Origin of the sequence: Burkholderia sp. MSMB1498 (assembly GCF_001526245.1) — a bacterium.
Taxonomy (GTDB): domain Bacteria; phylum Pseudomonadota; class Gammaproteobacteria; order Burkholderiales; family Burkholderiaceae; genus Burkholderia; species Burkholderia savannae.
The window spans coordinates 1-396,940 of record NZ_LOYJ01000101.1 but is presented as its reverse complement, the minus strand read 5'-3'; the positions used below and the strand labels follow the sequence as shown (position 1 = coordinate 396,940).

347 protein-coding genes, 2 tRNA genes, 11 pseudogenes and 3 riboswitches are annotated in these 396,940 nt (G+C 65.6%); of the genes and pseudogenes, 159 read left to right on the top strand and 201 right to left on the bottom strand.

Annotated elements, in window-relative coordinates:
• Positions 1 to 98: 98 nt before the first annotated feature.
• Positions 99 to 374, bottom strand: a complete 276-nt coding sequence (locus WS91_RS23285; protein ID WP_197422264.1) for a hypothetical protein — start codon at positions 372 to 374, stop codon at positions 99 to 101.
• A gap of 202 nt (positions 375 to 576) precedes the next feature.
• On the opposite strand from WS91_RS23285, the gene paaA reads away from it, so the two are divergent.
• The 8 genes from paaA to WS91_RS23245 all read left to right on the top strand — a co-directional run bounded on the left by paaA (position 577) and on the right by WS91_RS23245 (position 6,964).
• Entirely contained in the window at positions 577 to 1,575 is a 999-nt protein-coding gene (gene paaA / locus WS91_RS23280; RefSeq protein WP_059582620.1) for a 1,2-phenylacetyl-CoA epoxidase subunit PaaA, read from the top strand.
• A 53-nt stretch (positions 1,576 to 1,628) separates the two neighbouring features.
• Positions 1,629 to 1,913 (top strand): 1,2-phenylacetyl-CoA epoxidase subunit PaaB, encoded by a 285-nt coding sequence (gene paaB, locus WS91_RS23275; RefSeq protein WP_038746770.1) that lies wholly within the window; start codon positions 1,629 to 1,631, stop codon positions 1,911 to 1,913.
• A gap of 10 nt (positions 1,914 to 1,923) precedes the next feature.
• Positions 1,924 to 2,727, top strand: coding sequence for a 1,2-phenylacetyl-CoA epoxidase subunit PaaC (paaC, locus tag WS91_RS23270; protein WP_059671100.1), 804 nt, complete (start codon positions 1,924 to 1,926; stop codon positions 2,725 to 2,727).
• A 38-nt stretch (positions 2,728 to 2,765) separates the two neighbouring features.
• Positions 2,766 to 3,401 carry a 1,2-phenylacetyl-CoA epoxidase subunit PaaD gene (gene paaD / locus WS91_RS23265; RefSeq protein ID WP_059671120.1) on the top strand — a complete coding sequence of 212 codons (636 nt, stop codon included), beginning with the start codon at positions 2,766 to 2,768 and terminating at the stop codon, positions 3,399 to 3,401.
• 2 nt (positions 3,402 to 3,403) lie between these two features.
• Positions 3,404 to 4,492 carry a 1,2-phenylacetyl-CoA epoxidase subunit PaaE gene (gene paaE, locus WS91_RS23260; RefSeq protein ID WP_038746740.1) on the top strand — a complete coding sequence of 363 codons (1,089 nt, stop codon included), beginning with the start codon at positions 3,404 to 3,406 and terminating at the stop codon, positions 4,490 to 4,492.
• Positions 4,493 to 4,613: 121 nt separating this feature from the next.
• On the top strand, positions 4,614 to 5,444 hold the full coding sequence (locus WS91_RS23255) for a DUF1835 domain-containing protein (protein WP_059671099.1): 831 nt from the start codon (positions 4,614 to 4,616) through the stop codon (positions 5,442 to 5,444).
• A 28-nt stretch (positions 5,445 to 5,472) separates the two neighbouring features.
• Positions 5,473 to 6,072, top strand: a complete 600-nt coding sequence (locus tag WS91_RS23250) for a TetR/AcrR family transcriptional regulator (RefSeq protein ID WP_038746736.1) — start codon at positions 5,473 to 5,475, stop codon at positions 6,070 to 6,072.
• A 244-nt stretch (positions 6,073 to 6,316) separates the two neighbouring features.
• A complete protein-coding gene (locus WS91_RS23245; protein WP_038746734.1) occupies positions 6,317 to 6,964 on the top strand; it encodes a GNAT family N-acetyltransferase in 648 nt (215 codons plus the stop codon).
• Between the two features lie 117 nt (positions 6,965 to 7,081).
• Here WS91_RS23245 and WS91_RS23240 read toward each other — a convergent pair whose 3' ends face one another.
• A complete protein-coding gene (locus WS91_RS23240; protein WP_038746733.1) occupies positions 7,082 to 7,597 on the bottom strand; it encodes an Lrp/AsnC family transcriptional regulator in 516 nt (171 codons plus the stop codon).
• 151 nt (positions 7,598 to 7,748) lie between these two features.
• Between WS91_RS23240 and hppD the strand changes: the two genes are divergently transcribed.
• Positions 7,749 to 8,846 carry a 4-hydroxyphenylpyruvate dioxygenase gene (gene hppD, locus WS91_RS23235; RefSeq protein ID WP_038746731.1) on the top strand — a complete coding sequence of 366 codons (1,098 nt, stop codon included), beginning with the start codon at positions 7,749 to 7,751 and terminating at the stop codon, positions 8,844 to 8,846.
• A gap of 184 nt (positions 8,847 to 9,030) precedes the next feature.
• On the opposite strand, the gene WS91_RS23230 is transcribed toward hppD, so the two are convergent.
• A complete protein-coding gene (locus WS91_RS23230; protein WP_038746729.1) occupies positions 9,031 to 9,225 on the bottom strand; it encodes a hypothetical protein in 195 nt (64 codons plus the stop codon).
• A 317-nt stretch (positions 9,226 to 9,542) separates the two neighbouring features.
• Here WS91_RS23230 and WS91_RS23225 point away from each other — a divergent pair, with 317 nt between their 5' ends.
• Positions 9,543 to 13,124, top strand: coding sequence for an indolepyruvate ferredoxin oxidoreductase family protein (locus WS91_RS23225; protein WP_059582621.1), 3,582 nt, complete (start codon positions 9,543 to 9,545; stop codon positions 13,122 to 13,124).
• Positions 13,125 to 13,330: 206 nt separating this feature from the next.
• On the opposite strand, the gene WS91_RS23220 is transcribed toward WS91_RS23225, so the two are convergent.
• A complete protein-coding gene (locus WS91_RS23220) occupies positions 13,331 to 15,601 on the bottom strand; it encodes an NADP-dependent malic enzyme (RefSeq protein ID WP_038746725.1) in 2,271 nt (756 codons plus the stop codon).
• A gap of 521 nt (positions 15,602 to 16,122) precedes the next feature.
• Between WS91_RS23220 and WS91_RS23215 the strand changes: the two genes are divergently transcribed.
• The 7 genes from WS91_RS23215 to WS91_RS23185 all read left to right on the top strand — a co-directional run bounded on the left by WS91_RS23215 (position 16,123) and on the right by WS91_RS23185 (position 23,669).
• Complete coding sequence (locus WS91_RS23215; RefSeq protein WP_038746723.1) at positions 16,123 to 16,809, top strand: orotate phosphoribosyltransferase; 687 nt, start codon at positions 16,123 to 16,125, stop codon at positions 16,807 to 16,809.
• A 324-nt stretch (positions 16,810 to 17,133) separates the two neighbouring features.
• A complete protein-coding gene (locus WS91_RS23210) occupies positions 17,134 to 17,730 on the top strand; it encodes a YbhB/YbcL family Raf kinase inhibitor-like protein (protein WP_038746721.1) in 597 nt (198 codons plus the stop codon).
• Positions 17,731 to 17,923: 193 nt separating this feature from the next.
• A complete protein-coding gene (locus WS91_RS23205; protein WP_038746719.1) occupies positions 17,924 to 18,493 on the top strand; it encodes a flavodoxin family protein in 570 nt (189 codons plus the stop codon).
• Positions 18,494 to 18,640: 147 nt separating this feature from the next.
• Positions 18,641 to 19,585 (top strand): N-acetyl-gamma-glutamyl-phosphate reductase, encoded by a 945-nt coding sequence (gene argC, locus WS91_RS23200; protein ID WP_038746717.1) that lies wholly within the window; start codon positions 18,641 to 18,643, stop codon positions 19,583 to 19,585.
• A gap of 475 nt (positions 19,586 to 20,060) precedes the next feature.
• Positions 20,061 to 21,434, top strand: coding sequence for a DUF2957 domain-containing protein (locus WS91_RS23195; RefSeq protein WP_038746716.1), 1,374 nt, complete (start codon positions 20,061 to 20,063; stop codon positions 21,432 to 21,434).
• A gap of 128 nt (positions 21,435 to 21,562) precedes the next feature.
• Positions 21,563 to 22,819: a DUF2957 domain-containing protein gene (locus WS91_RS23190; protein ID WP_038746713.1), complete on the top strand. Its 1,257-nt coding sequence runs from the start codon at positions 21,563 to 21,565 to the stop codon at positions 22,817 to 22,819.
• A gap of 19 nt (positions 22,820 to 22,838) precedes the next feature.
• Positions 22,839 to 23,669, top strand: coding sequence for an OmpW/AlkL family protein (locus tag WS91_RS23185; RefSeq protein ID WP_038746709.1), 831 nt, complete (start codon positions 22,839 to 22,841; stop codon positions 23,667 to 23,669).
• A gap of 218 nt (positions 23,670 to 23,887) precedes the next feature.
• Here WS91_RS23185 and WS91_RS23180 read toward each other — a convergent pair.
• Positions 23,888 to 24,364 (bottom strand): annotated as a pseudogene (locus WS91_RS23180) (LysR substrate-binding domain-containing protein); the annotation flags it as partial.
• On the opposite strand from WS91_RS23180, the pseudogene WS91_RS23175 reads away from it, so the two are divergent.
• Positions 24,355 to 24,873 (top strand): annotated as a pseudogene (locus tag WS91_RS23175) (MFS transporter); the annotation flags it as partial. The pseudogenes WS91_RS23180 and WS91_RS23175 sit on opposite strands and share 10 nt — an antisense overlap.
• Positions 24,874 to 24,969: 96 nt before the next feature.
• On the opposite strand, the gene WS91_RS23170 reads toward WS91_RS23175, so the two are convergent.
• On the bottom strand, positions 24,970 to 25,620 hold the full coding sequence (locus tag WS91_RS23170; protein WP_038746706.1) for a LysE family translocator: 651 nt from the start codon (positions 25,618 to 25,620) through the stop codon (positions 24,970 to 24,972).
• A 142-nt stretch (positions 25,621 to 25,762) separates the two neighbouring features.
• Positions 25,763 to 26,683, bottom strand: coding sequence for an NAD(P)-dependent oxidoreductase (locus tag WS91_RS23165; protein WP_269435337.1), 921 nt, complete (start codon positions 26,681 to 26,683; stop codon positions 25,763 to 25,765).
• A 157-nt stretch (positions 26,684 to 26,840) separates the two neighbouring features.
• Between WS91_RS23165 and WS91_RS23160 the strand changes: the two genes are divergently transcribed.
• The gene (locus WS91_RS23160; protein ID WP_059645558.1) at positions 26,841 to 27,596 is read left to right on the top strand and encodes a Mut7-C RNAse domain-containing protein; all 756 of its coding nucleotides are present in this window, start codon (positions 26,841 to 26,843) and stop codon (positions 27,594 to 27,596) included.
• A gap of 103 nt (positions 27,597 to 27,699) precedes the next feature.
• Here the strand turns inward: WS91_RS23160 and WS91_RS36940 are convergent, their stop codons facing one another.
• Positions 27,700 to 27,930: a hypothetical protein gene (locus WS91_RS36940; protein WP_038746698.1), complete on the bottom strand. Its 231-nt coding sequence runs from the start codon at positions 27,928 to 27,930 to the stop codon at positions 27,700 to 27,702.
• Positions 27,931 to 28,180: 250 nt separating this feature from the next.
• Between WS91_RS36940 and WS91_RS36195 the strand changes: the two genes are divergently transcribed.
• Together WS91_RS36195 and WS91_RS23145 are read left to right on the top strand one after the other, a co-directional pair.
• Positions 28,181 to 28,471, top strand: a complete 291-nt coding sequence (locus tag WS91_RS36195) for a hypothetical protein (RefSeq protein WP_145986711.1) — start codon at positions 28,181 to 28,183, stop codon at positions 28,469 to 28,471.
• A gap of 472 nt (positions 28,472 to 28,943) precedes the next feature.
• Entirely contained in the window at positions 28,944 to 29,315 is a 372-nt protein-coding gene (locus tag WS91_RS23145) for a hypothetical protein (RefSeq protein ID WP_038746692.1), read from the top strand.
• 133 nt (positions 29,316 to 29,448) lie between these two features.
• Here the strand turns inward: WS91_RS23145 and WS91_RS23140 are convergent, their stop codons facing one another.
• The 10 genes from WS91_RS23140 to WS91_RS23095 all read right to left on the bottom strand — a co-directional run bounded on the left by WS91_RS23140 (position 29,449) and on the right by WS91_RS23095 (position 44,030).
• Positions 29,449 to 30,684, bottom strand: a complete 1,236-nt coding sequence (locus WS91_RS23140) for an MFS transporter (protein WP_052145051.1) — start codon at positions 30,682 to 30,684, stop codon at positions 29,449 to 29,451.
• Positions 30,685 to 30,733: 49 nt separating this feature from the next.
• Positions 30,734 to 31,834, bottom strand: coding sequence for a 3-deoxy-7-phosphoheptulonate synthase (locus WS91_RS23135; RefSeq protein ID WP_059582637.1), 1,101 nt, complete (start codon positions 31,832 to 31,834; stop codon positions 30,734 to 30,736).
• 64 nt (positions 31,835 to 31,898) lie between these two features.
• The gene (locus tag WS91_RS23130; protein ID WP_059582638.1) at positions 31,899 to 32,690 is read right to left on the bottom strand and encodes a 2,3-dihydro-2,3-dihydroxybenzoate dehydrogenase; all 792 of its coding nucleotides are present in this window, start codon (positions 32,688 to 32,690) and stop codon (positions 31,899 to 31,901) included.
• 4 nt (positions 32,691 to 32,694) lie between these two features.
• Entirely contained in the window at positions 32,695 to 36,654 is a 3,960-nt protein-coding gene (locus WS91_RS23125; protein ID WP_231752068.1) for a non-ribosomal peptide synthetase, read from the bottom strand.
• A 60-nt stretch (positions 36,655 to 36,714) separates the two neighbouring features.
• The gene (locus WS91_RS23120) at positions 36,715 to 37,035 is read right to left on the bottom strand and encodes a DUF2218 domain-containing protein (protein ID WP_052145050.1); all 321 of its coding nucleotides are present in this window, start codon (positions 37,033 to 37,035) and stop codon (positions 36,715 to 36,717) included.
• 14 nt (positions 37,036 to 37,049) lie between these two features.
• On the bottom strand, positions 37,050 to 37,925 hold the full coding sequence (locus tag WS91_RS23115) for an isochorismatase family protein (protein ID WP_038746681.1): 876 nt from the start codon (positions 37,923 to 37,925) through the stop codon (positions 37,050 to 37,052).
• A 48-nt stretch (positions 37,926 to 37,973) separates the two neighbouring features.
• Complete coding sequence (locus tag WS91_RS23110) at positions 37,974 to 39,608, bottom strand: (2,3-dihydroxybenzoyl)adenylate synthase (protein WP_059671096.1); 1,635 nt, start codon at positions 39,606 to 39,608, stop codon at positions 37,974 to 37,976.
• Positions 39,605 to 40,810 (bottom strand): isochorismate synthase, encoded by a 1,206-nt coding sequence (locus WS91_RS23105; protein ID WP_059671095.1) that lies wholly within the window; start codon positions 40,808 to 40,810, stop codon positions 39,605 to 39,607. Before WS91_RS23105 ends, WS91_RS23110 begins: the two co-directional genes overlap by 4 nt.
• 61 nt (positions 40,811 to 40,871) lie before the next feature.
• Positions 40,872 to 42,989 (bottom strand): TonB-dependent receptor domain-containing protein, encoded by a 2,118-nt coding sequence (locus WS91_RS23100; RefSeq protein ID WP_059671094.1) that lies wholly within the window; start codon positions 42,987 to 42,989, stop codon positions 40,872 to 40,874.
• A 177-nt stretch (positions 42,990 to 43,166) separates the two neighbouring features.
• Positions 43,167 to 44,030 (bottom strand): helix-turn-helix transcriptional regulator, encoded by an 864-nt coding sequence (locus WS91_RS23095; protein WP_231752067.1) that lies wholly within the window; start codon positions 44,028 to 44,030, stop codon positions 43,167 to 43,169.
• A gap of 361 nt (positions 44,031 to 44,391) precedes the next feature.
• Here WS91_RS23095 and WS91_RS23090 point away from each other — a divergent pair, with 361 nt between their 5' ends.
• The 4 genes from WS91_RS23090 to WS91_RS23075 are packed head-to-tail and all read left to right on the top strand — an operon-like array spanning position 44,392 to position 48,430.
• A complete protein-coding gene (locus WS91_RS23090) occupies positions 44,392 to 45,471 on the top strand; it encodes an ABC transporter substrate-binding protein (RefSeq protein WP_231752066.1) in 1,080 nt (359 codons plus the stop codon).
• Position 45,472: 1 nt separating this feature from the next.
• On the top strand, positions 45,473 to 46,579 hold the full coding sequence (locus WS91_RS23085) for an alpha/beta hydrolase (RefSeq protein WP_059671093.1): 1,107 nt from the start codon (positions 45,473 to 45,475) through the stop codon (positions 46,577 to 46,579).
• Positions 46,576 to 47,634, top strand: coding sequence for a FecCD family ABC transporter permease (locus WS91_RS23080; RefSeq protein WP_059671092.1), 1,059 nt, complete (start codon positions 46,576 to 46,578; stop codon positions 47,632 to 47,634). The genes WS91_RS23085 and WS91_RS23080 overlap by 4 nt, the downstream gene beginning before the upstream one ends.
• Positions 47,627 to 48,430, top strand: a complete 804-nt coding sequence (locus WS91_RS23075) for an ABC transporter ATP-binding protein (protein WP_059671091.1) — start codon at positions 47,627 to 47,629, stop codon at positions 48,428 to 48,430. The genes WS91_RS23080 and WS91_RS23075 overlap by 8 nt, the downstream gene beginning before the upstream one ends.
• Before the next feature lie 888 nt (positions 48,431 to 49,318).
• On the opposite strand, the gene WS91_RS23070 is transcribed toward WS91_RS23075, so the two are convergent.
• On the bottom strand, positions 49,319 to 49,636 hold the full coding sequence (locus WS91_RS23070; protein ID WP_038746661.1) for a hypothetical protein: 318 nt from the start codon (positions 49,634 to 49,636) through the stop codon (positions 49,319 to 49,321).
• Between the two features lie 383 nt (positions 49,637 to 50,019).
• Positions 50,020 to 50,610 (bottom strand): annotated as a pseudogene (locus WS91_RS23065) (amino acid permease); the annotation flags it as partial.
• Between the two features lie 138 nt (positions 50,611 to 50,748).
• On the opposite strand from WS91_RS23065, the pseudogene WS91_RS23060 reads away from it, so the two are divergent.
• Positions 50,749 to 51,216, top strand: a pseudogene (locus WS91_RS23060) (amino acid permease); the annotation flags it as partial.
• Between the two features lie 221 nt (positions 51,217 to 51,437).
• On the opposite strand, the gene WS91_RS23055 reads toward WS91_RS23060, so the two are convergent.
• Together WS91_RS23055 and WS91_RS23050 are read right to left on the bottom strand one after the other, a co-directional pair.
• Positions 51,438 to 53,999 (bottom strand): S8 family peptidase, encoded by a 2,562-nt coding sequence (locus tag WS91_RS23055; RefSeq protein WP_059671090.1) that lies wholly within the window; start codon positions 53,997 to 53,999, stop codon positions 51,438 to 51,440.
• Positions 54,000 to 54,022: 23 nt separating this feature from the next.
• Entirely contained in the window at positions 54,023 to 54,997 is a 975-nt protein-coding gene (locus tag WS91_RS23050; protein WP_059671089.1) for an AAA family ATPase, read from the bottom strand.
• A gap of 227 nt (positions 54,998 to 55,224) precedes the next feature.
• Here WS91_RS23050 and hsdR point away from each other — a divergent pair, with 227 nt between their 5' ends.
• Genes hsdR through WS91_RS36190 form a run of 3 tightly spaced genes read left to right on the top strand, consistent with a single transcriptional unit; the run spans position 55,225 to position 61,555 of the window.
• On the top strand, positions 55,225 to 58,704 hold the full coding sequence (gene hsdR / locus WS91_RS23045) for a type I restriction-modification system endonuclease (RefSeq protein ID WP_059671088.1): 3,480 nt from the start codon (positions 55,225 to 55,227) through the stop codon (positions 58,702 to 58,704).
• Positions 58,705 to 58,745: 41 nt separating this feature from the next.
• Positions 58,746 to 60,188 (top strand): class I SAM-dependent DNA methyltransferase, encoded by a 1,443-nt coding sequence (locus WS91_RS23040; RefSeq protein WP_059671087.1) that lies wholly within the window; start codon positions 58,746 to 58,748, stop codon positions 60,186 to 60,188.
• Positions 60,185 to 61,555: a restriction endonuclease subunit S gene (locus WS91_RS36190; protein WP_156432444.1), complete on the top strand. Its 1,371-nt coding sequence runs from the start codon at positions 60,185 to 60,187 to the stop codon at positions 61,553 to 61,555. The genes WS91_RS23040 and WS91_RS36190 overlap by 4 nt, the downstream gene beginning before the upstream one ends.
• A 55-nt stretch (positions 61,556 to 61,610) precedes the next feature.
• Here WS91_RS36190 and WS91_RS23035 read toward each other — a convergent pair whose 3' ends face one another.
• Both WS91_RS23035 and WS91_RS23030 read right to left on the bottom strand, forming a co-directional pair.
• Positions 61,611 to 62,852: a hypothetical protein gene (locus WS91_RS23035; RefSeq protein WP_059671086.1), complete on the bottom strand. Its 1,242-nt coding sequence runs from the start codon at positions 62,850 to 62,852 to the stop codon at positions 61,611 to 61,613.
• Positions 62,853 to 63,444: 592 nt separating this feature from the next.
• The gene (locus tag WS91_RS23030) at positions 63,445 to 66,408 is read right to left on the bottom strand and encodes a UvrD-helicase domain-containing protein (protein ID WP_059671085.1); all 2,964 of its coding nucleotides are present in this window, start codon (positions 66,406 to 66,408) and stop codon (positions 63,445 to 63,447) included.
• 603 nt (positions 66,409 to 67,011) lie between these two features.
• Between WS91_RS23030 and WS91_RS37545 the strand changes: the two genes are divergently transcribed.
• From WS91_RS37545 to WS91_RS23000, 7 genes are all read left to right on the top strand, one after another.
• Positions 67,012 to 67,497, top strand: a complete 486-nt coding sequence (locus WS91_RS37545; RefSeq protein ID WP_082758295.1) for a glycine zipper family protein — start codon at positions 67,012 to 67,014, stop codon at positions 67,495 to 67,497.
• Between the two features lie 101 nt (positions 67,498 to 67,598).
• Entirely contained in the window at positions 67,599 to 68,570 is a 972-nt protein-coding gene (locus WS91_RS23025) for a DUF932 domain-containing protein (protein WP_059671117.1), read from the top strand.
• 76 nt (positions 68,571 to 68,646) lie between these two features.
• On the top strand, positions 68,647 to 69,642 hold the full coding sequence (locus WS91_RS23020) for a YqaJ viral recombinase family nuclease (protein ID WP_059671084.1): 996 nt from the start codon (positions 68,647 to 68,649) through the stop codon (positions 69,640 to 69,642).
• A 27-nt stretch (positions 69,643 to 69,669) separates the two neighbouring features.
• Positions 69,670 to 70,581, top strand: coding sequence for a recombination directionality factor (locus WS91_RS23015; protein WP_059671083.1), 912 nt, complete (start codon positions 69,670 to 69,672; stop codon positions 70,579 to 70,581).
• The gene (locus WS91_RS23010; protein ID WP_059671082.1) at positions 70,578 to 71,666 is read left to right on the top strand and encodes a hypothetical protein; all 1,089 of its coding nucleotides are present in this window, start codon (positions 70,578 to 70,580) and stop codon (positions 71,664 to 71,666) included. The genes WS91_RS23015 and WS91_RS23010 overlap by 4 nt, the downstream gene beginning before the upstream one ends.
• Before the next feature lie 67 nt (positions 71,667 to 71,733).
• The gene (locus tag WS91_RS23005; RefSeq protein WP_059671081.1) at positions 71,734 to 72,540 is read left to right on the top strand and encodes a DUF4942 domain-containing protein; all 807 of its coding nucleotides are present in this window, start codon (positions 71,734 to 71,736) and stop codon (positions 72,538 to 72,540) included.
• A 125-nt stretch (positions 72,541 to 72,665) separates the two neighbouring features.
• On the top strand, positions 72,666 to 72,965 hold the full coding sequence (locus WS91_RS23000) for a hypothetical protein (RefSeq protein WP_059671080.1): 300 nt from the start codon (positions 72,666 to 72,668) through the stop codon (positions 72,963 to 72,965).
• Positions 72,966 to 72,974: 9 nt separating this feature from the next.
• Here the strand turns inward: WS91_RS23000 and WS91_RS22995 are convergent, their stop codons facing one another.
• Positions 72,975 to 73,232 (bottom strand): helix-turn-helix domain-containing protein, encoded by a 258-nt coding sequence (locus WS91_RS22995; RefSeq protein ID WP_059671079.1) that lies wholly within the window; start codon positions 73,230 to 73,232, stop codon positions 72,975 to 72,977.
• Between the two features lie 65 nt (positions 73,233 to 73,297).
• Here WS91_RS22995 and WS91_RS22990 point away from each other — a divergent pair, with 65 nt between their 5' ends.
• From WS91_RS22990 to WS91_RS22980, 3 genes are all read left to right on the top strand, one after another.
• Entirely contained in the window at positions 73,298 to 73,651 is a 354-nt protein-coding gene (locus WS91_RS22990) for a hypothetical protein (protein WP_059671078.1), read from the top strand.
• Positions 73,652 to 73,747: 96 nt separating this feature from the next.
• Positions 73,748 to 75,517, top strand: coding sequence for a hypothetical protein (locus WS91_RS22985; protein ID WP_059671077.1), 1,770 nt, complete (start codon positions 73,748 to 73,750; stop codon positions 75,515 to 75,517).
• Between the two features lie 70 nt (positions 75,518 to 75,587).
• Complete coding sequence (locus WS91_RS22980) at positions 75,588 to 76,244, top strand: hypothetical protein (protein WP_059671076.1); 657 nt, start codon at positions 75,588 to 75,590, stop codon at positions 76,242 to 76,244.
• A 344-nt stretch (positions 76,245 to 76,588) separates the two neighbouring features.
• On the opposite strand, the gene WS91_RS36185 is transcribed toward WS91_RS22980, so the two are convergent.
• Positions 76,589 to 77,059 (bottom strand): hypothetical protein, encoded by a 471-nt coding sequence (locus WS91_RS36185; RefSeq protein WP_156432443.1) that lies wholly within the window; start codon positions 77,057 to 77,059, stop codon positions 76,589 to 76,591.
• A 758-nt stretch (positions 77,060 to 77,817) separates the two neighbouring features.
• Here WS91_RS36185 and WS91_RS22975 point away from each other — a divergent pair.
• Positions 77,818 to 78,732: a hypothetical protein gene (locus WS91_RS22975; protein WP_156432442.1), complete on the top strand. Its 915-nt coding sequence runs from the start codon at positions 77,818 to 77,820 to the stop codon at positions 78,730 to 78,732.
• Positions 78,733 to 79,013: 281 nt separating this feature from the next.
• Here WS91_RS22975 and WS91_RS22970 read toward each other — a convergent pair whose 3' ends face one another.
• Positions 79,014 to 80,321 carry an NYN domain-containing protein gene (locus WS91_RS22970; RefSeq protein ID WP_059671074.1) on the bottom strand — a complete coding sequence of 436 codons (1,308 nt, stop codon included), beginning with the start codon at positions 80,319 to 80,321 and terminating at the stop codon, positions 79,014 to 79,016.
• A gap of 411 nt (positions 80,322 to 80,732) precedes the next feature.
• Positions 80,733 to 82,031, bottom strand: a complete 1,299-nt coding sequence (locus WS91_RS22965; RefSeq protein WP_059671073.1) for a PDDEXK-like family protein — start codon at positions 82,029 to 82,031, stop codon at positions 80,733 to 80,735.
• A 485-nt stretch (positions 82,032 to 82,516) separates the two neighbouring features.
• Between WS91_RS22965 and WS91_RS22960 the strand changes: the two genes are divergently transcribed.
• The 5 genes from WS91_RS22960 (at position 82,517) to WS91_RS22940 (ending at position 88,569) form a co-directional block, all read left to right on the top strand.
• Positions 82,517 to 83,536, top strand: a complete 1,020-nt coding sequence (locus WS91_RS22960; RefSeq protein ID WP_156432441.1) for a hypothetical protein — start codon at positions 82,517 to 82,519, stop codon at positions 83,534 to 83,536.
• 182 nt (positions 83,537 to 83,718) lie between these two features.
• The gene (locus tag WS91_RS22955; RefSeq protein ID WP_231752065.1) at positions 83,719 to 83,997 is read left to right on the top strand and encodes a helix-turn-helix transcriptional regulator; all 279 of its coding nucleotides are present in this window, start codon (positions 83,719 to 83,721) and stop codon (positions 83,995 to 83,997) included.
• Positions 83,998 to 84,008: 11 nt separating this feature from the next.
• Complete coding sequence (locus WS91_RS22950) at positions 84,009 to 85,562, top strand: AAA family ATPase (protein WP_059671070.1); 1,554 nt, start codon at positions 84,009 to 84,011, stop codon at positions 85,560 to 85,562.
• 158 nt (positions 85,563 to 85,720) lie between these two features.
• On the top strand, positions 85,721 to 86,926 hold the full coding sequence (locus WS91_RS22945; protein ID WP_059671069.1) for a hypothetical protein: 1,206 nt from the start codon (positions 85,721 to 85,723) through the stop codon (positions 86,924 to 86,926).
• Between the two features lie 449 nt (positions 86,927 to 87,375).
• On the top strand, positions 87,376 to 88,569 hold the full coding sequence (locus WS91_RS22940; RefSeq protein WP_156432440.1) for a hypothetical protein: 1,194 nt from the start codon (positions 87,376 to 87,378) through the stop codon (positions 88,567 to 88,569).
• A gap of 164 nt (positions 88,570 to 88,733) precedes the next feature.
• On the opposite strand, the gene WS91_RS22935 is transcribed toward WS91_RS22940, so the two are convergent.
• The 6 genes from WS91_RS22935 to WS91_RS22910 all read right to left on the bottom strand — a co-directional run bounded on the left by WS91_RS22935 (position 88,734) and on the right by WS91_RS22910 (position 92,568).
• Complete coding sequence (locus WS91_RS22935) at positions 88,734 to 89,945, bottom strand: tyrosine-type recombinase/integrase (RefSeq protein WP_059671067.1); 1,212 nt, start codon at positions 89,943 to 89,945, stop codon at positions 88,734 to 88,736.
• A 173-nt stretch (positions 89,946 to 90,118) separates the two neighbouring features.
• Positions 90,119 to 90,194, bottom strand: a tRNA-Ala gene (locus WS91_RS22930).
• Positions 90,195 to 90,254: 60 nt separating this feature from the next.
• Positions 90,255 to 90,614: a c-type cytochrome gene (locus WS91_RS22925; RefSeq protein ID WP_038746654.1), complete on the bottom strand. Its 360-nt coding sequence runs from the start codon at positions 90,612 to 90,614 to the stop codon at positions 90,255 to 90,257.
• Complete coding sequence (locus tag WS91_RS22920) at positions 90,614 to 91,414, bottom strand: BON domain-containing protein (RefSeq protein ID WP_059671066.1); 801 nt, start codon at positions 91,412 to 91,414, stop codon at positions 90,614 to 90,616. The genes WS91_RS22925 and WS91_RS22920 overlap by 1 nt, the downstream gene beginning before the upstream one ends.
• Positions 91,415 to 91,432: 18 nt before the next feature.
• Positions 91,433 to 92,011, bottom strand: a complete 579-nt coding sequence (locus tag WS91_RS22915) for an SIS domain-containing protein (protein WP_038746648.1) — start codon at positions 92,009 to 92,011, stop codon at positions 91,433 to 91,435.
• 122 nt (positions 92,012 to 92,133) lie between these two features.
• Positions 92,134 to 92,568 (bottom strand): YraN family protein, encoded by a 435-nt coding sequence (locus WS91_RS22910; protein WP_038746644.1) that lies wholly within the window; start codon positions 92,566 to 92,568, stop codon positions 92,134 to 92,136.
• Between the two features lie 46 nt (positions 92,569 to 92,614).
• Between WS91_RS22910 and rsmI the strand changes: the two genes are divergently transcribed.
• Positions 92,615 to 93,499 carry a 16S rRNA (cytidine(1402)-2'-O)-methyltransferase gene (gene rsmI, locus WS91_RS22905; RefSeq protein ID WP_059645483.1) on the top strand — a complete coding sequence of 295 codons (885 nt, stop codon included), beginning with the start codon at positions 92,615 to 92,617 and terminating at the stop codon, positions 93,497 to 93,499.
• A 95-nt stretch (positions 93,500 to 93,594) separates the two neighbouring features.
• Here rsmI and WS91_RS22900 read toward each other — a convergent pair whose 3' ends face one another.
• Positions 93,595 to 94,224, bottom strand: a complete 630-nt coding sequence (locus WS91_RS22900) for a septal ring lytic transglycosylase RlpA family protein (RefSeq protein ID WP_038746638.1) — start codon at positions 94,222 to 94,224, stop codon at positions 93,595 to 93,597.
• Positions 94,225 to 94,825: 601 nt separating this feature from the next.
• On the opposite strand from WS91_RS22900, the gene WS91_RS22895 reads away from it, so the two are divergent.
• From WS91_RS22895 to WS91_RS22885, 3 genes are all read left to right on the top strand, one after another.
• Positions 94,826 to 95,470, top strand: a complete 645-nt coding sequence (locus WS91_RS22895; protein WP_038746634.1) for an MBL fold metallo-hydrolase — start codon at positions 94,826 to 94,828, stop codon at positions 95,468 to 95,470.
• On the top strand, positions 95,467 to 96,123 hold the full coding sequence (locus tag WS91_RS22890) for an exonuclease (protein WP_038746631.1): 657 nt from the start codon (positions 95,467 to 95,469) through the stop codon (positions 96,121 to 96,123). Before WS91_RS22895 ends, WS91_RS22890 begins: the two co-directional genes overlap by 4 nt.
• A gap of 90 nt (positions 96,124 to 96,213) precedes the next feature.
• The gene (locus WS91_RS22885; RefSeq protein ID WP_010107036.1) at positions 96,214 to 96,672 is read left to right on the top strand and encodes an Lrp/AsnC family transcriptional regulator; all 459 of its coding nucleotides are present in this window, start codon (positions 96,214 to 96,216) and stop codon (positions 96,670 to 96,672) included.
• Between the two features lie 159 nt (positions 96,673 to 96,831).
• On the opposite strand, the gene WS91_RS22880 is transcribed toward WS91_RS22885, so the two are convergent.
• The 3 genes from WS91_RS22880 to WS91_RS22870 form a co-directional block, all read right to left on the bottom strand.
• The gene (locus WS91_RS22880) at positions 96,832 to 98,022 is read right to left on the bottom strand and encodes a cation diffusion facilitator family transporter (RefSeq protein ID WP_059578096.1); all 1,191 of its coding nucleotides are present in this window, start codon (positions 98,020 to 98,022) and stop codon (positions 96,832 to 96,834) included.
• 240 nt (positions 98,023 to 98,262) lie between these two features.
• Positions 98,263 to 98,556, bottom strand: coding sequence for an H-NS histone family protein (locus WS91_RS22875; RefSeq protein ID WP_038746752.1), 294 nt, complete (start codon positions 98,554 to 98,556; stop codon positions 98,263 to 98,265).
• 383 nt (positions 98,557 to 98,939) lie between these two features.
• The gene (locus WS91_RS22870; RefSeq protein WP_059671116.1) at positions 98,940 to 99,620 is read right to left on the bottom strand and encodes a HugZ family pyridoxamine 5'-phosphate oxidase; all 681 of its coding nucleotides are present in this window, start codon (positions 99,618 to 99,620) and stop codon (positions 98,940 to 98,942) included.
• A gap of 299 nt (positions 99,621 to 99,919) precedes the next feature.
• Between WS91_RS22870 and WS91_RS22865 the strand changes: the two genes are divergently transcribed.
• The gene (locus WS91_RS22865) at positions 99,920 to 101,125 is read left to right on the top strand and encodes an MFS transporter (RefSeq protein WP_059645477.1); all 1,206 of its coding nucleotides are present in this window, start codon (positions 99,920 to 99,922) and stop codon (positions 101,123 to 101,125) included.
• Between the two features lie 133 nt (positions 101,126 to 101,258).
• Here WS91_RS22865 and WS91_RS22860 read toward each other — a convergent pair whose 3' ends face one another.
• A complete protein-coding gene (locus tag WS91_RS22860; protein ID WP_038746623.1) occupies positions 101,259 to 102,401 on the bottom strand; it encodes a branched-chain amino acid ABC transporter substrate-binding protein in 1,143 nt (380 codons plus the stop codon).
• 442 nt (positions 102,402 to 102,843) lie between these two features.
• A complete protein-coding gene (locus WS91_RS22855) occupies positions 102,844 to 103,944 on the bottom strand; it encodes an NAD(P)H-dependent flavin oxidoreductase (RefSeq protein WP_059671064.1) in 1,101 nt (366 codons plus the stop codon).
• 295 nt (positions 103,945 to 104,239) lie between these two features.
• Here WS91_RS22855 and WS91_RS22850 point away from each other — a divergent pair, with 295 nt between their 5' ends.
• Entirely contained in the window at positions 104,240 to 104,932 is a 693-nt protein-coding gene (locus tag WS91_RS22850; protein WP_038746617.1) for a dienelactone hydrolase family protein, read from the top strand.
• Positions 104,933 to 105,031: 99 nt separating this feature from the next.
• Positions 105,032 to 106,522 carry an amidase gene (locus tag WS91_RS22845; RefSeq protein ID WP_059578083.1) on the top strand — a complete coding sequence of 497 codons (1,491 nt, stop codon included), beginning with the start codon at positions 105,032 to 105,034 and terminating at the stop codon, positions 106,520 to 106,522.
• A 159-nt stretch (positions 106,523 to 106,681) separates the two neighbouring features.
• On the opposite strand, the gene metF is transcribed toward WS91_RS22845, so the two are convergent.
• From metF to flhD, 25 genes are all read right to left on the bottom strand, one after another.
• A complete protein-coding gene (metF, locus tag WS91_RS22840; RefSeq protein WP_059645469.1) occupies positions 106,682 to 107,512 on the bottom strand; it encodes a methylenetetrahydrofolate reductase [NAD(P)H] in 831 nt (276 codons plus the stop codon).
• Between the two features lie 18 nt (positions 107,513 to 107,530).
• Entirely contained in the window at positions 107,531 to 107,884 is a 354-nt protein-coding gene (locus WS91_RS22835) for a phage holin family protein (protein WP_038746608.1), read from the bottom strand.
• A gap of 163 nt (positions 107,885 to 108,047) precedes the next feature.
• A complete protein-coding gene (gene ahcY, locus WS91_RS22830; RefSeq protein WP_038746605.1) occupies positions 108,048 to 109,469 on the bottom strand; it encodes an adenosylhomocysteinase in 1,422 nt (473 codons plus the stop codon).
• Positions 109,470 to 109,503: 34 nt separating this feature from the next.
• Positions 109,504 to 109,643, bottom strand: a riboswitch (S-adenosyl-L-homocysteine riboswitch).
• A gap of 129 nt (positions 109,644 to 109,772) precedes the next feature.
• Positions 109,773 to 110,504, bottom strand: a complete 732-nt coding sequence (locus WS91_RS22825; protein ID WP_038746602.1) for an RNA polymerase sigma factor FliA — start codon at positions 110,502 to 110,504, stop codon at positions 109,773 to 109,775.
• 24 nt (positions 110,505 to 110,528) lie between these two features.
• A complete protein-coding gene (locus WS91_RS22820; protein ID WP_059645465.1) occupies positions 110,529 to 111,341 on the bottom strand; it encodes a MinD/ParA family ATP-binding protein in 813 nt (270 codons plus the stop codon).
• On the bottom strand, positions 111,334 to 113,034 hold the full coding sequence (flhF, locus tag WS91_RS22815) for a flagellar biosynthesis protein FlhF (RefSeq protein ID WP_038746596.1): 1,701 nt from the start codon (positions 113,032 to 113,034) through the stop codon (positions 111,334 to 111,336). Before flhF ends, WS91_RS22820 begins: the two co-directional genes overlap by 8 nt.
• Positions 113,031 to 115,133, bottom strand: coding sequence for a flagellar biosynthesis protein FlhA (flhA, locus tag WS91_RS22810; protein ID WP_059671063.1), 2,103 nt, complete (start codon positions 115,131 to 115,133; stop codon positions 113,031 to 113,033). The genes flhF and flhA overlap by 4 nt, the downstream gene beginning before the upstream one ends.
• A complete protein-coding gene (gene flhB / locus WS91_RS22805) occupies positions 115,130 to 116,335 on the bottom strand; it encodes a flagellar biosynthesis protein FlhB (protein ID WP_059671115.1) in 1,206 nt (401 codons plus the stop codon). The genes flhA and flhB overlap by 4 nt, the downstream gene beginning before the upstream one ends.
• Positions 116,336 to 116,653: 318 nt before the next feature.
• Positions 116,654 to 116,899, bottom strand: coding sequence for a hypothetical protein (locus WS91_RS22800; RefSeq protein ID WP_059578072.1), 246 nt, complete (start codon positions 116,897 to 116,899; stop codon positions 116,654 to 116,656).
• Between the two features lie 140 nt (positions 116,900 to 117,039).
• Positions 117,040 to 117,540 (bottom strand): VOC family protein, encoded by a 501-nt coding sequence (locus WS91_RS22795; RefSeq protein WP_038746588.1) that lies wholly within the window; start codon positions 117,538 to 117,540, stop codon positions 117,040 to 117,042.
• A 177-nt stretch (positions 117,541 to 117,717) separates the two neighbouring features.
• Entirely contained in the window at positions 117,718 to 119,025 is a 1,308-nt protein-coding gene (locus tag WS91_RS22790) for a DUF3443 domain-containing protein (RefSeq protein ID WP_059671062.1), read from the bottom strand.
• Positions 119,026 to 119,047: 22 nt separating this feature from the next.
• On the bottom strand, positions 119,048 to 119,554 hold the full coding sequence (locus WS91_RS22785; protein WP_059671061.1) for a DUF2844 domain-containing protein: 507 nt from the start codon (positions 119,552 to 119,554) through the stop codon (positions 119,048 to 119,050).
• A 201-nt stretch (positions 119,555 to 119,755) separates the two neighbouring features.
• Entirely contained in the window at positions 119,756 to 120,484 is a 729-nt protein-coding gene (gene cheZ, locus WS91_RS22780; RefSeq protein WP_038746580.1) for a protein phosphatase CheZ, read from the bottom strand.
• Position 120,485: 1 nt separating this feature from the next.
• Positions 120,486 to 120,881 carry a chemotaxis response regulator CheY gene (gene cheY / locus WS91_RS22775; RefSeq protein ID WP_038746577.1) on the bottom strand — a complete coding sequence of 132 codons (396 nt, stop codon included), beginning with the start codon at positions 120,879 to 120,881 and terminating at the stop codon, positions 120,486 to 120,488.
• Positions 120,882 to 120,927: 46 nt separating this feature from the next.
• Positions 120,928 to 122,022, bottom strand: coding sequence for a protein-glutamate methylesterase/protein-glutamine glutaminase (locus tag WS91_RS22770; protein WP_186448554.1), 1,095 nt, complete (start codon positions 122,020 to 122,022; stop codon positions 120,928 to 120,930).
• A gap of 5 nt (positions 122,023 to 122,027) precedes the next feature.
• Complete coding sequence (cheD, locus tag WS91_RS22765; protein WP_038746572.1) at positions 122,028 to 122,732, bottom strand: chemoreceptor glutamine deamidase CheD; 705 nt, start codon at positions 122,730 to 122,732, stop codon at positions 122,028 to 122,030.
• Positions 122,729 to 123,676, bottom strand: a complete 948-nt coding sequence (locus WS91_RS22760) for a CheR family methyltransferase (protein WP_059671060.1) — start codon at positions 123,674 to 123,676, stop codon at positions 122,729 to 122,731. The genes cheD and WS91_RS22760 overlap by 4 nt, the downstream gene beginning before the upstream one ends.
• 3 nt (positions 123,677 to 123,679) lie before the next feature.
• A complete protein-coding gene (locus tag WS91_RS22755) occupies positions 123,680 to 125,719 on the bottom strand; it encodes a methyl-accepting chemotaxis protein (RefSeq protein WP_059671059.1) in 2,040 nt (679 codons plus the stop codon).
• 40 nt (positions 125,720 to 125,759) lie between these two features.
• Positions 125,760 to 126,287 (bottom strand): chemotaxis protein CheW, encoded by a 528-nt coding sequence (gene cheW, locus WS91_RS22750; RefSeq protein ID WP_038752319.1) that lies wholly within the window; start codon positions 126,285 to 126,287, stop codon positions 125,760 to 125,762.
• 30 nt (positions 126,288 to 126,317) lie between these two features.
• Positions 126,318 to 128,651 (bottom strand): chemotaxis protein CheA, encoded by a 2,334-nt coding sequence (gene cheA, locus WS91_RS22745; RefSeq protein WP_059671058.1) that lies wholly within the window; start codon positions 128,649 to 128,651, stop codon positions 126,318 to 126,320.
• 31 nt (positions 128,652 to 128,682) lie between these two features.
• Positions 128,683 to 129,063, bottom strand: coding sequence for a response regulator (locus tag WS91_RS22740; RefSeq protein ID WP_059578062.1), 381 nt, complete (start codon positions 129,061 to 129,063; stop codon positions 128,683 to 128,685).
• A gap of 31 nt (positions 129,064 to 129,094) precedes the next feature.
• Positions 129,095 to 130,102: a flagellar motor protein MotB gene (motB, locus tag WS91_RS22735; RefSeq protein ID WP_038752311.1), complete on the bottom strand. Its 1,008-nt coding sequence runs from the start codon at positions 130,100 to 130,102 to the stop codon at positions 129,095 to 129,097.
• A 16-nt stretch (positions 130,103 to 130,118) separates the two neighbouring features.
• Positions 130,119 to 130,979, bottom strand: a complete 861-nt coding sequence (motA, locus tag WS91_RS22730) for a flagellar motor stator protein MotA (protein WP_038752308.1) — start codon at positions 130,977 to 130,979, stop codon at positions 130,119 to 130,121.
• A gap of 204 nt (positions 130,980 to 131,183) precedes the next feature.
• Positions 131,184 to 131,735 carry a flagellar transcriptional regulator FlhC gene (gene flhC, locus WS91_RS22725; RefSeq protein WP_038752305.1) on the bottom strand — a complete coding sequence of 184 codons (552 nt, stop codon included), beginning with the start codon at positions 131,733 to 131,735 and terminating at the stop codon, positions 131,184 to 131,186.
• Between the two features lie 92 nt (positions 131,736 to 131,827).
• Positions 131,828 to 132,148 carry a flagellar transcriptional regulator FlhD gene (gene flhD / locus WS91_RS37800; RefSeq protein WP_038752303.1) on the bottom strand — a complete coding sequence of 107 codons (321 nt, stop codon included), beginning with the start codon at positions 132,146 to 132,148 and terminating at the stop codon, positions 131,828 to 131,830.
• 591 nt (positions 132,149 to 132,739) lie between these two features.
• Between flhD and WS91_RS22715 the strand changes: the two genes are divergently transcribed.
• Positions 132,740 to 133,804, top strand: a complete 1,065-nt coding sequence (locus WS91_RS22715) for a glycosyltransferase family 4 protein (protein ID WP_038752300.1) — start codon at positions 132,740 to 132,742, stop codon at positions 133,802 to 133,804.
• 103 nt (positions 133,805 to 133,907) lie between these two features.
• Here the strand turns inward: WS91_RS22715 and WS91_RS22710 are convergent, their stop codons facing one another.
• Positions 133,908 to 134,204, bottom strand: coding sequence for an H-NS histone family protein (locus WS91_RS22710; RefSeq protein WP_038752297.1), 297 nt, complete (start codon positions 134,202 to 134,204; stop codon positions 133,908 to 133,910).
• 305 nt (positions 134,205 to 134,509) lie between these two features.
• On the opposite strand from WS91_RS22710, the gene aqpZ reads away from it, so the two are divergent.
• Positions 134,510 to 135,214 (top strand): aquaporin Z, encoded by a 705-nt coding sequence (aqpZ, locus tag WS91_RS22705; RefSeq protein ID WP_038752294.1) that lies wholly within the window; start codon positions 134,510 to 134,512, stop codon positions 135,212 to 135,214.
• Positions 135,215 to 135,425: 211 nt separating this feature from the next.
• On the opposite strand, the gene WS91_RS22700 is transcribed toward aqpZ, so the two are convergent.
• Together WS91_RS22700 and WS91_RS22695 are read right to left on the bottom strand one after the other, a co-directional pair.
• The gene (locus WS91_RS22700; protein WP_038752291.1) at positions 135,426 to 136,247 is read right to left on the bottom strand and encodes a Cof-type HAD-IIB family hydrolase; all 822 of its coding nucleotides are present in this window, start codon (positions 136,245 to 136,247) and stop codon (positions 135,426 to 135,428) included.
• Between the two features lie 100 nt (positions 136,248 to 136,347).
• Positions 136,348 to 137,238, bottom strand: a complete 891-nt coding sequence (locus WS91_RS22695; protein WP_059671057.1) for a BadF/BadG/BcrA/BcrD ATPase family protein — start codon at positions 137,236 to 137,238, stop codon at positions 136,348 to 136,350.
• A gap of 152 nt (positions 137,239 to 137,390) precedes the next feature.
• On the opposite strand from WS91_RS22695, the gene WS91_RS22690 reads away from it, so the two are divergent.
• A complete protein-coding gene (locus WS91_RS22690) occupies positions 137,391 to 137,996 on the top strand; it encodes a DNA-3-methyladenine glycosylase I (protein ID WP_038752286.1) in 606 nt (201 codons plus the stop codon).
• Positions 137,997 to 138,351: 355 nt separating this feature from the next.
• Here WS91_RS22690 and rpsU read toward each other — a convergent pair whose 3' ends face one another.
• Positions 138,352 to 138,564, bottom strand: coding sequence for a 30S ribosomal protein S21 (rpsU, locus tag WS91_RS22685; protein WP_004198205.1), 213 nt, complete (start codon positions 138,562 to 138,564; stop codon positions 138,352 to 138,354).
• Between the two features lie 530 nt (positions 138,565 to 139,094).
• On the opposite strand from rpsU, the gene WS91_RS22680 reads away from it, so the two are divergent.
• The 11 genes from WS91_RS22680 to WS91_RS22630 all read left to right on the top strand — a co-directional run bounded on the left by WS91_RS22680 (position 139,095) and on the right by WS91_RS22630 (position 151,599).
• Entirely contained in the window at positions 139,095 to 140,252 is a 1,158-nt protein-coding gene (locus WS91_RS22680) for a flagellin (protein ID WP_038752284.1), read from the top strand.
• A gap of 143 nt (positions 140,253 to 140,395) precedes the next feature.
• Complete coding sequence (gene fliD, locus WS91_RS22675) at positions 140,396 to 141,919, top strand: flagellar filament capping protein FliD (RefSeq protein ID WP_059671056.1); 1,524 nt, start codon at positions 140,396 to 140,398, stop codon at positions 141,917 to 141,919.
• A 28-nt stretch (positions 141,920 to 141,947) separates the two neighbouring features.
• Positions 141,948 to 142,250 (top strand): flagellar protein FliT, encoded by a 303-nt coding sequence (gene fliT, locus WS91_RS22670; protein WP_038752278.1) that lies wholly within the window; start codon positions 141,948 to 141,950, stop codon positions 142,248 to 142,250.
• Between the two features lie 224 nt (positions 142,251 to 142,474).
• Positions 142,475 to 144,826 carry a tetratricopeptide repeat protein gene (locus WS91_RS22665; RefSeq protein ID WP_038752274.1) on the top strand — a complete coding sequence of 784 codons (2,352 nt, stop codon included), beginning with the start codon at positions 142,475 to 142,477 and terminating at the stop codon, positions 144,824 to 144,826.
• A complete protein-coding gene (gene vioA / locus WS91_RS22660) occupies positions 144,823 to 145,971 on the top strand; it encodes a dTDP-4-amino-4,6-dideoxy-D-glucose aminotransferase VioA (RefSeq protein WP_059578045.1) in 1,149 nt (382 codons plus the stop codon). Before WS91_RS22665 ends, vioA begins: the two co-directional genes overlap by 4 nt.
• Positions 145,968 to 146,666 carry a WbqC family protein gene (locus WS91_RS22655; protein ID WP_038752268.1) on the top strand — a complete coding sequence of 233 codons (699 nt, stop codon included), beginning with the start codon at positions 145,968 to 145,970 and terminating at the stop codon, positions 146,664 to 146,666. Before vioA ends, WS91_RS22655 begins: the two co-directional genes overlap by 4 nt.
• Positions 146,663 to 147,679 (top strand): hypothetical protein, encoded by a 1,017-nt coding sequence (locus tag WS91_RS22650; protein WP_063889447.1) that lies wholly within the window; start codon positions 146,663 to 146,665, stop codon positions 147,677 to 147,679. The genes WS91_RS22655 and WS91_RS22650 overlap by 4 nt, the downstream gene beginning before the upstream one ends.
• Positions 147,676 to 148,953, top strand: coding sequence for an ATP-grasp domain-containing protein (locus tag WS91_RS22645; protein ID WP_038752265.1), 1,278 nt, complete (start codon positions 147,676 to 147,678; stop codon positions 148,951 to 148,953). The genes WS91_RS22650 and WS91_RS22645 overlap by 4 nt, the downstream gene beginning before the upstream one ends.
• 15 nt (positions 148,954 to 148,968) lie before the next feature.
• Positions 148,969 to 149,721, top strand: coding sequence for a TylF/MycF/NovP-related O-methyltransferase (locus WS91_RS22640; RefSeq protein WP_231752064.1), 753 nt, complete (start codon positions 148,969 to 148,971; stop codon positions 149,719 to 149,721).
• Between the two features lie 175 nt (positions 149,722 to 149,896).
• Entirely contained in the window at positions 149,897 to 150,589 is a 693-nt protein-coding gene (locus WS91_RS22635; protein WP_059645613.1) for a class I SAM-dependent methyltransferase, read from the top strand.
• 386 nt (positions 150,590 to 150,975) lie between these two features.
• Complete coding sequence (locus tag WS91_RS22630; RefSeq protein WP_038752262.1) at positions 150,976 to 151,599, top strand: LysE family translocator; 624 nt, start codon at positions 150,976 to 150,978, stop codon at positions 151,597 to 151,599.
• A gap of 241 nt (positions 151,600 to 151,840) precedes the next feature.
• On the opposite strand, the gene WS91_RS22625 is transcribed toward WS91_RS22630, so the two are convergent.
• The gene (locus WS91_RS22625) at positions 151,841 to 153,502 is read right to left on the bottom strand and encodes an acid phosphatase (RefSeq protein ID WP_038752259.1); all 1,662 of its coding nucleotides are present in this window, start codon (positions 153,500 to 153,502) and stop codon (positions 151,841 to 151,843) included.
• A 970-nt stretch (positions 153,503 to 154,472) separates the two neighbouring features.
• Here WS91_RS22625 and WS91_RS22615 point away from each other — a divergent pair.
• The gene (locus tag WS91_RS22615) at positions 154,473 to 155,294 is read left to right on the top strand and encodes an alpha/beta fold hydrolase (protein WP_059671054.1); all 822 of its coding nucleotides are present in this window, start codon (positions 154,473 to 154,475) and stop codon (positions 155,292 to 155,294) included.
• A gap of 72 nt (positions 155,295 to 155,366) precedes the next feature.
• On the opposite strand, the gene WS91_RS22610 is transcribed toward WS91_RS22615, so the two are convergent.
• On the bottom strand, positions 155,367 to 157,172 hold the full coding sequence (locus WS91_RS22610) for a methyl-accepting chemotaxis protein (protein ID WP_038752253.1): 1,806 nt from the start codon (positions 157,170 to 157,172) through the stop codon (positions 155,367 to 155,369).
• Between WS91_RS22610 and WS91_RS36180 the strand changes: the two genes are divergently transcribed.
• Entirely contained in the window at positions 157,171 to 157,908 is a 738-nt protein-coding gene (locus WS91_RS36180) for a hypothetical protein (protein WP_156432439.1), read from the top strand. The genes WS91_RS22610 and WS91_RS36180 overlap by 2 nt on opposite strands.
• 220 nt (positions 157,909 to 158,128) lie before the next feature.
• Here the strand turns inward: WS91_RS36180 and WS91_RS22600 are convergent, their stop codons facing one another.
• Together WS91_RS22600 and WS91_RS22595 are read right to left on the bottom strand one after the other, a co-directional pair.
• The gene (locus WS91_RS22600; protein WP_059578149.1) at positions 158,129 to 159,793 is read right to left on the bottom strand and encodes a BBE domain-containing protein; all 1,665 of its coding nucleotides are present in this window, start codon (positions 159,791 to 159,793) and stop codon (positions 158,129 to 158,131) included.
• A 184-nt stretch (positions 159,794 to 159,977) separates the two neighbouring features.
• Positions 159,978 to 160,622, bottom strand: a complete 645-nt coding sequence (locus WS91_RS22595; RefSeq protein ID WP_059578021.1) for a lytic polysaccharide monooxygenase auxiliary activity family 9 protein — start codon at positions 160,620 to 160,622, stop codon at positions 159,978 to 159,980.
• 487 nt (positions 160,623 to 161,109) lie between these two features.
• Here WS91_RS22595 and WS91_RS34205 point away from each other — a divergent pair.
• Positions 161,110 to 161,454: pseudogene (locus WS91_RS34205) on the top strand (tyrosine-type recombinase/integrase); the annotation flags it as partial.
• Between the two features lie 209 nt (positions 161,455 to 161,663).
• Here WS91_RS34205 and WS91_RS34200 read toward each other — a convergent pair.
• The 9 genes from WS91_RS34200 to WS91_RS34185 form a co-directional block, all read right to left on the bottom strand.
• Positions 161,664 to 162,134, bottom strand: coding sequence for a DUF4411 family protein (locus WS91_RS34200; RefSeq protein WP_080471747.1), 471 nt, complete (start codon positions 162,132 to 162,134; stop codon positions 161,664 to 161,666).
• The gene (locus WS91_RS34195) at positions 162,131 to 163,312 is read right to left on the bottom strand and encodes an XRE family transcriptional regulator (RefSeq protein WP_082758290.1); all 1,182 of its coding nucleotides are present in this window, start codon (positions 163,310 to 163,312) and stop codon (positions 162,131 to 162,133) included. Before WS91_RS34195 ends, WS91_RS34200 begins: the two co-directional genes overlap by 4 nt.
• A gap of 135 nt (positions 163,313 to 163,447) precedes the next feature.
• A complete protein-coding gene (locus tag WS91_RS22585) occupies positions 163,448 to 163,735 on the bottom strand; it encodes a type II toxin-antitoxin system RelE/ParE family toxin (RefSeq protein WP_059671052.1) in 288 nt (95 codons plus the stop codon).
• Positions 163,732 to 164,196, bottom strand: coding sequence for a type II toxin-antitoxin system RelB family antitoxin (gene relB, locus WS91_RS22580; protein WP_059671051.1), 465 nt, complete (start codon positions 164,194 to 164,196; stop codon positions 163,732 to 163,734). Before relB ends, WS91_RS22585 begins: the two co-directional genes overlap by 4 nt.
• A gap of 150 nt (positions 164,197 to 164,346) precedes the next feature.
• A complete protein-coding gene (locus WS91_RS22575) occupies positions 164,347 to 165,108 on the bottom strand; it encodes an NYN domain-containing protein (protein ID WP_059671050.1) in 762 nt (253 codons plus the stop codon).
• Positions 165,109 to 165,355: 247 nt separating this feature from the next.
• Entirely contained in the window at positions 165,356 to 165,589 is a 234-nt protein-coding gene (locus tag WS91_RS22570) for a hypothetical protein (RefSeq protein WP_038757264.1), read from the bottom strand.
• Between the two features lie 466 nt (positions 165,590 to 166,055).
• Positions 166,056 to 167,132 (bottom strand): type VI immunity family protein, encoded by a 1,077-nt coding sequence (locus tag WS91_RS22565; protein WP_059671049.1) that lies wholly within the window; start codon positions 167,130 to 167,132, stop codon positions 166,056 to 166,058.
• Positions 167,133 to 167,134: 2 nt separating this feature from the next.
• Positions 167,135 to 167,848 (bottom strand): VRR-NUC domain-containing protein, encoded by a 714-nt coding sequence (locus WS91_RS36925; protein WP_197422263.1) that lies wholly within the window; start codon positions 167,846 to 167,848, stop codon positions 167,135 to 167,137.
• Positions 167,845 to 168,384 (bottom strand): PAAR domain-containing protein, encoded by a 540-nt coding sequence (locus WS91_RS34185; RefSeq protein ID WP_082758289.1) that lies wholly within the window; start codon positions 168,382 to 168,384, stop codon positions 167,845 to 167,847. The genes WS91_RS36925 and WS91_RS34185 overlap by 4 nt, the downstream gene beginning before the upstream one ends.
• 507 nt (positions 168,385 to 168,891) lie before the next feature.
• On the opposite strand from WS91_RS34185, the gene WS91_RS22555 reads away from it, so the two are divergent.
• Complete coding sequence (locus tag WS91_RS22555; protein WP_059581319.1) at positions 168,892 to 170,097, top strand: IS110 family transposase; 1,206 nt, start codon at positions 168,892 to 168,894, stop codon at positions 170,095 to 170,097.
• A gap of 79 nt (positions 170,098 to 170,176) precedes the next feature.
• Here WS91_RS22555 and WS91_RS22550 read toward each other — a convergent pair whose 3' ends face one another.
• From WS91_RS22550 to WS91_RS22500, 13 genes are all read right to left on the bottom strand, one after another.
• Positions 170,177 to 170,746, bottom strand: coding sequence for a hypothetical protein (locus WS91_RS22550; protein ID WP_059671048.1), 570 nt, complete (start codon positions 170,744 to 170,746; stop codon positions 170,177 to 170,179).
• Entirely contained in the window at positions 170,746 to 171,567 is an 822-nt protein-coding gene (locus WS91_RS36175) for a DUF7946 domain-containing protein (RefSeq protein WP_156432438.1), read from the bottom strand. The genes WS91_RS22550 and WS91_RS36175 overlap by 1 nt, the downstream gene beginning before the upstream one ends.
• A gap of 138 nt (positions 171,568 to 171,705) precedes the next feature.
• Positions 171,706 to 172,038: a helix-turn-helix domain-containing protein gene (locus WS91_RS34180; protein WP_082758288.1), complete on the bottom strand. Its 333-nt coding sequence runs from the start codon at positions 172,036 to 172,038 to the stop codon at positions 171,706 to 171,708.
• Complete coding sequence (locus WS91_RS22545; RefSeq protein ID WP_059671047.1) at positions 172,031 to 172,363, bottom strand: type II toxin-antitoxin system RelE/ParE family toxin; 333 nt, start codon at positions 172,361 to 172,363, stop codon at positions 172,031 to 172,033. Before WS91_RS22545 ends, WS91_RS34180 begins: the two co-directional genes overlap by 8 nt.
• A 40-nt stretch (positions 172,364 to 172,403) precedes the next feature.
• A complete protein-coding gene (locus WS91_RS22540) occupies positions 172,404 to 173,228 on the bottom strand; it encodes a tyrosine-type recombinase/integrase (protein ID WP_269435336.1) in 825 nt (274 codons plus the stop codon).
• A 129-nt stretch (positions 173,229 to 173,357) separates the two neighbouring features.
• The gene (locus tag WS91_RS22535; protein ID WP_059671046.1) at positions 173,358 to 174,137 is read right to left on the bottom strand and encodes a rolling circle replication-associated protein; all 780 of its coding nucleotides are present in this window, start codon (positions 174,135 to 174,137) and stop codon (positions 173,358 to 173,360) included.
• Positions 174,138 to 174,899: 762 nt separating this feature from the next.
• Entirely contained in the window at positions 174,900 to 176,264 is a 1,365-nt protein-coding gene (locus WS91_RS22530) for a type II secretion system protein GspD (protein ID WP_059671045.1), read from the bottom strand.
• Positions 176,261 to 177,187: a zonular occludens toxin domain-containing protein gene (locus WS91_RS22525; RefSeq protein WP_059671044.1), complete on the bottom strand. Its 927-nt coding sequence runs from the start codon at positions 177,185 to 177,187 to the stop codon at positions 176,261 to 176,263. Before WS91_RS22525 ends, WS91_RS22530 begins: the two co-directional genes overlap by 4 nt.
• Positions 177,184 to 177,465: a DUF2523 domain-containing protein gene (locus WS91_RS22520; protein WP_059577103.1), complete on the bottom strand. Its 282-nt coding sequence runs from the start codon at positions 177,463 to 177,465 to the stop codon at positions 177,184 to 177,186. Before WS91_RS22520 ends, WS91_RS22525 begins: the two co-directional genes overlap by 4 nt.
• On the bottom strand, positions 177,462 to 179,369 hold the full coding sequence (locus WS91_RS22515) for a virulence factor TspB C-terminal domain-related protein (RefSeq protein ID WP_331458335.1): 1,908 nt from the start codon (positions 179,367 to 179,369) through the stop codon (positions 177,462 to 177,464). Before WS91_RS22515 ends, WS91_RS22520 begins: the two co-directional genes overlap by 4 nt.
• A 106-nt stretch (positions 179,370 to 179,475) precedes the next feature.
• Positions 179,476 to 179,799, bottom strand: a complete 324-nt coding sequence (locus WS91_RS22510) for a hypothetical protein (protein ID WP_059645378.1) — start codon at positions 179,797 to 179,799, stop codon at positions 179,476 to 179,478.
• A 66-nt stretch (positions 179,800 to 179,865) separates the two neighbouring features.
• The gene (locus WS91_RS22505) at positions 179,866 to 180,075 is read right to left on the bottom strand and encodes a major capsid protein (RefSeq protein ID WP_011852350.1); all 210 of its coding nucleotides are present in this window, start codon (positions 180,073 to 180,075) and stop codon (positions 179,866 to 179,868) included.
• A gap of 87 nt (positions 180,076 to 180,162) precedes the next feature.
• Complete coding sequence (locus WS91_RS22500; protein WP_010107135.1) at positions 180,163 to 180,462, bottom strand: hypothetical protein; 300 nt, start codon at positions 180,460 to 180,462, stop codon at positions 180,163 to 180,165.
• A 610-nt stretch (positions 180,463 to 181,072) separates the two neighbouring features.
• On the opposite strand from WS91_RS22500, the gene WS91_RS22490 reads away from it, so the two are divergent.
• Positions 181,073 to 181,288 (top strand): hypothetical protein, encoded by a 216-nt coding sequence (locus tag WS91_RS22490; protein ID WP_011852351.1) that lies wholly within the window; start codon positions 181,073 to 181,075, stop codon positions 181,286 to 181,288.
• Positions 181,289 to 181,770: 482 nt separating this feature from the next.
• On the opposite strand, the gene WS91_RS22485 is transcribed toward WS91_RS22490, so the two are convergent.
• A tRNA-Arg gene (locus WS91_RS22485) sits at positions 181,771 to 181,846 on the bottom strand.
• A gap of 276 nt (positions 181,847 to 182,122) precedes the next feature.
• Here WS91_RS22485 and WS91_RS22480 point away from each other — a divergent pair.
• Entirely contained in the window at positions 182,123 to 183,013 is an 891-nt protein-coding gene (locus WS91_RS22480) for a c-type cytochrome (protein ID WP_038754061.1), read from the top strand.
• Between the two features lie 214 nt (positions 183,014 to 183,227).
• On the opposite strand, the gene WS91_RS22475 is transcribed toward WS91_RS22480, so the two are convergent.
• Complete coding sequence (locus tag WS91_RS22475; RefSeq protein ID WP_038754060.1) at positions 183,228 to 185,315, bottom strand: UvrD-helicase domain-containing protein; 2,088 nt, start codon at positions 185,313 to 185,315, stop codon at positions 183,228 to 183,230.
• A gap of 306 nt (positions 185,316 to 185,621) precedes the next feature.
• Here WS91_RS22475 and WS91_RS22470 point away from each other — a divergent pair, with 306 nt between their 5' ends.
• The 6 genes from WS91_RS22470 to gcvP all read left to right on the top strand — a co-directional run bounded on the left by WS91_RS22470 (position 185,622) and on the right by gcvP (position 194,249).
• Entirely contained in the window at positions 185,622 to 186,329 is a 708-nt protein-coding gene (locus WS91_RS22470) for an SGNH/GDSL hydrolase family protein (protein WP_038754057.1), read from the top strand.
• A 581-nt stretch (positions 186,330 to 186,910) separates the two neighbouring features.
• Positions 186,911 to 187,963, top strand: coding sequence for an oxidoreductase (locus tag WS91_RS22465; RefSeq protein ID WP_038754054.1), 1,053 nt, complete (start codon positions 186,911 to 186,913; stop codon positions 187,961 to 187,963).
• Positions 187,964 to 188,125: 162 nt separating this feature from the next.
• A complete protein-coding gene (locus WS91_RS22460) occupies positions 188,126 to 188,503 on the top strand; it encodes a hypothetical protein (RefSeq protein ID WP_038754051.1) in 378 nt (125 codons plus the stop codon).
• A 407-nt stretch (positions 188,504 to 188,910) separates the two neighbouring features.
• A riboswitch (glycine riboswitch) is annotated at positions 188,911 to 189,020 on the top strand.
• Positions 189,021 to 189,055: 35 nt separating this feature from the next.
• A riboswitch (glycine riboswitch) is annotated at positions 189,056 to 189,192 on the top strand.
• A gap of 96 nt (positions 189,193 to 189,288) precedes the next feature.
• Positions 189,289 to 190,407 carry a glycine cleavage system aminomethyltransferase GcvT gene (gene gcvT / locus WS91_RS22455; RefSeq protein WP_038752962.1) on the top strand — a complete coding sequence of 373 codons (1,119 nt, stop codon included), beginning with the start codon at positions 189,289 to 189,291 and terminating at the stop codon, positions 190,405 to 190,407.
• A gap of 82 nt (positions 190,408 to 190,489) precedes the next feature.
• Positions 190,490 to 190,870 (top strand): glycine cleavage system protein GcvH, encoded by a 381-nt coding sequence (gcvH, locus tag WS91_RS22450; RefSeq protein ID WP_038752965.1) that lies wholly within the window; start codon positions 190,490 to 190,492, stop codon positions 190,868 to 190,870.
• 451 nt (positions 190,871 to 191,321) lie between these two features.
• Complete coding sequence (gene gcvP, locus WS91_RS22445; protein ID WP_059671042.1) at positions 191,322 to 194,249, top strand: aminomethyl-transferring glycine dehydrogenase; 2,928 nt, start codon at positions 191,322 to 191,324, stop codon at positions 194,247 to 194,249.
• Here gcvP and WS91_RS38020 read toward each other — a convergent pair.
• Positions 194,240 to 194,365 carry a ubiquinol-cytochrome C reductase gene (locus WS91_RS38020; RefSeq protein WP_081989990.1) on the bottom strand — a complete coding sequence of 42 codons (126 nt, stop codon included), beginning with the start codon at positions 194,363 to 194,365 and terminating at the stop codon, positions 194,240 to 194,242. The genes gcvP and WS91_RS38020 overlap by 10 nt on opposite strands.
• A gap of 35 nt (positions 194,366 to 194,400) precedes the next feature.
• Between WS91_RS38020 and WS91_RS22435 the strand changes: the two genes are divergently transcribed.
• The 5 genes from WS91_RS22435 (at position 194,401) to WS91_RS22415 (ending at position 200,987) form a co-directional block, all read left to right on the top strand.
• Positions 194,401 to 195,519: an alginate lyase family protein gene (locus tag WS91_RS22435; RefSeq protein ID WP_038752971.1), complete on the top strand. Its 1,119-nt coding sequence runs from the start codon at positions 194,401 to 194,403 to the stop codon at positions 195,517 to 195,519.
• A gap of 33 nt (positions 195,520 to 195,552) precedes the next feature.
• Positions 195,553 to 196,941: an L-serine ammonia-lyase gene (locus tag WS91_RS22430; RefSeq protein ID WP_038752973.1), complete on the top strand. Its 1,389-nt coding sequence runs from the start codon at positions 195,553 to 195,555 to the stop codon at positions 196,939 to 196,941.
• Between the two features lie 452 nt (positions 196,942 to 197,393).
• On the top strand, positions 197,394 to 198,092 hold the full coding sequence (locus tag WS91_RS22425; protein WP_197422262.1) for an endonuclease/exonuclease/phosphatase family protein: 699 nt from the start codon (positions 197,394 to 197,396) through the stop codon (positions 198,090 to 198,092).
• A 95-nt stretch (positions 198,093 to 198,187) separates the two neighbouring features.
• On the top strand, positions 198,188 to 199,891 hold the full coding sequence (locus WS91_RS22420) for a thiamine pyrophosphate-binding protein (protein WP_059671041.1): 1,704 nt from the start codon (positions 198,188 to 198,190) through the stop codon (positions 199,889 to 199,891).
• A gap of 31 nt (positions 199,892 to 199,922) precedes the next feature.
• Positions 199,923 to 200,987 carry an ADP-heptose--LPS heptosyltransferase gene (locus WS91_RS22415; protein WP_038752998.1) on the top strand — a complete coding sequence of 355 codons (1,065 nt, stop codon included), beginning with the start codon at positions 199,923 to 199,925 and terminating at the stop codon, positions 200,985 to 200,987.
• 96 nt (positions 200,988 to 201,083) lie between these two features.
• Here WS91_RS22415 and WS91_RS22410 read toward each other — a convergent pair whose 3' ends face one another.
• Positions 201,084 to 202,109 (bottom strand): helix-turn-helix domain-containing protein, encoded by a 1,026-nt coding sequence (locus WS91_RS22410; protein WP_038752979.1) that lies wholly within the window; start codon positions 202,107 to 202,109, stop codon positions 201,084 to 201,086.
• Positions 202,110 to 202,415: 306 nt separating this feature from the next.
• On the opposite strand from WS91_RS22410, the gene adh reads away from it, so the two are divergent.
• On the top strand, positions 202,416 to 203,936 hold the full coding sequence (gene adh / locus WS91_RS22405; protein WP_038752981.1) for an aldehyde dehydrogenase: 1,521 nt from the start codon (positions 202,416 to 202,418) through the stop codon (positions 203,934 to 203,936).
• Positions 203,937 to 203,976: 40 nt separating this feature from the next.
• Positions 203,977 to 204,420: pseudogene (locus tag WS91_RS34155) on the top strand (LysR substrate-binding domain-containing protein); the annotation flags it as partial.
• A gap of 16 nt (positions 204,421 to 204,436) precedes the next feature.
• On the opposite strand, the gene eutC reads toward WS91_RS34155, so the two are convergent.
• From eutC to eat, 3 genes are read right to left on the bottom strand one after another with little or no spacing between them, the layout of a single operon-like run.
• Positions 204,437 to 205,228 carry an ethanolamine ammonia-lyase subunit EutC gene (eutC, locus tag WS91_RS22400; RefSeq protein ID WP_038752982.1) on the bottom strand — a complete coding sequence of 264 codons (792 nt, stop codon included), beginning with the start codon at positions 205,226 to 205,228 and terminating at the stop codon, positions 204,437 to 204,439.
• The gene (locus WS91_RS22395; protein ID WP_038752984.1) at positions 205,225 to 206,622 is read right to left on the bottom strand and encodes an ethanolamine ammonia-lyase subunit EutB; all 1,398 of its coding nucleotides are present in this window, start codon (positions 206,620 to 206,622) and stop codon (positions 205,225 to 205,227) included. The genes eutC and WS91_RS22395 overlap by 4 nt, the downstream gene beginning before the upstream one ends.
• Positions 206,623 to 206,679: 57 nt before the next feature.
• A complete protein-coding gene (eat, locus tag WS91_RS22390; protein WP_038752986.1) occupies positions 206,680 to 208,089 on the bottom strand; it encodes an ethanolamine permease in 1,410 nt (469 codons plus the stop codon).
• A gap of 529 nt (positions 208,090 to 208,618) precedes the next feature.
• On the opposite strand from eat, the gene WS91_RS22380 reads away from it, so the two are divergent.
• Positions 208,619 to 209,740 (top strand): acyltransferase family protein, encoded by a 1,122-nt coding sequence (locus WS91_RS22380; protein ID WP_059671040.1) that lies wholly within the window; start codon positions 208,619 to 208,621, stop codon positions 209,738 to 209,740.
• A 36-nt stretch (positions 209,741 to 209,776) separates the two neighbouring features.
• On the opposite strand, the pseudogene WS91_RS37540 reads toward WS91_RS22380, so the two are convergent.
• Positions 209,777 to 209,986: pseudogene (locus WS91_RS37540) on the bottom strand (antibiotic biosynthesis monooxygenase); the annotation flags it as partial.
• A gap of 43 nt (positions 209,987 to 210,029) precedes the next feature.
• On the opposite strand from WS91_RS37540, the pseudogene WS91_RS38225 reads away from it, so the two are divergent.
• Positions 210,030 to 210,368 (top strand): annotated as a pseudogene (locus WS91_RS38225) (aminotransferase class I/II-fold pyridoxal phosphate-dependent enzyme); the annotation flags it as partial.
• An 85-nt stretch (positions 210,369 to 210,453) separates the two neighbouring features.
• Complete coding sequence (locus tag WS91_RS38220) at positions 210,454 to 210,705, top strand: hypothetical protein (RefSeq protein ID WP_442854596.1); 252 nt, start codon at positions 210,454 to 210,456, stop codon at positions 210,703 to 210,705.
• A 133-nt stretch (positions 210,706 to 210,838) separates the two neighbouring features.
• On the opposite strand, the gene WS91_RS22370 is transcribed toward WS91_RS38220, so the two are convergent.
• The 3 genes from WS91_RS22370 to WS91_RS22360 all read right to left on the bottom strand — a co-directional run bounded on the left by WS91_RS22370 (position 210,839) and on the right by WS91_RS22360 (position 216,188).
• The gene (locus tag WS91_RS22370) at positions 210,839 to 212,302 is read right to left on the bottom strand and encodes a mechanosensitive ion channel (protein WP_038752990.1); all 1,464 of its coding nucleotides are present in this window, start codon (positions 212,300 to 212,302) and stop codon (positions 210,839 to 210,841) included.
• Positions 212,303 to 213,209: 907 nt separating this feature from the next.
• Positions 213,210 to 213,596 (bottom strand): zinc ribbon domain-containing protein, encoded by a 387-nt coding sequence (locus tag WS91_RS22365; protein WP_038752992.1) that lies wholly within the window; start codon positions 213,594 to 213,596, stop codon positions 213,210 to 213,212.
• A 12-nt stretch (positions 213,597 to 213,608) separates the two neighbouring features.
• The gene (locus WS91_RS22360) at positions 213,609 to 216,188 is read right to left on the bottom strand and encodes a heavy metal translocating P-type ATPase (RefSeq protein WP_442854979.1); all 2,580 of its coding nucleotides are present in this window, start codon (positions 216,186 to 216,188) and stop codon (positions 213,609 to 213,611) included.
• A gap of 277 nt (positions 216,189 to 216,465) precedes the next feature.
• Between WS91_RS22360 and cadR the strand changes: the two genes are divergently transcribed.
• Complete coding sequence (cadR, locus tag WS91_RS22355) at positions 216,466 to 216,897, top strand: Cd(II)/Pb(II)-responsive transcriptional regulator (protein ID WP_038752994.1); 432 nt, start codon at positions 216,466 to 216,468, stop codon at positions 216,895 to 216,897.
• A gap of 103 nt (positions 216,898 to 217,000) precedes the next feature.
• Positions 217,001 to 217,621, top strand: coding sequence for a PadR family transcriptional regulator (locus WS91_RS22350; RefSeq protein ID WP_059645350.1), 621 nt, complete (start codon positions 217,001 to 217,003; stop codon positions 217,619 to 217,621).
• A 451-nt stretch (positions 217,622 to 218,072) separates the two neighbouring features.
• Here the strand turns inward: WS91_RS22350 and WS91_RS22345 are convergent, their stop codons facing one another.
• The 4 genes from WS91_RS22345 to WS91_RS22330 all read right to left on the bottom strand — a co-directional run bounded on the left by WS91_RS22345 (position 218,073) and on the right by WS91_RS22330 (position 223,160).
• Complete coding sequence (locus WS91_RS22345; RefSeq protein ID WP_059671111.1) at positions 218,073 to 219,533, bottom strand: FAD-binding oxidoreductase; 1,461 nt, start codon at positions 219,531 to 219,533, stop codon at positions 218,073 to 218,075.
• 259 nt (positions 219,534 to 219,792) lie between these two features.
• Entirely contained in the window at positions 219,793 to 220,587 is a 795-nt protein-coding gene (locus tag WS91_RS22340; protein WP_038750205.1) for an ABC transporter substrate-binding protein, read from the bottom strand.
• Between the two features lie 68 nt (positions 220,588 to 220,655).
• On the bottom strand, positions 220,656 to 221,810 hold the full coding sequence (locus WS91_RS22335; RefSeq protein WP_059671039.1) for a pyridoxal phosphate-dependent aminotransferase: 1,155 nt from the start codon (positions 221,808 to 221,810) through the stop codon (positions 220,656 to 220,658).
• Positions 221,811 to 222,476: 666 nt separating this feature from the next.
• Positions 222,477 to 223,160: a TetR/AcrR family transcriptional regulator gene (locus tag WS91_RS22330; RefSeq protein ID WP_059671110.1), complete on the bottom strand. Its 684-nt coding sequence runs from the start codon at positions 223,158 to 223,160 to the stop codon at positions 222,477 to 222,479.
• A gap of 46 nt (positions 223,161 to 223,206) precedes the next feature.
• On the opposite strand from WS91_RS22330, the gene WS91_RS22325 reads away from it, so the two are divergent.
• Positions 223,207 to 224,847, top strand: a complete 1,641-nt coding sequence (locus WS91_RS22325) for an acyl-CoA dehydrogenase family protein (RefSeq protein WP_059671038.1) — start codon at positions 223,207 to 223,209, stop codon at positions 224,845 to 224,847.
• A 233-nt stretch (positions 224,848 to 225,080) separates the two neighbouring features.
• Complete coding sequence (locus WS91_RS22320) at positions 225,081 to 226,610, top strand: class I adenylate-forming enzyme family protein (RefSeq protein ID WP_059671037.1); 1,530 nt, start codon at positions 225,081 to 225,083, stop codon at positions 226,608 to 226,610.
• 161 nt (positions 226,611 to 226,771) lie between these two features.
• On the opposite strand, the gene WS91_RS22315 is transcribed toward WS91_RS22320, so the two are convergent.
• On the bottom strand, positions 226,772 to 227,911 hold the full coding sequence (locus WS91_RS22315) for a branched-chain amino acid ABC transporter substrate-binding protein (protein ID WP_038750192.1): 1,140 nt from the start codon (positions 227,909 to 227,911) through the stop codon (positions 226,772 to 226,774).
• Between the two features lie 84 nt (positions 227,912 to 227,995).
• Positions 227,996 to 231,925, bottom strand: a complete 3,930-nt coding sequence (putA, locus tag WS91_RS22310) for a trifunctional transcriptional regulator/proline dehydrogenase/L-glutamate gamma-semialdehyde dehydrogenase (RefSeq protein ID WP_059577969.1) — start codon at positions 231,923 to 231,925, stop codon at positions 227,996 to 227,998.
• Between the two features lie 283 nt (positions 231,926 to 232,208).
• Between putA and WS91_RS34125 the strand changes: the two genes are divergently transcribed.
• Positions 232,209 to 232,379: a hypothetical protein gene (locus WS91_RS34125; RefSeq protein ID WP_060821430.1), complete on the top strand. Its 171-nt coding sequence runs from the start codon at positions 232,209 to 232,211 to the stop codon at positions 232,377 to 232,379.
• A gap of 7 nt (positions 232,380 to 232,386) precedes the next feature.
• Here the strand turns inward: WS91_RS34125 and WS91_RS22305 are convergent, their stop codons facing one another.
• On the bottom strand, positions 232,387 to 234,654 hold the full coding sequence (locus tag WS91_RS22305; RefSeq protein WP_059671109.1) for a primosomal protein N': 2,268 nt from the start codon (positions 234,652 to 234,654) through the stop codon (positions 232,387 to 232,389).
• Between the two features lie 440 nt (positions 234,655 to 235,094).
• Positions 235,095 to 236,189, bottom strand: coding sequence for a uroporphyrinogen decarboxylase (gene hemE, locus WS91_RS22300; protein WP_038750181.1), 1,095 nt, complete (start codon positions 236,187 to 236,189; stop codon positions 235,095 to 235,097).
• Positions 236,190 to 236,329: 140 nt separating this feature from the next.
• Between hemE and WS91_RS22295 the strand changes: the two genes are divergently transcribed.
• Positions 236,330 to 237,109 carry a transporter substrate-binding domain-containing protein gene (locus WS91_RS22295; protein ID WP_059671036.1) on the top strand — a complete coding sequence of 260 codons (780 nt, stop codon included), beginning with the start codon at positions 236,330 to 236,332 and terminating at the stop codon, positions 237,107 to 237,109.
• 185 nt (positions 237,110 to 237,294) lie between these two features.
• On the opposite strand, the gene WS91_RS22290 is transcribed toward WS91_RS22295, so the two are convergent.
• From WS91_RS22290 to WS91_RS22155, 29 genes and pseudogenes are all read right to left on the bottom strand, one after another.
• Positions 237,295 to 237,609, bottom strand: a complete 315-nt coding sequence (locus WS91_RS22290; protein WP_231752063.1) for a CoA-binding protein — start codon at positions 237,607 to 237,609, stop codon at positions 237,295 to 237,297.
• Positions 237,610 to 237,948: 339 nt separating this feature from the next.
• A pseudogene (locus WS91_RS38015) lies at positions 237,949 to 238,146 on the bottom strand (hypothetical protein).
• Between the two features lie 31 nt (positions 238,147 to 238,177).
• On the bottom strand, positions 238,178 to 239,905 hold the full coding sequence (locus tag WS91_RS22285; RefSeq protein ID WP_059671034.1) for an AMP-binding protein: 1,728 nt from the start codon (positions 239,903 to 239,905) through the stop codon (positions 238,178 to 238,180).
• A gap of 197 nt (positions 239,906 to 240,102) precedes the next feature.
• Positions 240,103 to 240,528 carry a F0F1 ATP synthase subunit epsilon gene (locus tag WS91_RS22280; RefSeq protein ID WP_038750170.1) on the bottom strand — a complete coding sequence of 142 codons (426 nt, stop codon included), beginning with the start codon at positions 240,526 to 240,528 and terminating at the stop codon, positions 240,103 to 240,105.
• Positions 240,529 to 240,775: 247 nt separating this feature from the next.
• Entirely contained in the window at positions 240,776 to 242,170 is a 1,395-nt protein-coding gene (atpD, locus tag WS91_RS22275) for a F0F1 ATP synthase subunit beta (RefSeq protein WP_038750167.1), read from the bottom strand.
• A 79-nt stretch (positions 242,171 to 242,249) separates the two neighbouring features.
• Complete coding sequence (gene atpG, locus WS91_RS22270) at positions 242,250 to 243,125, bottom strand: F0F1 ATP synthase subunit gamma (protein ID WP_038750164.1); 876 nt, start codon at positions 243,123 to 243,125, stop codon at positions 242,250 to 242,252.
• 71 nt (positions 243,126 to 243,196) lie between these two features.
• A complete protein-coding gene (atpA, locus tag WS91_RS22265) occupies positions 243,197 to 244,738 on the bottom strand; it encodes a F0F1 ATP synthase subunit alpha (RefSeq protein WP_038750161.1) in 1,542 nt (513 codons plus the stop codon).
• A gap of 48 nt (positions 244,739 to 244,786) precedes the next feature.
• Positions 244,787 to 245,326 (bottom strand): F0F1 ATP synthase subunit delta, encoded by a 540-nt coding sequence (locus WS91_RS22260; RefSeq protein ID WP_038750159.1) that lies wholly within the window; start codon positions 245,324 to 245,326, stop codon positions 244,787 to 244,789.
• Positions 245,327 to 245,328: 2 nt separating this feature from the next.
• Entirely contained in the window at positions 245,329 to 245,799 is a 471-nt protein-coding gene (locus WS91_RS22255) for a F0F1 ATP synthase subunit B (protein WP_038750156.1), read from the bottom strand.
• 133 nt (positions 245,800 to 245,932) lie between these two features.
• On the bottom strand, positions 245,933 to 246,202 hold the full coding sequence (gene atpE / locus WS91_RS22250; protein WP_025990054.1) for a F0F1 ATP synthase subunit C: 270 nt from the start codon (positions 246,200 to 246,202) through the stop codon (positions 245,933 to 245,935).
• A gap of 75 nt (positions 246,203 to 246,277) precedes the next feature.
• Entirely contained in the window at positions 246,278 to 247,129 is an 852-nt protein-coding gene (gene atpB, locus WS91_RS22245) for a F0F1 ATP synthase subunit A (protein ID WP_038750153.1), read from the bottom strand.
• A 114-nt stretch (positions 247,130 to 247,243) separates the two neighbouring features.
• Positions 247,244 to 247,771, bottom strand: coding sequence for an ATP synthase subunit I (locus WS91_RS22240; RefSeq protein ID WP_038750150.1), 528 nt, complete (start codon positions 247,769 to 247,771; stop codon positions 247,244 to 247,246).
• 269 nt (positions 247,772 to 248,040) lie between these two features.
• Positions 248,041 to 249,174 carry an SLC13 family permease gene (locus WS91_RS22235; protein ID WP_038750255.1) on the bottom strand — a complete coding sequence of 378 codons (1,134 nt, stop codon included), beginning with the start codon at positions 249,172 to 249,174 and terminating at the stop codon, positions 248,041 to 248,043.
• A 7-nt stretch (positions 249,175 to 249,181) separates the two neighbouring features.
• The gene (locus WS91_RS22230) at positions 249,182 to 250,069 is read right to left on the bottom strand and encodes a ParB/RepB/Spo0J family partition protein (RefSeq protein ID WP_059671033.1); all 888 of its coding nucleotides are present in this window, start codon (positions 250,067 to 250,069) and stop codon (positions 249,182 to 249,184) included.
• A 35-nt stretch (positions 250,070 to 250,104) separates the two neighbouring features.
• Positions 250,105 to 250,857 carry a ParA family protein gene (locus WS91_RS22225; RefSeq protein WP_231752069.1) on the bottom strand — a complete coding sequence of 251 codons (753 nt, stop codon included), beginning with the start codon at positions 250,855 to 250,857 and terminating at the stop codon, positions 250,105 to 250,107.
• 69 nt (positions 250,858 to 250,926) lie between these two features.
• On the bottom strand, positions 250,927 to 251,622 hold the full coding sequence (rsmG, locus tag WS91_RS22220) for a 16S rRNA (guanine(527)-N(7))-methyltransferase RsmG (protein WP_052145114.1): 696 nt from the start codon (positions 251,620 to 251,622) through the stop codon (positions 250,927 to 250,929).
• On the bottom strand, positions 251,619 to 253,592 hold the full coding sequence (mnmG, locus tag WS91_RS22215; RefSeq protein WP_059671031.1) for a tRNA uridine-5-carboxymethylaminomethyl(34) synthesis enzyme MnmG: 1,974 nt from the start codon (positions 253,590 to 253,592) through the stop codon (positions 251,619 to 251,621). Before mnmG ends, rsmG begins: the two co-directional genes overlap by 4 nt.
• Positions 253,593 to 253,754: 162 nt before the next feature.
• On the bottom strand, positions 253,755 to 254,510 hold the full coding sequence (locus tag WS91_RS22210) for an ABC transporter ATP-binding protein (RefSeq protein ID WP_059577946.1): 756 nt from the start codon (positions 254,508 to 254,510) through the stop codon (positions 253,755 to 253,757).
• Entirely contained in the window at positions 254,507 to 256,291 is a 1,785-nt protein-coding gene (locus tag WS91_RS22205; protein WP_059577941.1) for a branched-chain amino acid ABC transporter ATP-binding protein/permease, read from the bottom strand. Before WS91_RS22205 ends, WS91_RS22210 begins: the two co-directional genes overlap by 4 nt.
• Positions 256,292 to 256,295: 4 nt before the next feature.
• Complete coding sequence (locus WS91_RS22200) at positions 256,296 to 257,351, bottom strand: branched-chain amino acid ABC transporter permease (protein WP_038750138.1); 1,056 nt, start codon at positions 257,349 to 257,351, stop codon at positions 256,296 to 256,298.
• A 294-nt stretch (positions 257,352 to 257,645) separates the two neighbouring features.
• Entirely contained in the window at positions 257,646 to 258,803 is a 1,158-nt protein-coding gene (locus tag WS91_RS22195) for an ABC transporter substrate-binding protein (RefSeq protein WP_038750135.1), read from the bottom strand.
• Between the two features lie 353 nt (positions 258,804 to 259,156).
• Entirely contained in the window at positions 259,157 to 260,446 is a 1,290-nt protein-coding gene (locus WS91_RS22190) for a branched-chain amino acid ABC transporter substrate-binding protein (protein ID WP_156432437.1), read from the bottom strand.
• 476 nt (positions 260,447 to 260,922) lie between these two features.
• Complete coding sequence (locus WS91_RS22185; protein WP_059671108.1) at positions 260,923 to 261,897, bottom strand: branched-chain amino acid ABC transporter permease; 975 nt, start codon at positions 261,895 to 261,897, stop codon at positions 260,923 to 260,925.
• Positions 261,897 to 262,781 carry a branched-chain amino acid ABC transporter permease gene (locus WS91_RS22180; protein ID WP_038750132.1) on the bottom strand — a complete coding sequence of 295 codons (885 nt, stop codon included), beginning with the start codon at positions 262,779 to 262,781 and terminating at the stop codon, positions 261,897 to 261,899. The genes WS91_RS22185 and WS91_RS22180 overlap by 1 nt, the downstream gene beginning before the upstream one ends.
• 138 nt (positions 262,782 to 262,919) lie before the next feature.
• Positions 262,920 to 264,116: a beta-hydroxybutyrate-binding protein gene (locus WS91_RS22175; RefSeq protein ID WP_038750129.1), complete on the bottom strand. Its 1,197-nt coding sequence runs from the start codon at positions 264,114 to 264,116 to the stop codon at positions 262,920 to 262,922.
• 69 nt (positions 264,117 to 264,185) lie between these two features.
• Positions 264,186 to 264,941: an ABC transporter ATP-binding protein gene (locus tag WS91_RS22170; RefSeq protein WP_038750127.1), complete on the bottom strand. Its 756-nt coding sequence runs from the start codon at positions 264,939 to 264,941 to the stop codon at positions 264,186 to 264,188.
• The gene (locus WS91_RS22165) at positions 264,938 to 265,717 is read right to left on the bottom strand and encodes an ABC transporter ATP-binding protein (RefSeq protein WP_038750124.1); all 780 of its coding nucleotides are present in this window, start codon (positions 265,715 to 265,717) and stop codon (positions 264,938 to 264,940) included. The genes WS91_RS22170 and WS91_RS22165 overlap by 4 nt, the downstream gene beginning before the upstream one ends.
• 502 nt (positions 265,718 to 266,219) lie before the next feature.
• A complete protein-coding gene (locus tag WS91_RS22160) occupies positions 266,220 to 267,905 on the bottom strand; it encodes a GMC family oxidoreductase (RefSeq protein WP_059671029.1) in 1,686 nt (561 codons plus the stop codon).
• A 239-nt stretch (positions 267,906 to 268,144) separates the two neighbouring features.
• Complete coding sequence (locus tag WS91_RS22155) at positions 268,145 to 269,671, bottom strand: CoA-acylating methylmalonate-semialdehyde dehydrogenase (protein WP_038750244.1); 1,527 nt, start codon at positions 269,669 to 269,671, stop codon at positions 268,145 to 268,147.
• Positions 269,672 to 269,811: 140 nt separating this feature from the next.
• Here WS91_RS22155 and WS91_RS22150 point away from each other — a divergent pair, with 140 nt between their 5' ends.
• Both WS91_RS22150 and WS91_RS22140 read left to right on the top strand, forming a co-directional pair.
• Positions 269,812 to 270,711, top strand: coding sequence for a LysR family transcriptional regulator (locus WS91_RS22150; RefSeq protein WP_038750119.1), 900 nt, complete (start codon positions 269,812 to 269,814; stop codon positions 270,709 to 270,711).
• A 441-nt stretch (positions 270,712 to 271,152) separates the two neighbouring features.
• Positions 271,153 to 271,683 (top strand): class IV adenylate cyclase, encoded by a 531-nt coding sequence (locus WS91_RS22140; protein ID WP_038750114.1) that lies wholly within the window; start codon positions 271,153 to 271,155, stop codon positions 271,681 to 271,683.
• A gap of 78 nt (positions 271,684 to 271,761) precedes the next feature.
• Here the strand turns inward: WS91_RS22140 and WS91_RS22135 are convergent, their stop codons facing one another.
• Positions 271,762 to 272,253, bottom strand: coding sequence for an Lrp/AsnC family transcriptional regulator (locus WS91_RS22135; protein ID WP_004195800.1), 492 nt, complete (start codon positions 272,251 to 272,253; stop codon positions 271,762 to 271,764).
• Positions 272,254 to 272,393: 140 nt separating this feature from the next.
• Here WS91_RS22135 and phhA point away from each other — a divergent pair, with 140 nt between their 5' ends.
• Entirely contained in the window at positions 272,394 to 273,287 is an 894-nt protein-coding gene (gene phhA, locus WS91_RS22130; protein ID WP_059671028.1) for a phenylalanine 4-monooxygenase, read from the top strand.
• Between the two features lie 17 nt (positions 273,288 to 273,304).
• A complete protein-coding gene (locus WS91_RS22125) occupies positions 273,305 to 273,676 on the top strand; it encodes a 4a-hydroxytetrahydrobiopterin dehydratase (RefSeq protein WP_226377176.1) in 372 nt (123 codons plus the stop codon).
• Positions 273,677 to 273,758: 82 nt separating this feature from the next.
• Here the strand turns inward: WS91_RS22125 and WS91_RS34100 are convergent, their stop codons facing one another.
• Complete coding sequence (locus WS91_RS34100) at positions 273,759 to 273,989, bottom strand: DUF3717 domain-containing protein (RefSeq protein WP_038750108.1); 231 nt, start codon at positions 273,987 to 273,989, stop codon at positions 273,759 to 273,761.
• 120 nt (positions 273,990 to 274,109) lie between these two features.
• Between WS91_RS34100 and WS91_RS22120 the strand changes: the two genes are divergently transcribed.
• Positions 274,110 to 274,802: a response regulator transcription factor gene (locus tag WS91_RS22120; protein WP_004195796.1), complete on the top strand. Its 693-nt coding sequence runs from the start codon at positions 274,110 to 274,112 to the stop codon at positions 274,800 to 274,802.
• 116 nt (positions 274,803 to 274,918) lie between these two features.
• Positions 274,919 to 276,385, top strand: coding sequence for a sensor histidine kinase (locus tag WS91_RS22115; protein WP_059671027.1), 1,467 nt, complete (start codon positions 274,919 to 274,921; stop codon positions 276,383 to 276,385).
• 386 nt (positions 276,386 to 276,771) lie between these two features.
• On the opposite strand, the gene WS91_RS22110 is transcribed toward WS91_RS22115, so the two are convergent.
• The 4 genes from WS91_RS22110 to WS91_RS22095 form a co-directional block, all read right to left on the bottom strand.
• Positions 276,772 to 277,290, bottom strand: coding sequence for an SET domain-containing protein (locus tag WS91_RS22110; RefSeq protein WP_038750102.1), 519 nt, complete (start codon positions 277,288 to 277,290; stop codon positions 276,772 to 276,774).
• Positions 277,291 to 277,617: 327 nt separating this feature from the next.
• On the bottom strand, positions 277,618 to 278,730 hold the full coding sequence (locus WS91_RS22105; RefSeq protein ID WP_059577912.1) for an NADH:flavin oxidoreductase/NADH oxidase: 1,113 nt from the start codon (positions 278,728 to 278,730) through the stop codon (positions 277,618 to 277,620).
• 182 nt (positions 278,731 to 278,912) lie between these two features.
• Positions 278,913 to 279,623, bottom strand: coding sequence for a glutamine amidotransferase (locus WS91_RS22100; protein WP_038750096.1), 711 nt, complete (start codon positions 279,621 to 279,623; stop codon positions 278,913 to 278,915).
• Positions 279,624 to 279,662: 39 nt separating this feature from the next.
• Complete coding sequence (locus WS91_RS22095; protein WP_038750094.1) at positions 279,663 to 280,304, bottom strand: MarR family winged helix-turn-helix transcriptional regulator; 642 nt, start codon at positions 280,302 to 280,304, stop codon at positions 279,663 to 279,665.
• On the opposite strand from WS91_RS22095, the gene WS91_RS34090 reads away from it, so the two are divergent.
• Positions 280,257 to 280,520, top strand: a complete 264-nt coding sequence (locus WS91_RS34090) for a diguanylate cyclase (protein ID WP_081989731.1) — start codon at positions 280,257 to 280,259, stop codon at positions 280,518 to 280,520. The genes WS91_RS22095 and WS91_RS34090 overlap by 48 nt on opposite strands.
• A 297-nt stretch (positions 280,521 to 280,817) precedes the next feature.
• Here the strand turns inward: WS91_RS34090 and WS91_RS22090 are convergent, their stop codons facing one another.
• From WS91_RS22090 to mnmC, 3 genes are all read right to left on the bottom strand, one after another.
• Positions 280,818 to 281,933, bottom strand: a complete 1,116-nt coding sequence (locus tag WS91_RS22090) for a YbdK family carboxylate-amine ligase (protein ID WP_038750091.1) — start codon at positions 281,931 to 281,933, stop codon at positions 280,818 to 280,820.
• Positions 281,934 to 281,977: 44 nt separating this feature from the next.
• Complete coding sequence (locus tag WS91_RS22085) at positions 281,978 to 283,192, bottom strand: cation:proton antiporter (protein WP_038750088.1); 1,215 nt, start codon at positions 283,190 to 283,192, stop codon at positions 281,978 to 281,980.
• A gap of 731 nt (positions 283,193 to 283,923) precedes the next feature.
• Positions 283,924 to 285,888 (bottom strand): bifunctional tRNA (5-methylaminomethyl-2-thiouridine)(34)-methyltransferase MnmD/FAD-dependent 5-carboxymethylaminomethyl-2-thiouridine(34) oxidoreductase MnmC, encoded by a 1,965-nt coding sequence (gene mnmC, locus WS91_RS22080; protein WP_038750085.1) that lies wholly within the window; start codon positions 285,886 to 285,888, stop codon positions 283,924 to 283,926.
• 390 nt (positions 285,889 to 286,278) lie between these two features.
• On the opposite strand from mnmC, the gene WS91_RS22075 reads away from it, so the two are divergent.
• Complete coding sequence (locus WS91_RS22075; RefSeq protein WP_010100512.1) at positions 286,279 to 286,557, top strand: HU family DNA-binding protein; 279 nt, start codon at positions 286,279 to 286,281, stop codon at positions 286,555 to 286,557.
• Positions 286,558 to 286,658: 101 nt separating this feature from the next.
• Here WS91_RS22075 and WS91_RS22070 read toward each other — a convergent pair whose 3' ends face one another.
• Positions 286,659 to 287,996: a GTP-binding protein gene (locus WS91_RS22070; RefSeq protein WP_059577903.1), complete on the bottom strand. Its 1,338-nt coding sequence runs from the start codon at positions 287,994 to 287,996 to the stop codon at positions 286,659 to 286,661.
• Between the two features lie 292 nt (positions 287,997 to 288,288).
• Entirely contained in the window at positions 288,289 to 288,765 is a 477-nt protein-coding gene (locus WS91_RS22065; RefSeq protein ID WP_038750079.1) for a lytic transglycosylase domain-containing protein, read from the bottom strand.
• A gap of 598 nt (positions 288,766 to 289,363) precedes the next feature.
• Between WS91_RS22065 and WS91_RS36165 the strand changes: the two genes are divergently transcribed.
• From WS91_RS36165 to gspF, 4 genes are all read left to right on the top strand, one after another.
• Entirely contained in the window at positions 289,364 to 289,552 is a 189-nt protein-coding gene (locus WS91_RS36165; protein ID WP_156432435.1) for a hypothetical protein, read from the top strand.
• Positions 289,553 to 290,550: 998 nt separating this feature from the next.
• On the top strand, positions 290,551 to 292,818 hold the full coding sequence (gspD, locus tag WS91_RS22060) for a type II secretion system secretin GspD (RefSeq protein ID WP_038750077.1): 2,268 nt from the start codon (positions 290,551 to 290,553) through the stop codon (positions 292,816 to 292,818).
• Positions 292,815 to 294,308 carry a type II secretion system ATPase GspE gene (gene gspE / locus WS91_RS22055; protein WP_052145111.1) on the top strand — a complete coding sequence of 498 codons (1,494 nt, stop codon included), beginning with the start codon at positions 292,815 to 292,817 and terminating at the stop codon, positions 294,306 to 294,308. The genes gspD and gspE overlap by 4 nt, the downstream gene beginning before the upstream one ends.
• Before the next feature lie 4 nt (positions 294,309 to 294,312).
• Complete coding sequence (gene gspF, locus WS91_RS22050; protein WP_038750074.1) at positions 294,313 to 295,530, top strand: type II secretion system inner membrane protein GspF; 1,218 nt, start codon at positions 294,313 to 294,315, stop codon at positions 295,528 to 295,530.
• Positions 295,531 to 295,603: 73 nt separating this feature from the next.
• Here gspF and WS91_RS22045 read toward each other — a convergent pair whose 3' ends face one another.
• A complete protein-coding gene (locus tag WS91_RS22045; protein ID WP_038750072.1) occupies positions 295,604 to 296,014 on the bottom strand; it encodes a general secretion pathway protein GspC in 411 nt (136 codons plus the stop codon).
• Positions 296,015 to 296,172: 158 nt separating this feature from the next.
• On the opposite strand from WS91_RS22045, the gene gspG reads away from it, so the two are divergent.
• The 8 genes from gspG to WS91_RS22005 all read left to right on the top strand — a co-directional run bounded on the left by gspG (position 296,173) and on the right by WS91_RS22005 (position 302,456).
• Entirely contained in the window at positions 296,173 to 296,625 is a 453-nt protein-coding gene (gene gspG, locus WS91_RS22040) for a type II secretion system major pseudopilin GspG (protein ID WP_038750069.1), read from the top strand.
• 42 nt (positions 296,626 to 296,667) lie between these two features.
• A complete protein-coding gene (locus WS91_RS34065) occupies positions 296,668 to 297,330 on the top strand; it encodes a GspH/FimT family pseudopilin (RefSeq protein ID WP_081989727.1) in 663 nt (220 codons plus the stop codon).
• On the top strand, positions 297,327 to 297,743 hold the full coding sequence (gene gspI / locus WS91_RS22030) for a type II secretion system minor pseudopilin GspI (protein ID WP_442854978.1): 417 nt from the start codon (positions 297,327 to 297,329) through the stop codon (positions 297,741 to 297,743). Before WS91_RS34065 ends, gspI begins: the two co-directional genes overlap by 4 nt.
• Entirely contained in the window at positions 297,721 to 298,437 is a 717-nt protein-coding gene (locus tag WS91_RS22025) for a PulJ/GspJ family protein (protein WP_059671026.1), read from the top strand. The genes gspI and WS91_RS22025 overlap by 23 nt, the downstream gene beginning before the upstream one ends.
• Before the next feature lie 148 nt (positions 298,438 to 298,585).
• Positions 298,586 to 299,689: a type II secretion system minor pseudopilin GspK gene (gene gspK, locus WS91_RS22020; RefSeq protein WP_081989754.1), complete on the top strand. Its 1,104-nt coding sequence runs from the start codon at positions 298,586 to 298,588 to the stop codon at positions 299,687 to 299,689.
• A gap of 24 nt (positions 299,690 to 299,713) precedes the next feature.
• The gene (gspL, locus tag WS91_RS22015; RefSeq protein WP_038750059.1) at positions 299,714 to 301,123 is read left to right on the top strand and encodes a type II secretion system protein GspL; all 1,410 of its coding nucleotides are present in this window, start codon (positions 299,714 to 299,716) and stop codon (positions 301,121 to 301,123) included.
• Positions 301,120 to 301,623, top strand: a complete 504-nt coding sequence (gene gspM / locus WS91_RS22010; protein WP_038750234.1) for a type II secretion system protein GspM — start codon at positions 301,120 to 301,122, stop codon at positions 301,621 to 301,623. The genes gspL and gspM overlap by 4 nt, the downstream gene beginning before the upstream one ends.
• A 41-nt stretch (positions 301,624 to 301,664) precedes the next feature.
• Entirely contained in the window at positions 301,665 to 302,456 is a 792-nt protein-coding gene (locus WS91_RS22005; RefSeq protein ID WP_059671024.1) for a type II secretion system protein N, read from the top strand.
• A 225-nt stretch (positions 302,457 to 302,681) separates the two neighbouring features.
• On the opposite strand, the gene WS91_RS21995 is transcribed toward WS91_RS22005, so the two are convergent.
• The 3 genes from WS91_RS21995 to WS91_RS21985 form a co-directional block, all read right to left on the bottom strand.
• Positions 302,682 to 302,885: a hypothetical protein gene (locus tag WS91_RS21995; protein WP_156432434.1), complete on the bottom strand. Its 204-nt coding sequence runs from the start codon at positions 302,883 to 302,885 to the stop codon at positions 302,682 to 302,684.
• A gap of 72 nt (positions 302,886 to 302,957) precedes the next feature.
• Entirely contained in the window at positions 302,958 to 304,619 is a 1,662-nt protein-coding gene (locus WS91_RS21990) for an efflux transporter outer membrane subunit (RefSeq protein ID WP_059671022.1), read from the bottom strand.
• A gap of 206 nt (positions 304,620 to 304,825) precedes the next feature.
• On the bottom strand, positions 304,826 to 305,107 hold the full coding sequence (locus WS91_RS21985) for a hypothetical protein (RefSeq protein ID WP_038750046.1): 282 nt from the start codon (positions 305,105 to 305,107) through the stop codon (positions 304,826 to 304,828).
• 198 nt (positions 305,108 to 305,305) lie between these two features.
• On the opposite strand from WS91_RS21985, the gene WS91_RS21980 reads away from it, so the two are divergent.
• Both WS91_RS21980 and WS91_RS21975 read left to right on the top strand, forming a co-directional pair.
• A complete protein-coding gene (locus WS91_RS21980; RefSeq protein ID WP_059671106.1) occupies positions 305,306 to 305,806 on the top strand; it encodes a MarR family winged helix-turn-helix transcriptional regulator in 501 nt (166 codons plus the stop codon).
• Between the two features lie 147 nt (positions 305,807 to 305,953).
• Positions 305,954 to 307,516, top strand: a complete 1,563-nt coding sequence (locus WS91_RS21975; protein WP_059577876.1) for a DHA2 family efflux MFS transporter permease subunit — start codon at positions 305,954 to 305,956, stop codon at positions 307,514 to 307,516.
• A gap of 205 nt (positions 307,517 to 307,721) precedes the next feature.
• Here WS91_RS21975 and WS91_RS21970 read toward each other — a convergent pair whose 3' ends face one another.
• Positions 307,722 to 308,645, bottom strand: coding sequence for a LysR family transcriptional regulator (locus WS91_RS21970; RefSeq protein WP_038750044.1), 924 nt, complete (start codon positions 308,643 to 308,645; stop codon positions 307,722 to 307,724).
• A gap of 140 nt (positions 308,646 to 308,785) precedes the next feature.
• Here WS91_RS21970 and WS91_RS21965 point away from each other — a divergent pair, with 140 nt between their 5' ends.
• From WS91_RS21965 to WS91_RS21870, 19 genes are all read left to right on the top strand, one after another.
• Complete coding sequence (locus WS91_RS21965; protein WP_059577873.1) at positions 308,786 to 309,253, top strand: CidA/LrgA family protein; 468 nt, start codon at positions 308,786 to 308,788, stop codon at positions 309,251 to 309,253.
• 59 nt (positions 309,254 to 309,312) lie between these two features.
• Positions 309,313 to 310,035, top strand: coding sequence for an LrgB family protein (locus WS91_RS21960; RefSeq protein WP_038750039.1), 723 nt, complete (start codon positions 309,313 to 309,315; stop codon positions 310,033 to 310,035).
• A 689-nt stretch (positions 310,036 to 310,724) separates the two neighbouring features.
• The gene (gene fliL, locus WS91_RS21955; protein WP_038750036.1) at positions 310,725 to 311,225 is read left to right on the top strand and encodes a flagellar basal body-associated protein FliL; all 501 of its coding nucleotides are present in this window, start codon (positions 310,725 to 310,727) and stop codon (positions 311,223 to 311,225) included.
• Positions 311,226 to 311,247: 22 nt separating this feature from the next.
• A complete protein-coding gene (gene fliM / locus WS91_RS21950; RefSeq protein ID WP_038750033.1) occupies positions 311,248 to 312,246 on the top strand; it encodes a flagellar motor switch protein FliM in 999 nt (332 codons plus the stop codon).
• On the top strand, positions 312,239 to 312,736 hold the full coding sequence (gene fliN / locus WS91_RS21945; protein ID WP_059671021.1) for a flagellar motor switch protein FliN: 498 nt from the start codon (positions 312,239 to 312,241) through the stop codon (positions 312,734 to 312,736). Before fliM ends, fliN begins: the two co-directional genes overlap by 8 nt.
• A complete protein-coding gene (gene fliO / locus WS91_RS21940; protein WP_038750028.1) occupies positions 312,733 to 313,404 on the top strand; it encodes a flagellar biosynthetic protein FliO in 672 nt (223 codons plus the stop codon). The genes fliN and fliO overlap by 4 nt, the downstream gene beginning before the upstream one ends.
• A 70-nt stretch (positions 313,405 to 313,474) precedes the next feature.
• Positions 313,475 to 314,236, top strand: a complete 762-nt coding sequence (gene fliP, locus WS91_RS21935; protein ID WP_038750225.1) for a flagellar type III secretion system pore protein FliP — start codon at positions 313,475 to 313,477, stop codon at positions 314,234 to 314,236.
• Positions 314,237 to 314,261: 25 nt separating this feature from the next.
• Entirely contained in the window at positions 314,262 to 314,534 is a 273-nt protein-coding gene (fliQ, locus tag WS91_RS21930) for a flagellar biosynthesis protein FliQ (protein ID WP_009901928.1), read from the top strand.
• A 119-nt stretch (positions 314,535 to 314,653) separates the two neighbouring features.
• Complete coding sequence (gene fliR, locus WS91_RS21925; RefSeq protein WP_038750025.1) at positions 314,654 to 315,436, top strand: flagellar biosynthetic protein FliR; 783 nt, start codon at positions 314,654 to 314,656, stop codon at positions 315,434 to 315,436.
• A 420-nt stretch (positions 315,437 to 315,856) separates the two neighbouring features.
• A complete protein-coding gene (locus WS91_RS21920) occupies positions 315,857 to 316,870 on the top strand; it encodes an ABC transporter substrate-binding protein (protein WP_059577869.1) in 1,014 nt (337 codons plus the stop codon).
• Positions 316,871 to 316,965: 95 nt separating this feature from the next.
• Entirely contained in the window at positions 316,966 to 317,763 is a 798-nt protein-coding gene (locus tag WS91_RS21915; protein WP_038750019.1) for an ABC transporter ATP-binding protein, read from the top strand.
• Positions 317,764 to 317,790: 27 nt separating this feature from the next.
• Complete coding sequence (locus WS91_RS21910; RefSeq protein ID WP_038750017.1) at positions 317,791 to 318,639, top strand: ABC transporter permease; 849 nt, start codon at positions 317,791 to 317,793, stop codon at positions 318,637 to 318,639.
• Between the two features lie 76 nt (positions 318,640 to 318,715).
• On the top strand, positions 318,716 to 320,095 hold the full coding sequence (locus tag WS91_RS21905) for a sensor histidine kinase (RefSeq protein ID WP_038750014.1): 1,380 nt from the start codon (positions 318,716 to 318,718) through the stop codon (positions 320,093 to 320,095).
• 10 nt (positions 320,096 to 320,105) lie between these two features.
• A complete protein-coding gene (locus WS91_RS21900; RefSeq protein WP_038750011.1) occupies positions 320,106 to 320,783 on the top strand; it encodes a response regulator in 678 nt (225 codons plus the stop codon).
• A 292-nt stretch (positions 320,784 to 321,075) separates the two neighbouring features.
• Positions 321,076 to 322,236, top strand: a complete 1,161-nt coding sequence (locus WS91_RS21895; RefSeq protein ID WP_197422265.1) for a porin — start codon at positions 321,076 to 321,078, stop codon at positions 322,234 to 322,236.
• Between the two features lie 406 nt (positions 322,237 to 322,642).
• Positions 322,643 to 324,670, top strand: a complete 2,028-nt coding sequence (locus WS91_RS21890; protein WP_059671020.1) for a site-specific DNA-methyltransferase — start codon at positions 322,643 to 322,645, stop codon at positions 324,668 to 324,670.
• A 40-nt stretch (positions 324,671 to 324,710) separates the two neighbouring features.
• Positions 324,711 to 327,740, top strand: coding sequence for a type III restriction-modification system endonuclease (locus WS91_RS21885; protein ID WP_059577863.1), 3,030 nt, complete (start codon positions 324,711 to 324,713; stop codon positions 327,738 to 327,740).
• Between the two features lie 351 nt (positions 327,741 to 328,091).
• On the top strand, positions 328,092 to 329,192 hold the full coding sequence (locus WS91_RS21875; protein ID WP_059671019.1) for a porin: 1,101 nt from the start codon (positions 328,092 to 328,094) through the stop codon (positions 329,190 to 329,192).
• 356 nt (positions 329,193 to 329,548) lie between these two features.
• On the top strand, positions 329,549 to 330,505 hold the full coding sequence (locus tag WS91_RS21870; protein WP_038749997.1) for a helix-turn-helix domain-containing protein: 957 nt from the start codon (positions 329,549 to 329,551) through the stop codon (positions 330,503 to 330,505).
• A 76-nt stretch (positions 330,506 to 330,581) separates the two neighbouring features.
• Here WS91_RS21870 and WS91_RS21865 read toward each other — a convergent pair whose 3' ends face one another.
• The 11 genes and pseudogenes from WS91_RS21865 to WS91_RS21810 form a co-directional block, all read right to left on the bottom strand.
• On the bottom strand, positions 330,582 to 331,313 hold the full coding sequence (locus tag WS91_RS21865; protein ID WP_038749994.1) for an ABC transporter ATP-binding protein: 732 nt from the start codon (positions 331,311 to 331,313) through the stop codon (positions 330,582 to 330,584).
• A 309-nt stretch (positions 331,314 to 331,622) separates the two neighbouring features.
• Positions 331,623 to 332,345 carry an ABC transporter ATP-binding protein gene (locus WS91_RS21855; protein ID WP_059671018.1) on the bottom strand — a complete coding sequence of 241 codons (723 nt, stop codon included), beginning with the start codon at positions 332,343 to 332,345 and terminating at the stop codon, positions 331,623 to 331,625.
• Complete coding sequence (locus WS91_RS21850; RefSeq protein ID WP_038749985.1) at positions 332,342 to 333,391, bottom strand: branched-chain amino acid ABC transporter permease; 1,050 nt, start codon at positions 333,389 to 333,391, stop codon at positions 332,342 to 332,344. Before WS91_RS21850 ends, WS91_RS21855 begins: the two co-directional genes overlap by 4 nt.
• Entirely contained in the window at positions 333,388 to 334,266 is an 879-nt protein-coding gene (locus tag WS91_RS21845; protein ID WP_038749983.1) for a branched-chain amino acid ABC transporter permease, read from the bottom strand. Before WS91_RS21845 ends, WS91_RS21850 begins: the two co-directional genes overlap by 4 nt.
• A gap of 4 nt (positions 334,267 to 334,270) precedes the next feature.
• Positions 334,271 to 335,530 (bottom strand): ABC transporter substrate-binding protein, encoded by a 1,260-nt coding sequence (locus WS91_RS21840; protein ID WP_038749980.1) that lies wholly within the window; start codon positions 335,528 to 335,530, stop codon positions 334,271 to 334,273.
• Between the two features lie 186 nt (positions 335,531 to 335,716).
• Positions 335,717 to 337,222 (bottom strand): aldehyde dehydrogenase family protein, encoded by a 1,506-nt coding sequence (locus WS91_RS21835; protein WP_059578124.1) that lies wholly within the window; start codon positions 337,220 to 337,222, stop codon positions 335,717 to 335,719.
• A 49-nt stretch (positions 337,223 to 337,271) separates the two neighbouring features.
• Positions 337,272 to 337,664, bottom strand: coding sequence for a nuclear transport factor 2 family protein (locus WS91_RS21830; RefSeq protein WP_038750219.1), 393 nt, complete (start codon positions 337,662 to 337,664; stop codon positions 337,272 to 337,274).
• A gap of 10 nt (positions 337,665 to 337,674) precedes the next feature.
• Entirely contained in the window at positions 337,675 to 338,475 is an 801-nt protein-coding gene (locus WS91_RS21825; protein ID WP_059645255.1) for a molybdenum cofactor biosynthesis F family protein, read from the bottom strand.
• Between the two features lie 42 nt (positions 338,476 to 338,517).
• Positions 338,518 to 339,315, bottom strand: a complete 798-nt coding sequence (locus WS91_RS21820; RefSeq protein ID WP_038749974.1) for an SDR family NAD(P)-dependent oxidoreductase — start codon at positions 339,313 to 339,315, stop codon at positions 338,518 to 338,520.
• An 80-nt stretch (positions 339,316 to 339,395) separates the two neighbouring features.
• Complete coding sequence (locus WS91_RS21815; protein ID WP_059577845.1) at positions 339,396 to 341,066, bottom strand: GMC family oxidoreductase; 1,671 nt, start codon at positions 341,064 to 341,066, stop codon at positions 339,396 to 339,398.
• Positions 341,067 to 341,248: 182 nt separating this feature from the next.
• Positions 341,249 to 341,476, bottom strand: a pseudogene (locus WS91_RS21810) (hypothetical protein); the annotation flags it as partial.
• A gap of 3 nt (positions 341,477 to 341,479) precedes the next feature.
• Between WS91_RS21810 and WS91_RS37535 the strand changes: the two are divergent.
• Positions 341,480 to 341,610 (top strand): annotated as a pseudogene (locus WS91_RS37535) (site-specific integrase); the annotation flags it as partial.
• A 660-nt stretch (positions 341,611 to 342,270) separates the two neighbouring features.
• The gene (locus WS91_RS38215) at positions 342,271 to 342,348 is read left to right on the top strand and encodes a hypothetical protein (protein WP_394335882.1); all 78 of its coding nucleotides are present in this window, start codon (positions 342,271 to 342,273) and stop codon (positions 342,346 to 342,348) included.
• 242 nt (positions 342,349 to 342,590) lie between these two features.
• On the opposite strand, the gene WS91_RS21805 is transcribed toward WS91_RS38215, so the two are convergent.
• The 6 genes from WS91_RS21805 to WS91_RS21785 form a co-directional block, all read right to left on the bottom strand.
• Positions 342,591 to 343,814 carry a DUF2087 domain-containing protein gene (locus WS91_RS21805; RefSeq protein ID WP_082758276.1) on the bottom strand — a complete coding sequence of 408 codons (1,224 nt, stop codon included), beginning with the start codon at positions 343,812 to 343,814 and terminating at the stop codon, positions 342,591 to 342,593.
• A 7-nt stretch (positions 343,815 to 343,821) separates the two neighbouring features.
• Positions 343,822 to 344,517, bottom strand: coding sequence for a hypothetical protein (locus WS91_RS37530; RefSeq protein ID WP_226377175.1), 696 nt, complete (start codon positions 344,515 to 344,517; stop codon positions 343,822 to 343,824).
• A 6-nt stretch (positions 344,518 to 344,523) separates the two neighbouring features.
• A complete protein-coding gene (locus WS91_RS21800) occupies positions 344,524 to 345,402 on the bottom strand; it encodes a class I SAM-dependent methyltransferase (protein ID WP_226377174.1) in 879 nt (292 codons plus the stop codon).
• A gap of 2 nt (positions 345,403 to 345,404) precedes the next feature.
• Complete coding sequence (locus WS91_RS21795) at positions 345,405 to 346,604, bottom strand: MFS transporter (RefSeq protein WP_038749963.1); 1,200 nt, start codon at positions 346,602 to 346,604, stop codon at positions 345,405 to 345,407.
• Complete coding sequence (locus tag WS91_RS21790; protein WP_038749960.1) at positions 346,604 to 347,794, bottom strand: hypothetical protein; 1,191 nt, start codon at positions 347,792 to 347,794, stop codon at positions 346,604 to 346,606. The genes WS91_RS21795 and WS91_RS21790 overlap by 1 nt, the downstream gene beginning before the upstream one ends.
• Positions 347,795 to 347,894: 100 nt before the next feature.
• Positions 347,895 to 348,128, bottom strand: coding sequence for a hypothetical protein (locus WS91_RS21785; protein ID WP_038749958.1), 234 nt, complete (start codon positions 348,126 to 348,128; stop codon positions 347,895 to 347,897).
• A gap of 1,010 nt (positions 348,129 to 349,138) precedes the next feature.
• Between WS91_RS21785 and WS91_RS21780 the strand changes: the two genes are divergently transcribed.
• On the top strand, positions 349,139 to 349,480 hold the full coding sequence (locus WS91_RS21780; protein ID WP_038749955.1) for a PadR family transcriptional regulator: 342 nt from the start codon (positions 349,139 to 349,141) through the stop codon (positions 349,478 to 349,480).
• Complete coding sequence (locus WS91_RS21775; protein WP_059577825.1) at positions 349,477 to 350,655, top strand: DUF1700 domain-containing protein; 1,179 nt, start codon at positions 349,477 to 349,479, stop codon at positions 350,653 to 350,655. The genes WS91_RS21780 and WS91_RS21775 overlap by 4 nt, the downstream gene beginning before the upstream one ends.
• Before the next feature lie 886 nt (positions 350,656 to 351,541).
• Here WS91_RS21775 and WS91_RS21770 read toward each other — a convergent pair.
• The 3 genes from WS91_RS21770 to WS91_RS21760 form a co-directional block, all read right to left on the bottom strand.
• Positions 351,542 to 352,531 carry a fatty acid desaturase family protein gene (locus WS91_RS21770; protein WP_059577821.1) on the bottom strand — a complete coding sequence of 330 codons (990 nt, stop codon included), beginning with the start codon at positions 352,529 to 352,531 and terminating at the stop codon, positions 351,542 to 351,544.
• A 26-nt stretch (positions 352,532 to 352,557) separates the two neighbouring features.
• On the bottom strand, positions 352,558 to 353,394 hold the full coding sequence (locus WS91_RS21765; protein WP_059671016.1) for a PaaX family transcriptional regulator C-terminal domain-containing protein: 837 nt from the start codon (positions 353,392 to 353,394) through the stop codon (positions 352,558 to 352,560).
• A gap of 824 nt (positions 353,395 to 354,218) precedes the next feature.
• On the bottom strand, positions 354,219 to 355,286 hold the full coding sequence (locus tag WS91_RS21760) for a GlxA family transcriptional regulator (RefSeq protein WP_059671015.1): 1,068 nt from the start codon (positions 355,284 to 355,286) through the stop codon (positions 354,219 to 354,221).
• Positions 355,287 to 355,396: 110 nt separating this feature from the next.
• Here WS91_RS21760 and WS91_RS21755 point away from each other — a divergent pair, with 110 nt between their 5' ends.
• From WS91_RS21755 to WS91_RS21740, 5 genes are all read left to right on the top strand, one after another.
• On the top strand, positions 355,397 to 356,533 hold the full coding sequence (locus tag WS91_RS21755; protein ID WP_038749943.1) for an acyl-CoA dehydrogenase family protein: 1,137 nt from the start codon (positions 355,397 to 355,399) through the stop codon (positions 356,531 to 356,533).
• Between the two features lie 195 nt (positions 356,534 to 356,728).
• Positions 356,729 to 357,109 (top strand): hypothetical protein, encoded by a 381-nt coding sequence (locus tag WS91_RS36150; RefSeq protein ID WP_156432432.1) that lies wholly within the window; start codon positions 356,729 to 356,731, stop codon positions 357,107 to 357,109.
• A 58-nt stretch (positions 357,110 to 357,167) separates the two neighbouring features.
• Positions 357,168 to 358,373: an acetyl-CoA C-acetyltransferase gene (locus tag WS91_RS21750; RefSeq protein ID WP_059577818.1), complete on the top strand. Its 1,206-nt coding sequence runs from the start codon at positions 357,168 to 357,170 to the stop codon at positions 358,371 to 358,373.
• Positions 358,374 to 358,385: 12 nt separating this feature from the next.
• The gene (locus WS91_RS21745; protein ID WP_059671014.1) at positions 358,386 to 360,509 is read left to right on the top strand and encodes a 3-hydroxyacyl-CoA dehydrogenase NAD-binding domain-containing protein; all 2,124 of its coding nucleotides are present in this window, start codon (positions 358,386 to 358,388) and stop codon (positions 360,507 to 360,509) included.
• Between the two features lie 367 nt (positions 360,510 to 360,876).
• Positions 360,877 to 362,010, top strand: a complete 1,134-nt coding sequence (locus WS91_RS21740; RefSeq protein WP_059671104.1) for a CaiB/BaiF CoA transferase family protein — start codon at positions 360,877 to 360,879, stop codon at positions 362,008 to 362,010.
• A gap of 88 nt (positions 362,011 to 362,098) precedes the next feature.
• Here WS91_RS21740 and WS91_RS21735 read toward each other — a convergent pair whose 3' ends face one another.
• From WS91_RS21735 to WS91_RS21715, 5 genes are all read right to left on the bottom strand, one after another.
• Positions 362,099 to 362,656: a hypothetical protein gene (locus WS91_RS21735; protein WP_038749936.1), complete on the bottom strand. Its 558-nt coding sequence runs from the start codon at positions 362,654 to 362,656 to the stop codon at positions 362,099 to 362,101.
• Between the two features lie 152 nt (positions 362,657 to 362,808).
• Positions 362,809 to 363,504: an RNA polymerase sigma factor gene (locus WS91_RS21730; protein WP_059671013.1), complete on the bottom strand. Its 696-nt coding sequence runs from the start codon at positions 363,502 to 363,504 to the stop codon at positions 362,809 to 362,811.
• A gap of 28 nt (positions 363,505 to 363,532) precedes the next feature.
• Positions 363,533 to 363,919, bottom strand: coding sequence for a cupredoxin domain-containing protein (locus WS91_RS21725; protein WP_082758275.1), 387 nt, complete (start codon positions 363,917 to 363,919; stop codon positions 363,533 to 363,535).
• Complete coding sequence (locus WS91_RS21720; RefSeq protein ID WP_059577808.1) at positions 363,912 to 364,451, bottom strand: DUF4142 domain-containing protein; 540 nt, start codon at positions 364,449 to 364,451, stop codon at positions 363,912 to 363,914. The genes WS91_RS21725 and WS91_RS21720 overlap by 8 nt, the downstream gene beginning before the upstream one ends.
• A gap of 191 nt (positions 364,452 to 364,642) precedes the next feature.
• A complete protein-coding gene (locus tag WS91_RS21715; protein ID WP_059578112.1) occupies positions 364,643 to 365,098 on the bottom strand; it encodes a hypothetical protein in 456 nt (151 codons plus the stop codon).
• Between the two features lie 465 nt (positions 365,099 to 365,563).
• Between WS91_RS21715 and WS91_RS21710 the strand changes: the two genes are divergently transcribed.
• Together WS91_RS21710 and WS91_RS21705 are read left to right on the top strand one after the other, a co-directional pair.
• Positions 365,564 to 366,004: a BPSL0067 family protein gene (locus WS91_RS21710; protein WP_038749926.1), complete on the top strand. Its 441-nt coding sequence runs from the start codon at positions 365,564 to 365,566 to the stop codon at positions 366,002 to 366,004.
• Positions 365,991 to 366,356, top strand: a complete 366-nt coding sequence (locus WS91_RS21705) for an STY0301 family protein (RefSeq protein ID WP_038749923.1) — start codon at positions 365,991 to 365,993, stop codon at positions 366,354 to 366,356. The genes WS91_RS21710 and WS91_RS21705 overlap by 14 nt, the downstream gene beginning before the upstream one ends.
• Positions 366,357 to 367,037: 681 nt before the next feature.
• Here the strand turns inward: WS91_RS21705 and WS91_RS21700 are convergent.
• The gene (locus tag WS91_RS21700; RefSeq protein ID WP_059645231.1) at positions 367,038 to 367,790 is read right to left on the bottom strand and encodes an anti-sigma factor family protein; all 753 of its coding nucleotides are present in this window, start codon (positions 367,788 to 367,790) and stop codon (positions 367,038 to 367,040) included.
• On the bottom strand, positions 367,787 to 368,302 hold the full coding sequence (locus tag WS91_RS21695; RefSeq protein ID WP_059577794.1) for an RNA polymerase sigma factor: 516 nt from the start codon (positions 368,300 to 368,302) through the stop codon (positions 367,787 to 367,789). The genes WS91_RS21700 and WS91_RS21695 overlap by 4 nt, the downstream gene beginning before the upstream one ends.
• A gap of 162 nt (positions 368,303 to 368,464) precedes the next feature.
• On the opposite strand from WS91_RS21695, the gene WS91_RS21690 reads away from it, so the two are divergent.
• The 3 genes from WS91_RS21690 to WS91_RS37525 are packed head-to-tail and all read left to right on the top strand — an operon-like array spanning position 368,465 to position 370,501.
• Complete coding sequence (locus WS91_RS21690) at positions 368,465 to 369,547, top strand: catalase family peroxidase (protein ID WP_059671012.1); 1,083 nt, start codon at positions 368,465 to 368,467, stop codon at positions 369,545 to 369,547.
• A complete protein-coding gene (locus WS91_RS21685) occupies positions 369,544 to 370,071 on the top strand; it encodes a cytochrome b (RefSeq protein ID WP_059577787.1) in 528 nt (175 codons plus the stop codon). The genes WS91_RS21690 and WS91_RS21685 overlap by 4 nt, the downstream gene beginning before the upstream one ends.
• Before the next feature lie 46 nt (positions 370,072 to 370,117).
• Positions 370,118 to 370,501, top strand: coding sequence for a hypothetical protein (locus WS91_RS37525; RefSeq protein WP_226377173.1), 384 nt, complete (start codon positions 370,118 to 370,120; stop codon positions 370,499 to 370,501).
• 430 nt (positions 370,502 to 370,931) lie between these two features.
• Here the strand turns inward: WS91_RS37525 and gyrB are convergent, their stop codons facing one another.
• From gyrB to dnaA, 3 genes are all read right to left on the bottom strand, one after another.
• Positions 370,932 to 373,400: a DNA topoisomerase (ATP-hydrolyzing) subunit B gene (gyrB, locus tag WS91_RS21680; protein ID WP_059577784.1), complete on the bottom strand. Its 2,469-nt coding sequence runs from the start codon at positions 373,398 to 373,400 to the stop codon at positions 370,932 to 370,934.
• A gap of 189 nt (positions 373,401 to 373,589) precedes the next feature.
• Positions 373,590 to 374,693 carry a DNA polymerase III subunit beta gene (gene dnaN / locus WS91_RS21675; protein ID WP_038749872.1) on the bottom strand — a complete coding sequence of 368 codons (1,104 nt, stop codon included), beginning with the start codon at positions 374,691 to 374,693 and terminating at the stop codon, positions 373,590 to 373,592.
• Positions 374,694 to 374,854: 161 nt separating this feature from the next.
• A complete protein-coding gene (gene dnaA / locus WS91_RS21670; protein WP_038749869.1) occupies positions 374,855 to 376,450 on the bottom strand; it encodes a chromosomal replication initiator protein DnaA in 1,596 nt (531 codons plus the stop codon).
• 445 nt (positions 376,451 to 376,895) lie between these two features.
• On the opposite strand from dnaA, the gene rpmH reads away from it, so the two are divergent.
• The 4 genes from rpmH (at position 376,896) to yidC (ending at position 379,539) form a co-directional block, all read left to right on the top strand.
• The gene (gene rpmH, locus WS91_RS21665; protein WP_004198824.1) at positions 376,896 to 377,030 is read left to right on the top strand and encodes a 50S ribosomal protein L34; all 135 of its coding nucleotides are present in this window, start codon (positions 376,896 to 376,898) and stop codon (positions 377,028 to 377,030) included.
• Between the two features lie 16 nt (positions 377,031 to 377,046).
• Positions 377,047 to 377,514, top strand: a complete 468-nt coding sequence (rnpA, locus tag WS91_RS21660) for a ribonuclease P protein component (RefSeq protein WP_038749866.1) — start codon at positions 377,047 to 377,049, stop codon at positions 377,512 to 377,514.
• Positions 377,515 to 377,593: 79 nt separating this feature from the next.
• On the top strand, positions 377,594 to 377,863 hold the full coding sequence (gene yidD / locus WS91_RS34035; RefSeq protein ID WP_006024057.1) for a membrane protein insertion efficiency factor YidD: 270 nt from the start codon (positions 377,594 to 377,596) through the stop codon (positions 377,861 to 377,863).
• 8 nt (positions 377,864 to 377,871) lie between these two features.
• Positions 377,872 to 379,539, top strand: coding sequence for a membrane protein insertase YidC (yidC, locus tag WS91_RS21655; protein ID WP_059577780.1), 1,668 nt, complete (start codon positions 377,872 to 377,874; stop codon positions 379,537 to 379,539).
• A gap of 143 nt (positions 379,540 to 379,682) precedes the next feature.
• Here the strand turns inward: yidC and WS91_RS21650 are convergent, their stop codons facing one another.
• Entirely contained in the window at positions 379,683 to 380,048 is a 366-nt protein-coding gene (locus WS91_RS21650) for a helix-turn-helix domain-containing protein (RefSeq protein ID WP_226377172.1), read from the bottom strand.
• Here WS91_RS21650 and WS91_RS37520 point away from each other — a divergent pair.
• The 4 genes from WS91_RS37520 to WS91_RS36145 all read left to right on the top strand — a co-directional run bounded on the left by WS91_RS37520 (position 379,986) and on the right by WS91_RS36145 (position 383,439).
• A complete protein-coding gene (locus WS91_RS37520) occupies positions 379,986 to 380,159 on the top strand; it encodes a hypothetical protein (RefSeq protein ID WP_226377171.1) in 174 nt (57 codons plus the stop codon). The two genes, WS91_RS21650 and WS91_RS37520, sit on opposite strands and share 63 nt — an antisense overlap.
• A 280-nt stretch (positions 380,160 to 380,439) precedes the next feature.
• A complete protein-coding gene (gene mnmE / locus WS91_RS21645) occupies positions 380,440 to 381,843 on the top strand; it encodes a tRNA uridine-5-carboxymethylaminomethyl(34) synthesis GTPase MnmE (RefSeq protein ID WP_038749857.1) in 1,404 nt (467 codons plus the stop codon).
• A gap of 168 nt (positions 381,844 to 382,011) precedes the next feature.
• Entirely contained in the window at positions 382,012 to 383,241 is a 1,230-nt protein-coding gene (locus WS91_RS21640; protein ID WP_059671011.1) for a tyrosine-type recombinase/integrase, read from the top strand.
• A gap of 21 nt (positions 383,242 to 383,262) precedes the next feature.
• Positions 383,263 to 383,439, top strand: coding sequence for a hypothetical protein (locus WS91_RS36145; RefSeq protein ID WP_156432431.1), 177 nt, complete (start codon positions 383,263 to 383,265; stop codon positions 383,437 to 383,439).
• 685 nt (positions 383,440 to 384,124) lie between these two features.
• Here the strand turns inward: WS91_RS36145 and WS91_RS21635 are convergent.
• The 9 genes from WS91_RS21635 to WS91_RS21600 all read right to left on the bottom strand — a co-directional run bounded on the left by WS91_RS21635 (position 384,125) and on the right by WS91_RS21600 (position 392,062).
• Positions 384,125 to 386,977 (bottom strand): DUF927 domain-containing protein, encoded by a 2,853-nt coding sequence (locus WS91_RS21635; RefSeq protein ID WP_059671010.1) that lies wholly within the window; start codon positions 386,975 to 386,977, stop codon positions 384,125 to 384,127.
• 141 nt (positions 386,978 to 387,118) lie between these two features.
• Positions 387,119 to 387,460, bottom strand: coding sequence for a hypothetical protein (locus WS91_RS21630; protein ID WP_059671009.1), 342 nt, complete (start codon positions 387,458 to 387,460; stop codon positions 387,119 to 387,121).
• Positions 387,457 to 387,714: a hypothetical protein gene (locus WS91_RS21625; RefSeq protein WP_004547464.1), complete on the bottom strand. Its 258-nt coding sequence runs from the start codon at positions 387,712 to 387,714 to the stop codon at positions 387,457 to 387,459. Before WS91_RS21625 ends, WS91_RS21630 begins: the two co-directional genes overlap by 4 nt.
• Complete coding sequence (locus WS91_RS34030; protein WP_004524590.1) at positions 387,707 to 387,883, bottom strand: hypothetical protein; 177 nt, start codon at positions 387,881 to 387,883, stop codon at positions 387,707 to 387,709. The genes WS91_RS21625 and WS91_RS34030 overlap by 8 nt, the downstream gene beginning before the upstream one ends.
• 367 nt (positions 387,884 to 388,250) lie before the next feature.
• On the bottom strand, positions 388,251 to 388,730 hold the full coding sequence (locus WS91_RS21620; protein WP_059671008.1) for a hypothetical protein: 480 nt from the start codon (positions 388,728 to 388,730) through the stop codon (positions 388,251 to 388,253).
• Positions 388,730 to 388,993 (bottom strand): helix-turn-helix transcriptional regulator, encoded by a 264-nt coding sequence (locus WS91_RS37515; RefSeq protein ID WP_162835085.1) that lies wholly within the window; start codon positions 388,991 to 388,993, stop codon positions 388,730 to 388,732. The genes WS91_RS21620 and WS91_RS37515 overlap by 1 nt, the downstream gene beginning before the upstream one ends.
• A 137-nt stretch (positions 388,994 to 389,130) precedes the next feature.
• Positions 389,131 to 389,643 (bottom strand): hypothetical protein, encoded by a 513-nt coding sequence (locus WS91_RS34025; protein ID WP_038719164.1) that lies wholly within the window; start codon positions 389,641 to 389,643, stop codon positions 389,131 to 389,133.
• Positions 389,644 to 390,051: 408 nt separating this feature from the next.
• Entirely contained in the window at positions 390,052 to 390,993 is a 942-nt protein-coding gene (locus tag WS91_RS21605) for a nucleotidyl transferase AbiEii/AbiGii toxin family protein (RefSeq protein ID WP_059671006.1), read from the bottom strand.
• Complete coding sequence (locus WS91_RS21600; protein ID WP_231752062.1) at positions 390,962 to 392,062, bottom strand: type IV toxin-antitoxin system AbiEi family antitoxin; 1,101 nt, start codon at positions 392,060 to 392,062, stop codon at positions 390,962 to 390,964. Before WS91_RS21600 ends, WS91_RS21605 begins: the two co-directional genes overlap by 32 nt.
• A 676-nt stretch (positions 392,063 to 392,738) precedes the next feature.
• Between WS91_RS21600 and WS91_RS21595 the strand changes: the two genes are divergently transcribed.
• Positions 392,739 to 393,314: a recombinase family protein gene (locus tag WS91_RS21595; RefSeq protein ID WP_059583702.1), complete on the top strand. Its 576-nt coding sequence runs from the start codon at positions 392,739 to 392,741 to the stop codon at positions 393,312 to 393,314.
• An 84-nt stretch (positions 393,315 to 393,398) separates the two neighbouring features.
• Here the strand turns inward: WS91_RS21595 and WS91_RS34020 are convergent, their stop codons facing one another.
• Entirely contained in the window at positions 393,399 to 395,102 is a 1,704-nt protein-coding gene (locus tag WS91_RS34020; RefSeq protein WP_197419425.1) for an ATP-binding protein, read from the bottom strand.
• Positions 395,103 to 395,113: 11 nt separating this feature from the next.
• On the bottom strand, positions 395,114 to 396,148 hold the full coding sequence (locus tag WS91_RS34015; RefSeq protein WP_082717311.1) for an SIR2 family protein: 1,035 nt from the start codon (positions 396,146 to 396,148) through the stop codon (positions 395,114 to 395,116).
• Positions 396,149 to 396,418: 270 nt separating this feature from the next.
• Between WS91_RS34015 and tnpA the strand changes: the two genes are divergently transcribed.
• Positions 396,419 to 396,847: an IS66-like element accessory protein TnpA gene (gene tnpA, locus WS91_RS21590; protein WP_231752061.1), complete on the top strand. Its 429-nt coding sequence runs from the start codon at positions 396,419 to 396,421 to the stop codon at positions 396,845 to 396,847.
• Positions 396,848 to 396,940: the final 93 nt, after the last annotated feature.

The window sequence follows — 396,940 nt, the reverse complement described above, 5'->3', positions numbered from 1 at the left end:
GCCGGTCGCCGGTCGCCGGTCGCCGGTCGCCGGTCGCCGGTCGCCGGTCGCCGGTCGCCGGTCGCCGGTCGCCGGTCTGCAGTCTATCGATCCACCACTCAGTTTAGTAGAGCCCGACCCCGGATTTCGGCGACTTCGGCGACTTCGGCGACTTCGGCGACTTCGGCGACTTCGGCGACTTCGGCGACTTCGGCGACTTCGGCGACTTCGGCGACTTCGGCGACTTCGGCGACTTCGGCGACTTCGGCGACTTCGGCGACTTCGGCGACTTCGGCGACTTCGGCGACTTCGGCCACTTCGGCCACTTCGGCCACTTCGGCCACTTCGGCCACTTCGGCCACTTCGGCCACTTCGGCAGACCAATGAGCCCGCACGATGGTTGACCGGCCTCGCTGGAATGAAAATCCACCACCCGCGCCGCGGCCCGTTGCAGTTCACACGCGAAGCAGCGGCCCGCCCACGGCAAATCGCCGTCGCCCGGTCCGCGAATCTCGGCGATCCGCTAAAATGATCTATTAACCGACCGGTCGGTTGATTTATACTGCGTGAACATTCCACCTGGACGAGAACATCGCCATGTACACGCAATCCCTCGACATCCCCGGCAACGTCGCGCCGCTCGATGCCGCCGCCGATTCGCCCGAACAGGCCAGATTCGATGCCGTCGTCGCCGCCGACGGCAAGATCGAACCGCAGGACTGGATGCCCGACGCGTACCGCAAGACCCTCGTGCGGCAGATTTCGCAGCACGCGCACTCGGAGGTCGTCGGCATGCTGCCGGAAGGCAACTGGATCACGCGCGCGCCGAGCCTCAAGCGCAAGGCGATCCTGCTCGCGAAGGTCCAGGACGAAGCCGGTCACGGCCTCTATCTATATAGCGCCGCGGAAACGCTCGGCGTGTCGCGCGACGCGCTGATCGACGCGCTGCACGCAGGCAAGGCCAAGTATTCGAGCATCTTCAATTACCCGACCCTCACGTGGGCGGACGTCGGCGTGATCGGCTGGCTCGTCGACGGCGCCGCGATCATGAACCAGATTCCGCTCTGCCGCTGCACGTACGGCCCGTACGCGCGCGCGATGATCCGCGTCTGCAAGGAGGAATCGTTCCATCAGCGGCAAGGCTTCGACGCGCTGCTCGCGATGATGAAGGGCACCGATGCGCAGCGCGCGATGGTGCAGGACGCGGTGAACCGCTGGTGGGCGCCCGTGCTGATGATGTTCGGTCCGCCCGATGCCGATTCCGTCCACAGCAACCAGTCGGCCAAATGGGGAATCAAGCGCATCTCGAATGACGATCTGCGGCAGAAGTTCGTCGACGCGACGGTCGAGCAGGCGAAAGTGCTCGGCGTCACGCTGCCCGACCCCGACCTCAAGTGGAACGACGCGCGCGGCCATTTCGACTACGGCGCGCTCGACTGGGACGAATTCCGGCGCGTCGTCAACGGCGACGGCCCGTGCAACAAGGAGCGCCTCGCGACCCGCGTGAAGGCGCACGAGAACGGCGCGTGGGTCCGCGAGGCCGCGCTCGCGCACGAGGAAAAGCGCCGCCGCCGCGCGCAACAGCAAGCGGCATGACGCGCGCGAAGCGCGGCGCCGCCTTCCGTATTCAGGAGATTCAGGAGAAAGCGATGAACCAAGAATGGCCAATCTGGGAAGTCTTCGTGCGCAGCAAGCAAGGGCTCGACCACAAGCACTGCGGAAGCCTGCACGCGGCCGACGCGTCGATGGCGCTGCACATGGCGCGCGACGTCTACACGCGCCGCCAGGAAGGCGTGAGCATCTGGGTCGTGCCGTCGGCGGCGATCACCGCGTCCGATCCGAACGAGAAGGCCGAGATGTTCGAGCCGGCGGGCGACAAGATCTATCGCCATCCGACCTTCTACACGCTGCCCGACGAAGTCAACCACATGTGAGCGGCAGGCCATGACGACGACCCCACAACATCTCGCCTACGTGCTGCGCCTCGCCGACAACGCGCTGATCCTCGGTCAGCGCAACGCCGAATGGTGCGGGCACGGCCCAGTCCTCGAGGAAGACATCGCGCTCACGAACATGAGCCTCGACCTGATCGGCCAGGCGCGCCTGCTGTATACGCACGCGGCCGAGCTCGAACGGCAGCTCAGCGGCGCCGCGCGGACCGAGGACAACTATGCGTACTCGCGCACCGAGCGCGAATTCGCGAACTACACGTTCGTCGAGCTGCCGCACTACGGCCCGCTCAGCGGCACCGCGCACGCGGAGCTCGACTATGCGGTGACCGTCGTGCGCAACTTCCTCTACGCGGCGCTGATGCTGCACGTGTGGACTGCGCTCGAGACGTCGAGCGACGCTCAGCTCGCGGCGATCGCGGCGAAATCGGTGAAGGAGACGCGCTACCACGAGCACCACGCGCGCGAATGGCTGATCCGCTTCGGCGACGGCACCGACGAATCGCATCGCCGCGCGCAGGCCGCGCTCGACTATCTGATGCCGTATACGCGCGAATTCTTCGCGGCGGACGCGATCGACGACGCGGCGGCCGCGGCCGGCATCGGGCCCGCCATCGCGTCGATCGAGCCGGCGTGGCGCGCGGACGTCGACGCGACCCTCGCCGAGGCGACGCTCGCGCCGCCCGCGGCCGGCCAGTACGTGTCGACCGGCAAGCGCGGCGAGCACTCGGAGCACATGGGTTATCTGCTCGCCGAGTTGCAGAGCGTCGCGCGCCAGCATCCGGGCGCGACCTGGTGAAGCCGCGCGCGACGAATGACGAACGACGGAGCCAGACGATGTCCGCCCTCCCCGCATCCGCCCTCGCCTCGACGGCCGCCGCCGTCGACCGCCCGCGCGACGGCCGCGCCGCCGCCCGCGGCGACGATCCGCTCGTCGCCCGCGCATGGGACGCGCTCGAAGCCGTGCCCGATCCGGAAATCCCGGTCGTGTCGATCCGCGAGCTCGGCATCCTGCGCGACGTGCGCCGCGCCGCCGACGGCGTCGTCGAAGTCGTGATCACGCCGACCTACTCCGGCTGCCCGGCGATGCAGCAGATCGCCGAGGACATCGACGCCGCGCTGCGGCAAGCCGGCGTCGCGCCGCACCGGATCGCGACCGTGCTCGCGCCCGCGTGGACGACCGACTGGATCACCGCCGACGCCCGCGAAAAACTCCGCGCGTACGGCATCGCGCCGCCCGCCGGCCAGTGCGGCGGCGATGGCGGCGGCGACGGCGGCGACGGCGATGCGCGCGGCGGCCCTGCCCACCGCCGCGCCGTCCGCTTCATGCCGAAGCCGCTCGCCGCGCCCGTCTGCCCGCGCTGCGGCTCAGCGCACACCGAGCGGCTCGCGCAGTTCGCGTCGACCGCGTGCAAGGCGCTCTACCGCTGCGTCGACTGCCGCGAACCCTTCGACTACTTCAAACCTTATTGAATATGGCGACTCCGCAATTCCATCCGCTGCGCATCCGCGACGTGCGGCCCGAGACCGCCGACGCCGTCACGGTGTCGTTCGAGGTGCCGCCCGAGCTGCGCGACGCGTACCGCTTCACGCAAGGCCAGTTCGTCACGCTGAAGGCGCATATCGACGGCGAGGAGACCCGCCGCTCGTACTCGATCTGCGTCGGCACGACCGACTACGACCGCGACGGCGAGTTGCGCATCGGCATCAAGCGCGTGCGCGGCGGCCGCTTCTCGAACTTCGCGTTCGATACGCTCGAGCCCGGCCACACGATCGACGTGATGACGCCGGACGGCCGCTTCTTCACGCACCTGAACGCCGAGCACGGCAAGCAGTACGTCGCGTTCGCGGGCGGCTCGGGGATCACGCCCGTGCTCGCGATCATCAAGACGACGCTCGAGCTCGAGCCGCGGAGCGCGTTCACGCTGATCTACGGCAACCGCAGCGTCGATTCGATCATGTTCGCCGAGGAGCTCGAGGATCTGAAGAACCGCTTCATGCAGCGGTTCGCGCTGTATCACGTGCTGTCGGACGACGTGCAAGACGTCGAGCTCTTCAACGGCGTGCTCGATCAGGCGAAGTGCGCGGCGTTCATCGATTCGCTCGTGCCGGCCGAGACGATCGACGAAGCGTTCATCTGCGGCCCCGCGCCGATGATGGACGCCGCCGAGGCCGCGCTCGCCGCGGCCGGCGTGCCGCACGAGCGGGTGCACGTCGAGCGCTTCGGCACGCCGCTGCCGCAGGCGGGCGTGCCCGCCGTCGAGATTACCGACGACACGCCCGCCGCCGATCTCGAAATCGTGCTCGACGGCAAGAAACGCAAGCTGCGCCTGCCGTACGAAGGCGTGAGCCTCCTCGACGTCGGGCTGCGCGCGGGCCTCGCGCTGCCGTACGCGTGCAAGGGCGGCGTGTGCTGCACGTGCCGCGCGAAGGTGCTCGAAGGCGAGGTGCGGATGGAAAAGAACTACACGCTCGAGCCGCGGGAAATCGCCGACGGCTTCGTGCTCACCTGCCAGTGCCATCCCGTCAGCGGCAAGGTGGTCGTCAGTTACGACGAACGGTAAGCGGCGTCTTGCCGCGCGGTTACGCGCCGCCCCCCATCTCGCTTACACTAGGGGCCGCCTGCGGGCCGGACGCGCGAAGCGCCGGCACCCGGGCGGCTTTTCTCATGTTGACGACAGGCCAATGAGCACCATCCACGTGACCATGGGCGGCTCCGCCGCCGCTTCCCTGCGCATCGCGCTCGCCGACGCGGGCCGCGACGAAAGCGTCGTCGAGCTGTTCGACGATCTGTCCGTCGGCCCGCTGCGCGGCGCCGACGATACGCCGGATGTGCGCGCCGCGTTCTGGGAACGCGCGATCGGCGACGTGCAGCAGGACTGGGCGGCGGGGCTCGGCGACGATTTCGCGAAGCTCGAGGCGCTCGCGGCCGGCACGGGCCAGATCGTCGTGTGGCACGCGCACAGCGTGGCCGATCAGCTGATGCTGCGGCGCGTCGCCTACCATCTGCGCAACGCGCCGCAGCGCCTGAACGAGGTGCGGCTGTCGAGCACGGACATCGACGATCCGCAGTCGTGGGTGCGGCTGCGCGCCGACCAGGCGACGGCCGCCGGCATCTTCTCGCCCGCGCAGCTCGCCGCGAAGCTGCCGGAGGCGGCGCCGATCTCGGTGCTGCGGATCAGCCGGCTCGCGCTCGAATGGCAGGAAGCGAAGCAGACGAACGCCGAGCTGCGCTACTGGATCTGCAACACGTTCAAGAGCGGCCATTACGCCGACATCGACGCGCTCGTGCTCGAACACGCGCCCGACGAATGGGGGCCCGCCGCGCGCACGGTCGGCGCGGTAATGGCGTTCGCCGACCGCGGCCACCTGTTCGTCGGCGACGTGATCGCGTTCTGGCGCTGCCGCGAGCTCGCGGCAGCCGGCCGCGTCGAGCTGCAGGGCGACGCGCGCTCGATCGAAGACCTGAAAACGGCGACGCTGCGCGTCACGCCCGCCATCGCCGTTCCCCGCTAACCCGAACCCGCATCACGCGTCGAATCACATGGCCCGCACCCGAGCCCCCGATCACGAATCCCAGCGCGAGCAGATCCTCGATCTCGCCGCCGCCAAGTTCGCGCAGACGAGCTACCCGAGCACGTCGATGACCGATCTCGCGAACGCGAGCGGCACGTCGAAGGCGCGCCTCTATCACTATTACGAAGGCAAGGAAGCGATCCTGTTCGATCTGCTCGACCGCTACACGAAGCGGCTGATGCTGATCATCGCCGAGGTCGAAGGCGCGAGCCAGCGGCGCGGGCTCACCGAGCGCGAGGCGTTCGCCGAACTCGTGCGCGCGTTCCTCGCCGAATACGAGACGTCGCACAGCCGCCATGTCGCGCTGCTGAACGACGTGAAGTATCTCGAGGAAGCGCAACGCCGGATCATTCTCGACCGCCAGCGCGACATCGTCGCCGCGTTCGCGCGCCAGCTCGCGCGCGCGTATCCGGAGCGGATCTCGACGGACAACCAGACGCCCGTGACGATGATGGTGTTCGGGATGATCAACTGGACGTTCACGTGGCTGAAGCCGGGCGGGCGCCTCGGCTATCGCGATTTCGCCGAGCAGGTGATCGGCATGATCGAGCACGGCCTCGGCGGCTGAATCGTCTGATTTATTGCGGAGCAGCAAGCGTTGCGTGAGCGTAACAGTGCGACGCTTTGCCCACACCTCCGTCAAAAATCCTTAAAATATCAATAAAAACAAAAGCTTATATTTACCAATCGGTGAATTTAGAGGCCAAGCTCGACACGAACATCCGGGTTTTCCCCAATCTCCGCACGGCCATTCAGCTAAAATTGCGCTGCGTTGCACAAATAGCTGTACGGTCTTTTTTGAGGAACCCACGATGAACAAGCCAGACCTTCGCCCTGCCGATGCGGTCGGCATCGCCGGTCCCGCGCCAGTTCTCGTTCGGGAACTGGCTTCCGGCGACCGTCAGCAACTGCTCACCCATTTTCTCGCGCTCGACGACGACGATCGCCTGTTGCGCTTCGGCCAAGCGGTGCCCGATCACGTGATCGAGAACTACGTCCGCACGATCGACTTCGGCCGCGACACCGTGTTCGGCGTGTTCGATCACGAACTCGCGATGATCGGCGTCGGCCACCTCGCGTACCTGCCCGCCGAAGGCGACAAGCGCACCGCCGAGTTCGGCGTGTCGGTGCTCGAAAGCGCACGCGGCCAAGGCGTCGGCACGAAGCTCTTCGAGCGCGCCGCGATCCGCAGCCGCAACACGCACGTCACGACGCTGTACATGCACTGCCTGTCGCGCAACGCGACGATGATGCACATCGCGAAGAAATCGGGGATGCGCATCGAGTACGCATACGGCGAAGCCGATGCGTACCTGTCGCTGCCGCCCGCCGACCACTCGACGATCATCGCCGAGATGATGCAGGAGCAGGCGGCCGTGTTCGACTACGCGCTCAAGCGCCAGGCGCGCCGCGCGACGCAGATCTTCGAATCGCTGCTGCCCGCGGGCCTCACCGCGTAACGCGCGGCGCATCGCATCCGCCGATGCGCGAACAAAAACGGGCGGCCCGTCATGGGCCGCCCGTTTTTTTGCGCCGCTCAGCCGATATCGGCCGTTCGGCCGACCGCGCTCCGGCATTCAGCGGATCGGCAACGCGGTGGTCTCCTTGAAGCGCTCGAGCGAGAAACTCGTCTTCACGTCGATCACCGACGGATGGTGCAGCAGTTGCTCCTGCATGAAACGCGAGAAATGCGCCATGTCCTCGACCTGCACGCGCAACAGATAGTCCATATCGCCCGTCATCGCGTGACACGCGACGACCTCCGGCCACGCCTGCACGGCCGCGCGAAACAGCTCGGCGTGCGTCGCGCCCGCGCGCGCGGGCGTTTCGTCGCCGCGCGCCGGCACGGCGCCGCCGCGCTTTTCCAGCCGCACGCTCACGTACGCGAGCAGGTCGAGCCCGAGCTTCTGCGGGTCGAGCAGCGCGACGTAGCCGGTGATCACGCCCAGCTCCTCGAGCCGGCGAATCCGCCGCAGGCAAGGGCTCGGCGACAGATTCACCCGCTCGGCGATGTCCTGATTCGACAAACGCCCGTTCTCCTGAAGAATCGCAAGAATGCGCCGATCGATCGCATCCAATTCTACGTGCGCCATTTCCTGCCTCCCTGCCTGTTCGTGCGGACGAGAAATTGCGCAAGCGTAGCGTTACGCGACTAAGTTCGCAAGTTTCCACCCGGCCCGGCCCGCTACACTTTGCCGCAGACATTCACCAAGACGCGTGCCCCGTCGAGGGCTAGGAGACGCCATGCAAATCCCCACCTGGGACAACCCCGTCGGCACCGACGGCTTCGAATTCATCGAATACACCGCGCCCGATCCGAAAGCGCTCGGCCAGCTGTTCGAGCGCATGGGCTTCACCGCCGTCGCCCGGCACCGCCACAAGAACGTGACGCTGTACCGCCAGGGCGACATCAACTTCATCATCAACGCCGAAGCCGATTCGTTCGCGCAGCGCTTCGCCCGGCTGCACGGGCCGTCGATCTGCGCGATCGCGTTCCGCGTGCAGGACGCCGCGAAGGCGTACAAGCACGCGCTCGAGCTGGGCGCGTGGGGCTTCGACAACAAGACGGGCCCGATGGAGCTGAACATCCCGGCGATCAAGGGCATCGGCGATTCGCTGATCTATTTCGTCGACCGCTGGAAGGGCAAGAACGGCGCGCAGCCGGGCGCGATCGGCGACATCAGCATCTACGACGTCGACTTCGAGCCGATTCCGGGCGCCGATCCGAACCCGGCCGGCCACGGCCTCACCTACATCGACCACCTGACGCACAACGTCCACCGCGGCCGCATGCAGGAATGGGCGGAGTTCTACGAGCGCCTGTTCAACTTCCGCGAGGTGCGCTATTTCGACATCGAAGGCAAGGTGACGGGCGTGAAATCGAAGGCGATGACGTCGCCGTGCGGCAAGATCCGGATTCCGATCAACGAGGAAGGCTCGGACACGGCCGGCCAGATCCAGGAATACCTCGACGCATATCACGGCGAAGGCATCCAGCACATCGCGCTCGGCGCGGCCGACATCTACAAGGCGGTCGACGGCCTGCGCGCGAAGGGCGTGACGCTGCTCGACACGATCGACACGTACTACGAGCTCGTCGATCGCCGCGTGCCGAACCACGGCGAGCCGCTCGACGAGCTCAGGAAGCGCAAGATCCTGATCGACGGCGCGCACGACGATCTGCTGCTGCAGATCTTCACCGAGAACCAGATCGGGCCGATCTTCTTCGAGATCATCCAGCGCAAGGGCAATCAGGGCTTCGGCGAGGGCAACTTCAAGGCGCTGTTCGAATCGATCGAGCTCGACCAGATCCGCCGCGGCGTCGTGCAGGACAAGGCGTAAGCGAGGCGGCGCCGCGCGCGGCCTGTTCGCGACGGGGCGTCAAGACATAGAGGCCTCGAAACATCGAGGCGTCAAATCGGAACGTCTAAATGGAAAGGGCGGGAATCCCGGGATTCCCGCCCTTTTGCATGGCCGATCATCGCGCGACGAGGCCGGCAATCGCCCGCCGCTGCGCCGCCGCGGCCTACTTCTGCGCCGCGCCGCGTTCGTTCGTCACGGCGCTCGCGAGCGCCGGCGCCGGCGCACCGGCTGCCGCGAGCTGCAGCATCTGGGTGCTCGCCGTCGCCAGCACGCTTGCGCCTTCCGAGCGCGCGGTGCCGCTCATCGCGAAAAACGCCGCCGACACCATCAGGAAATTCTGGATATTTCGAGTCTTCATTGCACCTCCATTGCAACCGTCCGTGTGCGTTCGCGGCGCCGACGCGAGCCCGCGCCGCCGTCACAACCGGACAGGGCCCTAGAGACTAACGGCAATCGCCGCGCGAGGCCCGCCGTTTTACATGCTTTTACAGCCTGTAACGCATTGATTCCTCTCGATTTCGGGTCACTCGGCACTCATTATTGAAACAATGCGGCGGGTTTTTCCCAGTGCTACCATCGAACGAAACCCGCCAATATTCGGGCCGACCAACGCGTCCACAAGACGCCGACGCGCCGATAGTTTTGGCGATCCCGAACCGGGTGAGGAGACACTGCATGAATGCCCCGCTAGACGCAGGCCAGCGCGCATCGCTCGAAGCCGCGCTGCAATCCGTCACGCTAGACGACAAATACACGCTCGAACGCGGCCGCGCGTACATGAGCGGCATCCAGGCGCTCGTGCGCCTGCCGATGCTCCAGCAGGAGCGCGATCGCGCCGCGGGCCTGAACACCGCCGGCTTCATTTCCGGCTACCGCGGCTCGCCGCTCGGCGGGCTCGATTTGTCGTTGTGGAAGGCGAAGCAGCACCTCGCCGCGCACCGGATCGTGTTCCAGCCCGGCCTCAACGAAGACCTCGCGGCGACGGCCGTCTGGGGATCGCAGCAAGTCAACCTGTATCCGGGCGCGAAGCACGACGGCGTGTTCGCGATGTGGTACGGCAAGGGCCCGGGCGTCGACCGCACGGGCGACGTGTTCAAGCACGCGAACTCGGCCGGCTCCGCACCGCACGGCGGCGTGCTCGTGCTCGCGGGCGACGATCACGCGGCGAAGTCGTCGACGCTCGCCCATCAATCCGAGCACATCTTCAAGGCGTGCGGGCTGCCCGTGCTGTTCCCGTCGAACGTGCAGGAATATCTGGACTTCGGGTTGCACGGCTGGGCGATGAGCCGCTATTCGGGCCTTTGGGTCGCGCTCAAGTGCGTGACGGACGTCGTCGAATCGTCGGCCTCCGTCGACATCGACCCGCATCGCACCGAGATCGTGCTGCCCACCGACTTCGCGATGCCCGACGGCGGCCTGAACATCCGCTGGCCCGATCCGCCTCTCGTGCAGGAAGCGCGCCTCCTCGACTACAAGTGGTACGCGGCGCTCGCGTACGTGCGCGCGAACAAGCTCGACCGCATCGAGATCGATTCGCCGAACGCGCGCTTCGGCATCATCACGGGCGGCAAGGCGTATCTCGACGTGCGTCAGGCGCTCGTCGACCTCGGCCTCGACGACGAAACCTGCGCGCGGATCGGCATTCGCCTCTACAAGGTCGGCTGCGTATGGCCGCTCGAAGCGCAAGGCGCGCAGGCATTCGCGCGCGGGCTCGACGAAATTCTCGTCGTCGAGGAAAAGCGCCAGATTCTCGAATACGCGATCAAGGAAGAACTGTACAACTGGCCGGACGGCCAGCGTCCGCGCGTGTTCGGCAAGTTCGACGAAAAGGACGGCGCGGGCGGCGAATGGTCGGTGCCGATGGGCAACTGGCTGCTGCCCGCGCATTACGAGCTGTCGCCCGCGATCATCGCGAAGGCGATCGCGACGCGCCTCGAAAAGTTCGAGCTGCCGCCCGACGTGCGCGCACGCGTCGCCGCGCGGATCGCGGTGATTCACGCGAAGGAAACCGCGCTCGCGAAGCCGCACGTGAGCGCCGAGCGCAAGCCGTGGTTCTGCTCCGGGTGCCCGCACAACACGTCGACGAACGTGCCGGAAGGCTCGCGCGCGATCGCGGGCATCGGCTGCCATTACATGACCGTGTGGATGGACCGCAACACGAGCACGTTCAGCCAGATGGGCGGCGAAGGCGTGCCGTGGATCGGCCAGGCGCCGTTTACCGACGAAAAGCACGTGTTCGCGAATCTGGGCGACGGCACCTACTTCCACTCCGGCCTCCTCGCGATTCGCGCGGCGATCGCGTCGAAGGCGAACATCACGTACAAGATTCTCTATAACGACGCGGTCGCGATGACGGGCGGCCAGCCCGTCGACGGCGTGCTGACGGTGCCGCAGATCACGCACCAGCTCGCGTCCGAAGGCGCGAGGAAGATCGTGATCGTCACCGACGAGCCGCAGAAATACGACGGCCACGCGTCGCTGCTCGCGCCGGGCGTGACGATCCACCATCGCGACCAGCTCGACGACGTCCAGCGCACGCTGCGCGAGATCGAAGGCACGACGATCCTGATCTACGACCAGACCTGCGCGACCGAGAAGCGCCGGCGCCGCAAGCGCGGCGCGTACCCGGACCCGGCCAAGCGCGTCGTGATCAACGAGGCGGTCTGCGAAGGCTGCGGCGACTGCTCGGTGCAGTCGAACTGCCTGTCGGTCGAGCCGCTCGACACCGAATTCGGCACGAAGCGGCAGATCAACCAGTCGACCTGCAACAAGGACTTCTCGTGCGTGAAGGGCTTCTGCCCGAGCTTCGTGACCGTCGAGGGCGGCAAGCTGCGCAAGCCGAAGGCCGTGTCGGTGGACGCGAGCGCGCTGCCGCCGATCCCCGAGCCCGCGCTGCCCGCGATCGATCGCGCGTACGGCGTGCTCGTCACGGGCGTCGGCGGCACGGGCGTCGTGACGATCGGCGCGCTGCTCGGAATGGCCGCGCACCTCGAAAGCAAGGGCGTGACGGTGCTCGACGTGACGGGCCTCGCGCAAAAGGGCGGCGCTGTGATGAGCCACGTCCAGATCTCGCACGCGCCCGCCGACATCCACGCCACCCGCATCGCGATGGGCGAGGCCGATCTCGTGATCGGCTGCGACGCGATCGTCACGGCCGGCGACGAATGCACGTCGCGAATGCGCCATGGCGCGACGCGCGTCGTCGTCAACAGCGCGAAGACGCCGACCGCCGAGTTCATCAAGAATCCGTTGTGGTCGTTCCCGGGCGCGAGCGCCGAGCTCGACATTCGCGCGGCGGCGGGCGACGCGGTCGACCTCGTCGACGCGAACCACTTCGCGGTCGCGCTGCTCGGCGACGCGATCTACACGAACCCGTTCGTGCTCGGCTACGCGTGGCAGCGCGGCTGGCTGCCGCTCACGCATGCGTCGCTCGTGCGCGCGATCGAGCTGAACGGCGTGCAGATCGAGCAGAACCGCGCGGCGTTCGAATGGGGCCGCCGCGCCGCGTTCGATCCGGCGAGCGTGCGCGCGGCGGCGGCGGGCGGTGCGCAGGCCGGCGCGACGGTGATCGCGCTGCACACGAAAAAGGCGATCGACGCGCTGATCGCGACGCGCGCCGAGCATCTGCGCGCGTATCAGAACGCCGCGTACGCGACGCGCTTCTCGGCCGTCGTCGACAAGGTGCGCGAAGCCGAGCGGGCGCTCGGCGGCGAGGCCGCGCAGGAGCCGCTCACCGAGGCCGTCGCGCGCAATCTGTACAAGCTGATGGCGTACAAGGACGAGTACGAAGTCGCGCGGCTGCACGCCGATCCGGCGTTCGTCGCGAAGCTCGCCGAGCAGTTCGAAGGCGACTGGAAGCTCAGGTTCCACCTCGCGCCGCCGCTGTTCGCGAAGAAGGATGCGCACGGCCGTCTCGTGAAGCAGCAATACGGCCCGTGGTTGATGCAGGCGTTCCGCGTGCTCGCGAAGCTGAAGTTTCTGCGCGGAACGGCGCTCGACGTGTTCGGCCGCACCGACGAACGGCGCACCGAGCGCGCGCTGATCGGCGAATACGAGGCGCTCGTGAGCGAGCTGATCGACGGCCGGCTCACGCGCGACACGCTGCCGCTCGCGATCGAGCTCGCGAGCCTGCCCGACGGCATTCGTGGATATGGGCACGTGAAGGAGAACAACGTGCACGCGGTGCGCGCGAAGTGGACGCGGCTGCTCGCGCGGTGGCGCTCGCCGGAGGGCGGGCAGACGCGCAACGTCGCGTGACGACGGATCGCGCGCGCGACGCGGTTGCGCCGGCATCGCAATGACGTCCCGCGCGCCGACGCAAAGAAAAAGGCGGCCGCCCGACTGAACCGACCTCAAAGCTGGATGCACACCTTCCGAGGTGCGGTGCGGCCGGGCGGCCGCCTTCCTGTTCGTCTCGGCGCGCCGCAGGCCGTCACGGCTCGCGGCGCTCGCCTCCGCGCGCGTTACTTCACCTGCACGTTCGCCGCCGCGACGGCCGTCATGTTGATGATCCGGCGCACCGTCGCAGCCGGCGTCAGGATGTGCACGGGCTTCGCCGCGCCGAGCAGGAACGGGCCGACCGTCACGCCTTCGCCGCCCACCATCTTCAGCAGGTTGTACGCGATGTTCGCCGCCTCGACGTTCGGCATGATCAGGAGGTTCGCCTCGCCCGTGAGCGTCGTGCCGGGGAACGCGGCCTTGCGAACCACTTCGGACAGCGCCGCGTCGCCGTGCATTTCGCCGTCGACCTCAAGGTTCGGCGCGCGCTCGACAATCAGCTTGCGCGCGTCCGCCATTCGGCGCGACGACGCCGACGGCGCGCTGCCGAAGTTCGAGTTCGACAGCAGCGCCGCCTTCGGCGTGATGCCGAAACGCTCGATCTCGGCCGCCGCCTGGATCGTCATGTCGGCGAGCTGCTCCGCGCTCGGCTGCTCGTTCACGTAGGTATCGCACATGAACAGGTTGCGGCCCGGCAGCATCAGCAGGTTCATCGCCGCGAAGTGCTCGGCGCCCTTCGCGCGGCCGAGCACCTGCTCGATGAACTTCAGGTGGCTGTGGTACGTGTCGATCATCCCGCAGATCATGCCGTCCGCGTCGCCGAGGTGCACGAGGATCGCGCCGATCAGCGTGTTGAACTTGCGCAGCGCGGCCTTCGCGACTTCCGGCGTCACGCCGTCGCGCGCGCCCATCTCGTGGTACGCCTGCCAGCATTGCTGGTAGCGCGGATCGTCTTCCGGATTGACGATCTCGAAATCGGCTCCGCCCACGAGCTTCGAGCCGATCTTCTTCAGACGCATCTCGACGACGGACGGACGGCCGACGATGATCGGCTTCGCGATCTTCTCCTGCAGCACGAACTGCGCGGCGCGCAGCACGCGCTCGTCCTCGCCCTCGGCGAACACGATGCGCGCGGTCTTCGTCTTCGCGGTGGCGAACACGGGGCGCATCACCATGCCGGTGCGGTAGACGGTCGCGCCGAGTTGCTCGCGGTACGCGTCCATGTCGGCGATCGGGCGGGTGGCCACGCCCGAATCCATCGCGGCCTGCGCGACGGCGGGCGCGATCTTGATGATGAGGCGCGGATCGAACGGCTTCGGAATCAGGTATTCCGGGCCGAATTCGAGCGAATGGCCTTCATACGCCTTCGCGACTTCCTCGCTCTGATCGGTTTCCTGCGCGAGCTCGGCGATCGCGCGCACGCACGCGAGCTTCATCTCCTCGGTGATCGTCGTCGCGCCGACGTCGAGCGCGCCGCGGAAGATGAACGGGAAGCACAGGACGTTGTTGACCTGGTTCGGATAATCGGAGCGACCCGTCGCGACGATCGCGTCCGGGCGCACCGCCTTCGCGTCTTCCGGGCGGATTTCCGGCTCCGGGTTCGCGAGCGCGAGGATGAGCGGCTTGTCCGCCATCGTCTTCACCATGTCCTGCTTCAGCACGCCCGCGCTCGAGCAGCCGAGGAACACGTCCGCATCGCGAATCGCGTCGGCGAGCGTGCGCGCGTCGGTCGTCACCGCGTAGCGCTGCTTCGACGGATCGAGATTGCCGCGGCCTTCGTAGATCACGCCTTTCGAGTCGCAAACGAGCACGTTCGACTTGGACAGGCCGAGCTTCACGAGCAGGTCGAGACACGCGATCGCCGCCGCGCCCGCGCCCGAGCACACGAGCTTCACGCTCGACAGATCCTTGCCGACCACCTTCAGGCCGTTCAGGATCGCCGCCGACGCGATGATCGCGGTGCCGTGCTGATCGTCGTGGAAGACGGGAATCTTCATCCGCTCGCGCAGCTTCTGCTCGATGTAGAAGCACTCGGGCGCCTTGATGTCTTCGAGATTGATGCCGCCGAGCGTCGGCTCGAGCATCGCGATCGCATCGACGAGCTTGTCCGGATCGGACTCGGAGAGTTCGATGTCGAACACGTCGATGCCCGCGAATTTCTTGAACAGGCACCCCTTGCCCTCCATCACCGGCTTCGCGGCGAGCGGGCCGATGTTGCCGAGGCCGAGCACCGCGGTGCCGTTCGTCACGACGCCGACGAGGTTGCCGCGCGACGTGTACTTCTGCGCGTCGAGCGGGTCCGCGTGGATCGCCTCGCACGCGGCCGCGACGCCGGGCGAATATGCGAGCGACAGATCGAGCTGGTTCGACAGCGGCTTCGTGGGCGTGACCGAAATCTTGCCGGGTTTCGGATTCTGGTGATAAGCGAGAGCGCTTTGCTTCAGTTGTTCGTCCATGGTTGACCTGCGAGAGACATGCGAAATTTTGAAGACTCAGTACCGAGCACCGGGAGCCGCGGATGCGGAAATCGAGGGGATGGTCGACTGCGGCGTCCGTCGCGCGCCGGATCGGCGCGGCTTCGAACCTTGGCGGGTGGCAAGCGGGGAGTACAAAGCACCGAGCAAATACTTAGAGGGTCGCTTAGTGTACACCTCGCGCACGCGCGCCAGTTGCTGCGCCGCGCAAGGCCATCGTTTCGGCGTACTTCCTTTCAATGCCGCAAGGCGGCGGAGCATCCGCGCGCCGCAACGCCCGCCCCGCGCCCGGGACCGCCGTCCGGGCGCGGATAATCCGCCGCCGCCGGGCGTCTCGAAAAGGGCGCAAATCGGGTAAAATAGCGGGCTACGCGCGCAGCGAAGCGGCTCGACGCCGGCGGCCATCGCCCACGTCGGCCCGCAGCCCGGCCCTCACGGCAGGAATCACGCGAGCTGCGCCACCGGGCCCGCGCCCGCCCCTCGCTCATCACCAAGGAACGCCCATGACAGGCTTCGATCGTCAGACGATCTCCGACACGACCGCCAAAATGCTGCTCGAAGTGCAAGCGGTGCACTTCAACGCCGACAAGCCCTTCATCTTCACGTCCGGATGGGCGAGCCCGGTCTACATCGACTGCCGCAAGCTGATCTCGTTTCCGCGCGTGCGCCGCGGCCTGATGGAGATGGCCGAGGCGACGATCCTGCGCGACGTCGGCTTCGAGCAGATCGACGCGGTGGCGGGCGGCGAAACCGCCGGCATCCCGTTCGCCGCGTGGATCGCCGACCGGATGATGCTGCCGATGCAGTACGTGCGTAAAAAGCCGAAGGGTTTCGGCCGCAACGCGCAGATCGAGGGCTATCTGGAGGAAGGCTCGCGCGTGCTGCTCGTCGAGGACCTGACGACCGACAGCCGCAGCAAGATCAACTTCATCAACGCGCTGCGCACGGCGGGCGCGACGGTGAACCACTGCTTCGTGCTGTTCCACTACAACATCTTCAAGGAAAGCGTGTCGGTGCTGAAGGACATCGACGTCGACCTGCACGCGCTCGCGACCTGGTGGGACGTGCTGCGCGTCGCGAAGGCGTCGGGCTACTTCGAGACGAAGACGCTCGACGAAGTCGAGAAATTCCTGCACTCGCCGGCCGAATGGTCGGCCGCGCACGGCGGCGCGACGGGCGCGCAGGAGTAACGCGAGCCCGCATCGCCGGCGGCGGCCCGTCCGCCCGCGCCCGCGAAGATGCCGAAAAACGCCGGCCGTCGACGACGGCCGGCGTTTTTTATGCGCGCGCTCGCCGGTGGCGACGGCCGCCCTTCCTGCGCCGTCTCTTCGCGTTTCCCGCCGCCTGCGCCCGCCTGCACCCGCCGCGCCGGCCCGCTCACGCGAAGTTGACGCGACGACGTCCGCCATGCGTCCCCTAATGCTAGACTTGCCCTCATATTCGGGTTCGAGCATCACATCTCGACAACGATCAGCGCCGGGCCGCCCCGGCACCAGTGACGGGAGAAGGGCCATATGCGTGTGGGTCGCCGAGTCGTTCCGCCAGGTTCGCCCCGTCGTCTGCTCGCGCTCGCCTTCGCCTGCGCTTCCTTCTTCGGCATCCTCGGCGGCCCGCGTGCGCGCGCCGAAGACGCGTTCGTGCTCACGAGCGACGACCTGCGCCCCGGCGGCCGCGTCGGCGCGTCGCACGTCTTCAATCAGGGCGACTGCAAGGGCGGCAACCGCTCGCCGCAGCTCGCGTGGCGCAATCCGCCGCCCGGCACGAAGGGCTTCGCCGTCACGATGTTCGATCCCGACGCGCCCGGCCGCGGCTGGTGGCACTGGGCGGTCGCCGGCATCCCGGCGAGCGTCTCGAGCCTGCCCGCCGACGCGAGCGCGTCCGGCTTCCTGCGCAAGCTCGGCGCGACCGAGGCGCGCAACGATTTCGGCATCGACGGCTACGGCGGCCCATGTCCGCCGCCCGGCAAACCGCACCGCTACGTGATCACCGTCCACGCGCTGAAGGCCACCGACCTGCGCGTCGCGACGGGCCGCCCCGCTCAGATGTTCGACCACGAGATCGGCACCGAGTCGATCGGCTCCGCGCAGCTCGTCGTCACATACGGCCGCTAGTCTGCGGCGAAGCGCGGCGCGATTCGCGCCGTTCGCGAAATTCAGTCGTGCGCGACAGCGATCGTGCGAGATGCTTCGCACCGCTAGACTTTTTGCGCCGGCCGTCCGCGCGCGTCGCCGAGGTCGGCCATCGTCCGCCGCGCGGCCCGTCACGGGGCGCGCGGCTTCGTCGTCTCATCATGGAGAAACGGGAATGTCGAACATCGTCATCGTCTATCACAGCGGCTACGGCCACACGAAGAAGCTCGCCGAATCGGTGCTCGCGGGCGCGCAGGACGCGGGCGCGAACGCGCGGCTCGTCGCCGTCGGCGATCTCGACGACGCCGGCTGGGCCGCGCTCGACGCGGCCGACGCGATCGTCTTCGGCGCGCCGACCTACATGGGCGGCCCGTCGGCCGACTTCAAGAAATTCGCCGACGCGACGTCGAAAGCGTGGTTCGGCCAGAAATGGAAGGACAAGATCGCGGCGGGCTTCACGAACTCCGCGTCGATGAACGGCGACAAGTTCTCGACGATTCAATACTTCGTCACGCTCGCGATGCAGCATGGGATGGTGTGGGTCGGCACGGGCCTGCTGCCCGCGAACACGAAGGCGTCGACGCGCAACGACATCAACTACGCGGGCGGCTTCACCGGCCTGCTCGCGCAATCGCCGTCCGACGCGTCGCCGGACGAGGCGCCCGCGAGCGGCGATCTCGACACCGCGAAGGCGTTCGGCGCGCGCGTCGCGGCGGCAACCGCCCGCTGGCTCGCCGGCAAGTGACGCGCGGCGATCCGCCAAGGGGCCGGATCGCAAGCGCGGCCCGGCCGGCTTTTTTCGGCCGGCCGGTTACGATGCCGCGCATCACGCCTTAAAATGGCGGTTTTCACGGCGGCAGCGCGCCGCCCGCCCCGATCCAGCGAGAGCGAGATGAGCACGAAAGTTTTTGTCGACGGCCAGGAAGGCACGACCGGCCTGAAGATCTTCGAATATCTGTCCGCGCGCGACGACATCGAAATCCTGCGCATCGACGAAGCGTTGCGCAAGGACGTCGACGAGCGCCGCCGCCTCATCAACGCATCGGACGTCACGTTCCTGTGCCTGCCCGACGTCGCGTCGCGCGAGTCGGCGGCGCTCGTCGAAAATCCGAACACGACGCTGATCGACGCGAGCACCGCGTTCCGCACGAGCGCCGACTGGGCGTACGGCCTGCCCGAGCTGAACCGCGCGCAGCGCGAGCGCATCCGCACCGCGAAGCGCATCGCGGTGCCGGGCTGCCACGCGTCGGCGTTCGTGCTCGCGATGCGCCCGCTCGTCGATGCGGGCGTCGTCGCGCCGGGCTTCGCCGCGCACAGCTACTCGATCACGGGCTACAGCGGCGGCGGCAAGAAGATGATCGCCGATTACGAAGCGGGCGGCGCGAAGCTCGCGGCCCCGCGTGCATACGCGCTCGGCCTCGCGCACAAGCACCTGCCGGAGATGGCCGCGCACACGGGCCTCGCGAGCGCGCCGATCTTCACGCCGATCGTCGGGCCGTTCTACAAGGGGCTCGCCGTCACCACGTACTTCACGCCGAGCCAGCTCGCCAAGCGCGTGACGCCGCAGGACGTGCAGCGCGTGCTCGCCGAGCATTACGCGGGCGAGGCGTTCGTGCGCGTCGCGCCGTACGACGCGGCCGAAAATCTCGACGACGGCTTCTTCGACGTGCAGGCGAACAACGGCACGAACCGCGTCGACCTCTTCGTGTTCGGCACGGCGGAGCGCTTCGTCACGCTCGCACGGCTCGACAACCTCGGCAAGGGCGCGTCGGGCGCCGCGATCCAGTGCATGAACCTCAACGTCGGCGCAGCCGAGGACACGGGACTCGAGCGCTGAACGGCGCAAAGCTTGCAACACGAGAAAAGCCGGCCCGAGTGGCCGGCTTTTTCATTGCATCGAATGGAAACCGAAAGTTCTTTAAATAATGTCGCGGCGCTCACAGATATTTACAAACTTTCATTCCCACTCGAAAATAAATCTCGAAAATTTCAAAACGTCATGATTATCCCGGATAGGGATTCACCCGATGCGCGTGCTTTAAACGGTTGATCCAACGCCGTATCCCGCGAACAAAACCCTGTAAAAACAAGGGACACCGCATCCGCCGCAACCAATTTCAAACGCTAATCTCGTTTTAATTCCCCCTCCCCAGCCCGTTGTTTCGGCATCCCGAATACGGTGAATTGTTTAAATCGTGTTGGTTAGACGGTTCCGTCGATTGACAGCTGAAAACGACACGGCCAAATTAGCCCACACAATTAAACACATTGGAGACAGAGGCATGTCGGACGCCTTTTCGAAAGGGGTGGCAATGGCCATAGCCGTCGCCCCTTTGTTTGCCGCTTGTAGTGGAGGGGGCGGCGGCACCCCTGCCCCCATCGCCGTTCCGCAATGCTCGGGCGCAAGCTGCGGCGCCCAAGGCGCGCCCGGTTCGGCGGCCGGCAACACGTCGCTCTGCCCCGCCACCGCGGACATCGCCGGCAGCACGTATCTCGGCGGCGCTGGCAGCGGCGAGATCGTGAGCCTGAACATCAACGCGACCACGATGACGTACACGCTCAAGTGGCTCGAATCCCCGATTCCGCTCGCGACCGGCACCGTCACGCCCACTCGCGCCGGCACGACGATCACGGGCAGCGTCGCGCATCCGCCCGCGGGCACGCTGCCCACCGCCGAGCAGACGCGCTGCGCGTTCGTGCTGCTGCCGGGCAGCGGCACCTCCCCCGCGACGAACTCGACCTACTCCACCGCAGCCGACTTCAACCAGGCGAACCCGCCGATGATCCTCGTCGGCTTCGGCGTCGCGGGCGGCGGCATCCCGGGCGCGACGGTCCAGTACAGCGGCCTCACGATCATCCCGGGCGTGCTGCAGAACATCGGCCAGGTGCCGCAGCGTCACTTCGATTTCTATCCGTTCCTCGCCTTCTCGAACACGACGACCGACGTGACGAAGCTCGCGGGCACGTACAACGCGCTGCTGTACCACTCGGTGCCGTCGAGCAACTACGCGACGAAGGGCGTCAACGCGAACGAGACGTTCGATTCGAACGGTGCGTGCACGTCGACGAGCGCGTCGGGCTGCATGACGACGGGCAACCCGTGGGCGTCGAGCGGCAGCGGCTACTTCAACAGCACGCAGGCGCCGCAGATCCTGCCGCAGACGCAGCTGCCGCTCATCGGCGCGACGGGCAAGTCGGCGGTCGCGCACATGGTGCTCGGCCAGCTGAACGGCGCGACCGTGCCCGTCGTCGTGCGCACGGGCAACGTGAACCTCGGCACGCCGCCGCTGCACACCGACGCGCAAGTCGACGACGAATCGGGCATCGCGGTGCTCGGGCCGGCGACGGCGCTCGCACTCGGCAGCGTCGACGGCGGCTACGCGGGCGCGGACTCGAACTTCAAGTACACGGCGACGGTGGTCAAGGGGACGACGGGCACGTTCGTCAATCCGAGCACGCAGCAGGCGGAAACCGGCTTCAACCTCGACTACGGCCAGTCGACGCCGGGCCTGCTCGGCGCGACGACGACCGACACGTCGGCGTCGGGCTTCGTGATCGCGAACGGCGGGCTGTTCGCGACGCTGATCCAGGGCACCGTCAACGGCGGGATCACGCAGAGCTCGGCGATCGCCGGCCAGACGCCGTCCGCGCCTTACTTCGGCGTCGGCGCGCAAGTCAGCAAGTAACGAGACCCGCACACGTGCGGCCCGGCGACACGCATCGCGCCGGGCCGCGCCGCAGCGGGCGATATCGAGAGCGGCCGCAAGGGAGCCGGCCGCCGGATAAAGACAATTCTGGAGTTTGGAGGAGCAACATGAAGCAGCGGAATCTGATCCTGGCGATGGCATGCGCCGCGCCCTTCATCTCGGCGTGCAGCGGCGGTGGCGGCGGCAGCGATTCGCAGCCGCTCGTCGAAACCGCGCTGTGCCCGTCGACGGTCGACTACGGCACGGTCTACACGGGCGGCGGCGGCGACGGCGAACTCGTCAAACTGCAGATCGACACGACGAAGATGACCTGGCAGATCACCTTCGTCGCGTCGCCGATTCCGCAAACGACGGGCACCGCGGCGCCGTCGCGCGCGGGCACGACCCAAAGCGGCACGCTCACGCAGGAAACCTTGCTGCCGACGCAAAAGCTCAACAACTGCTCGTTCCGTCTGAACGGCGCGAGCCTCGATCCGAACCGGCCGGCGCGCATCTTCCTCGGCATGGGCATCGTCGGCGGCACGATTCCCGGCGCGGAGCTTCAGTACGGCGGCCTGCTCGGCCAGGGCGCGATTCCGGACACCAAGTTCCCGTACTATCCGTTCATCGCGTTCTCGTCGCTCGAAACGAACATCGCCAACATCGCCGGCACGTACAGCGAGCTCGGCTACGGCCAGGTGGCCTCGCAAAGCTTCGCGCCCGCGACGATCGACGCGAAGGTGACGATCAACCCCGACGGCACCTGGACCCGCTGCGATTCGACGGGCATCTATGCGGGCACCTGCCGCCAGCCCGGCACGAACCTCGCGCAATCGTCGAACGGCACCGGCGCGTTCGAGACGGACCACTTCCAGAGCCAGTTGAAGCCGACGCTCGCGACGGTGCCGCAAGCGAAGGGCTTCCTCATCGTCGGCAAGGTGAACAAGCAGCTCGTGCCGGTGTTGATCCGCACGGGCGTCGCGAACCCGAACCCGACGCCCGATGCGAACGGCGTGCCGGGCCTCACCGCCGACGACGAATCGAGCATCTCGCTCCTCGCGCCGCAGACGGCGATCAACGTCGGGTTCGTCAACGGCGAATACATCGGCGTCGACAGCCAGTTCGACTACCGCTCGACGGTGCTCGTCGACAAGCAGGCGACGATTCTCGATCCGTTCAATGCGTCGCAGGCGTCGCTCGCCACCGCGCTCAATCTCGACTACACGCAGACGGTGCCGGGCACGATCACGTCGTCGCACGTAGGCGCGAGCAGCTCGGCGCCGACCGGCAAGTTCATCTTCACGGGCGCGGGCGGGGCATTCGGCTTCCTCGACATGTCCAACTCGTCGTCGCCGTACTTCACGGTCGGCGCGTTCGTGCAATAAGCGGCGCTCGGGAGGCCTTATGAAAAAAGCACTGTGCGCGGCGCTCGGCGCCGCCGCGCTGACGCCGCTCGCCGCTCACGCGCAAAGCGCGGGCAGCAATGTCGTCACGCTCGGCTGGTTCCATGTGATGCCGCAGCAAAGCACGACCCCGCTCACGACGAGCGTCGCGCCGACGCCGATCAACACGCCGCTCGGGCTGACGGGGTCGTTCACGTCGCCGGGCACCGGCACGCGCACGAGCGGCGCGGACACGGTCGGCCTGACGACGAGCCACTTCCTCACGGACAACATCGCGGTCACGACGGTGGCGGGCGTGCCGCCCGTCTTCAAGATCACGGGGCAAGGCACGATCCGCCCGCCCGGCCCGGCGGGCGCGCTCGCGTCGCAGAACCTCGGCGATCCGCAGATCAACCCGATCGTCAAGAGCGTGCGCCAGTGGAGCCCGGCCGTACTGTTCCAGTACTACTTCCTGCAGGCGACGTCGAAGGTGCGGCCCTTCGTCGGCATCGGCGTGTCGTACAACTGGTTCAGCGACCTTCAGTTGAACCGCAACTTCGTGAAGTCGACGCAGGACAATCTCGGCGCGGTGCTCGCCGCGGGCGCAGGCAAGCCGGGGCCGACGCAGGTGTCGGCGAAGGCGTCGTCGTCATGGCAGCCGGTGTTCAACGCGGGCATCACGTACAACTTCACCGACCACTGGGGCCTGCTCGCGTCGGTCACGTACATTCCGCTGAAGACGACGTCGACCGTGACGATCAAGGCCGCCGACGGCACGGTGCTGGCGGAATCGAAAAACGAGCTGAAGGCGGACCCGATCGTCAGCTTCGTCGCCGTGACCTACAAGTTCTGAGTCGGGGGGGCCGCCCGCGCGGACGCGGCCTCGGGTTCGCGCGGGCAACACGCAAACAACACGCGGGTAAAAAGCGGGCAAAAAAAAGCCCGCCTGAAGAGGCGGGCTGAATCCATATCAGAGGAGACATGGAGGAGACGGTTCGAACTATACCCGTTTGTTTGACGCAATGCAACATTTCCATCCAGAAAATACGGATTTTCCCTTGAATGCCGGTTCTAATTTGCCGGCATTGTCGCTTCGCCGCCCCATCGCCTGCTTCTTTCCTCCTCCAGCACCGCGCCGAGCTGCTCGCGCAGCAGCTCGACCGGCCGCATCAGCCGCCCCGGCAGCACGCCGCGCACGAGCCACACGTTGATTCCCGGCTCGACGTCCTCCGTTTCGACGACCCGCAGCGCGCCGCGATGCGGGCTGCGCGCGAGCGCCGCCGCCGACGCGACGCCGAGCGCCGCGCCGCGCGCGACGAGCGACAGTTGCAGGTCCGAGCCGAACGCCTCGACCGCGACGTCGAACGGCAGCCCCGCCGCGCTGAACGCGCGGCTCAGCGCCGAGCGCATTCCGCAGCCGTCCTGGCTCGGCACCCATGGGTAGCGCGCGAGCGCGTCGAGCGGCAGCGGCCCCGGCGGTAGCGCGAAATCGCGCGCGACGACAAGCGCCGTCGGCTGCACGCCGAGCAGCGTCGACACGAGCCGATCTCGGGCTGCACGGCATCGCGATGTTCGCGTTCGCGTTCGCGGGCGCGACGGGCGCGATCGTCACGCCGTTCGCGGGCCTGGCCGGCGACCGCGGCTGGGAGCGCGGCGCATTGCGCGGCGCGCATGCGGCAATGCTCGCCGCGGGGATGGTGCTCGGCATGGCGGGCGCGGGCTGGGGCGGCTTCGACGCGGCCGCGCATCCGACGCTTGCGCTCGCGCTGCTCGTCGCCGGCGCGGCGGCGCTCGATGCAGGCGTCGTCGCCGACCAAACGCTCGGCCGCCGCGCGGTCAACCTGCTGAATCCCGCCACGCACGGGCGGCTCAACGGCCTGTTCGTGGGCTTGTTCTTCGTCGGCGGATCGCTCGGCGCGATGCTTGCGGGCGCGGCATGAGCGTGGGCCGGCTGGGGCGCGGTGTGCGCGGTGTGCGCGGTGGGCCTCGCGTTCGCGGGCGCCGCGTTCGCGCTCGCGCTCGACCGGATCGGCGCGCGCGGGCAGGCGGTGCGCTGAAACGACAACGCCCCGCGTCGTCGCCGATGCGGAGCGTTTCGTTCTTTCATGCGGCGCGTGAGCGGCGCGCCGTGTTTCGCCGGTGTATGCGCCCGCTCAGTGCCGCACGAGCGCCATCATCGCGCCGAAGCCGACGAACAGGCCGCCCGTCAGCCGGTTGAACGCCTTTGCGACGTTCGCGCTGCGCAGCGTCACGCCGATCCGCGTGCCGAACGACGCATAGACGAGATACCAGCTCACCTCGATCACCGCGAACGTCGCGACGAGGATGCCGAACTGCGGCAGCGTCGGTGCGGACGCGTCGATGAACTGAGGCAGCAGCGCGGCGGCGAACAGGATCGCCTTCGGATTGCTGCCCGCGACGAGAAAGCCGTTGCGAAACAGCGCCCAGCGCGACGCGGGGGCGGCCGTGCGGCCCGAGGGCGGCGCGGCGTCGGCGACATCCGCCGCCGATTCCGCGTCGACGCGCGCGCGCCACGCCTTCACGCCCAGATAGATCAGATACGCGGCGCCCGCGAAGCGCAGCGCATCGAACATCGCGGGCCAAGCCTCGAGGAACACACCGAGCCCCGCGGCGGACACCGACAGCATCGCGACGAGCGCCGTCATGCAGCCCGCCATCGTCGCCGTCGAACGCCGCAGCCCGTGACGCGCGCCGTGCGTCATCACGAGCAGCATGTTCGGACCGGGAATCGCCGACACGACGAACACCGTCGCGACGAACAGCCACCACGTATGCAGATTCATTGCCGCCCCACTTTCGAAACTGAAATGGAAACGTTGATTATGCCGGGGATCGTGCGAAGTTGCCTGCCGCCGGGCGATCGTCCGATGGCAGGCGGCAGGCGGCAGGCGGCAGCGCGCGGTGCGCCCGGCGCTCGCGGGCGCGTCACTGCCCCGCCCGGCGCGCCGCGACCTGCCCGAGCACCGCGAAATCCTTGTCGCCGTCGCCGTGCGCGATCGCTTCGATCAGGCTGTCGCGCACCACGCTCGCGATGGGCAGCGGCACCGACTGCGCATCGCCCGCCTCGAGCGCGAGCCGCACATCCTTCAGGCCGAGCCGCGCCTTGAAGAGCGCCGGCTCGTAGCGCGCCTCGGCGATCATCGCGCCGTAGCCCTGATAGACCGGGCCGGGGAACACGCTGTTGGTGATCACGTCGAGATAGTCGTTCATCGCGACGCCGTGCGCGGCGAGCAGCGCCGCCGCCTCGCCCATCGTCTCGATCGCCGACGCAAGCGCGAAGTTCGCCGCGATCTTCACCACGTTCGCGTGTTGCGGTAGCGAGCCGAGCCGCCAGGTCTTCTGCCCGATCGCGTCGAACGCGGGCTGCATCCGGTCGATCGCCTCCGCGGGCCCGGCCGCGATGATCGTGAGCCGCGCGGCGGCGGCAACGTGCGGGCGCCCCATCACGGGCGCCGCGACGTAGTGAATCCCGCGCTCCGCGTGCGCGTGCGCGAGCTGCTCGGCGAGCGCGACCGAGATCGTCGCCATGTTCACGTGAATGAGGCCGCGCGGCGCATGCTCGAGGAGCGCCGCGTCGAACACGCCGCGCGCGGCCGCGTCGTCGGCGAGCATCGAGAACACCGCGTCGCCCGCGAACGCCTCGGCGAGCGTCGCGACGTGCTGCGCGCCCAGCGCGACGAGCGACGCGACGCGTTCGGCCGAGCGGTTCCACACCCGCACGCGATGCCCCGCCTTCAGCAGATTGCCCGCAATGGCGCTGCCCATCTCGCCCACGCCGATAAAGCCGATGTCCATGTCGCGCTCCTTGTATTCGTCATATCCGTCGAAACCACGAGTAAAGCACAGGCGCGCGACATTTGCCGTCTCGCGTCTCGCGTCTCGCGTCTCGCGTCTCGCGTCTCGCGTCTCGCGTCTCGCGTCTCGCGTCTCGCGGCACGCGGCACGCGGCACGCGGCACGCGGCGCGATGTGCGGGAAGCGCGCGGCGGTGCGATACTGGCCCGATGGTCACCGTGACTTTCCGCTTCTACGAGGAGCTGAACGATTTCCTCGCGCGGCCGCTGCGCCGCCGCGAATTCGAGCACGCCTGCATGCGCGGCGCGAGCGTCAAGCATGTGATCGAGGCGCTCGGCGTCCCGCACACCGAAGTCGAGCTGATTCTCGTGAACGGCGAATCGTCGCCGTTCAGCCGCATGCTCGAGCACGGCGACCGCGTCGCCGTCTACCCGACCTTCGAGACGATCGACATCCGCCCGCTCCTGCGCGTGCGCGCCGCGCCGCTGCGCATCACGCGCTTCATCGCGGACGCGCATCTCGGCGGGCTCGCGCAATTGCTGCGGCTCGCGGGCTTCGACACGCTGTACGACAACCACTACCCGGACGAACTGATCGAGGCGATCGCCGCGCGCGACGCGCGGATCGTGCTCACGCGCGATCGCGAGCTGCTCAAGCGCCGCACGATCACGCACGGCTGCTACGTGCGCGCGCTCAAGCCGCAGGCGCAATTGCGCGAACTGTTCGACCGGCTCGATCTCGCGGGCAGCGCGCAGCCGTTCCGGCTGTGCCTGTCGTGCAACGCGCCGCTGCGGCGCATCGCGCCCGCCGAAGCCGAAGGCCGCGCGCCGCAAGGCGTGCTTCAGCGCCACACGCGCTTCGTCACCTGCGACGTCTGCCGCCGCGTGTTCTGGGAAGGCTCGCACTGGCAACGCATGCGCACGCTGATCGATCACGTGTCGCAGCCGAAGCCGCCGCACGCCTGATGCGCGCATGAAGCGCGCACGAAAAACAAACCCCGCGTTCGCGAGAACGCGGGGTTCGTCGTGACACGCCGACGGCGGCGCATGCGCCGCCCCGGGCAAGCGCTTACTGCTGCGCGCCCTTGTCGTTCGTGCCGGCTGCCGACGCGGCGTCCGCCTTCGCCTTGGCCTTCGCCGAGCCGTGCTTCTTCAGCTCGTGCTTCGGCTTGCTCTTGTCGTGCTTGACGGCGGAAGCCGCCGCCGGCGCCGAAGCTGCCGGTGCCGACGCTTGTGCGAACACGGAAGCCGAAGCGAATGCGATAGCGGCGGTTGCCACCGAAGCGATGATCTTCTTCATTGTTTTTCCTTGAATATCCAAACGGAAATATCCGGTTAATCACGATGCGTTGGAGCGCATCCGGCGCCGGTATCAGTCGAGATTCACGACGCACACCTTACGAAACGCAAGGTTTCCGTCGGCGTGAACGCTCGTGCGCCGGTTGTATAACGCAGCGAATGCACGCCGCGTTGACACGCCGCGCATGTTTTCGCGCCGATTCGAATCCGGCCCGAAGGATCGAATAGATAGCACGATCGTCGAGAAATGCGTGGATCTCGATCAAATGCGGCGCGCCGGGATTTCTCGCGACATGCGAATCTCGCGATTCAATCGGTTCGATCAAGTTCCGGACGAATTCGACTCGATTCGACGAGTGGAGGCATTGCGTTGCATCGCGGCGCATTCGGCAGGCGAGCGAGCCGCATCGCGGACGGCGCGCGCATGGCATTGCGTCGAATGGCGGGCGGCGGGCGAGCGCAGTGCGGTACGTGCGATGCAATGCGGCAGAGCGCCGCGCAATCGACGAACATCGCGACGCGGCGCGATCGCTCGAAAATGATTCGCGTCGACAGGCAAATGCGCGGCGATCGCGTGACGTGAATCGCTGCGCGCTTTGCGATTCGTTCGGCGCGCGCATCGGACACGCACGCGCGCTCGGACAAACGAATCGGTCGTCACCGAATATCGCGCAGCGCCATCCCGCGCTCGCGCATCGGCGCGCTCGAAATCGGCCCGAACGCGCGCGCCGGCGGGCCGCCGCGCAACGCGGCTGCGTTCGCTCGACGTTCGATTCGCATTCGATGCATGCGGCCACGAGCACGCCGCCGCGAACGCTCGAACCGGCACGAGACGTTCGACCGAAAACAATTTTTAACACAATCGATGCGCCTGCCTTGTTAGGCTCGCCACACGATCGGATTTTCCTCAATCTCTTCGGCGCGCCGCCGCTCGCGCGATGTCGCGCATCGGACCGACGCGAAACGCATAGAATCCGGACGCGTTCTTGCCGAATGACTCACCTTGGATCGCCCATGAAATCGACTCAGATTCTCGCCAGTTGCGCGCTCGTCGGCGCCGTGGCGGCGCTCGCCGGTTGCGCCGGCTCGCCCGCGAACGGCCCGCAAGCCGAATCGCCGAGCGGCCGGATCATCTACGTCGCGTCGCCGCGCAGCCCGCGCGACGTCGAGCGCTGCCTGACGAGCCGCGTGCCGCAGGCGCGCGTCGCGCAGCAGAACCCGACCACCGTTCTGATCGGTCCGTACTCGGCCGATGCCGATTGGACCGTCACGCTCTCGCCGACCGCGTCGGCCGGCACGAACATCGGCGTCTATCGCCCGCGCAGCGGCGACGGCGATCCGGAAGAGTCCGAATTGCGCTTCCATATCGCGCGCTGCGCGGTCTGACGCGCGGCGCGCAACGCGTCTTTCGCGTCTTGCGCGTCTTGCGCGTCTTGCGCGTCTTGCGCGTAAGCGCATCATGAATCATCGATCGCGCGCCGCCGCAGCCTCGCACCGCGCGATCCACGTCCTCACCGCTTCATCGCTTCGCAGCCGCGCGCCGCCACGTCGCGCAGAACACGAGCAGCAGCAGCACGCCGATCAGCGCGAACGGCGCCTGCGGGCGCCAGTCGTACAGCGCCGTGCCGACGAGCGGCGCGACGATCATGCTGAGCCCCTGCGCGGCCGACATCGTGCCCGCGCACGCGCCCTGTTCGCGCGCGTCGACGGCCGCGCTCGCGAGCGCGGAGACCGCCGGAAACGACGCCCCCATCCCGAACGCCGCAACGAGATACCCCGCGCAGACGACCATCGGCTGCGCAGGCTCGACGAGCAGCACCGACGCGAATCCCGCCGCGCTCGCGAGCGCGCCCCAGCGCAGCCATTGCAGCGGCGCGACGCGCGGCAGCCGTGCGACCGCCGATTGCATCGCGATCAGGCCGAGCCCCGCGCAGCCGAGCGCATAGCCGACGACGACGGCCGCGCGCTGCGCATCGACGCGCAACTGATCGATCACGTAAAACCCGAGCGCGCTGTTCGCGATCGCGATGACGCTGTACAGCGCCATCGCGCTGAGCCACGGCATCCGGATTCGCGCGTCGGTCATCCTGAGCCGCGGCGGCGCACCGCGCACCTCGCGCGGACGTGCGTCGTCGAGGCGGCCCAGCCCCGGCAAGCCCATGAGCGGCAACAGCGCGAACACGGCGAGCATCGCGGCAAGATCGAAACGTCCGATCCAGCCGGCGAGCGGCGGCGCGATCACCATGCCGATCGCGCCCGCCGCGCCGAAGCGCGCCATCGTCGCGGCGCGCCGCTGCGGCGCGGTGCGGTCCGCGATCCACGCGGTCGCCGCGACGGGCAGCCCCGCGAAGCACCCGCCCATCGCCGCGCGCGCGACGAAGAGCGCGGCCAGGTTCAGCGCGAGCGCCGGCACCGCGTGCGCGCCGTCGCGCAACGCCCACCACACGTAGCACGCGAGCAGCAGATAAAACGCGACGAAGCCCGTGATCGCCGCGCGCATCACCGGCACGCGGCCGCGAACGTCGGCGGCGCGCCCCCAGCGGCGCGCGGTCGCGATCCAGACGACACCGACGACGGCGATCGCCGCGCCGATGTGCGACGCCTGCAGATGCAGCATCCGCGCGAGCGGCGCCGCGATCGCGACGAACGCGTAGTTGCCCGCCATCATCGTGAAGTTCGCGACAAGAAGCGGCATCAGCGGCAAGCCGGCGCGATCGGCGGCGGCGGCCGGAGTTTCAGCGGAAGTCGTGGACATGTGGCTCCTGTTGGTTCGATGAATGAATGCGCAACGCGCGCCGAATGCGTCAGCGGCGTGCGACGTGAGCGGCAAGACGCGCGCGCGCGGCGAGGAGCGCCGCTTCCGTCGCGTTCCAGCCGAGGCAGGGATCGGTGATCGAGCAGCCGTAGCGCAGCGCGTCGACGCCGTTGTCGAGCGACTGCCGGCCTTCCTCGAGAAAGCTCTCGAGCATCACGCCGCGAATCGAGCGGTTGCCCGCGCAGATCTGCTCGACGACGTCGTCGAGCACCGCAACCTGCCGCGCATGCCGCTTGTCGCAGTTCGCATGCGAGCAATCGACGACGACGTTCGTCGGCAGCCGGCTCACGCGCAACGCACGCTCGGCCGCCGCGACGCTCGCGGCGTCGTAGTTCGGCCCGTCGCGGCCGCCGCGCAGCACGAGGTGCGCATACGGATTGCCGTCGGTGTGCAGCACGACGGGATAACCTTCGTCGTGCATGCCGATGAACGCATGCGGCCGCATGCTGCTTTGCATCGCGTGAATCGCGATCTCGACGCCGCCGTCCGTGCCGTTCTTGAATCCGACCGGCATCAGCAGCCCCGACGCCATCTCGCGGTGCACCTGCGATTCGGTCGTGCGCGCGCCGATCGCGGCCCAGCTCACGAGGTCGCCGAGGTAGTGCGGCGTGACGAGATCGAGCGCCTCGATCGCGGCCGGCAGCCCGAGCGCGTTCACCTCGCACAGCAGCCGGCGCGCGGTCGCGAGCCCTTCGTCGATGCGGTGGCTGCCGTCGAGGCGCGGATCGTTGATGAGCCCTTTCCAGCCGACCGTCGTGCGCGGCTTCTCGAAGTACACGCGCATGACGACGCAAAACACGTCGCGCACCGCGTCCGCGAGACGCGCGAGACGCAGCGCGTAATCGAGCGCCGCCTGCGGATCGTGGATCGAGCACGGCCCGACGATCGCGAGCCAGCGCGGATCGCGCTGCTCGAGAATCGCCTGCACTTGCCGCCGGCCCGCGTCGACGGTCGTCTGGATCGTCGGCGAAAGCGGATAGCGGCGGCGCAGCGCGGCGGGCGTCGGCAGCCGCATGCCGACCCGCTGCCGCGCGACGCCCGCGAGCGATCCGGCCACGCCGCCGTTCGGGTACAGGGTGATGTTTTTCATAAGCGGATAGCCAGAGAAGTGAAGGAGCCGTCGCGCGCGTGTTCGCCGCGCGGCGCCTCGCGCATCACGCGCCGAGCGTCGCGCCGCCGTCGACGCACAGGCTGTGCAGCGTCACGTGGCGCGACGCGTTCGACAGCAGGAACAGCACGGCCGACGCGACATCGTCCGGATCGGCGATCCGGCGCAGCGGAATGCCCGTGCGATACGCGGGCAGCGAGCCGTCGATCACCGCGTCGACGCTGCGCTCGTCGGTCCAGAGCTGACGCTGCATCTGCGTATCGGTCGAGCCGGGCGCGACGACGTTGCAGCGAATCCCGTATTCGGCGAGCTCGAGCCCGAGGCATTTCGTGAACTGATGCGCGGCCGCCTTCGACGCCGCATAGGCCGCCATCCGCATGCGCGGCACGAGCGCCGCGTTCGAGCCGACCGTGACGATGCTGCCCGCGCGGCGCGGGATCATCCGCTGCGCGACCGAGCGCGACAGATGGAACACGCCGTGCGTGTTGACGGCGAAGCTGTGCGCCCAGTCGTCGTCGCCGAGCGTGCGGAAATCGGCAAGACGCAGGATGCCCGCGACGTTCGCGAGCATGCCGATGGGGCCGAGCGTCGCGTCGATGCGATCGACGGCCGCGCGCACCGCGTCGGCATTCGCAACGTCGACGTCGAACGGATGAATGCGTGCGCCGGCCGATTCCGCGTCGGACGCGAGTTGCGCGAGCGCGTCCGCGCGCACGTCGAGCGCCGCGACGACGATGCCGCGCGCGGCGAGCGCGCGGGCGACCGCCGCGCCGATTCCTTGCGCGGCGCCGCTCACGACGGCGACGCCCCCGGGAAATTCGGTGAAGGTGCTGCTCATCGGATCAAGCTCCTGAAAAATCGTCGAATTTGTGCGCGTTCGCGTGAAGGCGCTCGGCAAGCGCCGCGCCGATCTCGGCCATCGGCGCGGGATCGGACATCCCCTCGTGCGAGCACGCGAGCACGCGGCATGCGAGCGCGCCCGGCCGCAGATGCGCGCTCCACGCGGCGGGAGTCGGCACGTGCGCCGGATTGCGCGCGGCGCGAAACAGCAGCACGTCGCCGTCGTAGCGCGGCGTCTCGCTTGCGCGGAAGAGCCGCATCTGCCGCAACACCTGATCTGCATGCGCGTCGAGCCCAGGCGCGCCGAGCGCGGCGAACGCGCTGTTCGCGCGCAGCAGCCGCTGGCGCAGCACGTCGTGCGCGACGCCTTCGGTGTCGAAATCGCCGTTCACCGTGAGCAGGATCTGCAGTGCGTCGCGCAGCGTCGGCATCGGATGCGCGGCCCACGCGGACGCGGGATAGCTGTCCATCAGCGCGAGCAGGCCGACCGCGTGCCCGGTGCCGCGCAGCTTCGCGGCCACGCCGTGCGCGAGCGCGCCGCCCAGCGACCAGCCGAGCAGGTGATACGGCCCGTCGGGTTGCAGCGCGCGCACGCGGGCCGCGTAGCGCTCGATCAGCGCATCGAAGTCCTGCGCGCCGCGCGTCTCGTCGACCGACAATTGCAAGCCGTGCACGGTCACGTCCGGCAGATGGCGCGCGACGCGCAGATAACCCCATGCGAGGCCGTCGGCCGGATGCAAGCAGATCAACGCCGGCGCGTCGGCCCGCCCTGCCTGGATCGCAAGCGAAGGCGCGAACGCATCATGAGCGGTTTGCGGGCGGTGGTAGGCGAGCGGCGCCGTCAGCGCCTGCGCGAGCGAACGCACGGTCGCGTGGCGGAACAGCATCGACACCGGCACGTCGCGGCGCAGCTCGATCGCGAGCTGCGCGGCCGCCTGGATCGCCTGCAGCGACTTGCCGCCCAGATCGAAGAAGTTCGACGCGCCCGTGAGCGACACGTCGCCGAGCACTTGCCGCCAGACCTGCATCACCTGCCGCTCCAGCTCGCTCGCGCCGGCATCGCCGCCGGCGGCATCCGCGCGGCGCTGCGCCGCACGCGCCAGCAGCGCCTTGCGATCGGTCTTGCCGTTCGGATTGCGCGGCAGCGCGTCGAGCACATGCCACCCATCGGGAATCGCCGGCGCGGGCAGCGATTGCGCGAGCAGCGCGCGCAATGCGTCCACGTCGCGTTCGCCGACGACGAACGCCGTCAGCGTGCAGACGCCCGCGCCGCGCGCGACAGGCACGACAGCCGCCTCGCGCACGTTCGGCATCCGAAGCAACAGGTTTTCGATTTCGAGCGGCTCGATGCGCAAGCCGCTGATCTTCACTTGATGATCGACGCGGCCTGCGAAGCGCAACTGAGCGTCGCGCCATTGCGCGAGATCGCCCGTTCGATATGCTCGCTCGCCCGTATCCGGCAGCGCGACGAAACGCGCGGCGGTCAGCTCGGAATCGTTCAGATAGCCGAGCGCGAGCGCATCGCCGACGAGCACCAGCTCGCCGACGCGCCCCACCGCGACCGGATACAGCCGCGCGTCGACGATGCGCGCGTCGACGCCCGGACGCGGCAGGCCGATCGGCACGGCCTCGCCCGCGCGCCAGACCGCTCCCGGGCCGCCGACGCGCGCGGCCGTCGCGATGATCGTCGCCTCGGTCGGCCCGTACGTATTCAGCAGGATTTGCCGCGGCAGCAGCTCGCGCCAGCGCGCGATCCGCTCGGGCAGCGCGGCCTCGCCGCCGACGATCGTCAGCCGCACGCCGCCCAGCCGGCGCGCGGATTCGGCGTCGAGCGCGTGCGCGAGCACGTGCCAGTACGCGGTCGGCAAATCGAGCACGGTCACGCCGAGACGCTCGACCGCGGCGGCGAACGTCGCGACCGAATCAAGCATCGCGTCGTCGCGCAACACGAGCGTCGCGCCGCGACAGAGCGTGACGAAGATTTCTTCGAGGCTCGCGTCGAAATGCAGCGGCGCGAACTGCAGCACGCGATCGGCCGGGCCGACGCCGTACAGCGCGCGCGTGCTCGCGACGAACTGCGCGAGCGCGCGGCGGCCGACCAGCACGCCGTTCGGCTTGCCGGTCGAGCCGGACGTATAGAGCAGATAGGCCGGATGCCGCGGATCGGGTTCGACGCCCGATGCCGCGGCCGAATGCGCGATGCGCGCGGCGTCGGCGTCGGCGTCCGACGCCGCGGATGCTTCGCATGCGCCGGCTGCATCGGCTGCATCGATCTCGTCGAGATCGACCGCCGTCGCCGCACCGGCGTCTTGCCGCCATCGCGCATGCGTCAGCACGAGATCGGGCGCGGCGTCCGCGAGCACGCTCGCCGTGCGTCGCGCGGGGCCGTCGGGATCGATCGGAACGAACGCACCGCCGGTCTGCAACACCGCGAGCATCGACGCGATCGCATCCGGCGAGCGCGGCGCGAGTATCGCGATCCGGCTGCGCGCGTTCGCGCCGTGCCGCACGAGCGCGGCGGCGATCGCATCGACGCGCGCGAGCAGCATCCGGTAATCGATTCGCGCGTCGCCCGCTTCGATCGCAAGCTGGCTCGGCGCGCGCTCGGCCGCTCGCCGCACGAGCGCGAGCACGTCGGCGACGGGCTCGGCGAGCGGCTCGCCGCGACAGATCGACGGCGGCGGCAAATCGTGCAGCAGCGGCATGAGCGGCGCATCGGGCTCGTGCGCGGCGAACGCGAAGAGCCAGGCGGAGAGGCTGTCGGCGAGCGCCGACATGCGCGCGTCGTCATACGCGTTCGGATTCGCTTCGAGCGTGACGCGCCATGCGCCGTCGCGCACGACGAGCGTCACGTTCAGATCCTTGACGGGACCGCCGCTGACCGCCTGCGTATCGCTCTTCAATCCGGCGAACGCGATCCGCCGCTCGAACGGCATCAGATTCACCGCCTGATTGAACAGGAACGTGTTGTGCTCGAGCAGCCCGAGATCGCCGCGAATCCAGCCATAGCGGTAGTACAGGTGCGGCCGGATCGCGCGCAGACGGCGAACGGCGTCGGCCGCGAGCGTGCGCGGCGTCGCATCCGCGCGCACGTGCACGCCGAACGGCACGATGTTCATCGCCATGCACGGCACGTTGAGCGCGGGCGTGCCGAGCCGGTTCATCACCGGCAGGCCGAAGGTCAAATCGCGCTGCCCGCTCTGCTTGCCGAGCCACACGCCGATCGCGGCCAGCATCCACGCGGTCCATTCGGCGCCCGCACGCTCGGCGGCCGCGCAAAGCGCGCGGACCTGCTCCGGCGCAAGCGTCAGCACGCGGCGCAGCGCCGTAGCGCCGACATCCCGCTTCGGCGCGATCTCGGCGGGCGCGGGCACATTGCGCAGATGTTCGATCCAGAATGTCTGGTCGCGCTCGAAGCCGCCTGTCTCTCGATACGCCGCTTCGGCCGCGACGACGCGCTCGACGTTCCAATCGGGCAGCGCGGGCGGCGGCGCTCCCGCAACGCGCGCGTTGTAGCGCGCCGCGACCGCCTGCTCGATCAGGCTGAAGCCGAACCCGTCGATCGCGATGTGATGGATCTGCAGATACCACCAATGGCGCTGCGGCGACAGCCGAAGCAGCGCGGTGCGATACAGCGCGTCCGACGTCACGTCGCAGCACACGGACAGCGACGCCTGCATCCACACGCGCGCGGCCGCCTCGGGGTCGTCGTGCGCGGCGAAATCGACGACGCGCAGTTGCGCGCGCTCGGGGCGACGGTGCTGCCACAGCGCGTCGTCGGCCCACTCGAAGCGCATGTGCAGCGTATCCGCGCGATCGAGCACGGCTTCGACGCTGGCGGCGAGCGCGTCGACGTCGAGCGCGCCGACGAGCTCGATCGTCTCGGCCGTCAGATAGCCGGGGTCTTCCGGGTCGACCTGCTGCGCGACCCAAATGCCGTATTGCGCGGACGTCGCGCGCATCCGTTGACTCGTTTGCTGCATGGAGCGTTGTGCGGAAAGAGAAAAGGAACGCGGCGCGCGTCAGGCGCGCCGCCAGTCGACGGCCAGTTGCTTGTTGCGCGCCATCAACGCGAGATGCTCGTCCATCACGTACTGGATCTGTTCGAGCTTCTCGATCGAATCGGCCTCGCAGCGGATGCTGAGCACGTCGTCCGTGCGCAGCACGTGGCACTTGCCGTACGGAAAATCGATCGCCGCGCGATGTTCGTCGAACGCGACCGGAATCTTGATCGCGTAGTGCTTGCACATCTTGAACAGCACGCGATCGGCCTGCGGCACCGAGACTTCGGCGGTGCTGACGAGCAGCGCGTCCGACGGCGCGTTCGTATCGGGTTGTCGCATCGTCGTTCTCCTCGTCATGCGGCCACTCGGTCCGCGCGTTGCAGCAGTTGCGACCATGCGGCGAGCGTCGGCGCTTCGGCGAGCTGCACGAACGATACGTCGCGCCCCGCCTGACGCCACGTCTCGACAAGCGTCATGATCCGCACCGAGTCGAGCCCGTGGTCGAGCAGATTGTCGTGCGGCTGAAGGTCCGCCGCGGCGATCCGCAGCATCCGCGCAACCTGCGTCGAGACGGCCTCGATCGAATCCGGCTCGGCCTCGGCTCGCCGGTCGTCGGCGATCTCACGCGCGAGCGCGACCTTGCCGCAGCGCCGCGCGACGTAATCGAGCGCCATTCGATGCTCGCGCGCGGAGAAATCGGCGAGCGCATCGGCGACGAAGAACGGTTCGATATCCTTCATGAATGCTTCGCACGCCGTCATCAGGCAGCCGATGTGCGCATAGACGCCGCAGATCACGAGCTGGTCGCGCCGCGCGCCGCGCAGCATCGATTCGAAATCCGAACGTTGAAAGGCGCTATAGCGCCACTTGTCGAGCACGATGTCGCCCGGCGCGGGCGCGAGCGCCGCGCAGATCGACGCGCGCTCGGGCTGCGCGGTGAGCCCCGGCCCCCACATGTCGGTCAGCAGCCCGCGTTCGGCGGCCGCCTGTCGCGGCAGCTGCGCGGTGTAGTACACCGGCATGCCGTTCGCGCGCGCGAAACCGATCAGGCGGCGCACGTTTGCGATCGCATCGGGAATCGGCGCCGCGTCGCGATCGTAGAAGTCGAGAAAGTAGTCCTGCATGTCGTGCACGAGGAGCGCCGCGCGCGCGGCGTCGAAACGCCATGCGGCGCGACTCTCGGGAATGTCCGCCGGCATCGGATAGGAAGGGATTTTCGGAATGGCCATGTCGCTGGTGAAGTTGTTTGGGAACGTCGAGGAATTCGGCGCGCGCAGTCAGCCGACGGCCGCTTCGGCCGCGGCCAGCCGGTTCGCGATGTCGCTGCGCAGCGCTTTCTTGTCGGTCTTGCCGACAGGCGTCTTCGGAAACGCGTCGACGAATTCGATCCGGTCGGGAACCTTGTAGGCGGCGATGCCTTGCTCGCGAAGGAAGCGCAGCAGATCCGCCGCGCGCGGCGCGGGCTCGCCGCCGATCACGTACGCGCAGCTCCTTTCGCCGAGGTACGGATCGGGCATCGCGACGAGCGCCGCGTCGACGACGCCCGGATGCGCGAGCAGCAGATGCTCGACCTCCTCGGCCGCGATCTTCTCGCCGCCTCGGTTGATCTGATCCTTCGCGCGCCCTTCGACGACGAGATGCCCCGCAGCCGTCATCCGCACGCGGTCGCCCGTCCGGTAGAAGCCGTCCGGCGTGAACGCGCGCGCGTTGTGCGCATCGGCGTTGTAGTAGCCGCGAATCGTGTACGGCCCGCGCGTCAGCAGATGGCCCACTTCGCCCGGCGCGACGGGACGATCGTCGTCGTCGACGATGCGGATCTCGTCGTCCGGCGAAATCGGCCGGCCCTGCGTCTGCACGACGACGTCGAGCGGATCGTCGAGACGCGTGTAGTTGACGAGACCTTCAGCCATCCCGAACACCTGTTGCAGCTTCGCGCCGAGTTCCGGCTCGATGCGCCGCGCGAGCGTCACGTCGAATCGCGCGCCGCCGACCTGCACGACGCGCAGGCTCGCGAGCGCCGCGCGTCGCGCCGCCGCCGCGGCGAGCCACACGGGAACGAGCGACGGCACGAGCGCGGCGATTGTCGCGCGCTCGCGCTCGATCAGCGCAAACGCGATGTCGGGGCTGCCGCCGTCGCACAACACGACGGTGCCGCCCGCGTACAGCACGCCGAACGTGCCGGGCGAGCTCAGCGCGTAGTTGTGCGCGACGGGAAGCGCGCAGAGATAGACGCCGGTTTCGTCGAGCCCGCAAATGCGCGCGCTCTCGCGGATGCTGTACAGGTAATCGTCGTGCGTGCGCGGAATCAGCTTCGGCGTGCCGGTGCTGCCGCCCGATAGCTGTAAAAACGCGACATCGTGCGCGGCGGGGCCTTCGGGCAGCGCGATCGTTTCGTCGTCGCGCAGATCCGCGAGCGCGACGTGCTCGCCCGCGTCGCCGACGATCAATACGTGCTCGAGCGTCGGCGCTTCCGCCCGCACGGTTTTCGCGAGCGCGCAGTAGTCGAACCCGCCGCGCCGATCCGCCGCGACATACGCAACCGCTTCCGCGTGCCGGCAGAAGTGCCCGATCTCCTGCTTGCGATGCGCGGGCAACGCGAAGACGGGCAGCGCGCCGATCCTGAACAGCGCGAAGACGACCGCGAAGAATTCGACGCAATTCGGCAGTTGCACGACGACGCGGTCGCGCGGACGAATGCCGAGCGCGACGAGCCCACGCGCGACGCGCGTCGCTTCGCTGGCGAGCCGGCCGTACGACCAGCGCGTCTCGCCTTCGACGAGCGCGATGCGCTCGCCGTGTCGTTGCGCAAGCGCGTCGAGCAGTTGTCCGAACGATTGCCCCTGCCAATAGCCCTTGCGCCGGTACTCGGCCGCGACGTCGTCGGGCCACGGCGTCCAATGCGCGAGCGTCATGCGGCGGCCCTCGCGATCGCGTCGGTCGCCGCCGAGCGATCGACGCCCATCGCATCGAGCATCGTGCGGAACTTCGCGGCCGTTTCGGCGAGTTCCGCTTCGGGCACCGAATCGCCGACGATGCCCGCGCCCGCGAAAAGCCGCAGCGTCGCGCCGCGCGCTTGCGCACAGCGGATCGTGACGATCCACTCGCCGTCGCCGCGCGCATCGACCCAGCCGAGCGTGCCCGCATAGAAGCCGCGATCGAACGGCTCGGCGCGCAGGATCGCCTCGCGCGCTTCGCTGCGCGGATAACCGCAGACGGCGGGCGTCGGATGCAGCGCGAGGGCGAGCGTCAGCGCGTCGGCGCTCGTCTCGCCGGCGACTTCGGTCGACAGATGCCACATCGTCTGCGTATGGACGAGCGACGGCCGCGCGGGCACGGCGAGTTTCTTGCAGAACGGCGCGAGGCTTTCCTTCACCGCATCGACGACGACGCGATGTTCGTCGAGATCCTTCGCCGATTCGAGCAGTGCGTCCGCTCGCCTGCGGTCTTCGACGGGATCGCTGCTGCGCGGCGCGGACCCGGCGAGCGGATTCGCACGCAGCACGCCCTGAAAGCGGCTGACGAGCAGCTCGGGGCTCGCGCCGAGCAGCGTGCGCCCATCGCCGACGTCGACCGAGAACGTATAGCCATGCGGATTGCGCGCGGCGAGCCGTTCGATCAGCGCGCGCACGTCGACCGGTCGCGCGCCCGTCAGCTCGAGCGTACGCGCGAGCACGACCTTGTCGAGATGCCCGGCGCGGATGCTCGCGACTGCTTGCGCGACGGCCGCCGCATATTCGGCGCCCGGCGGCACCGCGCGCGCGTCGTAGTCGTAGGCGTCGTGGCCGCCACGATGCGCGGCGAGCGGCGGCGCTACGTCGGCGAGCGGGCCGCCGCGCCGCATCGCGCGCACGACGCTGAGCGCGGCGGGCCGCTCGACATCGAACGGCACCGCACCGACAACCGCCGCATCGCCATGCCCTTGCTCGTGGGCGCGCGCGAGCGCACGCTGCACGCGCGCGCCGAGCGGCTCGTCGCCATGCGGCACGCGTTCGACGACGTCTCGCGCGAGCAGCGTATGGCTTGGCGTCGCGAAGAGAAACGGCGCGTCGGGCTCGTACGCGTCGAGCACATTTTGGATAACTGATAAAAATTCCGGCTTGGGAATCGCGTTCACGTTGTGACCTCCGAATTCGAATCGTCTGGATCGACGCGCCGCGTCGCGCGGCGCGTGCGCGTTACATCTCCGCGGTCAGGCTCACCGCGACGCGGCGGCCCTGGTCGACGAGCCAGTTGCCGCTCAGGCCGGTCGCCCGCGTGCGGTCGTCGATCGGCACCATCCGGTTCGTCAGGTTCAGCACCGCGAAATTGACCGAGAAATGCTTGTCGATCCGGTAGCGGCCGCCGATGTCGAAGGTCGTCGTCGACGGCCGTTCGCGCACGCCTTGCGCGCCGTTGCGGAACGCGGCCCAGTATTCGGTGCCGGTGTAGTTGACGTTCGCGTAGAGATCGAGACGCGGCGTCGGCGTCCAGTCGACCTGCACGTTGAATTTGTGCTTCGGCGTCTTGTCGAGCGGGAAGCCGTCGAGCGAACTGCCGTCGAACGCTTTCTCGCCGCTGCCCTCGCGGCGAGATTGCGTGAACGTGTACGCGCCCGAAATCTTCACTTGCTTGGCCACGCGCGCGCCCGCGCCGATTTCGAGCCCGTACAGCTTCACGCGGTCGACGTTGTCGTACACGTAGATGTTGCGGCCGGGCGAACGCGGGTCGGCCACGCCGGAGTCGTAGCTCGCGACCTTGTTCTTGAACAGGTTGTTGAACAACGTGAGGCTCACATGGCTCTCGCCGCGGTCATAGCGGATGCCGAGCTCTTCGCTGAGGCTCGTCTCGGGCTTCAGGCTCGGGTTGCCGCAGAGCGTGCCGGGCACCGCGCCCGCCGCCCCGCCCGACGTCATGCAGTAGCCCGCCGTGCTCTGACGCAGCGACGGCGGCTTGAAGCCGGCGGACACGCCGCCTCGCAGCGTGAGCGTCGGGCTCAGCTTGTAGACGCCGTACGCGCGCGGGCTCACGTGGCTGCCGTAGCGCTCGTCGTGATCGAGCCGCACGCCCGTCGTCAGCGTGAAACGGCTGTTGAAGAAGTAATCGTTCTCGGCGAAGAGCGCCCACGAATTGCGCTGGATGCTGTCCGAGTTGACGGCGTAGCCCTTCGGCACCGCATCCTGCCGCCCCGCGCCGGACAGCCGCGACCAGATGTGCTGCGCGCCCGCCGTCAGGATGTTGCGCTCACCCCACCACGGCACCTCGACCTTGCCTTCGAGCACGGTGTCGGTGATCGCGGGTTTCACGGGCGACGGCGCGACGGCCGTCCACTGTTCCTGCGTGCCGCGCTCGCCATACAGCGACAGCGTCGAGTTGCCGAAGCCCCAGCGGCCGTTGTGCGTAATGCCCCAGTAGTCGCGCACGTGCCGCGTCTCGACGATCGTCGTCCCGGCCGTGCCCGGCTTCGCAGGCGCGAGGCTCTTGCCCGGCGTGCTCAGGTAGCTGAACTGATCGTGGCCCGCGTTCAGCGTGAGGTCCTGGTTGCTCGCGGGCTTCGCGGTCAGCTTCACGTCGAAGCTCGCGGCGCGCTGCCCGTTCGCGCCGCTCGTTGCGCTTTTCGGATAGTAGATGTCGTCCTCGCTCCGATGCAGCCCTCGCCCCGACACCTGCAAGCCGAGCACGTCGCTCTTCAGCGGGCCGCCGATCCAGAAATCGACGCTTTGCGTGTCGCCCTGATTCGATTCGAGCTGGAACACGCCGCTCGCGGTGACGGTGCCGCCCCAGCGCTTCGGCACCTTGCGCGTGATCACGTTGATCACGCCGCCCATCGCGTCGGCGCCGTACAGCGACGACATCGGCCCGCGCACGACCTCGATCCGCTCGATCGCGGAAAGCGGCGGCAGCAGATTGCTCTGCACGCCGCCCGTACCCCGGTTCATCGTCTCGCGCGTGTTCTGGCGGCGGCCGTCGACGAGGATCAGCGTGTATTCGCCGGGCATGCCGCGAATCGAGATGTCCTGATCGTTCGGCGACGCGCCGACGACGCTCACGCCCTCCACTTTGCCGACGATGTCGGCGAACGACGTGTACGGCTTCGCCTCGATGTCTTCGCGGGTGATGACGGAGATGCTGGCGGGCGCCTCTTTGATCGCCTGCTCGCGCTGGCTGGCGGTGACGACGATCGCCTTCAGCGCGGCCGCATCCTCGGCGGGCGCGGGCTCGGCGGCCGGCTGCGCCCATCCGGCGGACGTCCCCATCAAATACAAGGCGGCGGCGACCGCCGGCTTCAACGCAAGGCCTGGAACATGACTCGACATAACGGCTTTCTTGATCGACAAATGGAATTGATTCTCATTTCCATTATCAATGACGAAAGGCGTTGATAGATTTGTGAAAGGTACGAAGTTGTTTGCGTGACGCGAGTGCATGCGTCACCGCACTTCGTACCTCGCACGCCGCACTCCGCGTGCCGGCCGCGGGGCGCGGCGCGACGCTCAGTGCTGACCGCTGCGGCGCGCGAGCTTCGGCGTCAAGCCGAAGCGGCGCTTGTATGCGGTCGCGAAGTTCGCCGCGCTCGTGTAACCGGCGAGCGCGGCCGCCTGCTTGACGCTGATCGCGTCGCGCTCGAGCGCGAGCCGCGCACGCTGCAAGCAGCTTTCGCGCAGGAAATCGAAGATCGTGGTGCCGTAGACGCTGCGGAACTGGCGCTGCATCGCGTTCGCGTTCATGCCCATCTGGCGGGCGATGTCGTCGAGCGAAAGCTGTTGCGCCGCCTCGCTGCCGAGGAACGCGTGCAATTCGGCCATCCGGCGATAGCCGCGCGAACCGAGATTCGCGGCCTCCTGCGCCGCGCCCGCCGCCATCGCAGGCTGCTCGGTCTGCAGCGGCGCGAGCGCCTCGGCGAGCAGGTCGAGCACGCGGCTTTCGAGATAGATCGCCTGCAGCATCGGCTGATACGCGGGCGGCCGCACGATCTGCTCGGCGAGCGCGATCGCGCGCGGCGTCGGCTGCCAGAAGCGCACCGACAGATGCGCGGACAGCAGCGAATCGAGCCGCTCGGGCATCGCCGCGCGACTCGCCGCCTGCAGATGACGCAGCCATTCGCCCGAGATACCGAGGCTCAAGCGGCGTGCGTAGCCGCCCTTGCTGACGCGCCGGCTGAACGTGTCCGGCTCGACCGCATTGACGAGGAACGCCTGCATCTCGCCGGCCGGCTTGCGGCCGCCGCTCGGCGGCGCCGGGCGCACGTGCGGCCGGGCAGCGGTCGTCAGCACGATGCGGCGATCGCCGTACGACACGTCGAGCTCACCTTCGAGCAACAGCACGAGATGCAGCCCCGCCGTGCATTGTCCGGACATGACCGCGTCGAATTCGTCGATTGCGTCGTCCGCATGAACGCGCAGGCCCGGCCGCACTTCGCGGACCTTGGCGATGTGCGCCGCATGGTCCCGGCGACCGGAAGGAAACAGGTTTTCTACGCGCGCATCCAATTTCTTCAGCCCCGCCCGCACTTCGCGCGCCCTCGACGCCGCGGCCCGGCGACGCACGTCGCCGCTCACGCAAACCAATCCGTTGCTCGGCCAAACATCGGGCGCGGCTACGGGGGCGCAATCTCGGTTAGAATCAAATGAGAATAATTATCATTTATATCGTATCGGGAATAGCGTGAGAAACACAAGCAGATTTTGGTCACTGCTTTGCGCATGGTTGACCGTTTCGTTGATTCATTCCGCGCACGCGCAGCAGACCGTCACCGATCTTGCGGGCCGCACCGTCCGCCTGCCGGCGAACGTCGAGCGCGTGCTGCTCGGCGAAGGACGCCTGCTGCCCGCGGTCGCGATCGCCGAGCAAGGCGATCCGAGCCGCCGGCTCGTCGGCATGATGGGCGACTTCGAGCAGCTCGATCCGGCGAGCTACGCGCAGTGGCGCGGCAAATTTCCGCATCTGGACGACGTGCCGCGCATCGGCCGGTCGCAGGCAGGCAGCTTCAGCAACGAGCGCGCGCTCGCGCTGCGCCCGCAAGTCGCGATCTTCGGACTGGGCGGCGGCCACGGCCCCGGCGAGCGCGATCGCGAAACGCTCGCGCGGCTCGAAGCGGCCGGCGTCGCGATCGTGTTCGTCGATTTCCGTCACGATCCGCTCGGCAACACGCCGCGCAGCATCGCGGTGCTCGGCCAGGTGTTCGGCTCGCCCGAGCGCGCGGCCGCGTTCAACGCCGAGTGGCAGCGGCAGCTCGACGTCGTCCGGCAGCGGCTGAAGGCCGCGCGGCCCGCCGCGCCGACCGTGTTTCTCGAAAGCCGCGTCGGGCTCGCGACCGACTGCTGCGACACGATGACAGGCATGATGGGCCGCCTGCTCGACGCGGCGGGCGGCGCCAACGTCGCGAAGGGCATCGTCCCCGGCGAGCATGGGATGCTCAATCCCGAATACCTGCTGAGCCGCCAGCCGTCCGTCTACATCGGCACGGCGATCGGCTCGGCGCAAACGCTGCAAAGCACGCCGCAACGGATCGCGCTCGGCGCGGGCGTGCCGGCCGACGTTGCGCGGCGCTCGCTCGAGCGAGCGCTGCGGCGCCCCCAGTTCGCGCCGCTGCGTGCGGTCCGGCAAGGCCGCGCGCACGCGATCTGGCATCACTTCTACAACTCGCCGTTCAACGTCGTCGCGGTGCAGGCGATGGCCAAATGGCTGCATCCCGAACTGTTCGCCGATCTCGATCCGCGGCGCACGCTCGAGCAACTGTATGCGCGCTTTCAGCCGGTCGCGTTGAACGGCGAGTACTGGATCAGCGAGGCGCGCTGACATGCCCGGACCCGCTTTCGCGGCGCGCCGCTCGCTGCTGGCCGCCGGGCTCGGCACAGCGCTGTCTTCGCTGTCCCCGCTGCCTTGTTGCGCGGCGCCGGCGAACGCGGCTCGCGGCGGCACCCGCGGCACCGTTGCGTTGCCCGGCCTCGCCGACGCGCCCGCGGTCGAGACGCCGCGAAGCCGCCGGATCGACGTATCGATCGCGGGTCAACGGCGGCGCATTTTCGTCGCGCTGCCGCCGCCGCCCGCGCCGCCCGCTGGCCATCCCGTGCTGTACGCGCTCGACGGCAACGCGGCATTCCATCTGTTCGCGCAGCTCGCGCGCAATCACGCAGCGCGGCCCGGCGTCGATCCGGCGGACGTGCCGGCGATCGTCGCGCTCGGCTATGCAACCGACGCGTCGTACGACATGCAGGCGCGCGCCGCCGATTACACGCTCGCGCCGCTCGCGGGCGAAGCGTCGGCGCCGATCCCGCGCAGCGCGCACGACGCGCACGCGTCGGAAGGCAACGCGGACGATCGAGCGAACGACGCGGATGCGCTTCCATCGGCGGGCGCGATCCGCACCGGCGCCGACCGCTTCCTCGATTTCGTCGAGCACGACCTGCAGCCGTGGCTCGCAGGGCAATTCGCCGTCGACGCGCGCCGCCAAACGCTGTTCGGCCATTCGTACGGCGGGCTGCTCACGCTGTACGCGATGCTCACGCGCACGCACGTGTTCCGGCGCTACGTCGCGGCAAGCCCGTCGATCTGGTGGGGCGATCGCGCGCTCGTGCCGTTTCGCGACCGCTTCGTCGAACGCACGGCGGCGCTCGATACGCCCGTCGACCTGCTCGTCACCGTGGGCAGCCTCGAGGAAGGCGCGCCGAATCCCGATCCCGAACGCGCGCGCCGTCAGCAGGCGCGCAAGCAGGTCAGCTCCGCGCGCGAGTTCGTGCACGGCGTGCAGCCGGTGCGCGGCTTGCACGCCGAATGCCGCGTGATCGCCGGCGAGGATCACGGCAGCGTCGTGCTGCCGAGCGCGGCGCTCGCGGTGCGCATCGCGTCGGCGCCCGAAACGTCGACCGCGCCCGCCACGGCAGCCTCGGACGGCTCGCGCGGATGAGCACGCTGCCCGCCTCCCGGCTCTCGCTCAGGACGCGCTACCGCGCGATCGCCGCGCGCCGCCTCGTCGCGCTCATGCTGCTCGCAGGCCTGCTCGCGACGCTCGTCGTGATCGACGTCGCCACCGGCCCGTCGACGTTCGCGCCCGCCGACATCGTCGCCGGCCTCCTGTCGCCCGACAGCCTGCCGCTCGAGCAGCGCGTGATCCTCTGGAACGTACGCCTGCCGTACGCGTTGATGGCGATCCTCGTCGGCGCCGCGCTCGGCCTCGCCGGCGCCGAAATGCAGACCGTGCTCAACAATCCGCTCGCCAGCCCGTTCACGCTCGGCCTGTCGGCCGCCGCGAGCGTGGGCGCGTCGGTCGTCGTGCTCGCCGGCTGGCAGCTCGTCGTGTGGAACGAGAACCTCGCGCTGTCGCTCGGGGCGTTCGCGAGCGCGACGGCCGCGACGCTGCTCATCGTCTGGCTCGCGTGGCGACACGGCGCGACGACCGAAACGGTCGTGCTGTTCGGCATCGGCCTGATGTTCAGCTTCGAGGCGCTGCTGTGGCTGCTGCAATTCATCGCCGACAGCAACGCGCTCGAGCAGATCGTGTTCTGGAGCATGGGCAGCCTCGCGCGCGCGAGCTGGAGCAAGATCGCGCTCCTCGCGTGCGTGCTCGCCGCGTGCGCGCTGTGGGCGAGCACGCACGTGTGGTCGATGACCGCGCTGCGTGCGGGCGAAGAGCAGGCGCGCAGCATGGGCATCGCCGTCGAGCGGCTGCGGCTCGTCACGCTCGTGCGCATCAGCCTGCTGTCGGCCACCGCGCTGTCGTTCGTCGGCACGATCGGCTTCGTCGGGCTCGTCGGGCCGCACATCGCGCGGCTGCTCGTCGGCGACGATCACCGCTATTACCTGCCGGGCGGCATGCTCGCAGGCGCGATCATGCTCTCGGGCGCGTCGATCCTCAGCAAGACGCTCGTCAGCGGCCTCGTGCTGCCGATCGGCATCATCACCGCGCTCGTCGGGGTGCCGCTTTTCATGACGCTGATCAGTCGGCGCAGACGCGATGGCTGAGCTGCGCATCGACAACCTGAGCGTCGCGTACGGCCGCCGCGAGATCCTCGATTCGCTCGCGCTGCGGCCGATCGAGCCGGGCTGCATGGTGGCCGTGCTCGGGCCGAACGGCGTCGGGAAATCGACGCTGCTGCGCGCGATCGCGCGGCTCGTGCGGGCGCGCGGCGCGGTGTCGCTCGGCCGCGTCGATCTGCTGCGCGGCTCGCGCCGAGAGCACATGCGGCGCGTCGGCTATCTGCCGCAGACGCTGCCGCAAGCGTCGACGCTCCTCGTCTACGAGGCGGTGAGCGGCGCGCTGCGCGCGACGTGCGGCGGGCTGTCGAGCGCCGAGCACGATGCGCGGCTGCACGCGGTGTTCGAGCAACTGCGGCTGCATCCGCTTGCGATGAAGCCGCTCGACAGCCTGTCGGGCGGTCAGCGCCAGATGGTCGGCCTCGCGCAGGTGCTGGTGCGGCACACGCCGCTTCTGCTGCTCGACGAGCCAACGAGCGCGCTCGATCTGCGCTGGCAATTGCTCGCGCTCGAAGCGATGCGCGACGCGGCTGGCCGCCGGGCGGCGATCGTCGTCGTCGCGATGCACGACCTGAATCTCGCGTCGCGCTTCTGCGATCGTATGGTGCTGCTCGGGCCCGACGGCGTGCTGGCGGACGGCTTGCCGTCCGACGTGCTGGAGCCGGCGAGCCTGCGGCGCGCGTATGGAGTCGATGCGCGAGTCGAACGCACGGCCGACGGCGAACACATCGTGCTCGTCGAGCGGGCCGTTCCGGATGCCGGCGCCCGGATGGCGCACCGATAAGCGCAATTTCCGTTCACGACGCGATGTCGATCGCCATGCGCCCGGCGTACGTGCTCGCGCATGCCGGGTCCGTTCGCGTCGAATTCTCCCTCTTCCGAATTTGCGCCGGTCCGCGCGTAAGTCGCGGCGGCGGACCGGGGCAGCGCAAGCCATCGCACAAAACCACCGCTCCGGCTCGCGGTTTTCCCAAACCCAGCCGCAAAGCGGGGCGAACTCGCCTGAATTCCGCGCGCCGCGCCACGACGCGTCGATTCACTTTCCTTGATTCGCGGATTCGCTTGGGCACAGTCTTTTGCATGCCTTCCTTCATGCGCTTGTTCAACGTGGCTTGTGGACTGCTTTCGAGATCGACACGGGCTTCGCTGTGCATTGCGTCTTCAATTCTTTTAATTTATGTATGTATACGTAGTAAGAGTTAACAAAGGCGACTCATTCCTGTGGAAAACCGGGGTTTTCCCTGATACATCAGAGCGACATCGATTCCATAACCGTATCGACTGAGCGTGAATATCCGCCACGAGCGAAGGATAACTTCGACGCGCTTTTAAGCACGGCTCGCCTTATCAAGATATGGTCCACAGGCAGGGTGACGAGTTATCCCGAGGATTTCCAGAGCTTGGGGTGGATAACTCTTTCGGCGCAGGCCCGCCGCTTCCCGTGTTGCAAGTTCGATTCAATCGAATCGTCTTCTGTTGAACATGCGGCATGCCTTTGCGGACGAATGACGTTTGCAGGTAGCGACAACGGGGAAATCGCGACACTGGGCGGGTCTTAAATGCCCTGCTCGTTAGTTGCGAATGTTGGCCGACATTCGTTTCTCGACTGGCCAGAACAAACGACATCCAGCCCCGCCCGCTCCGTCGAACGCGCGTGAAACGCGCGGCCGGCTCAGCGCTCCCAACGCTTGCCGAACGACACGGTCGCTTCGCACATGCCGCCGATCAACACGCCGACGATCCCGATGAACGTAATCGTGGCTCCGAGCGACGCAAGCGCGGATGCGTCGCTCGCACGAATCGTGACGCCGATCGTCACGAGCATTCCGAAAAGCATCGCGCACGCACAAACAATCGAATAGAAGCGCATCAGTTTCGGATAACGCGAGCGGCGCGGCCCGAACGCGCGAAAAAGCGCATAGCCCAGACAGAACAGGTAGATGGCCGCGGGCACTCCTGTAGACGCAACCCAACCGCTGTCGATCGGCATGATCGGACTCCGTGAATGTCGTCGTTCGAACGGGACACGCGACCGGGGCGCATCGTGCACGGCGATGCGCGGTCACGCGGCCATAGTTTCTTTTTCTAAAATTAAGACAAATACAGGAACATCCACTCGCGAACAGCCACTAGCATAGCGCCAAATACCAGACTCCGACCGAGGAGCATCTGTTCATGCATGCTGGAGACACCGCTCGATGCATCCGACGATTTGCCGCGCGAACCGAGACGCGCGCATCACGCCCACCCTCGCGCCCGAGCGCCGATCGCGCCCGCCGGCATCGCGCTGCGATGCGCCCCGCGTCGTCCGTTCCCTCTTCCATTTGAGTCACGCCGGCTCACGCAAGCGAGACGCGGGCACCGCGCGCGCCTGAAGAAGCCGCCGTGCGCCCAGAGGTTCGAGACGCCCATCGGCACGCCGTGATTGCCGATGCCGAATGCGATCATCGCGATGCCCGCCGCGATCATCAGGACGATCGTCACCACCTTGATCAGCGCGAACCAGAATTCGAACTCGCCGTACGCCTTCACGGTGAGCAGATTCACGGAGCCCATCGCGGCCAGCGCCGCGAGCGCCCAGATCCAGCGCGGCACGTCCGGAAACCAGATGCCCATGTAGATGCCGACCGCCGTGATTTCGGCGATGCAGGTGACGAGCCAGAGGAACCAGTAGTTCCAGCCCGTCAGGTAGCCGGCGAGCGGCCCGAGGTAGTTGCGCGCGTAGCGGCTGAACGAGCCGGCGACCGGTTCGTGCACGGCCATCTCGCCGAGCGCGCGCATGATCACGAAGATCACGGCGCCGCCGATGATGTATGACAGGATGATGCCGGGGCCCGCCATCTTGATCGCGTTGGCCGAACCGAGGAAAAGGCCGACGCCGATCGCCGCGCCGAGCGCGATCAGGCGCATCTGCCGTTGCCCGAGCCCTCGGTGTAGGTCGGCTTCGTGACTTCGTTTCTGCATCGTGATGTCTCCTTTGGGGGTTTGTGATGAAATCGATCACGCACGCGTCGGCATCGTGCGGCGCGCGCACGCGTCTCGCATCGTCGCGACGACGGCGAACAGATGTGGATCGGCTGAGCGAAGGCGTGCGTGCGCCGCTTCCCGAACGGCGCGCAAGGCGTGCTGATGTCGATGCAGATGGTGATGTTCGCGTACCTCGGCGTCGAGATGATCGGGCTGACGGCGGGCGAAGCGGAGAATCCGCAGAAGACGATTCCGGGCGCGATCAATTCGGTGTTCTGGCGCATCCTGCTGTTCTACGGCGGCGCGCTCTTCGTGATTCTGTCGATCTACCCGTGGAACGAGATCGGCACGCAAGGCAGCCCGTTCGTGATGACGTTCGAGCGGCTCGGCATCAGGACGGCCGCGGGCATCATCAACTTCGTCGTGCTGACGGCGGCGCTTTCGTCGTGCAACGGCGGCATCTTCAGCACCGGGCGCATGCTGTACAACCTCGCGCAGCAAGGCCACGCGCCGCGCGAGTTCGGCGAGACGACGGCAAGCGGCGTACCGCGCAGGGCGATTCTCGTTTCGATGGCGGCGCTGCTCGTGGGCGTGCTGCTCAACTAGCCTTACGGCTAAGCCCTTGAATCCGTTTGGTGGGCGGAGGACTATCAAACTAACGGCTGAACCCCAATAGCATCAAGGATCAATCGCAGCTCGCTTGAAAACATGCCCCGAAAGATGCCCCCAGCCATCGCGTGCTGCGACGTACCTGTCGGGAACGCGGTCTTTGCCCTTGCTGCCCTGAGTCGACGTCGAAAAAAAACGACACATCACACTCGCGCTCAGCCTCGGACGCCTACCCGCGGCTGAACCCTTTGCCGGACCTCTTGGTAAATCGGCAGGTCGACGCCCTCGCCAACCTCCAGCGTCGCACATAGGGCAAACGGAACTGGCCCCAGTAGCTTGCCGCCGTCCTCCGCGCAATTAACCTTGAATACGAGCTCGTCGCCATCCGCGAATGCAATGGCGCTCTCTCCCTCGAGAATCTCGTGCTGCACAGTGCCGCGCCTCACATGTTGCCAGTTACAGTTCATCCGCGACACGCTGAAAAGGTCACTTGGCGGATCAACCCAGAGACGCGCAGCCCGATACTTTGCGTGACGCGGATTGACGGGCGACATCCACGCAAGTGTAATAGTCAGACGACGCTTAACAACCCGCGCTCGCAGGCTCGGCGGCAACGGGGCTCTGAATTCGAGGGCTTTGCCGTCCGTCAGCTCGCCGGTTCCAATGAGTGTCGCCCGTCGCTCCGTGCAAGTAATCGCCTTGTCGACATCCGCCAACCCATAGCCGACAAAGCGCGCAACCAGCCCCTGTCTGCGCCTCCAATCGTCGATGTCCGGCCGAGCATCGATGATCTGAGCCTCGAGACCGCCCCACTCGGCCCCGTGGACGAGCAGAGCCTTCAGCAGAACCGCTTCCAGACGGTCAGGTAGTCGCCCTGGATCGCCGGCGCGCAGCACCTCAACAACTGAATGGGCCTGAGCCGCTCCGCGCGTAGCGAGCGCCGTCGAATTGCTCGTGCCACGCGCATATTTCGTGTTGCCGCCACTCGAATCGGGCGGAGCCGCAACGCGATGTCCTGGAGCTGCGCCGGTGTTGACCAGTTCGAGCTCCGTGATAGTTGGATCACCCAAAAGCCGCTCACGGTGAAGAGCACGACCTCCGGGCATTACGAAGTCCGGTTTCACGGAACGCCGAAAACCGTGTCCGATACAGGAGTATGGCGATATTCCGCGTTCGGGGAATACGTCGAACCTGCCAGGGACACTAGGAGTCGGGGAGCTGTCGACATGTGCAGCACCGACCGTAAGCGCATTTATTGATTCTCCTGGCGTCAGCAATCGTCGATCAACAGAATCCGCAACGAGTGCGGACGCAGCTAGTCGCCGCTGTTCGTCCGAGGACAAGCCAGAGAATGTCCCTCGAGGCGTCGGCAAAGAAAGTCTCGCCGATACGTTGCCCGCACTGACAACGAAGAGCACTCGATACTTCCAAGAGAGCCAATCCAGAAGTCGCGCCCAAGGAGATAGCTCCGTGTCGAACGGCTTGAGCACATCACCGACGGATAAATTAATCACCTTAACGGTAGGCGCTGCGGGAGGGGTATTTCCCTCGCCGTCGAACATCCGTTTCACAGCCCTGTGCACCAAATCCACTAGGAGTGCGTCATCGGGCGTTGTCTCGCGCCGCGGCACTTGCCAGTCAGCCGGATCTGGGCGAAGGATAGGCCTGACGTAGAGAGCTGTGCTTAAAGCTGCCCTCGGGCCGTCGAGTTCTCCGTACAGAATCAACGACGCCATCGCCGTCCCGTGAACCCGATCACGAGCAGAATATTCGGCTTCCCACCCGTCTGGATCGTCAACAGTAAGACGCCCGGCAAGCAGCGGATGGTTTTGAAGGGGAAGACCATCCAGCAGTGCAACGATAGGCTCGCCGACAGGTACTAGAGACGACTCGTCGACGGGAGGGGACCGAACGTCATCGTCCTCGGGCAACGCCAGCGCCTGCCCGCGTGGCCGAAAGAACATCACCCGCTCGCAACGAACCAGAGCAGGCGGCGCTTCACTCAACATGCTGCGCACGCTTTCCGGCGGCGCTTCGACCAAAAAACCGTGATAAGCAATATCCTCGTTCAACGCCGAACTAAGAACGCGCCCACCGATTTCATTTACAAGACGTGCGAGTTCGATTGCTGTGCGAACGTTCTTCTCGTGCAACGAATAGCACCACGCTTCGACTTCGAACCGAATAACCTCCTCGCCGGAGCCGAGTAGGCTTTCCCAGTACTCCCGAATGTCCGCCCCAATTCGATCTTGATTACCCCAGAATCGGACGTCGTGCAGATGTTTGAAAACATCCTTCCACTTACCAAGACCGTAATCGAATTTGACTTGCGGATCTGTCTTGTAGCGATCCCAGAGACTCACAACCTCTGCTAGCGCTTGTCGATTACTGCCTAAGAGGTAGAGCCGGCCTGCGAGGGCCTTGTTATGGTCATCCAAATCGTAGAAGTCGCTATCTGGCTCAATGTCTAACTCATCAGCCTCAAGCAGCCATTCAAGCCCCGGTATCCGCCGCACGGCACCGATAAAATCCTCAACCGCCCCAACTGTCTCGAAAACGACCACTAGCTCCGGATCATCTGTCGGCGCGGACGGTTGTAATTGCATCCTTCGCCCGTCAAACGCTGACTGCAGCGTTCCGAATTTCGGCCCAAGCCTCTCGACTTGGCGCGGCGCTGCCGGGAAATGGACTCGCGGCCATCCCTTAGGAAGCCCTTCTCGTTCGGAGGCAGCAGGCTGAGGAAAAAGAAGAAGAGGCCGTTGTTGTTGTTCGTCCATCCATCACCCGCCGTATTGCCGGATCACGTCTCTGAGGACACCCTGCTTTTCCATTGCTCCAGGCGGTCGCTTATAACCGCATGAAGGTCCGAATTCGGTAGCGACAGTACATACCGTCGATGCACGTCTTCGCAAAACTGCTCGAGGTCTGAAAAGCTATTCACCTTGAGCTTCGTGGCAAGCGTCCGAGGCGAGACACCGAGCGATGTTTCTAAGCGTTGTTGGAACCTCTCGAACCAGGCCGTCCGCTGCTCAAGCGTTGGTCCCGGCAGACTCAGGCGCAGTTGGAAACGACGCCAAACCGCTCTGTCGAGAAGCTCCGAATGATTGGTGGCCGTCACGACCACAACGTGACTTGGAAGCGCGTCGATCTGCAGAAGCAAAGAACTCACAACACGCTTAATTTCGCCCGTTTCATGGGTGTCGCCGCGCTCTTTCCCAAGCGTATCGAACTCGTCAAAAAACAACACACACTGATGCGTCCGGACAAAGTCGAACAACCGCTTCAGGCGCCCGCTAGTTTCCCCGAGAAAGCTGCCAACGACTGCCTCATACCGCACGACGAACAGCGGGACCATCAATTCTTGCGCGATGGCCTCGGCAAGAGTCGTCTTGCCATTACCCGGAGGCCCCGACAGCAGGACACGATGCCGCGGCTCCAAGCCGTACGAGCGGAGGAGGTCGCGCCGTTGCTGTTCCTCGATCAGTTCCAATGATGCTTTTGTGACATCCGCAGGCAGCAGCATCGAACTCAGTGTTCGACGGGGCTCGATTTCGTAAAGCAGCCCGCCGTGTCCACCGTCGTAACTACGAACCACCTCGGCGGCCTTTGGGCGGGCCGTCGCCGAACGCAAGTTCGCCTCCAGCCTGTCGGCCAGATGGTTGTGGTGCTTTGCGCGCTCTTCTGCGGCCAGGGCTTCTACGGTCGATCGGAAGAGGCTCTGATCGCCCTGGGTACCCGCCCGCACGAGGCTGACGATCAGGTCGGCTCTGGGCATAAATCCTCCGGGCAGCATCCTAGCAGCTATCGAATCGCTCGTCAGCGGACAGTTTTCAGCATCGCTCTGATTTCGTCAGTATGCGGCAAGTGCGCCCTTGACGGTTACTGGCCCCAGACAAAAAGTGACAGAACAGGGTCTGTTTTTTAATCGATACGAGAATTCCACTCGCGGCGCGTCCACTTGCGCTAGACTCCAAAAAATCAGAAAAATCCGACCCACAGACCATGGACCGCACGGAAAAAAGCAAAAATTTCTGGTTCTTGGAAGCGCATGATCCGCTCTTCCTTCAACTCTGTGTCACCGCTGAGCGTTACTGTGTTGACGATCCCAATACAGCCGTCATTAAGCTGCGCCAATTTGGCGAAGCGGTGGTAAAGCATTTGGCCGCCGATTTCGGCGTCGCTTCAACCGGAGCCGATAGCCAAGCCGAGCTTCTTAAGGCGCTTCAAGTTCAGCGCCTCCTCGATCGCAACGTCGCCGAACTACTACACTTCCTGCGGCGAGAAGGCAACATCGCCGCTCACGAATTCCATACCACCGTCGGGCGCGCAAAAAGGGCATTGGGAGTCGCCCGCGAACTGGCGATCTGGTTACATCGTAGCTCCGGTAAGGCCGACCCCCACTCCTTCAAGCCGGGGCCATTCGTGGCCCCCGAGAGCACGCTGGAAGCCCTCCACGACCAACTCAGCGTGACTGCGGAAAGAGCCCGCGCGGCACAGCAGCTGATCGAAACGGAACGCGGCAAGCGTGCGAGTGCGGAAGCCCAGGCGGCCACGGCTCTGACCGAGAAGGCAATCTGGGAGCAGCTCGCGCAGGACGAAGAACGCGAGCGCCTTCGGCTTAGCGAAGAGTTCGAAAAGGCGCTGGCCCAGCTCCGGGCCGAAGCAGCTCAGCGAGCTCCCGAAGAAGCGCGCGCGATGGAATTGCGACTTGCTCGCGCGAGCGTTGCGATCGCGTTGGACGAAGCGGAAACCCGCGCCATCATCGACAGCCAACTCAACGATGCTGGCTGGGAGGCCGACACCGAAAACCTTACCTATGGCAAGGGAGCTCGCCCGGAGGCTGGAAAATACAAAGCCATTGCCGAGTGGCCGACCGCGAAGGGTCCGGCCGACTATGTACTGTTCCACGGCTTGACACCGCTCGCGATCGTTGAAGCAAAGCGCTACGGCTCCGACGTGCCTGTGGTAATCGAACAAGCCGAGCGCTACAACGAGGCCTATCAAGTCAAAGCAGACGAAGTGCTGCCGGCGGCAGCAAATCATGTAGATCATTTTCCCGGATGGCCAGCTGAGGTCTCGAGCGATGGAACAGTCCGGTATTACCGACTCCCGTTTGTCTACGCGACCAACGGCCGGCCCTTCTTGCGGCAGCTCCAAACAAAGAGCGGCATTTGGTTTCGCGACGTCCGCGAGTCGACCGCACACGCCCGCGCCCTGACCGGCTGGCACTCTCCGGAAGGTCTGCAAAAGCTGTTCGAAAACGACATCGGCGCGGCGACAGGCAAACTTACGCAAGAACCTTACGATTACCTCAATCTGCGCGACTACCAAGTCCGCGCGGTTCGCAAGATCGAGGAAGCACTGGCTGCTGGCCGACGAGAATGCTTGGTTGCAATGGCAACCGGCACGGGGAAGACCCGCACTATCATCGGCCTCATCTACCGCATCATCAAGTCGCGGCGTTTTAACCGCGTACTTTTTCTCGTCGACCGAAACGCGCTCGGCGAGCAGGCCCAAAACACCTTCAAGGACATGCGCCTCGAGCAGAACCAGGTGTTTACGGATATCTATGATGTCAAAGAACTGGCCGACATCAAACCAGATAGCGCCACGAAGGTTCACGTCGCAACGGTGCAAGGCATGGTACGTCGGCTCTTTGGTGCCACAGACGATCCGATCCCCATCGACCGCTACGATTGCATCGTCGTAGACGAGGCCCACCGCGGCTACATCCTCGATCGGGAAATGGGAGAAGGTGAGCTGGAGTTCCGCTCCGAGGCCGACTACATCTCCTCGTATCGGCGCGTCCTTGACCACTTCGATGCGGTGAAGATCGGGCTCACCGCTACGCCGGCCCAGCACACGTGCGAGATCTTCGGCGCCCCGATTTACACCTACAGCTACAGTGAAGCAGTAATCGATGGATGGCTCGTTGACCACGAACCGCCAGTTCGCTTCGTCACCAAGCTTGCAGAGAGCGGCATTCATTTTGATAAAGGCGACGCGGTAAAAATCGTCCGTAACACCACAGGCACGCTAGACACTACCGTGCTCCCGGACGAACTCGACTTTGAGATCGACGCCTTCAATCGACTGGTCATTACTGAGAATTTCAATCGCGTCGTCTGCGCAGAGCTCGCAAAGCAAATCGACCCCTCGGGTGATCAAAAAACACTGATCTTTTGTGCGAATGACGCGCACGCGAATCTGGTCGTTACGCTGCTCAAGGATGCCCTCGAGATTTGCTGGGGAGCGCTTGACGACAAGACGGTTCGCAAAATAACAGCCCGCGCCGATCGTCCCGATGACTTGATTCGCCGCTACAGGAACGAACGACTTCCTAACATCGCCGTTACCGTCGATCTTCTAACGACAGGTATCGACGTGCCGCAGATTAGCAATCTAGTTTTCCTGCGCCGCGTGCGTAGCCGGATTCTCTACGAGCAAATGTTGGGTCGAGCCACGCGGCTTTGCCCTGAAATCGGTAAAGACGTGTTTCGCATCTTCGACGCCGTCGAGATTTATTCCGCGCTTGAGCCGGTCAACACCATGAAGCCAGTCGTTCAACGTGTGACGGTTTCCCTTGCTCAGCTTCTGGCTGAGCTCGCGTCGGACAAGTCGCACACGCTCCCTGGCCCAGACCTAGGACGCAGCTACGCCGACGAGGTGAAGGATCAGCTCGTGGTGCGCCTACGCCGTCTGATGATGCGCGCCGAAGTGGAGGCAAAAAGCCGGCCCGAGATCGGGCAGGCGATCGAAGCCGTTGAAGCCGCAACGGGCGTTTCCGCCATTGAACTGCCCGAACATCTGCGCAAACTCTCCGCCACGGAAGCTCAGGGCTTCATTCGAAGCCTCCCTCAGCTCGCTTCGCTGCTTCAGTCGCTGCAACTGGGCAGCGGCGCCGGTTCTGCACAGATCATCTCCGAACACGACGACGAGCTGGTGGCAGTTGAAACCGGCTACGGAAAAGCCAAGCGTCCCGAAGACTATTTGGATGCCTTCCGCCTCTTCATCGAAGAAAACCGGAACAGGATCGTGGCCCTGAACGTGGTACTTACGCGCCCACGCGATCTCACCCGTGAAGACCTGCGCCAGCTCCGGCTGGCATTGGCCGAAGCCGAGTTCTCCGAGGCGGCACTCCGCACGGCGTGGCGAGAAACGAAAAACGAGGATATTGCCGCCAGCGTAATCGGCTATATCCGGCAGATGGCTCTTGGTTCACCGCTGTTGCCGTTTGAGGCGCGAGTTGATCGGGCACTCAAAAAAACCCTCGCGAGCCGCACCTGGCCGCTGCCCCAGCGCAAATGGCTCGAGCGCATCGCGAAAGAAGTTAAGCATAGCATCATCGTCGACGACACGACGTTCGAATCCGGCGCGTTCAAATCTGCCGGTGGCCTGAAGACACTTCAGCACGTTTTTCAGGGTCAGGTTCACGAAGTTGTCGCGGAACTTGAAGACGCAGTGTGGGACGACGCGGCATAATTGCTTCCCGCTTCATTCATCGCAAAAGAGAAGTTCCTTCCATGAGCGACACGCAACAGCTTGTCCAGAAACTATGGTCGCTATGCGACATCCTTCGTGACGACGGCATCACTTTCCATCAATACGTCACGGAACTCACGCTCCTGTTGTTCTTGAAAATGGCACACGAAACAGGGACCGAATCGCGCCTGCCGAAGGGCAAGCGCTGGGCCGATCTCGAAAGCAAGAACGGAGTCGAGCAGCACATCTTCTATCGAGAACTGTTGATCGAGCTTGGCAACGCACGCGATCCGCTTGTCTCTGCTATCTATGCCAACGCCAGCACGAGTATCAAGGAACCGCGCCACCTCGCGCAACTCATCGAGGACATCGATGGACTGGACTGGTACAGCGCCCGCCGGGATGGCCTCGGCGACCTCTACGAGGGGCTACTTGAAAAGAATGCAGCGGAGTTGAAGAGCGGTGCCGGTCAATACTTCACCCCGCGTCCGTTAATTCACGCGATGGTCGAGTGTGTGAAGCCTCAGCCTGGGGAAATCATCCAGGACCCCGCTGCCGGCACCGGCGGCTTCTTGTTTGTGGCCGATCGCTACATCAAGGTCCACACGGACGACCTGTTTGATCTGTCGGCCGAGGAACAGGAATTCCAGAAAAGAAAGGCATTTGTTGGCATGGAACTCGTGCCGGACACGCAGCGCCTCGCTCTCATGAATTGCATGCTACATGACATCGAAGGCCCCGGTTCCGGCGCGATATGGCTCGGAAATACGCTATCAAGCGAAGGACAGCGCCTGCCTAAGGCAGACGTGATCCTGACCAATCCGCCTTTCGGTACCAAGAAAGGGGGCGGCTTACCGACGCGCGACGACTTCACGTTTCCGACGAGCAATAAGCAGCTCGCCTTCCTCCAACACATTTATCGGGGCCTTAAGCCGGGTGGACGTGCGGCCGTGGTGCTACCCGACAATGTGCTGTTTGAAGCAGGTGTCGGCCAGCAGGTGCGCACCGATCTAATGGACAAGTGCAACCTTCATACGATCCTGCGACTGCCGACCGGCATCTTCTACGCTCAGACAGTCAACACAAACGTACTTTTCTTCCAGCGCGGGCGGACCGACTCGGGAAACACGAAGGAAGTGTGGTTCTATGACTTGCGCACCAACATGCCGAGCTTCGGAAAACGTACCCCCTTTACGCTGGAGCATCTACGCTCGTTCGTCAAGGCTTTTGGCGACGATCCCAATGGTAAAAGCCAACGCATCGACGAAGGCGAGAAAGGACGGTTTCGCCGGTTCACACGCGAGGAGATTTCGAAGCGAAGCGACAAGCTCGACATCTCCTGGCTCCGAAACGAGAACGGTACTCGTACCGAGGAGTTGCTGGAGCCGGATGAGCTATTGGCCGAGATTCGGGAGTTGCTTCAGGAAGCGTTGGGTGAGCTGGAAGAGCTTGAGGAAATATTGGGTGATGGAGAAAAGGCATGACGGTGTCTGCTACGCAAAACCACCCTACCTCTTGGACTGTCGCCCTAATAGGAGAAATCTCATGCGAGACGGTGCAACGTATCCCGGGAAGCCAAGAAACGTTTTTGTACATTGACATTTCGAGCATTGATCGGGAATGGAAGGTCATCTCCAGGCCTCAACGCCTGTTAGGAAATGACGCGCCAAGTCGAGCGCGAAAAGTCGTGCGCAGCGGCGATGTGCTCGTTTCGATGACACGCCCAAATTTGAATGCTGTGGCCATTGTCCCGCCCGAGCTAAACGATCAGATAGCCTCGACCGGCTTTGATGTTTTGCGGGCTAATGCAGTTGAGCCATATTGGCTCTTCTATTACGTCCGCAGCAGGGAATTCATCGAATCCATGACTGCCAAGGTGCAAGGTGCGTTATATCCAGCCGTGCGCTCCGCAGACATTCGCCAATCGAGCATCCCTCTTGCGCCACTGAACGAGCAACGCCGCATTATTGCAAAGCTCGACGCGCTATTGGAACGCACGCGCGGTATCCGCGAAAAGCTCGACCATATTCCCGTACTGCTCGATACACTGCGCAATTCGGTACTCGTCAGAGCCGTCCGGGGCGATTTGACACGACATATCAACGGCGGAAGCACCGACACTTGGCACCGGACGACAATTGGAAAAGTCCTGCTGGACACGCGTTACGGCACCGCGAAGCGATGCTCCGAACTGGCGCACGGCACGGCAGTTCTTCGCATCCCTAATGTTACTTCGCGAGGATTGGATATTAGCGATCTGAAGTATGCTGAGTTTGATGCGAAGGAACGCGAAAGGCTCTGTCTGCGAGCAGGTGACCTGCTAATGATTCGATCAAACGGAAGCGTCGAACTTGTAGGTAGAACAGGCGTAGTCACCGAACGCGAAGCAGGTATGCTCTTCGCCGGCTATCTAATGCGGCTGCGCGTCAATCCCGAGTTGATCCTTCCGGAGTTCCTCCATGTCTGGCTGGCATCTCCCCTTCTCCGGGCACAAATTGAGCTGACCGCTCGCTCGACCAGCGGGGTCAACAACATCAACAGCGATGAAGTCCGAGCGCTGCCAATCACACTGCCACCGATAAATGAACAGGCCGAAATCTGCCGGCGCGTCTCAGCGCTCCTCATTGCCTTGGACCGCATCTCCGCGCGAACAGGCACATTGAAGTACAGACACGGCGCGCTGAATGCCCTACTACTCTTTAAAGCATTTAGTGGCGAGCTGGTCCCTCAAGACCCAAAGGACGAACCGGCATCGATGCTCCTTGAGCGCGTGCGCGCTCAACGTGCTCAAGCGCGAGCTCAAGGAAAGCGACATGTTGATCTTCAGATCCTTGCTATAGACCACGAGTAACGAGTCGTTCAACGCATTGCGAACTCCCGGCGGACGCGCCGAACGTCTACGCAGCTCACGCCGGGATGTCGAATAGCATCGTACACACGTGGATCTCACGCCCTGGATCGGACTCTTTGACGAACACGTAGCGCGAGTCGCCGTCCAGCGCATGGTTGGTTGTCCTGCGGTGCTCGGGGCGTGCGATCATTACGTCGTGCATCTTTTGCCGGACGGCGGTCGAGTCCTTATTTCGATTAAAAATGAGCAGCGCGCATTTCGAATCACGCCACGACAGGTAGCCGAGCAGCTGATCTACGGCCTCGCCAAAGCTCTTTTCGCCGCGCCAGAATTTGCACTCGGCGATGAATATGTTTCGGTTATCGACACGGATCAGGATGTCGGTTTTACCTACGGCGTTGAAGGTCTCCCCAGTCGCTGTCCCTTCATAGTGTCCGTTAAGCTGGAGTAAGAAATGCGTTCGGATCGCTTCCTCGTCCAGCGACGCGAAGGTGCTTGGGCTACGTTCAATGACCAGCGACATGCTCCGGATAACGCCAAGAATGTGCTCGTACTCCCTTTGATCGAGAGCCGGCTCCGGCACGAACTTTGTGGTGGCAACTGCGGGCCGGCTCATCGGAGGCTTGCGGCGCACATCGGGCGCGACATACGTCATGGGCTTATCGCGTGGCTTCATCGGTATGCCCAACGCTGAGATTGCCCCGCTGGCGGCCTTAGCTTTGGCAATCTTCTGTTGCAAAACTGTACGAACGACGTTCTCGACGCTGCGGTTATGGCCGATAACATCGCTGCGGATTTGGGTCACTGCTTCGCTCAACTTCCTGATGTTATCGTCGATCTGCTGCTTGATTTGCTGCGGGTTGGCTTGATCGTCCCGGAAGGTGCAATAAAACGTCACTTCGGCGTCCCCGACATTCAGCTCTGGATATGCATGCATCGTGAATGTCGATGGTTGGAGTTGCCAAAGGTCGCGAGACCCTGTGTACGGGACTGAAATTGAAAGCTGCGTACCCTTCGCGATCCGCTGCTGCGAGCCCGGAAAGCCGAAATCGAAGTCACTACGGACGGTCATATCTACGCTACGCGGCTCATCCATGAAATGGCCATCTGGATTAAGCGTAAGCGGTTCCAAACGATACTTAGTCAAGAAGTAGTCCTCCAGCTCAGTCGAGGACGCTTTGAGAACGTAGTCATTCGTCAGCGATTCCACTTCCGCTATAAGTTCGGCCTCTCGGTGCCGGAAGTAGTCGAATGTCGATGCCGTGTTGAACGGCCGGCCCGCCGTGTGGCTTCTCATTGCTCCTCCTGTTTCCTCTCGCAATAGCCCTTAGCCCTACCGGTTCACGCACCGAATGCGGCTACAGCTTTTCTGGAGATGACTGCCGACCACTCCCACTCTCTTCATTTGCCCTATAGATCAGCATACCCTGAATTCTTGCCGTTATTCAATGCCACAAAGGTAGCCCAATCACGACACAAGCAGCGCTGCCAGCGCAGTGCTCTCAGACATAGATGGGACCGCCGAATTTCGCGCTCGTCCGTACGCTCGTGGACACAGCGGTTCTTCCGCGACCGGTTTGGACCGTACCGCGCCGGGTCGATGCCGGAGTGATTCCAGCACCCAACAAACAAGCTGGCGCTTTGTTTTGCGCGTAGCACCTGCTGCGAATGCACCCTCCGAATTCCTTCGCGACACGCGCGAAGACAGCATTGACGCGGGCACGGATATCGATGGGCTCATTAGTAAGCCATATGCGCTGGACGCGGATCATGGTACATCCTTGCGACCAAGCGGCGCAAACCGGCCCGACCCTGCACGCAGCGATTCCCGTTTTCTTTCATCGCCATCCTTCAGAACCAATCGCCGCGTTTCGCCCGACGTCGAACGGCTAGACGATTGCCGCTGCCTCCACTGGTAGCGGTAATCCCGGAAAGCGGTTTTCTTTCCCGACGAAACCGCAGAAAGGAGCGCGAGAGCAGGCGACCTCGGTCAACCTGTTTCTGCGCCGACGAAGCCACCCGGAATTACAATGCGGACAGAGATGACGCACCACGCCGGTCAGCCGCTCGAAATGCACGACGCCCGGTACCGGGTACTGCTCCAGTTCATGTACAAACATGCTCGGACGCGTGCCGACACACAACAAGGTCACTTCCCGCTTCGCACGCGTAAGTCCCACATAGAAGAGTCGACGCTCTTCTTCGTGCGGGCTCTTCTGCGTCGGCAATAGGAGTTCTATCAAAGGTTCGGGAACGCCATCACGGGGATAGCCACCGCGCCCCACGTCAAGCCCTACCATGAGTACGAAGTCGGCACCAAGCCCCTTCGAGCCGTGTAGAGAATAGTGCGAAAGCAGCAAACCACGTGGCTCGAATCGCGCCGCCAGGTCGTCAAGCACAGCTTGGGTCAGCCCTTCAGGAAGATACTTTTCCTGCCGGTTGCGCGTCAAAATAAACACCGTGGCCGTCTTGCCACGGGCTGCGTTGACCTTTGCGATGCGTTCCAATTCTTGCTCTAACGCATCGACGCGAGCGATAGCCGAATCCGCGTGCTCAACGACTCGCACCACCGACTGCTTCGAGGGATCATGCGCTCGCACCGGCTTGTCAATAAGCGCCCCGGAACTGCCCCGCATTACAAACCAGCGCGCTACGTCCGCGATGCCTTGTGCGCAGCGGAACGTCTTATTCAGCATCGAAGGCGCGGTCCACCTGGGCCGTATCGGCGAAGCGCTGGAGTTCGCAAGCGCCTTCGCGAGGCCATCGTAAGTGCATCGGAAAATTCCCACGTCCGAACCAGCAAAGCGGTTAATCGACTGCCAGTCATCACCGACACAGAACAGCACTGAGTCCTTGGCGTGTTGATCGAGCAAGCCCTGTACGAACTGTGCTCGCAGCCGCGAGATATCTTGAAATTCGTCCACAAGAATCAGCTTGTACGACGTCAAAGGCATAGTGGCCGTGCGCAGAGCGGCGACCGCTTCGCTAATCATTCCGGCGTAGTCGATGATCGGTCTCCCGCCCTCGCGCTCAGCCGCCTCCATGCGAAGATCTAACGCGCGAAGCAACTGGCGCATCCAGCGCAGGAACGAGATCGCCCGCGCTTGGTTAGCGACGTCGAGCCGAGTCGCGCGAGCCTGAATGTCTTCATAGGTCAGTCCGGAATCCCGGTACTTCGACACGAACTCGGAAATGAGCTCGGTAATCGAGTCGTCCTGCGCCAATTCGCGCAGGGCGCGCACGCGGCGATTCTCGTCCACGGCGGGTACCTGAATGCCTCTTGCGGCTAATTCCCGCTCAAGATTGGCAAAAAGACTACCGTTGGCAAATTGCGCGCTTCGCGTCTCGAAAAAGCGAGAAACAGTCCCCCTCTCACGCCGAACAACACCTTGGAGTACCTCCCGCTTATGCCGGGCTCGCGCCTCGTAAGGGGCCCCCAGGAACGCGGGAGCGCGCCCTTCCGCGTCCAGCCCAAAGTGTTCGTGAAGTATTCGCTTGCGCGGGTCAACTGGGTTGGCATACGAAAAATCGGGCCGATAAAAGCGAACCTGTTCACGCTCCGGGAGGCCACGGTTAATTTCCTCTGTGATCCAAGGCGGTGCAGCCTGCTCGTACTGGAAATCGATACCGCGCAAATGCAACCAATTGACGATTCGCGCCTCTTCGCTAGAGCGGACGAATATGTTGGGGGCAAACGTCGGCACAGTGGCCTCAAACGGCCTAGCATTGCGTCGTGCGTTGCGCGCGATGCGCTTGCACATCGCCTCGTAGCGGAATTCGCGTTCGGCGAGCGAAGCTTCATCGAACGGTTCAAGCTCGGGAACGGGGAAGCGATAGGCACTTGCCCAATTCAAAAGGGCATCGGCAAACCCGGAGCTAGCGTTGTCCTGTACAAGATCAAGCAGTGTCGATCGCAACAACCGCTTTCCCGCAGGGTTTGCAAAATCAATCACTCTCGGCCGACCCGACTTACCGCGCTCGCGCTGCTGTCGCATCCATAGCTTCAAGCCGAGCGAGTGGAACGTACGCGCCTCGACACTAATCGGGCGATTCAACTCGCGACCAACATTTTCCTCGATCCGTTCACGAATCTCCTTGGCTGCTGCTTTGTTATAAGCGAGCACCAAAATCTCGTCATCCGCAAAGTGGCCCGCCTTGAGCGCATACCCCACTTTGCTGACCATGACGGATGTCTTGCCCGATCCGGCTGCCGCGACGGTAACGTTGGCATCGTCGAAGCGCAACGAAGCGTCCACCTGCTCCTCGGTCAAAGCGGTAGCTTCGATGCCTGAAAAATACGCCGCCTGCGCTTTGGCCTCTCGCAAAACGAATTGCTCGTTATGGTCCACGCGCAGTAGGTGAGGCTTTGCGAAGAACTGTTTTACCACTTCGAAGCGTCGCTTCAATGCCTCATTGATTGGCCCTGAAGCAAGGAAAGGATGCGTGATCCACGCGTTGAATCGGTCACGGAATGCCTGCGAACCCAAGTCGGCATGAAGGGCAACGAGTTGCTCGACCCCGCTGTAGCGCACATAGCGCGATGCCGCAAAGAGCGCGTTCCGCTCATGCTCAAACTCGGCCATCACATCATCGATCCGAATCCGCTCGTCAGTCAGGGCTGCTTCGATTGCTTCGACAATGCTCTTACGCAATGCAAGAACTGCCGATCTCGAGGCAATGTAAACGCTCGGAAACAATTGGCGACCCGGGCACTGCACGATCAGGTCTAGCCTCGCAAGGCCCAGCCAACGAAGCCAGAACGGCCCACTATCTATCTCGGCCGAAACAACCGTCTCCGAGGGGATTAATTCAGATCGCACGCCGGCGATCTGGTACGGGTGCGAGAGCTGCACGTCTAGCTCGGTTGGACGGCGACCACACAATAGCGCGTGCCACCAATTTTCCCTGAAGCACTGAGAACGGATAGTTTTTCCTTTTTTCAACTTGGCTTCCTGTCGTAAAGCTTACTAACTCGATCGATTTTTTATTTGTGAAAGCCGGCGATTCACCGGCCGCCTTCCCCCGTTGAGCGAATCGCCGCCGTTCGCGCAATCAAGCTGCTCGTTCCAGATGCCATTCGCGCTCTGTTGCACACATCTTAGCCGCCAATGCCGATCTCGCCAGCGCAAAACAGTGCCTGAATACAACAAGGGCGCAACTGTCAAATCTGACAGGCGCCAGCCTCGACACCGACTCCGTCGCACCTCCGCACCTGCCCTGGCATCGCACTGATCCCAGATCTTTTCGAACCTATATCACTTCTTCGAGCACGGCCAGCCACGGCCGCTCCGTCTGGGCAATCCCGCTCGGACGAACCCGCTCCAGGAGGACAGTGATGCTTCCCATCTCCCCACTTGAATACCTGATCGCATTTGCACTCGCTTACCTCTGCGGCGTGCTGTGGTCGATCTGCCTCTGCAAGTACGTCGGTAAAGTCCGGCGCGAGGCTGCGTGTCATGCATGACCGTCCCTCGCTCTTTCCATACGGTGACGGTGACGAGGATGAGGACCCGGCATGGCAATCGGCGCTGAATCGACTTCGTCACGTGCATCAACCGCCAGAGCCGGACGAAGGCGAATCGCCGCGCTTCCGTCCCGGTAAAGGCGATCTGATTTGGCCGTGTCCGTCCTGTGAGTCGTTTCGCACCGAACAACGTCACATCGCACGGCGCATTTGGAGCGCCATCGGCGCCGCTGCCGGTGCTACGAGCGGCGCTGCTGCAGTACTGTCCGGCGCGGAAACCGGCGCCGTCGCCGGCGCGCTCGGCGGTCCCTTCGGTGCGGTATGCGGCGGCGTAGCCGGCGCAGTTCTCGCTGGGCTAGTAGCCGGTGCCGCGGGCTGCGCGACCGGCGCGGCGTTCGGCGAAGCACTCGATCACAAGGTCCTTAACAACTGGCGATGCCTCGCCTGCGGACGCACCTTCACTGTCCGCCCGAGTTAATCGACGAGGCTTCTTTGTTCCATCGCTGTTCCATTTCGACTTCTTTGTCGAGCTCGGCTTTTGCCGGGCTTTATGCCTTCTTTCTCGCAAGGAGTTTAAAAGTGCATCTCGTTCAAACCATGGCGTACGTAGGAGAACAGCCCTGGCATAGCCTCGGCACTCAACTCGCCCCGAAACAGCCACTCGAAGTCTGGGCTCGCGCCGCGGGCATGGACTGGAGCATCGAAGAAGCCGAAGTGCGCTTCGTCGCTGCGGGCAACCGGAACCTCGGCTCGATCCACGCCTTCCCCGAACAGAAGGTGCTCTACCGAAGCGATACGAAAGCGCCGCTATCCGTCGTTTCGTCCCGCTATCAGGTCGTGCAGCCCGCCGAGATATTGGAGTTTTATCGCGATCTCACCGAGATTGGTGGATTTCAGCTCGAAACCGCAGGCGTGCTCAAGGAAGGTAGGAAGCTTTGGGCGCTCGCGCGCACCGGTCAGAGCGCCACGCTCAAGGGCAAGGATCAGGTCAAAGGGTATCTGCTGCTGGCGACCGCCTGCGATGGAACCCTCGCCACCACAGCACAGTTCACCGCGATCCGTGTCGTGTGCAACAACACCTTGCAGATCGCGTTGGCGGGCGACAACGTAGGTGCGATCAAGGTGCAGCACCGTTCGCAATTCGACGCCCAGGCCGTCAAGCGCCAGCTCGGCATCGCCATTTCGTCGTGGGACGCGTTCATCGCAAGAACGAAGGCACTCGCCGATCGCAAAGTGTCGGATACGGCGGCTGAAGCGTTCCTGCGCCGCGTGCTCACGTACCCGACCTCAAATGTCGCGGAGCGCGACGCTCTGGCCGTGAACGAGCGAGCGATCAAGGCGGTCGGCCAGCTCTATGGCGGTCGCGGCAAGGGAGCCGACCTCGCGTCTGCAAGCAACACCGCGTGGGGACTGCTCAACGCCGTGACCGAATACGTGGACCATCACCGCCGCGCACGCAGCGACGACCACCGGCGCGATGCCGCATGGTTCGGGCAAGGCGCAGCAATTAAACAGAAAGCGTGGGACGAAGCGCTCAAGCTTGTCGTTTGAGCGAGGCTTCTCCGCTTTCCCCTCATCCTCGGCCCGGTCAGGTTCGCCTGCCGGGCCGCTTCGTTTTGGAGGCGTTATGAGTGCAGTCCAACCCAACGGGCGGCGCACCCGACGACCGGCGCTGAAACTCGTCAAGACACAGCATCTTAGCCGCGATGATTGGCTCGCCGTGCGTCGCACTGGCATCGGTGGATCGGACGCCGCTGCGGCCGTAGGGCTCAGTCCGTACATTAGTCCGCTCGAGCTCTGGCTCGAAAAGACCGGTCGGGCAGACGGCCTACCCCGGCCCGATCCCGACGACACAGCGTCACCGACGTATTGGGGCACGCTGCTGGAGCCGATTGTCGCGGCGGTCTACACGAAGCAGACAGGTAACCGCGTCCGGCGCGTCAACGCGGTTCTCAGGCATCCGAGCATACCGTTCATGCTTGCCAACATTGACCGCGAGGTCGTCGGTGCACGTGACGTGTCAATTCTCGAATGCAAGACGGCCGGTGAGTTCGGCGCCCGACTGTGGCACGCAGGCGTGCCCGAGTATGTGCAGATCCAGGTTCAACATCAGCTCGCCGTGACGGGCAAGACAGCGGCTCACGTTGCGGTATTGCTGTGCGGTCAGGCACTAGAAGTACACCGCATCGAACGCGACGACGCTCTGATCGGCCGGCTCGTCGAGCTCGAAGCTCGCTTCTGGCGGTTCGTGGAATCGGACACACCGCCGCCACCGGATGGGTCGGAATCGGCGGACCGAGCCTTGCGCCACCTCTATCCGGGCAACGGCGGTACCGTCGATTTCACGGACGACCGGAGCCTGTCGTCGGCATTCGCAGATCTGGTCGCGGTACGGGCCGAGATTGAATCGCGTCAGACCATCGAAGCACAGCTCAAGCAGACAATTGCACAGGCAATGGGCGACGCGACGCGAGCCGTATTCGAAACCGGCGAAGTGTCGTTCAAGCGCAGCAAGGACTCCTCGGCCGTCGATCTCAAACGGCTGCTCGCCGATCACCCCGAGTACGAAACCCAGTACGCCACATCGAGGCCCGGCTCCCGGCGCTTCCTCATCTCCGTCTGATCTTCGTTAAATCTAAAGGACAACGCCATGTTGAAAGGCCTTTCGATCACGCCGCCCGTCGTTGGGCGCATCTCCATCGGTCGTGTCGTCGAGAAAAACGGCAAGCGTCTGCCCGAAAAGGACGATCAATTCACACTGACGACACAAGTGGTCAACCGCGACGGCTGGATACTCCATCCGCTCAACGAGACGCTGCGCAAAGCGACGCCCGGCAAGCTCAGGACGATCCCGGTCCGAGTGCTGTTCAACGACCCGGACCTTAGCCTCCGCGCCGATTACTCGCTGTTCGACCGCGACACCGGACGCCCAGTCTGTGTCGGCAACGGAGAAACGTGCCGACGCGTATCGGACGCCGGGATCGAGTCGCTTCCCTGCCCGTCACCGGACGGCTGCGCGTTCGGGCAACGCGGCGGCTGCAAACCCTACGCGCGACTTAACGTCATCGTTTCCGACGATGACGAGATGGGCTCATTCATTTTCCGGACGACGTCCTACAACAGTATTCGAACGCTCGCAGCGCGGCTGCACTACTTCCGGGCTGTGTCCGGCAATCTGCTCGCCTGCCTGCCGTTGGAACTGAAGCTGCGCGGGAAGTCGACGACGCAAAGTTACCGGTCGGCGATCTACTACGTCGATCTCAGCGTGCGATCTGGAAGCACGCTGGAGGACGCGCTGGTGCAGGCACGCGAACTCGATACGCGCCGACGTGCCGCCGGGTTCGATCAGGCCGCGCTCGATGCTGCGGCTCAAATCGGTTTCGCGAACGGCGCGTTCGAGGATAGTCCGGACGAGCGCGCCGCTGTGGCCGAGGAGTTCTATCCCGAAGCAACGGCCGCGGATCATCCCGAGACGGGAGATGACAGCCCTACCGGCCCGCCTGCAACGCTGCGCGACAAGCTCGAACGCAAGGCTGTGCTGCTCGGCGGGAAGGCGGCATGACGGCCGCTTCCCGCTGGGCAACCGTTCTGGCGGTCTCGGCCACGGCCACCGCGCTTTGCTTGTCGGTGCTGGCCGGCTGGCAGCGCGGAGGGACGTGGCCGGAACGGGTCGTCTGGATCGCGATCGGGGTGGTGCTCGTTATGAGCGCGCACCTGTTGCCGGCGCTGATCCGGGATGCAGCGATCATCGTCCGTTGCGTGGGTAGCCTGTTATGGGGCGCATGTCTGGTCACAGCGTGTTACGGCCACGCGGTGTTCTTTGCTTTCGCCCAACAGCATGCCGGGGAACAACGGGCGTCGACGGTACAGGCAATCCGGGTGCCGTCGCCCGCTCGCAGTCTCACGACCGTCATGGCGGAACGCGCAGTCGTCACGGCGCAATTGGCCTCCGCAAACGCCCGTTACTGCGTCGGGAACTGCGTCACGCTCGAATCCCGTCGCGCGACGCTCACGGCGAGGCTCGATGCGCTAGACGCCGAAGCCGATGACGTGCGGCGGCAACAGGCCGCGACGGATCAAGTCACGGTGCAGCGTGACGCGCTACTCGTCGATCCAGTCACGGCGCAACTGGCAGCGTTACTCGGCACGACGACGTCGCGGGTCGATCTGCTGACGGGTCTCCTGTTCGCCGCCGTCCTGGAGGGCGTCGCTTGTCTGTTGTGGAGCATAGCCCTTCGGTCGCCGTTACCTAAGCCGTTACCGCTCGTGACGGGCGATGTGTCGCCAGCAGTCACGGTGACTCGTGCAGTGACTGAGCCCGTAGGCGCGGCAGTCGCGGATGCGGCCGATATGACTCAGCGGGTCGTCATGCCGGTCACGGCGAGTCACGACGACGAGACCGTTAGTCGCAATCCCGTGACGCCGAGTCACGACCGTGTGACTGGCAGTCACGCGCCGCGCGACGACCCGATCGCATCACTACCGGCCACCACTCCCATTGACGACCACCTGTCGCAACTGGTTCGGGATGTGGCGGCCGGCCTCGTCCGTCCCACCGTCGCCGACATACGCCGTCATTTGGGCTGCTCTCAAGCTCGCGCGGCCGAGCTACGTCGTCGGCTCATCGATCACGACGTGACGGCATAAACAGCCGGGCCTCGTATCCGGCTGTTTTTCTGTTCGTCTCCAACCCCCTTCTTTTCCACCATGACTCATGGACTCGACCGATCTCGTCAAAAGCATCAGCGTCACCAACCTCGCCAATCAGCGCGTCGCCGTCGTCGAGCGGCTGCGCGCCGCCCTCGATCTGCTCGGCGAAGCCCAGGCGCTCGCCAAGGCGGCCCATCTCGGCTTCCCCCGGCTCGTACTTGATGAAAGCTACGGCTGTCGGGGGCGACCGACCATTACCGGCGAGTATGCCAAGCGGGACGAAGCCGAAGCCGCCATGGTTCGCATCGTCGACATTCGCGGCTGGGATTACCTGCTGTCGGAATCGGGCCTGCGTACCTTCATGGACGCCAAGGCCCGTGAACAATGGAGTAGCCAGGTTGCCGAAGGCGACGTGCCCGAACTGACAGCCGCCAACATCGAAGCCACGTTCGCGCAACTCTACGGCGCACGGGGCGATATGTTCGAACGCGGCGTGCTCCAGTGCTTCAAACGGTTGTCCTGGGACTACAAAACGAACCTGCCCTTCAAATTTGGCAAGCGCATCATCGTGCGCTACTTGCTCAGTTCCGGTTCGCCGAACTTCCGCGTTACCAACGAACTGGACGATTTGATCCGCGCGTTCTGCGTCCTCGACCGGAAGCCTGAGCCGGATCACCGTAACAGTGCGTACTGTCTCGTCTCCGACACCCGGCAAGCCCGACTGAGCGAAGCCGAGCATGTCTACTTTCACCTGCGCTGGTTCAAGAACGGCAACGGTCATTTGACCTTCAAGCGGCCCGATCTAGTCGACAGGATGAACCTGATCCTCGCGAAGCACTATCCGAACGCACTCGCCTCGGAAGCACGGTAGCCCGCGACTTCCCACGCATTCCTCGGACGCGCATCCCGTCTCAGCTTTTTCCCTTCTCTTTCAACCTGCAAGCATCCGGGACGACCGGAGGCACGTGTTCGACTATTTTCAGGAGAAAACTTATCTTGGACTCTTCTTCCGTTCATCGCGTCGGCCCGCGCTTCAAGCTCGGCCGCATTCTCGCCACGCCCGGCGCGCTGCAGGTCATCGCTGACGCCCGCGTTTCGATCGTCGATCTGCTGATCCGGCACATGAGCGGAGACTGGGGCGACCTGCCCGATTCCGATCGGCAACAAAACGACGCGGCAATTACGGCCGGCGAGCGGATTCTATCGAGCTACACCCTTTCTGGCGGATATACGGTCTGGCTGATCACCGAAGCCGATCGCTACGCGACGACTTTTTTGCTGCCCGGCGAGTACTGACAGGGCACATCAACGAGGCAGCGAGGACATCGGCTGCTCAAGGAGCCGGTCGATGAAGTCGTGCGGGTCTGCTTCTAGCGCAGCCAGGAAAGCAAGCAGTTCGATCACGTCCAAGCGACGACTGCCGCTTTCCACCTTCGATACGAAACCTTGCGGCCGACCGATTCGGTCGGCCACTTCCTGCTGAAGCAGTCCGCGTGCTTTGCGCAGCTCCGTCAGGAGCACTGCGATGCGCTGGTAACGGGGATCGTGAAGGGGATGGGCCATCCGAAAATACTAAATCCGCATCTAGGATATTCCAGATCCGTATACGTTATATTTCAGGAGAAACCATGTTTGTAAGTCTGTGGTTAGCGGCGTCTGCCGCGACGGCACTGGGCATCGCGTTGGATATGCAATACCTGAGGGTCAATCGCATCGGAACATCGCGCACCGGTTGGCTGCTGGTCTGCGCGTGTGCCGGACCGCTTGCCGCCGGCGTCTACATGTATCGGCGGCGGGCCGCTTGGCGGTCACTCATCAATGCGGTGTGGCAAGCCGTCGGCGACAAGTCGCATCCGATGCATGAGCGGCGACAGCGACTGCTGGCGTTACGCCACACGGGCGTCATTAGCAGACGAGTCTTTCTCGCCTGCTGGGAGCAGCTCGAGGACGAAGAACGGTTTCCGGGTTTGCGCAATCGATAGCCGTCTTGCGCGTTCACGGGTGAGGCGCACATGTCGTTTGGGCATTCAAAGCATTGCTCCCGCTTCAGCGGAGCGTCGTTTGAAGGAAATGAAAAAGTGAAAAAGAGCCATACAAAGGGGTTTGCCAGATTGGCATCGGTCGTCGCAGTCGGAGCGGTGCTCACCGCATGCGGGGGCGGTGGAGGATCAGGTACCAGCACCACGACATCCACTACATACACCCAACTCACCGGTAAGGCGATCGACGGATATCTCTCAGGAGCTAAAGTTTGTTTCGACAACGGCCAGGGCGCATGCGACACGAGCCTCCCGTCGACTACAACCGATGCCAACGGCAATTACACGCTCAACGTTTCCGGCAGCGCAGCCGGCAAGCAGCTTGACGTGCTCGTCACCTCGGACACGACCGATGGCGGCAGCAAGTTCACCAGCACGTTCGCGATGTCGGCGATCGTTTCCGGCAACTCGCAAAACGTCACGCCGCTGACGACGATGGTGGTCGCACAGCTCAAGGCGGGAAAGTCGCAAGCGGATGCGATCACAGCGGTGCAGACCCTCGTCGGCAGCAACATTGATCCGAATGCGGACTACGTCGGCAACGGCGACACCAGCACGGCAACTACTGCCGCTAGCATGGTCAGTCACATGACGGCGCTCGCCGGCCAGGGGCCGATATCGTGGTCGCAAGTGCAGGCAACCATGAATGCGTACGCAGCAAAAGGGTCGGTCATCGGCGTGCAGCAATCCGATGTCGATGCACAGCTCGCCAATCCAGCCTATAGCTCAACGGTCGATGCGACGACGGCGCTCGCCAGTCCGCTTTATACGGTTGATGGAGACCTTTCGCAGTTCATCGTCGGAAGCAGCATTTCGGCAGCGCTCTCGCCGGTACGCGAAAACTTCACGCTCTCAGGTTCGACGCTTTCGGTTACGCAAGAAGTTCAGAGCAACGGCGCCTGGTCGCCGGCTTCGCCGGCCGGCAGTTACGACGCGGGTTTCAGCGGTTCTTGGGTGTCCAATGACGCTGGCGTTGGCGCGTACCTCATGAAAGCGGACGGCACATGGACCAGCTGGCTGACGGCCGCGCAGTTGCATCCGTCGTACAGCCTATCCACGGTCGGCTCCACGCTCGTCGGCACCGATCCGAATACGGGCGACGCGCTCACGGTCGCCTACCGGATGATCGATGTCAGCGGCCAGCCGCTCTCGAGCGCGCTGCAGATCGACTACCGGAACCCCGTGCGCGGAGCCATGACGGGCACCTTTCCGTCTGGAACGACCGCCTACCTTGCTACAACCGCCTACTCGAACGATCGCCTGATGCTCGTCAACCAAGGGCTCGGTATGCCTTGGATCAACGGCGCGGACGTGAACTCGTCGACGATCGTCAATGGCTCGGTTCTGTACAGCCTCGGCGACCCGAGCACGACCTACACGACGGTGCAACAGGCCGTTGGAACGAAGACGGACATCGCCGGTGGGTGCCTGCTGCTGAGCATTCAGGCAGGCGGTGTCGCGCAAGTGATCGAAAGCGGCAAGTCGGGATGCAACTACAGCAATGCACCGCTCTCGTTCCCGGTTACTGGCAGTTGGTCGGTCTATTCGCGCAATGCCAACGTCATCACGATCAGCCTGCCGAAATCCGTTGGTGCGCCGACCGTGCCAATCGATGATGACATCAAGAATGTGATCAACGCTGGCGGTTCGCTCGTCGTCGGTCTGATGAACGGCAAGCTCATGGGTGGTTACATGCTACCGGCCAGCCAGCCGCAAACGGTCGCTCAATTCCCGGCAGCGACGACCGACACCATCGCAACATCGATGCATGCCGCGGCCGCCAGCCTGGGCATCCAGCAAAACCCATAAAGGGCGCACGCCCTTCCTCTTTCGCTCCCGGCGGACTTCCCCGGGAGCGATTTCTTTCCTACCAGACATCATGAAACAGTTCACCCGACTTTCCGCGACTACCCTCGCAATCGTGACCGCCACGGCGTTTTCCGCCTGCTCGAGCGGCCCGTCGGCGAGCGACGCCAAGGCGGCCATCCAGGCGTCCCTGGGAGGCTGCGAATACCTTTCGATCGACCACTTCGAGAAAGTCAACGGTACGCCCCAGGGCGACGGCCACTATCTCGTCGACGTGAAGTACACAGTGTCGATGAAGCCAACGCCCGACATCAAGGTATATGCCAGTGAGAAGTACGCAGAGGAGGTCGACAACTTGAAAAAGCAACTCGCGCATGCGCATGAAGTCGAGAACGCCTGGAAAGCTGATCAACATGCCTGGATGCAGGCCAATCCCGGGCAGGATGCAACCGCGTATGAAGTCGCCCATCAGGACGGTTGGGCCGTCTACCAGAAGGTCATGCCGCTGCTTCTCGGCGGCGACCAGCTCGTAAGCAATGCACCTCGAACAGCCAAGGCGGCGATGGAGCGCGCCATGCGGCAAAGCTGCCCTGGCGTCAACGCATCACTGCTCAATAACTTCTTCAACGGGAATGAGCCGGTCGAGCAGTATGCGGACGGAATCGAAGAAACCTTCAACGGCAAAATGGCGATGACGAAAACGGACAACGGCTGGCAGGCGGATCGCTGATTCGTCCGCCGGTATAGGTCACGGCACACCCGCGGAGCACGACCAAACCGACATAGCGAGGCGCGCCGCGAGATGCGCCTCGTTGCATCGCCACATACAACCTTAGCGCCTATCAGGCACGCAGCGCACAGCGCAAACGCCTTCGGGCGGCTGGCTGTTGGTGGGTCAGCACTCGGCGGCTCCCGGCGTTCCCGACGTATTTGAAACCTGGCGCCAGCACGTCAGAATGCTCGTGTTAGCGTAGCCGAGACGATGGCAGGCAGGTTTCTTAGGGACTTGACGCAGTCCCCCAAGCGGCGGCGGCCCCATTCACGAGCACATGAAAGCGAGTCGCATAGCCCAGCCTATGTATGAACATTCGGGTTTGAGCCCTTGATGAGAAATTCACGAGTAGACGATGACTTGGCAGAGATTTCGAACGGCCAATCACTAGCGCATTCCCCTGGAGGAGCTGTCCCATCGCTTTCGGCGATGACCGGCCCGGGCTGCCCCGGCAACTGGACCGAACAAGCCATATGCACGCCAACTACACAATTGGCGGCGTCATTGCTTCGAAAAGTAGCGGTCTGCCCGGTAGTCACGTGAAGATTGGTGTCCGAGTCGTTGTAAGGTGCACCCTCCGCGTAGCGAAATTGAATCGTAGCTGCCACGATCACCGAGTTCCAATCGGAAGGCAGGTTATTTGTTAAACCTACCGTGCAAACGCCATTCAGAGGGCGAACGCTATGCTCGGACGACGACCCGCTGGGTTTATTCGCCATTATCTTCTCCCCTTCGAAATTGCCGATGGTTGTGTTCTCCTGATCGAACTGCATCGAAGCATCCACTTTTATAGGAGACGAGTTTGGAAATGGCAAGAAGGTTCCATCTGGTCTCCAGCTCGGCAAATGAGTTCGAACGACCAGCTCGTGGCCCATAAGCGATGCGGGGAAAAACGACCCGCAATCGCGTCGTTCACGCGATGCTGGCGGGCCGAGGTGAATTCACACGTTTTGCGCCCTACGAACAGCAGGTCGTCTACCGAGCGAACTTTCAGGATGGTCAGATTGCCGGCATCGAAGAATCGTTCGATCCGCACACTGGCATAATGACGGGCTATGCCCACCATACGAATGCCAAACAGTGTCGCTCGCGGGGGGGAATACCAAAGCAATGGAAAACCGATCGACAAAACTGGCTACGGTAACGATGTCAACATCGCAGCAGCGCGAGCCTCGGCGAAAGCGGCTCATAACCTATAGACGCGATGCCTGCATCGGGCAACTAGTAGCTGATCCTTGGCATTCGGCAAAGCAACCGCTCTGGCATCTCGCCAATGGCGGGGTGCTTCCGGAACACTCGGAACTTTTTTTTGCACAACCGCCAACAGTGGACACCCAGTGTGCAATCAACACCTCGTTACGCGAACGACCGTGTTCCAAACGCAATGACCGTATGCACACCACCGCTGCGTCGCCATCCTTTAACGACTATCACCATCCTCTATGTGACTTATCGTCTGTTAAGATGCGTAACCCTCTCCATCCCCTCAGCATACTGGCCAAGTTCACCCGAAATGAGCAGCGAGCAAGAATTGGATGACTACGATAAGTTTCTCACAACGTTCGACGAGGAAGCGGTGCCGGCGCTAAATTACGCCACTATCGAGCCGAACTTATTCGAACCTTTAGTTCAGCAAAGATTGCTCGAGAGCGCCGCAGATGGAGGAGCGGAGGTTGAGCGCGCACCTTATGCTCAGGGGCAAAAGCAGATTGCTATTGACGAGCTTGCATTGGGCGCACTGGATTTTTTTCAAAAAAAGCAGTCGGATTGGAGTGAATGGTTCCAAGAAAAGCTGTGCGAGGGAGGAGTAGACGAGACAAAGGTTGACGCCTACATCTATGCATTCTCCAGTCTCTGGATCGATGGAGCAAAACGGCGACAAACATCCAAAGAAATGCAGTCCATCAAGGCCTCGATAAAGCAGCATGATGATTTTTTCCACAAGTCACAAGCTGGGCGATATGTGTTTCACTCAGATGTAGACGGCGCCGATCCACTACTAACCCCATGGGAAATGCAGTGCGTATTCGACGCGAATTCGACAATGCTAGAAATTTGCATCGCCGAATATCTCCAGGTTTATCATGGCCCTCGAGCTGGCTCGATCAACAGCACGTATGTGCGACGTGGCGTATACATGCCAACGCAGCCTATAAGTCCGATGACGGAACTGAACTACCTGAACTCGTACTCTCTGGCCGTGACGTTACCTGAGGTGTTCGCGCAAACATATTCGCAGAAACACAAGGATAAAGGCATTCCCACCATCTTTTCTGCGCCAGTACCTGCTGTACAGTGTAGAACCGCAGCATTCGCACCGTTCATTAAAGGAATGGACTTGTCGCAGCTTGAAATGGTTGTCGCGCCCCCCATCGAGCCGATGGAGCTCGTGTTTCATGGGGTGCATGGTTCGCAGGTCCAGATTGCCGAATACAGTTATGGCTAGCCCTGTATCCACGCCATCGTGTCTCGCGAGTCGTGCTGGGCGGGGAGGCTCGTCGGTACGCGACAAGCCATTATCCGAGGCGGATCTCCGCGTTGAGTTGATGGTGCATGCCCGAAGACGTCCGGTACGGCCGGCGCCCCAGCGTGCGGGAGACTGTATCTATCTTTAGGGGCCCGTCTGAGCGAAACGCTGACCAAAGCATCAGCACCTAAAGCTTTTTCCGCGAGCGGAAAATTGCTTTCAATGCGATTACCCTTTCTCTGCTCGACGTAATCCATCGTTCAGATTCCTATGCTGTCGCGTCCGAGACCAATATCACGATGGCGCGAAAACCGTCGTACATGAGGCCGCCTGTGACCCTCCTTCGATTGCCCTGCGAGTGCAAAGTCGGCTTCCACGTTCAGATCGTTGACCATAACTCGATTGTTTACGATTGCGTGCCTAATAATACGATGCTCGCGAACGGCCAGTTTATCGGGAAACTCAACAAATTGGTCGTTACTGATGACGTAGACATTCGACGCAGAAGCGCTCCCAAGGATTGTTTCATCGGCCTGTTGCCGAGGTGCGACAACATGCACTTTGGCCGTATCGCTAAAGCTTGCCGAGATTTCCTGATCGCCCGCCCCCAATAGCCTCCTGATGCTCGCGTCAAACACGACGATCACCGAATAGTTGCGGGACAGCTCCCGGACCAACGCTTTCAGCGCTTCGATTCCAATGAACGCCTGATACTGATAGCAGAGGTTATTGCCATCAATCACGATCGACGTAATACTACGATTAGCGCGGTGGGCAATAAGCTTCAATCGGGCTTCCAACTTCCCTATGTTGCGATCGGTCGCCGCAAGTTTTGCTTGTTTCCGCGAAGCTGCTAGATCCGGTCGAGCATCAAGAAAAGACATACGGCACGCCTCACGTACGGTCTCTCGCTCGTGGTCGTCGACTGCAGCATTCAATCGCCGATCTAGAGCCCAAGCGTCGGCGATTTCTCCTAGCAGCTCGCTCTTGCGCAACTTAAGGTTGGCCAATACCCCCAACAGCGCCAAGAGCTGCCGATCGACCTCGATCTTCATGGGTTGCAGTCGTGCACGATCGAACGTCAACTGCAAAACGTGAGTATTCAGCGCCTTAATCGCCGCTTCGGCCTCAAGCACATCGAAGCAGCGATGCCGCTCCAAGTCGGACCTTAGGCTTGAGATCCGAGCGTCAGCAGCATCGATCCTCTCCCGAAGCTCATCACGTTCGCCGCGGAGTTGGTTGAATATACGGTCCTGTTCAGTGAACTCGCGCTTCCTGGCCAGTCGCTCTCCAGAGAACCACGATCTCGGATCGAGTCCCGGCCGCTTTTCGCGATAGAGCCTAGTTACCCATTCCCCCTGTTCCGCGATACTGTTAGATATCTTTTCAAGATCCAGCTTGAGCGCCTCCGATTCTCGCACGGCATCGATATGCGCGGCAAACGCCTTGTCCACATCGAATTTGCTGTGTCTCTCAAGCTGATCCATGTACTTGCTCAGTTCGTCTTTAGCTGCCGACAACGAAGCTTCAAGCGCAGCGTATCGCACCGTGTAAGGGTTGTACTCCAAACTGTCTCTCCGCAAATTCCATCGTCGATGTCGTTGATGCTCTAGTCCTACAGAGCCACGGCAGAGGTCGTCGTGGCCTCCCAACGGTCATCTATTCACGGCCTACATGCCGCCAAATGAAAAAGAACCTGCATGCCGCCCGTATGCGGCAAACCTTCCAGACGCCGACCGAACCATCGGGTTGCTCTTCCCTCTGGTTATCGGCAAAACACCGAGTACCTGTACCCCGGTGCGACCGCTGCGTCAAATAGCGCCTCTTCGCCAAGGTATGTTCGCCGTGCCCATTAAAGCGATTTTCCGCCTAGACCGCGACGATGCGACTTCCACGCGAAGCGCTTGGGCTGCACGCCAGACGCAACACACGGAAACGCTTTCATCAGAAACGTCCCGTGTGGCTCATGGATTTGGAGGTTAGGCCGTTGCGGCGATTTCTTCGAGATGTTTCATGATTATCGCTTCGACTTCGGTGCTCACTTCCACGGCCCTACGAGCGGCGTCGGATGCGTTCAGACCGGAGGCGATGGGAACCCGTCGACGATCCCTGCTCGCGTGTGTGCTCAGCTCGCGAAACTTCATCGCCATTTTGTTTCGCAGGATATCGGACTCGGCGTGAACAGAGAACGCCGAGGAAATCCACAGTAGTAGAATCGAGAACGTCCGCTCGCTGCCGCTTGACTGCGACTTCTCTCTTACGATGATGTAGATGGGGAGCAACCTGTCTTCGGACTTATCGTCCTGGCACGAAAGCGCTGCCTCGTTACTCAAGGCCAAGCGCTTACGGAATACGGTGAGCAGTTCGACGGGCAATCCGGACTGCAACTTGCGAATGCCAGTTGCGACTGCAGCGATACCGCGTGCTTCAACCAGAGCGTTACACGCGTGTTTGTGCTGGTGGTAGAAGTATCGCAAGTCTGCTTCTGGGGCTTCTTTGAGCGCTGGAGTCCACGACTTGATCTTCTCTTTGCTCAGCACCGAAAAATGATCTACTACAGTGGCGTGCCGCTCCGAGAGTACGCCCGCGATCTCGATGAGGCGCCTCTCGTCTTCGGACTGCCAGTCGTCGGAATGGCGTTGACAATACGCCATCAGGAGGCGAGCGCTTTGGTTTGAACGGGCGAGGTGGTGACTCGCCCGCTCGGCGGCCGGCGCGAGCCATCCATAGTTCATGACGATCCAGCGCTTGTCCCCTGAAAGAGGGTATTCGACCTCAGAGAGTCCGCGATCGATGACGACGTAGGCAAAGGCATAGTTGCTGAAGAACGGGCGCTTCGCGATTTGCTCATTTACGGCGGTTCTGTACCGCGCCAACTGTTCCGGGTTGAAGTGGCCGTTAAGTTTGTTCTCAATGGTCACAACGATCTCGTTGAAAGGGTCTACCAAGAATAAGTCCAAGCGCCCTTTTTGACCGGCTTCATGTTCGACCCCCATCTCTCGCGTCACGAAGGCAGTGCCAAAGCTCGCTGTGCGGATCTTACCGGGCCTCCACTTCTCAAAGAAAGCCTTGTTATCCCAGATGCTGCCGTCCGAGCTCTCCCACGCTGCCAAGAGGAAGTCCTTGATAACTGCATCCCCTTGCCCATGTCCTTCGTTCGGATTGAGACACCACGCCAGCATGTTCGAATGCTGCGTCTCGCTCAGGTTCACCACGTCGAAAATATCGTCGGAAATTTTCGACTGCTCGATCATAGCCAAGAGGTCAGCATCAGCCATGAAGGAGTCGATTTCGTGCTGCTCTGGAGATTTCATATTTAGCTTTAGTCGGTCTCAACTGTCCGGTGGCTATACTGCCTCCACCCCGCCGAAGTCGAATGATACCGCCGTCGGTTGATCAACCACACTCTGGGCAGGTCGCATTCTCGCGTGCCGTCCATGTCGAGGAACGTCATCGCAGGGCCAGGCAAGACCTTCGGCGCTCGATATAGTCCGGGATTCGCCCGCCCCGGCGTGGTTTGGCAGATGCAGAGATTGGGGCATTACAATACAAGCCTGTCGGGTCAGTTGCGATCTAGGGTTGAAGCTTGCGATCGAGTCGGCTTCATGGCGGGGTCCGGTGATGCGCAGCCGACAAGCTGCGCACGTTGTTCACATTCCGGCAACACCAGATCCGAATGCCAGCAGTTTTTCCCCATGCGCAAATGCCGCGTATGCTCGAAAGCCCAATTCGTCCCGTCCTTCTCATCTGACAGAGAGCATCTATGCAAGCTTGTGTTGTTCTGCCTGACGATACGTTGTTCGAGTGCTCAAGCTTCTGCAGATGGATCGCGCAAGCTCTTGTTCCGTCCGTCGAAGAAGGCGTATTCGGGATCGCTTGCATAGTAGGAAAACGCGTAACCTGCTTACCGGCGCAACGCAACGGCGTTGCGCCGGTAAAGCAGCCCTCACGTGGCATTCAACCTGATCTGCTAGACGGCCAGCTCGGACACCTGATGGTGCCGTCGAGGCCCAACGGGCTGTTCTTGGCCCCGTGGGACGATTCCTTGCAGATGACGCTGGCGGATGATATGTACGAACAGGATCAGCCTCAGGTCACCGAACTCTCTTTGCAATATCGTCTAACCGACGATGACAGGTCGTTGCTGGAATCGGTGTTGCCGCGTTTGCCTTCGCTGCGTCACCCGATCTCGGGAGCCGAGGCTGGGGCTTTCATGGAGGCTTGGTCCAACCTGCCGGATAGACCTCAGTGGCAACCCGTTCTGATTACTGCATCAACGATCGAATCGCGGGAAAAGCAGCAAGACGCGGTCGCGGTAACGCATCAGCAGCAGCTTCAGAGCGAGCTTGATCGTGGCCGGATCGCTGCTGTTGACGCCGATCACGCCCCGGTCGCACGTCTTACCTCGGGATGCTTCATTTCCAGAACACAGGCCATCGAGTATCTCGACCGGATTGGCGTTTCGCATTGTGATGAATGCGCCAGCGGTGGTTCGCCGGACGGAGCGCCGAAACAGGCTGAAACGCAGGCTCCCGAGGTTGACAGCAAGCAAAGCCTGGTGGGCAAGCCCAAACTAACCAAGAAAGAACGCCAAGAGATGATCAAGCGTTCCACGGATTTGGACAGGCAAGGAGTGAAGGCTTTTCGCAAGATAGTGGCGGAGGAGTATGGCGTTAGCGAGAAAACCGTGTATAACTTGGTGAAAAAGGCAAAAACGCAAGAACAAAACCGACAAGACGTCGCTATTCAAATCGACAAGGTGCTGGCAGGGAAGCGTCAGTAGTTCCGACTGGTTCCGAGCGGAAGTCCGCAGACCCTGCTGGGTCAAGGCAGACACGATTTCTGAAAAAGACACTTGCTCGGAACTGCAGTTCTGACTGGATTCTTCGTCACTCACGGCGCTAGCCGGGACATGACGGACGAGGATAAATGGCCCCGTCCGCCACTATTAGTGATGGAGAATCCATGATGAAGCAAACAGCGGATGCCGTTTTGCGGCAGCCCATTCCAACCCAGGGTGGTGTGGCGGCCGATGCGGGCACGGCTACACGCCAGCTCAATAAGGCGCTGTGCATCCTGCGGATGAAGCAACTGATCGAGCGCACGAACCTGTCGCGTGCGACGCTCTACGTGCTCATGTCCACCGACCCGAACTTCCCGCGCAAGATCAAGCTTACGGCGCGGTCGGTTGGCTTCCTCGAATCCGACGTCGACCGTTGGATCGCCTCTCGGGCGGTATGCTAGGAGCGAGCCAAATGTTCTCTAACATTCTGCGCAGCCGCGGCCCCGGCGATAACGGTCCCGTTTTGGAGGTCGCGAGCGATATTCCGGTCGTCACCGTCCCCTGGCTGTGGATCGACTGGTTGGCACGCGGCAAACTGCATCTGCTCGCGGGCCCCCCTGCGACGGGCAAGACGACGCTGGCCTTGGCGGTCGCGGCGACGTTGACGAAAGGCGGCACTTGGCCGGACGGCACTTGGGCCGCGCAAGGCCGCGTCTTGATCTGGACGTGTGAAGACGGCATCGAAGATACCGTCATGCCGCGGCTCGTCGCAAGCGGTGCCGACCTCGAGAACGCTTATATCTTGCGGGAAACGAGCGAAAACGGCCGTCGACGCGCCTTCGATTTCGGTCGCGATTTGCAGCGACTTGAAGCCAAGGTGCGTGAACTGGGCGATGTAGTCTTGATAATCATCGATTCCGTCGCGCAGCTTGTGTCGGGCAACTCGAACAGCAACACCCAAGTGCGCAAGGACCTTGACCCGTTGGTGGCATTCGCGGAGCAGACCGGCATTGCCATTCTGGGACTCACGCACGTCGTCAAGGGATCGAAGAAGAGAGATCCGCTCGACCGCGTGAACGGGAGCACTGCTTTCGGAGCCGTAGCTCGGATCGTGTGGATAGTTGCGCGCCATGAAAGCGACCGCACTAGCGACGGCGTATCGCGCAGTGTGCTCGTGCGCGCCAAATCGAATATCGGTCCGATCGACGGCGGTTTCGCTTATCACATCGATGCGGTGACGGTTCCGGCGGGTATGGCCGGCTTTGCGCGCAGTTCGAAGATCGCGTGGGACGAGCAGTTGGAAGGGTCCCCGAGAGACATCCTGAACGACGCGGAAGGCGGTCACGCATCGGCCTCCGATGACCGCAAACAGGACGCCATGAATTTCCTCCAAGTGTTGCTGGCCAACGGCCCTCAGCCAGTGGAGACAGTTCAGCAGCAGGTGGCGCAGGCGGGCATAGCGTGGGCGACCGTGCGCCGCGCGGCCGACGCACTGGGGGTAAAGAAGTACCGCCCCATGGGCGACGTGAAATGGTATTGGGCGTTGGAGAACGGTTCGGATGGCGGGGGCTGGCAATCGCCCGCGCCGATGGGTGCTTCCGGTTCTCCGTGGAGCTTGAACAACCTGTCCAATGCGACGCCCAACAGCATGCTTCCGGCGCGCAACGCTCCTCCGCCCTCTTTCGCTGTTCCAGCCGGTTCGTTGTGGGGGTGGGCAAACGGTTCTTCTCAACATCCTGCCATGCCCCAGGCGCCGTCGACGCACGAAAATAGTGAGCAACATGAGCAACATGAGCAAGTTGCTCCGGCTGACGATGGTATCGACAGCGACATGTGGGACTTCATGGTGAGTTGCTGTCGCGAGAAATACCAAGCTGCTGCGGTCGGCCCCGATGACGATGAGTTGCAGATTCGCGAATCGATCGTCGATTTTGTCTTGCAACAGCGCGTCGTCGACGTCGACGAAACTTGGCTCGCTCGTGCGAAAGCATCGCTGCTGCGCGCTGAGTTCTGGTACTCGCAATAGCAGAAGCCCCGGCCCGCAGGCACTGCCCTGCGGGCGTATGACCGTCGACATCCCCGCACTTATGTCGCCCGCGCAGCCAAACCTCGGCGATGCGCGCCGTGCGACGTCTCCTGAAAACATGGTTTGCGCGCCTTCACGGCGCAAAAGGATGCTCCCAAATGAACGAAATCGATGCCTACACGCCGACAGGTGATCCGAACGCCGACATCAATAAGCCCGTCTTTTCGGCCGGCAAGCTCCGTTGGCGGCAGATATTGACGACTACCGTCGCGCTTGTGGCCACTTCCGTGTCGCTGGGCATGGCAATGTCCGCCGGCTGGCATCTCGGTGGCCTGTTCTACGAACGAGCGATGTATGTCGCGCTATTCGGCGTGGTCGTGCTGTACGTGCACCTAATGCCGACGTTCCGGCTAATGCTATCGGGTCCGGCGCGAACGGTAGCCACGGCACTATGGTGCGGTGCCCTGATGGTCGTCTTCTACGGGCAGGTCATGTTCTTTTTGATCTCGCAACAGCACGCCGGCAACATTCGCGCGGCTTCCGTTCCCGCGATCAATGTACAGGACCGTGCCTCACGGCGTGGCCGTGGCCTGGCGGAGATCACGCAGGATTCTGCGAGGCTTACTGCTGACCTCGTCCGTACGAAAATGCGTCGTTGCATTGCCGATTGCCCGACGGTCAAGGCACGCGCGGCGATCATCGAAGCACAACTGGCAGCGCTGAAGACCGAGGCGGAAGAGGCGAAGCGCCGCGAGGCCGATGAAGATCGCTGGAACAAGGCACTTGATCGCGACGAATCCCTAAGAGCGGCTCTACGAGACAACTCGGTCGCGTCGCAGATCGCGTCCTGGTTCGGCACTACCGAAAAAAACGTCGAATTTCTGCACGCGCTTCTATCGGCGGTCGTACTCGAAGGAGCCGCAATCGTGACGTGGATGCTTGCAGCAGGTGAACGAGAACATAGAGCAAGTTCGGTGTCGTCGGGCGCGAATCATCATTCGCTTGCCCCACTCACGCGTGGTGGCAGCTCGACGATCGCGCAGTCTCATGACATTGTGGTAGCGGCGTCTAAGTCGATCGCACCGGCGGTTAAGCCAGTCGGCGAGCTGGAAACGCCTCTCGGTTCGTCGAAGGCAAATTTCGCCGCGTCGACTTCCAACGCGGAGAAATGCACCGACAGCGCAACGAAACGCGAATCAGAGCTCGAAAATCTGGTCGCTCAACTGGAACGCGATATTGCAGCCGGGCTGCTGCGTCCAACGCAAGAAAAAATACGCCGGCATCTCCGCTGCAGCCAGAAGAAAGCGGCAGAACTTCGGCGGCTCTTGGCGCTCAGATTAACGGACCAGCAATTAGCTATGTAGCCGCAGGCAGGCGTGGCTACGGCGGCTTGTTCGTCCACTAGCGGGAACCCGATGTCGCCCATTCCCGGCCAGGAACACGGTCAGCCGCCCGTAAGCCCTCAACATGAACGCGTATGCAAAAAGACCATTCCCGACATCCAATGTCGGGATAAATGTTCACGATCCTAATAAAGCAATTTGCGGCGACTTTCACGATGTCGGCTCGACAGATTCCACGTAGCGACGGCTTTATTCAGCGCAAATTCGGGTTTTTATCTTGAATATTTTTCTTGATTTACCGTGAAACCACGACAAGACTTCTATATTAAGATTAGAGGTCACTTAAGCGAAATAATTTATGTAATTTGAGTCAATGCAAGGAAGTTCGACTGTGGAGCTGGAGTTGGATTCCTGGATAAAAATAACCTGTTTGGATCATGAGCTGACAACAACAACTTGAAGAGGTCTTCATGAACCTATACACCGACAAAGCTCGAACTCATTCGAGCGTTGGCCTGTTCAATACTTCCGATGAGCCATGGCGCAGTACCACTTGCATACTGCGCCCTAGACGAAATTGGGAAGGCGAGGAGCACGCTGCGCTGTACGATGAGTTTTCCTTGTTCTCGCAGAAAGTGCATACCAACGATGAAGTCGCTTTTGGAATTGAGCAGATTAATGGGATAAAACGAGCCGTTAGCCTTCCCAGCGCAGTGCCGGGGGAGGCAAGCCTGGCTGACATGATGGGCCGCTGTCGGGAGTTTATGGACCTTTGCGATCCCAAGTTGTTTTACACCGCCGACTGGCAGTTGTTCTTCGACTGCTACCGTGAACATGACTTTGGCTGGATTCACCCCCGCTTCGATCCTAATATGGCATTTAGTGAAGGGATGTTGGCTGCCGAGGTGTACAACAATTTCTTGGATCGCCTCCGAGAAGAAGCGGTCAAGCGAAGGTTGAAGAAGAGCCTGTCCGATTGGAAAATGGGATTGGCATATCAACGGGCAATCATCCACGATTACCTTGCCTGGCTCGTTTCAATGTACGATCTTCTACCGGTTCGATTAGATTTTCAATTCTTGGAAAGCGCATTTGACGAGGCCGATCTACTTGAGCGCATGAGTTGGATGCCTGGGCTGAACCAAGGTTGGAGGCGTGTTGCATCCCAATCTATATCCACTGGCAAGGCAGGTGAGACGCGTGCACGGATCGATCCAGTGCAGGCAATGGAGTATCGCGATCGCTTTTTCAAGAAGCGGCTTGGGCCCGAGCGTCACGTATTCGAGCGAATAGTCGGCCATATCGCTAAGATGGAGCGGGGCGGAAAGCGACGCGCGAATCATTTTCACTGCATCTTTTTTCTCGATGCCCGAAAGGGGAAAGACATCGAGGGGCCGATCAACGCTTTGACGCGCCGATGGGAAGTCGTGACGAGGCACCAAGGGTGGGTCTACAACTGCCACAAGAGTCCGAAGAAGCACGACATGATCGCGAACGGAACGTGGGCCTTGGAGCTTATCGAGAAAGGAAATGCGCACAAGCTGGCTACTCTGGACGAATACGTGGGGCGTTACTTCGCGAAGGACAAGGACCAGATGTTGCGGATCAAGCCGACGGCGTATTCGAACACGTTGACGAGAGGGAAGTTTCCGTCCGAGCCTTAAGCGTCACGAATGGGAGTTGGCGCGGCGCTCTCGTGCACCGCGTCTTCCGTCAAGGCTTCGTGGTTACTTTCGTTATCTGTTGCGAGTATGGTCGGACGTGGGCCCTGTCAAATCCGACAAACGCGGACGCCCCAGGACGAACGGAGGCTGCGAGTGCCTTGCAGCTATCGTGCGGCCGCAATGGGAACGACCTCTGCGCCAGCTTTGAGCTGCTCCAAATAGTCGGCCCACTTTTGCATCATTAAGACACGGTCGTCGATAAACTTCGTCCGGTTGTACGCAGTGCCTAGCGCGTCGGGTACTTTGTGGGCAAGTTGATGTTCGATGACTTCGCTCGGGAAGCGAAGACGCTCATGCAGAATCGTCCGAGCCATCGCGCGGAATCCATGCCCCGTGATCTCCGTTTTTGTATCGAAACCCATCCGCCTCAGCGCAGCGTTGATCGCCGCCCCGCTCATGGGCTTGCTCACGTCCCGACCTGGAAAGACGTATTTGCGTTGGCCGGTAAGCGCATGCAGGTCACGCAGTATCTCGACGGCCTGTCTCGCCAAAGGCACGAGATGCTCGGTCTTGGTCTTTGACACCGTGTAGCGCCATTGAGCCTTGTCGAGGTCAAACTGCGACCATTCCGCTGTCCGCAACTCGCCGGGGCGCACAAACAGGAGCGGCGCGAGACGCAGAGCGCACTGAACGACAAATGTTCCCTGGAAACCGTCGAGCGCCCGCAGGAGGCCCGCGACGTCGTCCGGTTCCGTCACAGATGCGAAGTGAGTGTGGCGAGCGGGGGGAAGCGCACCGCGCAGGTCTGCGCTAACGTCACGCTCTGCCCGCCCGGTGGCAACTGCGTAACGAAAAACCTGACCGCAGTTTTGATGGACGCGATGCGAGGTGTCGAGCGCGCCGCGCGCTTCCACCCTGCGCAGGACCGCGAGAACTTCCGGAGCTTTGATCTCTGCGATCGCTCGACCGCCCAGCCAAGGAAAAACGTCTTTCTCGAGACGAGCGATGATCTTATCTGCGTGACTCTTCGCCCAGCCCGGCGACTGCCTTGCAAACCACTCGCGCGCGACCGCTTCGAAGCTGTTCGCCGCGCGCTCAACGGTTGCCGCCTTCTGCACCTTGCGCTCAATTCCCGGATCGATCCCGTTAGCGAGAAGCCTGCGCGCCTCGTCCCGGCGAAGCCGTGCTTCCTTGCCGCTGACCTCAGGGTAGACGCCCAGCGCCAGGCGCTTTTCCTTGCCGGCGAATCGATACTTGAACCGCCAATACTTTCCGCCCGCCGGCGAGACTTCCAAATACATGCCGGAGCCATCTGTAAGGCGGTAAGGCTTCTCTCGGGCGGGCGCATTGCGAATTTCGGCGTCAGTCAGGGGCATTCGATCTCCGTGGGGGCATCAGCACGTGGGGGCATGGTTCGTGCCCCCTAAAATGCCCCCTGGCGCCCCAAGATGTCAATGACGACATCAGACGAACGCAGAAACAAAAAACCCCGCAAGCCTTACCGGCTGCGGGGTTTTCTGACTTGCTCGTACAACCCTAGACATGTTCTTGGTGGAGCGGAGGAGGATCGAACTCCCGACCTTCGCATTGCGAACGCGACGCTCTCCCAGCTGAGCTACCGCCCCTCACCAACAGCCGACGATCATACATCACGCCATCTGATCTTGGCAACAGGTTTGCACCGATTATTTCGACGGCGCACCGGCCAGCACCCATTGGACAACCGAGCGTACGTCGGCGTCGCTCATCCGCGGGTGCGCTGGCATCGGGATCGCGCCCCAGACGCCGGAGCCGCCGTCCTTCACCTTCTTCGCGAGCTTCGGCTCCGCCTGCTTGTCGTTCTTGTACCGCTCGGCGATCTGCTGGAACGACGGCCCGACGAGCTTGCGATCCACCGCGTGGCACCCCATGCACGCATTGCTGCGCGCAACCTTCAGGCCGTCGCCGACATCCGCATGCGCCGGCAAGCTCGCCATCGCGCAACCGAACGCCGCGACGACTGCTGCCGCGCCGCCCATCACCCGTTTCGCATACTTCGCAACCATTAAGGCGTCCCCGCCTTCGGATTGCCCGGATGCACGTTCGTCGAATTGGAGACCGGCGCGGGCGCTTGCAGCGGCGTCGCGGTGACGCTCGAATCCGGCACCGCGCCGACCGTCGCGCCTTCGGCCGCCGTCGCGGGCGCGGCGGCGGCCGACGCGCCGCTCGCGGGCGTCGCCGCCGTCAGCGCCTCCGCTTCCTGCGGCTTGATGTACTGGAACACCTTGACGACCTTCTCGACGCCCGGCACGCGGCTCGCGACGTCCGCGCCGCGATTGCCTTCGTCGCTCGTCACGAGGCCCATCAAATACACGTTGCCGCGCTCGCACACGACCTTGTAGTTGTTCGCGGAGATGCCCTTCTCGGCGATCATCGCGGTCTTCACGCGGCCTTCGAGGTACGAGTCGTTCGCCCGGTCCGACAGCGAGCTCGCCGGCCCGACCGCGAGCTCGTTGACGATCGCGTTCACGTTGTTGATCCCGCGGACGATCTCTTCGGCGCGCTGCTTCGCGGCGTCGCTCGGCACTTCGCCCGTCAGCAGCACGCGGCGGTCGAACACCGTCACGTTCGTGTGCGAGCCGTCCGGCAGCCCGTTGTTCATCTGCGTCAGCGCCTTCACCTGGATCTCGCGATCCTCGGTCTGCGCGCCGAGCGTGCGGCGATCGGTCGCGACGAGCGCGCCGCCGCCCGCCGCCGCGCCCGCGACCGCGAGCACGCAGCCCTGCAGCGTCGCGGCGAGGCCGGCCGACAGGCCGATCACGAGCGTGGTTCTGACTAGCGTCTGTCTGACGCGGCTGTTACTCATCGACGGCTCTCCTTCGAATCAATCCTCGCCCAGCAGCATCGCGTCGATGCCGTCGCACAGGCAGTGGATGGTCAGCAGATGGACTTCCTGAATGCGCACCGCCCGCTCGGACGGCACGCAGATCTGAATATCGGTGTCGGCGAGCGACGCGCCGAGGCGCCCGCCGCCGTGGCCCGTCAGCGCGACGACGATCATCTCGCGCTCGCGCGCCTCCTCGACCGCCGCCCGCACGCGCGGCGATTCGCCAAGCGGATCGAGCACGAGCAGCACGTCGCCCGTCTGGCCGAGCGCGCGCACTTGTTGCGCGAAGATCTGATCGGCGTCGGCCGTGGAGCCCGGGCGGCCCGCCTCGTTGTGGAGCGCGAGTCCCGGCAGGCCGGGCCGTTCGCGCTCGAATCCGCCGATCAGCGCGGCGGCGAGCCGCTCGGCCGCGGCGGCCGACGGGCCGTCGCCGCACGCGACGATCTTGTTGCCGTTCGCGAGCGCCATGAACATCGCGTCGACGGCCGCCGCGATCGGCAGCGACAGCGCATCGAGCGCTTCGTGAGCGAGCGCCGCGCTGTCGCGGATATGTTGCTGAATACGTTCGACTGACATCGATTCCTAATCGGGTACTGCGCGCGTGGTCTGCGTCGCGCGGCATCGTGAGTGCGGCGAGTTTACCGCACTCCGCACTCGCCGCCCGAGCGTCGCCGCATCTCTTTACATCTCGACACAAGCTAGCCCGCGTCGTCGACGCGAAATGCGTCGCGCAGCCACACGAGCCGGCCGCGTTCGAATGCGACGACATCGAAGCGGCACGCGCTCGCGCCGCCCGTGCGCGCCCAGAACACGTGCGCCGCGTGCAGGAGCCGCATTCGCTTGCGCGCGCCGACGCTCTCCGCGGCGCCGCCGTAGCGTGCGCTCGTGCGCGCGCGCACTTCGACGAACACGAGCGTGCCGTCGCGCTCGCGCATCACGAGGTCGATCTCGCCGCCGCGCACGGTCACGTTGCGCGCGACGAGCGCGAGCCCCGCGCGCTCGAGGAAGCGCAGCGCGCGCGTCTCGAACGCGGCGCCGACGACGCGCTTGGACCCGGCCGCCGCGGAAAAGTTGTCGCGCTGCACGGCTTCGGCGCCGCGCGTTTGCTGCCCCGCCGCGCGCGCATGGCACAATGCGGGGCTTCCTTCGTTTGCGCCGCGTGCGGGCGCCTTTCGTGTCATGACTTCCCTCCTCGATCTCGCGCGGGCGCAGCAATATCCGACGGGCGCCCTCTACGTCGTCGCGACGCCGATCGGCAACGCCGCCGACATCACGCTGCGCGCGCTGCACGTGCTGGCGCTCGCCGATCGCATCGCCGCCGAGGACACCCGCAACACGGGCCAGTTGCTCGCCCGCTACGGGATCTCGAAGCCGCTCGTCGCGGTGCACGAGCACAACGAGCGCGCGGCCGCGGCGAAGCTGGTCGACCATCTGCGCGCGGGCGAGCGGATCGCTTACGTGTCGGACGCCGGCACGCCTGGCATCTCCGATCCGGGCGCGAAGCTCGTCGACGCGGTGCGCGCCGCGGGCCTCGGCGTGATCCCGCTGCCGGGCGCGAGCGCGGCCACCTCGGCCGTGAGCGTCGCGGGCGACTGGGCGGGCGCGTTCACGTTCGCGGGTTTCCTGCCGCCGAAGCCGAAGCAGCGCGAAGCGGCGCTCCAGGCGCTGAAGGCTCATCCGTATGCGCTCGTGTTCTACGAGGCGCCGCACCGGATCGTCGAGACTGTCGAAGCGCTCGCGGCGGCGCTGGGCGGCGAGCGGCGCCTGTTGATCGCGCGCGAGCTCACCAAGCTACACGAGGAGTTGTTCGAGGGCACGCTGGCCGAAGGGCCGACGTGGCTGCGCGCCGACGCAAACCGACAGCGCGGCGAATTCGTGCTGGTCGTCGAAGGCGCGCCGCGGGACGATCGCGCCGCCGACGAAACCGCGCACGATGCGCTGCTCAGATTGCTGCTCGACGAAGTGCCGGTGAAGAGCGCGGCGAAGCTCGCCGCGGCATTGACGGGCGCGTCGCGCAACGCGTTGTACGCGCGTGCGCTCACGCTGAAGAACGAAGAAGAGTAAGGATTCGCTGCAAAAGCAAAAGGGCCGCGCGAAGCGGCCCTTTTCACGTGCGTTCGATAGTCGGCCGTCCGGCCGATGCGGTGCGTTCGTCGCGGTTACTTCGCCGCGTTCGACGCGAGCATCTCGTCGCGAGCGACGCGCGCTTGTTCCGGCGACAGGCCCTGGATCTTCACGCGCGCGGTGCCCGCATGGACGAGGCCGATCACCTTCGCCGCCGCGTACGACAGATCGAGAATCCGGCCGCGCGAGAACGGGCCGCGATCGTTGATCTTCACGACGACCGACTTGCCGTTCGTCTGGTTCGTCACGCGCACGTACGACGCGAGCGGCAGCGTCCGATGCGCGGCCGTGAGTTCGTTCATGTTGAAGCGTTCGCCGTTCGCGGTGCGGCGGCCATGAAAGCCCTTGCCGTACCACGATGCCCGGCCGGTCTGGCGGAAATCCGAGACGTCGGCGGCGTCGATCGGCTTCGCGTCGGCGAGCGATTGGCGCGACGCATCTTGCGAGCCGGCGGCGGGCATCGAGGCGAGCGCCGTGTCGAAGTTCAGCGGTGCGCCCGCCGTATCCTTATTGTTGGCCGCGCCCGCTGCGGCCGTGCGCAGTGCGTCCTTCGACGCGGCGCTTTTCGCCTGTTCGGCGGACGGTGCGTTCGGCGGCACCGCGCAGCCTGTCAGCGCGAAAAATACAACTAGAGTCCCGAGCTGCCTCGGTAATCGAAATCTCATCGACGTGTCGCCTGCTTGTACGGGCCGCGCTGCTACGAATGCGACCCGGACGGACATGCATGCCCCGATCGCGCTCGCGCGCGGGCGGCTCAGCATTTGGCGCGGCTCACGTTCTGCCGCAACCGGTCCTGATTAGCTTTCACGTCTGGCGCAACCTGTCCCCGGCAGCCTGACCAGACCCCACATGCCGCCAATCGAACATGGCTTCCACGTTCGTGCGCGTCGTAGACTCAAACGCGCAGGAACGGCGGCATAGGCCTCATCCGGCGTCGCGGCAGCTGGGCCGCAGCGGACGCGTTGCGCCCGGCCGGACAAGACGTGAGCACCGACGAATCGGTACTAGATGCACCACCGGACCCCCGGCGGGCATTTGCATTGACGGCGTCACGGAAACCAAAAACGGGTTCCGAACACCCACTGACGGCGTGGTCTTCCACGCACACTGGACCGCATTATACATAAACGAAAACAGCCGCCTCAAAAACAGGGGGGGTGAGCGATTGATTCTCTCTATGATCGAAACAATCGGCATAAAGGTGCCGCGCGCGGCGAGCAATCCGCCCGGCCAGTACAATCTGGGCTTTTAGCCGCCGCTCGCCCCATGAAAGTCACGCTCATTCCGGTCACGCCGTTCCAGCAGAACTGCTCGCTGCTCGTCTGCGAGAAAACGGGACGCGCCGCCGTCGTCGATCCCGGCGGCGATCTCGAACTGATCGAGCAGGAAGCCGCTCGGCAGAACGCGCAGATCGAGAAGGTGCTGCTCACGCACGGCCACGTCGACCATTGCGCGGGCGCGAAGCGGCTCGCCGCGCATTACGGCGTGCCGATCGAGGGGCCGCAGGAGGAGGAGCGCTTCTGGATCGAGAAGCTGCCGATGCAAAGCGAGCGCTTCGGCTTTCCGGCCGCCGAGGCGTTCGAGCCCGACCGCTGGCTCGACGACGGCGACACCGTCACGTTCGGCGACGAAACGCTCGAGGTCTATCACTGCCCGGGCCACACGCCCGGCCATGTCGTGTTCTTCAGCCGCGCGCATCGGCTTGCGATCGTCGGCGACGTGCTGTTCGCCGGCTCGATCGGCCGCACCGATTTCCCGCGCGGCAATCACGCCGACCTGATCCGCTCGATCCGCGAAAAGCTCTGGCCGCTCGGCGACGACGTGACGTTCGTGCCCGGCCACGGCCCGGCGTCGACGTTCGGCGACGAGCGCCGCACGAATCCGTTCGTTGCAGACGGGGTGGCGGGATGAGCGCCGCGCCGACGGTTCCGAGCCGCGAGATCTACGTCAGCACCGACGTCGAGGCGGACGGCCCGATCCCGGGCCCGCATTCGATGCTGAGCTTCGCGTCCGCCGCGTTCACCGAGGACAAGCAGCTGATCGCGACGTTCTCCGCGAATCTCGAGTTGCTGCCGGGCGCGGCGCCGCATCCGGTGCAGGATGCGTGGTGGAAGACGCAGCCCGAAGCATGGGCCGCGTGCCGGCGCGACCTGCAGGCGCCCGAGACGGCGCTCGTCGCGTACGTCGAATGGGTCGAGGCTCTGCCCGGCAAGCCGGTGTTCGTCGCGATGCCCGCGGGCTTCGATTTCACGTTCATGTTCTGGTACATGATGCGCTTCGCCGGCCGCTGCCCGTTCTCGTGGTCGGCGCTCGACATCAAGACGCTCGCGTTCGCGATGACGGGCCTGCCGTACCGCAAGGCGATCAAGCCGCGCTTCCCGAAGCATTGGTTCGACGATCATCCGCACACGCACGTCGCGCTCGACGACGCGATCGAGCAAGGCGCGCTCTTTTGCAACATGCTCGCCGACCTGCGCGCGATGCAGGCGGCGAAGGCGTCGGCGCCGCCCACCGAAGAAGCTGACGAATCAGCACAAAATGCCGCCGACGGCCCGAGAAATTAGCGAATCTCGCTCGTTTCAAGCCCTTCGGATTGCCTTTCCTTTCACCCGCCTCTACCATTGCCAAATGTTGTAGCCGCTTTGGAGGCGCAGGTGACCCTCGATACCTTTTCGCAAAAAATCCTTCGCCTGTTGCAGCTCGACGCGCGCCGCTCCGTGCAGGAGATCTCCGATCAGGTCGGCCTCTCCAGCACGCCGTGCTGGCGCCGCATCAAGGACATGGAGCAGTCCGGCGTGATCCAGCGGTACACGGCCCTCCTCGATCGCGAGAAGCTCGGGCTCCATATCTGCGCGCTCGCGCACGTCCACCTGACCCGCCACAACGAAGGCGGCGTCGAACAGTTCGAGCGGGAAATCGCGACCTGCCCCGAAGTGACCGAGTGCTACAGCACGACGGGCGAAGCCGATTACATCCTCAAGATCGTCGCCCCCGACATCAAGGCTTACGACGTCTTCCTGCACGAGCGGATCTTCAAGATTCCCGCCGTGTCGCAAGTGCGCACGAGCGTCGTGCTGCGCGAGATCAAGTTCGACACGCAACTGCCGCTCTGACGCGTTGGGGCGCGCCGTCGCGCGTGCGTTCTCGCGCGACGCTCATGCGCTTGCCGTTTGATGTTTGTGTTTGCCGTTTGCGTTTGCGCCGAGCAGCGCGCGCCGACGTGTCGGCGCGCCCCGGCGAGCCCTTTTTGCCCGCTTGCCGCCCCGGCCGGCTCAGTGCGGCCGGCCGGCGGCCGCCGCGTCGCTCGACGCGAGCGCGCGCGAAATGCCGAGGCGCCGCGCGCCGAACCGGCGCTTCAATGCTTCGACGTCCAAACGAGCAACCGGATCGCCGCCGCCCGCGCGTTCCAAGCTTGCATCCGGCGCGAGCGTGATGTCGATTTCGAGGCCCGTGCTGAGGTAGTGCAGGTTGATCGCGCCTGCCCGCAGCCCCGCCTTGTCGAGCGCCGTCTCGATCTGCCCCTCGATCTGTTCGCGCGGCGGCAAATCGAGCACCGCGCGGCGCGCGACGTCGTGCTCCGGATCGACGTGGATCAGCGCGTCGAGCACGCGCCGGTCGGTCAGCACGCACGCGCGCGCCGCCTCCGCGATGTAGTGCCCCTCCGAGACCGACATCATCGGATCGACGAGGATGTGAGCGTCGACGAGCGCCGAATCGCCCATCTTGCGGGTGCGCAGATCGTGCACGTCGCGCACGCCGGGCGTCGACACGATGAGCGCGCGGATCTCGGCCGACGCGTTCTCGTCGAGCGCGCGGTCCGACAGATCCTGCAGCGCATCCCAGCCGAACGTCCAACCCATCCGCGCGACCATGAAGCCGACGATCGCCGCCGCGATCGGGTCGAGAAGGCGCACGCCAGCGAGGCTGCCGACGATGCCGATCGCGACGACGAGCGACGACGCGGCGTCCGAGCGCGCGTGCCACGCGTTCGCGACGAGCATCGCGGAGCGCACGCGCTGCGCCTCGCGCAGCATGTAGCGGAACAGCCCCTCCTTCGACAGCAGCACGACGACCGCGACCGCGAGCGCACTCGCATGGACGGGCGGGATATCCTCGAGATGCACGAGCCGGTCGCCCGCGCGCCACAGCATCCCGACGCCGACCGCAATCAGGATCGCGCCGAGAAAGAATGAAGCAACCGTTTCATAACGGCTATGGCCGTAATTGTGATCGGCATCCGGTTTTGCGCCGCTATGCCGGTTCGCGAGCAGTACCACAAAATCGGAAACCAAATCCGACAAAGAGTGGACGCCGTCCGCAATCAAAGCCTGGGAATGCGCAATTACGCCGACGGCCACTTGCAGTGTCGCCAGAATCACATTGAGCACGATGCTGACGAACGTGCTCTTGCGAGCGACGGCCTGCTTTTCCGAGGCCAGGTCGTCGTTTGAAAAAGTAGACATGTAATATCGAATGCGGCGAAAGACACCGCAATTCTATCAAGCGGAACTTGAAAGCGCTCGGCACGAAGGCAAAAAATCAAGCAAAATCAACCGCTTATGAAAACGCAACGCATTTTCATTTACCGCTAAACATGACATTTCTATGACAAATGCCGGCCACGGCGGCCGATACCAAAAACACAAAAGGCCGCGCTCCCCTCGAGGGGGCGTGGCCTTTTGTGTTTGGCAGGCAGGTTGCGCTCAGATGGCGAATTGCTCGCGATTCTTGCCGGCAATCCAGCGAGGAGGCTTCCCACGGCCCGACCAGGTCGCGCCGGATTCCGGATCGCGGTATTTCGCCGCGACACCGGCGCGGGGCCGCCCCGCCTTTCCAGCTTTGCCGCGACCGAGACCGAGTTCTACGAGCGAGAAACCGTAATCGGCGATCTTTTGCTTGACGTCGCTCAATACCTCCGCGTATTCGCGCGACTTGGCCTCTTCGATCTGCTTCTCCAGCTTCTCTCGCTGAGCGAGAAGGTCCTTGTAAGAAGACATAAATTCCCTTTTATCTGACCAAATGGCACCGATCTTCGGTCGGCTTGCCATCTAAACTAACGATGCCTCGGATAATTGGATCGAAGGTTAGCACAAAAAAGAATTCGGTGAATACCGCATCGCCGAAAATTAATGTTGTATTTTGTGATTTGATTGTTCAAATTGACCAGCATCCGCTTCATTTGCAATTATCGCCAGTCTTACAACTGGATTGGCTGAATTCAGTACATATTTTAAGCTCGCAAATTGCGCAATTGCCCTGGGCGATCGAATTAGAAGTTTTCATGAAACGAAAGGTTCCGCAGATTGAAAGCGCGGCCGCCGCCTTATCTCGTTTAATACGCTCACAATGTGCGGAATCGCTCATAATCGGAGCCGCCGCTTTACTCGAGCGAAACGGCGGCAGCCTCTCGCAGCGCCGCCGACAGCGCTTCGGCGTCCATTTTCGGCGCGCCGAACGGCGTGCGCCGCCTCGAGCCGTTCAAACGCCAGTCCGCGCCGTAGCGGTCGATGCCGAGCAATTCGAGGCCCGCGCGCCGCTCTCGCGACGCATCGTATTCGTCCCATAGCGCGCGCTCTTCGTCATAACCGACGGGCGCGAGCCCGTCCAGCTCGGTCGCGTCGAGCCAGCCCATCCGCCCGAATCCGCCTATATAGCGCAGCCGATCGCATGCGAGCGCCCAGAACGTGAAGTCGCCGAGCGCGAGATAGCGCTCGCCGTCCGGGTGATAGCGCAGATAGCGCGCGGCGACATGCGGATCGGCGTCGACCAGCTCGAAACGGCCGACGAGCGTCGCGCGCTCCGCCTCGAGCACGCCGTCCGATGCGCCCGCCGCGTCGCCCAGGCCGTCGACGACGAGAAATCCGGCGCGCGGATCGGCCACGAGATTGCGCGTGTGCTCGGCGAGCCCGCTCACGAGCACGACCGGCCGGTGCCGCGCGTCGACCGCGTACGGCACCACGGTCGGATACGGATAGCCTTCGGGCGCGCGCGAATGCGTCGCGAGCGTGCCGAGCGCGTTGCGGTGAAGCAGATGAAGCGGTAAGTCGGCGGAAATGTTCACGTGCGTGGTCCCTGCTTGCAAGAATGGCGCGTTCGGACCGGCGTCGCCGCCGTGCGGGCCGGAAACGCCGCGGGCGGCGGCGATCGCCGCGGGCCCGAACGGCGCGCGCCGCCAAGCCGGCGAGCGCACGCCAAGCATGCGCTCGCCGGCGCGTCGCGCGCAACCCGGCAGGCGCAAGCAGGATGCTCCGCACTCCGCTAGAATCGCCGCTGCTTTTGGATTCGCCGCCGTTTTCGTTAAGCGCCGCGTAAGCTTCGCGCGCCGCGCTCGCCCGATTTTCCCCGTCCGCCAAGCTTTTCGTGTCCGACCAGTCGCCCCATCTCGCTTCGCCCGCCTCCTTTCATCGCCTGCTTCCGTCATCCGCCCGCCAGCGCGCGCGGGCGGCGACGATGGCGCTCTTCTTCGTCGCCGGCATGATGTATGCGTCGTGGGGCGTGCACGTGCCGACGGTGCGCGACGCGTTCGCGCTGTCGCCCGCGAGGCTGTCGTTCGCACTCCTCGCGGTCGCGATCGGATCGATCGTCGCGATGACGACCAATGCGCGCTGGATCGCGCGCGTCGGATCGCGCACCGCGTGCCTGACGGGCGGCCTCGCGATGTCCGCGTGCAGCGCCTTGATCCTCGTCGTGCCGACTTATCCGCTGCTGCTCGCGGTGCTCGCGCTGTTCGGCTTCTCGATGGCGACGCTCGACATCGCGATGAACGCCGAGGCGAGCGCCGTCGAATCCGCGTTCGAGCAGCCGATCATGTCGATGCTGCACGGCATGTTCAGCGTCGGCGGGATGGTGGGCGCCGCAGCGGGCGGCGCGCTGCTGTCGGGCGGCATGGCGAGCGCCACGCACCTCGCGCTCGCCGCGCTCGCGAGCGCGCTCGTGCTCGTCGTCGCCTGCCCGGCCGTGCTGCCGCACGTGCCGCACGCCGCCGCGCACGGCGGCCCGCGCGCGAACCGCTGGCGCTCGTCCGCGCTGTGGGCGCTCGGCGCGATCGCGCTCGTCGCGCTGATCGCCGAAGGCGCGATGTACGACTGGGCGACTGTTTACATGCGCGACGTCGTCCGCGCGACGCCGGCATTCTCGAGCGCCGCCTATGCGGCGTTTTCAGGCGGCATGGCCGCCGCGCGCTTCGCGGGCGACGCGGTCCGCGCGCGCTTCGGCGCGCCGCAGCTCGTCTGCGCGAGCGCAACGCTCGCGTGCGTCGGCATGATCGGCGCGCTCGCGCTGCCGTATCCCGTCGTCGCGCTGGCGGGTTTCACGCTGATGGGCCTCGGCCTTGCCAACATGATGCCCGTGCTGTTCGCCGCCGCCATGCGAGTCGAAGGCATGCACGCGGCCGAAGGGCTCGCGCACGTCGCCGGGCTCGCCTACTTCGGACTGCTGTTCGGCCCGGTCGTGATCGGCGCGGTCGCACAGGCGGCCAACCTTTCGGCCGGGCTGTCGATCGTCGCGCTGTGCGCGGCGCTCGTCGCGATCGTCGCGCCGAAGGTGCTGGCCCGGTTGAAGGTCTGATCCGGCGCAGGCCCGCCCGCGCCCGGCGTTCGGCGGCCCGAGCCGCTCGCCCGCCTTCTTCGCGTCGAAAAAAACAAGGCGCGCACGCCTTCCGGCATGCGCGCCTCGCCCCCTCCGTCGGCCGCGCCAACGATTACATCTTGACTTCGTCCAGGAACGTCTTCTTGCCGTTCTTGTAGTCGTACAGCGAAATCACGCCGTGCTGCAGGTCGCCCTTCGAATCGAAGGTCGTCGTGCCGATCACGCCCGTGTAGTTCGTCTTCGGCATCACGGCGAGAATCTTCGCCGGATCGGTCGAGTTCGCGCGCTTCATCGCGTCGACGATGATGTACACCGCGTCATACGTGAACGGCGCATAGATCTGGATCGGCTGGCCGAAGCGCTTCTCGTACTTCGCCTTGAACGCCCCACCGCCCGGCATCTTCTCGAGCGACGCACCCGCTTCCGAGCACACGACGTTGTCGGTCGCATCGCCCGCCAGGTCGGACAGCTTTTCCGTGCAGACGCCGTCGCCCGCGAGGATCTTCGAGCGCAGGCCGAGCTGCTTCGCCTGCTTCGCGAACGGGCCGCCCGTCGCGTCCATGCCGCCGTACATCACGGCGTCCGGATTCTCACCCTTGATCTTCGTCAGGATCGCGCGGAAATCGACCGCCTTGTCGTTCGTCGCGTCGTGCGACAGCACCTTCAGGCCGAGCGCCTTCGCCTTCTTCTCGAATTCGTTCGCGAGACCCTGGCCGTACGCCGTCGAATCGTCGACCACCGCGACGCTCTTGATGCCCTTCGAGTGCGCATAGTTCGCGAGCGCCGGGCCTTGCTGCGCGTCGGTCGCGACGACGCGATACGTCGTCTTGAAGCCTTGCTGCGTGTAAGCCGGATTCGTCGCCGACGGCGAGATCTGCACGATGCCCGCGTCGCTGTAGATCTTCGACGCCGGGATCGACGTGCCCGAATTCAGGTGGCCGACGACTGCGGCGACCTTGTCGTCGACGAGCTTCTGCGCGACTTGCGTCGCCTGGCGCGGGTCGGCCGCGTCGTCCTGTGCGTCGAGCTGGAGCGTGATCTTCTGGCCGCCGATCGTGAGACCCTTCGCATTGATCTCTTCAACCGCGAGGCGCGCGCCATTTTCGTTGTCCTTACCGAGGTGGGCGATCCCGCCCGTCAGCGGTGCAACATGGCCGATCTTGATGACCTGGTCGGCGGCAGCGTTCGTGGCGGCTGCAGCCATCAGCATAGCCGCCGCGCTGATCGGCAGCAGCTTTTGCATCTTGATATTCATGGAAGTCTCCAGTTTCAATCCGAAAAAACACCTTCACCGACGCCCCGCACCGATCCTCGTGTTCGACAAAAAATCACTGGACGATTCGCCGGCTGCATTGGTTTATTCACCTGCACCAATCAAGCGCGCGATGCACCGCATGCGGGGCGGCCTTCACGTGCTTGCGCGCAAGTGTAGGTGATCAAATTAATTAGTGGGATGTTTTTAGAGAACTGGGATGACTACCGATGTCGCAGTTGCGGCAAACCTGGCCTGACCAGCCGCAAACCCCCGAAACATAAGGGTTTCCGCCAATTCAGATGAAGAAATGAAAGACTCGATTAATGATTGGGAAAGCGATTTCAATCATGTTTTCAATCAATGTCTTCCAATTGAAATAATTCGGTGAACAGAGCGTATCGACAATGCGGCCGGCGTGCGTTTTGTCGCGCCGGCCAATTCGTCAGGCAACCGAAATACTGTGGCGAGAAAGCGTCGCTCGCCATTCGGAATCGAGCGCGTCGATCAACTGCGCGACCGTTTGCGCCGCATCGCGATGCTTGCCGAGCGGCGCGCCCTGGCCGGACCACAGCGACAGATAATCGGCATCGCCCGCGCACGCGGCGGCTTGCCGCAGTTCCTGCGTCAGCGCGTTTTGCACCGGATACGGCGCGACCGAATCGAGTCGCTCGGTCAGCCGCGCCATCAGTGCGTTGCGGATGCCGCGCGCATGGCGGCCCGTGATCGCGCGCGTGACGGACGTCGACGTGTCGTCGCTCGCGATGAGGCGCGCCTTCCAGCACGCCGGGATCGCGCTTTCCGCGCAGGTGAGAAACGCGGTGCCGAGCTGCGCGGCCTGCGCGCCGAGCGCGAGCGCCGCGGCGATCCCGCGCCCGTCCATGATGCCGCCCGCCGCGAGCACCGGCAGGCCTGTCGCGTCGACGAGCTGCGGCACGAGCGCCATCGTGCCGACGAGCGCGTCTTCGGCCGGGCCGATGAACGTGCCGCGATGCCCGCCCGCCTCCGCCCCCTGCGCGCTGATCGCGTCGGCGCCCGCCGCCTGCCACGCGAGGCCTTCGGCGACATGCGTCGCGGTGCCGATCACGTACGTGCCCGCGGCCTGCAACCGCGCGACGTCTTCCTTGTCGAGCACGCCGAACGTGAAGCTCGCGACCGGCACGCGCGCGTCGACGAGCGCATCGAGCTGCGCCCGGAAATCAGGCGCGTAGCGCGCGGGCGGTGCGCCGGGCGGCAGCCCGAAGCGCGCGCGCAGCGGATCGATCGCATCGAGCGCACGACGCACGGCCGCGTCGTCGGGATGCGCGTCGGGCAACGCGAACAGGTTCACGGCGAACGGGCGGCTCGTCGCCGCGCGCACCGCGGCGATCTCGGCGGCGAGCCTGTCGGGCGCGAACGACGCGCCGCCCAGGCTGCCGAGCGCGCCGGCGTTGCACGCGGCCGCGACGAGCGCGGGCGTCGTCGCGCCGACCATCGGCGCCTGCACGAGCGGCAGGCGCAAGTCGAAACGGGCGGCGAACGGAGTCGGGGCGATGCGGGAAATCATGGCGAATCCTCGAATGGATGCAGGGATGCGGTCATGCGAAAGACCGGCGGAATCGAACGATCGACGCACCGACTGTACCCGCGCGCACGGCCCCTGAAAAATGAATAATCCAGATCGATCCGATCGCGCGGCGAGAAGGCTCCGCGGGCCCGATCGACGCGACGGACGCGCCGGCCGCGCGCATCGCCCGGACGTTTCGCGGCACTGCAGCGACGCGGGTTTGGTGGCACACTGGGCGCCGCTTCCACATTCACCGTCAGGACCTTCACGGGTCTTGCTTTGCCAGGAGATCAGCATGGCTTCGCAATGGATCGACATCCCCGCAGGCAACGACACGTTCGGCGGCTACCTCGCGCTGCCCAAGCGCGGCAAGGGCCCGGCCGTCGTCATCATTCAGGAGATCTTCGGCGTCAACGGCCATATCCGCTCGGTCGCCGATCAGTACGCGGCCGACGGCTACGTCGCGCTCGCGCCCGACGTGTTCTGGCGCACGCAACCGCGCGTCGAGCTCGGCTACGAGGGCGCGGACCGCGACAAGGGCATCGAGCTGCTGCAGAAGACCGATGTCGCGCAGGCGGTCGCCGATATCGGCGCGGCCGCGGCCGCGCTGCGCGCGCGGCCCGAGGTCGCGGGCAAACTCGCCGCGATCGGCTACTGTTTCGGCGGCCGCCTCGCGTATCTCGCCGCGGCGCAGCAGCAGGTCGACGCCGCGGTCGCGTATTACGGCGGCGGCATCCAGAATCACGTCGACGTCGCGGCGAAGGTCGCGCAGCCGATCCTCTTTCATTACGCGGGCCACGACCAGTCGATTCCGCCCGACGCGGTCGACAAGGTGAAGGCAGCGTTCGCCGGCCGCCCGAACGCGGAATTCCACCTGTATCCGGACGCGCAGCACGGCTTCAACTGTTCGGACCGCGCGTCGTACGATCAGCGCGCGGCGGCGCTCGCGCACGGGCGCACGCTGACTTTCCTCGCCGAACACCTGTAAGCTGCATGCAATCGCCGCGCCCGCGCCTTCCGCGCGGGCGCGCGCCGCCGTGCCACCGCTTTCGAATTCCGAATCGTTCGCCGCTCGTCACCACGGGGGATGACTGTGCAGTCCGACTACCTGTCTCACGACGCAATCGGGCTCGCGCGGCTCGTCGCGCAGCGCGAGGTCAGCGCCCGCGAGCTGCTCGATGCCGCGATCGGCCGCGCGCAAGCGCTCAATCCGGCGCTCAACGCGATCGTGCTGAACGACTACGCGGCCGCGCGCGAGCGTGCCGCGAGCGGCGCGCTCGACGGGCCGCTCGCCGGCGTGCCGTATCTCGTCAAGGATCTCGGCTCCGCGGTGGGCGGGCTGCCGCTGTCGCTCGGCAGCCGCCACTATCGCCATTACGTGCCGGCCGACGATTCGCCGCTCATCGCGCGGACGAAAGCGGCCGGGCTCAACATCTTCGGCAAGACCAACACGTCCGAGCTCGGGCAGATGCCGTACACCGAGTCCGCGCTGTTCGGCGTATGCCGCAACCCGTGGAACCTCGATCACACGCCGGGCGGCTCGAGCGGCGGCGCGGCGGCGGCCGTCGCAGCAGGCATCGTGCCGCTCGCGCACGCGTCCGACGGCGGCGGCTCGATCCGGATTCCCGCGTCGTGCTGCGGCCTGTTCGGCTTCAAGCCGTCGCGCGATCCGGCGCTCTCGCCGTGGCCGGTGCCGGGCGAGATCGTCGTCGAGCACGCGGTCTCGCGCAGCGTGCGCGACAGCGCGCTCCTCCTCGACATCACCACCGGGCGCGCCGCGCCCGGCCGCTTCGACGGCGCCGGCGCGCCCGGCACGTATCTCGGCGCGCTCGACGCGCCGCCGCCTTCGCTGAAGATCGGCTATGTGACGGACCCGATGCTCGCGCCGGCGCTGTCCGCCGACGTGCGCGACGCGCTCGACGGCGCCGCATCGCTCGCCGCGTCGCTCGGGCACAACGTCGAGCCGACCTCGCTGAATCTCGACTTCGCGCAGATCAGCGAAGTATTCCTGACGATCTGGGCCGCGATTGCCGCCGAGCTCGTGCTCGGCGCGCAGAACATCACGGGACGCAAGCCCGAGCGCGCCGAATTCGAGCCGGCGACATGGGCGATGGCGCAGGTCGGCCGTCGGCTCGCGCGCGAGCGGCTGCCGCACGCGCTCGAGCTGCAGCGGCAGATCACCGCGCGCGTCGCGGGCCTCGTGTCGCGCTACGACGTGATCCTGTGCGCGACGCTCGCCGCGCCGCCGATCAAGATCGGCGAAATGCAGCCGACGCCGTTCGAGACGCGGCAGATGGAGCTGCTCGGCGTACTGCCGATGAAACCGCTGCTCAAGCGCATGCTCGCGGAGGTGTCGGAGAAGGCGTTCTCGTGGGCGGGCTGCACGGAGCTTTTCAACCTGACCGGCCAGCCGGCGATGTCGGTGCCGCTGCACTGGACGCCGCGCGGGTTGCCGGTCGGCGTTCAGTTCGTCGCGCGGCACGGCGACGACGCGCGCCTCTTCACGCTCGCGCGCCAGCTCGAGCTCGCGCGCCCGTGGTTCGACAAGCGGCCGCCGCTCGTGCGCGCGCACGGGTGAGCCGCGCGGCCGGCGCAACGGCGGCTGCGCGCCACATGCCGTGCGCCGCGCCAGCCGCTTCCGCCTGGCCGCTCACGCGGTTTCGCGCAAAAAAAGAGGCGAAACCCGAAGGTTTCGCCTCGTCGTACTGGCCGATGCGCGGCTCGCGCGCCGGCCGGCTCAGAGCCCCAGCCGCTCGCAGACGATCTTCGTCGCCGCCGCGCCGTTCAGCGTGTAGAAGTGCAGGCCGGGCACGCCCGCGTCGATGAGCCGCCGGCAAAGCCCCGTGACGACGTCCGCGCCGAACGCGCGAATCGAATCCTTGTCGTCGCCGAAGCTCTCGAGCCGGCGCGCGATCCAGCGCGGCACTTCCGCGCCGCACATCTCGGAAAAGCGCATCAGCTGCGAGAAGTTCGTGATCGGCATGATGCCGGGCACGATCGGCACGTCGACGCCGAGCTTCGCCGCGTCTTCGACGAAACGGAAATACGCGTCGGCATTGTAGAAGTACTGCGTGATCGCGGCGTTCGCGCCCGCCTTCACCTTGCGCGCGAAATTCTCGAGATCGGCCTTCGGCGAACGGGCTTGCGGGTGGTATTCCGGATACGCGGCGACTTCGATGTGGAACCAGTCGCCGTGCTCGGCGCGGATGAAGCTGACGAGTTCCGACGCATAGCGCAGCTCGCCCACCTCGCCCATGCCGGACGGCAGATCGCCGCGCAGCGCGACGATGTGGCGGATGCCGTGCGAGCGGTACTGATCGAGAATCGCGCGCAGGCTGTCCTTCGACGAGCCGATGCACGACAGGTGCGGCGCGGCTTCGAGCCCCGCCTTCTGCATGTCGAGCACGGTGTCGAGCGTGCCTTGCTGCGTCGAGCCGCCCGCGCCGAACGTGACGGACACGAATTTCGGCTGCAGCGGCGCGAGTTGCGCGCGCGTCGCGCGCAGCTTGTCGACGCCTTCCGCCGTCTTCGGCGGAAAGAATTCAAAGGAAAGTTCGATCGGGTTCATGATTCAGGTGTCACCCCGTCAGCCGATGTTGCGCTGACCGAAGATCAGGGCGGACAGCAGCCACGACACGATGCTGTACAGGATCGAACCGAAGAACGCAGACCAGAATCCCGACACTTCGAAGCCCTTCAGCAGCGACGCCGCGAACCAGAAGCACAGTGCGTTCACGACGAGGATGAACAGGCCGAGCGTGACGATCGTCACGGGCAGCGTGAGCAGGATCAGGATCGGCCGGAGCACCGCGTTGATGAGGCCCAGCACGACCGCGACGATGAGCGCCGTGCCGAAGCTCTTGATGTGGATCGACGGTACGAGGTACGTGATGATCAAGAGCGCGAGCGCGTTGATGATCCAGGTCAGGATGACGGTCATGTGTTGCTCCTTCTGCGTTGACGATCCGGCCGTGCGCGGCCGCCCCGGAAGATGAGAACATGCGGCGCGCCGGGCGGCGGATTGTTCCCGCCGGCGCGCCGCGCGCGGCGGACGTCAGGCGGGCGGCCGCCCGGCGCCCGCGCGCCGGGTACGGATCAAGATATCAGTAACGATAGTGATCCGGCTTGAACGGGCCCGCCTTCGGCACGCCGATGTAGGCCGCCTGATCGTCGGACAGCTCGGAGAGCTGCGCGCCGATGCGCGCGAGGTGCAGGCGCGCGACCTTCTCGTCGAGGTGCTTGGGCAGCACGTACACCTTGTTGCCGTACTCGCCGCCGCGCGTGAACAGTTCGATCTGCGCGAGCGTCTGGTTCGTGAACGAGTTCGACATCACGAACGACGGGTGGCCGGTCGCGCAGCCGAGGTTCACGAGGCGGCCTTCGGCCAGCAGGATCACGCGCTTGCCGTCCGGGAAGATGATGTGGTCGACCTGCGGCTTGATGTTTTCCCACTGGTACTGGCGGGTCGACGCGACGTCGATTTCCGAGTCGAAGTGGCCGATGTTGCAGACGATCGCGTTGTGGCGCATCGCCTTCATGTGATCGTGGCCGATCACGTGGTAGTTGCCGGTCGCCGTCACGAAGATGTCGGCCTTGTCGGCCGCGTATTCCATCGTCACGACGCGGTAGCCTTCCATCGCCGCCTGCAGCGCGCAGATCGGATCGATTTCGGTGACCCACACGGTTGCGCCGAGGCCGCGCAGCGATTGCGCGCAGCCCTTGCCCACGTCGCCGTAGCCCGCGACGAGCGCGATCTTGCCCGCGATCATCACGTCGGTCGCGCGCTTGATGCCGTCGACGAGCGACTCGCGGCAGCCGTACAGGTTGTCGAACTTCGACTTCGTCACCGAATCGTTCACGTTGAACGCCGGGAACGGCAGGCGGCCGTCCTTTTCCATCTGGTACAGGCGGTGCACGCCCGTCGTGGTTTCTTCGGTCACGCCCTTGATGTGCGCGAGGCGCTTCGAGTACCAGCTGCCGTCGATTTCGAGGTGGCGCGCGATCGACTTGAAGAGCGCGACTTCTTCCTCGTTGGTCGGCTTGGCGATCACCGAGCGATCCTTCTCGGCCTTCGAGCCGAGGATGAGGAGCAGCGTGGCGTCGCCGCCGTCGTCGAGGATCATGTTCGCGAACTCGCCGTTCGGCCATTCGAAGATGCGGTGCGAGAACTCCCAGTATTCGTCGAGCGATTCGCCCTTGAACGCGAAGACGGGCGTGCCGGCCTCGACGATCGCGGCGGCCGCGTGATCCTGCGTCGAGAAGATGTTGCACGACGCCCAGCGCACGTCCGCGCCGAGCGCCTTCAGCGTCTCGATCAGCACGCCCGTCTGGATCGTCATGTGCAGCGAACCGGCGATGCGCGCGCCCGCGAGCGGCTGCTGCGCCTTGTATTCGTCGCGGATCTGCACGAGGCCGGGCATTTCGGTCTCGGCGATGTTCAGCTCCTTGCGGCCCCAGCCGGCAAGCGCGATATCGGCGACGACGTAATCTTGTGCGGAATTGGAATCGATGACAGCGGCGTTCATCACGCCCTCCTTTCTAAAAAAGTTCTAGAAAATTGTGACGTGAGCGCCGTTCAAGTAAGCGGGCGTCATCGGCGGGAACGATCGCCGCTACGCGACGATGCTGCGCCGACACACCGCTCGGTTGACCCTTTCCGAGCCTGGCGGGCGGGGCCCGTCGCAACGCTCCTCGGAAACGAGGTGGGATTGTAGCAAATCGAGACGAAATTTTCCTATCGTGCAAGCGGAGCGCTCGCGCGGCATTTTGCCGGCCTCGCCGACGCGCGCGCGCTTCCCGTGCATTGCGCCCGTCGCCGCCCGGCCGGCTCAGCTCTCCGTGCCGACCCACGCCAGCTCGCGCAGCTTCGCGCGCAGCCGCGCGACCGCCTGGCTGTGCAGCTGGCACACGCGCGATTCGCTCACCTCGAGCACCGCGCCGATCTCGCGCAGGTTCAGCCCGCGCTCGTAGTACAGCGACATCAGCAGCTTTTCGCGCTCCGGCAGGTGCTCGATCGCGTCGACGAGCGCGCTGCGCAGATGCTCGTCGAGCAGCGCGGACAGCGGATCGGCGTGGTCGGCGCGGTAACGGTCGAGGAACGGCTCGTCGTCGGCCGAGCGGTCGAAATCCTCGTAGTAGACGAGCTGGCTGCCGTGCAGATCCTGCAGCATCGACTGAAATTCGCCGAGCGGCATCTGCAGGTGCTCGGCGATCTCCGTCTCGTTCGCCGCGCGGCCGAGCCGCTGCTCGACCTGGTGCACCGCGTGCTCGACCTCGCGCGACGTCTTGCGCAGGCTGCGCGGCAGCCAGTCGTTGCTGCGCAGCTCGTCGAGCATCGCGCCGCGAATCCGCTGCGTCGCGTAAGTCTCGAACTGCGCGCCCTGGTCTTCCTTGTAGCGGCTCGCCGCGTCGAGCAGGCCGATCATGCCGGCCTGGATCAGGTCGTCGAGATCCACGCTCGCCGGCATCTTCGCGACGAGCTGCAGGCCGAGACGACGCACGAGCGGCGCATATTGCGTCAGCACTTCGTCCTGGGAAATCTTGCCTTGAGCGTTGTACATCGTGCCCTCTCTTCGTCGTGGCGTTCAGGCGGCATGAGCCGCGCCTCGTTCAAACGCCGAACTTCCCGTCCGGACCCGGCCGACGCCAGAACCGGGGCGCATCGGCCAATACAGCAGATCGGCGGCGATCTGCCGGTAATCGCGCGCCGCCGCCGCCGACGCAAACGCGTCCACCACCGTGTGCGCGAGCCCGCGCGCGCGCTCGATCAGCGGATCGGCCGCGACGCACCCCGCGTTCGACAGCGACACCCGCAGATAGCGGCTCGCGACGCCCGCGAGGTTCTCGTACGCGGCCTTCGCGTCGGCCGCGCTCTGCACGTGATTCGTCAGCACGCGGAACTGCGCGAGCGCGTGTGCGTAGTGCAGCCGCTTCATGCACGCGTACGCCTCGGTGATCGCCGACGCCGACACGCGCGTGACGACGAGCACGTCGTGCGCGTCGCGCGCGAGCCCGGAGAGCGCGCCGTTCGCGTCGAGCTGCGCGTCGATCAGCACGATGTCCGCCGCGCCGTCGCCGAGCGCCTCGATCTGCGCGTCGCTGTAGCCGCCGCGCGCGAGCCGCGACGCCCCGCATATCGAGAATCCGAGCTCGTGACGCACCGGCTCGCCGTCGCGCAGCCATGAGCCGCACAGCGTCGCCGAGATCGAGCGGACGTTCGCGCGCTCGTCGACGACGAGCACGTCCTTGCCGAGCGCGGCGAGCGCCGCGGCGAGGTTCGCGACCGTCGACGTGCAGCCGACGCCCGAGGGTCCGCCCGTCACCGCGACGACGCGCGACGCGCGTCCGGCGAGCAGGCGCCGCAATCCTTCGGCCTGGTCGGTGATGCGCTTATCCAAAGCGGACCTCGTGCAGTTCGTTGCCGGCGCGCGTGCTCAACGCGGACAGCATCGCCGGCAGATCGTCGTCGTGCGGCACGAACGGGGAATCCTCGCGTGGCGCGCAGAACGCGCTCTTCAGCAGGAATTTCTTCGTCGCGACGTACAGGTTCTCGGGCACCTTCTGGCCGGTCGACACGTAGTGCACCGGCAGCTTGTAGCGGATCACCGTGTCGAGCGCGCCGCCGAGGTTGCTCGCCTCGTCGAGCTTCGTCAGGATGCAGCCCGCGAGATCGGGGTGGCCCGCCGCGCTGCGGTACGCCTGCACGACTTCGTTCAGCGTGTCGCCGTGGCTCGTCGCGTTCAGCAGCAGCAGGCGCTGCACCGGCGTGTCCGCGCCGTGCAGCATCGCGATCTGGTCGGACACCGTGCGGTCGCGCTGGCTCATGCCGATCGTGTCGATCAGCACCATGTGCTTGTTGCGCAGCTCGGCAAGCGCGAGCTGCAGATCGCCGCCGTCCTTCACCGCGTGCACCGGCACGCCGAGGATCTTGCCGAAGATGCGCAGCTGCTCGTGGCCGCCGATCCGGTAACTGTCCGTCGTGAGCAGCGCGACCTTGCTCGCGCCGAAGCGCATCACGCAGCGCGCGGCGAGCTTCGCGGTCGTCGTCGTCTTGCCGACGCCCGTCGGGCCCATCAGCGCGAACACGCCGCCGCGCTCCATCAGCGCGTCTTCGCTGTCGAGCACGGGCAGGTTCGCCGCGAGCACCGAATGCGCCCACTCGGCCGCCGCGTCGAGCGTGTCGTAGCCGGCGCCCTCCGGCAGGTTGTCGACGACCATCCGCACGAGCTGCGCGGAAAAGCCCGCCGCGAACAGGTATTTCGTCAGCGCGCCGTGCACCGGATTGCGGCGCTGGCGCTCGTTCCACATCAGGCCCGCGAACTGCTCTTCCATCAGCTCGCGCAGCGAGCCGAGCTCCTGCATCACCGTGTCGTTGACGATGCGCTCGATGCGCGCCTTCACCGCGTCCGCGACGACGGCCGCGGTGTCTTCCGGCAAGCGCGGCGCCGGCTTCGCCGCCGCCGCATCATCGGCCGGCAGCCGGCGCGATACGTTGCGCACGATGTCGCGCGCCCATTCGGGCGGCTCGTCCGCGGCGGCGCGCTCGCGCGGTGCCTGCGCAGCCGCCGCGGCGGCGCGCGGCCGCGCAACGAGCTCTTCGTGCTGCTTCGTCAGCCGCTTCGCGTGCTCGACGAGCCACGGCGCGGGCTCGGACGGCGCGGCGGGCGGCTGGGCGGCCGGCGGTGGCGCGACGGCGGGCCGAGCGTCGTCGCCGGAAGCGTCGACGCTCGCGCCGAACACCGACGAAAACACGTCGGGAAGACCGCCCGATGCGTAGGGGTTCGCGGCCGAGCGCGCGGCCGACGCGGTGGTCGGCACGACCACCGATGCGGCGGGCGACGCGAACGTCGACAACGAAGACGCGGGCTGACGCGGCGCTTGCGCCTGCGGCTGGGCCGCGCCGTGCGCGGCGTCCGCCGCCGCGCGGCGCGTCGAGATTTCGGCGAGCTCGGCGGCGGGCAGCGCGACGATCTCGACGCGGCCGTCGTCGAGCGTCCGGTTGGACAGTACCGCCGCGTCGGCGCCCATCGCCTCGCGCACGAGGCGCAGGGCGTCGCGGCTCGTCGGGCCAATGAATTTGCGAATGTTCAAGCGGTACCCCCGATGACGTTAACGACCTTGATCGTGCGCGTGTCCGGCACTTCGGCGTAGGACAGCACTTTCAATTGCGGCAGGCTGCGCCGCAGGAAGCGCGCGAGCATCGCGCGCAGCGCGTGCTGGACGAGCAGCACGGGCGGCAGCCCCATGTTCTGTTGGCGCAGCATCGCGTCTTGCGTGCCGATCAGCAGCGCGTGCGCGAGGCCCGGCTCGAGGCCCGGATTCGCATTCGTGGCGAGCGCCTGCGACAGCACGCGCTCGAGATTCGCGTCGAGCCCCATCACCTGCATCTCGCCCGCGCCCGGATACCACTGCTGGGTGATCGCGCGGCCGAGCGCGAGGCGCACGGCGGCCGTGAGCTCGTACGGATCGGTGATGCGGCCCGCCTGCTCGGACACGGCCTCGACGATCGTGCGCATGTCGCGAATCGGCACGCCTTCGTCGAGCAGGTTCTGCAGCACCTTTTGCAGCGTCGTGAGCGAGATCGTCTTCGGCACGAGGTCCTCGACGAGCGACGGCGCGTCCTTGCCGGTCCGCTCGATGAGCGCCTGCACTTCCTGCCTGCCGAGCAGTTCGGCCGCATGCTGGACGACGAGATGATTGAGGTGCGTCGCCACGACGGTGCTCGCGTCGACGACCGTGTAGCCGTACACCTGCGCCTGCTCGCGCAGCGCCGTGTCGATCCACACGGCGGGCAGTCCGAACGCGGGGTCCTGCGTCGGCGCGCCCGGCAGCGCGGCCGTCACCTGGCCCGGATTGATCGCGAGCCACTGGCCCGGATACGCCTCGCCCGTGCCGACCTCGACGCCCTTCAGCGCGATCCGGTAGGCGTTCGGGCGCAGCTCGAGGTTGTCGCGGATATGAATGACGGGCGGCAGGAAGCCGATTTCCTGCGCGAACTTCTTGCGGATGCTCTTGATCCGCTTGAGCAGCTCGCCGTCGGCGTTCTTGTCGACGAGCGGGATCAGCCGATAGCCGACTTCGAGGCCGAGCGGATCGATGAGCGTGACGTCTTCCCATGTCGCTTCGTGGCTGTCGGCGGGCAGCGCAGCAGGCGGCGCGATCTCCGCGGCCATGCCCGCCGCCTTCTTCGCGGCCTCGCGCTTGGCCATCGTCCGCGACAGCCAGATCGCGCCTGCGCCGAGCAGCAGGAACGCGAAGTGCGGCATGTTCGGGATGAGACCCATCAGCACGATGATCGAGCCCGTGATCATCAGCACGCGCGGGTTCGTGAAGAGCTGCGTCGTGATTTGCGTGCCGATGTCCTCGTCGGTCGCGACGCGCGACACGATCACGCCCGCCGCGGTCGAGATCACGAGCGACGGGATCTGCGCGACGAGGCCGTCGCCGATCGTGAGCAGCGTGTAGTTGGTGCCGGCCGCCGCGAACGTCATGTCGTGCTGCACCATCCCGACGATGAGGCCGCCGATCACGTTGATCGCCATGATGATGAGGCCCGCGATCGCGTCGCCGCGCACGAACTTCGACGCGCCGTCCATCGACCCGTAGAACTCCGCCTCCTGCGCGACCGCCTGGCGGCGCTTCTTCGCCTGCTCTTCGTTGATGAGGCCGGCGTTCAGGTCGGCGTCGATCGCCATCTGCTTGCCGGGCATCGCGTCGAGCGTGAAGCGCGCGGACACTTCGGCGATCCGCCCCGCGCCCTTCGTGATCACCATGAAATTGATGATCATCAGGATCACGAACACGACGATGCCGACCGCGAAATTGCCGCCGACGAGGAAGTGGCCGAACGCCTCGATCACCTGGCCGGCCGCGTCCGGGCCCGTGTGGCCCTCGAGCAGCACGACGCGCGTCGACGCGACGTTCAGCGACAGCCGCAGCAGCGTCGAGAACAGGAGCACGCTCGGGAACGCCGCGAAGTCGAGCGGCTTCATCGTGTACATGCTGACGAGCAGCACCATCACCGACAGCGCGATGTTGAACGTGAAGAACAGATCGAGCAGCAGCGGCGGCAGCGGCAGGATCATCATCCCGAGAATCATGCAGATGAGGATCGGGCCCGCGAGCGCGCGCAGGTTCGAGCCCGCGAAGAGCTGCGAGCGCTTGCCGAGAAGGGCGGCCGGCATGTTCATGCGGCGCCTCCGGCGGCGTGACGGCCAAGCACGTCGTGCGCCTCTTCCTGCTCGTCTTCCGGCGCGACTTGCGCGCCCTTGTCGAGCTCGGCGGGCACGTCGAGATCGACGGGCGTTTCGGGCGCGGGCCCGCCTTCGGCGTGAAAGCGCTTCAGCTGATAAACCCACGCGAGCACTTCGGCGACGGCCGAGTACAGCGTGCCGGGAATCTCGCGCTCGAGATCGACGTTGTGATAGAGCGCGCGCGCGAGCGGCGGCGCTTCGAGCAGCGGCACATGGTGTTCGGCGGCGAGCTCGCGAATCCGCGCGGCGACGAGGTTCACGCCCTTCGCGACGACCTTCGGCGCGCGCATCTCGCCGTCCGTGTACTTGAGCGCGACCGCGAAGTGCGTCGGGTTCGTGACGACGACGTCGGCCGTCGGCACGTTCGCCATCATCCGGCGGCGCGCCATCGCGCGCTGCTGCTGGCGAATCCTGCCCTTCACGTGCGGATCGCCTTCGTTTTCGCGGTGTTCGCGCTTCACTTCTTCCTTCGTCATGCGCAGCTTCTTGTTGTACTGCCAGAGTTGGTACGGCACGTCGAGGCTCGCGACGACCAGCATCCCCGCGACCGTCATTGCGCAGCACACGGCGACGAGATGCAGCGCATCGGCGAGCGCCGCGTCGAGCGGCTGCGTCGCGAGGCCGAGCAGCTCGTCCTTGCTGCGCCAGATCGCGATGCCGCCGATCCCGCCGACGACGAGCGTCTTCGCGATCGACATCCCGAGCTGGATCGGGCCTTGAATCGAGAAAATGCGGCCGAGACCCGTGATCGGATTCAGGCGCTCGAACTTCAGCTCGAACGTCTTCGTCGACACGAGCCAGCCGCCGAGCGCCATCGGCGCGGCGAGCGCCGCGACGCCCGTCAGCGCGAGCACGGGCAACAGCGCGTAGAGCCCCTCGAGGCTCAGGCCGCCCGCATGCGACAGCATCCGGTTCGTGTCGAACGCGGTCGCGCGATCGAACGAGAACGCCGTGCGCAGCATCGTGCGCAGGTGCTCGCCGATCGGGCCCGACAGCAGCCACGCGCCGTAGAAACCCGCCGACAGCAGCGCGAACGAAGCCAGCTCGCGCGAGCGCGCGACCTGCCCCTCCTCGCGCGCCTTCTCGCGGCGCTTGGGAGTGGCGGCTTCTGTCCGGTCGAGATCGCTGTCCTCTGCCACGCGGGCCTCCATGTGGGCGCGGCGGGATGCCGCTTTCCAGTGACACCGATTATTCCCGCGGCGGTCAACGGGCGATCGGTCGAGGAAAGCGGGGAAACCGGGGTATTTCTCGGAATCGGTTGCACGGGGCGGACGAAGCGGCGATCGCCGGTTTTTGGGGTGGGATCGCGGGCGAATCGCGAATGCGGCGCTTGATCGGCGTGCGCGGCGAACGTGTGCTCACGCCGAACGTGCAATCGCGGCCGACGCGCGGGCGCGCGCCGCCCGGCTGCCGCGGCCTTCGTCGCTGGAGGCGGCGTTGCGCCGCCCGCGCCGTGGTCAGTGCAACGCGCGCGACGCGAGCACGCCGGCGGCGAACACGCCCGGCGGCATCGACATCACCACGCCGAAGCCCGGGTATGTCGTCTGGCCGGCGAGGTGCGGCCCGTCGATCGGCGTCGCGTGCGCAAACACGTGCGGAAACCGCCGATCGGGCCGCGCGGCGGGCGACAGCCCGCAAGGCGCGCCTTCGTACAGGCCGACGCGCTCCGCGTGATCCTTCGGGTTCGTCGCGCGCGGCGTCACGGCGTCACGGCGTCGAGTCGGCGCCGGCCCGCGAGCGCGTCCGCCCATGGCGGCGCGGCGGCCGACTTCGCGGCGTCGGCCTCTGCGACGAGCTGCGTACGCGCGTCGGCAGCGCGAACGGCATCCGGCCGATCGGCCGCTCAGCCGGCCGCCGCACGCTGCAGCGCCGCAAGGTCGATCTTCTTCATCTGCATCAGCGCCTGCATCGTGCGCGACGCCTTCGCCGGATCGTCGCCCGTCAGCAGCGCCTGCAACTGCACGGGCACGATCTGCCACGACAGCCCGAAGCGGTCCTTGAGCCAGCCGCACTGCTGCGCGCTCGCGTCGCCGCCTTCGGACAGCCGGTGCCAGTAATGGTCGATCTCGTCCTGCGTCGTGCAGTTCACGACGAACGACACGGCCGGGTTGAACCGGAACACGGGCCCGCCGTTCAGCGCGACGAAGCGCTGGCCGTCGAGCTCGAACGCGACCGTCATCACCGCGCCCTCGCCTTGCCCGGACGCGTTCGCGCCCTCCTTGTCGTAGCGGGCGACATGCGTGATCTTCGCGTCGTCGAACACCGATACGTAGAACGTGGCCGCTTCCTCCGCGTTGCCGTCGAACCACAGGAAGGGGGTGATGCGCTGCATGCGTGCCGTCATGACGTGTCTCCTCGTCTGTCTTCCTCGGCGGAACAACGTAACGATGATAGGCGCTCGCGGCTCGGGCGGCGGCGCGGCTTCCGTAGCCGGAAAGCAAAAAGGGCGCGATTTCTCGCGCCCTTTTGGGGTGGGTTCGCGGCGCGGGCGTCCGGAAAAACCGCCCGCGCGCCAGTCGCGTCAGAACGCGACGTAAGGGGCCGGACCGCCGCTGCCGCGCAGGTCCATCCCGAAGTACAGTGTCTTGCCGAAGAAATGCGGCAGGCCGAAGTCGAGCACCCGCGTGTCGCCGAACGGGCCGCCCAGGTTCGGCACGGCCGAGCGGTACGTGGAGAACAGCGAGTTCGCATTGTCGATCGAAATCGACGGCGACGCCTGCGCGCCGTTCAGACCGACGACAGTGGGCGTCGTGGTTTGCGTGCCCGTCGTCGGGCAGTAGAACGACGAATTGTTGCTGCACACGGGCAGTCGGACCGCCGTGCTGCCGCCCGTATCGAAGAAGTACGCGTTCGATCCGGTATCGAAGAACACGGTGCTGACCGCGCGGCCGAGCAGCGTGCCCGTCAGGTCGCCCGCGGTGGTCGACGTGAGCACCGTCGCGCTCGACGGCAGCGCGTTGTTCGCCTGCGTGTTGATGCCGAACGTCAGCGTGCCGGTCGCGTTGCCGCCCGACGGCGGATTCATCGCGACGATCACGCCGTTGTTGTCGGTCGCAAAGCGCGGCACCGGGTTCGCTACCTGCTGCGCGAGCGGCACCGTCGTCACCTGGCAGCTCGTGTTGCCGTTCGGGCACGCGTAGTAGTTGCTGTAGAGCGTCGACGTCGCGCAGTTCGTGCCGCAGTCGTACGGCGCGGGCCCGATTCCGAGGATGCCGTTCGCGCCCAGGTCGGCCGCGGTGTTCGACGACGAATTGCCGTTCGAGCACGACGTCGGCACGCCGGACGAGCCGAGATCGCCGATGACCTGGACCGGCAGCGAGCTCGCCTGCTCGCCGGCGATCTTCACGTCGGCGGTGCGCACCGTGCCCCATGTGTAGCTCGTCACGAACTTGCCGCACTCGACGAGCGCGCCGCTGCTCACGGTCGAAATGGGCAGGCTGCCGAGCACGTTCGACGCGGCGGTGTTGACGATCCGCAGCCCGTACGACGCGGTGTCGACGAGCACGTTGTTGATCGTCTGGCACGTCGAGGTGCCGGGCGCGCAGATCGTCACGTCGACGGTCGGCATGTTGACGACGGTCGCGACGCCCGTGCTGACGGTGATCGCGGCCTGGTTCGACGCGAGCGGCGTGCTGCCCGAGCTGCCCGAGCCGCCTGAACCGCCGTTCGAGCCGCCGCCCGCGGACGTGTTGCCGCCGCCCGAGCCCGTGTTCACGGACGCATTCGAGCCGCCGTCGCCCCCGCCGCCGCACGCGGCGACGAGCGCGACCGTGGCCGCGGCGAGGCTCAGCGCGCCGAGCCAGCGAGTCAGAGTGTGTTGGAAGCGCAAGATCTGTCCCCTCCCGGCGCGATCACTGGATGTCGTTGATGGAGAAGCCGGCCGGCAGCGCCTGCGGCAGCCACGCCTGACCGGAATACGAGCCCATGTGGCCGCCCGTGTGGACGACGAGCCCGCTCGTGTCGATCGCGGCCGGCGCGCGCGGCCCGCGCGCGGCATGGGACGCCTTCACGCCCGCTTCGTATTGCGGGAAATAGCCGCCGAGCAGATCGGAGAGGTTCGGCGCGACGGGGCCTTGCCACGACAGCGCGAACACGGCGCCCGACGTCGAAATGTATTCGCGTACGACGGTGCCCGAGCCGAGCGTCGTTTCGCGCACGGTGTAGCCGACGGCGGCCGCCGGCGCGCCGCCCGCCGCGCGGATGCTGCGCTGCATCGACCGCACCGTCGCTGCGGTATCCGCCGCGGGCGGCGTCATCGGCGCGCCGCCGAGGCCCGCGTGGACGGGCGCGGCGGCAAGCCACGCGCACATGAAGCCGGCCGCCGTCGCGGCGATCCGGCGAAATCGACTCGATCTCACTCCATTCCTCCTCGAATTCAGGCTCTGCATGCCGGGCGGCGTGGCGTGCTGCGCGCCGCACGCCGCTCATTATCGACAATCGAAAGCGAAAAGAAAGCCCTCGAGAGCCTGCAGACCAGGAGCGTAGTATGCCTGCCGCCTATGTCAAAAACCTATCGGCATTAGTCTCGATAATATTCAATCATTGCAAAACATTTCGGTTCAAAATCCGAGACTTGCCAACAAATCGTCGACTTGCGCCTGATCCTGAACAACGTCGGCCTTTCCTTCCGGATTGATTTGCGGCCCATTCAGCAGCGATTCCGGCGTCATCGCGCCGCTCGCCTGCTCGGCGGCGAGCGCGGCGGCCGTCGCGGCGAACTGCTCGCGCCGCTCGGGCGCGATGTTCTCGACCAGCACGTTCAGCAACTGCTGCTCGATCAGATAGACCATGTCCATGATCTTCTTGATCACCTGGCCCGTCAGATCCTGGAAGTCCTGCGCGAGCATGATCTCGAGCAACTGCGCGTTGGTCGCGCCCGTGGCGTCCGGCAGCGCGCGCAGGAACGCGCGCGTGTCGTCCATCAGGCCGCGCACTTCCACGCGCTCGATCGGCGACTCGTACCACTTCGCCCAGCGCGCGTCGAGCGCCGCGGCGTCTTGCTGCAAGCGCTCCTGCACGGGCTTGGCGATTTCGATCGCGGTCAGCACGCGCTCGGCCGCCTGCTCGGTCATCGCGACGACGTAACGGAGCCGGTCGCGTGCATCCGGCACGACTTCCGCCGCCTTCTCGACGTGCTTGTCGAGACCCAGCTCGCGCATCGAATCGCGCAGCGTGCGCGTCAGCTGGCCGATGCGCGCAAGAATACGGTCGCTCGCCAGGTCGGCGGCGTCGGCAAGGCGTTCGTCGGCACTCGCGCCGGCAAGCGCCGCATGGATCGGCTCGTTCACGTCAGCTCCCCGCTTTCGCCATCTTTTCCAGAATCTTGTTGAGCTTCTCGTCGAGGGTCGCCGCGGTGAACGGCTTCACGACGTAGCCGCTCGCGCCCGCCTGCGCGGCCGCGATGATGTTCTCCTTCTTCGACTCGGCCGTGACCATCAGCACGGGCAGATGCGTGAGCGCCGCGTCCGCGCGGATCTCCTTCAACATCGCGAGCCCGTCGAGGTTCGGCATGTTCCAGTCGGAGATCACGAAGTCGTAGCCGCCGCCGCGCAGCCGCGCCAGGCCGGCCAGGCCGTCCTCCGCTTCGTCGACGTTCGAATAGCCCAGCTCCTTCAACAAGTTGCGGACGATCCGACGCATCGTCGGAAAATCGTCCACCACCAGAATCTTCATGCTCTTGTCCATCGTCTGTTCCTTTCCTGATTCGTGTGCTGTAACGGTGGCGCCTAGGTTACACGCGCTGCACGCGGTCGCCCATCGACGCGAGGCGCGCCATGATACGGCGACTCATGTCGGAAAGGGGCGCGACGTCGTCGACGCCACCCATCGCAATCGCCTCGCGGGGCATCCCGAACACGACGCAGCTCGCCTCGTCCTGCGCGAACGTATATGCGCCCGCCTTTTTCATTTCAAGCAGCCCGGCCGCGCCGTCGCGGCCCATTCCGGTCAGGATCACGCCGAGCGCGTTCTTGCCCGCGTGCTGCGCGGCCGAGCGGAACAGCACGTCGACCGACGGGCGGTGGCGGTTCACGGGCGGCTCGTCCGACAGGTGCGCGATGTAGTTCGCGCCGCTTCGCGCGAGCAGCAGGTGCGCGTGGCCGGGCGCGATGTACGCGTGGCCCGGCAGCACGCGCTCGCCGTGTTCCGCCTCCTTCACCGAGATCCGGCACAGGCCGTTCAGGCGCTGCGCGAACGAGCGCGTGAAGCCGGGCGGCATGTGCTGCGCGATCAGCACGGCGGGCGCATCGGGCGGCAGCGGCGTCAGCACTTCGCGGATCGCCTCGGTGCCGCCCGTGGACGCGCCGACGATGATCAGCTTCTCGGTGCTGACGAGCGGATTGTTGATGAGCGGCGCGGCGGCGCCGACGGGGCCGTGCGCGGCCGCCGCCGCGGCCGCGTGCGGCTGCGGATTCTGCCGCACGCGCGCGCGCGACGCCGCGCGCACCTTGTCGGCGAGTTTTTCCGCGTATTCGAGCATCCCGTCGCGAATCCCGACGCGCGGCTTCGTGACGAAGTCGACCGCGCCGAGCTCGAGCGCGCGCAGCGTGATTTCCGAGCCGCGCTCGGTCAGCGACGACACCATCACGACCGGCATCGGCCGCAGGCGCATCAGCTTCTCGAGGAAGTCGAGGCCGTCCATTCGCGGCATTTCGACGTCGAGCGTCAGCACGTCCGGGTTGTGCTGCTTGATCAGCTCGCGCGCGACGAGCGGATCGGGCGCCGTCGCGCACACCTCCATGTCGGGCTGGCTATTGATGATTTCGGTCATCAGGCTGCGGATCAGCGCCGAATCGTCGACGCACAGCACTTTGATTTTCTTCTGCACAGCGTTCAAGCCTCCTGCTTTCTTGTGGCGGGCGACGCGGCCCGCGTACCGAACAATTCGATGCGAGGCTTCGCATCCGCCTTGGGCGCGGGCGTGCCGAACAGCTCGACGTGCGCACGCGCGCGGGCGGCGCGCTCGCCGCGCGAACCGGTCGCCTCGCGCGCGAGCGCGGCTTCCCGCTCGGCGACGTCGGGTGCCTGCACGCGCAGCTTCTTGACCATCGCCTGCCCCGTGTGCGGCATGAACGCGACCTTGCGCGGATGCACGCCCTGCAAGTCCTCGGCCGTGATGCGGATGCGCTCGAGCGCGAGATAGCGGCGCACGAAATCGGCGTTGCGATCGCCGATGTTGATCGTCGTCATTCCCGCGAGCACGGCCGCGCCGCCGAACACCTTCGCCTCGAAGCGCTCGCGGCGGCCGCCCGCCTTGATGAGCTCGTTGATCAGCACTTCCATCGCGTAGGCGCCGTAGCGCATCGATTCGGACGCGGCGGCGGACGGGTCCGCGCCGTCGTCCGGCAGCATGAAGTGGTTCATCCCGCCGATCCGCCCGATCGGATCGTGCAGGCACGCGGCGACGCACGAGCCGAGCACGGTGACGAGCACCATGTCCTCGCGCGTCGTGTAGAACTCGTTCGGCAGCAGCTTCACGCCGCGGCGGTGAAAGTGCGCGTCGAAATAATGATTGGTCGCGATCGGCAGCCCGCTCATCGGAGTTCCTCCTCGGCCGCCGTCGCGGCGATGCGCGAACGCACGCGCGGCGCGGCGCCATGCCCGTCGCGCGTCAGTTCGTAGACGGTCTGCCCGCGCAGATGGAATGCCTGCGTCACGTACGTGAAGTTCTCCGAATGGCCGGCGAACAGCAGGCCGCCCGGCTTCATCAGCGGCTCGAAGCGCGAGAGCACCTGCGCCTGAGTCGGCTTGTCGAAGTAGATCATCACGTTGCGGCAGAAGATCGCGTCGAACGGCTTCGTGAAACCGTAGTCGGCGTCGGTCAGGTTGAGCTGCGCGAAGCGGATCATCGCGCGCAGCTCGGGGCGCACCTTCACGCGGCCCGCCTGCGCGCCCGTGCCCTTCAGGAAAAAGCGCTTGAGCCGCTCGGGCGACAGGTGCTTGACCTGCTCGAACGCGTAGACGCCCGCTTCGGCCTTCGCGAGCACCTGCGTGTCGAGATCGGTGGCGAGCACGCTCGCCGAGCGCGCGGCCGATTCGCCGAGCGCCTCGACGAGCGTCATCGCGATCGAATACGGCTCTTCGCCCGTCGACGCCGCCGAGCACCATACCGACACCGGCTGCTCGCGGCGCTTGACGAACTCGGCGAGGATCGGAAAGTGGTGCGATTCGCGAAAGAACGCGGTCAGGTTCGTCGTCAGCGAATTCGTGAACGCTTCCCATTCGGCCGGATCGTTTTCGCGCTCGAGCAGCTCGAGGTAGTCGCAGAAGCGGTTGAGCCCGCGCGCGCGCAGGCGCCGCGCGAGGCGGCTGTACGCCATGTCGCGCTTGTGCTCGGACAGCGAGATGCCCGCCCGCCGGTGGATCAGCGCGCGAATCTTCGCGAAATCGGCGGACGTGAATTCGAAGTCCCGCGCAGCGTCGCCCAACCGGTCTTGCGGTTCGAGTGCGTCGGAACGAGAGGCGGCGCGTGCGGGCATCATGGCTTAAAAGGTTTCCCAGTCGTCGTCGGAGGACGCCGAGGCAACCGCGGGCTTCGGCTCGCCCGACAGCGCCGGGCGCTTGAGCGCGAGGGAGGACGCGGAAGCGGCGGCGGCTTGCGTGGCACCGGCCGCGCCCGTCGTCGGGCGCGGGGCGGCGCCCGGCTTCGCGAGCTTCGGTGCATAGGCGGAAGACGCCGGCGATGCGGCCGACTTCGGCGCGGCGGCAGACGTCTTCGCGGCTTGCGGCGCGGCTTGCGACCCGGCGGCGGGCGCGCCGTGCGCCGTGCGCCCGCCGTGTGCGGCGGCCTGCGCGGCGGCGGCCGAAGCCGACGACGATCCGGCCGCGCCGGTTGTCCTGACCGCGCTCGCGGCGGGCGCGCGCGACGCGGATGCGGCGGCCCGCGGCGCGCCCGGCGCGGTCGCGCCGGAAATCACGCCCGCATGTGCGCTCGAAGCCGACGCAGCCGGCGTCGCGGCGGACGCGATCCCGCCCTCGACGCGCCACGCTGACACGATCTGCGTCATCTGCCGCGTCTGATCCTCGAGCGACGCGGCGGCGGCGGCGGCTTCTTCGACGAGCGCCGCGTTCTGCTGCGTGACGGCGTCCATCTGGCTCACCGCGCGATTCACCTGGACGATGCCCGTCGACTGCTCTTCGGACGCCGCGCTGATCTCGCCCATGATGTCGGTCACGCGGCGCACCGCCTGGACGATCTCGGCCATCGTCGCGCCCGCGCGCTCGACGAGCGCCGAGCCGCTTTGCACCTTGTGCGCGGAGTCGCCGATCAGTTGCTTGATTTCCTTGGCGGCCGTCGCGCTCCGCTGCGCGAGCGAGCGCACCTCGCCCGCGACCACCGCGAAGCCGCGCCCCTGCTCGCCCGCGCGCGCCGCCTCGACGGCCGCGTTCAGCGCGAGGATGTTGGTCTGGAACGCGATCCCCTCGATCGTGCCGATGATGTCGGCCACCTTCGTCGAGCTCGTCGCGATGTCCTGCATCGTCGTGACGACCTGGCCGACGACCTCGCCGCCCTGCGTCGCGATGTCGGACGCGTTGACCGCGAGCTGGCTCGCCTGCCGCGCGTTCTCCGCGTTCTGGCGCACGGTGCCCGTCAGCTGCTCCATGCTCGACGCGGTTTCCTGCAGCGACGCCGCCTGCGATTCGGTGCGCGCCGACAGATCGGCGTTGCCGCTCGAGATTTCGCGCGCGCCGGCGTCGACCGCCGCCGTGCCGCGGTGCACGGCCTTCACCATCTCGGCGACGGCCGCCTGCATCCGGCCGATGCCCTGGAACAGCCGGCCGATTTCGTTCTTGCCGGCAACCTGCGGCACCTGCGCGAGGTCGCCCTCGGCGATGCGCTCGAACTGCGCGATCGCGACGTTGAGCGGCTGCACGATGAGCCCGCGCAGCGCGAAGCGGATGCCGATCACCATCAGGAACGCGGCGACGATGCCCGCCGCGATCAGCGCGATCATCAGCGAAATGCGCGCCTGTGTCGTGTCGAAGCGCGATTCCGCGCGCTTCGAATACGCGGCGACCACGGCGGACGCCGCGCTGTCGTACGCAACGAACATCGGGCTGATCTTCGTGTCGGCGATCGCGTGGTATGCGGCGAGATCGCCCGCGCGCGCGGCGGCGAACTCCGGCTCGACGCCTTCCTTCGCGAGCGTCGCGTAGCGCGCGGCGAGCTCGTCCGTCAGCGCCTGGTCGATGCCTTCCTTCGACGCCGCGAGATACGCCTGCCAGTTCTGCGTCGACTTCGCGTACAGCTCCTGCGCGCGTGACAGCACCTTCTGCGCCTCGTCGGCGTTGCCGGCCTCGGACAGCGTCTTGAAACGGTCGAGCGCGACGCGCGAGCGCAGCAGGTACGACGACGCGTCGTCGAGCGTGTGGATCGTCGGCAGGTCGCCGTGCGCGATCGCGTCGAGCGAGCGGCTCGCGTGATTGAGCGCGTACAGCCCGAGCCCGCCGACCAGCGCGGCGACGAGCACCAGCATTAATCCGACGGCCGTCAGCGTCGTGCGGATCGACCAGTTGTGCAGCATCGTCAGCTCCCCGTAGTTCCGTTGCGTCCTTCGCGCCCGCTTACGCGCCGAGTGTCTCGATCAGCGCCATCTCCTTGCTCGTCATCAGCTTCTCGATGTCCATCAGGATCAGCATCCGCCCGTCGACCGTGCCGAGGCCCGTCAGATACTCGGTCGTCAGCACGCCGCCGAACTCCGGCGCCGGCATGATCTGCTCGTTCGACAGCGTGAGCACGTCGGACACGCCGTCGACGACCATCCCGACGACGCGATGCGCGACGTTCAGGATGATCACCACCGTCTGATGGTCGTAGTCGACGCGGCCGAGATGGAACTTGATGCGCATGTCGACGATGGGCACGATGATCCCGCGCAAGTTGATCACGCCCTTGATGAACTCGGGCGCGTTCGCGATCCGCGTGACGCTGTCGTAGCCGCGGATTTCCTGCACTTTGAGGATATCGATGCCGTATTCCTCGTCGCCGAGCGTGAAGACGAGGAATTCCTGGCCCGCCGCGTCGCCCTGCTCGGCGTCGCGGCGGTTGGCCGCGTTCGCCGCGGCCGGATGGTTCGTTTGGACTTCGGACACGTTAGCCCCCAGGTCGATGGATGACGTAAGTTAGGACACCGCGAGCGCGGCGCTCGCGTGCGCGCCGTGCGTCGTGCGGGTATCGCGATTGAGCGCCGCGACGTCGACGATCAGCGCGACGCTGCCGTCGCCGAGAATCGTCGCCGCCGAAATGCCGTACACCTTGCGGTAGTTCGTCTCGAGGTTCTTGACGACCACCTGCTGCTGGCCGACGAGCTCGTCGATCAGCATCGCGAAGCGGCGGCCCTCCGTCTGCATGATCGTGACGATGCCCTGCGTCGGATCGGTGCGCGCGCCGTCGACCAGGAACACCTCGTGCAGCGCAACGAGCGGCAGGTATTCGCCGCGCACGCGCACGACGCGCTCGCCGTTGCCGATCGTGTAGATGTCTTCGGCCGAAGGCTGCAGCGACTCCATCACGAAGTTCAGCGGCAGGATGAAAATCTCGCTGCCGACCTTCACCGACATCCCGTCGAGGATCGCGAGCGTGAGCGGCAGCACGATCCGCGTCGTCGTGCCGCGGCCGGCCTGCGACGTGATCTCGACGTGCCCGCCCATCGACTGGATGTTGCGCTTGACGACGTCCATCCCGACGCCGCGGCCGGACACGTCGGTCACGACTTCGGCCGTCGAGAAGCCCGGCGCGAAGATGAGATTCCACACTTCGTCGTCGCTGATGTTCTCGGAGATCTGCATCCCCTGCTTCGCGGCCTTCGCGAGGATTCTGTCGCGGTTCAGGCCCGCGCCGTCGTCGCTGACCTCGATCACGATGTTGCCGCCGTGATGCGCGGCCGACAGCACGAGCTGGCCGACCGCGTCCTTGCCCGCCGCGCGGCGCGCCTCGACGGTCTCGATGCCGTGATCGAGACTGTTGCGCACGAGGTGGGTGAGCGGATCGATGATCCGCTCGATGAGGCTCTTGTCGAGCTCGGTCGCCTGGCCGAACGTGACGAGCTCGACCTGCTTGCCGAGCTTGCCCGCGAGGTCGCGCACGAGCCGCGGGAAGCGGCTGAACACGTAGTCCATCGGCATCATCCGGATCGACATCACCGCTTCCTGCAGGTCGCGCGCGTTGCGCTCGAGCTGCGCCATGCCGTTGTACAGGCGGTCGTGCAGCGCCGGATCGAATGCGCTCGTCGTCTCGGCGAGCATCGCCTGCGTGATCACGAGTTCGCCGACGAGATTGATCAGCTGGTCGACCTTCTCGACGCCGACGCGAATCGAGCTGCCCTCCGCGCTCGCGGCGGCGGCCGGACGCGGCTTGCGGTCGTCGTGATGCGGCGCGGCCGCTTGCGCGGCGGCTTGTGCGACCGATGCCGATGCCGGAGCCTGAGCCTGAGCCTGAGCCGATGCCGCGGCCGGCGCGGCGGCGGGCGCCGCGGGCGCGCTCGGCGCAGCGGGTTGCGCGGCCGGCTTCGCTTCGGCGGCGGTCGCCACCGGTTCCGCCGCCGATGCGGCCGCCGCAGGCTCCCGCTCGGCGTCGTCCGGCTGCTCGGCGGCCTGCGGCGCGGCGGCCACGTCCGGTTGCGCGACGCCCGCGCTCGGCGCGGTGCCGCGGCCGATCGCGATCTGGCTTTCGTCGATCACGAAGCAGCACACGGCGATGATGTCGTCCGACGACACGTCGGTCTCGAGCCACAGCGTGAGCGCGTCGCCCGTCTTCGCGCGGCCGACGATCTGGCCGAGATTGCCGAGTTCCTCGGTCAGCAGTTCCTGGTCCTTGTCGCCGACGCCCGACAGCGTGATCTTCAGATGCGGGCCGTCGCCGCCGCTTGCGGCGCCGGGCGCGCCGGGCGCCGGATGCGCGGCCTCGACCGCCTGCTCGACGACATGCTCGGGCGCACCGAAGAGGCCCGCCGTCGGCGCGGCCGCAGCGGCAGGCGCCGCCGCGACGGACGCGGCCGGCTGAGCGGCCGCCGGTGCCGGTGCTGCCGATGCTGCCGGCGCTGCCGCGGGCGCGGCGGCGGCGGCGCTCGCCGACGCCTTCAGCCGCTCGAGCTTCGCGCAGATCGCGGCGGCCGCGGCCGCGTCCGGCTCGGCGCTCGCGCGGTAGTCGGCGAGCTGGTCGGACAGCACGTCCTTCGTCTCGAGGAACGCGTCGACCATTTCCTTCGTCAGCGTGAGCTCATGGTTGCGCGCGCGATCGAGCAGCGATTCGAGGATGTGCGTCGTTTCCGTGAGCGCGGTGAAGCCGAACGTCGCCGCGCCGCCCTTGATCGAATGCGCGGCGCGAAAGATCGCGGCCAGATCCTCGGGATCGGGCGAGGCGACGTCCAGGTTCAGCAGCAGTTGCTCCATCTGCGCGAGCAACTCGTCGGCTTCGTCGAAGAACGTCTGATAGAACTGTGTGATGTCGAGAGTCATGCCGGTTCACCGCATAAAAACGTCATGTTCGTCACGAAAGGCTCGACGACGCCGACAGCGCCGCGACCAGCTCGAGCAGCGCTTCCGGGTCGAGCGGCTTTTCGATCCAGCCGGTCGCGCCCGCCGTGCGCGCCGCGTCCTTGAACGCGTCGCCGTTCTCGGTCGTGAGGACGAGAATCGGCGTCGCCTCGTATGCCGATTGCGCGCGCAGCGCCGCGATCACGTCGAGGCCGTTCTTCTTCGGCATGTAGTGGTCGGTCAGTACCAAGTCGAACGGCGTGGCCAGCGCGACGTCGAGCCCGACTTCGCCGTCCGAGGCGACGGTCACGTCGTAGCCCGCTTCGCCGAGCGTCGCGCTGAGCAGCGTGCGCATCGTGGCGGAATCGTCGATGGCGAGAATGGTTCGGATCATGTCTTGTCTCGAATGCGTGTTCTCGAAAGCGTCAGGGTTTCGGCGCGGCCGGCACGCCCGGCGCGGCGGCCGCGCCGGGCGGCGTGATCTGCTGCGCGAGGCGTGTCGAGCCGGCCGCGTCGGACGACAGCGTCGTCGTCGTCGCGTCGTCGCGCATCAGCGCGAGCTCGGATCTGCGGTTCAGCACGATGATGCTGATCCGGCGGTTCTCCGGATCGAGCGGGTCCGCCTTGTTCAGGTTCTGCGTCGACGCGAGGCCGAGCACGCGCAGCACCTTCGCCTCGTCCATGCCGCCCGCGATCAGCTCGCGGCGCGACGCGTTCGCGCGGTCGGCGGACAACTCCCAGTTGCTGTAGCCGCCCTCGCCGCCCGCATACGGCACGGCGTCGGTGTGGCCCTGGACGATGATGCGGTTCGGCACGTCGTTGAGCGTCTTGCCGATCTCGCGCAGGATGTCGCGCATGTACGGCTCGACGGCGTCGCTCGACATCGCGAACATCGGCCGCTTCTGCGTATCGACGATCTCGATGCGCAGCCCCATCAGCGTCGAATCGATGCGGATCTGCTGCTTGAACTGGCGCAGCGTCGGGTTCGCCTCGATCGCCGCCATCAGCTTCACCTGCAGGTCGTGCAGCCGCATCTGCTCGCGGCGCTCGAGCGAGCCCTGCGCCTGCGCGAGCGCTTCGTCGTCGTTCTTCTTCACGATGCGCTCGGCGAGACTGGTCGAGCCGTCGGTGCGGCGCGTCGTGCCGGCGTCGATGCTCGAGAGGTCGCGGCCGCCGCCCTTGATGATGCTCGAATCGTCCGCGTTGCGATCGCCGCTGCCGAAGAGCGCGGCCTTGAGCGGCGTGTTGAAATATTCGGCGATGCCCTTCAACTGCACGGGCGTCACCGCCGACAGCAGCCACATCAACAGGAAGAACGCCATCATCGCGGTCATGAAATCCGCGTACGCGAGCTTCCATGCACCGCCGTGGTGCCCCTTCTTCTGATGGTTCACCCGCTTGACGATGATTGCCTGATCCTTGCCTTTGCTCATGTCGGGCCTCTCGCGCTCACTTCGCCTTCACGCGGCGCACGTGCTCTTCGAGCTCGGCGAACGACGGACGCTCGGTCGAGAACAGCACCTTGCGGCCGAACTCGACGGCGATCGCGGGCGCGTAGCCGTTCAGGCTCGCGAGGATCGTCACCTTGATGCACTGGAACATCTTGGTCGACTCGGCGACGCGCTGCTCGGCGAGGCTCGCGAGCGGCCCGATCAGCCCGTACGACAGCAGGATGCCGAGGAACGTGCCGACGAGCGCCTGCGCGATCATCGCGCCCAGCACCGCGGGCGGCTTGTCGGCGGACGCCATCGTGTGAACGACGCCCATCACCGCGGCGACGATCCCGAACGCGGGCATCGCGTCGCCGACGCGCATCAGCGCGTGCGCGGGGCCTTCGCCTTCCGCGTGGTGCGTCTCGATCTCCTCGTCCATCAGGCTTTCGATCTCGAACGCGTTCATGTTGCCGCCCACCATCAGGCGCAGGTAATCGGTCAGGAATTCGACGATGTGATGGTCGGCAAGAATCTTCGGGTACTGGGTGAAGATCGGGCTCTTCTCGGGTTCGTCGATGTCGGCCTCGAGCGTGAGCGTGCCTTCCTTGCGGGCCTTCGCGAGCAACACGTACAGGAGCGCCATCAGCTCCATATAGATGTCCTTGTTGTACTTCGAGCCCTTGAACAGCGCGGGCAACACGCGCAGCGTCGCCTTGATCGTCTTGATGCCGTTGCCGAGAATGAACGCGCCGACGCCCGCGCCGGTGATCATCAAGATCTCGACCGGCTGAACGAGCGCGCCCAAGTGTCCGCCCGCCAGCGCGTAGCCGCCGAACACGGACAACAACGTCACGAGAGTTCCCACGAAAATCAGCACTGCCTGTCCCTCACGAATGAACGGCCGGGAGGCCGCCGTTAAGTGGTTTACGGCAGTCGGTACGAAAACTTTGAGAACCGCCCGGCGGAGGCCCGCCGGTGTATACCAGCAGAGGGGAGGAAGCCGTGCGCCGCGCGGCGCGCGAACGGCGTGGCCCGGCGGGCGGAGCGAACGCTCGTTCGCCCGCGGCCGCGCGCGGGAAGCTTACGCGGCGATGGCGGCCTGGTCGGCCTGCGCGGCGGCCTTGCGGGTCTTGCCCGCGCGCGACGGCGGCTGGCAGAGACCGCACACGTAGCCGTGGTGCGGATCGTGCGCGTGTGCGACAAAGTGCCCGCCGCAGCGGGTGCACGGCGTCGTCTGCAGCATCCCGGAATCGAAGAAGCGCACGAGCGTCCATGCGCGCGTGAGGCTCATCACCGCCTCGTCGTCCGACAGCCCGACGTGCTCGAGGTACAGCCGGTATGCCTTCACGATCGCCTGGATCGAATCGCAGCCGCCGTGCTCGCGCATGAAACGGTAGATGTTGTAGAACAGCGAGGAATGAATGTTCGGCTGCCACGTCATGAACCAGTCGGTCGAGAACGGCAGCATCCCCTTCGGCGGCGACATGCCCTTCAGCTCCTTGTAGAGCTTGATCAGCCGATCGCGCGACAGGTTCGTCTCGGCTTCGAGCAACTGCAGCCGCGCGCCTAGCTCGATCAGTTCGATCGCCAGGGTGATCTCCTTGACCTCGACCACTACGCTCTTGGACGCCATCGCCGCTCTCCGCTATTTATCCAAACAAAACAATCAGACTTCCGATTTCGATTCGCGCATCAATACGCGCCGGCGAGACGCGCGGCTTCCGTTCAACGGAAGCTTTCGACCGGCTGCCCGGCCATCAGGATCGCCGAATGCGCATGCGCGACGGCGGAGCTGCGGCCCTTGTCGGCGAGCGATGAGAGCATGGAATGATCGTCGAAACGGAAACGGCAGAGCATCTGGTTCGAGGCGGCGAGCTTGACCGTCTGGGCAAGCGTCAGGTTCACGAGCACATCGGCGAGTTCTTCCGAAATCCCCATGCGGAACATGCCCATGGCCTTGTCCTCGCGCAGCAGTCGTTGCGCGAGCAGCAGGTAAGACAGGTTGACTTCGTTGATCTCGGCGAGCATTTCGCTGGTTGCGCTCATGATTCGATTCCCCCGTAAGAAATCTTTGGCCAATCGGTAATGCCAGTGAAAACGTTTGCTCGATCTACCCACTGAGTTGCGGGCAATCGGCTTGTTTATATTCTTACGGGCATTTTGGCCAATCGGCGGGGGGGCCGCTATCAGTGAAGGGGAATGCGCTTTGCCGGAATTATCTGTAAACCGTGTAGGAATTTTTCTGACAAAGACCGGAAACGGCCCGCAGACGCCCGTCTGGCCGAAAGCCCCGCCAATCAAGGCAGGGAAAACACCATCTTCAGGTACGGCGGGGCACGCCGGCGGAATCCGCGCCATTGCGGCGGGCAACTATTGCATTCCGCTTCTGCCACATCCTAGTCATTCAAACAGGCGTTTTCTAGGGTTTTTGCGTATTTCATCCTGTAACAAGGGTTAAGCGTTTGAAAAATCGCTCGATACCGCTCGCGCGATCCCGATAATGAATCCGAAAGCCCGGTCCGGCGACGTTCGCCGCGCACCGCCCGCTTGCCCCCCGGCAGGCGCTCACCGCTTACCGGAGCGAAGCTCGCAACGCTCCTCGGCGAGTTCCGCCCTCTTCGCAACGGAGAAACGCTCATGCGCATTGCCCAGATCGCCCCGCTCTACGAAGCCGTTCCGCCCAAACTCTACGGGGGCACCGAGCGGGTCGTGTCCTATCTGACCGAGGCGCTCGTCGAAATGGGGCACGACGTCACGCTGTTCGCGAGCGGCGATTCGGTCACGTCGGCGCGCCTCGAGGCCGCCTGGCCGCGCGCGCTGCGGCTCGATCCGTCGATTCGCGACGCGATGGCGCCCCATATGCGCCTCCTCGAGCAGGTCGCGCGGGTCGCCCACACGTTCGACGTCCTGCACTTGCATCTCGACTACCTGCCGTTCCCGCTGCTGTCGCGCCTCGATGCGCCGTTCGTCACGACGCTGCACGGCCGGCTCGACCTGCCTGAGCTGCAGCCCGTCTTCGACGCGTTCCCGAATGTACCCGTCGTGTCGATCTCGAATTCGCAGCGCACGCCGCTGCCGCAGGCCGGCTGGGCGGGCACCGTCTACCACGGGCTGCCCGACACGCTGCTCACGCCGCAAGCCGGCCGCAAGCCCGAATATCTCGCGTTCCTCGGGCGCATCTGCCCGGAAAAGCGCGTCGACACCGCCATCCGGATCGCGGCGCAAAGCGGCCTGCCGCTCAAGATTGCGGCGAAAGTCGACAAGGTCGACGAAGATTATTTCAAAGCCGAGATCGAGCCGCTTCTCGGTTCCGCGCACGTGGAGTTCATCGGCGAGATCAACGAGGCGCAAAAGCCCGCGTTCCTGTCGGGCGCGAAGGCGCTGCTGTTCCCGATCGACTGGCCGGAGCCGTTCGGCCTCGTGATGATCGAGGCGATGGCGTGCGGCACGCCGGTCGTCGCGTTCAACCGCGGCTCCGTGCCCGAGGTGATCGACGACGGCGTCACGGGCTTCATCGTCGAGGACGTGCAGGGCGCCGTCGGCGCGCTGCACCGGATCGATGAATTGTCGCGCGATGCAATCCGCGCGCAATTCGAGCAACGTTTCAGCTCGCACGCAATGGCGCGCCGCTATATCGACATCTATGAAACGCTGCGCGAAGCAGCCAAGCAGCCGCAATGGCGACGCGTGGCGACGGGTTAACCCTTTGACCGGCGCGATTGCAGAAATCACGCGCCCATTACGCCGCGCATAGAAGAAAGCCGCATCGGGAAATGCGGCTTTCTTTTTGCCAAGCGTCCGATAATCAGCCGATCAAAAAGCGCTCGCGGTTTTTGCCGACGATCCAATGCGGGGGCTTCCCGCGGCCGCTCCAGGTACTGCCGGATTTCGGATCGCGGTATTTGGCCGGCAGCGGCCCCCTCTTCGGCGGACGACCGCGCCGCGCGCGCTCCGCGAATCCCAGATCCTGCGCCGTGAGGCCATACTCGACGATCTTGCCTTGCAGCTCGGCGATCACGGCCGCGACCTCCTGACGACGTACCTCTTCCGCCTGAGCCTGCAGCTCGACGATCTGCGCCTTGATTTTCGCGTATTGAGACATTTCGACTCCCTATATCATGATCCGCCTGGCATTTCCCAGCCTAGACACAAAGGATCTATTGCGCAATCGGAATTGCTACGAAATCCAACAAAAACATTTCGTCTGATAAATTTTAAAATTCAATTGCCATACTCGTGCAATACGGCGTTATTCTAATAAAAACGCCGATCGGCCAATCCCAATTTGACAATCGTTGACTCTTCGGAAACCGTAAGATTTCCTATAATCCAGGCGGCATTCGTGGATGCGTCCCCGCTTTTTGTGGCGCAATCCGTTTTCGATTTTCACCACCAGGAACCACTCCAATGAAATTACCTCAGCGTCTCGCAGCAGAAGTGTTCGGCACGTTCTGGCTCGTTCTGGGCGGCTGTGGCAGCGCCGTTCTGGCGGCCGCGTATCCGGGCCTCGGCATTGGCTTTACCGGCGTCGCATTCGCGTTTGGCCTGACCGTTCTGACGATGGCGTTCGCGATCGGCCACGTCTCGGGGTGTCACCTGAATCCGGCCGTGAGCGTCGGCTTGACCGTGGCGGGCCGCTTCCCGGCCCGCGATCTCGTGCCGTACATCGTCGCGCAGGTCGTCGGCGCCACGCTCGGCGCGTTCGTGCTGTATCTGATCGCGACCGGCAAGCCGGGCTTCGACGTCGTCAGCAGCGGCTTCGCGACGAACGGCTATGACGCCCGCTCGCCCGGCCATTACTCGCTTGCGGCCGCGTTCATTTGCGAAGTCGTACTGACGGCCTTCTTCCTGTTCGTGATCCTCGGCTCGACCGACAAGCGCGCGCCGGCCGGCTTCGCGCCGATCGCGATCGGCCTGTGCCTCACGCTGATCCACCTGATCTCGATCCCGGTGACGAACACGTCGGTAAACCCGGCGCGCTCGACGGGCCCGGCGCTGTTCGTCGGCGGCGAGGCGATCGGCCAGCTGTGGCTGTTCTGGGTCGCGCCCATCATCGGCGCGGCGATCGCGGGCGTGGTATACCCGCTCGTCGCGGGCCGCGACGAAAGCTGACGCCGGTGCGGGCGGCATCGGGCCGCCCGCCCGTCGCCTCACAAGGCGACACGACAGAGGAAGATCGACATCGCCCTTCGCCGGCCAATGGCGGCGGGGCAGAACGGGAACGGGCGCTGCGGCGCCCGTTTTTCATTGCCGAAGCTCGTCGCGCGCTGGCTCGAGCGGCTCTGTCGGCGCGATCGAGGCGGACGAAGCGGTCGATGCGCAGTCAGTGAGTGGTCGGGTTCTCGAGCGCGAACAGCGTGCGCAGATGGCGCGCGACGCCCGCGTCGAAGTTGTTGCCGATCCGCGGCACCCTCGGCAGACGCGTGACGAGATCGGGATTCGCGTTGTTCATCATGAACGGATGCCCGGCCGTCTCGAGCAGATCGATGTCGTTCATGTTGTCGCCGAACGCGACGCAATGCGCGGGATCGACGCCGAGCCGCTCGAGCACGACCCGCAACGCTCGTCCCTTCGAGACGTTCGCAGTCATCACCTCGAGGCAGTCGGGCAGCGAATAGGTGACGTAGAGCGCGCCGCCGAACCGGCGCGCGAGGTTGTCCGACACGACGGCCAGATCCTCCGGCTCGCCGATGTACAGCACCTTTGCGATGTCCGTGCCGTCGTGCGACAGCATGTCGACGACGTCGTAGCGAAATCCGGAATCCTGATGGAATGCGAGCAGATGCGGCGCATCGCGGTCGATCAGCCAGCCGTCATTGGTGAACAGATTGACGATCACGCGGCCGTGCGTGCCGACGAGCTCGGGCCTCACCAGTTGCCGCACCGTGTCGGCGGGCACGTCCTGCGCGTGAATCCGCGAATCGTCCGGCGCATGCACGCGCGCGCCGTTCGACGTGATCAGGTAAGGCCGGATGCCGAGCACGTCGCGAATGCCGGCGACGTCCGCGTAGTGGCGCCCCGTTGCGATCACGAAGGGCACGCCGTCGCCCGCGAGCCGCCGCACGGTGTCGATCGTGTAGGAATCGAGCTGGTGGTCGCTGTTGAGCAGGGTTCCGTCGAGATCGGTGGCGATGACTTTATACATGGCGGACGTCGGAGGATGCGGGGGCGCGGAAGTAAGCGGACATTCTATCGTCGGTCGGGAGACGCCGCTTGCGGATGTCCGTTTGCGCCGCCCACCGGGTTCATTGCGATGCGACGAGCCCGAGCCTCGCCGCTTCCCGCGCGGCGAGCCGCAACGCGCCGTGCGCGGAATCGGCCTGCGGTACCACCAGCCGCGCGCGGTGAGGCTCGGGCACCGCGCTCGCAAGCGCGCCCGCAAGCCCGCCGCACAACGCGACGGGCAGCGCCGCCGCGGGATCGAGCGCGTCGATCATCTTGGCGATCTCGACGCCCGCCTGCTCGATCCAGCGCGCGGCGGCCGGATGATCACGATGCGCGAACACGATCGGCGCGAGGCGCGCATACGCGGTTTGATTCGCCGCGCATGACCAGACGACGAGAGCGTCGCGATCGGACGCGCCCGTATGCGCGACAAGCGCCTGGGCGAACGCGTCGAGCGGAACACGGCCGTCGAGCGCCTGCTGCGCGTGCGACAGCGCTCGCAAGCCGAGCCAGGCGCCGCTCGCCTCGTCGCCGGACGGAAAACCGTATCCGCCCGCGATCCGGCAGACGCCCGATTCGTCGAGTGCGGCGGCGATACTGCCCGTGCCGAGCGCGACCACGACGCCCGGCGCGCCGCCGTGGGCGCCGACGACGGTCGTATAGGCATCGCTTTCTACCGCGAGCGCGGCAAGCGGCGCGCTCGCCCGGAACGCATCCAGCCACTCGCGATGGTTCACGCCGGCGAGCCCGCAGCCGAGCACGCAGCACCGCCAGTCGAACGCGACGCCAGCGCGCGCGCAGGCGTCCGCGCAGGCGGCCTCGATCGCGCGCCACGCGGCTTCGATGCCGAGCGCAAGCCCGGACGGCCCGCCGCCGCCTTGCGCGAGCTCGCGCCCCTGCGCATCGGCCAGCACCGCGCGGGTGCCCGTGCCGCCGCCGTCGATACCGATCAGAAAAATGTCATTGCCCATCGCTTGCTTCAATCCGAAAGATTCGTCGAAGTAACATCGTTGCCAGAGCTTAACCGCAACGGCCCGCCGCGCCCATCGGCCGAACGGCCAGGCTTGCGCCCGCTCGCCGATCCGCTATGCTGGCGCGACCACATCGACGGAACACGCAACAGATGCCGAAGCAGGAACGCTGCAGCTGGGTAAAAACCGAAGCGGACGCTCACTATCACGATACCGAATGGGGCGTGCCGTCGCACGACGACCGCCATTTATTCGAAATGCTCGTGCTCGAGGGCGCGCAAGCGGGCCTGTCCTGGTCGACGATCTTGAACAAGCGCGCCGGTTATCGCACGGCGTTTGCCGATTTCGACGTCGACAAAGTCGCCCGATTCACGCCGAAGCGGATCGACGAACTGGTGCTCGACGCGCGCATCGTGCGCAATCGCGCAAAGATCGAGGCGGCCGTCACGAACGCGCGCGCGGTCCAGCAGATTCGCGCGGAACACGGCTCGCTCGCCGCATTCCTGTGGTCGTTCGTCGATCATGCGCCGCTGCAGAACGCATGGCCGTCGTACCGCGACGCTCCGGCGTCGACCGAGCGCTCGGACGCGCTCAGCAAAGCGCTCAAGCGCTACGGCTGCAAGTTCGTCGGCTCGACGATCTGCTATGCGCTGATGCAGGCGACGGGCATGGTCAACGACCACGAAAAGAATTGCCCGTGCCACGCGCGCTGCGCGGCGCTCGGCAAGAAGATCGCGAAGAAGAAAACGGCGGCATGACGCTCATGCGGCCGGCGGCGCATGCCGGCGTCGATTGCGCCTGAATCCGCTGCGACTGCCGCTCGCAGCGGCATGAGCGGCGCGGCCCCAACCCCGGATCGTCGAGCCACGCGTGCTGGCGGAGCCCCGCCTGGCGCGGAAGACGGGAGCATGGCCGACGCCATTGCGCAGGAACGCCGGCGCGATGCGGCGGCAAGATGTGCGGCGCACCCTCGGCAGCGGACCGCGAACGCGATCCGCCGCGCACCCGTGCGCCATGCCCGCGCGAGCCGCGCTGCATACCGGACAGCCCAAACAAAACGGCGGTGCGGCTTCTCGCGAAGCCGCACCGCCGTCGAGGCGAAGCGAGCGAAGCTTAGTGGAGCTTCTTCGGCAGCATTTGGCTGCGCAGGCGCTTGTGCAGGCGCTTCACCGCGGCCGCCTTCTTGCGCTTGCGCACGGCGGTCGGCTTTTCGTATGCCTGGCGCTCGCGCAGCTCGGCGATCAGGCCGTTCTTCTCGATGGCGCGGCGGAAGCGGCGAATCGCCACTTCGAACGGCTCGTTTTCTTTCAAAAGAATCGTCGTCATGTCGTTCCTAATTTGCTTGATACGGTCAAAAACGTAGCGGCCAAGCGCCACGCACCGGCCTTCCGGGCGTTTCCACGAACGGGCGAAACGAGCGGGTAGCGGCCTCGGAGGCCGGAAAAGAGAGGCGGAATGCACCGCGAAACGCTCGGCAACCAACACCAGGCGCCGCGTTTGACTGTCAGCAGACATGCCCTACGTGTACACGTAAACGGCGAAGGCGTGACAGAAATCTCAATTCAGCCCGCCATCATAACAGGTAAACATCGGCGCGGCCAGCGGTTTACCACTTTTCCGCGCGGCGCCGCCGCGCGGCCCGCCAATCGGCGCCGTGCCACGCACGCGATTGCTGCAACTGCAACGTTTGCTCACCGAACGATCCCGGCAAAAAAATCGGGCCGAATCTTGTCGCGTCCCTCAAGTTTTTTTCGCGTGCGCCGAAATCCAGCACAAGGCGGCCGGCAAAGAACGAGTGCTTCCGCCCACGCCAATAGTGGCATTGATGGGCTTTTAGGCTCAATTAGGAGATTTTCATGCTCGGAATCAACAGCAACATCAACTCGTTGGTCGCTCAGCAGAACCTCAACGGCTCGCAAAGCGCCCTGTCCCAAGCGATCACCCGCCTGTCGTCGGGCAAGCGCATCAACAGCGCGGCTGACGACGCGGCCGGCCTCGCGATCTCCGCGCGGATGCAAACGCAGATCAACGGCCTGAATCAAGGCGTGTCGAACGCGAACGACGGCGTGTCGATGGTCCAAACCGCATCGAGCGCCCTGTCGTCGCTGACGTCGGGCCTGCAGCGCATCCGCCAACTCGCCGTGCAGGCGTCGACGGGCACGCTGTCGTCGACCGACCAGGCCGCGCTGCAAAAGGAAGTTTCGCAGCAGATCGCTGAAGTCAACCGGATTGCTTCGCAAACGAACTACAACGGCAAGAACATTCTCGACGGCTCGGCGGGCATCCTGTCGTTCCAAGTCGGCGCGAACGTCGGCCAGACGATCAGCCTCGACCTGAGCCAAAGCATGTCGGCTGCGCAGATCGGCGGCGGCCTCGTGCAGAAGGGCCAGACGATCGGCACGTTCACGAACATGAACCTCGACTCGACGGGCACGTACACGTCGACGGCCGCGAACGTCGCGATCACGTCGGTCAACGTGCTGTCCGACGGCAACGGCGGCTTCACGTTCACCGACCAAAACGGCACGGCGCTCAGCGCGACCGCCGTCGGCAACATCTTCACGGCGGGCACGGCCGCGGGCACGGGCACGGCGATCACGAACTTGACGCTCGCCGCCGGCGCGACGAGCGGCATGACGACCGCGCAGTCGACGGCCGCAACCAGCATGCTCGCGCAGATCAACGCCGTCAACAAGCCGCCGACGGTGTCGAACCTCGACATCAGCTCGGTGACGGGTGCGAACCAAGCGATGGTGTCGATCGACAACGCGCTGCAAACGGTGAACAACCTGCAGGCAACGCTCGGCGCGGCGCAAAACCGCTTCTCGTCGATCGCGTCCACGCAGCAGGCCGGCGCAACCAACCTGTCGCAAGCGCAATCGCAGATCCAAAGCGCGGACTTCGCGCAGGAAACGGCGAACCTGTCGCGCGCGCAAGTGCTCCAGCAAGCCGGCATCTCGGTGCTCGCGCAAGCGAACTCGATGCCGCAGCAAGTGCTGAAGCTCCTGCAGTAAAGTGTACCGAACGACGGGCCGCGCAGTCAGGCGGCCCGTTTTGTGCGGCGGAGCAATCCCTCGTGGCCGCCGCACGTTTTTTTCCCGCTTCCCGAATTTCCCGATGACGGTTCGCCGATCACGGCGACGCCCGGAGTGTCACGATGTCCACGCCCATCTCGTCGAGCACGACCCAGCAGCAAACCAATGCGGCGCTGCAGCAGGCAGCGCAGTCGATCATCAGCGGCTCGACCGGCAACTCGTCGATGGACGTGAGCTCGCTCGTAACGGCACTCGTCAACAGCAAGACGGCGGGCCAGACCGCGCTCCTGTCGACCTCGGTCGCGAACGACCAGGCACAGCTCACCGCGCTCGGCACGCTGAAATCGGCGCTCACCGCGCTGCAAACGGGCCTCGGCTCACTCGCGAACGGCACCGTCACGCAAGCCTTCACGGCAACCGCGAGCGGCAGCGGCCTCACCGCGACGACGGGCTCGGGCGCCGTCGCCGGCAGCTATTCGATCGCCGTCAACCAGATCGCGACGACGCAAACGCTTTCATCGGGCGCGTTCGGCGCGACCCAGCAGCTCGGCGCCGGCACGTTGACGCTGTCGGTCGGCGGCAATTCGTCGGCAATCACGATCGATTCGTCGAACAACACGCTCGCCGGCATCGCCGCCGCGATCAACGGCGCAACCAATAATCCCGGCGTGACGGCGACGATCGTCACCGGCACGGACGGCGCGCACCTCGTATTGCGCTCGTCGACGACGGGCGCCGCGAACACGATCAACGTCGCCGTCAGCAACCTGTCGGGCGACAACGGCTTGTCGAGCCTCGCCGTCACGTCGACCGCGAGCACGACGGGCGGCCAATCGACGATCACGTCGGGCGGCAGCATCGCGTGGTCGCAGACGACGGCTGCGCAAAATGCGCAATTCACCGTCGGCGGCATCGCCGCGACGAGCGCGACCAATGCGGTGACGAGCGCGATCGCGGGCGTCACGCTGAACCTGTCGCAAAGCGCGGTGGGCACGACGCAAACGCTGACGGTCGCGGCCGACACGTCCTCGCAATCGACCGCGATCACGAACTTCGTCAATCTGTACAACACGCTCGTCACGACGATGTCGTCGTTGTCGTCGCTGTCGGGCGCGGGCACGTCGTCGCAGACGGCCGGCCCGCTCCTCGGCGACTCGACGCTCAACTCGATCCGCAACACGCTCGCCGGCATCGTCGCAGGCGGCGTGACGAGCAACGGCTCGACCGTCTCGCTCGCATCGCTCGGCATCTCGCTCTCGGGCACCGGCTCTTCAAGCCAGACGGAGGGCACGCTCGTCGTCGACCAGGCGAAACTCACGGCGGCGTTGACGAACAACCCGTCGAGCGTCGCGACGCTGTTCAACGCGACGAACGGAGTCGGCGCGCAGCTGAACAACACGATCAACAGCTACGTGCAGGCAAACGGCATCTTCGATATCCGCACGAACGCGCTGAACAAGGACCTGAGCAGCATCGCACAGCAGCAGGCGCAGCTCGCGACGTATTCGTCGCAGCTCACCACGCAGTACAACGCGCAGTTCACCGCGCTCGACACGCTGATGGCGACGATGAACACGAATTCGAATTACCTGACCCAGTTGTTCGGCGGCACCAACAGCGCGGGCTCGCTCGCGTCCAACAAGTAACGCCGCCCCGCCCACGGAGCAACCCGAGATGGATCAAAAATCGCTGATGGAGAAAGTGCTGGCGATGTCGCGTGCGATCGAGCACGCGGCGCAGATGGCCGACTGGATCGAAGTCCAGCGGCTCGTCGATGCGCGCTCGCCGCACCTGATGTCGATCGCGCCCGAACAGACGCCCGAAACGCTCGCGCTCATACGCAACGTGCAGGCGATCGACGCCGCCGTCTGCGCCGCCGCTCGCGATGCGCAGGCCGGGCTTCAGGTCGAGTATCGAGCGGCAATGAATCGACTGAACGCCGCGAACGCTTATCAGGCGGCCGCCGCTCAGTTCTGAGCCGGCGGCGCGGCTTCCATCCCCCCACACAACAACAAATCACGCGCTTCGGCGCGTGCTCGTTCACCTCGACGCCCGCTTCGTGCGGGCCTTTTTTTGCCCGCCTCGGGCGCAGGTCGCCGACCCGATTCGTCAAATTGGCGGGGATTTGGGGTTTAGCTCGGCGCTTCGGCCGGCAGGGAGCGATCGGATAATCCGTTCAACTCGCTCACTTCGTCGAGATCATGTCCGCCATTTTCGAATCGTCCGCCCCGCTCCCCCCCGAGCAGCAAATGAATGCCGACATCGCGCTCGTGCTGCAAAGCGCGCTCGAGCACCATCACAAGGGCGAGCTCGAAGACGCGCGGGCGCTCTACGAGGCGATCCTCGGCGCGCAGCCCGAGCACGCGGACACCCGCTACAACCTCGCGGTGCTGCTCGTGCAGACGGGCTCGCCCGTCGACGCGCTGCAGCATTTCGAGATGGTGCTCGGCACGCATCCGCGTCACGGCAATTATTGGGTCGGCTATGTGAACGCGCTGATCGAGGCCGGTCAGATCGCGGCCGCGTGGACGGCGCTCAACCTCGCGCAGCAACTCGGCGTCAAGGGGCCAGCCGTCGACACGATCGTGTTGCGGCTCGCGCATTCGGAGGAAGGTCGGCCTGCCGCCGTCGGGATCGTGCCTGCCGCGACCGCGGCACAGGCCGTGCCCGTCGCCGCGGAAACGTCGGAAACGCCCGAGCCGCACGCCGGCTCCGCGCGCCGCCCCGGCCGCCAGGAGATGAGCCGCGCCGAAACGCTCTATGACCACGGCCGCGACGCCGAAGCGGCAAAGGCCGCACGCACGCTTACGCGGCGCTATCCGTCGCACGGCCCCGCCTGGCGCGTGCTGGGCCTCGCGCTGCATCGCAGCGGCCGATACGTGGAGGCGTTGGAACCCCTTTTCCGCACCACCGAGCTCCTGCCCGACGATTCGAACTGCCGAGTGCTGTACGCCGACACGTTGCGTCTTGCGAACCGTCTGCCGGAAGCGGAGTCCCAATGCCGCGAGGCGATCGCGCGCAACGCCGGTTACGCGGAGGCGCATCGGGTGCTCGGCGTCGTGCTCGCCGCGATCGGCCGTCAGAACGAAGCGATCGAGGCGGGCAAGCGCGCCATCGAGATCGCGCCTGATTCCGCGACGGCATACGGCTCGCTCGCGGTCACGTTGTTCGAAGGCGGGCTGCTCAACGAAGCGGAGCAATACTTCCGGCGCGCGTTCGAGCTCGATCCAAGGGATACGCTTGCGCACAGCAATCTGCTCTTCAACCTTACGCACCGCATCGACATCGACATCGATGCGCACATCGCCGCGCACCGCGACTACGCGGCGCACCACGAAGCCCCGCTGAAGGCTGCGTGGCCGCGCCATGCCAACCGTCGCGATCCGCAGCGACGGCTGCGAATCGGCTTCGTGTCGGGCGACCTGTTCGATCACGCGGTCGCGTCGTATCTGTTGCCGCTCGTCGAGCATCTGGTGAAGGACCCGGCGCTGTCGCTGACGTTCTATCACAACTACGTCCGCGACGATCGCGTCACCGCGCGCCTGCGCGCATGCTCGCACGCGTGGCATACGGTCGCGGGCCTCACCGACGCGCAATTCGTCAACCGCATTCGCGCCGACGGCATCGATATCCTCGTCGACCTGTCGGGCCATTCCGGACGCAACCGCCTGTCCGTGTTCGCGCGCAAACCGGCACCCGTGCAGGTCAGCTGGATCGGCTACCCCGCGACGACGGGTCTCGACGCGATCGACTACTACTTCACCGACTCGTACGCAGTGCCGTTCGGCCCGATGGAGGCGCAGTACACGGAGAAGATCGTCCATCTGTCGTCGGGCGCCACGTTCTCGCCCGCGACGAACGCGCCGCCCGTCAACATGCTGCCCGCGCTGCACAACGGCCGCGTGACGTTCGGCAGCTTCAACCGCCTGAACAAGCTGCGCGCCGACGTGATCGCCGTGTGGGCCCGCGTCATGCGCGCGGTGCCGGATTCGCGCATCGTCGTCGGCTCGATGCCGGGCGACGAAGATCGGCTCGAGATCGGCAAGACGCTGACCAGTTGGTTCGCGCGCGAAGGTATCGCACGCGACCGGCTGGTGTTTCAACCGCGCACGACGACGACCGTCTATCTGCAGCAACATCATCACGTCGACTTCTGCCTCGACACGTTCCCGTACACCGGCTCGACGACCGTGCTCAACGCGCTGTGGATGGGCGTGCCGACGCTGACGATGCGCGGCAAGACGCCGTCGAGCCGCGCCGGCCTCACGTGGATGTCGCATGTCGGGCTCGAATCATTCGTCGCCGACGATGTCGACGACTTCGTCGCGAAAGGCATCGCGCTCGCATCGGATGTCCCGACGCTCGCACGCATCCGCGGCGAGCTGCGCGAGCGCTGCGCGCGCTCGGCCGCATTCCAGCCGCAGCGCGTCGCGCAGGACGTGTCCGACGCATTGCGCATCATGTGGCGCCGCTGGTGCGACGGCCAGCCGCCCGCCCCGTTCGCGGTACCGCCGCGCGACGCAACGACAACCGTCGCAGGAGACCGCCCATGAGCGCACTGCCGCTGCGCGCCGTCGAGCCGTGGACCGACGAGCGCATTTACGTCACCCAACCGCATCTCGCGCCACTCGCCGAGTTTCTGCCTTATCTCGAGGCGATCTGGGAAAGCAAGGTGCTGACGAACGGCGGGCCGTTCCATCAGCAGCTCGAGAAGGCGCTGTGCGATTACCTCGGCGTGCACCATCTCGCGCTCTTCACGAACGGCACGCTCGCGCTCGTCACCGCGCTGCAAGCGCTGCGGATCACGGGCGAAGTGATCACGACGCCGTATTCGTTCGTCGCGACCGCGCACTCGCTGCTGTGGAACGGGATCAAGCCGGTATTCGTCGACATCGATCCTCACACGCTGAACCTCGATCCCGCGAAGATCGAGGCGGCGATCACGCCGCAGACGACAGCGATCATGCCGGTGCACTGCTACGGCCGGCCGTGCGATGTCGCCGCGATTCAAAAGATCGCCGACAACTACAACCTGAAGGTGATCTACGACGCGGCGCATGCGTTCGGCGTGAAGACGCCCGGCGGTAGCGTGCTCGAACACGGCGACATGTCGATCCTGAGCTTTCACGCGACGAAGGTGTTCAACACGTTCGAAGGCGGTGCGATCGTCTGCCCGGACGCGAAGACGAAGCAGCACATCGATCATCTGAAGAACTTCGGCTTCGTCGACGAAGTGACGGTCGTGGCGGCGGGCATCAACGGCAAGATGAGCGAGATCAACGCGGCATTCGGTCTCCTGCAGCTCAAGTACATCGACGACGCGCTCGCACGCCGTGCGCACATCGAGGCCGCGTATCGCGAAGCGCTCGCCGACGTACGTGGAATCCGCTGCCTGCCGCCCGTCGACGCGCCGGTGGCGAACCACTCGTACTTCCCGATCCTCGTCGACGACGATTATCCGATCAGCCGCGACGCGCTGTATCAGCGACTGCGCGATCACGAGATCTACGCACGCCGCTACTTCTATCCGCTGATCTCCGACTTCCCGATGTACCGAGGGCTGCCGTCCGCACAACGCCCCAATCTACCCGTCGCCGCAGACGCCGCGGCGCGTGTGCTGTGCCTGCCCATCTTTCCGGCGCTGTCCGACGGCAATCTTGCCCGCATCGTGAATCTCGTCGCGCACCCGCAGCCATGAAGCTTGCGATCATGCAGCCGTATCTGTTTCCGTACGTCGGTTACTTTCAGCTAGCCGCGTCGGTCGATGCGTTCGTGTTCTACGACGACGTCAATTACATCAAGAACGGCTGGATCAATCGGAACCGGATGCTGCTCGACGGCAGGCCGCACTACTTCACCGTGCCGCTCGCGGGTGCGAGCCCATCGCAAAAGATCGCCGACGTCCGAATCCAGCCGCCCGAGCGGTGGCGGCGGAAAGTGCTCGAGGCGCTGCGGCACGGTTACGGGAAGGCGCCTCACTACGCGCGCGTGAGCGAGCTCGTCGGGGACGTGCTCTGTTGCGCAACGGCACACATGTCGACACTCGCCACGCGAAGCGTGATCGAGGTCTGCAATTACCTGGGAATCGACGCACGCTTCGTCATGTCGTCGGCCGGCTACGGCAACGATGCGCTGAAAGGCGCGCAGCGCGTGCTCGACATCTGCGTGCGCGAACGCGCGGCGCGCTACGTCAATCTGCCGGGCGGCCGCACGCTATACGACGACGCGGCATTCGCCGCACGCGGCATCGCGCTCGAATTCATCGAACCGAACCTCGAACCGTACCGGCAGTTCGGCGCCGAGTTCGTGCCTGGCCTGTCGATCATCGACGTCCTCATGTTCAATGACGCCACCGAAGCGCGCGCGATGCTCATGCAAGAGGCGCGCTCATGACGACGGATGCGATCGGCGGCTATCTGCAACTCGAGTTGCCGCGCGCACCGGGCGAGCATCATGGTGACGCGCTGCGGTTTCAGTCCGCGCGCGCCGCATTCCTCGCCCTCATTTCCGCGTGCCGCCCCGACGCCGTATGGCTGCCGCACTACATCTGCGACGGCATGCTCGAGCCGCTGGAGACAGCAGGCATTCCCGTGAAGCGCTACGCACTGGACGAACGCCTGCGCGCCGCCGATACCGCGCTCGGGCCACGCGAGTGGCTCGTGTACGTCAATTATTTCGGCGTCTGCCAGCATCAGGTCGACGACGTATTGCGACGCTTTCCGCGTGAGCGCGTCGTCATCGACAACGCGCAAGCGTTCTTCGAGCCGCCGTCGGATTGCGCCGCCACGCTGTATTCTCCGCGCAAGTTCGTCGGCGTGCCGGACGGCGGCTATCTCGTGTCGCGACATGCGATCCCCGCGCCCGCCGAAATCGACCGTGACTCCCCGCGGCGCTTCATGCATTTACTCAAGCGAACCGATACGGGCGCGGAGTCCGGTTATTCGGATTATGCGCGTGCGGAGGCGAGTCTATCGCGGCAACCGCCGCGCCGCATGTCGACACTAACGCAGCGCCTGTTGGCGAGCGTCGACTATGCGCAGATCCGCGTAAGGCGGCTTGAAAATTTCGCGCGCCTGCACGAGCGGATCGGCGCGCTCAATCACTTTCCATTCGCGCAGGAAGGCATCGGCGTGCCGCTCTGCTATCCGTTCCTCGGTGCGCCGGACGGCGCGCGTGCGCGGCTCGCGGCCGAGCGCGTCTACACACCCGGCTATTGGCCCGAAGTCGCCGCACGCAAAATCGTCCCGGCGTGGGAAGCCGGGCTCGCGCGCGAAGCGCTTTTCCTGCCTTGCGATCAGCGGATGTCGGAAGGCGATGTCGCGCGCGTCGCCGACCTCGTCGCAGCGGTGTGCGGGCGCGAGCGAGCGTCTCCGGTCGATACATCGCGAAGGAGTTTGCCGAAATGAGCGACAAGATCCGAGTGCTGGTCTTTCCGTGCGGGTCGGAAAACGCCGCCGAGATCCATCAGGCGCTGCGCTACTCGGTGCACGTCGAATTGCATGGTGCGTCGAGCGTCGACGACCATGGCCGTTTTCGCTTTGCCAGATACGCCGGTGACTTGCCGAAGATCAGCGATCCTTGCTTCGACGAGGCGTTCGCCCGCTTGCTCGCCGAACGACGCATCGATCTCGTGTTTGCAACGCACGACACCGTGCACGAATACCTGTCCGCGCGCGCGGCGCAGATGAGCATGACGCTCGTCAACGGCGACCCCGAAAGCGCGGCAATTGCACGCCGCAAGAGCTCGACCTACTATTTGTTCGCCAACGAACCGTGGGTGCCGCGCACGTACGCATCGGCCGGCGACGTACACGCGTGGCCCGTCATCGTGAAGCCGGACCTCGGACAAGGCGGCCAAGGCGTGACGCTCGCGCACGACATGCTTCAGTTGAACCATGCGCTTGCTGCCGTCGAAGCGCCGCTCATCGTCGAATATCTCCCCGGCGAAGAGCTGACGATCGATTGCTTTACCGATCGCAAGCGGCGCCTGCTGCATGCGCAGCCCCGAAGCCGCGAACGTGTGAAGGCGGGCATCGCCATGCGTTCGCACCTCATTGACTCGACACCGGAAATCGATGCGATAGCGCATTCGATCAATAATCGGATGCGGCTTCGCGGCCCGTGGTTCTTCCAACTGAAGGCCGATCGCGACGGCCGCTGGAAACTGCTCGAGGTTGCGTGCCGTGTCGGCGGCACCATGGTCGCGCAGCGCGCGCGCGGCGTGAATCTGCCGTTGATGGCGGTGCAGGATTTCCTCGGCCGCGATCTCGTCACGTTGCCGAATGCCCAGATCCGCCTGATTGATCGAAACATCGCAACGCGCGCTTCGTTCGCTTGCGAATACGACGCGGTCTGCATCGATCTAGACGACACGCTGATCATCGACGGTTACGCGGTGCCGCAGACGATCGCGTTCCTGTATCAGTCGATCGCGGCCGGCAAACGAATCGTGCTCCTCACGCGACACCGGTTCGACGTCGCGAAGACGCTCGAGGCCGCGCGGATCGATGCACGCCTGTTCGACGACATTGTCGTGCTCGGCGCGCACGAGTCGAAAGCCGACCACGTGCCGCCGCGCTCCATCTTCATCGACAACCATTTCCCCGAGCGCCTCGACGTTGCGCGCAAGTGCAACGTGCCGGTGCTCGATGTCGATACGGTCGAATTCTTTCTGCGCTAAGGCGCTGCCATTGCCATGATCAACAAGACCTCGCCGAACTTCCTGAACGTACTTCGCGCGGAGCGAAGAGATCTGCTCGAGCGAATGCGTCAGACGCGCTTCGAAACGTTGAAAGACGGCTACAGTCACGCACAGATCATCCCGTTCGCGACGTATGCGCCGTGGCTCGACGACGCCGGTTTCACCGACGTTTACGCACTCGCGAAATCGTCGACTCTCGTCGACGTATACCGCTGCTACGAGCTGTATCGACTCGCGCAGCAGTGCGCGCGGCTCGCAGGCGAGGCGATCGAAATCGGCGTATGGCGAGGTGGAACGGCGGCCGTGATTGCGCGTGCGCTACCCGAAAAGACGCTGCATCTTTTCGACACGTTCAGTGGCGTGGCGAAATGCGACGCCGAATACGACACGCTTTATTCCGGAGGCGAGCATTCGGACGCCGACGAGCATACGGTAGTTCGCCTGCTCGAGACGATCGGCGCCAACTGCCGCATTCATCGTGGAATCTTTCCCGACGACACGCTTGCCGCAATGCCGGATCGCGTGTGTTTCGCGCACATCGATGTCGATTCATACCGGTCGGTTCTCGACTCGTTCAATGCACTCTGGCCTCGCGTCGAATCACGCGGCATCGTCGTGTTCGACGACTACGGTACGTTCGGTTGCGAAGGCGCCACGCTCGCCGTCAACGAGATCGTCGCAAGTCATCGAGACGGGCTTTTCGTCCACAACCTGAACGGACACGCATTGTTCATCAAGCAGCCGTAAGTTGATGCGCCGCCTGGACGCGACGCGACATCGGAATGTCGAACGGTGACGACGAGATTGCCGCGATTCGCACGATGCGGCGGCTCGCCGTGCGCTCATGGCAACTCGTTGGACGCTCACTGCCGGACACCGTGCCGTGCATCGCTGCGAGACAAGAGGATTGGGAAAGGTCGACATGAAAAAACCTGCGCATTATCAAACGCTCGAGTACGAGCGCATCATGGTGCTGATGCGCGCTTTCCAACATGCAAGCAGCCGGCCGCTGCGCGTGCTCGACTATGGTTGCGGACTCGGTAAATTTCTCGACGGCTTCGCGGCGCTGGGGCTCGACGTGACGGGTGTCGACACGAATCCCGATTACGTCGCGCGAGCGCGCGCGAAGGGCTACGCCGCATACGAACCCGATGCTTTCCTTGCCTCGCAGCAACAACCGTTCGACGTCATTTTCCTGAGCCATGTGATCGAGCACGTGTCGCCGGACGGCCTCGTCACGCTTGTGCCGCGGCTCTGCGCATTCATGCACGACGCGAGCCGCATGATCCTCGTCAGCCCGACGCCCGGCGAGCGCTTCTATCACGACTTCTCGCACGTTCGCCCCTATCTGCCGCAGAGCATCCGGCACGCGTTCGGCACGACCGGCATGCCGATATCGTTCGGCGAAGCGGGGCTGCTCGAGATGGTCGACGTCTATTTTTTCAAAGATCCGTATCGGACGCGCCTGTGGCGGTCGTTTTATACCGGGCACCCGCTCAAGCGGGCCCTGACGCGGGGATACAACCGGCTGCTCGACATCGCGTGGCGCGCATCCGGAGGCCGTGTCGGCGTGATTGCATCGTGGCTCGGCGTGTATGTGCTGCGCAGCCGCTGACGCGCGCTCCCACGGTAACGACACGCCTTTGGCTTCAACGACGCAGCGATCGGGCCCGCGATGAACCGCTTGGTGGCGAGCGGTGTCGGCATCGACCACCGGATCACACGGGGGCACGAGCCGGGCGCGGCGAGCCGCTCAGCAGCGCCAGCGCCCATCCCGCGGGTGCGAAGCTCCGGCCCCAAGCGGGCTTGCGCGCACGACCATGAATTGCACGCGTCGGCGCGGTTCGCTCGGCGTGCGCCGTCTCATGCCCGACACTTGCGGGCCGAGTCGCGCCGGACACACTTCGCGGGCGCGCACCTTGACAATCCGCCCGCCCCCATGGATCACTGAGGCCTTTCGACTCGAATCGCGCAATCGCGCAATCGCGAACGGAGATCACCATGTCCTTCGAAACCTGGCTCGCATTCGCCGGTGCCAGCATCGTGCTTCTGATGATCCCCGGCCCCACGATCCTGCTCGTGATCGGCGATTCGCTCGCGAATCGCAATCGTTCGTCGTGGAGCACCGTCGCAGGCGTCGCGGCCGGCGACACCACCGCGATGACGATCTCCCTCGCGGGCGCGGGCGCGCTGCTCGCGATGTCGGCGGCCGCGTTCACCGCGCTCAAGCTCGTCGGCGGCGGCTATCTGATCTATCTCGGCATTCGCTCGATCCTGCATGCACGCCGCGTCGGCGCGATGGAAGTGAGCGTCGAGCGACGCTCGGCGAAGCGGCGCTTCCTGTCCGCGTGGGCCGTCACCGCGCTGAATCCGAAGAGCATCGTGTTTTTCGTCGCGTTCGTTCCGCAGTTCATTTCGCCGCACGAAACGTTCGCTCGGCAGTGCGCGATCCTGCTGCCGACCTTCGTCTGTCTCGCTGCGCTCAATGCCGCCTGCTATGCGCGCATCGCGCGCTTCGCCGCCGCGCGGCTGACGGGGGCCGCCGCGCAGCGGCGCTTCGGCTACGGCGGCGGCGCCGCGCTGATCGGTGCGGGCGCGCTGACGCTCGGGATGTCGCAGAGCTAACCGCGCGTGTGCGCCCGCGCCTCGCCCAGGAAGGGCGTGCGCCGCGCATTCGAAGCGAGCAGGCAGCCTTGCCTCGAAGGCACGCGCGCCGCCGAAGCCTGCCGCGCGAACGCCGCGACGGTCTCGCTCGCCCGCGCCGCCGGCCACACGTTCAATGCCGGCCCAAGGGCTCGCCCGATCCCGGCTCAAGGGCGCGCCCGATCGCCGAGCCTGCCGCTCGCGACGGCATGGCGGCCGATCGTCAGCCGAGATCGAGCGTCGCGGTGAGGTCGCCCGGCGGCTGCGCGCCGCGCGCCGCGAACGCGCGCTCGCGCGCGAGCACGCCGTCGAGCGGCGCAAGCCCGTGCACGCGCGAGATGAAGCGCAGGATCGAGTTCGTGTCGTACAGCGTGTGATCGACGTAGCCCTTCTTCGCGAACGGCGAGATCACCATCGCCGGAATCCGCGAGCCCGGCCCCCAGCGGTCGCCCTTCGGCGGCGACACCGGGTCCCACCATCCGCCGTTCTCGTCGACCGTCAGGATCACGACCGTGTGCGCCCATTGCGGGCCGCGCATGATGCGCTCGATCACCGCCGCGATGTGCCGATCGCCCGACTCGACGTCCGCATAGCCCGCGTGCATGTTCAGGTTGCCTTGCGGCTTGTAGAACGTGACGGACGGCAAGCGGCCGGCGTCGATGTCGGCGATCAGATGGTTCGTCGACGGATCGTCGCCGAGGCCCGCGTCGCGCAGATGGCGGCGCCGCGCGTCGGTACCCGGCGCGTAGTTCGCGAAGTAGTTGAATGGCTGGTGGTGGTACTGGAAGTCCGGCACCGAGCCCGTGTCGCGATGCTCGAGCGCGAATTGCCACGCGCCGCCGTACCATGCCCAGTCGATGCCCTTCTCCGACAGGCGATCGCCGATCGTCGCGTAATGCTGCGGCGGCAGCACGCGCGGGTTCGACGGGTCCGCATACGCCTGGTTGCCGTCGACGGGCGGCCGCACGCTGCTCGGTTGATACGGCGGCGCCATCGTGTTGACCGCGTAGCCGTCGGGCGTGAAGAGGCCGTCGTTCTCGAATTTCGGCGGGCCGTCGAGCGCCGACGCGGGTGAATCCGCCGCGAGCTTCAGGCGCGCGCCCGTCGGATCGTCGCCTTCGACGACGGACACCAAGTGCTTCGCCGGGCTCTTGTTCACGTCCGGATAGAGCGGCGCTTGCGCTGAGATCAGGAAAACGTGATTGAGCCACGAGCCGCCGAACGCGGCCATGAAGAAGTTGTCGCAGAGCGTGTATTGGCGCGCGAGATTCCAAAGCCGCAAGGTTTCGGCCGAATTGCGGTAATGCCCCATCACGAGGCCGCCCGAATCGGCCCATGCAGCGAACTGATCGTTGCGGCCGCCGTTGATCTGCATCTGGTTCTGATAGAAGCGATGCCACAAGTCGCGCGTGATGACGCCGTTCGGCAGCGGCTTGCCCTGCGCGTCGGGAATCACGAACGGCGCGTTCGGCAGGCCCGTGATGTCGCGCTCGCCGATCATGTAGCGCTTGCCGTCGACGACCTGCGCCTGCGGCACGAGGCCGCCCCAGATCTTGGGCAGCGCCGGCAGCGGCGTCTTGCCGTCGCGATCGAGCTGCGCGTAGCGCTCGGGCGACACCGCGCCGAGCGGCTGCCGAACGCCGGGAAAATCGCCGAACAGGTTCGCGAAGCTGCGATTCTCGGCGTAGATCACGACGACGTTGCGCACCTCGTTGCGCAACGCGGCGTCGAGCCGCAAATCGGCGGCCGAGCGCGGCGCGCTCGACACGGTCGATTCGCAGCCGCCAAGCGCGACGCTCGCGCCGAGCGCGGCGATGCCGCCGAGCACGCGGCGGCGATCGGGGTCCTCGGGAAGGTCGGTCGACGGGGAATGCTTGTCAGTCACTTCTGCTCCTCGGTCTTCTGGTTGGTCGTACGGTCCGTCGCGCGCGTCGGCGCGTCGGCGCGTCGGGCGGGCAGCGTCGAATTGCCGCTGCCGCGGCTGGACGCGTTTCGCGCGTGCGCGGCTGCGCGCCGCCGCGGCCTGAGCGACACGCGGCCGCCGGCACGGCCGGCAACCTGCATTCAGGCCGGCAAAGCACGTGCAATCAGGGCGAAACGCCCCGTCGCGCGCACTGTCACGAAAACGTCACGATCGCGACTATAGCGCGACGGCCTCGCCGAACCCTGCTTGATCGATGCATGTACGAGACGAAACATGAAACATTCGCACGCAAGGCCGCCATGCGGAGCCGCTGACTAGCGAGCGGCGGCGGCCTTGCCACGATGCATGCCGCCGCCGTAACACGCGAACGCCGCAGCACGCCGCCCTCATGCGACGCGAAGCCATGGGCGGGAAACGGATGCGGCGGCGGCGATAATGAAAACGCGCCATGCGCGGCGCCCGCCGTCGAGAGACGGCGGGCCCGCAGCCGGCGAGGAAGCCGAGGGCGCAACGCCGCGACACGCACACGCAGCCCATCCGCGCGATGCCGCCGGCCACGCATGACGCGCGACGCACCGACGCTTTCGCCAACGACGCCCATGCCGCAACGCGCGCCGCATCCCGCGTATTCGGCTGCCCTTGCTCGAGCATTCGCGGAAATTCGTCAGTCGGCGTCGATTTCGACGCAGCGCCGGATTCGAAACGCGTGCCGGACGCGCCCATTCGAAATCGAGCGCTTCATTCAGCCCGAAAGCGTTTGGTCAGATTGCGTTCGCCACGCAGCCGAGATAAGGTGACGCGGCAATTCAAGCGCCCCGCATTCGAAAACGGCGGACGGAGATCGTCGCCACCGTCGCTTCGACACATGCCACGCCCCCGCGCTTTCGCTCGACTTCCTTCAACCGATTCACTGACAACCGAACCTATCGACATGCCTTTCGTCACCATCGATGGCCAGCCTCTGCACTATCAGATCAGGGGTTCCGGCGCGCCCGTCCTGTTCGGACACAGCTACCTGTGGGATTCGTCGATGTGGGAGCCGCAGCTCGAAGCGCTCTCGAAGTCCCACCAGGTCATCGCGCCGGACCTGTGGGGGCACGGCCGGTCCGGCCCGCTGCCCGCCGGCACGAACGACCTCGGCGATCTTGCAACGCACATGTGCGCGCTCCTCGATCACCTCGGCATCAAGACCTGCTCGATCGTGGGGCTGTCGGTGGGCGGCATGTGGGCGGTGCCGCTCGCGCATCGCGCGCCGCAGCGCGTCGATCGGCTCGTGCTGATGGACACCTACGTCGGCGTGGAGCCGGACGCGACGCGCAACAAGTATTTCCAGATGCTCGCGGCCATCGATGCGCAAGGCACGATTCCCGAGCCGCTGCTCGACGCGATCGTGCCGATCTTCTTCCGTCCCGGCATCGATCTCGCGAGCGAACTGCCCGCGGGCTTCCGGCGCGCGCTTCAGGCGTTCACGACGGAGCGGCTGCGCGACTCGGTGATTCCGCTCGGCAAGATCACGTTCGGCCGCGAGGACGCGCGCGAGAAGCTCGCCGCGCTGCCGGCGGACCGCACGCTCGTGATGTGCGGCGCGAACGACGTCGCGCGGCCGCCCGCGGAAGCCGATGAAATCGCGACGCTCATCGGCTGCGAAAAAGTGTTCGTGCCGAATGCCGGGCACATCTCGAATCTCGAGAATCCGGCATTCGTGACGCGAACGCTGCTCGACTGGTTCGGCCGCGACGGCGGCCGAACGTGACGGGCGGCATTCTCCGACGGCCGCGCGCGCCCGTGCGCAAAGGAGGCGGCAACGCGTCCCGCGCAACGACGATCATGCGACCTTGAACCGCCCGACCGCCTCGGCGAGCTCGACCGCCTGCGTCTGCAGCGCCGACGCCGCCGCGGCCGACTGCTCGACGAGCGCCGCGTTCTGCTGAACCATCTCGTCGAGCTGCGCGACCGCGCGGTTCACCTCCTGGATGCCGCGCGTCTGCTCGTCGGCGGCGTTCGAAATCTCGCGCATGATCGTCGTCACGTTCGAGACCGTGCCGACGATGTCGTTCATCGTCTGCCCCGCCTGCTGAACGAGCGTCGCGCCCGTCGACACGCTCGACACGCTCGAATCGATCAGCGCCTTGATCTCCTTCGCCGCCTGCGCGCTACGCTGCGCGAGCGAACGCACCTCGCCCGCGACCACCGCGAAGCCGCGCCCTTCCTCGCCCGCCCGCGCCGCCTCGACGGCCGCGTTCAGCGCAAGGATGTTGGTCTGGAACGCGATGCCGTCGATCACGCCGATGATGTCGCTGATCTTGCCGGACGCGCCCTCGATCTCCTGCATCGTCGACACGACGTCGGACACGACCGAGCCGCCGCGCGACGCGACGCTCGCCGCGTTCGTCGCGATGTCGTTGGCCTGGCGCGCGGCGCCCGCCGATTGCGTGACCGTCGACGTGATCTCCTCGATCGACGCGGCCGTCTGTTCGAGGCTCGCCGCGGCCGATTCCGTGCGGCGCGACAGATCATGGTTGCCCGATGCGATTTCGCCCGCCGCGTGCCGCACCGATTCGCTCGCGTCGCGGATCACGCGCATCACGTCCTGCAGCTTGCCGACGAACGCGTTGAACGAGCGGGCGATCTGCGCGACTTCGTCACGCCCGGCGTCGGGCAGGCGCTGCGTCAGGTCGCCCGTGCCGGAGCCGATCGACTCCATCGCGTCGCGAATGCGCGCGAGCCCCTTGAACGCGACGCCCGTGATGGCGCCCACGATCAGCGCCGCGACGACGACGAGCGCGACGAGCGTGCCGATCGACACGAGCAGCAGCGAATGCATGCCGGCCATCGCATCGGACTTGTCGAGCGCGACGACGGTCAGCCAGTCGGTGCCCGGCACGGCGCGCGCGCGCATCAGCTTCGCGGCGCCGGCGACGTGCGCCTCGATCGGCGCGGCGTTGTCGTCGGCCGACGACGCGGCGAGCGCGTCGACGCTCAAGTCGTCCGTCAGATCGGTGACGGGCTTGAGCGTGAGCTTCGGATCGGAATGCGCGACGATGTGGCCGCCGCGGTCCACGAGCATGCCGAAGCTCTCGGGCGTCGGATGGATCGCCTTGACGTTCGCGATCACGCTGTCCATCGCGACGTCGCCGGACACGACGCCCTTCAGCGCGCCGTCGCGCACGATCGGCGCGGCGAACGCAACGACGAGCTTGCCCGTCCCGACGTCGACATAAGGCGGCGTGACGACAGGCTTGCCCGCCTGCACGGCCTGCTTGTACCACGGGCGGCCGGTCGGATCGTAGTCGGCCGGAATGCCGGATGCGTCCGAGAATTTCGCGGTTTTGTCCGCGTAGCCGACGTAGACGTTGGTGAATCCGCCCGCCGCGGCGATCTGCTTGAGCGCCGGGATCGGATCGGGCGCGAGCGCGGCGTCTTCGACCGATACGATCATCTGCGTCTTCGACGCGACCCAATCGGCGATGCCGGCCTCGTGGCCGGTCAGCACCGCGCTGAGGTTCTGGCTGATGGACTCGCGGTTGTAGCGATTGGCGACGAAATAATTGAGCGCCGTATTGATGACGAGCGCGCCGATGACGATGGCAAGGCACGCGACGAGAATGCGGGACCGGATCGAGGAGAGCATGAGGAGCGACGTGGGATGTGCGAACTCATGGGTTAACGGCCAAGAAAACGCTCGACTTAACCCGAATGGTGTGAAGAGTCAGGGTTTTCTCCCTAGGGTTTATACGGAATGCGCGGGCATTTTTTATCTGCGTCAACGCCATGTTTCGATCAACAAAAAAGTGATCGAATCAGCCGACGAACATGGCGATGCCGCGCGAATCGACGACCTGCGGGAAATGGATCTTCGTCCGCGCGACGCGCCGTTCCGGTTCGATCGCTTTCGAAGCGAAGGAAACGCTGAATCGCGGCCGCGCGTACTCGCGCGGCCGCGCACGATCGCAGCGCACGCGCGCCGCCCGCACCATTGCCCGACCATTCATGTCGCGGCCGCCCTCCCGCGAATGTCAGCGTTTTTGCTGTTCGTCTTCCGCGTGCAAGAGCTGTTTCTTGAATTTGCCGACCGTCGCATGATCGTGGCCGTAGCTCACGACGCGATAGACGGCGCGCGCGACGTTGCCGCCGCCCACGTTGCAGATGATCGTTCCGTTTGCGCTCTTCAACCCCGGCGCATGTTGACCGATCCAATCGTGATTTTCGATGGTCGTCTCGATTCGGCAGTCGTCCGGAATGTTTATTCCGATCTTCGACAAAAAGTCGCGCGGATGGGACAGATATTCGAGATATTCGTCAGGCGTGCATTCCCAAAAATGAACATGGAACGGTTCGTCGCGAATGATTTCGGAGCGTGCGGATAAATCCACGATTTTTGTCGGCATCTTGATCTCCCGATGCGGCGTCGATGCGCCGGCTTTACAGTGACAAACGAATTCGCACGCGAAACGCAAAGGCGGCCCCGGGCGAATTCGTCCCCTATGCTTTCGTGTTCGAGAATCTCATTCGACTGCACATCTCGCGATCGGTCGGCAGCGCGCTGCCGGACACGATCGCAATCCGCCTGCCTCGGCCATCGCGCGCTCAGCCCGGCGGCGGCGCCAGCGGAATCGACATCTCATGCCTGAACATATTCGACGGATCGACCGCGCGCTTCGTCGCGATCAGCGATGCGGCCTTGTCGCCGTAGTACAGCTCGAGCCACCTCGGATCGATCTGCGCCGGATCGCTGTCGAGATATTTCATGTCGATGTCCGGATAATTGATGTAGCAGCCTTCGTAGCGCCCGCTCGCGTCGCGGTACGGCTTGCCGCCCTGATCCGCATGCACCGCGGCGAACAGATCGTGCAGCCATTCGACGTGGAACGCGTCGTCGGCGGGATTCGTCCAGTAAGTTTGGTACTGCGACTTCAACAGCGATCGCCGCTGGCACACCGACGTCGGATTCGCGCTTTCGTCGTTCACGTTGACGCAGCCGCCGTACGAATCGATCTGCACGAGCGTCTGGTTCAGGCGCGGCTCGTCCGCGGTATTCAGATATCGCCAAAACGCATCGATCTCGGTGTCGCCGAAATTGCCGATCTGATACGCCGACTTGTACTTCCCGCGCCGGTTCGCCCCCGATCCGTTGATCGTCTGCGTCAGGTACAGCCAATCCATCTTCAACGCGTTTTGAACCGCGTGCGTCAGACGCAGCCCGGCGAGCGGATGCCCGAGCGACGGCAGATTCGGCGCGACGAACCGATCCCAGATGACCGGCATCCGGCCGGCGGCCGCATTCATCGTGTCGACGAAATCGACGAAGGGCGCATCGGCCGGGCCGCCGACCGTTCCGTTCTTTCCCGTGTACTGGATCGCGAGCACGATCGGCCCGGTCGAGCGATGCTGCAGCTTCAGGAGCGTGAACAGCCCGCCGTTCGCGAGCGCCGGATCGCCGGCGTTCCAGTTGGCGTCGTTGCGGCTGAACCAGTCCCAGTAGGTCTGAATGAAACGGCCGAAGCTCGCTTGCGTGAAATGCGACCAGTCATACGCGAGCGACAGCCAATAGGCGGTGCGCGGCGCGTCGGGCAGCGCCCGGAAGTAGTAATTCAGGATGATGCCGAAATTGCCGCCGCCGCCGCCGCGGCACGCGATGAAGAGCGCACGGTCCGCCGGATCGGCGCTGCCGAGATGCACGTGCTTCGCGTCGAGCGCGCCGCCGCCGGATGCGGGCGTCAGGATGTCGACGCCCGCCAGCCAGTCGACTGTCAGCCCGTGCATCCGCGAAAGCAGGCCGTATCCGCCGCCGACGATGTGACCGCCCGCGCCGACCGAATAGCACGAGCCGCCGGGCAGCGTCTTGCCGGCGGACTTGTACAGGCCGACATAGCCGTTCCAATTCTGACTGCCCGCGGCCACACGAACCGAGTAGCGCGCCGAGCCGGCGACATCGAACGGCGACGCAATCTGCCCCTGCGGATCGAAATCGAAGCCCGACATCAAGCCGATATCGACGATGGCGAGCTGCCGGCCGTTGTCGCTCGGCAGCCGGTTCGCGACGAAGCCTTCGTAACAGTGCCCGCCGCTGCGCACCGTGATCCGGCAACCTCTCGCGAGCGCGTCGCGCGACGCCGCGATCACGTCATCCGGCGTGCGACAGACGTAGATCGCCGCCGCGCCGGCTTCCGCCGTCGGCGGCCAGCGCAGGTTGAATCCCTTTTGGAGAGTCGCATGACGAGGATCTGCGCCGTCGACGAGCACATAGGACATCTGAACCTCCGGCGAGCGTGTCGGATGCTTCGAAACCGAATGGACGGCCATCGAGCGATCCACGCGCGATCGCCGATGCAAGCGCGTGCAAGATGGCCATCGGATGGTCTCGAATCCGATGGCCGCGATGCTTGATGCGAGCAGTCGATCGCAGCTGCGCATCAGCTCGGACGGGCGAGCGGATTCACGCGAAATTCAAGTCGATCACCTGATAGAAAGCGTTCGCGGTATCGGCAACGTCCCAGGCCGCGAGCAGCACGTGATAGCCCGTGCGAGTCGGCAGATTGAGTTCGTGAACCGTGTCGCCGCTGGGAATCAGTTCCCGGTCCGCGTCCGGCCCCCAGTACGGCTGATACGTGTTCAGATAGATCTTGAGCGGCTCGGACTCGAATTGCGCGCGCGTGAGCCGCGCACTGGCGTCCCATCCCGGCTTGGTGATCCAGTACGTCCAGCGCCGCGTCTTGTGCGGCATCGAATACGACCACGTGATTTGCAACGACTGGCCCGACCGCACTGCGTGCTTGCGCCAGTGCGCGACGGAATCGGGCTCGTCGAGTTGCGCGCGGGCATCCACCGTGCGCCCGCCGCTTGCGATTTCGCCGTCGCGCGGCGGCACGCCGTTGGCGACGTCGTCCGGCGCGTCCGGATCTCTCAGACCGCCCTGGGTCGCAGGAAAGAACTTGCCGCCTTCCAGTTCGTTGACTTGCCCGAAATCGAGTTTTCCTGCTTCGTAAAGAAACACGGCGCGCGATTCGGGCGTGATGACGCGACCGTGCCTCGGTGCAATTGACGAAGACTTCGTTGCGCTTCTCGAACCGATAGTGCTCATTTCGCCTCCTTTGCTGCAAACATGCCGGACATCGGCAAGACCAACGTTGGAAGCTATTCGCGATGCCAATGGAATTTATGCTAGGACCTTAATTCGGCGAACGCCAATATATTTTCCTTAAAGCGATTCGATTTGTATTTTTCATTAAATCGATTAAACGACGATCGGTTTTTTATTTGATCGATAATTGATTTTTCGATTGTTGATCGGGCGGATGGAGAGACATGGTGATTACATGAATTTCATGGAAATTGAGAAATCAGAAATGTTCCGCTGGGTTCCGCGCTCCGCGGCCGCGCGAGGATTGTCGCGAACCGGGGAAAGGGGTCGTGAGAATGGGTCATTGTCTGCATGGACAACGACGGGCCGTTCGCGGAACGGCCCCACGCGCCGGCCGTCGATCAGGGCCGGGTCACGTAGACGCTCTACGATCGGCTCACGGGCACTAGCATCAGCGCGCTCCTCGTCGGTCAGACTGGCTGACTCGTCGAAGCGGCGGAGCCCCGTGCACATCGAACTCGCGTTCGTTTACCGCGGTTCAGTGATCGGTTAGCCGGGTACAACGTCATCGCGGAAGGCACTGAAGCGGGCGGGGGTTGGCGATTTCCACTGGCACGACCTGCGGCACACCTGGGCGAGCTAGCACGTGCAGCGCGGCACGCCGTTGCAGGTGCTCAGGGAACTCGGCGGCTGGGGAACGTCGGAGATGGTGCAGCGCTACGCGCACCTGTCGGCCGATCGTCTCGCGCGTTGGGTGGCACCGCATACCTCGGTCGCGGAAGTGATCCAGTTGCCGCCGGCGGTGCAGGAAAACATGCGAAGGGCCGGATAACAGGTGTACTTTAGCTACACTCGGTAAAAACGACGGTGGGGGAAAATCGCTGAGAGCCTTATCTGGCTTGGCGCGCCCGGCTGGGATCGAACCAGCAACCCCTGCCTTCGGAGAGCAGCGGTTGTGTCAACTTTTGGTGACACTACTCGAAGCAGTCAAGCAACCGTTCAGAGCATTCAGCTTCCTCTAGTCGCCGTTAAGGAATCCATCTATCCACCAAGCCTAAAGTCAATTGCCCTCAATACATCGATAAGCTGAACGCATTCAAGCCCTCGCGCCTCACAGACGTTTGGAATTTTCGGAGCAGCATCTTTCTTTGCCATCGTCTCGTATGTCACAACAACGAGACCATGCGCTTCCGCAAAAGCAACGACAGCCGGATCAGCGCCCGATTTTGTGGAATTCACTTTCATAAACCCCGGATGGTCATTGACTACTTTTTTTAACACCTCGATTACATTTCTATCAGGGTCTCGAAACATCTCGTTGGCTTCGCCACCAGCCCAATCATGGAGGTCGTCCTTTTGCTTCTCCAACTCATGGAGGACATCGATAGGAGCGACAATGTCCCCCGCCTCACAAAGCTCGGTTAGTTTCTGCCAAATAGGCGCAAACAAGTCTGGGGGGTACAAACGTACCCAAGGCTCGATCAGGGCACTAGTATCAAAGCACCATCTCACGCAATAACCTCACCCCGAAGTGCATTCTTGATTTTTGGGAGGTGGTCAAGCTTGGTGTTCAGGATGCGAGAAAGCTCAGACCCCGTAATTGCGCTTGAAGCATAAGCGTTAACTGCCAGTCGCGTTAGATATCTGCCGTTACTAAGAAGCACTAGCCGATACTGCGGCACCTGTCCACTACCCTCCTCACGTCGTGCCTCATACTCTGCGACGAAGCGCGAACGCATTTGTTGGTAGTGCTCCTTTGACGTCTTTCCAATGTCAAGTAAGCGCCTCAGCGTGGCCTCACGACTGGCCCAAAATCTACGACTTATTACTCGTAGCTGATCATTTCCCCATGTAGTTGTGCGGCTAGCTTGCTGAATTTCATTAAGCGCCAACAACTCGGCCCGAGGAACGAGAGCGTTACCAGCAACACGATTGCAGTAGATTTCGACTTCTTCGCGCAGCGGCTCGCGCTGAACGTCTTCAACAATATCGCAAAGACTACTTTCAGCACGAGCCAAGTGAGTAAGCTCGTGGAGCAATGTAAATATGCGGCCTAACGGACTATCAGCACTGTTCAAAATGATGACCGGCAGAGGGAAGATTGCAAGGGAACACCCACGCATCTCCTTTATCGGCACCCTGCTCAATTGAACAACCATTACGCCCAGAGACTCGATCGCCGAACGCCAACCGTTCAAAGCTTCGTAGTGGTCCGTCCATCTCGCTCGTGTCGCCATTGTGATGCCAAGCCGCTCTACCAACACCGCGGCGGCCGCCTCCGGCTGCATATTCCGCGCGATTGATAAATTCCAAGCAGGTGGCTCGTCTTCGAGCTGCGCCAAGATATCCAACGCAGCCTCGCGTTTCGCTTCAGCCTCGCGAATGCCGTTCGCCAGTGCCGGAGTCATAAACTCGATCGCGCTAACCTCAAGCTGACGGTAGTCAACTGGACGATGCGGAACCCTCGGGCGTTCGTTAAGAAAGAAGACTCCTATCGAGCGCTTATAGACGTTAGCCAACGTCCTCAATTGAGAGAGTGTTGGAACACGTTCCCCACTTTCCCATTCCGTCAAACGCTCTGTTGACTGACCAATTTTTTGCGCAGCAGTATCCACGCCCATGCGCGACTGTTCGCGCGCCCAGACGAGCAGGTCAGGATTTAGAAGTCCACTGAGATCGGGGCCAGCCATAGTGAAGAAAAGGATAGCAGATTCGGGACGACACCAGCGTCTGAACCCCAGAGAACAACTTTCTGGCTCAGGAAGAAATCGCGCTCATGCTGCAGTTGGCGGCAAACCTGGGGGGGCCTTCCCGCGCTTGCAGAACTACCGGCCTTTCGGGTAACGCTGCCGAGCACCGAGTATGCGCACGATATCGACCACCCCCGCCTTCTTCCTGACGCGGTAGACGAGCAGATAGTTAGGCGTCAGCACCATCTCGCGCGTTCCGCCCACCCGTCCCGCCCGGTAGAGCTCCGGATGCTCGAGTAACGCGTCGGTCAAGCGCTCGATTCGATCGTCCAGTTCGAGCGCGGCGGCCGGGTTATCGGCCGCGATGAAATCGAACAGATTGCTGCGGTCCTCCCGCGCGAGCGCACGCCATTCGACGATCAAGCCTTATCCCCGGCCCGCGCCAGCCGTTTGCGCAGCGCGACCTTCCTCGCGGCCATTTCCCGCTGCACCTGCTCGTGCGGAACACTGGGGCGCGGATCATCGAGCGACGCCTGTACTTGCTCATGCAACCAGCGATCATAAGCCGCGGCTTCGTGGGCGTGCCGCATCCGTTCGGCTGCATCGACGCGGGCGCGCACCGGTTTGGCGGCCGCATCGTAACTGGTCGCGTCAACCTGAAAGCGCGCGATCCCGAGGCGACGCAAAAACGCAACCAACGTGTCGAGTTTTGGCCAGATGCGGACGTGACCGCGCCGCACCGCCAACACGCGCTCCGTCATCCCGTACTGAATCACGACGCCCCAGCCGCCAGCTTGGGCGATCACGTTGGCGCCGCGCACGCTGTTCGCCTGCACGAGCTGTTCGAGGGTGTGCTGATCAATCATATCGAGCGCGTGTGCCATGGCGGGGCCTCCCGGTTGCCAGTCATCTAGTATTAATTCTACCAAATATCTAGTATTTGGTCGCCGCACACTAACTACGCGGCGCGATGACTGGACATAACGCCTCTTGTGCTGCCGCGCCGACTGGTCAGTCAAGCACAAACGTGCTGGCTACGCGTCAGTCACTTCTTTGCTTGCGTTCGCGAGCTGCACGCTCTCGCCTCTCGCTAGCCGCTGCACCTGCGGGCAGGTGGAACGCAAACCGTCGATGTGCTCTTGTAGGTTCGGGGGGATGCGCTGCCACATCGGATCGAGGATGAAGTCGATACCCTCGCGCCTCGCTTGTTTTGCGGCTGGCACAAAGTCCGCGTCTCCGGCTACAAGCACAATCTGATCAACCTGCTTTTTGAACGCCAACGAAGAAACGTCGACGCCGATTCGCATATCAACGCCCTTCTGGCGCACGTCGACCACAACGTCATCAGGCGTAATTTCCGCCGACTGCATCTTGCCTTTCAGCAAATCGGCGATCTTGTCCGGTTTGATCGTCCAGCGAGCATCCATCGACAGATGCCCCAAGCGGAGCGCAACTTTCCGCATCTCGCGCAACCGAGCATGCAGCTCCAACCGAAAGGACGCCTCCGCCGTTTTACCAAAATCAATCGCCCGATGGTCAATCGGGTTGTGCATCTTCTTGGTAAGCGGCGGACAGTCGTAGAAGAAAATTCGGTACAGCTCTCGCCGCTCTGGCTGGCGGCCGCCCTGCTGATCCTGAATACCACCGTTGCGGCGGGACATTTTAGGAGACAGATGAGCGCATGCCCATCGGTGCGCACACTCCGCCGCCCTCAGCGCATCGTGTGCGTTTTGGGGCTCGATGGCACGAAATCGCTTAATGAAAAAGGCCCCGTCGATCAAGATTGCTGTAGGCATTTATGCCCCTTATGATTTTTCTCGCTCAAAAAGCAAAAAGCCCTAGGGTTCGGCGCGTCGCTGGATGAGGTGCGACGGCTTACTGCCAAGGGCTCGATAGCAAAATGTTAACACTTACAACTTTCAGTTGCAAGGCGTAGCCCTGGTCGACTACGCGGCGTACTTTCGCCAACCCATCTTCGAATCGCAAATCGCTTGCGAGCACGCCCCCGCGGCGCTATCGCGCTCAAGCGCGTGCATCCGAAAATCAAAACGGAGCCGAAATACTCCTGCCATCCCCATTTTTCGCCATTTGCAGCAAGGCCGTACGGACTTCAACCAACCCAGACTCGAATGTGCCAAATAACGCCACCTGCGCGAGTGGCGATAAGTTGGCAAACGCGGAAACAACATCTTCAATCGCCAGCAGGCCCGCCAGCGCGCTAAGGCGCTCCACGTTTATCATGGCGGCGTCGAGCGGACTGGAGAAGGACTTATGCATCAGTCCTCCCGCCCCTTGTGGCAATGGCTGCCAAAAGGCGCAGCGCGTCACCACACGCATCGAGGGCTGCTCGATCCGATGGCGCAACTGCGGCGGCACGTATCGCCGCGCGAATAATCTCAAGAGGGGATTGCGAAAGCTCAGGACGAGCGACAACTTCTTGCATGTTGCGGGCTCCTTGTGCGGGTAGGGTGACCCGGGCCCCAACGCCAAATGGGGTGGCCGGGCACAAGACAAGGTTGGCGTACCGGAGCACAAGGAACCGGCGAGCCCGAGGGCTCCCCCGTCAAGGCCCGACCATAAGCGGCACATGACGTGCAGGCGAAAAAATACCGCCTTTCGGCGGTCGCCCGCCTTGTGCATTTCCGGACGCCAATCCGGGTGTCTGCTGTTTCAGACACGGTGGAATGATAATCACGAACCCGCAGTGGATCAAGTAAATGCGGACCATGTGGGCTCGCGCGGGTTACAGCGAAGAATGCGGGAGCCTCGGCGTATCGAGGACCGCCGCTTTCGCGGCCAACAGTTCGTCGCTGGAAACATCGAACCGCCGAAGCCACGCATTGCTGCTAGCCTTCGAGTTAAAAACCGGAGCGTCGCCGTTCACGGTTCCACGTTGAAGAATGGAAACGGTATCGGGAATAAGGCGGCGAAGCGCCGCATTCAACACAACGTACGCGGGAGGCGGACCAATTGGCTTGTCGCCACCACCCGAATTCACGCCCGCGGCAGGCAAAACGCCGGCTCGGATGAGCAAGCCCCCCGAGCACTGCGTCAGCCGATACCAATCCATCGGCAACTCGGATTTCAGCGTGCTCATGTCGCCAACACGGTCTGCCATTGAAGCGCTGATCAGCGTCAGCCAGTCAACGGTCTTTATGTGGTCCGCCTGGCTTCGTACCTCAGTTGCAAAAGGGTCGCCCACGTCGAGACCCGGACCGAGTCGGTTCGACATGAAATACTCACTGCTCTCGTTCTCTTCACGCGCCGTAGGCGGCAAATTCACTGCGTAACCAGCGTGTCCATGAATCGCGTTGAGGCGTTTGGCGAATTCTGCAAACAGCCTTGGCAGAAGATCAGGATCAGCCTTAACGACAGGTACAGGCAACGAGAAAGACAGCACGTCGAGCCCTCGCGTCCCCAGCGCCGCTTGCCACTTCTCGAGACAGAACGTGTCGAATCCGTGCATGCCCGCTTCGCGCGTGCTGTCTCCACTGGTAAATGCAAACGTGAACGGCTGATCTTCGCTTAGGCTCGCTCCCATCGCCGCCAACGTAGGGGCCTTGGCGATCGATACCGCGCGCTTTCCCTCCGGAAAAAACCAGCGCAAAGCGCCGCTTGCCACCTCGTTGTATTGGTCGAAACACGCCACAATTTTCTGACGAACTTCTCTCGAGTATCCTCCCTTGAAATACAGCACTCCGCGCACCGCCAGCGCGGCGCCAACGCCTTTGTGTGGATAGCGCGGCTCGAATGCCGCAAAGGGCAACGTACCGGCGCGCTTGGGGTCAGCAACCCACGCTTGAATCTCGTCGTCGTTCATCGTCAAGGCACAAATACAGGAGGAGGCACCGGAGGCGGCGGAGGGCTGCGCAGATACGCGTCGAGGCCCGCCCCAAAGGAAGACTCGCCAGATGTCGAGACTGCGGACCTTTCTGACGGCTGTTCCGTCTTGCCTCGGTCGCAATCGCACTCGTCAGGGCCAATCACCGACACCTTCGCGGAATCGCCGGCAATTTGCACGTATGCGTCGCGCTGGGATCGCGTCAGCGTATCGCCGGGGAATTTTATCTCCACAACGGACTTCAGATTGTCTTGCGTGGGCGGCAGCGACGGATCGTTGACGATGACGACGTCCGGACGGCGGATGTTACCTACCCCTGGCGTGTAGCCGCCTAGGCCGCCCGGCCAGTACTTTTGAATCCATCCCGGCAGATAGTCATGCGTCTTCGTGACTACCCCGGAATCCATGATCGGGGCAGGTGGATCGCGTGACATGTCGTAGTTCACCTCGGCCTTGTATGGGCTCCTGTGATCGCTGATCGCGTCCGCTGCCTTGAGCCTGCCGCTAACGCACTGCTGCTTCAACTGTTGACCACTGGCGCCAACGCTTGGCATCGAATTGCATCGGCAAATGACCGCGCAGAGCGCTTGCCGATCTTCGGAATCGAGTCCGTTGCGACGCAATCGCACGATGTTCGTTCGACCTTCGCCCGCACCGGTCGATCCGGAACCCGCTCCCTTCGCGTAGTCCGTCATGCCGGCTTCGACCTATTGGAGTCGAAGGTCAACGTCGCCGATCCGCCACTTTCCACCCAATCAGTGTAGCCGTTCTCATCAGTTCGCCCGGAAACGATCTGGCCCCCGCTACCAGTTACGGTATATTGATAATTCGAGATCGGCTGACCGGTGTCGTCATCAATCGCTTGAAACCGCCCACGATGCAAGCCGCCTCGGATCGAGTCGACAAGCGGTATAACGCCGCCGCCAACGGAGGGCGTACTAACGCCTGAGGACGCACCCGCTGTCGGCATAACAGTGGCGGTACCTTGGGACGCGATAAGAGTTGCGCCGCATGCCGTTTTGTCGCCATCCGTCGCCACCGGACGTTCCCCAAGCGCCATGTTCCGCTGTTTCACACGCACAATCGGGAAAATCCCGCCGCAACGCGGACATGACACCATGTCGCCGAGCAAGGCGATTGCTTTTCCATGCGCGATAAATGTCGAAGTACACGAGAGCACCCGTCCTCCGTGCGTCGTCGTATCGCCCTCTCGGATTAACGCGTACCCCATCTGGGAACCCCAATGAGAAAACCTCGTGGGACTGTAGCATGGAGAAGAAAAATGGAACCACCCTGTCATTTTTTACAGGTTTTTAAGCATCTTTTCGCGCCGGCATGGTGCACGATAGAGCGCAACATGATGCGCCACCTTCGGAAGGCAGATCGCCGCGCTCGTGACTCGCTATCTGCATAACAAGGTCTTTGGTCTAGCAGCTCGACTGAAATTCACTCTACAACACGCAATGCAGCGTCAACATCGCCATAACTGACTAGCTACCTGCCGCTGCCCCGTTACTATCTTCACGCCCCGATAATCGGGGTTTTGGCCAGCCAGGCCCGGTATGATTCCCGCCCCCAGTCGCAGTCATGATCCGGGGGGTGTTGTCACCGGGCCTGGTGGGTGGCTGGTGATCGCTGATAGGGGTTTGGCCGGGATATCCCGACGCCGTCCGTAACGTGGATGCCGAGACTTGCCACCGTTGTTGCAGGCCAATCCGTTCACTCTGCATAAACTGCGATGCAAGAAACCCAACAACATGACGCCATCGATATCTTCATCGGCGTCGACGTCGGTAAAGGCCAGCATCACGCCGTTGCACTCGATCGAAATGGCAAGCGTCTGTACAACCAGGCGCTACCCAACGACGAGGTCAAGCTGCGAGCCCTCATCGCCGAGCTCAAGACTCACGGCCGACTTCTGTTCGTCGTCGACCAGCCTTCCACCATAGGTGCGCTTCCTGTAGCCGTCGCCCGTGCTGAAGGCATACTCGTCGCCTATCTTCCCGGACTGGCCATGCGCCGTATTGCCGATCTGCACGCCGGCGAAGCCAAGACCGATGCCCGCGATGCCGCGATCATCGCCGAAGCCGCTCGCTCGATGCCGCATACGCTGCGCTCGCTTCGACTCGCCGACGAGCAGCTCGCCGAGCTCACCATGCTGTGCGGCTTCGATGACGACCTCGCCGCTCAGGTCACGCAGACCAGCAACCGCATTCGCGGCTTGCTTACTCAAATCCATCCGGCGCTCGAGCGCGTTCTCGGACCGCGCCTCGACCATCCGGCGGTGCTCGATCTGCTTGAGCGCTACCCGTCCCCAAGCGCACTTGCCGCTGCCAGCGAGAAGACCCTCGCCAACCGCCTCATCAAGCTCGCACCGCGCATGGGCAAGAACTTGGCGGCCGAAATCGTTCACGCGCTGAACGAGCAAGCCGTGATCGTGCCCGGCACGCAGGCTGCCACCATCGTCATGCCTCGTTTGGCCCAGCAACTCGCCGCCTTGCGCAAGCAGCGTGACGAAATCGCCGCCGAAGTTGAGCGGCTGGTGCTTGCTCACCCTCTTTGGCCGGTCCTGACCAGCATGCCGGGAGTCGGCGTCAGGACCGCCGCCAGACTCCTGACCGAAGTCGCCCATAAAGCCTTCGCCTCCGCCGCGCATCTGGCGGCCTACGCTGGCCTCGCGCCGGTCACCCGGCGCTCAGGCTCGTCGATCCGTGGCGAGCATCCATCCAGACGGGGCAACAAGGTGCTCAAGCGAGCCTTGTTCCTCTCTGCCTTCGCGGCCTTACGAGACCCAGTCTCGCGGGCCTATTACTCGCGCAAGATCCAGCAAGGCAAGCGCCACAACCAGGCCCTCATCGCACTGGCACGACGACGCTGCGACGTCCTGTTCGCCATGCTGCGTGATGGCACCATTTACCAACCCAAGTCAGCCCCTAACGCTTGACGAAAGACATAGGGGCACCCCCCTACTAGGGACATTCGATCTTCCGTCGTTTTTCGACAACTTTCCGCCGTCAGGTTGATTAAAGAGTCATCCCAACTGGAGGTCCGTTTTTGTAAGTTTCTGAAAATTTCTCAGCGTCATCGGAAAATTCAAAAAATAGAGACCAATATTCGCGCTGAGGATCTATGCCATACATAAAATTCTTCCCGTATCTGGCACACATTGAATAATACCCGAACATATACAGCGCAACATCTTTATCGATCTGATTTGACCTAATTAGCAAAGCAATTTCCTCAAAAAAGACCAACAGTTTCCTTTTTGGATCCCACATTTCCTCCTCTCTCAACTTCGGAAAATCACCATCGATCAACTTAAGAACAGCATACAAATCCTTATCATCGAACAAGCGCCGATGCAGCGCCAAGAAAAACTCCGTCCTCTTCAACTTAGCGGACGTCTCTTTGTCTTGAATCTCCTTCTCTCGCTGCTCGTTCAAACGCCGCAATTCGTGATAGATTTTATATAACCCAACCACACCCAAAACCACTGTCGTGACAACACCCAATGCCTGCCAACACACCCCCCACTCTTGCATGCCAAGACAAACTTTCGTGTATACAAGACAGTATTTTGTGGGGTCTGCCATCAAACTATCTCCAGAATGTCATGAACGATGTATCGCTTCACAACACCTTGCGCGCTTACAATTTTCGAAACTTTAAGATGAACCTTTCCAGGTTTTCCGTCGTTGTGAGCCTGCATTGATTTAAGCGACAACCCCCGGACGCGACGATCATCTGGATTTTTAAGCTCGAAAGATATTACTTTACCTTCCGCATCTGAAAATAGTCGACCGAAATGACTCAGTACGTTAACTCTGGTTACGTTACCTGTTATGTATTCGGTCTCAGTTTGCTCTTCTCGGACGCTTACATAATCGAGAGTTTCACTGGTGAGCGTTAGCTCATCCCCAACCCGTGGACGATTGAGGTAAATTTTCACGGCCTTATCGCGTGCTATTGCCTTGTGCATGAGATGCATAGGAGCCTCAAGAGCATCTGCAATCTCATGAATGAACAGATCATTTCGTTCGGAAATTTTCTTTACCCGAGGCATTCGTGGATCATAACCAATTCCAACTGAGCTTGACCACGCCCACACCAGATAATCCCAGAAATTATTAACAATAACCGAACCGCCAATCTTTTCGGCAATTTTGCCTTCAAACCGAATGTCGACCTGCTCCTCAAAGCAGCCCTTTTTAGAAGAATGGATGAAGGCACTTGCGCCAGCCGCACTATTATTCTTCTTTCTAACTTCCTCATCATTCGCAAATGCATGCGAAACAAGATTCACCGCTCTAGCAACCCCGTAAATAGTATTGGCAGCATCATAAACATCGAGCACGCCCTCATCCGCCGTGCCCCCCTCGATGCGCATTACAAGACTTACCTCTTTTTCGCTCATGCAGCCCCACCGGTCTTAGTTAGAAATAGTTTTCGACGGCACTAAAACGTGCATGCCGCTTATTTTTATGTGAAATATAGCACAGGCTGCGGCGCCACCATTTCATTTAAAACATATATTATCAACCGATTCGACACATCACGAGAACGAAATCATCAACCTCTTACCGCAAGCAGCCGCGTATCTGCGCAAAGTCGCAAACGACGGCGAATGTTTTTCACTCGACAGTGACGCTTCAAGTCGCGACACCGCGGATGCAGTTGTTCCCATCCGCTCAGCGACCTGAGCCTGCGTCAAACCAGCCTCTTGCCGAGCAGCCAAAATGGCGCGGAGCGCGCTGTACTCATCTTCCAATTCGTCATACACCCCCATAACACCACGCTTTTTCAGCAAGTGCTCCGTATCGTCCGGCGTATGCGGAACCGGGTTGAATCCTTCCGCTCGATCGCGCTTCGTTACCGCTTTAACCATTATGTACCTCGCTCAAACGTGCTCTGGCAGTCCGCACCTCATTTTGCGGCGTCTCTTGCGTCTTTTTCACAAACGAATGCAGAACGACGACCTGCCGTCCAACGTGCGTGCAATAAAACACACGTCCGATGCCTTCCTTGCCCTTCGGGCGCAACTCAAACAATCCGCGCCCCATCGCCCGCGAATGCGGCATGCGCAAATCAGCGCCAAACTCCTGCATCAAATCCAGGAGCCGCAGATAGTCTGCCAAAATTCCGGCGGGCAGGGCGAAGACGTCGCGCTTGACGCGCTCGTTGTAATAGACGACTGTCCAATTTTGTTTCATGTTAGCAAATTTGCTATGTTGCTGCAATTCAACCAGTCGGTTAGAGCGGCAGGAGTTTCTGCACGGCCTCGCGACCGTGATCAGGGGACAGATGCGCATAGCGCTCAGTGACCGTGATGGAGGAATGTCCCAACAGGTCCTTGACGACGTACAGGGAAACGCCCTCCATGACGAGCCATGATGCGAAGGTGTGGCGCAGATCGTGGATGCGGAAATTTTCGATTCCGGCGCGAGCACATGCCGCGACGAACCCTTTTTGCAGGTTGCCGACTCGCCTCCCCGAGCTGGAGGCAAACACCCACTCAGACCCGGCGCAATGTCGCGCTACCCAATCACGCTGATCCCTCAGCGCCGACAACGCGCCACTGTTGAGCGGCACTAACCGACGCTTACCGTTCTTCGTGTGCTCGCACTCGAGTCGAAAATGTGAGCGCTCAAAATCGACCCGGTGCCACTCGAGCGCGAGAAGTTCGTTTTTCCGACACCCGGTGCTCAGCGCGAGCCGCACGAAGTTTCGAAGATGTGGCTGCCGTGCCGCCGTCCCGGCCGCGAGAATCAGCGCCGATGCCTCGCTACGAGATATCCAACGAACGCGCGACTCACCACCATCAAGGCCAAGGCTCTGCACCGGGTTCGGCAGTTCCGGATAGTCGTGCTCGGTCCGCACAAAATTAATGGCCGCTGACAATAGTCGGAGCTCACGCTTCACCGTCGATTCACAGACACCATCCACGAGCCGAGCAGACACGTATCGCCGAACATCGCCCCGCTTCAATTCCCGCAAATCGCGGCCGCTGAAATGCGGTTGTAGTCGCTGCAAGGAGTACTGATCCCGCTCCTTGCTACGGTGCTTCTTCTCCAACATGTAGATTCCGATTACTTCCTCAAAGACCATTCCAAACGCCTCTGCGTCATTGATCCAGCGAATATCGGTTGAACTGTTCAGCTCTTTAGTACGATGTCCGAATCAGCCTAGGTTTGATGTCTTTCGCGCCTAGCTTTCGCGCGTCGATAACCAGAACACCCCGAGTTCCTGCCGCCAGAACGCTTGACAACGATCCAACGTCGCGCCGGCGCGCAATGCTGCCTCGAATGCCGTTTTCAGCGCTTCCGCGGGGTCGTTCGAGAGAATGTGACCAATCGGCATGACTTCCGGCACGACAATGCCGCGGCTAGTCCAATACCGTTTCTCGTTCAACGCGTGCTCGGCGAAATCCTTCGTGATGTACTTCGCGAGATACGACGCGAGCTTGTGCCGCAAGCCCTTTTCCTTGAACGGGTTGCGCACGTTGATCTGCCCGTTTCCGATGCCGACGATGCTTTGCCAGATCGAGCGCAGAACGCGATAGTTCTGCCGGCCCTTCACCGCGACATGCAGATGCCATGCGCCGCGCTTCTGCCGCTCCGCGACGGCGACATACTGGAAGCTTCCCAACGCGCCGAGACGCCGCCGCAGCTTGTCGAAATCGCGCTTGAGCCGCGCTTTGTCGAGCATGTTCTCCCGATACGTCAACGTGATCATTCGATCCGCTCCAATCGCCTTGCAGCGCAACCGCACCTGTTGCTTCGCACGCTTCGCCGCGTCCATCAGGTTCGCTTCGCTGTTCTCCGACTCGCCACGCTTCGCCTTTGGGATAGCCCACAACGACTGTGCCCCCACGTACCGATCGAAACGTGTCGCCGTCACCTCGACCTGTCCGTCGCCAAAGTTCCGACCACGGACAACCCACTCCCTACGAAACGGCGAGTAGTCGCCTATACTTGTGTCGTGCATTGCAACTCGTCCTTGTAGTGCACTGCTTCACAAAGCCCCGGTCGTTCCCGCGATCGGGGCTTTCCTTTTTCTGGACCGTCTTTCTGTCCTGGCTCGGTGCGCTCGTCAGCGTGTCGTATCCGTTAAGTGTCCCTGATACAAGTTTAGGGGCCGCGCTGCGCGCGGCCCGCCCGGCGCGCTCTGCTGCGCTGGGCGAGCCGCTCGCAGCGAACCCCCACCCCCTCGCTTCCGAGCCGCCCTCGCCTCCGCTCCACGCGCCGGCAACACATGCGCCACGGCGAGCCTGCAAAGAGATGGGCGAGCCCGCCGCGCTGCCTCCGCTCACCGTCCGCGCGAACACCCGCTACTCGGTCCGGCGCGCCGCGCTGAGCCGCGCGACAACGGCACGAACTCCGCATTACCGCCGTCGCACTACGCCGCTCCGATCGCGGCCGGACACTCCTAACGCTGGACGCCGGCCGTCGTACCGCACTGACTTACAATCTCGCTCACCAAAACAACCGAGGGACCAAACAATGACCCTCTGCGATCGCGACTGGTATCGCGAGGAATACAAGAAGAAAGAGCACCTGTTGGAGCAGGGTTATGCACCACGCGCCACATTCGTCGCAGCCGCTGCGCCAGTCCCACCCCGCCCAAATGCGCCCGCTCCCATACACATACCTTCGTGGGTCAAAATCGCGGGGATAGCGCTGGGGTCCGGGGTAATCTCGTACCTCGTCGTATCAGTCATCCTCGACTACCTCTGAGCACCGCACCCGATCAAATCCGCTGCACCTGAAGCACCAACAGAACCTCCGTGCGCTGCTTCGAGCTGGATCGACCATCGAGAAAGCTCGGCAGCCACGCATAACCGCTGCGCGCCGTCGCGTTGCGATCCTGAATCAAGCCGCCCAACACGACGACCTCACCGTCCTTCAATCGCGTCACCGTCTGTAGCTGCCGCGTGTTCTTCGTCGGCGACGTATCGACGCCGGTTTTCGTCGCGACGAAATCGGAAATCTCCTCACGCACCTTGAGCTCGATCACCTCGCGCATCACGGTCGGCTCGACGTCGAAAATCAAACCCGCATCCTGATAGGTGATCGACTGAACCGGCGTGCCGGTCGAGCCTTGGTAGCTCACGCTCGATTGCGTCGGCACCTGCTGCCCGACGTTCAGGCGCACGCGTTCGCCCGATACGATCCGCACGTGCGGCGCGCTGACGACCTTGAATCGCGAATCGGCATTCAGTGCCGATATCGCCGCGTCGACGCCCGGCCCCGTGAAGCGAACCGCGCTCGTATCCGACGACGTGTCGCCGCTCGAAACGCGAAGCTGACCGCTCAGCATGCGAACCGCGATGCTCCACGCCGTGTTGGTCGAATCGGTGTTCGCCACTTCGTACACCCAACCGCGAACGACCACCTCGCTCGGCACCGTGTCGAGTTCCGGCACGACCTTGCGCAACAGCGCGACTTCATCATGCGAGCCCACGATCACGAGATCGTCGCCGCGCGCCTGCACGCTCGTTTCAACGGGCATCGCGGGCACGTCGCCGGCCGGCGTTGCGGATTCGCCGGGCACCTGTACCGCGCCGACAGGTTGCGGCGGCATGCTGACGGGCGACATCAAAGGCATCGCGCGCGCGCCAATCATCGGCTCGATGAGCGAGCGCAGATAGTCGACGCGGCGATAGAGCGGCTTGTAGACGAACACGTCTTGATCGGTTTTTTCGCGCGCGGCGCCGGGCTTCTTCATCACGTAGTCGACGCCGTTCTTCGTCACGACCTGAAAGCCGAGCGATTCGAGGAAGTCGCCCATGACCGTGCGCACGTCGCGATTCCGATCGTCCAGGCGGAACGACACGAGCCGCCCGTCGCTCAGCACATCCGGGCCGAGCACGTAGGGCGTATGCATCGCCTCCTGATAGATCAGGTCGACAATCTGCGCCACCGTCACGAACCGCAGATCGAACGACGTGCCGGCGACGTGCTTCAACGGCGTCAACGTCGGTGCGGCGACTGGCGCCGGCGCGGCGGCCGACAAGCTCGCGTCAACCGGGAGCGTCGGCAACGGCGGCACCGCGCCAACGGCCGCCACCGAATACGCGATCAACGCCCCAATCAGCACTCCGTATCGCTTCATTGCATCCCCCCGCCTTGTTCTGTTTTTCCGGCTTGTGCGCCGGACCATGCACCAACGGTCTTTCCGTCAACCTCACCCGTCAGCAGCATCCCTTCGCCGCTGAATCCCGCCAGCGACACCGGGCGCAATCGGCCGTCCGCCGCGACGAGCACCACGTAACCGGCGCCTTCCGTCACGTAGCGCCCGGCAATGCGCCAGTCAGACGACAGGGGCACGGCCGGCGCGCGCTCGACCTTCGCGGATTGCGACGACGGTGCAGGCGCACCGGCTGTTTCGTGTGCCGACTCCGACATACCCGGCGTCACCCCGAAGCCGTCGCGCGCGCTGTAGAAGAACTTCACCGAGCAGTAGAGCAACACGCCCAACGCGATCGGCACGACGAACAACGCCTTGGGAACGACCGCCTGCTTCTTCGTGTGGACTTCGGCGCTCGTGTAGAGCCTGAACACCTCGCGCGGATACGCCCATTGCCGTTTCACCGCGTCTTTCAGGCTGCTCGGGTTGTGGCAGTGGTCCCACTCGTAGAGCATCGCGCGCTTGAGCCCGAACAGGTTCCGCACGTGGATATGCCGCCCGACCAGATCGCGCACCGTCTTGCTGATCCGCTGCGGATGCTGCGTGATGAGGATGAAGTCGACGCCCTTGTGGCGATGCACGTGCAGTTGCTCCACGTCCGGCGTCGGCTTTTGGCTGACCGCCGTCGGCGGGTAGATGCGTTGCGCCTCATCGATCACGATCAAGTCGTGCGCTTCGGCCTTTTCGTGCCATTGGCGCAACCAAGGCTCGTCAATCTCGACGTGCTCGATTGCCAGATCGCGAATGCCGTCGACCAGCACGCGACGCCCCTTCGCAATCTTCGTCAGCAACCAGACCGCGTGCAGCGTCTTGCCGCTCCCCGGAACCCCTGTGATTAACGTGATCATTTGCCGAACACCATTTTCGTTGTAGACGTGAGCATGTAGAACGACACGCGCGCCGAAAGCCCGCCGAGCACGTACGCGATGCCGTCGCCCACGCCACCAAGCGCGAGCACGTTCGCGATATCGGAGCTCAAGCCGCCGACGCTCGCCGACATCCATTGCACAACCTGAGCGAACACCAGATCGATTCCCGTGACCGTCACGAAGCCGATGCCGAGCGCGACGAGTACGCGCGTGACGATCGGCCCGACCAGCGACACCAGTAGGCTTGCCCAGCTCATGCCGCCAACCCCGTCACGAAGATGACGCCGGCGAGCAGCGCGCCCAGCAGCAGCACCAACGGGCGCAGCTTCAAGGCGAACTCGCACAGCGGCTCATAGCTGAACGAAAGCTCGCTGCCGAACACGACGACCCGCTTCGGTTCCGGGCACACGCCCTTGGTCAATCCGATCGAGAGGGGCGACAGCGAAATGCGCTTCGTATTGCTGTTCACGGCTACATCCGACGCGCTGCCGAGCGGCGCGCATGCCGACGCATCGGGATGCATCGCGCAAATGTCGTCGCGCGACGGCCGACCGTTTCCCGGATTGGTGCCCGGCGCCGGCGTCGGCACGGGAACGGGTTGCGGCAGCGGCTGCGGGATCGGTTGCGGTACGGGTTCGGGAACCGGACTCGGCACCGGCTCCGGGATCGGTATGGGCACCGGGCCGGGCACGGGTTCGGGCACTGGAATCGGCGCCGGCTGCGGAACCGGACTCGGCACGGGCTCGGGCACCGGACGCGGCACAGGCACCGGCTCCGGCAGAGGAACCGGCACGGGCTGCGGCACCGGTTGAGGAATCGGGCGCGGCACCGGTACGGGCTGCGGTTGAGGCAGCGGTTCAGGCACCGGGCGCGGCTGTGGATTCGTCCCCGGCACCGGCGCGGGAGCGGGGCGCGGCTGGGGTTCCGCTTCGGATGCCGGGCGCGGTTCCGGAATCGGCACGGGCACCGGCACCGGCTTCGGCACGGGAATCGGGATCGGCCGCGGCGGCACGAACGGCGTTATCAGAACGTCTTTGCCCTTCGGCGCGGCGGACGAGAACAGATCGGCGACGGTCGGCACCTGCCCCGGATTCTCTTTCGCCCACTCGGCAATATCGCGCTCGCTGATCGGCTGATACGGCAGGCCCTCGTAGCCGGGCTGCGATGCCGCGTTCTTCCACGTCTCGTTGACGAGGTTCGTAATCGTCGAAGTAGGCAATCGCGTCGCCGCGACCTTCGACGGCATGCGCGGCCACAGCTTTGACAGATCGTCGGCCACGAGCGGCACGACTTCCGGCTTGTATTGAAACAGCGAATCCTTCCCGCTTTGCACGACGCTGCGATAGGTGACGCGCCCGTTTCTGCCTTTGATCGCGACCGTTCGCGACTCCGTGTAATGCAACGCGATCGGGTTCCCGGGCACGTTCTGCATCGGCGCGAAATACAGCACGTGCGAGTGGACGTTTGTGTCGTTTTCCTCAACACAACCTGAATTCAGGCCGCAGTGCCCAAGGTATTGATACAGATACCACGCGAATTGCTGAGCCTGTTCGAGCGTGCTCGGCAGGATATCGAACGGTCCGCGCGTCGCGTAGAAATTCGACGTGCCGAATCCCGGCGAAAACGGATAACCGTTACAGAACGTGTTGTTTGCCGCACACGTCCCGTTCCGATAGATCGGAATGCCGGCCCGCGCAGCCCACACTTCCGGCAGCAGCATCTTTTGGCGCGTCGGATCGATAGCGATCGCGGGCGGCTGAATCGGTGCATAGTTGTCCCCGACACTGGCGGGCAACGCGTTCACGCCAAGCGCGACTTGATCTTCGTTCCATAAGAAGCTCGCATCGCCCAACTGAAGAGCCGAGCCCAGCGCAAGAATGCCCATGCCCGCCAGAATCGTCAGCCAAACCGGCGCCCCCGCGAAGGCGAGCGCAGCAGCGGCCCCGGTCCCGACGACATTGAGCATGGTCGACGCCTGCCCCATGCCCGCCAGCGTCGCCGCAATGCGCGGATCGGATGCGGCGATGCCGCGTGCGATCGCGAGACGCGTCAAGATCGCCGCCTGAGCGCGATTGATCACGAAGGTTTCAATCGGCGCGAGCGCTGCCTGTGCATGCGCCTGCTGATTGCACAACATCGCGAACGCCGCGAACAGCGCCAACCAGACGCCGCGAATTCTCTTGCACATGCTCACCCCATCAAGATCAGCGCGGCACCGCCGATCGTGCCGACCGTCACGCAAAACTCGACGCAGAACCAAAGCATGACTAGCTCTCCGAAGCAGATTCCAGAAAGCGACGCATCGCACGCAGCCCGTACGCGATCGCAAACACAAGCAGCATCGCCGCCCCCACTTTCAGGCCCGCAGCCGCCCCGCCATGCATCGGTGCATCACCCGCCGCACCGCCGTTCACGAGCGTCAGATGCACGACCTGTTGCACGCCCATCGAGCCATCGGACAACGCGCAGGGCGTTTGCCCCGTGCCCGCCGGCGCACTGGCCGCATTGCCGCACACCATCACGTCGATGCCTTGCGCCGCGCGCGCGCCGAATGCAATGCCGAACAACGAAGCAACCACCCACCTTTTCATTGGCTTTCACCCAAGAAAAAGCCCCCGGTACGCGCGCACATACCAGGGGCTCAGGAGTTCACGCGATCAGCGACCGAGGAAGCTCTTCACCGCGCGATAGCCGAACATCGCCGCCGACACCGCGAGCACCGCACCGCCGACGAGTGCGATGTTCGGGCCGATACCGGTAATCGAGCTCACGACCGGGCCAACGTCCATCGCCACGACCGGCACGTCCGCCGCGAATGCACCCATGCTTGCCGTAGCGAGCGCCGCAACTGCAACCAGCTTCTTCATTTGATTTTTTTCCTCTCAGGTTCAGGCCCGGTAGTGAGAGAACCGCTCGTGCGGGCCAGCTTCGAGCGATCCGGTTTCCTTGACGGATTACGACGATGCAGCCGCAGCCTTAGCGGTCGGTCGACCAAACGGCACCAGCGACACGATGCGGGGTTCGAGCTTGCCCTCCATCGACTGTTGAAGCGCGAACTCCGCGAGATAGTCGCCGGTCGGGGAATCCTTCAGCGCGGCCGGCAGATTGATCGTGCCGACGAGGATTTGCTTACCCTCGCTGCTTTCTTGCTCCAGCACGCATTGCGCCGTGTGAATCTCCCACGGCTGGCCGGTGCGCTTCGAAATGCCGCCGCGCTGGATCACTTGCAGAATGGTCAACTTTTGCTTGCTCATGAAAACTCCTTGTTAGGACTGCTATACGTAATGACTAGAGCCGCTCCGGCTCCGGCTACATGCGCGACGTACGCGCGAATCGAAAAAGGTGGACGCTAGGTCAGCCGTCCACAAAGCGCCGCGCTATCCGAGGGTGAGAAATGCGCGACGCAGGGGGTAATGAAACCTCCGAACCTACCGACATAAACCCGATACAACCGCACCTATAATTTGCGCCGCCATTGCGTCGACCGACGACGCAACCTTCGCATCAACTCGTTCAACAGGCCATTCAACTGACATCCCAGGACGGTGGATACGGAGACAAGAAGCACGAACAAGAAAACAAACCGACTAGCCTCAGCTTCGCTCACTTAGCACACTCCCAAACATGAACCCCATCGACTTCTCCCCGATTGTGAAACCAGTAGTCACTGGGGCAATCATCACCATCGCGTGGATCATTGGCATTTCTGCGTGGCGCCTGAGTTTTCGCGTAGTCTCCTCGGTCATTTGCACCGCGGCCGCCGTAGCAACAGCAATCTTCATGCACGTCATCTAGTTGCGGACTCAGTGCGACCTTCGATGCGCCAAAACACATGCGCGAAACATCAATGAAAACTGCGGCCAAATGACCGAGCAACTCGCTTACGACCTGCTCAACAACCTCACACGGATTTGGGGCGCGCTGACGATCGAGGCCCGACTCCTGATCGCCATTGCACTGGTCGCCGTCTTCGTCGCCTTTCGATCGGATCGCCGGCGCGTGCAGCTACGGCGGCAAAAAGAACTCGATCCGATCAAGCGAGCGATCTACAACCCCAAGCAGTTCCGCCGCCCCCGCTGACTCATAAATGGGGGCCAGATTCTTCCTTTCCCCATAGCCTGCTAGACTTCCGATAACGCCACGGAAATGGCGTTTTCTCCACATTCGAATGATATGGAGAAATCGCCACATGCGTCAAGGGAAAAGTATGGATATCGCTGAACTACTGGATGCCGCCAAGCGCAAGCAAGGCTCGAATACGGCCGTAGCGGAAAAGCTGGGGTACCACTACACCAAGCTGTCGCACTGGCGCTCGGGCCGCTACAAGCCCGATGCAACCGAAATCATGATGCTGGCCGAGATGGCCGGCCTGCCCGCGTTCGAAACGCTTGCGCAGATCGAGAGCCAGCTCGACACCGAGCGTGCGTCAGTATGGCAACGTGCTTTGGGAAATCTGCGTGCGGCGGGCGTAGCGGCGACTGTGGTGCTTGGCGCTACCGCTGTGGCGAGCTTGACCTCGAAACCGGCTGATGCGGCTGAGAAAGCCCAAGAAAACAAAGACTTGGCGCGCCCGGCTGGGATCGAACCAGCAACCCCTGCCTTCGGAGGGCAGTACTCTATCCATTGAGCTACGGGCGCTTACGGATGCGATGCGACCCTAGATAGTCGCAGCGCGTAGCAAGACGGCAAGAATACCTTGTTTCCGCCGGACCGTCCACCGCCGCTCCGCATCCGTCCGCCCCTCCTCCTGCATCGCCTCATCACGCACGCCGCCCCCTCCGATGTGCGGGTAAACACGCGCCGGGCGATCGCTCGCCGCCATGTAAACGTTCCGTCTATAATCGTCCGAGCTTCACCCCACAGCCATTCATTGCCGTACCGCTCACAATTCCTATTCACGGAGACGAGGCAAGCATGAGCGAAGCACCCCACGGAGCCCCCATCAAAACCCCCGGGCAACTCATCGCAGTTGTCATCGCCTCATTCGTGATCCCGATCGCGATCATCGTGCTGTTCGCCACCTACGCCAATCACGCGTTCCGCACGGGCGCCGGCACCGACGGCCTCTCCGACGAAGCCGTCGCAAAGCGCATCGCCCCCCTCGCGCAAGTCGAAATCAAGGACGCCAACGCGCCGCGCGTCTACAAGACGGGCGAGGAAGTCTACAAGGCCGTCTGCGTGACCTGCCACAGCACCGGCGCGGCCGGCGCGCCGAAGTTCGGCGACGCCGCCGCCTGGGCGCCGCGCATCGCGGCCGGCTACGACGAAGTCCTGCACATCGCGCTGACCGGCAAAGGCGCCATGCCGCCGCGCGGCGGCACGAACCCCGACGACTATAGCGACTATGAAATCGCGCGCGCAGTCGTCTACATGGCCAATCAGGGCGGTGCGAAGTTCGCCGAGCCCGCGCAACCCGCCGCGAATGCGGCCCCCGCTTCAGGCGCGGCCGCGGGCGCGTCGGACGCGACGGCCGCCAACGCGCAAGCCGCCGCGGCAATGGCTGCGATCGCCGCGCTGCCGAAACCGGGCGAGGCGCCCGCCGCAGGCGCGAACGCTGAAAGCTCGGCGTCGGCAGGCAAGGCGCTGTACGAATCGACATGCCAAGCGTGCCACGCAACGGGCGTGCTGAACGCGCCGAAGTTCGGCAACAAGGCCGACTGGGCGCCGCGCCTGAAGGATTCGATGGATACGGTCTACAACTACGCGCTGCACGGCAAGGGCGCGATGCCGCCGAAGGGCGGCGCGAACGCGTCGGACGCCGACGTGAAAGCGGCCGTCGACTACATGGTCAACGCCGCCAAGTAACGGTCGCCGATGCAACGAAAAACCCCCGCGCTGCGCAAGCATCGCGGGGGTTTCTGTTTTGTCGCGGGCGGCCGAGCGCCGGCCGGATCGCCCGGCGATCCGGCCATCGGTCAGGACTCGTCCGGCCGATATCCGCGCTGCCTCGATCGCCGCGCGGTGATCGGCCGCTCGGCCAAACGGCAAACGCACGCCGTGCGCCGCGTGCCCGCCTGCGTCACTTCTGCAGCAAAGCCTTCAAGCTCGCGAGCCGATCCTTCGGCGTCATCGGCGCCTCCTCCGGCGCGGGCGGCGGCGCTTCGTCGAGCCCCATCTCGGCGATGAAGCGCGACTGCTCGCAGACGATCGTCTCCCGCGCGCGCTTGCGCTTCTTGCACCAGTTCAGATGCAGGCTGCGCTGCGCGCGCGTGATGGCGACGTACATCAGCCGGCGCTCCTCTTCGATCCGCTCGTCGTCGATCGGGCCGTCGTCGCTGCCGCCGCTGTGCGGCATGATCCCTTCCTCGACGCCGACGAGGAACACGTGCGGATACTCGAGCCCCTTCGACGCGTGCACGGTCGACAGCCGCACCGCATCCGGGTCCTCTTCCTTACCCTCGAGCATCGACATCAGCGCGACTGTCTGAATCAGGCCGAGCAGGTTCTTGCCTGTGTCGGCAAGGCCGTCCGCGTTGTGAAAGCCTTCCGTCTCGCCGTCAACCGCTTCTTCCGGCTCCGGCTTCGTCCCCTTGCGCTTCAGCCATTCGAGGAATTCGAGCACGTTCTGCCACTTCGTCTGCGCCTGCCGTTCGTCATAGGCGTCGTACAGGTACGCTTCGTAGTGGATCGCTTCCATCATGTCGTCGAGGACGACGGTCGCCGGCTCCTTGTCCGCGCGGTCGGTCAGGCGCTGGATGAAATCGCAGAAGATCCTCAGCGGCTCGACCTGCCGCGCGGACAGCCGCGCCTCGATCCCGCCCATGTAGACCGCCTCGAACAGCGACACCTTCGCCTGCCCCGCGAACGCGCCGAGCGCCTCGAGCGTCGTGTTGCCGATTCCGCGGCGCGGCGTCGTGACCGCGCGGATGAACGCGGGATCGTCGTCGGCGTTCGCGATGAGGCGCAGGTACGCGCACAAGTCCTTGATCTCGGCCTTGTCGAAGAACGACTGGCCGCCCGACAGCACGTACGGAATCCGCTCGCGCCGCAGCACCTGCTCGAAGATGCGCGCCTGGAAGTTGCCGCGATACAGGATCGCGTAATCGCGAAACTGCGTGCGCCGCTCGAACTTGTGCGCGGACAGCCGAAACACGACCGATTCGGCCTCGTGCTCTTCGTCGTTGCACGGCGTGACGGTGATCGAATCGCCCATCCCGTGCTCGGACCACAGCTTCTTCTCGAACAGCTTCGGGTTGTTCGCGATCACGTTGTTCGCGGCGGTGAGGATGCGCACCGTCGACCGGTAGTTCTGCTCGAGCTTGACCAGGTGCAGCTTCGGGAAGTCCTTGCCGAGCTGCGCGAGGTTCTCGAGCGTCGCGCCGCGCCAGCCATAGATCGCCTGGTCGTCGTCGCCGACCGCCGTGAACGCGGCGCGCGGGCCCGCGAGCAGCTTCAGCAACTCGTACTGGCACGCGTTCGTGTCCTGATACTCGTCGATCAGCAGATAGCGCAGCCTGTTCTGCCAGCGCTCGCGCACCGGCTCGTTGTTCGCGAACAGTTCGGTCGGCAGGCGGATCAGGTCATCGAAGTCCACCGCCTGGTACGCGTGCAGCGTCGCGACATAGTTCCGGTAGACGAGCGCCGCCTGATGCTCGTCCTCGTTCGCCGCGATCGTCATCGCCTCCTCGGGCGTGACGAGGCCGTTCTTCCACAGCGAGATGATCGTCTGGATCTTGCGGATCAGGCCCTTGTCCGTCGTGCCGATCTGCTCCTGGATCATCCCGAAGCAATCGTCCGAATCCATGATCGAGAACTGCGGCTTCAGGCCGACGTGCTCGGCCTCCTTCCGCAGGATCTGCACGCCGAGCGAGTGGAACGTGCAGACGGTGAGCTGATTGACGGGCACCTTGCGGCCTTCCTTGCCGGGCGTCGTGAGCGTCTTGCCCTCGAGGAGCTTGCCGACGCGCTCGCGCATTTCGGCGGCCGCCTTGTTCGTGAACGTGACGGCGGCGATATGGCGCGGCTCGAAGCCTTTTGCTTCGATCAGGTGCGCGATCTTCTGCGTGATGACGCGGGTCTTGCCGCTGCCCGCGCCGGCGAGCACGAGGCAGGGACCGTCGAGATAGCGCACCGCTTCGCTTTGAGCGGGGTTCAGGCCTGCGGACATGATTGCGGATGGTGTTGCGGTTGACGGCGGCGAAGCCGGAAGGCGCCGCGAGCGAAGCGCGGCCGGCGCGCGGACTGCAACGCCGGCCCCCGGCAAATGGCTCGCGGGACGCGCATGTTAACACGGCGGCGGCCGGCGATTCTTTCGCGAATGTGAAACGGGCGCTGCGTCGGACATTCGGACGATGCCCATGCGGCGCTCGTGCGGCCGCGGCGGCGCCGGCGGATGGCGGATGGCGGCCGATGCGCGCCGCTCGCTATCATGGCGGCACGCCACGACCTCGACGCCATACATCACGGAAACCGCATGGGATACCACTTCGCCACCGCCGCGCTCGGCCCGCTGCTGCTCGCTCAGGGCCGCCATGTCAGGCGCGTGACGCCGCGCCTCGCCGAGGCCGACGGGCCGCGCAGCGGCGTCGACGGCGCCGGGCCGCCGCTGCGCCTCCTCGTGCTCGGCGACTCGGCCGCCGCGGGCGTCGGCGTCCCGACGCAGTCCGACGCGCTCACCGGCCAACTCGTGCGCGCGCTCGCGCCGTTGCATCGCGTCGAATGGAGGTTGCTCGCGCGCACCGGCGCGACGACGCGGGATCTGCTCGACTGGCTCGATGCCGAGCCCGACGCGCGCTTCGACGCGGCCGTCACGTCGCTCGGCGTCAACGATGTAACGGACGGCGTGTCGCCCGCGCGCTGGCGCGACGCGCAGGCGGCGCTCGTCGAACGGCTGACGACGCGCTTCGGCGCGGCGCACGTGATTCTGTCCGCGGTGCCGCCGATGCATCATTTTCCGGCGCTGCCGCAACCGCTCAGATGGTATCTCGGGCTGCGCGCGCGGCGGCTCAATACGGCGCTGTCGCGCTGGGCCGCCGGCCAGCCCGCGTGCGAGTTCCTGCGGGTCGACATGCCGCTCACGCGCGACGCGATGGCGTCGGACGGCTTTCATCCGGGCGCGCGGGCCTGCGCGGTGTGGGCCGAGCAGGCCGCTGCGGCAATCAGGCGGCGGATCGGAGGTTAAAACGAACGCCCGACGACGGTCGATGCGTCATCGCCGCGAACGCGGGCTCTCACTTGGCTCGCGCACCGGCATTCTCCGGCCGGCGACCTTTTCGATTAGCCCATCGGCCGCTCGCAAAGGCTTCGGGCGCGGAATGCCGACGGGGACGCGAGCAGGTGTGCGGGCAGCTCGGCGCCGTTCGGCGGAGCGGCGGCGCTCCCGGCTGCCGGACGGAACAAGCCGGCCGGACGGCGAAGCTCCCGAGCGCCGCTCCTCCGGGAATCGATTCGCCGACCGAGCGGACCGGCGTTGCCCGGTCGGACCGCCGCTCTCGCCAGACGCCGGACGGACACCGGACGGGCGCCGAGAGATACATCGAAAGCAATCGAATCCGCGCCGTTTCGGCCGCGTGCCTTGCGCCCCTCGGCCGTGCCGGCCGCGTCGCGCGCCGTTCCTGTCATTCGGCGTTCGCACGCCTCGTCCATTCGGCCAACGTCGCCGCCGAACCGTTCCGCCCCCTTTCGTCATGCCACAATAGCCGTCCGTCGCCGTGCGGCGTCCGAGCCGCCGCGCCTCAGTTTCGCAAGCAGACAGGATCGTTCATGTCGTCAACGCTCAAGATTGGTTTGATGGGTTTCGGTTTTGCAGGCGCGACGTTCCACGCGCCCGTCATCGCGCACAGCAGCCGCACGCAAATGGCCGCGATCGCCACCGGGCAGCCGGAGCGCGCGCACGCCGCGCATCCGGACGCGGCCGTCGTGCCGGATCTCGATGCGCTCGTCGCGCTCGACGAAGTCGAGTGCATCGTGATCGCAACGCCCAACGACACGCATTTCGAACTGGCGAAGCGTGCACTCGAAGCGGGCAAGCACGTGGTCGTCGACAAGCCCGTCACGCTGACGGCCGCCGAAGCGCTCGCGCTCGCGCGTCTCGCGGCCGCGCGCGGCCGCGTGTTCGCGCCGTTCCACAACCGCCGCTGGGACGGCGATTTCCTGACCGTGCGTCAGCTCGTCGAAAGCGGCGAGCTCGGCCGCATCACCTATTTCGAATCGCACTTCGACCGCTTCCGTCCGCACGTGCGCACGCGCTGGCGCGAGGAAGCGGCGCGCGGCGGCGGGCTGCTGTTCGATCTCGGGCCGCATCTGATCGATCAGGCGCTCGCGCTCTTCGGCGCGCCGGACACCGTGAGCGCTGCGGTCAAGACGCGCCGCGACGGCGGCGGCGCGCCCGACTTCGTCCATCTGCAGCTCGGCTATCCGGACAAGGACGTCGTGCTTCACGCGAGCGCGCTCGCGGCGATCGAGCCCGCGCGCTTCACCGTGCTCGGCACGCAGGCCGGCTACCAGAAGCACGGGCTCGATACACAGGAAGATCAGTTGAAGGCGGGCCTCACGCCCGGCGACGTCGAATTCGGCGGAGGCAACCCGCCCGGCGTGCTGCGCGGACTCGACGGCGAGCTCGAGGTCGAACGCCCGGTGCCGACGCTCGACGGCCAGTACGCGGAGTTCTATCGCGCGCTCGCCGCGTCGATCCACGGCGGCGTGCCGTTCCCCGTCACGCCGCAGGACGCCGTCGACGTGATGACGATCATCGAGCTCGCCGCGCGCAGCGAGCGCGAAGGCCGCCGGCTGCCGTTCGTGCGCGAACCGATCTGAGCGGCGCGCGCGATGCCGCCCGCGCATCGGACGCCCGCGGCTTGCGTCATCCTTGAGCGCCAACAAAGCGTTACAAACAATTCGGGAGCGAACGTCATCTCGACGAAGGTCTGAGCCGTTCGTCTAATTGCCTGTCCCGGCATCGTCAATCAGGAGAATGGAATGCATCGGTTGATCCGCGCGGCGGCATGCTGCGCCCTCGTCTCGACACTTGCGGCATGTGTGGTCGCGCCGCAGCGCCCCGCACCGGCGCCCGCGCCTGCTCCAGCTCCGGCGCCCCGCCCCAATCCGCAGGTGGTCGGCTACGAGCGGATGCAGCAGATCCAGGGCCGCATCGACAACCTGAGCCACCGAATCGACGCGCGCGTGAACGCCGGCTACTATCCGCCGCCGCAAGGCGCCGCGCTGCATCGCCGGCTCGACGTGATCCGTCAGGAGTCGAACGACATGGCGGCCCAGCATGGCGGCGGCCTGTCCGGCGACGAGCAGCGCGTGCTCAATCAGGAGCTCGACACGGCCGCTCGCGCGATCGGCGAGTAAGCGCACCTTCGGCGGCGGCCGTGCGCGCCGCCGCCGTTCGATCGCGCGACGGGCGGCGCTTCGACGCACGGTTTCGGCGCCCCTCGCCCAAGCCGCGCTTTCGAGGCGCGGCTTCACGCTTCCGACCCCGGTCCGCTCACCGCTCACCGCTCACCGCTCACCGCTCACCGCTCACCGCTCACCGCTCACCGCTCACCGCTCACCGCTCACCGCTCACCGCTCACCGCTCACCGCTCACCGCTCACCGCTCACCGCTCACCGCTCACCGCTCACCGCTCACCCAACACGCCGCCGCTTCAGGGCCGGCAAACCACGCCGCCACCGCCGCCGGCATGCCGCCGTCGCTTGTCTTCAAACGACAGTTATTTGCCCAAATTGACAACCCATTCGCGCTCGCGTACATTCGCCCGCACGCGTCGGGAGAGCGCGCGGCCGCCGTTCGTTGATTGAAAGGCAAGCCGCGCCGCCGAAGGGGCACACCCGCAAACTCTCAGGCAAAAGGACCGGCCGCGTCGAAAAATCCGTCTGGCGACGACATGCGCCGGACATCGTTTTTCGCACTCTGGAGAGCGGCAGTAGCCGCGTGCGCGCAACGCGCCGCACGAGCAGGCTGCCCACCGAAGGGGCGCGCGCGAAGCGGATCGAGTCCGTCGCGCAATCTCTCAGGTATCGAGGACAGAGGGGCATGCACGCATCGCAGGCGGCTTCACGCGCCAGCGGTTCGCCAAGTTGCCGTTTTGTTTTCGCGCCCGGGCCGCCGCCCGGCCGCCTTGCCTGGGACCCCGATGACCGTTCTCAAAATCACCCCGCTGCACGCCGCGCATCGCGCCCTCAACGCCCGCATGGTCGACTTCGGCGGCTGGGACATGCCCGTCAACTACGGCTCGCAGATCGAGGAGCATCAGGCCGTGCGCACCGACGCCGGGATGTTCGACGTGTCGCACATGTGCGTGGTCGATTTCACGGGCCCGCGCGTGCGCGCGTTCTTCGAGCACGCGCTCGCGAACAACGTCGCGAAGCTGCAAACGCCCGGCAAGGCGCTCTACTCGTGCCTGCTGAACCCCCAAGGCGGCGTCATCGACGATCTGATCGTCTACTACTTCACCGAGGATTTCTTCCGCGTCGTCGTCAACGCCGGCACCGCCGACAAGGACGTCGCGTGGTTCAACCAGCTCAACGAGCAAGGCGGCTTCGGCCTCGCGATCGCGCCGCGCCGCGACTTCGCGATCGTCGCCGCGCAGGGCCCGAACGCGCGTGCGAAGGTGTGGGACACGATCCCCGCCGCGCGCGCGGCGACGAGCGAGCTCAAGCCCTTCAACGCCGCGCAGGTCGCGGGCACGCCGTTCGGCGACCTCACCGTCGCGCGCACCGGCTACACGGGCGAGGACGGCTTCGAGATCATCGTCCCGGCGCCCCATGTCGAAGCGCTGTGGAACGCGCTCGCCGAGCGCGGCGTGCGCCCGTGCGGGCTCGGCGCGCGCGACACGCTGCGCCTCGAGGCCGGCATGAACCTGTACGGCCAGGACATGGACGAGACAGTGTCGCCGCTCGACGCCGGCCTCGCGTGGACGGTCGATCTCGCCGCGCCGCGCGCGTTCGTCGGCCGCGACGCGCTCGAAGCGAACGGCTCGCGCGCCGCGTTCGTCGGCCTCATCCTGCAAAAGGAGAACGGCCGCGCGGGCGGCGTGCTGCGCGCGCATCAGAAAGTCGTGACCCCGCACGGCGAAGGCGAGATCACGAGCGGCACGTTCTCGCCGACGATGCAGGAATCGATCGCGCTCGCACGCGTGCCGAAGGGCGTCGCGGCCGGCGACACGGTCCACGTGCAGATCCGCGACAAGAATCTCCCCGCGCGCGTGGTAAAACTGCCGTTCGTGCGCAACGGCAAGGTGCTCGCGGTCTGACGCGAAGCAACCGGCGCGCCCGCGCGCGCGAACCGCGCCTCACATTCAAACGCTTGCAAGCAATCAATCTCAGGAGCATCCGATGAGCAACATTCCGGCCGATCTGAAGTACACGGAAGAACACGAGTGGGTCCGCACCGAAGCGGACGGCACGCTGACGGTCGGCATCACCGACCACGCGCAGGAAACGCTCGGCGACATCGTCTTCCTCGAGCTGCCCGAAGTCGGCAAGACCGTGAAGGCGGGCGACGCCATCGGCGTCGTCGAATCGGTGAAGGCGGCGTCCGACATCTACACGCCGGTGTCGGGCGAGGTGGTCGAAGTGAACACGGCAATCGTCGACACGCCCGACGAGGTCAACGGCGACGCGTACGCGAGCTGGCTCTTCAAGATCAAGCTCGAAGCGGGCGCGTCGACCGACAAGCTGATCGACGCCGCCGCCTACGAGAAGCTGGTCGGCTAACGCGCCCACTCACGAACCGCGCGGCGCGGCGGGCGGCAGCACGGGCCGCGCCACGCGTGGGACCAGGGTGAGCGTTGAGGCGCTGACTCTGGTCGATGGCAAAGCATGGGGCCGGGGTGGGCGCTGAAGCGCTGACTCCGGTCGATCGCACAGCGTGGGACCTGAGTAAGCGTTAAAGCGCCAACTTCGGTCAACCGCGAAGCATGGGACCCGAGCAAGCGCTGAAACGCCAACTCGAGTCGACCGCAAAGCATGGGACCCGAGCAAGCGCTAAAGCGCTAACTCTGGTCGACCGCAAAGCATGGGACCCGAGCAAGCGCTAAAGCGCTAACTCCGGTCGACCGCAAAGCATGGGACCAGAGTAAGCGCTGAAGCGCTAACTCTGGTCGACCGCAAAGCATGGGACCAGAGTAAGCGCTGAAGCGCTAACTCTGGTCGACACAGGAACGCCATGAAGCTCGAACACCCGGATCACCTGATGAACCGCACGCCCCTCTCGCTCGCCACGCTCGAAACGCACGACGCGTTCGCCGAACGCCACATCGGCCCCGACGACGCCAGCCAGCGCGCGATGCTCGACACGCTCGGCTTCGCAACGCGCGCAGCGCTGATCGACGCCGTGATTCCCGCGCCGATCCGCCGCCGCGACGCGCTGCCGCTCGGCCCGTTCGCGCAGCCGCTGAGCGAGGCGGAAGCGCTCGCCGCACTGCGCGAACTCGCGGACAAGAACCAGGTGTTCCGCTCGTACATCGGCCAAGGCTATTACGACTCGCACACACCCGCCGTCATCCTGCGCAACGTGCTCGAAAACCCGGCGTGGTACACCGCGTACACGCCGTACCAGCCCGAAATCTCACAGGGCCGCCTCGAGGCGCTCCTGAACTTCCAGCAGATGGTCGCCGACCTGACGGGCCTCGCGATCTCGAACGCGTCGCTGCTCGACGAGGCGACGGCCGCCGCCGAGGCGATGACGCTGCTGCAGCGCGTCGGCAAGCCGAAGTCGAACGTGTTCTATGTCGCCGACGACGTGCTGCCGCAAACGCTCGAAGTGATCAGGACGCGCGCGAAGCCGGTCGGCATCGACGTGAAGACGGGCCCGGCCGCCGACGCCGCCGGCGCGAACGCGTTCGGCGTGCTGCTCCAGTATCCGGGCGCGAACGGCGACGTGCGCGACTACCGCGCGCTCGCCGCCGCGATCCATGCGGCGGGCGGCCACGTCGTCGTCGCGGCCGACATCCTCTCGCTCACCGTGCTCACGCCGCCCGGCGAATGGGGCGCGGACGTCGCGGTGGGCAACACGCAGCGCTTCGGCGTGCCGATGGGCTTCGGCGGCCCGCACGCCGCGTACATGGCGGTGCGCGACGAATTCAAGCGGCAAATGCCGGGGCGCCTCGTCGGCGTGACCGTCGACGCGCAGGGCAAGCCCGCGCTGCGCCTCGCGCTGCAAACCCGCGAACAGCACATCCGCCGCGAGAAGGCGACGTCGAACGTCTGCACCGCGCAGGCGCTCCTCGCGATCATGGCGAGCATGTACGCGGTCTATCACGGCCCGCGCGGCCTGAAGACGATCGCGCTGCGCGTGAACCGCATCGCCGCGCTCCTCGCCGCGGGCGTCAAGCAGATCGGCTACGCGAGCGTCAACGACACGTTCTTCGACACGCTGACGATCGACGCGGGCGCGCGCGCCGCGCAGATCCACGAGCTCGCGAAAGCGAAGCGCATCAACCTGCGCCGCGCGAGCGACACGCAAGTCGGCGTATCGGTCGACGAAACGACGACGCGCGCCGATCTCGCCGATCTGCTCGCGATCTTCGCGCAGGCGGCGGGCGCGACGGCGCCCGACGTCGACTCGCTCGACGCCGCGCTGCCCGCCGTGCCCGCGCTGCCGGCCGGCCTCGAGCGCACGAGCGCGTATCTGACGCACCACGTGTTCAACCGCCATCATTCGGAAACGGAAATGCTGCGCTACCTGCGCAGCCTGTCGGACAAGGATCTCGCGCTCGACCGCTCGATGATCCCGCTCGGCTCGTGCACGATGAAGCTGAACGCGACGTCGGAAATGCTGCCCGTCACGTGGCCCGAATTCGGCCGGATTCACCCGTTCGCGCCGGCCGAGCAGACCGTCGGCTACCGCGAGATGATCGACCAGCTCGAACAGATGCTCGTCGCGGCGACGGGCTACGCGGCCGTGTCGCTGCAGCCGAACGCGGGCTCGCAGGGCGAGTACGCGGGCCTCTTGATCATCCACGCGTATCACGAATCGCGCGGCGAGAGCCATCGCGACATCTGCCTGATTCCGGCGTCCGCGCACGGCACGAACCCGGCGTCCGCGCACATGGCCGGCATGAAGGTGGTGGTGGTCGCGTGCGACGCGCAGGGCAACGTCGACATCGAGGATCTCAAGGCGAAGGCCGAGCAGCACTCGAAGGACCTCGCGGCGATCATGATCACGTATCCGTCGACGCACGGCGTGTTCGAGCAGAACGTGCGCGAGATCTGCGAGATCGTGCACGCGCACGGCGGCCAGGTGTACGTCGACGGCGCGAACATGAACGCGATGGTCGGCCTGACCGCGCCGGGCCAGTTCGGCGGCGACGTGTCGCACCTGAACCTGCACAAGACCTTCTGCATCCCGCACGGCGGCGGCGGCCCCGGCGTCGGCCCGGTCGCGGTCGGCGCGCACCTTGCGAAGTTCCTGCCGAACCAGCGCTCGACCGGCTACGCGCGCGGCGAGGAAGGCATCGGCGCGGTGTCGGCCGCGCCGTACGGCTCAGCGTCGATCCTGCCGATCTCGTGGATGTACATCGCGATGATGGGCGCGAAGAACCTGACCGCCGCCACCGAAACCGCGATCCTCAACGCGAACTACATCGCGAAGCGCCTCGCGCCGCACTACCCGGTGCTGTATTCGGGCCCGGGCGGGCTGGTTGCGCACGAATGCATTCTCGACCTGCGTCCGATCAAGGATTCGAGCGGCATCAGCGTCGACGACGTCGCGAAGCGCCTGATGGACTACGGCTTCCACGCGCCGACGATGAGCTTCCCGGTGCCGGGCACGCTGATGGTCGAGCCGACCGAATCGGAATCGCAGGAGGAGCTCGACCGCTTCATCGCCGCGATGGTCGCGATCCGCGACGAGATCCGCGCGGTCGAGGAAGGCCGCGCCGACCGCGAGGACAACCCGCTGCGTCACGCGCCGCACACGGCTGCCGTCGTCACCGCGAACGAATGGCCGCATGCGTACTCGCGCGAGCAGGCCGCGTACCCGGTCGCGTCGCTCGGCACGAACAAGTACTGGCCGCCCGTCGGCCGCGCGGACAACGCATATGGCGACCGCAATCTGTTCTGCTCCTGCGTTCCGGTATCGGATTACGCATGATGCGCCGGCGCGGCCCGCTCGCCGCGCCGCGCTCCTTTCAACGGCGACGCGCCGTCCGCAATCCGTCGTTGCGGACGGCGCGCGCGTTCGCATTCGCCCGCAAGTCCGGCTAACATCTCACACCGCGATCCAGCCAACAAAGGAGTTCTGCATGGTGCGTCAGACGTTTCCGGGCCGCGCGCAGGCGATGCGGCGGCGCTTGAGCGCGCTCGCGCCGGCGCTTCTCGCCACCGCCGCGCTGACGGCGGCCGGCCCCGCGCGAGCGGCGATGAATTTCTGCGCCGCACCGGCGCTGCAGAGCAGCGAAGCGACGCACGCCGAACCGGGCGTGCAGGCGCTCATCAAGAGCGTCGACGCGCATCTGAACGACGAGCCGAAGGCGCTGCCGCGCGTGCACACCGAAGGCACGCTGCCGCACGAAGGCATCTACGACCAGAGCGCCGAGGCGCTCAACGACATGGAGCTGATGCGCAACGCGGCGCTCGCGTGGCGCGTGACGAACCAGAGCCGCTATCTGGCGCTCGTCGACCGCTTTCTGTCGGCGTGGGTGAACACTTACCGCCCAAGCTTCAATCCGATCGACGAGACGCGCTTCGAGAGCCTGATCCTCGCGTACGACATGACCGCGAGCGTGCTGCCCGTGAAAACGCGCAACGCGACGGCCGCGTTCATCGCGTCGCTCGGCAACGGCTACGTGCAGCAGATCGACGCGCAGAAGCGCCCGCTCAAGGGCACGTGGCGCAACAACTGGCAAAGCCACCGGATCAAGCTGATCGCGCTCGCCGCGTTCACGCTCGGCGACCGCAGGATGATGAACGCCGCGCAGCGCCTGTTCGTCGAGCATCTCGCCGACAACATCGAGCCGGACGGCACGACGTACGATTTTCTCGAGCGCGACGCGCTGCATTACGCGGTCTACGATCTGCAGCCGCTCGTGACGGCGGCGCTCGCGGCGCGGCGCTTCAACCGCAACTGGCTGCGCGAGCGCGCGCCGAACGGCGCGACGCTCGCCGCCGCGCTCGACTGGCTCGCGCCGTACGCGCGCGGCGAGAAGACGCACGAAGAATTCGTCCACTCGCCGGTGCCGTTCGACGCGAAGCGCCGCGAGGCAGGCCTGCCCGGCTATTCGGGCATGTGGGAGCCGAAGAACGCAACCGAGCTGTTCCACCTCGCCGCGCGCCTCGACGGCCGCTACGCGGGCATCGCCCAGCAACTCTCGCCGATGCCGCCGGCGTGGCTGGCCGCGTGCCTGCCGCTGCCGGCGCGGTGATCCCCCAATACATCCAGCAATTCAGGAAACGAAATGGCAGTCAGCGTGTTCGATCTTTTCAAAATCGGTATCGGCCCGTCGAGCTCGCATACGGTCGGTCCGATGCGGGCCGCGCTGATGTTCGCGCAAGGGCTCGAGCGCGACGCGCTGCTCGCCGCGACCGCGAGCGTGAAAGTCGAGCTGTACGGCTCGCTCGGCGCGACGGGCAAGGGCCACGGCACCGATCGCGGCGTGATGCTCGGCCTGATGGGCGATGCGCCCGACACCGTCGATCCGTCGACGATCGCCGCACGGCTCGACGCCGTGCGCGATTCGAAGTCGCTCGCGCTGCTCGGCGCGCATCCGGTGCCGTTCGTGCCGAAGGAGCACATCGCGTTCTACCGGCAGGCGCTGCCCGAGCATCCGAACGCGATGAAGCTGCGCGCGATCGACGCGACGGGCGCGGTGCTGCGCGAGACGACGTATCTGTCCGTGGGCGGCGGCTTCGTCGTCACCGCGGGCGCGCCGAACACGAAGGTGCTCGCCGCCGTCGAGCAGATGGCGCATCCGTTTCGCACGAGCGCCGAGCTGCTCGCGCTCACCGATTCGACCGGCAAGTCGATCGCGCAGTTGATGTGGGAGAACGAGCGCGCGTGGCACACCGAGGAGGAGACGCGCGCGGGCCTGCTGAAGATCTGGGACGTGATGCAATCTTGCGTCGCGCGCGGCTGCGGCATCGACAACCCGGACGCCGACGGCAACCTGCCCGGCCCGTTCCAGGTCAAGCGCCGCGCGCCGCAGCTCCATCGCGCGCTGACGGACAATCCGGAACGCGCGTTGCAGGACCCGCTGTCGATGATCGACTGGATCAACCTGTACGCGATCGCGGTCAACGAAGAGAACGCGGCGGGCGGGCGCGTCGTCACCGCGCCCACCAACGGCGCGGCGGGCATCATCCCGGCCGTCCTCCATTACTACACGCGCTTCACGCCGGGCGCGAACGAGCAAGGCGTGATCGACTTCCTGATGACGGCGGCGGCGATCGGCATCCTGTACAAGCTCAACGCGTCGATCTCGGGCGCCGAAGTCGGCTGCCAGGGCGAAGTCGGCGTCGCGTGCTCGATGGCGGCGGGCGCGCTCGCGGCCGTGCTGGGCGGCACGCCGCAACAGGTCGAGAACGCGGCCGAAATCGGCATGGAGCACAACCTCGGCCTCACCTGCGATCCGGTCGGCGGGATGGTGCAGATTCCGTGCATCGAGCGCAACGCGATGGCGTCGGTGAAGGCCGTCAACGCCGCGCGCATGGCGCTGCGCGGCGACGGCACGCACTACGTGTCGCTCGACTCCGTGATCAAGACGATGCGCGAGACGGGCGCGGACATGAAGACGAAGTACAAGGAAACGTCGCGCGGCGGGCTGGCGGTGAATATCGTCGAGTGCTGATGCGGGGGCGGCCGAACGCCGCCTCCCGGTTTTCTTCGCGCCGCGCTCGCGGCCATGCGGCCACGCAACTCGCGCGGCGCATTGCCGGCTCACGTGCGGCGAAGCGGCGCGCGCTTACGGCATTTTTACGCGTCCACAACCGGTACTCGGCGTATCTCGCTCTTGCCGCAAGCAGCGCTCGGATCTCTCCCCTCCCTCAAGCAACACCCTAACGACAAAAAAACCGCCTGCCGCCCGTGGCACCAGCTCGCGAGCGCGCAATGCCGACCAGGGCGCGACCAGCGCGCAGCGCGTCGACGCCGCCGCGCGCCTACCATTCCTGTCAGTATCGCGCCCGCCCGCCAATCGATATCTTGATCGGCGGGACTACCGTCCGAGCGGCCGCGTCGCCCGCCGTTCGCCGCCGCGGCCGTGCTCGTCTCCGGCTCCCCATGTCGCTCAAAGGAGAAAAAATGATCATCGCTACGTGGAACATGCTGGGCGCAACCAATGCCGTCTATTTGAACCAGGTACTGCAACAAACCCGCGCAAACGTACTGTGCCTGCAGGAATGCGGGACGAACTTCGCGACGTTGCTGGAGGAAAGGGCGCCGATCATCGGCAACGACGGCGCGATCATCGGCTACACGGGTAACTTCAGAGCCGGCGCGGGCTTCATGGAATGCGTGTACTGGGAAGCGCCCCAAGACCGGCTCGGCCTCGCCGTGCTCAGCAACATCGCCCCGAGCGCGCGCCATATCCTGATGCCCGCCGCCGCGGGCTTCAATCCGAACAGCCCGCGCGCGATGCCGTGGTGCACGGTCACCGATCCCCAAACGCGTAACGCCATCACGATTTATTCGATTCACAGCCCGCCGGTATCCCGCAACGTCACGCTGGCCAATGTCTGCACGTGGAACAATGCGCAGATCGGACAGATCAGTCAGCGCGGCGGAACCTGGGCATGCGTCGGTGACTTCAATGCGCCGCCCAATGCGGCGGGATTCGTTCCACCGCCGCAAGGCGCCGTCGTGAGCAGCAACCGCGCGACGCAACAAGGCGGCGGCATTCTCGACTATGCGATCACCAACGCGCCTGGATTCACCTTTCTTCAGGCCGGAACTCAATTGGTCGGCGCATCGGATCACTACCCGCAGTCGTTCCGCTGGTAATCGCCACCGGGCGCGCCATCGGTAATGGCGCGCCTTCCGCCACCTTCCCTTCCGGCGTAAGCTGTACGTCCCGCCACGAAGGGAGCCCGTCTTATATGCCGATTTCCCCGGACCTCGGGCAGCGCGCCGCCACCGGCGCACGCCTGCTCGTCGACGCCCTGCTCGCGAATCACGTCGAGCGCGTGTTCTGCGTTCCCGGCGAGAGCTTTCTCGCCGTCCTCGATTCCTTCGCCGACGAAACCGAACGCATCCAGACCGTCGTCTGCCGCCACGAGGCCGCCGCCGCGAACATGGCGGAGGCGCTCGGCAAGCTGACCGGCCGGCCCGGCGTCGCGTTCGTCACGCGCGGCCCCGGCGCGACGCACGCGTCGATCGGCGTGCACACCGCATTCCAGGATTCGACGCCGATGATCCTCTTCATCGGCCAGTGCGCGCGTGAGCATCTCGATCGCGAGGCGTTCCAGGAAATCGACTATCGGCGGATGTTCGGCCAGCTCGCGAAATGGGTCGCGCAGATCGACGATCCGCGCCGCATCCCCGAATACCTGAGCCACGCGTTTCACGTCGCGATGTCGGGCCGGCCAGGCCCGGTCGTGCTCGCGCTGCCTGAGGACGTGCTGTCCGAGCCCTGCGCCGCGCAGCCCGTCGCGCCCGCGGCGAAGCGCATCGCCGCCGCGCCGTCCGTCGCGCAGATGGCCGAGCTGCGCGAGCGGCTCGCACGCGCCGAGCGGCCGCTCGTGATCGCGGGCGGCAGCGGCTGGACGCCCGACGCATGCGCGGATCTGCGCACGTTCGTCGAGCGCTGGCGGTTGCCGATCGCGTGCGCGTTCCGCTACCAGGACACGTTCGACAACGAGCATCCGCAGTACGCGGGCGACGTCGGCCTCGGCGTGAATCCCGCACTCGCGCGCCGCATCCAGGAAGCGGACCTGCTGTTCGCGCTCGGCCCGCGCCTCGGCGAGGCGACGACGGGCGGCTACACGCTGATCGACATTCCGAAACCGAAGCAAGTGCTCATTCACGTGCATCAGGGCGCGGACGAGCTCGGGCGCGTCTACGCGGCCGATCTGCCGATCGCGTCGGGGATGCCCGAGATCGCCTCGCAGCTCGCCTCGCTCGAGCCGCCGGCCTCGCCCGCGTGGGCGCAGAGCGCGGCCGACGCGCATCGCGCGTATCTCGACTGGCGCGCGCCGAAGCCGATGCCGGGCGACGTGCAGCTCGGCGACGTGATGCTGCAATTGCGCGAGCGGCTGCCGCACGACGCGATCGTCACGAACGGCGCGGGCAATTACGCGGCCTGGCTGCATCGCCATTTCGCGTACCGGCACTTCCGTTCGCAACTCGCGCCGACAAGCGGCGCGATGGGCTACGGCGTGCCGGCCGCGCTCGCGGCGAAGTCGCTGTATCCGCAGCGCACGGTCGTCGCGCTCGCGGGCGACGGCTGCTTCATGATGGCCGGCAACGAGCTCGCGACCGCGATGCAGTATGGTCTCGCGATCATCGTGCTTGTCGTGAACAACGGCCATTTCGGCACGATCCGCATGCATCAGGAGCGCAACTATCCGGCGCGCGTGCACGGCACGGGGCTGACGAATCCGGATTTCGCCGCGTACGCGCGCGCGTTCGGCGCGCATGGCGAGACGGTCGAGCGCACCGCCGATTTCCTGCCTGCGCTCGATCGCGCGCTCGCGAGCGGCCTGCCCGCGCTGATCGAGATCCGCGTGCCAAAGGATGCATGCACGCCCGCCGCGACGCTCGAGCAGGTGCGCGAGCAAGGCCTGCGCGCGCGCCGCGCGTGACGGCGCATCCGGCAAGCCCGCGCTCGCGACGATGACGACGCACGCAGCCCCCGCGCTGCCGCCCGCCGACGCGCTCACCTACCCCGGCACGCTGCTGTCGCCGGACGGCCGGCTCGTCGCGCCCTACGATCTCGAATGCACGGGCGCCGACGCGCGCGGCTACGCCGGCGCGGCGAGCCGCATCGGGCTGTTGCATGCGGCAAGCCGTCCGTTCGCGCTCGATTACGCGACGTTGTCGACCGTTCACGTGATCAATGGGATGGGCGTCGCGCTCGGCGACTCGGTGATCGGCCTGACCGCGCTCGCGGCGATCCGGGCGCGCCATCCGCACGTGCGCTTCGTGCTGTACCGGCCCGCGCATGCGCCCGCGTACGTCGACGCGCTGTATCGGCTCGCGGCCGACGCGATCGCGCCGATCCGCACGCTGCCCTGGCCCGCGGCCGCGCTGCCGGAAAGCGACACGCGGATCGATCTCGGCAATCACCTGTACTGGCCCGCGTTCGCGACGCGGCCGATGATCGACTTCTTCCTCGCGTCGCTCGGCGTGCCGCCCGAATCGATCGCCGCCGATGCGAAGCGCAATCATTGGCTCGCCCGGCTGACGCTTCCGGAGCCGCCGCCCGAATGGCGCGGCCGGCGCTACGCGCTCTTCTGCCCGCAGGCCAGCACGCCGCTGCGCAGCATTCCGCCCGCGCGGCGCGCGGCGCTCGTCGACCGGCTTGCGCGGATCTACCGGCTGCCCGTGCTCGGCTTCGAGCCGATCGATCATCCGGACTACGTCGATGTGAGCGTCCACTCCGGCGATACCGCGCACTTCATCGGCTGGGTCGCGCAGGCGAGCGTCGTAATGTGCGCAGACACGTCGGCCGTGCATATCGCGGCCGGCTTCGACGTGCCGACGCTCGCGTGCTTTTCGAGCATCGCGCCCGAGCTGCGGGTGCGCGATTATCCTTTTTGCACGGCGATCGGGCTTGATGTGCCCGAGATGTTGCGCAATCGCCACAAAAGCGATGCCGTCGACGATATCGCGCTTGTCGACGCCGCGTATCGGCGCATCGATTGGGATACGCTCGCGTGGCCGCCGGCGCGGGAGTGAGCGCGGCGGAAAGCCGATCGCCATCGCACGCCGCATCGCACATCGCATCGCACGCCGCATCGCGCCGAAGCCGCGGCGGCCGCGTCTTGCGCCGCGTCAGCAGGCCAGCGCGCCGCGCAGCGTTTCCGACGGCCGCGCGCCGAACATCCGCCGATAGTCGGTCGCGAACTGGCTCAGATGCCAGAACCCCCACGCGGCCGCGACGTCCTGCACCGAATCCGCCGCGCGCCCGCGCAGGTCGCGCCGCACGCCGTTCAGCCGCAGCGCGCGCAAATAGGTGGCGGGGGCCATGCCGAGCACGTCCTGGAAGCAGTACTGCAACGTGCGCCGGCTCACGTGCAGCTGCTCGCACAGCTCCGGCACGCCGACGGGCCGCGAGCGGTGCGCGAGCACGTAATCGCGCGCGGCCGCGACGATCTTGCGCCGCCGCGACGAATGCTCGACGGTCGCGTCGGCGGCGGGCGACGCGCACAGGTCGAACAGCGCCGCGAGCACTTCCGCCTGCAGATCGTTGCGCGCGCAGTCGGACAACGGCGCACCCGCCGCGCTCATCGCGTCCGCGTCGTCGAGCCGCTGCGCGAGCAGCGCGCAAAGCCGCGTGAGGCGCGCCTCGCCGACCTTCACGACGGGCATGAGCGGCAGCCGCTCGTCGAGCCCGCAGCGCTCGACTTCCTCCGCATAGCGGCGCAGCACCGCGCCGCGCACGACGACGCCGAAGATCGAGAATTGCGCGGGCGTCAGCAGCTCGAACTCGACGTTGCCGGGGCGAAACGCAAGCGCATCGGCGGCGATCGGCCGCGCGTCGATGCGCGCCGCGCCGTCGCGCGCGACCGGGATGCCGAACCAGTACGCGTCGCCGCGCACCTCGCACGCCTGCCGCAGCGTGTGGCTCGTCGTCTCGCGGAACACCTTCATCGTGTCGAGCGGCAGCTCGGTCAGCGTGCCGACGAAGCGGCCCGCCGCGAGCTGATCGTAGGCCTGGCGCCAGCCGATCAGGTTGCGCGCCTGCTCGTCGGCGTCGTGCGCGACGCTGACGAGCGCGCGCCCGGCCGTGCCGTCGCCGTCCGCGCTGCGTCCCGTGTCCTCCGCCGTCGTCTCGGCGCCGGTGTGCTCGTGATCCATCGCGCCCCCTTTTTGCGTCGCTGAAGCTGAAACGATCCGTCCGATTACGCAATTCCCATGCCGAAGCGTAGCGTCGCCAAAATCGCCGGTCTCGCCTTCACGCTGTGCCGCAACTGAACAATCGGCGCGCGGCGGCTGTTCAACGGCGGCGCAGCCGTGCGCGCTGTGTCGCGCCGCCCACGCGCCGGGCCCCGCGCCGGCGCGCCGATGCACCGTCTCATGGCCCGCTGGCACGGTTTTGGCGTAAGGAGGCGCGTCGCGCACGTCGCGCGGCGCATCACCGATACCGACATGCGAGGAGCAACGATGAATCACGCGGACATGCAACACCTGAACATCGAATTTCCGTACCGCAAGCAATACGGGAATTTCATCGGCGGCGAATGGGTCGCCCCGGTCGGCGGCGAGTATTTCGACAACGTCTCGCCCGTCACCGGCCAGCCGTTCACCGCGATCCCTCGCTCGCGCGAAGCCGACATCGAGCGCGCACTCGACGCCGCGCACGCGGCGAAGGCGGGCTGGGCCGCGACGGGCGCGGCCGAGCGCGCGAACGTGCTGCTCAAGATCGCCGACCGGATGGAGGCGAACCTCACGCGTCTCGCGGTGGCCGAGACGATCGACAACGGCAAGCCGCTGCGCGAGACCACCGCGGCCGACGTGCCGCTCGCAATCGACCACTTCCGCTACTTCGCGGGCTGCATCCGTGCGCAGGAAGGCTCGATCGCCGACATCGGCGGCGACATGGTCGCCTATCACTTCCACGAGCCGCTCGGCGTCGTCGGCCAGATCATCCCGTGGAACTTTCCGCTGCTGATGGCCGCGTGGAAGCTCGCGCCCGCGCTCGCGGCCGGCAACTGCGTCGTGCTGAAGCCGGCCGAGCAGACGCCCGCGTCGATCCTCGTGTTCGCCGAGCTGGTTCAGGATCTGCTGCCGCCCGGCGTGCTCAACATCGTCAACGGCTTCGGGCTCGAGGCGGGCAAGCCGCTCGCGTCGAGCAAGCGAATCTCGAAGATCGCGTTCACGGGCGAGACGTCGACAGGCCGCCTCATCATGCAGTACGCGAGCGAGAACCTGATCCCCGTCACGCTCGAGCTCGGCGGCAAGAGCCCGAACATCTTCTTCGCCGACGTGATGGACCGCGACGACGGCTACTTCGACAAGGCGCTCGAAGGCTTCGCGATGTTCGCGCTGAATCAGGGCGAGGTGTGCACGTGCCCGTCGCGCGCGCTCGTCGAGGAGAGCATTTACGAGCGCTTCATGGAGCGCGCGTTGAAGCGCGTCGAATCGATCAAGCAGGGCCATCCGCTCGACTCGCAGACGATGATCGGCGCGCAGGCGTCGGCCGAGCAGCTCGAGAAGATCCTGTCGTACATCGACATCGGCCGCAACGAAGGCGCGCAGTGCCTGACGGGCGGCGAGCGCAACGTGCTCGGCGGCGAGCTCGCCGAAGGCTATTACGTGAAGCCGACCGTGTTCCGCGGCCACAACAAGATGCGCATCTTCCAGGAAGAGATCTTCGGGCCGGTGCTCGCGGTGACGACGTTCAAGACCGAGGACGAAGCGCTCGAGATCGCGAACGACACGCTCTACGGCCTGGGCGCCGGCGTCTGGACGCGCGACGGCAACCGCGCGTACCGCGTCGGCCGCGGCATCCAGGCGGGCCGCGTGTGGACGAACTGCTATCACGCGTATCCGGCGCACGCGGCGTTCGGCGGCTACAAGCAATCGGGCATCGGCCGCGAGACGCACAAGATGATGCTCGATCACTATCAGCAGACGAAGAACCTGCTCGTCAGCTACAGCGAAAAGCCGCTCGGGTTCTTCTGATCCCGCCCGCGGGCAGCGGCGCGCGCCGGTTGCGCGTGATCGCTATCGGTTTCTGCTGCCCGCGTTGCCGGAATTCAAGCGCCGCTATCCGGAAATCGAGCTGGATCTCGACTTCCGGGCTTCAACGATTGGCTCGTCGACATCGCCGAAGGCGGCTTCGACGCGGTGATCCGAAGCGGCGCGCTCCGCGATTCGGGCCCGATGTCGCGCCGCCTCGGGCCGTTGCGCCTTCTGCGGTGCGCATCGCCCGCGTACGTCGCGCAAGCCGGCGCGCCGCGCACGCTGCGCGACCCGACGCGCACGGATGCGTGCGCTACGCTTTCCGACGACGGGCAAGCTGCAACCGTGGGCGCTGCTGCCGGACGGCGGCGAACCACCGAACCTGCGCGCCGCGATGACGTGCAACGACATGGAAGCGCTGCGCGCCGCGGTGACGGCGGGTTTCGGGATCGGCTACAGGCCGGGCTTCCTCGCGCGCGACGCGCGCGCCGCCGTCGCGCCTACTCCGCCGCCAGACGCTCCGCTTCCGCCCGCGCCGCCGGCAACAACGCATCGCTGTCGTCCTTGAGCCCGACGCCCGTCAGCCCGAGCCGCCGCGCGTGCGTCAGCAGATAGTGCAGCTTGTGCGCGGCCGCGTCGTGCGGCAGCCCCTCGGCGCGCACGTTCGAGATGCAGTTGCGCTGCGCGTCGTGGCAACCGACCTTCGGCGCGTACGTCAGATACACGCCGAGGCTGTCCGGCGAGCTCAGGCCCGGCCGCTCGCCGATCAGCATCGCGACGAGGCGCGCGCCGAGCAGCTCGCCGATCTCGTCGCCGAGCGCGACGCGCGCCTGCCGCGCGACGACGACCGGCCCGATCCGCCAGCCGTCGAGCTTCGGCCGCACCGCGCTCAGGAGCGGCAGCGCCTGCTTCGCGGCCGCGAACGCCGACAGCCCGTCGCCGATCACGAACACGACGTCGGGCGCGTCGCCGAGCGACGCGCGGTGCGCGGCGAGCAGCGCGCGGCTGTCGTCCGACAGCTTGCGGCCGAGATCCGGCCGGCGCAGGTAATGCTGCCGATCCGGCGCGGCGCTCTGCACGCCGAGCGTCGGCAGGCCGGCCGCTTCGATATCGCGCCGCAGCGCGTCGGCGTCGAGCGGCTGGTGAACGGCGTCGCGCGCCTGCGCATGCGACAGGTTGAACGCGAGCAGCGGCGCGGTCGGCAGGCTGTTACCCGCGCGGCCGAGCGCGATCCGCGCGTTCGTGAACGACTTCAGTTGCCCCCACGGGTTCTTTTCGACCGCGTCGCTCATGCGGAAAGCCCCATCCAGTCGTTCGCGCCGGCGAGCAGCGGCACGCGCGTCGACGCCGCGCGCAGCGCGCCGTGCGCGTCCGCGATCTCCATCGTCTCCAGCCATTCCTCGAACTCGGGCGCGCGGCGCAGGCCGAGCACCTCGCGCACGTACAGCTGATCGTGAAACGACGTGCTCTGATAGTTGAGCATCACGTCGTCCGCGCCGGGAATGCCCATGATGAAGTTGATGCCCGCCGCGCCGAGCAACGTCAGCAGGTTGTCCATGTCGTCCTGATCGGCTTCCGCGTGGTTCGTATAGCAGATGTCGCAGCCCATCGGCACGCCGAGCAGCTTGCCGCAGAAGTGATCCTCGAGCCCTGCGCGAATGATCTGCTTGCCGTCGTACAGGTATTCGGGCCCGATGAAGCCGACCACCGTGTTGACGAGAAACGGCTCGAACGCGCGCGCGACCGCATACGCGCGCACCTCGCAGGTCTGCTGATCCACGCCGTGATGCGCGTTCGCCGACAGCGCGCTGCCCTGGCCCGTCTCGAAGTACATCAGGTTGTCGCCGACCGTGCCGCGCTTCAACGCAAGCGCCGCTTCGCGCGCCTCGCCGAGCAGCGCAAGCGAAATGCCGAAGCTCGCGTTCGCCTTCTCGGTGCCCGCGATCGACTGGAACACGAGATCGACGGGCGCGCCCTTTTCGATCGCCGCGATCGTGTTCGTCACGTGCGTGAGCACGCACGACTGCGTCGGCACGCGGTAGCGCTCGCGAAACGCGTCGATCATCGCGAGCAGCTTCGTGATCGCGGCGAGGCTGTCGGTCGCCGGATTGATGCCGATCATCGCGTCGCCGCAGCCGTACATCAGGCCGTCGAGCATCGACGCGGCGATCCCCTTCACGTCGTCGGTCGGATGGTTCGGCTGCAGCCGCACCGACATCCGCCCCGGCAGCCCGACGGTGTTCCGAAAGCGCGTGACGACGCGGCGCTTCCTCGCCGCCGCGATCAGATCCTGGTTGCGCATCAGCTTCGACACCGCCGCGACCATCTCCGGCGTGAGGCCGGGCGCGATGCGTTCGAGCGCGGCCGCGTCCGCCGCGCTCGACAGCAGCCAGTTGCGGAAATCGCCGACCGTCAGGTGCGAAATCTCGGCGAACGCGTCGCGCGAATGCGTGTCGACGACGAGGCGCGTCACCTCGTCGTCCTCGTAAGGGATCACGGCCTCGTTCAGGAACGCGGCGAGAGGCACGCTCGCGAGCGCCATCTTCGCGGCGACGCGCTCCTCCTCGGTCGCGGCCGCGACGCCCGCGAGCTGGTCGCCGGAACGCAAAGGGCTCGCCTTCGCGAGCAGCGTTTTCAGGTCCGCGAAGCGGTAGGTGCGCGAACCGATCGTCTCCGTATATCGCATCTGGACTCCTTGTCGTAACGGCCGCGCGCCGCCCCCCGGCGCGCGGCGCGCGCGTGGCTACTCCTCGAGCAGCGCGTCGGCGGGCGCGGCCGCGCGCTGCGCGCGCGTCGCGAGGAAGTAGCCGTACCCGAGCGCGACGAACGCGACGAAGATCGACGCGACGAGCGCGTTGAAGTACACCATCGTGCCGAGGCACACGAGCGCCGCGACGAGCGCGAACGCCGGAAAAAACGGATACAGCGGCGCGCGGAACGGGCGCTCCATCTTCGGCTGCACGCGGCGCAGCTTGAACAGCGCGGCCATGCTGACGATGTACATCACGATAGCGCCGAACACGGACATCGTCACGATATTCGCGGTGAGCGTCTGGCCGCCGAACTGAATCAGCTCGTCGCTGTAGATCGCGACGATGCCGACCACGCCGCCCGCGAGGATCGCGCGGTAAGGCGTCTTGAAGCGCGGATGCACCTTCGCGAGCCATTCGGGCAGGTAGCCTTCGCGGGCAAGCGCGAAGATCTGGCGCGAATAGCCGAGGATGATTCCGTGAAACGACGCGACGAGGCCGAACAGGCCGAGCCACACGAGCATGTGCATCCAGCCGCTGTTCGCGCCGACGATGTACTTCATCGCCTGCGGCAGCGGATCGTTGATGTTCGCGAGCTTGGTCCAGTCGCCCGCGCCGCCCGCGAACACCATCACGCCGATCGCCAGCAGCACGAGCGTCAGGATGCCGGCCACGTACGCGATCGGAATCGAGCGCTTCGGGTTCTTCGCCTCCTCGGCCGCCATCGCAACGCCCTCGATCGCGAGGAAGAACCAGATCGCGAACGGAATCGCCGCGAACATTCCGTGGAACGCCCCCACGCTGAAGTGATCCGCGCCCGCCCAGCCGCCCTTCACGAAATTGCTCCACGCGAAGCCCGGCGACACGACGCCCATGAACACGAGCAGCTCGAAGATCGCGAGCAGCGTGACGACGAGCTCGAACGTCGCCGCGATCTGCACGCCGACGATGTTGAGCGCCATGAACACGAGGTACGCGCCCATCGCCGCGTGCTTCGGCTCGAGGCCGGGAAACTGCACGTGCAGGTACGCGCCGATCGCGAGCGCGATCGCGGGCGGCGCGAACACGAACTCGACGAGCGTCGCGACGCCCGCGAGATAGCCACCAGCCGGACCGAACGCTCGCCGCGCGTACGCGAACGGGCCGCCCGCGTGCGGAATCGACGTGGTGAGCTCGGTGAAGCTGAAGATGAACGTGGTGTACATCGCGGCGACGAACAGCGCGGTGACGACGAATCCGAGCGTACCCGCGCTCGCCCAGCCGTAGCTCCAGCCGAAGTACTCGCCGGAAATCACGAGGCCGACCGCGATTCCCCACAGCTGCCACGTGCCGAGCGTCGGTTGAAGCGCCGGGCGCGCTGCGCCGCCGCCCGCGACGGGGCGGCCATTCGATTCTGTCTGCATGAATCTCTCCTCGAAGGCGGCGGAGCCCGGCGCCGAGATAGGCCCGCCCCGCAACTGAGAATCGATGCTAGTGAGTCATTATTCGACGTGTTATCGAAAATCGGCAAACGTCCGCGCTTTCATTTCGCATACGGAAATGTTTCCGGCGGCCGGCCCGAGCTCGCGCGCGGCGCGGCGGCGTGCGGATCGCATCGCCGAGCGGCGCGCGCATCGGTCGGCGCGTTGCGGCGCCGCGGCGAGCCGCGCATGCGATGCGTGCGAATCGTGCGAATCGCGCGGCGCATTCGGCGGGCGCGCGACGCACGAAACGGCGTCGCGTCGCGCGGCGCGCATGGGCGTGCGCCATCCGCAAGTCGCGTGCGCCGCTCGCCCGTGCGCGCCGCACGACGCGACAGCGAACTTGTGTCGCCCGGCACACAGTTCTCCGCCGCGCCAGCCCCTACATTGGGCGCACGCAGTGAGCGTCCCGCGTGTCCCCTTCGGGCGGCGCGCGGCCCTCCCACGTTCGACCATTCCAATCATTCAGACCATGCGGGATTCCTATCTCGATACCGCTCGGGGCGCGGGCATCATCCTCGTCGTGTACGGCCACGTGCTGCGCGGCCTGTTCGCCGCAGGCCTCGTGCCGGCCGGCTGGCCGAGCACCCTGCTCGCCGCGACCGACTACGTGATCTACACGTTCCACATGCCGCTCTTCTTTCTGCTGTCGGGGCTGCACGTGCCGAACTCGCTGCAGCGCGCGAGCGATGGCTTCGTGCTCGCGAAGCTGCGCACGATCGTCTATCCGTACTTCGTCTGGTCGCTGCTGCAAGGCGCTGTGCAGATCGCGCTGTCGTCGCGCGGCATGAATCACGCGTTCACGCCGAACGACCTGCTCGCGATCGGCTGGCGGCCGTTCGGCCAGTTCTGGTTCCTCTACGCGCTCTTCGTCTGCATGCTGGTTGCGTGGGGATGGTCGAAGGTCGCGCCGGTCGTGCGCGTACGCGGCGGCGAGCGCGCCGAGCGGTCGCGCGCGCCGCTCGCCGCGCTCGCCGCGCTCGCGATCGGCGGGCTCGCCGTCGTCGCGTTCGCCGCCGGCTCGCCGACGCGATGGGGCATCGTGTCGATGACGCTCACGTACTTCCCGTTCTTCGCGCTCGGCATGCTGATCGGCGACAAGCTGCCCGCGCTCGTCGAACGCGCATCGAACGGGCTCGCGCTCGCGGCCATCGCCGTCACGTTCGCGGCGGCGGCCGCGTTCGCGCACCGCTTCGGCGAGCCGGACAGCATCTGGGCCGTGCCCGCCGCGCTCGCGGGCAGCGCGCTCGTGCTGCTGCTCGCCTATCGCGCGACGCCGCGCGGCGCGGCGATGTCGCATCGGCTCGCGCATCGCCCGTCGTGGCTCGAAAATGTCGGCTTCGCATCGATGCCGATCTATCTCGCGCATATCCTCGCGACGGCCGCGACGCGCATCGCGCTTGTCAGGCTCGGCGTCGTCGACGTCGATGCGCAGCTCGCGCTCGGCACGCTCGCGGGCATCGCCGGCCCGATGCTGTTCTACGCGCTCGTGCTGCGCGCGGGAATGGCCCGGCTCGTCGGCTTCCCGCCGCTGCCGGCCGGCTATGCGGCGCGGCCGGAGAAGAGCCGCATCGGCAGCGCGGACGCGGCTTGATCGCCGGCACGATCGCGAGCGACGCCAACCGATTCGGCTTCGCCGCGAATCCGGCGCGAGATGCGCAAACGAGCCGCCGCCGTACGCGCGCTCGACCTTCGGCACGACGACGTGATAGCCGTCATGCCACTTGCGAAACCGGCGTTTCGCGTCGAGATGCTCGTGATGCGTCGCGAACGCGCGCAGCGTCGCTTCGTCCCGCCGGTGGCAGCTCGCGTTGAACAACGAGCCGTCGGCCGAGCGGAACCTCGATCTCGACCGTGTCGACGCGCTCTGCAGAAAGCACCCGGTGCGCGCGGTCTACGCGGTGCCGACACGGCGCAACCCGCTCGGCTCCGTGATGTCCGCGTCGAGCCGCGCGCGTCTTGCCGAGCTCGCCGAACGTCACGATCTGCCGGCGATCGAGGACGGCGCCTATGCGTTTCTCGCCGAGCCCGCGCGTAAACCGGTGTTCGCCCATGCGCCCGATCGCACGGTCTACGTGTCGGGGCTGCCGAAGAGCGTCGCGTCGGGCCTGAGATTCGGCTTCGTCGCCGCGCCGGAGCGCCTCGTGCCGGCGCTCGGGCGCACGATTCGCGTGTCGACGTGGAATACGCCGTCGCTGACGGTTGCGCTGGCATGTGCCAGTGGATCGAAGGCGGAATCGTCGACTCGCTCGAGGATCGCAAGCGCAAGGATGCGATGCGCGGCGCCGGCAGACGCTCGCGCGCCGAATGCGAGACGGCGACGCCGTCTCGCATTCGGCTTCGTACTATCTGCGGCCCGCGATGCCCGAAGCGTTGCGCGCGGACCAGGTCGCGGCGGCGCTCGAGCGCGACGGCGTGCCCGTGACGACGGCCGAGCCGTTCTCGAGTGCGCCGGGCACGCCGAGCGCGCCGCACGCGCGGCGGATCGCGCTCGGCTCGGTTATGCCGGAATCGCTCGAAGGCGCGTTACGCAAGGTCCGGCGCGCCGTGCTGGGTTGACGCGCGCCGCAACGCCTCATGCGCGAGCGGCGAGCGCGGGACGCTCGCGGCCCGATCCCGTCGACGCCGCGAAAGCGACAAAGACAGCGCGCGGGCGATCGTCGCGCGATTCGCCCGCGCGCCGCCCGCGGCATCACTCCTGCTTGCCGCGCTGATTGAACCAGCGATCGAGCAGCTTGCCCGCCGCTTCGCGGCCGCCGAGGCCGAACGACAGCGCAACCGCAACCGCGATCGCGCCGAGCACGAGGCCGAACGCGAGCTGCACGATCTCGTTTGCGATGCCCATCGCGCGCAGCCCCATTGCGAACACGAGGCCGAGGATCGCGAACTGCGCGATGCGCGACAGAAGCCGGCTGTGCTCGTTGTCGGCCTGCTCGATCACGCGGCGCGCGAGGCCCGCGAGCCAGAAGCCGATCACGAGGATCACGCCGCCCGTCAGCACGTGCCCGCCGAATTCGATGAAGAGCGTGACGACGTCGCGCACCTGCGTGAAGCCGAGCCGGTTCGCGGCTTCCACCGCCGCGAACAGCATCGCGAAGAAGACGATCAGCCGGCCGGCGAGCACCGACGGCTGCAGCATCCCGGAGAACACGCGCCCGACGCCGAGAATCGCGGGCAGGCCGTCGACGCCCGCGGCGACGAGCAGCTTCTGCACCAGCGCGCCGACGAAGCGCGCGACGTAAAACGTGACGAGCAGGATCACGATGGCCGCGACGATGTCGGGCACCGCGTTGAGGAACTGGCCGAGCAGGTCGGTCGCGGGCCGCGAGATCGCCTCGATCTTCAGCGCGTCGAGCGCGGAGATCAGCGTCGGCACGAACACGAAGATGAACACGACCGTGCCGATGAGGCTCGAGATCTTCACGGGCGTCGGGCTGTCGACGCTTTGCGTGAGCCTGTCGGCGCCCGCCGCGACGAGCAGGTTCGTGACGAGCCCGCGCAGGATGCGCGCGACGAGCCAGCCGACGAAGCCGATCACGGCCGCGGCGAACACGTTCGGCACGATCGCGAGGATCTTGTCGATCATCCCTTGCACGGGCGACAGGAGGCCGTTGAGATCGAACGCGGCGAGGATCGCCGGAATAAACATCAGGATCACGAGCCAGAACAGCACGTCGCCGAGATACGAGCTCATCGGCCGCATCCCGGCCGTCTCCGACAGCTTGCTGTCGATCTTGCTCGCCTTCAGCGTCTTGTCGGCCAAGCTGCGCAAGAGCGACGCGATCAGCCACGCGACGAGCGTGAGCGCCCCGCCGCCGAGCAGGTTCGGCAGATAGTTGATGATCTTCGTGACGAGAAGCGAGAACGGATTCGAGATCGCGTAGAGATTCAGCACGTTGAAGATGCCGACCGCGGTCACGAGCAGGATGAGCCAGAACAGGCCGCCCGCGATGATGCTCTCCACCTGCGCGCCCTGGCCCGTGCTTTCGGCGATGCGCGCATCGACTTTCAGCGCGCTCAGCAGGCGGCGCACGCCCGCGCGGACGATCACGGCGATCAGCCAGCCGATGATCAGGATGCCGAGCGCGCCCGCGATCTTGGGCAGATAAACGCCGAGCGTGCTCTGCATCGACGTCAGGAAACTGGATGAATCCATATGTGCTCTCCCGAAAAGCGTGATGTTGCGTTGGACCTCGACGAACAACCTGCGGACTCCGAAGAAAAAACGGGCTCCGCAGCCGGCGACCTTACACGGGGAACGATGACGGCTTCAATCGTGCTTCACTGTACTCGAACTTTAATCTAAGGGAACGATCCTGCTGATAAAAATCGCATGTCGAGATGGCGTGGCGATGCATGGCGTGCGCTCGCGCAATGAAGCGGGCGCGATAGCCGCGTGGTCGGCACGATCCGTTGGCGGAATGAAGGCCGCGCGCGGCGCGCATTCTCGCCGGCATGTTGCAAGCATGAAACGGACCGGGCGATTGCTGGAAGAATGTGAACCGATGCGCGTGCGCCGCGATTTGCCGCCGCGCCGCGTCGACGCGAAAGGCCTCTGTTCGTTAGGCGCGCCAGGCGCGGGAATTGCAGGGCGATTCGACGCGTCGGGTAGCGGTTGCGGTCCTGCGCGCATCGCGCGGACACGCCAACGACATTTGCGCGGCATCGGCGCGCCGTCGTGTGAATGAAGGGTTCGCGTCGTTCGTCTGCGCGCCGGGGCGCGAGCGTATCGGCAGGTATGCGCGCCGTGACTGCGATTGCGATTGCATCTGCATCTGCATCTGCATCTGCGTCTGCATCTACGTCTACGTCTGCGTCTGCGTCTGCGTCTGCGGTTGCGGTTGCGGTTGCGGTTGCGGTTGCGGTTGCGGTTGCCATCGCGAATATGACAACGCCGCGCCGAATGCCGCGATGCCTCTGCTCCCGGCGCGCGCCTCGACTCGATTGCGTCGATTCGCACGCGAAGCGCGAAAGCCGCCGCGCACGCGGCTTCCGGTTTGCTTGGCCGCGCTTCGGAGCGTGCCGGCCAGTCAGCGGGCGGCCGGCCCGACGCCGGCCGCCGATCACGCTCGCGCCTGCGAGACGGCGGCCCCGCATTGCGGGCAGAAGCGCGCGGACGCATCGAGCAACGCGCGGCAAGCGCCGCACGCGGCCGGCGCTTGCGATGCGCCGCACTGCGCGCAGAACTTCGCATCCGCGCCGTTGATCGCGCCGCACTTCGCGCACGCGGCGCTCTGCACGGGCAAGCCGGCTTCGCGGCGAGACGAAACGCCGTCGCGCCCCCAGCCGTCTTGGCGCCGCGCATCCTGCCGGCCCCAACCGTGGCCGCCGTGACTTCCGTGGCCGCTGCCATGGCCACGCCCGTCACCGCCCATCCCGCCGCCGTGATGGTCGCGACTGCCGCCATTTCCGTGATGCCCTGCGCCGACGATCCGCTTGAGCCAATCCATTGCCGCCTCCGTTCATTGACCGCGGCGCAGCAGCCGCAAGCCGTTGCCGACGACGATGAGGCTCGCGCCCGCGTCGGCGAACACCGCCATCCACATCGTGCCCATTCCCGCGATCGTCAGCCCGACGAACACCGCCTTCACGACGAGCGCGAACGCGATGTTCTGCACGAGCACGCGATGCGTCGCGCGCGACAGCCGCACGAACGCCGGGATCTTGCGCAGGTCGTCGTCCATCAGCGCGACGTCGGCCGTCTCGATCGCGGTGTCGGTGCCCATCGCGCCCATCGCGAAGCCGATGTCGGCGCGCGCGAGCGCCGGCGCGTCGTTGATCCCGTCGCCGACCATCCCGACCGCATGGCCGCCCGCCGCGAGCTCGTCGACGACGGCGAGCTTGTCCTGCGGCAGCTGGTTGCCGCGCGCGTCGTCGATGCCGACCTGCTGCGCGATCGCTTCCGCCGTGTGCGGGTTGTCGCCCGTCAGCATCGCGGTCTTGATGCCGAGCGCGTGCAAGTCGGCGATTGCGGCGCGGCTCGTGTCCTTCACCGTGTCGGCCACCGCGAAGAGGCCGAGCACGCGCGTGCCGTCGATCAGCATCACGACCGTCTTGCCCTGCCGCTCGAGCTCGTCGAGGCGCGCCTCGAGCGCGGGCGTGCAGCACTCGAGCTCTTCGACGAGGCGGTGATTGCCGAGCCAGTACGGCGCGCCGTCGATGTTGCCGCGCACGCCGCGGCCGGGAATCGCCTCGAAGCCGGCGACGTCGAGGAACGACGCGCCGTTTGCGCGACCGGCATCGCTCGCGCCGGCATCGGCCGCGACCGCCGCCGCGACCGCCTGCGAAACCGGGTGGTCCGAACGCGCGGCGAGGCTCGCGGCGAGCCGCCGCACGTGCGCGACGTCGACGTCGGCCGCGCGCATCTCGAAATCGGTCTGCACCGGCTTGCCGCGCGTGATCGTGCCCGTCTTGTCGAGCGCGAGCCACGCGAGCCGGCGCCCCTGCTCGAGATATACGCCGCCCTTCACGAGGATGCCGCGCCGCGCGGCCGCGGCGAGCCCCGAGACGATCGTCACGGGCGTCGAGATCACGAGCGCGCACGGGCACGCGATCACGAGCAGCACGAGCGCGCGATAAATCCAGTCGCGCCACGCGCCGTCGAACACGAGCGGCGGCGCGATCGCGACGACGAGCGCGATCGCGAACACGATCGGCGTGTAGATGCGCGCAAAGGTGTCGACGAAGCGCTGCGTCGGCGCCTTCGCGCCCTGCGCCTCCTCGACCGCATGGATGATCCGCGCGAGCGTCGTGTTGCTCGCGACCGCCGTCACGCGATACTCGAACGAGCCGGCCTCGTTGATCGTGCCCGCGTACACCGGATCGCCCGCGCCTTTCTCGACGGGCAGGCTTTCGCCCGTGATCGGCGCCTGGTTGACGGTCGAGCGGCCGGCGACGATTTCGCCGTCGAGGCCGATCCGCTCGCCGGGCTTCACGCGCACGACCGCGCCGAGCGCGACCTGCGCGGCCTCGACGGCCGCCCACGTGCCGTCGGGCTGCTTCACGGTCGCGGTGTCGGGCGCGAGCCGCATCAGGCTCTGGATCGCGTTGCGCGCGCGATCGAGCGAGCGCGCCTCGATCAGCTCGGCGACGGTGAAGAGCACCATCACCATCGCGGCCTCGGGCCATTGGCCGATCGCCATCGCGCCCGTCACCGCGATGCTCATCAGCGCGTTGATGTTCAGGTTGCCGTTCGTGAGCGCGATCCAGCCCTTGCGATACGTGCCGAGGCCGCAGGCCGCGACCGCCGCGAGCGCGAGCGCGGCGGCAAGCCACACGGGCAACTGCAGCCACGTGGCCGCCTCCGACGCGGCCGCCGCGACGCCCGCGACCGCGAGCGGCCACCACGGCCGCGGCGCTTCGGCCGGCGCGGCCGACGACGAACGGCCGGCTGCGCCGTTATCCGCCTGCTCGGGCGTCATGCCGAGCGAGCGGATCGCGCGGGCGATGCCGGCTTCCGCGCCCGGCGCGTGCTCGACCGTCAGCATCCGCTGCATCAGATTGAATTCGAGCGCCGCGACTTCCGCCATTCCGCCGAGCTTCTTGCGGATCAGCGTCTCCTCGGTCGGGCAGTCCATCTGCATGATCCGGAACGCCGAACGCACGCGGCCGTCGGCGGCCGTTTGCGCGCCGGGCAGCGGCGCGAATGCGACCGGGGCGGGCGCGCAGCAGGCGGCGCCGGCGTGGTCGTGGTCGTGGTCGTGGTCGTGGTCGTGCGAATGATCGCCGCCGGCGTGCGGGCCGTGATCATGGCCGCGACCGCACGAATCATGAGCGCGCGATCCGGATTCCCGGCTTGCATCCAAGTCGATGCCGCCGCGCCGATGATCGTGAGAACAACAACCGTCCGCATGCGGCCGAGCCTGGCCGTCGCCACGAAGCAGCGCTTCGCTGGTCGCTGGGGCCTGCGCCTCGCGCCGATCGGCGCGGTGATCGTGCTCGCGGGAATCGGCGTCGGCATGCGCATGGCCGTCGGCGTGATCGTGCGCGCAACCCGCATGCCGCGCATCGGCTTGGCGGCCTGAATCGGTTGCGCTCGTCAGCTCGCGTTCGTGCGCATGCCCGCTCCGGCCTTCTACGCGCGCCGCGTCGTTCCGGGCTTCGCTCCGCGCGCCGCATTCATGCGCATCCGAGTGCGCTTCGGCGCGCGACGGCTCGCGCACGTCGTGCGAATGCGCGCGAACGTGTTCGGATTCGAGCGTACGCGGCCGGTCTTCGGCCCGAGTGGCCTCGGTCATGGCAACCTCCTCAGTAACTGACGGTGTACAGTTAACACCCTGAAGTCACTACAAGGTCAACCCTTTTTGTAAGGAGATTCGAATGAAGATCGGCGAACTGGCGAAAGCGGCGCGATGCACGCCCGAGACGATTCGTTTCTATGAAAAAGAGGGGCTGATGCCCGACGCGGAACGGACCGACTCCAACTACCGCAGCTACACCGACGCGCACGTCGAGCGGCTGCGCTTCATTCGCAACTGCCGCGCGCTCGACATGACGCACGACGAGATCCGCGCGCTGCTGCGCTTCACCGACGATCCGGCGGACCGCTGCGATTCGGTCAACGCGCTGCTCGACGAACACATCGGCCACGTCAACACGCGCCTCGCCGAGCTCCAGCACCTGCGCGCGCAGCTGATCGAATTGCGCGAGCGGTGCCAGGGCGAGCACGCGGTCGAGGACTGCGGGATCGTGCATGGGCTCGCGACGATGGAAACGCCGGACATGCCGGGCAAGCGCTCGCACGTCGGCTGACGCGCTGCGCCCGCCGCCGCTCCTTTGGCCGTGGGCATTACGCAGCTTGCGTTAATTTATATCTAGTCATAATATTACTAGAAATTAATTAACTATTCATGGTATGGCTCGATACTCACCGCTGGCGCTCGTCGTACTCGCGATGCTCACCGAAGCGCCGATGCACGCGTACCGAATCCAGCAGCTCGTGAAGCTGCGCGGCAAGGACGAGGTGGTCAACGTCAAGCAGCGCAATAGCCTTTATCAGACGATCGAGCGCCTGCAACGCGACGCGCTGATCGCCGTGCGCGAAACCGAGCGCGACGGCGCGTTCCCGGAGCGCACCGTCTACGAAATCACCAGCGCCGGCCGCGACACCGCGCGCATGTGGCTGCGCGAGCAGCTCGCTCAGCCGGCGCGCGAATATCCGTCGTTTCCGGCTGCGCTGTCGGTGCTGCCGCTGCTGTCCGCCGACGATGCGCGCCGCCACTTCGAAGCGCGCGCCGCCGCGCTCGAGGCCGAACTGGCTCGTCTCGACGAAGCGCACGACGCCGCGCTCGCGATGCAGATCCCACGGCTGTTCCTGCTCGACGGCGAACTCATGCGGGTGACGCTGGAAGCCGAGCTCGAATGGGTGCGCCGCGTCGTCGAGCATCTGAAGGTCGGCGCGCTCACATGGAGCGAAGCGTGGCTGCGCGAGGTCGCCGCCCGGTTTGCGCAGGCGGATGCGTCGGATTCGGAATGAGCGGACCGGGCGCCGACGGGGAACCGGGTGAGAGGCGCGCCATTCGCTGCAGGCGATGCCGCCATGGCGGCTGTTGGGCGTTGGGCCCGCCATGTTCGGCTGGTGACGTTCCGGTTGTGACGCTCGGCCTGTCACGCGCTGCTCGCTGCGTTCGATCTGCGTGACTTGGCGTTTTGGCGGTTGGCGTTTTGGCGGTTGGCGTTTTGGCGGTTGGCGTTTTGGCGTTTTGGCGTTTTGGCGTTTTGGCGGTTGGCGTGCGGCGTGCGGCGTGCGGCGTGCGGCGTGCGGCGTGCGGCGTGCGGCGTGCGGCAGCGATGATACGAAAGATCGCTGCGCCCGCAACGACGATCACGATCGCGAAGGCGCCCACCATCGGCTGCAACGCGGGCCAGCGCCGCGCCCTCAGGCGGAAGACGCTCGCACACACGGGGCAACGCCTGCCCCGATCGCGCTACAACACCTTCCCGGGATTCAGAATCCCGAGCGGATCGAGCGCGGCCTTCATCGCCCGCATCACGCCGATCTCGGCCGCACTGCGCGAATACGCGAGAAACGGCCGCTTGTGCACACCGATCCCGTGCTCGGCCGATATCGATCCGCCCATTTCACGCACGACCCCGTAGACGGCGCGCTCGACGCTATCCGCGCCATGCGCGGGCAGATCGGCGAGCGACACGCCGACGTGCACGTTGCCGTCGCCGACATGCCCGAAGCACAGACACACCGCATGCGGCCAACGCGCGCGCAGCGCGGCGTTGCAACGTTCGGCGAACGCGTCGAGTTCCGCGACCGGCAGGCTCACGTCGAAATTGAGCAGATGCGGCAGCGCATCGATCGCGAGCCCTTCGCGCAGCGTCCACATATCGCGCGCCTGCCGCTCCGACGCGGCGAGCGCCGCATCGGTCACGAGGCCGGCGTCGAAGCATGCGCCGAGGCATTGCTCGAGCGCGTCGCGCGCGTCGGCATGCGCGCCGCTCGCCGCGCATTCGATCAGGATGACGAAATCGCCGTCCGCGCCGAACGGCGCGGTCAAGCCCAGCGTGTTCTCGGCAACGTAGCGATAGAACGCCGGCCACATCGCCTCGAAGCTGACGACGCCCGGCAGCGCCGCGCGCACGTCGCGCCAGAGCCGCACGAGCGTGCCGTAATCGGGCACTCGACACAGCGCCGTCGCGTGCCGCGCGAGCGGCGGATGCAGCCTCAGCACCGCGCGCGTGACGATGCCGAGCGTGCCTTCGCTTCCGATGAAGAGCTGCTTCACGTCGTAGCCGGCATTGTTCTTCAGCACCTTGTTCAGCGACGTGACGATCGTCCCATCCGCCAGCACGGCTTCGATGCCGAGCGTCTGCTCGCGCATCATTCCGAAGCGGATCGCGCGCGTGCCACCCGCGTTGGTCGCGAGCATGCCGCCGATCTGGCACGAGCCGCGTGCGCCGAGATCGACGCCGAACGCGAAACCCGCCGCGTCCGCCGCTTCCTGAACCGCTTGCAGCGTCGTGCCCGCGCGCACGGTCATCGTGCCGGCCGCCGCGTCGATCTCCTCGATTCCGGCGAAGCGCTCCATCGAGAGCACGACTTCGCCGCCGAGCGCGACGCCGCCGCCCGCGAGCCCCGTCAAGCCGCCCTGCGGCACGACCGGCTGCCGCAGCCGCGTGCAAAGCGCGAGCGCGCGCGACACGTCGTCGACGCAGGCCGGCCGCACGAGCGCGAGCGGGCGGACGCCGGGCGCTTCGTCATACGCGGTGAAATAGCGCGGCTCGATCGCGGCCGAGCGCGTGACGAGCGCGGCGCCGAGTTCGTCGACGAGCGCTGATTCGATCGCGTGCGCGCGAGCGGCAGCTTCGGTGGTTTCGGTGGTTTCGGTGGTTTCGGTGGCTTCGGTGGCTTCGGTGGCTTCAGCGGCTTCGGCCATCTCCGCGGCAGCGGCAATCGCAACGCTTGCCGCTGCGCGCAGCGCCCCGCCGCTCACGCCGGCGCCCGCGCTTGCGCTGGATGCCGCGCCGATTCGACATGCATCGGATAACGAAACGGCTGTAGCTGTAATCGATACATCCGGCGCGACGCCGGCAGCAACGCCATCGCCATTGCCATCGCCCGCCGCATCGGCACCGATCGCATCCGCGCCGGCCGACGAATCGCGCGTCGCCCGCTCGCTCATCGCGCCGCCTCCGTCACTTCGTCGAGATGTCGATGTCGCCGAAATACTTCCGGCCGAGCGCCTTCACGGTGCCGTCCGCTTTCAGCTTGTCGATCGCGGCGTTCAGGCGCGTCTTCAGCGCATCGTCGCCCTTGCGCAGCCCGAATGCGATGCCGCCGCCGAGAATCTTGTCGTCGCGCACCGGCTGCCCGACGAACGCGAAACCCTTCGCATCCGGCCGCGACAGGAACCCGCGCTGCCCCGCCGGCGCAAGCACGAGCGTGCCGTCGAGGCGGCCCGCGGTGAGATCCGCGTACGCCTGGTTCTGGTCCTGATACGCGACGATCCGCACGCCCGAGCCCGCCCAGTGCGCATTCGCGTACGCCTCCTGGATCGAGCCCTGCAACACGCCGATCCGCTTGCCCTTCAACGATTCCGGCGCCGGCGCGAGGCCGCTGTCCGCACGCGCGATCAGCTGCGTCGGCACGCGGTAGATCACCGTCGTGAAGTCGATCGCCTGACGGCGCTGGTCGGTCGCGTTCATCGCCGAGTTGATCGCGTCGAACTTGCGCCCCTGCAGCGCGGGAATCAGCCCGTCGAACGACGTCTCGACCCACTTGCACGCGAGCTTCGCCTCCTTGCAGACGGCGTTGCCGACGTCGATGTCGAAGCCCTGCAGCTCGCCGTTCGCCGCCTTCGATTCGAACGGCGGGTATTGCGCTTCGAGACCGAAGCGCAGCGTTTGCGAAGCCTCGGCGCGCGCCGCGCCGCAGCCCGCGACGACGCCCAACGCGCATGCGAGCGCCAGCCAGATTTGCAGTCGTTTCATCGATGATTCTCCTTGAGGTCGGGATCTTGTCCGGTCGGGGTCTCGCCCGGTCGCGCGCGCCGCGCGCGTCAGAGGCTGCGCAGACGGCGCGCGCCTTCGATCAGCGTCGCGTCGTCCTTCGAAAAACTGAGGCGGATGCAGCCGGTGTTCGCGCCGTCCGCGTAGAACGCGGACAGCGGGATCGTCGCGACGCGCGCGTCGCGAATCGCGCGCAGCACGAAATCGGCGTCGGACTCGCCGGAAAAATGCCGAAAGCGCGCGAGCATGAAGAACGAGCCCTCGCTCGGCAGCAGCTCGAAACGCGAGCCGGCAAGCTCGCGCACGAGCAGGTCGCGCTTGCGCTCGTAGAACGCGCCGAGTTCGAGATAGCTCGACGGCTCGGCGAGCGCGTCGGCGAACGCGTGCTGCATCGGCGTGTCGGCCGCGAACGTCATGAACTGGTGCACCTTGCGCAGCTCGCGCGTGAGCTCGACGGGCGCGAGGCAATAGCCGACGCGCCAGCCCGTCACGTGATACGACTTGCCGAACGACGACACGATCACGCTGCGCTCGGCGAGCGCGCGATGACGCGCCATGCTGTGATGGCGCGCGCCGTCGAACACGACGTGTTCGTACACCTCGTCGGACAGGATCACGATGTCGGTGCCCTCGGTGAGCTGCGCGAGGCACGCGATGTCGGCGTCGCCGAAGATCGTCGCGGTCGGGTTGTGCGGCGTGTTGACGATCAGCATCCGTGTGCGCGGCGTGATTTTGGCGGCCACTTCGTCCCAGTTCACGCGAAAGCGCTCGGGCGAGAGACTGATCGCGACGGGCGTTGCGCCCTGCAGGCGCACGATCGGCGCGTAGCTGTCGAACGACGGCTCGAAGTAGATCACCTCGTCGCCCGGATGCACGAGCGCGCTGATCGTCGCGTAGAGCCCCTCGCTCGCGCTCGCGACGACGGTAATTTCGGATTCCGGATCGTAGCGCGCGCCGTACAGGCGCTCCGTCTTGACCGCGAGCGCCTCGCGCAGCGCGGCGACGCCCGCCATCGGCGCGTACTGGTTGTGTCCGTCGCGCATCGCGCGCGCGACGCGCTCGACGAGCGCCGGATCGGGCGCGAAATTCGGCGCGCCCTGCGACAGATTCAGCGCCTGGTGCTCGGCGGCGAGCTGGCCGATGACCGTGAAGATCGTCGTGCCGACGTCGTGCAGCTTCGAACGGGGCGCGGCGGCGCTCTGCATGGCTCCTCCTCGTTTCGTGGACAGGCGCGCCGGCCGTTGCCGATGCGCGGGGTAACGGTGCCGATTTGGCCCGAGCCAATATCCGGCGACAATCGAAAGTTCGTCATGGAAGGCATGACGAAAACTCATGCATTGGATTGATGGCGGAGGCTGGACGCGAGGAACGGCTCGATTGCTCCGTGCGGCCGGAGCGCCGCCGAGGGCCTTCGGGCGGAAGATGCGGGCGGTTGGCGAGCAGCAGTCTCGGTAATAGGGTCGAAACTTTCGATGGATCGATGGATCGATGGATCGATGGATCGATGGATCGATGGATCGATGGATCGATGGATCGGCGGATCGGCGGATCGGCGGATCGGCGGATCGGCGGGTCAGCAGGTCAGCAGGTCAGCAGGTCAGCAGGTCAGCAGGTCAGCAGGTCGGCAGGTCGGCGGATTGTCCATTCAGCCGCTCGGCCATCCAGCAGCCCGACGGTTCAATGGCCCGGAAGTTGAACGACAGACAGCGCAACAAAACAACCGGGAAATTCGCAGATCGAGGCAAACATTCACCCAGCGAGAGACTTCGCAAAACCCGCCGAAATCGCCCAATCGCCCGCCGCCGCGCACCACGCCCGATGCCGCTCGTCGGAGCGGCATCGGCAACACATCCCGCTCATCCGGCAGCCGCCTACCCCGCCGCCTCGTCATCGGCCTCGGCCGCGAGATACGCGTCCACCGCCCGATGCAGCTCGCCGCGCAACTGCGCGACGTCGACATCCGCCCCTTGCGTGAGCAGCGACTGCGACACCCACCCGTAGCACAGCGCATGCACGACGCGCGCCGCCACGCCGAGCCGCGCTTCAGCCGGCGCATCGCTCGCGCCGGCGAGCGCATCGCGCCACAGCGCGACGTAGTCGTCGTAATGCCGGCGATACGCGTCGATCGGCGAGACCTTGCGCTCGAGCGTGAACATCGCGGCCCACACCCGCGCGTCCTGCTCGAGCGCATCGATCTGCGCGTCGACGAGCGCGGCCGCGATCGCCCGGCGGCGCGCGCCGCGCCGCGTATCGACGACGCCCCGCATCCGCGTCGCGATCGTCTTCACGTAATGATGGATCGTGAGCGCGGCGAGACTCTCCTTGTCGCCGAAATACTCGTAGAACGTGCCGACGCTCACGCCTGCAACCGCGGCGATCTCGCGGATCGTCGCCTTCGCGTAGCCGCGCTCGAGCAAAACCTGAACAAACGCCTGCTGCAGCGCCTCCGAGCTCGCGTGCGCGCGACGCTGCCGCGGACGGCGGCGCAAGGCCGGCTGCGGCTGAGCGATCGACCGCTCGTCGGGCGCGGAAACCTGAACATGTCGCGAAGTCATCTTTGCTAACCTGATCGAGCCGAACAACAACACGGAGACGCCCATCATGGCCTGGTCGACCCACGAGGTGAGCAACCAGTTCGACGAATTGACCGACTATAACCTCTTCGCGACCGACGCCGCGCTGGGTGAAATGCTCGAACGCGCGGGCGCGTCGTGGGCCGCGCCGCGGCTCGGCGCATACGGCGCGCGGCTCGGCGCGCGCGACACCGCGCAACAGGCCGAGGACGCGAACCGCCACGCTCCGGAGCTGAACGCGTTCGATCGCCGCGGCCGCCGGATCGACCGCGTCGATTTCCACCCGAGCTGGCACGCGCTCCTCGGCCTCTATCGCGAGCAGGGCCTGATCTCGCTTGCGTTGCGCGAATCGCGCGCGGGCCGCTGGGCGGCGAACGCGGCGGGCTTCTATCTGCACGGCCAGATCGAGGCGGGCACGCTGTGTCCGGCGACGATGACGCAGGCGAGCATCCCGGTCCTCCGGAAAGAGCCCGCGCTGTGGGCGCAATTGAAAGACAAGCTCTACAGCGACGTCCACGACCCCCGCGACGTGCCGATCGACGCGAAGCAGTCGATCTTGATCGGCATGGGGATGACCGAAAAGCAGGGCGGCTCGGATGTGCGCGCGAACACGACGATCGCGGTGCCCGTCGGCGCGGGCGGCCGCGGCGGCGACTATCTGCTGCGCGGCCACAAATGGTTCTTCTCCGCGCCGATGTGCGATGCGCACCTTGTCGTCGCGCGCACCGAATCGGGCGGCCCGTCGTGCTTCTACGTGCCGCGCTGGCGGCCGGACGGCACGAAGAACGCGGTGCTGATCCAGCGCCTGAAGAACAAGGTCGGCAACCGCAGCAACTCGAGCAGCGAGATCGAGCTCGGCGACGCGTGGGGCGTGATGCTCGGCGAGGAAGGCCGCGGCATTCCGACGATCATCGAAATGGCGACCTACACGCGCCTGAACTGCGTGCTCGGCAGCGCGGCGATCCTGCGCCAGGGGCTCGTGCAGGCGATCGCGTACACGCGGCAGCGTCACGCGTTCGGCCGCGCGCTCGCCGAGCAGCCGCTGATGCGCGCGGTGCTCGCCGATCTCGCGCTCGAAAGCGAAGCGGCGCTCGCGCTCGCGATGCGGCTCGCGCAGGCGTTCGAGCGCGACGAGCACGCGTGGACGCGCATCGTCACGCCGGCCGCGAAATTCTGGGTCTGCAAGCGTGCGGTCGAGGCCGCGGGCGAAGTGATGGAAGTATTCGGCGGCAACGGCTATGTCGACGACGGCCCGATCGCGCGGCTGTTCCGCGAGGCGCCCGTCAATTCGATCTGGGAAGGCTCGGGCAACGTGATGTGCCTCGACGTGATGCGCGCGATCGCGCGCGAGCCCGACGCGGCGCACGTGCTCGTCGACGAGCTGCACGCGCTCGGCGGCCGCGATGCGCGGATTCGCGCGGAGCTCGACGCGCTGCGCGCGCTGCTCGGCACGCCGCCCGACGCGCTCGAAGCGCTCGGCCGCGTGCTCGCGCAACGCATCGCGCTCGTCGCGCAGGCGTGTCTCCTGCTCGACGTGGCGCCCGCCTTCGTCAGCGACGGCTTCATCGCGACTCGCTTCGGCGAGCCGGCCTGGGGCCGCGTGACCGGCGCGCTCGATTCGCGCCGCGTGGACGTCGCCGCGCTGCTGCAACGCGCATACGCCGCGTGAGTGTGTGAGTGTGTGAGTGTGTGAGTGTGTGAGCCTGTGAGCCTGTGAGCCTGTGAGCCTGTGACCGTGCAACCGTGCGACCGTGCGCGGCGCGCACTACGCCGCGCCGGCATTAGGCCCAGCCGGCTCCGCCGGCACGGCGCGACATGCGGCGCCTCGCCCGAAGCCGACCGCCGCATGTCGCGCCGCATCCGCCCGAACGATCGCCCGCAGAACGAACGGAGCCCGAAGCGATGAACCTGATTGCCGCACTCGATCGCGCCGCGCGCGCGACGCCCGACAAACCGTTCCTGCGCTACGACGGCGCGACGATCACGTACCGGCACATGCAGCGGCGCTCGCGGCGCGCGGCCGAGGTGCTCGCCGCGCTCGGCATCGCGCCGGGCGAGCGCGTCGCCGCGATGTGCTTCAACACGCCCGCGTTCTTCGATCTGCTCTTCGGCGCGTGGCGCATCGGTGCGGCCGTCGTGCCGATCAACCACAAGCTGCAGGCGCCGGAAGTCGACTACATCCTCGGTCACAGCGCGAGCCGCGCGGTGCTGTTCGACGCCGCGCTCGCGCCCGTGCTCGCGAAGGTCGAGCACGGCGCGCAACGTCTCGCGACCGAGGGCGAGGCGAACGGCGCCGCGCCGTTCGACCGCCTCGTCGCGGATGCGGCCGGCATCGCGTCCGGCACGCCCGACGACACCGCGCTCGCCGAGATCCTCTACACGTCCGGCACGACGGGACGCCCGAAGGGCTGCATGCACAGCCACCGGACGGTCGCGCTCGCCGCCGCGACGAGCGCGCTCGCGCTGTCGATGACCGAGCGCGAGCGCACGCTGACGGCGATGCCGATCTGGCACGCGTCGCCGCTCAACAACTGGTTCGGCGGCACGCTCTACGTGGGCGGCACCGTCGTGCTGATGCGCGACTATCATCCGCTGCGCTTTCTTCAGACGGTCGAAGCCGAGCAGGCGACGCTGTACTTCGGCGCGCCCGTGTCGTACACGCTGCCGCTCGATACGATCGCCGATTTCGCGTCGTTCGACCTGACGAGCATGCGCGCCTGGCTGTACGGCGGCGGGCCGATCGGCGCGGAGCTCGCGCGCCGATTGATGCATGCGTACCGCAACGAGGCGTTCTATCAGGTGTACGGAATGACCGAGACGGGGCCCGCCGGCACCGTGCTGTACCCGTTCGAGCAGACCATGAAGGCCGGTTCGATCGGCCGTCGGGGCACGCCGGGCGTCGACGTGCGGGTCGTGACCGCGTCGGGCGGCGACGCGCGGCCAGGCGAGATCGGCGAAATCCTGCTGCGCGCGGACAGCATGATGCTCGGCTATCTCGACGCCCCCGACGCGACGCGCGCCGCGTTCGCGGACGACGGCTGGTATCGCAGCGGCGACGTCGCGCGCATCGACGACGACGGCTATCTGTTCGTCGTCGACCGGATCAAGGACATGATCGTGACGGGCGGCGAGAACGTCTATTCGAAGGAAGTCGAGGACGTGCTGACCGCGCATCCGGCCGTCGCGGAGGCGGCCGTGATCGGTCGCGCGCATCCGGAATGGGGCGAAACCGTGGTCGCGCACGTCGTGCTGCGCGCGGCCGGCGGCACGAGCGGCGCCGAAGGCGCGGTCGATGCCGACGCGCTGCGCGCGTTCTGCGAAACACGCCTCGCCGCCTACAAGATCCCGCGCGAATACGTGTTCGCCGAGCGCCTGCCGCGCACGCCGACGGGCAAGCTGCAGAAGTACCTGCTGCGCGCACGCGGCGCGTGACGCGACTGCGGCGCACCGTCTGCGCCGTCTTCTTCGCCGCCCGTGCGTCCGGAAAAAACGAAGCCCCGAGTCCGCTTGCGCAGCCTCGGGGCCCGTCGTGATCCACATCGATGCGCGCCGCGAACGCCGCTAGGCGACGCCCGCGTCACGCCGCACGGCGCTTACTTGCCGCCGATGCTCTTGAGCGGCTTCCACTCGCCCTTCTCGACCTTGTACATCGTGATGCCGCCGTTGCGCAGGTCGCCCTTCGTGTCGTACGCGATGTGCGTCGACGTGACGCCCGCCATGTCGGTCTTCGCGAGCAGCGGCAGGTACTTCGCCGGATCGGTCGAATTTGCCTTCTTCATCGCGTTGAACATCGCCATCGCGCCGTCGTAAGCGTACGGCGAGTACGTCTGCACGTCTTCGCCGAAGCGCTTCTTGTACTTGTCCGCGTACGACTTGCCGCCGGGCATTTCGTCGAGCGGCAGGCCGGCGAGCGAAGCGATCGAGCCTTCGGCCGCGTCGCCCGCGATTTTCAGGAACGTCGGCGTGTGCACCATTTCGCCGCCCATCAGCGGCGCCGCGACGCCGAGCGACTTCATCTGCTTGGCCATCGGCGCGGCCTGCGAATCCGCGCCGCCGTAGTAGACGAGATCCGGCTTCGACGCCTTCAGCTTCGTCAGGATCGCCTTGAAGTCGACAGCCTTGTCGTTCGTGAATTCGCGATCGACGATCGTCGCGCCCGCCGCCTTCGCCGCCTTCTCGAACTGGTCGGCGAGACCCTGGCCGTACGCGGTGCGATCGTCGACGATCGCGATCTTCTTCATGCCGAGATCCTTCACCGCGAACGCGCCCGCGACCGAGCCCTGCTGCGTGTCGGACGTCATCATCCGGAAGGTCGTCTTGTAGCCCTGCGTCGTGTACTCGGGCGCGGTTGCCATCGCGATCTGCGGGATGCCCGCGTTCGCGTAGATGCGCGAGGCCGGGATCGTCGTGCCCGAGTTGAAGTGGCCAAGCATGCCCTTGATGCCGTCGTCGACGAGCTTCTGCGCAACCGTCGTGCCGGTGCGCGGGTCGGCCTGGTCGTCCTGCATGTCGAGCACGAACTTCACCGGCTTGCCGCCGATCGTGGGCTTCGTCGCATTGAAGTCCTCGATCGCGAGCACGATGCCGTTCTGCATATCCTTGCCGTAGTGCGCCTGCGCGCCCGTCATCGGCGCCGCGAAGCCGATCTTGACGTCATCCGCGTGCGCCGTCCCCGCGAGCGACATGACCGCGACGAACGTCGCGCCTGCCAGCTTTTTCATCGTGTGTTGCATATCTTCTCCTAGTACCAGGGTAAATGGAGCGACTTCGGGTTCGCCTTGCCGCTTCCGTTTCATGAGGCGAAGGGCAAGGATTGCTCAGCCAATCGTCATCAAATTCGCATTGCCGCCTGCCGCCGCGGTGTTCACGCTCACCGAGCGTTCGGTGAGAAGCCGCTCGAGCGCGTAATCTTCGTCGTCGCCGTTCTCGAACGCGCCCGCCGCCACGCCTTGCACCGATACGATCGGCCCGGGGCGCTGCGCAACCTCCTTCACGAGCGCGAGCAGCTCGTCGCTGTCGCCTTCGAACAGCGCCGCGTCGAACGCCGCGTCCGCCTGCTTCCTCACGCCCGCATGCGCCTTCAGCGACGCCGGCAGCGCCGCGGCGAGCGCCTCGCCCGCCGCGCCCGCGAACAACGCGCGGTTGCCGGTCGCGAGCACCGCCGCGAACTGCGCGCGCGCGCCGCTCGGCGTCGCCGCGATGCACAGCACGGTGCCGCGCGCGCCGAGTGTATACGTATTGCGTTCGCCTGTCGGCCCCGCGAGCACCGCGGTCGCACCGGCCAGCACGTGCGCCAGATAGCCGTCGCAGCGCGCGGCGAGCGCCGGCTCGCGCTGCTCGAGCAGCCAGTCGCGCAGCGCGGTCAGCGCGGCGGACGGATTATCGCGCGTCTCGCCGTCCTGCGGCGCATCGGCGACGAGCGACGCCTCGAGCGACCTCGGCAGCCCCGCCGGGCGCGTCGCGAGGAGGCGCTGCAGATACAGCGCGCCGCCCGCCTTCGGCCCCGTGCCCGACAGCCCTTCGCCGCCGAACGGCTGCACGCCGACCACCGCGCCGATCACGTTGCGGTTCACGTAGATGTTGCCGACGTGCGCGCGCGAGATCACGTGCGCGATCGTCTCGTCGATCCGCGTGTGGATGCCGAGCGTGAGGCCGTAGCCCGTCGCGCGGATCTGCTCGAGCAGCTTGTCGAGGCCGCTGCGGCGATAGCGGACGACGTGCAGCACCGGGCCGAACACTTCGCGCTTCAGCTCGTCGACGTTGCTGATCTCGATGATCGTCGGCGGCACGAACGTGCCTTGCGCGCAGGCTTCCGGCATCGCGAGCTGCGTGACCGCGTGGCCCTTGTCCTTCATCGCCGCGACGTGCGCGTCGATCGTGCGCTTCGCGTCGGCGTCGATCACCGGGCCGACGTCCGCCGACAGGCGATCCGGGTTGCCGAGCGCGAGCTCCTGCATCGCGCCCTTGAGCATCGTCAGCGTGCGATCCGCGACGTCGTCCTGCAGACACAGAACGCGCAGCGCCGAACAGCGTTGGCCGGCCGAGTCGAACGACGACTGCATCACGTCGGCGACGACCTGCTCCGCGAGCGCCGACGAATCGACGATCATCGCGTTCTGGCCGCCCGTCTCGGCGATCAGCGGAATCGGCTTGCCGTCCGGATCGAGGCGCGACGACAGCGTCTTGTTGATGAGGCGCGCGACTTCGGTCGAGCCGGTGAACATCACCGCGCGCGTGCGCGGATCGGCGACGAGCGCCGCGCCCACCGTCTCGCCGTTGCCGGGCAGGAGCTGCACCGCGCCCGCCGGCACGCCGGCGTCGCGCAGCAGGCGCACCGCCTGCGCGGCGATCAGCGGCGTCTGCTCGGCGGGCTTCGCGAGCACCGTGTTGCCGGCCGCCAGGGCGGCGGCCACCTGGCCCATGAAGATCGCGAGCGGGAAGTTCCACGGGCTGATGCAGACGACGGGGCCGAGCGGACGGTGCGTATCGTTCGAGAACTCGTCGCGGATCTGCGCCGAGTAGTAGCGCAGGAAATCGACCGCCTCGCGGATTTCGGCGATCGCGTTCGGCAGCGACTTGCCCGCCTCGCGCACGATCAGGCCCATCAGCGTGTGCATCTGCGCTTCGAGCAGGTCGGCCGCGCGCGCGAGGCAGTCGGCGCGCGCGTCCACGGGCGTCGCCTGCCAGATCGGCGCGGCCGCGACCGCGTGCGCGAGCGCCGCGCTCACCTGCTCGGGCGTCGCCTCGCTGACCGTGCCCACGACGTCGCGCAGATCGGCCGGATTGCGCACGTCGCGCGGCGCGGCGTGCGCGAGCGCTTCGTCGGTGAGCATCGGCGCGGCGCGCCACGGATGATGCGCGCTCGCGAGCAGCGCCGACGACAGCGACGCGAGCCGATGCTCGTTCGACAGATCGAGGCCCATCGAATTGAGGCGCGCGGCGCCGTACAGCTCGCGCGGCAGCGGGATCTTCGCGTGCGGCGCGCCGAGCGGCACGACTTTCCCGGCTTCCTCGACCGGATCGGCGACGAGCTCCTTCACCGACACCGTCTTGTCGGCGATGCGGTTCACGAACGACGTGTTCGCGCCGTTCTCGAGCAGGCGGCGCACGAGGTAGGCGAGCAGCGTCTCGTGCGTGCCGACGGGCGCGTACACGCGGCACGGGCGGTTCAGCTTGTCGCGGCCGGTGACTTCCTCGTAAAGCGGCTCGCCCATCCCGTGCAGACACTGGAATTCGTACTGGCCGGGGTAGTAGTTCTGGCCCGCGAGGTGATAGATCGCGGCGAGCGTGTACGCGTTGTGCGTCGCGAACTGCGGATAGACGGCGTCGGGCGCCGCGAGCAGCTTCTTCGCGCACGCGAGGTACGACACGTCGGTGTAGATCTTGCGCGTGTAGACCGGATAGCCTTCGAGGCCGTCCACTTGCGCGCGCTTGATCTCGGAATCCCAGTACGCGCCCTTCACGAGGCGGATCATCAGGCGATGGCGGCTGCGGCGCGCGAGGTCGACGAGATAATCGATCACGAACGGGCAGCGCTTCTGGTACGCCTGAACGACGAAGCCGATGCCGTTCCAGCCGGCGAGCTCCGAATCGAAGCACAGCGCCTCGAGCAGATCGAGCGACAGCTCGAGCCGGTCCGCCTCCTCGGCGTCGATGTTCAGGCCGATGTCGTAGCGGCGCGCGAGCAGCGCGAGCGAGCGCACGCGCGGCAGCAGCTCGCTCATCGTGCGCTCCTGCTGCGAGCGCGAGTAGCGCGCATGCAGCGCCGACAGCTTGATCGAGATGCCCGGGCCCTCGTAGATGCCGCGGCCGCCGGCCGCCTTGCCGATCGCGTGGATCGCCTGTTCGTACGACGCGTAGTAGCGCAGCGCGTCCTCTTCGGTGGTCGCCGCCTCGCCGAGCATGTCGTACGAGTAGCGGAAGCCGCGCGCCTCGAACTTGCGGCTGTTCGCGAGCGCTTCGGAAATCGTCTCGCCCGTGACGAACTGCTCGCCCATCAGGCGCATCGCCATGTCGACGCCCTTCCTGATCAGCGGCTCGCCGCCCTTGCCGATCAGGCGCGTGAGCGCCGATGAGAGGCCGGCTTCGCTGTTCGTCGTGACGAGCTTGCCCGTGATCATCAGGCCCCAGGTGGCCGCGTTGACGAACAGGGACGGCGCGTGGCCGACATGCGAGCGCCAGTCGCCCTTGCTGATCTTGTCGCGGATCAGGGCGTCGCGCGTCGCGCGGTCGGGGATGCGCAGCAGCGCCTCGGCGAGGCACATCAGCGCGACGCCTTCCTGGCTCGACAGCGAGAATTCGTGGATCAGCCCTTCGACGCCGCCGCCCGAGCTCTTCTCGCGCAGCGCCTCGACGAGGCCCGCGGCCATCGACTGGACATCCGACGCGAGGCTCGCCGGCAGCCGCGCCTCGCCGATCAGGAACGGCACGCATTCGGGCTCCGGACGCCGGTACGCGGCCGTGATCGCCGCGCGCAGCACCGACTGCGGCTGCACGTTCTGCGCGAATTCGAGGAACGGATGCGGCGCGCCGTCATCGTCGCCGTCGGCGTGGCCGTCGGACAGATCGGCCGCGCCCGTGTGACCGGAGAGCTCCGGCGGCAGCTGCCCGTGCTCGATCCGCTCGAGATAAGCGAAGATCGCCTGCTTGATCAGCCAGTGAGGAGTGCGCTCGAGGCGCGACGCCGCGTCCTTCAGACGCGAGCGGAGCAGATCGTCGACTTTGACGCCCAGTGTGGTGCTTGCCATGATTTTCTTCTAGCGCCGACCCGATGCCGGCCAAGGACTTTAAAAGATCGCAAAATCCTAAGACACCCAATAAAAAGGTGCAACCATATCGCACACCTGGTTGCACCCGCACAAATTCCTTTGTTATCAATGAATTAGCTGAAAATCCGCGGCGCGCGCACCACTTTGATCGATCGGTATTTTCCCTGATCCTGTCAGTTTTACTGGCTCGCTTTCCGTGGCAATCTGGCGTGATATCGGATTCACGCGCACCCGCTGCCCGCGGACGCGAAGGAGAAAGTGGATGGACGGATGGGTAGTGATCGGCATCGTGCTCGCCGCGTGGATCGCGGGCGCGATCGTCTTCGTGCACCGCGCGTCGGCGGTGTTCTTTCAGGCGCTAGGCTGCACGCACGGCACGAGGAAAAGCAAGCGCGACGCGCCGCTCGCCGGGCTGCGCCAAGCGCACGAATGACGCGCCGTCAGATGTCGAGCGGATCGACTTCGACGCTCCAGCGCAGCACGCCTTTCAGCTCGCGCAGCAACGGCTGCCAAGCGCGCAGCGTGTGCTGAAGCACCGCGCGCGACGCGCTCTCGATCAGCAGTTGCGCGCGATGGACGTTCGCCACCTTGACGATCGTCATCGGCACGGCGTCGTAGACGGTCACGCGGTCCGCGCCCGGCAGCGTCGAAAACGCGTCGGCCGCCTGCTGTAAAAACGCCAGCGCCGCATCGAGCGTGCGCCCCTCGGCGCGCAGCAGCGCCTGATAGACGAACGGCGGCAGATGCGCGTCGCGCCGCTCGCCGAGCGTCGAGCTCGCAAACCCGACGTAATCTTGCCGCGCGAGCGCGTGATAAAGCGCGTGACGCGGGTAGCGCGTCTGGATCAGCACCTCGCCCGCCAGCCCCGCGCGCCCCGCGCGGCCGCTCACCTGCATGAGTTGCGCGAACAGCCGCTCGCTCGCGCGGAAATCGTGCGAGAAAAGCGCGGTGTCGGCGTTCAGCACGCCGACGAGCGACACCCGCTGGAAATCGTGCCCCTTCGCGATCATTTGCGTGCCGACGAGGATGTCGACTTCGCCCGCATGCACGTCGGAGAAGAGCGCCTGCGCGCTGCCCTTGCGGCGCGTGCTGTCGGCGTCGATGCGCAAAATTCGCGCGCCCGGCACCGCGAGCGCGAGCGTCTCCTCGACGCGCTGCGTGCCGCGGCCGAGCGGCGCGATGTCGACGTTGCCGCATTCCGGGCACGACCGCGGAATCCGCGCCTCCCAGCCGCAGTGGTGGCAGCGCACCGCGTGCTCGGGCTTGTGCATCACGACGTACGCGCTGCAACGCGGGCAGCCGGCCACCCAGCCGCACGCGTCGCACGCGAGCGCGGGCGCATAGCCGCGCCGGTTCAGGAACACGAGGCTCTGCTCGCCGCGCTCGAGACGCGCCTTCAGCGCGGCGACGAGCGGCCCGGACAGCCCGCCCATCGACGCGCGGCCGCGCCGCCGCTCCTCTTCGAGATCGACGAGCCGCACCGTGGGCAGCGCCGCGTCGGCGACCGCGCGCTTCGTCAGCGTGAGCCGCTTGTAGCGGCCCTGCTCGGCCTGCCACCAGGTTTCGAGCGACGGCGTCGCCGAGCCGAGCACGACCGGAATCGCGAGCTGCTTCGCGCGCCAGACGGCCAGATCGCGCGCCGAATAGCGCAACCCTTCCTGCTGCTTGTAAGCGGGCTCGTGCTCTTCGTCGACGACGATCATCGCGAGCGCCGGCAGCGACGCGAGCACCGCGAGCCGCGTGCCGAGCACGATCCGCGCGCGGCCGGTATGCGCGGCGAGCCAATGGCGCGCGCGCTCGCCCTCGGCGAGGCCGCTGTGCAGCGTGACGATCGCGTCGGCGGGCAGCGTCGCCGCGAAGCGCGCGCGAAACGCCGCCTCGAACTGCGGCGTCAGGTTGATCTCGGGCACGAGGACGAGCGCCTGCGCATCGGGCCGCCGGTCGAGCAGCGCGGCGAGCGCGCGCAGATACACCTCGGTCTTGCCGCTGCCCGTCACGCCGTGCAGCAGGAACGGCGCGAAGCCGTCCGCCGACGCGATCGCGTCGAGCGCTTCGGCCTGCTGGTCGGTCAGTTGCGGCGGCGTCGCGACCGCGCGCCGCTCGGCTGGGATCGCCGGGTTATCCACACGCTGCGCGCCAGCGTCCGTGATCGCAATTTCGTCGCACGCGGCCCATCCTTGCGCCTGCCAGTCGTCCAGCACCGCAGCAGCCTTCGGATGCAGCGCGCGAACCTCGGCGAGCGACAGCGCGGGCGCATCGGCGAGCGCCTGCGCGAGCCGGCGCAGCGCGGCGCCGCGCGCGGGCAGCGCGTCCGGCAGCGCCGTGCGCCCGGCGTCGAGCAACCGGTAGCGCAATTCGGGCGCGAGCAGGCGCCCCCAGCGCGGCACGTCGCGCAGCGCCTGCGGCAGCGCGGGCAGCGCGACCTCGCCCAGTCCGCGCTGGTAATAGTCGGCCGCGAACGCGGCGAGATCGAGCCATTGCCGCGACAGCGGCGGCAACTCAGCGCACACGGCGTCGACGGCCTTCAGCTTGCCGGCCGGCACATCCGTGTGAGCGGTCACTTCGCAGACGAGCCCGACCGCGCTGCGGCGGCCGAACGGCACTTGCACGAGCATCCCCGGCACGGCCGGGGCGTCGGCGCGATAGCGGTAGTCGAACAGCGTCGGCAGCGGATGGTCGAGCGCGACGCGCACGAACGCGTCAGCCATCGGTGCGGCACCGCCGAATGCCGCCATGCGCGGCAGGCCAGGCATCCGCGACGCCCGCGAAGTTAAAGTGAAACATCACTTTCGGCGCTAAGTTTTGGATTCTCATTAAGAATCGCGGCGCGTCCGCCGATCCTGTGGATAACTTTGTTGAGAACTCGCCCTCGAGGGCCGCGAAAAGCCGCTGCGCACGGCGATCCACTGCTTTTTCGCGATACGGCGGGCCGGCCGGGAAGCCTTATCCCGCAAGGCTGCTATCCAATTTCCGGCGTCATAGCGCGGCCCGTTCGTCGATATAGCCCTCTACCGCGCTGCAACGAGGGAAATGTGCATAAGTCAAGTCTTGACAAGCATGAGAACGCCATCGGACGGGCGCTTGCGCCCTGTTTAGCCGCGTTTGCGCAAACTCGCCCCACCGCGCCGCAGCATCGGGCCGCTTGCGATCACGATTCTGATCCGCTACGGATCGCGCGGCTATGGCGATGCACTTCGTCGACGAGTTCCGCGACATGCTCGGGCGGCGTGAACTGCGAGATGCCGTGACCGAGGTTGAACACATGGCCCGGGTGATTGCCGTAGCTGTCGAGCACCGCGCGCGCTTCGGCGCGGATCGTCTCGGGCGGAGCGAAGAGGATCGTCGGATCGAGGTTGCCTTGCAGGGCGACGCGCCCCGCGACGCGCTCGCGCGCGCGGCCGAGGTTGACCGTCCAGTCGAGCCCGACCGCGTCGACGCCCGTCGCCGCGATGTCCTCGAGCCAGAGCCCGCCGCCCTTCGTGAACGCGATCGCCGGCACGCGCGCGCCGTCGTGCTCGCGTTTGAGCTGCGAGACGACGCGCCGGACGTAGTCGAGCGAGAAGCGCTGGTACGCGCCGTCGGCGAGCGCGCCGCCCCATGTGTCGAAGATCATCACGGCCTGCGCGCCCGCTTCGATCTGCGCGTTCAGATACGCGGCCACCGCCTGCGCGTTGACGTCGAGAATCCGGTGCATCAGGTCGGGGCGCGCGTACGCCATCGACTTCACCGTGCGGAAATCGTCCGAGCCGCCGCCTTCGACCATGTAGCACGCGAGCGTCCACGGGCTGCCGGAGAAGCCGATCAGCGGCACGCGCTGGCGGCCCTCGCCGTCCGTGAGCGCGCGGCGGATCTCGCGCACCGCGTCGGTCACGTAGCCGAGCGTCGCGCCGATGTCCGGCACCGCGAGCCTCGCCACGTCGGCCTCGGTGCGCACCGGACGCGCGAACTTCGGCCCTTCGCCCGCGGCGAAATCGAGGCCGAGCCCCATCGCATCGGGGATCGTCAGGATGTCGGAGAACAGGATCGCGGCGTCGAGCGGGAAGCGCTCGAGCGGCTGCAGCGTGACTTCGGTCGCGTAATCGGGCTGCTTCGCGAGCCCGAGGAAGCTGCCCGCGCGGGCGCGCGTCGCGTTGTATTCGGGCAGATAGCGGCCCGCCTGGCGCATCAGCCAGATCGGCGTGTAGTCGGTCGGCTCGCGCAGGAGCGCGCGCAGGAAGGTGTCGTTGATGAGAGTCTGGGCCACGATGAATGCGACGAAGCGGGAACGCAAAGCGGCATTTTACCGGACGCGGCGCTTCGCTCGGCGTTCGCGGCCATATGACGCTCGCCGCCGCTCCGTTATGATCCGGCGTTCCAACCAGCCGTCCGTATCGAGGAGACACGATGAACAAGACGTTGCTCGCGCTCGCCTGCTGGGCGGGCTTCGCCCATGCGCAAACGGCGCCGCAGCCCGCCGCCCCCGCGTCGCGGCTCGACGACGTGCTCGCGCGCGGCACACTGCGCATCTGCACGACGGGCGACTACAAGCCCTATACGTACCGGCGCGAGGACGGCGCATTCGAAGGGATCGACATCGACATGGCGGCATCGCTCGCGAAATCGCTCGGCGTGAAGACGGAATTCGTGAAGACCGCCTGGCCGACGCTCACGAACGATTTCGTCGCGAAGTGCGACATCGCGGTGGGCGGCATCTCGACGACGCTCGAGCGTCAGAAGCGCGCTTTCTTCACGCAGCCGTACGTGACCGACGGCAAGACGCCGATCGTGCGCTGCGCGGACGCCGCGCGCTACCAGACGATCGCGCAGATCGACGAGCCGCAGACGCGCGTGATCGTGAACCCGGGCGGCACGAACGAGCGTTTTGCGAAGCAGCATTTCACGCGCGCGAAGATCACCGTCTTCCCGGACAACGTGACGATCTTCAAGCAGATCCTCGCGGGCAACGCCGACGTGATGGTCACGGACGCGTCCGAGACGCTGCTGCAGCAAAAACTGAATCCGGGCCTTTGCTCGGTGCATCCGGACAAGCCGTTCCAGTTCGGCGAGAAGGCGTACATGGTGCCGCGCGGCGACGTCGTGTTCCAGCAGTACGTCGATCAGTGGCTGCACCTCGCGCGCGAGACGGGCGAGCTTCAGGCGATTTCGGACAAGTGGCTCAAGTAGCCGTAGCCGCGAGGTCGCGACGGATGCGCGACGAGAGAAGCGCGTGCGGCGGCGGCATTGCGCCGCAGCACGCGAGGTTGCGTGCGAACGCGCCTAGCATGCACGGATGAGCCGAAGCCGCGATGACGCGCCGCGGCCGCGCGCATGCGGCTCGCGGCTCGCGCCCCGAATCGCGCGGCGCGCGGCTATGCGAAGAGCCGCCGATGCTCGATCTTCACGCAGCGATCAGCAACGAAGTCGAGCCCCGCCGCCCGCGCTTTCCCTGCATCCGCGCCGTGCACGACGCCGAGTTGCAGCCAGACCGAACGCGCGGCGATCTCGATCGCCGCATCGGCGACGGGCGGCACGTCCGCGGACTTGCGGAACACGCCGACCATGCCGATCTCGACGCCTTGCGCCGCGCGCGCGTCGGCGAGCGACGCATGGACGGGCTCGCCGCGCACCGTCGTTGCAGCGAGGAGCGAATTGACGGGCACGATCCGATTGCCGTTTTGCTGCATGTACGCAGCGGCTTCATAACTGGGCCGATATCGCTTATCCGAAAGGCCGACTACCGCGATCACGCAATCGCGTTTCAAAATCTTTCTCAGTACTTCGTCAGTCGATATCGCCGTCATTTCAATGCATGTTTGATCGTGCCCGAAAATCGGAGCAATCAAGCCTAGCCCATCGTAAAAGGGGCCTGGCCGGCCCGGAAAATGCCATATTTTGAGACGGTAAAAATGACTTTCTACCCCCTTTCAAAACAGTAAAAAATCCCGCAAAGCCTTATCTGACGGGGGTTACAACCTGAAACACTTTGTTACCGCGATGCTTGGTCAATTCGCCCAAAATGCCTCTCACGGTTTCAACACGGATGCGGTCTCTCGTGTGCGGCGTGTGAGCGGACACAAGCACGAATAAACGAGCCCGTCGGTCTCGTACCGAATCCCTTCTCAGGGGCATCCTTGTTGGAGTCGTTGTCGGCCCACGCCGATGCACTCCATCTTTGGTCTCCTCGCGCTAACCCCGTAGCGTGTGGTTTTTAGCGGGCTCATCAGCCCGCTTTTTTTCGTCCATCGAAAAGCATCACGCCGTCTTCTGCACGGTCAATCCCAGTTCGTCGATCATCCGTTCGCGCATCACGAATTTCTGAACCTTGCCGGTCACGGTCATCGGCAGTTCGTCGACGAAGCGCACGAAGCGCGGCACCTTGTAATGCGCGATCTGATCGCGGCAGAACTCGCGCAGCTCGTCCTCCGTCATCGTCTCGCCCGCGCGCAGCACGATCCACGCGCACACTTCCTCGCCATATTTCGCATCGGGAACGCCGAACACCTGCACGCTCTGAATCTTCGGATGCCGAAACAGAAACTCCTCGATCTCGCGCGGATAGATGTTCTCGCCGCCGCGAATCAACATGTCCTTCAGGCGCCCGACGATGTTGCAGAAGCCCTCTTCGTCGAGCGTCGCGAGGTCGCCCGTGCGCATCCAGCCGTCGACGACGGCCTCGCGCGTTCGCGCTTCGTCGTCCCAGTAGCCGAGCATCACCGAATAGCCGCGCGTGCACAGCTCGCCCGTCTCGCCGACGGGCACGATCGCGCCCGTCGCGTCGACGATCTTCGCCTCCAGATGCGGCTGAATGCGCCCGACCGTCGTCGTGCGCTTTTCGAGCGAGTCGGTGGTCGAGCTCTGGAACGACACGGGGCTCGTCTCCGTCATCCCGTAAGCGATCGTCACCTCGGACATGTGCATCTTCGCAACGACGCGCTTCATCGTCTCGATCGGGCACGGCGAGCCCGCCATGATGCCCGTGCGCAGCGCGCTCAGATCGAAGCGATCGAAGTCGGGATGATCGAGCTCGGCGATGAACATCGTCGGCACGCCCTGCAGCGCGGTGCAGCGCTCGCCGGACACCGCGGCGAGCGTCGCGCCCGGCTCGAACGCCTCGCCGGGAAACACCATCTTCGCGCCCACCGACACGCATGCGAGCACCGAGAGCACCATCCCGAAGCAGTGATAGAGCGGCACCGGAATGCACATCGCGTCGGCCTCGGTAAGCCGCATCACGCTCGCGATCGAGCGCGCGTTGTTGACGACGTTGCGATGCGTGAGCGTCGCGCCCTTCGGGCTGCCCGTCGTGCCGCTCGTGAACTGGATGTTGATCGGATCGCGGCAATCGAGCGTCGCGCCGATCGCATCGAGCCTCGCGTGATCGAGCGCGGCCCGGCCGCGCGCGAGCACGTCGGCGAAGCTCAGCATGCCCGCCGGCGCGGCGTCGCTCAGCGTGACGACCGTGCGCAGGCTCGGCACGCGCGCCGCGTGCAGCGCGCCGCTCGCGTGCGTCGCGAGCTCCGGCGCGATCTCGGCGATCATCTTGGTGTAGGCGGACGTCTTGAAGCGCTCCGCCGCGATCAACAGCTTGCAGCCGACCTTGTTCAGCGCGTATTCGAGCTCGGCGAGCCGATAGGCGGGATTGACGTTGACGAGCACCGCGCCGACGCGCGCGGTCGCGAATTGCGTGAGCAGCCATTCGGCGCGGTTCGGCGACCAGATGCCGACGCGCTCGCCCCGTTCGATGCCGAGCTCGATCAGCGCGGCCGCGAGCACGTCGACTTCGTGCGCGAACTCGCGCCACGTCCAGCGCACGCCCTGCTCGCGGAACACGACCGCGGGCCGTTCGGGAAAGCGCGCGACCGTGTCGCGCAGAAACCGCCCGATCGTTGCGTCGCTCAACGGAACCTCCGTCGAGCCGCGCACGTACGAAAGCCCGCCCTGCGGCGCAATCAGCGCGCCGACGCCTGAATCTGCTGCCATGAGAGTGTCTCCGCCATTGAAACGTTCCAGGAACGTTTCGTCGTTTTGGATGTGCTTCTGTAAATTATTCTGCCATCCGCTTACGACACTCTGACATCAAGTGTTACCCGCAACGCGCGGTGCGCCGGAAAACGAAAAAGCAGCCCGAAGGCTGCCTTTTCGATGCAAAACGCGAACCGAACGCGCGATCGCTTCTTTCAGTGCTTGCCGCGGATCTTCGCGAGACGCTGGATCGCTTCGAGCTGCGCCATCGCGGTCGCAAGTTCCGACTGCGCCTTCGCGAGATCGATGTCCGACTTCGCGTTCTGCAGCGTTTCCTCCGCGCGCTTTCTCGCGTCCTCGGCCTTCGCCGCGTCGAGATCCTTGCCGCGAATCGCGGTGTCGGCGAGCACCGTCACGGCGCCCGGCTGCACTTCGAGAATGCCGCCCGCGACAAACACGAACTCCTCGTCGCCGCTCTCGGCCTCGATGCGCACCGCACCCGGACGAATCCGCGTGATGAGCGGCGTGTGGCCCGGCAGAATGCCCAGCTCGCCCGCTTCGCCCGGCAGCGCGACGAACTTCGCCTGGCCCGAGAAGATCTGCTCTTCCGCGCTGACGACGTCTACTTTGATGGTTGCCATATCGACTCCTGTCGACGGGAGTTAGCGCTTTAGCGCTTACTCCCGTCCCATGCCGCGGTTGGCAAGAGTGAGCGCTTCAGCGCTTACTCTTGCCCCGCGACGGTCGATCGGAGTGAGCGCTTCAGCGCTTGCTCCGATCCCATGCAAGGGGCACGGTTGAGCGTATTACATGGGCGCCCGCCCGCGATACGCCACCGAACGGATAGCGTTCGCGCACGCGAGGCGCCCGCTGCGTTACACCCGACCTTTACTGGATCTTCTTGGCCTTCTCGAAGGCTTCGTCGATCGTGCCGACCATGTAGAACGCCTGTTCCGGCAGGTGGTCGCACTCGCCGTCGACGATCATCTTGAAACCGCGGATCGTTTCCTTCAGCGGCACGTACTTGCCAGGCGAGCCCGTGAACACTTCAGCGACGTGGAACGGCTGCGACAGGAAACGCTGGATCTTACGCGCGCGCGCGACCGACAGCTTGTCTTCCGGCGACAGTTCGTCCATGCCCAGAATCGCGATGATGTCGCGCAGTTCCTTGTAGCGCTGCAGCGTCTGCTGAACGCGGCGCGTGATCGTGTAGTGCTCTTCGCCGATCACGTTCGGGTCGATCTGGCGCGACGTCGAATCGAGCGGGTCGACCGCCGGGTAGATACCCAGCGAGGCGATGTCACGCGACAGAACGACGGTTGCGTCCAAGTGGCCGAAGGTGGTGGCCGGCGACGGGTCGGTCAAGTCATCCGCAGGGACGTACACGGCCTGAACCGACGTGATCGAGCCCTTCTTGGTCGACGTGATGCGCTCTTGCAGCTTGCCCATTTCTTCAGCCAGCGTCGGCTGATAGCCCACCGCCGACGGCATACGGCCGAGCAGTGCCGACACTTCGGTGCCGGCCAGCGTGAAACGGTAGATGTTGTCGACGAAGAACAGCACGTCGAGGCCTTCGTCACGGAAGTGCTCGGCCATCGTCAGGCCGGTCAGCGCGACGCGCAGACGGTTGCCCGGCGGCTCGTTCATCTGGCCGTACACCAGCGCGACCTTGTCGAGAACGTTCGAGTCCTTCATTTCGTGGTAGAAGTCGTTCCCTTCACGGGTACGCTCGCCCACGCCCGCGAACACGGAGTAGCCGCCGTGCTCCTTCGCGATGTTGTTGATGAGCTCCATCATGTTGACGGTCTTGCCCACGCCCGCACCGCCGAACAGACCGACCTTGCCGCCCTTGGCGAACGGGCAGATCAGGTCGATGACCTTGATGCCCGTTTCGAGCAACTCGGTCGACGGCGACAGTTCGTCGAACGCCGGCGCCTTCTGGTGGATCGAGCGCTTGTGTTCGCTCACGATCGGGCCGGCCTCGTCGATCGGACGGCCGAGCACGTCCATGATCCGGCCGAGGGTCGGCTTGCCGACCGGCACCGAGATCGGCTGGTTCGTGTTCTTCACGACCAGGCCGCGGCGCAGGCCGTCGGATGCGCCCAGACAGATGGTGCGGACCACGCCGTCGCCCAGTTGCTGCTGGACTTCGAGCGTCAGTTCCGAGCCGTCGAGAATGAGCGCGTCGTAGATCTTCGGCATGCTCTCGCGCGGGAATTCCACGTCGATAACGGCGCCGATGCACTGTACGATCTTGCCTTCTACCAAAGCAGCAGTACTCATCGCTTTTCCTTTAAATACCTGATTCTTTACTCGCGCAAAGGCGCAGTTTCGAGCCGCAGCAGGCGTCGCGCGTTCCGCGTTACACCGCGGCGGCGCCGCCGACGATCTCCGACAGTTCCTTCGTGATCGCTGCCTGACGGCTCTTGTTGTACGACAGTTGGAGCTCGCTGATCACCGTCTTCGCATTATCCGAAGCGGCCTTCATCGCGACCATCCGCGCCGATTGCTCCGACGCCATGTTTTCCGCGACGGCCTGGTACACCAGCGCTTCGACGTAACGCACGAGCAGCTCGTCGACCACCGCCTGCGCATCCGGTTCGTAGATGTAATCCCACGACGAGGCGGGCATGCCGTCGCTGCTGTCGAAATGTTCGGTCGACAGCGGCAGCAATTGCTCGATCACCGCTTCCTGCTTCATCGTGTTGATGAAGCGCGTGTACGCGAGATAAACGGCCGACAGCTTGCCTTCCGAATAGAGATCGAGCTGCACCTTCACCGCGCCGATCAGCTTGTCGAGGTGCGGCGTATCGCCGAGATGCACGACTTGCGAGATCACCTTGGCGCCGAAACGGTTCAGAAAGCCGAGGCCCTTGCTACCGATCGCGGTGGCTTCGAGCTTCTGGCCCTTGTCGTCGAGCTCCTTGAACTTCTGAATCGACGCACGCAGCACGTTCGTGTTCAGACCGCCGCACAGACCCTTGTCGGTCGTGACGAGGATGATGCCCGCGGTCTTCGCGCCGTCGTTCGCCACCATGAACGGGTGGCGGTACTCCGGGGTCGAACGGCTCATGTGCGCGGCGATGGCGCGGACCTTGTCGGCATACGGGCGAGCAGCACGCATGCGTTCCTGAGCGCGGCGCATCTTCGATGCCGCCACCATCTCCATCGCCTTCGTGATCTTGCGCGTGTTCTGCACGCTCTTGATCTTGCCGCGAATTTCCTTCATTCCAGCCATTGCTTGCTCCTTGACCGAAGCGGGGCGAGCGCTTTACGCAACCCGCACCACTTCAAGGCGTCCCTCGCGGATCAATAGGCACCCGACTTCTTGAAGTCCTTCAGAGCGGCGTGCAGCGCGCTCTCGTCGTCCTTCGACAAGTCTTTCGTGTCTTCGATACGCTTGATGAGGTCAGCGTGGCTCGTCTTCAGATATTCGCGCAGGCCTTTTTCGAACGGCAGGACGTCCTTGACGTCCAGATCGTCGAGGTAGCCGTTGTTCGCCGCGAACAGCGACACGGCCAGCTCCCACACCTGCAGCGGCTGGTACTGCGGCTGCTTCAGCAGTTCCGTCACGCGGCGGCCGCGCTCGAGCTGCTTGCGGGTCGCTTCGTCGAGATCCGACGCGAACTGCGCGAACGCGGCCAGTTCACGGTACTGCGCGAGGTCGGTACGGATACCGCCGGAGAGCTTCTTCACGACCTTCGTCTGAGCGGCGCCACCGACGCGCGACACCGACACGCCCGCATTGATCGCCGGACGGATGCCCGCGTTGAACAGGTCGGTTTCGAGGAAGATCTGGCCGTCGGTGATCGAAATCACGTTCGTCGGAACGAATGCGGTCACGTCGCCCGCTTGCGTCTCGATGACGGGGAGTGCCGTCAGCGAACCGCTCTTGCCCTTCACTTCGCCGTTCGTGAACTTCTCGACGTACTCTTCCGACACGCGAGCCGCGCGCTCGAGCAGACGCGAGTGCAGATAGAACACGTCGCCCGGGTACGCTTCACGGCCCGGCGGGCGGCGCAGCAGCAGCGAGATCTGACGATACGCCCAAGCCTGCTTGGTCAAGTCGTCGTAAATGATGAGGGCGTCCTGGCCGCGATCGCGGAAGTATTCGCCCATCGTGCAGCCGGCGTACGGCGCGAGGTATTGCATCGCGGCCGATTCCGAAGCCGAAGCGGCGACGACGATCGTGTATTCGAGCGCGCCGGTTTCTTCGAGCTTGCGCACCACGTTCATGATCGACGAAGCCTTCTGGCCGATCGCGACGTAGATACAGATGAGATCCTTGCCCTTCTGGTTGATGATCGTGTCGATCGCCACCGCGGTCTTGCCGCACTGACGGTCGCCGATGATCAGCTCGCGCTGGCCGCGGCCGATCGGCACCATCGAGTCGATCGACTTCAGGCCCGTCTGCACCGGCTGCGACACCGACTTACGCCAGATCACGCCCGGGGCGATCTTCTCGATCGCGTCGGTCAGCTTCGCGTTGACCGGGCCCTTGCCGTCGATCGGGTTGCCGAGCGCGTCGACCACACGGCCGACGAGCTCCGGACCAACCGGGACTTCCAGAATGCGGCCCGTCGTCTTGACGATGTCGCCTTCGGAAATGTGTTCGTATTCGCCGAGAATCACCGCGCCGACCGAGTCGCGCTCGAGGTTCAGCGCGAGGCCGAACGTGTTGCCCGGGAATTCGAGCATTTCGCCCTGCATCACGTCGGACAAACCGTGGATGCGCACGATACCGTCGGTCACGGAAATCACGGTGCCCTGGTTGCGAACGTCTGCGCTCGCTTCAAGGCCCTGGATCCGGCTCTTGATCAGCTCGCTGATCTCAGAGGGATTGAGTTGCATTATTCGCTCCTGATATTCAATTCTGTTGCGTGCCGGCTGCGTAGGCGCTCAGGCGGTCAAAGCCACCTGCATGCCGGCGAGCCGCGCGCGGACCGAGGTATCGAGCACTTCGTCGCCAACCGTCACGCGCACGCCGCCGATCAGCGACGAATCGATTTCGACCGTCGGCTTCAGCTTGCGCTTGAACCTGCGCTCGAGGTTTTCGACGAGTTCGGTGAGCTGCGCGCCTTCCAGCGGGAACGCGCTGACGATCAGCGCATCCGCCGCGCCTTCGCGCGCATTCTTCAGCTCGTCGAACTGCGCGGAGATTTCCGGCAACAGCGCGATACGATGATTTTCGACCAGCATCCCCACGAAGTTCTTCGCTTCCGCAGTGGTCGCGAGCGGCGCCTTCACCGCGGCGAGCAGCAGCTCGCTGACTTGCGCGCGGCTCACCTTCGGACTCGACGCGACGGACAGCACTTCGGGCAGGTGCGCAACCTGAGCCAGCTCTTGCACGAGCGTGGACCAGGCGGCGATGTCACCACCCTCGGCCACGCGGAACAGCGCTTCTGCGTAAGGGCGGGCGATGGTTGCAAGTTCGGCCATGATCAGAGCTCGGCTTTCAGTTGATTCAGCAGTTCGGCGTGGGCCGCATGATCGACTTCGCGCTTCAGGATCTGCTCGGCGCCCTTCACGGCCAGCGAGGCGACTTCGCCGCGCAGCGTTTCACGGGCCTTCACGATTTGCTGATCGGCATCCGCCTTCGCCTGAGCGATGATGCGGGCCGCTTCGGCCTGGGCGTTCGCCTTGATTTCTTCGGCGACAGCCTGCGCGCGCTTTTCGGCTTCGGCGATGCGCTGCTGGCCGTCGTTACGGGCCTGCGCGAGTTCCTGGTCGACGCGCTTGTGCGCCGCTGCGAGTTCCGCCTGCCCCTTTTCCGCAGCCGAGAGGCCATCGGCAATTTTCTTCGAGCGCTCGTCGAGGGCGTTGATCAACGGCGGCCACACGAACTTCATCGTGAACCACGCGAGGACCAGGAACACGACCATTTGCGCAAACAGGGTTGCGTTGAGATTCACGGTGTTTCCTTAATCTGCTATTCCGGAAAAATGAAACGACGAGGAGCGCACCGAAAAAAGCTTTCGAGTCGCGCTCACTTTCCGTTCCGCCCTGCGCCGGCAAGCCTGGCGCATTGGTATTTCCGAGGAACCCTTAGCCCGCGAGCTTCGACAGGAGCGGGTTCGCGAATGCAAACAGCATGGCCACACCCACGCCAATCAGGAACGCCGCATCGATCAGACCAGCCAGCAGGAACATCTTCGTTTGCAGCGGGTTGATCAGTTCCGGCTGACGTGCGCAAGCTTCGATGTACTTGCCGCCCATCAGGCCGATACCGATACAGGCGCCGATTGCACCCAGGCCGATGATGATACCGATACCGATAGCGGTCAGACCTTGGATGTTGGCGATGAAAGCTTGCATGATCACTCCTTTGAGAAAAGACTTGGAACTGGAATTAAAAAACTGAAAACAAACCTGCTTGATTGTCCGGCACGCTTAGTGCGACTCGTGCGCCTGACCGAGATACACCAGCGTCAGCATCATGAAAATGAACGCTTGCAGCAGAACAATCAGAATGTGGAAGATCGCCCAGATACTGCCTGCGAGGACATGACCGATGAAGCCGAGTATCGTTGCGTCCGCACCGAAGCCCCACATGCTGCCGAGGAGGGCGATCAGCAGGAACAGCAACTCACCCGCGTACATGTTGCCGAACAGCCGCATGCCGAGCGACACGGTCTTCGCGACATATTCGACGATGTTCAACGCAAGGTTCGGAATCCACAGCAGCGGATGCGCACCGAACGGGGCCGACAGGAGCTCGTGCGCGAAACCGCCCGGGCCCTTGATCTTGAGGCTGTAGTAGATCATCAGCACGAACACGCCGAGCGCGATGCCGAGCGTGCCGTTCAGGTCGGCCGTCGGCACGATGCGATGATGCGAAATGACTTGCGACAGGCCCAGCAAGCCGATCACGCGGCCCGGCAGGTCGACGGGGAGGAAGTCGAGCGAGTTCATCAGCGCGACCCAGACGAACACGGTCAGCGCGAGCGGCGCGATAAAGGTACGATTGCCGTGAACGACCGCCTTCGACTGGTCTTCGACCATTTCGACGATCATTTCGATCAGGCACTGGAAGCGCCCCGGCACGCCCGGCGTCGCCTTGCGCGCGGCCAGGCGCAGGATGAGGATGGTGACGAGGCCGCAGACGATCGACCAGAACAGCGTGTCGAGATTCCAGACGTGGATATCGAAGATCGACGTCTGATGCGCGGTGGAAAGGTTTTGCAGGTGGTGCGCAATGTACTCGGACGGGTCCAGAGCACGCGTTCCTTCGCTAGCTGCCATAATCGTTGATGTCACCCAAATTGTCGAAAATCGGTTATCCGCTTCGCCGCAATAGCGCATTGCGGGAACGGGCCCACGCGAGAACTGTCGAATCCACGCGCGGCACTTGATGCCTTATCGCCAGGCGAGCGCAATCCAGTACGTCTTCAGCACCAGCAGATACGTGACGAGCAGCGGCACCCAATGCGCGTCGGGGTACCCCCAGGCGACAGCAACGAACATCGCAATCGTCGCGCCCATCTTGAGTACTTCGCCGATCACCCAACCCATCACGGTATCTGCGCCTTTTTGCTTCAGACGCGCCGCGAACAACGCACTCGGCACCCAGCCGATCGCTCCGCCCAGAAATGCCGATTGCGCAGCGGCGCCCGGCGACTTCGAAAACAGCCACCACGCCAGCGTTGCAACCAGGGACAAGACCATTTGCGCGATCACCACCCGGTAAGGCGTGACGCGCGATGGCCGGCTCACTTCGGGACCGAACAGCGCTTGCGCCTCGGCCCGCGTGAGCGGAACGACATCATTTTCTTGCTGCTCGGCATCCCAGTCGTCCGCGGCGGATTCGCGCCGCTCGACGGCCCCCGAAACGGTGCGTTGCGCTCGCCGATCTTCGTGCCATTTACCCGGCGCTCGATCCGCCATCGCAGTTGTCCGCTCAATCCCTGTTCGGCCCTAAAGCTTTCCGAAAGCTTTCAGGGGTGCCTAACTAACAAATCCGGGCGATTGTAAGCGATAGTTGCAGGTGATTCAAGGCTTTAGACGCGACAAAAATCCGTATGAAACGGCGCTTCATGATGCGAAAAGTTCGTGAATTTTTGGCGTGCGGCGGCAGTTGGAAGGCGTGTGTTTTTCATTGGTCGCGCGCCGCGCGACGCCCCCCTCCCCCGCCCCTTTCCGGGGCGTGCGGCTGCTCAAAAATGATGCAGCATCAGCACGCCGAGCATGGCGCTCGCAATGCCGAACGGGATGCTCACGAGATGGAACGGCAGCCACATCCCGCGCGCGCGCGATAGCCGGATCGCGATCAGATTGGCGAGCGAGCCGATCGCGATGCCGAAGCCGCCGACACTCACGCCAAACGCGAGCGCGCGCCAGTCGCGCGTGAACTCGGACAGCAGGATCGCAGCCGGCACGTTGCTGATGCCTTGCGAGAGCAACGCGCCCGCCGCGTATGCGCGCAGCGGCGTGTCGAGACCGATGCCGGCGATCGTCCGATGGACCGCCGGCAGCGAGGCCGCACTACGCAACACGACGAACATCAGCACGAAGATCAGCAGCAACAGCCAGTCGATCTTCAGCACGGCATCGCGCCGCACGACCAGAAAAATCGCGGCGACCGCGCAAAGGCCGACAGGCGCACGGTGCGCGTCGGCAAGCAGCACGAAGCCCGCGAACATCGCAACGGCCGCGAACGCGTGAGTGCGATCGACCGGCCGTTCGGCGCGGTCCTTCGACAAATCGAGCGGACGGCCGTCGAACGCGCATGCTGTCATCGCGAGCAGCAGCGCCATCAACACGAGCGCGAGCGGCCCAAGCGCGATCACGAAGCGGCCGAACGAGACGCCGCTCAACTGCCATAGAAAGAGGTTTTGCGGATTGCCGAGCGGCGTCGCGATCGCGCCTGCGTTCACGGCAAGCGCGATGTAGATCACGAGGCGCTTGAACGGCAGCGGCGTCAGCTCGCGCAGCGACAATACGAGCGGAATCACGACGAACAGCGCGACGTCGTTCGTGAGCCACACCGACAACGCCGCGGCGAACACGACGAGCAGCGCGGCAAGCGCGCGCTCCGAGCGCACGCGATGAACGATCCGATGCGCGAGCCACATCAGGAAGCCCGACAGCTCGAGCGCCTTCGTCAGCATCAACAGGCCGGCGAGCGTCGCAACCGTCTGCCAGTCGACGAGCTGCACGAGCGCGCTCGCCGATTGCGGACGAACGAACTGCAGTGAGATCAGCGCCGCGACGAGGATCGACAGAACCGGCTCGTGCCGAACGAACGCGACGATGCGCGCCAGCGCGCGGCGGCCGATCGAATTCGACACGTCGGCGTTACGCGGTGACGTTGCCGCGCAATCGCGCAAGAATGCCTTCGAGCGCGTCGAGATCGCCGAAGTCGATCGTCAGCTGGCCCCGTCCGCGGCGACCGACCTTGATCTTCACGTTCGATGCGAGCAAATCCGACAGCTCTTCTTCGAGGCGCCGCGTGTCGCGACCGCCGTCGTCCTTCGCGCGCGCCTTCACCGCCGGCTCGGCCTTCGTCGTGTGCGTGACGAGCTTCTCGGTTTCCCGCACCGACATCCGCTTGTTGACGACCTGATGCGCGAGCGTGATCTGCGTCGCGGCATCGACGGCGAGCAGCGCGCGGGCGTGCCCCATGTCCAGATCGCCCGCAAGCAGCATCGTCTGCACGGGCGTCGCGAGATTGAGAAGACGCAGCAGGTTCGACACCGCGCTGCGCGAGCGGCCAACCGATTCCGCCGCCTGCTCGTGCGTGAATCCGAATTCGTCGAGCAGACGCTGGATGCCGTGCGCCTCTTCGAGCGGATTCAGATCCTCGCGCTGGATGTTCTCGATCAGCGCCATCGCGGCAGCGGCCTGGTCGGACACGTCCTTCACGAGCACCGGCACTTCCTCGAGGCCGGCGAGGCGCGCCGCGCGGAAACGCCGCTCGCCCGCGATGATCTCGTATTTGTCTGATGAAACGGGGCGAACGAGAATCGGCTGCATCACGCCCTGCGCGCGGATGCTTGCCGCGAGTTCTTGCAGGCTGCCCTCGTCCATTCGGGTACGCGGCTGGTATTTGCCCGCCTGCAGCTTGCCGAGCGCGAGCACGTTCGGCGCACCTTCGATCTTCACCGCTTCGGTGATGTCGGCGCTGCCGCCGAGCAGCGCTTCGAGGCCGCGCCCCAAACCTTTCTTCTTCGCTACCGCATTCATGTTCTGTTCCCTCGATTCTCGTCTGGAAGGCTGGCTCACAGCGCACGCACCCGCTCGATCATTTCCGCACCGAACTGGATATAGGCTTGCGCGCCACGCGAGCCGCGGTCGAACACCACACCGGGAAGTCCGTAGCTGGGCGCCTCCGCGAGGCGCACATTGCGAGGAATCACCGCGTCGAAAACCTTGTCGCCAAAATGCGCCTTCAGCTGATCGGACACCTGCTGCTGCAGCGTGATCCGTGGATCGAACATCACGCGCAGCAGGCCGATCACCTTAAGGTCGCGATTCAGGTTTGCATGCACTTGCTTGATCGTGTTGACGAGGTCGGACAAGCCCTCCAGCGCGAAGTATTCGCACTGCATCGGGATCACGACGCCGTGCGCCGCGCACAGCCCGTTTAGCGTCAGCAGCGACAGCGCAGGCGGACAATCGATCAGCACGAAATCGTAGTCGTCGGCGACCTTCGCGAGCGCGGCCTTCAACTGGCGCTCGCGATTTTCCACGCTCACCAGCTCGATTTCCGCGCCGGCGAGCTCGCGATTCGCCGGCAGCACGTCGTACTTCACCGCTTCGGGACGCACGCGCGCGTCCGCAACCGTAACACCGTCAACCAGCACTTCATAGACCGTCGACTCGCATCCCGCTTTGTCGATACCGCTGCCCATCGTGGCATTCCCCTGCGGGTCCAGATCGATCAGCAGCACGCGTTGCCCCTGCGCTGCAAGGCTCGCGGCGAGATTGACCGTCGTCGTCGTCTTGCCGACGCCGCCCTTCTGGTTCGCCACGCAGAAGATCTTTGCCATCGTTGGTATGTTCCTTCTCTTCAAATGGTCCGAGCGCCTGCGGCGCACCGATTAAATTGCTTCGTCGAGCTCGACTTCGATCAAATGCCGCTCCGCGTCGAGCGACGGGACCGTTAGACGGATCATCTGTTTGACACGCGCACCGGCCGGTAGCCGGCCGATTTCTTCATCGGGACGCACGCCCTTCATCGCCCAAATCGAACCGCCCGGCGCGACGAGATGCCGGGAAAGTGTAACGAAGTCCGCCAGATCCGCGAATGCCCGCGATACGATCACATCGAATTTCCCTGGGACTTCGGCGCCGGAACGCAGCGTTTCGACACGTCCCGTCACGACGGACAGATTGCCGAGCTTCAGTTCAGCCCTCGCCTGCGTCTGGAATGCGGATTTCTTATGGACGATGTCGTTCAACGTCACCTGCCATCCGGGCAGCGCGATAGCGAGCACGATGCCCGGCAGACCGCCGCCGGAGCCGACGTCCAGCGCGGTCGCCACCGCGCCGCGCGCACCGAGATGCGGGACGATCGACAGCGAATCGAGGATGTGTTGAATCAGCATCTGCCGCGGATCGCGGATCGCGGTGAGGTTGTAGACCGCGTTCCATTTCGCGAGCAGTGCGACGTAATCGAGCAGCGCATCGCGCTGCGCATCGCTCAATATGACGCCCAGCGCTCGCGCACCATCCGACAGCAACGTTCCCAGCGTTTCCCGGCTGGCATTCGGGGCTTGACGACGTTGTGCCGTCATTGTTGCGTCGCGGCGTTGTTGGTTTCTGCGTCGGCGTTCGGCGCGCCGTCCGCGCCCTTTCGCCGGCCTAGCCCACGCTTCTTCAAATGCACCATCAGCAGCGAGATTGCAGCGGGCGTCACGCCCGAGATCCGCGACGCCTGCCCGATCGTTTCCGGACGGAACTGGTTCAGCTTCTGGCCCACTTCGAACGACAAGCCACGCACTTCGCTGTAGTCGATCCCGTCAGGCAATCGCGTGTTCTCATTCGCCTCATTCCGTTCGATTTCACCGGCCTGGCGCTCGATGTAGCCCTGATACTTGATGCCGATCTCGATCTGCTCCCTGATCTGGGCAAGCAGAATTTCGTCATCGGCCAGCGGTTCGGTCGGGCCGCATTCACCGCCGCGAAGCCCACACACGCCTTCATAGCTGACGCCGGGACGGCGCAACAGCTCCGCCAGGCTGTATTCGTGATCGATCGGCTTACCGAGCAGCGCAGTCGCCTCTTCGGCCGGTAGCGTCTTCGGCGTCACCCACGTCGTGCGTAGCCGTTCTGTTTCACGTGAAACAGCGTCGCGCTTGCGGTTGAATGCGTCCCACCGGACGTCATCGACAACACCCAGCGCGCGTCCGGTTTCGGTCAGCCGCATGTCTGCGTTGTCTTCGCGGAGACTCAACCGGTATTCGGCACGGCTCGTAAACATCCGATATGGTTCGGAAACTCCCCGCGTGACCAAATCGTCGACGAGCACGCCGAGATAGGCCTGGTCGCGACGCGGACACCACACCTCTTTTTCCTGTGCAAAGCGGCCCGCATTGATGCCGGCAAGCAGCCCCTGCGCCGCCGCCTCTTCGTAGCCGGTCGTGCCGTTGATTTGACCCGCAAAGAATAGGCCGTTGATCGCCTTGGTTTCCAGCGACGACTTCAGGGCGCGCGGATCAAAATAATCGTACTCGATCGCATAACCCGGGCGCAGGATATGCGCCTGCTCGAGACCGCGCATCGAATGCACGAGCGCAAGCTGCACATCGAACGGAAGGCTGGTCGAAATGCCGTTCGGGTAGAACTCGTTGGTCGTCAGCCCTTCCGGTTCGAGGAAGATCTGGTGCGAATCCTTCGATGCAAAGCGATGGATCTTATCTTCGATCGACGGGCAATAGCGGGGCCCAACGCCCTCGATAACGCCTGTATACATTGGCGAACGGTCGAGACCGCTGCGAATGATGTCGTGCGTGCGCTCGTTCGTGTGCGTCACCCAGCACGGCAGCTGTTGTGGGTGCTGCTCGGCTCGCCCGAGGAACGAGAACACCGGAATCGGATCGAGGTCGCCAGGCTGTTCTTCGAGTTTCGAGAAATCGATCGTCCGGCCGTCGATACGCGGCGGCGTTCCGGTCTTCAGCCGCCCTTGAGGCAGCTTCAGCTCCTTCAACCGCGCCGACAGCGACACGGCAGCCGGATCGCCAGCGCGACCGCCCGTATAGTTGTTGAGCCCGACGTGAATCTTGCCGTCCAGGAACGTTCCGGCCGTCAGCACCACCGCGCGCGCCCGGAATCGAACGCCAACCTGCGTGACCGCACCGACCACACGGTCCCCTTCCACCATCAGGTCGTCGACGGCCTGCTGGAACAGCCAAAGATTCGGCTGATTCTCCAGACGACACCGAATCGCCTGCTTGTACAGCACGCGATCGGCCTGCGCGCGCGTCGCGCGGACCGCCGGCCCCTTCGATGAATTCAGGATACGGAACTGGATACCGCCTTCATCTGTGGCGCCCGCCATCGCACCGCCAAGCGCGTCGACTTCCTTGACCAGATGGCCTTTGCCAATCCCGCCAATCGACGGGTTGCAGCTCATCTGCCCAAGCGTTTCGATGTTGTGCGTTAGCAGGAGTGTCTTGGCGCCCATTCGAGCGGAAGCCAATGCGGCCTCCGTGCCGGCGTGACCGCCGCCGACGACAATGACGTCAAATTCAGTGGGATAAAGCATTGCGGACTTCGTGCAGGACGGCGCACGAACCTATCAGAGAAATGTATGGGCCGAATTATAGCGGGTTCGCTTTTGGCCCGAATCTCGTTCGAACGGCCGACCAACAAAAAACGGCGTGTTTCACGTGAAACACGCCGCCGATCGAAGCGCGCGAAGCGGCCCTTACACAGCCTTCTTCGCAAGCCCGAGGTAGGTTTCGATCACCCTGGGATTCCGGGCAAGCTCGCCTGCCGGGCCTTCCAGCGCGATCTCACCGGTTTCGAGCACATAGCCGTAGTCGGAGATCTGCAAGGCCGCGCGCGCATTCTGCTCGATCAGCAGCGTCGCTACGCCGGTTCCACGCAGCGCGCTGATGATATGAAAAATCTCCTTCACGATCAGCGGTGCGAGCCCGAGGCTCGGCTCGTCGAGCATCAGCAGATCCGGCTTACCCATCAGCGCGCGTCCAACCGCGAGCATTTGCCGCTCACCGCCCGACAGCGTTCCCGCCGTCTGCTTGCGCCGCTCCTTCAGCCTCGGAAACAACGTGAAAACCGGCTCGAGCTGGTCGAGAAAGTGTGCGTCACCGGCCATCTTCAGCCGGTATGCGCCGAGCACGAGGTTGTCCTCGACCGACATCGTGCCGAACAGCTCTCGCTTTTCCGGCACGAGGCACATCCCGCGCGCGACGCGCTGCTCGACCGGCAACGCATTCACGTCGTCGCCGCGGTACCGGATCGCGCCGGCCGAGTGGCCGGTCGTCGGCAACGCGCCCATCACCGCGTTAAGCAGCGTTGACTTGCCCGCCCCGTTCGGGCCGATCACAGCGACGATCTGCCCCGCTTCGACGTTTAGCACCGCGCGATGCAATGCTTCGACCTTGCCGTAGCGCACCGACAGATCGCGCACTTGTAGAATCGGCGTTATTTGGCCCATCATTCGACTCCGCCGAGATAGGCTTCCAGCACCGCGGGGTCCTGCTGTACGTCTTGCGGCAGCCCCTCGGCAATTCGGACACCGAATTCCATTACGACCAGCCGATCGGTCAGGTTCATCACGAAATCCATATCGTGTTCGACAAGCAGCACGCTCATCCCTTCCGCCCTCAACTTACGCAATAGTTCAGCCAGCCGCTGCTTTTCCTGGTAGCGCAGGCCGGCTGCGGGCTCGTCGAGCAGCAAGAGCGTCGGATCGCTGCACAACGCGCGGGCAACCTCGAGAATTCGCTGCTGGCCGAGCGCGAGGCTGCCCGCTTCGTCGTACATGTGCGCTTCGAGGCCGACGCGCCGGATCTGGTTCGCGGCCTCGGCCATCAGCCGCGCCTCCTCTTGCGCATTCAGTCTGACGATACTGCGCCAGATGCCGGTCGAGCCACGCAGATGCGCGCCGATCGCAACGTTCTCCAGTACGGTCATTCCAGGCAGCAATTTCACGTGCTGGAATGTGCGACCGATGCCTCGCTTCACGATTTCACGTGAAACAAGTTGGTCGATACGCTCACCGCGGAACGTGATCTCGCCGCTTGTCGGCCGCAGCACGCCCGTCACGAGATTGAACGTCGTCGACTTGCCCGCCCCATTCGGGCCGATCAGGCCGACGATCTGCCCCGCCAGCACGTCGAAACTCACGTCGTTCACCGCGACGAGCCCACCGAACTGCTTACGCACGTTGTCGACGGCGAGCAGCGTCTCGCCTGCCCGCGGCCGCGCGCGCTGCGGCAGCGGCTCCGCATGGCCCGGAGCCCGGGCAGCCGGCTCGCGCGGAAAGAGCTTCGCGACGAAAGGCCAAACGCCCTGCCGTGCGTACTGCAGCAGCAGGACCATCAACACGCCGAACACGATGATCTCGAAGTTGCCTTCCGCGCCGAGCAGCTTAGGCAGCAGCGTCTGCAGATAGTCCTGCAGCACGGTGACGATCGCGGCGCCGAGCACCGCGCCCCACACGTGCGCGACGCCGCCGACCACCGCCATGAACAGGAACTCGATCCCATGATTCAGCCCGAACGGCGTCGGGTTCACTGCACGCTGCAGATGCGCATACAGAAAACCCGAAATCGACGCGAGCACCGCCGCATAAACGAAGATCGCCACGCGCATCCATCCGGTGTTCACGCCCATCGCCTCGGCCATCACGCCCCCGCCCCTCAACGCACGGATCGCACGCCCCGGGCGGCTATTAAGCAGGTTCTGAACAGTGACGATCGCCGCGAGCACGGCGATCCAGATCAGGTAATAGAGGCTGCGGCCGGTATCGAGCGCCTGCCCGAACACGGCAAGCGCCGGAATGCCGTTGATCCCATCGTATTTGCCGAGCCAATCGAGATTACCGAACAGGAAGAACAGCGCGAGCCCCCAAGCGATCGTTCCCAGCGGCAGAAAATGCCCTGAGAGGCGCATCGTGACGGCGCCCAGCACGAGCGCGACGAGCGCCGTCAGCGCAATACCCGCGATCAACCCGAGCCACGGCGACGCGCCGTAAGCCGTCGTCAGATACGCAGTCGCGTACGCGCCGATGCCGACGAACGCCGCCTGGCCGAAGCTCGTCATCCCGCCGATGCCGGTCAGCAGCACGAGCCCGATCGCGACGATCGCATAGAGCCCGATGTAGTTCAGCAGCGTGATCCAATACTCGGGCACGCGCGCCGCGCCGGGCAGCACCGGCAGCGCGAACAGCACGACGAGAAACAGCCAGAACGCCTTGTTGCGCAAGATCGCCTTCATCGCGTCACGCCTCCTCGTCTTCGGTTTGCGGCGCCGCAAGGCTGCGCCATAACAGCACCGGCACGATCAACGTGAAAACGATCACTTCCTTGTAGGCGCTCGCCCAAAACGACGAATACGATTCGAGCACGCCGACGAACAACGCCCCCGCTGCCGCGAGCGGATAGCTGACGAGCCCGCCGACGATCGCGCCGACGAAGCCCTTCAGGCCGATCAGGAAGCCGGAATCGTAGTAGACCGTCGTCAGCGGCCCGACGAGCACGCCGGACAACGCACCGAGCCCTGCCGCCAGCGTGAACGCGAGCCGCCCGGCCTCGGTCGTGCCGATGCCGACGAGCTGCGCGCCGAGACGGTTCACCGACGTCGCACGCAGCGCCTTGCCGGGCAGCGTGCGCTCGAAATACAGATAAAGCGCGACGATCAGCACGAGCGCGGCACCGGCCACCCAAGCGCTCTGCATCGAAATCGACAGGCTGCCGACGGCGAGCGACGCATCGGAGAACGCGGTCGTGCGCGAGCCTTCCGCGCCGAACATCACGAGCCCGAGCCCGACCAGCGCGAAATGCACGGCGACCGACACGATCAGCAGCAGCAGGGTCGTGCTTTCGGCGATCGGCTGATACGCGAGCCGATAGATGAACGGCCCGAGCGGCACGACGATCGCGAGCGTGAGCGCGATCTGTGCGATCATCGGCAGCGGCTGCGCGGCGGCGCTTCTCGTCACCGCGTAGATCGCGAGCGGCAGCAGCACGTAGCGGCTCGCGAGCGTCGCCAGCGTACGCGCGAGCTGATGACGGCGCGCCCGATACCGAATCAGCCCGCCTACTTCGAGCATGAAGCACGCGATGCCGGCGCAGAACAGCAGCCAGCAGGTTGCCGGAAACTTCTGCGCCTGCAGCGCGGCAAGCGTCAGCGCGCCGTACGTGACGAATTCGCCCTGGGGAATGAAGATCACGCGCGTGACGGAAAAGACGAGCACGAGCGCGAGCGACAGCAGCGCGTAGATTGCCCCTGTCGTGATGCCGTCCTGCGCAAGAATCGCCGCGATAGAGAAATCCATGTGGTTTCTTCGGTTGAGAATGCGTCGACGGAAAAAACGGAAGTACGGCCGGCGCGACGGCCGCTGTCGCGAAGCGGCGCGCTGTGACGGCGCCGGACGTCACCCATCATCCGGCAAAAGGACGAGACGCGCCGCTCGCCGATATGGGTGCGAAGTGAAAACCGTGCCGCGCCGCGTGATGCATCGCATGCGGAAGGCGAAGCCCTTCGCTCTCGACGCGTGCCGTCCCGCGCCGCGCTGCGCGGTGCGTGCGCAACGCAACGCGAGACGAGGCGCACGCGTATCAGCCGCCGTTCAATCGGCCTGCAGCTTCCACTTGTCGCCGACGATCTGCACGATCACGCGGGCACGCGCGTCGAAGCCGTTGTGATCCGCGGGCGTCGTATTGATCACGCCATGCGATACCGGCAGATCCTTGACGTTCTCGAGCGCGCCGCGCAGCGCCTCGCGGAACGCCGGCGTGCCGGGCTGCGCCTTCTTCAGCGCGTCGGGAATCGCGCGCTGAAGCATCAGGCCGGCGTCCCACACGTGGCCGCCGAACGTCGATACCGCGCCCGCGCCGTACGCCTTCTCATACGCGGCCTTGTACGCGAGCGCCGGCTGCTTCGCCGGGTTCGAATCGGGCAACTGGCCGGCGACGAGCACGGGCCCCGCCGGCAGCAACTCGCCGTCGCAATCCTTGCCGCACACGCGCAGGAAATCGTTGTTCGCGACGCCGTGCGTCTGATAGACCTTGCCCGTGTAGCCGCGCTCCTTCAGCGTCTTCGCGGGCAACGCGGCGGGCGTGCCGGCGCCCGCGATCAGCACCGCGTCCGGACGCGCGCCGAGCGTCTTCAGCACCTGCCCCGTCACCGACGCGTCGGTGCGGTTATAGCGCTCGTTCGCGACGATCTTCAGCCCGTTCGCCGCCGCGGCCGCGCTGAACACGTCGTACCAGCCGGCGCCGTATGCGTCCGCAAAGCCGATGAAGCCGACCGTCTTCACGCCGTGCTTCGCCATGTAGCCGGCGAGCGCGTCGGCCATCAGGCGATCGTTCTGCGGCGTCTTGAACACCCACGCGCGCTTCGCGTCCATCGGCGCAATGATGTGCGCGCTCGCCGCGAGCGAAATCGTCGGCGTCTTGCCTTGCGCGACGACATCGATCATCGCGAGCGCATTCGGCGTGATCGACGAGCCGACGATCGCGTCAACGTGATCCTCGTCGATCAGCTTGCGCGCGTTTTGCACCGCGCGGCTCGTGTCCGACGCGTCGTCGAGCACGATGTACTCGACGCGCTTGCCTCCGATTTCCGTCGGCAACAGCGCGACCGTGTTCTTCTCGGGAATGCCGAGCGACGCGGCGGCGCCCGTCGCCGACACCGTGACGCCGATCTTCACCTGTGCCGATGCAAGCCCGGCGGTCAACAAGCAGCCGGCCGCAAGCGCGGCCTCGATCCATCGGTTCATTTTCATTGTGTGTCTCCAAACGCTGCGCGAAATGCGATCGATCGCGCCATTGCGACGCGACAAGCCGATCGAACCTGCACGCCACCGCGGCCGGTTTCACGTGCAACCGCGAATCGGCGCGGGGCGCGTTTTGTTTTGTTGCGCTCCCCAGTGCGTGCGCATCGCACGCCCCTTCTGCTGCTGTCTTGCAGTCCGCTATTGCTGCAATCCTCCGACCGATGCCGTACGCCGAGCGGCCGCGAGAAACACAGGCGGTCGCATTCGCCCGCCGTCGACGCCGTCGGCCGCGCGATGCAGCGCGCTCGGTTCCGCGCGGGCACGCGCTGGCGGTCGACGATTTCGGCGGTCACGCTCGCGCGTCAGCCGAAACCGGTCTCATCGGTGGCGCTCGCCTCGAACACGCGACTCGCCGACGGCGACGTTCTTCCCTTCGCGCTCCCGCACGCTGCGTGCCGCATGTGCCGAGACACCGGCGTACCAGGCGAGCCGTGTTCCCGCGCAATCGCAATCGCGCGCGGCACGCGCAACGCCGCGTCGCGCGCGTCACCGCTGAACGTCGACGCAGTGCCGGCACGGCACGCGTTTGCCGCGCGCTTGCATGCGAGCGCGGACAGCGCGGTTGAATTCGAATCGGGATGTTGATCGGCGAAGAAAAGCCGGCCAACGTGCAGATGCGTGCGTTCGCAGTCGCTGCCGCACGCGCGCGGGAGATCGTCGTTTGCGACGCCGTACGCCGGATGAATTGCGCCCCTGTGGGCGCGCGCATTCCGCGTGTCCGGCGGCAGCGCTGTCGGCATGTCCGCGCCCGCGATCAGCGCCGCGCCGAACGGCTTCGACATCGCTTTCGGCCCGCGCCCCGCCCCCGCCCTCGGCGCATCGTCGCGCGCGAAGCGCTCGATCGCGGCGAACGCGCGCTGTTTCACGGCCGCGGCACGGCCGGACTCGTCGAGCGGCCCCTCGCTCCTCGATGCATCACCACGACCAACAAGCGCGCCGAACGCAACCATCGTCGCGCCGCGCTTCGTCACGTGCTCCGCGATGGAGCTCGCGATCGGGGTGTCGTCTCGCAGCTCGCGTTGCGGCGTGTTGAAGATTTCGCCGCGCGTCGCACCGAGCGGCTCGACGATCGACGCGACGGCCGTTGGCGAAATCATGAGCGCCGGCGAATTCGCGGCGATCTCGGTCGTCACGCGCGCGTTCGCCACGCGAAGCGAACCAATCCGCGCATCGCCGTTGCCCCCGCTCGCGAGCTTGCGCGCATTCGTCTCCGCCTTCGCTAAATAGGAAGCGGCGGCCGCGGGCGAAATCATCGGCGCGGCCAACCGCGCGGCGACGTCGGTCAACTGGAGTGAATTCGTCATACCGCCTTCGCCGATCGGCGAATCGCCCTCGCCCTCGCTCGCGAGCTTGCGCGCATTCGTCGCCGCCTTCGCCGAATCGGGCGCGGCGACGACGCCGCCGCTCGCCCCCCGCCCGCCGATCCCCTTCGGCGGCAGCACGATCACGTTCTTCCCGGAAATGCCGAACAACGCGGCAGGGCCAGTAGCGGAGACGGCGGGGCCGACCGCGGCGTTTGCGAACGCGGCGCGCGAGACGGCCGCCCATGCGGCTGCCGCGCCGAATCCCCAGAACCGCCACGCCCGTTTCATCGAGTTCGTCTCCGTGTCTTGCGCTCGGCCAGCCCCGACCGACGGGTCGGGGAACGGCGAGTGTAGCGGACGCTTAGAGCGCGCGACAACCGGGTGAAGCCCGCAGCGGCAAGGGCCGCGCGGCCGTGTGCGAACAGCAATCGAAGGCGGCTGGATCGGCGGAATTCGGCGAAGATCGCGCGCGGCGCAATGGCCGGCGCACAAATAAAAAGCGCTGTTGGAACGAATCCAACAGCGCTTTGGATCGGGCACTCAGTGCCTCGAATGTCTCCTCGTTCTCCACCTGCAAATTCGTTTCGCGGTGCATCAGAACTGAGACGAAGGTTAATGCAAGCTTGCCGGATGCGACAACCTAGCATTTACCCCTATGGTGCATCGCCGCACGAAATTGGGGCATGCCGGCAGCCCGGCCGGATCGGCGTTTGCCGTGCCTATTGCATCGCATTCCCAACGATCGTTGCGCACCGCACGATCGCTCAGGACGTCCGCAGCGGCCGCACGCGCGCGATCACCTCGCCGACGATTCCACGCCGGAATGCAAGCACGCACGCGATGAAGATGAGGCCCGTGACGATCGTCGCGGACTCGCCGAGCGAGCGGAACCAGTCGATGCCCGTCGCCGACGCGAGCCAGGTGCCGATGTCGCCCAGCCGATCCTCGAGCGCGACGATCAGCGCCGCGCCGACGAGCGGGCCGAACAGCGTGCCCATGCCGCCCACGAGCGTCATCAGCACGACGAGGCCCGACATCGTCCAGTACGCGTCGCTCAGCGTCTCGAAGCCGAGCACGACGACCTTCAGCGCGCCCGCGAGCCCCGCGAGCGCGGCCGACAGGATGAACGCGAGCAGCTTGAAGCGATCGGTATCGTAGCCGAGCGACGTCGCGCGAGGCTCGTTCTCCTTGATCGCGACGAGCACTTGCCCGAACGGCGAATGCACGATGCGCACGATGAAGAAGCACGCGCACGCGATGACGGTAAGTACGACGTAGTAGAGCGCGAGATCCGACGACAGATCGACGAGCCCGAACAGCTTGCCGCGCGGCACGCCCTGCAGCCCGTCCTCGCCGTGCGTGAACGGCGCCTGCAGATAGATGAAGTACACCATCTGCGCGAACGCGAGCGTGATCATCGCGAAATAGATGCCCTGCCGCCGGATCGCGAACAGGCCGACGACGAGGCCGAGCAGCGTCGCCGCCGCGGTGCCGGCGAGCACGCCGAGCTCGGGCGTCATGCCGAGCGACTGCATCGCGTAGCCCGTCACGTAGCCCGCGGTCGCGAGGAACATCGCATGGCCGAACGACAGCAGGCCCGTGAAGCCGATCAGCAGATTGAACGCGGCCGCGAAGAGCGCGAAGCACAGCACCTTCATCACGAACACCGGATACGCGCCGGCGAACGGCGCGACGAGAAGGCCGGCGAGCAGCAGCCCGTAGAGCGCTTTTCTCTGCATCATCTTTCCTTACCGAATAAACCTGCCGGACGGATCAGCAGCACGATCGCCATGATCACGAAGACGACCGTCGCCGACGCTTCCGGATAGAACACGCGCGTCAGGCCCTCGATCACGCCGAGCATCAGGCCCGTCACGATCGAGCCGAGAATCGAGCCCATCCCGCCGATCACGACGACCGCGAACACGGTGATGATCATCGGCTGCCCCATCAGCGGCGACACCTGGATCACGGGCGCCGCGAGCACGCCCGCGAACGCGGCGAGCGCGACGCCGAAGCCGTACGTCAGCGTGACCATCATCGGCACGTTCACGCCGAACGCCTCGACGAGCTTCGGATTCTCCGTGCCCGCGCGCAGATACGCGCCGAGCCGCGTCTTCTCGATCACGAACCACGTCGCGAGACACACCGCGAGCGACGCGACGACAACCCACGCGCGATAGTTCGGCAGGAACATGAAGCCGAGATTCGTCGCGCCGGAGAGCAGCTCGGGCACGTCGTACGGCTGCCCGGACGAGCCATAGATCGCGCGGAACACGCCTTCGACGACGAGCGTGAGCCCGAACGTCAGCAGCAGGCCGTACAGGTGATCGAGCTTGTAGAGCCAGCGCAGCATCGAGCGTTCGATCAGGATGCCGAACAGGCCGACGACGACGGGCGCGAGCACGAGCATCGCCCAGTACGGCAGGCCGAGATACGTGAGCCCCATCCACGCGAGCATCGCGCCCAGCATGAAAAGCGCGCCGTGCGCGAAGTTGATCACGTTGAGCAGCCCGAAGATCACCGCGAGCCCGAGGCTCAGGATCGCGTAGAACGAGCCGTTGACGAGTCCGAGCAACAACTGGCTCAGCATCGCCGACATCGGAATGCCGAAGATGTCCATCGAATCTGCCGTCAGTCAATCTGTCAGGTTGAAATAGTTGCGCATGCAACCAAATGCGCGCAACGGTCGCGTCAGGGCCGCCGTCGCGCGCACGTTCGCCGCGCGCCGAAACGCGCGCGGCGCGTGCAATGCGTCACGTCACTTCCACAACGTGCAGCGCGTCTCCTGCTTCGTCGTGAACGCCTGCTCGCCGGGGATCGTCGCGACGACCTTGTAGTAGTCCCACGGCTCCTTCGATTCTGACGGCTTCTTCACTTCCATCAGATACATGTCGTGAATCATGCTGCCGTCCGTGCGGATGTAGCCCTTCGCGTAGAAGTCGTCGATCTTCATCTTCTTGAGCTGCGCCATCACCTTGTCGGAATCGGTCGAGCCCACCGCCTGCACCGCCTTCAGATAGGTCGTCACCGACGAATAGTCGGCCGCCTGCAGGCTCGACGGCATCTTCTTCATCTTCCCGAAGTAGCGCTGCGCCCACTGTCGCGATGCCGAATCGCGATTCCAGTACCAGCTGTCCGTCAGCACGAGGCCCTGCGTCGTCTCGAGGCCGAGCGAGTGGACGTCGTCGATGAACATCAGCAGCGCGGCAAGCTTCATCGTCTTCGTGATGCCGAATTCCTTCGCCGCCTTGATCGCGTTCACCGTGTCGCCGCCCGCGTTCGCGAGGCCGAGGATCTGCGCTTTCGACGACTGCGCCTGCAACAGGAACGACGAGAAGTCCGACGCCGACAGCGGATGCCGCACTTCGCCGAGCACCTTGCCGCCGTTCGCCTTCACGACGTCCGCGGTGTTCTTCTCGAGCGCCTTGCCGAACGCGTAATCGGCGGTCAGGAAGAACCACGTCTTGCCGCCCTGCTTCACCACGGCCGAGCCCGTGCCCTTCGCGAGCGCCATCGTGTCGTACGCGTAGTGGACCGTGTACGGCGTGCACTGCTCGTTCGTGAGCGTGTCCGCGCCCGCGCCGATGTTGATGTAGACCTTCTTCTTCTCGGCCGCGACCTGGTTCATCGACAGCGCGGTCGCCGAGTTCGTGCCGCCGACGAGCAGATCGAGCCCGCCGCGGTCCATCCATTCGCGCGCCTTCGACGCGGCGATGTCCGCCTTGTTCTGGTGATCCGCGTACACCACTTCGATCGGCTTGCCGTTCACCTTGCCGCCGAAATCGGCCACCGCCATCTTGATCGCCTCGAGGCCGCCCTGCCCGTCGATGTCGGCGTAAAGGCCGGACATGTCGGTGATGAAGCCGATCTTCACGGTGTCCGCGGCTTGCGCGGCGCCCACCGACCACGCGGCGGCGGCGGCAAGACATGCGTGCGCGAGGGTCTTCATTTTCATTGACGTCTCCTGGTGTAGTGCGTTGTGGTTGTCAGGTTATGTACATCGGGGGACCGGCAAAGCGGCGCGCTAGACGCCCAGCAGATCGTGCAGCACGGGCATCTTCCCTTCGAGCTCGGTCGCGCCGAAATGCTCGACGATGCGGCCGTGCTCCATCACGTAGAACCGATCGGCGAGCGGCGCCGCGAAACGGAAGTTCTGCTCGACCATCACGATCGTGTAGCCGCGCGCCTTCAGCGTGACGATCATCTTCGCGAGCGTCTGCACGATCACGGGCGCGAGGCCCTCGGAGATCTCGTCGAGCAGCAGCAGATTCGCGCCCGTGCGCAAGATCCGCGCGACGGCGAGCATCTGCTGCTCGCCGCCCGACAGCCGCGTGCCCTGGCTGCTGCGTCGCGACGCGAGGTTCGGGAACATCTCGTAGATGTCCTCGAGCGACATCGCGCTCTTGCGATCGCCGAGCACGGGCGGCAACAGCAGGTTCTCCTCGCACGACAGGCTCGAGAAGATCCCGCGCTCCTCCGGGCAATAGCCGATGCCGTAATGCGCGATACGGTGCGTCGGCAAATCGATCGTCTCGTGGCCGGCGACCTTGATCGAGCCGCTTCGCCGGCCCGTGAGCCCCATGATCGCGCGCAGCGTCGTCGTGCGGCCCGCGCCGTTGCGGCCGAGCAGCGTGACCACTTCGCCGCGGTGCACGGTCAGATCGACGCCGTGCAGGATGTGCGATTCGCCGTACCACGCTTCGAGCCCCGCGATCGCGAGCGCGGGCGTACCGCTTTCGACGTTGTTCAACTCGCGCTCTTCCCGTTCGCTGTGGTTCATGCGTGCGCCCCCGCGAGGGCCGCGTCCGCGCTGCCCATGTACGCCTCGACGACGAGCGGATTCTTCGACACCTCCGCGTACGTGCCTTCCGCGAGCACTTCGCCGCGCTGCAGGACGGTGATCGTGTCGGAGATGCCCGCGATCACGTTCATGTTGTGCTCGACCATCAGGATCGTGCGGCCGCTCGCAACCTTCTTGATGAGCGCCGTCACGCGATCGACGTCCTCGTGGCCCATTCCCTGCGTCGGCTCGTCGAGCAGCATCAGCTCGGGCTCCATCGCGAGCGTCGTCGCGATTTCGAGCGCGCGCTTGCGGCCGTAGGCGAGCTCGACCGTCGGCACGTGCGCGAAATCGGTGAGGCCGACCTGCGTGAGCAGATCCATCGCGCGATCGTCGAGGCGCTTGAGCGAGCGCTCGCTGCGCCAGAAATGGAACGCGGTGCCGAGCGAGCGCTGCAGGCCGATGCGCACGTTCTGCAGCGCGGTCAGATGCGGAAACACCGCGGAGATCTGGAACGAACGGATCACGCCGCGCCGCGCGATCTGCGCGGGGCGCTCGTCGGTAATGTCGATGCCGTTGTAGACGATCTGACCCGACGTCGGCTTCAGGAATTTGGTCAGGAGATTGAAGCAAGTGGTCTTGCCCGCGCCGTTCGGCCCGATCAGCGCGTGGATCGAGCCGCGCCGCACGCGCAGGTTCACGCCGTTCACCGCGGTGAAGCCCTTGAATTCCTTCGTGAGTCCGCGTGTTTCGAGAATCGTGTCGCCGAGAATCATGTTCCCTTCCTACGAAGTGAGGCGAAGCGCTGGGAGATCTCGCACAAGCGGCCACGATGCGTTCAGCGGATGTGAGGCTGCCCCCGAGCTTTGTGTGATTGCGTCGAGGCTGGTCTCCCCGCGCAAGTCGCAGATTCCGACCGCGTGTCATTGTCGCGCCGTTGGTGCAGTGCATTCATCGGGATTTGCACTTATAGGGCACGACAGACGCAAGCATTTTTTACTCGTTTTTTTTGATTTCCAGATCAATACGCTCGCGTATTGCCGCGCAGCCGATCGGTTAGCGCGAAATCGTTTCAGATCTCGCGCAAACCCTGATGCCGCACGCATTTTTTCCGCGCGCGGCGAAAATATTCTCGACAAGAAAACGCGTTCCGGTACGAATCGAAAACCACTGCCGCGATCGAGTGCGCGCGCGATAGCCGGCTGCGCTTTTGGGTTAACCCTCGGCTGTTTTTTTATTGCGATTGTTTGCCGGATCTTTCAACGGATCGTGTCGGTTTTACGACGGCAGCGCGGCATCCGCGTGCGCGGCCGCGCCACGCTCCGCCGCGCCGCGACGATCCGCGCGGATCATGTCGCTCGCGCGCTCGGCGATCATCAACGTCGGCGAGTTCGTATTGCCCGACGTGATCGTCGGCATCACCGACGCATCGACGACCCGCAGCCCCGTCACGCCAAGCACGCGCAGGCGGCTGTCGACGACCGCGTGCGGATCGTCCGCGTGCCCCATCCGGCACGTGCCGACCGGATGGAAGATCGTCGTGCCGACCGCGCCCGCCGCGGCGATCAATTCTTCCTCGCTCAGATACTGGGAGCCCGGCAGGATTTCCTCGGGTGCATAGCGCGCAAGCGCGGGCGCGGCGGCGATCCGGCGCGTGAGGCGCAGCGCGTTCGCCGCGACGTGACGATCGTAATCGGTCGACAGATAGTTCGGCGCGATCGACGGCGCGTGCGCCGGGTCGGGCGACGTTGCATGAATGCTGCCGCGCGACGTCGGCCGCAGATGGCAGACCGAAGCAGTGAACGCGTTGAAGCGATGCAGCGGCTCGCCGAAACGCTCGAGCGACAGCGGCTGCACGTGGTATTCGAGATCGGGCCGCGCGAGCGACGGATCGTTCGGGTCCGATTTCGCGAACGCGCCCAACTGCGACGGCGCCATCGACATCGGCCCGCGCTGCATCAGCGCATATTGCAGGCCGATCCACAGCTTGCCCCACCAGTGCGCGGACAGCGTGTTGAGCGTGCGCACGCCGCGCACGCGAAACGCCATGCGCAACTGCAAGTGATCCTGAAGGTTTTCGCCGACGCCGCGCAGATCCGCGACCACGCCAACGCCAAGCGCCTGCAGCCGGTTGCCGTCGCCGATGCCGGACAGCTCGAGCAGCGGCGGCGAATTCACGGCGCCCGACGCGAGCAGCACTTCGCCGCGCGCGCGCGCGACGAAGGGCGCGCCGCCGCCGCGATACTCGACGCCCGCGCAGCGCTTGCCGTCGAACACGAGCCGCTCGGCCTGCGCGCCGGTGATCACGGTGAGGTTCGGCCGCGAGAGCGCGGGACGCAGGAACGCCTTCGACGCGTTCCAGCGAATGCCGCGCTTCTGATTGACTTCGAAATAACCGACGCCCGTGTTGTCGCCGCGATTGAAATCGTCGGTCGACGGAATGCCCGTCTGCTGCGCGGCCTGCGCGAACGCTTCCAGGATCTCCCAGCGCAGCCGCTGCTTCTCGACGCGCCACATGCCGCCCGCGCCGTGCGCGTCGCTCGCGCCCGCGTGATGATCCTCGCTGCGCTTGAAGACCGGCAGCACGCTGTCCCATGACCAGCCCGCGTCGCCCGTCGCCCGCGCCCATTCGTCGTAGTCGTCGCGCTGGCCGCGCATGTAGATCATCCCGTTGATCGACGACGAGCCGCCCAGCACGCGCCCGCGCGGATACGACAGCGCGCGGCCGTTCAGGCCCGCTTCGGGCTCGGTCTTGTAGAGCCAGTCGGTGCGCGGATTGCCGATGCAATACAGATAGCCGACCGGAATGTGGACCCAGTGATAGTCGTCCTTGCCGCCGGCTTCGAGCAGCAGCACGGTCACGTCGGGGTCCTCGGTGAGCCGGTTCGCGAGCACGCAGCCCGCCGTGCCGGCGCCGACGATCACATAATCGAATTCGCCTTCGAGCGTACGTTCGGTAGCCACCTTCTCCGTCTCCTCAATATGGGTGCGGCGGTCCTTGCGCGGGCCGCCGTCGTGCGCGCCGCGGCGCAGGCCGCGCGTCGCGCCCGCTGTCGTGTCGTGTCGTGCCGTGCCGTGCCGTGCCGTGTCGTGCCGTGTCGTGCCGTGTCGTGCCGTGCCGTGTCGTGCCGTTAAAGCATAGACCGCGCGCGGGCCCTTTGCGGTGCGCGCGCGGCAGCGTCAGTGCATCGGTTGCGCTCGCGTCACTTCGCGACGGGCATCGTGAACTCCGCGCCCTTCGCGATGCTGTCCGGCCAGCGCTGCATCACGCTCTTGTAGCGCGTGTAGAAGCGCACGCCCTCCTCGCCGTACGCGTGGTGATCGCCGAACAGCGAGCGCTTCCAGCCGCCGAACGAATGCCACGCCATCGGCACCGGAATCGGCACGTTGATGCCGACCATCCCGACCTGGATCTGCCGCGCGAACGCGCGCGCGATGCCGCCGTCGGACGTGAAGCACGACACGCCGTTCGCGAACTCGTGCGCGTTGATGAGCGCGACCGCGCTTGCGAAGTCCGGCACGCGCACGACGGCCAGCACCGGCCCGAAGATTTCCTCGCGGTAAATCGACATGTCGGTCGCGACGTCATCGAACAGCGTGCCGCCGAGAAAAAAGCCGCTCTCGCACCCTTCGACGACGTGATCGCGCCCGTCGACGACGAGCTTCGCGCCCGCCGCGACGCCCGCGTCGATATACGCGGACACCTTCGCGCGATGCGCGGCCGTCACGAGCGGCCCCATTTCGACGTCGGATTCCATCCCGTCGCCGATCTTCAGCGTTTTCGCGCGTGCGGCGAGCCGCTCGACGAGCGCGTCGGCGACGCCGCCCACCGCCACCGCCACCGAGATCGCCATGCAGCGCTCGCCCGCCGATCCGTAAGCGGCGCCGATGAGCGCATCGACCGCCTGATCGAGGTTCGCGTCCGGCATCACGACGAGATGGTTCTTCGCGCCGCCGAGCGCCTGCACGCGCTTGCCGCGCCGCGCGGCTTCCGTGTGAATGTATTCGGCGATCGGCGTCGAGCCGACGAACGACAAGGCGGCAATGTCCGGATGTGCGATCAGCGCGTCGACGGCGGTCTTGTCGCCGTGCACGACGTTGAACACGCCGTCGGGCAGCCCCGCTTCCTTCAGCAGCTCGGCGAGCCGGATCGACGCCGACGGATCGCGCTCGGACGGCTTCAGCACGAACGTATTGCCGCACGCGATCGCGACCGGGAACATCCAGCACGGCACCATCATCGGGAAGTTGAACGGCGTGACCCCGGCGACGACGCCGAGCGGCTGCCGCAGGTTCCAGTTGTCGATGCCGCCGCCGATCTGATCGGTGAAATCGGTTTTCAGCAGGCTCGGAATCCCGCACGCGAACTCGACGATCTCGATGCCGCGCATCACTTCGCCCTTCGCGTCCGAGAACACCTTGCCGTGCTCGCGGGTGATCAGCTCGGCGAGCTCGTCGTGATGGCGGTCGAGCAGTTCCTTGAACTTGAACATCACGCGGGCGCGCTTGAGCGGCGGCGTCTCGCTCCACGCGGGGAACGCCGCGGCCGCGGCCGAGACGGCCGAACCGACTTCCGCGACGGTGGCGAGCGGCACGCGCGCCGCCACGTTGCCGAACGCCGGGTTGAATACGTCGCCGTAGCGGTCGCTCGCGCCGTCGACCGCGCGACCGCCGATGAAATGGGTCAATGCGCGCACGCGCGAATCGTTCGAATGGGTGCTGCCGTTCATGTCGTCCTCCGTGTTTGCCGTCGCCGCGCTCGGCTGCGCACGCGAGCCGCGTGCGTCGGGAAAGAAGCGTACCCGCGAGCCCCGTACGCGATCCAATGAGTTATGCTCAATTGCGTTATAAGCAGCGCTAATATTGCTCGATGGACCTGACTCTGCTCCGCGCGTTCGTCGCGGTCGCGCGCGAGGGCAATCTCACGCGCGCGGCAACGCAACTGCATCTGACGCAGCCCGCCGTCAGCCTGCAGATCAAGAATCTGCAGGATCTGCTCGGCGTCGGCCTGTTCGTGCGCACGTCGCGCGGGCTCGTGCTCACGCGCGACGGCCAGGCGCTGCTGCCGCACGCGGAGCGCGCGCTCGACGCGGCGGCCGACGTGAAGCGCGCGGCCGCCGCGCTGCGGCACGAAGTGCGCGGGCGGCTGCGGATCGGCACGATCCTCGACCCCGAATTCCTGCGGCTCGGCGGCTTCCTGAAGCGGCTCGTCGAAACCTATCCGCAGATCGAGACGGCGCTGCGGCACGGGATGTCCGGCTGGGTGCTCGATCAGGTCCGCTCGCGCGAGCTCGACGTCGGCTACTACATCGGCCGGCCGGAAGAAGACGATCCGCGCGACGCCGGGCGCTTCCACACGGTGACGCTCACGCAGTTCCGCTATCGGGTGCTCGCGCCCGCCGGCTGGAAGGAACGCGTGCAGCGCGCGCGCACGTGGCGCGAGCTCGCCGCGCTGCCGTGGATCTGGACGCCCGCCGCGTCCGCGCACCAGCGGCTCCTGTCGCGCCGCTTCGCCGACGCGCTCGTGCAGCCCGTCAAGGTCGCCGAAGTCGATCAGGAGACGTCGATGCTCGATCTCGTCAAGTCGGGCGTCGGCCTGACGCTCGCGCGCGACTCGGTCGCGCTGCGGGAAGCGCACGCGCACGCGCTCACGATCGTCGAGCATGTCGCCGTGCCCGCCGAGCTCACGTTCGTCACGCTCGCCGAGCGGCGCGACGAGCGCGCGATCGCCGCCGCGCTGCGCCTCATCGACGAGCAATGGGCGATATGAGCGCCGCTGATGATCGAAGCGGCGGCGAAGACCTGGACAGGTGGAACGCCACGGTCGCGACCTGAATTGAATCAGGGCACGCCTCGCGCAATCGCTTCGGCGTCGAATCGCGTGATTGCGGCGCAATGTCGCGCCGCGACCGTCGCGCTCGATCCCACTCATCGCGCCGGGCCGCACCAAGTCGCGCCGCGCCCAATCGTGCCGTGCCGCACCGCGAATCGCGCCGTGCCGCGCGGCGTCGCCGCAAACGGCGCCGCCCTTGCGCATGACGTACCCGGCCACGGCGCGCCGCTCACCGGGCTCGGCCGCCCGCCGCGCGGCCGTTTCCGCCGAATGCGGCAGGCCCCGTTGCACGTCGCGTCAAAAGCGCTCGCGCCCCGATAGAATGGGGCTTCTGGATGGTTCGTCCGGACCCGCAAACGCTCTTCACAGGAGACCCGCATGGCCCGCAACATCGAGATCAAAGCCCGCGCGCGCGAATTCGAACGATTGCGCGAACGGGCCGCCGAGCTGGCGCCCGACGCGCCCCTCTTCTACCGCCAGCAGGATTTCTTCTACGACGTGCCGCGCGGCCGGCTAAAGCTGCGCCGCTTCGAGGACGGCACGCCCGCCGAGCTGATCTTCTATCAGCGCGACGACCAGGACGGCCCGAAGGCGTCGTACTACACGCGCAGCCCGGTGACGAATCCGGACGCAATGCACGCGCTGCTCGCGACCGCGCTGACGACCCGCGGCATCGTGACAAAGGAGCGGCACGTCTACCTGGCGGGCCGCACGCGAATTCACCTCGACCGCGTCGACGGCCTGGGCGACTTCGTCGAGCTCGAAGTGGTGCTTGCGCCGGACGACGACGAGGAAGGCGGCCACGCGGAAGCGCACGCGGTGTTCGAAAAGCTCGGCGTGTCGAGCGACGATCTCGTCGCGGTTGCGTACGTCGATCTGCTGAACGCGCAGGCCGAACCGGCCGCGTAACGCGCGCCGGCGAGGCGGACGTGCGGGCAAAGCGCGCCCGCCCGCCGGCCGCCTGTCGTCAGCCGCGCCGCGCCCGCGTCACGCGGCGGGCGCGCCGGACGCGAGATGGCCGAGCGGCAGCGGCCCGTTGCGCTTGAACGTCGTGAGCACGATGTTCGAGCGTACGCTGTCCACGCCCGGCACCCGCATCAGCTTCTTCATCACGAACGACGACAGCGCGTTCAAATCCGGCGCGACGATCCTGAGCAGATAATCGGCGTCGCCGACCACCGCATGACATTCGAGCACTTCGGGCAGCACGTCGATCTGCTGCTGGAACTGCTCGATGATCGAATCGCCGTGATGCTTGAGCTTCAGGCTCGTGAACGCGGTGACGCCGAGCCCGAGCCGCTCGGGCCGCAGCACGACGCGGTAGCCGTCGATCACGCCCGCCGCCTCGAGCCGCTGCAGCCGCCTGCCGATCTGCGACGGCGACAGCGGCACTTCCTCGCCGAGCTGCTGATGCGTCGCGCGGCCGAAGCGCTGCAACACGTCGAGCAGCGCCAAATCGAAGTGATCGAGTTCCAGCATGAAAATTCTCCGCGTGATTTTGCGTATCAATGCGAGATTATCGCATTTAAAGCCGAATAGCCGCTGACTTTGCGCCCAATCCGCGCAAGTCCCGCCCTACACTTGCAGGCATTCCAACCGATGCGAAGCAAGCGTTCACCATGTCCACCGTCGTCACCGCGAAACTGAAGGAACAGTTCGACGCGGGCCTCGAAACCCGCGCCGATTTCACCATCGACCAGCCGCTCGCCCGCTACGGCGAGGCCGACCACGCGGCGTGGCGCCAGCTCCATGCGCGCCAGGCGTCGCTGCTGCGCGGCCGCGCGTGCGACGCGTTCGTCGACGGGCTCGCGCGCATCGGCCTGCCGGCCGATCGCGTGCCGTCGTTCGCCGACGTAAACCGCCGGCTCGAGCCCGCGACCGGCTGGCGCATCGTCGCCGTGCCGGGCCTCGTGCCGGACGCCGTATTCTTCGAGCACCTCGCGAACCGGCGGTTTCCGGTCACCTGGTGGATGCGCCGCCCGGACCAGCTCGATTACCTGCAGGAGCCGGACTGCTTCCACGACCTGTTCGGCCACGTGCCGCTTCTCATCGATCCGGTGTTCGCCGACTACATGCACGCGTACGGCCGCGCGGCGCTCGGCGTCGCCGACGATCCGCGCGCGCTCGCGCTCCTTGCGCGCCTCTATTGGTACACGGTCGAATTCGGCCTGATCCGCGATGCGCGCGGCGAAAACGGGCTGCGAATCTACGGCGCGGGCATCGTGTCGAGCAAGGGCGAGACGCTCTACAGCCTGGAGAGCGCGGCGCCGAACCGGATCGGCTTCGATCTCGAACGCGTGATGCGGACCCGCTATCGAATCGACACGTTCCAGAAGACCTACTTCGTGATCGACGATTTCGCGCAGCTCTTCGCGCTCGCCCACGTCGACGCGCGCATGCTCGCCGCCCGCCTCGCCGACGCGCCCGAGCACGCGGCGGGCGCGGTGCTTGACGGCGATCATGTGCTCACGCGCGGCACGGGCGAAGGCTGGGCAACCGATGAAGACGCCTGACGAACAATTATGAAAGAATGGCCGATACGGCGCGCCGCCGCGCGAACTGGCTCGGCCGCGCCGCCATCGGACGAGGTATGAAAATGATTCACAAGCTCACATCGGAAGAACGCAAGACGCAACTCGAAAGCCTGCCTCACTGGACGGCCGTCCCGGGCCGCGACGCGATCCAGCGCAGTTTTCGCTTCGCCGATTTCAACGAGGCGTTCGGGTTCATGGCGCGCGTGGCGATCAAGGCGCAGGAAATGAATCACCATCCCGAGTGGTTCAACGTCTACAACCGCGTCGACGTCACGCTGTCGACGCACGACGCAGACGGCCTCACCGAACGCGACATCAAGCTCGCGCATTTCATCGAGGAAGTGGGCAAGCACGCAAAGGCTGCGTAATTACCCTGATGGAGATTCGAAAACGGATCGTCAACGTATCGCTTTCAGTAAGCGTTTTCTATGCTGAATGAAGCGAAAGCCTTCAGCCTTCCAAGCCGTTGTTAAGTCGAACGTAAGAGTCCCATGCGTTGCGTGCTTTAGGGTCTAATCCTTCCAGTTGCAGCGCACTTTGGCGCTGTACAATCAGCAACGCATACGGTTTGGAAAGCGCGCTAGCCTCTTCGCAGAGTTCGAGTTCGTCGCCGCTCGACGGCGAGCGGGCCCGCCAGAAATTGATCGCGGCTTCGAGTTCGTGGATCGAAATATCGGACATGATCGAAATGTTCGTTGCTGGCTGTCCTGCTCGTTGCCGGGCATGCGACGTTTTCGTGGAAATGGCGTCGTGCTGTCCCGCGTGCCTGAACCGCCAACCCATTGTACTTGAGCGAATCTCATGCGACTCCTTCTGATCGAAGACGACCGCCCCATCGCACGCGGCATTCAAAGCAGCCTCGAACAAGCGGGCTTCACCGTCGACATGGTTCACGACGGCATCTTTGCCGAGCAGGCGCTCGCGCAAAATCGCCACGAGCTGGTGATCCTCGACCTCGGCCTGCCCGGCATCGACGGCATGACGCTGCTGTCGCGCTTCCGCCAGACCAACCGCCACACGCCCGTCATCGTGCTGACCGCGCGCGACGAGCTGAACGATCGCGTGCAAGGCCTCAACTCGGGCGCCGACGACTACATGCTCAAGCCGTTCGAGCCCGCGGAGCTCGAAGCGCGGATTCGCGCGGTGATGCGCCGCAGCGGCCCGCACAGCGACATGCCGCGCCCGGAAGTGTCGCTCGGCGGCGTGCGCCTGTCGGGCGTCGATCGCCGCATCTTCAACGACGACAAGCCGCTCGAGCTGTCGCCGCGCGAATTCGCGGTGCTCGAAATGCTGCTGCTGCGTCACGGGCGCGTCGTCAGCAAGGCGCAGCTGCAGGATCACCTGACGCACTTCGGCGGCGATCTCGGCGACACCGCGATCGAAGTCTACGTGCACCGGGTGCGCAAAAAGCTCGAGCAGTGCCGTGTCGAGATCGTCACGGTGCGCGGCTTCGGCTATCTGCTGCAGGAGATCCGCCAGACGGCGAGCGTCTGACGGCCTGACGCCGCGCGTGCGGCACGCCGCGGCCGCGCGTGCCGCACGCCCTACCCGCGCCGCTTCGCGAAGCGGCGCTTATCTTTTTCTTTCGCGCGATGTCCCTTGATCCGGCTGTGACCAGCCTGCGCCGCACGCTGTTGCGCCGCCTCGCCGCGCCGCTGTCGATGCTCGCGCTGATGAGCGGCCTCATTGCGTACTGGCTCGCGTGGCAATACACACAGCATGTCGTCGATCGATCGCTCGCCGATCTCGCATCGGCCATCTCGAAACAGATCCAGATCGCCGGCCCCGATGCGCCGTTCACGGTGCCGCCCCTCGCGCAGGCGATGTTCTCCGATCCGACCGAGCAGCTGATCTACCGGATCAGCGACGGCGAGCACGAGCTTGCCGGCGATCCGAAGCTGCCGCTGCAAGGCACGAGCGTGCGCCGGATGCACGTTGCGTACGTGTTCGAGGCCGAATACGAAAACCAGGCGGTGCGCGTGGCGCAAGTGCGCGTCGAGCAGACGGAAAGCGGCAATCCGATGATCGTCGAGGTTGCGCAGCCGGTGCGCTACCGCTACCGGATCGCGGCCGAATTCCTGGTTGCGATCATGATGCCGCTGCTGCTGCTGCTGCTCGCCGGCTGGGGAATCGTGTGGCGCGTCGTCAATCAGCAGCTCGGCCCGCTCACGCATCTCGCCGATTCGCTGAACCGGCAGACCCACACGTCGCTCGAGCCCGTCGACGAAACCGAGGTGCCGCTCGAAATCCGGCCGCTCACGAGCGCGATGAACGCACTGCTCGGCCGCCTGAAAACCGCGCTCGACGCGCAGCGCAAGTTCATCGCCGACGCCGCGCACCAGTTGCGCACGCCGCTCACCGCGATCAAGCTGCATGCGGAGCAAGCGGCCATCGCGCGCGATCCGCAGCAGGCGCTGACCGCGGTGCGCGAGTTGCGCTCGGCGGCAGACCGTGCGGTGCGGCTGTCGAATCAATTGCTGTCGCTCGCGCGCGCGGAGCCCGGCGAACAAGCGGCCCGCTTCGTCGACGTCGATCTCGCCGGCCTCGCGTTCGAAACCGGTGCCGAATGGGTGCCGCGCGCGCTCGCCGCACACGTCGATCTCGGCTTTCAGCGTGGCGACGGCCGCGCCGACGACGAGCCGCTCATCGTGCGCGGCAATCCGGTGCTGCTGCGCGAGGTGATCGCGAACCTGCTCGACAACGCGCTGAAGTACGTGCCGCTCGCGCGGCCGCAAGGCGCGCGGATCACGGTCGACGTGTCGCGAATCGCGCTCGGCGACGGCATGCCCGCGGCCGAGATCGTCGTCGAGGATAACGGCTCCGGCGTGCCGGCGGGACAGCAGGCAGACCTCTTCAAGCGCTTTTTCCGCGGCGACGCGCAAAGCGGCAGCGGCGTCGAGACGGGCGCGGGCCTCGGCCTTGCGATCGTCCACGACATCATCGCGATGCACGGCGGCACGGTGTCGTACTCGGACGCGCCCGAAGGCGGCTCGCGCTTCGTCGTGCAGGTGCCGCTCGCGGACAAACCGCCTGCGCCCGCGCCTCGTCCGTCGGAATCGCCGACCGCTTCGGTCTGACGAAGCTGCTGCTCGTGCGGCCGCGTGCCGCGCGCGAGCGGTTCGACGTGCGGATGCGATGCGCATGATCGAGCGATGCGGCTCGCCGCATGCGCGTCACGTCGTCCCTCGGAAGAATCCGAATGCCCGATTCACGGCCGCGTATGCGGCAATCGAAACGCGCGCCGAAGGAACATTCGCGCGCGACACCGCTGGACGACGCGTTCTCGAACGCACTCGACGACTCGGCCCAACGACGCGCGTCGCCGCCGCCAAACCTCCGCAGCCGCGCGCGAGCCAATTAGTTGGGATCGGAAAATATCGGGACGGCCCGTCTCGATTCGGCCGTCCTATCGAACGAAATCGCGGCGCGCGCCCGCCGTTCGCATCGCATCACCGCGGCGGCGTCACTTCTTCTTTTTCTTATCCTTGTCCTTGCCGCCTTTCTTTGCCTTCTTCTTTTTCTTGCCTTCGTCTTCTTCCGGCGTCGCCAGCAGCGTGCCCCGGCACGACGCCGCGCCGCAACGGCACGCGTATTCGCGCTTGAGCTTCTTCGTCAGGCGCGCATCGATCACGAGGCCGTAGTCGTAGAACAATTCTTCCTGCTCGTCGATGTCGCGCAGCGCATGGATGAACACGCGCCCGCCCACTTCCTCGGCTTCGCAGTTCGGCGCGCACGAATGATTGATCCAGCGCGCGCTGTTGCCGTTGATCTTGCCGTCGATCACGCCGCCCTCTTCGAGCGCGAAGTAGAACGTGTGATTCGGATCGTTCGGGTCGTGCGGATGGCGGCGCAGCGCCTCTTTCCACGAGATCCGCTCGCCCTTGTATTCGACTACGCGCTCTCCCGCCTTGATCGGCGCCGCGGCGAATACGCCCTTGCCGTGAACGCCCGAGCGGCGTACCACGATCCTGCGTGAACTCATCGAACGAATCCTTTGAAGACGACTTGAAACTGAAACGATCGCGCCGCGCATCGCATGTCGCTCGCGCCGCTTCGTCGGCCGCGACGCATGCGGCATTGCATGCCGTGCGTCGGCCGAGTGCGAATCACCCGAATCCTACACGTTCGGGATTGCTTCGTTCAACATCGAACGGCCGCTCGACGCTCGAAACCGCGCGAAATCAGCGGAAATCACGGTGCGCCGCGAATCGGCGAGTGAACCGGCGGGCGCGCTGCCCGCCCATCACTCTCCGATCACTCCCCGATCACTCGCCCACGCCTCGCGCGAATCCGAGTGCGCGCACCAAGCTCAACGCTGGCCGAACGACGCGTCGCCGAACAGCGCCTTGTGCTCGCGCGGCTGCGAACGCCAGTACTGCGGCGGCGCACTGACCGTCGCGCCGAGCTTCGCGGCCGCGTGCCACGGCCAGCGCGGATCATAGAGCATCGCGCGCGCCATCGCGACGAAGTCCGCATCGCCCGCTTCGATTAGGCGATTCGCGTGCTCGGGATCGGAGATGAGGCCGACGGCGACCGTCGGCATGCCGGCCGCGCGCTTGACCGCCTGAGCGAACGGCACCTGATAGCCGGGCGACAGCGGAATCTTCTGCAGCGGCGACACGCCGCCCGACGACACGTCGATCCAGTCGCAGCCGCGCCGCTTCAGCTCGTGCGCGAACGCGATCGTCTCGTCGAGCTCCCAGCCGCCCGGCACCCAGTCGGTCGCGGACACCCGCACGCCAACCGGACGATCGTCCGGAAACGCGGCGCGTACCGCGTCGAACACTTCGAGCGGAAAGCGCATCCGGTTCTCGAGCGAGCCGCCGTACGCATCGGTGCGGCGATTCGCGAGCGGCGACAAAAATTGATGCAGCAGGTAGCCATGCGCCGCGTGCACTTCGAGCGCATCGATGCCGAGACGCGCCGCACGCTTCGCCGATTCGACGAACGCTCGGCGCACGCGTTCGAGCCCGGCCGCATCGAGCGCGAGCGGCGGCGGCTCGTCGTCCCGATGCGGAATCGCGGACGGCGCATGCGGCTGCCAGCCGCCCCGGTCGACGGGAATCAACTGCCCGCCGTTCCACGGCACGTCGCTCGACGCCTTGCGCCCCGCGTGCGAGATCTGCATCGCGACTCGAATCGGCGAATACTTGCGGACCGCCGCGAGCACGGGTTCGAGCGCGGCTTCGGTCGCGTCGCTCCACAAACCGAGATCCGCGGGCGATATGCGGCCATCGGGCTCGACCGCCGTTGCTTCGATGCAGAGGAGCCCCGCCCCGGAGAGCGCGAGATGACCGAGATGGATCATGTGCCATGCGCGCGCCTCGCCGTTTTCGGCGGAGTACTGGCACATCGGCGAAATCACGATGCGATTGGGAAGGGTCACGCCGCGCAGCGTGAACGGAGAAAACAACGCGCTCATGGCAGCCGCTCTCACGTAGGAAGTCGAGCGACCGAGGTTAGCACGCGGCGCGCACGCTTGCCGCGAGCGCCATGACGCGCGGAATGGAACTGGACGGAAACGGTACCGCGATCGGCAGCGCGCCTCGCACCTGCCGCATTCGCTCGGATACGCGCGGCCGAAAACGGCCAAGCGCGGCGGCCCTACAGCCCGACGGAATCGAGCCACTCGCCGAACATCGCACGCGCGGCGCGTTCGAGCGTCGGGCCGAGCTGCGCAGTCTGCTCGCGCAATCGTTTCGCGTCAGTCCCGGGCGTTGCCGCGATCTCGCCCGCATGACCGATCAGCCAGGGCTCGAAGCGGTCCGCGCGGATCTCCGGATGGCATTGAAGCGCGAGTACGTGCGTGCCCCACGAGAAAGCCTGGTTGCGGCACGTCGGCGTCGATGCGAGATGGATCGCGCCCGCCGGCAGGTCGAACGTGTCGCCGTGCCAATGCATCATCGACGTGATCGCGCCGTCGACATGGCGCAGCGGTGACGCGCGCCCCGCGTCCGTCAGCGTGAGCGGCATCCAGCCGAGTTCCTTCGTCGCGGCCGGATACACGCGTGCGCCGAGCGCACGCGCGATCAGCTGCGAACCGAGACAGACACCGAGCGTCGGCAAGCCGGCCTCGATTCGCTTGCCGACGAGCGCCGTGAGCGGCGCCGTCGTCGGATACAGCTCGTCGTCGTACGCGCTGATCGGCCCGCCCAGCATGACGAGCAGCGACGGCTCGAGCGGGTCGAGCGCCTCGACGCGAGAACCGCCGACGTCGACGTACCGCACACGCCGGCCGCGCTCGCCGAGCACCTGCTCGAAACTCCCGAGGTCCTCGAAATGCACGTGGCGAATCGCAACGGCTTCAGCGTTCATCAGCGCCTCCGGCGAGAACAGGCGGCCGCCCGACGCGCATCACGCCTGCGCGAAGAGCTTCCAGGTCTTCTTCTGCGTCAGAGCGTCCGCTTCCTCGTGCACCGCGCAGTCGAGACGCAGGTCGCTGTCCGTCATCGTCAGATCGAGCAGCGAACAACGGTACGTCGGCTTACGCGCCGCTTTGCCCGGCTGGAAGTGCTTGCACGTCACGCACATCCGGTGCGGCGGAATGTCGCCGTTGACCTGCAGTTCGCGCAGCGTTTTCAACAGCGCGCGATACAGCACGCCCTGCTCGTCGCTGCCGAGCGTGCCGACCGCCTTCGACAGAAAGTCGGGCCACTGCAGCGCCTTCTTCGCCGCCGCGCGGCCACGCGCGCTCAAGCGCACCGCGAGCGCGCGGCCGTCGTCCAGCGCGCGACGCTTCTCGACTAGCCCCTTGTGCTCGAGCGTGCTCACCGCATCGCTCGTCGTCGCGGCGGTCAATTGCGTTTCGCGCGCAATCTCGCCCAGACGCATCGGCCCCTTGCGTTGGAGCAGCAGCACGAGGATTTCACCTTGCGTCGGCGTCAACCCCGCGCCTTCCGCCCAATCCCATGCCTGGCTCCGCATAGCCGTGCTCAACCGCAACAGGCTGTGGGTCACTCGCCCCGAAGCCTGGTTCCCGTAAACACCTTCGCTCATAGTCTTTTCGCTGTTGCCGGCCGTCTTATGAAGGCGGCCGTTTGTGGGGAGATCAGGTCTCGATCTCTGTCTCAAAAGGGCGCGCCCGGCCGAGCGCACCCGACATGTTCGCCGCGAGGCACACGCCGCGAACCTGCACGCGGTTTCAGCACCCCCGTCGGCGCCGACCACCGCGAAGCCGACATTCTAAGCGAGAGCGGAAAATCGCACAGCTAAGTTATCCCATCAAATCTGTGGATAACGCCTGAATAAGCACAGGAATGAACTGTGTGTCGTTTCTTGACAACTCGGAGCACAGGCTCGCCGAAAAAAATTCCGTCCCCGCGCATCCGCCGGAATTCTTACTCGATCCGCAGCGTTGTCAATGCCACAGGCCTTTGACTTTGCGGCGAAATATCAAGTTATCCACAGAATCGGCCGACGCTTGTTAACTACTACTACGTTTACATACGTATACGTCGAGGTAAACCTAAACCTGTGCTCGCCGGCTGCGAAGATTTGAAAAACTATTTTTCATTCCCGCCACCGCAGACATTGCTGGCGAACCGTTTCGTTCAGTGATTTTTCCTGCTTGAAAATCGTCCGCAGCCACGACGCGTCGTTCACGCGCGCCTTCGCGAGCGCGCCGATCTCGTCGAGCGCCGCGCGCGAGCCGAGCGCCGCCGCGTGCGGCGCGATGCGCTCGAGCGTGTCGAGGATGTCCTCGGCGATCGTCCGGCGCTCGCCCGTCTGCGGATTCACGCAGGTGCCCTCGAGTCCGAAGCGGCACGCCTCGAAGCGGTTGAACGTGTAGACGAGATAGTCGTCCTCCGACAGCTTGAGCGGCCGATCGATCAGCAGATAGCGTGCGAGCGTCTGGATGTAGCACGCGATCGCGGCCGCGCGGTCGACGGACAGCGGCGTGTCCATCACGCGCACCTCGATCGTTCCGTAGCCGGGCTTCGGGCGAATGTCCCAGTAGAAATCCTTCATGCTGTTGACGACGCCCGTGTTCACCATCTTCGTGAAGTACTCCTCGAAGCCTTGCCAGGTGAGCACGAACGGCGCGCGGCCCGACAGCGGGAACGCGAACACGGAATTCAGGCGTGCAGAATGAAATCCGGTGTCGACGTTCTGCACGTACGGCGACGACGCCGAAAGCGCGATGAAGTGCGGAATGAAGCGCGACATCGAATGCAGCAGGAACAGCGCGCTGTCGGCGTCCGGACAGCCGATGTGCACGTGCTGGCCGAACACCGTGAACTGCTTCGCGAGATAGCCGTACAGCTCGGAGATGTACTGGAAGCGCGGCGCATCGAAGATCTGCCGCTCGCTCCATTGCTGGAACGCGTGCGTGCCGCCGCCGCAGAGACCGACGTTCAATTGGTCGGCCGCGCTGACGAGCGTGTCGCGGATCGCGTGCAGTTCGCCCAATGCCTGATCGTGCGTTCGGCATATGCCCGTCGACAGCTCGATCATGCTTTCGGTGATCTCCGGCGTGATGTTGCCGGGAAATTTCGCATCCTTGATGAGCCGCATCAGGTCGGACGACGCTTTAGTCAGATCGTAGTTGTGCGTATTGACGATCTGGATTTCGAGCTCGATGCCGAACGTGAACGGTTCGGAATTGACAAAGGTTTCGAGTGCCATGGCGTGGTTCCGGATAACGGGACGGGAAGCGTCGAACGCGCGGATCAGGTGGCGTCACGCCGTTCGCCGACGGCCGACAGGCTGCGATAGACGACAAGCGGCCCGATCAGTTGCAGCACGACGATCGAGCACATGATGACCGCGCGCAGGCGCGGATCGAAATTCGGGTAAAGCTGGTAGGTATCGTCGACGAGCAGATACGCGAGCGCCGACATCGGCACGAGCGAGAAGCCGAGCGCAACGCCCTGCTTGACGCCGAGGCCGCTCGGCTTCGCGAACGCGAGCACGCCGACGAGCTTCGCGACGAAGCGCGTCGCAATCAGCGCGCCCGCGACGAGTCCGCCCGCGACGATGTCCTGCCATGCGAACGACGTGAGCGTCAGCACGAACAGGATCACGGTGAGCAGCCACCCGGCCGTGCCGAAGTGCTCCGGCCAAAGCTGCGGGCGCGCCTCGAGGTTCTTCACGATGATGCCGGCGAGCAAGAGCGTGAGCATCGTCGACAATTTGAGCACCTGCGCAACCGCGATCGCCAGCACGACGAGACCGAACAGCGCGACGAACGAATGCTCGTCGCGCATCGTCGCGGCGACGTGCCTGAACAGATAATTGCATGCACGAGCGAACAGATACGCGACGATGAACGAGCCGGCGAGCAGATAGATCGGCTGCAGGATCGTCGCGAACACGTTGCCGTACGCTTCCTGATGCAGCCAGCTCGTGACGAGCTTCGTCAGCACGACTGCGTAGACGCTGTTGAGCGCGGAGAGCGTGATGAGCCGCTGCGACACCTGCCCTTCCGCGCGCAATTCGGTCTTCAGCTGGATCACCATCGCGGGCGACGTCGAGATCGCGATCGCCGCGAGCACGAGCGCGATCATCCCCGGCACCTTGAGGAGCAGCAGCACCGCGAGCACGAGTACGAACGTGAGCGTCGCCTCGGCGAGACTCGACGCGATGAGCCACGGATTGCGGCGAATCCAGCGCAAGTCGAGCCGGCTGCCGAGTTCGAACAGCAGCAGCCCGAGCGCGACGTTGACGAGGAGCCGCGACGTGTCGTCGGTGCTCGCATCGATCACGCCGAAGCCGAACGAGCCTGCGATGAGGCCGATCACCGCGTAGCCGGTGATGCGCGGCAGGCGCCATGCTCGATAGCAGAGCTCGCCGCAGAGGCCTGCTGCGAAGAGCGCGAAGCCGGCCCAGAAGATCGCATCCGGGGCGAGCGGCCAGTTGGGTAGAAACGAGAACGCTGACTTCATCGTGGTGACTTCTCCTTTGGAAGGCAACCTCCGGCGACGCGGATCGAGCGAGTCGAGCGAATGATGCGCGCTGGATGAGTGGTTGCCCCGTCGTTCGTTGTTCTGTACGACCGCTAGGACATGGGGTAAGCCCGCGTCGCTGAAAAGGGTGCGACGGTCAGTCGGGCCTGCAGCCGATCTGGGTCGGCCTGGCGTGTGCGAATGGGCAGCGCGATCTCAAATCCTCAGATCCGAATTCGAGCCGACCGTTCCGTTGATGCAAGCATGGCGCCGTGCCATGACGTGCGTGAAGGAGACCGATTGTGCCACAGCTATTGCGGTCCGAACCGAAATCGGGCAAACGGTTAGCCGACCGCAGGAGGCTAGCGTCTTTATCCTAAGGTAAACCTGTATACATACATAGTAAGAGTTAACAAAGCGCCCGTTTTTCTGTGGACAACCAGCGTTTACGTCGACAGATCAGGAACTTGCGGTGCGCATAACCGAATGCACAGCCTGTTTGTCCGCACAGAGTTTCGATGATCAACTTTTTCGGGTCTGTGCGGTGGCGCGTAGTTACCCCGTTTACGTCCACATCGGTTGCACAGTGAACGAGCGGGGAATTCGCTTGGTTATCCACAGGGTTGCGTGGATAACCGGCTCGCGTTTCTGTGACGAGGTCGAGAAATTTCTTCGGCCGCACGTCGCGCAAAAGCGCTCGGTTGTCCAGATAGTGAGCCGGTTTCGATGAGTCAGTCGGCGCGCCCGTGACGCAATGCGCGCACGAGGAAGCGAGCCGGGTCGATCGCTTCGGCGAGCTCGCGTTCGAGCGGCCACGGCTCTCCTTCGATCTGCGCGGCGATCAGCTCGGCGCCGAGCGAGGCCCAGACGAGCCCGCGCGAGCCATAGCCAAATGCGCCGTACAGGCCAGCCGCGCGCGGCACGTCGCGCAGCCTCGCGCCGGTGAGCGCAGCCGCATTGCGCGCGGCCGCCGTTTCGTCGGGCAACTCGCCGACGAGCGGCAGCCGGTCGCTCGCGACGCAGCGAAAGCCGACGCGCCCCGCAAGCGTGCGCGCGTCGAGCGTCGTCGCGGAAAAAGCGGGCAGCAGCCGCTCGAGCCGTTCGAGGTTTTCGCGATGGCCCGCTTCGCGCAGCGCCGTGTCGGCATCGTCCGGCTCGTACGTCGCGCCCGTCAGCGTGACGCCGTCGGCGAGCGGCACGACGTAGCCGTCGCCGATCACGGGCAGCGGCACGGCGGGCGCGCTGCCCGGCGGCAGCAGCGTCAACTGGCCGCGCACGCGCTGCGTCGGTGCGTGCCGAAGGCCCGCGACGCGCGCGGCGTCGGCCGCGTTCGCGACGACGACGACGCTCGCCTGTGCAAGCGTCGCGCCCGATGCGTCGAGCGCGCGCCAGCGGCCGTCGCCGCCGCGCTCGAGCCGCGCGACTTCGACGCCGGCGATGCGCACGAGCCGTTCGCCGGCCGCCGCGCACTGCGCGGCCGCGAGCGCGGCGGGGCTGATCGAGCCGCCTTGCGGAAACCACCAGCCACCGTGCGCGACCTCGGTTTGCAGCAGCGCTCGCGTTTGGTCGCGCGACAGCGCCGCCGCGAGCTCCGCCGGCACGCCGAGCGCATCGATGGTGTCGCGCATCCGCTCGAATTCGTCGTCCGACGTCGCGAGCTGCACGAGGCCCCGCGTGCTGCGCGCGAACGCGTGTCCGGCGCGCTCGAGCGCGCGCCAGCGTCCGAGCGCATGCAGAAAACCGGCGCGCGACAGTCGGGACGCGAGGTTGTCGTCGCGCGCGATCATCGGATGGAACACGCCGGCGGGATTGCCGGACGCCTCGCTCGCAATCCGTTCGCGCCGCTCGACGAGCGTCACGTGCCAGCCGCGCGCCGCAAGCCGTTCGACGACCGCGCATCCCGCGAGCCCCGCGCCGATCACGAGCGCATCGCGCGTGCCGACGTCGAGCGCGCGCGGCGGCTCATGGCGCCGCACGCGCCAGCGCGGCGCGAATTCGCCGACGAGCATCGCGCGCTTGCCCGCGAAGCCTTCAACTTTCCGACACGCGAACCCCGCTTCGTCTAGCGCGCGCTTGACTGCGCCCGAGCTCGTGTACGTCGCGAACGTCGCATGGTCGTCGGCGAGTTTCGCGAGCGATTTGAAGATCGCGGGCGACCATAGATCCGCGTTCTTCGTCGGCGCGAAGCCGTCGAGATAGAACGCGTTTGCGCGCAGCACGAGATTCGGCAGCACGTCGAGCGCGTCGCCGAACGCGAGCGTGAGCGTCACGCGAGCGCCGTCGAATTCGAGGCGATGCACGCCTGGCGTCAGCGCGGGCCACGCGTTCGCGAGTTCGTCGACGAGCGGCTCAATGGTTGTATATGCAACGATATGCGCGGCGGCGCGACGCAGATCGTCGCGCGCGAACGGGTGCTTTTCGACCGACACGAAGTGAAGCCGCTCGCAGCGAGACGGGTCCGCGCGCCACGCGGCCCACGTCGCGAGAAAGTTGCAGCCGGTGCCGAATCCTGTCTCGAAAATCGTGAAAGTTTGCTCGTGCTGCCAGCGCTTCGGCAGGTCGTTGCCGCGGATGAACACATGGTCGGCCTGAGCAAGCGCGCCGGCCGCGCTATGGTAGATGTCGCCGTAGAGCGGCGAGACGACGGTGCCGTCTTCGCGGAAGACGAGCGTCGCCGGAACGATTCGATCGGGCATGCGAAACAATAAAGAAGGCGGCGAAATTGCGGCGAACCGCCGCGTGAGCCCCGTCCCGCCTGGCGTTGGCAAAATCCAACGAAACCACGCGCGGGCTTCGGCCGGGCAGCGGCGAAGCCGGTTGGCGCGACTCGAAACCCGCGCGGAACGCGTCTAACTCGACAAAATTCGCTCGAAAATCTTTGAAACCCTTGTCGTTATTGGGTTTGCGCTGCGCTATCATAGCAAGCGCCGTATCGCGGAGCTGCCAGGAGGCAAACCCGGCGGTGCGTTGCGCGGCGCAATACTTTGCGCTGTGCCGTTGCCACACACTATAGACGGCACGGTTCGCGCACGTATAATCGGCGCGTTCGCGCTGTTCGTGTCAACCTAACCTGGAAAGGAACCTTAATGAACAAACAGGAACTGATCGACGCCGTCGCCGCCCAGACGGGCGCCAGCAAGGCTCAAACCGGCGAAACGCTGGACACGCTCCTCGAAGTGATCAAGAAGTCTGTGTCGAAAGGCGACTCAGTTCAACTGATCGGCTTCGGCAGCTTCGGCTCGGGCAAGCGCGCAGCGCGCACCGGCCGCAATCCCAAGACGGGCGAGACCATCAAGATCCCGGCAGCCAAGACGGTTAAGTTCACGGCGGGCAAGGCGTTCAAGGACGCAGTGAACAAGCGCTGAAACGAGCTTTCGCGAACGAAAAACCCGCTGGTTCCAGCGGGTTTTTTCTTTTGTGCGCGGCTTTTTTGCCGCGCCGCATTGTCTTTTTCAATCTTTGACGATCAGTGGCGGTGGACGATTTCGGCGTCGTCGCCGTGATCGTGATCATGGTCATGGCCGTGATCATGATCATGGGCGTGGTCATGATCGTCGACGTCCCATGCCGGGAACGGGTCCGCGTAGCTTGCCCACGCATCCTTGCCTTGCGCGCATTCGGCGTCGGTGAGCAGGCACGCATCGAACTTCGCGCGCCACGCGGGCGCATCCAGCCCGACGCCGATCATCACGAGTTCCTGTCGGCGATCGCCGATCGACGTATCGGCGAGGTCGCCGTGCCAGTCGGCAACGATCTCGTTGTACAGTTCGTCGCCCTGTTCCGGCCATTCGGCGCGGTCCTGCGCCGCCCACCAGTGCCCGGCCGGACCGTGCCGGCACACCCCGCCCGCCTGCGACAGCGAGCCGGCGATGTCGTTGCGCGTCGCGAGCCAGAAGAAGCCCTTGCTGCGCAGCACGCCCTTCCACTCTTCGTGCAGCAGCGTCCACAGCCGCTCCGGATGGAACGGCCGGCGCGCGCGATAGACGAAGTGGCCGATGCCGTATTCGTCGGCTTCGCCATGCACGTGCCCATTGCCTTGGCCGTGCTCGTCTTCGTCGTAGTCATGCCGATGCTCGAGCGACGCGAGCCAGCCGGGCGCGCTCGCGGCTGCGTCGAAGTCGAAGAGTTTCGTGTCGATCACGTCGGCGAGCGGCACGTCGCCGAAGCGGCTCACGATCTGCCGCGCGCGCGGATTCAGGTTCGCGAGGATGCGCTGCAGGCGCGCGAGCGCGTCGGCGTCAACGAGATCCGCCTTGTTGACGACGAGCACGTCGCAAAATTCGATCTGCTCGATCAGCAGCTCGACGAGCGTGCGGTCGTCCTCGTCGGTCGCGGCGAGGCCGCGTTCCGCGAGCGCGTCGTCGCGGGCGTAGTCGCGCAGGAAGTTGAACGCGTCGACGACGGTGACCATCGTGTCGAGGCGCGCGACATCCTCGAGCGTCGAGCCGTCGTCGTCGACGAACGTGAAGGTCTCGGCGATCGGCATCGGCTCGGCGATGCCGGTCGATTCGATCAGGATCGCATCGAAGCGGTTTTCGGCCGCGAGGCGGCGGATCTCGACGAGCAAATCGTCGCGCAGCGTGCAGCAGATGCAGCCGTTCGACATTTCGACGAGGCGTTCCTCGACGTGCGACAGCTCGGCCGCGTCGCGCACGAGCGTCGCATCGACGTTGACGGCGGCGAGATCGTTGACGATCACGGCGACCTTCAGGCCGGCGCGATTCGCGAGGATGTGATTGAGCAGCGTGGTCTTGCCGGCGCCGAGGAAGCCGGACAGCACGGTGACGGGCAACGGCTGATTCATTGCGGTGCGCACCAACGAAAGAAGCGGGAGCGGCCGCCGCGCCCCGAAAAACGGGGCGGCACCGGCGGGCGACCGGCGCCGACGGGCGGCGGGAAAGCCGCATTGTGCATCAAATATAGATAGCCGGCCGCGCGCGGCGGCAAGGCGGCGGCGATTTCATGATGCGTGAAGCGCGAGCGAAACGGGCGGAAATTCTTGCATGCGATGCGATCGCGAGGCGGCTGGCGCGGCGTTGGGCTTGCTCGGGCGCGGCTTGGCTGCGGATTGCCGGGCCGTTCGTTCGGCCGCGTGCTCAGCGCTGCGCGTTCTGCGTATCCCGCGCGCTAGGCGCGGGCATCAGCTTCCATCGAACCAGAATGTCGGCGATTTGCCTCGCGTACTTGTCGCGCAGCGAAGGCGATTCCGAATGGTAGGCGCCCACCGCTTGCCAGGTGTTGCCGTACTTGTCCATCTTGCGGCGCAGATGCCATGCGGCGATATAGACGTTCTTGCAAGGCTCCATCAGCGTGCCCTTCGTGATTCCGTAGCGGGACAGCGTCGGCAGATGGATCGAGTTGATCTGCATGAGGCCGTAATCGATCGAGCCGTTCGTGTTCTTGTTGAGCGCGTCCGGGCGGTTATGCGATTCCTGCCACGCGATCGCGCGCAGGATCAGCGGATTCACCTTCTGATACTTCGCGGCTTCGTCGTAACAGTCGGCGCGTGCGGGTGCGCTGGCGAACCATGCGCCGGCGGCAAACATCGCGACAAGAACGAACCGATTGATCATTGAAGGAGAAGAAATAGCTTAGTTGAGCTTGCTGATTTTGCCGCAAACCTACCCACACGTTTCTGACAGGGCAATCCTAGCATACCCACGGATCGTTGCAGTGCCATGTCGATCGTTCGGATAACCGCCCTCTTCTTCGCCTTTCCGGCTGCGAGTCGACTTGAAAAACTTCCGTCGCCTTTCCGGTACATGCTCTTAAATCTCGCTTGATGTGAAAATGGGATATTAATCTCACATTATTAGTGGCTTGAAGAAAGCTATCGGATATTAATTGACGCGTGCTTGCCAAGCCAAGCCTTCTTGAGTTTAGTGGCTTGCTGAAATTGGTAGGGAATTCGCAAAAAGTCTATCTTTGAAAAGATGATCGAGGCTGAAGGAGGCTGAGATTTTTAAGTTGGAGAATTCTAATTGTCTCTCTATTTTGATCGAAATTATGCCGATAAATTGAGGTCAAGTAATAATGGCGCTTCGATCTCGAACGCCCAAGAAAGTCGGCTTTTTACAGCGCCAGTCAAGGCTGCCGCCTCAATTGTTCACGAGTGAAATGCGGTGATGAAACCGAAGTGGCATGGATAGATGGCGGAGGAAAAGCGCGATCATGTTTGTTTATGCTGAAGGCGGAATTTTAATTAAATGGAGAAGGGTTGAATTCATGGGGCGAAGCAAGGATATTTTGAACGAAAGCTCTGCGAAGACTGTCTCTGAGATTTCTAGGGTTATCGTGGCAGATAGGGTGGGTGGAAATATCGATGTATTCACTAATAACCGGGAAGCAAGATGCGGATGATATATGGTGTCAAATTCCAATTTCCGAGATGGGTGCGGCCAAATGGCATGGAAACGAATATCCTCGTTATTCAGCCCGAAGTAGACGGGACATCGGATTTCGAGTGCGCAGGCGTGGCCAAGGCAACGATCGTCCGAGAGTAAAGGCGAATCTGCGGAGGTATGTGCCGCATCGCTTGCGATATGGCGTATATCTCAAGTAGGTAAATCAACGGTAGACGGATTCAAAAGAGGGATTCGAGTGGCGCTGGAGCCGCAACCCTCTGGGCATAATGGCCCTGCGTTTTGCGGTAAAAGGACCAACGATACCGTAGCCTGGCGAGCTGTAACAAAATGGAGCGGGCGGATGTCGTAACGCGTCTTCTGCTTCGGCGTGTCGCGGCTCAAGCGAGATTTTTTGCAGGCGGCGTAGTTTGTGGTCTTACTCGGTCGTGCCGGACCCGCCATGTACGGTTAGTGGCACACGCAATGACAACGTCCGGGCGTCGCACGTGACGCAACCTTATGCGCGTCACGTACGAAAATAGTGTCGGCTCTTACTGGTCACGCGCCGACGCCATGTGCGATAGTGTTGCAACGAACGGACAAGTGGCTTGCAGTCGATGATTGTTTCATCTCTTTGCTCGCCGATCCGGGAAGTTGCATGGGAGTGAAGATTGGGCTGGGGAAAACCCGCACGCGCTTTTCCGTCGGAGGCGCTTGCGCCGACCGTATCATACCGACAGCCACGCTGCCACCGCTATGTATGTTCTTGCATGCCGTTCGGCCGGGCCGGCTGCTCGGCAGGGCATTGATTAAATCCGTTTTCGCTTCCAATCGAACCAGTGAGGGAAGGCTTACATGTCGCAGACGTCGAACTGAAATCCGTGTTGGAAATGAGTCGGTCCTGGGCTCTATGTGATATTTCGGACATGAAAAGCTGTTAATGTCCAAGCTTTCGCCATTGAATTTCAGCAATACCATCGGACACGGCCGCCGCCGGCATCGATCCATTACTCCATGACAAGAACTCGCTTTGCTTTGCGGCGCGTCGCAACGGCGCTCGTCGTCGCCGGAATTGTCGTCGCGCAGGCCGCTCACGCTCAGGTCACGCTCAATTTCGTCAATGCGGACATCGACCAGGTCGCGAAGGCGATCGGCGCCGCGACGGGCAAGACGATCATCGTCGACCCGCGCGTCAAGGGGCAGCTGAACCTGGTCGCCGAACGCTCCGTGCCGGAAGATCAGGCGCTGAAGACGCTGCAGTCCGCGCTTCGGATGCAAGGTTTCGCGCTCGTCCAGGATCACGGCGTCCTGAAAGTCGTGCCGGAAGCCGACGCGAAACTGCAGGGCGTGCCGACGTACATCGGCAACACGCCGCAGGCGCGCGGCGACCAGGTCGTCACGCAGGTGTTCGAGCTGCATAATGAATCGGCCAACAACCTGCTTCCGGTGCTGCGCCCGCTGATCTCGCCGAACAACACGATCACCGCGTATCCGGCCAACAACACGATCGTCGTCACCGATTACGCGGACAACGTGCGCCGGATCGCGCGGATCATCGCGGGCGTCGACAGCGCGGCGGGCTCGCAGGTCGCCGTCGTGCCGCTCAGGAACGCGAACGCGATCGACATCGCCGCGCAGCTGACGAAGCTGCTCGATCCGGGCGCGATCGGCAACACCGACGCGACGCTCAAGGTCACCGTGCAGGCCGATCCGCGGACCAACGCGCTGCTTTTGCGCGCGTCGAACGCGCAGCGCCTCGCCGCGGCGAAGAAAATCGCGCAGCAGCTCGACGCGCCGAGCGGCGTGCCGGGCAACATGCATGTCGTGCCGCTGCGCAACGCCGATGCGGTGAAGCTCGCGAAGACGCTGCGCGGAATGCTCGGCAAGGGCGGCGGCGAAAGCGGCTCGTCGGCGAGCTCGAACGATGCGAATGCGTTCAATCAGGGCGGCTCGCAGAGCGGCTCGAGCTTCTCGACGGGCACCTCGGGCACGCCGCCGCTGCCGTCGGGATTGTCGTCGTCGGGCTCGTCGGGCGGCACCGGCGGCACGATGGGCGGCGGCGGTCTAGGCACGGGCGGCCTCCTCGGCGGCGACAAGGACAAGAGCGACGAGAACCAGCCGGGCGGCATGATCCAGGCCGACGCGGCGACGAACTCGCTCATCATCACCGCGTCGGACCCGGTGTACCGGAATCTGCGGGCGGTCATCGATCAACTCGATGCGCGCCGCGCTCAGGTCTACATCGAGGCGCTGATCGTCGAACTGAACTCGAATACGGCCGGCAACCTCGGGATTCAGTGGCAGGTCGCGAACAATGCCCTCTATGCGGGCACCAATCTGGCGAGCACGGCGGGCAGTGTGGCCGCCAACAGCATCACCAATCTGACGGCCAACGCGACGAACCCGCTTAACGTGCTGAATGCGCTCACGCCGGGACTCAACATCGGCTGGCTGCACGACATGTTCGGCGTCAAGGGGCTCGGCGGGCTGCTACAGTACTTCGCGGGCGTGAGCGATGCGAACGTGCTGTCGACACCTAACCTGGTCACGCTCGACAACGAGGAAGCGAAGATCGTTGTGGGCCAGAACGTGCCGATCGCGACGGGCTCGTACTCGAATTTGACGAGCGGGACGTCGAACTCCGCGTTCAACACGTATGACCGTCGCGACGTCGGCCTCACGCTGCATGTGAAGCCGCAGATCACCGATGGCGGGATTCTCAAGCTGCAGCTCTATACCGAGGATTCGTCGGTCGTCAGCGGCACGACGAACACGACGACGAACCCGGCCGGCCCGACGTTCAACAAGCGCTCGCTTCAGTCGACGGTGCTTGCCGACAACGGCGAGATCATCGTGCTGGGCGGCTTGATGCAGGATAACTACCAGGTGTCGAACCAGAAGGTGCCGCTGCTGGGCGACATCCCGTGGATTGGCCAACTGTTCCGTTCCGAGACGAAGCAGCGCCAGAAAACGAACCTGATGGTGTTCCTGCGCCCCGTGATCATTTCCGACCGCGAGACTGCGCAGGCGGTGACGTCCAATCGCTACGACTACATCCAGGGCGTGACGGGGGCGTACAAGTCGGACAACAACATCATGCGCGACAAGGACGACCCGATCGTTCCGCCGATGCCGCTCGGCCCGAGCCAAGGCGGCTCGCCCTCGATGAACCTGTTCGACATCGACAAGATGCGGCGTCAGCAAGCCGCCCCGCCCGCGCCCGCCAGCGCGCCGGCGGCGGCGAGCGACATGGGCGCCGCGTCGCCGGGAGCCCGTCCGTGACGCAGGCGCTCGCGCAAGGTATCCAGGACCAGCCGACGGGCAACGCGCCGTCGCCGCTCGCCGCGCGGCTCTTGCCGTACGGCTTCGCGAAGGCCGGCCAGATCCTGATCGCGCACCAGCACGCGGACACGCTCGAAGTGTGGATCAGCGAGCGCACGAGCCCGGCCGCGCTCGCCGAGGTGGCGCGCAACTTCGGCGCGATCTCCTTGCGGCGCGTGCCGGCCGACGAGCTCGCGCAGGCGATCAACCAGGCGTACGCGCGCCAGGACGGCAGCGCCGCGCAGATCGTCGGCGAGGTCGAGGGCGAAGTCGACCTGTCGCGGCTGATGCAGGACATCCCCGAGGTGGAGGATCTGCTCGAGTCCGAAGACGACGCGCCGATCATCCGGATGATCAACGCGCTCCTCACGCAAGCGGCGCGCGAGCAGGCGTCGGATATCCACATCGAGCCGTTCGAGAACGCGTCGGTCGTGCGCTTTCGCGTCGACGGCACGCTGCGCGACGTCGTGCGCCCGAAGAAGGCGCTGCACGGCGCGCTCATTTCGCGGATCAAGATCATGGCGCAGCTCGACATCGCCGAGAAGCGCCTGCCGCAGGACGGCCGCATCACGCTGCGCGTCGGCGGCCGGCCCGTCGACGTGCGGGTGTCGACGCTGCCGACCGGGCACGGCGAGCGCGCGGTGCTGCGTCTGCTCGAAAAGGACGCGCAGCGCCTGAATCTCGAAGCGCTCGGGATGGGCCGCGACACGCTCGGCCAGTTCGACAAGCTGATCTCGCGCCCGCACGGCATCGTGCTCGTCACGGGCCCGACTGGCTCGGGCAAGACGACGACGCTGTACGCGTCGATGTCGCGCCTCGAGACCGCGACGACCAACATCATGACGGTCGAAGATCCGATCGAATACGATCTCGCCGGCATCGGCCAGACGCAGGTGAACGAGCGCATCGGGATGACGTTCGCGCGCGCGCTGCGCTCGATCCTGCGTCAGGACCCGGACATCATCATGATCGGCGAAATCCGCGACCTCGAAACCGCGCAGATCGCCGTGCAGGCGTCGCTGACGGGCCACCTGGTGCTCGCGACGCTGCACACGAACGACGCGGCGTCGGCCGTCACGCGTCTCACCGACATGGGCGTCGAGCCGTACCTGCTCGCGTCGTCGCTGCTCGGCGTGCTCGCGCAGCGGCTCGTGCGCCAGCTCTGCCCGGTGTGCAAGGAGGAGCGGCACGAGGACGGCCGCACGATCTGGCATCCGGTCGGCTGCGACAAGTGCGGGCATTCGGGCTACACGGGGCGTCGCGGCGTCTACGAGCTGCTCGTCGTCGACGACGCGATCCGCTCGCTGATCCATCGCAACGCCGCGGACGCCGAGATTCTCGCGACCGGCCGCGCGAACGGAATGCGCACGTTGCGCGACGACGCCGAGCGCTGGCTCGCGGCGGGCGCGACGTCGCTCGAGGAAGTGCTGCGCGTGACGGGAGGCGCATAGCGTCATGCCGGCCTTCCGCTTCGAAGCAATCGACACGTCGGGGCGCGCGCAGAAAGGCGTCATCGAAGCCGACAGCGCGCGCAACGCGCGCGGCCAGCTCCGCACGCAGGGGCTCACGCCGCTCGTCGTCGAGCCGGCCGCGAGCGCGACGCGCGGCGCGCGCAGCCAGCGCCTCGCGCTCGGCCGCAAGCTGTCGCAGCGCGAGCAGGCGATCCTCACGCGCCAGCTCGCGAGCCTGCTCATCGCCGGGCTGCCGCTCGACGAAGCGCTCGCCGTGCTGACCGAGCAGGCGGAGCGCGACTACATCCGCGAGCTGATGGCGGCGATTCGCGCCGAGGTGCTCGGCGGCCATTCGCTCGCGAACGCGCTCGCGCAGCATCCGCGCGACTTTCCCGAGATCTACCGCGCGCTCGTCGCGGCGGGCGAGCACACCGGCAAGCTCGGGATCGTGCTGTCGCGGCTCGCCGATTACATCGAAGAGCGCAACGCGCTCAAGCAGAAGATCCTGCTCGCGTTCACGTATCCGGCGATCGTCACGGTGATCGCGTTCGGCATCGTCACGTTCCTGCTGAGTTATGTGGTGCCGCAGGTCGTCAACGTGTTCGCGAGCACGAAACAACAACTGCCGCTGTTGACGATCGTGATGATGGCGCTGTCCGATTTCGTCCGGCACTGGTGGTGGGCGATCCTGATCGGGATCGCGGCCGTCGTCTATCTGGTGAAGGCGACGCTGTCGCGCGACGGCCCGCGCCTCGCGTTCGACCGCTGGCTGCTGACCGCCCCGCTCGCCGGCAAGCTCGTGCGCGGCTACAACACCGTGCGCTTCGCGAGCACGCTCGGCATCCTGACCGCGGCGGGCGTGCCGATCCTGCGCGCGCTGCAGGCGGCGGGCGAGACGCTGTCGAACCGCGCGATGCGCGGCAACATCGAGGACGCGATCGTGCGCGTGCGCGAGGGCTCCGCGCTGTCGCGCGCGCTCAACAACGTGAAGACGTTTCCGCCCGTGCTCGTGCACCTGATTCGTTCGGGCGAGGCCACCGGCGACGTGACGACGATGCTCGACCGCGCGGCCGAAGGCGAATCGCGCGAGCTCGAGCGGCGCACGATGTTCCTGACGAGCCTGCTGGAGCCGCTGCTGATTCTCGCGATGGGCGGCATCGTGCTCGTGATCGTGCTCGCGGTGATGCTGCCCATCATCGAGCTCAACAACATGGTGCAGTGACGGACGACGGGCGCGGCCCGCCGTGGCGGCGAGCCGGCGGAAACGAAGCGGCGCGCCCGGCGGCGCCGCGCTTTCAGCGGACGTAGATCGCGGGAGACGGCGTGTTGGCGGGCAGGAAGATCTCGGAGCGCGCGCCGTTGCGCTCGACGACGATCGAGCGGTCGCGCACTTCGGCGAGCTTCGCGCCTTGCGCGATCTCGCTGCCGAGCGACACCGCGTGCGGCGCGTCGCCGCCGATGCCGACGATGGCCGCCGCGCCGCGCTGCAGCGCAAGGATGCCGAACAGGTGGATGTCCTGCACCGGATTGCGGGTTAGCTGCCCGCCGAAGAGCGCTGCGGCGTCTTCCGTGCGCACCGGCGTGCGTGCGGCGGCGGCGGGTAGCGGAGCCTGATGCGCGGACAGCGTGACGACCCAATAGGTGGCCGTCGCGCAGAGCACCGCGAAGAGGGCGAGGGATAGGAGCCGGATCGATAGCGCGTTCATGCGCGTTATTGTACGGAGGAATATGAAATTTGCGTTGAGTGGAAGCCCGGAGCAAGTCGCGCCTTACAATGCGGCTTCACGCAGCGCACGCCGCGCGGCTTGCTGCCGCGCGCGTCACTCACTCACCGCTCATTTTTTTGAAGAAGAGGTAGTCACTCATGCAAACGTGGATCACTCGCCGCTCTCAGGCAGCACGCCGCCAACGCGGCTTCACGCTGATCGAGATCATGGTCGTGGTGGCGATTCTCGGCATTCTCGCGGCGCTCATCGTGCCGAAGATCATGAGCCGTCCCGATGAAGCGCGCCGGATCGCGGCGAAGCAGGACATCGGCACGATCATGCAGGCGCTGAAGCTGTACCGCCTCGACAACGGCCGCTATCCGACCCAGGATCAGGGCCTGAACGCGCTGATCCAGAAGCCGTCCACCGATCCGATTCCGAACAACTGGAAGGACGGCGGCTATCTCGAGCGCATGCCGAACGACCCGTGGGGCAACCCGTACAAGTATCTGAACCCCGGCGTGCACGGCGAAATCGACGTGTTCAGCTACGGCGCCGACGGCAAGGAAGGCGGCGAAGGCAACGATTCCGACATCGGCTCGTGGCAATAAGCCGCTAACGCCACGCTTACGCGCGACGCGCGCACTTTTTCGATGTACGCACGACTCGGTTCGTCTTTCGCTTTCGGCACGCGGCGTCGCGCGGGGGCTTCCCGCCGTTGCGCAGCAGGGGCCGCATTCGGGCCGTCCGTAGAGGATGGCCTCGGTCGTTCGGCGGGAGCCGCTTGCGGGCGGCCCGCGGCGCTTTCCCGCGGTCGCGCCGAGGGAACGCGCTTCGGCCGCCCCGACGAGGCTTCCTTCGCGCGCCGCGCGCGCGGCTTCACGCTGCTCGAAATGCTCGTGGTGCTCGTGATCGCGGGCATTCTGGTGTCGGTCGCGTCGCTGACGCTCAGGCGCAATCCGCGCACCGACCTGCGCGAGGAAGCGCAGCGCGTCGCGCTATTGTTCGAGACGGCGGGCGACGAGGCGCAGGTGCGCGCGCGTCCGATCGCGTGGCGCGCGACCGATCACGGCTTTCGCTTCGACGTCCGTACGGGCGACGGCTGGCGTCCGCTGCGCGACGACGTGCTGCGCGCGCGCGACTGGGACGGCGGCGTGACGGGCGCCGCAATCGACTATCCCGGCTCGGACACGCATATCGACGCCGTCGTGTTCGGCACCGAAAGCATCGACGTGCCGGTGCGCGTCACGCTTTATTCGGCGGTCGGCAGCGCGACGATCGTCGGCACCGGCAACGGCCGCTACGAGGTGCGTTGACGATGCACGCCCATGCCCTTCCCCGCCGGCGTTTCCGCTCGTGCTCGCGCGGCTTCACGATGATCGAGGTGCTCGTCGCGCTCGCGATCATCGCGGTCGCGCTCGCGGCGTCGATCCGCGCGGTCGGCTCGATGGCGACGGGCGCATCCGATCTCCACGCGCGGCTGCTCGCCGGCTGGAGCGCGGACAACGCGCTCGCGCAACTGCGCCTCGCGCACGCGTGGCCCGAGATCGGCACGCAGACGTTCGACTGCTCGCAGGGCAACGTCGCGCTCACCTGCACGCAGCGCGTGAGCTCGACGCCGAACCCCGTGTTCCGGCGCGTTGCGATCTCGGTGTCGATGAACGGCCGCGCCGGCGTGCTCGCCCAGATGGTTACGGTGGTCGCGAATGAAACCAGCCGCTCGCTCTGAACGCCGCGCGCGCCGGCCGAAGCATGCCCGGCAGGCGGGCAGCGTGTCCCGACGCGGCGCGCGCGGTTTCACGCTGATCGAGATGATGATCGCGATCACGATCCTCGCGGTGATCGCGATCCTGTCGTGGCGCGGGCTCGACCAGATCATCCGCGGCCGCGAGAAGGTGGCGGCCGCGGTGGAGGACGAGCGCGTGTTCGCGCAGATGTTCGACCAGATGCGCATCGACGCGCGGCGCGCCGCGACCGACGACGAAGCGGGCGAGCCCGCGGTGCGCGTCGCGGGCGACACGCTGCAGATCGTGCGCGAATTCGATGCGCCGGGAGCGGCACCGCGCCTGCAGGTCGTGCGCTACCGGATCTCGAACGGCCGCGTCGTGCGCTACGCGTCGCCGCCGATCGGCGACGTCAATGCGCTGCGCGACGCGATTCGCGGCGGCGATACCGAAGGCTGGAGCGCGGTGCCGCTGATGCGCGGCGTCGGCATGATCAACGCGCGCGTCTACGTGCCGAAGGTCGGCTGGACGACCAGCATGCCCGACGCCGACAACGCGCTCGAGCAGAACAACAACGTGCTCAAGGTGCCGATGCTCGGCAACGCGCCGCCGCCGCGCGCGGTGACGGGGCTCGAGATCAGCATCGGCGCGACTTCGCTGCGCGTGCCGGTCACGCGCATCTTCCTGGTCGGGGAGTGACATGCGCGCATCCGCCCTCCTCGTTCGTCTCGCTTCGCTTCGCCGCTCGCGCGCGCGGCCCGATTCGCGCGCATCGAGCGCGTCAAGCCCGGCGCATCCGGCATCGGCGCGTTGGCCGAGCGTGCCGCACGGCGGCGCCGGCGCGCGCATGTGCGGGCCCCGGCGTTCGCTGCGCACGGGCCCGAACCGCGAGCGCGGCGTCGCGATCATCAACGCGCTCCTCGTCGTCGCGCTGTCGGCGATCCTCGTATCCGGGATGTTGTGGCGCCAGCAGGTGCAGGTGCGCCGGATCGAGAACCAGCGGCTGCTCGCGCAGGCGCAGTGGGTCGCGCGCGGCGCGCTCGACTGGACGCGGATGGTGCTGCGCTCCGAAGGCGATACGGCGCCCGGCATCACCTATCTCGGCGGGATCTGGGCGGTGCCGATCGCGAAAACGAAGCTGTCGGAATTCCTCGGCCGGGTGGGCGTGACCGACGCGGCCGACGGCTCGGACACCTATCTGTCGGGCTCGATCGAGGACGCGCAGGCGAAGTTCAACCTGCGCAATCTCGTGTCGTCGCCCGCGCCCGGCGCGCTGCAATTGAACGCGGCGCAGGTGCAGACGTTCCAGCGCCTGCTCGCGACGCTCGGGCTCGACCAGCAGCTCGCGAAGATCGTCGCGCGGCACGTGCGCGCGGGGCTCAAGCAATCGGCGACGCGCTTCCAGGTGGCCCAGCTGCCGGGCGCCGCGAGCGGCGTGCCCGTGCCGCTGCCGGACGGCGGCACCGAAGGCGGCGGCAACTTCACCGACGAGCCGGGCATCGCGGGCGGCGAAGGCCGCGGGCCCGCGCCGCTCATGATGACGAGCGTCGATTCGCTGCTCGACGTCGAAGGCTTCACGCCGGAAATGGTCGAGCGGTTGCGCCCGTTCGTCACCGTGCTGCCGACGGTCACGCCCGTTAACCTGAACACCGCGCCCGCCGAAGTGATCGCGGCGCTCGTGCCGGGGATGTCCGTGTCGTCCGCGCAGGCGCTCGTGTCGCGCCGCGAGACCGTGTTTTTCCGCAACGTCGGCGACGTGACGCTCGCGTTGCGCGGCTCCGGCGCGCCGAACGTGAGCCTCGATTCGAGCCAGATCGACGTCACGTCCAGCTATTTCATCGTGCATGGCCGGATCGAGCACGACCGGGCAGTCGTCGATCGCACGTCGCTCGTGTATCGTGATCCGACCACGCACTCGACGCGGATCGTACGCATTCGCGATCAGCTATAACAACGCCATTCGGGAGAGGAGCTCTTGAGCACGTTGATTGTCCTATTGCCGCCGCGCGAGCCGGCCGTGCCGTTGCAGGAATGGCAATGGCCCGAGCTGCCGTTCGCGCTCGTCGACAAGAGCGGCCACACGCAGCGTGCGGGCCGCGCGACGCTCGCGCTGCTGCCGCAGGCGGCGACGACGGTGCTCGTCGTCGCCGCGCGCGACCTGCTGATGCTCGAGCAGGCGGTGCCGCCCCTGAAGGGGCCGAGGCTCAAGCAGGCGCTGCCGAATATCATCGAGGATCAGCTGATCCAGGACCCGCAGGGCTGCCACATCGCGGTCGACCCGGCGGCGCTCGACGGCGGGCGCCGTGTGCTCGCGGTGATCGATCGCGCGTGGTTCAAGTTCATCGCCGAAGCGTTCACCGCGGCGGGGCACCGCCATCTGCGCGCGGTGCCCGTCACGCGCTGCCTGCCGCTGCCGACGCGGCACGAAGCGGCCGAGGTCGACGCCGAAGCCGAGGTCGCGCACGAGCTGCAAGCGGGGCGCGAGGCGGGGCATCAAGCGTCCGCCGGCGCGCCGGCGGACGCCGCGAAGCCCGCCGAGCCGATCGTCGCGGTTGCGCTCGGCCTTGCCGTGACGGCGAGTGCGCCGTCGCTCGCCGAGGAATCGGCGGTGTTGCTGCCGGAGACGGCCGCCGCGCCGCGCGTCGAGCTCGCGCTCGCACGCGGCGCGCTCGGCGAGGGCTTCGCCGCGCCGGTGTCGACCGCGGCGCTGACGCTCGAGGCGCTCGCGAACGGCACGCCGCTCGAGCTCTACGAGCTCGGCGAGCCGGGCGCCGAGCCGCAGCTCGCATCGGTGCGGCCGCTCGACGACAAGCGCCTGCTGCCGGGCGCCGCGATCTGGCCGTTCGACGCGCTCGTGCGCCGCGCGCTCGACGCCCGCTTCGACCTTTGCCAGTTCGAATTCGAATTCGCGCCATGGCGTTTCGACCGCGCGACGTTCATGCGCGTGCGCGTGCCGCTCGCGCTCGCGGCGGCGACGCTCGTCGTCGCGGTGATCGGCGCGAATGCGCACTGGTGGAAGCTCGCGCGCGAACGTGACGCGCTGTCCGCGCAGATCACCGAGACGCTGCTGTCGGCGTTCCCGAAGACGACGACGGTGCTCGATCCCGCCGCGCAGATGGCGCGCCAGCTCGACCGGCTGCGGATCGCGGCGGGCGAACTGTCGCCGAACGATTTCCTGTCGCTCGCGAGCGGCCTCGCACGCTCGCTCGGGCCGCTGCCGCCGAACGGCATCGCGTCGCTCGACTATCACGATCGCCGGCTCGACGTCGGCTTCAAGCCCGGGACCAAGGTCGACCCCGACTTCGCGCAGCGCCTCGCGCGTAACGGCCTCGCGGGCGAGATCGACAGCAGCACGGGCAAGTGGACCATTCGGAGCCGGTCATGAAAGAGGAGTTGAACGAAGCGCTGACCCAGTTCTGGGAGGCCCGCACCGTGCGCGAGAAGCTGCTGCTCGGCTGGGGCGGCGCGGTGCTCGCGATCGCGATCGCGTATTCGGTGCTGTGGTCGCCCGCGCAGGAAGGCCGGGCGCAGATCCAGCGCCAGTTGCCGACGATGCGCCACGAGCTCGCGGAGATGACCGCGCAGGCGAACGAGGCGCGCTCGCTCGCGGCCGCCGCGCAGGGCGTCGCGCCCACTGGCGTCGCGCTCAAGGACGCGCTCGCCGCGTCGCTGTCCGACCACGGGCTTGCCGCCGCGCCGCCGCAGGTGGTCGGCGGCGGCGTGCAGATCCAGTTGAAGAACGCGTCGTTCCCCGCGTGGACGCAGTGGCTCGACGACGTGCGCCGCCAGTTCAAGGCGCAGGTCGTCGAAGCGCACGTGAGCGCGCTGAAGGAGGACGGCCAAGTTGACCTGACGGCCGTGCTGCAGCCGGCGTCGGTCAAGTGAGCGACATCGATGTTCGATTTAGCGGACCACGGGGAATCCGGATGCCGATGACCTGGCCGATGCGCATCCGGCGCTTCGTGCCGTGGGGCGCCGTCGGCGGCGCGGCGATTTTCGTCACGCTCGTCGCGCTGCTGCCCGCGTCGTGGGTCACGCCGCAATTCGCGCGCGCGACAGGCGGCCACGTCAATCTCGTCGATCCGGAGGGCTCGCTCTGGCGCGGCTCGGCGACACTCCTGCTCGCGCCCGGCGCGGACCGCAGCGCGTCGACGCTGTTGCCCGGCCGCGTGGAATGGCGCACGCAGTTCTGGCCGCTCTTCACCGGGCGTGTGCGGATGCGGCTGCGCCAGACCGACGCGATGCCCGACGGCGTCACGCTCGACGCGACGCTGCGCGGCGCGATGCTGTCGGCGGGTTCGATGGCGGTGCCGGCGTCGCTGCTCGCGGGCCTCGGCGCGCCGTTCAACACGCTCGACCTGCAGGGCGACATGCGGATCGACTGGACCGACTGGCGGCTCTTCGGCAAGGATGCGTTCGGCCAGTTGACCGTGACGATCGCGGACATGAGTTCGCGCGTGTCGCGCGTGAAGCCGCTCGGCTCGTACCGGGCGGTGCTCGAGGCGCGCGGCGCGAACTCGACGCTCGATCTGTCGACGTCGAAGGGGCCGCTGATGCTGTCGGGGCAAGGGAATTTCGGCGCGACGGGCACGTCGTTTCGCGGCACCGCGAGCGCCGCGCCGGAGCAGCGCGACAACCTTGCGGGGCTTCTGAACCTGCTCGGCCATCCGATCGGCGGCGGTGCGGTGTCGTTGATCTACGGCGACGTGGCGCGCTGACGCAAAGCGCGCCGCGTGTTCGGCCGCGCGGCGTTGCGCCGGGGCGCGCTTGGGGACGCCGCGAGCACCGGCGAGGCGGCGACGCGAACGGCGGCGTTGGCCGAGATCGGGCCGTGGGCCGTTCGCGCGGCGGCCCGGCATGTGCGGTTTCGAAGCTTCGCGGCTTCGTCGCGAGGCGAACGCGGACGTGAAGAGACGGCCGTCGATCGTCTGATCTGAACCGGCTCATTCCGGTTTCGTGCCGTTTTTGCCACCGGCAATCGATACGACCGGACCGTGGCGCTGCCCGCCGGCATCGCCGGGCGGCATCCTCATCTTCATCGGCGTCATGCCATCGAGCTTGCAGCGGACATTCGACGGCTCGCAGAGGCGATCGTTGCGCCGCCGATAGCCGTTTTCCGCCCGCTGCTCCGCCCGGTCTTCCACCACACGGGGCACGGAGCACCGGGCACGATCATGCCGGCGAGCGGACGATGCGCCCGCCCGCAGCCGCCATCCGGATTATTGCTGCGCAGCCGTCGTCGTCGCCCGGACGACGGGCGCGTCGGCGGCGTCCGTCGCAACCGCTGCCGTCGACCGGGCCGTCGCCGCGGGCGCTGCAGCCGCCTGAGTCACCTGAGTCACCTGAGCGGTCTGAGCCGCCGGCGCCGCCGCTGCGGCCGGCGCGGAAGCCGGCACCGGCGCGGGCGCCTGCACGCCGCCCGTCTCGCGCGCGATCTGCGCGACGTCCCAGCCTCCGCCCAGCGCCTTCACGAGCCCGACCGACGACACCATCCGCTGCCCGGAAATCGTCGAGAGCTTCTGCTGCGCGCTGAACGCGGTCGTCTGCGCGGTCAGCACGTTCAGGTAGGCGACCGTGCCCGCCTTGTACTGATTGAGCGTGATGTCGAGCGCGTGCTGCGCGGACTCGACCGCCTGCCGCTGCACGACGATTTCCTGCTCGAGTATCCGCTGCGACGCGAGGTTGTCCTCGACGTCCTGGAACGCGGACAGCACCGCGGCCCGGTACGAGGCGACGTCCTGATCGTAGGTCGCGCGCGCGGCTTCGGTCTGCGCGGCGCGCAGGCCCGCGTCGAACAGCGTCGCGGCGAGCTGCGGGCCGACCGACCAGAAGCGCGCCGGCAGCGTGAAGAGCTGCGACCACACCGAGCTCTGGAAGCCGCCCGACGCCGACAGCGTGAGCGTCGGGAAGAACGCGGCGATCGCGACGCCGATCTGCTCGTTCGCGGCGGCCGCGCGCCGCTCGGCGGCGGCGACGTCAGGCCGCCGCTCGAGGATCGCCGACGGCACGTCGATCGGCATCGAGGGCGGCTCGGCCGTGAGCGGCATCGGCGGCAGCGAGAACGTCGACGCCGGCTCGCCGACGAGCGTCGCGATCGCGTGCTCGTACTGCGCGCGCGCGATCCCGTTGTCGATCGCGGAAGCCTGCGCCGATTGCAGCTGCGTTTGCGCCTGGATCACGTCCGAGCGCGCGGCGACGCCCTGCGCGTACTGGTTTTGCGTGAGTTGCAGCGATTTCTGGTACGACGCGACGGTGTCGTCGAGCAGCTTTTGCGTCGCGTCGGCGGCGCGCAGCTGGAAGTAGGTCTGCGCGAGCGTCGCCTGCGCGGACAGCCGCGCGTTCGCGAGATCGGCCGCCGCCGCCGCCTCGCCGGCCTTCTGCGCGCCCACCGTGCGGCTTACCTTGCCCCACAGGTCCGGCTCCCATGACGCGTCGAGGCCGACGTTGTACGTGTTGCCGATCGTGCGCGCCGTGCTGCGCGATGCCGTGCTGCCCGAGGACAACGCGCTCGACGCGCGCGATTCGCTCGCGGTGAGGCCGAGCGTCGGGAAGTACGACGCGCGCGCCTCGGCGACGAGCGCGCGCGCCTGCCGGTACGCGGCCGCGTATTGCGCGACGGTCTGGTTCGACGCATTGAGCTTGTCGATCAGCGCGTTGAGCTGCGGATCGTCGTAGATCGCCCACCATGGGCCGCGGTCCGCGCGGTCGGCCGGCTGCGCGGCCTTCCAGCCGGGTGGCGCTTCCTTGTACGCGGCGGGAATCGCCGCGTCGGGACGGTGATAGTCGGGCCCGACCGCGCAGCCGGCGAGCAGCGCGGCGGCCGCAACGGCGACGGCGGCGCTCAGCGCGCGTGGCGCGCGCGGGTGTGGGACTTGCGACATGTTCTGGATTCCTGTCGAGGCGGCCGCCGGTGGACCGGGCGAGCGGGCGATGCGGCCGAAACGCCGACGGCGTGGCCGAAATGGTAACTGACGGATGCGGGAATGCGCAGACGTTAGGTTAAAGCGCGGACGGGGCCGGATGTGTTACCGGCGCGGGGCGGCTGTTTACCGCGCGTTACGCACCGATGCGGGGCGGCGGCCGCGTTTCACGGGCAGCGGACGGGATCGCCATGCGGGGCGGCGAGGCATAGCTGCGGCGCCGAAGTTTCCTGAGCCGACGCGGCCCGGCCGCCGCCGGCGCGCGCCGCGCGTTGCCGCCGCTGATCGAGCCACGCGAACCCGAGCGCCGCGAGCGAGCCGCCCGGTACGATCAGCAGCACGGCGTACAGCGCGATCTTCCAGCCGCGATGCGGGCCGGAAAGCGTGTGGCGGGCGGTGTCGGACAGGTTGCGGCGCAGCGCGCCGGCGGCGGTTTTCAGCAACGGCATGGGGAAATCCTCGGGACGCACGCCGAACGGATGCGGCTGCGTGGGCAAAGCGGTCAGAACATTGTCTCTGGCGGCGCATTAAGCGCGTAACTCATTGACTGAAATAATATTGACTATGCAATAAATATTCAAGATACTGGCGGCGTTTTTCCTGGAATGCACTGTTGCGGCTCGTGCAACCGACCGGACAGCCCGACGATGAGCAGCCTTTACGACCCCGAGCACATCGAGCTCGAATCGAGCCTCGGCTACTACCTGACGAAGGCGCGGCAGGCGCTCGTCGAGCGGCTGGACCGCGCGCTCGGCCCGCTCGACCTGACCGCGCAGCAGATCGGCGTGATCCTGCTGCTCGCGCGCGGCTTCGCGCGCACGCCGTTCGAGCTGTCGCGCAAGATGTCGTACGACAGCGGCTCGATGACGCGAATGCTCGACCGGCTCGAGAAGAAGGGCTTCATCGTGCGCGCGCGCAGCGAATCGGACCGCCGGGTGATCGAGCTCGCGCTGACCGAGCGCGGCGCGCACGCGGCGAAGGCGCTGCCCGGCCTGATCGCGACCGAGCTGAACGCGCAGCTCGAGGGTTTTTCGGCCGACGAGCTCGCGCTCCTGACCGACCTGCTGCGGCGCTTCATCGCGAATTCGCCGGGCGCGGCCGACACCGCGTGCGCGGCGATCGTCGAATCGCTGCCGAACGACGGCTGACCGGGAACGACCTTGGATGAGCACCGGATTGCGGCCCGTCCGCCGCACATTTATCTGTCTGGGCAGAAGCTGACAAGTCACTTACTGTCAGTCGATGTCGACGAACAAAAGGATGTCGGGGCAACGGTCGCCCCGTAGGAGACATGCATGGCTGTGACGGCCCCCGCTTCCGCTTCCCCTTCCGCCGAACCGGCGCCGCTGTCGGGGGGCGTGCTCGCGCTGCTGACGGTCGGGCTCGCGCTCGGCACGTTCATGGAGGTGCTCGACACATCGATCGCGAACGTCGCGGTGCCGACGATTTCCGGCAGCCTCGGCGTCGCGACGAGCGAAGGCACCTGGGTGATCTCGTCGTATTCGGTCGCGTCCGCGATCGCGGTGCCGCTGACCGGCTGGCTCGCGCGGCGGGTGGGCGAGGTGCGGCTCTTCACGCTGTCGGTGCTCGCGTTCACGATCGCGTCCGCGCTTTGCGGCCTCGCCGAGAATTTCGAATCGCTGATCGCGTTCCGGCTGTTGCAGGGCCTCGTGTCCGGCCCGATGGTGCCGCTGTCGCAGACGATCCTGATGCGCAGCTATCCGCCCGCGAAGCGCGGGCTCGCGCTCGGCCTATGGGCGATGACGGTGATCGTCGCGCCGATCTTCGGCCCGGTGATGGGCGGCTGGATCACCGACAACTACACGTGGCCGTGGATCTTCTACATCAACCTGCCGATCGGCGTGTTCTCCGCCGTGTGCGCATTCTTCCTGCTGCGCGGCCGCGAGACGAAGACGACGAAGCAGCGGATCGACGCGATCGGGCTCGCGCTCCTCGTGATCGGCGTGTCGTGCCTGCAGATGATGCTCGACCTCGGCAAGGACCGCGACTGGTTCAATTCGACGTTCATCACCGCGCTCGCGCTGATCGCCGTCGTGTCGCTCGCGTTCATGCTCGTCTGGGAATCGACGGAGAAGGAGCCCGTCGTCGATCTGTCGCTCTTCAAGGACCGCAACTTCGCGCTCGGCGCGATGATCATCTCGTTCGGCTTCATGGCGTTCTTCGGCTCGGTCGTGATCTTTCCGCTGTGGCTGCAGACCGTGATGGGCTACACGGCGGGCCTGGCCGGCCTCGCGACCGCGCCCGTCGGCTTCCTCGCGCTCGTGTTGTCGCCGTTGATCGGCCGCAACATGCACCGGCTCGATCTGCGGATGGTCGCGAGCTTCGCGTTCGTCGTGTTCGCCGTCGTGTCGATCTGGAATTCGACGTTTACGCTCGACGTGCCGTTCAATCACGTGATCCTGCCGCGGCTCGTGCAGGGGATCGGCGTCGCGTGCTTCTTCGTGCCGATGACGACGATCACGCTCTCCAGCGTCTCCGACGAGCGGCTCGCGAGCGCGTCGGGGCTGTCGAACTTCCTGCGCACGCTGTCGGGCGCGATCGGCACCGCGGTCAGCTCGACGTTCTGGGAAAACGACGCGATCTATCACCACGCGCGCCTCGCGGAATCGGTGAACGTCTACGCGCAGAACACGCTCGATTACCAGGGCGCGCTCGCGCAGCTCGGCATCACGGGCGACGTATCGGCCGCGCAGATCAACCAGATCGTCACGCAGCAGGGCTTCATGATGGCGACCAACGACTTCTTCCACATTTCGGCGCTCGCGTTCGTCGCGCTCGCGGCGCTCGTGTGGGTGACGAAGCCGAAGAAGGGGGCCGGGCCCGCGATGGGGCATTGAGCGGCGGCGGCCGGCGCGTCATGCGCAGCGCATCGCGGGCGGTTCGTGTGCGACGGCGCGAGCCCATGCGCCGCTGCGCGCCGGAGGCGGCGGCTTGACGACCGGGGCCGCGCGATGCGATAGGCTCGATGGTCCGGATGGTGAATAGTCCGGGCAGGCCGGATCGCCGCCGCGAGCGAGCGCCCCGTTCGCCGGGGCGCCGCGCTTAACGCGCGCGCAGGCTGCCGAACGCGAGGTCGTCGCCCGCGGCCACGGGGCCCGTCTCGCGCGCGACGTCGAGCCACGCGCGCGCCGCGTGCGACAGATAACCCTTCTTGAGCCAGCCGATCGCGACCGCCCACGTGATCTCCGGCTCGACGATCGGCCGGCACGTGAACTGCGCGGTGTCGAGCCGCCGGCAATAAGGCTGCGGCAGCAGCGCGATGCCGACGCCCGCGTGCACGAGCGCCGCCATGAAATCCCAGTGGCCGCTGCGGCTCACGATCTGCGGCGCGAAGCCGACTTTCCGGCACGCGTCGAGCACCGCGTCGTGCAACGCGAGGCTTTCCGCGTAGAACACGAACGGCTCGTCGGCGAGGTCGGCGAGCGGCACGGTTTCGGCGGCGTCCCAGCGCGAGCCGTGCGGCGCGACTAGCCACAGCGGCGCGCGCATCATCGGCAGCACGTCGAATACGGCCGGATCGACAGGCTCGAGCACCCCGCCCAGCTCCAGCTCGCCCGCGACGAGCGCCTCTTCGATCATCCGCGCGCCCTGCTCGAACAGCTTCAACTCGATTTTCGGGTAGCGCTGCTTGAACGCGGCGATCGCCTGCGTGAACAGCGAGCCGCCGAGCGGCGGAATGCCGATCGTCAGCTCGCCGCGCCCGAGTGTGCCGAGATCGTTCAGCTCGGCCTGCAGCTGCGCCTGCGCGGCGAGCACGTCCTGGCCGCGCTGGTAGACGATCCGGCCGGCGTCCGTCAGCACCATCTGGCGGCCGTCGCGCAGCAGGAGCGGCGAGCCGATTTCGTCTTCGAGGGACTTCACCATCTTGCTGATCGTCGGTTGCGTGACGTGCATCTGCTCGGCCGCGGCGGTGAAGCTCTGCTGCCTGACGACCTCGACGAAATAACGCAACGCGCGCAGCTCCATCGGCGCCTCCTGTTCAGTGAGCGAATCGGTGAAGATTCCTAAACGGAATGATTTTTATAGAACCAAGTCATTTTATTTATGAACGCGTGAATCCTATACTGCCTCCATTCTGTAAAGCAAGGCATTTCGCGAGGCATCTCATGACCCGAATCTCGACGGCGGCGACGGCCGCAACCCGGCCGGCCGTGCCGCCCGCGCGCGGCGGCCGCGCGGCGCGCATCGTGCTGCAGACGGCCGCGCTCGGCGCGCTGTGGGCGGCGGTCGACTGGGCGGTGTGCGCGCTCGGCGTGCCGGTGCCGTCCGGCGTGGTCGGCCTCGCGGTGCTGCTCGCGCTGCTGTTGTCCGGCCGAGTCGCGCCCGGCTGGGTGAAGGACGGCGCGAACTGGCTGCTGTCCGACATGCTGCTCTTCTTCATTCCGGCGACCGTCGCGGCGGTTCAGTACGGCGGGCTCTTCAGGGCGGACGGCTGGCGGCTCGCGCTTGTCGTCGTCGCGGGCACCGCCTTCGTGATGTTCTCGGTCGCGATCGCCGTCGACTTCGCTGCGGGTTTCGAGCGACGCATCGCGGTGATGCGCGTGCGCGCCGGCCGCCGCCGCGCACGGGCCTGACGCCGCCGCTCGGCCGTTTCACGCCCTCCTCTTCTGGCACCGGTTCCATCGACAGCATCATGACGACGCCCGACCCCTCGTTCCTCGCCGCGCCTGCGAGCACCGCGATTTCCGCCGGCTGCTTCGCGCTGACGATCGCGCTCTATTTCGCGTCGAAGCGGCTCTACGCGCACCGCAAGACGCTGTTTTTCTCGCCGCTCGTGCTCGTGCCGGCCGTGCTCGTCGCGTTCGTCGCGCTGACGGGCATTCCGTACGCGGTCTATTTTCACGACACGCGCTGGCTGATGTGGCTGCTCGGCCCGGCGACGATCGCGTTCGCCGTGCCGATTTACGAATACCGCGCGCTGATGAAGCGCCACTGGTTCTCGCTGTCGGTGGGCGTCGTCGTGGGGATCGCGGTCGCGATCTGCGGATCGCTGCTGCTGTCGAAGCTGCTGCACCTGTCGCCCGAGCTGCAGCGCAGCCTCGTCACGCGCTCGGTATCGACGCCGTTCGCGCTCGCCGTGTCCGACAAGATCCACGCGCCGCGCGACCTGACCGCGCTTTTCGTGATCGCGACCGGGATCTGCGGGATGCTCGTCGGCGAGTTCGTGCTCGCGCTCGTCCCGCTGCGCTCGCGGCTCGCGCGCGGCGCGCTGTTCGGCGCGGCCGCGCATGCGGTGGGCACCGCGAAGGCGCGCGAGATCGGCAGTGAGGAAGGCGTCGTGTCGAGCCTCACGATGATGATCGCGGGCGTCGCGATGGTACTGATCGCGCCGCTGCTGACGCTGCTGCCGATCTGACGCGCCGGGCCGGTGCGGTGGCGCGGCGCGCGATCGGCGGTTCGGCGATTCAGCGCCGCTGATCGGCGATCGGCGATTGGCGATCGGCAAATGGCGGTTGGCGAAAGCGGATCGCTGCCCGACGGACGTCGGGCCGGCTCGTTCTCCTCGTCGGTGCCGCGCTTCGGATACCGCTTTCCTGCACTTTTCCGCGCTGGCGTCTGCCGGAGACCCGCGACGCGCCCGGCCGCGGCCTGCGCGAGCCCTTTCCCCGCGCATCGGCGAGTTCTTTCGCACGGCTCGCCGGCGCGGGCTTGCGTTCGTCCGTGTCATTTACGCGGTTGCCTCGGCCGGCCAAGTCCGTTTCGTCGGAATTTTTCGCCCCGCCCGCCCGCTCGTTCGGCCCAATCGGGGCTCTCGCGCATCCGCGCCGCAGCTTTGGCCGGCCGGGCTGGTTCGGCCTGTGCGCCCCGGCCGCATCGGCTCGTTTTTTCTTTTTCTCGCCCGCGCAGCCCGGTCCGGCAGCGGCTTTCGTCGTCCACGCCACCCCCGCCCGCCGCGCCCTTTCGGCCCGATCGCGCCCCGCCGCGCCGGGCCGGCCGACGAACAAACGCCTGAGATAGCCGCAATTCCCCCCTCTATTCCGCCCATCGCGCGCGAGCCGGATGCCGAACAATGCAGGCTACTTAGAGTCTTCTCGCAAGCACGCCATGGCTACCACGACCGCAAACCCGACCGTCGACAAACCGGCCTCGTCCGGCAAGCTCAAGCGTCTCGTCCTTTTCCTGCTGCTCGGGCTCGTCGCCGCCGCCGCCGCCGCGGGCGGCACGTACTTCGTGCTGCTGAAGGAAGGCGTGCGCGGCTCGGCGCCGAGCGCGCCCCCGCCGCTCGCCGTGCCCGTGTTCTTCGCGCTCGATCCGCTCACCGTGAACCTGCAGTCGGACGACGGCATCCAGCACTACCTGCGCGTCGGCCTGTCGCTGAAGCTGACCGACTCGAAGGCGCAGGAATACCTGACCCAGCACATGCCGGAGCTGCGCAGCCGCATCCTGCTCGCGCTGTCGAACAAGCATCCCGAGCAGCTCGCGACGCTCGAAGGCAAGCGCGCGCTCGCCGACGAACTGAAGACGCTGATCGAGCAGCCGACTCAGCCGGGCAACCGCAGCGCGCGCATCGACGACGTGCTGTTCACCGAGTTCGTCGTCCAATAACGCCGCCGGCGAAGGAGCGCGCATGGGCCACGAAGAATTCATGTCCCAAGAGGAGGTCGATGCACTCCTCAAGGGCGTCACGGGTGAAGACGACTCGGCCGACGAACCGACCGAAGCGTCCGGCATTCGCCCGTACAACATCGCGACGCAGGAGCGGATCGTCCGCGGCCGGATGCCCGGCCTCGAGATCATCAATGACCGCTTCGCGCGCCTGTTGCGCATCGGCATCTTCAACTTCATGCGGCGCACGGCGGAGATCTCCGTGAGCCAGGTGAAGGTGCAGAAGTACAGCGAGTTCACCCGCAACCTGCCGATTCCGACCAATCTGAACCTCGTGCACGTGAAGCCGCTGCGCGGCACGTCGCTGTTCGTGTTCGATCCGAACCTCGTGTTCTTCGTCGTCGACAACCTGTTCGGCGGCGACGGGCGCTTTCACACGCGCGTCGAGGGCCGCGACTTCACGGCGACCGAGCAGCGGATCATCGGCAAGCTGCTCAATCTCGTGTTCGAGCACTATGCGACCTCGTGGAAGAGCGTGCGGCCGCTGCAGTTCGAGTTCGTGCGCTCGGAGATGCACACGCAGTTCGCGAATGTCGCGACACCGAACGAGATCGTGATCGTCACGCAATTCTCGATCGAGTTCGGGCCGACGGGCGGCACGCTGCACATCTGCATGCCTTACTCGATGATCGAGCCGATTCGCGACGTGCTTTCCTCGCCGATCCAGGGCGAGGCGCTCGAGGTCGACCGCCGCTGGGTGCGCGTGCTGTCGCAGCAGGTGCAGTCGGCGGAAGTGGAGCTGGTCGCGGATCTCGCCGAGGTCCCGACGACGTTCGAGAAGATTCTCAACCTGCGCGCGGGCGACGTGCTGCCGCTCGACATCGCGGACACGATCACCGCGAAGGTCGACGGCGTGCCGGTGATCGAGTGCGGGTACGGCATTTTCAATGGCCAGTACGCGTTGCGCGTGCAGAAGATGATCAGCGCAAGCGACACGATGAAGGAAGGTGGATATGACTGAGTTGAATTCGACCCCCGAGGCCGAAGGCATCGACGAACAGGCGTTCGCGGATGCCGCGATGAGCGTGGCCGTGTCCGGCAAGCCGGCCGCCGGCGCGCAGCAGGAAGAGGCCGCGCTGGACGACTGGGCGGCCGCGCTCGCGGAGCAGAACCAGCAGCCGATCGAGGCGGGCGCGACGGGGGCCGGCGTGTTCCGGCCGCTGTCGAAGGCCGCGGCGAGCTCGACGCACAACGACATCGACCTGATTCTCGACATCCCGGTCAAGATGACGGTCGAGCTCGGGCGCACGAAGATCGCGATCCGCAACCTGCTGCAGCTCGCGCAGGGCTCGGTCGTCGAGCTCGACGGGCTCGCCGGCGAGCCGATGGACGTGCTCGTCAACGGCTGCCTGATCGCGCAGGGCGAAGTAGTCGTCGTCAACGACAAGTTCGGCATCCGGCTCACCGACATCATCACGCCGTCCGAGCGCATCCGGAAGCTGAACCGATGAAATCGCGCATCGCGCCGCTCGTTTCGCCGCGCCGGCCGGCCGTGCGCGCCGCGCGAGCGTTCGCGGCGGCGCCGCGCGGCGTGCGGCGCGCGCTCGCCGGTTTCGCCGCGTTTTCGATCGGCGCGGCGGCGCTGCCCGCATCGGCCGCCGACATGAACGCGGTGAATCACGCGGCTTCGCTCGCGTCGGGCGTCGTCGTCGGCTCGGCCGCGCCGTCGCTCGGCGTCGGCGCGGTGCTGCAGACGTTCGTCGGGCTCGCGGTGGTGATCGGCCTCGTGTTCGGCTGCGCGTGGCTCGCGCGGCGCTTCGGCTTCCAGCCGTCGCGCCGCGGCGGCGCGCTCAAGGTGGTCGCGAGCGTTGCCGTCGGCGGCAAGGAAAGCGCGACCGTCGTCGAGATCGGCGACACCTGGCTCGTGCTCGGCGTCGCGCCCGGCAACGTGCGCCTGCTGCATGCGTTGCCCGCCGGCTCGGCGGGCGTGGTCGGCGCGCCCGTCGGCATGCCCGCGGGCGACGGCCTGCCCCGTGCGCCCGGCGCGCCGGACGGCGCGGCCCGCTCCGTCGCGCTCGGCCAGTATCCCGAGGGCGCTTCCTTCGGCGCGCGCTTTCGCGACGCGATGCTCGGCGAAGCCGCGAAGCGCTTCAAGCGCGACGGCGGCAAGGATCGCTGAGATGCCGCGCCTTCGCTTCGTCGCGCCGCCCGCGCAATCCGCCGCGCGCGCCCATTCCGACAGTCATTCGATGAAGACCACGTGCCCGCGCGGCGCCGTGCGCTGGCTGCCCGCGCTCGCCATCGGCCTCGCGCCCGCGCTCGCGTGCGCGCAGGCGGCTGGCCTGCCGGCGTTCAACTCGGCCCCGGGCCCGAACGGCGGCACGACCTACTCGCTGAGCGTGCAGACGATGCTGCTGCTCACGATGCTGTCGTTCCTGCCGGCGATGCTGCTGATGATGACGAGCTTCACGCGGATCATCATCGTGCTGTCGCTGCTGCGGCAGGCAATCGGCACCGCGTCGACGCCGCCGAACCAGGTGCTCGTCGGCCTCGCGCTGTTCCTCACGCTGTTCGTGATGTCGCCCGTGCTCGACCGCGCTTACGCCGACGCGTACAAGCCGTTCTCCGAAGGCACGCTGCAAATGGACCAGGCGGTGCAGCGCGGCACCGCGCCCTTCAAGGCGTTCATGCTGAAGCAGACGCGCGAGACCGATCTCGCGCTGTTCGCGAAGATCTCGAAGGCCGCGCCGATGCGGGGGCCGGAGGACGTGCCGCTGTCGCTCCTCGTGCCCGCGTTCGTCACGAGCGAGCTGAAGACGGGCTTCCAGATCGGCTTCACGATCTTCATCCCGTTCCTCATCATCGACATGGTCGTCGCGAGCGTGCTGATGTCGATGGGGATGATGATGGTGTCGCCCGCGACGGTGTCGCTGCCGTTCAAGCTGATGCTGTTCGTGCTCGTCGACGGCTGGCAGCTGCTGATCGGATCGCTCGCGCAGAGCTTCACCTAGGCTCGGTCGACCGAGGAGAATCGAGATGACCCCCGAAAACGTGATGACGCTCGCGCATCAGGCGATGTACATCGGCCTGCTGCTCGCCGCGCCTCTTCTGCTCGTCGCGCTCGCGGTCGGCCTCGTCGTCAGCCTGTTCCAGGCCGCGACGCAGATCAACGAGGCGACGCTGTCGTTCATTCCGAAGCTGCTCGCGGTCGCGGCGACGATGGTGATCGCCGGGCCGTGGATGCTGTCGACGATGCTCGATTACCTGCGCGAGATCCTGCTGCGCGTCGCGACGCTCGGCGCGGGCTGACGCCGCCCGCCCGAGCGTGTCGTCCGGTTCGGTTCGTTCGCCGCGTCCGATTCTTCTGATTCGACCGATCCGTCTGATTCATCGGTTTTTTTCCGCTCGTCCCTTTTTACCGTCGACCGATGTTCTCCGTCACCTACGCGCAACTGAACGGCTGGCTCACGGCCTTCCTGTGGCCGTTCGTGCGGATGCTCGCGCTCGTCGCGACCGCGCCCGTGACGGGCCACCGCGCGACGCCGGTGCGCGTGAAGATCGGGCTCGCGGGCTTCATGGCGCTCGTCGTCGCGCCGACGCTGCCGCCGATGCCCGTCGCCACCGTGTTTTCCGCGCAGGGCGTGTGGATCATCGTCAATCAGTTCCTGATCGGCGCGGCGCTCGGCTTCACGATGCAGATCGTGTTCGCCGCGATCGAGGCGGCGGGCGACATCATCGGCCTGTCGATGGGGCTCGGGTTCGCGACGTTCTTCGATCCGCACTCGAGCGGCGCGACGCCCGTGATGGGGCGCTTCCTGAATGCGGTCGCGGTGCTCGCGTTTCTCGCGTTCGACGGGCATCTGCAGGTGTTCGCCGCGCTCGTCGACTCGTTCCGGCTCGTGCCGATCTCGGCCGACTTGCTGCGCGCGGCCGGCTGGCAGACGCTCGTCGCGTTCGGCGCGGCGATCTTCGAAATGGGGCTTTTGCTCGCGCTGCCCGTGGTCGCGGCGCTCCTGATCGCGAACCTCGCGCTCGGCATCTTGAACCGTGCGGCGCCGCAGATCGGGATCTTCCAGGTCGGCTTTCCGGTGACGATGCTCGTCGGCCTGCTGCTCGTGCAGCTGATGGCGCCGAACCTGATTCCGTTCGTCGGGCGCTTGTTCGACACGGGCGTCGACCTCGTCGGGCGCGTCGCGGCGGGGCTGCATTGAGCGGTGCGCGGATGGCGCCCGCGTGCGGGCCGGCGGCGCGCCGGTGAAGGCGTCGCCGCGGACGAACACGAAGGCGCTCGATGCGGCCGGATCGACCGCAGGCGGTTGTCGAGCGGCGATTGCGGGCCACCGGCGGCCGGCTGCCGTTTCGATGCCGGCTTCGCTTCTTTCCTTGTTTTCGCGTGAGCCTTGGGCGACCGCGATCGCGCCTGAGCGTTCGACCACCCGTGCGCCATTTCCCGCCTGGGGCCTGTTCCCGCTATTAGCGTGAACAGGCCCTAGCCGCGAGGCGGCGGCGTTGCTGGAAAACCCCTAAAAGAAAGCGACGCCCGCGAAAGGTTGCGGAAGGTTTCGTCTCCCTATACTCGTCCCGACGATGCAGCAAGCATCGCTTCATACAGACAACATTGGAGACTCCCGATGCGCACCACTCTTCGCGCGCTCAGCGTGGCCGCGATCGCGGCCGGCCTGTCCTTCGGCTTCGCTTCGCAATCCGCCTTCGCCGACGACGGCGGCAAGATCACGATCATGGTGGGCGGCATCACGAAGCTCATCTACCTGCCCGCGCGCCTCACGCAGGAGCTCGGCTACTTCAAGGCCGAGGGGCTCGACGTCGATCTGCAGTCGCAGCCGGCCGGCGTCGACGCCGAGAACGAGCTGCTCGCGGGCGCGGTGCAGGGCGTGGTCGGCTTCTACGATCACACGATCGACCTGCAGAGCAAGGGTAAGGACGTGAAGGCGATCGCCGTGCTCGGCCAGGTGCCGGGCGAGGTCGAGATGGTGTCGACGAAGGCGGCGGGCACGATCAAATCGATGGCCGACGTGAAGGGCAAGACGCTCGGCGTGACGGGCCTCGGCTCGTCGACGAGCTTCCTCACGCAGTACCTCGCGCAGCAGCACGGCGTCGCCGCGAACCAGTACACGATGTTGCCCGTCGGCGCCGACGCGAGCTTCATCGCGGCCGTCAAGCAAGGCCGCATCGACGCGGGGATGACGACCGAGCCGACCGTGTCGGTGCTCGAGAAGAACGGCGACGCGAAGGTGCTCGTCGATTTGCGCACGCTCGACGGCACGCGCGCCGCGCTCGGCGGCACGTACCCGGCGGCGAGCCTGTACGTGCAGTCCGCCTGGGCCGACACGCACAAGGAGCAGGCGACGAAGCTCGCGCACGCGTTCGCGCGCACGATGCAGTTCATCCACACGCACAGCGCGGAAGAGATCGCCGCGAAGATGCCCGCCGACTACCAGAAGGACAAGGCGCTCTACGTGAGCGCGCTGAAGGCGTCGCTGCCGATGTATACGCCCGACGGCAAGATGCCCGGCGACGGCCCGGCGACGGTGCTGAAGGTGCTGTCCGCGTTCAATCCGTCGGTGAAGGGCAAGCACATCGATCTGTCGAAGACATATACGAACGATTTCGTGAACGCGAAGTAAGCGCCGCGAACGACGCGCGGCCAGTTTTGAACCAGGCTCACGAGGGCCGCCGGCGCCGCAGGGACGGCGCCGGTTCCGATGCAGGACTTCTAGCGATGAATCAACATGTTTCGGCCAATGCACCCGCGATCGAGTTTCGCAACGTGTCGTGCCGCTTCATCTCGCCGGACGGCCGTGCGACCGTCGCGCTGCACGACTTCACGATGTCGGTCGCGCGCGGCGAGTTCGTCGCGATCGTCGGCCCGACGGGCTGCGGCAAATCGACGACGCTCAACCTGATCACGGGGTTGCTCAAGCCCGTGTCGGGCGAGGTGCACGTGATGGGCAAGCCCGTCGACGGCATCGATCCGCGAATCGGCTTCGTGTTCCAGGCCGACGCGGTGTTCCCGTGGCGCACGGTGATCGACAACGTCGCGGCCGGCCCGCTCTTTCGAGGCCGCTCGAAGGAGTCCGCGTATGCGCAGGCGGAGGAATGGATTCGCCGCGTCGGGCTCGCGAAATTCACGAAGCATTACCCGCACCAGCTGTCGGGCGGCATGAGAAAGCGCGTCGCGCTCGCGCAGACGTTCATCAACCAGCCCGAAATCCTGCTGATGGACGAGCCGTTCTCCGCGCTCGACATGCAGACGCGCACGCTGATGCAGGACGAGCTGCTGCAGCTCTGGTCGGCGAACAAGGGATCGGTCGTGTTCGTCACGCACGATCTCGAAGAGGCGATCGCGCTCGCGGACCGCGTGTTCGTGCTGACCTCGCGCCCGGCCACGCTCAAGCGCGTGTACGAGATCGACCTGCCGCGCCCGCGCGTCACGTCGGAAGTGCGCTACGAGCAGCGCTTCATCGAAATCTCGAAGGACATTTGGCACGACCTGCGCGAAGAAGTGCAGATCGGATAAACAGGAAAGGACTGGAGCATGACTGACATGACGCTTCCGACGCCGCTTGGCACCACCACCTCGCTCGAAGACGAAGAGCGCGCCGCGCAGAGCCGATTGCGGCGGCGCCGGCAACTGATCGTCGGGCTGCGCATCGCGGTGCTCGTCGCCGTGCTGGGCGGCTGGGAGATCGCCGCGCGGCTCAAGTGGATCGATCCGTTCTTCTTCTCGATGCCGTCGCTGATCGTCGCGCAGATCCAGGACTGGTTCGTCAACGGCACCTCGCAGGGCCCGCTGTTGCTGCAGGTGTGGGTGACGCTCGAGGAGACGATCGCCGGGTTCCTGATCGGCTCGGTCGCGGGCATCTTCTGCGGAATCGTGCTCGGCCGCAACAAGCTGCTCGCCGACGTGTTCGGGCTCTACATTCAGATCGCGAACTCGATTCCGCGCGTCGTGCTCGGCTCGATATTCGTGATCGCGCTCGGCCTCGGGATGGCGTCGAAGATCGCGCTCGCCGTCGTGATGGTGTTCTTCGTCGTGTTCGGCAATGCGTTTCAGGGCGTGCGCGAGGCCGACCGCTACCTGATCGCGAATGCGCAGATCCTCGGCGCGTCGCGCCGGCAGATCACGACGTCCGTCGTGATTCCGTCCGCGCTCAGCTGGATTCTCGCGAGCCTGCACGTGAGCTTCGGCTTCGCGCTCGTCGGCGCGGTAGTCGGGGAATTTCTGGGTTCCAAGCAAGGCATCGGCCTGTTAATCTCGACCGCACAGGGCGCGTTCAACGCGAGCGGCGTGTTCGCCGCGATGATCGTGCTCGCCGTCGTGGCGCTCGCTGCCGACTTCCTGCTGACCCGGCTCGAGAAGCGGCTCCTGAAGTGGCGGCCCGCCGCGTTCTGAAGACGATGCATCAACGAAACGGCGCATCTTCGGTGCGCCGTTTCGTTTTGGGGCTGGAGTGTGGGGGGATAACGGCATGTCGCACAGCCTGCGCGGCCGGTTGCTTTGGTGGCTGCTGCTGCCGCTTGCCGTGTTCGTCGCGATCGCGGGCGCGATGTCGTACGACACCGCGCGCAAGACGGCCGATCTCGTGCAGGACGGCGCGCTCGTCGCATCCGCGCGCGCGATCGCCGAGGACGTCGACTGGGAAAACGGCGCGCTCGTCGCGAACGTGCCGCCCGCCGCGCTCGAGCTGTTCGAGTCGCCCGCACAGGATCAGGTGTACTACAAAGTTCGCACGGGCGGCGGGCGGCTGCTCGCCGGCAATCCCGATCTCGACAATCCGCCCGCGCCCGCCGCGTCCGGCGCGCAGCCCGTGACGTTCGACACGACGCTCAACGGGCTCGCGATCCGCGCGGTCGCGTATACGCGCGAGCTGTACAACGCGGGCGACACGGAAACGGTGACGGTCGTCGTCGGCAAGACGCAGGCGTCTCGGGAGATGATGATCGCCGCGATCTGGCATCCGCAGCTCTGGCGGCTCGCACTGATGCTCGCGCTCGCGATGGCGCTCGTCTACCTCGGCCTCACGTTCGAGCTGCGGCCGCTGATGAAGCTGAAGGACGACGTCGCGGACCGCGGGCCGATGGAGCTCGAGCCGATCCGCACCGAGCGGCTGCATTTCGAGCTGCGGCCGATCGTCGACGCGATCAATCAATGCATCGCGCGGCTCAACCTGCATGCGGCAACGCAGCGGCGCTTCATCGCCGACGCCGCGCACCAGCTGCGCACGCCGATCGCGGTGATCGACACGCAGATCCAGTGCGCGCGGCAGCGCGAGAGCGACGACGCGGCGCTTGCCGGGCTGCTCGCGTCGATGCAGCGCAGCAGCCGCAGGATGGCGGACGTCACCGACAAGCTGCTGCTGCTCGCGCACGCGGAAGCGGCGTCGCCCGCGCGGCTCACCGCGCGCGTCGACGTCTCGGCCGTGGTGTCCGGCGTGCTCGAGGAGGAGATCGTGCTCGCCGAGCGGCGCAGGATCGATCTCGGCGCGGAGCTCGACGACGATCTGCAGGTTACGGGCAGCGAAAGCCTTTTGTCTGCTCTCCTGATGAATCTCGTCGACAACGCGGTGCGCTACACGCACGAAGGCGGCCGCGTGACGGTGAGCGCGCGGCGCGACGGCGACATGGTCGTGCTCGAAGTCGTCGACGACGGCCCCGGCATTCCGGCCGAAGCGCGGCCGCACGTGTTCAAGCGCTTCTACCGCGTCGCGAAGGACGAGGAAGGCACGGGCCTCGGGCTCGCGATCGTCGAAGAGATCGCGCAGTCGCACGGCGGCACGGTCACGCTCGCGACGGGCCCCGGCAATCGGGGCGTCAGGATGACGGTGCGCCTGCCCGCCTATCGCAATTGAGAGAGTCTCGATGAAACTGTTGCTCGTGGAAGATAACGCGGAACTCGCGCACTGGATCGTCGATTTGCTGCGCGGCGAGGGCTTCGGCGTTGATTCGGCGCCGGACGGCGAGAGCGCGGACACGGTGCTGAAAGCGCAGCGCTACGACGCGCTGCTGCTCGACATGCGGCTGCCCGGCATGAGCGGCAAGGAACTGCTCGCGCGGCTGCGCCGCCGCGGCGACAACGTGCCCGTGCTGATGCTGACCGCGCACGGCTCGGTCGACGACAAGGTCGACTGCTTCAGCGCGGGCGCCGACGACTACGTCGTGAAGCCGTTCGAATCGCGCGAGCTCGTCGCGCGCATCCGCGCGTTGATCCGGCGGCAATGCGGCGTCGGCGCGACGCAGCTCGCGTGCGGCGATCTCGTCTATCTGTTCGGCACGCGCGAGTTCCAGTGCGACGGCGTGCCGCTCGTGCTGCGCCGCCGCGAGCATGCGATCCTCGAGACGCTGATGCTGCAGCAGGGCAAGACGGTATCGAAGGCGCGCCTGATGGATAGCGTGTACGGCCTCGACGACGAACCGAGCGCCGATGCGATCGACATCTACATCCATCGCCTGCGCAAGCACTTGTCGGGCTCGCTCGCGCAGATCATCACGTTGCGCGGGCTCGGCTACATTCTCAGAACGAAGGACGCGGCCGAGTAACGCAAGCCTCCGCGCCGCTCACGGCGCATCGCTCGCATGCCGCGCGCGCATCCGATGCGCGTGCGGCTTTGTTTCGTCCTGCTTCGCAAATCGTCCGATGTTTTCCCGCGCCGGCCGCGACGGCTCACGTCGGCCGAACGCGGCCGAAAAAATGCGCGCTACCCCGTATTTATCCCGAGCAATCCGCACCGCGCGCGAAAGCGGCGCGAAGGATTGCGCCCACTACGATGACGTCGCCGTTCGATGCGCATTGCATCGCGTATTCACAGCCAACGCTGCGTACTACGAAGGAATGGCGGTCAACACGATATCGGAGGGGACGATCTTGAAACGACAATACCTGGCACTTTCCGTCGCGACGGTTGCCTGCGCGGCGCCGCAAGCGCACGCGCAGTCGAGCGTCCAGCTCTACGGGCTCATCGACCTGAGCGTGCCCACCTATCAATCGCACGCGAACGCGAAGGGCGATCACGTGATCGGCATGGGCATCGGCGGCGAGCCTTGGTTCAGCGGCAGCCGCTGGGGCCTGAAGGGCGCGGAGGACATCGGCGGCGGCACGAAGGTGATCTTCCGGCTCGAAAGCGAATACCGGGTGAGCGACGGCCAGATGGAAGACTCGGGCCAGATCTTCGATCGCGACGCGTGGGTCGGCATCGAAAACGAAACGTTCGGCAAGTTCACCGCGGGCTTCCAGAACACGATCGCACGCGACGCGTCGGCGATCTACGGCGACCCGTACGGTTCGGCGAAGCTGACGACGGAGGAAGGCGGCTGGACGAACGCGAACAACTTCAAGCAGATGATCTTCTACGCGGCGAGCGCGACGGGCACTCGCTACAACAACGGCCTCGCGTGGAAGAAGCTGTTCAGCAACGGCATCTTCGCGAGCGCGGGCTACGCGTTCAGCAATTCGACGAGCTTCGCGCAGAACTCGAACTACCAGGCCGCGCTCGGCTACAACGGCGGCCCGTTCAACGTGTCGGGCTTCTTCAGCCACGTGAACCACGGCGGCTACGCGAACAAGTCGTTCTCGGTCGGCGGCAACTACACGTTCGACATCTTCCGCTTGAATGCCGGCTATTTCCGCTACCTCGGCGATCAGGGCCCGCTCGGCCAGCGTCAGGACAACGCATGGACCGTGTCGTTCAAGGTCGCGCCGAAGGGCGCGCTCGATTACGAGCTCGGCTATCAGCAAATGCGCGTGCACAACGCCGCGTACAACAGCGACGGCAACATTCCGAACGCGAACGTCGGCGACTTCAGCCTGACGTCGGGTGTCGGCAACGGCTTCAAGGAAACGCTGTACGGATCGGTGTTCTATCACCTGTCGAAACGCACCGAGCTGTACCTCGCCGGCGACTACATGCGCCTGCACGGCGGCTACACCGTCGCGTCGACGCACGGCTCGACCAATCAGCTCGAGCTGACGACCGGCATCCGCACGCGGTTCTGACCCGCTGCGCGGCACGGCCGGCCGCGATACGGCCGTGCCGCCCTTCCCGCTTCTCCCGTCCAGCTCGCCCGATCTCCTGCGAGACCATGCGGTATTCGACAGCCCGGCTTCACGCCGGGCTTTTTTGTGCCGGCTTCCTGCGCTCGATTCGCGCCCGCGCGCGAGGGCGAAACCTCGCAATGGCGGCGGGCTTGCGAACCTGTGGTAAACATCTGCGTCGCCGAACGCGGGCGCGAAGCCCCGGCAGCCGAGGCTGCGGGCCCCGCCCGGCGGCACGCGCCGCGCCCGGCCGCCGCAAGTCCTTGACCTGCGCCGGGCGGATCGCTAGCGTTTCGCCTTTGCCGCGCCGCGCGGCCCGACGATCGGGCTCGCACGCCGGCGCGAAGACACGCAATTGATGGGAAGAATGATGCAAAAACTCGATGCGGCGAGCCCGGAAGCGCAATCCGCGGATCTCGTGTCCGCGAACATCGAGCGCCTGAAGGCGCTCTTTCCGGATGCCGTGACCGAAGGAGCGGACGGCGCGTCGTTGAATCTCGACGCGCTCGCGGCGCTCGTCGGCGCGCCGGCCGTCGCCGACGCCGACGAGAAGTACGGCCTCAACTGGCACGGCAAGCGCCGCGCGCGCAGGCTCGCGCTCACGCCGTCGACGGGCACGCTGCGTCCATGCCCGCGCGAGAGCGTCGATTGGGCGTCGACCCGCAACCTGATGATCGAGGGCGAGAACCTCGAGGTGCTGAAGCTGCTGCAAAAGAGCTACGCGGGGCGCGCGAAGCTCGTGTACATCGATCCGCCGTACAACACCGGCAAGGATTTCGTCTATTCGGACAATTTCACCGACAGCCTGCGCCACTATCTCGAGCTGACCGGCCAGACGACGGGCGGCAAGCGGGTGAGCAGCAACGCCGATGCGAGCGGCCGTTTCCATACGGACTGGCTCAACATGATCTATCCGCGGCTGAAGCTCGCGCGCGACCTGCTCGCCGACGACGGCGTGATCGCCGTGCACATCGACGAGCACGAGCAGCACGCGCTCGTGCTCGTGATGCGCGAGATCTTCGGCGAGGACAACGAGCTCGGCGTCGCGGTGTGGGACAAGCGCAATCCGAAGGGCGACGCGCGCGGGATCGCGTACCAGCACGAATCGATCGTGTTGTTCGCGCGCGACGCGGCGCTGCTGTTCGAGCGCGCGCCGCTCAAGCGCCCGAAGCGCAACGCGCAGCGCATGCTCGACGCGGCGCGCGCGGCGATCGCGGGCGCGTCGACGATCGCGGACGCGAACGTCGCGTACCGGAGCTGGGTGAAGTCGCAGCAGGCAACGCTGTCGGGCGGCGAGGCGATGTACGACCGGCTCTCGGCCGACGGGCGCGTCTACCGGCTCGTGTCGATGGCGTGGCCGAACAAGAAGAAGGCGCCCGACGACTACTTCGCCGCGCTCATGCATCCGGTGACGGGCCGGCCGTGCCCCGTGCCCGAGCGCGGCTGGCGCAACCCGCCCGCGACGATGCAGGCGCTTATCGACAAGGGGCTCGTCGAATTCGGCGTCGACGAAACCACGCAGCCGCAGCGTATCTACTTTCTCGACGAGAACATGTACGAGAACGTGCCGTCGGTGCTGCCGTTCGGCGGCTCGGACGACGCGCTGATGAAATCGCTCGGCATTCCGTTCGATCAGCCGAAGCCTGTCGAATTCGCCGCGTCGATCGTCGGCTGGTGCACGGACGGCGATGATCTGATCGTCGACTTCTTCGGCGGCTCGGGCACGACCGCGCACGCGGTGATGGCGCTCAACGCGGCCGACGGCGGCCAGCGCCGCTACGCGCTCGTGCAGCTGCCCGAGCCGCTCGACGCCGACAGCAAGGATCAGAAGGCCGCCGCCGATTTCTGCGCGGCGCAGCGCGTGCCGCTCAACCTCGCCGAGCTGACGAAGGAACGGCTGCGGCGCGCGGCGGCGAGGATCGCGGCCGAGCATCCGGGCGTGCGCGCCGATCTCGGCTTTCGCGTGTTCAGACTCGATTCGACCAACGTCTCCGAATGGGACCCGCGCGGCGACGACATCCAGCAGTCGCTGTTCGCGGCCGTCGACCACATCAAGCCGAACCGGTCCGACGAAGATCTGCTGTACGAACTGATGCTCAAGCTCGGCCTCGACCTGTGCGCGCCGATCGAGGCGAGGACGATCGCCGGCAAGGCGGTGTACGTGATCGACGGCGCGATCGTCACGTGCTTCGACGCGCGCATCGATCGCGCGTCGACCGACGCGCTGGGCGTCGGCATCGTCGAGCTGATCGCCGCTTCGGCCGCGGCGGGCGCGGCCGAGGCGCGCGACGTGACATGCGTGTTCCGCGACAGCGGCTTCACGGACGACGTGGCGAAGGTGAACCTGTCGGCGATCCTCGAGCAGCACGGCGTGAAGCGCATCCGGAGCCTCTGATGCGCGCACGCGAGCCACACGCAGACAAGGAAGGTTGAGCATGCAGTTGCATTTCGAGTCGGATCTCGACTATCAGCTCGAAGCGATCGAGGCGGTATGCGATCTGTTTCGCGGCCAGGAGGCGTGCCGCGCCGAATTCAGCGTGACCGCGCAGGCCGCGCGACGGCGCGCGAGCCCGCAGATTTCGCTCGGGATGGCCGAATCGGGGCTCGGCGTCGGCAATCGCCTGACGCTCGACGCCCACGCGTTCGCCGAGAATCTCGCGCGCGTGCAGGTGCGCAACGGCCTGCCGCCGTCCGGCGCGCCGAGCTCGAACGATTTCACCGTCGAGATGGAGACGGGCACGGGCAAGACCTACGTCTACCTGCGCACGATCTTCGAGCTGCACCGCCGCTTCGATTTCACGAAGTTCGTGATCGTCGTGCCGTCGGTCGCGATCAAGGAAGGCGTCTACAAGACGCTGCAGATCACCGAGCGGCATTTCAGGCGCCTGTACGCGGGCGTGCCGTTCGATTGCTTCGTCTACGATTCGGCGAAGCTCGGCGAGGTGCGCAGCTTCGCGTCGAAGTCGACCGTGCAGATCATGATCGTCACGGTCGCCGCGATCAACAAGAAGGACGTCAACAGCCTCTACAAGGACAGCGAAAAGACGGGCGGCGAGAAGCCGATCGACCTGATTCGCGCCACGCATCCGATCGTGATCGTCGACGAGCCGCAAAGCGTGGACGGCGGGCTCGAAGGGCGCGGCAAGGAGGCGCTCGACGCGATGCGGCCGCTCTGCACGCTGCGCTATTCGGCGACGCACGCGGACAAGTATCAGATGCTGTACCGGCTGGACGCGATCGACGCGTACGAGCGCAGGCTCGTCAAGCAGATCGAGATCGCGTCGGCGACCGTCGAGGGCGCGCACAACAAGCCGTTCATGCGCGTGATGTCGATCGCGAGCCGGCGCGGCGCGATCACGGCGCGCGTCGAGCTCGATGTCGCGACGGCCGACGGCGGCGTCGAGCGGCAAACGCTGGCCGTCTCCGACGGCGACGATCTCGAGCGCGCGACGAAGCGCGCGGTCTACGCGAACTTCCGGATCGGCGCGATTCACGCGGCGCGCGGCGCGGAATACCTCGAGCTGCGCTATCCGGGCGGCGACGCGTTTCTGTCGATCGGCGACACGCACGGCGACGTCGACACGCTCGCGATCCAGCGCGAGATGATTCGCCGCACGATCCGCGAGCATCTCGACAAAGAGCTGCGTCTCACGCCGCTCGGCGTGAAGGTGCTGTCGCTCTTCTTCGTCGACGCGGTCGACAAGTACCGGAAGTACGACCGGCACGGCCAGCCGTTCAAGGGCGACTACGCGCTGCTGTTCGAAGAGGAATACCGCCGCGCGGCGAAGCTGCCCGCGTATCGCGCGCTGTTCGGCGGCGTCGACGCCGAGGCCGCGGCCGAAGCCGTGCACGACGGCTACTTCTCGATCGACAAGAAAGGCGGCTGGACCGACACGAGCGACAAGAGCGCGGGCAGCCGCGAGAACGCGGAACGCGCGTACGGCCTCATCATGAAGGACAAGGAGCGGCTGCTGTCGTTCGACACGCCGCTCAAGTTCATCTTTTCGCACTCCGCGCTAAAGGAAGGCTGGGACAATCCGAACGTGTTCCAGATCTGCACGCTGCGCGACATCCACAGCGAGCGCGAGCGCCGCCAGACGATCGGCCGCGGGCTGCGTCTTGCCGTGAACCAGCGCGGCGAGCGCGTGCGCGGCTTCGACGTCAACACGCTGACGGTGGTTGCCGGCGAAAGCTACGAGCAGTTCGCCGAGAACCTGCAGAAGGAGATCGAGGCCGATACGGGGCTGCGCTTCGGCATCGTCGAGACGCATCAGTTCGCGGCGCTGCCCGTGTCGGCCGCGGACGGCAGCGTCGCGCCGCTCGGCGTCGAACAGTCGACCGCGCTGTGGGCGTATTTGCGGGACGCCGGCTATCTCGACGCGCGCGGCCGCGTGCAGGACACGCTGCGCGCGGCGCTCAAGCTGCGCGCGTTGCCTCTGCCCGACGCATTCGACGCGCAGCGCGCGCTGATCGTGGACATGCTGCGCAAGCTCGCGGGCCGGCTCGACGTGCGCAACGCGGACGAGCGTCGCCACATCGCGCTGCGGCGCGACGCGCAAGGCAAGGCGGTGTACCTCGGCGACGAGTTCCGCGCGCTGTGGGATCGCATCCAGTACCGGACGACGTATCGCGTGAACTTCGACAACGCGCGCCTCGTCGAGCGCTGCGTGGCCGCGCTGAAGGCGGCGCCCGCCGTCGCGCAGGCACGGCTGCAGTGGCGCAAGGCCGACATCGCGATCGACGCGGCGGGCATCGAGGCGACCGAAATCGAGGACGCCGGCACGATCGCGATCGACGAGGGCGAAGTCGATCTGCCGGATCTGCTGACCGAGCTGCAGGATCGCACGCAGCTCACGCGGCGCACGATCGCGACCGTGCTGATCGAGAGCGGCCGGCTCGACGAGTTCCCGCGCAATCCGCAGCGCTTCATCGCGCTCGTCGCCGCGACGCTCGAGCGCTGCAAGCGCGATGCGCTCGTCGACGGGATCGAGTACACGCTGCTCGGCGAACGGCACGTGCACGCACTGTCGCTGTTCGAGGACGAGCCGCTCACCGGCTATCTGTCCAGCATGCGGCGCGGCGCGGCCAAATCGATCCACGAGGACGTGCCGTGCGAGACGCCCGCCGAGCGCGCGTTCGTCGAATCGCTCGAACAGGACGACGCGGTCAGGCTGTATGCGAGGCTGCCCGGCTGGTTCCGAATCCCGACGCCGCTCGGCAGTTACAGCCCCGACTGGGCGGTGATGATCGCCGAGGAAGGCGGGCCGCGCCTGTATTTCGTCGTCGAATCGAAGAGCGGCCTGGCCGACGGCGATCTGCGCGCGTTCGAGCGGCGCAAGATCCAGTGCGGCGCCGCGCATTTCCGCGCGCTGGCGGCGGCCGTCGACGATCCAGCGCGCTACGTGCGCGCGCGCACCGTCGACGATCTGCGGGCGTCCACGCCAAACGCGCACGACGCGGCCTGAGCGTCGACACCGCACGTTCTCGCCGTTTTTTCTCGCTGCGTCGCCGCATCGCCGGTGGTTTCCGGCGTGCGGCGCGCAGCGGTTTCCCGCCGCAGGCTCTTGCGCGCGCCCTTCCCCGCTTCGTTTCGCGGTGCGAAGCGAATTTCCTCGAACGCACGCTGCATCGCGCAACGCCGCGCACTTCATTTCGACATCCATAACGTCGGACGATGCCCGTGTGCATCGTCGAGCTAGTGTTTGTGCGCCGTCGGGAAAGATGCGCGCCGCACGCTGTTCCACACTCCGTGCCGGAGATCGACGGCGGCGCCCCGAGCGTCGCCGCGCATAACGACAACCCCAACGGAGACGACGATGAAGAAGTTTGCGGTAGCGGCGGCCGGCCTGGCCGTCACGGCGGGCGCGCACGCGTCCGACGGCAGCGTGACGCTGTTCGGCCTGGTGGATGCAGGCGTGTCCTACGTGTCGAACGAAGGCGGCAAGCGCAATGTGCATTTCGACGACGGCATCGCGGTGCCGAATCTGTGGGGGCTCAAGGGCACGGAGGATCTCGGCGGCGGCGCGAAGGCGATCTTCGAGCTGACGTCGCAGTACGCGCTCGGCAACGGCGCCGCGCTGCCGACGCCCGGCTCGATGTTCTCGCGCACCGCGCTCGTCGGCCTGTGGAGCGAGCGGCTCGGCAGCGTGACGCTCGGCCAGCAATACGACTTCATGACCGATTCGCTGACGTTCGGCTCGTTCGACGGCGCGTTCCGCTACGGCGGCCTCTACAACTTCCGTCAGGGCCCGTTCTCGAAACTCGGGATTCCCGACAATCCGACCGGCTCGTTCGACTTCGACCGGATGGCAGGCTCGAGCCGCGTGCCGAACTCGGTCAAGTACACGAGCGCGAACCTGAACGGTCTCGTGTTCGGCCTGATGTACGGCTTCGGCAATCAGGCGGGCGGCGGCCTGTCGGCGAACAGCACGGTCAGCGCCGGCCTCAAGTACGAGACGGGCAATTTCGCGCTCGGCGCCGCGTACGTCGAAGTCAAGTATCCGCAGATGAACAACGGGCACGACGGCCTGCGCAACTGGGGGCTCGGCGCGCGCTACGCGTTGTCGGCGCTCGATCTGAACCTGCTGTACACGAACACGAAGAACACGCTGACGGGCGCGGCGATCGACGTGATCCAGGCGGGTGCGCGCTACGTCGGCGCGCCGTGGACGATCGGCGCGAACTACGAATACATGAAGGGCAACGCGCAGCTCGAGCACAACTACGCGCATCAGGTCACGGCGGCTGCCCAGTATGCGCTGTCGAAGCGCACGTCCGCCTACGTCGAGACCGTGTATCAGTTCGCAGGCGGCAGCGCCGGCGCGCACGCGTGGATCAACGGCGTGATGGGGCCCGATGCGCAATCGAGCTCGCGCTCGCAGTTTCTCGCGCGCATCGGGATGCTGACCCGCTTCTGAACGCGTTGCGCTCTCCGGCGGCCGTCGCGCGGCGCGAGCCGGCACGGCGCGCCGGGCGCGCGGCCATCCGCCTGCGGCGGCCCGGCCGCAGGCCCGCAGGCCCGCACGCGCGACGCGTGCCGCGCCCCCTCCCCGCATCGGTCTCTTCCGCCCGCATAGGCTTCGCGCGACGGCTTATGTGAACCAGCGCACATAACTCCGCAGTCACCGCGTCAAAATCGTCGCTCGGGCGGCGGAATTCGCGTTCCGGAGTAAACCGGATTCAGTTCGCGCCGAATATTTAATATGCTAACTATATTCGGGCAGACAGGATGCCCCGGCACGGGTCCGGCTGGACGTGTACTCGCAAGGAGCGCATGGTGAACGGCAGATTCTTCACGACGGCGGGCGAATCGCCCGCGTTTCGCGGCCGCGCGTGGGGCCGCGTCGTCACGCAGTACTTCGGCGGACTCGACGCGTGCTGCGACGACGACGCATTCGACGCGCAGCTCAGCCAGTACGAGATCGGCCCGATGCGGGTGTTCACGATCGCCGCGCCCGCGCACCGGATCGTGCGCCCGGTCGCGGCGCTGCACGATCACGGCTCCGACTACTTCAAGCTGATCCTGCAACTGAGCGGCGTGAGCGAAATCGAGCAGCGCGGCAAGGTGTTCCGGCTTCGCACGGGCGACTGGAGCCTGTACGATCCGCGCGTGCCGTACAGCATCGCGAACCTGACGCACGTCGAGCAGCTCGCGATCCAGATCCCGCGCAAGCAGCTAGGCGGCTTCGCGGTGCCCGATCTGCACACGTCCGATGCGCGCGAATTCGAACTCAAGGGGCTGTTCTCGCTGCTGTCGTCGTTTCTCGTATCGTTGTCCGAACAATTGCCGTCGCTGCCCGGCACGACGGGCACCGCGCTGTCGGAGACGATTCTCGGCCTGATCGTGTCGACGCTGAGCGCGCAGCGCGATGCGCAGGGCGAGCACGTCACGCTGCCCACCGTGCTGCGGATGCGCGTCAAGCAATACATCCAGGGCCACCTCGCCGACGCCGATCTGTCGATCGACCGGATCGCGCGCGAGCTGCGCTGCTCGAAGCGCTATCTGCACCGGATCTTCGAGGAGGAAGGCGTGACGATCGACCGCTACATCTGGTCGAACCGGCTCGAGCGCTGCAAGGAGGCGCTCGACAACGCACGCGCGGCGAAGCCCGCCATTTCCGAAATCGCGTTCAGTTGGGGTTTCAGCAGCAGCGCGCACTTCTGCCGCAGCTTCAAGCAGCGTTACGGAATGACGCCGCGCGAGTTCGTGCGGCGGCGCGCGTCGTCCTGAGCCGCACGGGCGGCACGCCGTCGGCTGTCGCCCGGCCCGCTCGCTTCGCGCCGGGCGACGCGCCTGTTTCGATGCGTCAGGCCGCGTTCGCGCCGCTTCCCTTCGATGCAAGATAGCTGCCGTGCAGAATCTCCGGCCGCTCGCGCAGCGTCTGCGCGCTGCCGGCGAATGCGACGCGGCCGCGCTCGAGCACGTAGGCGTCGGTCGCGAGCGCGAGCGCGATCGTCGTGAACTGCTCGATCAGCAGCACCGCCACGCCCTCTTTCGCGATCTGCGCGACGGTCCGCGCGAGGCGCGCCGTGACGGCAGGCGCGAGGCCGAGCGACAGCTCGTCGATGAGGAGCGTATGCGGTTCGCCGATCAGCGCCTGCGACACGCACACCATCTGTTTCTGGCCGCCCGACAGATCGTTGCTGCGTGCATCGAGCTTCGGCTTCAGTTCCGGGAAGATCGCGAGCACGCGTTCGATCGCGTCGTCGAGCCGCCGCGCAGACAGGAACGCGCCGGCGGCGCGCAGGTTGTCGCGAACCGACAGCTCGCCGAGCACGCGATGCCCTTCCGGCACGACCGCGATCCCGCGACGTCGCACCGCCTCGGGCCGCAGCGCGCCGAGCGGCGCGCCGTCGAGCAGCACGTCGCCGGACGTCGCGGGCAGCGCGCCCGCGACGCTCATCACGAGCGTCGATTTGCCGGCGCCGTTCGCGCCGACGAGCGCCGTCACCCGCCCGGGCGCGACCGTGAGCGACACGCCGTGCAGCACGGGTTTGTTCGCGCGATGGACGACGAGGTCTTTCACTTCGAGCTGCATGATCGTCGGACTCCTTGTCAATTGAGATGCGGCGCGCGTGCCGCGCCGCATGCGTGCGGCCGCGCGGGCTCGCGTAATGCCGCGAATGCCGCGGGGCGGTAAAGCGCGTTGCGCGTCAGGCGTGGCGCGTGCGTCGAGCGCGGACCGGCCGGTTGCGCGACGCCGCGCGTCTTTTCGAGTTGCCCGGTCGCGTGTCGCCGCGGCGCGGCGCGATCGGGCGGCGAACCGCAAACCGGCCTTGTGCCGCTCGCGTTCGCGATCACGCGCGACGTTTTCCGCAACGCGCGCCCACCGGTTCGCCGCCTCGCTTCAGGCCTCATGCTCATCGAATGCCTTGCCGAGATACGCGCTGCGCACGAGCGGATCGTCGAGCACCGCGCGCGTCGGCCCGAGCGCGAGCCGCTTGCCGAAATCGAGCACGAGCGTCTGTTCGCACACGGCGTCGATCAGGTCCACGTCGTGATCGATCAGCAGCACCTGCGCGCCGACGAGTTCGGGAATGCGAACGATCACGTCGCGCAGCCGCGCGGCTTCGGCTTCGTTCAGGCCCGCGCCCGGCTCGTCGAGCAGCAGCAGGCGCGGCTCGCCGACGAGCGCCTTGCCGAGCTCGAGCATCCGGCGCTGATACAGGTTGAGCGCCGCGCCCGGCACGTGCGCGACGTCGGCGAGGCCGACGAGCTCGAGCGCGCGCACGGTGTCGTCGCGCGCGGCGAGCGCCGGCATCACGTGCTCGGCGAGCGCGAGCACGTTGTCGTGGACGCTCAGGTCCTCGACGATCTGTTCGGTCTGGAACGTCCGCCGCACGCCCGCGCGCACGCGCTCGGTGACGGAGAGCGCGAGCAGCGCGCGGCCGTCGAGCGCGACGCTGCCCGCGCGCGGCCGCAGAAAGCCGCTCAGCACGTTGAGCAGCGTCGTCTTGCCCGCGCCGTTCGGGCCGATCAGCCCGCAGATTGGCGCGTCGAGCGTCGCGTCCAGCGCGTCGATCACGCGCGTGCCGCCGAACTGCACGGTCAGGTTCGAGATTTCGATCATCGCGCGCCTCCGTCGCGGGGGCGCAACGCGTGCGCGATCCGCGACGCGAGCCCGGCAAGCTGCCCGGCGATGCCGGCGGGCGCGGTGATCAGCGCATGCAGCAGCGCGGCGCCGAAGAAGATCATCGCGAGATAGCCGTTCACCCCGAAATCGGTCAGGAGCGCGGGCACCGCGCGCAGCAGGAGCCCGGTGATCAGCGCACCGAACCAGTGATAGACGCCGCCCACGACCGACAGCGCGAACAGCAGCACCGATTCGGACGCGGCGAACGCGCGCCCGTCGAGCTGGCCGACTGTGCCGGCGAGCAAGCCGCCCGACAGCCCGGCGAGCAGCCCCGCGAGCCCGAACGCCCACGTTTGATAGAGGACGACGTTCACGCCCGCCGCGAGCGCGGTCGTCTCGCCGCGCCGGATCAGCGCCCACGAGCGCCCCGCTTTCGAGCGGCGATGCAGCTCGATCAGCGCGAACGCGAGCGCGGCCCACGCGGCGACGTAGCGGAAATACGCGGCGTCGCTCTGACCAAAGAGCGGCCGCGCCATCATCTGCCGCGCGCCGAACGATAGATGGCCGGTGAAGCCGTCGCCGCCGTCCGGGAAGCCGATCGCGGACACGACGACCTGAAACCCGCCCGCCATCATCAGCGTGACGAGCGCGAGATAGAGGCCGCGCAGGCGCAAAGCGGGCAGCCCGGCGATCATGCCGATCGCGCTGCCGCCCACGGCGCCCGCGATCATGCAAAGCTCGAACGGCACGCCGAGATGCGCGAGCCTGAGCGCGACCCAGCCGCCGACGCCGAGCAGCGCATGCTGCGACAGGCACACGAGCCCGAGCTGCCGATACAGCAGCGCAACGCCGGCGGCGGCGATGCTGATCGTCAGCGCGGACGTCAGCGTCTTGATCCAGTACGCGTCGGCGACGGCGGGCACGACGAGCGCGATCGCGGCGAGCGTGCCGAGCGTCGCGGCGAGCGGGATGCGCGCGCCGCGCGGTCGGACGCGTGCGGCCGCGCGGCGCGGCGGCTCGGCAAAGGCGAGAGGCGTTTTCATGATTCGTTCGCGGCGTGGCCGATCGATTTGGAGCCGATGAAGAGCATCGCGACGAGCGCGATCAGGAACGGCGTCGCGCTGCGGTAGGGCGCGAAGCCGGGCACGGTGATCGCGAGCGCCTCGGCGAGGCCGATCGCGATGCCGGCCGCGACCGTCGCGGGCAGCGACGCGAGGCGGCCGACGATCGCCGCGGCGAACGCCGGGATCACGAGGAACGTGAGCACCGCCGCCTGCAGGCGCACGAGGTTCGCGAGCAACAGGCCCGTGATGCCCGCGAACACGCCGGAGATCACCCACGCGGCGACGTCGACGCGCAGCACGCGAATGCCGAGCAGGCCGCTCAGGTGCCGGTTGTTCGACAGCGCGCGCATCTGAAGCCCCAGCCGCGTGCGCGCGAGCACGACGCCGATCGCCGCCATCATCGCGAATGCGAGCGCGAGGCCGACGATGCGCGTGTACGTGAAGCGGACGTCGCCGAAGTCGAGCGCTTCGCTGTCGGTCGGCAGCACGAGGCGGCGCGGCGTGTCGCCCCAATACCACTCGCAGAAGCCGAGCAGGACGAGCGCGAAGCCGAGCGTCGCGACGCTGCGCACGACGCGCTCGCGCCCGGCGAGGCGCGGCGCGAGCACGAGGCCGTAGACGAGCGACGCCGCGGTCGACGCGGCGATCGCCGCGCCCCACGCGAGCGTCTGCGGATAGTCCGCGTCGAGGCACGCGGCCGCGACGTAGGCGCCGAGCGCGCCCGTCGCGCCGAACGCGAAGTTCAGCACGCCCGATGCGCGATACAGCACGACGAGACCGACGCCCGACAGCGCGTAGACCGCGCCGACGCCGAGCCCGGAGATCAGATACGGAACGAAGTCGATTGCGTTCATGTCGTCAGTGCATCTTCTTTTCGGCCGCGCGGATGTCGGCGAGTTGCGGATCGTCGACCGCCTGGCAGGCCGATGCCGTCTTCCAGCCCGAGCCCGTCGATTGCGCCATGCGGCCCGCGTTGTTCGCGTTGTGCCGGTCGCCCGCGCCGACATAGAACGGGCCGCACAGGATGTCGCTGCGGAAGTCCTTCACCTGGCGCAGCGCGGCCGTCACGTGCGCGCGGTCGAGCTGGTTCGCGGGCAGCTTCAGCAGCGTGTCGGTCACGAGCCGCGCGGCGAGATAGCCCGCCTGCGAGAACGTGTCGCGCGGGTCCTTCTTGTCGCCGTACTTGTTCATCACCGCGAGCCAGTTCTGGTTGTCGGGCGTTGGCGCGTCGAGCGGCTGGAATTCGAGATTCACGTCGAAGTTGCCCTTCCAGTACGGGCCGATCGCCTTCGGCACGCCGAGGTCGTAGCCGGACGCCGCCGACACGAAATGAATCCGCCGGCCGAGGTTCTGCTGCTCGGCGGCCGACAGGATCGGCACCATCAGCCCCTTCGGCAGCCCGAGCAGGATCGCCTGCGGATTCTTCGACGCCGCCTGCAGCACGACCGAGGTCGGATCGGCGGAATCGGGGTCCATCACGATCGTGTCGACGCTCACGCCATTCTGCTTGCCCCACAACGCCGGCCCTTCGCACGACCACGCGCCGAGGCTCGGAATGTTCGGCGCGATGCAGACCATCCGCGTCGCCTTGTACTGCTGCTTCGCGTACAGCGCGGCTTCCGTCATCGACAGGCGCGGCCCCATGTTGAGCGGCACGTAGTTGCGCGCGAAATAGCATTCGCGCGGCACGCCGACGCCCGCGATCGCGATCACGTTCTCCTGCTCGTAGAACTTCGCGTTCGCGCCGCATTCGACGAAGCTCGCGTTGCCCGCGAGCGCGAGCACCTTGCGATCGCGCACGAGCTTAGACGCGACCTGCGACGCCGTTTCCGGATTCCACTGATCGTCTTCGACGAGGTATTGGACCGGCCGGCCGTTGATCCCGCCGTTCGCGTTCACGCACTTGAAATACGCGGCGGCCGCCCGCACCGACGAGCTGAAATCGTCGGGGCCGGTCTTGCCGACGATCGCGCCGATCGGAATCGGCGCGCCGGCCGCGGGCTTGCCGTTCGCGAGCCCGCAGCTCTGCGCGAACGCCGCGTGCTGCGCGAAGAGGCCGGCGGCGCCGATGCACGCGCCGACGAGCGTGCGCTTCATGTTGGGGAAAAGCGGCTTCATCGTGTCTCCTGGTGTTGTCGTGGGGCGCGGCTCCGCGTGCGGGCCGCGCCCTCGGGTGCTGCGTGGATGCTCCGGTGTTGCTCGGGTGTCGCTTCGATACGTCGGTGCTGCAATGCGTCAATGCTTCGGTGCTTCGCCGGCGCTCGGCCGCTTCGCGGCGCGCGCCGGTTCGCGCCGGTTCGCCCGTCAATGCGCGATGCAGACTGACTTGAGCTCGGTGAACTGCTCGAGCGCCGCGCGGCCGAGTTCGCGCCCGTAGCCCGATTGCTTGAATCCGCCGAACGGCAGGTTGTTGTCGAGCATGTTGTGCGTGTTGACCCAGACGATGCCCGCCTTCAGGCGCGGCACGACGCGATGCACGAGCGACAGGTTCTGCGACCACACGCTCGCCGCGAGCCCGAAATCGGTGTCGTTCGCGAGCCGCACCGCGTCGTCGACCGTGTCGAACGGCGTGACCGTGACGACCGGACCGAACACTTCCTCGCGCACGATCCGCATCGAGGGCGCCGCGTCGACGAATACCGTCGGCTTCACGAAATAGCCGCCGTCGAGCGCGCGTGCGCCGCCCGTGACGAGCGTCGCGCCCTCTTCCTTCGCCGCGTCGACGTGGCCGAGCACGCGCTCGAAGTGCCGCTTCGACACGAGCGGGCCGATCTGCGTGTGCGGATCGAAGCCCGAGCCGACCTTCATCGATTCGGCCGCCGCGGCAATGCCGGCAACGACGCGCTCGAAGTGGCGCTTCTGCACGTACACGCGCGAGCCCGCCGTGCAGACTTGCCCCTGGTTGAAGAAAATTCCTTGCGCGGCGCCCCGCGCGGCAACGTCGGGATCGGTGTCGTCGAAGACGATGAGCGGTGACTTGCCGCCGAGCTCGAGCGTGAAGCGCGCCATCCGGTCGACGGCCGCGTGGCCGATCGCTCGGCCGACGCCGACCGAGCCCGTGAACGTGATCTTGTCGACGCCCGGATGCGCGACGAGCGCCGCGCCCGCCTCGGCGCCCGTGCCCGTCACGATGTTCAGCACGCCGTCGGGCAGCCCCGCCTGCTGCGCGAGCTCGCCGAGGCGCAGCGCGGTGAGCGGCGTTTCCTCGGAGGGCTTCAGCACCACCGTGCAGCCGCACGCGAGCGCCGTCGCGACCTTCCACAACGCGATCGCGAGCGGGAAATTCCACGGCACGATCGCGCCGACGACGCCCACCGCTTCGCGGCGCGTGTACGCGAAATACTCGGTGTCGGCGGGCACCGCGATCGACGTGTCGAGCGTCGAGCCTTCGATTTTCGTCGCCCAGCCCGCCATGTAGCGCACGTATTCGGCGCCGCCCAGCACGTCGATCGCGCGCGCGACGCCGACGAGCTTGCCGGTCTCGAGCGTCTCGAGCGCGGCGAGCTCGTCCGCGTGCCGCTCGATCAGTTCGGCGAGCTGATGAAGCAGCTTCTCGCGGCTCGCGGGCCGCATCCGCGGCCAGTCGCCCGAATCGAACGCGCGGCGCGCGGCGGCGACGGCCGCGTCGACGTCGCGTGCGTCGCTCGCGGCGACCTCGGCGATCGTCATTTCGGTCGCGGGATCGACCACGGGCAGATAGCGGCCCGAGCGCGGCTCGGCTGCGCCGCCGTCGATCCAGTTGCCGAATTGGCGGCGGGCGAGAAAGCCGGATTGGCGTTGATGCTGTGTCGAGAGAGCGGCCAGGTTCATGAAGATCTCATGCAAAACGGAACGGTTGAACGGAAGCGCGAATGCGCGTTCACGGCTGCATCGCCCGCGCCACGAGCAGCGTGTCGGTGAACTGCTCGAAGCGCACGATCTTGCCCGCCTCGACGCGCCAGACGTGCGCGACGCGGCACTCGAACGATTTGCCGGTGCGCTTGTAGGTGCCCGAGTAGCGGCCGATGCCGATCACGGTGTCGCCCGCGTCGTGCAGCGCGTCGAGCTTGAACGTGTAGCCGTCCCACTCTTCGCCTAGGCGCCGGAACACGTTGCTGACGATCTCGTCCGCGCTGCGGTACGTGCCCGCGCACGGAAAGCCCGCCATCTCGGTCCATTCGATCGAGGGCGCGATGTCGGCCATCATCGCGGCGGGATCGCGCCGGTCGGATGCCGCGTAGTGATCGGCGACGATTTGATAAGGGGTACGCATCGTGTGCTCCTCAGACAGGTTGCGCATCGTCCGGATAGACGGTCTGCGACAGTTTGCGGATGAACGAGCCGGCCGGCTGGTTCGAGATCGCGCCGTCGCCCGTCTCGCCGAGGAACTTGCCCGTCGAGCGGCCGGCCGCGAAGTTGAACACGAATACCGATGCGACCGGAATCAGGAATTCCCGGAATGTGAATACATAGAGATCGTCGGCGAACTTGTAGGTCGTCGCGAGATCGACGTCGCCGTGGCCGCGCTGCTCGCCGACGAGACATTGCCAGCAGTAGCGCGTCGAGCTCAGGTACGTGTGTTCGTATGTATGGTTCGGGCTGTAGACGTTCAGCGTGCGCGTGCCGATCAGGTCGCGCGTTTGCGCGGGCGCGACGCCCGAAACGCCCGCCTTGGCCGTCTCGGCCTCGCCGCCCGCGAGCGCGCCGACCAGGAAATCCTGCGCGACGCGCGGCTCCGCGCCTGCTTCGTCACGGCTGCGGATGCGCGACAGGATGCCGAGCGCGCGCCGCGTCGCGGTATTGAACACGAGCGTCAGCGCCTCGGCCGGCCGGCTCTTGAACGTGACGTCGACGAAGAACGTGTCGGGCGCGACTTCGATCGCTTCGTACCAGTCGGTGTCGCCCGCATCGCCGTGTCGCCACGAGAGCGTGTGGCCGTCGACGAAATTCGCGGCGAACGCGCCGCTCGGCAGCTCGAACGTCAGCGTGCGGCCGGCGAGCGCCTGCGTCGCGGGCAGCCGGTTCGTGTCGATGCCGGCTGCGAAGTCTTCGTAGTTCTTCCAGTCCTGCGGTGTGTCGCTCATCGGTTCGGTCCTCGAAAAAGGTGTTCTTGCGCGTGGCCGCGCTCAGCGTGCGAATTCGATCGTCGGCAGATCGACGGCCGATGCGCCGCCGTCGACGAGGAGCGACGTGCCCGTGATCATCGACGCATACGGCGACGCGAGATACAGCACCGTGTCGGCGACTTCGTCGGGCTCCGCCGGGCGGCCGAGCGGCACGTCGCGCGTGACGAGCCGGTACGCGTCCTCGCGCGTCGCGAGTCCGTGCGCGTCGCGCAGCGCGTCCATCTGCTCGTCGGCCATCGCGGTGCGCACCCAGCCCGGACACACCGCGTTCACGCGCACGCCGGCGCGGCCGTAGTCGCGCGCGAGCGAGCGCGTGAGGCCGATCAGCGCATGCTTCGTCGTCACGTAGCCGATGACGTTCGGGCCTGCGAAATGTCCGGCGAGCGACGACAGGATCACGATGTTGCCGCGCCGCTCGATCAGCTCGGGCAGCAGCTCGCGCGCGCAGACGAACGCGGTGTCGAGGTTCACGCGCGTCGATTGCGCCCACGATGCGTCGTCGGTGTCGAGCGCGCTGCCGACGCCGTGGCCGCCTGCGTTCGCGACGAGCACGTCGACGCGCCCGAACGCCGCGCGCGCCTCGTCGAGCGCGCGTTGCACGTCGCGCGCGTCGGCGGCATCGCCCGCGACGGCGATCGCGGCGCCGCCGAGCGGTTCGGCGACGGCTTCGAGCGGCTCGCGGCGGCGGCCGACCAGCACCGCCTTGCCGCCCGCTTCGACAAACTTGCGTGCGACGGCGGCGCCGATGCCGGTGCCGCCGCCCGTGATCAACGCGACTTTGTCGTTGAACGTGTGCATGACTGACGTCTCCTTCGATTGAGTGTGAATGCGCGATCGTGACGGCACGACGGCGCAACGTAACAACGCGTGCGCCGTGCTCACCGCAGATGCGCCGCGGGCAGCGGCGCGGCTTGCGGCGCGCCCGCGGCGGCGCGCACGTTCGATACGGCGGCCGGCGACAGCATGAATTCCGCGCAGCGCTCGGCGATCATGATCGTCGGCGCATTCGTGTTGCCGGACACGAGCGACGGCATCACCGACGCGTCGCAGATCCGCAGCCCGCCGACGCCGCGCACGCGCAACTGCGCATCGACGACGGAAGCCGGATCGCCGCCCATCCGGCACGTGCCGGACGGGTGATAGACGGTCTTCGCGTGCGAGCGCACGTAAGCGTCGAGATCGACGCGGCCGCCGTTGCTCGGCAGCATCTCGCCCGCGATCGCCTTCGACATCGACGGCATCCGCATGATCTCGCGCGCGAGCAACAGGCCGCGCATGAGCGCCGCGAAATCGTCCGGATGACTGAGGAAATTGCCGTCGAAGAGAATTGGCGCGTGCGGATCGGCGCTGCGCAGGCGCACCGTGCCGCGCGACTTCGGCCGCAGGAAGCACGGATTGATCGAGATCCCGTGGCCCGCGAGCGGCTCGCGGCCGACGTCGCCGACGAGCACGGGCAGCACGTGGAACTGCACGTCCGGACGGCCGCCGTTCGCGGTGTCGACGAAGCCGCCGCTTTCGACGACGTTCGACGTGAGGAGCCCCGTATGAAACATCGTGTACTGGATGCCGTGACGCAGCGCGTTGAGCCCACGGTCCTGTCCCGCGAGGCTGATCGGCTCGCGCGCGCGCCCGTACAGCGACACTTCGAGATGGTCCTGGAAGTTGAGCCCGACCTCGGTCGAATCGTGCACGACCGGAATGCCGTGCTGCAGCAGTTGATCCGCCGGGCCGACGCCCGACAGCATCAGGAGCTTCGGGCTCGCGAGCGCGCCCGCGCACAGCACGATCTCCGAGCGCGCGCGCACGATCCGCTCTTCGCCGTCGCGCGCGTGGTAACGCACGCCGACGGCCGCGCCGTTCTCGAACACGATGCGCGTGACGAACGCATCGGTTTCGATCGTCAGCAGCGGATCGCGCTTGACGGCGGCGAGATACGTTGCGGCGGTGCTGCCGCGCCGGCCTTCGAACGTCGTCGTCTGATAGAAGCCGGCGCCCGCCTGCGACGCGCCGTTGAAGTCGTCGTTGTACGGCAGTCCGAACTCTTGCGCGCCCTGGACGAACGCGTGGCTGAGCGGATGCCGAAAGCGCGTGTCGCTCACGTGCAGCGGCCCGTCGACGCCGTGCAGCGGCCCCGCGAGCCGGTGATTGTGCTCGGCGCGCCGAAAGAACGGCAGCACGTCGTCCCAGCCCCAGCCGTCGCAGCCGGCGTCGCGCCAGCCGTCGTAATCGGCGGGCGTGCCGCGGATGTAGACCATCGCGTTTACCGAACTGCCGCCGCCGAGCGTGCGGCCCTGCGGCACGTACATCCGGCGGCCGGCCGCGTGCGCTTGCGGCTCGGTCTCGTAGACCCAGGTCCGTTTCGTGCCGATCACGCGCACGAAGGTCGCGGGCGTGTGGACGAAGAACGAATTGTCGGGCGGGCCGGCTTCGAGCAGCAGCACGCGATGCCCGGCCTTGACGAGCCGGTGCGTGACGACGCAGCCGGCAGAGCCGCCGCCGATCACGATGTAGTCGAATTCCGTCGAGCCGTTGTGGTTTGCCGCCGACATATGTCGCTTCTCGCTTGGTCGAATGGATGGACAGGCTGCCACTATCGGCTAAATCGGCCGACGCGTGCGCCGTGTGCGCTGTCGGTCAATTCAAACTGCGTTCTAAGCGGAAGACGCCGGCGACGCGCACGTTGCGCGGTCTTGCGCACACATCGCAGGCACGGTCCGTCCCTTTTGAGGTTCTACGCCGGAACTCCGGAAATTTCCATCAATTCCGGCCCCTCTACGAGCGCGTCCAGGTCGATTTTGTTGTTGCTTTGAAAGGTGTAATGGCCGTTCAGCAGAATTTGCCGCCAGGCCGCCGACGATATATGCGTGAGCCGCGCCAGTGCCGCGATGGTGCCGCCGGCTTTCGATTTAGTCAGTAGCCGCCACGGAATGCCCGAGTTGTAGAAGATGATCGAGTTGGCCATCATGCAACCCACGCGATTGCGAAGGGCGTCGAGCTGAGCGCCGTGTGAGATCCCTGCGTCACGCATCGATTTTGACCACGTCGATTTACTTGCATACCGACGATGTAAAGCGGGCCCGGCAACTCGGATAGGCATTGACCGATTGGGTCCCTTATATCCATAAATCCCCCGGAACTTCGCGACCCTTATATCTCACACTTATGATGGCGATTCGCGCGCCTTGATCGGGAGGCCAGCGGCTGGGCCGTCCCTTACCGAACTTATCCCGCAACTGGAGTTGGATCGTCAGGCGGCCCGAAGGCGGCGGCCGGCATCAGATGGCCCGGTCGTCGGATCGCACCGGAGGTCGCGTGCCTTGCCGAACGGGCGTGCGGTGGCCATCGGTGGATACGGCTGCAGCACTGCTGTATTCATCGGTAGCTGTTTGGGAAAAGCGCCGCCGGATGCGAGCAGCCGGCACCGGTCCTCAGGTCTCTGCCCAATTGTGTGTCACGGCATGCTTGGGCTTCCCCCTATTCACACGTCTTTGCCCGGGATTTTCAGTCTCCGGCTCGTCGTCTTCCGTGATCGTGAATCATCACTAAACCATCCGTTCATCTCCCATGCACGTCGATACTTTCGAAATGCTCGTGGTGGCGCCTCCCGTTCTTCTGTTTGGCCAGCGGCTGGTCGCGCGTGCGGGTTGCTGCGGGCCTAACGATCCCCGAACCTGTCGTCTTCGGGCTCGTCGTCGCGCTCGCGCCGGCTGAATTGCGCGGAGAAGCAGTCTGGAGGTGCGCTTCGACACATCGATGCAAACCCCGCTGATGCTTGCGCTCTTTACCCTGATCGCCCTGAATGCGAAGCTTTCGAGCCTCAAAATCCGGTAGGCCAATGCTGCTGTGCTTCCTGCTCGTGGTGCTCGAGCCTGCGCATTCGGCAGGACGCACTCGGCATTGAACTGGCGAAGGCGTTGGTGTCAGCGGGCGTCGTTACCGAGCCAGCTCGGGGGCGGCGTAATCGGGCCACCTGAGGGGCGCAATGAGGCATGGCCGGAAATCCAGCCCCAGTGCGACTCGCAAACCGATTCGGGCAACTCACGAAACCAGCAATCAGTTGAATGCCATCCGCCTTATTGCGATAGAACTCGTCGATATACGTTATCTTGACGTTGCAGCACGCCGCGATCGACAAGATATCGCCTCAGCCGGGCGTAATCGGTTGTGAACAACTGACAGATTTTGGATATCTCCGATTCGGTGTATTGGGTATCCGGGGCGAAAGCCGTCGCGATCTTTTCGATGGTGAGATCCGATTCCAGCTGTCTATCGCTCAAATCGTCAACGCTACGACGCTGCCGATCGGCAATCTCTTCCCACACGGCGTCGACATCCGAAAATCCACTCTCATCTCGCTGAATAAGGCCGATGCTCAGCAACCGGGTCACGATTTTGCTGACAGCCTTCGTATCGATGCCGGCTTTCTCCACGATGTCGGCAATGCTACTGGCGCCGAGGGCGATCGCAGCATAAACGGAGCGTGTTTCGCGCGACGTCATTGCGGCAATAATGGCGTCTTTGCGAAGACGCTGGCTCAACGCCTCCTCGCCAATCGGCAAATAGCTGCTACGAATTGGAATTTCCCCCAATTCGACAAGCTCTGACTGCAGCGGCTGAGAACGGAGCGTGCGTTCATTTTGTTGACGCTTCCGGACGATACCCAACCCACTCTGGCGGTATTTGTGCAACTCCGGCAGTGTTATAAGCTCGAATGAATCGTCCAGCCTGCGAAACAGCTCTTCCCAGATCGGCGTTCTGACTCGGCGAACGCGTTGTGCGCCCTCCATGCTGACGGTGGTCAACATGGTTGGCTCGTGCAGGCACAGGTATCCACCAGGGGCGATGTGTTCCCAGAGCGCTGCGACGAAGCGAACATCGTCGGCCGGCGTGCCCGCATCGATCCACGCGATGTCTATCGCTCCCCATGAAGCGATGGTGGCGTCGTCGAGTGCGTAGAAGTTGCTTTTGACGAACGTAACGAGGCTCCTGTCGACATCGTGATCCTTCAATGCATCCCATGCTTCTTCGGCCGAGGAACCTTCGGCCGTGAAGTCGTCAATGGTGATCAGCCTGGGTTGATAGATATCGGGAATTCCAGTCGGGTCCAGAAGTGCGCTGCGCTCCTGCCATGTCGAGGCATCCAGTAAATCTTTGTCGTGTTGCCAATCCTGCCGCGTCTGCTGGAGCGCCTTCGCGATGAAAATCGTGCTGTCGCCGGCACCTATCTCGACCACCGTTGCGGGGCGGGTCATGCGGATGAGCGCCGAGATCAGACTGGCGCTGTTCTCGGTGCCCATTCCGGGCCTAATCATGTGCATGGGCGTTCCCTCCAGAAATCAATCGCAACATGCCGGCTTCCGCAAAGTGGATGATGTTCGGGTGCAGTGATTTCGGTATCTCGTTCAAAAGCTTGCCCAGGGAGAAGATATCTCGAGAAGCTTCGCTCAATCGAATGGTTCGACCATTGAGCTGATTGATGGCTACGCGTCCGATCCCGGGGGCGTCGGCAACGATGCAGGTGGGTTCGATCATATAGCGGACCGGAGGAGATGCCGGGAACTCCTGGTCAGTCTCGATGAACCCATGTCGATATAGTGCGACCAATAGCGTGGCCGCTTCATGCACTGCGCCATTGATTTCCATGCTCGGCAGCGCGCCCACTGTTGTCCCTTCCGCGAGCGCGTGAATGTCTTCATGGCGAAACCCTCCAAACGCCTGCGCACTTGCAACCACGACAAGCGATGATCGAATCCCCCGCGCACCGACAAGCCGAGGCGTATTGCGAGTAATGCGCACTGACTTGGACCATCTGACCGAGCGGTCCGGAGCCAGGCATTCAGGACAGGTTGCGAGCGGGTTTCGCAATTCCGGCGGCATCGACTTGCTGAGCGTGTAGCTGCCATTTCCGTCAGCCTGGTCGCCCTGGAGATATTCGGCGAGCTGCCAGGCATATCCCCCCGTACCCTGATAAAAGTTGGGTCGAATCGGATCTGTTCTCATGGTGGTTCAAGCCGATTTCAGTATGACAATTGCCGTTGCCATGCCCACGGCCGTCCCGTCCTGCACTTCGGATGCGATCACTTTTTCGACCGTGAGGCCGCTGGCCTCCGCGATGGGGACGAGTGTCGACGGCGTCCACATCCGGTCTCGAAGATCGCATACGACTCCTTCGATATTCCCGTTTTCATTCCGTCCCGATTGCGCGAAGACCGATCGATGCATGATCAGCTTGTCGCTGTCGTATTTGTAGGCCCACCAGATGAGCGCGGCTTCCCCGTTGCTGCGCCGAAACGGCACCACTGTGCATCGTTTGTCCATGAACGAAAGACGCTCGGGCGTTCCGTCACCGAATACGGCGACCATGATCCTCGATCCGGCGTCGCGCAACCGTGCCTTCGCGCTGCGCAACAGCACTTCGAGCTTATCGTCGTCCAGAATGAAATTGACGGTCGCATCGCCAAACGTCACGACGTCGAAGCGTCGTTGTGTGATCAGCGTCGGCAGATCAAATATGTCGCCCTGGAGCGCGTGAACGTGGCTGTGATGGATGGACGCATTGAAGCGATCGATGGCGACCGGAGAGATGTCGATGCCAAAGCTCTCCTTCAGCGAGAATTTTTCAGCGAGGTGCAGGAGCAGCCGGCCATCGCCGCAGCCTAGATCGAGAATATTGTATCCATCCCGGACAATGGATTCCGCGGCGGAAAAATCCCATGTCGCACGGACGGTCGTCAATTCGTATTCGTCGAATAACGGCTCGTCGAAATAGTAATGGCTGACTCTGAGATCCGCTATGCCCGATGTCACGATGCGATCCAAAGGGGCTTGCAGTTTGATTGATTTCGTATCGTTTGGCTTCGATCCGAAGCGCCCTATACCATCCATCACTACGCTCCTTTTGTAACCATGCTTGGTCGGTTTTTGACATTCCACGCGAAGCCGCATGCGCCGATGATCGCCGTTGCGATTCCAACAGCCACGAGAGCCGTGCTCACGTGTGCCGTGCTGATCATGCCGGCGCTCAGGAAGCCGAGAAATACCGAAGTCTGGATGCAAAATATATAGGCCGGCATTAGGTTGACACGCCGCTGCGGATCAATCGCCTTCATCATGAAACTTGCCGTGAGCGTGTTCTGGATGCCGTTTGCCGATCCGATCAGAAACGTGGCGCACATGATGATCCATGCCGCGTCGCTCAATGCGAGCCATAAAATGCCGAAGCCGATAATACTGGCGGCAATCGAGGCGCCGGCGGCATCGCCGAATCTCGCCAACATCCCGGAAAAAACCACGGGACCGACGATCAGCCCCACACTCAACGCGCTGATAACGAATCCGTAGATCTCGGCACTGAACTGCAGCTCGGTGCGAATTCGAAATATCAACAGCACATTGAGCGTGGATGTCAGCACGACCGTCATCAACAACGGGGCGACCGCACGGATCACGCCGGCTGTGCGAAAGAGATCGGGCAGGTCGAGTCGCCCCTTCTGCTTTTCCTGCGTGGGCGCCCGATCCGATTTTTGACTGGAAGAATCCAGCATCTTGAAACACAGCGCGGTGACAGGCGCGGCGACCAACACCAACAGTGCCAGCAGCAGCAGCCCCCGCGAACGCTGGGCCATGCCGTACAGCAGCCCGCCGAGAGCCGGGCCGCCCACGTAACCCATGTTCCGCACCGATTGCGTAATCCGGTTGACGCGATCGATGTGCCGCTCGTTGTTTGTGTAGCTTGGAATGGCGACCATGATTGCCGCCCACTGAAGGGACCCCGTGGACCCGAGCGCCATTGACACGACGACGTAGCTCCAGAATTGATTGGCCAAGGACGCGGCCGCGATCAGAACCGACTGAAGAAGAAATACCGCGGGAATCGTTTTGCGAGGCCCGATCCGCCGGAGGATCATGGGTGCGATTGGGCCGGAAAGAATGCCTCCGATGAGACCGGCGGCGAGCAATATCGATACCGAGGAAGTGTTGTCGGCCAGTCTCAGGGCAAAGGTCACTTGCGCTGCTTCGTCGGCGAAGCTGCCAAACGACAGGGAGATACAAATAAAAACGAGCGCCCATCGACCTCCGATGCCCATCAAAGCGCTCCCCACCGCGCCAGCGATGCGGCGACACTCAGGAGATCGTCGTTAAGCAGCCTGTCTTTCCCGCTCGATAAATCCAAAATGTTCACTTGCTGACCGGCGGACAGGCAATTCAGAAAGTCATGCAATGCGTGGCTGTATCTGAAGCTGCCGCAGTGACCGTTGGCCGCGACCAGGACCTCCCCCTCCTGCAATATTGGCATCCAGTGCAGGGTGCTGACGGCGTTGAGGGCGATGACATCGTCCAGTTCTTCGACTTCGACGATTGGACGGCCGACATTCAGGCGGCTGCTGGTGTCCGAGATGAGTTGAGAAATCATCATGCGTCTTTTCAGAGACGCGCCGTCAAGCAAGGCCTTCAGGGATGAAAGCAGAAGCTCATCATCAGGGTTCAGGCTCGCGATGCCTGAGGAGCGCACATCATGGCGGGTACGATTGGGCGCCCGCAGCAGGCCCTTCACGTAGTTCGCGTTTTGCTGAGAATCGTTGCCGGTTTCCCAAAAAGCGATATTCACGTTAACTGAAACGTCGGATTTTGTTTCGGCAACGTGAAGCCAGTCCTCAGGGAAATAGGTTACTCGGTTCGTCTTGTTCTCAAGCGGAATGCCTTCGGACTTGAATGATTCATAGTCTGGAAATCGCACGCCAACGAGATCCGAGCGGGTTCCGGGCCAGGTAAACATCGTTTTCCCATCGCGCAAGGTGAACCCGAAATTGTGCGCATGATCCACATGGATTCCGATATAGGTGGATGAATATCGCCCGATAAAGCAGTCAATATCGACGCGGCCGCCAGGCCGATAGCCTATTGACAAGGCGAGTTGGTCAGAAAAGGCTTTTGCGACATCCCAGATGATGGGGCTTGCCGCATGCAGCCCATAGTACATGACCGTCCATTCGTCGTCGCCGGCAAGACACCCGATTCTCGATACATAATCCTCGAGCGTGTTATCGGTGGGAAGCACAAGGAAATCGGAGCGCGGCTCCGACGTGCGCTTTCCGTTGAAAGCGGTTATGACTTCCGACTGAGCGTTGCGCGATCGAATGTCGTTCGCGCACACCGCATATTCCTTGAGCGCACCCAGCACATCTCTATCATTGAATGGGATATGCGATATGGCCAGCTCCGTCGCTTGCTTACCCCATAATTCTTTCACAAATTGCGGCGACAACAATGCGACCATATTCGATTCTCCGTTCAGAGAAGCATGGACAAGTGAGCAAGAGGCCAAGGCCCCTTGCTCAAGAGGCGGATTCAGCAATGCATGAGCATTACCGCGCCGTTCAGACAGCCTCGGCGACAGCCATTACTTCTTCATCGTTACGCTGCGCATACTTGACATTGGCCACAACCGGCTCTACCTCGACGTCATTGCGCTGTGCGTATTTCACATTCGCTACAACCGGCGCTACCTCGGCGTCGTTACGCTGCGCGTATTTGACGTTGGCTACGATCGGCTCGACCTCGCCAGCGGTCAATTCATGAATTCTCGTTATGTTTTCCAAGGAAATCGCCATATTGATGCTCCTTTTTAACGAAACTGAATTTAGGGCAGGTGACGCGTGCTTCCTCGTTTTTCAATTGAGAGGCTACACGCAGCTTCACATTGCATTATATGTAATCGGTGTGTCAAGCATTTGTAATGCCGATAAATCAGTGGATGCTCTAGGAATGTGCTGCATAAATCGCTTCCCCAGTGTCGCGGTTCATTGAAATCAATGCTTTACGCAAACCTCACTAAGAAATTTCCGATATATGCGGAGTTTCATTTGGGTGATCGAGAATCGGACGTTTCCGTACTACAAGGGCTTCCCTGTCGAGTCGCCACATGGGTCGGACGCAAATACATTCCGCGTGGTATCGCGTAAGACAGTGGCCAAAGCCCCGCGGCTTGCCGGCCAGTGCGGCTCCAGAATTGCGCCTCACTCGGCCTCGCCGTTATCGAAGAAGCGGTACGCCACCGTCGTCTTGCCCCAGCCCGACACGCCTGAGGCACGCCAGCCGTCGGCTTGGCCGCCGATCGTTCCGTCAATGTCCTCGCTCGCTTGTTCAGGCGCGCTTCACCAGGAGCGAGGTCAGCAAATTTGGTTTCTGCTTTCAGGGCCAAGACGTTCACGCAACAAGCGGGAGTAAACGCAGCGTGCCGAAAGTTTACGGGCCCCGGTTTATCTCATTGTCCGACGACGGTTTGTTCCGGCCTGCGGGGTGCGGTTGGCAGACTTGCGTATAAGGTAAGGCGATGGGTCGGAGTCCAAGCGGACGCAGCAAACTCTTGGCTGCTCGTCACGTCAAGCAACGAGCTGATTGATGTTCACAATGTGGAACGACGCATTTTTCTGGGATTCCGGCGTTGAACCTGCTTTGGGTGTCACATCGCGCTTTGTGATACCCGTCGTGCATAAAACAGTACCTTGCATTGACCGATACCGGCTGCTATAGTCCGCCCATGTTCACGGCGCGCCGCATAACGGACCGCGGCAGAACATAACAGGGTACCTTGCAACGCACACTACGCCGGCGGAATGGAATGAAGACCCAGTTGAAGAAAGGCACGCTCGACATGTGCGTGCTCGCCGTGCTGGCGCGGCGCGACAGCTACGCGTACGAGCTCGTGTCGACCCTCGCCGAAACGATGGAGATCAGCGAAGGCACGATCTATCCGCTGATGCGGCGCTTGCAGGCCGAGGCGTGGGTCACGACCTACCTCGTCGAATCGACGTCGGGGCCGCCGCGCAAGTACTACTCGATCACCGACGCCGGGCGCGCGAGCCTGCGGCAGATGGAGGACGAGTGGCGAAGTTTCGTCGACGAAGTCAACGGTGTGCTGGCGCTGCACCGCACGCCGGCGCACGGAGAGGAGCGGCAATGAAGCAGGACGCATTCATCCAGCGGTTGCGGCAGGCGCTCGACAGCCTGCCGAAGCGGGAAGTCGACGAGATCGTCGCCGATTACCGCGAATACATCGGCGACGCGCTCGCGGCCGGGCGCGCGGAGGAAGACGTGATCGCCGCGCTCGGCGATCCGGAGAAACTCGCCCGAGAGCTGAAGGCGCAGGCGAACTTCCGGCAATGGGAGGAGCGGCGCTCGTTCGGCAATCTGATGCGCGTCGTCGGCTCGATCGCCGGGCTCGGGCTGCTGCACGTGATCCTGCTCGTGCCGTTCCTGCTGTACATGCTCGTGCTGACGACGGGCTACGTGTTCTTCGGCGCGCTGACGGTGGCGGGCCTCGTCACGCTCGTCGCGTTCGGCAGCCATTACGTGTTCGGCACGCCTGTGCCGGGCGTGCTGCCGTTCGGCGGCGGCGCGGGGCAGGCCGACGTCGCGGGCGCCGCGGCCGGCAAGGGCGCGCCGGGCGGCAAGCAGGCGCAAGGCGGCAAGATCGAGAAGGATGCGCAAAGCGCGAGCGCCGCGGCCGCCGATGCGCTGAACGACGCGAAGGAGCTGCGCGTCGACGGCGAGCGCTACGTGCTCGACCTGCACGACGGCAGCCGCGTGTCGATCGTCACGCGCAAGGGCGTGATAGACGCGCGCAAGCAGGACGGCAAGCTGTCGATCGACGCGATGGGCGACGGCGCGCGCGAGCTGCTCGCGGCGGGCAAGGACGACACGCTCAGCATCGCGCGCGCCGACGTGATCGCGCTCGATCTGAAGAGCGCGAGCGGCGATCAGATGACGGTCGCGAACACGGGGGCGTCGGCGCCGGGCCTGAACGTTCCGGGCATCGCGGGCGGCAACGTGCAGATGACGCCGGACGGCCACGGCGGCATGCACCTGTCGGTGACGAACGGCGAGAACTCGGTGTCGATCGTCGGCGGCCGGATCACTGTCGACAACGGCAAGCAGCACGTCAGCGTCGCCGCGCCGACGGGATTCGCGCTCGGCGGCATCGCGTTCGGCTACGGGCTCGCGATGCTGCCGATCGGGATCGTCGGGCTGCTCGTGTGCATCTGGCTCACGCGGGTCACATGGCGCGCGCTCGTGCGGTACGTGCGGCGGCGGATCGATGCGGTGTCGGCGAAGCTCGAGCGGGAGCGGGTGAGCTGAGGCTCGGCGATTCGGTCAGGCCGTGGCTGTGGAAATGACAAGGGCGTTCGGCCGGGTTTCGAGCGCCCTTTTTCGTCCCCTGAAGAAATCGGTGCTCGGAGACTTCGAGCGGTTGTGAAAAAGTGCCGCTTGCAGGGATGCTCGCCGGCTGGGCGGCGATGGGCGTTCGACGGATTCGGGATGATCGCCGCTTCGCATAAGCGCTCGGCGGCGGCGCATCTTTTTCTGTGCCGTCGGACATATGGATTACCGTCTGTTTTTTTGTATTTTGTTTGTATACATATGTAGTAATAGTCAATAAAGGCTGTGGTCTTCTGTGGATAAGCGCCAAGATGCCTTTCGCATCAATGCCCTGTCGATCGGCCAACCATCTGTACAGGCAATGAATTGTCGCGCACCGTGAAGAACAACTTTTGGGGTGCACAGTCCGAGTGGTGGTTTATCCCCAAATTGTCCACTGGTTGCGGGCAGGCTTTCTCGTTCGGATTGAAGCCCTTCTGTGTGCTGCATCGAATGCGGTGGCGTCTGGCCTATCGCTCACTTGCATTGCAGAAAAACGCCACGGTTCGATAGCTCGGATCGTGACGCGGCATCTGCTTCGTCGCATCGACGGCGGGAGAGCGTGAGCGAGCAAGACGACGAGCGCGGCGAGCGTGGCGAGCGGTACCGGCTTGATGAACGCCGCAACTCGGTCGTCCGACGTCGAACGACGTGCGAGAGCCCGCGATGCGGGAGCCGGGACACCGCGCCGTGTAATGAGCGGCATCAGGAACGAGCCGCCGCCGGCGCCGTGCCGTACTTTATTACCACGACGCGCCGCCGGGCCCGCAAGTTTCATCCCACGGCGGACGCTCGTCATCCGACGCGGGGCCGAAGCTCGAAGAACTCAAGCCGCCGGCGGCTTTCCGCTGACGGCCTTCATCACCTGCCAATACGACGGCGGCCGCGCGACGCAGCCGCGCTCGCGCAGCATCCGGTGCATCTTCGGCAGCCGGAAGTACGGCACCGACGCCATCAGGTGATGCTCGACGTGGTAGTTCACGCGAATCGGCGCGACGGTCGCGCGCGCGAGCCAGCCGGCGTGCGTCGTGCGCGTGTTGCGCAGCGGATCGTCGCCCGTTTCGAGGCACGCATGCTCGGCCATCGAACGGATGCGGATGAACAGCGGAAACGGCGTCACGTACGCGAGCACCCACACGCCGTACAGCCACGGATGGCCGCTCGCCCACAGCGCGCCGAGCAGGATGCCGTTCGTGATCAGCATGCCGGCCGCGGCGCGGAAGAACGCGAGCGGATAGTCCCGCCAGCGGCGGCCTGCCTGCGGCACGCGCCGGATGTCGTTCGTCAGCGACCACTCGAGCACGCCCGCGTCCATCAGCGCGCGGCCGATCAGGAACTTGACGCCCGTCACGCCGGAAACGTCGCGCAGGAACTTGCGCGCGAGCGACGCGCGCGTCGTCGGCAGGCCCGCGACGAGCGACAGATCCGGATCGGCGCTCGACGACGTCGTCGCGTGGTGAGTCAGGTGATACGGGCGGTACTTGCGCAGCTCGTTCCAGATCGGGCGCGCGCACAGCCAGTCGACGAGCACATCGTTCGCCCAACGCGTGCGAAACAGCGTGCCGTGCGCGGCGTCGTGCTGGAGGATGCCGAGACAGAGCTGGCGTCCGGCGAGAATCGTCATGCCGACCGCGAGCGCCAGCGCGAAGCCCCACGGCGGGAAATGCGCGCGCGCGTAGGCGAGGCCCGCGAACGCGAGCGCGATCACCGCCCACGTCGAGCCGACCGCCCATGCGCCGCGCCGGTTCGAGCGTGCGGTCAGCGAACGGATCTCGTCGCGGGTGAAGAGGTCGCGGATGCGGATTCTGTCGGTCATGTCGATGTCTCCCCCAATGCGTCGCGCTAGTGCAGATGGCCGGCCACGGCGGCGCGCGCCGCGCCCGGCGCGGACGGATGCTCGCTGTGGAGGAGCGCGCGCCAGACCCGGTGGCCTGCCGCGACGTAGCGCCGCGCGCATTCGATGAACGCGGCGCGCGCGGCGACGTCGACGAACGGCTCGGGCAGCAGCGGATCGAACACGACTTGCCGGATCGCCTTGCCGCCGAGCAGGAACGCCTCGCGCGCGGCGACGTCGAGATCGAGCTCCGGTGCGCGCGCGAGCCAGTCTTCGAGCTGCGCGCCGAGCGTGCGATATGTATCCGACAGCGCCTCGCCGTCCCACAGCGCGCGGATGCGCGCTTCCTGCTCGGCGTCGAAGCCCATTGCGACGAACACCGCCGCCGACGGCTCGACGCCGAGCTTCGTCAGCCGCCGGCGCACGGCGTCGACGTTGCCTTCGACGTTGTCCGGGCGCATGTACAGGCTCTTGTCCCATTCGCGGAAGCCGAGCATCTCGAGCGCGCGCTCGCGGCGCGCGAGCGCGGTGCGATCGACGCGTCCGAGCGAGATGCACGACACCATCAGATACGCGCCGCTCCAGCGGCGCAGCCGCGATTCGACGGTGCGCCACGCGGTCAGCTCCTCGGAGAGCTCGACGGCCGACGGCCCGAGCCGGTAGCTGCCGCGCTCGGCGCCTTCGACGAGCGATTCGGCCGCGAGCCGCGCGAGCGCGACGCGCACGCTGTTCTCGGTGAGGCCGAACAGCCGGCACGCGATGATCGCTTCGCGCACCTGCAGCGGCTCGCCGTCCTTCGCGACCAGCAAATCGAGGATCAGATGTTTCGCGGTGGGTTGCGTCATGGGGAGATTTCTTGGTCGGAAAGCGAAAGGTGATTACTTAGAATTAATTTATATAGATTTTCGTGTAATGTTTCAAGTGAATTGACGAGGGAAGCGGCGGCGAACGAGGGGGGCGGCATCGCAGTCGCGTTTGTCTTCGCCACGATGCCGGAGTCGGCCTGAGCCTTGTGGGGCGGGAAAGAGCGGCGATCGTGCAGTGCGGAATGAATGGCGAGCCGACGCCGTTCACACGCCGCGACGCTGCGGCGAAAGGTGAGGCGTTCGCGGGCGAAGGTGAGAACGGCGCCGGGCGGCGTGCCATTGCGTACCGAGCCGCGCGCTCGCTATCCGATCGTACGGACGGCGGGAAAAGGCCGACAAAAGGGAGGACGAAAGGCAGACAAAAGGAGGATAAAAGGCGGACTAACGGCAGGCGAACGATGCCGCGGCGAGCTCTCGCGTCGCCGGCTGCGTGCGACGCGGCGTGTCGATTCGACGGCAAAGCGCAACGGCTCGGCGGCAGGCGATGGGCGTGCCGATCCGTCTTGAGCCGTAAGCGGGCGAGCGTTGCCCACCGCGCGGGAGCGGGCGACGAACGCGGCCGGCGCGCGTCTGCGCGTTCGAACCCGCGGCGATGCCGGCGTGCCGCCGCGCGTCTTGCACATTCAGCGCGTTGGGACGCCGCATCGCGTGCCCCGCCGGTCTTTCGGCTTCTTTCGGCTTGTTTGGCGCTCTCATTGTTCGAGTCGGCCCCTTTTTAGCCTCTTTTCAGCTCCTTTGGTTCTTTGGGTCCTTTTGCCCCTTTTGCCTCTTCCTGCAGCGCGCCCGCCGCCCGACTCCCGATCTCAGTCGCCCGCGTTCGTCCCGCCCGCCCCCGAAACCGCGCCCGCACCACCGCCCGCCGCCGCCGCCCGCCGCGCATCCGGCCGATGCCGATACTGAATCGGGCTGCACCCATGCCCGGCCAGGAACGCATGGCTCAGCGCGCTCGCGCTCGCGAAGCCGCATTCGTCGGCGATGTGATCGAGCGTCATCCGGCTCGTGCGCAGCAGGAACGCGGCGAGCTCGACGCGCAGCACGGCGACGTAGCGCCGCAGCGTCAACCCGGTCGCGGCTGCGAAGCGGCGCGACAGCGTGCGCTCGCTCATCGCCGCGCGCACGGCGAGCTCGGCGAGCGTCGGCGGATGCGCGAGCGCGCGCTCGACGATGTCCTGCACCGCGAGCACCGGCCCGTCGCCGTGCCGCTTGTATTGCGCGGCCCACACGGCCATGTGCTCGTACGACGGCAGCGACTGCGTGAGCGCGACCCGCAGCAGCCGCTGCGACACGCCCGCGCCGAAGCAGTAGTCGATCACGTACGCGCAAGCGTCGACAGCCGGATTGATCCCGCTTACGGTGATGAGCCGCCCGTCGACGATGAGCGGCGCCGACGGCATGTAGCGCACCGCCGGAAAATGCCGCGCGAACAGCGTGCGCTCGCTCGGCAGCCCGGTCGCGCCGCGCCCGTCGAGCAGGCCGGCCTTCGCGATCAGCGGCGCCGCGTTGAGCCCGACGACGAGCGCGCCCGCCGCGTAGCGGCGCTTGAGCCAGTCGATGAAGACGCGCTCTACCGCGTCGATCTGCTCGTCCGGCATGAACTGCGCGGGAACGATCACGACTTCGTGCGCGTCGGGCTCGCGCAGCGCGCCCGTCGCCGGCACGTCGATGCCGCCGATCGTCCGCACCGGCCGGCCGTCGTGCGACAGGATCGCGATGTCGAACAGCCGGCTGTTGACGACGTCGAGGCTGCGCGCCCTCATCGTGCCGGCGAGCAGCAGCATTTCCTGCGTGAGGAAAACGTAGCCGCCCAACAGCCGCGGCGGCAGAAGGATCGCGACACCGGGCCGGCCAGCGCCGCGCAGCTGTTTTTTCATGTCAAGAAAATGGCGTTTCGAATCAACGCAGATTGTCGCGGACTTGCTCAAATACCGCAAACAGCAGGCGCCGACGCCGGCCGCCGAGCGATTCCCTCATTGGAGACGCCATGATTCCACGCACCATCTTCGCCGAAGAGCACGAGCAGTTCCGCGAGTCCGTCCGCCGATTCATCGAGTCTGAAGTGATGCCGCACCACGAGCGCTGGGAAGATCAGGGCTACGTCGACCGCGACGTGTGGACGAAGGCGGCCAAGGCCGGCTACCACTGCGCGAGCATGCCGGAGGCATACGGCGGCGCGGGCGCGGACATCCGCTACAGCGTGGTGCTGTTCGAGGAGATCGCGCGCGCGGGCGCGTCGGGGCTCGGCTTCGGGCTGCATTCGGAGATCGTCGCGCCGTACATCCTCCATTACGGCAGCGACGCGCTGAAGGCGCGCTATCTGCCGAAGCTCGCGAGCGCCGAGATGATTGGCGCGATCGCGATGACCGAGCCCGGCGCGGGCTCCGACCTGCAAGGCGTGCGCACGAGCGCGGTGCGCGAAGGCGACCACTACGTGCTCAACGGCTCGAAGATCTTCATCACGAACGGCTGGCACGCGGACGTCGTGATCGTCGTCGCGCGCACGACGCCCGAAGGCGGCTCGAAGGGCACGAGCCTGTTCGTCGTCGACACGGGCATGCCGGGCTTCAGCAAGGGCAAGCGGCTGAAGAAGGTCGGCATGAAGGCGCAGGACACGTCCGAGCTGTTCTTCGACGGCGTGCGCGTGCCGGCCGGCAACCTGCTCGGCGAAGAGAACCGCGGCTTCGTCTACCTGATGCAGGAGCTGCCGTGGGAGCGGCTGCAGATCGCGATCAGCGCGATCGCAGCGGCCGAGGCGGCGCTTTCGTGGACGCTCGACTACACGCGCGAGCGGCGCGCGTTCGGCCGCGCGGTGATCGACTTCCAGACGAGCCGCCACGCGCTCGCCGAGCTCAAGAGCGAGATCCAGATCGGGCGCGTGTTCGTCGACAAGTGCATCGAGCTGCAACTCGCGGGCAAGCTTGATGCGGCGACGGCGTCGATGGCGAAGTACTGGACGACCGAGCTGCAATTCAAGGTGATCGACCGCTGCGTGCAGCTGCACGGCGGCTACGGCTACATGTGGGAATACCCGATCGCGCGCGCGTGGGCCGATTCGCGCGTGCAGCAGATTTACGGCGGCACCAATGAAATCATGAAGGAGCTGATCGCGCGCACGCTGTGACGTGCGCGGCCGGCGCGCAGGCCGCGGCCCGGCACAGCCGCGCGTCGCGGTGCGGGCGGGGCGGTGCTTCGGCTTCTCGGCGCATTGGACGATGAGGGCGCGTGGGGTGCTGAGGCGCTGGGGCGCTGGGGCACTGGAGGCACTGGAGGCGCTTGGGGCGTGCCGGACGTTCGGCACGCATCCGCAGCGTCGATCGTGTCGGACAAGCGATCGAACGGAGTTCGGCACGGCGCGGCGGCGGGCAGCGGTTCGGCCGGTTTTCCGCGCGGCATGAGCATTGGTTTGTCGAACGGTTCGCCGGACGGCTCGCCAAGCGTCAGGCCGCATGACTCGCCGGCGTTCGCCGAGGAATTGCCGAATGGCTCGCCGAGCCGCTCGAGGTCGGTTTGTTTGTCGAAGAGCCGATCCGCCCGCCCGAACGCCGGCTTGGCTGCCCGACCGCCCGACCGCCCGACCAAAACCGTCGGCCCGCAAGACCCGATCGGCGAGATCAGCAAGACCCGACGAGAACGACTCGGCCGGCAGTGCGACGCGACCGCCCCGGCCGCCTCGACCGCCGTCCGAATGCAGCCCTGACCGGCCGTCCTGACAGGCCGTCCTGACAGGCCGTCCCTATCAACCCAAGGAACGATCGATGGAAGCCTACATCTTCGACGCCGTGCGCACGCCGCGCGGCAAAGGCAAGAAGGACGGCAGCCTGCACGGCGTCACGCCGCTGCGGCTCGCCGACACCGCGTTGCGCGCGATTCGCGACCGCAACGCACTCGACACGAGCCTCGTCGACGACGTCGTGCTCGGCTGCGTCGAGCCCGTCGGCGAGCAGGGCGCGTGCATCGGCCGCATCGCCGTGCTCGCGGCCGGCTACGCGCAGACGACGGCCGGCGTGCAGATCAACCGCTTCTGCGCGTCGGGCCTCGAAGCGTGCAACATGGCCGCCGCGCAGGTGATGTCCGGCCAGTCGGACATGGCGATCGGCGGCGGCGTCGAGAGCATGTCGCGCGTGCCGATGGGCTCGAGCGGCGGCGCGTGGCCGGTCGATCCGGCGATCGCGATTCCGAGCTACTTCGTGCCGCAGGGCGTGTCGGCGGACACGATCGCGACGAAGTGGGGCTACAGCCGCGCCGACGTCGACGCATACGCGGTCGAAAGCCACCGCCGCGCGCATGCGGCGACGCAGGCCGGCTGGTTCGCGCGCTCGATCGTGCCGGTGCGCGACGACAACGGCCTGACGATTCTCGATCGAGACGAGACGATCCGCCCGCAGACGACGCTCGACACGCTCGCGGCGCTCAAGCCGTCGTTCGCCGAGCTGGGCGAGATGTACGGCTTCGACGCGGTGATCCGCCAGCGCTATCCGGAACTCGAGCGCATCGAGCACGTGCATCACGCGGGCAACAGCTCGGGGATCGTCGACGGCGCGGCGGCCGTGCTGATCGGCACGCTGGAGGCGGGCAAGCGCGCGGGCCTCGCGCCGCGCGCGCGGATTCGCTCGTTCGCGAGCATCGGCTCGGAGCCGTCGATCATGCTGACGGGGCCGAGCTACGCGGCCGAGAAGGCGCTCAAGCGCGCCGGCATGCGCGCGGCCGACATCGATTTGTACGAGCTGAACGAAGCGTTCGCGTCGGTCGTGCTGCGCTTCATGGACGTGATGGCGATTTCGCACGACAGGATCAACGTGAACGGCGGTGCGATCGCGATGGGCCATCCGCTCGGCGCGACGGGCGCGATGATCCTCGGCACGCTGCTCGACGAGCTCGAGCGGCGCGGCGCGGCCACGGGCCTCGCGACACTGTGCGTGGGCGCCGGCATGGGCACGGCGACCATCATCGAACGGATTTGACGGGGGACCACCATGATCGATTACACGCTCGATGACGACGGCATCGCGACCCTCACGTGGAACCTGCCCGAGCGCAGCCAGAACGTGCTGAACGGCGAGAGCTGCGAGGCGTTCTTCGCGGCGGCGGCGCGCGCGCTTCAGGACGCGGCGGCGAAGGGGATACTCGTCACGTCGGCGAAGCCCGATTTCATCGCGGGCGGCGACCTCGAATGGCTGCAGGCGAGCAACGACGCGGCAACGCTCTTCGAGCGCACGTGCGAGCTGCACCGCGCGCTGCGCGCGCTCGAGACGGGCGGCAAGCCGGTGGCGATCGCGATGCCGGGCTCGGCGCTCGGCGGCGGCTTGGAGATCGCGCTCGCGGGCCATTATCGCGTCGCGGCCGACAATCCGAAAGCGCGCTTCGGGCTGCCCGAGGTGACGCTCGGCCTGTTGCCGGGCGGCGGCGGCACGCAGCGCCTGCCGCGCCTCGTCGGCGTCCAGGCGTCGCTGCCGCTCCTGCTCGAAGGCAAGCGGCTGAAGGCGGCCGATGCGCTGAAGGCCGGCATCCTGCACGCGGTCGTGCCGGCGGGCGAGGAGAGCGCCGCCGCGCGCGCGTGGCTGCTCGACGCGAGCCGCCGCACCGCGACGCAGCCGTGGGACGCGAAGGGCTTCAGGATTCCGGGCGGCGCGCTCACGCACCCGTCCGTCCAGCAGGTGTTCATGGCGGCGAACGCGCTCGCGCGGCAGAAGACATACGGCAACTATCCGGCCGTCGCGAGCATCCTGTCGTGCGTGTACGAAGGGCTGCTGACGGATCTCGACACGGGCCTGAAGACGGAAGCGCGCTATTTCGTGAAGGCGGTGCTGTCGCCGGAAGCGAAGGCGATGATCCGCACGCTGTTTTTCGGGATGAACGAAGCGAACAAGCTCGCCGCGCGGCCGGCGGGCGTGCCGACGCAGCGCTACCGGAAGATCGGCGTGCTCGGCGCGGGCATGATGGGCGCGGGCGTCGCGTACGTGAGCGCGAAGGCGGGGCTCGACGTCGTGCTGATCGACACGAGCGACGAAGCGGCCGCGCGCGGCAAGGACTACTCGCGCAAGCTCGTCGACAAGCAGGTGCAGCGCGGCCGGCTCGCGCAGGAGAAGGCCGACGCGCTCGTCGCGAAGATCACGCCGACGACCGACTTCGCGCGGCTCGACGGCGCGGAGCTCGTGATCGAGGCGGTGTTCGAGGATCGCGCGATCAAGGCCGACGTCACGCGCAAGAGCGAAGCCGTGCTCGCGCCCGACGCCCTCTTCGCGTCGAACACGTCGACGCTGCCGATCTCGGGGTTGGCGCAGGCGAGCGCGCGGCCGGCGAACTTCATCGGCCTGCATTTCTTCTCGCCCGTCGACAAGATGCCGCTCGTCGAAGTGATCGTCGGGCGCGAAACGAGCCAGCAGACGCTTGCGCGCGCGTTCGATTATGTGAAGGCGATCGGCATGACGCCGATCGTCGTCAACGATTCGCGCGGCTTCTACACGAGCCGCGTGTTCTCGACGTACGTGCTCGAAGGGCTCGCGATGCTCGCCGAGGGCGTCGCGCCCGCGCTGATCGAGAGCGCCGGGCTGCTCGCCGGGATGCCGGTCGGGCCGCTTGCGTTGACCGACGAGGTGTCGAGCGAGCTGATCCACAAAATCACGAAGCAGACGCGCGCCGATCTCGGCGACGCGTACGTCGCGCGCCCCGGCGAGGACGTGGCCGCGCGGATGGTCGAGCTCGGCCGGCTCGGCCGCAAGGCGGGGCGCGGCTATTACGACTATCCGGCGAACGGCGGCAAGAAGGCGTTGTGGCCGGGGCTCGCGAGCGAGTTTCCGGCCGCGGCCGAGCAGCCCGACGTGAAGACGCTGATCGAGCGGCTCGTGACGGTGCAGGCGGTCGAGACCGCACGCTGCCTCGTGGAGCGCGTGCTGACGACGGCTCGCGACGCGGACGTCGGCGCGATCCTCGGCTGGGGCTTCCCGGCGTTTCGCGGCGGGCCGCTGTCGCATATCCACGGCGTCGGGGTGGACGCGTTCGTCGCGACGTGCGATCGTCTTGCGGCGCAGTACGGCGCGCGCTTCGCCGTGCCGACGCTGTTGCGCGAGATGGCGGCGCAGGGGCAGAGCTTCTACTGAGCGGGGCGTGTCGAAGCGTGCGGTGATCGGGGTGCGCCGGGCTTCGCGCCGCGTGCGCGATCGCGTTGTGCGCCGCGCGCGGCGAGGCGCGTGATGCGGCGTCGTAACGCATTACGTCGTGGCGCGTCGTATCGCGGGCATCGCAGGCATCGCGCCGCGTCAGTCGAGTCGGTTGCGTCAGTTGCGTCAGTTGCGTCAGTTGTGTCGTAACGCATCGCGCACGCATTGCGCGGAATCGACGCGGGGCGAGCGACGTGACATTGCGTGACGCCGTGTGACGCCGCCGAACCGCGATCGGCGCCGCCACCGACGCACCGCGATTCGGCATCGCACCGAACCGGGCGCATCGAACTTCACGGGAGCGGGCATGGGCCCTTTGCACGGAATCCGAATCGTCGAAATCGCCGGAATCGGCCCCGCGCCGTTCTGCGGAATGCTGCTCGCCGACATGGGCGCCGACGTGATCCTCGTCGAGCGCACGGCCGGCCGCGACGGCGATCCGCTCGATCTCGGCCGTCGCGCGATCTTCAATCGCGGCAAGCGCTCGCTTTCGCTCGACCTCAAGCAGCCGGCGGCGGTCGATGCGGTGCTGCGGCTCGTCGAAGGCGCCGACGCGCTGATCGAAGGGATGCGCCCCGGCGTGATGGAGCGGCTCGGGCTCGGCCCCGATGCATGCTTCGCGCGCAATCCGAGGCTCGTGTACGGTCGGATGACGGGCTGGGGGCAAGACGGCCCGCTCGCGCACGCGGCGGGCCACGACATCAACTACATCGGCCTGTCCGGCGCGCTGTGGTATGCGGGGCGGCCGGGCGACGCGCCGCTTGCGCCGCCGACGCTCGTCGGCGATCTCGGCGGCGGCGCGCTGTATCTCGCGATGGGCGTGCTCGCGGGCATCCTGGACGCGCGCCTGCGCGGCAAGGGCCAGATCGTCGATGCGGCGATCGTCGACGGCAGCGCGAATCTGATGAACCTGCTGCTGTCGATTCACGCGGCGGGATTCATGCCGATGGCGCGCGGCCAGGGCTTGCTCGACGGCCCGCACTGGTACGGCAGCTATCGCTGCGCGTGCGGCGGCTACGTGAGCGTCGGCGCGCTCGAGCCGCAGTTCCACGCGCTGCTGCTGGACAAGCTCGATCTCGCCGACGACGAGGATTTCCGCAATCCGTACGATGCGAGCCGCTGGCCGCGGCTGCGCGAACGGCTCGCGGACCTCTTCGCGAGCCGGCCGCGCGCGCATTGGGTCGAATTGCTGGAGGGCACCGACGTGTGCTTCGCGCCCGTGCTGAGCCCGGTCGAGGCGAAGGCGCATCCGCATCTCGCCGCGCGCGGCGTTTATGCGGAACGCGACGGCGTGCTGCAGGCGGCGCCGGCGCCGCGGTTTTCCGGCTCGCCGGCCGCGCAGCCGGGCGCGGTGCCGCGACGCGGCGCGGACAGCGCCGCGATCCTGCGTGAAGCGGGCTTCGCGGACGACGAGATCGCGGCGCTCGTCGCGAAGGGCTGAGCGGGCCGGGCGCGGCATCGCGTGCCGGCCGATCGGCGGGCGGCGGCGCGCGGCGCGCGATTCGACGCCGCGCGGCGCGCGCTCACGTTCACTTCCCGCCGGTCGTCGGCAGCGGATTCCATTGCCTGAGCGCGCGTTCCTTCGCCGGGCCGTTCTTTGCGAGCCACGCGCTGACTTCGTTGCCGACCGCGTGCCCATATTCGCGATGCGAGTAGATCGCGGCCGCGCCCGCGCCGTCGACGAGCGCGATGCGCGTGAACACCGCTTCGATGAAATCGCGCGTCGGGAACACCACCGAGATGAAGTATTCGGCCGGCTTGCCGGGCGCGGCCGGCACCGCGTCGACCTTCAGAACCATCGCGCGGTTCTGCTTGTAGAGCCCGAGCACCGAGTTCGCGATCGCCGCGAGCCCGTCACCCGTCGTCGCTTCCGGATAGCGCACGAGCGTGATCATGCTGCGCCACGTCAACAGATCTTCCTCGCCCTTCGGCGTGTATTCGAGCCGATTGCTCGCGGCGTCGCGCCGGAAGAAATCGACGCCGTCGAACGACAGCGTCTTGCCGGCGGGTGCGGCGTGCGCGACAGATGCAGTGGACGCAATGGATGCGGCGAGCGTCAGCGCGAGCCAGGCCCGGATGATGCGCATGGAGTGGTCCTCGGATTGGATGGAAGCGCCGGCGGCCGTCTTCGGCGCGGCCGCACACCCGGACTGTAGCCGAATTGCTTGCGTCGTGACGCGCGGCGCACCGCCCATCGAGGATGCGCGCGGGCGAGACGCACGGCATCCGGCGCCCGGACCTATCGCCCGGATTCTCCGTCGACACGCCGCATGACCGCCGCCACCAGGCGATCGCAATCGCCGCCGCCGAATTCGAACACGTCGTGCTCGACGAGGCCGATCTCGCGCGCCAGCGCGTCGCGCAGCAGGCGCTTCGCGCGGAAATGGCGGCTGCGCACGGTCGCCTCCGGAATGCCGAGGCAGTGCGCGGTTTCGTCGACGCTCAGTTCCTCGACCGAGCGCAGCACGAACACGATCCGAAACGCGTACGGCAACCGCTCGAGCTTCTGTTCGAGCAAACCGCGCAGCTCGGCGCGCGCCGCGGCCCGGTACGACGGATCGGGATCGTGCGCGCACATCGCGTCGATTTCGGATTCGGCGTTCATATCGACGATCGGAACGACACGTTGGCGGCGCGCATGCCGGCGCAGACGCGCGAAGCATTCGTTGAGCACGAGCCGCGCGAGCCACGTGAAGAGCGCGGCTTCGCCGCGAAACTCGCCGATCGCGCGGTATGCGGACAGATACGCGTCCTGCAGCGCGTCTTGCGCGTCCGCGTTGGAGTGCAGCGTCGCGCGCGCGATGCGAAAGAGGCGCCGGTTGTGGCGCCGCATCAACAGTTCGAAGGCGGACCGATCGCCCGCGGCGATGCGGCGTGCGAGCAATCGTTCGTCATCCGCATCGTTTTGCGCGAACGCCGTCGCGAAATTCGTCATCTCGATCGCCTCGTGTTGGCGGGCCGCATCAGCGGACGATCAGCGTGGCCTGCATCGTCGGATGAAGCCGGCATTGGTATGGATAATCGCCGCGCCTGTCGGCGACGTAGCGCCACCGTTCGCCCGGCGCGATGTTGCGCGAATCGAACGCGTCCGACATCGCGCTCGCGGTGTGCGCAACGAGATCCTTGTTCACCCATTCAACGCGATCGCCGCGATGCACGGTCAACGTCTGCGGAATGAAGCGCATGCCCTCGATCACGACGACGTGCGTGCCGGGCGACGCGGCTTCGCCGGTCGCCGCGGGAACCGCACCCGCGAGCAGCGCGCCCACGAGCGCGAGCGCGAGCGCGAGCCTGGCCGCCGTTGCGCTGCGCGACGGACGAGCCGGGCGGGCATGCCGGCGCTCAGCCACCGCTCTTTCCCAGCGCGGCTTGCAAGTGCTTCGCGTGATCCAGGTGCGCGACGAACACCGGCCGCGCCTTGACGAGCAGCGCCTTCAGCTCGTCGTTCTTCGCGTTCGGGATCAGCGTCTTGTCGAGCGCGTCCAGCACCGTTTCATGGTAGGCCACTTCATGCGCGACGTACGCGCTGTCGAACGCGGCGCCGTGCAGTGTCTTCAGATTCGCGAGGTTCTCGTCGCCGCCCTGCTTGAGGCTGCGGCTCGTCGCGTTTTCTTCCGGCGCGACGTTCAGTTTGTGCAGCAGATCGGCGGCGGCCTGATTGACGCTGCCGTGATCCGCGACCATGCGCTGCGCGAACGCCTTCACGTCCTTCGATGCGGATCGCGATTCGGCGAGCTTGCCGGCGTCGATGTCGACCTGATTGGCCGTCGCGACGATCGCCGCGATCTGCGGATCGGTCGGCCCCGCGCCCTGCGCGCAGGCGGCGCCGCTCGTGAGCGCGAGCGTCAGCGCGCCGAGCCATCCTCTCGTGATGATCTTCATGCGAGTTCTCCCAAGTGACGGACAGGCGGCGTGCGGAAACGGGCCTCGATGCGGCCGGCGCTGCCGTGCGCCGTGAGGACATAGATGTCGCGTGTCGCCGTCGCGTTCCGGCGCAGCGGAAGCGATGCGGCTCGCACGGCGCTGCCCCCGGCGGACGCGACGCGCCGGCGGCGTTTCGTACGCCCGATGCGCTAGTGCCGCAGCATGCCGCCCGACATGCCGCCGCCATGCGACAGCCCGTGATGAAAACCGCTGCCCATCGGCGGGCCGATGTGACCCGGCGTCATCGGATGAAAATGGTGGAACCGGTGGAAGTGGTGGAAGCGATCGACGAATACGAAGGTCGTGCCGCCGACGACGAAGAAAGGCGTGCCCCAGTACCACGGATCGGAAAACGGGTAGTCGGCGATCGGATACCACAGCACGCTGCCGTCGTCGCTCTCGATGAGCCGCCAGGTGCCGTCGCTTTGCAGGCATGCGCGGCCGACGACTTGCTGCATCGTGCCGTCGATTTCCGCTTGTCCGGTGATCGCCCGGCAGCGAGACGTGTCGATCGACGTGGTGGTTCCGTCATAGGCTTGTGCGCATGCGCAGACGGACACGCTCGCGCACATCAGCGCGGTTGCGCAACGAATCAGCTTGTTCATGATAGGGCTCTGAATGGACACCCCGAAATATCGGCGCGCGGCGCGATGGCCGGCGTCGTCCTGCATGCCGTCCTTTTTCGATGTCGACGAGCGCATGCCGCGCGCGCGGAGCACCGCTTTCGCGAAACGTCTGACGCTCGACTTGTAAACGAACGGACGTGCCGCGCTATTCCATGATGCGCGCGACAAGCGAGTGCGTGGGACGATCGGCGGCATGGCGTGCCGTGAACGAGCCGTTTCCTTGCGTCCGGCGAGCGCGTTGAGGCGTCGCATTGCGCCGATCGCGCCGATCGCGCAGCGCCGCGCGCGGCCGCGATCGATCGGCGCGGCGTGCAAATTGCACTGAGATGCAAGAAATTTGTTCAATTGTCGCGGCGGTTGATCGTTTTCGGCATCTGCCCGACAATCCGGTTCGCCTGGCTGGTTGTGTCAATTCGAATTCCGGTTAAAAAAACCGAGGGAACCATGCCTTACGTCTCCGCCACTTATTCGAGCAACGCCGAGGCGCCGGTCGGCCGCTGGACTTGCGCGCCGAGCTCGGCGCTCACGCCGTTCGACCAAGCGCCGGCCGGCAGCGTCACGTCCGGCGTCGATCTTTGCGGGCAATGCGTGTCCTATGTGAAACGCGTGTGCCCGACGCTGCCGCTCACCGTGCAATGGCGCAAGGGCGCGGCGGTGAAGGGGAATGCGACGATCGTCGCCGGCACCGTGATCGCGACGTTCAACGCGGCCGGCAAATACGACGGCCACGCGGCCATCTACGTGAGCCAGTCGAAGGACGGCGGCGTCCTGGTCTACGACCAGTTCGTGACGCCGCCCACGCCGCAACCGGTTCAGCAGCGGCGCCTGCGCTGGGGCGCGCACGGCCGGTCGAACAACGGAGACAACTTCCATGTCGTGGAGTAAGGCAGCCTGCGCATTGGTCGCGGCGGCGTTTTTCGGCTGTGCGGGCGCGTCCGGCACGACGGGCGCAACCGGCGCGAGCGCGGAAGTCTGCCCGGTGCGGCAGCAAAGCCCGCTGCATTACGTCGACGTGTTCGACGGCGCGCCGAGCGATCTCGCGACGCTGGTTCCCGACGACGCCAGCGAGCGCAACGGCCACTGGGCGCTGGGCTACGTGTACGACGCTGGCCGTTACGTGACGATCCGCTGCAAGTACGCGGACGGCGAGACGCGGGACGTCAAGCTCGCCGGCCGCGTGAATCGCTGCGATTACCGGATCGACGGCAAGAAGGCGTTGCGGGTGACGTGCAAGTGACCGCCGCGTGAGGCGCGATGGCGCGCCGCGCGTTCGATGCGTTCTTGCGTGCGATGCGCGCGGCGTCCGACGAGCCGCGACGCAATTGATCCTCGAGCGGTGCGCGCTTTTCTTCGTCCGTTTTCCATTCTGCCGATCGATGCGGATTGCGTCGGGCGGCGGCGTCGCCTGCCGCACGTCGCGCGCTTACGCCGCGAATTCGACTTCGAGCGAATTAACGGAAACCTGTCCTTGCGTCGCGATCGGCTCGTCAAATCCTCGTTCATCGGGCGCATGCGACACGGCGCGTCGCCGAGGCTGTCCGGGTGCCTGACGACAGCACGCGATGCTTGAACTCGCGAACCGGCAGGCGGCGTGTGTGCGGCGCGCCGTCGATGGGTCCGTCGATGGAGGCGCGTGGTCGACAGCGAGCACGCGTCGCGCGCTCGGAGGCGAACGCATCGAGCGAAAGCCGGACGCCCATCGGGCGCCGCCCGTCAGATCCGCTCTTCGAGCGCATGTGCGACGCCCGCTTCGCCAACGCTGCCCGCGCGCGCACCGACCGCATGGTAGAAGCCGCATACCGATTCGCGGCGCTCAAGCAGTGCGCCGTCGGCACGCTGGCCGGCCGACAACGAGCACGCGTTACGCGCTCGCGGGCAACCGCATCGCACGAAAGCCACGCGCCCGTCGCGCCCGCGGTCAGGTCTGCGCATCGAGCGCACGCGCGACGGCCGCCTCGCCCACGCTGTCCGCCCGCCCGACGACCGCATAGTTGAACCCGCGCACCGATCCGTAGCGCGCGAGCAGCGTGCCGTCGGCGCGCTCGCCGGCCGCGAGCAAGCGATTCGCCGATTCGGGCGGCCGCACGTAGAAGCTCAGCGTGCGCCCGGCCGCATCCTCGTACAGCACCATCGCGGCCGCGCCGCGCTCGGTCGCGAAAAGACGCCCGCCGACGGGCGCGAAGCCCGCGCCGCTCAGGTCCGGCAACCGGACCGACGCGCCGACCTCGCGCGCGACCCACGCCTGCAACTCGCCCGGCCGCTTCTGCACGACGTCGACGCGCGCGCTGCGATCGACGACCATCAGCTTGTACGCGGCGACGGCGTCGCTCATCGGCGCGGCGGGCGTGCTGCGCCAGCCGTGCGCCTGCCAGCCGCCCATCGCGCCGAGCCCGACGCACAGCACGAGCGACGCCGCCACCGCGAGCCGCGCGCGCGCCCGTTCGGCGCGGCGCGCGCGCAGCGCGGCGGGATCGAGCGTCGCAGTCGGCGCGGGCAGCGCGGCCGAATCGAGCGCCGCGCGCAGTTGCTGCGCATCCTGCCGCCAGCGGAGCATTTGCGCCGCGCGCGCCGGATGCAGCGCGAGCCAGCGCTCGACGGCCGCGCGCGCATCGGCGTCGAGCCGGCCGTCGACATAGGCGTGAAGATCGTGTTCGTCGGGCGGAATGTTCATTTCATCAAACGCAGCGAAGGAGCGGAAATCTCGCCGTCGCCGAGCGCGCGCAATGCGTGCCGCGCGCGCGACAGCCGCGACATCACGGTGCCGATCGGAATGTCGAGCAGCTCGGCGACTTCCTGATAGCTGAATCCCTCGACGGCGACGAGCAGCAGCAGGCTGCGCTGCTCCGTCGGCAGCCGGCCGAACGCGTCGAGCATCGATCGCGCGATCGCGTGATCCTCGGCCGACGGCCATTGCGGCTCGTCGTCGTCCCTGATCCGGCCGAGCAGCCACGCGTAGCGCTTCGCGCGGCGCGTCGCATCGACGAACTGCCGGTACAGGATCGTGAAGAGCCAGCTGCGCAGCGCCGAATCGTCGCGCCGCGTCGACCAGCGCGACAGCGCACGCTCGAGCGTCGACTGCACGAGATCGTCGGCGCTGTGGACGTCGCGGGTCAGCCAGAGCGCGAAGCGGCGCAGTCGCGGCAGCAGTTCGCGCAGTTGGTCGTCGAGATCGGCGGGGGGCATGGGCGGGGCGGATGCCGGCGTCGGAGTGGATTCAAAGCGTCAGACGCCCGGTCGCCCGAGTTTATTCCACGCATGCGCGAAAAAATTCCTCGTGGAATAAACCGGGCGGCGATCCGTCATACGCGGGTTCGACACAGGACCTGATGGTCGAGAGCGTACACGATGGAACACCCTTCAACGCCGCCTGCCGAGCCGGTGCGCGGCCTCTGGCGATGGGCGCTGATCGGCGGCGCGGCGGCGGCGGTCGCGGCGTCGTTCGGCTACGTCGGCGGCTGGCTCGCGCCGCACCGGCTGACGCCGCAGCGGCTCGTCGACGCGCTGCAGCGCAACGGCGGCCTGCATCCGGGCTACCGGCGCAATCACGCGAAAGGCGTCTGCGTGACGGGCTATTTCGAAGGCAACGGCGCGGCGAGCGCGTACTCGACCGCGCCCTTTTTCGCGGCGGCGCGCGCGCGGGTGGTCGGACGCTTCGCGCTGCCGGGCGGCAATCCGTACGCGCCGGACAACAGCGTGCCGATTCGCAGCCTCGCGCTGCGCCTGAGCGCGCCCGACGGTGAGCAATGGCGCACGGGAATGAACAGCATGCCGGTGTTTCCGGTCGCGACGCCGCGCGCGTTTTACGAGCAGACGGTGGCGGGGCGGCCCGACCCGAAGACGGGCAAGCCCGATCCGGCGAAGCTGAAGGCGTTCTTCGACGCGCATCCGGAGACGGCCGCGTTCCGCGCGTGGGCGAAGACGGCGAGGCCGGGCGCGAGCTACGTCACCGAGACGTATTACAGCCTGAACGCGTTCTATCTCGTCGATGCGGCGGGGCGACGGCAGGCGGTGCGGTGGCGCGTCGCGCCGGAACAGACGGCCGAGGCGGGCGAAGTCGCGAAGGCGGGCGATCCGAACGTGCTGCAGGAGGATCTGACGCGGCGCATCGGTTCCGGGCCGCAGCGCTGGCGTTTGTTGCTCACGCTGGCGGAGCCGGGCGATCCCGTCGACGACGCGACGCGCGCGTGGCCCGCGAATCGCACGACGATCGATGCGGGCACGCTCGTGCTCGACCGCGTGGAGGCGCAGGGCAGCGGGCCGTGCCGCGACGTCAACTACGATCCGACGATCCTGCCCAACGGCATCCGCGCGTCGGGCGACCCGCTGCTCGCCGCGCGCTCGGCCGCGTATGCGGATTCGTACCTGCGCCGCACGAGCGAAGAAGCCGGGATGCCCGGCGCCGCGCATCCGCTTTCGGAGAAACGATGATGAAGACTACGTTCGGCCCCCTGGCGCGGCTGCTGCATTGGGCGATGGCGGCGATGATCGTCTCGATGTTGTTTGTCGGCGCGGGGATGGTGGCGACGGTGTCGGGGCGGCACGCGGTGCTGATTTCGATTCATAAGCCGCTCGGGGTGGCGGTGCTGGCGCTGGCCTGCGTGCGGGTGGTGGTGCGGTTGAGTTCGCGGCCGCCGGCGTTGCCTTCGGATTTGCCGGGGTGGCAGAAATTCGCGGCGCATGGGTCGCATCTCGCGTTGTATGCGCTGATGATCGCGATGCCGGTGGTTGGGTGGGCGATGCTGTCGGCGGGCGGGTATCCGGTGACGTTGGGCGGCGGCGTGCAATTGCCGCCGATCGCGCCGGCCGATCCGGTTTGGTTCGCTTGGCTGCGGCATGCGCATCGGTGGCTGGCTTATCTGTTCTTCGCGACGTTTCTCGCGCACTTCGCCGCCGCGCTTTATCACGGGTTGATTCGACGGGATGGGGTGTTGAGGGCGATGGTGGGGCGGTGAGCGCGATGGGGTACGGCGATCGCGATTGACGGTGCGGACTTTGTTCTTGGTAACGACCGAAGGAGGGACTGCGGGCCGCAATGATGCAGCCCGCTCGTTCGATCGAAATGCGATCGCGTTCTATGTATCGCTTGTGGAGTTCAGCGAGCGCAACCGCAGCATGCAGCGGAGGCGCAATGAGCGGCGGAGTTTCAAGCCAATTGCAAACATGGATGTCATCGGGCGCCATCGGCCGCTGGGTTCCGGCTTCTACGTACTGTGTCAACCGGATGAGGCCGGCGCTGCAAAAATGAACGCGTGGACCGTCCACATCGCCGTGCTGTCTGCACCGGCAGCGCCACCCATATCCGGCACCGCTTCCGCCTATCTTTTCCGGAAGGCCTGGAAATTTACATCATCGGAGGGTCATACGGGTCGTCGACGGTCTTGAGCCGATTGCCAAGACTCGTCGGCGCGATTTTTTGCTGGCCGGCATGCGCAGCATCCGCGCGATTGCTGCGGAAAGGAACATTGAGATTCTCGTCGAACGCTATTGCGGACCTGACATCCGGCTCAAGTCATATGCCATCTCGGATGCGACACTCTTTGCATGGGCCGGCGTGCACACGGGAACTCACAACGAGATTGTCTCAAAGAAAGGATGGCCGCTATCGTCTTTCCATTCGACCTTGCGGAAGCGGGGAATCTGGCGAAATCGTTGAAGGCGGATTGCTCGAAGCGGCTCGGCTGTATGGTATTGACCGGTGACCGTTCGGGGGCGATGGGTTAGCTTATAGTTGAACTATCAATAAAAAAGACCCATAAGTTTCTCAACTTATGGGTCCCAGATTCTCAGGTTATGCGTCTACCTACACGACACCTCAAACATCAATATTCCCCGCCCTCAACGCATTCGATTCGATAAACGCCCTACGCGGCTCGACCTCATCCCCCATGAGGGTGGTAAAGATCCCGTCCGCCGCAATCGCATCCTCGATCTGCACGCGCAGCAACCGCCGCACCGCCGGGTCCATCGTCGTTTCCCACAGCTGCTCGGGGTTCATCTCGCCCAACCCCTTATACCGCTGCTTCGACATGTTCCGCTCGGCGTCGGCCATCAGCCACTTCATCGCTTCCTTGAAGTCCGACACGTTCGAGCTTCGCTCGCCGCGCTTGATCGCCGCACCCGCGCCGATCAAGCCCTTGAACGTATTCGCGGTGTTCACGAGCTGCTGATAATCGGCCGTGTGCTGGAACTCTTCGTCGATCACCGACACGCGCACGTTGCCGTGATGCGTGCGCTCGACGCGCAGCGAGCGCTGCTCGCGCACCGCATCGTAAGCCGGCACGACGCGCACTTCTGTCTTCGAGTCGTCGGACAGCGCGGCGGCGAGCGCCTTCGCCGACGCCTCCGTCGACGCCTCGCTCGACAGATCGATCGCGACGCCGTCCATGATCGCCTCGAGCGCGGCCGGGTCGTACAGGCGGCTCAGCCGCCCGATAACGCCCTGCGCCAGCAGATACGAGCGCGCGAGCTCGCCGAGCGCGTCGCCGGAGATCGGCGTGCCGTTCTCGATCGGCACGAGCTCCGAGCCCTGCAGCGCGAGGCGCAGCATGTGCGCGTTCAGTTCGGCGTCGTCCTTCAGGTAGCGCTCGTCGCGGCCCGCTTTCACCTTGTAGAGCGGCGGCTGCGCGATGTACACGTAGCCGCGCTCGATCATCTCCGGCATCTGCCGGTAGAAGAACGTGAGCAGCAGCGTGCGGATGTGCGCGCCGTCGACGTCCGCGTCGGTCATGATGATGATCCGGTGGTAGCGCAGCTTGTCGAGGTTGTAGTCGTCCTTGCCGATCCCGCAGCCGAGCGCGGTCACGAGCGTCACGATCTGCTCGGATGACAGCAGCTTGTCGTAGCGCGCCTTCTCGACGTTCAGCACCTTGCCGCGCAGCGGCAGGATCGCCTGGAACTTGCGGTCGCGCCCCTGCTTGGCCGAGCCGCCCGCCGAATCGCCCTCGACGATGTAGATTTCCGACTTCGCCGGGTCCTTCTCCTGGCAATCCGCGAGCTTGCCCGGCAGGCCCACGCCGTCGAGCACGCCCTTGCGGCGCGTCATCTCGCGCGCCTTGCGCGCGGCGTCGCGCGCGCGCGCCGCTTCGACGATCTTGCCGCAGATGATCTTCGCGTCGCTCGGCGTCTCGAGCAGGAACTCCTCGAGCGCCTTCGCGACGACTTCCTCCACCGGCGCGCGCACTTCGGAGGAAACCAGCTTGTCCTTCGTCTGCGAGCTGAACTTCGGCTCCGGCACCTTCACCGACAGCACGCACGAGAGCCCCTCGCGCATGTCGTCGCCGCTCGTCTCGACCTTCGCCTTCTTCGCGATCTCGTTGTCGGCGATGTACTTGTTGATCACGCGCGTCATCGCCGCGCGCAGGCCGGTCAAGTGCGTGCCGCCGTCGCGTTGCGGGATGTTGTTCGTGAAGCACAGCACGTTTTCGTTGTAGCTGTCGTTCCACTGCATCGCCACTTCCACGCCGACGCCGTCCTTCTCGCCGTTGATGTGGAAGATCGTCGGATGCAGCACGCTCTTCGTCTTGTTGATGTACTCGACGAAGCCCTTCACGCCGCCCGCGAACGCGAAATCGTCTTCCTTGCCGGTGCGCTGATCGGTCAGGCGGATGCGCACGCCGTTGTTCAGGAACGACAGCTCGCGGATGCGCTTCGCGAGGATGTCGTAGTGGTATTCGACGGTGCCGAAGATCGTCGGATCGGCCATGAAGTGAACTTCGGTGCCGCGGTTCTCGGTCTCTCCGATCACCTGCATCGGCGAGACGTCGACGCCGTCGCGCGTTTCGAGCATGCGGTTCTGCGCGATGCCGCGATGGAATTCCATGAAGTGCTTCTTGCCGTCGCGGCGCACGATGAGGCGCAGCCAGCTCGAGAGCGCGTTCACGCACGACACGCCGACGCCGTGCAGGCCGCCCGACACCTTGTAGCTGTTCTGGTCGAACTTGCCGCCCGCGTGCAGCTCGGTCATCACGATTTCGGCGGCGCTGCGCTTCGGCTCGTGCTTGTCGTTGAGCTTGACGTCGGTCGGGATGCCGCGGCCGTTGTCCGTCACGGAGATCGAATTGTCCGCGTGAATGGTCACGTGGATGTCGTTGCAGTAGCCGGCGAGCGCTTCGTCGATCGAGTTGTCGAGCACCTCGAACACGAGGTGGTGCAGACCGGTGCCGTCCGACGTGTCGCCGATATACATCCCGGGTCGCTTGCGCACCGCTTCCAGGCCTTCGAGGATCTGGATCGACGACGCGCCGTAGCTATTTTCGGGCTGCGAATTGTGCTGTTCAGTCATGGATGTCTTCCGGTTCTGCTGGGCTGCTCAAGTGGCGGCGCGGTGCTTCTGCCGAAAAAACCCGGGCCGCCTCGGGTTTTTCGCCCCTTGCGGGGGCCGGCGTCGTGCGCCGGCGCTCGAGCGTCCGAATCGCCATAAAAACGCCAAAGGGGCGTGGCGCCCCTTGGTGTATCCGGCGAGTCGTGCGCATCAAATGCGCATCGGCATCACCACGTACTTGAATTCATCGTTCTCGGGCACGGTGATGAGGGCGCTCGAGCTGGCGTCGCCGAGGCTCACCTGGACGGTGTCGACCTTCAGGTTCGCGAGCACGTCGAGCAGATACGTGACGTTGAAGCCGATGTCGACGGTGTCGCCCTGGTAGGCGATTTCCAGTTCTTCCTGCGCCTCTTCCTGGTCGGCGTTCGTCGACATGATCTTCAACTGGCCGGGCGCGATGATGCAGCGCACGCCCTTGAACTTGTCGGACGTGAGGATCGCCGCGCGCTGCAGCGAGCGCTGCAGCTCTTCGCGGCCGATTTCGAACGTGTTCTTGTGCGCTTTCGGGATCACGCGCTGGAAGTCCGGGAACTTGCCCTCCACGAGCTTCGACACGAGCTCGACCTGGCCGAACGTGAACTTCGCCTGCGTTTGCGCGATGTCGATCTTGACCGTGTCGTCGATATCCTCGAGCAGGCGCTGCAGCTCGAGAATCGTCTTGCGGGGAACGATCACTTCCTGGCGGCCGAACGAGCCCTCGATCTTCATCGACGAGAACGCGAGGCGGTGGCCGTCGGTCGCGACGGCCATCAGGCGGTCGCCGTCGACGACGAGCAGCATCCCGTTCAGGTAGTAGCGGATGTCCTGCTGCGCCATCGCGAAATACACCATGCCGAGCAACTGGCGGAACGCCTTCTGCGGAACGGCGAGGCTTGCGCCGAATTCCTTTGATTGCGCGACGGTCGGGAACTCGTCGGCGGCGAGCGTTTGCAGGGCGAAACGGCTCTTGCCGGACTGCACCGTCAGGCGCTTGTCGGTGAGCGACAGCGTGACCTGGCCGTCGGGCATCGCGCGCAGGATGTCGAGCAGCTTGCGGGCCGCGACGGTCGTCGCAACTTGGTCGCCGCCGACGCCGAAATCGGCGCGCGTCGTGATCTGGAGCTCGAGGTCGGTCGACAGGAACGACACGTCCGGGCCGTTCTTCGTAATCAACAGATTGGCGAGGATCGGCAACGTGTGGCGGCGTTCGACGATACCGCTCACGGTTTGCAGCGGCCTAAGGAGGGTGTCTCGTTCGGTCTTGACCAGTTGCATAGAGTTCCTTCGTTCAAATAACGGCCTGCAAGCCTCGCAGCGCCTGCCGGGCGGGCCGCCGGCCCGCCGACGGCGAGGCGGTCAAACCAGTATTGTGCCTCAAAACCGAACCGCCCCTTTTAAATTGGGGCGCTTCCGCGATTCTCAAGCGCCCGCGCGCATCAGCCCTTGAGCGTCTGCTCGAGCACGTGCAACTCGTGGTTGAGCTGCGCGTCCTTGCCGCGCTCGTCGGCGATCTTGCGCACCGCGTGCAGCACGGTCGTGTGATCGCGCCCGCCGAACAGCTCGCCGATTTCGGGCAGGCTTTTCTGCGTGAGCTCCTTCGCGAGATACATCGCGATCTGCCGAGGCCGCGCGATGTTCGCGGGGCGCTTCTTCGAATACATGTCGGCGACCTTGATGTTGTAGAAATCGGCAACCGTCTTCTGGATGTTCTCGACCGAGATCTGCCGGTTCTGCACGGTAAGCAGATCCTTGAGCGCTTCCTTCGTCAGCTCGATCGTGATCTCGCGGCCGTGGAACTTCGAATACGCGAGGATCTTGCGCAGCGCGCCTTCGAGCTCGCGCACGTTCGAGCGCAGATGCTTCGCGACGAAGAACGCGACGTCCTCCGACAGGCTCACGCCCTCCGATTGCGCCTTGCGCATCAGGATCGCGACGCGCATCTCGAGCTCGGGCGGCTCGATCGCGACGGTCAGGCCCGAATCGAAGCGCGAGATCAGGCGATCGTCGATGCCGGAGATTTCCTTCGGATAGGTGTCGCTCGTGATGATCACCTGCGCCTTGTTCGCGACGAGCGCTTCGAACGCGTAGAAGAACTCTTCCTGCGTGCGCGACTTGCCGGAGAAGAACTGGATGTCGTCGATGAGGAGCAGGTCGAGCGAATGATAGTAGCGCTTGAAATCGTCGAACGCCTTGCGCTGGTAAGCCTTCACGACGTCGGACACGTACTGCTCCGCGTGGATGTAGCGGATGCGCGCGCCCGGCTTGTCGAGCAGCAACTGGTTGCCGATCGCGTGGATCAGGTGGGTCTTGCCGAGGCCGACGCCGCCGTACAGGAACAGCGGGTTGTACGAGATGCCTGGGTTGTCGGCCACCTGGATCGCCGCCGCGCGCGCGAGCTGGTTCGCCTTGCCGGTGACGAAGTTGTCGAACGTGAGCACCGGATTGAGCTTCGAGCGCTCGTACATCGAATCGGCGGCTTCGCTGTTCGCGTTCGCCGCGCCCGGGCGCCACGTGCGGCGGCCGGCAGCCGCTTCGTGCGCGGTGAGGCTCGGCAGGTCGAGGTCGGCGGCTTCGTCGGCGTTGAGCGCGGCGGCGTTCGCCTGCGCGGCTTGCGCGGCCTGCGCCGCGGCGACGGCGGCCGCGGTGGCGGCGTTCATGCCGGCGCGCGGGCTCGGATCGGCAGCGCCGGCGGCGGCCGGGGCGGCGGAAACGGGAGCGGAGTTCGCCGCCGACAACGGCGCGCGGGGCGCGAGCGGCGCCGCGCCGGCTGCGGTGCGCTGGCCCGCCTTCGGATCGAGCACGAATTGCACTTCGATCGGCGCGTTCCAGAAATCGCGGGCCAGATCGGAGATCCGGCCCGAGAACTGGCTCTTGACCCAGTCGAGCTTGAAGCGGTTCGGTGCGGCGATCGACAGCGTGTTCGCAGCGGCATCGAAGGCGACCGGGGCCAAGGGTTTGATCCACGTCACGTACTGTTGGGGCGTCAATTCACGCTCCAATAGCGCGGAACAGTGTTGCCAGAAATCGTTCATCGAAGAGCTGTCGTTATTACGGTTGCACGCACGGCGCGCGGCCGCCCTTGTCGCGGATGCGCAACAAGGCCCGGTGCGGCCGTGCAGACGTGCCTCGGACGCTTGCGCGACAAGGGTTTGAGCGCGAGCGCGGGCCGAGGCGGCGTGCGGGATTCTTGGAGATAAGGCGAGATTCTACCGCCAAACGCGGTGCGCGCGGGAGTTATCCACAGGGGCGAATTGTCAGTGGGGCGCAATCGCCACAGCGCGCGGAACCGGGGATCGACACCGCCGATGCGGCCCCGATGTGCCTCTAACGTATTGACCGCCAAGAGAAAAACGGTTTAAATAGCGGGTTCCGCGAAAACCAATCCTGTTATTTTCGGCGATTGCGTTCGCCCGGTTGCCTCGAAAGAGAGGGCACGCGGTCCCTGATTCCCGATATTCTCGAACAAGTGAGAGCAACATGAAACGTACCTACCAACCTTCCGTGACGCGCCGCAAGCGCACCCATGGCTTCCGCGTGCGCATGAAGACGGCAGGCGGCCGCAAGGTCATCAACGCCCGCCGCGCGAAGGGCCGCAAGCGTCTCGCCATCTAAGGGCGGGCCGCGCGCCGTGTCCGCCGTCCGCAGCGATGCGGGCGAGGCAGCCGCTGTCCCGGGTTCGATTCCGTTGCAAGCGTCCGCCGCCTTCCCCAAAGCTGCGCGACTTCTGAAAACGGATGAATTTTCATCCGTTTTTCGTTTGCGCCCGTGGCGGCGCACCGCGCACTTCGTGATCTACGGCAAGCCGACAGGGCACGAAGCGCGTCTCGGGCTCGTCATCGGCAAGAAGTACGCTGCGCGTGCGGTGACTCGCAATATGGTCAAGCGGCTCGCCCGCGAAGCGTTTCGCACGCGTCGCGCCGAGTTCGCCGGCTGGGATATCCTGTTGCGCCTGCATGCGCGCTTCGACAAGAAGGCGATGCCGAGCGCGGCATCCGCGCCGCTCGCGGCGCTGTGCGCGGGCGAGATCCGCGAGCTGCTCGATCGGGCAGCCCGGGAGATCGTCCGTCGCAACGGGGCGAAGCCCGCGTCCGAGTGACGCGCCGACGCCCGTCGCGAACGGCGGCCGGCTGTTCGCCCGATAGGCTCGAACGCGGCGCATCGGCGCCGCCACTGCTATGCAAACGGTTCTGATCGCGTTGCTGCGCTTTTACAAGCTTGCCGTGAGCCCGCTGCTCGGCAGCCGATGCCGTTTTTATCCTTCCTGTTCGGATTACGCGCGCGAGGCAATCCAGTATCATGGCGCCGCGCGCGGCACTTACCTTGCCGCCAGGCGCCTGTGCCGATGCCATCCGTTCTCCGCGGGCGGCATCGACCTCGTCCCGCCGCCCAATTCCGACGCACGTAACGCTCCTCACGAAGCTGAGGCGTCGTCCCATCGACTCTGAGACAACGCATGGATATCAAACGCACCGTCCTATGGGTGATCTTCTTCATGTCAGCGGTCATGCTGTTCGACAACTGGCAACGGTCCCACGGACGCCCGTCGATGTTCTTCCCGAACGTCACGCAGACGAACACCGCGTCGAACGCGGCTAACGGCGCGTCGGGCGCAAGCGCGGCGGCGGCGAACGCGCTGCCGGCGGCCGCGACGGGCGCGGCTCCCGCGACCACCGCGCCCGCGGCGCAGGCGCAGCTCGTGCGCTTCTCGACCGACGTCTACAACGGCGAGATCGACACGCGCGGCGGCACGCTCGCGAAGCTGACGCTGACGAAGGCGGGCGCCGGCAAGCAGCCCGACCTGTCGGTGACGCTGTTCGACCACGCGGCGAACCACACGTACCTCGCGCGCTCGGGCCTGCTCGGCGGCGATTTCCCGAACCACAACGACGTGTTCGCGCAGGTCGCCGGCCCCACGTCGCTCGCGGCCGACCAGAACACGTTGAAGCTGTCGTTCGAGTCGCCCGTCAAGGGCGGCGTGAAGGTCGTGAAGACGTACACGTTCACGCGCGGCAGCTACGTGATCGGCGTCGACACGAAGATCGAGAACGTCGGCACCGCGCCCGTCACGCCCAGCGTGTACATGGAGCTCGTGCGCGACAACACGTCGGTCGAGACCCCGATGTTCTCGCACACGTTCCTCGGGCCGGCGGTGTACTCGGATCAGAAGCACTTCCAGAAGATCACGTTCGGCGACATCGACAAGAACAAGGCCGATTACGTCACGTCCGCCGACAACGGCTGGATCGCGATGGTTCAGCACTACTTCGCGTCCGCGTGGATTCCGCAGCAAGGCGCGAAGCGCGACATCTACGTCGAGAAGATCGATCCGACGCTGTACCGCGTCGGCGTGAAGCAGCCGGTCGCGACGATCGCGCCGGGCCAGTCGGCAGACGTCTCCGCGCGCCTGTTCGCCGGTCCGGAGGAAGAGCGCATGCTCGAGGGCATCGCGCCCGGCCTCGAGCTCGTGAAGGACTACGGCTGGGTGACGATCATCGCGAAGCCGCTCTTCTGGCTGCTCGAGAAGATTCACGGCTTCGTAGGCAACTGGGGCTGGGCGATCGTTCTGCTCACGCTGCTCATCAAGGCGGTGTTCTTCCCGCTGTCGGCGGCGAGCTACAAGTCGATGGCGCGGATGAAGGAAATCACGCCGCGGATGCAGGCGCTGCGCGAGCGCTTCAAGAGCGACCCGCAGAAGATGAATGCGGCGCTGATGGAGCTCTACAAGACCGAGAAGGTGAACCCGTTCGGCGGCTGCCTGCCGGTGGTGATCCAGATTCCAGTGTTCATCTCGCTGTACTGGGTGCTGCTTGCGTCCGTGGAAATGCGCGGCGCGCCGTGGATTCTGTGGATTCATGACCTGTCGCAGCGCGATCCGTACTTCATCCTGCCGGTGCTGATGGCCGTGTCGATGTTCGTGCAGACGAAGCTGAACCCGACCCCGCCGGACCCGGTCCAGGCGAAGATGATGATGTTCATGCCGATCGCGTTCTCGGTGATGTTCTTCTTCTTCCCGGCCGGCCTGGTGCTGTACTACGTGGTGAACAACGTGCTGTCGATCGCGCAGCAGTACTACATCACGCGCACGCTCGGCGGCGCCGCCGCGAAGAAAAAGGCGAGTTGACGCTCGGCTTGCCGAAAAAAGGGGCGACGCAGTTCGCCCTTTTTTTCGAGCCGCCTCGAATGCCGGATGTCGTTTCGGCTGAAGATACGAAAAAGCCGCCTGATCAAGCAGGCGGCTTTTTCATTGATGCGGGCGCCGCGCGGTCAGCGCTTCGACGTATCGCCGTAGAACTGCTCGATCAGTTCCTGCACCAGATAGCGGTGATGCGGCGACAGCGATTCGATCTTCGACGCGAGCTCGATCGTCTCCGGCGTCGGCGGATACTTTTCGTCGCGCGGCAGCGGCTGCGGCGTCGTGCGCGCCGCGCTCGGCGGCGGGCCATAGTGCAGCCAATGCAAGTCGACCCGCAGCCATTCGGCAAGCGTGCGAAGCTTGTCCGGTGTCGGGATTGTGCGGCCCGTCAGCCATTTGTGCGCGGTTTGCGGAGAAACCGGATGCTCGCCGTGATGACGCAAATTGAAATGCAAAGCGAGTTCCGTCGCGCCGGTCACTTTTTCTGGGCTGCGCAACAAGGCGAATTTGAGACGTTCGGTGAACGCCGCTTTTTCTTCGAGTGTCGGCATGGCCAGATTGTGCAGTTCGACCGCTGCCAAGGAGACAACCATTCAGGTTATGATTAGCCCAACTGAGTGACTGTTTAACTGGTGGATGCCAGAGGTTGCGATCGGGCGCGGTTGCGCTCATGCTTGCTGATCGGTGGTTGAGGTCGTTTGGTCGGAATGGCGCCCGTAATTCGTCGTATCAATTGGTTAGCGCAACTAAGATAAACAGAAAATTGCGGAAAATGGCGGGGTGGAACGTTGTCTGCGCAATACTATTGCGCGGCCGGGCTACAATTCGGCATTCAAGGATATCTGCGGTTTTTTTTATTCCCATTCCATTTATTTCAGAATTTTCGCCATGCTCGCCACTGATTCCGATCCGATCGTCGCCATTGCCACCGCGTCCGGCCGAGGCGGGATCGGTGTCGTGCGCATCTCGCTCGGACGCGCCGGGCAAGCCGCGGCGCTCGCGTTGAGCGACGCGCTGTGCGGCGCGCGGCTCGCGCCGAGACATGCGAGCTACGTGCCGTTTCTGGACGGCGCGGGCGAGCCGCTCGATCGCGGCATCGCGCTCTATTTCCCGGCGCCGCATTCATACACCGGCGAGCACGTGATCGAGCTGCAAGGCCACGGCGGGCCGATCGTGCTGCAGCTCGTGCTGCAGCGCTGCCTCGACGCGGGGCGCGCGCACGGCTTGCGGCTCGCGGAGCCCGGCGAATTCACGCGCCGCGCGTTCCTGAACGACAAGCTCGACCTCGCGCAGGCCGAGGCCGTCGCCGACCTGATCGAGGCGAGTACCGAAGCCGCCGCGCGCTCGGCCGGCCGCTCGCTCGACGGCGCGTTCTCGCGCGACATCCACGCGCTCGTGGACGACGTGATCGCGCTGCGGATGCTCGTCGAGGCGACGCTCGACTTTCCGGAAGAGGAAATCGATTTTCTCGAGGCGGCGGATGCGCGCGGCAAGCTCGCGCGCATTCGCGAGCGGCTCGCGCATGTGCTCGGCGACGCTCGGCAGGGGGCGCTGTTGCGCGAGGGGCTCTCGGTCGTGCTCGCGGGGCAGCCGAATGTCGGCAAGTCGTCGCTGTTGAACGCGCTCGCGGGCGCGGAGCTCGCGATCGTCACGCCGATAGCCGGCACGACGCGCGACAAGGTTGCGCAGACGATTCAGGTCGAAGGCATTCCGCTGCATATCATCGATACGGCGGGGCTACGCGAGACGGAGGACGAGGTCGAGAAGATCGGCATCGCGCGCACGTGGGGCGAGATCGAGCGGGCGGACGTCGTGCTGCATCTGCTCGATGCGCGCAGCGGGCTCGGCGCCGACGACGCGGCGATCGCCGCGCGTTTCCCGCTTGGCGTGCCGGTCGTGCGGGTGCTGAACAAGACGGATCTGACGGACGCGCCGGCGTCGGTCGTGCGAGCGGGCGGCGGCGCGGACGGCGCCGAGGTGTGCGAAGTGCGGTTGTCGGCGAAGCGCGGCGAAGGTATCGGTTTGCTGCGCGGCGAGCTGCTGCGCATCGCGGGCTGGCAGGCGGGCGCGGAAAGCGTGTATCTCGCGCGGGAGCGGCATCTGATTGCGCTGCGCGCGGCGCAGGCGCATCTCGCGCATGCGGCCGGGCACGCGGATCAGAATGCTCAGGCACTGGATCTCTTTGCCGAGGAATTGAGGCTCGCGCAGGAGCGGCTCAATTCGATCACCGGGGAGTTTACGTCTGATGATTTGTTGGGGGTGATTTTTAGTCGGTTTTGTATTGGCAAATAACCAGTCGCCAATCGACGGCAAAGGTTCGCAAGAAAAACGCCGAAATCCATTGTCTGGATTGGCTCTGTCTCCAAAGTTCGCCAAGCCTTCGCAATTGACAGCCACGCTTTATTAGTACACATTTCAGTACACAAATTCGCTGTGTACTTTCAGATGTGTACTAACGTCATGCCTAAAATCTCGATTCCCCTGAACGACACGCGCATCAAGACTCTCAAGCCGAAGGTGGCCCGCTACACTGTGTCGGACGGCGGCGGTCTGGTGCTCGAAGTGATGACGTCCGGCTCGAAGTTCTGGCGCTACCGGTATTCCCTGCACGGCAAGCAACAGCCGGTGGTCACGATCGGCGAGTATCCGGCACTGAGCTTGACCATCGCGCGGGAGCGGGCGCGGCGTTACGCGGAGATTGTGGCGGGCGGCGTGTCGCCGGTCGCAGATGCTCGAAAGGACCGAGGCGCGGTGAAGAGCCTCGACACGGTGCGAGAGTTCGGCGGGTATTGGATCGAGCAGCAGATGGCCGACAAGTCCGAGGAATACCTGCGGACGACAAATCGGGCGCTTGAGAAGGACATCTATCCGGCCATCGGCGGCAAGTCCGTTTCAGATGTGACGCCCGGCGATGTGCTCGCGATCTGCGATCGAATCAAGAAGCGCGGCGCTCCGAAAATGGCGCTCTCCACACGGAACGTCCTCAAGCGAATGTACGAGTACGCGATCGCGCGCCAGCTTGTCACGACCAATCCGGCGCAGGCCATTGTCGCGCGCTTTGTCGCCACGCAGGACAGTCGCGACTGCGTGCTGTCGCCCGATGAGATCGGGCATGTGCTGCGCGCCGTCTATGCGTCCAGCATTCGCCGGCCGCTGAAGCTCGCGATTCACCTTCTGGTGCTGACAATGGTTCGCAAGTCGGAGCTAATCGAAGCGCGTTGGGACGAGTTCGACCTCGACGCGAGCATTTGGCGCATCCCCGCCGAGCGGATGAAAAAGGATCGCGAGCACTGGGTTTACCTCGCTCCGCAGGCCGTGGCGATGCTGCGCGAACTGCACGACAGCCGGATCAGTCACCAGTACGTGTTCCCGTCGTCGCGCGGGGCCGACCGGCCGATTGCGAAGAGCACGCTGAATCAGGCTGTCAGGGCGCTCGACATGGAGGTTCAGCACTTCGTCTTGCACGACTTCCGCCGTACCGCCTCGACGCACCTGCACGAGATGGGCCAGCCGTCCGACGCGATCGAGAAGGCGCTTGCGCACTCGATCAAAGGTATCAAGGGCGTGTACAACCGCGCTGAGTATGCCGACGAACGCCGCCGGATCTTGGCGCTGTGGGCCGATTTCGTTGACGCGCAGATCGATGAAGGGCGCAAGGTGGTTATCGGCAAATTCGGCTCTGCAGTCTGAGCTTTGTCACTCGTACAAAAAGTGAACCTGTTCGACTACAATTGGCGGCTACTGGTTACCAAGCGGCTGCAACCCATCCCGTCGCTGACCATTTTTCCCAAGTGGGAAAAATGGTGGACCATGGGTTTGTCCGAACCGGTATTGCCAATGGCAAACGGACATCGCGATGCAAACGCGACGGCGGCGGCTCGCCGGTAAACGATCAAACCACGTCTGGCCAATCCTCGGGTTCCCTCACGAGCGGACGGACGGCGTTACGTCCATGCCATACCTGCATGGTAACGACTCCCTTCTGTGTGGTTCTCGACGGTGAAACGGATACGGCCTAGCGACGGGGTGATCGGGTGACTTGGATCTTTATTATTATGTGCCCCCCTTATGTTGGCCGTCAGTAGAGAAAAGACGCGGGTGTGAGCCCCCGCGTCCCTGCCATAGACGCGGGGTCCCCCGCTTTCCGTCCACCACGAAACTTGCGGTCGGCGTAACAATGTCTGATCGGTGTACGTCGGGGACACCTCCTAGAAAACACGTCGCCGATTCCCTTCGAATCCCGCAGAGCCGCGCCCCGTCTGACTTCGAGGATGATGCAGTCGGTCTACGCCTATCCGCTTAATGCAAAACGAGTTGGAGATTTGGAGATAAACGTCGGAATCGGCCGCGAAGCCTTGTGGTACAAGACTTTGACTGTCTCCAAACAGGGTTGGAGAATGCTGGAGATACTGGAGATAAACGGACCCGGATCGTTACGAATCCAGCAAGATTCGCCGAGCACGCGCCGCCCGGTTCCGTCTGGTGCGTGATCTTCAAAGCGGCTTTGATGCAGGCACGAAATCGCGCGCAAAGGAATGCCCGCCGCCGCCCTCCCGCACGGCGGCGGCGCGGTTCACAGTTCGAGCGTGAAGATGGACGGGCGAACGCGATACACCATGAATTTCCCGTGGCCGGGGATGTATTCCTGTCGATACGGATAGCCGTCGCTGCGCGGCATCAGCACGCCGCGCTTCATCAACGCCTTGGCGACCATCTTGTGATCGAAGCCGGCGCACACGTCCTTGCGGAACACGGCCGCCTCGATCAGATATTCCGTCTCGACGTGCTCGGCGTCGTCGGTGCTCATCTTGCCGCCGAACTCGGCGTAATACTCGCGATCGGACGCGATCGCCGTGCGGCGCTCGTCGCGCTTCACGTGCTGCTTGAAGCCCGCCCGGTGCGGCACGTTCGGCCGATGATCGTCCTGCGCACGGTTCATCCACACGAAACGATTGTCGCCGTGCGCGACGAGGAAGTGCAGCACCTGACGCACGGCTTCCACTTCGTCCGAATTGCCCGCGCCGCCGCGCAGTTCCATCCAGCCTTCGAAGCAACGACGCGCCGCGTCGACCGACGCGCCTTCCGGCCAGCCGGTCAGCCCGTGCGCGGTCGCCAGCTCGCCCGCCACCGCGACGAGACAGAACCGTTTCGCGACGCGCGCCACCTGCGAATGCGCGCCGTCCGGCACCCACTCCGTCACCAGCTCGTCGACGCGCGTGCGCAGATGTTCGGCCAACTCATCGGCCTGCGCGGATGCGAACTCGATGAACGCCGGCCCGGCCGTGCCGTAGTGTTTGCCTGCGTGCCGCTCTAGATGCTCGATCAACGCGGCCGGCGTCGGGAAGCCGTGCAGGTCTTCCACTACGCCCATTTCGCCGACCTCGGCCGGGATGGCCGGCAAGCGCACCTCGATACCACCTTTCATCGGCTTGTTCGCCTCGGCCATCAGCGCGGACACGCTCTTCTCGCCGTTCGACAGGAACAGCAGCCGCCACGTCAGCACCGGCTTGGCCGAACCGTTACGCGACGCGCGCGCCTTGCCCGACTCGTTCGCGAGCATGTAAATCACATCGCCGACCAAGCGCGGCTCGACCTGCCCGATTTCATCGAGAATCAGCAGTGCATCGCTGTGCTGCGTGGCGACCGCTTCGAGCGCGTTGTCGGTTGCCTTCCAGCTCCGCACGTAGTCCGGCGAGCCGAACACGGACGCGGCGATGACGCCGCCCGTCGACTTGCCCTTGGAGGTTGTGCCGAGCAGGTGAAAGCCGCCCGATTGGAGCCCGGAGAAGTGCAGTAGCGGACCAGCGAAGGCAGTCGCGACACAGAACAGCAGTCGGCTGTTGCCGACGCAGTAGGCCGCGACGTCGCGCCGCCAGTCGTCGAGCGTGCCGCGTTCCTTGAACTGGCTCTGGATCGGCGTATCGGCCTGATAGATCAGCGCCTCCTTGCCCGTGCCGATCACGCGATCGGGCAGCACGAACGCGCCGTGATGCCAGCCGACGCGCGGCACGCAGCGCACGCGCTCGTCCGGCCGCGCCATCTGGATGTAGTTTGCGATCTGCGTGCGTGCGGTCTGCGTGACGCCGAGCTTCACGCCCATATCGAGCAGCATGCGCCGCAACTCGGTCCCGTCGCCCGCGAACAGGCCGGCCGGCACCGCCCATCGCTTGAGGATACCGTCGCGGTCGGTGAATTCCAGCAGGTAGCCCCATTCGCTGCTCATCTCGTTACGCGTCTCCGCGATTACGTCGATGCGCGTGCTGATCCAGTGCGGCGGCAGCGGATCGCCCTGATTGTTGAAGCCGTGATACCAGACGCCTTCGTCGTCGACCTCGAACCGCCACGTGCCATCCTGCGCGCGGGCCGTTTTCGGGCGCTTGGCGGGCTTCGCGACTGGCGACCTAGCCTTGCCCTTGTCGGCGTCCGACGAGCCGGCCGGAGCGAACGCCGCGCGCACGGCAGCGGCTACCGCATCCGGGCCGAGGTGGGCGGCCAAGTCGTTGAAGTCCGTACCGGCCGCCGGACGGTTCGGGCCGAAGTCGGGAATGGCCACCGTGCCGGCTACCGCGTCGGCTGCCGCGCGAGCCTTCGTGACGCCCGGATTGCCGTTTGTCGTGTGGTCGTCGTCGGCGCACACGATGAGGTGCGCGTCCGGATACCGACCGCGCAGCGCTGTCGCGATAGCGTGCAGGTTGCCGGCGTCGAACGCGACGGCGGCCGGGTAGCCCGTTGCTGCTGCGAGCGTCGCGCAGGTCGCGTAGCCCTCGCCGACCAGCAGGACGGACGACACCGCGCCGCCGATCAGCGAGAAACAGCCCACCTTGCGGCCGTTCGGCAGATAGCGTTTCTGCCCGTCGGTCAGGATGAATTCGAGCGTCCACAGCTGGCCGTCCGCGTCCCTTGCCGGAATGACGAGTGCGCCGTCGCATGCGGCCGTGCCGATGCTCAGGTTGCCGCGATAGACGCGCAGCGCGTCGGCGGGGATGCGTTTGCGAACGAGGTAGGGGTGATCGGTCGGCGCGGGCTCGGCCGCCGACCAGATCGATTCGGCGAGCGCCGACGCGGCTTGCTGTTTCTCGGCCAGCGCGGCCAGCTCGGCCGCCTCGCGGGCGGCGCGTTCAGCGTGCTGCCGTTCGCGCTGTTCTGGATCGACCGGCTTGGCGCGATGCGCGCGCGGATCGAAGCCGCCAAGCTTTGCGAGGTGGAACAGCGTGTTGATGGTGATCTTGCCGCCCTTGAACGACTTCCACACATCGCGGGCGTCCTTTACGTTGTAGTTCTGCGCGCCTTGGCTCCATTCGTTCCAGAGGGTGAAACCCTCTTCGCCGAACTCGGCCTTGAGCGCCATGCCGGCCTGACGCCACGTGTCGCGATCGTCGGCCGGAACATAGCCGAGCGCGACACTTGCCCGCTCGAATTCGGACATGGGTGCGTTACTCATAGATTCCCATTGGACGCGCGCGGGCCGACTTTCCGATTAGTAGTCCATATCGGCAAGCCGTTTGCCCGGCGCGCGAAGAATTGAATGATGCCGACGGCCGCTTAGCGGCCGAGCATCATGGTCGCCTCAGTGCGTCGTGCGCGGATGGCGCGTGACGCCGAGCGCCGCGAACAGGTGCTGTTGCACGCGCCCCATCAGGCCCGCCACGAACGCGTGGCCGCTGACCGTGACGCGATGCATATCGACTTCGCCGTCGTCGTGCATGCCGGCTTTCAGCCCGCGCACGAAGGCGTCGACCTGAAAGGCGGCGTAGTCGTGCAGACGCACTTCGCCTTTCAGCTCAAGCCATGCATCGGCGCAGACCGCGCCGAGGTCAACGGCGAATTGCAGTTCGATCGATGCGCCCGTGTCGAGCGGCGGCGCGTTGTCGAATCCGTCAATCACGGCGGTTCGGACGTACTGGCTCATTGCGCACCTCCGACATCGGTCATCGCAAAGGCCAGTTCGCGCAGTTCGCTCGCCATGCCCTGCACCAGCCAAAGCAGGTTGACGCGCGCGCCCGCGCTCATGTCTTGAAACGTCGTGAAGCCGTCGTCGGCGAACGCCAGCAGCAGCGATTCGAGGTGCATGGCACGGCTCGCGACGAAGTGGGACAACGCGAGCGTGCCGGCGAATTCGATGCGGCGGCCGTCGTTCATGTGGATCGACAACGCGTCAGCCATGCCGCACCTCCGCGCGCACGAGCGCCGCGATGGCGACGAGTGCCGCGCCGGTCGCATCGAGCGCGGTTTGGTACGTGTCGGCAGTGGCTGCTTCGCGCAGCGCGGCGCGAATGATCGAATGGATAAGGGGAACGTTTCGCCCGGAATGGGCGTGCGTCGGCTGGCGCATTGGGTGCGACCTCCTCGGGTGGGTTGAACGACCCGGCTCCCGCTGTCAAACGAGGTGGCCGGGCACATGGCAGGGTTGACAGACCGGAACCCGAGGACACCGGCGTGCGCGAACGCACCCCCACCAAGGCCCGACCATTGAAGGCGCTTAGTGTGCGGACGCAAAAAAACCGCGCGAAGGCGGCTGTCCGCCTCGGGAATTTTCCGGCTGTCACCCCGGATCGCTGCTGTTTCAGCGACGCTCACAGGATACCGCGCGTCGCCGCGCGGCGCAAATTCGCACGGCAACAGGCCCGAAACGATGGTGCGGAACGGCCGACGCTGGCAGCACCGCGCCATGCCAAAGTGACATTGGGTGCGCGCGATCGTCATGCGCTGAGCCCGTTTTCGATCAGCGTGACCGCGATGCGTTGCAGGCGCACGGCGGCGCGGGCGTGCTGGTCGTCACCGCGCGACCGGAGCACGTCGGTAGTGGCATCGATCCGCTGCACCATCGGATCGGTGAGGGGCCGGCCGGCATCGTCCAACGCGTCGCCCACGTCGAGCGCAGCATCTTCCAGCTCGCTCGCGAGCACCGCGCGCGCCACGGGCAGCAGAGTGCCCGGCGCGACAAGCAGCCGGGCAATTTGCGTCGAATGAATCGCCGCCAGATGGCAGGCGCGGCTATCCGACGCCCAGAGGGCGGTCGACACGCTCTCCAAGAACGCAACCATGCGAAGCAGATTGGGATCGCCGCACGCCACGCGCGCATCTTCGAACGCCGCGCAAGCGTCGAGCCACGTGCGGCGCGTATAAACGGACGGCTGCGTCGACATGCGCTCGCGCGCCTTCATCAAGTTGACCGTCATTACGCGCCCTCCGTCGTCTGGTTCGCCGCGTCGACAGCGCGATAGTTCAACGGATCGGCCATCCAGCGATGAAGCTCGCGATTCGACCAGACCGTGCAGCGCTGCGTCAGACGACTCGCACGCGGAAAGCGCCCTTCCAACTCACGCTGGCGGACGGTTTCGCGGGACAAGGGAATGAAAGGACGGAGATCGCCCCAACGCGAAAAACCATCAAGCGGCAGTCCAACCGGGGCAGGTGTTGCGACTGTGTTTTTTGCGGACATTCGTGCTCCCTAAGCATAGCTGTGCCACCATCGACACAGGCCGGAAGCCTGAAGCACGAAACGCGATCGACGTATCGACAATCGCGTTTCGGTCACGTAAAACGAGACTGTCGTTACCTCAATCGCGTTTTACCGGTTCACCCGGCGAGCCACGCCCTTTTCAACTTTCGTACGTGATCCGCCGTGACGCCGAAGCGAGCCGCAATGTCCGAACAAACGTTGCGTCCCTGAAAGTCTTCACCGTTACGCCGACGACGACTGAACTCTTCGATGATCTTCGTATTCTTCGCTTTCGAGAGCCGCGCCGCCTGAGCCGGTTTGATGGCCTTTTGCCTTTCCAGCTTTGCTTGCTCCTGCCGTTCTCGCTGTTCGGCTTCGAGCAGCGCCAAATGTGCGCGCGACATTTCGTGTTCTTCCGCGCGCTCGGCAATCTGCTCATGCAACGCATTGATTCGTTCCAGCAGCGCGGATTCAGTTTTACGTCGCGCGTAGAGCACGACACCTTCCAATGTGCGACTGTTGAACAGTTCGTGCTTCATCAGCTCTTGCGCGGTGCGCAGATCATCCTCGTCAACGCATTTGACCAGCAGACCGGCCAGCAAGGCCATCGCCTCACCAACCGGCACGTCACGTGGAATGATGTCTTGCATCTGCCCGAATGGACTTTCACCATCCTCCGCAGCAAAAGGCTGGGACGCTCGGTGTTTTGCGTCTGCGGCGGCGGAAGAGAGAATGCTTCTTCTGACGCATTGCCTTGAACGCCGCGAACGAATGCCGGCGCGAGGTTTATGCGTGAGAACTGGACTAGGTGTCTTTATACGTAGCAATAGCGCACCCTTCTGTGCGGCCTTCACGAAGAACGCCGAGCCAGCCGGTGAAGGTATCCGGTTTTCGGGTGGCCGCCCTAGACTCGACGGACCGCATTTTCTCACGACTTGCTACGCCAACTATTCTGCCCGCAAAGCTTCAGACCGTCCAACGCATAGCAATCAGGCGAGAAGCCGGGTGCATCGACAGCTCGCCTAGGAAAATATCGAGGGTGGATCGTGCCGCTTGTATTAGACGTCGGCGCCTGTCGAGCCAACCTGCGGACTGGTGCCGTCCTGACTCCCGTCGTCCTCCGTCAAAAACTCTCTCGCGAATGCTGAGAGGAGGGCGTCTGAGTCGTCGACGAAGCCCCCCAGTAGCGTCGCGGCACGCGCTTGGAGGTCCAGCCGCAGCGTTTCATAGGCGTCGGCCGGTCGCAGCAATGCGCGCAGCGCAGCTCGCGTATCTGGATACGCAAGACCACGTACGTCACGCCCGAGCAGCCCCGCTGCTGCCAGGCTCACATCAAAGTTCGCGGCCGTGAGCAGGTCCGTCGCCTGCTCGTAGGTTCGCTCGATATTTCCGGCATCGACGTAGTTGCGCAGGACGAACAGCAGGTCCGCGGAGTCCGTATTTTTCGTCAGTCGCCTGTCCTTCCACGCGATGAGCTTGAGCAGGACGAACGCCGGCAGCGTTACGATGGGCACGACAAGACCTTCACCGATGCTCACCGGCTGCGCGGTATCGACCGCCTCTTGGAACCCAAGAACCGTCATCACGATGTCGCCATCTGGGGGCCAGTGGATCTCGCCCGGCGGGCCCTCGATCTGACCGAAGGGCACAATGTCGAGCTCACTTTCGTAGTCGTCCGCGCTGCGCTTGAACAGCAGCTTCTGCTGCTGCTTGGAATGACGCCTGAAGCGCTGCGTTTGCACCAACAGTTCGATTAGCGCGTCGTGGGACTCCCAACTAACAGCGCACACAGCGACGTCCACGTCGCGCGTGGCGACGGGAGCCCTTATATCGTGAAGATGCCACATGAGGATGTCACGCGCGGTCGCCCCCGCGAGCACGAATTTCGCACCGAGTTGTGCACACGCGTCTTTCACGTCGCGCAGTAACGCGACTGTGAGCGCCTCGACAGGACGTTCGACAGGAACTTCAAGTGCGCTCTTTTGCAAGGTATTGATCATAAATAGTTTGGGCAACGGCACGATTCCGGTCGTCGCCAGATGTGATTAGATCGCTATAGACAAGGAGTGGATGGACCACTTCCCGGTGAGGCAGATTCCAACCTTCTTCCGCCTTGGCCGGCCAGAACGTCTCGAGTACTTCGACGTTACCGCGATCATCAGGCCGAAGCATCCCATTCATCATCAAGCGCGGCGTAATACCCCCGTGAGAGTAAATCGTCATCGACGCGGGCTTGATCTCGTGGGTCAGGATGTCTGCGCCGGCTTCGCCGCCCAAGCGAGCATCGAGGTCGAGAACCCCGGGTCGGCTCCACCAGTTACTCTCCTTGGTCCAACTGGTGAAGCGACGTGGGCTGAGCTTCGGACGCAAACGCGTTGGAAATAGACTCACCCACTCCTCGATGAGCCGGCGGCGATCGGCAATGACCCGGCGCGCGCCTTTGTGCACGACTAGTCCTCTGTATATCAAATCGTCCATCGCCAAGTTGACTGTGTTCAAGGCAACAGCCGAGCGATCCGCAATCGTGCGATAGGGGGCGTGGACGAGGCCCGGCTGGGTCAGGAGCGCGAAGGTCATGCGCAGTCCCTTGGGCGTCGTCGAGCGCGACGTCGGGTCCTTGAGGTTCAGTGTGGGTTTGTCACGCCCGACGATCATGATGGTTGCTTCGGGCTCGTGGATGTATGCGTTACCCGCTGTATCGAGAAACGGAATTCCCTTAGCGATAAGATCATCCGCCAGCCTCGACGTTATGTGCTGTGTGACAAGCATCAGTGGGTGCGCATCGTTCGGCGCGCGCCGCGAGAGCATGCGGTTGACGATGATACTTGCGCCTAGCGAACGGGTACCCGCGTTGATAACCACTGGCATGTCGAAGCGCTTCCCCGCAACGGTGAATCGGATCCACGCATCTGCCCCGTAGCTTGCCGAAACCCGAGCATGCGCGAGATCTTTCTTCTCGTTTGCAGCCATGGGCGCAGCGCGATAGTGGTGCGTCGCGTCAGAAAATGCTTCGCAAGCTAGTGTTAGCGCTTGCTGCTCGGTAGCGGTAAGGCGATCAGGGGAAGCCATCGAAGAATTTCCTTGTACGGTAACTCTCAGTGTACGCCAAAAGCGTACATATTAAAAATAGCGTACAAACAGACTGAAAGCACTTTCGCGATTGTGGTCAGCAGAGCAGACGCATTGTTGTATGTTTTTTAGTTGCGTCCTCAAAAAACGTACAAGAGAAAATTAGCGTACGTCGTGGAATGATTGAGGGGCGGGTTGTCGCGTTGAGTCAGGCCGTGACTGCACACCGGTGCGTCCCATGTTGACTGCTGTCTCAGCCGCCCTGTCGCAACATCGCTTCCGCACTCTACCGCACGCGCAGCGCCACTCGAACTCTGGAACACATCGTTGTTCATGGCGTAACTGCATCGGGAAACCGGGCTGTCGACGCCAGTTCCGCTTATCGACCGCCAACTTGCGGATGATGTACTCGACGGGGTAGCGTCACCCCCTCTAGCCACATTATGTAATGTGCCGACCCTTTGCATAAGTGGGAGGGACATGAGCCTGCGCAAAATGAAGCGCCGTTCACCAACTTCAAAATTTCGGCAATCCAAATCGGCTGCTCAGGATTCACAGCGTCCGAAACCGTTCCCTTTCGAACATGGGGCACAGCGATGTCCGAAAATAAGGCTTTACTAATTTTGGACACGGGGTATGATTCGTACATCCCTTTCGAACACATTGAGTGTGCAGCATGTCTCGGACCTTCGCATACGCCCGCGTCAGCACAACCGATCAGACGGCAGCCAACCAACTCCGCGAAATCGAGGCGGCCGGCTTTTCTATCGACAAGCGCCGGATCGTTACCGAAAGCATTTCCGGGAGCGTCAGCGCGGACCAGCGGCCGGGATTTGCACAGCTGCTTCTCAAGATGGAAGAAGGCGACGTATTGATCGTGACGAAGCTCGACCGACTCGGCCGGAACGCGATGGACGTGCGTGCAACCGTCGAAGCGCTGGCAGATCGCGGCATTCGGATTCATTGCCTTGCACTCGGCGGAGTTGACCTGACAAGTGCAGCCGGCCGTATGACGATGCAGGTATTAAACGCCGTTGCCGAGTTTGAACGCGACTTGTTGATCGAGCGGACGCAGGCCGGTATCGCGCGAGCAAAGGCAGAAGGGAAGGCGATGGGCCGCCCGTCTGCGCTGACGAAGCCGCAGCAAGAGGAAGTGCGAAAGCTATTGAGCGAAGGTGCGACGGTCGCCGGTGTCGCGAAGCTGTATGACACCAGTCGCCAGACGATCATGCGAATACGCTCTGCTACATAGCGCCTTGCAGTGCATCACTGAGCCCTACAAACCGGACATGACGGCCGATCGAATACCGTCTTTCGAGTACCTGAATCGATGCCTTCAGGTAACATCTTGAGAGCGCCATGCGTGAAGAACTTTGGCTAGGTCGAGATCCAGCGGGTCCGAGGTCCAATGCTTGTAAAACGATGCATCGTCACTTTCAGGTTTCGGCGCCGGTTCATCAATACGTATCCGAGTTGGCATAAGGACGGAATCCCCTAGCAAGATGCACTCGCCACGTCTCAACGTCGAAAACATGCTTGATATCCCACGCACGGAATCTGGCAGTAGATTCCTGACGTAAGATTGATCATCCGGATTCGAGATTCTGAGGCATAGAAAGCTATTACATTGCGACAGGATCGTGGACGAGACCTCTCTGGGCCGTTGACTGATGACCGTCAGGCTAACGCCATACTTTCTCCCCTCCTTTGCAATCCGCTCCGCCGCGTGACGTGCGGCTTCTGAAGTACTCTCCCGCTCATTCAAGTAGATGTGCGCCTCATCCGCAAAGATTGCTATAGGGTGTCTCGCTTTGTTAACACGACGAAACCAGTATGCAAAGTCGAATAAACAGCGCAATATCAAAGATATAACGGATGCGCGAACATCAAATGGCACCGGACTAAGATCAATCACGACAACCTTCTTTCTTTCACCAACCCTCTCGCCCAGAAGGCGCCTAAATAAATCCTCCATTGACGCGCTGCTTTTATATTTCACCGGCTTGAAAATTAAATCATATCGCCGATCATTCAGGCGCGAATCAATACGCATCAACAACCTTGTAAATTGACCGAACAACGGCCCCTGCTTTTCTTTTGAACTGCCAGCCACCATTTCCGTGTCCAGCTTACGGAAACGCTCCAGTATTTCAGAGAAATCAAAAAAAACGGGAGTGTCGATGGTTATCTTTTTAATTCCCAACCCCTGATTTTCGGGGTGATTCTCCTTTGCAGCCTGAAGCAATTCTTTGAATTTCGCGATCTGGTTTGGCGCAGCCGATTCACTTCTGTCGACCATTAAACCCAACAGCTCTTCCGAGTTCATCAGCCAGTACGGAAGCTCTAGGTCGCTTGCCGATATGACGTCAGCATCCTCGTTGAATGCATCTGCATACTCTCCGTGCAAATCGAATAGCACTGCGGTTGCTTGTTTGAAACTGCAAAGCTTCTGTAACAACGACGCAACCGTCCATGACTTGCCTCCACCAGTCTGCCCGAGAATAGCGGCATGCCGCGACAGAAATGCGTCCAAGTTGATCTTGGCCTCTTGCTCCGGCAGCAATGATAGTCGTCCCAAAGCAAAATCACCTTCCGCATAGCTAGTAAAAATCGAATCAAGTAGGCTGGGCGGTGTGGCAAATGCGGGGGCATTAACGGTAGGCAGTACGTCTGAACCTCTCTCGAATTTGCCCGCTGAGTTGATCGTGCCGACAGGCACGGTTGTCAGCAATCGCGACGATGAGTCGACCAGGAGAGTGCCGCCAACTACTGCGTCTTTCACCTCAGCGGCAGATACTCGGCCCTCCTTCATAGAGACGCCTGTTACCATGCAGAGAAGGCGGGCCGAAGGTAGCGCAACCACAACAAACGTACCCGGCTGTCCAATTAGTATCGGTGCAGGCCCCATGCTAGTAGATAGATGCACGGTCATACTGTCAGGCACGCCGCTCTCCCCGTCAGCGCTACTACGAAACTCCATAACCGAAACAATAATTTCGTCCCCGGAAACAGCGCAGACTCTTCCAATCTGATAGTCCATCGTGCACCCCTTCAAAAGGCGGCCGCAAAGGCACTGAACTTCCATAACTCAGTTTTATTGTCTGACACTGAGCCAGCCTTCCATGATGATGTCGAAAAAGCCGCTGAAACTGACGGCAACGATTTAAATGAAGACAGGCCGACAGGCTCAATGTCGCACAATGCAGTCAACCGACATTTCCCGGCGCGCAACGCTGGGAGTAGCAAGGTTTGGTTGATATGTTCATCCCCGAAACTAAAGCCGCAACTAATCAGATACCTGCACTCCGTACCCAGAACGCGGCTCACTTGCGAAAATAACAGATCATACGGATGCGCGAGCGTATCCATGACTTTTCGACGGCGTGGCAATACGATCGTTCTTGGAGTTGTTGCGCCCAATGATCCAGGATGTTGTTCCAGAATCTGCGCGCCCTTCGCAATCCATGACAAGGAGCCGTGAAGCTTTATTAACTTCACCACAAGTCGCGGCTGGGGTGCGAAACGAATTCCGTCAATCGTCCCTCTGACTTGATTGAACTGCCCCACATCGAAGAACCTAGTCGTTGCGCCGCTGAAACCGTTTTCCAACGTAACACCAGCAATCGCAGCCGCCGTCTCAAGCAACAAATCGTAATTGGTTGTGAAAACCCAAACGGTACAAGGTAGCCCAAATGTCCGACGCTGTAGATTTTCAAAGAACTTGATGTGGCAATCCAAAACAGGGTCGACAACACCAAGCAAACTACTTACGATTAATTCTCTAAATCGCTCCTCTAATGCCTGATACGTCGCCTCACCTGAATTCAATGCGTGCGCAATTGTAAAATCGGCCAACTCTTCAATATTCGGCGTTGCACTTGCGTCATCGTAAACTCGTCCGGCCGTGCTCAACACGGTATCAAGTGCGACTCTCTCTGCGCTCGAAAGACACCCGACGACGTTACGCGTCAACTGCGCCATCATCGGATAACCGGCTTCCCGAGACGCGCCAGCCCCGAATAGAAAGCCAATTCCCTCCAGCGACTGAGCCAAGCTTGGCAAGAGGTCGTCAATACCCAGAACCATGTGTCACTCCGCTCGCAGTGGAGTTGCAGTGCAACCTAAGGCCGCAAGGAACGCTTCGCACCACGCCGGCAGTTCACATGTCCACCAAACACTGGAATGAATACCGCGCATGCCACAGCATGCTTATTCTTGCACTTCCAGCAAACAATATGCCCTGCCTTGGCAAATTGCAAAGTTAGTTTGCCAACCCGATTCACATTGACGCAGCGACCGTGCAGCGTAAGCGCCTCACGGCGACCGTCGTAGACGAGGGCGAGAAGCGACATCAAAGTGGTGCCCATCATTTTCGATTTGATGGACATCACCGTGACAGAGCCGGAAGCCAAGCCCGGGAGCCGCAAGGGGCGCCCAAACTATGATCGCGAGTTTCGACGCCGTCTTGCGGCCGCGGCATGCGAGCCGGGTGCTTCGGTCGCAAAGCTGGCGCGCGAGAATGGCATCAATGCAAACATGCTGTTCACGTGGCGGCGTCGCTATCGCGAGCAATTGCTGGCCCAAACGACGTCGCTGATTCCGGTGGCGGTGGTCGATGAAACGCCGGCGCAGCGCGTGACCATGCCCTCGGAAGCTCGGGCAGTGGGCAACCGCACTACTCGAGCCGGGACAATCGAGATTCGATTCGGTGAGGTGGTCGTCAAGGTGGACGGCATTGTGGACGCCGACACGCTACGTGTTGTACTGGGGAGCATGCAATCGTGATCTCTCTTCCCACGGGTACCCGAGTCTGGCTGGTGGCCGGCGTCACCGACATGCGCTGCGGATTCCAAGGGCTGGCGGCGAAGGTGCACACGG

Bases quoted from the DNA above. Each gene is read 5' to 3' on its own strand.
- paaA (WP_059582620.1), top strand. From the start codon at position 577: ATGTACACGCAATCCCTCGACATCCCCGGCAACGTCGCGCCGCTCGAT.
- paaB (WP_038746770.1), top strand. From the start codon at position 1,629: ATGAACCAAGAATGGCCAATCTGGGAAGTCTTCGTGCGCAGCAAGCAA.
- paaC (WP_059671100.1), top strand. From the start codon at position 1,924: ATGACGACGACCCCACAACATCTCGCCTACGTGCTGCGCCTCGCCGAC.
- paaD (WP_059671120.1), top strand. From the start codon at position 2,766: ATGTCCGCCCTCCCCGCATCCGCCCTCGCCTCGACGGCCGCCGCCGTC.
- paaE (WP_038746740.1), top strand. From the start codon at position 3,404: ATGGCGACTCCGCAATTCCATCCGCTGCGCATCCGCGACGTGCGGCCC.
- WS91_RS23255 (WP_059671099.1), top strand. From the start codon at position 4,614: ATGAGCACCATCCACGTGACCATGGGCGGCTCCGCCGCCGCTTCCCTG.
- WS91_RS23250 (WP_038746736.1), top strand. From the start codon at position 5,473: ATGGCCCGCACCCGAGCCCCCGATCACGAATCCCAGCGCGAGCAGATC.
- WS91_RS23245 (WP_038746734.1), top strand. From the start codon at position 6,317: ATGAACAAGCCAGACCTTCGCCCTGCCGATGCGGTCGGCATCGCCGGT.
- WS91_RS23240 (WP_038746733.1), bottom strand. From the start codon at position 7,597: ATGGCGCACGTAGAATTGGATGCGATCGATCGGCGCATTCTTGCGATT.
- hppD (WP_038746731.1), top strand. From the start codon at position 7,749: ATGCAAATCCCCACCTGGGACAACCCCGTCGGCACCGACGGCTTCGAA.
- WS91_RS23230 (WP_038746729.1), bottom strand. From the start codon at position 9,225: ATGAAGACTCGAAATATCCAGAATTTCCTGATGGTGTCGGCGGCGTTT.
- WS91_RS23225 (WP_059582621.1), top strand. From the start codon at position 9,543: ATGAATGCCCCGCTAGACGCAGGCCAGCGCGCATCGCTCGAAGCCGCG.
- WS91_RS23220 (WP_038746725.1), bottom strand. From the start codon at position 15,601: ATGGACGAACAACTGAAGCAAAGCGCTCTCGCTTATCACCAGAATCCG.
- WS91_RS23215 (WP_038746723.1), top strand. From the start codon at position 16,123: ATGACAGGCTTCGATCGTCAGACGATCTCCGACACGACCGCCAAAATG.
- WS91_RS23210 (WP_038746721.1), top strand. From the start codon at position 17,134: ATGCGTGTGGGTCGCCGAGTCGTTCCGCCAGGTTCGCCCCGTCGTCTG.
- WS91_RS23205 (WP_038746719.1), top strand. From the start codon at position 17,924: ATGTCGAACATCGTCATCGTCTATCACAGCGGCTACGGCCACACGAAG.
- argC (WP_038746717.1), top strand. From the start codon at position 18,641: ATGAGCACGAAAGTTTTTGTCGACGGCCAGGAAGGCACGACCGGCCTG.
- WS91_RS23195 (WP_038746716.1), top strand. From the start codon at position 20,061: ATGGCCATAGCCGTCGCCCCTTTGTTTGCCGCTTGTAGTGGAGGGGGC.
- WS91_RS23190 (WP_038746713.1), top strand. From the start codon at position 21,563: ATGAAGCAGCGGAATCTGATCCTGGCGATGGCATGCGCCGCGCCCTTC.
- WS91_RS23185 (WP_038746709.1), top strand. From the start codon at position 22,839: ATGAAAAAAGCACTGTGCGCGGCGCTCGGCGCCGCCGCGCTGACGCCG.
- WS91_RS23170 (WP_038746706.1), bottom strand. From the start codon at position 25,620: ATGAATCTGCATACGTGGTGGCTGTTCGTCGCGACGGTGTTCGTCGTG.
- WS91_RS23160 (WP_059645558.1), top strand. From the start codon at position 26,841: ATGGTCACCGTGACTTTCCGCTTCTACGAGGAGCTGAACGATTTCCTC.
- WS91_RS36940 (WP_038746698.1), bottom strand. From the start codon at position 27,930: ATGAAGAAGATCATCGCTTCGGTGGCAACCGCCGCTATCGCATTCGCT.
- WS91_RS23145 (WP_038746692.1), top strand. From the start codon at position 28,944: ATGAAATCGACTCAGATTCTCGCCAGTTGCGCGCTCGTCGGCGCCGTG.
- WS91_RS23140 (WP_052145051.1), bottom strand. From the start codon at position 30,684: ATGTCCACGACTTCCGCTGAAACTCCGGCCGCCGCCGCCGATCGCGCC.
- WS91_RS23135 (WP_059582637.1), bottom strand. From the start codon at position 31,834: ATGAAAAACATCACCCTGTACCCGAACGGCGGCGTGGCCGGATCGCTC.
- WS91_RS23130 (WP_059582638.1), bottom strand. From the start codon at position 32,690: ATGAGCAGCACCTTCACCGAATTTCCCGGGGGCGTCGCCGTCGTGAGC.
- WS91_RS23125 (WP_231752068.1), bottom strand. From the start codon at position 36,654: ATGCGCGCGACGTCCGCGCAATACGGCATTTGGGTCGCGCAGCAGGTC.
- WS91_RS23120 (WP_052145050.1), bottom strand. From the start codon at position 37,035: ATGCGACAACCCGATACGAACGCGCCGTCGGACGCGCTGCTCGTCAGC.
- WS91_RS23115 (WP_038746681.1), bottom strand. From the start codon at position 37,925: ATGGCCATTCCGAAAATCCCTTCCTATCCGATGCCGGCGGACATTCCC.
- WS91_RS23110 (WP_059671096.1), bottom strand. From the start codon at position 39,608: ATGACGCTCGCGCATTGGACGCCGTGGCCCGACGACGTCGCGGCCGAG.
- WS91_RS23100 (WP_059671094.1), bottom strand. From the start codon at position 42,989: ATGTCGAGTCATGTTCCAGGCCTTGCGTTGAAGCCGGCGGTCGCCGCC.
- WS91_RS23095 (WP_231752067.1), bottom strand. From the start codon at position 44,030: ATGTCCGGACAATGCACGGCGGGGCTGCATCTCGTGCTGTTGCTCGAA.
- WS91_RS23085 (WP_059671093.1), top strand. From the start codon at position 45,473: ATGCCCGGACCCGCTTTCGCGGCGCGCCGCTCGCTGCTGGCCGCCGGG.
- WS91_RS23080 (WP_059671092.1), top strand. From the start codon at position 46,576: ATGAGCACGCTGCCCGCCTCCCGGCTCTCGCTCAGGACGCGCTACCGC.
- WS91_RS23075 (WP_059671091.1), top strand. From the start codon at position 47,627: ATGGCTGAGCTGCGCATCGACAACCTGAGCGTCGCGTACGGCCGCCGC.
- WS91_RS23070 (WP_038746661.1), bottom strand. From the start codon at position 49,636: ATGCCGATCGACAGCGGTTGGGTTGCGTCTACAGGAGTGCCCGCGGCC.
- WS91_RS23055 (WP_059671090.1), bottom strand. From the start codon at position 53,999: ATGGACGAACAACAACAACGGCCTCTTCTTCTTTTTCCTCAGCCTGCT.
- WS91_RS23050 (WP_059671089.1), bottom strand. From the start codon at position 54,997: ATGCCCAGAGCCGACCTGATCGTCAGCCTCGTGCGGGCGGGTACCCAG.
- hsdR (WP_059671088.1), top strand. From the start codon at position 55,225: ATGGACCGCACGGAAAAAAGCAAAAATTTCTGGTTCTTGGAAGCGCAT.
- WS91_RS23040 (WP_059671087.1), top strand. From the start codon at position 58,746: ATGAGCGACACGCAACAGCTTGTCCAGAAACTATGGTCGCTATGCGAC.
- WS91_RS36190 (WP_156432444.1), top strand. From the start codon at position 60,185: ATGACGGTGTCTGCTACGCAAAACCACCCTACCTCTTGGACTGTCGCC.
- WS91_RS23035 (WP_059671086.1), bottom strand. From the start codon at position 62,852: ATGAGAAGCCACACGGCGGGCCGGCCGTTCAACACGGCATCGACATTC.
- WS91_RS37545 (WP_082758295.1), top strand. From the start codon at position 67,012: ATGCATGACCGTCCCTCGCTCTTTCCATACGGTGACGGTGACGAGGAT.
- WS91_RS23020 (WP_059671084.1), top strand. From the start codon at position 68,647: ATGAGTGCAGTCCAACCCAACGGGCGGCGCACCCGACGACCGGCGCTG.
- WS91_RS23015 (WP_059671083.1), top strand. From the start codon at position 69,670: ATGTTGAAAGGCCTTTCGATCACGCCGCCCGTCGTTGGGCGCATCTCC.
- WS91_RS23010 (WP_059671082.1), top strand. From the start codon at position 70,578: ATGACGGCCGCTTCCCGCTGGGCAACCGTTCTGGCGGTCTCGGCCACG.
- WS91_RS23005 (WP_059671081.1), top strand. From the start codon at position 71,734: ATGGACTCGACCGATCTCGTCAAAAGCATCAGCGTCACCAACCTCGCC.
- WS91_RS22995 (WP_059671079.1), bottom strand. From the start codon at position 73,232: ATGGCCCATCCCCTTCACGATCCCCGTTACCAGCGCATCGCAGTGCTC.
- WS91_RS22990 (WP_059671078.1), top strand. From the start codon at position 73,298: ATGTTTGTAAGTCTGTGGTTAGCGGCGTCTGCCGCGACGGCACTGGGC.
- WS91_RS22980 (WP_059671076.1), top strand. From the start codon at position 75,588: ATGAAACAGTTCACCCGACTTTCCGCGACTACCCTCGCAATCGTGACC.
- WS91_RS36185 (WP_156432443.1), bottom strand. From the start codon at position 77,059: ATGCAGTTCGATCAGGAGAACACAACCATCGGCAATTTCGAAGGGGAG.
- WS91_RS22965 (WP_059671073.1), bottom strand. From the start codon at position 82,031: ATGGCTGATGCTGACCTCTTGGCTATGATCGAGCAGTCGAAAATTTCC.
- WS91_RS22960 (WP_156432441.1), top strand. From the start codon at position 82,517: ATGCAAGCTTGTGTTGTTCTGCCTGACGATACGTTGTTCGAGTGCTCA.
- WS91_RS22955 (WP_231752065.1), top strand. From the start codon at position 83,719: ATGATGAAGCAAACAGCGGATGCCGTTTTGCGGCAGCCCATTCCAACC.
- WS91_RS22950 (WP_059671070.1), top strand. From the start codon at position 84,009: ATGTTCTCTAACATTCTGCGCAGCCGCGGCCCCGGCGATAACGGTCCC.
- WS91_RS22945 (WP_059671069.1), top strand. From the start codon at position 85,721: ATGAACGAAATCGATGCCTACACGCCGACAGGTGATCCGAACGCCGAC.
- WS91_RS22940 (WP_156432440.1), top strand. From the start codon at position 87,376: ATGAACCTATACACCGACAAAGCTCGAACTCATTCGAGCGTTGGCCTG.
- WS91_RS22935 (WP_059671067.1), bottom strand. From the start codon at position 89,945: ATGCCCCTGACTGACGCCGAAATTCGCAATGCGCCCGCCCGAGAGAAG.
- WS91_RS22925 (WP_038746654.1), bottom strand. From the start codon at position 90,614: ATGGTTGCGAAGTATGCGAAACGGGTGATGGGCGGCGCGGCAGCAGTC.
- WS91_RS22920 (WP_059671066.1), bottom strand. From the start codon at position 91,414: ATGAGTAACAGCCGCGTCAGACAGACGCTAGTCAGAACCACGCTCGTG.
- WS91_RS22915 (WP_038746648.1), bottom strand. From the start codon at position 92,011: ATGTCAGTCGAACGTATTCAGCAACATATCCGCGACAGCGCGGCGCTC.
- rsmI (WP_059645483.1), top strand. From the start codon at position 92,615: ATGACTTCCCTCCTCGATCTCGCGCGGGCGCAGCAATATCCGACGGGC.
- WS91_RS22900 (WP_038746638.1), bottom strand. From the start codon at position 94,224: ATGAGATTTCGATTACCGAGGCAGCTCGGGACTCTAGTTGTATTTTTC.
- WS91_RS22895 (WP_038746634.1), top strand. From the start codon at position 94,826: ATGAAAGTCACGCTCATTCCGGTCACGCCGTTCCAGCAGAACTGCTCG.
- WS91_RS22890 (WP_038746631.1), top strand. From the start codon at position 95,467: ATGAGCGCCGCGCCGACGGTTCCGAGCCGCGAGATCTACGTCAGCACC.
- WS91_RS22880 (WP_059578096.1), bottom strand. From the start codon at position 98,022: ATGTCTACTTTTTCAAACGACGACCTGGCCTCGGAAAAGCAGGCCGTC.
- WS91_RS22875 (WP_038746752.1), bottom strand. From the start codon at position 98,556: ATGTCTTCTTACAAGGACCTTCTCGCTCAGCGAGAGAAGCTGGAGAAG.
- WS91_RS22860 (WP_038746623.1), bottom strand. From the start codon at position 102,401: ATGAATATCAAGATGCAAAAGCTGCTGCCGATCAGCGCGGCGGCTATG.
- WS91_RS22855 (WP_059671064.1), bottom strand. From the start codon at position 103,944: ATGATTTCCCGCATCGCCCCGACTCCGTTCGCCGCCCGTTTCGACTTG.
- WS91_RS22850 (WP_038746617.1), top strand. From the start codon at position 104,240: ATGGCTTCGCAATGGATCGACATCCCCGCAGGCAACGACACGTTCGGC.
- WS91_RS22845 (WP_059578083.1), top strand. From the start codon at position 105,032: ATGACTGTGCAGTCCGACTACCTGTCTCACGACGCAATCGGGCTCGCG.
- metF (WP_059645469.1), bottom strand. From the start codon at position 107,512: ATGAACCCGATCGAACTTTCCTTTGAATTCTTTCCGCCGAAGACGGCG.
- WS91_RS22835 (WP_038746608.1), bottom strand. From the start codon at position 107,884: ATGACCGTCATCCTGACCTGGATCATCAACGCGCTCGCGCTCTTGATC.
- ahcY (WP_038746605.1), bottom strand. From the start codon at position 109,469: ATGAACGCCGCTGTCATCGATTCCAATTCCGCACAAGATTACGTCGTC.
- WS91_RS22825 (WP_038746602.1), bottom strand. From the start codon at position 110,504: ATGTACAACGCTCAAGGCAAGATTTCCCAGGACGAAGTGCTGACGCAA.
- flhA (WP_059671063.1), bottom strand. From the start codon at position 115,133: ATGAACATGCCGGCCGCCCTTCTCGGCAAGCGCTCGCAGCTCTTCGCG.
- WS91_RS22795 (WP_038746588.1), bottom strand. From the start codon at position 117,540: ATGACGGCACGCATGCAGCGCATCACCCCCTTCCTGTGGTTCGACGGC.
- cheY (WP_038746577.1), bottom strand. From the start codon at position 120,881: ATGGACAAGAGCATGAAGATTCTGGTGGTGGACGATTTTCCGACGATG.
- cheD (WP_038746572.1), bottom strand. From the start codon at position 122,732: ATGAGCGGGCTGCCGATCGCGACCAATCATTATTTCGACGCGCACTTT.
- WS91_RS22760 (WP_059671060.1), bottom strand. From the start codon at position 123,676: ATGATGCCCGCACGCGCCGCCTCTCGTTCCGACGCACTCGAACCGCAA.
- WS91_RS22755 (WP_059671059.1), bottom strand. From the start codon at position 125,719: ATGCTGCACAACTGGTCGATCCGCACGACGCTGACGGCCGTCGGATTA.
- cheA (WP_059671058.1), bottom strand. From the start codon at position 128,651: ATGACTCTCGACATCACACAGTTCTATCAGACGTTCTTCGACGAAGCC.
- WS91_RS22740 (WP_059578062.1), bottom strand. From the start codon at position 129,063: ATGATCCGAACCATTCTCGCCATCGACGATTCCGCCACGATGCGCACG.
- motB (WP_038752311.1), bottom strand. From the start codon at position 130,102: ATGAGCAAAGGCAAGGATCAGGCAATCATCGTCAAGCGGGTGAACCAT.
- flhC (WP_038752305.1), bottom strand. From the start codon at position 131,735: ATGGCGTCCAAGAGCGTAGTGGTCGAGGTCAAGGAGATCACCCTGGCG.
- flhD (WP_038752303.1), bottom strand. From the start codon at position 132,148: ATGAGCGCAACCAGCGAAATGCTCGCCGAGATCAACGAAGTCAACCTG.
- WS91_RS22715 (WP_038752300.1), top strand. From the start codon at position 132,740: ATGCGCATTGCCCAGATCGCCCCGCTCTACGAAGCCGTTCCGCCCAAA.
- WS91_RS22710 (WP_038752297.1), bottom strand. From the start codon at position 134,204: ATGTCTCAATACGCGAAAATCAAGGCGCAGATCGTCGAGCTGCAGGCT.
- aqpZ (WP_038752294.1), top strand. From the start codon at position 134,510: ATGAAATTACCTCAGCGTCTCGCAGCAGAAGTGTTCGGCACGTTCTGG.
- WS91_RS22700 (WP_038752291.1), bottom strand. From the start codon at position 136,247: ATGTATAAAGTCATCGCCACCGATCTCGACGGAACCCTGCTCAACAGC.
- WS91_RS22695 (WP_059671057.1), bottom strand. From the start codon at position 137,238: ATGGGCAATGACATTTTTCTGATCGGTATCGACGGCGGCGGCACGGGC.
- WS91_RS22690 (WP_038752286.1), top strand. From the start codon at position 137,391: ATGCCGAAGCAGGAACGCTGCAGCTGGGTAAAAACCGAAGCGGACGCT.
- rpsU (WP_004198205.1), bottom strand. From the start codon at position 138,564: ATGACGACGATTCTTTTGAAAGAAAACGAGCCGTTCGAAGTGGCGATT.
- WS91_RS22680 (WP_038752284.1), top strand. From the start codon at position 139,095: ATGCTCGGAATCAACAGCAACATCAACTCGTTGGTCGCTCAGCAGAAC.
- fliD (WP_059671056.1), top strand. From the start codon at position 140,396: ATGTCCACGCCCATCTCGTCGAGCACGACCCAGCAGCAAACCAATGCG.
- fliT (WP_038752278.1), top strand. From the start codon at position 141,948: ATGGATCAAAAATCGCTGATGGAGAAAGTGCTGGCGATGTCGCGTGCG.
- WS91_RS22665 (WP_038752274.1), top strand. From the start codon at position 142,475: ATGTCCGCCATTTTCGAATCGTCCGCCCCGCTCCCCCCCGAGCAGCAA.
- vioA (WP_059578045.1), top strand. From the start codon at position 144,823: ATGAGCGCACTGCCGCTGCGCGCCGTCGAGCCGTGGACCGACGAGCGC.
- WS91_RS22655 (WP_038752268.1), top strand. From the start codon at position 145,968: ATGAAGCTTGCGATCATGCAGCCGTATCTGTTTCCGTACGTCGGTTAC.
- WS91_RS22650 (WP_063889447.1), top strand. From the start codon at position 146,663: ATGACGACGGATGCGATCGGCGGCTATCTGCAACTCGAGTTGCCGCGC.
- WS91_RS22645 (WP_038752265.1), top strand. From the start codon at position 147,676: ATGAGCGACAAGATCCGAGTGCTGGTCTTTCCGTGCGGGTCGGAAAAC.
- WS91_RS22640 (WP_231752064.1), top strand. From the start codon at position 148,969: ATGATCAACAAGACCTCGCCGAACTTCCTGAACGTACTTCGCGCGGAG.
- WS91_RS22635 (WP_059645613.1), top strand. From the start codon at position 149,897: ATGAAAAAACCTGCGCATTATCAAACGCTCGAGTACGAGCGCATCATG.
- WS91_RS22630 (WP_038752262.1), top strand. From the start codon at position 150,976: ATGTCCTTCGAAACCTGGCTCGCATTCGCCGGTGCCAGCATCGTGCTT.
- WS91_RS22615 (WP_059671054.1), top strand. From the start codon at position 154,473: ATGCCTTTCGTCACCATCGATGGCCAGCCTCTGCACTATCAGATCAGG.
- WS91_RS36180 (WP_156432439.1), top strand. From the start codon at position 157,171: ATGAGGAGCGACGTGGGATGTGCGAACTCATGGGTTAACGGCCAAGAA.
- WS91_RS22610 (WP_038752253.1), bottom strand. From the start codon at position 157,172: ATGCTCTCCTCGATCCGGTCCCGCATTCTCGTCGCGTGCCTTGCCATC.
- WS91_RS22600 (WP_059578149.1), bottom strand. From the start codon at position 159,793: ATGTCCTATGTGCTCGTCGACGGCGCAGATCCTCGTCATGCGACTCTC.
- WS91_RS22595 (WP_059578021.1), bottom strand. From the start codon at position 160,622: ATGAGCACTATCGGTTCGAGAAGCGCAACGAAGTCTTCGTCAATTGCA.
- WS91_RS34195 (WP_082758290.1), bottom strand. From the start codon at position 163,312: ATGGCTGGCCCCGATCTCAGTGGACTTCTAAATCCTGACCTGCTCGTC.
- relB (WP_059671051.1), bottom strand. From the start codon at position 164,196: ATGGCACACGCGCTCGATATGATTGATCAGCACACCCTCGAACAGCTC.
- WS91_RS22575 (WP_059671050.1), bottom strand. From the start codon at position 165,108: ATGCCTACAGCAATCTTGATCGACGGGGCCTTTTTCATTAAGCGATTT.
- WS91_RS22570 (WP_038757264.1), bottom strand. From the start codon at position 165,589: ATGCATAAGTCCTTCTCCAGTCCGCTCGACGCCGCCATGATAAACGTG.
- WS91_RS22565 (WP_059671049.1), bottom strand. From the start codon at position 167,132: ATGAACGACGACGAGATTCAAGCGTGGGTTGCTGACCCCAAGCGCGCC.
- WS91_RS36925 (WP_197422263.1), bottom strand. From the start codon at position 167,848: ATGACGGACTACGCGAAGGGAGCGGGTTCCGGATCGACCGGTGCGGGC.
- WS91_RS34185 (WP_082758289.1), bottom strand. From the start codon at position 168,384: ATGGGGTACGCGTTAATCCGAGAGGGCGATACGACGACGCACGGAGGA.
- WS91_RS22555 (WP_059581319.1), top strand. From the start codon at position 168,892: ATGCAAGAAACCCAACAACATGACGCCATCGATATCTTCATCGGCGTC.
- WS91_RS22550 (WP_059671048.1), bottom strand. From the start codon at position 170,746: ATGGCAGACCCCACAAAATACTGTCTTGTATACACGAAAGTTTGTCTT.
- WS91_RS36175 (WP_156432438.1), bottom strand. From the start codon at position 171,567: ATGAGCGAAAAAGAGGTAAGTCTTGTAATGCGCATCGAGGGGGGCACG.
- WS91_RS34180 (WP_082758288.1), bottom strand. From the start codon at position 172,038: ATGGTTAAAGCGGTAACGAAGCGCGATCGAGCGGAAGGATTCAACCCG.
- WS91_RS22545 (WP_059671047.1), bottom strand. From the start codon at position 172,363: ATGAAACAAAATTGGACAGTCGTCTATTACAACGAGCGCGTCAAGCGC.
- WS91_RS22540 (WP_269435336.1), bottom strand. From the start codon at position 173,228: ATGTTGGAGAAGAAGCACCGTAGCAAGGAGCGGGATCAGTACTCCTTG.
- WS91_RS22535 (WP_059671046.1), bottom strand. From the start codon at position 174,137: ATGCACGACACAAGTATAGGCGACTACTCGCCGTTTCGTAGGGAGTGG.
- WS91_RS22530 (WP_059671045.1), bottom strand. From the start codon at position 176,264: ATGAAGCGATACGGAGTGCTGATTGGGGCGTTGATCGCGTATTCGGTG.
- WS91_RS22525 (WP_059671044.1), bottom strand. From the start codon at position 177,187: ATGATCACGTTAATCACAGGGGTTCCGGGGAGCGGCAAGACGCTGCAC.
- WS91_RS22520 (WP_059577103.1), bottom strand. From the start codon at position 177,465: ATGAGCTGGGCAAGCCTACTGGTGTCGCTGGTCGGGCCGATCGTCACG.
- WS91_RS22510 (WP_059645378.1), bottom strand. From the start codon at position 179,799: ATGAAAAGGTGGGTGGTTGCTTCGTTGTTCGGCATTGCATTCGGCGCG.
- WS91_RS22505 (WP_011852350.1), bottom strand. From the start codon at position 180,075: ATGAAGAAGCTGGTTGCAGTTGCGGCGCTCGCTACGGCAAGCATGGGT.
- WS91_RS22500 (WP_010107135.1), bottom strand. From the start codon at position 180,462: ATGAGCAAGCAAAAGTTGACCATTCTGCAAGTGATCCAGCGCGGCGGC.
- WS91_RS22490 (WP_011852351.1), top strand. From the start codon at position 181,073: ATGACCGAGCAACTCGCTTACGACCTGCTCAACAACCTCACACGGATT.
- WS91_RS22480 (WP_038754061.1), top strand. From the start codon at position 182,123: ATGAGCGAAGCACCCCACGGAGCCCCCATCAAAACCCCCGGGCAACTC.
- WS91_RS22475 (WP_038754060.1), bottom strand. From the start codon at position 185,315: ATGTCCGCAGGCCTGAACCCCGCTCAAAGCGAAGCGGTGCGCTATCTC.
- WS91_RS22470 (WP_038754057.1), top strand. From the start codon at position 185,622: ATGGGATACCACTTCGCCACCGCCGCGCTCGGCCCGCTGCTGCTCGCT.
- WS91_RS22465 (WP_038754054.1), top strand. From the start codon at position 186,911: ATGTCGTCAACGCTCAAGATTGGTTTGATGGGTTTCGGTTTTGCAGGC.
- WS91_RS22460 (WP_038754051.1), top strand. From the start codon at position 188,126: ATGCATCGGTTGATCCGCGCGGCGGCATGCTGCGCCCTCGTCTCGACA.
- gcvT (WP_038752962.1), top strand. From the start codon at position 189,289: ATGACCGTTCTCAAAATCACCCCGCTGCACGCCGCGCATCGCGCCCTC.
- gcvH (WP_038752965.1), top strand. From the start codon at position 190,490: ATGAGCAACATTCCGGCCGATCTGAAGTACACGGAAGAACACGAGTGG.
- gcvP (WP_059671042.1), top strand. From the start codon at position 191,322: ATGAAGCTCGAACACCCGGATCACCTGATGAACCGCACGCCCCTCTCG.
- WS91_RS38020 (WP_081989990.1), bottom strand. From the start codon at position 194,365: ATGTTAGCCGGACTTGCGGGCGAATGCGAACGCGCGCGCCGTCCGCAA.
- WS91_RS22435 (WP_038752971.1), top strand. From the start codon at position 194,401: ATGGTGCGTCAGACGTTTCCGGGCCGCGCGCAGGCGATGCGGCGGCGC.
- WS91_RS22430 (WP_038752973.1), top strand. From the start codon at position 195,553: ATGGCAGTCAGCGTGTTCGATCTTTTCAAAATCGGTATCGGCCCGTCG.
- WS91_RS22425 (WP_197422262.1), top strand. From the start codon at position 197,394: ATGATCATCGCTACGTGGAACATGCTGGGCGCAACCAATGCCGTCTAT.
- WS91_RS22420 (WP_059671041.1), top strand. From the start codon at position 198,188: ATGCCGATTTCCCCGGACCTCGGGCAGCGCGCCGCCACCGGCGCACGC.
- WS91_RS22415 (WP_038752998.1), top strand. From the start codon at position 199,923: ATGACGACGCACGCAGCCCCCGCGCTGCCGCCCGCCGACGCGCTCACC.
- WS91_RS22410 (WP_038752979.1), bottom strand. From the start codon at position 202,109: ATGGATCACGAGCACACCGGCGCCGAGACGACGGCGGAGGACACGGGA.
- adh (WP_038752981.1), top strand. From the start codon at position 202,416: ATGAATCACGCGGACATGCAACACCTGAACATCGAATTTCCGTACCGC.
- eutC (WP_038752982.1), bottom strand. From the start codon at position 205,228: ATGAGCGACGCGGTCGAAAAGAACCCGTGGGGGCAACTGAAGTCGTTC.
- WS91_RS22395 (WP_038752984.1), bottom strand. From the start codon at position 206,622: ATGCGATATACGGAGACGATCGGTTCGCGCACCTACCGCTTCGCGGAC.
- eat (WP_038752986.1), bottom strand. From the start codon at position 208,089: ATGCAGACAGAATCGAATGGCCGCCCCGTCGCGGGCGGCGGCGCAGCG.
- WS91_RS22380 (WP_059671040.1), top strand. From the start codon at position 208,619: ATGCGGGATTCCTATCTCGATACCGCTCGGGGCGCGGGCATCATCCTC.
- WS91_RS38220 (WP_442854596.1), top strand. From the start codon at position 210,454: ATGCGAGACGGCGACGCCGTCTCGCATTCGGCTTCGTACTATCTGCGG.
- WS91_RS22370 (WP_038752990.1), bottom strand. From the start codon at position 212,302: ATGGATTCATCCAGTTTCCTGACGTCGATGCAGAGCACGCTCGGCGTT.
- WS91_RS22365 (WP_038752992.1), bottom strand. From the start codon at position 213,596: ATGGATTGGCTCAAGCGGATCGTCGGCGCAGGGCATCACGGAAATGGC.
- cadR (WP_038752994.1), top strand. From the start codon at position 216,466: ATGAAGATCGGCGAACTGGCGAAAGCGGCGCGATGCACGCCCGAGACG.
- WS91_RS22350 (WP_059645350.1), top strand. From the start codon at position 217,001: ATGGCTCGATACTCACCGCTGGCGCTCGTCGTACTCGCGATGCTCACC.
- WS91_RS22345 (WP_059671111.1), bottom strand. From the start codon at position 219,533: ATGGCCGAAGCCGCTGAAGCCACCGAAGCCACCGAAGCCACCGAAACC.
- WS91_RS22340 (WP_038750205.1), bottom strand. From the start codon at position 220,587: ATGAAACGACTGCAAATCTGGCTGGCGCTCGCATGCGCGTTGGGCGTC.
- WS91_RS22335 (WP_059671039.1), bottom strand. From the start codon at position 221,810: ATGCAGAGCGCCGCCGCGCCCCGTTCGAAGCTGCACGACGTCGGCACG.
- WS91_RS22330 (WP_059671110.1), bottom strand. From the start codon at position 223,160: ATGACTTCGCGACATGTTCAGGTTTCCGCGCCCGACGAGCGGTCGATC.
- WS91_RS22325 (WP_059671038.1), top strand. From the start codon at position 223,207: ATGGCCTGGTCGACCCACGAGGTGAGCAACCAGTTCGACGAATTGACC.
- WS91_RS22320 (WP_059671037.1), top strand. From the start codon at position 225,081: ATGAACCTGATTGCCGCACTCGATCGCGCCGCGCGCGCGACGCCCGAC.
- WS91_RS22315 (WP_038750192.1), bottom strand. From the start codon at position 227,911: ATGCAACACACGATGAAAAAGCTGGCAGGCGCGACGTTCGTCGCGGTC.
- putA (WP_059577969.1), bottom strand. From the start codon at position 231,925: ATGGCAAGCACCACACTGGGCGTCAAAGTCGACGATCTGCTCCGCTCG.
- WS91_RS34125 (WP_060821430.1), top strand. From the start codon at position 232,209: ATGGACGGATGGGTAGTGATCGGCATCGTGCTCGCCGCGTGGATCGCG.
- WS91_RS22305 (WP_059671109.1), bottom strand. From the start codon at position 234,654: ATGGCTGACGCGTTCGTGCGCGTCGCGCTCGACCATCCGCTGCCGACG.
- WS91_RS22295 (WP_059671036.1), top strand. From the start codon at position 236,330: ATGAACAAGACGTTGCTCGCGCTCGCCTGCTGGGCGGGCTTCGCCCAT.
- WS91_RS22290 (WP_231752063.1), bottom strand. From the start codon at position 237,609: ATGCAGCAAAACGGCAATCGGATCGTGCCCGTCAATTCGCTCCTCGCT.
- WS91_RS22285 (WP_059671034.1), bottom strand. From the start codon at position 239,905: ATGGCAGCAGATTCAGGCGTCGGCGCGCTGATTGCGCCGCAGGGCGGG.
- WS91_RS22280 (WP_038750170.1), bottom strand. From the start codon at position 240,528: ATGGCAACCATCAAAGTAGACGTCGTCAGCGCGGAAGAGCAGATCTTC.
- atpD (WP_038750167.1), bottom strand. From the start codon at position 242,170: ATGAGTACTGCTGCTTTGGTAGAAGGCAAGATCGTACAGTGCATCGGC.
- atpG (WP_038750164.1), bottom strand. From the start codon at position 243,125: ATGGCTGGAATGAAGGAAATTCGCGGCAAGATCAAGAGCGTGCAGAAC.
- atpA (WP_038750161.1), bottom strand. From the start codon at position 244,738: ATGCAACTCAATCCCTCTGAGATCAGCGAGCTGATCAAGAGCCGGATC.
- WS91_RS22260 (WP_038750159.1), bottom strand. From the start codon at position 245,326: ATGGCCGAACTTGCAACCATCGCCCGCCCTTACGCAGAAGCGCTGTTC.
- atpE (WP_025990054.1), bottom strand. From the start codon at position 246,202: ATGCAAGCTTTCATCGCCAACATCCAAGGTCTGACCGCTATCGGTATC.
- atpB (WP_038750153.1), bottom strand. From the start codon at position 247,129: ATGGCAGCTAGCGAAGGAACGCGTGCTCTGGACCCGTCCGAGTACATT.
- WS91_RS22240 (WP_038750150.1), bottom strand. From the start codon at position 247,771: ATGGCGGATCGAGCGCCGGGTAAATGGCACGAAGATCGGCGAGCGCAA.
- WS91_RS22230 (WP_059671033.1), bottom strand. From the start codon at position 250,069: ATGAATGCGGTAGCGAAGAAGAAAGGTTTGGGGCGCGGCCTCGAAGCG.
- rsmG (WP_052145114.1), bottom strand. From the start codon at position 251,622: ATGACGGCACAACGTCGTCAAGCCCCGAATGCCAGCCGGGAAACGCTG.
- mnmG (WP_059671031.1), bottom strand. From the start codon at position 253,592: ATGCTTTATCCCACTGAATTTGACGTCATTGTCGTCGGCGGCGGTCAC.
- WS91_RS22210 (WP_059577946.1), bottom strand. From the start codon at position 254,510: ATGATGGGCCAAATAACGCCGATTCTACAAGTGCGCGATCTGTCGGTG.
- WS91_RS22205 (WP_059577941.1), bottom strand. From the start codon at position 256,291: ATGAAGGCGATCTTGCGCAACAAGGCGTTCTGGCTGTTTCTCGTCGTG.
- WS91_RS22200 (WP_038750138.1), bottom strand. From the start codon at position 257,351: ATGGATTTCTCTATCGCGGCGATTCTTGCGCAGGACGGCATCACGACA.
- WS91_RS22195 (WP_038750135.1), bottom strand. From the start codon at position 258,803: ATGAAAATGAACCGATGGATCGAGGCCGCGCTTGCGGCCGGCTGCTTG.
- WS91_RS22190 (WP_156432437.1), bottom strand. From the start codon at position 260,446: ATGAAACGGGCGTGGCGGTTCTGGGGATTCGGCGCGGCAGCCGCATGG.
- WS91_RS22185 (WP_059671108.1), bottom strand. From the start codon at position 261,897: ATGCAGAGAAAAGCGCTCTACGGGCTGCTGCTCGCCGGCCTTCTCGTC.
- WS91_RS22180 (WP_038750132.1), bottom strand. From the start codon at position 262,781: ATGGACATCTTCGGCATTCCGATGTCGGCGATGCTGAGCCAGTTGTTG.
- WS91_RS22175 (WP_038750129.1), bottom strand. From the start codon at position 264,116: ATGAAAATGAAGACCCTCGCGCACGCATGTCTTGCCGCCGCCGCCGCG.
- WS91_RS22170 (WP_038750127.1), bottom strand. From the start codon at position 264,941: ATGAACCACAGCGAACGGGAAGAGCGCGAGTTGAACAACGTCGAAAGC.
- WS91_RS22165 (WP_038750124.1), bottom strand. From the start codon at position 265,717: ATGATTCTCGGCGACACGATTCTCGAAACACGCGGACTCACGAAGGAA.
- WS91_RS22155 (WP_038750244.1), bottom strand. From the start codon at position 269,671: ATGAACGGCAGCACCCATTCGAACGATTCGCGCGTGCGCGCATTGACC.
- WS91_RS22150 (WP_038750119.1), top strand. From the start codon at position 269,812: ATGGACCTGACTCTGCTCCGCGCGTTCGTCGCGGTCGCGCGCGAGGGC.
- WS91_RS22140 (WP_038750114.1), top strand. From the start codon at position 271,153: ATGGCCCGCAACATCGAGATCAAAGCCCGCGCGCGCGAATTCGAACGA.
- WS91_RS22135 (WP_004195800.1), bottom strand. From the start codon at position 272,253: ATGCTGGAACTCGATCACTTCGATTTGGCGCTGCTCGACGTGTTGCAG.
- phhA (WP_059671028.1), top strand. From the start codon at position 272,394: ATGTCCACCGTCGTCACCGCGAAACTGAAGGAACAGTTCGACGCGGGC.
- WS91_RS22125 (WP_226377176.1), top strand. From the start codon at position 273,305: ATGGCCGATACGGCGCGCCGCCGCGCGAACTGGCTCGGCCGCGCCGCC.
- WS91_RS34100 (WP_038750108.1), bottom strand. From the start codon at position 273,989: ATGTCCGATATTTCGATCCACGAACTCGAAGCCGCGATCAATTTCTGG.
- WS91_RS22120 (WP_004195796.1), top strand. From the start codon at position 274,110: ATGCGACTCCTTCTGATCGAAGACGACCGCCCCATCGCACGCGGCATT.
- WS91_RS22110 (WP_038750102.1), bottom strand. From the start codon at position 277,290: ATGAGTTCACGCAGGATCGTGGTACGCCGCTCGGGCGTTCACGGCAAG.
- WS91_RS22105 (WP_059577912.1), bottom strand. From the start codon at position 278,730: ATGAGCGCGTTGTTTTCTCCGTTCACGCTGCGCGGCGTGACCCTTCCC.
- WS91_RS22100 (WP_038750096.1), bottom strand. From the start codon at position 279,623: ATGAACGCTGAAGCCGTTGCGATTCGCCACGTGCATTTCGAGGACCTC.
- WS91_RS22095 (WP_038750094.1), bottom strand. From the start codon at position 280,304: ATGAGCGAAGGTGTTTACGGGAACCAGGCTTCGGGGCGAGTGACCCAC.
- WS91_RS22090 (WP_038750091.1), bottom strand. From the start codon at position 281,933: ATGGCACTCGAAACCTTTGTCAATTCCGAACCGTTCACGTTCGGCATC.
- WS91_RS22085 (WP_038750088.1), bottom strand. From the start codon at position 283,192: ATGAAGTCAGCGTTCTCGTTTCTACCCAACTGGCCGCTCGCCCCGGAT.
- mnmC (WP_038750085.1), bottom strand. From the start codon at position 285,888: ATGCCCGATCGAATCGTTCCGGCGACGCTCGTCTTCCGCGAAGACGGC.
- WS91_RS22075 (WP_010100512.1), top strand. From the start codon at position 286,279: ATGAACAAACAGGAACTGATCGACGCCGTCGCCGCCCAGACGGGCGCC.
- WS91_RS22070 (WP_059577903.1), bottom strand. From the start codon at position 287,996: ATGAATCAGCCGTTGCCCGTCACCGTGCTGTCCGGCTTCCTCGGCGCC.
- WS91_RS22065 (WP_038750079.1), bottom strand. From the start codon at position 288,765: ATGATCAATCGGTTCGTTCTTGTCGCGATGTTTGCCGCCGGCGCATGG.
- WS91_RS36165 (WP_156432435.1), top strand. From the start codon at position 289,364: ATGTTTGTTTATGCTGAAGGCGGAATTTTAATTAAATGGAGAAGGGTT.
- gspD (WP_038750077.1), top strand. From the start codon at position 290,551: ATGACAAGAACTCGCTTTGCTTTGCGGCGCGTCGCAACGGCGCTCGTC.
- gspF (WP_038750074.1), top strand. From the start codon at position 294,313: ATGCCGGCCTTCCGCTTCGAAGCAATCGACACGTCGGGGCGCGCGCAG.
- WS91_RS22045 (WP_038750072.1), bottom strand. From the start codon at position 296,014: ATGAACGCGCTATCGATCCGGCTCCTATCCCTCGCCCTCTTCGCGGTG.
- gspG (WP_038750069.1), top strand. From the start codon at position 296,173: ATGCAAACGTGGATCACTCGCCGCTCTCAGGCAGCACGCCGCCAACGC.
- WS91_RS34065 (WP_081989727.1), top strand. From the start codon at position 296,668: ATGTACGCACGACTCGGTTCGTCTTTCGCTTTCGGCACGCGGCGTCGC.
- WS91_RS22025 (WP_059671026.1), top strand. From the start codon at position 297,721: ATGAAACCAGCCGCTCGCTCTGAACGCCGCGCGCGCCGGCCGAAGCAT.
- gspK (WP_081989754.1), top strand. From the start codon at position 298,586: ATGTGCGGGCCCCGGCGTTCGCTGCGCACGGGCCCGAACCGCGAGCGC.
- gspM (WP_038750234.1), top strand. From the start codon at position 301,120: ATGAAAGAGGAGTTGAACGAAGCGCTGACCCAGTTCTGGGAGGCCCGC.
- WS91_RS22005 (WP_059671024.1), top strand. From the start codon at position 301,665: ATGCCGATGACCTGGCCGATGCGCATCCGGCGCTTCGTGCCGTGGGGC.
- WS91_RS21990 (WP_059671022.1), bottom strand. From the start codon at position 304,619: ATGTCGCAAGTCCCACACCCGCGCGCGCCACGCGCGCTGAGCGCCGCC.
- WS91_RS21985 (WP_038750046.1), bottom strand. From the start codon at position 305,107: ATGCCGTTGCTGAAAACCGCCGCCGGCGCGCTGCGCCGCAACCTGTCC.
- WS91_RS21980 (WP_059671106.1), top strand. From the start codon at position 305,306: ATGAGCAGCCTTTACGACCCCGAGCACATCGAGCTCGAATCGAGCCTC.
- WS91_RS21975 (WP_059577876.1), top strand. From the start codon at position 305,954: ATGGCTGTGACGGCCCCCGCTTCCGCTTCCCCTTCCGCCGAACCGGCG.
- WS91_RS21970 (WP_038750044.1), bottom strand. From the start codon at position 308,645: ATGGAGCTGCGCGCGTTGCGTTATTTCGTCGAGGTCGTCAGGCAGCAG.
- WS91_RS21965 (WP_059577873.1), top strand. From the start codon at position 308,786: ATGACCCGAATCTCGACGGCGGCGACGGCCGCAACCCGGCCGGCCGTG.
- WS91_RS21960 (WP_038750039.1), top strand. From the start codon at position 309,313: ATGACGACGCCCGACCCCTCGTTCCTCGCCGCGCCTGCGAGCACCGCG.
- fliL (WP_038750036.1), top strand. From the start codon at position 310,725: ATGGCTACCACGACCGCAAACCCGACCGTCGACAAACCGGCCTCGTCC.
- fliM (WP_038750033.1), top strand. From the start codon at position 311,248: ATGGGCCACGAAGAATTCATGTCCCAAGAGGAGGTCGATGCACTCCTC.
- fliN (WP_059671021.1), top strand. From the start codon at position 312,239: ATGACTGAGTTGAATTCGACCCCCGAGGCCGAAGGCATCGACGAACAG.
- fliO (WP_038750028.1), top strand. From the start codon at position 312,733: ATGAAATCGCGCATCGCGCCGCTCGTTTCGCCGCGCCGGCCGGCCGTG.
- fliP (WP_038750225.1), top strand. From the start codon at position 313,475: ATGAAGACCACGTGCCCGCGCGGCGCCGTGCGCTGGCTGCCCGCGCTC.
- fliQ (WP_009901928.1), top strand. From the start codon at position 314,262: ATGACCCCCGAAAACGTGATGACGCTCGCGCATCAGGCGATGTACATC.
- fliR (WP_038750025.1), top strand. From the start codon at position 314,654: ATGTTCTCCGTCACCTACGCGCAACTGAACGGCTGGCTCACGGCCTTC.
- WS91_RS21920 (WP_059577869.1), top strand. From the start codon at position 315,857: ATGCGCACCACTCTTCGCGCGCTCAGCGTGGCCGCGATCGCGGCCGGC.
- WS91_RS21915 (WP_038750019.1), top strand. From the start codon at position 316,966: ATGAATCAACATGTTTCGGCCAATGCACCCGCGATCGAGTTTCGCAAC.
- WS91_RS21910 (WP_038750017.1), top strand. From the start codon at position 317,791: ATGACGCTTCCGACGCCGCTTGGCACCACCACCTCGCTCGAAGACGAA.
- WS91_RS21905 (WP_038750014.1), top strand. From the start codon at position 318,716: ATGTCGCACAGCCTGCGCGGCCGGTTGCTTTGGTGGCTGCTGCTGCCG.
- WS91_RS21900 (WP_038750011.1), top strand. From the start codon at position 320,106: ATGAAACTGTTGCTCGTGGAAGATAACGCGGAACTCGCGCACTGGATC.
- WS91_RS21895 (WP_197422265.1), top strand. From the start codon at position 321,076: ATGGCGGTCAACACGATATCGGAGGGGACGATCTTGAAACGACAATAC.
- WS91_RS21890 (WP_059671020.1), top strand. From the start codon at position 322,643: ATGATGCAAAAACTCGATGCGGCGAGCCCGGAAGCGCAATCCGCGGAT.
- WS91_RS21885 (WP_059577863.1), top strand. From the start codon at position 324,711: ATGCAGTTGCATTTCGAGTCGGATCTCGACTATCAGCTCGAAGCGATC.
- WS91_RS21875 (WP_059671019.1), top strand. From the start codon at position 328,092: ATGAAGAAGTTTGCGGTAGCGGCGGCCGGCCTGGCCGTCACGGCGGGC.
- WS91_RS21870 (WP_038749997.1), top strand. From the start codon at position 329,549: ATGGTGAACGGCAGATTCTTCACGACGGCGGGCGAATCGCCCGCGTTT.
- WS91_RS21865 (WP_038749994.1), bottom strand. From the start codon at position 331,313: ATGCAGCTCGAAGTGAAAGACCTCGTCGTCCATCGCGCGAACAAACCC.
- WS91_RS21855 (WP_059671018.1), bottom strand. From the start codon at position 332,345: ATGATCGAAATCTCGAACCTGACCGTGCAGTTCGGCGGCACGCGCGTG.
- WS91_RS21850 (WP_038749985.1), bottom strand. From the start codon at position 333,391: ATGAAAACGCCTCTCGCCTTTGCCGAGCCGCCGCGCCGCGCGGCCGCA.
- WS91_RS21845 (WP_038749983.1), bottom strand. From the start codon at position 334,266: ATGAACGCAATCGACTTCGTTCCGTATCTGATCTCCGGGCTCGGCGTC.
- WS91_RS21840 (WP_038749980.1), bottom strand. From the start codon at position 335,530: ATGAAGCCGCTTTTCCCCAACATGAAGCGCACGCTCGTCGGCGCGTGC.
- WS91_RS21835 (WP_059578124.1), bottom strand. From the start codon at position 337,222: ATGAACCTGGCCGCTCTCTCGACACAGCATCAACGCCAATCCGGCTTT.
- WS91_RS21830 (WP_038750219.1), bottom strand. From the start codon at position 337,664: ATGCGTACCCCTTATCAAATCGTCGCCGATCACTACGCGGCATCCGAC.
- WS91_RS21825 (WP_059645255.1), bottom strand. From the start codon at position 338,475: ATGAGCGACACACCGCAGGACTGGAAGAACTACGAAGACTTCGCAGCC.
- WS91_RS21820 (WP_038749974.1), bottom strand. From the start codon at position 339,315: ATGCACACGTTCAACGACAAAGTCGCGTTGATCACGGGCGGCGGCACC.
- WS91_RS21815 (WP_059577845.1), bottom strand. From the start codon at position 341,066: ATGTCGGCGGCAAACCACAACGGCTCGACGGAATTCGACTACATCGTG.
- WS91_RS38215 (WP_394335882.1), top strand. From the start codon at position 342,271: ATGCAAACCCCGCTGATGCTTGCGCTCTTTACCCTGATCGCCCTGAAT.
- WS91_RS21805 (WP_082758276.1), bottom strand. From the start codon at position 343,814: ATGGGCACCGAGAACAGCGCCAGTCTGATCTCGGCGCTCATCCGCATG.
- WS91_RS37530 (WP_226377175.1), bottom strand. From the start codon at position 344,517: ATGAGAACAGATCCGATTCGACCCAACTTTTATCAGGGTACGGGGGGA.
- WS91_RS21800 (WP_226377174.1), bottom strand. From the start codon at position 345,402: ATGGATGGTATAGGGCGCTTCGGATCGAAGCCAAACGATACGAAATCA.
- WS91_RS21795 (WP_038749963.1), bottom strand. From the start codon at position 346,604: ATGGGCATCGGAGGTCGATGGGCGCTCGTTTTTATTTGTATCTCCCTG.
- WS91_RS21790 (WP_038749960.1), bottom strand. From the start codon at position 347,794: ATGGTCGCATTGTTGTCGCCGCAATTTGTGAAAGAATTATGGGGTAAG.
- WS91_RS21785 (WP_038749958.1), bottom strand. From the start codon at position 348,128: ATGGCGATTTCCTTGGAAAACATAACGAGAATTCATGAATTGACCGCT.
- WS91_RS21780 (WP_038749955.1), top strand. From the start codon at position 349,139: ATGAAGACCCAGTTGAAGAAAGGCACGCTCGACATGTGCGTGCTCGCC.
- WS91_RS21775 (WP_059577825.1), top strand. From the start codon at position 349,477: ATGAAGCAGGACGCATTCATCCAGCGGTTGCGGCAGGCGCTCGACAGC.
- WS91_RS21770 (WP_059577821.1), bottom strand. From the start codon at position 352,531: ATGACCGACAGAATCCGCATCCGCGACCTCTTCACCCGCGACGAGATC.
- WS91_RS21765 (WP_059671016.1), bottom strand. From the start codon at position 353,394: ATGACGCAACCCACCGCGAAACATCTGATCCTCGATTTGCTGGTCGCG.
- WS91_RS21760 (WP_059671015.1), bottom strand. From the start codon at position 355,286: ATGAAAAAACAGCTGCGCGGCGCTGGCCGGCCCGGTGTCGCGATCCTT.
- WS91_RS21755 (WP_038749943.1), top strand. From the start codon at position 355,397: ATGATTCCACGCACCATCTTCGCCGAAGAGCACGAGCAGTTCCGCGAG.
- WS91_RS21750 (WP_059577818.1), top strand. From the start codon at position 357,168: ATGGAAGCCTACATCTTCGACGCCGTGCGCACGCCGCGCGGCAAAGGC.
- WS91_RS21745 (WP_059671014.1), top strand. From the start codon at position 358,386: ATGATCGATTACACGCTCGATGACGACGGCATCGCGACCCTCACGTGG.
- WS91_RS21740 (WP_059671104.1), top strand. From the start codon at position 360,877: ATGGGCCCTTTGCACGGAATCCGAATCGTCGAAATCGCCGGAATCGGC.
- WS91_RS21735 (WP_038749936.1), bottom strand. From the start codon at position 362,656: ATGCGCATCATCCGGGCCTGGCTCGCGCTGACGCTCGCCGCATCCATT.
- WS91_RS21730 (WP_059671013.1), bottom strand. From the start codon at position 363,504: ATGACGAATTTCGCGACGGCGTTCGCGCAAAACGATGCGGATGACGAA.
- WS91_RS21720 (WP_059577808.1), bottom strand. From the start codon at position 364,451: ATGAAGATCATCACGAGAGGATGGCTCGGCGCGCTGACGCTCGCGCTC.
- WS91_RS21715 (WP_059578112.1), bottom strand. From the start codon at position 365,098: ATGAACAAGCTGATTCGTTGCGCAACCGCGCTGATGTGCGCGAGCGTG.
- WS91_RS21710 (WP_038749926.1), top strand. From the start codon at position 365,564: ATGCCTTACGTCTCCGCCACTTATTCGAGCAACGCCGAGGCGCCGGTC.
- WS91_RS21705 (WP_038749923.1), top strand. From the start codon at position 365,991: ATGTCGTGGAGTAAGGCAGCCTGCGCATTGGTCGCGGCGGCGTTTTTC.
- WS91_RS21700 (WP_059645231.1), bottom strand. From the start codon at position 367,790: ATGAACATTCCGCCCGACGAACACGATCTTCACGCCTATGTCGACGGC.
- WS91_RS21695 (WP_059577794.1), bottom strand. From the start codon at position 368,302: ATGCCCCCCGCCGATCTCGACGACCAACTGCGCGAACTGCTGCCGCGA.
- WS91_RS21690 (WP_059671012.1), top strand. From the start codon at position 368,465: ATGGAACACCCTTCAACGCCGCCTGCCGAGCCGGTGCGCGGCCTCTGG.
- WS91_RS21685 (WP_059577787.1), top strand. From the start codon at position 369,544: ATGATGAAGACTACGTTCGGCCCCCTGGCGCGGCTGCTGCATTGGGCG.
- gyrB (WP_059577784.1), bottom strand. From the start codon at position 373,400: ATGACTGAACAGCACAATTCGCAGCCCGAAAATAGCTACGGCGCGTCG.
- dnaN (WP_038749872.1), bottom strand. From the start codon at position 374,693: ATGCAACTGGTCAAGACCGAACGAGACACCCTCCTTAGGCCGCTGCAA.
- dnaA (WP_038749869.1), bottom strand. From the start codon at position 376,450: ATGAACGATTTCTGGCAACACTGTTCCGCGCTATTGGAGCGTGAATTG.
- rpmH (WP_004198824.1), top strand. From the start codon at position 376,896: ATGAAACGTACCTACCAACCTTCCGTGACGCGCCGCAAGCGCACCCAT.
- yidD (WP_006024057.1), top strand. From the start codon at position 377,594: ATGCAAACGGTTCTGATCGCGTTGCTGCGCTTTTACAAGCTTGCCGTG.
- yidC (WP_059577780.1), top strand. From the start codon at position 377,872: ATGGATATCAAACGCACCGTCCTATGGGTGATCTTCTTCATGTCAGCG.
- WS91_RS37520 (WP_226377171.1), top strand. From the start codon at position 379,986: ATGACGCAAATTGAAATGCAAAGCGAGTTCCGTCGCGCCGGTCACTTT.
- mnmE (WP_038749857.1), top strand. From the start codon at position 380,440: ATGCTCGCCACTGATTCCGATCCGATCGTCGCCATTGCCACCGCGTCC.
- WS91_RS21640 (WP_059671011.1), top strand. From the start codon at position 382,012: ATGCCTAAAATCTCGATTCCCCTGAACGACACGCGCATCAAGACTCTC.
- WS91_RS21635 (WP_059671010.1), bottom strand. From the start codon at position 386,977: ATGTCCGAATTCGAGCGGGCAAGTGTCGCGCTCGGCTATGTTCCGGCC.
- WS91_RS21630 (WP_059671009.1), bottom strand. From the start codon at position 387,460: ATGAGCCAGTACGTCCGAACCGCCGTGATTGACGGATTCGACAACGCG.
- WS91_RS21625 (WP_004547464.1), bottom strand. From the start codon at position 387,714: ATGGCTGACGCGTTGTCGATCCACATGAACGACGGCCGCCGCATCGAA.
- WS91_RS34030 (WP_004524590.1), bottom strand. From the start codon at position 387,883: ATGCGCCAGCCGACGCACGCCCATTCCGGGCGAAACGTTCCCCTTATC.
- WS91_RS21620 (WP_059671008.1), bottom strand. From the start codon at position 388,730: ATGACGGTCAACTTGATGAAGGCGCGCGAGCGCATGTCGACGCAGCCG.
- WS91_RS37515 (WP_162835085.1), bottom strand. From the start codon at position 388,993: ATGTCCGCAAAAAACACAGTCGCAACACCTGCCCCGGTTGGACTGCCG.
- WS91_RS34025 (WP_038719164.1), bottom strand. From the start codon at position 389,643: ATGCAAGACATCATTCCACGTGACGTGCCGGTTGGTGAGGCGATGGCC.
- WS91_RS21605 (WP_059671006.1), bottom strand. From the start codon at position 390,993: ATGATCAATACCTTGCAAAAGAGCGCACTTGAAGTTCCTGTCGAACGT.
- WS91_RS21600 (WP_231752062.1), bottom strand. From the start codon at position 392,062: ATGGCTTCCCCTGATCGCCTTACCGCTACCGAGCAGCAAGCGCTAACA.
- WS91_RS21595 (WP_059583702.1), top strand. From the start codon at position 392,739: ATGTCTCGGACCTTCGCATACGCCCGCGTCAGCACAACCGATCAGACG.
- WS91_RS34020 (WP_197419425.1), bottom strand. From the start codon at position 395,102: ATGGACTATCAGATTGGAAGAGTCTGCGCTGTTTCCGGGGACGAAATT.
- WS91_RS34015 (WP_082717311.1), bottom strand. From the start codon at position 396,148: ATGGTTCTGGGTATTGACGACCTCTTGCCAAGCTTGGCTCAGTCGCTG.